380 protein-coding genes, 4 tRNA genes, 2 pseudogenes and 1 other annotated feature (2 of these 387 running past the window's edge) are annotated in these 461,373 nt (G+C 66.5%); of the genes and pseudogenes, 245 read left to right on the forward strand and 141 right to left on the reverse strand.

Annotated features, from left to right (window positions below):
• Both ppk2 and AC1RP5_RS08930 read left to right on the forward strand, forming a co-directional pair.
• On the forward strand, window positions 1-117 hold the 3' portion of the coding sequence (gene ppk2, locus AC1RP5_RS08925; RefSeq protein ID WP_493110280.1) for a polyphosphate kinase 2. 675 nt of this gene lie to the left of the window's left edge; 117 of the gene's 792 nt are visible here — the last part of the coding sequence; its start codon lies off the left edge, out of view; its stop codon occupies window positions 115-117.
• 32 nt (window positions 118-149) lie between these two features.
• Window positions 150-587, forward strand: coding sequence for a hypothetical protein (locus AC1RP5_RS08930; protein WP_493110281.1), 438 nt, complete (start codon window positions 150-152; stop codon window positions 585-587).
• Here AC1RP5_RS08930 and AC1RP5_RS08935 read toward each other — a convergent pair whose 3' ends face one another.
• Window positions 588-1,886 (reverse strand): tetratricopeptide repeat protein, encoded by a 1,299-nt coding sequence (locus AC1RP5_RS08935; RefSeq protein ID WP_493110282.1) that lies wholly within the window; start codon window positions 1,884-1,886, stop codon window positions 588-590.
• Between the two features lie 122 nt (window positions 1,887-2,008).
• Here AC1RP5_RS08935 and AC1RP5_RS08940 point away from each other — a divergent pair, with 122 nt between their 5' ends.
• Window positions 2,009-2,455, forward strand: a complete 447-nt coding sequence (locus AC1RP5_RS08940; RefSeq protein ID WP_493110283.1) for a GNAT family N-acetyltransferase — start codon at window positions 2,009-2,011, stop codon at window positions 2,453-2,455.
• Between the two features lie 447 nt (window positions 2,456-2,902).
• Entirely contained in the window at window positions 2,903-6,226 is a 3,324-nt protein-coding gene (locus tag AC1RP5_RS08945) for an AAA domain-containing protein (protein WP_493110284.1), read from the forward strand.
• 94 nt (window positions 6,227-6,320) lie between these two features.
• On the opposite strand, the gene AC1RP5_RS08950 is transcribed toward AC1RP5_RS08945, so the two are convergent.
• From AC1RP5_RS08950 to AC1RP5_RS08965, 4 genes are all read right to left on the reverse strand, one after another.
• On the reverse strand, window positions 6,321-7,952 hold the full coding sequence (locus AC1RP5_RS08950; RefSeq protein WP_493110285.1) for a GMC family oxidoreductase: 1,632 nt from the start codon (window positions 7,950-7,952) through the stop codon (window positions 6,321-6,323).
• Window positions 7,953-8,054: 102 nt separating this feature from the next.
• Window positions 8,055-8,627, reverse strand: a complete 573-nt coding sequence (locus tag AC1RP5_RS08955; RefSeq protein ID WP_493110286.1) for a hypothetical protein — start codon at window positions 8,625-8,627, stop codon at window positions 8,055-8,057.
• 67 nt (window positions 8,628-8,694) lie between these two features.
• Window positions 8,695-9,591 (reverse strand): oxygenase MpaB family protein, encoded by an 897-nt coding sequence (locus AC1RP5_RS08960; protein ID WP_493110287.1) that lies wholly within the window; start codon window positions 9,589-9,591, stop codon window positions 8,695-8,697.
• A 43-nt stretch (window positions 9,592-9,634) separates the two neighbouring features.
• A complete protein-coding gene (locus AC1RP5_RS08965) occupies window positions 9,635-10,471 on the reverse strand; it encodes a PhzF family phenazine biosynthesis protein (protein ID WP_493110288.1) in 837 nt (278 codons plus the stop codon).
• A gap of 90 nt (window positions 10,472-10,561) precedes the next feature.
• Here AC1RP5_RS08965 and AC1RP5_RS08970 point away from each other — a divergent pair, with 90 nt between their 5' ends.
• The 6 genes from AC1RP5_RS08970 (at window position 10,562) to AC1RP5_RS08995 (ending at window position 17,798) form a co-directional block, all read left to right on the forward strand.
• On the forward strand, window positions 10,562-12,226 hold the full coding sequence (locus AC1RP5_RS08970) for a M14 family metallopeptidase (protein WP_493110289.1): 1,665 nt from the start codon (window positions 10,562-10,564) through the stop codon (window positions 12,224-12,226).
• A gap of 32 nt (window positions 12,227-12,258) precedes the next feature.
• The gene (locus AC1RP5_RS08975; protein WP_493110290.1) at window positions 12,259-13,545 is read left to right on the forward strand and encodes an OprD family outer membrane porin; all 1,287 of its coding nucleotides are present in this window, start codon (window positions 12,259-12,261) and stop codon (window positions 13,543-13,545) included.
• Window positions 13,546-13,559: 14 nt separating this feature from the next.
• On the forward strand, window positions 13,560-14,051 hold the full coding sequence (locus AC1RP5_RS08980) for a hypothetical protein (RefSeq protein ID WP_493110291.1): 492 nt from the start codon (window positions 13,560-13,562) through the stop codon (window positions 14,049-14,051).
• Window positions 14,052-14,072: 21 nt separating this feature from the next.
• Entirely contained in the window at window positions 14,073-15,356 is a 1,284-nt protein-coding gene (locus AC1RP5_RS08985) for an aspartate aminotransferase family protein (protein WP_493110292.1), read from the forward strand.
• Window positions 15,349-16,353: a phosphotransferase enzyme family protein gene (locus tag AC1RP5_RS08990; protein ID WP_493110293.1), complete on the forward strand. Its 1,005-nt coding sequence runs from the start codon at window positions 15,349-15,351 to the stop codon at window positions 16,351-16,353. Before AC1RP5_RS08985 ends, AC1RP5_RS08990 begins: the two co-directional genes overlap by 8 nt.
• A 107-nt stretch (window positions 16,354-16,460) precedes the next feature.
• A complete protein-coding gene (locus AC1RP5_RS08995; protein ID WP_493110294.1) occupies window positions 16,461-17,798 on the forward strand; it encodes an NtaA/DmoA family FMN-dependent monooxygenase in 1,338 nt (445 codons plus the stop codon).
• An 11-nt stretch (window positions 17,799-17,809) separates the two neighbouring features.
• On the opposite strand, the gene AC1RP5_RS09000 is transcribed toward AC1RP5_RS08995, so the two are convergent.
• Window positions 17,810-19,147 carry an LLM class flavin-dependent oxidoreductase gene (locus AC1RP5_RS09000; RefSeq protein ID WP_493110295.1) on the reverse strand — a complete coding sequence of 446 codons (1,338 nt, stop codon included), beginning with the start codon at window positions 19,145-19,147 and terminating at the stop codon, window positions 17,810-17,812.
• A 250-nt stretch (window positions 19,148-19,397) separates the two neighbouring features.
• Between AC1RP5_RS09000 and AC1RP5_RS09005 the strand changes: the two genes are divergently transcribed.
• The 3 genes from AC1RP5_RS09005 (at window position 19,398) to AC1RP5_RS09015 (ending at window position 24,124) form a co-directional block, all read left to right on the forward strand.
• On the forward strand, window positions 19,398-21,404 hold the full coding sequence (locus tag AC1RP5_RS09005) for a M10 family metallopeptidase C-terminal domain-containing protein (RefSeq protein ID WP_493110296.1): 2,007 nt from the start codon (window positions 19,398-19,400) through the stop codon (window positions 21,402-21,404).
• Between the two features lie 107 nt (window positions 21,405-21,511).
• Window positions 21,512-23,521, forward strand: a complete 2,010-nt coding sequence (locus AC1RP5_RS09010; protein ID WP_493110297.1) for a M10 family metallopeptidase — start codon at window positions 21,512-21,514, stop codon at window positions 23,519-23,521.
• 51 nt (window positions 23,522-23,572) lie between these two features.
• Window positions 23,573-24,124 carry a hypothetical protein gene (locus AC1RP5_RS09015; protein ID WP_493110298.1) on the forward strand — a complete coding sequence of 184 codons (552 nt, stop codon included), beginning with the start codon at window positions 23,573-23,575 and terminating at the stop codon, window positions 24,122-24,124.
• A gap of 485 nt (window positions 24,125-24,609) precedes the next feature.
• On the opposite strand, the gene AC1RP5_RS09020 is transcribed toward AC1RP5_RS09015, so the two are convergent.
• Window positions 24,610-25,776 (reverse strand): polysaccharide biosynthesis/export family protein, encoded by a 1,167-nt coding sequence (locus AC1RP5_RS09020; RefSeq protein WP_493110299.1) that lies wholly within the window; start codon window positions 25,774-25,776, stop codon window positions 24,610-24,612.
• Window positions 25,777-25,944: 168 nt separating this feature from the next.
• On the opposite strand from AC1RP5_RS09020, the gene AC1RP5_RS09025 reads away from it, so the two are divergent.
• Window positions 25,945-27,057 (forward strand): class I SAM-dependent methyltransferase, encoded by a 1,113-nt coding sequence (locus tag AC1RP5_RS09025; protein ID WP_493110300.1) that lies wholly within the window; start codon window positions 25,945-25,947, stop codon window positions 27,055-27,057.
• A 159-nt stretch (window positions 27,058-27,216) separates the two neighbouring features.
• Here AC1RP5_RS09025 and rfaD read toward each other — a convergent pair whose 3' ends face one another.
• Together rfaD and rfaE1 are read right to left on the reverse strand one after the other, a co-directional pair.
• A complete protein-coding gene (gene rfaD / locus AC1RP5_RS09030; protein ID WP_493110301.1) occupies window positions 27,217-28,197 on the reverse strand; it encodes an ADP-glyceromanno-heptose 6-epimerase in 981 nt (326 codons plus the stop codon).
• Window positions 28,194-29,756 (reverse strand): D-glycero-beta-D-manno-heptose-7-phosphate kinase, encoded by a 1,563-nt coding sequence (rfaE1, locus tag AC1RP5_RS09035; RefSeq protein WP_493110302.1) that lies wholly within the window; start codon window positions 29,754-29,756, stop codon window positions 28,194-28,196. The genes rfaD and rfaE1 overlap by 4 nt, the downstream gene beginning before the upstream one ends.
• Window positions 29,757-30,070: 314 nt before the next feature.
• On the opposite strand from rfaE1, the gene AC1RP5_RS09040 reads away from it, so the two are divergent.
• Entirely contained in the window at window positions 30,071-34,198 is a 4,128-nt protein-coding gene (locus AC1RP5_RS09040; protein ID WP_493110303.1) for a beta strand repeat-containing protein, read from the forward strand.
• Window positions 34,199-34,298: 100 nt separating this feature from the next.
• Complete coding sequence (locus tag AC1RP5_RS09045; protein WP_493110304.1) at window positions 34,299-35,666, forward strand: glycosyltransferase family protein; 1,368 nt, start codon at window positions 34,299-34,301, stop codon at window positions 35,664-35,666.
• A 40-nt stretch (window positions 35,667-35,706) separates the two neighbouring features.
• Here AC1RP5_RS09045 and AC1RP5_RS09050 read toward each other — a convergent pair whose 3' ends face one another.
• From AC1RP5_RS09050 to AC1RP5_RS09060, 3 genes are read right to left on the reverse strand one after another with little or no spacing between them, the layout of a single operon-like run.
• Entirely contained in the window at window positions 35,707-36,984 is a 1,278-nt protein-coding gene (locus AC1RP5_RS09050; protein WP_493110305.1) for a KpsE/RkpR family capsule polysaccharide export protein, read from the reverse strand.
• A gap of 16 nt (window positions 36,985-37,000) precedes the next feature.
• Complete coding sequence (locus AC1RP5_RS09055) at window positions 37,001-37,660, reverse strand: ABC transporter ATP-binding protein (protein ID WP_493110306.1); 660 nt, start codon at window positions 37,658-37,660, stop codon at window positions 37,001-37,003.
• Window positions 37,657-39,594, reverse strand: a complete 1,938-nt coding sequence (locus AC1RP5_RS09060; protein ID WP_493110307.1) for a tetratricopeptide repeat protein — start codon at window positions 39,592-39,594, stop codon at window positions 37,657-37,659. The genes AC1RP5_RS09055 and AC1RP5_RS09060 overlap by 4 nt, the downstream gene beginning before the upstream one ends.
• Window positions 39,595-39,701: 107 nt before the next feature.
• Between AC1RP5_RS09060 and AC1RP5_RS09065 the strand changes: the two genes are divergently transcribed.
• Complete coding sequence (locus tag AC1RP5_RS09065) at window positions 39,702-40,850, forward strand: glycosyltransferase family 9 protein (RefSeq protein ID WP_493110308.1); 1,149 nt, start codon at window positions 39,702-39,704, stop codon at window positions 40,848-40,850.
• Between the two features lie 147 nt (window positions 40,851-40,997).
• Here the strand turns inward: AC1RP5_RS09065 and AC1RP5_RS09070 are convergent, their stop codons facing one another.
• The 4 genes from AC1RP5_RS09070 to AC1RP5_RS09085 form a co-directional block, all read right to left on the reverse strand.
• Window positions 40,998-44,174 (reverse strand): beta strand repeat-containing protein, encoded by a 3,177-nt coding sequence (locus AC1RP5_RS09070; RefSeq protein WP_493110309.1) that lies wholly within the window; start codon window positions 44,172-44,174, stop codon window positions 40,998-41,000.
• Window positions 44,175-44,349: 175 nt separating this feature from the next.
• Window positions 44,350-44,868 carry a peptide-methionine (S)-S-oxide reductase MsrA gene (gene msrA / locus AC1RP5_RS09075; protein WP_493110310.1) on the reverse strand — a complete coding sequence of 173 codons (519 nt, stop codon included), beginning with the start codon at window positions 44,866-44,868 and terminating at the stop codon, window positions 44,350-44,352.
• The gene (gene msrB, locus AC1RP5_RS09080; RefSeq protein ID WP_493110311.1) at window positions 44,865-45,314 is read right to left on the reverse strand and encodes a peptide-methionine (R)-S-oxide reductase MsrB; all 450 of its coding nucleotides are present in this window, start codon (window positions 45,312-45,314) and stop codon (window positions 44,865-44,867) included. The genes msrA and msrB overlap by 4 nt, the downstream gene beginning before the upstream one ends.
• Before the next feature lie 60 nt (window positions 45,315-45,374).
• Complete coding sequence (locus AC1RP5_RS09085) at window positions 45,375-46,286, reverse strand: LysR family transcriptional regulator (RefSeq protein ID WP_493110312.1); 912 nt, start codon at window positions 46,284-46,286, stop codon at window positions 45,375-45,377.
• 107 nt (window positions 46,287-46,393) lie between these two features.
• On the opposite strand from AC1RP5_RS09085, the gene AC1RP5_RS09090 reads away from it, so the two are divergent.
• The 3 genes from AC1RP5_RS09090 to AC1RP5_RS09100 all read left to right on the forward strand — a co-directional run bounded on the left by AC1RP5_RS09090 (window position 46,394) and on the right by AC1RP5_RS09100 (window position 48,092).
• Entirely contained in the window at window positions 46,394-47,122 is a 729-nt protein-coding gene (locus AC1RP5_RS09090) for an SDR family oxidoreductase (RefSeq protein WP_493110313.1), read from the forward strand.
• Between the two features lie 11 nt (window positions 47,123-47,133).
• On the forward strand, window positions 47,134-47,589 hold the full coding sequence (locus tag AC1RP5_RS09095) for a carboxymuconolactone decarboxylase family protein (protein WP_493110314.1): 456 nt from the start codon (window positions 47,134-47,136) through the stop codon (window positions 47,587-47,589).
• Between the two features lie 209 nt (window positions 47,590-47,798).
• A complete protein-coding gene (locus AC1RP5_RS09100; RefSeq protein ID WP_493110315.1) occupies window positions 47,799-48,092 on the forward strand; it encodes a hypothetical protein in 294 nt (97 codons plus the stop codon).
• Here AC1RP5_RS09100 and AC1RP5_RS09105 read toward each other — a convergent pair.
• Window positions 48,089-48,982, reverse strand: coding sequence for a peptidoglycan-binding domain-containing protein (locus AC1RP5_RS09105; protein ID WP_493110316.1), 894 nt, complete (start codon window positions 48,980-48,982; stop codon window positions 48,089-48,091). The genes AC1RP5_RS09100 and AC1RP5_RS09105 overlap by 4 nt on opposite strands.
• A gap of 387 nt (window positions 48,983-49,369) precedes the next feature.
• Here AC1RP5_RS09105 and AC1RP5_RS09110 point away from each other — a divergent pair, with 387 nt between their 5' ends.
• From AC1RP5_RS09110 to AC1RP5_RS09120, 3 genes are all read left to right on the forward strand, one after another.
• The gene (locus AC1RP5_RS09110; protein ID WP_493110317.1) at window positions 49,370-58,600 is read left to right on the forward strand and encodes a choice-of-anchor I family protein; all 9,231 of its coding nucleotides are present in this window, start codon (window positions 49,370-49,372) and stop codon (window positions 58,598-58,600) included.
• Window positions 58,601-58,693: 93 nt separating this feature from the next.
• Window positions 58,694-59,830, forward strand: coding sequence for an alanine racemase (locus AC1RP5_RS09115; protein WP_493110318.1), 1,137 nt, complete (start codon window positions 58,694-58,696; stop codon window positions 59,828-59,830).
• A gap of 53 nt (window positions 59,831-59,883) precedes the next feature.
• On the forward strand, window positions 59,884-60,693 hold the full coding sequence (locus AC1RP5_RS09120) for a glycoside hydrolase family 25 protein (RefSeq protein ID WP_493110319.1): 810 nt from the start codon (window positions 59,884-59,886) through the stop codon (window positions 60,691-60,693).
• Here AC1RP5_RS09120 and AC1RP5_RS09125 read toward each other — a convergent pair.
• Window positions 60,690-61,559 (reverse strand): TauD/TfdA dioxygenase family protein, encoded by an 870-nt coding sequence (locus tag AC1RP5_RS09125; RefSeq protein WP_493110320.1) that lies wholly within the window; start codon window positions 61,557-61,559, stop codon window positions 60,690-60,692. The two genes, AC1RP5_RS09120 and AC1RP5_RS09125, sit on opposite strands and share 4 nt — an antisense overlap.
• A 76-nt stretch (window positions 61,560-61,635) precedes the next feature.
• Window positions 61,636-62,193 carry a hypothetical protein gene (locus AC1RP5_RS09130; protein ID WP_493110321.1) on the reverse strand — a complete coding sequence of 186 codons (558 nt, stop codon included), beginning with the start codon at window positions 62,191-62,193 and terminating at the stop codon, window positions 61,636-61,638.
• A gap of 140 nt (window positions 62,194-62,333) precedes the next feature.
• Here AC1RP5_RS09130 and AC1RP5_RS09135 point away from each other — a divergent pair, with 140 nt between their 5' ends.
• The 6 genes from AC1RP5_RS09135 to AC1RP5_RS09160 all read left to right on the forward strand — a co-directional run bounded on the left by AC1RP5_RS09135 (window position 62,334) and on the right by AC1RP5_RS09160 (window position 67,723).
• The gene (locus AC1RP5_RS09135) at window positions 62,334-63,182 is read left to right on the forward strand and encodes a TauD/TfdA dioxygenase family protein (protein ID WP_493110322.1); all 849 of its coding nucleotides are present in this window, start codon (window positions 62,334-62,336) and stop codon (window positions 63,180-63,182) included.
• Between the two features lie 166 nt (window positions 63,183-63,348).
• Window positions 63,349-64,452 carry a pyrimidine utilization protein A gene (rutA, locus tag AC1RP5_RS09140; protein ID WP_493110323.1) on the forward strand — a complete coding sequence of 368 codons (1,104 nt, stop codon included), beginning with the start codon at window positions 63,349-63,351 and terminating at the stop codon, window positions 64,450-64,452.
• Entirely contained in the window at window positions 64,449-65,198 is a 750-nt protein-coding gene (gene rutB, locus AC1RP5_RS09145) for a pyrimidine utilization protein B (RefSeq protein WP_493110324.1), read from the forward strand. Before rutA ends, rutB begins: the two co-directional genes overlap by 4 nt.
• On the forward strand, window positions 65,198-65,587 hold the full coding sequence (gene rutC / locus AC1RP5_RS09150; protein ID WP_493110325.1) for a pyrimidine utilization protein C: 390 nt from the start codon (window positions 65,198-65,200) through the stop codon (window positions 65,585-65,587). Before rutB ends, rutC begins: the two co-directional genes overlap by 1 nt.
• Window positions 65,584-66,363, forward strand: coding sequence for a pyrimidine utilization protein D (rutD, locus tag AC1RP5_RS09155; RefSeq protein ID WP_493110326.1), 780 nt, complete (start codon window positions 65,584-65,586; stop codon window positions 66,361-66,363). The genes rutC and rutD overlap by 4 nt, the downstream gene beginning before the upstream one ends.
• 157 nt (window positions 66,364-66,520) lie before the next feature.
• Window positions 66,521-67,723 (forward strand): CaiB/BaiF CoA transferase family protein, encoded by a 1,203-nt coding sequence (locus tag AC1RP5_RS09160; RefSeq protein ID WP_493110327.1) that lies wholly within the window; start codon window positions 66,521-66,523, stop codon window positions 67,721-67,723.
• A 15-nt stretch (window positions 67,724-67,738) separates the two neighbouring features.
• Here the strand turns inward: AC1RP5_RS09160 and AC1RP5_RS09165 are convergent, their stop codons facing one another.
• Window positions 67,739-68,803 carry an Ldh family oxidoreductase gene (locus tag AC1RP5_RS09165; RefSeq protein WP_493110328.1) on the reverse strand — a complete coding sequence of 355 codons (1,065 nt, stop codon included), beginning with the start codon at window positions 68,801-68,803 and terminating at the stop codon, window positions 67,739-67,741.
• A gap of 234 nt (window positions 68,804-69,037) precedes the next feature.
• Here AC1RP5_RS09165 and AC1RP5_RS09170 point away from each other — a divergent pair, with 234 nt between their 5' ends.
• The 11 genes from AC1RP5_RS09170 (at window position 69,038) to AC1RP5_RS09220 (ending at window position 77,768) form a co-directional block, all read left to right on the forward strand.
• Window positions 69,038-69,409: a hypothetical protein gene (locus AC1RP5_RS09170; protein WP_493110329.1), complete on the forward strand. Its 372-nt coding sequence runs from the start codon at window positions 69,038-69,040 to the stop codon at window positions 69,407-69,409.
• Between the two features lie 373 nt (window positions 69,410-69,782).
• On the forward strand, window positions 69,783-69,980 hold the full coding sequence (locus AC1RP5_RS09175) for a hypothetical protein (protein WP_493110330.1): 198 nt from the start codon (window positions 69,783-69,785) through the stop codon (window positions 69,978-69,980).
• A gap of 68 nt (window positions 69,981-70,048) precedes the next feature.
• Complete coding sequence (locus AC1RP5_RS09180) at window positions 70,049-71,053, forward strand: sulfate ABC transporter substrate-binding protein (protein WP_493113320.1); 1,005 nt, start codon at window positions 70,049-70,051, stop codon at window positions 71,051-71,053.
• A gap of 186 nt (window positions 71,054-71,239) precedes the next feature.
• Entirely contained in the window at window positions 71,240-72,298 is a 1,059-nt protein-coding gene (locus AC1RP5_RS09185; RefSeq protein WP_493110331.1) for an ABC transporter substrate-binding protein, read from the forward strand.
• A 59-nt stretch (window positions 72,299-72,357) separates the two neighbouring features.
• Window positions 72,358-73,332 carry an ABC transporter permease gene (locus AC1RP5_RS09190; RefSeq protein ID WP_493113321.1) on the forward strand — a complete coding sequence of 325 codons (975 nt, stop codon included), beginning with the start codon at window positions 72,358-72,360 and terminating at the stop codon, window positions 73,330-73,332.
• Window positions 73,326-74,117 carry an ABC transporter ATP-binding protein gene (locus tag AC1RP5_RS09195; RefSeq protein WP_493110332.1) on the forward strand — a complete coding sequence of 264 codons (792 nt, stop codon included), beginning with the start codon at window positions 73,326-73,328 and terminating at the stop codon, window positions 74,115-74,117. The genes AC1RP5_RS09190 and AC1RP5_RS09195 overlap by 7 nt, the downstream gene beginning before the upstream one ends.
• 10 nt (window positions 74,118-74,127) lie before the next feature.
• Window positions 74,128-75,405 (forward strand): hypothetical protein, encoded by a 1,278-nt coding sequence (locus tag AC1RP5_RS09200; RefSeq protein ID WP_493110333.1) that lies wholly within the window; start codon window positions 74,128-74,130, stop codon window positions 75,403-75,405.
• A gap of 280 nt (window positions 75,406-75,685) precedes the next feature.
• Window positions 75,686-75,988, forward strand: coding sequence for a hypothetical protein (locus AC1RP5_RS09205; protein ID WP_493110334.1), 303 nt, complete (start codon window positions 75,686-75,688; stop codon window positions 75,986-75,988).
• Window positions 75,989-76,265: 277 nt separating this feature from the next.
• Window positions 76,266-76,991: a phosphoadenylyl-sulfate reductase gene (locus tag AC1RP5_RS09210; RefSeq protein ID WP_493110335.1), complete on the forward strand. Its 726-nt coding sequence runs from the start codon at window positions 76,266-76,268 to the stop codon at window positions 76,989-76,991.
• 145 nt (window positions 76,992-77,136) lie between these two features.
• The gene (locus AC1RP5_RS09215) at window positions 77,137-77,367 is read left to right on the forward strand and encodes a hypothetical protein (RefSeq protein WP_493110336.1); all 231 of its coding nucleotides are present in this window, start codon (window positions 77,137-77,139) and stop codon (window positions 77,365-77,367) included.
• Between the two features lie 47 nt (window positions 77,368-77,414).
• A complete protein-coding gene (locus AC1RP5_RS09220) occupies window positions 77,415-77,768 on the forward strand; it encodes a bleomycin resistance protein (RefSeq protein WP_493110337.1) in 354 nt (117 codons plus the stop codon).
• Between the two features lie 7 nt (window positions 77,769-77,775).
• Here the strand turns inward: AC1RP5_RS09220 and AC1RP5_RS09225 are convergent, their stop codons facing one another.
• The gene (locus AC1RP5_RS09225) at window positions 77,776-78,546 is read right to left on the reverse strand and encodes a bestrophin-like domain (protein ID WP_493110338.1); all 771 of its coding nucleotides are present in this window, start codon (window positions 78,544-78,546) and stop codon (window positions 77,776-77,778) included.
• 100 nt (window positions 78,547-78,646) lie between these two features.
• Here AC1RP5_RS09225 and AC1RP5_RS09230 point away from each other — a divergent pair, with 100 nt between their 5' ends.
• The 4 genes from AC1RP5_RS09230 to AC1RP5_RS09245 all read left to right on the forward strand — a co-directional run bounded on the left by AC1RP5_RS09230 (window position 78,647) and on the right by AC1RP5_RS09245 (window position 82,040).
• On the forward strand, window positions 78,647-79,795 hold the full coding sequence (locus AC1RP5_RS09230; RefSeq protein WP_493110339.1) for an aromatic ring-hydroxylating oxygenase subunit alpha: 1,149 nt from the start codon (window positions 78,647-78,649) through the stop codon (window positions 79,793-79,795).
• 161 nt (window positions 79,796-79,956) lie between these two features.
• Window positions 79,957-80,475 carry a DUF1993 domain-containing protein gene (locus AC1RP5_RS09235; protein WP_493110340.1) on the forward strand — a complete coding sequence of 173 codons (519 nt, stop codon included), beginning with the start codon at window positions 79,957-79,959 and terminating at the stop codon, window positions 80,473-80,475.
• An 82-nt stretch (window positions 80,476-80,557) separates the two neighbouring features.
• A complete protein-coding gene (locus tag AC1RP5_RS09240; RefSeq protein ID WP_493110341.1) occupies window positions 80,558-80,920 on the forward strand; it encodes a hypothetical protein in 363 nt (120 codons plus the stop codon).
• A 64-nt stretch (window positions 80,921-80,984) separates the two neighbouring features.
• On the forward strand, window positions 80,985-82,040 hold the full coding sequence (locus tag AC1RP5_RS09245; RefSeq protein ID WP_493110342.1) for a BMP family ABC transporter substrate-binding protein: 1,056 nt from the start codon (window positions 80,985-80,987) through the stop codon (window positions 82,038-82,040).
• A gap of 3 nt (window positions 82,041-82,043) precedes the next feature.
• Here the strand turns inward: AC1RP5_RS09245 and AC1RP5_RS09250 are convergent, their stop codons facing one another.
• Window positions 82,044-83,318 (reverse strand): MFS transporter, encoded by a 1,275-nt coding sequence (locus AC1RP5_RS09250; protein ID WP_493110343.1) that lies wholly within the window; start codon window positions 83,316-83,318, stop codon window positions 82,044-82,046.
• Between the two features lie 330 nt (window positions 83,319-83,648).
• Between AC1RP5_RS09250 and AC1RP5_RS09255 the strand changes: the two genes are divergently transcribed.
• Window positions 83,649-85,100, forward strand: a complete 1,452-nt coding sequence (locus AC1RP5_RS09255) for an MFS transporter (protein ID WP_493110344.1) — start codon at window positions 83,649-83,651, stop codon at window positions 85,098-85,100.
• Between the two features lie 17 nt (window positions 85,101-85,117).
• Here AC1RP5_RS09255 and AC1RP5_RS09260 read toward each other — a convergent pair whose 3' ends face one another.
• The gene (locus tag AC1RP5_RS09260) at window positions 85,118-86,032 is read right to left on the reverse strand and encodes a hypothetical protein (protein WP_493110345.1); all 915 of its coding nucleotides are present in this window, start codon (window positions 86,030-86,032) and stop codon (window positions 85,118-85,120) included.
• A 61-nt stretch (window positions 86,033-86,093) separates the two neighbouring features.
• On the opposite strand from AC1RP5_RS09260, the gene AC1RP5_RS09265 reads away from it, so the two are divergent.
• Window positions 86,094-86,294, forward strand: a complete 201-nt coding sequence (locus AC1RP5_RS09265) for a hypothetical protein (protein WP_493110346.1) — start codon at window positions 86,094-86,096, stop codon at window positions 86,292-86,294.
• Between the two features lie 4 nt (window positions 86,295-86,298).
• On the opposite strand, the gene AC1RP5_RS09270 is transcribed toward AC1RP5_RS09265, so the two are convergent.
• On the reverse strand, window positions 86,299-86,604 hold the full coding sequence (locus tag AC1RP5_RS09270; RefSeq protein ID WP_493110347.1) for a hypothetical protein: 306 nt from the start codon (window positions 86,602-86,604) through the stop codon (window positions 86,299-86,301).
• Between the two features lie 134 nt (window positions 86,605-86,738).
• Here AC1RP5_RS09270 and AC1RP5_RS09275 point away from each other — a divergent pair, with 134 nt between their 5' ends.
• Window positions 86,739-88,022: an MFS transporter gene (locus AC1RP5_RS09275; protein WP_493110348.1), complete on the forward strand. Its 1,284-nt coding sequence runs from the start codon at window positions 86,739-86,741 to the stop codon at window positions 88,020-88,022.
• Window positions 88,023-88,069: 47 nt separating this feature from the next.
• Window positions 88,070-88,843: an ion channel gene (locus tag AC1RP5_RS09280; protein WP_493110349.1), complete on the forward strand. Its 774-nt coding sequence runs from the start codon at window positions 88,070-88,072 to the stop codon at window positions 88,841-88,843.
• Between the two features lie 194 nt (window positions 88,844-89,037).
• Here AC1RP5_RS09280 and AC1RP5_RS09285 read toward each other — a convergent pair whose 3' ends face one another.
• Window positions 89,038-90,069 (reverse strand): OmpA family protein, encoded by a 1,032-nt coding sequence (locus AC1RP5_RS09285; RefSeq protein ID WP_493110351.1) that lies wholly within the window; start codon window positions 90,067-90,069, stop codon window positions 89,038-89,040.
• Between the two features lie 146 nt (window positions 90,070-90,215).
• Here AC1RP5_RS09285 and AC1RP5_RS09290 point away from each other — a divergent pair, with 146 nt between their 5' ends.
• Window positions 90,216-90,404, forward strand: coding sequence for a hypothetical protein (locus AC1RP5_RS09290; RefSeq protein WP_493110352.1), 189 nt, complete (start codon window positions 90,216-90,218; stop codon window positions 90,402-90,404).
• Between the two features lie 6 nt (window positions 90,405-90,410).
• Window positions 90,411-90,506, forward strand: coding sequence for an ion channel (locus tag AC1RP5_RS09295; protein ID WP_493113323.1), 96 nt, complete (start codon window positions 90,411-90,413; stop codon window positions 90,504-90,506).
• Window positions 90,507-90,578: 72 nt separating this feature from the next.
• Here the strand turns inward: AC1RP5_RS09295 and AC1RP5_RS09300 are convergent, their stop codons facing one another.
• Window positions 90,579-91,886: a cystathionine gamma-synthase family protein gene (locus tag AC1RP5_RS09300; RefSeq protein WP_493110353.1), complete on the reverse strand. Its 1,308-nt coding sequence runs from the start codon at window positions 91,884-91,886 to the stop codon at window positions 90,579-90,581.
• A 271-nt stretch (window positions 91,887-92,157) separates the two neighbouring features.
• On the opposite strand from AC1RP5_RS09300, the gene AC1RP5_RS09305 reads away from it, so the two are divergent.
• The 3 genes from AC1RP5_RS09305 (at window position 92,158) to AC1RP5_RS09315 (ending at window position 107,116) form a co-directional block, all read left to right on the forward strand.
• Entirely contained in the window at window positions 92,158-95,943 is a 3,786-nt protein-coding gene (locus AC1RP5_RS09305; protein WP_493110354.1) for a beta strand repeat-containing protein, read from the forward strand.
• A 197-nt stretch (window positions 95,944-96,140) separates the two neighbouring features.
• Window positions 96,141-101,906, forward strand: coding sequence for a M10 family metallopeptidase C-terminal domain-containing protein (locus AC1RP5_RS09310; protein WP_493110355.1), 5,766 nt, complete (start codon window positions 96,141-96,143; stop codon window positions 101,904-101,906).
• Window positions 101,907-101,950: 44 nt separating this feature from the next.
• Window positions 101,951-107,116: a M10 family metallopeptidase C-terminal domain-containing protein gene (locus AC1RP5_RS09315; RefSeq protein WP_493110356.1), complete on the forward strand. Its 5,166-nt coding sequence runs from the start codon at window positions 101,951-101,953 to the stop codon at window positions 107,114-107,116.
• 12 nt (window positions 107,117-107,128) lie between these two features.
• Here AC1RP5_RS09315 and AC1RP5_RS09320 read toward each other — a convergent pair whose 3' ends face one another.
• Both AC1RP5_RS09320 and AC1RP5_RS09325 read right to left on the reverse strand, forming a co-directional pair.
• Window positions 107,129-108,967, reverse strand: coding sequence for a TRAP transporter large permease (locus tag AC1RP5_RS09320; protein WP_493113325.1), 1,839 nt, complete (start codon window positions 108,965-108,967; stop codon window positions 107,129-107,131).
• A gap of 16 nt (window positions 108,968-108,983) precedes the next feature.
• Entirely contained in the window at window positions 108,984-109,997 is a 1,014-nt protein-coding gene (locus AC1RP5_RS09325; protein WP_493110357.1) for a TRAP transporter substrate-binding protein, read from the reverse strand.
• A 159-nt stretch (window positions 109,998-110,156) separates the two neighbouring features.
• Here AC1RP5_RS09325 and AC1RP5_RS09330 point away from each other — a divergent pair, with 159 nt between their 5' ends.
• Window positions 110,157-110,558: an avidin/streptavidin family protein gene (locus AC1RP5_RS09330; protein ID WP_493110358.1), complete on the forward strand. Its 402-nt coding sequence runs from the start codon at window positions 110,157-110,159 to the stop codon at window positions 110,556-110,558.
• 125 nt (window positions 110,559-110,683) lie between these two features.
• Here AC1RP5_RS09330 and AC1RP5_RS09335 read toward each other — a convergent pair whose 3' ends face one another.
• The 3 genes from AC1RP5_RS09335 to AC1RP5_RS09345 are packed head-to-tail and all read right to left on the reverse strand — an operon-like array spanning window position 110,684 to window position 113,049.
• Window positions 110,684-111,850 (reverse strand): serine hydrolase domain-containing protein, encoded by a 1,167-nt coding sequence (locus AC1RP5_RS09335; RefSeq protein ID WP_493110359.1) that lies wholly within the window; start codon window positions 111,848-111,850, stop codon window positions 110,684-110,686.
• 33 nt (window positions 111,851-111,883) lie between these two features.
• The gene (locus AC1RP5_RS09340) at window positions 111,884-112,432 is read right to left on the reverse strand and encodes a DUF4142 domain-containing protein (RefSeq protein WP_493110360.1); all 549 of its coding nucleotides are present in this window, start codon (window positions 112,430-112,432) and stop codon (window positions 111,884-111,886) included.
• 11 nt (window positions 112,433-112,443) lie between these two features.
• Window positions 112,444-113,049, reverse strand: a complete 606-nt coding sequence (locus AC1RP5_RS09345) for a D-glycero-alpha-D-manno-heptose-1,7-bisphosphate 7-phosphatase (RefSeq protein ID WP_493110361.1) — start codon at window positions 113,047-113,049, stop codon at window positions 112,444-112,446.
• A 91-nt stretch (window positions 113,050-113,140) separates the two neighbouring features.
• Here AC1RP5_RS09345 and AC1RP5_RS09350 point away from each other — a divergent pair, with 91 nt between their 5' ends.
• The 7 genes from AC1RP5_RS09350 to AC1RP5_RS09380 all read left to right on the forward strand — a co-directional run bounded on the left by AC1RP5_RS09350 (window position 113,141) and on the right by AC1RP5_RS09380 (window position 118,628).
• Entirely contained in the window at window positions 113,141-113,479 is a 339-nt protein-coding gene (locus AC1RP5_RS09350) for a Rap1a family protein (protein ID WP_493110362.1), read from the forward strand.
• Between the two features lie 256 nt (window positions 113,480-113,735).
• Window positions 113,736-113,987, forward strand: a complete 252-nt coding sequence (locus tag AC1RP5_RS09355; protein WP_493110363.1) for a sulfurtransferase TusA family protein — start codon at window positions 113,736-113,738, stop codon at window positions 113,985-113,987.
• Between the two features lie 25 nt (window positions 113,988-114,012).
• The gene (locus tag AC1RP5_RS09360; RefSeq protein ID WP_493110364.1) at window positions 114,013-114,375 is read left to right on the forward strand and encodes a DsrE family protein; all 363 of its coding nucleotides are present in this window, start codon (window positions 114,013-114,015) and stop codon (window positions 114,373-114,375) included.
• Between the two features lie 13 nt (window positions 114,376-114,388).
• Window positions 114,389-115,264 (forward strand): phosphate/phosphite/phosphonate ABC transporter substrate-binding protein, encoded by an 876-nt coding sequence (locus AC1RP5_RS09365; RefSeq protein ID WP_493110365.1) that lies wholly within the window; start codon window positions 114,389-114,391, stop codon window positions 115,262-115,264.
• Window positions 115,265-115,483: 219 nt separating this feature from the next.
• Window positions 115,484-116,305, forward strand: a complete 822-nt coding sequence (gene phnE, locus AC1RP5_RS09370) for a phosphonate ABC transporter, permease protein PhnE (RefSeq protein ID WP_493110366.1) — start codon at window positions 115,484-115,486, stop codon at window positions 116,303-116,305.
• Between the two features lie 11 nt (window positions 116,306-116,316).
• Complete coding sequence (gene phnC, locus AC1RP5_RS09375) at window positions 116,317-117,108, forward strand: phosphonate ABC transporter ATP-binding protein (protein ID WP_493110367.1); 792 nt, start codon at window positions 116,317-116,319, stop codon at window positions 117,106-117,108.
• Window positions 117,105-118,628 (forward strand): 5-methyltetrahydropteroyltriglutamate--homocysteine methyltransferase, encoded by a 1,524-nt coding sequence (locus AC1RP5_RS09380; protein ID WP_493110368.1) that lies wholly within the window; start codon window positions 117,105-117,107, stop codon window positions 118,626-118,628. The genes phnC and AC1RP5_RS09380 overlap by 4 nt, the downstream gene beginning before the upstream one ends.
• 86 nt (window positions 118,629-118,714) lie before the next feature.
• Here AC1RP5_RS09380 and AC1RP5_RS09385 read toward each other — a convergent pair whose 3' ends face one another.
• Complete coding sequence (locus tag AC1RP5_RS09385; RefSeq protein ID WP_493110369.1) at window positions 118,715-122,086, reverse strand: autotransporter outer membrane beta-barrel domain-containing protein; 3,372 nt, start codon at window positions 122,084-122,086, stop codon at window positions 118,715-118,717.
• A gap of 186 nt (window positions 122,087-122,272) precedes the next feature.
• On the opposite strand from AC1RP5_RS09385, the gene AC1RP5_RS09390 reads away from it, so the two are divergent.
• Window positions 122,273-122,821, forward strand: a complete 549-nt coding sequence (locus AC1RP5_RS09390) for a hypothetical protein (protein WP_493110370.1) — start codon at window positions 122,273-122,275, stop codon at window positions 122,819-122,821.
• A gap of 1 nt (window position 122,822) precedes the next feature.
• On the opposite strand, the gene AC1RP5_RS09395 is transcribed toward AC1RP5_RS09390, so the two are convergent.
• Entirely contained in the window at window positions 122,823-123,374 is a 552-nt protein-coding gene (locus AC1RP5_RS09395; RefSeq protein ID WP_493110371.1) for a helix-turn-helix domain-containing protein, read from the reverse strand.
• Between the two features lie 93 nt (window positions 123,375-123,467).
• Here AC1RP5_RS09395 and AC1RP5_RS09400 point away from each other — a divergent pair, with 93 nt between their 5' ends.
• The gene (locus AC1RP5_RS09400; RefSeq protein WP_493113326.1) at window positions 123,468-125,033 is read left to right on the forward strand and encodes an ATP-binding protein; all 1,566 of its coding nucleotides are present in this window, start codon (window positions 123,468-123,470) and stop codon (window positions 125,031-125,033) included.
• A 106-nt stretch (window positions 125,034-125,139) separates the two neighbouring features.
• Here AC1RP5_RS09400 and plsY read toward each other — a convergent pair whose 3' ends face one another.
• Window positions 125,140-125,766, reverse strand: coding sequence for a glycerol-3-phosphate 1-O-acyltransferase PlsY (gene plsY / locus AC1RP5_RS09405; protein ID WP_493113328.1), 627 nt, complete (start codon window positions 125,764-125,766; stop codon window positions 125,140-125,142).
• Window positions 125,766-126,605: a metallophosphoesterase family protein gene (locus AC1RP5_RS09410; RefSeq protein ID WP_493110372.1), complete on the reverse strand. Its 840-nt coding sequence runs from the start codon at window positions 126,603-126,605 to the stop codon at window positions 125,766-125,768. The genes plsY and AC1RP5_RS09410 overlap by 1 nt, the downstream gene beginning before the upstream one ends.
• A 141-nt stretch (window positions 126,606-126,746) precedes the next feature.
• Between AC1RP5_RS09410 and AC1RP5_RS09415 the strand changes: the two genes are divergently transcribed.
• The 3 genes from AC1RP5_RS09415 to AC1RP5_RS09425 all read left to right on the forward strand — a co-directional run bounded on the left by AC1RP5_RS09415 (window position 126,747) and on the right by AC1RP5_RS09425 (window position 133,811).
• Window positions 126,747-127,736 carry a Bug family tripartite tricarboxylate transporter substrate binding protein gene (locus AC1RP5_RS09415; RefSeq protein ID WP_493110373.1) on the forward strand — a complete coding sequence of 330 codons (990 nt, stop codon included), beginning with the start codon at window positions 126,747-126,749 and terminating at the stop codon, window positions 127,734-127,736.
• A 111-nt stretch (window positions 127,737-127,847) separates the two neighbouring features.
• Complete coding sequence (locus AC1RP5_RS09420) at window positions 127,848-128,351, forward strand: YbhB/YbcL family Raf kinase inhibitor-like protein (RefSeq protein ID WP_493110374.1); 504 nt, start codon at window positions 127,848-127,850, stop codon at window positions 128,349-128,351.
• Between the two features lie 189 nt (window positions 128,352-128,540).
• Window positions 128,541-133,811 carry a beta strand repeat-containing protein gene (locus AC1RP5_RS09425; protein WP_493110375.1) on the forward strand — a complete coding sequence of 1,757 codons (5,271 nt, stop codon included), beginning with the start codon at window positions 128,541-128,543 and terminating at the stop codon, window positions 133,809-133,811.
• Between the two features lie 93 nt (window positions 133,812-133,904).
• Here the strand turns inward: AC1RP5_RS09425 and AC1RP5_RS09430 are convergent, their stop codons facing one another.
• Window positions 133,905-135,698, reverse strand: coding sequence for a sulfatase family protein (locus tag AC1RP5_RS09430; protein WP_493110376.1), 1,794 nt, complete (start codon window positions 135,696-135,698; stop codon window positions 133,905-133,907).
• A gap of 121 nt (window positions 135,699-135,819) precedes the next feature.
• On the opposite strand from AC1RP5_RS09430, the gene AC1RP5_RS09435 reads away from it, so the two are divergent.
• Window positions 135,820-136,842 (forward strand): amidohydrolase family protein, encoded by a 1,023-nt coding sequence (locus AC1RP5_RS09435; protein WP_493110377.1) that lies wholly within the window; start codon window positions 135,820-135,822, stop codon window positions 136,840-136,842.
• A 206-nt stretch (window positions 136,843-137,048) separates the two neighbouring features.
• Here the strand turns inward: AC1RP5_RS09435 and AC1RP5_RS09440 are convergent, their stop codons facing one another.
• Complete coding sequence (locus tag AC1RP5_RS09440) at window positions 137,049-138,458, reverse strand: OprD family outer membrane porin (RefSeq protein ID WP_493110378.1); 1,410 nt, start codon at window positions 138,456-138,458, stop codon at window positions 137,049-137,051.
• Between the two features lie 257 nt (window positions 138,459-138,715).
• On the opposite strand from AC1RP5_RS09440, the gene AC1RP5_RS09445 reads away from it, so the two are divergent.
• Both AC1RP5_RS09445 and AC1RP5_RS09450 read left to right on the forward strand, forming a co-directional pair.
• A complete protein-coding gene (locus AC1RP5_RS09445) occupies window positions 138,716-139,492 on the forward strand; it encodes a hypothetical protein (RefSeq protein ID WP_493110379.1) in 777 nt (258 codons plus the stop codon).
• 285 nt (window positions 139,493-139,777) lie between these two features.
• Complete coding sequence (locus tag AC1RP5_RS09450) at window positions 139,778-140,047, forward strand: hypothetical protein (RefSeq protein ID WP_493110380.1); 270 nt, start codon at window positions 139,778-139,780, stop codon at window positions 140,045-140,047.
• A 95-nt stretch (window positions 140,048-140,142) separates the two neighbouring features.
• Here AC1RP5_RS09450 and AC1RP5_RS09455 read toward each other — a convergent pair whose 3' ends face one another.
• Both AC1RP5_RS09455 and AC1RP5_RS09460 read right to left on the reverse strand, forming a co-directional pair.
• Entirely contained in the window at window positions 140,143-141,570 is a 1,428-nt protein-coding gene (locus AC1RP5_RS09455) for a DUF1254 domain-containing protein (RefSeq protein ID WP_493110381.1), read from the reverse strand.
• A gap of 20 nt (window positions 141,571-141,590) precedes the next feature.
• On the reverse strand, window positions 141,591-142,487 hold the full coding sequence (locus tag AC1RP5_RS09460; protein ID WP_493110382.1) for a hypothetical protein: 897 nt from the start codon (window positions 142,485-142,487) through the stop codon (window positions 141,591-141,593).
• 198 nt (window positions 142,488-142,685) lie between these two features.
• On the opposite strand from AC1RP5_RS09460, the gene AC1RP5_RS09465 reads away from it, so the two are divergent.
• Window positions 142,686-143,696, forward strand: coding sequence for an AraC family transcriptional regulator (locus AC1RP5_RS09465; RefSeq protein WP_493110383.1), 1,011 nt, complete (start codon window positions 142,686-142,688; stop codon window positions 143,694-143,696).
• On the opposite strand, the gene AC1RP5_RS09470 is transcribed toward AC1RP5_RS09465, so the two are convergent.
• Window positions 143,680-145,206 (reverse strand): DUF1254 domain-containing protein, encoded by a 1,527-nt coding sequence (locus AC1RP5_RS09470; RefSeq protein ID WP_493110384.1) that lies wholly within the window; start codon window positions 145,204-145,206, stop codon window positions 143,680-143,682. The two genes, AC1RP5_RS09465 and AC1RP5_RS09470, sit on opposite strands and share 17 nt — an antisense overlap.
• 225 nt (window positions 145,207-145,431) lie before the next feature.
• Here AC1RP5_RS09470 and AC1RP5_RS09475 point away from each other — a divergent pair, with 225 nt between their 5' ends.
• Window positions 145,432-146,124 carry an isochorismatase family protein gene (locus AC1RP5_RS09475; RefSeq protein ID WP_493110385.1) on the forward strand — a complete coding sequence of 231 codons (693 nt, stop codon included), beginning with the start codon at window positions 145,432-145,434 and terminating at the stop codon, window positions 146,122-146,124.
• 128 nt (window positions 146,125-146,252) lie between these two features.
• Here AC1RP5_RS09475 and AC1RP5_RS09480 read toward each other — a convergent pair whose 3' ends face one another.
• Window positions 146,253-146,987, reverse strand: a complete 735-nt coding sequence (locus AC1RP5_RS09480) for an SDR family NAD(P)-dependent oxidoreductase (RefSeq protein WP_493110386.1) — start codon at window positions 146,985-146,987, stop codon at window positions 146,253-146,255.
• An 85-nt stretch (window positions 146,988-147,072) separates the two neighbouring features.
• Here AC1RP5_RS09480 and AC1RP5_RS09485 point away from each other — a divergent pair, with 85 nt between their 5' ends.
• From AC1RP5_RS09485 to AC1RP5_RS09545, 13 genes are all read left to right on the forward strand, one after another.
• Window positions 147,073-147,468 (forward strand): winged helix-turn-helix transcriptional regulator, encoded by a 396-nt coding sequence (locus AC1RP5_RS09485; RefSeq protein WP_493110387.1) that lies wholly within the window; start codon window positions 147,073-147,075, stop codon window positions 147,466-147,468.
• Between the two features lie 167 nt (window positions 147,469-147,635).
• Window positions 147,636-149,978: a M10 family metallopeptidase C-terminal domain-containing protein gene (locus AC1RP5_RS09490; protein WP_493110388.1), complete on the forward strand. Its 2,343-nt coding sequence runs from the start codon at window positions 147,636-147,638 to the stop codon at window positions 149,976-149,978.
• Between the two features lie 99 nt (window positions 149,979-150,077).
• Window positions 150,078-151,055: a Bug family tripartite tricarboxylate transporter substrate binding protein gene (locus AC1RP5_RS09495; protein WP_493110389.1), complete on the forward strand. Its 978-nt coding sequence runs from the start codon at window positions 150,078-150,080 to the stop codon at window positions 151,053-151,055.
• Between the two features lie 126 nt (window positions 151,056-151,181).
• Window positions 151,182-151,538 (forward strand): hypothetical protein, encoded by a 357-nt coding sequence (locus AC1RP5_RS09500; RefSeq protein ID WP_493110390.1) that lies wholly within the window; start codon window positions 151,182-151,184, stop codon window positions 151,536-151,538.
• A gap of 193 nt (window positions 151,539-151,731) precedes the next feature.
• A complete protein-coding gene (locus tag AC1RP5_RS09505; RefSeq protein ID WP_493110391.1) occupies window positions 151,732-152,712 on the forward strand; it encodes a hypothetical protein in 981 nt (326 codons plus the stop codon).
• A 181-nt stretch (window positions 152,713-152,893) separates the two neighbouring features.
• Complete coding sequence (locus tag AC1RP5_RS09510) at window positions 152,894-153,835, forward strand: hydroxyacid dehydrogenase (protein WP_493110392.1); 942 nt, start codon at window positions 152,894-152,896, stop codon at window positions 153,833-153,835.
• A gap of 133 nt (window positions 153,836-153,968) precedes the next feature.
• Window positions 153,969-154,946: a Gfo/Idh/MocA family protein gene (locus AC1RP5_RS09515; protein WP_493110393.1), complete on the forward strand. Its 978-nt coding sequence runs from the start codon at window positions 153,969-153,971 to the stop codon at window positions 154,944-154,946.
• 163 nt (window positions 154,947-155,109) lie between these two features.
• Window positions 155,110-156,087: a tripartite tricarboxylate transporter substrate binding protein gene (locus AC1RP5_RS09520; RefSeq protein WP_493110394.1), complete on the forward strand. Its 978-nt coding sequence runs from the start codon at window positions 155,110-155,112 to the stop codon at window positions 156,085-156,087.
• A gap of 24 nt (window positions 156,088-156,111) precedes the next feature.
• Window positions 156,112-156,897: an HpcH/HpaI aldolase family protein gene (locus tag AC1RP5_RS09525; protein WP_493110395.1), complete on the forward strand. Its 786-nt coding sequence runs from the start codon at window positions 156,112-156,114 to the stop codon at window positions 156,895-156,897.
• Between the two features lie 160 nt (window positions 156,898-157,057).
• Entirely contained in the window at window positions 157,058-158,263 is a 1,206-nt protein-coding gene (locus AC1RP5_RS09530) for an acyl-CoA dehydrogenase family protein (protein WP_493110396.1), read from the forward strand.
• 147 nt (window positions 158,264-158,410) lie between these two features.
• Window positions 158,411-159,301 (forward strand): hypothetical protein, encoded by an 891-nt coding sequence (locus tag AC1RP5_RS09535; protein ID WP_493110397.1) that lies wholly within the window; start codon window positions 158,411-158,413, stop codon window positions 159,299-159,301.
• 43 nt (window positions 159,302-159,344) lie between these two features.
• Window positions 159,345-159,899 carry a hypothetical protein gene (locus tag AC1RP5_RS09540; RefSeq protein WP_493110398.1) on the forward strand — a complete coding sequence of 185 codons (555 nt, stop codon included), beginning with the start codon at window positions 159,345-159,347 and terminating at the stop codon, window positions 159,897-159,899.
• A gap of 29 nt (window positions 159,900-159,928) precedes the next feature.
• A complete protein-coding gene (locus AC1RP5_RS09545; protein WP_493110399.1) occupies window positions 159,929-160,939 on the forward strand; it encodes a LacI family DNA-binding transcriptional regulator in 1,011 nt (336 codons plus the stop codon).
• 102 nt (window positions 160,940-161,041) lie between these two features.
• Here AC1RP5_RS09545 and AC1RP5_RS09550 read toward each other — a convergent pair whose 3' ends face one another.
• Window positions 161,042-161,542, reverse strand: a complete 501-nt coding sequence (locus AC1RP5_RS09550) for a flavodoxin family protein (RefSeq protein WP_493110400.1) — start codon at window positions 161,540-161,542, stop codon at window positions 161,042-161,044.
• Between the two features lie 241 nt (window positions 161,543-161,783).
• Here AC1RP5_RS09550 and AC1RP5_RS09555 point away from each other — a divergent pair, with 241 nt between their 5' ends.
• Complete coding sequence (locus AC1RP5_RS09555; RefSeq protein ID WP_493110401.1) at window positions 161,784-162,116, forward strand: H-NS histone family protein; 333 nt, start codon at window positions 161,784-161,786, stop codon at window positions 162,114-162,116.
• Between the two features lie 9 nt (window positions 162,117-162,125).
• Here the strand turns inward: AC1RP5_RS09555 and AC1RP5_RS09560 are convergent, their stop codons facing one another.
• The 5 genes from AC1RP5_RS09560 to AC1RP5_RS09580 form a co-directional block, all read right to left on the reverse strand.
• Window positions 162,126-162,302: a lasso RiPP family leader peptide-containing protein gene (locus tag AC1RP5_RS09560; RefSeq protein ID WP_493110402.1), complete on the reverse strand. Its 177-nt coding sequence runs from the start codon at window positions 162,300-162,302 to the stop codon at window positions 162,126-162,128.
• A gap of 164 nt (window positions 162,303-162,466) precedes the next feature.
• Window positions 162,467-163,237: a class I SAM-dependent methyltransferase gene (locus AC1RP5_RS09565; RefSeq protein ID WP_493110403.1), complete on the reverse strand. Its 771-nt coding sequence runs from the start codon at window positions 163,235-163,237 to the stop codon at window positions 162,467-162,469.
• 163 nt (window positions 163,238-163,400) lie between these two features.
• Entirely contained in the window at window positions 163,401-163,814 is a 414-nt protein-coding gene (locus AC1RP5_RS09570; protein ID WP_493110404.1) for a hypothetical protein, read from the reverse strand.
• Between the two features lie 44 nt (window positions 163,815-163,858).
• The gene (locus AC1RP5_RS09575) at window positions 163,859-164,404 is read right to left on the reverse strand and encodes a hypothetical protein (protein WP_493110405.1); all 546 of its coding nucleotides are present in this window, start codon (window positions 164,402-164,404) and stop codon (window positions 163,859-163,861) included.
• Window positions 164,405-164,412: 8 nt separating this feature from the next.
• Window positions 164,413-164,646 carry a hypothetical protein gene (locus tag AC1RP5_RS09580; protein ID WP_493110406.1) on the reverse strand — a complete coding sequence of 78 codons (234 nt, stop codon included), beginning with the start codon at window positions 164,644-164,646 and terminating at the stop codon, window positions 164,413-164,415.
• A 157-nt stretch (window positions 164,647-164,803) separates the two neighbouring features.
• On the opposite strand from AC1RP5_RS09580, the gene AC1RP5_RS09585 reads away from it, so the two are divergent.
• The 4 genes from AC1RP5_RS09585 to AC1RP5_RS09600 all read left to right on the forward strand — a co-directional run bounded on the left by AC1RP5_RS09585 (window position 164,804) and on the right by AC1RP5_RS09600 (window position 167,852).
• Window positions 164,804-165,052 carry a type II toxin-antitoxin system RelE family toxin gene (locus tag AC1RP5_RS09585; protein WP_493110407.1) on the forward strand — a complete coding sequence of 83 codons (249 nt, stop codon included), beginning with the start codon at window positions 164,804-164,806 and terminating at the stop codon, window positions 165,050-165,052.
• 9 nt (window positions 165,053-165,061) lie between these two features.
• Entirely contained in the window at window positions 165,062-165,415 is a 354-nt protein-coding gene (locus AC1RP5_RS09590; RefSeq protein ID WP_493110408.1) for a helix-turn-helix domain-containing protein, read from the forward strand.
• 84 nt (window positions 165,416-165,499) lie between these two features.
• Window positions 165,500-166,921 carry a YcjX family protein gene (locus AC1RP5_RS09595; RefSeq protein ID WP_493110409.1) on the forward strand — a complete coding sequence of 474 codons (1,422 nt, stop codon included), beginning with the start codon at window positions 165,500-165,502 and terminating at the stop codon, window positions 166,919-166,921.
• A gap of 7 nt (window positions 166,922-166,928) precedes the next feature.
• Window positions 166,929-167,852: a YcjF family protein gene (locus AC1RP5_RS09600; RefSeq protein ID WP_493110410.1), complete on the forward strand. Its 924-nt coding sequence runs from the start codon at window positions 166,929-166,931 to the stop codon at window positions 167,850-167,852.
• A gap of 84 nt (window positions 167,853-167,936) precedes the next feature.
• Here the strand turns inward: AC1RP5_RS09600 and AC1RP5_RS09605 are convergent, their stop codons facing one another.
• The 5 genes from AC1RP5_RS09605 to AC1RP5_RS09625 form a co-directional block, all read right to left on the reverse strand.
• Window positions 167,937-168,929, reverse strand: a complete 993-nt coding sequence (locus tag AC1RP5_RS09605) for a hypothetical protein (protein WP_493110411.1) — start codon at window positions 168,927-168,929, stop codon at window positions 167,937-167,939.
• 52 nt (window positions 168,930-168,981) lie between these two features.
• A complete protein-coding gene (locus tag AC1RP5_RS09610; RefSeq protein ID WP_493110412.1) occupies window positions 168,982-169,449 on the reverse strand; it encodes a hypothetical protein in 468 nt (155 codons plus the stop codon).
• Between the two features lie 131 nt (window positions 169,450-169,580).
• The gene (locus tag AC1RP5_RS09615; RefSeq protein ID WP_493110413.1) at window positions 169,581-169,976 is read right to left on the reverse strand and encodes a hypothetical protein; all 396 of its coding nucleotides are present in this window, start codon (window positions 169,974-169,976) and stop codon (window positions 169,581-169,583) included.
• Between the two features lie 151 nt (window positions 169,977-170,127).
• A complete protein-coding gene (locus AC1RP5_RS09620; protein WP_493110414.1) occupies window positions 170,128-170,520 on the reverse strand; it encodes a cupin domain-containing protein in 393 nt (130 codons plus the stop codon).
• A 51-nt stretch (window positions 170,521-170,571) separates the two neighbouring features.
• The gene (locus AC1RP5_RS09625) at window positions 170,572-171,333 is read right to left on the reverse strand and encodes a S24 family peptidase (protein WP_493110415.1); all 762 of its coding nucleotides are present in this window, start codon (window positions 171,331-171,333) and stop codon (window positions 170,572-170,574) included.
• A gap of 96 nt (window positions 171,334-171,429) precedes the next feature.
• Here AC1RP5_RS09625 and AC1RP5_RS09630 point away from each other — a divergent pair, with 96 nt between their 5' ends.
• The gene (locus tag AC1RP5_RS09630; RefSeq protein ID WP_493110416.1) at window positions 171,430-171,636 is read left to right on the forward strand and encodes a hypothetical protein; all 207 of its coding nucleotides are present in this window, start codon (window positions 171,430-171,432) and stop codon (window positions 171,634-171,636) included.
• Window positions 171,636-171,959, forward strand: a complete 324-nt coding sequence (locus AC1RP5_RS09635) for a hypothetical protein (protein WP_493110417.1) — start codon at window positions 171,636-171,638, stop codon at window positions 171,957-171,959. Before AC1RP5_RS09630 ends, AC1RP5_RS09635 begins: the two co-directional genes overlap by 1 nt.
• On the opposite strand, the gene AC1RP5_RS09640 is transcribed toward AC1RP5_RS09635, so the two are convergent.
• Together AC1RP5_RS09640 and AC1RP5_RS09645 are read right to left on the reverse strand one after the other, a co-directional pair.
• On the reverse strand, window positions 171,932-172,648 hold the full coding sequence (locus tag AC1RP5_RS09640; RefSeq protein WP_493110418.1) for a hypothetical protein: 717 nt from the start codon (window positions 172,646-172,648) through the stop codon (window positions 171,932-171,934). The two genes, AC1RP5_RS09635 and AC1RP5_RS09640, sit on opposite strands and share 28 nt — an antisense overlap.
• Before the next feature lie 123 nt (window positions 172,649-172,771).
• Window positions 172,772-173,428: a thermonuclease family protein gene (locus AC1RP5_RS09645; protein WP_493110420.1), complete on the reverse strand. Its 657-nt coding sequence runs from the start codon at window positions 173,426-173,428 to the stop codon at window positions 172,772-172,774.
• Here AC1RP5_RS09645 and AC1RP5_RS09650 point away from each other — a divergent pair.
• Genes AC1RP5_RS09650 through AC1RP5_RS09665 form a run of 4 tightly spaced genes read left to right on the forward strand, consistent with a single transcriptional unit; the run spans window position 173,427 to window position 175,534 of the window.
• On the forward strand, window positions 173,427-174,260 hold the full coding sequence (locus tag AC1RP5_RS09650; protein ID WP_493110421.1) for a hypothetical protein: 834 nt from the start codon (window positions 173,427-173,429) through the stop codon (window positions 174,258-174,260). The genes AC1RP5_RS09645 and AC1RP5_RS09650 overlap by 2 nt on opposite strands.
• Window positions 174,238-174,873: a hypothetical protein gene (locus tag AC1RP5_RS09655; RefSeq protein ID WP_493110422.1), complete on the forward strand. Its 636-nt coding sequence runs from the start codon at window positions 174,238-174,240 to the stop codon at window positions 174,871-174,873. Before AC1RP5_RS09650 ends, AC1RP5_RS09655 begins: the two co-directional genes overlap by 23 nt.
• On the forward strand, window positions 174,870-175,130 hold the full coding sequence (locus tag AC1RP5_RS09660; RefSeq protein ID WP_493110423.1) for a hypothetical protein: 261 nt from the start codon (window positions 174,870-174,872) through the stop codon (window positions 175,128-175,130). The genes AC1RP5_RS09655 and AC1RP5_RS09660 overlap by 4 nt, the downstream gene beginning before the upstream one ends.
• On the forward strand, window positions 175,127-175,534 hold the full coding sequence (locus AC1RP5_RS09665) for a terminase small subunit-like protein (protein ID WP_493110424.1): 408 nt from the start codon (window positions 175,127-175,129) through the stop codon (window positions 175,532-175,534). Before AC1RP5_RS09660 ends, AC1RP5_RS09665 begins: the two co-directional genes overlap by 4 nt.
• Window positions 175,535-175,625: 91 nt before the next feature.
• Here AC1RP5_RS09665 and AC1RP5_RS09670 read toward each other — a convergent pair whose 3' ends face one another.
• Window positions 175,626-176,033 carry a hypothetical protein gene (locus AC1RP5_RS09670; RefSeq protein WP_493110425.1) on the reverse strand — a complete coding sequence of 136 codons (408 nt, stop codon included), beginning with the start codon at window positions 176,031-176,033 and terminating at the stop codon, window positions 175,626-175,628.
• Window positions 176,034-176,302: 269 nt separating this feature from the next.
• Between AC1RP5_RS09670 and AC1RP5_RS09675 the strand changes: the two genes are divergently transcribed.
• The 3 genes and pseudogenes from AC1RP5_RS09675 to AC1RP5_RS09685 all read left to right on the forward strand — a co-directional run.
• Complete coding sequence (locus AC1RP5_RS09675; protein ID WP_493110426.1) at window positions 176,303-177,751, forward strand: DUF3300 domain-containing protein; 1,449 nt, start codon at window positions 176,303-176,305, stop codon at window positions 177,749-177,751.
• On the forward strand, window positions 177,748-178,710 hold the full coding sequence (locus AC1RP5_RS09680) for a DUF2950 domain-containing protein (protein WP_493110427.1): 963 nt from the start codon (window positions 177,748-177,750) through the stop codon (window positions 178,708-178,710). The genes AC1RP5_RS09675 and AC1RP5_RS09680 overlap by 4 nt, the downstream gene beginning before the upstream one ends.
• A gap of 15 nt (window positions 178,711-178,725) precedes the next feature.
• Window positions 178,726-179,127, forward strand: a pseudogene (locus AC1RP5_RS09685) (Rrf2 family transcriptional regulator); the annotation flags it as partial.
• A 142-nt stretch (window positions 179,128-179,269) separates the two neighbouring features.
• Here AC1RP5_RS09685 and AC1RP5_RS09690 read toward each other — a convergent pair.
• The 4 genes from AC1RP5_RS09690 to AC1RP5_RS09705 all read right to left on the reverse strand — a co-directional run bounded on the left by AC1RP5_RS09690 (window position 179,270) and on the right by AC1RP5_RS09705 (window position 181,708).
• Window positions 179,270-180,262: a DUF6236 family protein gene (locus AC1RP5_RS09690; RefSeq protein ID WP_493110429.1), complete on the reverse strand. Its 993-nt coding sequence runs from the start codon at window positions 180,260-180,262 to the stop codon at window positions 179,270-179,272.
• Between the two features lie 322 nt (window positions 180,263-180,584).
• Entirely contained in the window at window positions 180,585-180,791 is a 207-nt protein-coding gene (locus AC1RP5_RS09695) for a DUF1062 domain-containing protein (RefSeq protein WP_493110430.1), read from the reverse strand.
• Window positions 180,792-180,849: 58 nt separating this feature from the next.
• Window positions 180,850-181,245 (reverse strand): hypothetical protein, encoded by a 396-nt coding sequence (locus tag AC1RP5_RS09700; protein ID WP_493110431.1) that lies wholly within the window; start codon window positions 181,243-181,245, stop codon window positions 180,850-180,852.
• 163 nt (window positions 181,246-181,408) lie between these two features.
• The gene (locus AC1RP5_RS09705; protein ID WP_493110432.1) at window positions 181,409-181,708 is read right to left on the reverse strand and encodes a PRC-barrel domain-containing protein; all 300 of its coding nucleotides are present in this window, start codon (window positions 181,706-181,708) and stop codon (window positions 181,409-181,411) included.
• Window positions 181,709-181,798: 90 nt separating this feature from the next.
• On the opposite strand from AC1RP5_RS09705, the gene AC1RP5_RS09710 reads away from it, so the two are divergent.
• Entirely contained in the window at window positions 181,799-182,341 is a 543-nt protein-coding gene (locus AC1RP5_RS09710; protein WP_493110433.1) for a dihydrofolate reductase family protein, read from the forward strand.
• Window positions 182,342-182,347: 6 nt separating this feature from the next.
• Here the strand turns inward: AC1RP5_RS09710 and AC1RP5_RS09715 are convergent, their stop codons facing one another.
• Window positions 182,348-188,155 (reverse strand): beta strand repeat-containing protein, encoded by a 5,808-nt coding sequence (locus tag AC1RP5_RS09715; protein WP_493110434.1) that lies wholly within the window; start codon window positions 188,153-188,155, stop codon window positions 182,348-182,350.
• A gap of 106 nt (window positions 188,156-188,261) precedes the next feature.
• On the reverse strand, window positions 188,262-188,426 hold the full coding sequence (locus tag AC1RP5_RS09720) for a hypothetical protein (protein ID WP_493110435.1): 165 nt from the start codon (window positions 188,424-188,426) through the stop codon (window positions 188,262-188,264).
• 90 nt (window positions 188,427-188,516) lie between these two features.
• On the opposite strand from AC1RP5_RS09720, the gene AC1RP5_RS09725 reads away from it, so the two are divergent.
• Window positions 188,517-189,314 (forward strand): J domain-containing protein, encoded by a 798-nt coding sequence (locus AC1RP5_RS09725; protein ID WP_493110436.1) that lies wholly within the window; start codon window positions 188,517-188,519, stop codon window positions 189,312-189,314.
• Window positions 189,315-189,328: 14 nt separating this feature from the next.
• Window positions 189,329-190,168: a hypothetical protein gene (locus tag AC1RP5_RS09730; RefSeq protein WP_493110437.1), complete on the forward strand. Its 840-nt coding sequence runs from the start codon at window positions 189,329-189,331 to the stop codon at window positions 190,166-190,168.
• A gap of 48 nt (window positions 190,169-190,216) precedes the next feature.
• Here AC1RP5_RS09730 and AC1RP5_RS09735 read toward each other — a convergent pair whose 3' ends face one another.
• The 5 genes from AC1RP5_RS09735 to AC1RP5_RS09755 form a co-directional block, all read right to left on the reverse strand.
• Window positions 190,217-195,949, reverse strand: a complete 5,733-nt coding sequence (locus tag AC1RP5_RS09735; protein WP_493110438.1) for a beta strand repeat-containing protein — start codon at window positions 195,947-195,949, stop codon at window positions 190,217-190,219.
• 199 nt (window positions 195,950-196,148) lie between these two features.
• Window positions 196,149-201,989 (reverse strand): beta strand repeat-containing protein, encoded by a 5,841-nt coding sequence (locus tag AC1RP5_RS09740; RefSeq protein ID WP_493110439.1) that lies wholly within the window; start codon window positions 201,987-201,989, stop codon window positions 196,149-196,151.
• Between the two features lie 242 nt (window positions 201,990-202,231).
• Window positions 202,232-208,024 carry a beta strand repeat-containing protein gene (locus tag AC1RP5_RS09745; protein WP_493110440.1) on the reverse strand — a complete coding sequence of 1,931 codons (5,793 nt, stop codon included), beginning with the start codon at window positions 208,022-208,024 and terminating at the stop codon, window positions 202,232-202,234.
• A 162-nt stretch (window positions 208,025-208,186) separates the two neighbouring features.
• Window positions 208,187-214,045 (reverse strand): beta strand repeat-containing protein, encoded by a 5,859-nt coding sequence (locus AC1RP5_RS09750; RefSeq protein ID WP_493110441.1) that lies wholly within the window; start codon window positions 214,043-214,045, stop codon window positions 208,187-208,189.
• A 277-nt stretch (window positions 214,046-214,322) separates the two neighbouring features.
• Entirely contained in the window at window positions 214,323-221,108 is a 6,786-nt protein-coding gene (locus tag AC1RP5_RS09755) for a beta strand repeat-containing protein (RefSeq protein ID WP_493110442.1), read from the reverse strand.
• Between the two features lie 277 nt (window positions 221,109-221,385).
• On the opposite strand from AC1RP5_RS09755, the gene AC1RP5_RS09760 reads away from it, so the two are divergent.
• The gene (locus tag AC1RP5_RS09760; protein ID WP_493110443.1) at window positions 221,386-221,586 is read left to right on the forward strand and encodes a hypothetical protein; all 201 of its coding nucleotides are present in this window, start codon (window positions 221,386-221,388) and stop codon (window positions 221,584-221,586) included.
• A gap of 172 nt (window positions 221,587-221,758) precedes the next feature.
• Here AC1RP5_RS09760 and AC1RP5_RS09765 read toward each other — a convergent pair whose 3' ends face one another.
• Entirely contained in the window at window positions 221,759-222,622 is an 864-nt protein-coding gene (locus AC1RP5_RS09765) for a transglutaminase family protein (RefSeq protein ID WP_493110444.1), read from the reverse strand.
• Window positions 222,623-222,633: 11 nt separating this feature from the next.
• On the reverse strand, window positions 222,634-223,740 hold the full coding sequence (locus AC1RP5_RS09770; protein WP_493110445.1) for a sensor histidine kinase: 1,107 nt from the start codon (window positions 223,738-223,740) through the stop codon (window positions 222,634-222,636).
• A gap of 250 nt (window positions 223,741-223,990) precedes the next feature.
• Between AC1RP5_RS09770 and groL the strand changes: the two genes are divergently transcribed.
• Genes groL through AC1RP5_RS09785 form a run of 3 tightly spaced genes read left to right on the forward strand, consistent with a single transcriptional unit; the run spans window position 223,991 to window position 226,662 of the window.
• The gene (gene groL / locus AC1RP5_RS09775; RefSeq protein ID WP_493110446.1) at window positions 223,991-225,646 is read left to right on the forward strand and encodes a chaperonin GroEL; all 1,656 of its coding nucleotides are present in this window, start codon (window positions 223,991-223,993) and stop codon (window positions 225,644-225,646) included.
• Window positions 225,647-225,655: 9 nt separating this feature from the next.
• Window positions 225,656-226,240, forward strand: a complete 585-nt coding sequence (locus AC1RP5_RS09780; RefSeq protein WP_493110447.1) for a hypothetical protein — start codon at window positions 225,656-225,658, stop codon at window positions 226,238-226,240.
• Window positions 226,237-226,662 (forward strand): hypothetical protein, encoded by a 426-nt coding sequence (locus AC1RP5_RS09785; RefSeq protein WP_493110448.1) that lies wholly within the window; start codon window positions 226,237-226,239, stop codon window positions 226,660-226,662. The genes AC1RP5_RS09780 and AC1RP5_RS09785 overlap by 4 nt, the downstream gene beginning before the upstream one ends.
• Window positions 226,663-226,693: 31 nt before the next feature.
• On the opposite strand, the gene AC1RP5_RS09790 is transcribed toward AC1RP5_RS09785, so the two are convergent.
• Both AC1RP5_RS09790 and AC1RP5_RS09795 read right to left on the reverse strand, forming a co-directional pair.
• Window positions 226,694-226,903 (reverse strand): hypothetical protein, encoded by a 210-nt coding sequence (locus AC1RP5_RS09790; RefSeq protein WP_493110449.1) that lies wholly within the window; start codon window positions 226,901-226,903, stop codon window positions 226,694-226,696.
• A 384-nt stretch (window positions 226,904-227,287) separates the two neighbouring features.
• On the reverse strand, window positions 227,288-230,227 hold the full coding sequence (locus AC1RP5_RS09795; RefSeq protein WP_493110450.1) for a DUF4114 domain-containing protein: 2,940 nt from the start codon (window positions 230,225-230,227) through the stop codon (window positions 227,288-227,290).
• 316 nt (window positions 230,228-230,543) lie between these two features.
• Here AC1RP5_RS09795 and AC1RP5_RS09800 point away from each other — a divergent pair, with 316 nt between their 5' ends.
• A complete protein-coding gene (locus AC1RP5_RS09800; protein WP_493110451.1) occupies window positions 230,544-231,653 on the forward strand; it encodes a PIG-L family deacetylase in 1,110 nt (369 codons plus the stop codon).
• Between the two features lie 4 nt (window positions 231,654-231,657).
• Here AC1RP5_RS09800 and AC1RP5_RS09805 read toward each other — a convergent pair whose 3' ends face one another.
• From AC1RP5_RS09805 to AC1RP5_RS09820, 4 genes are all read right to left on the reverse strand, one after another.
• Window positions 231,658-232,176 (reverse strand): hypothetical protein, encoded by a 519-nt coding sequence (locus AC1RP5_RS09805; protein ID WP_493110452.1) that lies wholly within the window; start codon window positions 232,174-232,176, stop codon window positions 231,658-231,660.
• 140 nt (window positions 232,177-232,316) lie between these two features.
• Window positions 232,317-233,294, reverse strand: coding sequence for an HNH endonuclease (locus tag AC1RP5_RS09810; RefSeq protein ID WP_493110453.1), 978 nt, complete (start codon window positions 233,292-233,294; stop codon window positions 232,317-232,319).
• A gap of 84 nt (window positions 233,295-233,378) precedes the next feature.
• Window positions 233,379-234,155 (reverse strand): TSUP family transporter, encoded by a 777-nt coding sequence (locus tag AC1RP5_RS09815; RefSeq protein WP_493110454.1) that lies wholly within the window; start codon window positions 234,153-234,155, stop codon window positions 233,379-233,381.
• A gap of 103 nt (window positions 234,156-234,258) precedes the next feature.
• Window positions 234,259-235,254 carry a hypothetical protein gene (locus AC1RP5_RS09820; RefSeq protein ID WP_493110455.1) on the reverse strand — a complete coding sequence of 332 codons (996 nt, stop codon included), beginning with the start codon at window positions 235,252-235,254 and terminating at the stop codon, window positions 234,259-234,261.
• Between the two features lie 304 nt (window positions 235,255-235,558).
• Here AC1RP5_RS09820 and AC1RP5_RS09825 point away from each other — a divergent pair, with 304 nt between their 5' ends.
• Window positions 235,559-235,810, forward strand: a complete 252-nt coding sequence (locus AC1RP5_RS09825) for a hypothetical protein (RefSeq protein ID WP_493110456.1) — start codon at window positions 235,559-235,561, stop codon at window positions 235,808-235,810.
• 18 nt (window positions 235,811-235,828) lie between these two features.
• Here AC1RP5_RS09825 and AC1RP5_RS09830 read toward each other — a convergent pair whose 3' ends face one another.
• The 3 genes from AC1RP5_RS09830 to AC1RP5_RS09840 all read right to left on the reverse strand — a co-directional run bounded on the left by AC1RP5_RS09830 (window position 235,829) and on the right by AC1RP5_RS09840 (window position 242,650).
• Entirely contained in the window at window positions 235,829-238,783 is a 2,955-nt protein-coding gene (locus tag AC1RP5_RS09830) for a DUF4114 domain-containing protein (protein ID WP_493110457.1), read from the reverse strand.
• A gap of 139 nt (window positions 238,784-238,922) precedes the next feature.
• Window positions 238,923-241,883 carry a DUF4114 domain-containing protein gene (locus tag AC1RP5_RS09835; RefSeq protein ID WP_493110458.1) on the reverse strand — a complete coding sequence of 987 codons (2,961 nt, stop codon included), beginning with the start codon at window positions 241,881-241,883 and terminating at the stop codon, window positions 238,923-238,925.
• A gap of 143 nt (window positions 241,884-242,026) precedes the next feature.
• The gene (locus AC1RP5_RS09840; RefSeq protein ID WP_493110459.1) at window positions 242,027-242,650 is read right to left on the reverse strand and encodes a LysE family translocator; all 624 of its coding nucleotides are present in this window, start codon (window positions 242,648-242,650) and stop codon (window positions 242,027-242,029) included.
• A gap of 113 nt (window positions 242,651-242,763) precedes the next feature.
• On the opposite strand from AC1RP5_RS09840, the gene AC1RP5_RS09845 reads away from it, so the two are divergent.
• On the forward strand, window positions 242,764-243,222 hold the full coding sequence (locus AC1RP5_RS09845) for an Lrp/AsnC family transcriptional regulator (RefSeq protein ID WP_493110460.1): 459 nt from the start codon (window positions 242,764-242,766) through the stop codon (window positions 243,220-243,222).
• Between the two features lie 54 nt (window positions 243,223-243,276).
• Here AC1RP5_RS09845 and AC1RP5_RS09850 read toward each other — a convergent pair whose 3' ends face one another.
• From AC1RP5_RS09850 to AC1RP5_RS09860, 3 genes are read right to left on the reverse strand one after another with little or no spacing between them, the layout of a single operon-like run.
• Window positions 243,277-244,506 (reverse strand): MFS transporter, encoded by a 1,230-nt coding sequence (locus AC1RP5_RS09850; RefSeq protein ID WP_493110461.1) that lies wholly within the window; start codon window positions 244,504-244,506, stop codon window positions 243,277-243,279.
• Window positions 244,507-244,510: 4 nt separating this feature from the next.
• Window positions 244,511-245,839 carry an FAD-dependent oxidoreductase gene (locus tag AC1RP5_RS09855; RefSeq protein WP_493110462.1) on the reverse strand — a complete coding sequence of 443 codons (1,329 nt, stop codon included), beginning with the start codon at window positions 245,837-245,839 and terminating at the stop codon, window positions 244,511-244,513.
• Between the two features lie 14 nt (window positions 245,840-245,853).
• Window positions 245,854-246,180 (reverse strand): ArsR/SmtB family transcription factor, encoded by a 327-nt coding sequence (locus tag AC1RP5_RS09860; RefSeq protein WP_493110463.1) that lies wholly within the window; start codon window positions 246,178-246,180, stop codon window positions 245,854-245,856.
• A 99-nt stretch (window positions 246,181-246,279) separates the two neighbouring features.
• On the opposite strand from AC1RP5_RS09860, the gene AC1RP5_RS09865 reads away from it, so the two are divergent.
• Both AC1RP5_RS09865 and AC1RP5_RS09870 read left to right on the forward strand, forming a co-directional pair.
• Entirely contained in the window at window positions 246,280-246,792 is a 513-nt protein-coding gene (locus AC1RP5_RS09865) for an arsenate reductase ArsC (protein ID WP_493110464.1), read from the forward strand.
• Window positions 246,792-247,436, forward strand: coding sequence for an aquaporin (locus tag AC1RP5_RS09870; RefSeq protein WP_493110465.1), 645 nt, complete (start codon window positions 246,792-246,794; stop codon window positions 247,434-247,436). Before AC1RP5_RS09865 ends, AC1RP5_RS09870 begins: the two co-directional genes overlap by 1 nt.
• Window positions 247,437-247,446: 10 nt before the next feature.
• Here AC1RP5_RS09870 and AC1RP5_RS09875 read toward each other — a convergent pair whose 3' ends face one another.
• From AC1RP5_RS09875 to AC1RP5_RS09890, 4 genes are all read right to left on the reverse strand, one after another.
• Window positions 247,447-249,060: a hypothetical protein gene (locus AC1RP5_RS09875; RefSeq protein WP_493110466.1), complete on the reverse strand. Its 1,614-nt coding sequence runs from the start codon at window positions 249,058-249,060 to the stop codon at window positions 247,447-247,449.
• Window positions 249,060-250,070 (reverse strand): lysylphosphatidylglycerol synthase transmembrane domain-containing protein, encoded by a 1,011-nt coding sequence (locus tag AC1RP5_RS09880; RefSeq protein ID WP_493110467.1) that lies wholly within the window; start codon window positions 250,068-250,070, stop codon window positions 249,060-249,062. Before AC1RP5_RS09880 ends, AC1RP5_RS09875 begins: the two co-directional genes overlap by 1 nt.
• A 9-nt stretch (window positions 250,071-250,079) precedes the next feature.
• A complete protein-coding gene (locus tag AC1RP5_RS09885; RefSeq protein WP_493110468.1) occupies window positions 250,080-250,922 on the reverse strand; it encodes a glycosyltransferase family 2 protein in 843 nt (280 codons plus the stop codon).
• Window positions 250,923-251,063: 141 nt separating this feature from the next.
• The gene (locus AC1RP5_RS09890) at window positions 251,064-251,489 is read right to left on the reverse strand and encodes a GFA family protein (RefSeq protein WP_493110469.1); all 426 of its coding nucleotides are present in this window, start codon (window positions 251,487-251,489) and stop codon (window positions 251,064-251,066) included.
• Window positions 251,490-251,595: 106 nt separating this feature from the next.
• On the opposite strand from AC1RP5_RS09890, the gene AC1RP5_RS09895 reads away from it, so the two are divergent.
• Window positions 251,596-252,135 carry a hypothetical protein gene (locus AC1RP5_RS09895; protein ID WP_493110470.1) on the forward strand — a complete coding sequence of 180 codons (540 nt, stop codon included), beginning with the start codon at window positions 251,596-251,598 and terminating at the stop codon, window positions 252,133-252,135.
• 25 nt (window positions 252,136-252,160) lie between these two features.
• Here AC1RP5_RS09895 and AC1RP5_RS09900 read toward each other — a convergent pair whose 3' ends face one another.
• From AC1RP5_RS09900 to AC1RP5_RS09910, 3 genes are all read right to left on the reverse strand, one after another.
• Complete coding sequence (locus tag AC1RP5_RS09900) at window positions 252,161-252,370, reverse strand: hypothetical protein (protein ID WP_493110471.1); 210 nt, start codon at window positions 252,368-252,370, stop codon at window positions 252,161-252,163.
• Between the two features lie 85 nt (window positions 252,371-252,455).
• Window positions 252,456-252,941 carry a GNAT family N-acetyltransferase gene (locus AC1RP5_RS09905; protein ID WP_493110472.1) on the reverse strand — a complete coding sequence of 162 codons (486 nt, stop codon included), beginning with the start codon at window positions 252,939-252,941 and terminating at the stop codon, window positions 252,456-252,458.
• Window positions 252,938-253,243 (reverse strand): hypothetical protein, encoded by a 306-nt coding sequence (locus AC1RP5_RS09910; protein WP_493110473.1) that lies wholly within the window; start codon window positions 253,241-253,243, stop codon window positions 252,938-252,940. The genes AC1RP5_RS09905 and AC1RP5_RS09910 overlap by 4 nt, the downstream gene beginning before the upstream one ends.
• Here AC1RP5_RS09910 and AC1RP5_RS09915 point away from each other — a divergent pair.
• Entirely contained in the window at window positions 253,227-253,514 is a 288-nt protein-coding gene (locus AC1RP5_RS09915; protein ID WP_493110474.1) for a hypothetical protein, read from the forward strand. The genes AC1RP5_RS09910 and AC1RP5_RS09915 overlap by 17 nt on opposite strands.
• A gap of 113 nt (window positions 253,515-253,627) precedes the next feature.
• Complete coding sequence (locus tag AC1RP5_RS09920) at window positions 253,628-255,235, forward strand: serine hydrolase domain-containing protein (protein WP_493110475.1); 1,608 nt, start codon at window positions 253,628-253,630, stop codon at window positions 255,233-255,235.
• Between the two features lie 10 nt (window positions 255,236-255,245).
• Here the strand turns inward: AC1RP5_RS09920 and AC1RP5_RS09925 are convergent, their stop codons facing one another.
• Window positions 255,246-256,409 (reverse strand): mandelate racemase/muconate lactonizing enzyme family protein, encoded by a 1,164-nt coding sequence (locus AC1RP5_RS09925; RefSeq protein ID WP_493110476.1) that lies wholly within the window; start codon window positions 256,407-256,409, stop codon window positions 255,246-255,248.
• A 125-nt stretch (window positions 256,410-256,534) separates the two neighbouring features.
• Between AC1RP5_RS09925 and AC1RP5_RS09930 the strand changes: the two genes are divergently transcribed.
• Window positions 256,535-257,425: a LysR family transcriptional regulator gene (locus AC1RP5_RS09930; RefSeq protein ID WP_493110478.1), complete on the forward strand. Its 891-nt coding sequence runs from the start codon at window positions 256,535-256,537 to the stop codon at window positions 257,423-257,425.
• A gap of 279 nt (window positions 257,426-257,704) precedes the next feature.
• Complete coding sequence (locus tag AC1RP5_RS09935) at window positions 257,705-258,949, forward strand: ArsB/NhaD family transporter (RefSeq protein WP_493110479.1); 1,245 nt, start codon at window positions 257,705-257,707, stop codon at window positions 258,947-258,949.
• Window positions 258,950-258,953: 4 nt separating this feature from the next.
• Here the strand turns inward: AC1RP5_RS09935 and AC1RP5_RS09940 are convergent, their stop codons facing one another.
• Window positions 258,954-260,099, reverse strand: a complete 1,146-nt coding sequence (locus tag AC1RP5_RS09940; RefSeq protein ID WP_493110480.1) for an MFS transporter — start codon at window positions 260,097-260,099, stop codon at window positions 258,954-258,956.
• Between the two features lie 177 nt (window positions 260,100-260,276).
• A complete protein-coding gene (locus AC1RP5_RS09945) occupies window positions 260,277-261,089 on the reverse strand; it encodes a M48 family metallopeptidase (RefSeq protein ID WP_493110481.1) in 813 nt (270 codons plus the stop codon).
• A gap of 127 nt (window positions 261,090-261,216) precedes the next feature.
• On the opposite strand from AC1RP5_RS09945, the gene AC1RP5_RS09950 reads away from it, so the two are divergent.
• The 3 genes from AC1RP5_RS09950 (at window position 261,217) to AC1RP5_RS09960 (ending at window position 262,838) form a co-directional block, all read left to right on the forward strand.
• Window positions 261,217-261,621: an energy transducer TonB gene (locus AC1RP5_RS09950; RefSeq protein ID WP_493110482.1), complete on the forward strand. Its 405-nt coding sequence runs from the start codon at window positions 261,217-261,219 to the stop codon at window positions 261,619-261,621.
• 108 nt (window positions 261,622-261,729) lie between these two features.
• Window positions 261,730-262,404, forward strand: coding sequence for a nitroreductase (locus AC1RP5_RS09955; RefSeq protein WP_493110483.1), 675 nt, complete (start codon window positions 261,730-261,732; stop codon window positions 262,402-262,404).
• A gap of 8 nt (window positions 262,405-262,412) precedes the next feature.
• Complete coding sequence (locus tag AC1RP5_RS09960; protein WP_493110484.1) at window positions 262,413-262,838, forward strand: DUF5990 family protein; 426 nt, start codon at window positions 262,413-262,415, stop codon at window positions 262,836-262,838.
• 27 nt (window positions 262,839-262,865) lie between these two features.
• Here the strand turns inward: AC1RP5_RS09960 and AC1RP5_RS09965 are convergent, their stop codons facing one another.
• Window positions 262,866-264,953 (reverse strand): ATP-binding protein, encoded by a 2,088-nt coding sequence (locus tag AC1RP5_RS09965; protein WP_493113330.1) that lies wholly within the window; start codon window positions 264,951-264,953, stop codon window positions 262,866-262,868.
• Window positions 264,954-265,394: 441 nt separating this feature from the next.
• On the opposite strand from AC1RP5_RS09965, the gene AC1RP5_RS09970 reads away from it, so the two are divergent.
• The 3 genes from AC1RP5_RS09970 to AC1RP5_RS09980 all read left to right on the forward strand — a co-directional run bounded on the left by AC1RP5_RS09970 (window position 265,395) and on the right by AC1RP5_RS09980 (window position 267,965).
• The gene (locus AC1RP5_RS09970; protein ID WP_493110485.1) at window positions 265,395-266,606 is read left to right on the forward strand and encodes a sensor histidine kinase; all 1,212 of its coding nucleotides are present in this window, start codon (window positions 265,395-265,397) and stop codon (window positions 266,604-266,606) included.
• A gap of 329 nt (window positions 266,607-266,935) precedes the next feature.
• Window positions 266,936-267,433, forward strand: a complete 498-nt coding sequence (locus AC1RP5_RS09975; RefSeq protein ID WP_493110486.1) for a DinB family protein — start codon at window positions 266,936-266,938, stop codon at window positions 267,431-267,433.
• A 100-nt stretch (window positions 267,434-267,533) separates the two neighbouring features.
• Window positions 267,534-267,965 carry a DUF5990 family protein gene (locus AC1RP5_RS09980; protein ID WP_493110487.1) on the forward strand — a complete coding sequence of 144 codons (432 nt, stop codon included), beginning with the start codon at window positions 267,534-267,536 and terminating at the stop codon, window positions 267,963-267,965.
• A gap of 8 nt (window positions 267,966-267,973) precedes the next feature.
• Here the strand turns inward: AC1RP5_RS09980 and AC1RP5_RS09985 are convergent, their stop codons facing one another.
• Genes AC1RP5_RS09985 through AC1RP5_RS09995 form a run of 3 tightly spaced genes read right to left on the reverse strand, consistent with a single transcriptional unit; the run spans window position 267,974 to window position 271,302 of the window.
• Window positions 267,974-268,759 (reverse strand): ABC transporter permease, encoded by a 786-nt coding sequence (locus tag AC1RP5_RS09985; protein WP_493110488.1) that lies wholly within the window; start codon window positions 268,757-268,759, stop codon window positions 267,974-267,976.
• The gene (locus AC1RP5_RS09990) at window positions 268,749-269,726 is read right to left on the reverse strand and encodes an ABC transporter permease (protein WP_493110489.1); all 978 of its coding nucleotides are present in this window, start codon (window positions 269,724-269,726) and stop codon (window positions 268,749-268,751) included. Before AC1RP5_RS09990 ends, AC1RP5_RS09985 begins: the two co-directional genes overlap by 11 nt.
• Window positions 269,727-269,739: 13 nt before the next feature.
• A complete protein-coding gene (locus AC1RP5_RS09995; RefSeq protein ID WP_493110490.1) occupies window positions 269,740-271,302 on the reverse strand; it encodes an ABC transporter substrate-binding protein in 1,563 nt (520 codons plus the stop codon).
• 162 nt (window positions 271,303-271,464) lie between these two features.
• Here AC1RP5_RS09995 and AC1RP5_RS10000 point away from each other — a divergent pair, with 162 nt between their 5' ends.
• Window positions 271,465-271,995, forward strand: a complete 531-nt coding sequence (locus AC1RP5_RS10000; protein WP_493110491.1) for a hypothetical protein — start codon at window positions 271,465-271,467, stop codon at window positions 271,993-271,995.
• Between the two features lie 190 nt (window positions 271,996-272,185).
• Here the strand turns inward: AC1RP5_RS10000 and AC1RP5_RS10005 are convergent, their stop codons facing one another.
• Complete coding sequence (locus AC1RP5_RS10005) at window positions 272,186-272,764, reverse strand: peroxidase-related enzyme (RefSeq protein WP_493110492.1); 579 nt, start codon at window positions 272,762-272,764, stop codon at window positions 272,186-272,188.
• Window positions 272,765-272,818: 54 nt separating this feature from the next.
• Complete coding sequence (locus tag AC1RP5_RS10010) at window positions 272,819-273,169, reverse strand: hypothetical protein (protein ID WP_493110493.1); 351 nt, start codon at window positions 273,167-273,169, stop codon at window positions 272,819-272,821.
• A 212-nt stretch (window positions 273,170-273,381) separates the two neighbouring features.
• Between AC1RP5_RS10010 and AC1RP5_RS10015 the strand changes: the two genes are divergently transcribed.
• Entirely contained in the window at window positions 273,382-273,798 is a 417-nt protein-coding gene (locus AC1RP5_RS10015; protein ID WP_493110494.1) for a hypothetical protein, read from the forward strand.
• Between the two features lie 100 nt (window positions 273,799-273,898).
• On the opposite strand, the gene AC1RP5_RS10020 is transcribed toward AC1RP5_RS10015, so the two are convergent.
• The 4 genes from AC1RP5_RS10020 to AC1RP5_RS10035 form a co-directional block, all read right to left on the reverse strand.
• Window positions 273,899-274,867 (reverse strand): hypothetical protein, encoded by a 969-nt coding sequence (locus tag AC1RP5_RS10020; RefSeq protein ID WP_493110495.1) that lies wholly within the window; start codon window positions 274,865-274,867, stop codon window positions 273,899-273,901.
• Window positions 274,868-274,983: 116 nt separating this feature from the next.
• Window positions 274,984-275,442, reverse strand: a complete 459-nt coding sequence (locus tag AC1RP5_RS10025) for an acyl-CoA thioesterase (RefSeq protein WP_493110496.1) — start codon at window positions 275,440-275,442, stop codon at window positions 274,984-274,986.
• Between the two features lie 79 nt (window positions 275,443-275,521).
• A complete protein-coding gene (locus AC1RP5_RS10030) occupies window positions 275,522-276,754 on the reverse strand; it encodes a GAF domain-containing sensor histidine kinase (protein WP_493110497.1) in 1,233 nt (410 codons plus the stop codon).
• 101 nt (window positions 276,755-276,855) lie between these two features.
• Window positions 276,856-279,459, reverse strand: a complete 2,604-nt coding sequence (locus AC1RP5_RS10035; protein ID WP_493110498.1) for an HWE histidine kinase domain-containing protein — start codon at window positions 279,457-279,459, stop codon at window positions 276,856-276,858.
• Between the two features lie 202 nt (window positions 279,460-279,661).
• On the opposite strand from AC1RP5_RS10035, the gene AC1RP5_RS10040 reads away from it, so the two are divergent.
• Window positions 279,662-280,024 (forward strand): hypothetical protein, encoded by a 363-nt coding sequence (locus AC1RP5_RS10040; protein WP_493110499.1) that lies wholly within the window; start codon window positions 279,662-279,664, stop codon window positions 280,022-280,024.
• A 46-nt stretch (window positions 280,025-280,070) separates the two neighbouring features.
• A complete protein-coding gene (locus tag AC1RP5_RS10045; RefSeq protein ID WP_493110500.1) occupies window positions 280,071-280,604 on the forward strand; it encodes a hypothetical protein in 534 nt (177 codons plus the stop codon).
• Here the strand turns inward: AC1RP5_RS10045 and AC1RP5_RS10050 are convergent.
• Window positions 280,502-280,879, reverse strand: a complete 378-nt coding sequence (locus AC1RP5_RS10050; protein ID WP_493110501.1) for a VOC family protein — start codon at window positions 280,877-280,879, stop codon at window positions 280,502-280,504. The two genes, AC1RP5_RS10045 and AC1RP5_RS10050, sit on opposite strands and share 103 nt — an antisense overlap.
• Window positions 280,880-281,333: 454 nt before the next feature.
• On the opposite strand from AC1RP5_RS10050, the gene AC1RP5_RS10055 reads away from it, so the two are divergent.
• Both AC1RP5_RS10055 and AC1RP5_RS10060 read left to right on the forward strand, forming a co-directional pair.
• Entirely contained in the window at window positions 281,334-282,296 is a 963-nt protein-coding gene (locus AC1RP5_RS10055) for a hypothetical protein (protein ID WP_493110502.1), read from the forward strand.
• 148 nt (window positions 282,297-282,444) lie between these two features.
• Complete coding sequence (locus AC1RP5_RS10060) at window positions 282,445-283,704, forward strand: glycosyltransferase family 61 protein (RefSeq protein ID WP_493110503.1); 1,260 nt, start codon at window positions 282,445-282,447, stop codon at window positions 283,702-283,704.
• Between the two features lie 11 nt (window positions 283,705-283,715).
• Here the strand turns inward: AC1RP5_RS10060 and AC1RP5_RS10065 are convergent, their stop codons facing one another.
• The 6 genes from AC1RP5_RS10065 to AC1RP5_RS10090 form a co-directional block, all read right to left on the reverse strand.
• Entirely contained in the window at window positions 283,716-284,075 is a 360-nt protein-coding gene (locus tag AC1RP5_RS10065) for a hypothetical protein (RefSeq protein ID WP_493110504.1), read from the reverse strand.
• 126 nt (window positions 284,076-284,201) lie between these two features.
• Entirely contained in the window at window positions 284,202-286,013 is a 1,812-nt protein-coding gene (locus AC1RP5_RS10070; RefSeq protein WP_493110505.1) for a beta strand repeat-containing protein, read from the reverse strand.
• Between the two features lie 139 nt (window positions 286,014-286,152).
• Window positions 286,153-301,422: a hypothetical protein gene (locus AC1RP5_RS10075; RefSeq protein ID WP_493110506.1), complete on the reverse strand. Its 15,270-nt coding sequence runs from the start codon at window positions 301,420-301,422 to the stop codon at window positions 286,153-286,155.
• A gap of 182 nt (window positions 301,423-301,604) precedes the next feature.
• On the reverse strand, window positions 301,605-303,404 hold the full coding sequence (locus tag AC1RP5_RS10080; RefSeq protein ID WP_493110507.1) for a calcium-binding protein: 1,800 nt from the start codon (window positions 303,402-303,404) through the stop codon (window positions 301,605-301,607).
• 178 nt (window positions 303,405-303,582) lie between these two features.
• The gene (locus AC1RP5_RS10085) at window positions 303,583-305,454 is read right to left on the reverse strand and encodes a calcium-binding protein (protein ID WP_493110508.1); all 1,872 of its coding nucleotides are present in this window, start codon (window positions 305,452-305,454) and stop codon (window positions 303,583-303,585) included.
• Between the two features lie 122 nt (window positions 305,455-305,576).
• Window positions 305,577-307,445, reverse strand: coding sequence for a beta strand repeat-containing protein (locus AC1RP5_RS10090; protein WP_493110509.1), 1,869 nt, complete (start codon window positions 307,443-307,445; stop codon window positions 305,577-305,579).
• A 176-nt stretch (window positions 307,446-307,621) separates the two neighbouring features.
• On the opposite strand from AC1RP5_RS10090, the gene AC1RP5_RS10095 reads away from it, so the two are divergent.
• Window positions 307,622-308,641 (forward strand): helix-turn-helix transcriptional regulator, encoded by a 1,020-nt coding sequence (locus AC1RP5_RS10095; protein ID WP_493110510.1) that lies wholly within the window; start codon window positions 307,622-307,624, stop codon window positions 308,639-308,641.
• Window positions 308,642-308,707: 66 nt separating this feature from the next.
• On the opposite strand, the gene AC1RP5_RS10100 is transcribed toward AC1RP5_RS10095, so the two are convergent.
• Both AC1RP5_RS10100 and AC1RP5_RS10105 read right to left on the reverse strand, forming a co-directional pair.
• Entirely contained in the window at window positions 308,708-310,186 is a 1,479-nt protein-coding gene (locus AC1RP5_RS10100; protein ID WP_493110511.1) for a SulP family inorganic anion transporter, read from the reverse strand.
• Window positions 310,187-310,272: 86 nt separating this feature from the next.
• Window positions 310,273-310,329 (reverse strand) — a sequence feature (sul1 is cis-regulatory element that is thought to sense ions involved in sulfur or methionine metabolism; They are found in Alphaproteobacteria).
• 77 nt (window positions 310,330-310,406) lie between these two features.
• Complete coding sequence (locus tag AC1RP5_RS10105; protein WP_493110512.1) at window positions 310,407-311,003, reverse strand: hypothetical protein; 597 nt, start codon at window positions 311,001-311,003, stop codon at window positions 310,407-310,409.
• Window positions 311,004-311,137: 134 nt separating this feature from the next.
• Between AC1RP5_RS10105 and AC1RP5_RS10110 the strand changes: the two genes are divergently transcribed.
• Entirely contained in the window at window positions 311,138-312,196 is a 1,059-nt protein-coding gene (locus AC1RP5_RS10110) for a helix-turn-helix domain-containing protein (protein WP_493110513.1), read from the forward strand.
• On the opposite strand, the gene AC1RP5_RS10115 is transcribed toward AC1RP5_RS10110, so the two are convergent.
• Together AC1RP5_RS10115 and AC1RP5_RS10120 are read right to left on the reverse strand one after the other, a co-directional pair.
• A complete protein-coding gene (locus tag AC1RP5_RS10115; RefSeq protein ID WP_493110514.1) occupies window positions 312,193-312,492 on the reverse strand; it encodes a hypothetical protein in 300 nt (99 codons plus the stop codon). The genes AC1RP5_RS10110 and AC1RP5_RS10115 overlap by 4 nt on opposite strands.
• A 79-nt stretch (window positions 312,493-312,571) precedes the next feature.
• Entirely contained in the window at window positions 312,572-312,850 is a 279-nt protein-coding gene (locus tag AC1RP5_RS10120) for a hypothetical protein (protein WP_493110515.1), read from the reverse strand.
• Window positions 312,851-313,074: 224 nt separating this feature from the next.
• Between AC1RP5_RS10120 and AC1RP5_RS10125 the strand changes: the two genes are divergently transcribed.
• The 6 genes from AC1RP5_RS10125 to AC1RP5_RS10150 all read left to right on the forward strand — a co-directional run bounded on the left by AC1RP5_RS10125 (window position 313,075) and on the right by AC1RP5_RS10150 (window position 324,959).
• Window positions 313,075-313,929 (forward strand): class I SAM-dependent methyltransferase, encoded by an 855-nt coding sequence (locus tag AC1RP5_RS10125; RefSeq protein WP_493110516.1) that lies wholly within the window; start codon window positions 313,075-313,077, stop codon window positions 313,927-313,929.
• 124 nt (window positions 313,930-314,053) lie between these two features.
• Complete coding sequence (locus tag AC1RP5_RS10130) at window positions 314,054-319,240, forward strand: hypothetical protein (RefSeq protein ID WP_493110517.1); 5,187 nt, start codon at window positions 314,054-314,056, stop codon at window positions 319,238-319,240.
• Window positions 319,241-319,243: 3 nt separating this feature from the next.
• Window positions 319,244-319,729, forward strand: a complete 486-nt coding sequence (locus AC1RP5_RS10135; protein WP_493110518.1) for an energy transducer TonB — start codon at window positions 319,244-319,246, stop codon at window positions 319,727-319,729.
• Between the two features lie 27 nt (window positions 319,730-319,756).
• The gene (gene glgX / locus AC1RP5_RS10140) at window positions 319,757-321,982 is read left to right on the forward strand and encodes a glycogen debranching protein GlgX (protein ID WP_493110519.1); all 2,226 of its coding nucleotides are present in this window, start codon (window positions 319,757-319,759) and stop codon (window positions 321,980-321,982) included.
• Window positions 321,983-322,192: 210 nt separating this feature from the next.
• Entirely contained in the window at window positions 322,193-323,170 is a 978-nt protein-coding gene (locus AC1RP5_RS10145; RefSeq protein ID WP_493113333.1) for an ABC transporter substrate-binding protein, read from the forward strand.
• Between the two features lies 1 nt (window position 323,171).
• Window positions 323,172-324,959, forward strand: coding sequence for a cache domain-containing protein (locus tag AC1RP5_RS10150; RefSeq protein WP_493110520.1), 1,788 nt, complete (start codon window positions 323,172-323,174; stop codon window positions 324,957-324,959).
• A gap of 16 nt (window positions 324,960-324,975) precedes the next feature.
• Here AC1RP5_RS10150 and AC1RP5_RS10155 read toward each other — a convergent pair whose 3' ends face one another.
• On the reverse strand, window positions 324,976-325,344 hold the full coding sequence (locus AC1RP5_RS10155) for a hypothetical protein (protein ID WP_493110521.1): 369 nt from the start codon (window positions 325,342-325,344) through the stop codon (window positions 324,976-324,978).
• A 327-nt stretch (window positions 325,345-325,671) separates the two neighbouring features.
• Between AC1RP5_RS10155 and AC1RP5_RS10160 the strand changes: the two genes are divergently transcribed.
• A complete protein-coding gene (locus AC1RP5_RS10160; RefSeq protein ID WP_493110522.1) occupies window positions 325,672-326,379 on the forward strand; it encodes a potassium channel family protein in 708 nt (235 codons plus the stop codon).
• On the opposite strand, the gene AC1RP5_RS10165 is transcribed toward AC1RP5_RS10160, so the two are convergent.
• Window positions 326,376-327,143 (reverse strand): hypothetical protein, encoded by a 768-nt coding sequence (locus AC1RP5_RS10165; protein ID WP_493110523.1) that lies wholly within the window; start codon window positions 327,141-327,143, stop codon window positions 326,376-326,378. The two genes, AC1RP5_RS10160 and AC1RP5_RS10165, sit on opposite strands and share 4 nt — an antisense overlap.
• An 81-nt stretch (window positions 327,144-327,224) precedes the next feature.
• On the opposite strand from AC1RP5_RS10165, the gene AC1RP5_RS10170 reads away from it, so the two are divergent.
• Complete coding sequence (locus AC1RP5_RS10170; RefSeq protein ID WP_493110524.1) at window positions 327,225-327,488, forward strand: hypothetical protein; 264 nt, start codon at window positions 327,225-327,227, stop codon at window positions 327,486-327,488.
• A gap of 9 nt (window positions 327,489-327,497) precedes the next feature.
• Here the strand turns inward: AC1RP5_RS10170 and AC1RP5_RS10175 are convergent, their stop codons facing one another.
• The gene (locus AC1RP5_RS10175; RefSeq protein WP_493110525.1) at window positions 327,498-328,232 is read right to left on the reverse strand and encodes a Crp/Fnr family transcriptional regulator; all 735 of its coding nucleotides are present in this window, start codon (window positions 328,230-328,232) and stop codon (window positions 327,498-327,500) included.
• A 112-nt stretch (window positions 328,233-328,344) separates the two neighbouring features.
• Window positions 328,345-328,521 carry a hypothetical protein gene (locus tag AC1RP5_RS10180; RefSeq protein WP_493110526.1) on the reverse strand — a complete coding sequence of 59 codons (177 nt, stop codon included), beginning with the start codon at window positions 328,519-328,521 and terminating at the stop codon, window positions 328,345-328,347.
• Window positions 328,522-328,734: 213 nt separating this feature from the next.
• Between AC1RP5_RS10180 and AC1RP5_RS10185 the strand changes: the two genes are divergently transcribed.
• Window positions 328,735-329,025: a hypothetical protein gene (locus AC1RP5_RS10185; RefSeq protein WP_493110527.1), complete on the forward strand. Its 291-nt coding sequence runs from the start codon at window positions 328,735-328,737 to the stop codon at window positions 329,023-329,025.
• Between the two features lie 15 nt (window positions 329,026-329,040).
• Entirely contained in the window at window positions 329,041-329,424 is a 384-nt protein-coding gene (locus AC1RP5_RS10190) for a hypothetical protein (RefSeq protein WP_493110528.1), read from the forward strand.
• A gap of 184 nt (window positions 329,425-329,608) precedes the next feature.
• On the opposite strand, the gene AC1RP5_RS10195 is transcribed toward AC1RP5_RS10190, so the two are convergent.
• On the reverse strand, window positions 329,609-329,836 hold the full coding sequence (locus AC1RP5_RS10195; protein ID WP_493110529.1) for a hypothetical protein: 228 nt from the start codon (window positions 329,834-329,836) through the stop codon (window positions 329,609-329,611).
• 101 nt (window positions 329,837-329,937) lie between these two features.
• On the opposite strand from AC1RP5_RS10195, the gene AC1RP5_RS10200 reads away from it, so the two are divergent.
• Together AC1RP5_RS10200 and AC1RP5_RS10205 are read left to right on the forward strand one after the other, a co-directional pair.
• Window positions 329,938-330,114: a hypothetical protein gene (locus tag AC1RP5_RS10200; protein ID WP_493110530.1), complete on the forward strand. Its 177-nt coding sequence runs from the start codon at window positions 329,938-329,940 to the stop codon at window positions 330,112-330,114.
• A gap of 132 nt (window positions 330,115-330,246) precedes the next feature.
• Complete coding sequence (locus tag AC1RP5_RS10205; RefSeq protein WP_493110532.1) at window positions 330,247-330,702, forward strand: hypothetical protein; 456 nt, start codon at window positions 330,247-330,249, stop codon at window positions 330,700-330,702.
• A gap of 143 nt (window positions 330,703-330,845) precedes the next feature.
• On the opposite strand, the gene AC1RP5_RS10210 is transcribed toward AC1RP5_RS10205, so the two are convergent.
• Window positions 330,846-331,187 carry a hypothetical protein gene (locus tag AC1RP5_RS10210; protein WP_493110534.1) on the reverse strand — a complete coding sequence of 114 codons (342 nt, stop codon included), beginning with the start codon at window positions 331,185-331,187 and terminating at the stop codon, window positions 330,846-330,848.
• A gap of 214 nt (window positions 331,188-331,401) precedes the next feature.
• Here AC1RP5_RS10210 and AC1RP5_RS10215 point away from each other — a divergent pair, with 214 nt between their 5' ends.
• From AC1RP5_RS10215 to AC1RP5_RS10240, 6 genes and pseudogenes are all read left to right on the forward strand, one after another.
• Window positions 331,402-331,785: a hypothetical protein gene (locus tag AC1RP5_RS10215; protein ID WP_493110536.1), complete on the forward strand. Its 384-nt coding sequence runs from the start codon at window positions 331,402-331,404 to the stop codon at window positions 331,783-331,785.
• Between the two features lie 141 nt (window positions 331,786-331,926).
• A pseudogene (locus tag AC1RP5_RS10220) lies at window positions 331,927-332,124 on the forward strand (ribbon-helix-helix domain-containing protein); the annotation flags it as partial.
• 419 nt (window positions 332,125-332,543) lie between these two features.
• Window positions 332,544-333,161 (forward strand): Crp/Fnr family transcriptional regulator, encoded by a 618-nt coding sequence (locus tag AC1RP5_RS10225; protein ID WP_493110537.1) that lies wholly within the window; start codon window positions 332,544-332,546, stop codon window positions 333,159-333,161.
• 72 nt (window positions 333,162-333,233) lie between these two features.
• Window positions 333,234-333,527 carry a SemiSWEET family sugar transporter gene (locus AC1RP5_RS10230; protein WP_493110538.1) on the forward strand — a complete coding sequence of 98 codons (294 nt, stop codon included), beginning with the start codon at window positions 333,234-333,236 and terminating at the stop codon, window positions 333,525-333,527.
• A gap of 133 nt (window positions 333,528-333,660) precedes the next feature.
• A complete protein-coding gene (locus AC1RP5_RS10235; protein WP_493110539.1) occupies window positions 333,661-334,119 on the forward strand; it encodes a DUF2147 domain-containing protein in 459 nt (152 codons plus the stop codon).
• 42 nt (window positions 334,120-334,161) lie between these two features.
• On the forward strand, window positions 334,162-334,749 hold the full coding sequence (locus AC1RP5_RS10240) for a hypothetical protein (protein WP_493110540.1): 588 nt from the start codon (window positions 334,162-334,164) through the stop codon (window positions 334,747-334,749).
• A 75-nt stretch (window positions 334,750-334,824) separates the two neighbouring features.
• Here AC1RP5_RS10240 and leuC read toward each other — a convergent pair whose 3' ends face one another.
• Window positions 334,825-336,237 carry a 3-isopropylmalate dehydratase large subunit gene (gene leuC, locus AC1RP5_RS10245; protein WP_493110541.1) on the reverse strand — a complete coding sequence of 471 codons (1,413 nt, stop codon included), beginning with the start codon at window positions 336,235-336,237 and terminating at the stop codon, window positions 334,825-334,827.
• Window positions 336,238-336,391: 154 nt separating this feature from the next.
• A complete protein-coding gene (locus AC1RP5_RS10250) occupies window positions 336,392-337,294 on the reverse strand; it encodes an energy transducer TonB (RefSeq protein ID WP_493110542.1) in 903 nt (300 codons plus the stop codon).
• Window positions 337,295-337,454: 160 nt separating this feature from the next.
• Here AC1RP5_RS10250 and AC1RP5_RS10255 point away from each other — a divergent pair, with 160 nt between their 5' ends.
• On the forward strand, window positions 337,455-338,978 hold the full coding sequence (locus AC1RP5_RS10255) for a terminase (RefSeq protein ID WP_493110544.1): 1,524 nt from the start codon (window positions 337,455-337,457) through the stop codon (window positions 338,976-338,978).
• 9 nt (window positions 338,979-338,987) lie between these two features.
• Here the strand turns inward: AC1RP5_RS10255 and AC1RP5_RS10260 are convergent, their stop codons facing one another.
• Window positions 338,988-340,268 carry an SGNH/GDSL hydrolase family protein gene (locus AC1RP5_RS10260; protein ID WP_493110545.1) on the reverse strand — a complete coding sequence of 427 codons (1,281 nt, stop codon included), beginning with the start codon at window positions 340,266-340,268 and terminating at the stop codon, window positions 338,988-338,990.
• Window positions 340,269-340,740: 472 nt separating this feature from the next.
• Here AC1RP5_RS10260 and AC1RP5_RS10265 point away from each other — a divergent pair, with 472 nt between their 5' ends.
• From AC1RP5_RS10265 to AC1RP5_RS10355, 19 genes are all read left to right on the forward strand, one after another.
• Complete coding sequence (locus AC1RP5_RS10265; protein ID WP_493110546.1) at window positions 340,741-341,001, forward strand: hypothetical protein; 261 nt, start codon at window positions 340,741-340,743, stop codon at window positions 340,999-341,001.
• A 3-nt stretch (window positions 341,002-341,004) separates the two neighbouring features.
• Window positions 341,005-342,678 carry a portal protein gene (locus AC1RP5_RS10270; RefSeq protein WP_493110547.1) on the forward strand — a complete coding sequence of 558 codons (1,674 nt, stop codon included), beginning with the start codon at window positions 341,005-341,007 and terminating at the stop codon, window positions 342,676-342,678.
• Window positions 342,679-342,680: 2 nt separating this feature from the next.
• Window positions 342,681-343,037: a hypothetical protein gene (locus AC1RP5_RS10275; protein WP_493110548.1), complete on the forward strand. Its 357-nt coding sequence runs from the start codon at window positions 342,681-342,683 to the stop codon at window positions 343,035-343,037.
• The gene (locus AC1RP5_RS10280) at window positions 343,030-343,668 is read left to right on the forward strand and encodes a hypothetical protein (RefSeq protein WP_493110549.1); all 639 of its coding nucleotides are present in this window, start codon (window positions 343,030-343,032) and stop codon (window positions 343,666-343,668) included. The genes AC1RP5_RS10275 and AC1RP5_RS10280 overlap by 8 nt, the downstream gene beginning before the upstream one ends.
• Window positions 343,669-343,680: 12 nt before the next feature.
• The gene (locus AC1RP5_RS10285) at window positions 343,681-344,700 is read left to right on the forward strand and encodes a major capsid protein (protein ID WP_493110550.1); all 1,020 of its coding nucleotides are present in this window, start codon (window positions 343,681-343,683) and stop codon (window positions 344,698-344,700) included.
• Between the two features lie 30 nt (window positions 344,701-344,730).
• A complete protein-coding gene (locus tag AC1RP5_RS10290) occupies window positions 344,731-345,159 on the forward strand; it encodes a Bbp16 family capsid cement protein (protein WP_493110551.1) in 429 nt (142 codons plus the stop codon).
• A 14-nt stretch (window positions 345,160-345,173) separates the two neighbouring features.
• Window positions 345,174-345,434, forward strand: coding sequence for a hypothetical protein (locus AC1RP5_RS10295; protein ID WP_493110552.1), 261 nt, complete (start codon window positions 345,174-345,176; stop codon window positions 345,432-345,434).
• A gap of 73 nt (window positions 345,435-345,507) precedes the next feature.
• A complete protein-coding gene (locus AC1RP5_RS10300) occupies window positions 345,508-345,873 on the forward strand; it encodes a hypothetical protein (protein WP_493110553.1) in 366 nt (121 codons plus the stop codon).
• Window positions 345,874-345,876: 3 nt separating this feature from the next.
• Window positions 345,877-346,686, forward strand: a complete 810-nt coding sequence (locus AC1RP5_RS10305; protein ID WP_493110554.1) for a hypothetical protein — start codon at window positions 345,877-345,879, stop codon at window positions 346,684-346,686.
• Window positions 346,686-346,919 (forward strand): hypothetical protein, encoded by a 234-nt coding sequence (locus AC1RP5_RS10310; protein ID WP_493110555.1) that lies wholly within the window; start codon window positions 346,686-346,688, stop codon window positions 346,917-346,919. The genes AC1RP5_RS10305 and AC1RP5_RS10310 overlap by 1 nt, the downstream gene beginning before the upstream one ends.
• Before the next feature lie 4 nt (window positions 346,920-346,923).
• Complete coding sequence (locus tag AC1RP5_RS10315) at window positions 346,924-347,241, forward strand: hypothetical protein (RefSeq protein ID WP_493110556.1); 318 nt, start codon at window positions 346,924-346,926, stop codon at window positions 347,239-347,241.
• Complete coding sequence (locus AC1RP5_RS10320) at window positions 347,238-347,714, forward strand: lysozyme (RefSeq protein WP_493110557.1); 477 nt, start codon at window positions 347,238-347,240, stop codon at window positions 347,712-347,714. The genes AC1RP5_RS10315 and AC1RP5_RS10320 overlap by 4 nt, the downstream gene beginning before the upstream one ends.
• The gene (locus AC1RP5_RS10325; protein WP_493110558.1) at window positions 347,714-348,286 is read left to right on the forward strand and encodes a hypothetical protein; all 573 of its coding nucleotides are present in this window, start codon (window positions 347,714-347,716) and stop codon (window positions 348,284-348,286) included. Before AC1RP5_RS10320 ends, AC1RP5_RS10325 begins: the two co-directional genes overlap by 1 nt.
• Complete coding sequence (locus tag AC1RP5_RS10330) at window positions 348,286-348,924, forward strand: phage connector family protein (protein ID WP_493110559.1); 639 nt, start codon at window positions 348,286-348,288, stop codon at window positions 348,922-348,924. Before AC1RP5_RS10325 ends, AC1RP5_RS10330 begins: the two co-directional genes overlap by 1 nt.
• Entirely contained in the window at window positions 348,924-351,410 is a 2,487-nt protein-coding gene (locus AC1RP5_RS10335) for a ubiquitin-activating E1 FCCH domain-containing protein (protein ID WP_493110560.1), read from the forward strand. The genes AC1RP5_RS10330 and AC1RP5_RS10335 overlap by 1 nt, the downstream gene beginning before the upstream one ends.
• 3 nt (window positions 351,411-351,413) lie before the next feature.
• The gene (locus tag AC1RP5_RS10340; RefSeq protein WP_493110561.1) at window positions 351,414-352,829 is read left to right on the forward strand and encodes a hypothetical protein; all 1,416 of its coding nucleotides are present in this window, start codon (window positions 351,414-351,416) and stop codon (window positions 352,827-352,829) included.
• Window positions 352,826-353,275, forward strand: coding sequence for a hypothetical protein (locus AC1RP5_RS10345; RefSeq protein ID WP_493110562.1), 450 nt, complete (start codon window positions 352,826-352,828; stop codon window positions 353,273-353,275). Before AC1RP5_RS10340 ends, AC1RP5_RS10345 begins: the two co-directional genes overlap by 4 nt.
• The gene (locus AC1RP5_RS10350) at window positions 353,272-353,694 is read left to right on the forward strand and encodes a hypothetical protein (RefSeq protein WP_493110563.1); all 423 of its coding nucleotides are present in this window, start codon (window positions 353,272-353,274) and stop codon (window positions 353,692-353,694) included. The genes AC1RP5_RS10345 and AC1RP5_RS10350 overlap by 4 nt, the downstream gene beginning before the upstream one ends.
• Entirely contained in the window at window positions 353,684-354,295 is a 612-nt protein-coding gene (locus AC1RP5_RS10355; RefSeq protein WP_493110564.1) for a virion core protein, T7 gp14 family, read from the forward strand. Before AC1RP5_RS10350 ends, AC1RP5_RS10355 begins: the two co-directional genes overlap by 11 nt.
• An 8-nt stretch (window positions 354,296-354,303) precedes the next feature.
• On the opposite strand, the gene AC1RP5_RS10360 is transcribed toward AC1RP5_RS10355, so the two are convergent.
• Window positions 354,304-354,654, reverse strand: coding sequence for a hypothetical protein (locus tag AC1RP5_RS10360; protein ID WP_493110565.1), 351 nt, complete (start codon window positions 354,652-354,654; stop codon window positions 354,304-354,306).
• A gap of 50 nt (window positions 354,655-354,704) precedes the next feature.
• On the opposite strand from AC1RP5_RS10360, the gene AC1RP5_RS10365 reads away from it, so the two are divergent.
• Entirely contained in the window at window positions 354,705-354,998 is a 294-nt protein-coding gene (locus AC1RP5_RS10365) for a hypothetical protein (RefSeq protein ID WP_493110566.1), read from the forward strand.
• A 94-nt stretch (window positions 354,999-355,092) separates the two neighbouring features.
• The gene (locus AC1RP5_RS10370; RefSeq protein ID WP_493110567.1) at window positions 355,093-357,117 is read left to right on the forward strand and encodes a lipid II-degrading bacteriocin; all 2,025 of its coding nucleotides are present in this window, start codon (window positions 355,093-355,095) and stop codon (window positions 357,115-357,117) included.
• A gap of 30 nt (window positions 357,118-357,147) precedes the next feature.
• On the opposite strand, the gene AC1RP5_RS10375 is transcribed toward AC1RP5_RS10370, so the two are convergent.
• The gene (locus AC1RP5_RS10375) at window positions 357,148-358,434 is read right to left on the reverse strand and encodes a hypothetical protein (RefSeq protein WP_493110568.1); all 1,287 of its coding nucleotides are present in this window, start codon (window positions 358,432-358,434) and stop codon (window positions 357,148-357,150) included.
• Window positions 358,435-358,686: 252 nt separating this feature from the next.
• On the opposite strand from AC1RP5_RS10375, the gene AC1RP5_RS10380 reads away from it, so the two are divergent.
• On the forward strand, window positions 358,687-360,816 hold the full coding sequence (locus AC1RP5_RS10380) for a hypothetical protein (RefSeq protein ID WP_493110569.1): 2,130 nt from the start codon (window positions 358,687-358,689) through the stop codon (window positions 360,814-360,816).
• A gap of 67 nt (window positions 360,817-360,883) precedes the next feature.
• Here AC1RP5_RS10380 and AC1RP5_RS10385 read toward each other — a convergent pair whose 3' ends face one another.
• Window positions 360,884-361,471 (reverse strand): hypothetical protein, encoded by a 588-nt coding sequence (locus tag AC1RP5_RS10385; RefSeq protein WP_493110570.1) that lies wholly within the window; start codon window positions 361,469-361,471, stop codon window positions 360,884-360,886.
• A 101-nt stretch (window positions 361,472-361,572) separates the two neighbouring features.
• Here AC1RP5_RS10385 and AC1RP5_RS10390 point away from each other — a divergent pair, with 101 nt between their 5' ends.
• The 6 genes from AC1RP5_RS10390 to AC1RP5_RS10415 all read left to right on the forward strand — a co-directional run bounded on the left by AC1RP5_RS10390 (window position 361,573) and on the right by AC1RP5_RS10415 (window position 369,832).
• The gene (locus tag AC1RP5_RS10390) at window positions 361,573-364,110 is read left to right on the forward strand and encodes a hypothetical protein (protein WP_493110571.1); all 2,538 of its coding nucleotides are present in this window, start codon (window positions 361,573-361,575) and stop codon (window positions 364,108-364,110) included.
• Complete coding sequence (locus tag AC1RP5_RS10395; RefSeq protein WP_493110572.1) at window positions 364,107-364,598, forward strand: hypothetical protein; 492 nt, start codon at window positions 364,107-364,109, stop codon at window positions 364,596-364,598. The genes AC1RP5_RS10390 and AC1RP5_RS10395 overlap by 4 nt, the downstream gene beginning before the upstream one ends.
• A gap of 551 nt (window positions 364,599-365,149) precedes the next feature.
• Window positions 365,150-365,824 carry a hypothetical protein gene (locus AC1RP5_RS10400; protein WP_493110573.1) on the forward strand — a complete coding sequence of 225 codons (675 nt, stop codon included), beginning with the start codon at window positions 365,150-365,152 and terminating at the stop codon, window positions 365,822-365,824.
• 132 nt (window positions 365,825-365,956) lie between these two features.
• Complete coding sequence (locus AC1RP5_RS10405) at window positions 365,957-368,623, forward strand: hypothetical protein (RefSeq protein WP_493110574.1); 2,667 nt, start codon at window positions 365,957-365,959, stop codon at window positions 368,621-368,623.
• On the forward strand, window positions 368,620-368,970 hold the full coding sequence (locus tag AC1RP5_RS10410; protein WP_493110575.1) for a DUF4288 domain-containing protein: 351 nt from the start codon (window positions 368,620-368,622) through the stop codon (window positions 368,968-368,970). The genes AC1RP5_RS10405 and AC1RP5_RS10410 overlap by 4 nt, the downstream gene beginning before the upstream one ends.
• 67 nt (window positions 368,971-369,037) lie before the next feature.
• Complete coding sequence (locus tag AC1RP5_RS10415) at window positions 369,038-369,832, forward strand: hypothetical protein (RefSeq protein ID WP_493110576.1); 795 nt, start codon at window positions 369,038-369,040, stop codon at window positions 369,830-369,832.
• Window positions 369,833-369,845: 13 nt separating this feature from the next.
• Here the strand turns inward: AC1RP5_RS10415 and AC1RP5_RS10420 are convergent, their stop codons facing one another.
• Entirely contained in the window at window positions 369,846-369,986 is a 141-nt protein-coding gene (locus AC1RP5_RS10420) for a hypothetical protein (RefSeq protein WP_493110577.1), read from the reverse strand.
• 165 nt (window positions 369,987-370,151) lie between these two features.
• Here AC1RP5_RS10420 and AC1RP5_RS10425 point away from each other — a divergent pair, with 165 nt between their 5' ends.
• The 7 genes from AC1RP5_RS10425 to pcp all read left to right on the forward strand — a co-directional run bounded on the left by AC1RP5_RS10425 (window position 370,152) and on the right by pcp (window position 378,422).
• The gene (locus tag AC1RP5_RS10425) at window positions 370,152-371,249 is read left to right on the forward strand and encodes a M14 family metallopeptidase (RefSeq protein WP_493110578.1); all 1,098 of its coding nucleotides are present in this window, start codon (window positions 370,152-370,154) and stop codon (window positions 371,247-371,249) included.
• 65 nt (window positions 371,250-371,314) lie between these two features.
• Window positions 371,315-373,246: a glycoside hydrolase family 17 protein gene (locus tag AC1RP5_RS10430; RefSeq protein WP_493110579.1), complete on the forward strand. Its 1,932-nt coding sequence runs from the start codon at window positions 371,315-371,317 to the stop codon at window positions 373,244-373,246.
• A 22-nt stretch (window positions 373,247-373,268) separates the two neighbouring features.
• Window positions 373,269-373,736: an SRPBCC family protein gene (locus AC1RP5_RS10435; protein ID WP_493110580.1), complete on the forward strand. Its 468-nt coding sequence runs from the start codon at window positions 373,269-373,271 to the stop codon at window positions 373,734-373,736.
• 288 nt (window positions 373,737-374,024) lie between these two features.
• Window positions 374,025-374,510: a (2Fe-2S)-binding protein gene (locus tag AC1RP5_RS10440; protein ID WP_493110581.1), complete on the forward strand. Its 486-nt coding sequence runs from the start codon at window positions 374,025-374,027 to the stop codon at window positions 374,508-374,510.
• 3 nt (window positions 374,511-374,513) lie between these two features.
• Window positions 374,514-376,898, forward strand: a complete 2,385-nt coding sequence (locus AC1RP5_RS10445; RefSeq protein ID WP_493110582.1) for a xanthine dehydrogenase family protein molybdopterin-binding subunit — start codon at window positions 374,514-374,516, stop codon at window positions 376,896-376,898.
• A 15-nt stretch (window positions 376,899-376,913) separates the two neighbouring features.
• Window positions 376,914-377,711 carry an FAD binding domain-containing protein gene (locus tag AC1RP5_RS10450; protein WP_493110583.1) on the forward strand — a complete coding sequence of 266 codons (798 nt, stop codon included), beginning with the start codon at window positions 376,914-376,916 and terminating at the stop codon, window positions 377,709-377,711.
• A gap of 69 nt (window positions 377,712-377,780) precedes the next feature.
• Window positions 377,781-378,422, forward strand: a complete 642-nt coding sequence (gene pcp, locus AC1RP5_RS10455; protein WP_493110584.1) for a pyroglutamyl-peptidase I — start codon at window positions 377,781-377,783, stop codon at window positions 378,420-378,422.
• A 138-nt stretch (window positions 378,423-378,560) separates the two neighbouring features.
• Here pcp and AC1RP5_RS10460 read toward each other — a convergent pair whose 3' ends face one another.
• Window positions 378,561-381,665: an efflux RND transporter permease subunit gene (locus tag AC1RP5_RS10460; protein ID WP_493110585.1), complete on the reverse strand. Its 3,105-nt coding sequence runs from the start codon at window positions 381,663-381,665 to the stop codon at window positions 378,561-378,563.
• 27 nt (window positions 381,666-381,692) lie between these two features.
• The gene (locus AC1RP5_RS10465; RefSeq protein WP_493110586.1) at window positions 381,693-382,850 is read right to left on the reverse strand and encodes an efflux RND transporter periplasmic adaptor subunit; all 1,158 of its coding nucleotides are present in this window, start codon (window positions 382,848-382,850) and stop codon (window positions 381,693-381,695) included.
• Between the two features lie 115 nt (window positions 382,851-382,965).
• Between AC1RP5_RS10465 and AC1RP5_RS10470 the strand changes: the two genes are divergently transcribed.
• A complete protein-coding gene (locus tag AC1RP5_RS10470) occupies window positions 382,966-383,628 on the forward strand; it encodes a TetR/AcrR family transcriptional regulator (protein ID WP_493110587.1) in 663 nt (220 codons plus the stop codon).
• A 3-nt stretch (window positions 383,629-383,631) separates the two neighbouring features.
• Here the strand turns inward: AC1RP5_RS10470 and AC1RP5_RS10475 are convergent, their stop codons facing one another.
• The 4 genes from AC1RP5_RS10475 to AC1RP5_RS10490 all read right to left on the reverse strand — a co-directional run bounded on the left by AC1RP5_RS10475 (window position 383,632) and on the right by AC1RP5_RS10490 (window position 388,203).
• Window positions 383,632-384,819 carry a TMEM43 family protein gene (locus AC1RP5_RS10475; protein ID WP_493110588.1) on the reverse strand — a complete coding sequence of 396 codons (1,188 nt, stop codon included), beginning with the start codon at window positions 384,817-384,819 and terminating at the stop codon, window positions 383,632-383,634.
• A 563-nt stretch (window positions 384,820-385,382) separates the two neighbouring features.
• Window positions 385,383-386,192 (reverse strand): phytanoyl-CoA dioxygenase family protein, encoded by an 810-nt coding sequence (locus AC1RP5_RS10480; RefSeq protein ID WP_493110589.1) that lies wholly within the window; start codon window positions 386,190-386,192, stop codon window positions 385,383-385,385.
• Window positions 386,189-386,491: a putative quinol monooxygenase gene (locus tag AC1RP5_RS10485; RefSeq protein WP_493110590.1), complete on the reverse strand. Its 303-nt coding sequence runs from the start codon at window positions 386,489-386,491 to the stop codon at window positions 386,189-386,191. The genes AC1RP5_RS10480 and AC1RP5_RS10485 overlap by 4 nt, the downstream gene beginning before the upstream one ends.
• A gap of 26 nt (window positions 386,492-386,517) precedes the next feature.
• The gene (locus AC1RP5_RS10490; RefSeq protein ID WP_493110591.1) at window positions 386,518-388,203 is read right to left on the reverse strand and encodes an N-acyl-D-amino-acid deacylase family protein; all 1,686 of its coding nucleotides are present in this window, start codon (window positions 388,201-388,203) and stop codon (window positions 386,518-386,520) included.
• A gap of 115 nt (window positions 388,204-388,318) precedes the next feature.
• On the opposite strand from AC1RP5_RS10490, the gene AC1RP5_RS10495 reads away from it, so the two are divergent.
• Together AC1RP5_RS10495 and AC1RP5_RS10500 are read left to right on the forward strand one after the other, a co-directional pair.
• A complete protein-coding gene (locus AC1RP5_RS10495; RefSeq protein WP_493110592.1) occupies window positions 388,319-389,386 on the forward strand; it encodes a tartrate dehydrogenase in 1,068 nt (355 codons plus the stop codon).
• A 36-nt stretch (window positions 389,387-389,422) separates the two neighbouring features.
• Window positions 389,423-390,409, forward strand: coding sequence for a tripartite tricarboxylate transporter substrate-binding protein (locus AC1RP5_RS10500; protein WP_493110593.1), 987 nt, complete (start codon window positions 389,423-389,425; stop codon window positions 390,407-390,409).
• Window positions 390,410-390,442: 33 nt separating this feature from the next.
• Here AC1RP5_RS10500 and AC1RP5_RS10505 read toward each other — a convergent pair whose 3' ends face one another.
• A complete protein-coding gene (locus tag AC1RP5_RS10505; RefSeq protein ID WP_493110594.1) occupies window positions 390,443-391,213 on the reverse strand; it encodes a GntR family transcriptional regulator in 771 nt (256 codons plus the stop codon).
• Window positions 391,214-391,312: 99 nt separating this feature from the next.
• Between AC1RP5_RS10505 and AC1RP5_RS10510 the strand changes: the two genes are divergently transcribed.
• On the forward strand, window positions 391,313-392,206 hold the full coding sequence (locus AC1RP5_RS10510; protein ID WP_493110595.1) for a TauD/TfdA dioxygenase family protein: 894 nt from the start codon (window positions 391,313-391,315) through the stop codon (window positions 392,204-392,206).
• A gap of 73 nt (window positions 392,207-392,279) precedes the next feature.
• Complete coding sequence (locus AC1RP5_RS10515; protein WP_493110596.1) at window positions 392,280-393,248, forward strand: Bug family tripartite tricarboxylate transporter substrate binding protein; 969 nt, start codon at window positions 392,280-392,282, stop codon at window positions 393,246-393,248.
• Here the strand turns inward: AC1RP5_RS10515 and AC1RP5_RS10520 are convergent.
• Window positions 393,245-394,294: an alkaline phosphatase D family protein gene (locus AC1RP5_RS10520; protein WP_493110597.1), complete on the reverse strand. Its 1,050-nt coding sequence runs from the start codon at window positions 394,292-394,294 to the stop codon at window positions 393,245-393,247. The genes AC1RP5_RS10515 and AC1RP5_RS10520 overlap by 4 nt on opposite strands.
• A 45-nt stretch (window positions 394,295-394,339) precedes the next feature.
• On the opposite strand from AC1RP5_RS10520, the gene AC1RP5_RS10525 reads away from it, so the two are divergent.
• The 3 genes from AC1RP5_RS10525 to AC1RP5_RS10535 are packed head-to-tail and all read left to right on the forward strand — an operon-like array spanning window position 394,340 to window position 396,795.
• Complete coding sequence (locus AC1RP5_RS10525; protein WP_493110598.1) at window positions 394,340-394,849, forward strand: hypothetical protein; 510 nt, start codon at window positions 394,340-394,342, stop codon at window positions 394,847-394,849.
• A 10-nt stretch (window positions 394,850-394,859) separates the two neighbouring features.
• The gene (locus AC1RP5_RS10530) at window positions 394,860-395,699 is read left to right on the forward strand and encodes a TauD/TfdA dioxygenase family protein (protein WP_493110599.1); all 840 of its coding nucleotides are present in this window, start codon (window positions 394,860-394,862) and stop codon (window positions 395,697-395,699) included.
• Window positions 395,700-395,709: 10 nt separating this feature from the next.
• Window positions 395,710-396,795: an SGNH/GDSL hydrolase family protein gene (locus AC1RP5_RS10535; RefSeq protein WP_493110600.1), complete on the forward strand. Its 1,086-nt coding sequence runs from the start codon at window positions 395,710-395,712 to the stop codon at window positions 396,793-396,795.
• Here AC1RP5_RS10535 and AC1RP5_RS10540 read toward each other — a convergent pair.
• A complete protein-coding gene (locus AC1RP5_RS10540; protein ID WP_493110601.1) occupies window positions 396,769-398,532 on the reverse strand; it encodes a serine aminopeptidase domain-containing protein in 1,764 nt (587 codons plus the stop codon). The genes AC1RP5_RS10535 and AC1RP5_RS10540 overlap by 27 nt on opposite strands.
• A gap of 155 nt (window positions 398,533-398,687) precedes the next feature.
• Here AC1RP5_RS10540 and AC1RP5_RS10545 point away from each other — a divergent pair, with 155 nt between their 5' ends.
• Genes AC1RP5_RS10545 through AC1RP5_RS10565 form a run of 5 tightly spaced genes read left to right on the forward strand, consistent with a single transcriptional unit; the run spans window position 398,688 to window position 404,391 of the window.
• The gene (locus AC1RP5_RS10545; protein WP_493113335.1) at window positions 398,688-398,939 is read left to right on the forward strand and encodes an acyl carrier protein; all 252 of its coding nucleotides are present in this window, start codon (window positions 398,688-398,690) and stop codon (window positions 398,937-398,939) included.
• Entirely contained in the window at window positions 398,936-400,096 is a 1,161-nt protein-coding gene (locus tag AC1RP5_RS10550) for an acyl-CoA dehydrogenase family protein (RefSeq protein ID WP_493110602.1), read from the forward strand. The genes AC1RP5_RS10545 and AC1RP5_RS10550 overlap by 4 nt, the downstream gene beginning before the upstream one ends.
• The gene (locus AC1RP5_RS10555; RefSeq protein ID WP_493110603.1) at window positions 400,093-401,016 is read left to right on the forward strand and encodes an amino acid--[acyl-carrier-protein] ligase; all 924 of its coding nucleotides are present in this window, start codon (window positions 400,093-400,095) and stop codon (window positions 401,014-401,016) included. The genes AC1RP5_RS10550 and AC1RP5_RS10555 overlap by 4 nt, the downstream gene beginning before the upstream one ends.
• Window positions 401,000-401,971 (forward strand): DUF1839 family protein, encoded by a 972-nt coding sequence (locus AC1RP5_RS10560; protein ID WP_493110604.1) that lies wholly within the window; start codon window positions 401,000-401,002, stop codon window positions 401,969-401,971. Before AC1RP5_RS10555 ends, AC1RP5_RS10560 begins: the two co-directional genes overlap by 17 nt.
• Window positions 401,971-404,391 (forward strand): glycoside hydrolase family 2 protein, encoded by a 2,421-nt coding sequence (locus AC1RP5_RS10565; RefSeq protein ID WP_493110605.1) that lies wholly within the window; start codon window positions 401,971-401,973, stop codon window positions 404,389-404,391. The genes AC1RP5_RS10560 and AC1RP5_RS10565 overlap by 1 nt, the downstream gene beginning before the upstream one ends.
• On the opposite strand, the gene AC1RP5_RS10570 is transcribed toward AC1RP5_RS10565, so the two are convergent.
• From AC1RP5_RS10570 to AC1RP5_RS10585, 4 genes are all read right to left on the reverse strand, one after another.
• Entirely contained in the window at window positions 404,388-405,581 is a 1,194-nt protein-coding gene (locus AC1RP5_RS10570) for a CaiB/BaiF CoA transferase family protein (RefSeq protein WP_493110606.1), read from the reverse strand. The genes AC1RP5_RS10565 and AC1RP5_RS10570 overlap by 4 nt on opposite strands.
• Window positions 405,578-406,444, reverse strand: coding sequence for an HTD2 family dehydratase (locus tag AC1RP5_RS10575; RefSeq protein WP_493110607.1), 867 nt, complete (start codon window positions 406,442-406,444; stop codon window positions 405,578-405,580). Before AC1RP5_RS10575 ends, AC1RP5_RS10570 begins: the two co-directional genes overlap by 4 nt.
• Window positions 406,445-406,538: 94 nt before the next feature.
• On the reverse strand, window positions 406,539-407,945 hold the full coding sequence (gene glnA, locus AC1RP5_RS10580) for a type I glutamate--ammonia ligase (RefSeq protein ID WP_493110608.1): 1,407 nt from the start codon (window positions 407,943-407,945) through the stop codon (window positions 406,539-406,541).
• 55 nt (window positions 407,946-408,000) lie between these two features.
• Window positions 408,001-408,339, reverse strand: a complete 339-nt coding sequence (locus tag AC1RP5_RS10585) for a P-II family nitrogen regulator (RefSeq protein WP_092828392.1) — start codon at window positions 408,337-408,339, stop codon at window positions 408,001-408,003.
• A gap of 199 nt (window positions 408,340-408,538) precedes the next feature.
• Between AC1RP5_RS10585 and AC1RP5_RS10590 the strand changes: the two genes are divergently transcribed.
• From AC1RP5_RS10590 to AC1RP5_RS10745, 32 genes are all read left to right on the forward strand, one after another.
• The gene (locus AC1RP5_RS10590; protein ID WP_493110609.1) at window positions 408,539-409,702 is read left to right on the forward strand and encodes an aminotransferase; all 1,164 of its coding nucleotides are present in this window, start codon (window positions 408,539-408,541) and stop codon (window positions 409,700-409,702) included.
• A gap of 162 nt (window positions 409,703-409,864) precedes the next feature.
• Entirely contained in the window at window positions 409,865-410,530 is a 666-nt protein-coding gene (locus tag AC1RP5_RS10595) for a TetR/AcrR family transcriptional regulator (RefSeq protein WP_493110610.1), read from the forward strand.
• A 3-nt stretch (window positions 410,531-410,533) separates the two neighbouring features.
• Entirely contained in the window at window positions 410,534-411,160 is a 627-nt protein-coding gene (locus tag AC1RP5_RS10600) for a TetR/AcrR family transcriptional regulator (protein WP_493110611.1), read from the forward strand.
• Window positions 411,161-411,186: 26 nt separating this feature from the next.
• On the forward strand, window positions 411,187-411,798 hold the full coding sequence (locus tag AC1RP5_RS10605; protein ID WP_493110612.1) for a TetR/AcrR family transcriptional regulator: 612 nt from the start codon (window positions 411,187-411,189) through the stop codon (window positions 411,796-411,798).
• Between the two features lie 56 nt (window positions 411,799-411,854).
• Window positions 411,855-411,931, forward strand: a tRNA-His gene (locus AC1RP5_RS10610).
• Between the two features lie 83 nt (window positions 411,932-412,014).
• Complete coding sequence (locus tag AC1RP5_RS10615; protein WP_493110613.1) at window positions 412,015-413,457, forward strand: NAD(P)H-hydrate dehydratase; 1,443 nt, start codon at window positions 412,015-412,017, stop codon at window positions 413,455-413,457.
• A gap of 88 nt (window positions 413,458-413,545) precedes the next feature.
• Window positions 413,546-413,630: transfer RNA gene (locus AC1RP5_RS10620), tRNA-Leu, on the forward strand.
• An 18-nt stretch (window positions 413,631-413,648) separates the two neighbouring features.
• Window positions 413,649-414,995, forward strand: coding sequence for a trigger factor (tig, locus tag AC1RP5_RS10625; RefSeq protein WP_493110614.1), 1,347 nt, complete (start codon window positions 413,649-413,651; stop codon window positions 414,993-414,995).
• Between the two features lie 76 nt (window positions 414,996-415,071).
• Window positions 415,072-415,722, forward strand: a complete 651-nt coding sequence (locus tag AC1RP5_RS10630) for an ATP-dependent Clp protease proteolytic subunit (protein WP_493110615.1) — start codon at window positions 415,072-415,074, stop codon at window positions 415,720-415,722.
• 145 nt (window positions 415,723-415,867) lie between these two features.
• A complete protein-coding gene (gene clpX / locus AC1RP5_RS10635; protein ID WP_493110616.1) occupies window positions 415,868-417,139 on the forward strand; it encodes an ATP-dependent Clp protease ATP-binding subunit ClpX in 1,272 nt (423 codons plus the stop codon).
• 175 nt (window positions 417,140-417,314) lie between these two features.
• The gene (gene lon, locus AC1RP5_RS10640) at window positions 417,315-419,717 is read left to right on the forward strand and encodes an endopeptidase La (protein ID WP_493110617.1); all 2,403 of its coding nucleotides are present in this window, start codon (window positions 417,315-417,317) and stop codon (window positions 419,715-419,717) included.
• Window positions 419,718-419,895: 178 nt separating this feature from the next.
• Window positions 419,896-420,168 carry an HU family DNA-binding protein gene (locus AC1RP5_RS10645; protein WP_295136838.1) on the forward strand — a complete coding sequence of 91 codons (273 nt, stop codon included), beginning with the start codon at window positions 419,896-419,898 and terminating at the stop codon, window positions 420,166-420,168.
• Window positions 420,169-420,202: 34 nt separating this feature from the next.
• A tRNA-Val gene (locus AC1RP5_RS10650) sits at window positions 420,203-420,277 on the forward strand.
• A 138-nt stretch (window positions 420,278-420,415) separates the two neighbouring features.
• A tRNA-Asp gene (locus AC1RP5_RS10655) sits at window positions 420,416-420,492 on the forward strand.
• Between the two features lie 45 nt (window positions 420,493-420,537).
• Entirely contained in the window at window positions 420,538-420,903 is a 366-nt protein-coding gene (locus AC1RP5_RS10660; protein ID WP_068198877.1) for an NADH-quinone oxidoreductase subunit A, read from the forward strand.
• Window positions 420,894-421,427 (forward strand): NuoB/complex I 20 kDa subunit family protein, encoded by a 534-nt coding sequence (locus AC1RP5_RS10665; protein WP_493110618.1) that lies wholly within the window; start codon window positions 420,894-420,896, stop codon window positions 421,425-421,427. Before AC1RP5_RS10660 ends, AC1RP5_RS10665 begins: the two co-directional genes overlap by 10 nt.
• Window positions 421,427-422,068: an NADH-quinone oxidoreductase subunit C gene (locus AC1RP5_RS10670; RefSeq protein ID WP_493110619.1), complete on the forward strand. Its 642-nt coding sequence runs from the start codon at window positions 421,427-421,429 to the stop codon at window positions 422,066-422,068. Before AC1RP5_RS10665 ends, AC1RP5_RS10670 begins: the two co-directional genes overlap by 1 nt.
• A 1-nt stretch (window position 422,069) precedes the next feature.
• A complete protein-coding gene (locus AC1RP5_RS10675) occupies window positions 422,070-423,254 on the forward strand; it encodes an NADH-quinone oxidoreductase subunit D (protein ID WP_493110620.1) in 1,185 nt (394 codons plus the stop codon).
• 11 nt (window positions 423,255-423,265) lie between these two features.
• Window positions 423,266-423,847, forward strand: coding sequence for an NADH-quinone oxidoreductase subunit NuoE (gene nuoE / locus AC1RP5_RS10680; RefSeq protein WP_493110621.1), 582 nt, complete (start codon window positions 423,266-423,268; stop codon window positions 423,845-423,847).
• A 4-nt stretch (window positions 423,848-423,851) separates the two neighbouring features.
• Complete coding sequence (nuoF, locus tag AC1RP5_RS10685) at window positions 423,852-425,135, forward strand: NADH-quinone oxidoreductase subunit NuoF (protein ID WP_493110622.1); 1,284 nt, start codon at window positions 423,852-423,854, stop codon at window positions 425,133-425,135.
• Window positions 425,136-425,154: 19 nt separating this feature from the next.
• Window positions 425,155-427,203, forward strand: coding sequence for an NADH-quinone oxidoreductase subunit NuoG (gene nuoG, locus AC1RP5_RS10690; protein ID WP_493110623.1), 2,049 nt, complete (start codon window positions 425,155-425,157; stop codon window positions 427,201-427,203).
• A gap of 15 nt (window positions 427,204-427,218) precedes the next feature.
• On the forward strand, window positions 427,219-428,244 hold the full coding sequence (gene nuoH, locus AC1RP5_RS10695) for an NADH-quinone oxidoreductase subunit NuoH (protein WP_493113337.1): 1,026 nt from the start codon (window positions 427,219-427,221) through the stop codon (window positions 428,242-428,244).
• Between the two features lie 11 nt (window positions 428,245-428,255).
• Window positions 428,256-428,744 carry an NADH-quinone oxidoreductase subunit NuoI gene (gene nuoI, locus AC1RP5_RS10700; protein ID WP_493110624.1) on the forward strand — a complete coding sequence of 163 codons (489 nt, stop codon included), beginning with the start codon at window positions 428,256-428,258 and terminating at the stop codon, window positions 428,742-428,744.
• A gap of 21 nt (window positions 428,745-428,765) precedes the next feature.
• Entirely contained in the window at window positions 428,766-429,380 is a 615-nt protein-coding gene (locus AC1RP5_RS10705) for an NADH-quinone oxidoreductase subunit J (protein ID WP_493110625.1), read from the forward strand.
• Window positions 429,380-429,688, forward strand: coding sequence for an NADH-quinone oxidoreductase subunit NuoK (gene nuoK / locus AC1RP5_RS10710; RefSeq protein ID WP_296331027.1), 309 nt, complete (start codon window positions 429,380-429,382; stop codon window positions 429,686-429,688). Before AC1RP5_RS10705 ends, nuoK begins: the two co-directional genes overlap by 1 nt.
• 12 nt (window positions 429,689-429,700) lie before the next feature.
• Window positions 429,701-431,668 (forward strand): NADH-quinone oxidoreductase subunit L, encoded by a 1,968-nt coding sequence (nuoL, locus tag AC1RP5_RS10715; RefSeq protein ID WP_493110626.1) that lies wholly within the window; start codon window positions 429,701-429,703, stop codon window positions 431,666-431,668.
• Window positions 431,669-431,675: 7 nt separating this feature from the next.
• Complete coding sequence (locus AC1RP5_RS10720) at window positions 431,676-433,190, forward strand: NADH-quinone oxidoreductase subunit M (protein ID WP_493110627.1); 1,515 nt, start codon at window positions 431,676-431,678, stop codon at window positions 433,188-433,190.
• Window positions 433,191-433,209: 19 nt separating this feature from the next.
• A complete protein-coding gene (nuoN, locus tag AC1RP5_RS10725) occupies window positions 433,210-434,652 on the forward strand; it encodes an NADH-quinone oxidoreductase subunit NuoN (protein ID WP_493110628.1) in 1,443 nt (480 codons plus the stop codon).
• Window positions 434,649-435,383, forward strand: coding sequence for a biotin--[acetyl-CoA-carboxylase] ligase (locus AC1RP5_RS10730; RefSeq protein ID WP_493110629.1), 735 nt, complete (start codon window positions 434,649-434,651; stop codon window positions 435,381-435,383). The genes nuoN and AC1RP5_RS10730 overlap by 4 nt, the downstream gene beginning before the upstream one ends.
• Before the next feature lie 11 nt (window positions 435,384-435,394).
• Window positions 435,395-436,165 (forward strand): type III pantothenate kinase, encoded by a 771-nt coding sequence (locus AC1RP5_RS10735; protein ID WP_493110630.1) that lies wholly within the window; start codon window positions 435,395-435,397, stop codon window positions 436,163-436,165.
• Complete coding sequence (locus tag AC1RP5_RS10740; protein ID WP_493110631.1) at window positions 436,162-437,814, forward strand: ribonuclease J; 1,653 nt, start codon at window positions 436,162-436,164, stop codon at window positions 437,812-437,814. The genes AC1RP5_RS10735 and AC1RP5_RS10740 overlap by 4 nt, the downstream gene beginning before the upstream one ends.
• A 52-nt stretch (window positions 437,815-437,866) precedes the next feature.
• Window positions 437,867-438,112, forward strand: a complete 246-nt coding sequence (locus tag AC1RP5_RS10745) for a DUF1467 family protein (protein WP_493110632.1) — start codon at window positions 437,867-437,869, stop codon at window positions 438,110-438,112.
• Window positions 438,113-438,342: 230 nt separating this feature from the next.
• On the opposite strand, the gene AC1RP5_RS10750 is transcribed toward AC1RP5_RS10745, so the two are convergent.
• Window positions 438,343-439,635 carry an NCS2 family permease gene (locus AC1RP5_RS10750; RefSeq protein WP_493110633.1) on the reverse strand — a complete coding sequence of 431 codons (1,293 nt, stop codon included), beginning with the start codon at window positions 439,633-439,635 and terminating at the stop codon, window positions 438,343-438,345.
• 154 nt (window positions 439,636-439,789) lie between these two features.
• Between AC1RP5_RS10750 and proS the strand changes: the two genes are divergently transcribed.
• From proS to gloA, 17 genes are all read left to right on the forward strand, one after another.
• On the forward strand, window positions 439,790-441,103 hold the full coding sequence (gene proS, locus AC1RP5_RS10755; protein ID WP_493110634.1) for a proline--tRNA ligase: 1,314 nt from the start codon (window positions 439,790-439,792) through the stop codon (window positions 441,101-441,103).
• Between the two features lie 16 nt (window positions 441,104-441,119).
• Complete coding sequence (locus AC1RP5_RS10760; RefSeq protein WP_493110635.1) at window positions 441,120-442,430, forward strand: lipoprotein-releasing ABC transporter permease subunit; 1,311 nt, start codon at window positions 441,120-441,122, stop codon at window positions 442,428-442,430.
• Complete coding sequence (locus AC1RP5_RS10765; RefSeq protein ID WP_493110636.1) at window positions 442,423-443,682, forward strand: FtsX-like permease family protein; 1,260 nt, start codon at window positions 442,423-442,425, stop codon at window positions 443,680-443,682. Before AC1RP5_RS10760 ends, AC1RP5_RS10765 begins: the two co-directional genes overlap by 8 nt.
• Window positions 443,675-444,355 (forward strand): ABC transporter ATP-binding protein, encoded by a 681-nt coding sequence (locus AC1RP5_RS10770; protein ID WP_493110637.1) that lies wholly within the window; start codon window positions 443,675-443,677, stop codon window positions 444,353-444,355. Before AC1RP5_RS10765 ends, AC1RP5_RS10770 begins: the two co-directional genes overlap by 8 nt.
• Window positions 444,356-444,386: 31 nt before the next feature.
• Window positions 444,387-447,833: a DNA polymerase III subunit alpha gene (gene dnaE, locus AC1RP5_RS10775; protein WP_493110638.1), complete on the forward strand. Its 3,447-nt coding sequence runs from the start codon at window positions 444,387-444,389 to the stop codon at window positions 447,831-447,833.
• Window positions 447,830-448,849 (forward strand): DUF72 domain-containing protein, encoded by a 1,020-nt coding sequence (locus AC1RP5_RS10780; RefSeq protein ID WP_493110639.1) that lies wholly within the window; start codon window positions 447,830-447,832, stop codon window positions 448,847-448,849. Before dnaE ends, AC1RP5_RS10780 begins: the two co-directional genes overlap by 4 nt.
• 163 nt (window positions 448,850-449,012) lie before the next feature.
• Window positions 449,013-449,801 carry a 30S ribosomal protein S2 gene (gene rpsB / locus AC1RP5_RS10785; protein ID WP_493110640.1) on the forward strand — a complete coding sequence of 263 codons (789 nt, stop codon included), beginning with the start codon at window positions 449,013-449,015 and terminating at the stop codon, window positions 449,799-449,801.
• Window positions 449,802-449,877: 76 nt separating this feature from the next.
• Complete coding sequence (gene tsf / locus AC1RP5_RS10790) at window positions 449,878-450,804, forward strand: translation elongation factor Ts (RefSeq protein WP_493110641.1); 927 nt, start codon at window positions 449,878-449,880, stop codon at window positions 450,802-450,804.
• A 65-nt stretch (window positions 450,805-450,869) separates the two neighbouring features.
• Window positions 450,870-451,598, forward strand: a complete 729-nt coding sequence (gene pyrH, locus AC1RP5_RS10795; RefSeq protein ID WP_493113339.1) for a UMP kinase — start codon at window positions 450,870-450,872, stop codon at window positions 451,596-451,598.
• 2 nt (window positions 451,599-451,600) lie between these two features.
• On the forward strand, window positions 451,601-452,155 hold the full coding sequence (gene frr / locus AC1RP5_RS10800) for a ribosome recycling factor (RefSeq protein WP_493110642.1): 555 nt from the start codon (window positions 451,601-451,603) through the stop codon (window positions 452,153-452,155).
• Window positions 452,155-452,895, forward strand: coding sequence for an isoprenyl transferase (locus tag AC1RP5_RS10805; protein WP_493110643.1), 741 nt, complete (start codon window positions 452,155-452,157; stop codon window positions 452,893-452,895). Before frr ends, AC1RP5_RS10805 begins: the two co-directional genes overlap by 1 nt.
• Complete coding sequence (locus AC1RP5_RS10810) at window positions 452,864-453,571, forward strand: phosphatidate cytidylyltransferase (protein WP_493110644.1); 708 nt, start codon at window positions 452,864-452,866, stop codon at window positions 453,569-453,571. The genes AC1RP5_RS10805 and AC1RP5_RS10810 overlap by 32 nt, the downstream gene beginning before the upstream one ends.
• Window positions 453,572-453,579: 8 nt before the next feature.
• Entirely contained in the window at window positions 453,580-454,770 is a 1,191-nt protein-coding gene (gene dxr / locus AC1RP5_RS10815) for a 1-deoxy-D-xylulose-5-phosphate reductoisomerase (RefSeq protein WP_493113341.1), read from the forward strand.
• A gap of 30 nt (window positions 454,771-454,800) precedes the next feature.
• Window positions 454,801-456,180 (forward strand): RIP metalloprotease RseP, encoded by a 1,380-nt coding sequence (rseP, locus tag AC1RP5_RS10820; RefSeq protein ID WP_493110645.1) that lies wholly within the window; start codon window positions 454,801-454,803, stop codon window positions 456,178-456,180.
• A 118-nt stretch (window positions 456,181-456,298) separates the two neighbouring features.
• Complete coding sequence (gene bamA, locus AC1RP5_RS10825; RefSeq protein ID WP_493110646.1) at window positions 456,299-458,605, forward strand: outer membrane protein assembly factor BamA; 2,307 nt, start codon at window positions 456,299-456,301, stop codon at window positions 458,603-458,605.
• Between the two features lie 18 nt (window positions 458,606-458,623).
• Window positions 458,624-459,100 (forward strand): 3-hydroxyacyl-ACP dehydratase FabZ, encoded by a 477-nt coding sequence (gene fabZ, locus AC1RP5_RS10830; RefSeq protein ID WP_493110647.1) that lies wholly within the window; start codon window positions 458,624-458,626, stop codon window positions 459,098-459,100.
• Between the two features lie 25 nt (window positions 459,101-459,125).
• Window positions 459,126-459,539, forward strand: coding sequence for a lactoylglutathione lyase (gene gloA / locus AC1RP5_RS10835; RefSeq protein ID WP_493110648.1), 414 nt, complete (start codon window positions 459,126-459,128; stop codon window positions 459,537-459,539).
• Between the two features lie 147 nt (window positions 459,540-459,686).
• On the opposite strand, the gene AC1RP5_RS10840 is transcribed toward gloA, so the two are convergent.
• From AC1RP5_RS10840 to AC1RP5_RS10850, 3 genes are all read right to left on the reverse strand, one after another.
• The gene (locus AC1RP5_RS10840) at window positions 459,687-459,827 is read right to left on the reverse strand and encodes a hypothetical protein (protein ID WP_493110649.1); all 141 of its coding nucleotides are present in this window, start codon (window positions 459,825-459,827) and stop codon (window positions 459,687-459,689) included.
• Between the two features lie 99 nt (window positions 459,828-459,926).
• Complete coding sequence (locus tag AC1RP5_RS10845; protein WP_493110650.1) at window positions 459,927-461,225, reverse strand: citrate synthase; 1,299 nt, start codon at window positions 461,223-461,225, stop codon at window positions 459,927-459,929.
• A 120-nt stretch (window positions 461,226-461,345) separates the two neighbouring features.
• On the reverse strand, window positions 461,346-461,373 hold the 3' portion of the coding sequence (locus AC1RP5_RS10850; protein WP_493110651.1) for a DMT family transporter. It continues 872 nt past the right edge of the window; the window shows 28 of its 900 coding nt (coding positions 873-900); its start codon lies off the right edge, out of view — the gene reads right to left on this strand; the stop codon is at window positions 461,346-461,348.

Genomic DNA, 461,373 nt, shown 5'->3' on the forward strand with positions numbered 1-461,373 from the left:
CTTCCCTACAAGCGCATCGACAAGGCGAAGGCCAAGCTGCCCAAGCGATCGAACAAGCACCGCTACGACGACCAGGCGAGCCTGGCCGGCCGGCGGTTCGTGCAGGAACTTTTCTGACGGGAATCATTCAGGCAGGCACGGAGAGACCCATGACCACGTTGCTGAGCGTCAAGGAATTGCAGGCCAAGATCGCAGAAGCGGAAGGCCTCAAGGCATCGGCTGCGATGAAGCGGATGCAGGCCGAGGAGCGCGAGAAGGAAGAACTGCTGAAGCACCTGAAGGGGCCGTCCGGCTTGAGCGACGAGGCGGTCATGGAGAAGGCCTCGATCATCATCAACCGGGCGGTCGAGAACGGGCTGATGTCGGTGCAGGTGTTCCGCTTCCCCCACGTCCTCTGCTCGGACAATGGCCGCGCCATCAACCAGGCCGAGGCCGGCTGGGAAACGACGCTCACCGGCATCCCGAAGGAGATCTTCGAATTCTGGCAGCGCCAGCTCCAACCGCGCGGCTATCACATCCGCTACGAAGTCATCGACTACCCAGGCGGCATGCCCGGAGATATCGGCATCTTTCTAAGCTGGGGCTGATCAGCGTTCGAGGCCGGAAACGGGCAGGTCCGCGGGACCGGGGCGTCGGGCCTCGACCAGATGCCGTGCGTCGGCTTCGCGCCCGGCGGCGAGATAGGCGCGCAGCAATGTCGCTTCCACCAGATCGCCCTGGGCGCGGCTGCCGCCGATCCGTTCGCGCTCCGCCAGCCTAGACTCGATCAGGGCGATCGCCCTCGCATGATCTCCGTGCTGGTAGGCCGCGAAGGCGCGCGCCACGTCGGGAATGATCGTGCCGGAGGGATAGCGGCCCGCGCTCGCCAGCTCCTCGATGGCCTGGATCCAGCCTTCGAGCGCGGCATCGTTGCCGGTGGCGGCGTAGGTGAGCGCCACGTGCCAGTCGGCGAGGGACATGCCGGGGCGCGGCAGCTTCTCGCGCGCATAGTCCACGAGCTTGGCCCAGCGCGCGTCGTCGCGCGGATGGCCCGCCAGTTCCGATCGCCACAGGAACGCCGCGGAATCCGAGAGCTTCTGGTGAACCGCGCCGCGATGGTCGTCCGCGCAGAAGGCATCGTTGTAGAGGCGAAACGCGCCTTCCATGTTGCCGGCCTGGAACTCGAACAGGCCGAGGTGCCAGTTCAGATGGCCGAACAGCCCGCCGCCGCGATCGTAGAGCGGCAGCCAGTCGCGCATGAAGGCGATGCCGGCCTCCTGCTCGCCGGTTTCGTAGCAGAGATGGGCGAAGGCATGGGCGCCGTAGGCGTTGCGCCGGTATTGCGCCAGCGAGCGCTCGATCATCGGGCGCGCCTCGTCATGCCGGCCGATCTCCGACAGCGCCATCCCGTGATGGGCCTGGAACCACCAATCCTCGCCATAGTGCGGCGCGAGCCCGTCGAGGAAGTCGGTCAGGTCCTGCTCTCGGCCGGGCAAGCCCGACATCCCGATCAGGCCGCCCTGGTTGGCGGCGAGGCTCAACACCAGCGCATCGCGCGGCCAGGTCTGCACGTGGGCGCGGATCGCGGCGAGCGCGGCGACGGCCTGGCCGGCGAACAGGTGCCGGAAGACCTCGATCTGGCTGCGCTCGCGCTCCGACAGTCCCTCGCCGAGCGACGTCGCCTTGGCGAGGTCTTCCCGCACGGCATCGAGCTTGCCGGCAAGCTGCGAGGCGCGGGCCCTGCCGACATAGGCGAGGGCCAGGGAAGGATCGGCGGCGATGGCGCGCTCGAACGAAGCGGCCGCTCCCGGATAGACCGTCAGCAGGAGATCGACGCCCTCGACATAGGCATCGCGTGCCGCTTCGTTCGTCGTGGAGAGAGGGAGGCCGTAGCGGTCTGTCAGCATGTCATCACCAATCGAAATCCCACCGCGGGCGCGATGGGCGGGAGCGTGCGACAGGGGCAGGGGGCTTTCAAGAAGCGTTTCGCTCGGACAGTATCGGCACGACCATAACGGACGAGAGCGACATGATCCGGCAAGCCGTGTCCCGAGACGAACCCGAGGTGAGGTCCTGCGCCGAGCAGGCCTATGTCCGCTATGTGCCGGCGATGGGCCGCAAGCCCGCGCCGATGGTCGCCGATTTCGCCGCGCAGATCGCCGACGGCCATGTCTACGTCTCGGCCGACGACAAGGGCGTCTTCGAGGGGTTCATCGTCTTCTATGCCGAGGACGGTCACGTGATGCTGGAGAACGTCGCCGTGCTGCCGAGCGCCGCCGGCCGGGGTGTCGGCAAGAAGCTGATCGCTTTCTGCGAGGACACCGCGCGGCAGCGCGGTTTTGGCGCCGTGCACCTCTACACCAACGAGAAGATGGTCGAGAATCTCTCGATCTATCCGAGGCTCGGCTATGTCGAGGTGGGCCGCCGCACCGAAGCCGGCTTCAACCGCGTCTACTTCGAGAAATCCCTCACCTGACGCTCCTTACGCGGGACCTTCACGATGCCGTCACGGTCGTGCTCGGTGGACAGAAAAGCGGCAACGATCAGAGCAGGTACCAACTTGCCCCGTTGAACGCTCAGGTAGGTGACGTGCTGCGGCGGAGGTCCGCAAGACGTGTCTTGTTCAGCACTGCATCGCTGAGTGGTACAGTTGGCGGGTTATACTTGGAAACGTAGGCTTCGGCACCGTCGCGCATGCTACGATTCTTGGCGAAGCGGAAGATTCAAAACGGTTGGTAAGTACCGCAATGACGATCGATATAGGCTTTGATCATATGCACCCTATACGCTGTATGTCCTGGAAAGCACTTTTGAGACAGCCTTCCGGCTATCGCACCTCACTATTCTGGCGCCGAAGAAAGATGTTTCTCTGTTCAGCGCCGGACTTGGTCGTCTCTTCTCGTGGGCTTTAGTGAGCACAACCGTGGGCGAGGACCTAACAAGTCGCATCCTGGATTATCTGCACTCCCGCGGGGTGAGCAAGGCAAAGGACATTGCGGACGCGCTGGGCGTTGATCGGACGGCGATCAATCAGCTCCTGCACGGATCACTTCGGGGTAAAGTGAAGCAGAACAAGAATTATGCTTGGTCGCTCACCTCCGCTGACTTGTCACAGTCGAAGCCTTCAATCCAACCGGAGAGTGAGGGCAATAAGTGGCGATCACTCTTCGCCTACTACCTCGACTGCCTCGCCCAGGACGACGACAATGGGGTGAGTGTGTTCGCGGATTCCCGTTACGACCTCGATTATGTCGAACTATCATCTTGGCCCCTAGATGGTTCTCTACCAGACAGCCACTCTGATTCCCTGCGCAAGCTGATCGTTCGGCAGCGACGCGACCCGCGCAAAAAGATTCTTTGGCTCGGATACCCAGTAATGCTGCGGCAAGTACGTGGCCGCGGCGGCTGGGAAGGCAAGATGGTCGAGCCGCTGCTTCTGTGGCCACAGGACTCCGAGTCCAACGGCTTTTCCTTCCTGCCGGAGCCCATCATAAATACGAGGGCCGTTCGCAGCGCAGGCGCGCCGGAGAATATTCTCGCAGAGGTGGCGCTTCTCACTGAGGAACTGGGGCTCGACGCTGGTGAACCGCCGCCGCTGGACGAGCTGGTCGCCCGATTGCGCGATCTTCGTTCCGAGTGGCAGTGGAAAGAAGCGTTAGTACCCGCGCCATTGCGGCCGGTCGGAGGCCTTCGCAGTCTTGCAGGGCCAGGGATTTATAATGCCGCGATAGTCGTTATCGCGGACAGGTCACCCTTTACTGTGGGACTTGAACGGGATCTCTCCGATCTTCAGGGAGTGAGCGACAGTGACATAGCAAAATCAAGTCTTGGAGTTCTGCTTGGCAAGACCTCGCCGCGCGTTGTGGATGATAACCTGTTGTTGGAGCCGGCTCCACTCAACACCGAGCAACGCAACGCCGTGCGCGACGCGCTGACTGAACCTCTGACCGTCATTACCGGCCCCCCGGGGACCGGCAAGTCCCAAGTCGTATCAGCCATACTCGTCAACGCAGCATGGCGTGGGCAGCGTGTGCTGTTCTCGAGCAAAAACAACAAGGCTGTGGACGTAGTGCTCGATCGGGTCAACGGTCTAGCCTCCAGGCCTACTGTCCTGAGACTGGGAGCGCGAGCGCTGCAAGAGGAGTTGGCGCAACACCTGAGTGCGATCCTGTCCTCCAGGCCGACAGCGGACGACCGGCGTGCCTACGATCAGACGCTAGCGCAGCTCAAGTTGCAGGGTGAGGCATTTAATACAAAGCTACGTGCGTACGAAAATTTGGTGGCGTTGCGTAACCGTGTTGATGGGCTTGAACGGCTTGCCGAAGGGAGTCGCGCGGTGCTTAAGGACGCGCTCTTTTCGAACTCTGCGGAGGTACTCAAGTCAGACTTGCCGCATTGTGTTCGAGTTCTTGCGGAAGCGATTGGTCGAGCAAATCGTGAAGGGGCATCGCTGATCGATCGGGTGCTTTGGCCGATGCGGAAAAGCACTTTGAGCCGTCAGGCGGCCGAAGCGGCGTTGTCGGTCCGTCAGGCACTCGCTCGATTTGATGGCTGGCCGGGCGGCACAGAGGAGCCGGAACACGTCTGGAGATTGGCCGAGGCATTCATTGGCGCGGCGCAAGATGCAGCCAGCTATCGATCTGCGCTCGCTGAGCTGTCGAACGGTGACGACCTGGGCGTACTGGCCATCGACATTGCGCGTGAAGCCAAAGGAATTGCTGCCCTGTCTCTCGATGCTTGGCGATCTTGGTCAACGCTCTTGCCGGACCGTCTGAACCAGGACGACCGTTCAGCTTTAGGAGAATATGCCGCTCTCTTGCGGCTTATCGCCAAGACGGACGAACAGGGTGGGACTGTCGACCGCGAGGTGTGGCGCCGTTTCTACGAGTTTGCTGGTAAGACAACCAAGGCTCTGCCTAGCTGGGCTGTCACGTCGCTTTCAGCGCGCGGCCGAATTCCATTGGCAGCAGGGGCATTCGATCTAGTGGTCATCGATGAAGCCAGCCAATGCGACATCGCGTCGGCAATCCCACTTCTCTATCGTGCCAAGCGGGCGGTGATTATCGGAGATCCGCAACAGCTTCGCCACATAACGCGCCTTTCCCAGCAGCGTGAGCAGGCGTTGATGGTGAAGCATGACGTTCTTTCGGCTCCGGGGGCGAACTGGAGCTATCGAGCGAATGCGCTCTACGATCTCGCGGCTGCTAAGGTGTCATCTAGATCTATCGTGGCCTTACGCGACCATCATCGCAGTCACGAGTCGATCATTCAGTTTTCCAACGAGTTCTTCTATGGCGGTCGCCTGCGTGTGGCAACCGATTACAAGCGGCTGAAACGCCCAGATGGACCAGCGGTGCGCTGGGTCGACGTCAAGGGGCGCACCGTGCGCCCTTTCACCGGCGGCGCGGTCAATCACGAAGAAGCTACAGCAGTTGTGGCCGAGCTGCGGCGGCTTGCCCTCGAGCAACGCTTTTTAGGCGAGATGGGCGTTGTGACCCCATTCAGAGCGCAAGCCAATTTGATCGAAGAGCTTATCGCCCGCGACGACGCTCTGGCGGCTGTGCTGGCGTCGCGCAATTTCATCAGCGAGACCGCGCACCGGTTCCAGGGAGACGAGCGCGACCTCATCCTGTTCTCACCAGTGATTTCCAGTGGCGCGCCAGAGACCACTTCCGGCTTTTTGAAAAGTCAGGGCAACATCTTCAATGTCGGTATTACACGCGCTCGCGGTGCGCTGGTGGTCGTAGGTGATGCCGTCGCCTGTTTGGCAAGCGAAGTTGAGTACCTCAGTGCTTTCGCCAAGTATGTAGCGGGTTTGGCGCGGCCAGCCGAATTGGTCGTCGCGAATGTGGCTCACTCAGGTGGCGCCTACTATCCTCCCGTCGCGCGACCCGAGCTTGTATCGGACTGGGAGAAGGTGTTGTGGACTGCGTTGGTAAAAGCTGGCCTGCGCCCGATACCTCAATACGACGTCGATTCCTACATTCTTGATTTTGCTCTGATCCGACCGAATGGACGTCGGCTCAATATCGAGGTCGACGGCGAGCACTATCATCGAGACTGGGACGGCGAACTCATACGGAGTGATCAGCTCCGTAACTTGCGCATGATTGAGATGGGGTGGGATGTCATGCGCTTCTGGGTCTATCAGGTCCGCGATGACCTGCCGGCGTGCGTAAACAAAGTGGCAGCATGGGCGGAGCAAGCGGACGGGCAGCCGGCTGTGATGTTGCCTAGCGCGTCTTGAGCTGCCGCCGCGGCATCCGGTTGGATCGCGGAGGCACGCAAGAGGCAGCGTTATACGTGCCTCGTCTACCGCGAATTTCTTGAGTGGCATGTATCTACGCGGCGCGCGCCACCGCTGCCGCCGCCTGCACCATCGAAGCGCACTTCTCGCCGATCATGATGGTGGGGGCGTTGGTGTTGCCCGACGTGAGCGTCGGCATGATCGAGGCGTCGGCGATGCGCAGCCCGGTCATGCCGTGGACGCGCAGTTCGGAGTCGACCACGGCGCGCGGGTCGCTGCCCATCTTGCAGGTGCCGACCGGGTGATAGGTCGTCTCGGCGGTGTTGCGCACCCATTCGAGCAGCTCGGCGTCGCTCTGGAGATGGGCGCCGGGCGCGATCTCCTTGCCGGTGACTTCCTTGAGCGGCGAGGTCGCCATCAGCTCGCGGCCCTTGCGCAGGACCTTCACGATGCCCTCGCGATCGTGCTCGGTGGACAGGAAGTTGAAACGGATCGCCGGCGGTTCGTGAGGATCGGCCGACTTGATATGGACCGAGCCGGTGCTCTCCGAGCGCAGCACGTTCACGTTCATGGTGATGCCCTTCTGGGCCGAGACGCGGCGCTCCTTGCCGACCATCTCGTAGAGGAAGGGCGCGATCGAGATCGTGGCGTCGGGCGAGTCGAGGCCCACCCTCGTGCGGAAGTAGAGGCGGATCGGTACCGAGGTCGAGGCCAAGAAGCCTTCGCGCAGGATCGCGTATTTCAGCGCCTCGCGCGCCAGCCGCCAGCCGCGCGCATTGTCGTTGAAGGTGAGGTTTTTGCCGGTGATCTCGAACTTCATGCGCGGCGAATAATGGTCGCGCAGGTTCTCGCCGACGCCTTGCAGCTCGTGCACCGGCGCGATGCCGAGCGCGCGCAGCCGCTCGCCCTGGCCGATGCCGGAGAGTTCCAGAAGCTTCGGGGAGTTGATCGAGCCGCCAGAGACGATGACCTCGCGCGTCGCCCGCGCCTCGCGCTTCTCGCCGCGCACCGAATAGCGGACGCCGACGCAGCGCTTGCCTTCGAGGATGAGGGACTCGGCGATCGCGCCCTGGTCGATCCGCAGGTTGGCGCGGCCGCGCGCGGGATCGAGGTAGCAGAAGGCGGTGCTCTGGCGGCGGCCCTTGGTGATCGTCACCTGGGACATGCCGATGCCTTCCTGCGAGGCGCCATTCTGGTCGGGATTGTAGGGCAGGCCCATCTTCTCGGCCGCCTCGATCATCTTCTCCAGCAGTGGCACCTTGTTGCGCGGCGTATGGGTGACGGGGAGGATGCCGTTGCGGCCGCGGAATTCGTCGGAGCCACCCTCGAAGCGCTCCATGCGCTTGAAGATCGGCAGCACGTCCTGATAGCTCCAGCCGCGATTGCCGAGCTGCGCCCAGTGATCGTAGTCCTGCGCCTGGCCGCGGATATAGACCATGCCGTTGATCGAGCTGGAGCCGCCCAGCATGCGGCCGCGCGGCACCGCGATGCGCCGCCCGCCCGAGCCTTCGTCGGGTTCGGAGGAATAGCACCAGTTGACCGCCGGATCGTCGATCATCTTGGCGACGCCAACCGGCACCTTCGACCAGAAGAAGTTGGAGCCCTCGGTGCCCGCTTCGAGCAGCAGCACGCGATACTGGCCGCTCTCGCTCAGCCGGCTCGCGACGACCGCGCCCGCGGACCCTGCACCGACGACGATGTAGTCATAGGTCTGGTCGTTCTTCATTTCCGTTCTCCCTTGGCCTCAAGGGGAGCAGCCCTCACGCGCGCTGACAAGTCTCGGCGCGGGCAAACCGTCTCGCGGTTTCGCCAACGGGAACGGGAACGGTCAGACCTTCTTCTTCTTGGCCGCCTTCTTCTTCGCGGCCGGAGGATGACGGGCCGGACCGATCACCACGAGGCGGCCGAATCCGGTCTCCGTCATCATGCCTTGAGCGGCAAAGCGCGCGCCCAGCGTCAGTTGCTTGGCTTTCTGCCTGGCCTCCTTCGGCCCGAGACGCACCACGGTGCCGTCTTCCAGCAGCGCGCCCCAGAGTTCGCCCTGAGGGCCATGCAACGGAAGACGCACGTTTCCCGAAACCCGGGTGGCACTGCCTTTCAGCTTGGGTGGCTTGCCGCGCCGCTTCTCGGCCTCGGGTCCGTTGTCGACGATCTCGGTGCCGTGGCTCTTGCCGAGGGAGACGGCTGCAATGACGGAAGCGCCGCGCGGTCGCACGCCGCGCACATGGATCTTGTCGCCTATGGCGATGGTCTTCGCGACCTGACGGCCGAGATGCGGCGGGAAATGGACCTGGCGGTCGCGGTCGAGGATCAACCCGTCCAGCTCGCCCTTGGGATTTTGCGTGAACTGCACGACGTTGCCGACGGTCTGCGGCAGGTGGTCCGGGTCGATCCAATGCATTCGTGTCTCCGGGAGGGTGATCCCGGCTAACGAGCGCTCGTTCCTCGCGTTGCGTCTGGAAGTGCGATCAACGCCGATAGAGATAGTCGTCCGCCAGGCCGAGGCGGCGGCAGGCCTGCACCGCCGGACTGGAGCGCAGCAGGATCCGGTCCGAGAGGGCACCGGCCCGCCGCACGAGGGCTGCCTGCCACGGCGACAGGCCGTATGCGGCGCCGAGGCCCAGCCGCTCGCGCACCCAGCCCGGCACCATTTCGACGGCGGCGCGCACCAGCAATCGCTGCAGCGGCCGCAGCAGGGGCGGGAAGACGGGGGCTTTGCGCATGATGTCCAGAAACTCGAAGACGATCGGCGAGGGTTCGAGTCGCGCTCGTTTCGAGTCGAACAGCGCCATGAGGTCGGTCGTGCTGGCTGGTGCATCGAGCGCGCCGTAGAGACGCGCGGCCGGTGCGCCCTCGGCGTAGAAGCGGTCGAGTTCGTCGGGCCCGAGCGTGCGCACGTAGCGGTGATAGGCTTCGGCGAAAGCGTAGCTCGCCGTGGCCTGCACCCAGGTGAGAAGGTCGACATCGTTGGCGCGGTAGGCTTCGCCCGTGGGCGTGCGGCCCTCGACGCGGTCATGCATGCGCACGACGCCCGCGATCATCGTCTCGGCCTGGCTTCGCGCGCCATAGACGGTGACCATGGCCGCGAGGCCCGTGCGCTGCAGGCGGCGCTTCGGATCGGTGCGGAAGGACGAATGCTCCCACACGCCGGTGCGGACGGCGGGATCGGCCAGTTCGAGGATCACCGCCGCGACGCCGCCGACGAACAGCGAGACGGGGTTTTTGAACACGCGCCACGACACCGATGTCGGCGGCACCAGCGCCTCCTCGCCGGCGGGCTGCGTGAAGTCGACCGCAGGACCGCCGGCCGGCTGGACCAGCTTACGCGCCAGGGCGTCGAGCCAGGGCAGGACGAGGACGCTCATGGAGCCGATATGGGGAGGCGGCTCGCGGCGGCCAGTCCTGAATTTACGCGTCGTCGTCGGGAACTAGAATCTCGGCCTTCATGAAGGTGACGGCATTGCCGGTCAGAAAGACGCGATCACCGGCCAGTTCGCAGGCCAGCCAGCCGCCGCGCGCCGAGGCCTGATAGGCCAGTAGCGTCGTGCGCCCCAGTCGTTTGGCCCAATAGGGAACCAGTGTTGCGTGGATCGATCCGGTGACCGGGTCTTCGGGGATGCCGGCACCGGGCGCGAAATAGCGGGAGACGAAGTCCGCCGGCGCGCCGTCGGTTTCACGTCCCGTCACGACGAGGCCGACCGGGCCGAGCCGCGCGATGGACGCGAGGTCGGGCACGAAGCGGCGCACCTCATCCGCGGAGCCGAGATCGGCGAAGATGTTCTCGAAGTTCCGGAAGACATACGCGGGCGGGATGTCGAAGACGCCAGCGATTTCCTCGGGCAGCGATGGCAGCGGCTCCGGCGGCAGAGCGGGGACGTCGAGGCGATAGCGCTGCGCCTCTCTCGTGACCCTCAGGGGACCGACGCGCGTATGGAACGTAAGCGGCGCGCGGGCGCCGGCCTCGGTCAGGAGAACGTGCGCCGTCGCGAGCGTGGCGTGGCCGCAGAAGTCGACTTCGTGCACCGGCGTGAACCAGCGCAAGTCCCAGTCGCCATCAGGCCTCGCCACGACAAAGGCCGTTTCGGCGAGATTGTTCTCCTCGGCGATCGACTGCATCAGGCCGTCCCGCATCCAGGCGTCGAGCACGAGTACCGCCGCGGGATTGCCCGAAAAGACCCGATCGGTGAAGGCGTCGACCTGAAACATGCGCAAGGTCGATTGAGTGCCGATTCCACTATCCTGCATACTGCTTCCTAACACGATCACGACGACCGTAAGGGCCCGGCGATGGACACGAGCATAATTCTTCAGCGGACGATTCCCCGGACCCTGGACATGCTCGTCCGGCAGGCGACCGGTCCCTTCGAGGCCTGGCTGTTCGAGGACCGCGACTCGCGGCGCGAGGCGGAGAGCGAACTGGCGGCGCGGGGAATCGCGGCACGGATCCGCAGCGCCTACAAACCGCTCCTGCACTTCTTTCTCGAGGAGGCCGAGCTCTCGGGCCTGTCGGGTGTCAGGATCGAGACGCCGAACCATCCGCTGGCGGCGGCGCAGCGCTTCCGCCTGGAGGCCTATCCGCTGGCGGGCCTGCTGCGCGACGTGCCGATCGTCTTCGCCGAAGGCGGCAAGGCGCTGCACTATGTCGTGACGCTCGACTACGGATCGCGAACCGTCGTGTACGAAGTCTTCGCGCCCAACCGCGAGCGGCGCACGCCTTTCGGCGACGCCGCGCTGGCGCCATGCGGCTGGGTTGGCGGCACCGATACGGGCGAGCCGGTGGAAACCGAGTACGAGCTGGCGTTCCTCGACATCATGACAGCGCTGAAGGAGCATACCTGGCCAGCGCCACCGCATTTCGACGTGCTGCACATGAGGGTGCGGACCGGCGGCATCGAGCTGCCGCTGCCCTATGCCGACGAATGCGTCAGCACGCGCGAGGCCCTGCACGAGGACCTGTATTTCTCGGCGCTCGAATACTTCCAGTTCCTGAACGGCAGGATCGCCGGCGACCGCACCCTGCAGCCGGGACAGATCGTGCCGGACATCAGGCGCGGAACCGGCGCCACGGAGCTGCTGCTGGAAGTTCGCGCCGCGATCGAACCGCCTTTCGCGATCGACGAGTCGCCGCGCGACCTTGAAGACGCACGCAGCCCGCTGACGCCGGCGCGGATCGCGGAGGAAGTCGCCCGCCTTGGGGGAGACCGCTTCGATGGCGCTTCGAAGCGCGGCGCGCCGGTGCTCGCCACCATTGTCGACGGCAAGGATCTCGGGCTGGTGCTCTCCGCCGGCCAGCATGCGAACGAGACGTCCGGCGTCGTGGGCGTCCTGCGCGCGGCGTCGTCCCTCAAGGCGCGCGGCGTGAGGTTCGTGCTGTTCCCGCAGGAGAACCCGGACGGCTACGCGCTCCACCGGGCGCTGCGGCTGCACAATCCGCGGCACATGCATCATGCCGCGCGCTATTCCGCGCTCGGCGACGACATCGCCTATCGCGACAGCGAGCCGTTGCACGAGCTGGCCGTCAGGCGGGAAGCCTATCGCCGCGGCAACGTGCGCCTGCACGTCAACCTGCACGGCTACCCGGCGCATGAATGGACGCGGCCGCACACCGGCTACGTGCCGCGCGAGTCGCTCCTGTGGATGGTGCCGCGCGGCTTCTTCCTGATCATGCGTTACCGCGCCAACCTGCAGGAGATCGGCGAGCGCTTCGTGCACGAGTTGGCCGGCCGCGTGAGCGAGACGCCGGGGCTGCGCGCCTTCAACGAAGCGCATCTGCGGACGTTCGAGGCGCATGTCGGCAGCCTGCCGTTCAAGATCCACCGCGGCGTTGCTTATGTGGCGTCGGCGGCCGACCGGAACGGGCCGCCCTTCACCATCGTCGGCGAATATCCCGACGAGACGATCTACGGCGACGCCTTCCAGCTCGCACACACGGTCGGGATGCGGACCGTGCTGGAAGCGGCACGCATGCTCGAAGAAGGGTTGTTGAACGGCGACAAGTAGGCTTCTGTGCTTCCGCACGGGAGAGGAGAGACGTGAAGGCTTCGAGCGTTCTATCGGCCGCCATTCTGTCGGCGATTGCTGGCGCTCCCGCCGTTGCGCAGGACCTTGAGTCTGCGCTGAAGCGTGGCCTGTACGACGACGCGACGCTCACCTTCCACGTCCGCAGCTACTTCATGGATCGCACCAACCCGACACCGCCCAACAACACGGCCTGGGCGGGCGGCGGCTGGATCGGCTACGAGACGGGCTGGTTCCACAATGCCGTGAAGTTCGGCGCCGTGACCTATACGTCACAGCCGATCTCGGCGCCCACGGGTGGGGGCGGCACGCTGCTGCTGCGGCCGGACCAGCTCGGCTACACGGTGCTGGGACAGGCCTGGGGCAAGCTGAAGCTCTGGGACCAGGAATTCACCGGCTACCGCCAGCTGATCAACCAGCCGGAGGTCAATCCGCAGGACAGCCGCATGACGCCCGCCACGTTCGAGGCCTACACCCTGGCCGGCGCGCTGGGCGACCTCAGCTATTTCGCGGGCTATGTCGCGGCCGAGAAGCCGCGCGATGGTGACCGGTTCCTGAACATGGCGCAGATCGCGGGCGCGCCCGCCGGCGTGAGCGAGGGCATGGCGCTCGCGACCCTGACCTATGCCCCGACCGACAGTTTCAAGACGCGCCTGTCGGGCTATCACGTCCCCAACATCCTGAGCTCGGGCTACGCCGACGTCTCCAAGAGCTGGTCGCTGCGCGACAACATGGAGCTGAAGCTCTCCGCCCAGTTCATGGTCCAGGGCAGCACCGGTGCCCAGCTGCTGACCGGCAACGCCTTCAGCACCTGGGCCGGCGGCCTCGACGTCGATTTCACCTGGGGACCGGCGATCCTGACCGCGAGCTACACGCAGACCGGCCGCGCCGCTGCCTATCGCACGCCGTACGGAACCTGGGCCGGCTACACCAGTATGATCGTCAAGGATTTCGATCGGGCGAACGAGGGCGCGGCGCTGGTCGGCGCCAAGCTCGACCTGGCCGTAGTCAAGATGCCGGGCTTCGCCCTCACGACCAACATCGTCTTCGGCAACGGCGCGATCAACCCGACGACGGGAGCGGCCCTGTCGACCAACAACGAATACGATTTCACGCTCGACTATCTCGTCGCCAACAGCGCGCTCGACTGGCCCGACTGGGCGCGGCCCCTGTGGCTACGCGGCCGTGCAGCCCTGGTGGACCAGTACCAGAACGGCGCCTTGACGACGATCCGCGACTACCGCGTCATCCTGAACTACGAATGGAAGTTCGGCGCCAACGGCACGGCCAGGAAGAAATGAGGGGGCAGGGGCTGATGCAGGACATTTCCCGTCGACGGAAGCACCTCACCCGATTGGTCCTGGCCGTCTGCGTCCTGGGCTTTGTGGCCGCCTGCGTCGGCACGCCCGGCGTTCCTCCGCCGACCCGCAGCAGTCCGACGGCGCGCGAAGTGAGTGCCGCGGTCGACCTTCCCGACGACGGTATCACCGCCGGCCCGACCGGCGGCGGCGGGATCGGGCGTCACGGTCTCGACGATCAGGAACGGCGGCGCTTGCTCGAAGCGGCGCGGCAGGCCTTCGTCGCCACGGGCGATCAGACGACAGCATACACCGTTGTCCCTGAGAATATCGATGCCGAACCGACCGCCGTCACCGCCGCGCCCGCCGGCCCGTCCGAGGTCAGGGCCGACGGCAGCACCTGCCGGCCGCTCAGGCTGTCGGTCACCAAGAACAGCCGCACGACATTCGGCACGCTGACCTTCTGCCGCGCGCCCGGTGGCGAGCTGAAGCCCGCAACGAAAATCTGAGACCCGAACGAAAGGCCGATCATGAGTTCCGAGACACTCGCCGCCCGCCGCGACCGCGCCCTGGGAGCCGGTGCTCCCCTGTTCTACAACGCGCCCCTGCACATCGTTCGAGGTGAGGGCGTGTACCTGTTCGATGCCGACGGCCGTCGCTACATCGACATGTACAACAACGTGCCTTGCGTCGGTCACGCCAACCCGCATGTCGTGGAGGCGATGGCGCGCCAGCAGGGCACGCTCAACGTCCACAGCCGCTACCTGCACGAAGGCATAGTGGCCTTCGCCGAACGCCTGACGGCGCTGCATGGACCGGAGATCGAGAGCGTGATCTTCAGCTGCTCCGGCACGGAGGCCAACGAGGTGGCGCTGCGCATGGCGCGGATGGCCACCGGCCGGTCGGGCATCGTCTGCACCAACGCGACCTATCACGGCAACAGCGAGGCCGTCGGGAAGATGACGCGCATCGGCAACGGCCAGAACACCGCCGGCGACGTGCGCGCGATCCCGTTCCCCGAGATGCTGCGTCCGCTGGTGCCCGGCGCCAGCGAAGATGAATTGTGCGAGGCCTATCTCGACCGCCTGCGGCAAGCGATTCGCGGCTTCGAGGAGGACGGCACGGGCTTCGCGGGCCTGATCGTCTGTTCGATCTTCGCCAACGAGGGATTGCCAGACGTCCCGCGGGGCTACATGGCGCGTGCCGCCGAGATCGTGCACGCGGCCGGTGGCCTGCTGATCGCCGACGAGGTCCAAGCGGGTTACTGCCGCAGCGGGCGCTGGTGGGGCTACGAGATCATGGGCTTCAAGCCCGACATCGTCGTGACCGGCAAGCCGATGGGCAACGGGCTGCCGCTGGCGGCCACTGCCGCGAGCCGCAAGCTGATCGAGGGCTTCCGCGGTGCGACGCGCTATTTCAACACCTTCGCGTCGAGCCCGCTGCAGGCCGCGGTCGGCATGGCCGTGCTCGACGTCATCGAGCGCGACGGCTTGCGCGAGAGCGTCGCCACCGTGGGCGCGTACCTGAAGTCGGCTCTGGCCGAGCGCAAGGGCCGCTTCGCGTCGATCGCCGACGTGCGCGGCCACGGGCTGTTCGTCGGCGTCGAGATCGCCAAGACCGACGCGGCCCGCACGCCCGACATGGACATGGCCGTCGAGGTCATCAATCGCCTCAAGGACAAGGGCTTCCTCAGCAGCAATGCCGGTGCCTACAAGAATGTCGTGAAGATCCGGCCGCCGCTGGTCTTCACTGAGGCGCATGCGAACGAGTTCCTCGTGGCGTTCGACGCGACCATGGCCGAGCTCGATGGATAAGGAGACCGTCGACCGGACTTTTGCGCCGGCGGCGCGCGCGGCCCTCGACGCCTTCCCGATCGACGCCGTCGATCTCAAGCTGGTTTCCCTGGCCGAGAACGTCACGTTCAAGGTCGTCGACCGGCGCGACGGCGGCGCTTACGTGCTGCGCCTGCACCGGCCGGGCTATCACACGCTGGAAGAGCTGGTCTCCGAGCACGCCTGGATCCGGAGCCTCGCCGAGGCCGGTGTCGAGGTGCCCACGGCGATTCCCGCGCGCGACGGGCGGGACTATGTCCCGGTCACGATCCCGGCGACCGGCGAGCAGCGGTTCGCCGGCATGGCGCGCTGGACCGAAGGCCGGTTGCTCTCGGAGGTTCTCGCCGAAACCACCGATCAGAAGGTGGTCGAGGATTACTTCGGACAGCTCGGCGCCCTCACGGCCTCGATGCACAACCAGGCAAGCGTCTGGCAACCGCCGGCGCACTTCCAGCGCCACGCGCTCGACGCCGACGGGCTGATGGGCGATGCGCCGCACTGGGGCCCGTTCTGGGAGCACCGGTCGCTCACGCCGGGCGAACGTAGCCTCCTCCTCGAAACGAGGGGCCGCATGCATGCGTGGCTGTCGAAGCTCAGCCGCGAGCCGTCGGCCTACAGCCTCATCCATTCCGACATGCACCCGGGCAACATCCTCGTGGAGGGTGACCGGCTGACGGTCATCGACTTCGACGATGCGGGATTCGGCTGGCACCAATACGACATCGCCGTCGTGCTGACCTATTGGCAGACCAAGCCCAATGCAGCGGAGATCGAGCGCGCCTTTCTCGACAGCTATCGCGCCGTCCGGCCTCTGCCCGACGATGCGCCGGCGACGATCTCGACCTTCCGCTTGATCCGCTGGATGGCGTCGATCGGCTGGTTCCACGAGCGGCCTGAACTGAAGCGTCCGGCGGTGTTCGACGAACGGAAGGCCTGGGTGCTGGAGCAATGCGCAGCCCTGCAACGAAGCAAACCGTGAGCCAATCCAGGCGATTGCCATAGCAGCATGATGCCGCGTGGCCACGTGTCGAAGCCGGTTTACACTCGCGCGTGTCTCGAGTGCCTTGTTGAGTCCCGGAGTTGACCATGGCCAGTCCCGATCACCAACCCAGGCGACGCCTGTTCCTCAGCGTCGCCATCAACAGTACGGGATCGGCCCACAAGTCGTGGCAATCGCCGGGGATGGATTGGGCCCGGTTCAGCCATTACGACCACTATCTGCGTTCGGTGCAGTTGGCGCATGACGGCCTGTTCGACATCGCGTTCGTGTCGGATCATCCGGCGCTGCAACGCGATAACACCTCGCGGCCGCTCCACAGTTTCGATCCAACCGTGCTGTTCTCGGCGATCGCGGCGCAGGTGCCCGACATCGGGTTCCTGCTGACGGCATCGTCTTCGTACAACTCGCCGTACAATCTGGCGCGACGCCTCGCGACGCTCGACCATATCTCGGGCGGTCGGCTGATCTGGAATGTCGTGTCGAGCTTCAATCCCGACATCGCCGCGAACTTCAGCTCGGCGCCGTTGCCGCCGCGCGCCGAACGCTATCGCCGTGCCGACGAGTTCGTGGAGCTGGTGAAGAAGCTCTGGCTGAGCTGGGACATGCCGGAGGGCGATGCGCCGGCGGAGAAATTGTGGGACGACACCACGGCGCGCAAGATCAGGCACCAGGGCGAGTTCTTCCAGGTCGAAGGCCCGTTGAACGTGCCGATCGGACCGCAGGGGCATCCGGTCATCGCGCAGGCCGGCGCATCGGATGCCGGCGTCGATCTCGCCGCCAAGCATTCGGACATCGTCTACGCCGCGTTGTTCCACAAGTCGGCTGCGTTCGAATACAAGGCGCAGCTTCGCGAACGCGCGCTCGTGCATGGCCGCAACCCCGACGATATCCTGCTCATGCCAGGGCTCGTCGTCGTCATGGGCGAAACGCGCGAGGAAGCCTATCGCAAGCACGAGGCGCTGCATGGCAGCGATGGCGAAGCGGCACTGGTCCGGGATTTCTACAAGCGTGCCGCCCTTCCGGACCTTGCGGGTCACGACCCCGACAAGGTCATCGATCCGGCATTGTTCACCTATTCGCAGGACCAGTCGCGCCCCGTGGGCTTCACGCGTTCCTTCGCGGAGCTGACGGCCGCCGAACAGTTGACGCCTCGCCAGCTCGTGCGGCTCGTCGATGGCGGGCATCGCCTGATCGTCGGCACGCCGCAGGATGTCGCCGACACCATCCTGGACTGGTGGGGCTCGGGCGCCGTGGATGCGTTCAACATCCACATTCCGGTGCTGCCCGATGGCATCGAAGAGTTCAATCGCACGGTGATGCCGCTGCTGCAGGCCGCCGGAGCGGTTCCGACCCGGTATGACGGCCTGACCATACGCCAGCGTCTCGGACTGCCGGAGCCGGAACCGGGCGTGAAGGCCGTATAGCGGCCGCGCGTCTACTGCGCGGCCGACAGGAACGGATCGGCCGGATGGACGAGGCCCATATGGTCGCGCAGCGCCGGCCCCGTATAGTCCGGCGGACGCAGGCCGCGGCGCTGCAGTTCGGGCACCACCAGCTCGACGAAGTCGCGCAGGCTGCGCGGCTGGACGGGCATCGAGAGCATGAATCCGTCGCACGCCTTGCCGGCGTACCAGTCTTCCATCATGTCGGCGACCTCGACGGGATTGCCCTTCACCATGTTGCCGCCCATCGACGGCAACACGCGCTCGTAGGTGGCGCGCACGCTCAGGCCCTCGCGCGCCGCCATCTCCAGCACCGAGCGGCCGATCGCGGTACCGCCGACGCTCTCGCCGGGGCTTTTAGGCATCGGCCCGTCGAGCGGCGCCTCGGTCACGTCGAAGCCGACCAGCTTCGAGAGGTAGTTGACGGCCAGCGACGGTGAGATCAGCGCCTGCAGCTCCTCGTAAAGCGTGTCGGCCTCGGCGCTGGTGCGGCCGACGAACACGCTGAGCGCCGGCAGGATCTTCAGCGCTTCCGGCGGCCGGCCGTACTTCGGCATGCGGCGCTTGATGTCGGCATACTCCGCCTGCGCCTGTTGCTTGCTGCTGGCCGTGCCGAACAATCCCTCGCCGCCATAGGCCGCCAGTTCCTTGCCGGCTTCAGATTGCCCGGCCATGAAGACGACCGGCTGGCCCTGTGGCGTGCGGGCGACGTTGAGCGGGCCCTTTACCGCGAAATGCCGGCCGCGATGGTTGGTCGTGCGCACGCGCGACGGATCGAGATACTGCCCGGTCGACTTGTCCTGCACGAAGGCGTCGGTGGCCCATGAATCCCACAGCGCCCGCACGACATCGAGGCTCTCACGCGCCCGCTCGTAGCGGTCGACGCGACCCATGTGCTCGTCGCGGCCGAAATTCTTTGCGTCCTCGACATACTGCGTGGTCACCAGGTTCCAGCCCGCGCGACCGCCGCTGAGATGATCGAGCGAGGCGAACTTGCGGGCGATGGAGAAGGGCTCTTCGTAGGTGGTGGTGGTCGTGGCGACGAGGCCGATACGGCTGGTGTGCTGGGCAAGTGCGGCGAACAGGGTCACCGGCTCGAACACTGCGGGACGATCGGAGGGGCTGTTGGCCGCGAACAGCGCGGGCTTGTCCATCTGGCGCACGCCGTTGCCGTCGGCCAGGAACATCATGTCGATTTTGCCGCGTTCGGCGATCTGCGCCATCTCGACCATGCAGGAGAGCTGCATGGTGGTGGTCGGGAACGAGTCCCGATGACGCCAGCCGCCGAGATGGCCGCCCAGCGCGCCGGCGGTGAAGCCAAGAACCATCATGCTGCGTCTCGCTTTGCCGTGCATTCCCGTCTCGGTGCGATAGTGCACACAGCGCCGATGAGATCAACGCTCGACGTGCACGCGCCGAGCGACAATACGAAGCGTAGCGTGCGGTAGGAAACCCAATAGGCATCGGCATCGGATCGACTCTGTACCTTGGAGTCGCACCTCGGCGATTCGCGTCGATTTGCAGACAGCGATGCCTGTAGATGCCTGACGCTTCATCTCACTCGTTGAAGGGACGCTCGGCATGGCTTCGGATCCTGCGATCACCAAGGGCGGTCTCTACGCCGGCCTCTTCGCTTCGTACACGGTCGTCGATTCCAACGTCCGGGCCTTGCTGTCCGACAATTACTGGACGACCGATCCCGAAGGCCTCGTGGCAGCGGAAGAATTCACCTACTTCTTCCCGCGGCGCTCCAACCAGTTTCCGACCGATTATCAGGATCCGGACGGCTTGGCGGCTTTCAAGCCGACCAACTCCCACCAGCAGGACGCCTCGGTCATCGGCTTCAACCTGATCACCGAATACACCGGCGCCACCTTCACCAGGATCAACACGGCGGACGCCAACATCCGGATTTCGGGCGCCCGCGACCTGCCGGGTAACGAAGGCGGTTCGCACGCCGGTTATCCGGTGAATGACAACGGCGCGATCATGAACAGCGCCGGCGACGTGTTCCTCGGCAGCAACGGTTTCCCCGAGACCGACCAGCTGTACGGCAACGACAGCTTCGCCACGATCATCCACGAGATCGGCCATGCGATGGGCCTGAAGCATCCGTTCGAGATCTATCCGAACGGGCCGATCTCGGCGGACCGCAGCGACATCGAATTCACCGTGATGAGCTACTCCGCCTACATGACCGGCGAGGTCGGCGTGAATGCCAACACGACCGCGCCGGATGGCTCCTCGGTATCGGGCTACATGATGTACGACATCGCGGCCCTGCAGGAGATGTACGGCGCGAATTTCGCCAAGGGCAAGACCGACGACCACGCCGCCCAGGAGGTCACCTACACCTGGAGCAACAGCACGGGGCAGCAGTACATTAACAACGACCCGGCGCTCGACACCGGTACGACCGCGACGCACAAGATCTTCCAGACGGTGTGGACGCAGGGCGCGCACACGACCTACGACCTCAGCAACTTCAACGGCGACCAGTACGACGACCTGCGGCCGGGCCAGTGGCTGCGCTTCTCGGTCGAGCATCTTGCCGACCTGAACTCGGCGGCGCCTCCGGGCACGCCGGAGTACCAGGCCCATGGCAACGTCTACAACACGCTGCTCTATCACGGCGACACACAGTCGGAGATCAGCAACCTGGTGGCTGGCGCCGGCAACGACACCATCATCGGCAACGACCTCGCCAACGTGCTCCACGGCAACGACGGCAACGACACGATCGACGGCGGCATCGGCGACGACGTGCTCTACGGCGGCTCGGGCGACGACGTGCTGATCGGCGGCTATGGCCAGAACCAGCTCTGGGGCGGCGACGGCAACGACACCGCGTCCTATGCCGGTCGCACCGGCGTCGTGTACGCCGATCTCTCGCAGGGACACGGGCTCGTCGATTTCAGGCTGGCCGACACCTACGACAGCATCGAGAACCTGACCGGCGGCTCGGGCCGCAACACCCTGGTGGGCGATGCCGGCGACAACCGGTTGACCGGTGGCGCCTCGACCGACTTTCTGTACGGCGGCGAGGGCAACGACATCCTGATCGGCGGCGGCATCTCCAACGGCGCGCCGAACCAGCTGTGGGGCCAGGGCGGCAGCGACACCGCCTCCTATGAGGGCACCGCCGGCCACGTCTATGCCGACCTGCGCTCGCAGGCGGGCTACGTCAACGGCGTGCTGTTCGACCAGATGAATTCGATCGAGAACCTGACGGGCGGCTCGTCGTCCGACACCCTGATCGGCAACAGCGCGGCCAACATCCTGGCCGGCGCCGGCGGCGCGGATGCGCTGTACGGCATGGGCGGCGCCGACATCTTCGTCTACTGGCAGTATCTCGACAGCAATCTGCTCACTGGCTACGACACGATCTTCGATTTCATGTCGGGCACCAGCAAGCTCGACCTGCGCGCGTTCAACACCGACGTGTCGCACATCCAGATCCTGTCGGATGCAGGCTCGACCAGCCTCTATCTCCACGCGACGCCGGATGTCGCGAGTCCGCCCGCCGATCTCGCGATCAACTTCGTCGGCGTGCACGCCATCACGCTGAACGACATCCTGTTCGCCTAGCCGCCCCGACTCCCCCGGCATTGACGCGACTTTCCGCGCGATGCCTTGTCAGAGTTCTTGCCGCACTATAATTGCGGATTGTTTTCTGACGCTTTTGGGGGCTCGTCATGGTTGCAGCGTTAAAGCCGAAGGGCGGGCTCTATGCCGGCACCTTCGCTTCCTATCTGGTTCTGGACCCTGAGGTCAGGTCTCTGCTGTCCAACCACTACTGGACATCGGATCCCGAGGGCCAGACGGCGGCAAAGTCGTTCAATTGGTTTTTCCCGACGTCGGTCAGCGACTATGGCGAGGGCTATATCGACCAGAAGTCGCTCGAGACCTTCAAGCCGGCGACGCAAGAACAGAAATACGCATCTTACGCCGCCTTCAATCTCATCACGGCATACACCGGCGTCACATTCGAGGCGGCGACGACACCGGACGCCAACATTCGCATCGCCATCGTCGGCCTGCCCGAAGGCAAGGAAAACAACGGGTCGCACGCCCACTATCCTTATATTTACGGTGATGGTGTCGCCAACTCTTCGGGCGATGCCTTCCTTGGCACGAATGGCACGCCGAAGGACACGCAGTTGTTCGGGAACGACGCGTTCGCGACCATCCTGCACGAGATCGGTCATGCGATGGGTCTGAAGCATCCCTTCGAGACCTATCCGAACGGCGCCATATCGGCGACGCACAGCGACATCGAATTCACATTGATGAGCTACTCGAGCTTCCTGAGCGGCGAAGTCAGCGTCCATGCCAACTCGATCGCACCGGACGGTTCCTCGGTGTCCGGCTACATGATGTACGACATTGCCGCCCTGCAAGAGATCTACGGCGCCAACTTCGGCAAGGGGGCTGACGAGAGAGCGGGCAAGGTAGCCGAAACGGCCCTGTACACCTGGGACAACAGCACTGGGCAGCAGTATCTCAACGGCGCGGCGGATCCGAACACGACCGGCACGACGCAGACCTACAAGATCTTCCAGACGGTGTGGACGCAGGGCGCGGACGCGACCTACGACCTCAGTAATTTCAACGGCGACCAGTATGACGACCTGCGGCCCGGTCAGTGGCTGCGCTTCTCGACGGATCATCTCGCCGACCTGAACCTGTACGCTCCCAAGGGTTCGCCGGAATACCAGGCCCAGGGCAATGTCTACAATTCGCTGCTCTATCACGGCGACACGCGGTCGGAGATCGGCACGCTGGTGACCGGTGCCGGCAATGACACCATCATCGGCAACGACCTCGCCAACGTGATCGATTCCAACGACGGAAACGACTGGATCGACGGTGGCATCGGCAACGACCTGATCTACGCCGGCAGGGGCGACGACGTTCTGATCGGCGGCTTCGGCACCAACCAGCTTTGGGGTGAGGAGGGCAACGACACCGCGTCCTATGCCGGCAGGACGGGCGTGCTCTATGCCGATCTCGCCAGCGGATACGGCATGGTCAACTACGTGACCGTCGACACCTACGACAGCATCGAGAACCTGACGGCGGGCCTTGGTCGCAGCACATTGGTCGGCAACGCCGAGGCCAACCGGCTGACGGGTGGCAGCCAGAGCGATTTACTCTATGGCGGCGAAGGAGACGACGTCCTGATCGGCGGCGGTATCACGACGGGAACGCCCAACCAGCTCTGGGGGCAGGGCGGCATCGACACCGCCTCCTACGAAGGCACCACCGGCCGGGTCTACGCCGATCTGCGGGCGCAGGCAGGTTACGTGGACGGCGTGCTGTTTGACACGATGAGCGCGATCGAGAACCTGACAGGCGGCTCGGCGGCCGACACGCTGATCGGCAACAGCGGCGCCAACGTGCTGACCGGCGCCGGCGGCGCCGATTCATTGCGCGGCATGGGAGGGGCCGACGTCTTCGTCTACTGGCAGTATCTCGATAGCAACCTGCTCACCGGTTACGACACGATCGCCGATTTCGTCACGGGCTTGAGCAAGCTCGACCTGCGGGCCTTCAACACCGATGCCGCGCATGTCCAGATCCTGTCGGATGGCGGCTCCACGAGCGTTTACGTGCACCCGACCGTCGCGACGGCGCCCACCGATCTCGCGATCAATTTCGTGGGCGCGAACGCCATCACCCTGAACGACATCCTCTTCGCCTGAGGCGAGCGCTCTAAGTTGCCCCACTACCAGTCACGCTTCACGATTCCCTGAATGAACAAGGCACAAACACTTATTCTGAGCGAGCCCAGCTTTCAGGCACGTTTTGGGAATGTCTTCCGCTCTGTTTTTTGCGGTCATGAAGCAAGTCGATCGTCATTCGTGAATCAAAACTGGAACTTCGTTCTCTTGCCATTCCAGTTTGTTTTTCCAGATAGCGAGTTCCGGTGTTGGGCGACCGCTGGCGAATTATGTGGAGATGAGGAATTTGTCGCCACCAGCGTCGAAACTGTGCCGCGTCATCAGTTCAACTGCGTCCTTCCCTGGGACAAAAACGCCATGGCGGACGTACCGCCGGAAGGTCGGCTGGGAGTATTCGCTACAGCCATCTTCGGGCGATCCGCAATGTGGGGAGGGATTTGCTCAACAGATGATTTCAGCATTCTCGGCGGAGAGCCGCGATTTATGGAATCATTCATAGAATGTAGCGGCGGAATGGAGCGGCTGAGGTCTCAATTCCTCGAGGAACTCGATCTTTGGTATGTCGCTAGGGATCTTCGGGACGAATTCCGGCTGAATCTCCTGTCTCAAGTCGGATGGGAATAGCGTCGCTCCACCGGCCTCGCCTCAGATAGGCGACACAGCTCCCTTGAGGAGCGGCTAGGCCGCTTCATCGGAAAGTCTCTCTCGAGGGAATGTACGAACGGTCACCAATTCCGAATCCGAGGATAAAGTCTTTAAGTATCTCAAGGGCGCCTCTGGTCGCCGTGCTGCCGCGTTTCAAATTTCCTTGGATACCGAAGCTACTATGACTTCGGAATTTACGGCGATGACTTCTACGAGTTTGCTGTCTGGCTATGGAAGGAACTCGGCTTCGAACCAAATCTCATCCTTGCCGACTACGTTCCGGGAGAGTTGTCTCTTATCGGCCTCTTATTAAGAAGAATGCGGGAGAGACGTGGCGCCCGCCCCTATAGAAGCCTGAAGATCAGAGATGTCATCAGCGTTATCGAGAAGAGGCGCTGGCCTTATTGCTAGCGCGCTATCCCGCGCGTCAGGGAATAGGCCGGCGGTTGATCGTTGCCCCTAAACTAGCTGCCGCTGGGATAGGTGCCCAGCAGCGTGCGCGGAATGGCGACCGTGTTGGTGGCGCCCGAGAGGATCTGGAAGAAGCGCGAGGCTTCCGACAGCGGCGCGGCCGACACGTAGAGGATGTCGCTCGGCCGCACCGGGAACTGGTTCATCGCGAAGAACGACTTCGGGTCCTTGAGGTCGAGCTGGTAGACGATCGGAACCGTCGGGCGGTCGGGCGTGACCGGTTCGACGCCGATCTGGCGGGCCAGCGCCACCGGCTCGTAGCGGAACAGGTAGATGCCCTTGGCATCCGAGCGGTTGGGATCGAGGCCCATGACCTGACCCAGCGCCTCGGAGAGGTTCAGCGTCATCTTGCCGAACACCTGCTCGCCCGGCTTCAGTACGGCGCCGAACGCCAGGAACTTCTGCTGCGTGCGCGACAGCATCAGCGCATCGCCCGCCGAGACGCGCACGTTGTAGGTCTCGGGCTGGTCGATCACGTCCTGCATCGAGACCAGCATGGTCGAGCGGCCGCGCGTCACGCGCACCGAGGTCTCGTAGGGCGGATACTTCATGCCGCCGGCCATCGCCACAAGGTCGAGCAGGCGCTGGTTGGAGGTCTGCAGCGGGTAGGGGCCGGGCTTGGTCACGTCGCCCTGGACCGAGACCGCGCTGCTGACATTCTCCGCCACGATGACGGTGGCCTGGGGCTGCGCCGCCTGGGCGCTGAGGCGCGAGACGATCGCGCTTTCGACCTCGGATACGCGGCGGCCGGCCACCGGGAAACGCCCGGCATAGGGCAGCGCGATCGTGCCGTCGGTATCGACACGCACCGTGACGTCGGTGCCCTTGCGATCGCCGCGGCCGGCCGAAAGAAGCGTCACTTCGCCGGCTTCCCAGACCGTGACGCGCAGCGTGTCGCCGACGCCGATGGCGCCGAACGCGCCGCCGCCGGCGAAGCCCTGGGGCACACTGCCAGCCACGGGCCGGTAATAATTGGATTCTTCCTCGGCGATCCGGGCGTTGATGCTGACCATCGCGTAGCGCGTGACCGCGGTCGAGGCCGCATCGCTCTTCAACTGCGAGGAGGAGTGTGCGAGCATCCCGTTGGCATTGGGGCCGTCGCTCGGAAGCAGGTCGCAACCCGCCAGCAGGACACAGGCTGCGCTGAGCAGCGTCGACATTGAAACAGGAAGGCTCGCCATACCGATCCGCGCAGACTTTATGGGTTTCGACGACAATCTACATTGTATGATCTTGAAACCCAATCTGCGCAGAGTTCGGGAGCTTAGGGAAGCGGTTCCCGGCGCGAGCGGTGCATCGGGCGGTTGCAGGCCCGGAAAGGACTGTCAGTGAGTTCCATATCGAGCGTTGTGACGTCGGACCTGGGCTTTGGGCTCGACGACGCGGAGGCCTTCCGGTCCACCGCCCGGGTGTTCGTCGACCATGCCGGTTTGATGAAGCCGGGGCTGGGCGGCAGGCCGTCCTTTGGCGTGCTGAAGGCCGCCGCGGAGGGCGGCGAACTGCGCGATTCGCGCGGCCAGCATGCGGCCGTCTGTGCCTTTCTGGACTGCCTCAAGAGCGCCTCGCAGCAGGGCGCGCCGACGGCCGAAACCTACACGTTCGTCGCCAAATGCGCGGAATACGACCGTTATCTCGACGAAAAGACCGTCGAGTTCCGCGCCAATCGGCGTGACGACTGGTCGTCGAAGGCCGTGAAGAGTGACGACAACACCACGCTGGCCAAGGTGGTCGACGAGATCGTCGGTCACATGAGGTCGTTCATCGAGCCGGGGCAGGCCTATCAGAGCCTGGTCGACTACACCCAGGCCCGGATCAAGGCGCTGCTGCCGCACGAAGTTGCCGGAATGCGTCAGGAAGCGAACATCTCGCTGATCTTCCCGTTCCTGGAAAAAGCGCTGCCGGTTCCGGGCGACGTGGCCGAGTTCGGCTGCTTCCGCGGCATCCTGTCGGTGAAGCTCGCTTTCCTGATGAAGGCGCTGGGTGCAGAGAAGCACTATTACACTTTCGATACGTTCCACGGCTTCGAGATCGACGATCCGGCGGGCGGTGCGCTGGGCGTCGGTGCCTTCCGGGACGACGAGTTCGACGCCTACAACTACCTCACCCAATGGTCGCGCATCCTGCCGCTCACCCCGATCAAGGGCGATGCGACCAAGACCTGCGCGCAGTTGACGGGGCCGCTGAGCTTCGTCTGGCTCGACCTCGACATGGGCGTGCTGATGGACCCGGTGCTGAAGACGATCTGGTCGAAGTGCGGCCCCGACACGATCATCGGCATCGACGATGTCGGCCGCCCCGAGACGCCGACGGTCGCGCCCTGGCTCGACGGCCTGATCGCGTCCGGCGCCGTCGAACTGATCTTCGACAGCGACAAGATCGCGCCCAACACCTTCATCCGCTTCGTGAAGAAGAAGGGCGAGTTGCCGGGGGGCGTAGGCTGAAGCGCCTTCGGCCAATATCCGTCGTCTCGACCGAAGCGCCGCAGGCGCGTAGCGGAGAGACCTTCTTTCAACGATTAGCCGGCTTTGGCGGAGAGAAGGTCTCTCCGCTGCGCCTTGCTACGCGAGGCTCCGGTCGAGACGACGGGGTTTTCTAGCGAGCTACCGATAGCGGTCGCTGCCGGAGAGATACTTCACGTAACGCGCCACGGCCGGGCCGACCGTGGTGAAGGGCGCCTGGTAGCCGGCGGCCCGCAGCCCGTCGAGCGGCGCCAGGGTGAAATACTGGTACTTCTCGCGCAGTGTCTCCGGCATCGGCACGTAGGAGATGTTGGGCTCGCGGCCCACCGCGGCGAACAGCGCCTCGATCAGCTCCCGGAACGAGGTCGCGGCGCCGGTCCCGACATTGAACAGGCCGGCGCGAGGCCCGGCCTCGAGGCACCACAGGATCACGTCCACGACATCGTCGACATAGATGAAGTCTCGCTGCTGGCCGCCGTCGACGAAGTCGGCGCGATGGCTCTTGAAGAGCTTCACCTCGCCGCCGGAGGCCGCGATCGCGTGGTTCTTGGCGACCACGCTCATCATGTCGTCCTTGTGATACTCGTTCTGGCCGAAGACGTTGAAGAACTTCAGGCCGATGCATTTGGGCGGCAGGGGCAGGCCCTGCGCCAGGCGCTCGGCGAAGACCAGGTCGAACTGGTGCTTGCTCCAGCCGTAGAGGTTGAGCGGCTGCAGCCCGCGCAGCGCTTCGAACGAGGTGCCGTCGGCAAAGCCCTGGGTGCCGTCGCCGTAGGTCGCGGCCGACGAGGCATAGATCAGCGGCACGCCGCGCTCGGCGCACCAGTCCAGCAGTTTCAGCGAGAACTTGAAGTTCGTTCGCAGGATCGCATCGCCGTCGACCGCCGTGGTCGAGGAGTTCGCGCCCATGTGGATGACGGCTTCGATGTCGCCCGCGTCCTGAAGATAGGCCGCGAGATCGTCGGGGAAGACGAAGTCGCGGAACATGCGCTTGCGCAGGTTCAGCCAGCGCGTGTCCTGGCCCAGCCAGTCGCAGACCACGATGTCGTTGCGGCCGCGCTCGTTGAGGGCGGCGACGACGTTGGACCCGATGAAGCCCGCCGCCCCGGTGACGAGGATCACGCGTTCACCTTGCCGTCGACTTTGCCATCGACCTTACCTGGGCGGCCCGCGGCGACCAGCCTGGTCGTCGACTGTCCGGGCACGAGCTCGACCGTGATGACCTTGCCGCCGGCCTTCAGCACGGTGTCGGCGCCCACGATGTCCTCGATCTTGTAGTCGGCGCCCTTCACCAGCAGGTCGGGCACCAGCAGGTCGATCAGGTTGGCCGGCGTGTCCTCGTCGAACACCACGACCAGGTTGACGTGCTCGATCGCGCCCAGCACGGCGGCGCGATTGTCTTCCGTCTGCACCGGGCGGCTGCTTCCCTTGAGGCGCCGCACCGAGGCGTCGCTGTTCAGGCCCAGGATCAACCGGTCGCACCCCTGCGCCGCCTGCCGCAGCAACTGGATGTGGCCGGGATGCAGCAGGTCGAAGCATCCGTTGGTGAAGCCGACGGTGAGGCCCTGGTGTTTCCAGATCCGGCGCAGGCGCATCGCCGTCTCGACGGCGACGAGCGCGCCCTTGGCGATGACTTCGTCGTCGGCGAGCAGCGAGCGCTCGGCCTCGACTTCGTCCGCCAGCACCATGGCCGTGCCGGGCTTGGAAACCGCGATCCCCGCCGCGAGGTTGGCGAAGGCCATCGCCTCGGCGGTGGAATGCTCGGATGCAAGACCGAGGGAGAAGGCCGCGATCACCGTGTCGCCGGCGCCGGTCACGTCGAAGACCTGGTGGGCGTGCGTGGACATGTGGATCGGCGGTCCGTTCGGCCGCACGAGCGACATGCCGGCTTCCGAGCGGGTGACCAGGACGTTGGCCTCAGTGGACACCGCCACGAGGCCGGCGGCGCGTCCGACGGCGCCGTCGTCGTTCGACGACATGGACAGGCCGGTTGCCCGTTCGAGCTCGGTGAGGTTGGGCTTGATGTAGGTGGCGCCGCGATAGGCGGAGAAATCCCGCCGCTTGGGATCGACGACGACGGCCACGCCGCGCTCGCGCGCCCAGGCGATCGTCTGCTCGAGGATTCGGTCCGTCAGCATGCCCTTGTCGTAGTCCGACAGCACGACCAGGCGGCAACTCCCGATCCGCCGCTCGATCGCCGCCAGCACTTCCTGCTCGCACTCGGCCGTCACCGTCGACGGGTCCTCGCGGTCGAGGCGCAGGATCTGATGCTGGCCGACGGAGAAGCGCGTCTTGACCGTGGTCGGCCGGTTGGGCGCGCGCACGAGATCGACCGAGACCCCGGCCGCCGCCAGCACCGTTGCCAGACGATCGCCGTCGGCATCGTCGCCGATGCAGGAGACAAGATGGGCGCTGCCGCCCAGGCTGGTTATGTTGAGGGCGGCGTTCGCCGCACCGCCGGCGGCCTCGCGCGTCTGCTGCTGGCGCATGATCGGCACCGGCGCTTCCGGCGAGATCCGGTCGACCGTGCCGAAGACGTACACGTCCAGCATGGAATCGCCGACGACCAGGATCGGTTCGGCGGTGGGAGACCAGCGCTTCGTCAGGTACTGCCGAAACGATGCCGCGCGATCGTTGCCGTTGGGGGCAGCCGGCGGGCCGTGCTCCCTGCCGTTCTTCATACTCGAACCCTGTGTTGGCGCCCCCTCGGGGGCAACTGTTGCCCACAGAATGCAATCCCGAGGGGCACAACCGCCAGCCCTTATTTGCGCAAGGCATGTCGTGCGGCTGCTGTCATTACAGAACTGTAACCTTTGTTCGCGGCCGAACGGATTGACGTTCGATTCTCCATGCCTTCAAAATCCGGCCGCGATCAGAGGCTGCCCTGCGGGGCAGGAGCGGGGGAAATGATGACGCGCAACTCAACCTTGGTCGTGGGCTCGGCCCCTCGGGAACGTCGGGCTGTGACACTCAACACGATGCAGGGAGAGTAGATATGGCCACGACTCCGCCGCCCGTCACGCTGACGTTCCAGATGTCCGATGCCTTCATCACCGAAGTCACCGGCCAGCAGGGAGGCCAGACCGGCGCGAATTACACCGGCGTCTGGGTCTATCTGTGGAACAGCTCGCCGCCCGTGGCGGGAACCAACTTCACGACGGTGATCGACGGCGGCCAGCTCATGAATGGCACGCTCGATCCGACCAGCCACACCTACACCGTCAGCATCGACCTGACCGACACCACGACGCCGACGGTGAACGGCGGCGCGCTCTACCTGATCGTGCAGAGCGAGGCGCTGACGACACCGGGCACGAGCGACCACGCCAACGACCTCACCACGCTGATCACCGCGGAAGCCGATATCGCGATCAACGTGTCGAACTATCAGTACGGCTATTCCCAGTTCGAATACTCGCTGCTCGGCAAGGGTGGAGACGCGGGCGACCTTACGGCGATCCCGGGCTATTCGCTGAACACGCAGGTGTCCGTCACTTACGACGACGGCACCACGCAGTATCGCGGCTATGGCCAGACCCAGAGCGACACGGTCACGGCTCTGAACAACAACGGCTCGCCGTCCAACGTCCTGACCTATAACGGAGGGCAGCTTTCCGGCGACACGATGATGGTCATCTCGCCCTCCAACATTCAGATGGGCGGCGGCAATCTCTATCCGGTCAGCGACTGGACCGACTACGTGACCCAGGGCTTCGCCGCGCAGCACGACCTGCTGCTGTCGGGGTCGACCAACGGCGAAGTCGATGCCAACGGCGTGTGGCACAACAGCCAGTATTATTCCTACAAGATCCAGTCCGTGCAGCTCGGCACCGGCACCTGGGGCGCCGCGGGCCAGTACTTCGTGTTCAGCCCGAAGGCGGAGAGCCAGACCAAGGCGTGGATGGTGATCAGCGAGGCCGACCTGCAGTCGAACCTCTACTCGGCCGGCCAGGGCAAGCTGTACATCTACGAAGATCCCTACCTGACCAAGCCCTACACCGTTCCCGGCAGCGGCAGCCCGCCGGGTTCGGCCGACGCCATCTACGTCACGCCCGGCGGCACCAACGACGAATTCGGCAACGTGCTGACGCAGGCCTTCACGGGCTTCACGGCGGGCTACTGGGCGACCGTCGCCAACCAGTCCAATCCCTACAATGGCGGCACCTACGGCGCGACCAACTGGGCAGCCCAGTCGATCAATCTCAACAACAATGCCAACTGGGACGCGGCCTACGCCTTCGACAATTTTCGCGACACCAGCGTCTCGCCCACGCCGAGCTACATCCACTACGACGCCTACAGCGAGTACTTCTTCTACAATTCCAACGTCTACGGCTCGGCCTTCTCCGACAACCTGTCGGTCGACGTCACGCCCGGACCGCTGATCCCGCTGGGACAGCCGGGCGTGTCGGGCACCCAGCCGTCGAACAATGTCGGCAACATCAATCTCTACGTGTACGGCTCGGCCGAAACCGCGCCGAATTACACGGCGCCGACAGGCGGACCTTTCCTGCCGCCGGCCGCGGCCCAGACCGATTACCTGATTCCCGACACCACCGGCGCCCTCTATCTCAACGTGGTCGGACGGGACGGGCAGACGCTGCTGCGGTCCGATCTCACCGTCCAGATCGGCATCTATACCGGCAAGGATTCCCAGGGCCACGGCCAGTTCGACTACGTGACCCTGCCGACCAACGGCAACATCTGGCAGACCTTCACGTTCTCGGGCTCTCCGGGTGCCTGGACGATAACGGCCGGCGCCAACTCGCTGGGCACTTTCAGTGTCGCGGGACTGCCGGTCGCCAGCACCGTCGCCGAGGGTGACATCGGCTGGTACCAGATCGTTCTTTCCGACGATGCCGGCCGCCAGAAGGTCTACGAATTCTATACGACGGCGGCCTCGACGACGCCGGGCGACATCGAAGCGACGATCTTCGACGTGGCGGTCGCCGGTGGTGCGAACGTCAATCCGAACAATCTCGGCGTCAACTTCATCGAGATCGACCTCAACGAATACAAGACGATGCCGGTCGAGATGCTGACCTTCGCCTATGCCGGCGGGGCATCGCTAAACCAGGCGGCAGCGGCGCCGATCGCCGGCACCTTGAGCGGTGGCACGTTCACCGCCCTCGACGATCAGAACGGCACGGGCATGCCCCTGCAGGGCAATGTCCCGGCCTCGTCGGCACCCACCCTTGCGATCACGAGCGAGACGCCGCTGGCCTTCGGCTGGACTGGCACCAACAACGGCACCCATTCGGGTACGCCGACCAACTCCGTCATCAACAGCTCCGGTGGGATCGCGACCTGGGGTCTCACCTCGGCCCAGACCAACCAGATCGTTCCCGGGCACATCGCCCAGGTCGTCATCACCCAGACGGCAGGCGGCACCTTCTCGGGCGTGCTGCAGGCAACGCCCGATCTCGACGGCCGCTGGCAGACGACGACGACCTCGACCCTGGGCAACGGCACCTACACCGTGGTGATGCAGGAACTGCTGGCCGACGGCGTGACGCCTTACGGCCCGCCGAGCGTCGCGCTGACCCTCACCGTGACCGGTGTGGCCGCGACCGGCGCCGTCAGCGACACGGCGGCCAACATCTCGGCCGACCTCGACACCTACGGCGCCAACCTGCCGACCTCGATCACCATCTCGGACAACGACGCGCTCACCGTCACGGTCGGGCAGATCACCGGCGATGCCGGCGCGCTCGCGGTGGCGCACAACGCCGACAGCTCGGCCTACCAGCTGATCGTGCAGGACAAGGCCGGCAACGTGGCGAACGCGCTCAGCGCCCTGTCCACCAATACCCATCTGCAGCAGATCGAGTTCACCGACACCGGCGATTCGATCCTGTCGATCGCCTACACGGATTACACGGCCAATGGCGCGGCGATCGACAAGATGACCGGCGCGCACAGCTTCCTGATGAGCGTCACCGGCCAGGCCTATTCGTCGATGCAGTACGACTACAACGACGACAATGAACTGACCGGCGCGACCTACTTCCATACGGACATCACCGGCCAGGCCTATACCGGCTACGCGGCCGAGTATGACGGCTCGAACCGGCTGACCAATTACACCTTCACCGGCGTCAGCGGACAGGCCTATCACGCCTACGAGTACGACTACGCCGCCGGCTACGGCAGCGTCCTGCCCCATAACGGCCTGATCGGTCAGAAGTACTTCTTCTCGAACGTTCAGGGCCACGCCTACACCAACTACGAGCACGACCTGAGCGCCGACGGCCAGACGATGCGCATCTTCTACAGCGGCGTCACGACCCAGGCTTACTCGTCCTACGAGGACGACTACGTCGTGAACAGCACCGGCAGCCACCTGTCGGGACAGAAGTATTACTTCACCGACATCGTCGGCCAGAACTACACTGGCCACGAGCAGGACCTGGATGCCGGCGGCCATCTCATCCGGGACATCTTCACCGGCGGCCAGATCACCTCCACGCAGCTCTACTCGTCGTGGATGAACGAATACGCCAACGGCAATGGCGTCCTGACCGGCCAGACCTATTACCAGACCGACATCGTTGGACAGGATTACACCGGCTACGCGGTCGAGCTGAACGCGTCGGGCCAGAAGATCGGCGAGACCTGGACCGGCGTCACCGGCCAGTCCTATTCCGCCTACGGCTACGACTATGCCAACGGCGACGGCGTGGTCACCGGCATCTCGCGCTACTTCACCAACGTGCAGAACAAGGAATATTCGAGCTACCAGCTCGACTATGTCGTGACCGGCGGCACGACCTCGACCGAGGCGCAGGTAACCTACAACCTGAACGACAACGGCCATGCCATCCAGGGCCTGCTGTCGACGCCCCAGACGCTCAACAGCATCCTCAACGACATCATGACCGGTGGCAGCGGCGCCGATACGTTCGCCTTCAAACCGTTCTTCGGCACGGCGGTCATCACCGACTTCACGTCGGCCGATGACACGATCTCGCTGCCGACCTCGGAGTTCGCCAACTACGCCTATGTCCAGAGCCACAGCGCCGTGGTCGACGGCAACATGGTGATCACCGGAACGAACGGCGACACGCTGACCTTGCAGCATCTGACCACGCTGCCGGGCCAGTCGGACTTTCTGTTCGTCTAGAAACACTATCTGGGGGCCGGATTCTTCGTAGAAAACCGGCCCCAAATTGACTGATCGCTGCTAATGTCCGGCCGGACGCAGAGGACGGCCGGAGTTCGAGATGAAGAAGCGCGTTGCGATCGTATCCAGCTACAACGAGGAGTGCGGTGCCGCCTATTACAGCACCCGCCTTCTGAAGCATCTCCTGGCAGCGGGGTACGAGGTCGAGGTCAAGCGGCTCCCGGTCTCGCTGCTGCGCCTGCAGTCGCCGACCTTCATCCGCCGCAAGGGCGACCAGGAAATCGCCCGGATCGCGCGGGAAATTGCCGATTTCGACGCGGTTTTCCTGCAGTTCGAACCCGGTCTCTACGGCACGCGCGCCAAGACCTCCTACACCCGGGTGATGCGCCTGCTGAAGGCCGCCAAATGCGCCGTCATCACCATCCACGGCTTCGACCGCCAGATGTCGAGCCGGTCGCTGACCGCCTTCACCAGCAACATGCTCAACCTGCGGCCCGGCGCCGCCGTCATGGGCCTGATCGAGGGCGCGCTCGACCCGATCTACGAGGGCTTCTGGAGCTACGTCCGCAAGTCGCCGCATGTGAAGGTGCTGACCTTCAACCGCGGCGACCAGACCCTGCTGCAACGTTTCTTTAATTTGCGTCAGATATCGAACTATCCGATCTGCTACTTTGACCAGGAGGAGGTGGCCGAGGTCCGCGCCTCGCTCGATCGCGAACGCTTCCTGGCGCAGTACGGGCTCGACCCCAAGTACAAGTACTTCGCGGTCTGCGGCTTCTTCGCCAATTACAAAGGCCACCTGACGGCGATGAAGGCGCTGGAGTTCCTGCCCGACGACTGGCGCCTCGTGCTGGTGGGCGGCGAGCATCCGCAGGCGCTGGAACCCGGCCGCGACATCGGCGGCTATGTGCGCCAGCTCCTGTCCTTCCCGCTCTCGGTCGACAAGCCCTCGTCGGACAACAGCCTGGAGATCGCGGGCGGCATCAAGAACATCCTCGGCGGGCCAGTGGTCCGTTCCGACCAGGTCTGGCGCCGCGAAGTGCGCGAGAAGCTCTTCGCCAAGTCGGAATTCAAGTACTTCTTCCCGACCAGCGAGATCGCGCACCGCATCCACTATCTCGGCCAGGCCTCGGACGAGGAGATGCCCAAGTTCTACGCCATGCTCGATTATGTGGTGCATCCCTACATGCGCACCAAGGAAGGGCAGAGCGGCTCGGGCCCGGCGACCTTCGCCCTCGAATTCGGTTCGCGCGCGCTGTTCTCGAACGCGCCGGTCTTCCGCGAGATGGGTCTCTATTTCGAGGGGGCGATGCAGTACTTCAACATCGGCAACTTCATGGAACTGGCCGACCAGCTCCAGCGCTTCGATGGCTTCGAGCCGGGCCTCGCCGCCAAGCGCGAGATCGCGATCCAGACCTACAATCCCAAGGGCATGATCGAGGCGTACAGGCAGCTGATCGAGGCGTGAGGCTGCTCCGGTCGAGACGATGGAATTCAGACGACGGAATTCAAACGTGATCCCTGATCGAGTAGTAGATCATCAGCAGGAAGATCCACGCGCCGAACGCGGCCAGGGCCACGATCAGCACGGACACGAAACGGCGCGGATAGACCGAGTGTTCGGCCAGTGACGGCGTGACGAAGACCTCGAGGTACATCGCGCGGCGCGAGGCCTCGAACTGGGCGCGCTGCAGGGACTGCATCGCCGCGTCATAAAACTTCTCCGCGAGCTGCCGGTCGGTCTCGACATTCTCGTAGCCGCGGATGTTCTGGCTCATCGGCACGGCTTCCTTGGCGTTCGGGCCGGTCATCCGGGCCTCGGCGTCGGCGATCAGCGATTCCAGCGCCTTGATGCGATCGCGCAGGGTGACCACGATCGGCGAGTTCTCGCCCGTCCGCCCGCGTGCCGTCAGATAATCCGCACGGACCCGGCCGAGCTCGTCGCGCAGCTTGCCGATGCCCAGGCGCGCGGCGTCGGCTTCCTTGTTCGGGTCGAGCGAGCGCTCGCGGTCGCGGAACTCGAGCATGGCTTCGCGGGCCTTGCGCAGCTTCTCGGCGGCCTCGTCGACCTGCTCCTGCGCGAACTTCACGTAGTCGGCGCGCGCCCGCTTGGACAGGTCGTCGGCCAGGCTTTCCGAGAGGGCCAGCACGTCGCGACCGATGGTCCGTGCGTCCTGGGGCGTGAAGGCCCGGATCTGGACGCTGACGATGCCGGTCGTCAGCTCGAAATAGGGTTCGACCTTGCCGCGCCAGTAATCGACCAGCCCCTCGATCGAGGTGTCGGGATTGAGCCGCGAGAAGTAATCGACCGACGGGTTGGAGTACATCTTGCGCAGATTGAGCTTCTCGCCGATCGCATCGACCATCGACCGGCTCTTGATGTACTTCACGACGATGTTGGACTGCAGGCCGATCTGCGAGGCCGAGGCCATGCCCTGGAAGATCGAGGTAGCGTCGTTGCGCTGGGCGTCGGCCGAGCGCACGCCGAACTGGATCTCGGTGACGTACTGGTCCGACGCAATGAATCCGTAATAGACGCCGGCCAGCGCGGTCGGCAGCCCGACGACCAGCAGGAACACGAGGATCGACCAGAACTTGGACCGGCGGCCCGACCGGTCGTCCGCCGGCGTCCAGCGGCCGGTCACGCGCCGCGCCGACAGGACGGTCGACGGACGAGCCTGTTCGGAGGCCTCCCCGGCGACCAGCGTGCCCTCGTCGGTGCGCGCCGGCGCAGGCGCGTTCGCCGCCGGCACCAGCTTCACGGGTGGCCTCTGGGGTTGGGTCATCGTGCCAATGTACCGGTCATGTCGCCCGCAGTGAACGCTCGTAGGTTTCGAGGGCCTCGTCAATCGTCGTGAAGTCGCTCAGCTTGCCCTGGTGCAGGACCGCGCCCAGGTTGCAGTACTGGCGGATCGTCTCGACATGCTGCGACACCAGGATCAGGGACGACGATTCCATGCGCTGCCCGAAGGCGGCCGCACATTTCCTGCGAAATGTCACATCGCCGACCTCGATGACCTCGTCGACCAGGTAAAGGTCGAAATCGAAGGCGAAGCTGGTGGCGACGGCGATCCGGGCGAACATGCCGGACGAGTATGTGCCGACCGGCATGTCGAAATAGCGGTCGAGCTCGGCGAAATCCTCGATCCAGGCGCTCACTTCGTGGTCGTTCATGCCGTAGACCCGGGCGAGGAAGGAGACGTTCTCCCGGGCCGACAGGAGCGGGTGGAAGGTGCCGGTGAAGCCGACGGGAAAAGACACCCGTCCCTCGCGCACGATGCGGCCCCGGTCGGGCATCTCGCTGCCGGCGATCAGGCGCAACAGGGCGGACTTGCCCGCGCCGTTCACGCCAAAGATGCCGATGCGGCTGAGCGGCGGCAGCTCGAAGCTAACATCGTCGAGGATGACATGGCGGCCGCCGGGCACGGCGTAGCTCTTGCTGACGTTTTCCAGGCGGATCACAGCGTCTTCATCCGGCGGCGCAGCGCCCGCTCGAGGATCAGCCCAGCCATCGTCGTGCCGAAGGCGATGGCCAGCACGTAGGTCTTGTCGAGCCACGGCGGCTCGTAACCGCGGAAGAAGCCCGCGCGGAACCATTCGATGCACTGGAGCAGGGGGTTCCAGTTCAGCGGCTCGCGGATCCACTCCGGCATGCTCTGTGGCAGGAAGAACACGCCCGAGGCGACATAGAGGAAGCGCTGGACGATCATCCAGCCGTTGCTCCACGGCCGCCAGACGTTGGTCATGACCGCGCTGATCAGGCCCAGGCCCAGCGCGAACAGCCAGACCGCCAGCGTGGCGTAGACGGCCTCGATGTGGTTGCCGGTGCGCGGGCCGTAGGAGATCAGCTCGAAGGTCCCGAAGGTGACGACCATCACGGTGAAGCCGATCAACAGTTCTGTCAGCGCCATCGCCAGCACCAGGTCGAGGCGGGCGATCACCGGGACCTGCAGCACGCCGATATTGTCCTGGAAGATGTTCTGCGAGTGATCGATGACGTGGATGAACAGATAGAAGGGCATCACGCCCGTTGCGTAAAAGAAAAACAGGTGCTCGCCGATCGGCGGCATGCCGCCGTTGAACAGGCTCAGCACCACGCCCAGGGTCAGGATGTTGATGGCCTGCGGGATGAACAGCGACAGGAAGCCGAAGCGCCCCTGCGCCGTGCGATGGCGGAAGTCGCGCAGCACCAGCGCGGTGAGAACGCGGACCTGCGTCAGGAGCTGATCGCCCAGGATCGCGAGGCGCGACGTGGGTCGCGGCCGATCGCGGGCCGGCGCTCGCGGCATGGGCGGGAACAGGCCCGAGCTGCTGCCAAAGGCGCCGACCTCGCGGCCGGATTGCCGGGCCAGCAGGAACAGCCTGAGATCGCGCACGCTGGTGCTGGAGGGCGCCAGTTGCGTCGCCCGGTCGATCACCTCGACGGCCTCGTCGTCGTCGTTGGCATGGGCCAGCGCGTGGGCCAGCTCGACATAGATGGCGGCCTTGTCCGGCGCCGCCGACAGCGCCTGGCGCAGGTAGCGCAGGCCCTGCTCGCGCTCGCCCAGCCGGTTGGAGAGGACGCCGGCCATGTAGAGGTATTCGCCGTTGGCAGGCTCGATCGCGAGCGCGTCGAGGATCGCGTCCAGCGCCAGCCGGTTTTTGCCGATCGAGGAATAGGAGGCCGCCAGAAGGTGGCAGACCGAGGCGTCGTTCGGCTGCTCCTCGCGCATGCGCAGCAGCAGCGGGATCGCCTGGCCGTGATTGCTCAGCTCGAACAGGATGCGGGCCAGCTTGTCGCGCGGCGCCGTCGCGTCCGGCCACAGCCGCGCCGCGCGCGCCGCGGCGTTGGACGCCGCATGCAGGTCGCCCGACCGGTAGGCGAGCTCGACCTCCATCAGGAGGCTCTCCTCGGTGGGCGCCCCGCCGTCGTTCACGGAGTGCACGGCACGCAGCGCCTCGTCGGGCCGGTCCGCCTGCACGAGCAGCCGCGCCATCTGCAGCTGCCCCTCCTGCGTGGGACCGCAGTGCGTGGCCCGGTCGCGGGCGGCGGCGAGCGCACCCTCGATGTCGCCCGACTGGCTCCTGATCTGGACCAGCAGGTCGTGGGCCGGCTCGAAGGCGGGATCGCAGGCGATCGCCTGTTCGGCGCTCTTCCCGGCTGCCGCGGGATCGGTGTTCTCCAGCAACAGGACGGCCAGCCGGTAGTGGAACGGCGCCTGCAGCGGTTCGCGCTCCACCAGCAGCGTCATGGCGGCGATCGCGACGCCGAGGTCGCGGCTCACATAGGCGATCTCGGAGGCGACCAGCAGTTCGTCGGCGGAAAGCGGGCCTTCCGCATCGTTCGACGACAGACGCAGGCGCACCTCTTCGATCGAGCTGGCGGTCGATAATCTCGCGCTTTCAGCGTCCGGCACGGTCACTCCGGCACGAGTTGACAAAAATCGGTGCTACCCTCAGCAGTATCGAACCGAGTGGATCGAAGTTTGCGTCGCTGCAACAAATTCTGAACCCTTTGCTGGCCATGATCAATTTTGATTGCAGACACTATAAGGGCTCCAAACCCTGCAAGTTCAACAAGACCGAGGGCATGGAGTGCCCCACCTGCACGCGCGTCGACGAATTCGGCTGCCGCGTCCTGGTCGTCAAGCTGGACGCATTGGGTGACGTCCTGAGGACAGGCAGTCTGGTGCCGATCCTCTCCAAGTTGCACCCGCGCCCCTACATCTGCTGGATCACGCGGCCCGAGGCTGTCGAGATCGTGCGCATGATCGACGGCGTCGACGAGGTCGTGCCCCTGAACCTCGACGGGATGGCCCGGATCGCCGAGGGTGGCTGGGACTATGTCTATGCGCTGTCGAACGATCACAGCACGGCCTCGCTGGCCACGGCGGCGCGGCCCGCCCATCCGGTGGTCGGCTACTCGATGAAGGGCGGCCGGCTGCATCCGAGCAATGGCGCCGCGCAGCGCTGGCTCGAGATGGCCGCCTTCGACCGGCTGAAGCGCGCCAACACCGACAGCTACCAGCAGGTCATGCTCGACATCGTGGGCGACCCCGGCCCGATGGAGCCGCCACGGCTCACGGTCGAGCAGAAGTATCTCGACCACGCGGCCGGCTGGATCTCGGGCCTGTTCCCCGGCAGCGCGCGCCGGCGCATCGCGATCAATGTCGGCTCGGGCGCCCGCTGGCCCAAGAAGATGCTCGACGAGGCCCAGATCGCCGAGTTCGCCCGCCTCGCGCGGCAGCGGCTCGACGTCGACATCCTCCTCGTGGGCGGCCCGGCCGAGATCGAGAAGACCAAGACGATCCTGGACCTCTGCGGTCCAGGTACGCCCGTCCGCGCCGCGCTCACGTCGCACTCGGTGCCGGAATTCGTCGCGGTCCTGCGGCAGGTCGATGCCATGTTGTGCGGCGACACGCTGGCCCTCCACATCGCCGCGGCGATCGGGCTGCCGACGGTCTGCCTCGTCGGCCCGACCAGCTCGGCCGAGTTGGCCGATTTCGGCGGTCTGGTCCTGAAGACCTCAGTCGACGCGCTGGATTGCCTGGGCTGCTACGGCGACTGCCGGAAGGTGGACAATTGCATGTCCCTCTTCGGCATGAACGATCTCGTCGAGCTGACCGCGCGCCAGCTCCGCCACTCGCAGCCGGTCAGGCATCTCGTCGCCTAAAGAGATTCCGTCGTCTCGACCGGAGCCGAGCGTAGCTCGGCGGAGTGGAGAGACCTTTTCTCTACAATCCGACGGCTTTTGGTGGAGAGAAGGTCTCTCCACTCCGCGCTGCGCGCTCCGGTCGAGACGACGGGATTTTTGAACGCCTTACACGATGAAGTCGGACAGGTGCAGGCCGCCGACCGCCGTCGTGACCGCGACCAAAGCGAGGTCGGTGGCGGCGTTGAAGGTGCCGGGCGTGTGCTCGACATAGACCGAGTTCGTCGTTCCCGACGTTTCGATCAGGAGGTTGGCGGTGGTGATGCCGAGCGCCGACAGGTCGATCTTGTCGATGCCGATCTTGAAGCCGACGATCGTGTCGTAGCCCGTGTACAGGTTGCTATCCATGTAGCCCTTGTAGACGAACGTATCCGCGCCGGAGCCGGCATAGAGCGCGTCGGCGCCGCCGCCGCCCTGGATGCGCGAGACGTCGCTGCCGGCGATGATGACGTCGCCGCCCGACGAGCCGATCACGTTCGGCACGTTCACGATCGAGGCTTCGAGCGTGAAGGCGCCGTCGTTGTTGGCGCCATCGTTGACGTAGGCGTTGTGGCCGTTCGCCAGGTCGACATAGGCGCTGCGGCCGACCGCCATCTCGGCGAACGAGACGGTGTTGTTGGCATAGCCCACGACACCGGCCATCAGTGACGCGCCGCCCCACACCTGGTTGACGCCGTCGTCGTCGACGTTGCCGAGCAGGAAGGTGTTGAAGCCGCTGCCGCCGTAGAGCGCGTTGCTGCCGGCGTCGCCGTTCAGCACCGTGACCGCACCCGCGTCGGCCGCGGCCTGCGTGGTGTTGCCGTAGAGGATGTCGTTGCCGTCGAGCCCGTTCAGGCGGCCGCCGGTGGCGGCGGCGACCAGCAGGTCGTCGAAGGCCGAGCCGGTGGCGTTGTGGACGCCCGAGAAGTAATCGACGGCGATGGGGGTGACGGTCGACGGGCCGTTCCAGTAGCTGGCGCCGACATCGCCGCGCTGGCCGATCTGCGCCGGCAGGTCGACATAGACGCCGCCGATCGCGTCGTAATAGCTGACGCTGTCGTCGACCAGGACCGGATTGGCCGAGACCCAGACGGTGATCTGCTGGCTGGAGTAGGCGCCGAGTTCGTCGGCGACCGACACCGTCACCTGGTAGCCCGGCGTGGCGCCGTCCGACGGCAGGTGGTTGAGATCGGGCGCGGTGAAGAAGTTCACCTGGTCGCCGTTGAGCATGGTGAAGAGCGCCGCATCCTCGCCGCCGGTGATGGCGTAGGAGAGCGTGTGGCCGGGATCGACGGCGGTGACGGTGGTCACCAGCGCCTGGCTGGTCACCATCGTGATGCTGGCGGTCGCGCCGCCGCCGTTGGAGGTGATGATCGGCGCGTTGCCGGGCGGTACGGGGCCGGGCTCGTTGCCGACGATGAAGTTGTCCGCGCCGCTCATATCGTCGATCTGCGTGCCGGTATTGGGCAGGGGCAGGCCGAGCTTGTCGACGCCGATGAAGTTGTCGACGATCTGGTCGCCCGAGACGCCGGCGGCGATGGTGATGCCGTTGCCGGTGTTGCCGCTGATGTAGTTGGCGCGGGGCTCGTCGGTATTGGCCTCGACACCGCCGATCAGATTGCCGGTGCCCGTGCTCGACAGCAGCACGCCGCCCAGCCCGTTGCCGAGCCCGCTCGTGCTGGTGATGGTCGAGCTGGTGCCGATCGCGCTGTTGAACACCTGGTTGTTGTAGGCTTGGTCGGCGATCACGACGCCGTAGCCCAGGTTGCCCGAGAAGGTGTTCTGCGGGATCACCGAGCCGTTGTAGCCGCCGATGATGTTGTCGTGCGCGTTGCCGCCGATCAGGATGCCGTTGCCGCCGTTGGCCATGCTCGGATTGCCGATGCCGGTGTTGACGGTGGTGCTGGTGCCTGTCGTGTTCAGGCCGACGACGTTGGGATCGACGGTGACGCCCCAGGCATCGCCGGTGATCTCGATGCCGTTGTTGGTGTTGCCCGAGAAGACGTTGGTGCGGATCAGGATGTTGCCGCCGGTCGAGTCGACCAGGATGCCGTCATTGCCGTTGGCCGCCGAGCCCTGGAAGGCGAGCAGGCCGCCGAAGGTGTTGAAGGTCGTGAAGCCGCTGGCGGTGTCGGTGACGTAGATGCCGTTCTCGCCGTTGCCGGCCGACACGTTGCCGAGCGGGATGACGCCGCCGACCGTGGTGTCGCGCGAATCGCCATCGATCAGCATGCCGTTCTGGGCATTGCCGACCGTGGTCGCGTTGTCCGCGCCAATGCCGAAGAAGTTGGCCTGGATGATGGCGTTGTCGGAATTGGTGACGTGGACGCCGTTGCCGCCGTTGCCGCTCAGCACGTTGTAGTAGACGAACGGCTCGGTATAGAAATCGCAGCCGAGCAGGGAGTTGTTGTCGGCGTTCAGGATGTGCACGCCGTCGCCGCCATTGCCGATCGCCGAGGTGCCGGCCGCGTCGGTGCCGATGAAGTTGCCGCTCAGCGTGTTGTTTTCCGATCCGTTCTGGATCAGCACGCCATTGCCGTCGTTGCCCGAGATCAGGTTGCCGAGCGGCGGCGTCACCAGCACCGGCGGTACGATCGTTCCCTTGTTGCCGGTGGGATCGTTGGCCAGGCCGGTGCTCGAATCGACGTAGACCGTGCCGCCGATCATGTTGTCGTGCGCACCGTTGGTGATCAGGATGCCGTTCTGGCCGTTGGCCATCGCCGTCGTGCCCGCGGCATCGGTGCCGATATGGTTGCCGACGATCGTGTTGTCCGACGATCCCCACAGCGCGATGCCGTTGCCGCCGTTGCCCGAGATGACGTTGGTCGTGACGCCGGCATGGCCCTCGGGGTTGAGGCCGATCAGGTTGCCCGACGAGGTCGAGTTGATGTGGATGCCGTCGAGGGCGTTGCCGAAGTCGCTGCCGTCGGCATGGACGCCGATATAGTTGGCGTTCAGCGTGATGTTGGAGCTGTTGATCGTGATGCCGTTGCCGCCGGAATTGCCCAGCGCGAGGCCGAACACGCTCGAGCCGCTCGAGTTGCCGGAGAAGGTGAGGCCGGCATTGCCGCCGAAGTCGATCTCGACCACCGGCGCGCCGTCGGCCAAGTAGCCCGGCGCGGTGCCGCCGTTGATCGTGACGGCCTTCAGGATGGTGGGAAGCGCGCTGTCGAGATGGATTTCGCCGGAGACCGTGAAGACGATCGAATTGGCGGTCCCGGAATTGCTGGCATTGAGCGAGCTGATCGCGGCCCGCAGCGAGCCCGGACCCGTGTCATCCAAAGTGGTGACGGTAAAAGTCGTCATGCCGAACTCCCGTGTGAATCCAATGCCAGATGCGTCCCGAACGACGCTCGCGCCTCGTTCGGTATCATTATCACATCCGGCGCATCTATTGGCTCACGAACGGTCGAAGTGCGGCCGTTTGGGTCGTCGGTTCGGCGGTGTTTTGTGTATCCGTCGTAACGACAGGTTCAGGGCTTCAGGCCGCCTGGCCCGCCTTCGACCTGACCGGCAGCTTCCAGTTCGGACGGACGAAATGGCAGGTGTAGCCGTTGGGGATGCGCTCCAGGTAATCCTGGTGCTCGGGCTCGGCTTCCCAGAAGTCGGAAATGGGAGCGACTTCCGTCACGACCTTGCCGGGCCACAGGCCCGACGCATCGACATCGGCGATCGTGTCGAGGGCGACGCGGCGCTGCTCATCGCTCGTGTAGAAGATCGCGGAGCGGTACGAGGTACCCCGGTCGTTGCCCTGGCGGTTCATCGTCGAGGGATCGTGGATCTGGAAGAAGAACTCCAGCAAGGTGCGGAAGCTCATCTTGGCCGGATCGAAGATGATCTCGATCGCTTCGGCATGGCCTTCGTGGTTGCGATAGGTTGCGTTCGCCACATGACCGCCGGTGTAACCGACGCGTGTCGACACCACACCGGGCATGCGGCGGATCAGGTCCTGCATGCCCCAGAAGCAGCCGCCGGCGAGTACTGCGCGTTCCTGGCTCATTTCACGTCCTCCACCTGGTCGAGATAGGCGCCGTAGCCCTGGGCTTCCATGTCCTTGCGATGGACGAAGCGCAGCGACGCCGAGTTGATGCAGTAGCGCAGGCCGCCGCGATCGCGCGGGCCGTCGGGAAACACGTGGCCGAGATGGCTGTCGCCGTGCGTGGACCGCACCTCGATGCGCATCATGCCGTGCGAACTGTCCTTCAGCTCGGCGACGTTGGCGGGCTCGATCGGCTTGGTGAAGCTCGGCCAGCCGCAGCCGGATTCGTACTTGTCGGCCGAAGCGAACAGCGGCTCGCCGGACACGATGTCGACATAGACGCCCGGCTCCTTGTTGTAGAGCAGCGCGCCGCTGCCCGGCCGCTCGGTGCCGCTCTCCTGCGTCACGTAGAACTGCTCCGGGGACAGCTTCGCCACAGCCTCTTTCGTCTTCTTGTAGCTCTGCATTTCGGGGCTCCTGTCGATGCCTGTCGGACGGAGAGAATATAGGGAGCGGGCCGCGATATGTCAGGGGGCGCCCGGCTGCCGTTCTCTCGCCTGTTGCAGGTAGTCGATCAGCACGCGCAGCTTCGGGGCGATGTTCCGGCGGCTGGGGTAGTAGAGGTAGAAGCCCGGGAAGGTGGGGCAGTATTCCTCCAGGATCGGCTCCAGTTCGCCGCGCGCGAAATGCCCGCGGAAGCTCTCTTCCATGCCGAAAGTGATGCCGGCGCCGGCGACCGCCAGCTTGATCATCAGCGCCATGTCGTTGGTCGCAAAGCGGGGCGCGACGGCGACGGTCAATTCCTTGTTCCGCTCACAGAATTCCCAGCGATAGGGCGCGGCCTTGGGCGAGGGGCGCCAGCCGATGCAGATGTGCGACGGCAGCTCGGCCGGGTGCTTCGGGACCCCGAAGCGCTTTCGGTAGGAGGGGGCGCAGACCGCCAGTTGCCGCTCGTCGCCGGCCACCGGGATCGCGATCATGTCCTGCTCGATCACCTCGCCCAGGCGGACACCGGCATCGTAGCCCTCGGCCACGATGTCGATCGCATCGTCAGTCACGGTGACGTCGAGGTCGACCTCGGGATTGGCTTCGGCAAACCCCGCGAGGAAGGCGCCCGACAGGAAACGCTCGGCGATCGAGGAGACCGTGAGCCGCAACCGGCCACGCGGCCGGCCCTGCAGGGCGGCGGTCTTTTCCAGCGCGGCCCGCATCTCGGCCACCGCCGGGGCGATCTCCTGATGCAGCCGCTCGCCGGCCTCGGTGAGGCTGACGCTGCGGGTCGTGCGCTGGACCAGGGCGATGCCGAGGTCGCTTTCGAGGCGCCGGATCGTCTGGCTGACGGCCGAGCGCGTCACGCCGAGTCGGTCCGCCGCGGCGCGAAAACTGCGCTCCTCGGCCACCAGCGCGAAGACCGAGAGCGCGTTGAGGTCGAGCTCCATTGGTTAGATATTCTTTCCAGACTGGTAAATGATTGTCGTCTTATCGCGACAATCGCTCAGGTCCATCTTCCAGGCAAGCCAACCGGCTTGCTCTGAAAGGACCCGCCATGTCTCTCGATAAAGTCATTCTCATCACCGGTGCTTCCAGCGGCATCGGCGCCGGCATCGCCCGCGAACTGGCCGGGACCGGCGCAAAGCTGATGCTGGGTGCGCGTCGCGTCGGGCATCTCGAAGCGCTCGCCGGCGAACTCAACGCCGCGGGCGGCCAGGCGCGCGTCTGCCCGCTCGACGTCACCGACCGCAAGAGCGTCGAAGCCTTCGCCGAGGCCGCACGCACGGCCTGGGGACGGGTGGACGTCATCGTCAACAATGCCGGGCTGATGCCGCTCTCGGCCATGTCCGCGATGAAGGTCGACGAATGGGACCGCATGGTCGACGTGAACATCAAGGGTGTGCTCTACGGCATCGCCGCCGTGCTGCCCGAGATGACCGCGCGCGGCTCCGGTCACGTCATCAACATCGCCTCGATCGGCGCGCTGCAGGTGTTCCCGGCCGCTGCCGTCTATTGCGCGACCAAGTATGCGGTGCGTGCGATCTCCGACGGGCTGCGGATGGAGAACGACAAGCTCCGCGTCACCTGCATCCATCCCGGCGTCGTCGAGAGCGAACTCGCCAGCACCATCACCGATCCGGCAGCCGCCGAGGCGATGAAGGCCTTCCGTGCGATCGCGCTGAAGCCCGACGCGATCGGCCGCGCCGTGCGCTATGCCCTGGAGCAGCCCGCCGATGTCGACGTGAACGAGATCGTCGTGCGTCCCACCGCGTCCATGATCTGAGGAGGGCAAGCATGAGCCTTTATCCGACGCTCGCGACCCTGCTCGTCGCGCTGACGGCAGCGCCAGCTTTCGCCCAGACGGTGGAGGACCGGCTGAAGCGCGGCGACGCGGTGATCCGCGACCTCAATCGTGGCCAGCCACAGCCGGCCCTGGAGCGCATGCGCCAGGAGTTTCCCTTCCTCGCCGAAGCGACCGAGGCCTATGCGCTGGGCGATGTCTGGGCGCGGCCGGGCCTCGACAATCGCACGCGGCAACTGGCGGCCGTGGCGGCCTTCGCAGCGACCGGCCAACTGCCCTTCATGAAGGTCCATGCCGGTTATGCGCTCAACATCGGCGTGTCCGAGGAGGAGCTGAAGGAGATCGTCTACATGATCACCGTGCCGGCGGGCTTCTCGCGCGCCATTGCCGCCTCGCAGGTCCTCTCGGAACTGTTTGCCGAGCGGCGCGCGGTGCCGTCCGGGCGATAGGTCCTCGCCACCGGGAACACGTTGCATCCCGGCGGCATGATCTTTTCGTAACGCGACCGGTGTAAAATCGACCAGCTGTCGCTCCCTGCATATCTGACGGCGTCCCCTCGATGTCACAACATGACGGGACGCCGATGGCCGATTCCTTGCATCGGCTCTCGTGCTTGCACTGGAGTGTCTTGGTCGAACCCGAACCGGAGGCGTACCTCATGCCGGGCACAACGCATACCCATCTCAGTCACCGCATCCATCGCTTCGTCGCGGTCTTCGAACGCTACAAGCGCCGGCCCGATCCTCGCGAGGCGCTTCATGTCCTGAGCGCCATCGATTGCCTTCGCGAGGGCAGTTACGAGGAAGGCGAGCAGGCGATCGTGGCCGCCGAGCAGGCCTTCTCCCGCGCCGAGCCCGGCTGCCGGCTCAAGGACGAGGCGGGGCGTTTCGACGATGTGTCGGCCAGCGACCTGCGCACCGCTCTCCGGATCGTGATCAAGAGCAAGAGCTAGCCGATGGCCTCCCTGGCGAGGATCGTCGTCATGAACAGGTAGCCGTGGTTCTGCTGGTAGCGGGCATCGCCCTTGACCAGACCCATGAAGGTCCGGTGCTCGCTTTTGAGGCGGCCGACCAGGCAACCGGCACTCGCATTCTGGATGTCGGTGCTGGGAAGGTCGTATCCCCAATGCTGGTTGATGCCGAACAATCCCGTGAACGGCAGGTCGCCGACACGGCTGTGGTCTCGATTGGCATCCCGGTACACGGTGACCGGAGCCGATTGGACGAGCGCCTCGTGGGCTCCGGCGCCGGCACCATGCATGCCGACCGTCCAAGACTTGAACTGACCGAGGGCGATGTGGGCCGCGCCGTTGGGACCCAGCGGATGGTTGACGTAAAACGTGCCTGGCGCCGCCGTGGCGTCCCAGCTTCCGACGATCTTGGGAACACCATCCGGCTGTGAAACCTGGATCAGCAGGCGCACGTCGTTGAACTTGTTCGGCGCGTCGTCGTTGGGTGTGCCGTCGGGATCGGCTCCTTCGACATAGACGATGTTCAGGCAACCGGGGTGCCGGCTGAGCCAGTAATGCTTCTCCGTCATGTAGGTGACGATCTTGCCGGCGAAATCGTTCTTCGGCCGCAGGCGCAGAAGCTTCTCCGGATCGATCGACAGGAGGGCCTGCGCGACGTCCTTGTCGATGGCCGTCTTGCCGCCTTTGCCCACCAGCAACAGCGTTTCCGCCAGCGCCCATCGCGAGATCGGACCGAACTTGCCGTCGGCGGGCGGGTCGAGGACGCCGGCTTTCGCCATCAACGTCTGGAGTTCCAGGACGAGATCGGTGAAGCCGCCGATGTCGATGAAGGCAACCGAAGTGTCGTTCGACACGATATCGCTGAGCTGCATGACAATCCCCCGATGATGCTCGCACAGGTAATCATTTGCGAGAGATATGCAACATTACGTGAGATTGTCCTGTCAAACCGAATCTCGCGCGTGGGAATGGACGGTTCAGAAGGACGAGGCGGGACGCTTCGACTGCGTGTCGGTCAGTGACCCAAGCTGTCGCGAATTCGGTTGCGTTGATGGTCGGAAAAATTTTCCGCGGAAAATTTTCACAACGCACACCGTGTGACATCAACCCGTAAGGAAGCACTCCTAGAGAAACTCCCGGAGAGATTCATTCAGCACGCGCCGTTCGGCGCCGAATTGCGAACCGTGATTCGGCGGAGGGCGGAGCCATGCCCGGTCGAAGGGCAAACCGCGTGTTTGTTAACGGGGAGCTACAATTCCATGTCGACCTCATATCACTCGCTCGCTTCCGGCACGTTCACGCAGAACTGGAGCAACCTCAGCCTGATCACCACCGGCGACGACTGGTCGGGCGTGCCGAGCATCACGGGTTACAGAGGCGACGAGATCACGACAGCCACCGGCACCGATCCGCGCACACTGACGGCCGATGCGCCGGCCGCGGTCGTCGACATCAATGCCAACCAGACCAATCCCGACACGTTCACCACCGGCGGCGTCGCTGAATTCGAGATCGCCAATCCGACGGTCGCACTGGCCGGCTCGGGCACGGCCGATGCGCCGTCGCTGGTCTTCTATCTCGATGCCACCGGCCGCCAGGACGTGCGCGTCCAGTTCAATGCCCGCGACATCGACGGATCGGCCGACGACGCGGTGCAGCAGCTCAACGTGCAGTACCGCATCGGTTCGACGGGCGACTGGATCAACGTGCCCGGCGGCTATGTCGCCGACGCGACGACCGGTGGTAGCGCCACGCAGGTGACTGGTATCGACGTGACGCTGCCGGCCGCGGTCAACAACCAGGCCCAGGTCGAGGTCCGTGTCATGACCACCAACGCCGTCGGCAACGACGAGTGGGTGGGCATCGACGACATCGCCATTTCGAGCGCCGCGGCCAACGAGCCCATCGATCTGTCGACCTATGTGCTGGTCGCGCGATACGACCTGCCGGAGCCGACGCGGACCGCCGCGCCCGCCAACAGCGTGCTCGCCCAGGAAGTCTCGGGCGTCACCTACAACTGGGACACCGACACGCTGTTCGTGGTCGGCGACGGCGGCACGTCGGTCGTCCAGGTGAGCAAGACCGGGCAGCTGATCGACTCGATGACCCTGGCGCCGGGCGGCAGCCCGCAGGGCACCGCGTTCTACGATCCGGAGGGGATCACCTACATCGGCAACGGCAAGTTCGTGATGACGGAGGAGCGCGACCGGCAGGCGGTCGAGTTCACCTACGCCGCCGGAACCGTGCTCGAGCGCGACGACGCGCGGACCGTCGACCTCGGGACCTTCGTCCAGAATATCGGCCTGGAAGGCCTCACCTACGATCCCTCGACGGGCGGCTTCATCTTCGTGAAGGAGACGGGCCCGGAGGGGATTTTCCAGACCGACATCGACTTCGCCGCCGGCACCGCGACCAACGGCTCGGCGAGCACCGAGAACTCGGTCGATCTTTTCGATCCGGCGCTGGCCGGCCTGGCTGATTTCGCCGACGTCTTCGCTTTGTCGAACCTGCCGTCCTTGGATGGAACGCCGCAGGCGAGCCATCTGCTCGTGCTGAGCCAGGAAGACGGCAAGATCGTCAACATCGACCGCGCGGGCAACGTCCACAGCTCGCTCACCATCGTTTCCAATCCAGGCAATCCGCTGTCGGTCCCGGCCCAGCAGCATGAAGGCCTGACCATGGATCGCGACGGCACGCTGTACGTCGTCAGCGAGAATGGCGGCGGCGACTTCGACCATCCGCAGCTCTGGGTCTATGCGCCGTCGTCGGCCGTCAATCAGGCGCCGACCGCCGTCGCCCTGAACAACCAGACCAATTCGCTGCCGGAGAACTCCAACACGACGGCCCGGATCAAGGTGGCCGACGTCGCGGTCACCGACGACGGTCTGGGAACGAACCAGCTCACCGTCACCGGCGCCGACGCCGCTTTCTTCGAGGTCGACGCCAATGGCCTCTACATCAAGGCCGGCACGACCCTCGATTTCGAAACCAAGGCGAGCTACTCGGTCACGGTCAACGTCGATGACGCAACCGCGGGCACTGCGCCGGACGCGAGCGCGTCGTTCACGCTCAATCTCACCGATATCGTGAACGAAGGTCCGGTCGCGCCGACCCTCTACGTCTCGGAAGTGGCGCCGTGGTCGAGCGGCAACAGCCCTGCAGCCTTGGGCGCCGACTGGTTCGAGGTCACCAATGGTGGCACGAGCGCCATCGACATCACCGGCTGGAAGATGGACGACAGCTCGGCGTCCTTCGCCTCGGCGGTGGCGTTGAGCGGCATCACCTCCATCGGCGCCGGCGAGTCGGTGATCTTCCTCGAGATCGCCGATGCGGCACAGTTCGCGGCCAAGAAGGCTGCTTTCCTCGCGACCTGGTTCGGTTCGAACCCGCCCGCCAACCTCCAGATCGGCAGCTACAGCGGTGGCGGCGTCGGCCTCAGCACCGGCGGCGACGCGGTCAACCTCTACAATGCCGCGGGCGTCCTGCAGACGGGCATCAGCTTCGGCACGTCGCCTGCGGGCCCGTCCTTTCCGACGTTCGACAATTCGGCCGGCCTGAACAACACCACGGTTTCGGCGTTGAGCGAGACGGGCGTGCACTCGGCCTTCGTCGCGGCCGGCGATGCAGCCGAGGTCGGTTCGCCGGGAACGGTCGGCAAGGTGTTCGTCTCGGAAGTGGCGCCGTGGTCGAGCGGCAGCGCCGTGGGCGCCGACTGGTTCGAGGTCACCAACAGCAGCGCCTTCGCCGCCGACATCAGCGGCTGGAAGATGGACGACAATTCGGGCTCGCCCGCCGCGGCGGTGGCGCTGGGTGGCATCAGCATCATCGCGCCCGGCGAATCGGTGATCTTCCTCGAGGCCGCCTCTGGGGCGGAATTCGCGGCCAAGAAGGCTGCCTTCCTGTCGACCTGGTTCGGCTCGAACCCGCCGGCCGGCCTGCAGATCGGCAACTACAGCGGCAGCGGTGTCGGCCTCGGCACCGGCGGCGATGCCGTGAACCTCTACAACAGCGCCGGCGTCCTGCAGTCGACCGTGGCCTTCGGCGCGTCCCCCAGCGGCCCGTCGCTGGCGACGTTCGACAATGTGTCCGGCGCGACCGGCGCCCCGACGCCGATCTCGCAGCTCAGCGTCAGCGGGACCAACGGCGCGGGCGCTGCCGAGGGCGATGCGAACCAGATCGGTTCGCCCGGCACGATCGGTTCCTCCAGCCAGCCCGATATCACGGGAATCTACGACATCCAGGGCGCCGGCCATCAGTCGGGCCTGGCCGGCACGACCGTGACGACGCGCGGCGTCGTGACCGCGATCGACAGCAACGGCTTCTACATCCAGGACGCCGCCGGCGACGGCAATGCCGCGACGTCGGACGCCATCTTCGTCTTCACCGGCAGCGCCCCCAGCGTGACGAAGGGCCACCTCGTCGAGGTGAAGGGCACCGTGACGGAGTTCATTCCCTCCGGCTCCGCGGCAGGCAGCCTGTCGATCACCGAGCTCACCGCCCCGACCGTGACCGACATGGGCGTCGGGCCGGCCATCGCGGCCGTGCAGATCGGCGGCAGCGCCGGCCTGAAGCCGCCGACCTCCAACCTCGACGATGACGGCCTCACGACATTCGATCCGGTCAATGACGGCATCGACTTCTTCGAGGCCCTCGAGGGCATGGTGGTCACGGTCAAGGCGCCGGTCGCCGTCAGCCCGACCAACAGCTTCGGCGAGATCTTCACCATCGTCGACAACGACGACAATCCCGCCAACGGCCTGAACACCAACAGCCCGAGCGCGCATGGCGGTGTGGTGGTCACGGGCGGTCAGCCGTCGTTCGGCAACACCAACACGGTCGGCGGCGACTTCAATCCGGAGCGCATCCAGATCGACGACGACAGCGGCATCCTCGCCGGTTTCGTCACGCCGGGCGTCAACGTCGGCGCCCAGCTCAGCGACATCAAGGGCGTCGTGAGCTACGCCTTCGGCCAGTACGAGGTGGTGGCGACCGAAGCCTACACCGTGACGTCGCCCGGCACGCTCACGCCCGAGACGACGTCGCTGGTCGGCACCTCCAGCCGCCTGACCGTCGCCAACTACAATATCGAGAACCTCGATCCGGCTGACGGCGCCGCCAAGTTCAACACGCTGGCGCAGCAGATCTTCAACAACTTGAAGGCGCCGGACATCCTGTGCCTGCAGGAAGCGCAGGACAATAACGGCCCGACCAACGACAGCGTCACCTCGGCCTCGACCACGCTGCAGATGCTGGTCGATGCCATCAATGCCCTTAGCACCGCCTCGGGCAGCACGGCCCGGTACGCCTTCCAGGACAATCCGTTCATCGGCGACGACCTGAACGGCGGCGAGCCCGGCGGCAACATCCGCGTGGCCTATCTCTACCGCGTCGATCGCGGCGTCGACCTGATCGAGAGCTCGCTGCGCACCATCGACGCCAACGGTGCGGCCACGACCGCTGTCGGCGCCAACGGCGCCGCCGGCCATCCCTTCTTCGCCTCGCGACCGCCGCTGGTCGCCGACTTCACCTTCAACGGTCAGACCATGACCATCGTCAACAACCACTTCTCCTCGAAGTCCGGCAGCGGCGCCCTGATGGGCACCCAGCCGCCGTTCGACTCGGCCGAGGATGCGCGTGCGGCGCAGGCCCAGGCCGTCAACACCTTCGTCGACTCGCTGCTGGCCTCCGATCCGGATGCCCGTGTCGTGGTGTCGGGTGATTTGAACGAATTCGAGTTCGAGGAACCGATGGCGGTCCTGCAGGGCACGGCCACCTACCGGGACGGCGCCGATCCCGACACGCTGCCGGAATACACGGTCGGCGGCACCGCCATCCTCGACTCGATGGCCGACATGCTGCCGGTCAACCAGCGCTACGACTATGTCTTCGAAGGCAATTCGCAGTCGCTCGACCAGATGTATGTGACCGACGCGGCTCGCGCCGGCGCCAAGTACGACATCGTGCACATGAACGCCGAGTTCGCCAACCAGGCGAGCGACCATGACGCGTTGGTGGCGAGCTTCGACATGTCGGCGCCGCTGTCGACCACGCCGACCGGTGCGATCTCCTTCAACGTCGCGGGCTCGGTGACCCTGGCCGGCGCCGAGATCTCGGCCTTCGATGCCGGCAGCGATCGCCTGTTCACCACGTCGAACACCGGCCTCCAGGTCATCAACCTGGCCAATCCGAGCGCACCGGCGCTGATCGCCACGATCAACTTCACGGCGCTGGGCTTTGCCACCACCGACATCACCAGCGTGGCGGTCAAGAACGGCATCGTGGCCGTCGCTTTGCCGGCCGCCGTCAAGACCGACCCGGGCCATGTCGTCTTCCTCCGGGCGTCGGACAACGCGCTGCTGGGCTCCGTCGAGGTCGGCGCGCTGCCCGACATGCTGGTCTTCACGGCCGACGGCAAGAAGGTCCTGGTCGCCAACGAGGGCGAGGTCCTCAACAACACCACCGATGCGCCGGGTTCGGTGAGCATCATCGACATCACGAGCGGCGTTCCCACGGCCTCTGTCCAGACCGCGACCTTCAACAGCTTCGATGGCCAGGAAGCCGCGCTGCGCGCCGAAGGCGTGCGCATCTTCGAGGGCAGGTCGGTCTCGATGGACGTCGAGCCCGAGTACATCGCGATCTCGCCGGACGGCACCAAGGCCATGGTGACCCTGCAGGAGGCCAACGCGGTGGCCATCCTCGACATCGCCACGGCGACCTTCACCGACATCGTGCCGCTCGGCCTCAAGGACTGGACCGGCCTCAAGCTCGACGTCAGCGACCGCGACGGACCGGGAGGCACGCCGTCGGTCAATCTGGTCACCGACTCGCACCTGTTCGGCATGTACATGCCGGATGCCATCGCCAGCTACTCGGTGGGCGGCCAGGCCTTCTACGTGATGGCCAACGAGGGCGACAATCGCGACGACTTCCTCACCCCGGGCGAGACCATCCGCGTCAGCTCGGGCTCGTACGATCTCGACAACGCGCTGTTCCCTGACGAGGCGGCGCTGAAGGCGAGCGGCGAACTCGGCCGCCACACCGTCTCGAACGCTCCGGGCCTGCGCGGCGACACCGATGGCGACGGCGACATCGACCAGATCCTGACCTATGGCGGCCGGTCGTTCTCGATCGTCGACTCGGAAGGCAACCGCGTGTTCGACAGCGCCGATGTGATCGAGCGCATCATCGTCGAGCAGTTCCCCAACCTGTTCGACGACGCGCGCAGCGACGACAAGGGCCCCGAGCCCGAAGGCATCACCATCGGCGTCGTCGGCGGCCAGACCTACGCCTTCGTGGCCCTCGAGCGCTCGAACGTCACGCTGGCCTTCGACATCACCGACCCGGCGCACGTCAGCTACACCGGCGCGGCCTACAACGCCGGGGACATCAGCCCCGAAGGCCTGCTGTTCATTGCCGCGGCGGACTCGCCCAGCGGCAAGGACCTGCTGGTCACCAGCAACGAGGTGAGCGGCACCGTCACGATCTTCGAGGTCGGCGCGCCGCCGCCGTTCACGCTGCAGCTCCTGCACCTCTCCGACGGAGAGGCGGGACTTCTCGCGGGCGATACCGCCCCCAACCTGGCGGCCCTGGTCGATGCCTTCGACGGCCAATATGCCAACACGCTGATCCTGTCGGGCGGCGACAACTTCCTGCCGGGCCCCTTCATCAATGCCGGTACCGATCCGTCGCTCAACAGCCTGCCGGCCATCGGCGCCACGGCGCCGGGACGACCCGACATCGCGATCCTCAACGCGCTGGGCGTCGAGACCTCGACCATCGGCAACCATGAGTTCGACCTCGGTTCGACGGCGTTCCGCGACGCCTTCTCGCCGTCCGGTGCCTGGGCGGGGGCCAACTTCCCGTACCTGTCTTCGAACCTCGACTTCTCCGGCGACGCCGTCCTGGCGCCGCGTTACACCAACACGCTGGACGGCGGCACGGGAACCTCGATCGCCGAAGCCAGCACCCTGAAGGGCCGTATCGCGCCGGCCACGGTGGTCACCGAGGGCGGCGAGAAGATCGGCATCATTGGCGCCACGACGCAGCTCCTGGAAACGATCTCTTCGCCCAACGGTACCGAGGTGAAGGGCTTCCCGACCGGCGCCGGCCCGAACGGCGAGGTCGACGACATGACCCTGCTGGCCGCGCAGCTCCAGCCGATCATCGACGAGATGATCGCCGAGGGCATCAACAAGATCATCGTGACGTCGCACCTGCAGCAGATCGCCAACGAGCAGCTTCTCGCGACCAAGCTGAAGGGCGTCGACATCATCCTCTCGGCCGGCTCGAACACCCGGCTGGGCGACGCCGACGACGAGGCGGTGGCCTTCCCGGGCCATGAGGCGAGCTTCGACGGCACCTATCCGATCGTCACCCAGGGCATCGACGGCAAGACGACACTGATCGTCAACACCGACGGCGAGTACAGCTATCTCGGCCGCCTGGTTGTCGACTTCGACGCCAACGGCGACATCATCCTGGGCAGCCTGGCCGCCAACACCTCGACCAACGGCGCCTACGCCGCGACCAAGGAGAACGTGGCCGAGGCCTGGGGCGTCACCGAGGCGGAACTGGAGACGACGGCCTTTGCCAACGGCACCAAGGGCGATCAGGTGCGCGACATCACCCAGGCGGTCGATGCGGTGATCGCGGCCAAGGACGGCACGATCTACGGCTTCACCGACGTGTACCTCGAGGGCGAGCGGGCCTTCATCCGTTCGCAGGAGACCAACCTCGGCAACCTGTCGGCCGACTCCGGTATCTACGCGCTGAAGAAGGCGCTGGGCGACGCCGCGGACGACCTGTTCATCGTCGGCCTGCGCAACGGCGGCGGTATCCGGGCCCAGATCGGCTCGGTCGACGATGACGGCAACAAGGTCGCGCCGATCGCCAACCCCGATGCCGACAAGCCCGATGGTGCCATCTCGCAGCTCGACGTCGAGAACGCTCTGCGCTTCGACAACAAGACGATGGTGTTCGACACCGACGCGGCCGGCCTGAAAGCCATCCTCGAGCACAGCGTGGCGGCGGGCGCCAACCAGGGCCGCTTCGCCCAGATCGGCGGTCTTCGTTTCTCCTACGATCCGGACAATGCGGTCGGTTCGAAGGTGATGAACATCTCGCTGGTCGACCAGAACGGCGTCGTGATCCGGCGCGTGCTGGAGAACGGCGTGGTGTCGAGCGATGCCCCGAGCGTGATCACCGTGTCGTCGACGGCGTTCACGGCCAACGGCGGCGATGGCTATCCGATCAAGGCCAATGGCAGCAACTTCCGCTTCCTGCTGAACAACGGCACGCTCGGCATGCCGGTCGACGAGGCGCTCGACTTCACCCTGGCGGCCAATACTCCGGCCAATGCGCTGGGTGAGCAGGCCGCCTTCGAGGCCTACATGCAGGGCCGCTACGGCACTGCCGAGAACGCCTACGACATGGCCGACACGCCCGAGGCGCTGGATGTCCGCATCGAGAACCTCAACACCCGTGCCGATGGCGTGTTCAGCGCCTCGGCGCCGGGTACGGACGCCGACGACCATGTCACCGGCACGTCGGGCATCGACAATCTGCTGGCCGGCGCGGGCGACGACTCGGTGAGCGGCGGCGCGGGGGCCGACCTGATCGACCTCGGCACCGGCGCCGACGTGATGCGTGACAGCCTGGCCAACCTGGCCGGCGACCGGATCTCGGGCTTCGGTCTCACCGACATGCTGGACATCGAAGGCTCGCTGATCGGCCGCTCCAACCTCAGCGTCACCAAGACAGCGGACGGTGCCACGCTCAGCGCCGGCGGCTCGACCTTCCAGCTCACCGGCGATTTCTCCACCGGCGACTTCCTGGCGATCACGCGCGGCACCGGTGTCGATGCCCACACGACCGTCACCTTCGAAAAATACCTGCCGACGCTGGCGGAAGGGGCGCGGGTCGATGCATCCCTGATCAACGGCATCGCCAGCGAGGCCTTCCTGACGGGCGATGGCTCGGTCCAGTTCACCCTGGACGTGAAGTCGGCTGTCTCAGGCTACAAGAACTCGCTCGGCACCTACATGGTGGCGGCGGACGGCACGATCTCCGACGTCCGGATCCTCTTCAGCAACACGCTGGGTGCCGGCACGGCGAGCGTCGATCTCGGTACGCCGGGCGCCAACGAGAAGATCGGGTTCTTCCTGATCCAGGACGGGTTCAACAAGTACGGCAACCTGCCGGACAACCTGTCCTTCGTCGATCCGGGCACGATGAACCTGGCCGATCTCGACAACGGTCTGCCGGTAGCGCTGCGCAGCTCGACGCTGGGAGAGCTGAACGACGCGTTGATCTTCCACTCGTTCTCGACGCTCAATCCGGGCGACGCGAACCAGTCGCTGTCGGGTATTTCGGCCAACGGCCGCGAGCTCCTGATCGGCTTCGAGGACCAGGTGTTCAATGTGGGCGACAACGACTTCCAGGACATCGTGTTCAGCATCCGCGTGAACTCGGACGGCATGCTGGTCGTCTGACGTCGACTGGACAGAGACGTGAGCCGCTCGTGAAGCGGCTCGCGGCGGAATGGGCTATCGTCGGATCTCGTTCGTGATCCCTGGATGAAGCCCATGACTGAGTCGCCATTCCCGCAGCGCCCGACCTGGTGCGAGATCGACCTTTCGGTCGTGAAGGAGAACCTCACCTTGTTGCGCGACATGGTGGGGCCGGCGGTCGCGATCTTCGTCTGCCTGAAAGGCGACGCCAGCGGTTGCGGCGATGTCGCCGTCGGCCGCGCCGTTGAGGAGGCCGCCATCGACAGCGTCGCGGGCCTGGCCTTCGGCAATCTCGACCGAGCGGTCGCCGCGCGCGAGGCGGGGATCGGGTTGCCGATCCTGCTCTATCCGACCTGCCTGCCGGAAGCGGCGCCGTTCCTGGAGCGCCATCGCCTGATGCCGACCGTGTCGACGCTGGAGGACGTGTCGGCGTGGTCGCGCCATGCCACGTCGCTGAAGGTCTACCTGAAGCTCGACGGCGGCGGCTTCCGTGCCGGCGCCTTGCCCCATCATGCCGCCGCGGTCGCGCAAGCCATCGTCGACAGCCCGACTCTGGAGCTGGCCGGCGTCTACGGCCATCCCATGACCTCCTACGGTCCGGTCGATGCCGGTTATACCGACGCGCAGATCGCCTCGTGCCTGGCCGCATTCGACGCCATCGCCCGCGCCGGCATCGTCGCGCCGATCCGCATGGTCTCGAGCTCGGCGATCATCCTCAGCAATCCCGAGGCCGACCTCAACGCCGTCGATCCCGGCCGGCTGATCCTCGGCCACGGCTTTCCCGCCGCCGCCGGGCGCGAGCGCCCGTGGCGGCACGCGCTGGTCGGCCTGCGCAGCCGCCTGGTCATGGTGAAGTCGCTGGCCGATCCGGCCGAGGTGATGCCCGCACCGTTCCTGCCGCTTCGTCCCGGCATGCGCCTCGGCTTGATCCCGTATGGCTGGAGCGACGGCTTCCCGCGACGCATGCCGCAAGACGCCACGGCGCTGGTGCGCGGCCGCCGGGTCCGCCTGCTGGGCCCCACCCATTCAGAACTGATCCGAGTCGATCTCACCGACGTTCCCGACGCGCAGCTCGGCGACGAGGTGGTTCTTCTCGGTCGCTCAGGCGGGGAGGAGATCACCCTCTCTGAACTCAGCCGCCAATGGGATGTCGACGTCTCGAACCTGTATCCGATGATCGGCAAGTTCATCCGCCGGGAGTATCTGGGCTAGGGGATCGCGAGGTCCCAACTTGCCGGCTGCGCGGAACGCCTTACTGTCAGGGCATGATTTCCCGCAGGACTCTTCTCTCCGGCCTCGCCGCGACGACGGCCGCCGGATGTACGCCCAGCCAGCCCGTTTCGACGGGCATGCCGTATCCGATCGCGCCGCCGCCGCCGGACCGGGCGACGATGGGGCTGGATGCAGTGATCGACCTCAGCCGCAGCGTGACCGTCACCGATTTCCGGGCAGTGCGGCAGAGCAACATCCTGGGCGTCATCCATAAGGCGACCGAGGGTGGCGACTATCTCGACACCGCCTATGCCGGCCGGCGTCCTGCCGCCGAGGCCGCGGGCCTGCTCTGGGGCGCCTATCACTTCGGCACCGGCCAGACGGCGGGCGCGCGGCAGGCGGCATACTTCCTCTCGGTCGCGCGGCCCGGTCCACGCACCTTGCTCGCCCTCGACCTCGAGGCCAACGAGAACAATCCGCGCAACTCGATGCGTGTCGACCAGGCGGAGGAGTTCGTGCAGGCGGTGGCCGCGGCGACGGGCCGGCTGCCGATCGTCTACGTGCACCCGACCTGGGCCAACGGCGATCCGCTGCCGAACTCAGGCCTCAGCCTCGGCGCGCGCATTACGCCGGAATCGATCCTCGCGCGCTGCGGCCTGTGGGTCGCCGACTATCACGATTCGCCCGAGGTGCCGTTCGCCTGGGAAGCCAAGGGCTGGCGGCTCTGGCAGTACGCCGGCGACGAGAGCGTGGGCAAGCCGGCCTACGGCCAGACCAACATTGTGAAGGGCGTCAGCCACTGCGACCGCAACCTGTTCAACGGCGACGCCGCCGAGCTGCAGCGCTTCTGGGGCGGGGCCTAAGCCGGCAGCGGCAGGTCGAGCGTCGTGGTGCGGCGCATTTCCCGGCGGTGCTTCTGGTCGTCGAACGGCCGGGCACGATGCATGGTGCAGCGATTGTCCCAGATCACGAAGTCATGCGGCTGCCAGATGTGGCGGTAGGTGAACTCGCGCTGCGTGGCATGGTCGCTGAGGTCGCGCAGGAGTAGCCGTCCCTCCGGCACCGGCATGTCGACGACATGCTCGGCGTGCGACGCGAGATAGAGCGCGCGGCGGCCTGACGTCGGGATGGTGCGCACCAGCGGATGCACGGCGCCCTTCAGCTTGTCTTTCTCGTCGTCGTTGAAGTCGAAGCCCAGCACGTGACGCGAATAGACGATGGTATGATAGACGCGCAGCCCTTCGAGCGACGCGCGGGTTTCCTCGTCGAGCGCATCGTAGGCGGCGCGCATGTCGGCGAACTCCGTATCGGCCCGCACCGAGGGCACCACGCGCGCCGACAGCATCGAATAGCGGCCCGGCGGATCGACGAACGACGCATCGGTGTGCCACAGGCGGTTGCCGACCGACGAGGCGCGCATGCGGTTGTTGGCGTCGCGGATCTTGCCTTCCTTGTCGACGTTCGAAACGTCGGCAATCGCCTCGTTGCCGAACCGGTTGGCGCCGATGGCCGAGGAGGAGGTGCGGGCATGCAGGGTGCCGTCGAAGCGCTGCGCGAAGTCGAGCTGCTCCTCGTTGGTGAACTTCTGGTCGCGGAACACCAGCACGGCGTACTTGTCCATGCCGGCGCGGATCGCTTCCAGCGATTCGCGGTCATGCACCTGGCGCAAATCGATCGGGCCGGCTTCACCGGCGAAGACGGGCGTGAGCGGCTTGAAGGTGACGGTCATCCTGTGTTCCCTCCCGGAGAACGATTGACACCATCCTGATGGAAGTCCGCACGCCGACCAATACGGATTTTGCGCCTCAGCCGCGCGGCGGTATCGCCCTCAGGTAGCGGGCGACGGGACCGAGCAGCGCGGCCAGGTGGGCGTCGCCGGGCATGCCGCTCAGGAGTTCGCCGGGCGTGCACCAGGGATAGGGCAGGCGGGTGATCCAGCTCATGACGGCGTCGAGGTGGCTGGCCGGCACGACCTCCATCACATCGATGGTGATGACCAGTTTCTCGACCAGGCCGTCGGCCGCGGCGAAGGACCAGTCGTAGGTGCCGGCGCCCACGCGCATCGGCCCGTTGTTGCGCGCCGACATGGCCACGAACCACGGGCAGGAGAAGTGGTGCCGGTCGGCCGCCGCCGGCTGGGCAAGGCCGAACGTGTAGACGTTCTCGTAATCGCGGGCGAAGCCGCGGGACAGGGTGTCCTCGATCGTGGCCAGTCCTTCCATCGCACCCGGAAAGGATATGGCATCGGTCTTCACGACCATCTCGAGCCGGGCGTTTGCGGCAAAGGCCTGCCGCATCAGCACCGGCCGGTTCATGTCCTTGGCGTGGAAATAGGTCGTGATGGCTTCGAGGGGCGTGGGCATGCGGCCCTCACCGTAGCCGATCGTCCATATCCGGCCAGCGATATTTGACCGTGCGCGGCCCGGCGTCTCCAGGTTGCCGTCACAAGCTGCCGGGTCTTTAATCATCCGATACAGAAGACGTAAGATATCAGGAGGGGCGTATGGCCAGCAGCAACATCACCGTGACGCCGATCGCGGGTTCGCTCGGTGCGGAGGTGACGGGTGTCGACCTGCGCACCATGGATAACCACGACTGGGCGCAGGTCCACCAGGCGTTCCTCGACTACAAGGTGATTGCGATCCGCGGCCAGGAACTGTCGCCGCAGGACCAGATGGACTTCGGCGCGCGCTTCGGCGAGCCCAACCACTATCCCTTCGTGAAGGGCATGGACGACTTTCCGTTCCTGTTCGACATCGTCAAGGAGCCGTCCGAGAAGCGCAATTTCGGTGGCGGCTGGCACTCCGACACGACCTACATGAAGACCCCGCCGCTCGCGACCTTGCTCTATGCGCTGGAGACGCCGGACCGCGGCGGCGACACGCTCTATTGCGACACGGTCGCGGCCTATGAGGCCCTGTCGGATCGCATGAAGGAGATGTTGGGCACGCTGAAGGGCGTCAACAGCGCGGGCCTGAAACATCTCGGCGGCCGCAAGGCGCACCATTCCGTGGTCGGCGGCATGAAGATCACCGGCACCGAGGATGCCGACTCCTTCGAGTCGGTGCATCCGATCGTGCGTACGATCGAGGAGACCGGCCAGAAGGCGCTCTATTGCAGCATTGGCCATACCATCGCGTTCGAAGGCATGACGCCGGAAGAGAGCAAGCCGATGATCGACTGGCTGCAGGCGCATGCGACGCGGCCCGAATTCACCTGCCGCGTCCAGTGGAAGCCCGGCACGATCACGGTCTGGGACAACCGGCGCACGATGCACAACGCCATCAACGACTATCACGGCATGCGTCGCCACATGCGCCGCCTGACCTCGGGCCCGACGAACCCGGTTTGATCCGGAGCGGGGCACGCGATTTCCTGGGTCCCGGTGCGCGGATCCAGGCCGACGTTGAAGCAAGCAACTACCGGGCCGAAGTGACCCGTCGCGCGAATCTATAGAAGTTGATCGAATAGACGGCTTTTGAAAAAGTCTCCGGAGTTATCGCGTCTGGAGACGGCTCATGGAAATCGGCGTTTTCATTCCGATTGGCAGCAACGGCTGGATCGTCTCGACGACGTCGCCCCAGTACAAGCCGAGCTTCGAGCTGAACAAGCAGACCACGCTCAACGCCGAGCGCTACGGCTTCGACTTTGCCCTGTCGATGATCAAGTTGCGCGGCTTCGGCGGCAAGAGCGAGTTCTGGGACCACAATCTCGAATCCTTCACGCTGATGGCCGGCCTCGCGGCCGTGACGTCAAAGATCAAGCTCTATGCGACGGTGCCGACCCTGGCGATTCCGCCGGCGATCGCAGCCCGCATGTGCTCGACGATCGATTCGATCTCGAACGGTCGCTTTGGCTTGAACGTGATCACCGGCTGGCAGCGGCCTGAGTATTCGCAGATGGGTATCTGGCCGGGCGACGAGTATTTCGGCCGCCGCTACGACTTCGCGGCCGAGTACGTCCAGGTGATGCGCGAGCTGTGGGAGACGGGCACGTCCAACTTCAAGGGCGAGTTCTTCAAGATGGAGGACTGCAAGCTCAGCCCCCGTCCGCAGCAGCCCATGAAGGTGATCTGCGCCGGGCAGAGCGACGCCGGCATGGCCTTCACGGCGAAGTATGCCGACTACAATTTCTGCTTCGGCAAGGGATTCAACACGCCGACGGCCTGTGCCGAGACCGTCGAGCGCATGCAGAAGATCGCCGCCGGCACCGGTCGCGATATCTCGACCTACGCGCTGTTCATGATCATTACCGGCGAGACCGATGCCGAAGCCGAAGCCAAGTGGCAGCACTACAAGGACGGAGCCGACCTGGAGGCACTGCGCTGGCTCACCGACCAGGGCAGCGCCGACAAGAAGTCCGGCGCCGACACCAACGTGAAGCACATGATCGATCCGACGTCGGCGGTGAACCTGAACATCGGCCTCCTCGTCGGCAGCCACGCCAAGGTGGCGCGGATGATGGACGAGGTCGCGACCATTCCTGGCCTCGCCGGCACGCTGCTCACCTTCGATGAGTTCGTGAGTGGCACCGAGATCTTCGGCGAGCGCATCCAGCCGCTGATGAGGAGCCGCCGGCATGTCGCCTCGGCCGTCACCCCCGTCGCGGAGGCCGCGGAATGACCAAGCCCGTCAGCTACTTCCCGTCCGACGATCCGAACGCGCGCTATCTCGAGGCGCGGCCCGAGCCGATGATGATCCGGCCGCAGGAGACCGCGCTCATCGTGGTCGACATGCAGAACGCCTATGCCTCGAAGGGTGGCTATCTCGACCTGGCGGGCTTCGATGTTTCCGGCGCGGCCGCCGCCATCGAGAAGACCAAGGAGGCCTGCGCCGCGGCGCGGGCCGCGGGCGTGACGGTCATCTACTTCCAGAATGGCTGGGATCCGGATTACGTGGAAGCGGGCGGACCGGGCTCGCCCAACTTCCACAAGTCGAACGCGCTCAAAACCATGCGGGCCAAGCCCGAGCTGCAGGGCAAGCTGCTGGCCAAGGGTGGCTGGGACTACGAGCTGGTGCAGGAGCTGCCGCCGCAGCCGGGCGACATCGTGGTCCCGAAGCCGCGCTACTCCGCTTTCTACAACACCAATCTCGACAGCATCCTGCGCTCGCGCGGCATCCGCACCCTGGTGTTCACCGGCGTGGCGACCAATGTCTGCGTCGAGTCCACGCTGCGCGACGGCTTCTTCCTCGAATATTTCGGCGTGGCGCTCCACGACGCCTGCCACCACGCCGGCCCCGACTTCATCCAGAAGGCCTCGCTCTACAACATCGAGAAGTTCTTCGGTTGGGTCTCCTCGGTCGAGGAGTTCCAGACCGCGCTGAAGGCCAACACCAATCCCACCCTGACCACGCAGAGGGCAGACTGATGCCAATGAAGCCTGTAGTGCCGGCCGGTACCGGCAAGACGCTCGCGCCTTACTCGCCCGGCGCGATGGCCGACGGCATCGTCTATGTCTCGGGGACGCTGGCGCTCGACAAGGAAACCAACGTCGTCCATGTCGGCGACGCCGCCAAGCAGACCGAATTCGTGCTGGAACAGATCAAGTCGGTGATCGAGACGGCCGGCGGCACGATGGCCGATGTCACCTTCAACCAGATCTTCCTGACCGACTGGGCCAACTACGCCGCGATCAACACCGTCTACGCGAAGTATTTTCCGGGCGACAAGCCGGCACGCTACTGCATCCAGTGCGGCCTGGTGAAGAAAGACGCGCTGGTCGAGATCGCGACGACCGCTCACGTCGGCGTTAAGTGAGCGTCGACGTCCTCGAAAGCACCCAGGGCGAGGGGGCGCCAACCGTCCTGCTGTCCTCCGGCCTGGGCGGCGCGGCGGGCTATTGGGCGCCGCAGCTCGACGCCCTGCGCACAAGGTTCCGCGTCATTACCTACGATCAGGCGGGGACGGGGCGCGCGAAACGCGAGCTGCCGGAGAACTACACGATCGGTTCGATGGCCGATGACGTGCTGGCGATCCTCGACCAGACCGGCACGACCGCCTGCCACTTCGTCGGTCACGCGCTGGGCGGCCTTATAGGCCTCGACCTCGCGCGACGGACGCCGGAGCGATTGACGTCGCTCACGGTCGTCAACGGCTGGGCGGCGGCTGACGACCATACGAAGCGCTGCTTCGAGGCGCGGCTGCTGCTCCTGAAACATGCCGGCCCTGCCGCCTATGTGCGGGCCCAGCCGATCTTCCTCTATCCGGCCCTGTGGCTTGCCGGGAACGCAGAGCGGGCTCGCCGCGAAGACGAGCACGGGCTCGCGCATTTCCAGGGCGAGGAGACGCTGCGCCGCCGGATCGGGGCGCTGCTGCGCTTCGACGCGACGGCCGACCTCGCCGCACTCCAGACGCCGACCTTCGTCATGGGCTCCCGGGACGACGTGCTCGTTCCCGTCACCAAATCCGAGGAACTGGCGGCCAACCTGCCGAACGCGATCCTGAACGTCGCGGACTATGGCGGCCATGGCGTGAACGTCGTCGTGCCGGACACATTCAACGCGGCGTTGCTCGAGTTCCTCGGTCGGACCTGAACGCGCGAAGGACCGGTTGCTCGCGCCGCCGGGCGAGGCCCGATGCGGCAAAGAGACCTCATCCGGCATTGCATTTCGGTGATCGGCTGGCCGCACTTTCGTTAGCGGGTGCGCTTGTCTATCTGATAGGTCGAACCGACCATCAGCGGGATTTGCAATGACCGAGGCAACCGGGCCGCTCGCCGGCATTCGTATTCTGGACCTGACGACCGTCCTGTTCGGGCCGTTCGGCGCCCAGACGCTGGGCGACTGGGGCGCCGACCTGATCAAGGTCGAGGGCCTCACCGGCGACCAGTGGCGCTACACCGGCCAGTTCCGGAACCGCGGCATGAGCGGCCAGTTCATGGCCGCCAACCGCAACAAGCGCAGCGTCGCGGTCGACCTCAAGACCAAAGGGGGCGCCGAAGTGCTGCGCCGCCTGATCGCCAAGGCGGACGCGCTGGTCACCAACATCCGCCCGGCCGCGCTGGAGCGGCTGGGCTTCGGCTACGAGGCCTGCAAGGCGCTGAACCCGAAGATCATCTACGCGGCCGCCACCGGCTTCGGCCAGGACGGGCCGTGGGCCAAGCGGCCGGCGTTCGACGAGATCGTGCAGGCCGCCTCCGGTCTCGCCTCTTCCATCGGTACGGACGAAGAGCCGGCCTTCGTGCCGAGCCTGGTCGGCGACAAGCTCTGTGGACTGGCGCTCGCGGGCGCCGTGGCCGCCGCCTTGGTCTATCGCGAGCGCACCGGCAAGGGTCAGCTCGTCGAGGTGCCGATGCTGGAGACGGTCGCGGCCTTCAACAGCATCGAGATGCTGGGCGGTCATGCGTTCATCCCGCCGATCGGGCCCGCGGGCTACAAGCGGGTCAAGGAGCGCCGCCCGGTGAAGACCAAGGACGGCTGGCTCACCATGCTGCCGTACTCGGGCGATAACTGGTGCACCTTCTTCGAGACGGTCGGCCACCCCGAATGCATCGAGGAGTTCTCGGTGCGCGATCCGATCAAGCGGGCGGCCAACATCGACGCGATCTACAAGCGCATGAACAAGATCGCCCTGGAGCGGACCACCGCCGAATGGGAAGCGCTGCTGCTCAAGATCGACGTGCCGCACGCCTCGTTCGCGAAGATGAAGGAGGTCCAGGATCAGCCGCACCTGAAGGCCGTCGGCCTGTTCCAGGAGCTGGATCATCCGACCGAAGGGAAGATCCAGCAGGCCCGTCCGCCGGCGCGCTTCTCGGAAAGCCCGGCCGCCATCCGCCGCCTGCCGCCGACGCTTGGGCAGCATACGCGGGAGATCCTGGCGGAAGTCGGTTACAGCGACGCCGAGGTCGAAGCGCTGCTCGGCGCCAAGGCGATCGGCGAGACCGCCACGGCGTGAGCAAGGAGAGGGCGATCAGCCCTCCATGATCCACTTCGCGCCCGAGGAGATTGCGATCTCCTTCACCTTGGCGAGCAGGTTGGGGCCGACCGGGATGCCGGTCTTCAGGCGCGCCGCGGCGGTGCGGCGCTCGGGATCGCCCGCGACCTGCACCGGCTTGGCGGGATCGGCCGGCCGCGTGGCGCGCAGCGTGTCGCAGAAGGCCGCGACATCGGCCTGGAAGTCGGCGGTGTCGCGGAACATGCCGGGATCCATCGCCAGGAAGAAGTGGCCGATGTCGATCGGGCCCGGCCGCGTGTTGCGCGTCGGGTCCGTCACCATCAGGCCGCCCGACAGCGCCGAGCTCAGGATGTTGACCATGCCGCCAAGGCCGTAGCCCTTGTGGCTGCTGCCTTCGGGCGTGCCGCCGAGCGGCGTCATGAAGCCGCCCTTGCTGACCTCGTGCGGATCGGTGCTGGGCAGGCCGTTCTTGGTCACCAGCCAGCCGGTCGGCGTCTGCAGCTTCTCGTTCGCCTTGTTGCGGATCTTGCCGGCGGCCACCGTCGTGGTCGCCATGTCGAGCAGGAACGGTTCGCCCGGCTTGCCGGGGGCGGCGAAGGCGATCGGGTCGGTACCGAGGCGAGCCTGCGCGCCGTTGGTCGGCGCCATGTTGATGCCGCTGGCCGAGGTGGTGGCCATGCCGATGAAGCCGGCATCGACGGCCTGCAGCACGTAGAACCCGCACGCGCCGAAGTGACCGGAGTTGCGCACCGCCGCCACGCCGATGCCGGTCTTCTTCGCCTTCTCGATGGCGATCTCCATGGCGCGACGTCCGGCGGGATGGCCGAGGCCGCCGCTGCCGTCGACCAGCACCGAGACCGGCGTTTCTTTCACGACCTTCGGCTCGGCGGTCACGTTGAGCTTGTTGGCGAGGCGACGCTCGTCATAGGGCGGCACCATCGAGATGCCGTGCGTGTCGATGCCGTGCAGGTCCGCCCAGCTCATGATCTCGGCGGTGCCGGCCGCCGTCGCCTTGGGCATGCCCCAGGCTTCGAGGATCAGTTCGAGCTGCTTGCGATGGATTTCGTACGACGCGGGCATTCTGCTCTCCTTTGGCCGCCGGCACTGCCAGGCGCTTCGCGGGAGAGCATAGACCGGCCGGCCGGCAATCCTGAACAGGAGAGCCGGGCGCAGCGTTCGGACAGCAGAACGCGGCCGAGGAGCTCCGGTCCGATAATTCGGTATTTCCGGCAGGAATCGTCACATTCCGTGCGGGCTGGATACCGGGTTGCAAAATAGGCGGCAGGGCGGCGCCGTACCGGCTAGGATGGGCGCATGTCCGATCTTGAAGCGCTCCGCAAATCGCTCGCCCTTTCGTCCGAAGGGCTCGAATCCGAGGAAAAGAAGAAGATGGCCGTGGATGCCATTGGGAAGATCCTCTACGCGCTGGGGCATGGCGTCGGCCCGTTCGGGGAATGGGAGCAACGCTGCCTGGCGGCGGCGATCATCTCGTTGCGCTCCGGCAAGTACGACGAATCGCGGACCATGGCGCGGCGGGCGATCTGGCCCGAGGAGAACCGGCGCAATTCCGGGGTCGCGCGGTTTCCGCTGCGGCCCGGAATGCTGAGCATTCCCGAACTGGCGCGCGAGCTCGAGATCGCACGTACCCTGCCGGGACGGGGAAAGCCGCGGCCGCCGATCGAGTAGCGCAATCCTCTTCGCCGGCAACCGACCGGGCGAGGCAGATCGTTCTCCGTCCTGTCCGAAGTTTGGCAAAGCTCTCCATTGGATGCTGGCGCGTTCCGGCGCATTTTCAGAGCGTCGAAAGACCGCGGGATTTGAGGAGCAGCTTGCGCCGCGTCATCAAGTGCTAAAGCGTCACGATACTTTCGTGGGCTCCGCTTACGATGGATGAGACAGCGATGACCCAGGCCCTTCTTCCGGCTCTTCCCCTCCAAACGACTTGTCGACGCGGCATGTGCCGCATGTGTTGCCGGCTCGGCTGAGCCGCACTTCCAAACAAGACAGACAGTTTTTGCGAGATCAGACCGGCCCTTCTCAGGGCTGGAGGAGTAGAGCCATGTCCGAACCCTTCATCGTCGAAATCTGGGGCGAGCCCGCGGGCATCGTCCTGCGCGAAGGCAACGCCTTCCGTTTCCATGCGACCGCCCGTCCGTACTTCGCGCTCGACGGCACGCAGTTCACCACGCCCGGCCATGCCCGCCTCGCCGCCGCCCGGCTGCAGCGCGGCGCCGGCCGCTCGTCCCTCGCGCATTGATCGGAGGCAGACTTCCCATGATTACCCGACAAAGCCTCATCGCGGCCGTCGCCATCGCGGCGGGCCTGATGACCACCATCGTCGCGGCGCGCGCCCAGGCGCCGGCCCCCCAGGTACAGGCCGACGTGGTGCTGACCAACGTCTCCTACGACCCGACCCGCGAACTCTACAAGGCGCTGAACGATGCCTTCGTGAAGGAGCAGGCGGCCGCCGGCCAGAAGGTGACGATCCGCACCTCTCACGGCGGCTCGGGCAAGCAGGCCCGCTCGGTCATCGACGGGCTGGAAGCCGACGTCGTCACCCTGGCGCTGGCCGGCGACATCGACGCCATCGCCCGTGAATCGAAGCGCCTGCCGGAGAACTGGCAGTCGCGTCTGCCCAACAACAGCTCACCCTACACCTCGACCATCGTGTTCGTGGTGCGCAAGGGCAACCCGAAGGGCATCAAGGACTGGTCCGATCTCGCCAAGCCCGGCATCTCCGTCATGACACCGAACCCGAAGACCTCGGGCGGCGCGCGCTGGAACTATCTCGCGGCCTGGGCCTACGAACTCGACAAGACCAAGGGTGACCAGGCCGCCGCTCGCAAGTTCGTCGAGGCGATCTACAAGAACGTGCCGGTGCTCGACTCCGGCGCGCGCGGCACGACCACGACCTTCGCCCAGCGCGCGGTCGGCGACGTGCTGATCGCCTGGGAGAACGAGGCCTTCCTGATCCTGCAGGAGTTCGGCGCCGACAAGTTCGACATCGTCGTGCCGGACTTCTCCATCCTGGCCGAGCCGCCGGTGTCGATCGTCGATGTCGTCGTCGACAAGCGCGGCACCCGCAAGGTGGCGCAGGCCTATCTCGACTTCCTCTACTCGCCGGCGGGCCAGAAGATCATCGCCCGCAACTTCTACCGGCCGCTCCATCCGGAGAGTGCCGATCCCACCGACGTCGCCCGCTTCCCCAAGATCCGGCTCGTGACGATCGGCGACGTGTTCGGCGGCTGGAGCAAGGCCCAGCCCACGCACTTCGCCGACGGCGCGCTGTTCGACCAGATCTACCAGCCGGCCAAGTCCGCGACGCGCTGAGCGTAGCAATCCGATAACGCCGAAGTCGGATCACCGTCCAGCTTCGGTCCCCCCAACCACGATTACCTCAGCCCCGAGGCCGGAGTCGCACGCCCAGCCGTCGTCCCCGATTGCTGTCGCTCGCCTCCGCTCGACCAGATCTCTCGTCACCTACCGCGTTTTGTTCTGCGTCCCCTGGAGTACCCGATGTCTCGTTTTCCCAACCGCCGTCACTTCCTTCATGCCGCCGCGGCGACCGGCGCTCTTCTGCCGGTCGGCGTGCTGGCCCGCGCCCTGACGAGCGGCGGCTTGCCGGCCGAATTCGATCCCGCGATCTGCCGCGCCTCGTTCGGCACGCCCGTCGTGCTGCCGGAGAAGCGGTCGTTGAAGCTCACCTGGAACGCGACCGCGATCTGCACCGTCGGCGTCGCCGTGGCGCAGGAGAAGGGCCACTTCAAGCAGCACAATCTCGATGTCGAGCTGATCAATTTCGGCGGTTCGACCGACCAGTTGCTGGAAGCGATCGCGACCGGCAAGGCCGATGCCGGCGTCGGCATGGCGCTACGCTGGCTGAAGCCGCTGGAAGGCGGCTTCGACGTCAAGATCGCGGCCGGCATCCATGGCGGCTGCATGCGACTGTTCGCGGCGCCGAACAGCGGCATCACGAAGATCACCGACTTCAAGGGCAAGGCGATCGGCATCACCGATCTCGCCGCGCCCGACCGCAACTTCTTCTCGATCATGCTTCACCAGGCCGGCGTCGATCCCAACAAGGACGTCGAATGGAAGGTGTTCCCCGGCGACGTGCTGCCGGTCGCGCTCAAGAAGGGCGAAGTGCAGGGCTTCTGCCAGGGCGATCCGCTGGGCTGGATGGCGCGCGAGCGCGACGGTCTCACCGAGATCGCCAACAATCTGAGCGGCGAGTTCGCCCATCGCACCTGCTGCGTGCTGGGCATCCGCGGCAACCTCATCCGCCAGGAGAAGCCGGTGGCGGCCGCTTTGGTGCAGTCGCTGCTCGAAGCTCAGGTGTGGGTCGCGGCGAACCCGGAAGCGGCGGCGGCGATCTTCGCGCCGCACGCCAAGGCGCCGGTCGACCAGCTCGTCGCGATGCTGAAGAGCCACACGCATCATCACGCGCCGCTCGCGGCCGACCTGCGCAGCCAGATCGCGGCTTACGGCCAGGAGCTGAAGCAGGTCGCCGTGTTCAAGCAGAGCACCGACATCGACAAGTACGCCGCGCGGGTAACCGCCGACGTGCTGTCCTGACGGAGGCAGATGTGACGACGATCGCTGAAACCACCATCGTGGAGAGGGAGCCGCGCAAGCTGCGCGTCTCCGTCGCCATAGACGAACCGCTGCCACGGCCGGCTCTCCTGCTGGCCGTGGCGGGCCTGGCCTGGCTGGGCGTGGGTGTCCTCACGCTCCAGTGGCCCGATGCGCAGGAACTCGATCGCACGTCGCTGCTGGCCGCGCTCGCGCTGGCCTTCGGCGCGGTCCAGCTGGCGGCCTATGCCGGCGGCTGGCTGCTGGTGCCGTTGGCGAAGCTCGGCCGTTACGCGCCGTGGCTCGTGGTGCTGGCGATCTGGCTCGGGGTCTGGGAGATCGTGACCGCCAAGCTAGATTTGCTGCCGCTGCCGTTCTTTCCGTCACCGCAGGCCTTCGTCGAGGTCTACACCGACGACTGGCGGCGGCTGGGCGATTCGCTGCTGGCCTCGCTGTGGCTGCTGTTCCGCGGCTTCGCCATCGGCGCGGTGATCGGCTTCTCGGTAGGCGTGGCGCTGGGCTGGTCCAAGCGCGCGGGCTACTGGATCCATCCGCTGATGCGGCTGGTGGGGCCGCTGCCCGCCACCGCGTGGTTGCCGCTCGCCTTCTTCATCTTCCCGACCAGCGCGGCGGCCAGCACCTTCCTGATCGCGCTGGCGACGGCCTTCCCGCTGACCGTGCTCACCTGGTCCGGCGTCGCGGGCGTGCAGACGGCTTACTACGACGTGGCGCGCACTCTCGGCGCCAACCCGCGCTTCCTGATCTTCAAGGTCGCGATCCCGGCGGCGCTGCCGCACGTCTTCGTCGGCCTGTTCATGGGGCTGGGTTCGTCTTTCGCGGTGCTGGTCGTGGCCGAGATGCTCGGCGTGAAGTCGGGCCTCGGCTGGTACCTGCAATGGGCCCAGGGCTGGGCGGCCTACGCCAACATGTACGGCGCGCTGCTCGTCATGGCGCTGATGTGCTCGGCGCTGATCACCTTGTTGTTCCGCGTGCGCGACCGCTTGCTCGCCTGGCAGAAAGGACTCGTCCAATGGTAGCGCTTGCAACGAAGGCGCCGGTGCTTGCCACCGGCGCGGCGCTTGAAGTGCGCGACATCGATCACGGTTTCGTCCTGCACGGCGAATATCTGCCGGTGCTGGAGGAAGTGTCCTTCAACGTCGAGCCGGGCGAGTTCGTGGCGCTCCTCGGACCCAGCGGCTGCGGCAAGTCCACCCTGCTGCGGCTGGTGGCCGGCCTCGATCGGCCGCGCCACGGCGGGCTCGCGGTCGACGGCGAGGAAGTCACCGGTCCCGATCCGTCGAGGGTCGTCGTCTTCCAGGATCCGACGCTCTATCCGTGGCGCACGGTGTGGCGCAACGCGTCGTTGGGGCTGGAGGCGAGGGGACTGTTGAAGCAGCAGCGCAACAGGGTCGACGAGGCTCTGGCGTTGGTCGGGCTCGACCAGTTCGCGCAGGTCTATCCGCACCAGCTCTCGGGTGGCATGGCGCAGCGTGCGTCGCTGGCGCGGGCGCTGGTCAACGATCCGCGCCTGCTGATCCTCGACGAGCCGCTGGGCAAGCTCGACAGCCTGACGCGGCTCACGATGCAGGGCGAGATCACGCGGCTGTGGCAGGCGCGCGGCTTCACCGTGCTGATGGTGACGCACGATGTCGAGGAAGCGCTCTTGCTCTCGAACCGGGTGATCGTGTTCAGCGACCGGCCGGCGCGCATCCGTGCCGACTTCAAGGTCGACCTGCCTTATCCGCGCCATCGCGATCATCCCGAGCTGCTGCGCCTGCGCCGCGAGCTTCTGGGGCTGCTCGGCCTCGCCCGCGACTGGTAGGGGCAGGGCCTTGTCGCTCGGCAGGGAATGGGCGGGAGACCGGCGCGGCGCCCGCGCGAAGACCCTGGACGACCAGACGGTCGATACCGAGATCGCGCGGACGCTGGCCGTGGCCCTGGCCATGGGCAGCGACAGGGACCTCAACGAGATGCTGCGCGGCCTGGCCGGGGTTCCGGCCGGTGCTTCGTTCGCGGTCAGCCAACCCGACCGGGGTGTCTGGCTGACCGTCGAGGGCAGCCGCGTCATCGCCGAACGGAAGAGACCGAGTGGTATCGGCCTCGTCGGTCCTGAAACTCTACGAGCCAATGGTCCCTCCATCGGCCGCGCCATGATCGCGGCCCTCACGCAATCGACGGCATTGGCCGACGCGACGAAGCTGGTGCGTCCGTTGCTGGGCCCGGCGGAGACGCCGTCGCGCCGGCAATTCGATGCCTTGCTTCCCTGGGCGCCGGCGGTCGAGCAGGTGGCCTACAAGACCGCGGCGTCCATCGCCGTGACGCTCGATCTGCTTCGCTCGCATGTGGTTCCCGCCGAGCCGGGCACGCCGGTGCGCACGAGCCTGTTGTTCCAGTACTGGCAGCGCATGCATGCGGCCGCGCAATTCATCCTGCTCGCGTCCGATGCCGCGGCCGGCCCGTGGCTGGGCGAGATGGCGCGGCAGTTCAACTGGGTCAACTGGACGCCGACCTTCACGCTGCTGCGCGAACGCACGACCTGGCTGGCGGCCTGCGCCGCCCGCTCGGCCGCTGCGTTCGGCGAGCCGGTGATCCCGAACTATCTCGCGCAGCTCGCGGCGGCGCGGCATCCGTTCAAGATCTTCGATGCCCTGTTCGGCCTGGCGTCGATCGCGCTCGGCAATCCGACGCTGGCTCCCGCGATCGCGGCCGAGATCCGGTTGCTGCATCGCCTGGTCGAAGCAGACGGCCGGCAGCCGTCACGCTACAGCCTGCACGCCTATGCCGATGCGCTCGCGCTGATCGAGGGGACGGCGGACTGGAGCAGGGCCCCCGCCGACGAGATCGAGGCGCTGGGCTGGACGGCGAATGCAGAGGACGGCCTCGCCACCGCGGTCGCCCTGCGCACCGATCCCGCGATCATCACGCAGTCGGGCCACATGCTGGGCTTCCTGATCCTGCCCACGGTGTTCGCGACGCCTGTCGCACGCTTCAATCCGGATCGCCGGCACGCGCCGAAGTCACGCCCCGCGACGTCCGCCAATACCATCGCGCACGTCCTGCGCAGTGCGTGGGGTCCCACGACGCCGGTCGCCAACCGAACTCTTCACTAAGGTTCATTCTGCAACGTCGGAACGAGAAGAAAAGATTGGCTCCATCGAGCGCGCAAATCGACGGACTCGTTTCATTGATTGTTGCCGCCATCGCCGCCACGTTTAGGTCATGATGATGCCCGCAGACCTGCCCGCACATTCGGCCCGCACACACGCTTCCTGTCGCTGTCGCCCCTGTTGATCGCGCGCGGCGCGAGCGCCGCATGACGACCCATCCTCCATCATCGATCGGCCCCTGTCGGGCCGTCACGTTCCCAAAGACAATCATTTGGAGAATATCATGAGCATTGGACGACACGTGCTCGCGGCCCTTCCGGGTGCGCCCTTGTCGATACTTGCCGAGTGGGCGCGGCTTTTCACCAGCGCGCCGGATGCGCGCGACCAGCTCGACGCGCTGCGGCGGGCGGAGCTCAGGGCGAAGGTCGATATCCGCGCCGTGCTCGACCGGTTGGCCAACGAGTTCGACGTGCTGAGCCACGACGTCGACGAGGCGATGGCCCGCGTCAGCGACACGCTGGGGGATCTCACCGGCGAAGTCGAACGCGACCTGGCCCACGCCATCGAGGAAGCGGACCAGTACTAAGCGCGGAGCAAGACACATTCGCGAGGCATCGTCGCAGCGGGGAGATCCTGCTGCGTTTCGCGCCAAGTTCGACAAAGCAAACCATTGTTCCGCGACGTCTCCGGGCGCATTTCTGGAGCGTCGAAAGTGAGACAGCGATGACCTCGGTCCTTCTTCGGAATCATACGATCTGTTGACGCGGCATATACCGCATCGATTGCCGGCTCAGCTGAGCCGGACTTCCCCGAGACATTTTCAAGAGACCTGGCCGGTCCTTCGGGACCGGATGAGTGGAACCATGCCGACTTCAGCAGAACATGTCGTCGACCTGAGGCGTCGCTTCGACGGAACGTCACCCTCGCGCATCCTGGAGGCGGTCCTGGGCGAGGTCTTCACCGGCCGCATCGCCGTCGTCTCGTCGTTCGGCGCGGACTCGAGTGTCCTGCTGCACCTGGTGGCGGAGGTCGATCGTGCGACGCCGGTGCTGTTCGTCGATACCGGCCGCCACTTTCCCGAGACGCTCCAACATCGCGATCGTCTGGTGCGCCATCTCGGCCTGTTGGACGTGCGCAGTGTCGGTCCGTCGGCCGAGGAAGTGGCGCGCCGCGATGCCGATCTGAGCCGCGCCACCTGGGATCCCGACGGCTGCTGCGCCTTCCGCAAGATCGAGCCGCTGCAGCGTGCGCTGTCGGGCTTCGATGCCTGGATCACCGGCCGCAAGCGCTTCCAGGCCACGACGCGCAGCGAGCTTGCCGTGTTCGAGGTCGATGGCGTGCAGGCCAAGATCAATCCGCTGGCGCGCTGGACCCAAGCCGAGATCGACGCCCATGCCGAACGCCACGGCCTGCCGGAGCATCCGCTGGCGGCGCACGGCTATCCCTCGATCGGCTGCGCGCCCTGCACCTCGGCCATCCGGCCGGGCGAGGACCCGCGCGCGGGCCGGTGGCGCGGACTCGAGAAGACCGAGTGCGGCATCCATCGCCCTTCGGATGCTCTCGCCACGGCCTTCCAGTTCGGCAAGTGAGAGGGGTCGATCCCCGCCTTTCGCGGGACGGGCGGTCGATGCAGCCATCGTGTCCTATCTACAAGAATGGGCCGGGGAACCGTTGGCCCTCTCGGGAGTTAAGAACGGCGCAAACCGTGTGAATGGCAGCGTTGGAGGTCAAGTCATGGAACGGAAACAGACGATCTACGATCTGGCCGTTCGTGTCTGTCGCGCCGTACGCGGCGTCCGCAGCGACCGTGAGACCTGGATCGGTCTCGAACTGGTGCAGCGGGAGCTGGGCGACGAGAAGCCATCGGCGGTCGATGCCGCCGTCGCCTTCGCGGCCGCCAAGGGCTGGCTTTCCATCGGCGGCCGGCCATCCCACAGCGTGATGCTAGGACAAGGGGCGCCCTGAGCTTTCGTCATTTGACGCGCTGAGGGGCCAACCTTCAGGGTTGGTGCATGACCGTCGATTACGCACGCACCATCCCGATCCTCGCCTCGCTCGACATCGCCGAGACCAGCGCCTTCTATACGAAGAAGCTCGGCTTCACCGTCGGCTACGAGGATGTGAACTACCTGATCGTCAAGCGCGACGAGATGGAGCTCCATTTCTGGAAGACCGACGATCCGAAGTTCCCCCAGAATACGTCCTGCTACATCCGTGGCGGCCAGGTTGGCGCCCTGCATGCCGAGTTCGCGGCGCTCAGCGTGCCGCGCCTGTCGCCGTTCGAAGTGCGGCCGTGGAACATGAAGGAGTTCTACATCCACGACCCGCACGGCAACCTGCTCAAGTTCGGCTGCGGCGAGTGGTGAGGCGCGGCTAGGGCCGGCCGATCTCGTCCAGTGCACGCTGCAGCGGCTCGCCGGAGATTTGCAGCCAGCTGTGATGCATGGGGTCGCCGAGCTGCAGGATCAGGAAGATCGCCCCGGTGACCGCGAGCGAGGAGAGGCCGAGGCTCGCGACCACCGTGAGGTTGGGCGGTGCGAACACGCCGAAACTCACGAACACCAGGAACAGCCAGAAGATCAGCACGAACAGGAACTGCGTCGGCACCGTCGTGCCGGGGTTCTCCCAGAGCAGCCAGCGCTCGGCGTAGATCTGGTTGGTGATGGTGAGCGCCTGAGTCGCGAGTGCCGTGTGGCGTCGGTCGGGCAACGAGAGCGACAGGACTTCGCCCAGCAGCGCATCGAGAAGGTCGGCGGTGCCACGCGTGCCGCGCACATCGTTCCTGGTGGGTGGGAACAGCTCGGTCTGCTTGTGGCCGGCATAGTCGCGCAGGCGATTGCGCGCGGCGTCGGCCTCGGGCCCGTAGGCGCGCAGCATGTGGTCGAGCTGCACGATGTCGGAGCCGAGCTTGGTCACGATGCCGGCGTTCACCGAATAGGCGCTGTTGGCCGACGACAGCATCAGCGCCAGCACCAGCGATGTGAGCGAGGCGACGATGGCCGCCGACAGTTTGACGACATCGCCCGATTCCTTGCTGAGGTGATGGCGGGGAAGGGCGCGCGAGAGGAAGAGGCCGATCAGTCCGCCGCCGAACATTGCGACGAACGCCAGCGCACAGATGAACGTGTACGACAGATCGACCATCCCACCTGATAGCAGGTCTCGCAGCGCGGCTCGCGCTTTTGTTGCGCGCGCGGAGGGGCGGGACCTAGTATCGGCGCGCCGGATTGCAGAGGGAACGAAGATGGCTGCGCTGTTGAACGAGACCGACCTGATCGACCGCATCCTGGCGCATATCGACGGCAAGACGACCGACAAGGGCACGGTGGTCTGGCGCGAGCCGGTCGAGAACTATCATTCTCCCGAGCGCTTTGCGGCCGAGATCGCGGTGTTGCGCCGCGTGCCGATGGCCTTCTGCCCGTCGGCGGCACTGTCCGAGCCGGGCTCCTACATCGCGCGCACGACGGTCGGCACGCCGCTGCTGGTCGTGCGCGGCACCGACGGCGTGGTGCGCGGCTTCCGCAACGCCTGCCGCCATCGCGGCATGAAGCTGGAGGAGGGCGAGGGCTGCAAGCGCGCCTTCGCCTGCCCCTATCATGCCTGGACCTACGGGCTCGACGGCTCACTGCGCCACATCCCGGGTGAGGACGGCTTTCCCGGCCTCGACAAGGAGGCGCACGGGCTGGTGCCGGTCGCTTCGGTGCAGGAGAGGAACGGCATCGTCTTCGTGACGCAGGACGAGCCCTTGTCGGACGGCCCGCTCGGAGACCTGCCTGAGGTGCTGACCGACGACTACGTGCTCTTCAACAAGATCGAGTTCGACGACAAGGCGAACTGGAAGGTGCTGGGCGAGACCTCGATGGAGGGCTACCACATCAAGGCGCTGCACAATCAGTCGTTCTTCCCCTACGGCTACGACAATCTCAACGTCGTCGAGCTGCACGGCCGCAATTCGCGCATCGTCTTTCCGTTCCGCCGCATCGAGAAGCTGCGAGCGATGCCGCGCGAGGAATGGAGCACGCAGGGGCGCATCACCGACGTGCACCAGCTCTTTCCCAACACCCATGTCAGCGTGCTGTCGAGCCACGCCATCCTGATCATCCTCGAGCCGGTCTCGCCTTCGGAGACGCACTGGGTCGTCTACCAGCTCGCGCCACGCATCAAGAACGGCAAGCCGCTCGACATCGAGCAGGCGCGCAAGGATGCGAACTTCGTGCAGGAGAGCGGCATTCTGGAAGACCGGCACGCCGCGACGGAGATCCAGCTCGGTTTGGCGTCGGGCGCGAACACGCATTTCACCTTCGGCCACTACGAGCAGGCGATCGGCCACTTCCATCGCCATCTCACGGAGCATGTGGAGATGCTGAAGGCTCGGACTCCTCTCCCCCGCTAGGGGGAGAGGCTGGGTGAGGGGGCGACGCACACTCTCACCGCCTGTAACCCCCTCACCTAACCTCTCCCCCTAGCGGGGGAGAGGAACATGCGCAGCTATGGCGGTCGCCGTTGGAATCGCGTAGGGGCTGGGGTCAAACCACCACTCCAACCGAGGTTCATATGATCCACACAATCGTCGTCGGCCAGTTCAGCAAGATGCTGGGCAATCTTCTCGCCATCCTCACCGAGGCCGAGAAGTATGCCGCCGAGAAGAAGTTCGATGTTTCCGTCCTGCTGCAATCGCGTCTGTCGCCCGATCAATTCAACCTGATCCAGCAGGTCCAGACCGCCTGCGATACCGCCAAGCTCGGCGCCGCGCGCCTGGCCGGCACGGAGAAGGACGCGCCCGTCAACGCCGATACCGAGGCGACGCTGGCCGAGGTCAAGGCGCGCATCGAGGGCACCGTCGCCTATCTGAAGACCTTCAAGGCCGACGCGTTCGCGCAGGCGGCCGAGCGGCGGATCACCCAGCCGCGCTGGAACGGCAAGTCGCTGTCGGGCGAGGAATTCTTCGTCCAGCACGTCATCCCGAACTTCTATTTCCACGTCACGACGACCTACGCGATCCTGCGCCACAACGGCGTGCCGGTCGGCAAGCGTAACTACCTGGGCGCCATGCCCTATCGCGACCCGGCGTAAGGTCCCGACAGAGAGAACAGGCAACTGGCTTCATCACGCACCTTCCGGCACACTGCGAATTGCAGAGCCTCGGGGGAGCGTGGTGAAGCGATCTGTCTTCGTGGCCGTTACGGCCGGCCTGCTGGCGCTCGTGGAACCTGCGATGGCGCAGCGTGCGTCGATCATCGAGGCGCGGGATCATGCCGAACTGCAAGAGAAATTCTGCGCGGCCGATCCGAATGTCGAATATGTGCTGGTGCTGCCGGCGCGGCTCTTCGTCGACAGTCGGCAGGTGATCTGCCGCAGCGGTCCCTACAAGCTCTACCGGATCATCGACGCGCAGGACACGGACGACTTCGCCTATTTCTTCGATCCGCCGTTCTACGAGAAGGGCAAGCGGCTGGGCTGCGACGGCAAGGCCGGGCGCTCGATGCAGATCGTCGCGCTGAACTGCCGGCCGCTCTAGGACGATGAAGCGGCGTGCGTTTCTAGGCGCCGCGGCGCTTGCGTCGCCTTTCAGCGGCGGCTGCATGGCGCAAGCGGCCGACCTCACTGTCGGCTTCGTCTATATCGGCCCGCGCCTCGACTGGGGTTGGAACCAGTCGCACGTCGTCGCGGCGGCCGAGCTCGCGCGGCAACGGGGCGTGACGCTGGTCGAGGCGCCGTACCTGCCCGAGAGCACCGACTATGGCAGCGGCCAGGAGAATGCCGAGACCCTGGCGTACGCAAAGGCGATCGACGGGCTGGTCGCGAGCGGCGCCGGCCTCGTCTTCTCGACCTCGTTCGGCGACGATCCCTTCCTGCAAGCCGCGGCGCTCCGCCATCCCGGCGTCGCGTTCCGCGAAGCCTCGCTGCTTTCTCTGACGAAGGTCCCAGCGAACCTCGGCAGCCAGAACGCGCTGATCAACCAGGGCCACTATGTGAACGGTGTCGCGGCGGGCCTCAGCACGCGCAGCAACAGGCTGGGCTTCGTGGCCGGCCTGCCGTTCGCCGCCGTGCTGCTGAACGTCAATTCGTTCCTGCTGGGCGCGCGCCGCACCAATCCGCAGGTGCGGGTGCACGTCACCTTCACCGACGGCTGGGAGGATGAGGCGCGCGATGCGGCGGCGACCAATGCGCTGATCGATGCGGGCTGCGATGTCGTCACCTGCCATCTCGATGCGCCGAAGCCCGTCATCGCCACGGCGGAGAGCCGTGGCGTGCGGACCTGCGGCCACGCCTTCGACCAGGCGCCGCTGGCGCCCCGGGGCTACATCACCGGTGCCGACTATCACTGGACAGCGATGTTCCGCGGCTTCGTCGAGGCGCGCCGTGCCGGCGGTGCACTGCCGGCCTTCGTGACTGGCGGCTACGACAGGGACTATATCCGCTCCAGCCCGTTCGGCGCCGGGGCGGGGCCTGCCGCCATCGACGTCGCCACGCGCGCGATTGCCGAGATGAAAAAGGGAATGCCGATCTTCACCGGGCCGCTCGACGACAATGCCGGCAGGCGCGTCGTGCCGGCCGGTGCCGTCCTCGGTCCCTACGACGATGCCCTGCAGACCACGGATTACCTGCTCGACGGTGTCGTTGGATCGATCCGCTGACGGTCAGGGTTTCAGTGCCGCCTGTCTTGCGCGCAGCTCGTCGCTGGGGCGGACGTCCTTCGAACGGCTGTAGACGGTGAGCGCGACCAGCAGCACCGCGACCATGAACCCGAACAGCGTGCGATAAGCTTCCTCCGAGCGCGCGCCGTCGGGCAGCGGCGTGAAGGCGCCGACGATCACGCCCGACAGGGTCTGCATGCAGGCGACGCCCAGCATCACCGAGGTGTTCATGGTGGCGATGCCGCGCCCGATCAGCCGGTCGGGGAAGATGCCGCGCCCGTGGGTCATCACCATGGTGCTCGAGGCGCTGAGGAAGCCGATGCCGATGATGGCCGCCATTGCGACCCAGAGCGGCGCGTTGCCCCACAGCGCGAGCGTCGCGAGGATCGCGGCGATCAGCACGGTCCCGGCGATTGCGATGCGCTTGCGCGTGTCGAACACGCGGTCGAGCGGGCTGATGGTCAGCATGCCGATCTGGTAGGCGATCACCGCGACCAGCAGCACGTTGCCCGACTCGACCCGCGTGAGGCCATGGACTTCGCGCAGGAACGGGCCGCCCCACAGGCCCTGCACGGTGAAGGTGCAGGCGTAGTTGCAGAAATTGAGCGCGAGGATGAACTTGAGCTGCGGATTGCGCAGCACTTCGCCGAGGCCGCGCATCATCTCGGCCGCCGTCTCGGTCTTGCGTTCGAGGAAGGGATGGCCCGGCGGCGCGTCGCGCACGATCACCCAGACGCCAAGTGCGGCCAGCGCGGTGAAGGCCACCATGATCGCGAACACGCCGCGCCAGCCGATTTCGCCGGTGCCCCAGGCGAGCGGCGTGGTGGCCAGAAGATTGCCCAAAAGGCCCACGGAGAGGACGACGCCCGCGAGCGTGGCGAACCGGTCGGGCGGGAACCAGCGCGAGATCACCACCATGCTGCCGATCAGCATCACGCCGAAGCCCGCGCCCATCAGCGCGCGCCCGGCCAGCAATTGCGGCCAGCCCGGCGCCAGCGTGAACAGCGTGGCGCCGATCACCGCGACGACCAGCATGCCGGTCACCGTGCGGCGCGGCCCGTAGCGATCGAACAGGAAGCCGCAAGGTATCTGCATCGCCGAGAAGCCGAAGAAGAACGCGCCGGTCAGCGCGCCCAGCGCCTCCGGACCGATGCCGAGGTCGCGCATCAGGTCGAGCCCGATCGTGACATTGGCCGCGCGGAAGAAGTGGCTCGCGACATAGGCCGTCGCCAGCGTCGCCACGATGATCATCGCCTGCCGCCGGATCGCTGGCGACATCAGGCGTTCCCTCTGTTTCCCATTCCCGCTTTCTCAGCCGGCGGAGCCGGTGGTGCGTTTGTGTTGGGAACAGTGCTATCGGCAGGACATGAGCACTGCAATCACGATGTTCCGCCCGCCGGAGTAAAAGAGCCGTCGTCGGCGCAAAAAAAAGGTCCTTCGACTACGCGCCTTCGGCGCTTCGCTCAGGATGACAGCGGTGGGGCGTTCGGCGCACTGCGATGATTGCAATACCTTTGTCATCCTGAGCGCAGCGAAGGACCCTTCCTCGGATGCGGCCATCCGGCTCCTTCCTCGGCACCGCACCGGACAGCTACACACTCTTCATCCATGCGTACGCTCGAACCGCCGCCTCTCCGTTTCCTCGAACGACTGCCGATCCATCCCTGGCTGGTCGTCGGCATCACCTGTGCGGGCGCGTTCATCGGGCAGCTCGACGCGAGCATCGTGCAACTTGCCTTGCCGGCGCTGGCGCAGGGCTTCGATGTCAGGGTCGACGACGTGCGCTGGGTCGCCATCGCCTATCTGCTGGCCTTCGCCTGCAGCCTCGCGGTGTCGGGCCGCGTCTCGGAGATGATGGGGCGGAAGCTGCCCTATCTCGTGGGCTTCGCGCTGTTCACGGTGGCGTCGCTGCTATGCGGCTGGGCGACGTCTTTGGAACAGCTCGTCGCGTTACGTGCGCTGCAGGGCGTCGGCGGCGGGCTTCTGGGCGCCAACAGCATGACCATCCTGGTGACCTCGGTGCCGGCGGACAAACGCCCGCGCGCCATCGGCTGGTTCACCACCGCGCAGGCGGTGGGCGTCAGCACCGGGCCGATCGTCGGCGGCTTCCTGCTCGACGCGCTGGGCTGGCGCTGGATCTTCTGGGCCGCGGTACCGTTCGGCCTTCTGGCCTTCGCAATGGGCTGGCTGGTGCTGCCGCGCAGCCGCGAGAGCGACCGCAAGAGCGACGAGACCTTCGATCTGGCGGGCGCGGTGCTGCTGGTGCCGGCGGTGGGGCTCGGCATGCTGGCGCTGACGCAGGTCTCGGTCTGGGCGCTCGCATCGCCCGTCATGCTGGCGACGGCCGGCGCGTCGATCCTGTTTCTCGTGCTGTTCCTGTGGCGCGAGAAGAGGGCGCGCTGGCCCGTTGTCGATATCGAGCTGTTCCGCACGCGCGACTTCGCGGCGGGCTTCACCGGCGTGGTGATGGGCTATGCGCTGCTCTACGGCATGCTGTTCCTGATGTCGTTCGCCTTCGTGAAGGGCCTCGACAACAGCGCGCACGTTGCCGGTTTGAAACTCGCCACCATCCCGGTCCTGCTGGGGCTGTTCGCGCCGCTCGGCGCCCAGCTCGGCGAACGCTTCACCGCGCGGCGGGTCAGCGCGGCCGGCATGGCGCTCTGCCTGGCGGCGATCCTCGGCCTCGTCACCATCGCCTTCGGGCCCGACCGGCTGGTCGTGCGCCTCGTCACGCTGGCTCTGTTCGGCATGGGTCTCGGCCTGTTTCTCGCGCCCAACAGCCACGCCACGATAGACGCCGCGCCACCGGGCCACGCCTCGTCGGCCGGCGCACTGGTCAATCTCGGCCGCGTGCTGGGAAGCTGCATCGGCGTCTCGGCGGCCTCCTCGATGCTGTCGTGGCGGCTCGGGCGCCTCGCCGGACCCGATCACATGGGCGCTGCCTTCATCGAAGCGGTGGCCGGCAGCCTGCTGGTCCTGGCTGCCTTCGCCCTCGTGGCCATCGTCGCGTCGCTGGCGTTCCGGCGCAGCGACAGACGAAGCCTGTCCGAGTCGGTGTAAGCGCAACGGCGCCTGCTTTACCTACTCCGATCGACTGACCCGGAAGTAGGATCCGGCCCGACGGTGGCCGTCGCCACGGCCACCGGCGCGCGGCTTGCGTTGTAGAGGGCGAGGTTCAACCTGGTGTCGCTCTCGCGATGTCCCTCGACGCTCAGCACGTCGTCGCGCTGGAGCATGCGGGTGAAGGTCGCGTCGAGTTTTCCGCGCGCGATCCAGGCTTCGTCGCCGAAGACATCCTGTGCGAAGCGCGAGAGATAGGCGAACGACATCATTGCCGCCGGGATCGCGACCCGCGCGCCGATCGCCTGCGCGAGGTGATCGTGCGTGTGATAGTTCTCGGCCGGCAGGCTGAACAGGCGCGACTTCTCCAGCGACAGGTCTATGCGGCGCGGCGGCAGGGGAGATCCCGCAACCGGCGCCGCGGGAGGCGGCCGGGTCGCGGACGGTGCGCGCTGTACCTGGTCGCTGCGGATGGCGCAGCCATGGTCGAACACGGCGAGCGCATTCTCGTCGGCGTCGAAGAACGACGCACGCATCACGATGAAGTCGCGGCCGCGCGTGCGATATTTCTCGACCAGCTCGACGTCGGCACGGATCGGCCGGCCGAGCCGGAACGGGCGCAGGAAGCGCGCCGACGACTTGCCGTGCAGGAAGGGCGTGCCGATCAGGTGTCCGTAGCGCTGGCGGAACAATCCGAAATGGCCGATCTCGCCGGGCGCTCGCAGGTAGAAGCCCGAGGGCCACCACATATAGGTCGACAGGAACTGCGGATGGACGAGCGCGTCGGCCGGATCGCCGACCAGCCAGCCGCTCTCGTCCTCGACGGCGTAGGCGAATTTCCGCACCGACTCGATGGCCGGGCTGAAGAAGGTCGAGCCCAGCGCCAGCGGCACGGGCAGCTCGTCGAAGGTCGCTTCGGGTGTCGGCGTCATGGCGCGTGACACCTATCGGCTTGCGGTGTCTGATGCAAAGCCACCGGAGAGGGAGGCGTCGATGCGGGTGAAGTGGGGAGAGCGGCCGCGCTGGTATCGCTGGGCCGTGCCCGGCGCCTTCGTCGGTATGGCGATCGGCGCCTGGGCCGTGTTCCAGTATGCCTATTACGGCACGACGCTCGATCGCTACCTGATCATGATGGCGGGTCTTCTGGGCGGCGGCGCCATCGGCGCGCTGCTGGCCCGTCTCACCGCGAAGTAGCGCCTCAGCGCGGCGACAGCGCGTAGAAGAGGTGGCCGGTCCACCAGCTCGCCGTGCCGTTGAGGCGGATCGCGAAAAGGCCGATGCCGGCCACCATGGCCAGCCAGAACAGCGTCTTGGGCACCTGCGCGCGGATCGCGATCACGCCGGCGATCACCAGCGCATCGAGCGCCATGTCGATGTAGGTCATGGTGCGGCCGGGATATTCGTGCGCCGTCACCAGCACGCGATAAAGGAAGCTTGCGATCAGGTAGCCCGCCGGCACGTAGCGGATGATCGGGCCCGCGGTCCTCGTGGGTTGCTCGCGCATGTCGTTCTCCCCGCACGGACGGCCTAGCCGCCATGCAGCCGTCGCCGTAGCCATTCTCCGCCGCTCCGCAGACTATGCCGATCGCGCCGCGGGAGTCACCGGGCGCCAACGAGAAGCCTTTCGGGGGAAACGACATGGATGGCTCGCCGCATGGCGCTGCGCCGAAGACCGGCAGCATCGAGGGCCCGCGCTCGTGGCGGGCGGCGTGGCTGACGCTCGCGATCCTCTCCGTGTCGTTCGGCTCGCCGTTGTTGATCGTCGTCGGCCTGAAGCCGATGCAGGAGGCGCTGGGCCTCGAACGCTCGGTGCTGGTGCTGGCGGGCTCGCTCGCCTGGGTCGGCACCGGCGCGGGCGGCATCCTGATGGGCTGGCTGGCCGACCGGATCGGCGTGCGCGCCACCGTCGCCATCGGCGCCTGCATGATCGCGGGCGGGCTGGCGCTCTCCTCGCACGGCACCCTGTGGGCGCTCTATCTCGGCCACGGCCTGATGCTCGGCCTTTTGGGCAATGGCGGCGTCTACCCGCCGCTGCTGATCTATGTCAGCCGCTGGTTCGACCGCCGCCGCGGCACCGCGATCGCGCTGATCTCTTCCGGCCAATACGTGGCGGGCGTGCTGTGGCCGACCATCTTCGAGGCCGGCATCAGCTCGTGGGGCTGGCAGGCGGTGATGCTGGCCTATGCCGGCGTGGTGCTGGCGCTGATCCTGCCGGCGACCTTCTTCCTGAAGCCCCCGCCGGCGGCGCCGGTCGAGACGCCGGCCGCCGCTACGACGCAAACCGCGACCACGACGCCAACAGGCAAGCGACTCGTCGCCGGGCTTCATCCCAATCTGGCGCAGTTGCTGATCTGCATCGCGGGCTTCTGCTGCTGCATGCCGATGGCGATCCCGCAGGCCCATCTCGTGGCCTTCTGCAGCGACATGGGCATCACGCCAACGCGCAGCGCCACCATGCTGTCGATCATGCTGGCGGCAGCCTTCCTCGCGCGCCAGGCCTGGGGCGCACTGGCCGACCGGGTCGGTGGCCTGCGCACGATCATGGCCGGCTCGGCCTTCCAGGCGGTCACCATCGCGGCCTTCTCGTTCACGCAAGGCGAGGCCGGCCTGTTCGCCATCTCCGCCGCCTTTGGCCTCGGCTTCGCGGGCATCATCCCGTCCTACGCCGTCACCATCCGCGACCTCTACCCGTCGTCGGAAGCCTCCTGGCGTATCCCGCTCACCCTGTTCACGGCGATGAGCGGCATGGCCGTTGGAAGCTGGTGGGCCGGCCTGCTCTACGACCACTACGGCTATTACGCCCCGGCCTTCGCCTCGGGTGTGGCGTTCAATGTGCTGAACCTGTTGATCATCGGATTCCTGATCTTCCGCCTGAACGGCCCGCGCCGGACGATGGCGTGGCCAAAGGCCAAAGCCGTTTAGGTCGACGCCGGACTCCGGCGCCGGCCGCGGCCATGGTAATTGGAAGCATGGCAACAGTCGGATTGCGCGGAAAGATCCAGGCGCTCTACTTCGGCGACGACAGGCGGGCGCGCCGGTTTCGCTACGGGCTCATCTGTTTCGACGTAGCGACGATTGCCCTGTTCCTCGTCTCGCCCTTCGGGGGACACCAGCCGTGGATGATCGCGCTCGATCTCGTTATCGGCGTCCTGCTGTCGATCGAGTTCCTGGCGCGTCTCTGGGCGCAACGCAGACCTCTGCGCCATCTATTCAGCCTGACGTCGGCGGCCGACCTGGTCGTGATCGCATCGCTGCTGCTGCCCGTCTTCCTCGAAAACTTCGGGTTCCTGCGCATCGCCCGGGCCCTGCGCCTGCTGCGCTCCTACCACCTCCTGCGCGACCTGCGGCAGGACTCGGCGTGGTTCCGGCAGCACGAGGACATCATCACGCGCACGGTCAACCTCGGTGTCTTCATCTTCATCGTGACGTCGGTCGTCTACGTAACCCAGCACAACATCAACCCGCACATCGCCAACTATGTCGACGCGCTCTATTTCACGATCACCACGCTCACGACGACCGGCTTCGGCGACATAACCCTGACCGGCCCCGGCGGCCGGCTCCTCGCGGTCATCATCATGGTCGTCGGCGTGGGCCTCTTCCTGCGCCTGCTGCAAGCCATCTTCCGGCCCAACAAGGTCCGCTTCGAATGCCCGTCCTGCGCACTCCTCGTGCACGACATCGACGCCGTGCACTGCAAGCACTGCGGCATCGTTCTGCAGATTCCGAATGAGGGTGTTTGAGCGGGAGCGGCGGGGGTGAATGAGCGCCGTGCGCTTCCGGGTCCCGATGGGCGAGCCTGGATGATGTAGATTCCGCCCGGCACGCGCCAAAGGCATCGTCAGGAAAGAAAACGGCCGGGAATTACCCGGCCGCTCCCCCGACTTTCCAACGACAGGCCAGTGCTTTGGACGGTCTGGTTTTGTGTGAACAGCAGTTACTGGATGACGATTTCGACGCGACGGTTCTGCGGCTCGCGGACGTTCGGGCCGGTCTGCACCAGCAGACCCTGCTCGCCACGGCCAACCACCGCGATCGCGGTCGCCGGCACGCCTTCGCGAACCAGGGCGTCCTTGACGGCGTTCGCACGACGCAGCGACAGCGCCATGTTGTAGGCCTCGGTACCCGACGTGTCGGTGTGACCGGTCGCCGTGATGCGGGCGTTGCCCTTGGCCTTGTAGGCGCCGGCAGCCTGCTTGATCGTCGTCAGCGCCTGGGCCGACAGGTTCGAGCGATCCCAGTCGAAGAACACCATGAACGACGGCGGAGCAACGATCGGCGGCGGGATCGGCGGAGCGGCCGGCGCCGAGCCGAACTTGAGCTGCAGGCCCACCATCAAGCTGAAATTGTTGTTCGGGACTGTACCGTTCAACTGGAATGGAAAGCCGGCCGCCCTGCCTGTGTAGTTATAATTGGGAGCGGTCGTACCGTAGTAACGGCCTTCCAGATTGAGCCGGATCTGGGGGTCGAAATTCCAGCCCACGCCGGCCATCGCCTGGTAAGCAAACGCCGTGGCGTTGGCCGTGCCGCCAGCAGCACCGGCCGTGAGGAAAGCCACACCGGCGCCGGCACCCACATAGGGAACGAACGCCTGGCCAGCCATGAAGTCATAGTAGGCATTGGCCATGACCGATATCTGATCGACATTGGCGTTCGCGCTGCCGCCGATCCCCGGTACGCTTACGGTTCCGTAATTGCTACGGTAAACGCCTTCAAGTTCCACACGAGGGCCGAGAAGGTCGTAGCCGATAACGCCGCCAGCAAGCCAACCCGTGTTGTAACTTGCGTTAATCGACGTGCTTGCCGACCCGAAAGGCGGAACCGTGAGGATTCCGGTAAAGGAGCTGTTCAGCATCCAATTGAGGCCACCTTCGGCACCAATGTAGACACCTCCGGGCTGCAACGACTGGGCCTGCGCGGCCACCGGCAGTGCGAGCACTGCAGCAGCGACGACTAGAGTCTTCTTCATATATTTCATCTCCCCAAATTTCCGCTACCGGTTAAGGTTCGGTGCGGTGCTTAAGCAACTCCAGGTTATTCTCTGCCGGAATGCAACTCTAGCTCCAAAACAACCCGGGGTGTTTTTCCGGGCGCCACTGTGGCAACGATGCCGCTATGGCCTGCTCCGGCCTTATCGGCCCGGTTGTATCGGTAAGACACTCAATTATTGGGCGTTGGCGCGCCGAGGAAATCATCCAGCGGACGGTCAATCTCGGCGTCTTCATCTCCGTCGTGACGTCGGTCGTCTACGTCACCCAGCACAAGATCAATCCGCACATCGCCAGCTTTGTCGACGCGCTCTAGTTCACGATCACGACGCTCACGACCACCGGCTTCGGCGACATAACCCTGACCGGCCCCGGCGGCCGGCTCCTCGCGGTCATCATCATGGTCGTCGGTGTGTAACCCATCCTTCGAGACGGCCCTTCGGGCCTCCTCAGGATGAGGAGGGATGGTTTAACTCAGGACGGACGGGCTCTATGCAGCCCCCGTCACCGCCAACGCCTGTGTAAGATCCGCGATCAGATCATCCGGGTGCTCGATGCCCACCGACAGCCGGATCGTCGTGTCCAACACGCCGATGCGGGCGCGGACGTCGGCGGGGACGCCGGAGTGGGTCATGGCGGCGGGGTGGCTGGCGAGTGACTCGGTGCCGCCGAGGCTCACGGCGAGCTTGAAGATCTTCAGCGCGTTCAGGAAGGCGAAGGCTTCCTTTTCGCCGCCCTTGATGTCGAAGGAGAAGGTCGAGCCGGCGCCGGTGCATTGCCGGTCGTAGACTTCCTTCTCGGGCGAGCCTTCCTCGAGCAGGCCGAGATAGTGGACCTTCGCGACGTTCGGATGCGCGGCCAGCCAGTCGGCGACCAGCTTGGCGTTGGTGTTGGCGCGCTCCATCCGCAGGCCCAGCGTTTCCAGCGAGCGGCCGAGCATCCAGCAGGAATGCGGATCGAGCTGCGTGCCGAGGCTGCCGCGCAGCGCGCGGATCGGCGCCATGATCTCCTTGCGACCGAGCGTGGCGCCGGCGATCAGGTCGGAATGGCCGCCGACGTACTTTGTGAGTGAATAGACCGAGACGTCGGCGCCGTGGTCGAGCGGGCGCTGGAAGACCGGCCCTAGAAGGGTGTTGTCGCAGACCAGCACCGGCGGCACGCCGTCCTGCCAGCGGGCGATCTCGCCGGCGAGGCGGTGCAGCAGGGCGATGTCGACCAGCGTGTTGGTCGGGTTGGCCGGCGTTTCGATCATGATGACGGCGATGCGGCCCTTGCCCAGGGTCTTCTTGCGTGCCTCGGCGATCGCGTCGCGGATCGCGTCCTTGTTCACGCCGTCGACGAAACCGACCGCCGAGATGCCGAAGCCCGAGAGCGTCTTCGCCAGAAGGGTCTCGGTGCCGCCGTAGAGCGGCTGCGAGTGCAGCACCACGTCGCCGGGGCGGGCGAAGGCGAGCAGGGTCGTGGAGATCGCCGACATGCCGGAGGAGAAGAGCGCGCAGGTCTCGGCGCCCTCGTAGACCGCGAGCCGGTCCTCGACGATCTCGCTGTTGGGATGGTTGAAGCGCGAATAGACCAGGCCGGCGGCGCTGCCGGCGGGCGGCGTCTTGCGACCCGACACGTAATCGAAGAAGTCGCGGCCTTCCTCGGCCGAGCCGAACACGAAGGTCGAGGTCAGGAACACCGGCGGCTTCACCGCGCCCTCCGATAGCGCCGGATCGTAACCATAGGAGAGCATGAGCGTCTCGGGCCGGAGCTTGTGGTTGCCGATATGCGTGCGGGAGGGGCGGGGTGCAGTCATGGCATGTCTCCTGTCGCGAGGGCGGAAGAACGGGCGGCTTGGGACGGTCGCACCCGTCGCCGGTCGGCATGATGACGGAGAAGATGGCGGCGAATGTGACGAAAACATGTGCGCGCGGCGTGCGCATAATCGGAAGTTGTATCCGCTGCGTGCGAAAGCGGACTGTGTGCACCTTATGGTAGCAACCGGCGCGCAATTTCAGTAGAAACGCATTCTTCCGATATCGGGGTCTGGGGAGGCTCGCGGTGACGGACCTTTGACGGGGGCACGCGTGGCGTCTTTTCAAGGTACGATTGCGCTGTCGACCAGCCTCAAGCTGAACGGCGTGGCGCTGGGTGACAGGTCGGGTTTTTCGGTAGCTTCCGCGGGCGACGTGAACGGCGACGGTTTCGCCGACCTGATCATCGGCGCGCCGCACGCGGATCCGATGGGCTTCTATGCCGGCGCAAGCTACGTGGTGTTCGGCAAGGCGTCGGGCCTCGGCACCACCATCGAGCTGTCGAGCCTGGACGGCACCACCGGCTTCAAGCTGACCGGTGCGGAGTCGGGCGGTTCGAGCGGCTGGTCGGTTGCTTCGGCGGGCGACGTGAACGGCGACGGTATCGACGACCTGATCGTCGGCGCGCAGACCGCCACCGGGCACGGCAATGTTTCCGGTGCAAGCTTCGTGGTGTTCGGCAAGACGTCGGGCTTCGCCGCCAACATCGACCTGTCGAGCCTCGACGGCACTTCGGGTTTCAAGCTGAGCGGCGTGGCGTCCGGCGATCGCAGCGGCTGGTCGGTCGCCTCGGCGGGCGACGTGAACGGCGACGGCTTCGACGACCTGATCATCGGCGCCAAGTATTCCGATGCGAACGGGACGGATTCGGGCGCGAGCTACGTGGTGTTCGGCAAGGCCTCGGGCTTTGCCGCCAATCTCGATCTTTCCAGCTTGAACGGCACCAGCGGCTTTCGCCTGGAAGGCGGGGTCCCCGGCGATCAGGTCGGCATCTCGGTCGCCTCGGCGGGTGACGTGAACGGCGACGGCATCGACGACCTGATCGTCGGCGCCAAGTTCGCCGATCCCAACGGCCTGAATTCCGGCGCCAGCTACGTCGTGTTCGGCAAGGCGTCGGGCTTCAGCGGCATTGTCTCCCTGTCCTCGCTGAACGGCAGCGACGGCTTCAAGCTGAGTGGCGCCGCGATACGGGAGTATGCCGGCTACTCGGTCGCTTCGGCCGGCGACATCAACGGCGACGGCTATGACGATCTGATCGTCGGCGCCTTCGGTGCGAAGCCCGCCGGCAATTCCTCGGGCGCAGCCTATGTCGTGTTCGGCAAGGCGTCGGGCTTTGCCGCCAATCTCAATCTTTCCACCCTGAACGGCACCAACGGCTTCAAGCTGAGCGCCACGACGACGAACGTCTATGCCGGCTGGTCGGTCGCCTCCGCGGGCGACGTCGACGGCGACGGCTACGACGACCTGATCCTGGGCGCCTTCCGCGCCAACGGTTCGTCCGGCGTGGCCTATGTCGTGTTCGGTCAGGCCTCGGGTTTCGCCGCCGAGCGCAAGCTCAAGTTCACGCCCGGAGAGAATCTCCTCGTGCTGGCGGGCTCGTCCAGCGAAATGGCCGGCTGGTCGGTGGCGTCGGCCGGCGACGTGAACGGCGATGGCTGGGACGACATGATCATCGGCGCCCGCGCGGCGACGCCGGCCGGAACCTATTCCGGCGCGAGCTATGTCGTGTTCGGCGGGGCATTCGGCACGCCGTTCGTTGGCTCGACCGGCACGTCGGCGGGCGAAGTGCTGATCGCGAGCAGCTCCAACAACCGGCTGACCGGCAACGGTGGCGCCGACGTGTTCCACGGCGGGGCGGGCCACGACATCCTGGTCGTGGGCGACATGACTTTCCGCCTGGCCGACGGCGGCACCGGCACCGACACGCTGGCGATCGGCGGCGGCGGGTTCACGCTCGACCTCACCGATCCGATGATGGCCGGTCGGCTCGACAGCATCGAGCGCATCGATCTCACCGGCACCGGCAACAACGTCCTCAAGATAGACCAAGCGGCCGTGCTGCGCGGCGTCGGCGCGACGACCGGCGGCAAGCATGTGCTGGTGGTCGACGGCAACGCCGGCGACGGGGTCGTATTTTCCGAGCAGCTCTGGACGAAGGTCGGCTCGGTCACGCTGCCCAGTTGGTTGGGCAGTCCCGGCGGCAGCTTCGACCGCTGGGTGCTCGGCAACGCCGAGGTCCAGATCAGGGGCACGATCGATCAAAGCATCGCGCCGCCCACCGGCGCCATCATCGTGGGAACGGCCGGCGACGACATCATCTCGACATCCGTGAGTGTGCCCGGTCAGCCGTTGGCGACCGACCTGGGCGACACGATCGACGGCGGTGCGGGCAACGACGCGCTGTATGGCGGCGGCGGTGACGACACGCTGATCGGCGGCACGGCGGTGCTCGGCAGCGCGAACCAGCTCTGGGGCGGGGCCGGCAGCGACACGGCGTCCTATGTCGGCACGGTTGCCAACGTCTACGCCGACCTCGGCGCCCAGAACGCCTATGTCGGCGGCATGCTGGTCGACCAGATGAACTCGATCGAGAACCTTTTAGGCGGATCGGGCGACGACACGCTGGTGGGAGACGCGGGTGCGAACACGCTCAACGGCGGCGCCGGCACCGATTATCTCTACGGCCAAGGCGGCGACGACACGCTGATCGGCGGTGCTGCAGGCTTTGCGAACACCAACCAGCTCTGGGGTGGTGCGGGCAACGACACGGCCTCCTATGTCGGCACGACCGGCTCGGTCTATGCCGACCTCGGTGCGCAGAATGCCTATGTGAATGGCACGCTGGTCGACGTGATGAACTCGATCGAGAACCTCGTCGGCGGCTCGGGCAGCAACGTGCTGGTGGGCGATGCCGGCGGTAACGTCCTGACGGGCGGTGCGAACACCGACTATCTCTATGGCCAGGACGGCAACGACACCTTGATCGGCGGCGCGGCTGCCGCCGGTAGCGCGAACCAGCTCTGGGGCGGCGCGGGCAGCGACACCGCCTCCTATGTTGGCACGGTGGGCACGGTCTATGCCGACCTGGGCGCCCAGAACGCCTATGTGAATGGCGTGCTCACCGACGTGATGAACTCGATCGAGAACCTTTTGGGCGGCTCGGGCAGCAATACGCTGGTGGGCGATGCGGTTGGCAACGTCCTGACGGGCGGCGCCGGCACCGACTATCTCTATGGCCAGGACGGTAACGACACGCTGATCGGCGGTGGCGCGGCTTCCGGTACGGCCAACCAACTCTGGGGCGGTCTCGGCAACGACACCGCCTCCTATGTCGGCACGACCGGCACGGTCTACGCCAATCTCAGCGCGCAGAATGCCTCTGTCGACGGCGTCCTCACCGACCTGATGAGCTCGATCGAGAACCTCACCGGCGGTTCGGGCAACAACACGCTGGTCGGCAATGCGATCGGCAACGTCCTGACGGGTGGCGCGAAGGCGGACTATCTCTACGGCCAGGATGGCGACGACACGCTGATCGGCGGCGGTGCGGCTCCCGGCACGACCAACCAACTCTGGGGCGGCTCGGGCAACGACACCGCCTCCTATGCCGGCACGACCGGTTCGGTGTACGCCGACCTCGGCGCGCAGACGGGCCATGTCGACGGCACGCTGGTCGACCTGATGAACGCGATCGAGAACCTCACCGGCGGGTCGAACGCCGACACGCTGGTCGGCAATGCCGGCGCCAACCGGCTCGAGGGTGGTGCGGGTGGCGATACGCTGTGGGGCAAGGGCGGCGCCGACGTCTTCGTCTACAAGGCCTATGCCGACAGCAACCTCGTGACCGGCTACGACATCATCGCCGATTTCGTATCGGGCACGTCCAAGCTCGACCTGACGGCGCTCGGCCTCGACGCCAGCCACGTCGTGATCCAGTCCAACGGTCAGTCGACAAGCCTCTACGTCGAGAAGATCGCGGGCGTGTTCGACATGTCGACCGATCTTGCGATCTCGCTGGTCGGCCCGAACGCGATCGCGATGGGGGATATCCTGCTCTGATATTCGCGCGCCTGGCGTGCGAATAGTCGGGGCGGTGCCCGGTCCGACACAATTGTGTCCCAGTTCGAGAACGAACCGAGACGTGTGCACCCGTGGGTAGCATTTAGATAGCATTCCTCAGGTAATTTCAGTAGAAACGCAGGGATCCGGTTCGATGGTCTGGGGAGGCCTGTGATCGGAAGCTGATGGGGGTACGCGTGGCGTTTCCGGCGAATTTCAATCTGTCGACCCTGAATGGCGTCAATGGTTTCAAGCTGCGCGGCGCAGTAGGTGATTTCAGCGGCGCGACGGTCGCCTCGGCGGGCGACGTCAACGGCGACGGTTTCGACGACCTGATGGTCGGCGCTCCCGGCGCCTCGCCCCATGGCGGTGCCTCCGGCACCACCTACGTGGTGTTCGGCAAGGCGGACGGATTCGCCCCCTTACTGGTCCTGCCCAACGTCACGGGCAGCGGAGGCGCCCAGCCCGGCTTCCAGTTGAACGGCGTCGCGCTGCTGGACCGGTCCGCTTTGGCCATCGCCTCGGCGGGCGACGTCAACGGCGACGGCTTCGACGACCTGATCGTGGGCGCACCCTACGCCGCGGCATGGGGCACCTATTCGGGGGCGACGTATGTCGTTTTCGGCAAGGCGTCGGGCTTTGCTTCCACTTTCGAACTTTCCTCCCTGAACGGCACCAACGGCTTCAAGCTGAGCGGTGCGTCGTACAACGCCGTCAGCGGCTGGTCGGTCGCTTCGGCGGGCGACGTGAACCACGATGGCTTCGACGACATCATCGTCGGCTCCCCCGGCCTCGGCCCGGACTTCGCGGGCGCGAGCTATGTCGTGTTCGGCAAGGCGTCGGGTTTCGCCGCCGATCTCAACCTCGGGACGCTGAACGGCATCAACGGCTTCAAGATCGCCGGCTTGGCGGCGAACGATGAAAGCGGCTGGTCGGTCGACTCGGCCGGAGACGTCAATGGTGATGGCTATGACGACATCATCGTCAGCTCGAGCCTCGCCGATCCGAACGGCAACTCGGCGGCCGGCACGACTTACGTCGTGTTCGGCAAGGCCTCGGGCTTCGGGGCCAGCGTCGATCTCGTGACCCTGAACGGCAGCAACGGCTTCAAGCTGACTGGCGGCCTGGCGGGCGATCGCAGTGGCATGTCGGTCGCGTCGGCGGGCGACGTCAACGGCGACGGGTTCGCCGACTTGATCGTCGGCGCGCCCTACAGTGACGTGAACGGCAGCGACGCGGGCGTGGCCTACATTGTGTTCGGCAAGGCGTCGGGCTTCGCCGCCAGCCTCGACCTCAAACAACTGAACGGCACCAACGGCTTCTATCTGAGCGGCGTGGCGGCTGGGGACTGGGCCGGCTACTCGGTCTCCTCGGCGGGCGATTTCGACGGCGACGGCTTCGACGACGTGATCGTCGGCGCCTGGCACGCCGATCCGAACGGCAGCAATTCCGGCGCAAGCTACATCGTGTTCGGCAGGGACACCTTCCCGAAAAGCTTCGCTCTCTCCGGGCTGGACGGCACCCGCGGCTTCAAGCTGAGCGGCGTCGCGGCCAACGACTGGAGCGGCGAGGTCTCGGCCGCCGGCGACGTGAACGGCGACGGCTACGACGACGTGATCATCGGCGCCTGGCAGGCCTATCCGAGCGACGGGCTCTCCGCCGGTGCGAGCTACGTGGTGTTCGGCCGGGCCAAGGGTAACGTCATCGGGACCGCGGGCAGCGACACGATCTACGGTGGCACCGGCAAGGACGTGATGTTCGGCAACGGCGGCGCCGACACGTTCTATGGTTACGGAAACGACGACCGGATCGTCGTGGCCGATACGAACTTCGTCCTCGCCGATGGCGGGGCCGGCACGGATACGCTGGAGCTGTCCGGCAGCAACCTGTCGCTGAACCTCCATATCCCGTCGGTCGCGGCAAAGTTGGTGGGCATCGAGCGCATCGATCTCGGCCTCGCCAGCAACGACGCGCTCTACATCAACAAGGCCGCCATCATGGGCGGCGTCGGCGCCGTCGTGGGCGCCAAGCATATCCTCGTGGTCGACGGCAATTACGGGGACAAGGTCTTCTTCACCGATCCGGGCTGGGCGAGGGTCGGAACGTTCACTGTCGGCGACGATACCTTCGATCGCTGGGTCTCCGGCGACGCCGAAGTCCATGTGAACGCGGATCTGATGCCGACCGCGGGATCGCCGCTGACGCAGCTCGATGGCACCACCGGTTTCAAGATCACCGGCGCCGCCGCGGGCAATGCGGCCGGATCGTCCGTCGCATCCGTGGGCGACATCAACGGCGACGGTTTCGCCGACGTCATCGTTTCCGTGCCGAACGCGAGCGCCTTCGGCAGCGCGGCCTATGTCGTGTTCGGCAAGGCGTCGGGCTTTGCCGCCAATATCGATCTGGCGACCCTGACCGGCCCCAACGGCTTCAAGCTGAACTGGACCGCGGGCACCTACCATGGCACCGCCGTGTCTTCGGCGGGCGACGTCAACGGCGATGGCATCGACGACCTGATCGTCGGCGTCTGGGACGATTCCCCGAACGGGCTGAACTCGGGCGCCAGCTACGTGGTGTTCGGCAAGGCGTCGGGGTTCGCGAACAGTGTCTTCCTCTCCGAACTCAACGGCACCACCGGCTTCAAGCTGAGCGGCGTGGCGGCCTGGGACGATAGCGGCCGGTCGGTCTCTTCCGCGGGCGACTTCAACGGCGACGGCTTCGACGACCTGATCATCGGCGCCTGGGGCGCGGATCCGCGCGGCGAGTCGTCGGGCTCGAGCTACATCGTGTTCGGCAAGGCGTCGGGTTTCGCCGCCAACATCAACCTCTCGACGCTCAACGCCAGCACCGGCCTCAGGCTGGACGGCGTCGGGGCGCAGGACTGGAGCGGCTATTCGGTCGCTGCGGCCGGCGACGTGAACGGCGACGGGTTCGACGACGTCATCATCGGCGCCAAGTATGCCAACCCGCACGGCGCGGACTCCGGTGCAAGCTATGTCGTGTTCGGCAGGGCGTCGGGCGCCGCCACTCTCAGGCTTGCCAATCTCGACGCCACCAACGGCTTCAAGCTGAGCGGCGTCGCGGCCGGCGACCAGACCGGCTTTTCGGTCGCTTCGGCCGGGGACGTGAACGGCGACGGCTTCGGCGACGTGATCGTCGGTGCCTGGCTGGCCGGTTCGTATGCCGGGGCGGCCTATGTGGTGTTCGGCGCGCAAGGCGGCCTCGGCGTCAACGTCGATCTCTCGACCCTGAACGGCGCCTCGGGCTTCAAGCTAAAGGCCGAGGCCCCGGGAGATCTTGTCGGCAAGTCGGTGGCCTCCGCGGGCGACGTGAACGGCGATGGCTTCGACGACGTGATCGTCACCGCCATAGGCAACGACACGAACGGCGCCGAGACCGGCGCGGTCTATGTGGTGTTCGGCAAGGCGTCGGGCTTCGCCGCCACGGTCAATCTCGCCACCCTCGATGGCAGCGGCAACGGGTTCGTCCTGCGCGGCGTCTCGGCGTTCGACTCGATCGGCGCGTCCGCCGCCTCGGCGGGCGACGTGAACGGCGATGGCTACGACGATCTCATCCTCGGGGCGCCGTTTGCCGACACGAACGGCGCCAACGCCGGCGGCGGCTATGTCCTGTTTGGCGGCGCCTTCGGTGGCACGGTGACGACGACCGGAACCGCGGCGGCGGAGATTCTGGTCGGGGGCGCCGGCGACGACGTGCTGAAGGGGGGCGGCGGCGCCGACTCGTTCCATGGCGGCGCGGGCAACGACCGGATCGTCGTGCGCGATCTCGACTTCCGTCTGGTCGATGGCGGCGCCGGCATCGACACGCTGGTTCTCGACCTCGATCTCCACGACAACTTCAACCTCTACGATGCGCGAGTCGCCGCGAAGCTCCAAGGTATCGAGCGGATCGATCTCAGCGGCTTCGGCTCCATCACGCTCGGCATCGACCAACTCGCCGTTCTGGGTGGAGTCGGCGCGACCGTCGGTGGCAAGCATATCCTGGTGATCGAAAGGGACTACAGCGACCAGGTGCAGTTCAGCGAGGCGGGCTGGGCCAAGGTCGGAACGGTCACCAATGCCGACGGCAAGTTCGACCGCTGGGTGCTCGGCAATGCCGAAGTCCAGGTCGAACAGGTCACGGCGCCGCCGGTCACCTCAGGCGCTGTCATCACCGGCACGGCCGGCAACGACATCATCTCGCCGACCGTGAGCGTGCCGGGGCAGCCCGTGGCGACCAACCTGGCTGATATCATCGACGGCGGCGCCGGCGACGACACGCTGGACGGCGGCGGCGACAGCGACACGCTGAGGGGCGGCGACGGGAACGATATCCTGATCGGTGGCACTTCCGGCGACGGTGGCGTCAATCATCTCTGGGGCCAGGAAGGAAGTGACACGGCCTCCTATGTAGGCACCACGGGGGCGGTCTACGCCGACCTGGGGGCGCAGCAGGGCTTCGTCACTGGTGTCCAGGTCGATCAGATGATTTCGATCGAGAACCTCACGGGCGGCTCGGGCAACGACATCCTCGTGGGCGACGAGGGCGCGAACGTCCTGTCGGGTGGTGCAGGTGCCGACATTCTGTACGGTCAGGGTGGCGACGATGTCCTGATCGGCGGCACGAAGACCGGCAGCACCAACCAGCTCTGGGGCGGCACCGGCAGCGACACGGCTTCCTATGTCGGCATGACCGGCGCGATCTATGCCGACCTCGGCGCCCAGTCGACCTATGTCGATGGCATCCTCGTCGACCAGATGAGCTCGATCGAGAACCTGACCGGCAGCGCGGGCAACGACGTGCTGGTGGGCGACGCGGGCGGCAACGTGCTGACGGGCGGCGCCGGCTCCGACATCCTCTACGGCCAGGGTGGCGATGATGTCCTGATCGGCGGCACGGCGGCGGCCGGCAGCACCAACCAGCTCTGGGGCGGGACGGGTACCGACACCGCCTCCTATGTCGGCATGACCGGCGCGATCTATGCCGATATCGGCTCGCTCTCGACCTATGTCGACGGCATCCTTGTCGATCAGATGAGCTCGATCGAGAACCTTTTAGGCAGCGCGGGCAATGACGTGTTGGTGGGCGACGGCAGCGGCAACGTCCTTACCGGCGGCACCGGCTCCGACATCCTCTACGGCCAGGGCGGCGACGATATCCTGATCGGCGGCACGGCGGCGGCCGGCAGCACCAACCAGCTCTGGGGCGGCAACGGTATCGACACCGCTTCGTATGTCGGCATGACCGGTTCGATCTACGCCGACATCGGCTCGCTCTCGACCTATGTCGATGGCGTGCTGACCGACCAGATGAGCTCGATCGAGAACCTTTTAGGCAGCTCGGGCAACGACGTGCTGGTGGGTGATGCGGCCGGCAACGTCCTGATGGGCGGCGCCGGCACCGACTATCTCTACGGCCAGGATGGCGACGACACGCTGATCGGCGGCACCGCCGCAGCGGGTGACGCCAACCAGCTCTGGGGCGGAAACGGCAGCGACACGGCCTCCTATGCCGGCGCGACCGGTTCGGTCTATGCCGACCTCGGCGCCCAGTCGGGCCATGTCGGCGGCGTGCTGGTCGACCTGATGAACTCGATCGAGAACCTCACAGGCAGCTCGAATGCCGACACGCTCGTCGGCAACAGTGGCGCGAACCGCATGATCGGCGGCAGCGGTGGCGATGTGCTGTGGGGCAAGGGCGGCGCGGACGTCTTCGTCTACAACGAATACGCCGACAGCAACCTGGTGACCGGCTACGACATCATCGGCGACTTCGTCTCGGGCACATCCAAGCTCGACCTGACGGCACTGCATCTCGATGCCAGCCACATCATCATCCAGTCGAACGGCCAGTCGACCAGCCTCTACATCGAGAAGACCTTCGGCACCTTCAACGCGTCGACCGATCTCGCGATCCTGCTGACCGGACCGAACGCGATCGCCGTGGGCGATATCCTGTTCTGAGGTTTCGTTCCCGCCCGATCGCTCTCACTGCGTAGGACATCCACGTGCCAGGCGTCGCCACGACTTTCTACATCGACGGACCCCCCAGCAACGGATCCGACCGGTGGATCGATAGCCTCGTCACCGGTGGCGCCTGGCAGGATGGCGACGGCGGCACCGTCACCATCCAGTGGACGGCTTTCCAGGGCACGATGGATGGCCAGAATTCCTATGCCTGGACCCCGGTGGCTCTCGAAGGGCTGCGGAAGGCGCTGTCGCTCTGGGAGAACGTGGCGAACGTCGACTTCGTCGAGGTGACGGATGTTGCGGACGCCGACGCCAAGTTCTGGTGGGGCACACAGGGGCAGGCCGGCGAGCCGGGAATCCTCGGCTGGAGCGAGCTGCCGGGTTTCAGCGAATCCGAGACGCTCAATGTCCTGTTCAACGCTGACGATCCGGCTCTGTCCGACCTGCGCGCGGGAGGCCAGGGCTTCATCACGATGGTCCATGAGATCGGCCATCTGCTGGGCCTTGCTCATCCGCATGATGGCGGACCTGCGCTGGATGCGACGAGGTTTCCCGGCGTCAGCGCGCCATTCGATAGTTACGGCGACTATGGCCTGAATCAGGGCGTCTATACGACGATGAGCTACAACGCCGGCTGGCCGCTGAAGCTGCCCGGACATACCGACGAAACCTGGGGGCTGCAGTACGGCCCGATGGCGCTCGACATCGCCGCTGTCCAGGCGATCTACGGCGCCAACACGAGCTACGCCTCCGGCAACAATGTCTACGAGCTGCCGACGTCGAACGGGCCCGGCACCTACTGGTCGTCGATCTGGGATACCGGCGGGATCGACACGCTCTCGAACCTGGGCGCGTCCGGCCGGGCGATCATCGACCTGAGGGCGGCGACGGCCGGCAACAACGGCGGCGGCTACGTCTCCTACGCCTATACGAGCGCCGGCACGATGATCGAGGGCGGCTTCACGATCGCCCGCGGTGTCGTGATCGAAAACGCGGTCGGCGGCAGCGGCGACGACACGATCACCGGCAACGAGGTCGCCAACCGCCTCGACGGTGGAGCAGGTAACGATACCCTGGACGGCAAGGCCGGCGCCGACACGATGATCGGCGGTTCGGGAGACGACACCTTTTATGTGGACAATGCCGGCGATGTCGTCACCGAGCTGAGCGGGGGTGGAACCGATACCGTTTATTCGTCGGCCGCCAGCTATACGCTGGCAGCCAATGTCGAGAACCTGACCCTGATCGATTACACAGGGGTAGCCGGCAAGGGAAACAGCTCGGCCAACATCATAACCGGCTCGGTGCTCGACAATGTCCTCAACGGCGGCGGAGGCCGCGACGTTCTTTACGGACTCGAAGGCAACGACCGACTGACCGTCGACGATGTGACATTCGCGATGATCGACGGTGGCAGCGGCACCGACACGCTGCTGCTGGGTGGGACAGGCCTCGTCCTCGACCTGACGAACGCATACACGAGATCGCAACTTGTCAGCATCGAACGCATCGACCTGACGGGAACCGGCAACAACACGCTCCGGATCGATCTGGCGGGCGCTCTTTCCGGCATTGGCACGACGGTCGGCAACAAGCACGTCCTGATGGTCGAGCGCGATCTTGGCGACGTCGTGCAGTTCGCCGATCAGGGATGGACGAACACAGGCCTCTCCAACGAAATCAACGGCAAATTCAACCGTTGGGTCAATGGCGATGCCGAAGTTCTGGTCGAACAGGTCCGGACGTTGCCACCCGGGAGCATCTTGCTTGGGACGCAGGATGGGACCACGGGCTTCAAGCTGACCGGCGGGCGCGGCGACGGCTTCGGCTTCTCTGTTGCCTCGGCTGGCGACATGAACGGCGATGGTTTCGACGACCTGATCATCGGCATCAATGCCGCCACGCCGAACGGCACGTCCTCGGGGATGAGCTATGTCGTGTTCGGCAAGGCCTCGGGCTTCACCGCAAGCCTCGACCTCTCCACCCTGACTGGCGGCAACGGCTTCAGCCTGAGCGGGACCGCGATCTACGAAAGGAGTGGCCAATCCGTAGCCTCGGCCGGCGATGTCAACGGTGATGGCTATGACGACCTGATCATCGGTGCTCCCGGAGCAAAGGTGAATGGCGACTTTTCCGGTGCGGCGTATGTCGTGTTCGGCAAGGCCTCAGGGTTTGCCGCCAATACCGACCTCGCCAGCCTGAATGGCAGCGCGGGCTTTAAATTGAGCAGCACCACGGCGAGTGGCGAGACGGGTTTCTCGGTCGCAGGGAAGGCCGACATCAACGGCGACGGCTTCGACGACCTGATCATCGGCGCCAGGGGAGCCAATACGAATTCGGGTGCGACCTATGTGGTGTTTGGCAAGGCATCGGGCTTCGCTTCCAATGTCGACCTCGCCAGTCTAAACGGCAGCAACGGCTTCCGGCTCGACGGCGCCGATTTCTTCGGTCAGGCGGGTTCATCGGTCGCTTCTGCGGATCTGAACGGCGATGGTTATGCCGACCTGATCGTCGGCGAGTTCGATTCCTTTGGGACCGGAGACACCTACGTCCTGTTCGGCAAGGCAGCCGGTTTCGCCGCCAATGTCAAAGTCTCGAAGTTGGACGGCACCAACGGCTTCAAGTTCAGCGCCCCCAAGGACCAGGCTGCCGGCTCATCGGTTGCTTCGGCAGGCGATGTCAACGGCGACGGGTTCGAGGACATCATCATCGGCGCTAGGGATACCCCCGCGAAGGGCAATTTCTCGGGGGCAAGTTACCTCGTGTTCGGCAAGGCGTCGGGCTTCCCCGCCAACTTCGACCTCGCCACGCTCAACGGCAACAACGGCTTCAAGCTGATCGGCGCGGCCGCCCAGGACAAGAGCGGCTACTCCGTCTCGTCGGCGGGCGACATCAACGGCGACGGCTACGACGACCTGATCGTCGGTGCTCCCCAGGCCGACTTGTACGATGACAACTCGGGCGCCAGTTATGTCGTGTTCGGCAAGGCCTCGAGCTTCGCCTCCAGTATCGATCTCTCCACTTTGAATGGCAGTGCCGGTTTCAAGCTGATCGGCGCGGCTGACGGGGATGGCAGTGGTCGTTCGGTTTCGAAGGCGGGCGACGTCAATGGAGATGGCTATGACGACCTGATCATCGCCGCTCCGCACGCCGATCGGCGCCCCGGCAATCCCGTTTGGGCCCCCGACGTTTACGGTACGGGCTACGTCATCTTCGGCGGAGCTTTCGGCGGCACGGTGACGACCACTGGCACGGCGGCGGCCGAGATCCTGATCGGCGGAAGCGGCAACGATGTGCTGGCGGGCGGCGGTGATGCCGACGTGTTCCATGCCGGCGCGGGCGACGATCAACTGATCGTCAAGGATCTCGCCTTCCGCGCCGCCGATGGCGGCACGGGCATCGATACGCTGGTGCTGGACGGCGCGGGATTTGTGCTCGACCTCGCCAACCCGCAGATCGCGGCGAGGCTGGAAGGCATCGAGCGCATCGATCTCACAGGTACAGGCGACAACACGCTGATACTTGGCAAGCTCGCGGTGCTCGGAGGTCTTGGTGTCGTCGTCGGCGGCAAGCATGTTCTCGCGGTCGAAGGCAATGCAGGCGATACCGTCTCGCTGGGCGCTGCGGACTGGACGAAGACCGGCTCGCTCACCGACGCCAGCGGCACGTTCGACCGCTATGTGTCCGGCAATGCCGAAGTCGATGTCGAGCAGGGCATATTCGTGCCCGGCGTCATCGTCGTCGGAACGTCTGGCGACGACGTCATCTCGACGACCGTGACCGTGCCGGGCCAGCAACTGGCGACGGACCGCAACGATGTGCTTTACGGCGGCGACGGCAACGACACGCTGGCCGGCGGCGGCGCTACGGCCGGCGGCACCAACCAGCTCTGGGGCGGGCTGGGGAGCGATACCGCGTCCTATGTCGGCACGACCGGCGCCGTCTATGCCGACCTCGCCGCGCAGGCAGGCTACGTTGATAGCGTTCTCGTCGACCAGATGAGTTCGATCGAGAACCTCACCGGTGGATCGGGCAACGACGTGCTGGTCGGCGATGCAGGCGGCAACGTGCTGATGGGCGGCGCCGGCTCCGACATTCTCTACGGGCAGGACGGCGATGACATCCTGATCGGCGGTACCGCCGCTGCCGGCAGCACCAACCAGCTCTGGGGCGGCGCGGGCAGCGACACCGCCTCCTATGTCGGCATGACCGGCGCGATCTATGCCGACATCGGCTCGCTCGCGACTTACGTCGATGGCGTGCTGGTCGACCAGATGAGCTCGATCGAGAACCTTTTAGGCAGCGCAAGCAACGACGTGCTGGTGGGTGATGCCGCCGCGAACGTCCTGACCGGCGGCGCCGGCTCCGACATTCTCTACGGCCAGGGCGGCGACGATATCCTGATCGGCGGCACGGCGGCTGCCGGCGGCACCAACCAGCTCTGGGGCGGCGCGGGCACCGACGCCGCCTCCTATGTGGGGATGACGGGTTCGATCTATGCCGACATCGGCGCGCTCTCGACCTATGTCGACGGCGTGCTGGTCGACCAGATGAATTCCATCGAGAACCTGATCGGCAGCTCGGGAAGCGACGTTCTCGTCGGCGACGCCAACGGCAACGTGCTGATGGGCGGCGCGGGCACCGACTATCTCTACGGCCAGGGCGGCGACGACACGCTGATGGGCGGCACCGCCACGGCCGGCAGCGCTAACCAGCTCTGGGGCGGGACCGGCAACGACACGGCGTCCTATGTCGGCGCGACTGGTGCGGTCTATGTCGATCTCGGTGCGCAGACGGGCCATGTCGGTGGCGTGCTGGTCGACCTCATGAACTCGGTCGAGAGCGTCACCGGCAGCGCGAATGCCGATACACTGGTGGGCAATGCGGGCGCCAACCGCCTCACGGGTGGCGTCGGCGGCGATGTCCTCTGGGGCAAGGGCGGCGCCGACGTCTTCGCCTACAACGAGTATGCCGACAGCAACCTGGCGGCCGGCTACGACATCATCGGGGACTTCGTGTCGGGGACGTCGAAGCTCGACCTGACGACGCTGCATCTCGACGCCAGCCACATCGTCATCCAGTCGAACGGCCAGTCGACCAGCCTTTATATCGAGAAGGTCGCCGGCACCTTCAACGTCTCGACCGACCTTGCGATCTCGCTGGTCGGAGCCAATGCGATCAACCTGGGCGACATCCTGCTCTGACGACAGGCTGCCTTACAGGAAGCCGATCGAGATCCACGGCACGGCGGCGACCACGATCAGGCCGATCAGCAGCGCGGCCATGTAGGCCCAGATCGGGCGGATGCCCTCGTCGGGGTTGACCTTGCCGATGGCGCAGGCGGCGTAGTAGCCGACGCCGAAGGGCGGGGCGAAGAGGCCGAGGCCCATGGCGAGGATGACCACCATCGCATAGTGGACCTCGTGGATGCCCATCGCCTTGGCGATCGGGAAGAGCAGCGGCCCGAACAGCACGATGGCCGGGATGCCCTCGAGGATGCTGCCCAGCAGGATGAAGGCCACGATCGACATGGCCATGAAGCCTGCCGCGCCTCCGGGGAGTTGCGTCATCATCTGCGCCAGCGTGCGCGAGAAGCCCGATTGCGTCAGGCCCCACGCCATTGCCGAGGCCGCGCCGATGATGATCAGGATCGCGCCCGACAGCGACGCAGTCTCGACCAGGATGGGGCCCAGCCGCTTCCAGTCGAAGCGGCGATAGACGAACAGGCCCGCCAGCACCGAATAGACGATGCCGATGGTCGAGACCTCGGTCGCGGTCGAGACGCCCTCGACCACGGCGGCGCGGATCACGAAGGGGAGCGCCAGCGCCGGCAGCGCGATGGCGAAGCTGCGCGCGATCTCGCCGGCCGAGGCGCGGGTGACGCCGCTCAGATCGTCGTGGCGATAGCGTCGCGCGACCACGAAGCAGAGACCGATCGCCAGCACGATGCCGGGCAGCAGGCCGCCCGTGAACAGGGCGGCGATGGAGACGCCGGTGACGGAGCCGATGGTGATCAGCACGATCGAGGGCGGGATGGTCTCGGTCTGCGCACCCGTCGCCGAGAGGAGCGCCGCGAGATCGCCCGGCTTGGCGCCGCGCGCCTTCATCTCGGGAAAGAGCGCCGGCGCGACGGCGGCCATGTCGGCGGCCTTGGAGCCCGAGATACCCGACACGAGATACATCGCGCCGATCAGCACGTAGGACAGCCCGCCGCGCACATGGCCCAGAAGGCTCGCGAGGAAGCGGACCATCGCGGCCGCCATGCCGGTCATCTCGATCAGCAGGCCGAGGAACACGAACAGCGGCACCGCGAGCAGGATGAGGTGCGACATGCCCTCATCCATGCGTCCAACCAGCGTCGCCACCGGCACGCGTGTGGTCAGTGCGAGGTAGCCGAAGGTGGCGAGCGCGAAGGAGAAGACGATGGGCACGCTGGCGAACACGCAGACGCCCACGATGCCGACGAAGAAGATCACGAGGTTGAGGTTGCCCAGCGGCTTCAGGGTCGGTCCCAGCAGCCAGAAGCCGGCGGTGATCGCCGCGACCAGCGCGACGGCGGAGGCGGCTTCCTTGAGCGGCGCGCGGGCCAGCCGGAACAGCGCGAACACGATCATCAGCGCGATGCCGGTGGGAAAGGCCGCGGCACGCCATGCCGCCGAAATCTCCAGCGCGGCCGTGACGACGAAGGATTCCTCATAGGCCCAGTTCAACGAAGGCAAGGCGACCAGCACGAGGAAGGCGAGCCCGGCCGCCAGCGCCAAGGTGTCGAACCAGCGCCGCACGTCCGGCCGGAAGGAGAAGACGATCGCCGTCATGCGCATGTGCTCGCCGCGCCTGAGCGCCACCACGGCGCCCAGCATGGCGAGCCACAGGAACAGGCTCGACGCCACCTCGTCGGACCAGGTGATCGGCCTGTGCAGCACGTAGCGCGCGACGATGCCGGAGAACAGCACCACCACTTCGGCGACGACGAGGATCGCCGCCACCGTCTCGACCGCGAGCCCCAGCCCGCGCTCGATCCAGCCTAAAGCGCCCGGCGCGGGAGCGGCGGGCAGGCGATCGGCCGCCGCCTCAGCCAAGCGATCCGACCGCGCCTTCGAGGATGCCCCAGGCCTGGTCGCCGAACTTCTTCTTCCACTCGTCGTAGAAGCCGGCCGCCTTCAGCTTCTCGCGGAAGGGCGCGGGATCGACGGTGTTGAACTTCATGTTCTTGGCCGTGAGCTGGTCCTGCACGGTCTTGGTGAGCTCCGCGACGTCGCCGCGCTCGGCCAGGGCCGCCGCGTTGATGTTCTTGGTGACGATCGCCTGGATGTCCTTCGGGAGCTGGTCCCAGTTGGCCTTGTTGGCCAGGAACCAGAAGCCGTCCCACATGTGGTTGGTGAGCGAGCAGTAGGTCTGGACCTCGTAGAGCTTCGCGGTCTCGACGATGGCGAGCGGATTCTCCTGCGCGTCGACCACCTTGGTCTGCAGGGCGCTGTAGACCTCGTTGAAGTTGATGGTCGTCGGCGCCGCACCGAAGCCCTTGAACATCGAGGTCCAGAGCGGCGCCGCCGGCACGCGGATCTTGAGGTTCACGAAATCGGCCGGCGTCACGATCGGCCGGTTCGAGGTCGTGGTCTGGCGGAAGCCGTTGTCCCAGATCTTGTCGAAGGCGAAGATGGTGCGGGCCTTCACGATCTCGCCGCGCACATACTCGCCGAGCTTGCCGTCCATCGCCTTCCAGACCGTGTCGTAGTCCTTGAAGGCGAAGCCGACGCCGTTGATCGCCGCCGCCGGCACCAGCGTCGAGAGGATCAGGCCCGACAGCGTGAAGAAGTCGACCGCGCCCGAACGGATCTGGCCCAAGGTGTCGGTGTCGGAGCCGAGCTGGCTCGACGGGAAGACCTGCAGCTCGAAGCGGCCGTTGGTCTCTTCCTTGATCTTCGCCGCCGCTTCCAGCGCCCGCTTGTTCATCGGATGCGAGGCCGGGAGATTGTTGGCGTACTTGTAGGTGAACTCGGCGGCGCGGGCGCGACCGATCGAGAACGACGTGACGGCGACCGCACCGGCGCCGATCACGGCGCTGCGGCGTGAAAACTTCTGCATTGGATGTCTCCTCCTGGCCGCAGTGTTTAAGAACCGTCGCCGCGGGAGCCAAGCGGTTTGCGATTCACCAGATATGAAATGGCTGGCGCGAAACTGCGCGGTTCCTGTAACGAATGGCGTCTTTCGCGCCACCTACATGCTGAACGCAGAGGAGCTCCCGTGAAATTGCAGATGAGTGTGCTGGCGTTGGGCCTGCTGGCCGCCGCGTCAGGTGCGAACGCCCAAGCGCTCGCGGAGCAGTCGCTGTGGAAGAACACCAAGGGATCGCTGCTGCTGATCACCAAGGTCGACGCGGCCAACAAGAGCTTCCGCGGCACCTTCATCAACTACGCCAAGGGCTATTCCTGCGAGGGTGTGCCGATCAACGTCAACGGCCGTCTCGAGGACGACAACAAGGTCTCGATGGTCGGCAGCTTCGCGCCCTGTGCCCAGACCATCACAATCTGGCAGGGCACGGTGAACGGCCCGACCCTCAGCATCACCTTCGACCTTCGCTACGTAGACAAGGACTACAAGTTCCAGGAGACCAAGGGCTCCGACACTTTTACGCGGCAGAACTAGCCCAACAGGAAAAGCCCGCGCCGGGGGAGACGCGGGCTCTCTCTTGGGTGCACCGGCAGCGGGGGTGAAACCGGCGCCCCGACAGAACGGGCGTCGATTCCCGCGGTTCCGCGGCCGGTTGTGGATTACTTCGCGCCCAGCAGGCGGGCGATCTCCGCGACGGCGCGATGGGCCAGCATGATTGCGGGCGGGTCGATCGGCGTGACCAGCGAGGACAGCTTCACGATCACCAGCCGGTAGTCGGGCACCACGAACAGGTTCTGGCCGTGGATACCCATCGCGAACAGGATCCGCGGTGAGCCGTCGACGATGTACCAGCCATTGCGATAGCGCGTGGTGCCGAGGCCCATCGCGTTGAAGCTCGCGCCGAACTGGCCCGCGCTCCAGGCGCCGGCGTCGCCGCCCTCCCACAAGTCGGCGATCACGCTTTTCGGCACGATCTGGCGGCCGTCATGGCGTTCCTCGTCGAGCACGAGCTGGCCCAGCCGCGCCACGTCGCGGGCGGTGGCGCAGACGCCGCCGCTGCACCGCGCGGCGCCCTGGCTGTCGACGGTGATGAAGGCATCGTGCGTCGCGCCCATCGGTTGCCACAGCGTCTCGCTCACGAGCTGGGCGTAGGATTTGCCGGTGGCGCGTTCGAGGATGATGCCCAAAAGGTCGGTGTTGGCGGAGTCGTACTTGAAGGCACCGCCATGCGTTCCGGCCACGTGCGCCATGCCGGCAAAGAAGGCTTTCAGGTCGGCGGGCGCCGCGGCCGGCGACGGGGCTTCCCAGCCGGTCGCCGCGGCATAGGCGGCGAGCGTCGCGGAATCGAAGACGGCGCTGGCGCGCATGTCGAGCAGGTGGCGCACGGTGGCGCCGCGATAGGAGGTGTCGGCGATCTTGGGCACGAGCGTCGCGGCCGGCGCCTCGGTGTCGAGCGTGCCGGCCTCGGCCAGCGTGCCGGCGACCAGGCCGGTGATCGCCTTCGACATCGACATCAGGATGTGCGGCGTCGTGGCATCGAGCCCGTTGCCGTAGGTCTCGCGAACGATCCGGCCGTCCTGCACGACGAGGAGGGCGTCGGTCGCCGTGGCGGCCAGAAGCGCCTCCAGGTCGAAGCTCTTGCCGCCGGGGAGCGTGACGTTGAAGGCCGAGAAATCGGCATCGGGTGCGGCGGGCAGGGCCTCGCCACCGCCGGGATCGGCGGCGATGCGCTCGGTCGGGATGAAGTCGGGGACGGTGCGGAAGGCGGGGGCGGTGAAGCCCGCCGTGCGCCAGTTGGCGAGCGTGACCGGTGTGCTTTGGGACATGCCGTCCACGCTAGCGGGAATGGCGGCCGCTCTCTATCGCGAAACTTTCGCCACCTGCTCGAGATGCGCCTTCAACATCGGCAGCAGATCCTGTGCGAATTGCTTGAGGGGCGGATTGTCGCCGCCCTTGGCATAGGCCTCGAACAGCGCCAGCGTCCGCTCGTGCGCCTTGGTCTCGGCATCGAGCCAGGCCTTGTCGAAGTCGGCGCCGTCCTTGGTCGCGAGATCGTCGAGCACCACCCTGTGGCGCGCGTCGAGCGCATCGGGACCGGCCGACAGCTTGGCCTCGGTGAGCACCTGCTGCAGCTTCGCGGTTGCCTCGTTGTGGTCGGCCAGCATCGTCTTCGCGACGGCCAGCACGGCGTCGTTCTTGCTCTTCTTCAGCGCAAGCTCGCTGCTCTCGATCACGAACTTGTTGTCGGCGGTGACGCGCGCCAGGAAACCGCCGGTGCCGGGAACGGCCTTGCTCGCTTCGACCTCCGCAGCCTTCTCGGAGGCGAACATCGGTGGATCGGCGGCGAAGGCTGGCGCCGCACCGGCAATGCAGAGCGCCGCCGCGGTGCAGAGGGCAAGCTTGAACATCGTGGTTCTCCTCACGAAGCGGCGGCGCGCGAAGGCGCATCGTCGGCAATGGGGCCGCGCAGGAACAGGTCGACGGCCGCCGCGAGATCGTCCGCCACTGTCACCGGCTGCACATAGTCCGGCAAGCCGCGCGCCAGCGTCTTGGCGCCGAGGCCGGTTCGCACCAGCACCCGCCGGCAGCCGGCGTGAAAGGCCGCGCGCAGATCGTCGAGCTGGTCGCCGACGAACGGCGTCTCGCGCGCAATGGCGCCGTGTCGCGCGAGGGCCGTTTCGAGCATGCCCGGCCCGGGCTTGTCCCACGGGTCCTTGGCGCTGCCGGTGCCGCACAGCACGAAGTCGATCCTGCCGCCGTGCCGGGCGATGTTCGCCTCCAGCGACGCATGCACTTCGGCGAGCTGCTCACGGCTCATGACGCCGCGCCCGACCTCCGGCTGGTTGGTGCAGATCGCCACCTTCACGCCCGCCGCCGTCAGCCGTCCGATCGCCTCGGCCGCGCCGGGAATGAGCCTGAGCTGGTCCGGCCGTTTGATGTTGATCCGCTCGTTGACCACGACGACGCCGTCGCGATCTAGCAGGACCAGCGCGGGCGGCGTCGGAAAGAGGGAAGGGCGGGACACGCTCGCTCAACGATATCCGGCGCTAAATGTTGCTTGCGGGCCCGGTGCAACGGCGTTGCCAGTGCAAAACGTGTCGCCTAGCCTTCCGCGCATGCGGTGGTCCCTGGTTCTGGCGGCGCTTCTGTTCGTATCACCCGTGACGGCGCACGCCGAAGCCTCGGCGCGGGAAATCCTGGCGGGCGCGCGCAAGGGGGATGCGGCGATGATCGGGGCGATCGGCGGGATCGGGCTCGGCCTCGGATGGGCCAATGCCGAGCTGATCAACCGCCGGCAACAGCCGCTCTATTGCGTGCCGCCGGACATCGGTCTCACGGCGTTCCAGACGGTCACTCTCCTGGAGAACTTCCTGAAGCGCGATCCGAGTTTCGAGAACGTGCCCGTCGGTGCGGCGATCCTGCATGCAATGATGAATACGTATCCCTGCCGGTGAGGAATATTTTGCTCCCGCGGTTCCGTGGCGCGGGTCGTCGCCGTCGCGCCTCATTGACCCTGTAACACGCGCTCCCTAATGTCCGCGCCGGTGCGACACCAGTAGAACGCCGTGCTCCGGAGGAGCCATTTCGCCTTTTGGGCGGGCGTTTGTTCCGTGAACGCCAGATCAATCATTCGACGTTGCCGCCGCATCCGATGACCCGCCGTCCTGGCCGGGCCGTCGGCGCGGGCGCGTTTCATATGGGCGGTTCTTGGTGGAGCAGGCTTCTTCTCCGGTGCAGGCGGACGACGAGTGGAACGCGGGCCATCTCGGCTGCGGACCGCTGGTGCTCGAGCTGCGCAAGAAGCTGAAGACGATGCCCGGTGGCGTGCTGCGCGTGATCGCGCTCGATATCGCGGCACCCCTCGACATCCCGGCCTGGTGCCGGCTCACCCGCAACGAACTGCTCGCGCACGATCCGGCGACCCAGAGCTTCTGGATCCGCTCGCGCGCCGACTGGTCCTGACAGATCCACAACGAGGAGAGAGAAGATGCCCGGTTCATTCGTCGTCAGCCTGACCCACGCCAAGAACGACACCGACAAGGCGACCGTCGCCTTCGTCGTCGCCAATGCCGCCGTCGCGTCGGACAAGAAGACCATGGTCTTCCTGTCGATCGAGGGCACGCGCCTGTCGCAGAAGGGCTATGCCGACGACATCCACGAGGAAGGCTTCGCGGCGCTCAAGGATCTGATGAAGAGCTTCGTCGAGGCCGGTGGACAGATCTTCGTCTGCTCGCCCTGCTTCAAGAAGCGCAAGCTCGACGAGAACAACCTGGTCGACGGCGCGGTCGTGGTCGGCGGCGCCAAGCTGGTCGAGTTCATGGGCGAAGCCTGCCCCAGCGTCAGCTACTGAGCCGGGGAAGACGATGCGTACCAATCGCCGTTCGTTCATTGCGGCATCGATGGCGCTGCCGCTGATCGGCAGCCCCGCGATCGCGCAGCCGAAGAAGAAGCTGCGCTTCGGCGTCGGCCCGCTGCTGGCGACGCCCGACGACACCAAGAAGGCCTATACGCCGGTCTTCGCCCATCTCGCCAAGGAACTCGGCAATCCCGAGTTCGATCTGGTCGCCACGACCGACTGGGCCGGCATGGCCGTCGCCATGGGCTCGGGTCAGCTCGACGTCGCGTGGATGGGCCCGTGGGGCTACATCATCGCCAACAACGCCACCGGCTGCCAGGCCGTGGCGACGGTGAAGTACGACGACAAGCCGACCTATCTCGGCATCATCGTCGCCCGGCCCGACCTGCAGGTGACGAAGTTCCCCGACGACACCAAGGGCAAGTCGATCTCCTTCGCCGATGTCGGCTCGACCTCGGGCTGGCTGATCCCGACCTACTACGCCAAGGAAGTCTGGAAGATCGATCCCAAGACCTACTGGAAGTACAGCGAGGGCGCGACGCATCCGGCCAACGAGATCGCGGTCAGCGCCGGCCAGGTCGACATGGCCACCGACTTCGATCGCAACCGCAACGCCATGATCGCCAGCGGCCGCATCAAGGAAGACTCGAACAAGATCATCTGGACCTCCGACCCGCTGCCCAACGACGCCATCGCCCTGCCGGCCAGCGCCCCGAAGGACATGGGCGCCCAGGTGCAGAAGATCCTGACCGCGATCACCACGGAGCAGGCCAAGACCCTGCTGCCGCCGCGCTACACCGGCTTCGTGCCGGCGACGCACAAGAGCTACGACATGATCGAGAAGGCGGGCATCGCCGTCGGCAAGATCAAGCCGAAGGCGTAGGTTCTCTTCGGGCACGATGAAACGACGTCGAGTCATTCAACAAGGACCTCACCCTGAGGAGCGCTCCGCAGGAGCGCGTCTCGAAGGGTGGGAACGAGCACTGCGTGGGTTGCCCATCCTTCGAGACGCCGTGCTGCGCACGGCTCCTCAGGATGAGGGGAGTGGGTGGACTGGCGAGAGAATGACTCGACGGGCGTTTCGCGTCCTGGGAACGCACTGATGGCGAGCGCCGCCGAAAAGGCGCTGGCCGATCTGGAGGCGCAGCGCCGCGGGTTTTCGGCGCGGCGGCTGCGGCTCTGGATTATCGCGGCGTTCGTGCTGGCCTTCTATGCCGTGTCGTGGGACCTCGCGGGGATCGACCTCGCGCGGCTGGCGACCGGGCTGCCGAAACTCGGCCACTGGATCGCCTCGGCCTGGCCGCCGGACCTGAGCGAGGTGCCGCTGTTCGCCTATCGCATCGCCGAGACGGTGGCGATGGCCGCACTCGGCACGACCCTCGCCACCCTGCTCGCGATCCCGATGGCGGTGCTCGCCAGCCGCAACATCACGCCCTGGCCCGCGCTCTATTATCCCGCGCGCTGGTTCCTGAACGCGCTGCGCGGCATCGACTCATTTGTCTTTGCTCTTCTGTTCGTCGCCGCAGTCGGCCTCGGCCCCTTCGCCGGTGTGATCGGCATCGCGCTCCACACCTGGGGCAGTGCCGCGAAATTCTTCGCCGACCATATCGAGAATGCCAATCTCGGGCCGCTCGAAGCGGTGCGCACCACCGGCGCCGGCCGCATGACCGCGATCGCCTATGCGCTGGTGCCGGACATCCTGCCGGTGATGCTCTCGACGACGCTGTTCTGGTGGGAGTTCAACATCCGCGCCTCGACCGTGCTGGGCGTAGTCGGCGCGGGCGGCATCGGCCTCGAACTGAAGAACAGCATGGACCTGCTCGACTTCCCGCGGCTGTTCACCATCATCGCCATGATCCTGGTGGTCGTGACCGTGCTCGACCAGTTTTCGGCGTGGCTGCGCAAGCGGCTGATACGGTCATGAGCCGTGCTGGCATGAGCAATGCTGACACGAGCGAGACGACGGAACGCGAGCGCATGAGCACGCCGCCGAGCCTCAACGCCGTCGGCCTCGCCAAGGCCTTCAAGGGCCATGCGGCGATCCAGGACATCAGCTTCACCGTGCGCGAGGGCGAGTTCGTGGCGGTGCTGGGTCCCAGCGGCGCCGGCAAGACGACGCTGTTCCGCTGCCTGACCGGCCTGCTGCCGCCCGACAAGGGCGAGGTGAAGGTGGGCGACGAGGATGTCGCCCGGCTGCACGGCCGCGCGCGGCGCCGCATCGCCGTGGTGTTCCAGCAGTTCAACCTGGTGAGCCGCCTCAGCGCGCTCGACAACGTGCTGGCCGGCCGGCTCGGCCATGTCCCGGCCTGGCGCGGCATGCTGCGCCGCTTCGACCGTGCCGACCGGCTGCTGGCGCTGGAATGCCTCGACCGCGTCGGGCTACTCGCGCAGGCGACGCAACGTGCCGACACGCTGTCGGGCGGCCAGCAGCAACGCGTGGCGATCGCGCGCGCGATGGCGCAGCGGCCGAGCCTGATCGTGGCCGACGAGCCGGTCGCCAGCCTCGATCCCGCGGCGGGCGCGGGCGTGCTTGAACTGCTGCAGGGCGTCGCGCGCAGCGACGGCGTCGGCGTGGTCTGCTCGCTGCACCAGGTGCATCTGGCACGCACCTATGCCGACCGCATCGTCGGCCTGTCGCGCGGCCGCAAGGTGATCGATAGTCCGGTGGCCCGCTTCGACGAGGCCGCCTTCGGCCAGCTCTACGGCAACAGCGAGACCCCAGCATGAAGCCGATCGAGACCCATGTCTTTCCCGACGGCATCACCGGCCCCGACGTCAGCTTCGACGGCGGCGATCTCGACTGCGGCAACGGCCTGCTGCTGCTGATCCGCAAGCACATCGACCCGATGTCGCGCGGTCAGCTGCTCGAAATCCTCTCGACCGAGATCTCGGTCGACGAGGACCTGCCCGCCTGGTGCCGCCTCACCTCGAACGAGCTTGTATCGTTCCAGAAGGTCGGCAAGCAGCGCAGCTTCGTGATCGCCAAGGGCAAGCTCGCGGAGCGCGGGCAGGCGCCGGCGCCCATCGTCGCAAAGGCACCCTCAGCGCCGCAGCCCGCGGCGCCGCGTCCCGCGCGCGCGCCGGTCGAGGCACCGAAGATCCCGCCGATGTCGGTCATGGGCATCGGCTCGTGGCCGCGCCCGCGCTGGATGGTCGAGGCGATGCATTCCTTCGTCGAGGGCAAGCTCGACGAGGTGGCGTTCCACGAGACCGCCAACGACGCGGTGCGCCTCGTCGTCGCCGCGCAGGAGCGGGCGGGGGCGGGCGTCCTCACCGACGGCGAGCAGCGCCGCGATTCCTATGCGAGCTTCGTGGCGACGCGCCTCGACAATTGCCAGCTCATCCCGCTCACCGATCTTCTGCCGCTGGTCGACGATCCGGAAAAATTCGAGCGCGAATTGCGGGCGCTCGATGTGCCGGCAGCCGACGTGCGCCATCCGGCCGTGCTGGGCCGCATCTCGCGCAGCCGGCCGCTCGCGGTGCACGAACTCGACTTTTTACGCACGGTCACGAACAAGCCGATCAAGATCGCGCTGCCCGGTCCCTATCTGCTGACGCGCACCATGTGGATGGAGTGCCTGAACGAGCGCGCCTACGAGAGCCGCGAGGAACTGGCCGTCGACATCGTGACGGCCCTGCGCGCCGAACTGAAGGAGCTTTTGGACGCCGGCGCGGCGCTGGTGCAGTTCGACGAGCCTGTCCTCTCCGAGGTCGTGTTCAGCGGCGCCAAGAGCGGGCCCAGCTTCATGTGCGGCGCGCTGTCGGAATCGCGCGACCCCGAGCACGAACTGGCTTTCGCGCGCGATCTGGTGAACGCGGTGATCGAGGGGAGCCCTCGCGAGCGCATCGCGCTGCATGTCTGCCGCGGCAACTGGACGCCCGACGAATCGGTGGCGCTCGCCGGCGATTATCGCCCACTGGTCGACACGCTCGCCCAGATGAAGGTCGGCGCCTACCTTTTGGAGATGTGCACCCCGCGCGCCGGCGAGATGGAAGTGCTAAAGCGCCTGCCGCAGGACGCCCGGATCGGCGTCGGCGTCGTGAACCAGAAATGCGCCCATGCCGAGCCAGTCGAGGAGATCGGCGCCAAGATCGAGCAGGCGGTGAACCTGTTCGGCAAGGACCGCCTCCTGTTCCACCCCGACTGCGGCTTCGCCACCTTCGCCGACAATCCCATCTGCAGCACGACGTCTGCCGAGGAAAAGCTCAAGGCGATCACGCAGGCCGTCGAACGACTGTCATCCTGAGCGGAGCGAAGGATCTCACGCCAACCACGGAGTCGTTTGGTCGTTCCGCTAGGTCCTTCGCTGCGCTCAGGACGACAGAGGCGCGGCTACCAGGTCATGCGAACGCCCGCGGTGAGGGCGTGGCTGGCGTTCTGGTAAGAGACGTCGCCCTCGTAGCGGAGATAGGCGGAGGTGGCGTCGGCGATGGCGGTGTTGGCGGCGAGGCCCAGCACGACGCTGTCGCGCAGCGGCGTGGCGCCGTAGGTCGTGAAGGGCGAGGCGGGGGCGCCGAGGAACGAGGCCGTCACCGGACGTGACGTATCGGCGAACTCGTGGCCCCAGCCCAGCCGGAACTGCATCGCGAGCCGGTCGCGCCAGCCGAGGTCCATCGAGCCGCCGAGCTGGGCGCCGAACACGGTGCGCAGCGAGTTGGTGGTCTGGGCCGCGACGCTGAGACCGAGCGAGCCCGCGCCGTTCTCGGTGAAGGCGGCCTGCGTGGCCGTCGAGGCCTGTAGCCGCGCGAAGGGCGTGACGAAGGCCTGCGCGAGACCGCCGAGGTCGAAGCGGTAGCCGGTCTCGACCTGACCGAACACCTGGTTGACGCCGGTCTGGCCGCGCGCGGTCGAGGCGGCAATGCCGGGGATCGCGATCTGGCGGGTCATCTGGTTGTCGGAATAGGCATAGGCCGCCAGCCCATCGACATAGACGGGCCCGCGCGCGTAGCTGCCGTAGAGGCCCGCTTGCACGGTGCTGGTGGTGCCCTGTCCCTGGAAGCCCTGCACCCACTGGGTGCCGCCGCTGTAGCCCAGGGTGACGCCCAGCAGGAAATCGGGCGTCAGCTTGCGGTCGATGCCGCCGGCGAAGCCGCCGAGATTGTAGGTCAGCGTGCCGGCATTGGCGCTGCCGCCGACCGTGCCGAGGCCACCGATCGCGCCGCCCCAGGCACCCCACAAAGCAGGCGTGACGCTGTCACAGGCGACGTCGCAGGCTTCGGCGAGCGCCACGCGGTTGGTGCCGCCGCTGGAGCCGCCGGCCTGCCAGGCGAAGTTGCTCATGAAGAGCTGCGCGCTCTGGACGCCGACCGAAGAGAAGCCGGAATAGTTCTGGCCGCTCAGCGCGGTGAGCGCGGCGGTGCCGACACTCGGAGACAGGGTGGAGAGGGCGGCGATGGCGTTGGCGAAGTCGCCGGTGGCGGAGGCGGCGTTGGCGTCGAACACGGCGCCGACGGCGGCCTGGTTGGGGGTCTGGGCGCCGCGGGCGAAGCTGCGGCTGATGGTGAGATAGACGTTGTTGGCGTCGTAGCTCAGCGAGGGGAAGAGGAAGGCGTAATTGCCCATGACGCTGGCGTAGGTGCCCGCAAGGCCGCCCACGGCATTGAGGATGGTGTAGGTCTGGGAGGCGGCGTAGGCGCCGGAATAGGCGATGAAGTTCACGCTGCCGCCCAGGGTGGCGAGGCCGCCGACGTTCACGCGGTCGCTCTGGCCCTGGTTGTTGAGCTCGACCTGGTAGGTGCTGCCGACGGTCTGGCTGAGGTTGCCGGCGATGTTCAACGTGCCGATCGAGTTGCCGGGGGAGAGCGTACCCAGATGGGTCACGCTGCCCAGGATCGTGCCGCTGCCGCCCAGGCTGCCATTCGCGCTGACGGAGACATCGCTCGTGATGCTGCCGTTCACGGCCAGCCGACCGTTCGAGACGGTCGTCGGACCGCTGTAGGTGTTGACGCCTGTCAGGGTCAGCGTACCCGGCCCCTGCAATGTCAGCCCGCCGTTGCCGACGAGGGTGGAACCCAGCACCGAGCTGGCTGACTGGTTGACGGTCAGGGTGCTGGCACTCAGATCGATCGTGCCGCCGGTTCCCTGCAGCAGCCCGACCGTGACGTTGTTGCCGTTGAGGTTGAACTGGCCGCCGGTGACGGTGAGGGCGCCGGTAGATGCTAGCGACGCACCGGGCGCCAGACGCAGGACGCCCTGGTTGATGAAGGTGCCGCCGGTGTAGCTGTTGGCGCCCGAGAGCGTCAGGTCGCCCAGGCCGGTCTTGGTCAGGCTGCCTGACCCTGTCACCGCCGTGTTGAAGGCGACGTCGAAACCGTTGGTGTTCACGGTGCCGCCGCCCGTGCCCATCGTCACCGCGCGTGATGTGGCGAAGGTGCCGGCCGCGAGAAGCGTGCCGCTGGCCAGCGTCAGCCCGCCGGTGATGTTGCCCAGCCGCGAATCGGCATCGATGGAGACGGTGCCGCCGGCCGTGACGGTCGTGCCGCCATAATAGGTGTTGATGGCCGTCAGGTTGACCTGGCCGCCCGAGATGGTGAGGCCGCCCGAACCGAAGATCTCGCCCGAGAAAGTGCCCGTGCCGGTCTGCTGCAGGGTCGTCGCGCCCATCAGGAAGGTGGGCAGGCTCGAGGCGAAGCCGTCGAACAGCGGCACCGTGCCGCCGAGCGCGACGCCCGGCGTCGAGCTGCCTCCCGTGGTGGCGCCGGTCCAGTAGTAGCCGACATAGCCGTTGGTCGCGTCGTAGAGATAGTCGAAGCCGGCGAAGAACTCGCGGCCGGTGTTGACGTAGGTGCCCGGAGCGACGTTGTCCGGCTCGACGCGACAAGGTGTGGTCGCGGGGGACAGGCTGCTCGGGCAATTGGTCGAAGAGTATTGCCGGGCGGTGAAGCCGTACGAGGCGAAGCCGCCGGGAAAGCTGATGTCGACCTGCGTGCCCGTGGGCGCCCAGTTCGTGGTGCTCATCCCCGAGCCGGGCAGCGGCGTCAGGAACATATAATCGATGCCGGTGTCCTGCAGGATCGTGCCCGAGCTGGTGGCGCCGGTCGACGAGCCGGGAGGCTTCACCGTGACGGTCATGCCGGTGGTCGCCCAATCGGTGCCCGCCGGGTTCTGCGCGAGCTTCACGAAGGTGAAGCTGCCGGTCGGGCTGGTGTCGCTGTTGGGGATGCCGAGGATGAGCTCGTTGTTGCGGATGACATAGCCCTTGCGCACGTTGGTGACCGAGCCGGTCGCGACCGAGGTGAGATTGAGCAGCGGGTTGTGGCTGGGCAGGATCGCGGTGGGGTTCGTGGTGTTGGCGTTGGTGCGGTCGAAGCCGACGCCCATGTAGAAGAGATTGGGATCCTGGTCGCCGATATAGAGCACCGGCACCTGCGACTTGGCGACGACGGTCGTGCCGGTCGCGTCGTAGAGATTGACCTCCACGTTGTAGTAAGTGCCGGAGTAGCCGTAGCCGCTGCTGTCGTAGTTTTGCGTTCCCGTGCCGACGGGCGTGAGGCCGGCCGGATTGAAATAGTTGGAGCCGACGACGATGCCGGTCGAGCCGGTGTCCATGATGGCCTGGCCCTGCCTGAAAGCACCGATCTGCGCGTTGATCAGGGCCGGCGTGCCTGGTCCCATCGACGAGGCGAAGCCGATCGTCTGCGTGACGTTCGTGCCGCTGTACATGTTCCAGCCAGGTGACGGAGAACCCTGTGCCAGGGCTGGCATGCCACCCGCCGAAATGAGGAGAAGGGTCAATCCGGAGAGGGGGGCTTTGCGCAGAATCATGATGGGACACTACTACCGCAGGTCCCGCGCACGACAACGAGGAGACTGCTCAAAATGGGCGCGATTTCGTTACAGATGTTTCGCGCGAGAGCATGATCTTCGAAATCGATCGGAGAGGATGACACGATGCATCGTCGGATCTTCATGGCGACGGGCGCCGTCGCTGCAGTGGGCGCCGCTTCCGTTGGACTGACGGCGGCGTCCGTCTCGACACAGGCACAGCAGGTCGCGTGGGAGGACGTTACCGGTCCCGGCAACCGCTATCGCCTCAAGATGCCGAAGGGCTATCGCGCGCTGCACGTGCCCGCGCACGGCGCAACGCTCAATTCCTATGTCTACATGCTGCCCGACAAGGTGACGCTGGAGCTGCTCGACGTGGTGCCGGCCAATCCGCGCGAGCTTCCCTCGGGTGCGGCCCTCACGACCGCGCTGGAGCAGGCGCAGGCCGGCATGATGAGGAGCTGGCCGGGCAGCACGGTGCAGGAGCAGCGCCAGATCGTGACCGGCCCTTTCACCGGCCGCGAGTTCGTCCTGGCGGCGGCGGGCGGCCGCTTCGTGCGGGCGCGTCTCTACCTCACCTCGTCGGCGGTCTACACGATGGTGGCGCAGGGACCGATGTCGGATCTCGGCAGCCCAATGGTCGCGGAATTCCTCGACTCGCTCAGCTTCGCGTAGATCAGCCCGCTTTCTTGCCGGCAGGAACCCATTCGATCAGCCCCTGCTCGAGGCAGTCGTTCATGAACTGCATCGTCTGCTGGATGCCGAGGGCGAAGGAGGCCTGGCGTTCCGGCATCTGCAGCACGCCGGGCTTCAGCACATAGCGGGCACGGCTCTTCTCGACGATGAGGCCGTGCTTCAGCAACGTCTTCAGCTTGCGCCGCACCGTCTCGCGCGGAATGCCGGTGGCCTGTGCGATCGAGCTGGCGTTCACGGCGCGCTGGGCCTCTATGCCCACGACGCTTCCGAAGCTGCGATGCGCGTCGCGAAAGCCCTCGTCGCGCATGCCGGGCTCGATGCCCGCCATGCCGATGATCTCCGCGACCCTCGCCAGGTCGAGATCGTCGAAGTAGACCTTCCGCCGGCTGAGCTCGAGCCGGTGCAGGTAGTTTCCGATCAGGTAGACGAGCAGGCGGGAATTGTCCGGCGCTCCCTTGAGCACCAGCCGGCCGCTCGGCGGCGCCTTCGTCGCCCGGCGCCGTGCCGGGGTCGCTGCTGGTCTGCTGGCCATTCGATCTCTCCCCCCATCGGTCGGCACCCTATTCAGGATCGGGCCGCCATGCCTAGGCCCGCCCGCCGGATTGCATCCGTGTTACACTGGGGCATGGCGGCGACCGATCCCAAGATTCCCCCGTTCGACAGCAAACATGTCGATGAAAGCTCGTTCCGGCGACTGGTCGAGGGCGTACGGGACTATGCGATCTACATGCTCGATCCCACGGGCAACGTCGTGAGCTGGAACAGCGGAGCGCAGCGCTTCAAGGGCTATACGGCGGACGAGATCATCGGCAGCCACTTCTCGCGTTTCTATGGCGAGGAGGACCGGGCCGATGGGCTGCCGGCGCGCGCGCTCGCCATCGCGCTGGCCGAGGGCAAGTTCGAGGCCGAGGGCTGGCGCATCCGCAAGGACGGCTCGCGCTTCTGGGCGCATGTCGTGATCGATCCCATTCACGACACGGCCGGCAGGCTGCGCGGCTTCGCCAAGATCACGCGCGACCTCACCGAGCGGCGCGAGACCCAGCTCGAGCTGGAGCGGGCGCGCGAGGCGCTGTTCCAGTCGCAGAAGATGGAGGCGATCGGCCAGCTCACCGGCGGCGTCGCGCACGATTTCAACAACCTGCTGACCGCGGTGATCGGCAGCCTCGAACTGGTGCGCAAGCGCCTGCCGGCCGACGAGAAGAACCTGCTCCTGATCGACAATGCCATGCAGGCCGCGCGCCGTGGCGCCACGCTCACGCAGCGCATGCTGGCCTTCGCACGCCGGCAGGAACTCGACCCGGAACTCGCCTCGGTGCGTGACCTGGTGAACGGCATGACGCCGCTGTTCGACCATACGCTGGGCTCCACGATCGTACTCGACGTCGACTGCCCCGCGACGCTCTCGCCGGTCCTGATCGACACCAACCAGCTCGAAATGGCGCTGCTCAACCTCGTGGTCAACGCACGCGATGCGATGCCGCGCGGCGGCGTGATCGCGATCTCGGCCGCCGAGATCGCGGTGACGGCGGCGATGGCCCCGTCGCTCTCGCTGACGGAAGGCCGCTATGTGCGGCTGCAGGTGAAGGACCAGGGCCACGGCATGGATGCCGCGACGCTCGCGCGTGCGGCCGAGCCGTTCTTCACGACCAAGGGCGTCGGCAAGGGCACGGGGCTCGGCCTCTCGATGGTGCACGGGCTCGCCGAGCAGCTGGGCGGCCGCCTGCAGCTCGAAAGCCGCGAGGGCGTCGGCACGACGGCGTCACTGTGGATCCCGGTGGCCGACGGCCATGCCGTGCCGCTGCCGGCCGATGCGCCCGTGCCGTCGAAGGCCGCGTCGCTTTCCATCCTCGCGGTCGACGACGATGCGCTGATCCTGGTCAACACCGCGGCCATGCTGGAAGACCTCGGCCACGAGGTGACGACGGCCTATTCCGGCCGCGAGGCGCTGTCGGCGCTGGCACGCATGGACCGGGTCGATCTCGTCATCACCGACCAGGCGATGCCCGGCATGACCGGCACGCAGCTCGTCGAGGAGATCCGCCGCGAGCGCCCCGACCTGCCGGTCCTGCTGGCCACCGGTTATGCCGAGCTGCCCAACGGCGAGAGCACGAAGGTGCCGCGCCTCAACAAGCCGTTCCTGCAGGCCCATCTCGACCAGGCCATCACCGAGGTGATGCGCGGGCGGTGGTGATCATGTTCCTCTCCCCCGCTAGGGGGAGAGGCTAGGTGAGGGGGCGACTCGAAGCGCCGGTGCGTAACCCCCTCACCCAACCTCTCCCCCTAGCGGGGGAGAGGAGTCAGAGACTCCGCCCGATCTTCGGCTCCGTGCCGGCGAGCAGACGCCGGATGTTGGCGCGATGGAGCATGATGACGTAGAGGCCGCCGGCGATCACCAGCAGCCGATAAGGCAGCGGCTCGGGCAGGACGCACACGATGATCGCCGCGGTCACGGCCGCGAGCATCGAGCCCAGCGAGACGATCCGGACCACCGCAAGCACGGCGAGGAACACCACCGCCCCGCCGACGCCGACCGGCCACGACAACGCCAGCAGCACGCCGAGCCCGGTCGCTGCCGACTTGCCGCCGGTGAAGCCCAGCCAGATCGAGCGGCTGTGTCCCAGCAGCACGGCGAGGCCGCACAGGGCGACCGTCCACGGCACCCCTTCTGCGGGCACTCCCAGCCGGGCCTGGAGCCAGCGCGCGAAGACGATCGCCGCGACCCCCTTCAATACGTCCACCAGCAGTACGACCAGCGCCGGCGCCTTGCCCAGGGTGCGCAACACGTTGGTGGCGCCGGTCGATCCGGAGCCGTGCTTGCGCAGGTCGATGCCCTTCAGGAGCCTGCCGGCGAGATAGCCCGTCGGCAGCGAGCCCAGCAGATAGGCGACGACGACGCTCGCCGCACACACGATCCAGAAGGTCATCATGCGGCCCTGGCGCAGTTCCAGACGTGGGTGTTTGCGGCGAGCGGTTGGCCGCGCTCCGACAGTTCGTGCGGCAGCAGCACGTCGCAGCTCGGCCACAGGCCGGTCTCCAGCGCGTCGGCATAGCCCGCGGGCAGGCCGCGCTCGCGCATCTTTTGCGCGGCGGTGCCGGCGTCGTAATCGAGCGCATGCAGCGAGATGTCGACGCCGCTGCGTGTCGGCACGAACAGGCTGTACCAGACCCTCCGCGTGCCATCGTTCGCGGGCATGCCGAGCGCGCCGCTATTGTGCCAGAGCCGCCCGTCGCGCTCCTCGGTGAAGGGGATACCGCTATGGCCGCCGATCACGCCGTCGCATCCGCTCATGGAAATCTGCCGTGCCTTCTCGGGCCACGGCGTCGAGGCGAAGACGAAGCCATTCACGAGGTCGACTGCGCCATGGATCACCGCGAGCCGCCGTGCGCCGATTTGCACGTCGAGCCGTCGCGGCAGCCCGCGCATCCAGGCGCGGGCATCGTCGCCGAGATGGCGGTTGGAATAGCCGTACCAGTCGACGGAGAGCGCCTCGCAGGCCGTGCCTTCCTCGAAGCCGCAGCCGCAATCGTCCTTGCTCCAGCCCAGCGACTCCTCGCAGTTGCCCATCACGACATGCACGCCCCAGTCGCGCACGAGATCGACCGTCGCGACCGGATCGGCGCAGTAGGCCACGACGTCGCCGGTGCAGATCGTGTTGCGCGCAGGGATGCCCAGCCGCTCCGCCTCGCGCCGCAACGCAACCGTCGCTTCGAGATTGCTGTAGCACCCGCCGAACACGAGGACGGGGCCGCTGAGTTCGAGCATCGAAACTCCGTTGGTCGATCCTCTTACTTGCCCAAAGATGGCGGCAAACGCCAACTCTTGCTGCGCTCACATCTTCTGCATTAGTGTCCGGCGCACAAGATCAAGGGGCGGGAAAGCCCTATGGATCAGGGAGGAATTGTCATGCGTACACCGACACGCCGCGGTCTCATCGTTGCGGGTGCAGGCGTCCTTGCGGCGCCGTCGATTCTCGCCTCTGGCGCGCGGGCGCAGGGCGCGTTCCCCAACAAGCCGATCCGCATCGTCGTGCCCTATCCGGCGGGCGGACAGACCGACGGCATCGCGCGCGTCTATGGCGATTTCCTGGGACGCAAGCTCGGCACCTCCGTGGTGGTCGAGAACAAGGGCGGCGCCGGCGGCGTGATCGGCGCGGTCGAGGTGAAGCGCGCGGCGCCCGACGGCTACACGCTGATCTGCACCATCTCCTCGTCGCTGATCCAGAACCGGGTCACGGTGAAGGACCTGCCCTACGATCCGGAGAAGGACTTCACCTATCTCACCATGACGACCAGCCTCGGCGGGCCGGTGGTGGTGGCGGAGAAGACAGGTGCCACGAACCTCAAGCAGTTCGTGGAATACGCCAAGAAGGTCGACAAGGTGAACTGGGGCGCCTACGGCCCCGGCTCGACGCCGCAGATGCTGATCGAGACCATGGCCCGCCAGTACGGCTTCAAGGTCGAGGTCGTGCAGTATCGCGGCGAGGCGGCGATGTTCGCCGACGTGACGTCGCAACAGCTCGACGGTGCGGGTGGCAGCCCCGCCGCGGCGGCGCCGGTGATCGCGTCCGGCAAGGGCAAGGCCATCGCCATGATGGGCGAGCGCCTGGCCGCCTGGCCCGACGTGCCGACGATGGTGGAGCAGGGCGCGGTCGGCGGCTTCTACGAAACGCGGGCCTTCGCGGTGTTCGGTGTGCCGGCCGCGACGCCGACGGACATCGCCAAGAAGCTTTCGGACACGCTGATCGAGGCCGGCGGCGACGAGAAGGTGAAGGCGCTGATGGCCAACTACCTGATCGTGGGCCCCCTCAGCATGGAAGCCACCAACGCCCGCTTCAAGCGCGACACCGAGATCATGCTCAAGGTGATGCACGAGATTGGGATCAAGCCTGAGTAGACGGCCGCGCGAAGCGCGGCCGGTGAGCGGCAGGAGCTTGCCAAAGGCAAGCTCCGGGAGCGACGTATGCCGCTGCAACACACTTCATAAACTCCAGCAAGGAACTCACCCATGTCCTTCACCGTGACCAGCGACAGCTTCAAGGAAGGCGCCTCCCTCGGCATGGAGCACATCCTCTCCGCCGATTACGGCTTCGGCTGCGGCGGCGGCAACAAGTCGCCGCACCTGCGCTGGTCCGGTGCGCCCGAGGGCACCAAGAGCTTCGCCGTGCACTGCTACGATCCCGACGCGCCGACCGGCTCGGGCTTCTGGCACTGGGTGGTGGTGAACATTCCCGCCGGCACGACCGAGCTGGCGCTCGACGCCGGCAACCCGAAGGCTGGCTCTCTCCCGAAAGGCGCGCTGCAGACGCGCACCGATTTCGGCGCGCCGGGCTACGGCGGTCCGTGCCCGCCGCAGGGCCACGGCCCGCACCGTTACATCTTCACCGTCTTCGCCGTGAAGGAAGCCGCCTTGCCGGTGAACGCCGACGCGTCGGCGGCGATCGTGGGCTTCCAGCTCCACTTCAACACTCTGGCCAAGGCCGTGCTGACGGGCACGTTCGAACGGAAGTAGGCCCGCTCATCTCCATGCGCGCGCCGCGCATGTAATTGCGCCGAAACAGTGTTCGCTGGGTTACACGCAAATCGGGAGAAACGTACCTCGAAAAACGCACCTTGAGGTAGCACCTAGGCTGAAAATTCAGTAAGGAAATCAGTCCTCCCGGATGTGGGATCCGGAGAGGTTCTGGCCTTGGGGTTCGGCATGGCGTTTCCGGCGAATATCGTTCTGTCGAATCTCGTTGGTATCGGCTCCAGGTTCTTTGGAGGAGCGGCGGGCGACAACGCCGGCTTCACGGTCGCCTCCGCGGGTGACGTCAACGGCGACGGTTTCGACGACATCATCATCGGCGCACCGTACGCTAAGCCGAACGGCAGCACGTCCGGCGCCACCTATGTGATTTTCGGCAAGGCATCGGGCTTTGCCGACGCGACCAACCTGTCCAGCCTCATCGGCAGCGACGGCTTCAAGCTGAGCGGCGTCTACAGCAGCTACGGCGCCCATTCCGTCTCCGCCGCGGGCGACGTCAACGGCGACGGCTACGACGACATCCTCATCGGCGCCATGAAGGCCGATCTTGCCAGTGGTGGTGACCAGGGGGCCGCCTACATCGTGTTCGGCAAGGGCGCGACCTTCGCCGCCAACGTCGAGCTTTCCTCGCTGAACGGCACCAACGGCTTCCGGTTGATGGGCGTGAACGCGAGGGACCTGACTGGATGGTCGGTCTCCGCCGCGGGCGACGTGAACAGCGACAACTACGACGACATCATCATCGGCTCGCCGTGGGCCGATCCTAATGGCACCTCATCCGGCGCGGGCTATGTGGTGTTCGGCAAGGCCTCGGGCTTTGCCGCCAGCACGAGTCTCTCGACCCTCAACGGCGCCAACGGCTTCAAGCTGAACGGCGTCGCCGCGGGCGATCAGGCCGGCAGCTGGGTCGCCTCGGCGGGTGACCTGAACGGCGACGGCTATGACGACGTGGTCATCGGTGCGTCCTATGCCGATTCCGGCGTCATCCCGACGGGCTACGATACCGGCGTAAGCTATGTCGTGTTCGGCAAGAGCGGGGGATTTCCTGCCAGTCTCGAGCTTTCCACCCTCAACGGAACGAACGGCTTCAAGCTGACCGGTGAGGCGCTGGGCGATTCCAGCGGCTGGTCGGTCGCCTCGGTCGGCGACATCAACGGCGACGGTCGCGACGACCTGTTCATCGGCGCCCCCGGTTCCAACGTGCACGGCAGCAATTCGGGGGCGTCCTATATCGTGTTCGGCAAGGGCTCAGCCTTTGCTGCGAACATCGACCTCACGAGCCTGAACGGCACCAACGGGTTCCGGCTGAGCGGCGAACTGGCGAGCGACCAGAGCGGCAGCTCGGTCGCGTCGGCCGGCGACTTCAACGGCGACGGCTACGACGACATGATCATTGGCGCCCGCGGCGCCGATCCGAACGGCGGCAGCTCCGGCGCGACCTACGTCGTGTTCGGCAAGGCCTCGGGCTTCACCGCCAACTTCGATCTGTCGACGCTCGACGGCACCAACGGCTTCCAGCTGAACGGTGGCGCCGCCGGCGATCGCAGCGGCTGGTCGGTGGCTTCGGCCGGTGACGTGAACGGCGACAGCTACGACGACCTGATCATCGGCGCTCCCCATGCCAATCTGGGCGGCACTTACGCAGGCTCGGCCTACATCATCTACGGCAGGGCCGACGGTGCGTTTCCCGGGACTGCGGCCGCGGAAGTCCTCACCGGCGGCAGAGGCCCTGACGTCCTGAGGGGCGGTGGCGGCGCCGACGAATTCCATGGCGCGGCCGCCAACGACCGGCTGATCGCCGGCGACACGACCTTTGTCCTGGCCGATGGTGGTGCCGGCATCGACACGCTCGAATTGGGCGGCGCCGGCCTGACGCTCGACCTGCGCATCCCCTCGGTGGCGGCGAAGCTGGTGGACATCGAGATCATCGATCTCACCGGCACCGGCAACAACACGCTGCTCCTCGACCAGGCCGCCGTCATGGACGTCGGCACCGCCAATGCGGCCAAGCGCATCCTCGTGGTCACCGGCAACACCGGCGACAAGGTGCTGTTCGACGAGCCCGAATGGGCCAGGACGGGGTCGTTCACCCAGCTCGGTGTCACGTACGATCGCTGGGTGCTCGGCGACGCCGAGGTGCAGGTCCGCCGCGACGGGACGATGGCGACGAACTCGCCAATGGCGCTGCTCGATGGCACTGACGGCTTCAAGATCAGCGGCGCCGACACAAGCGACTTTAGTGGCAGGTCGGTCGCCTCGGCCGGAGACGTCAATGGCGACGGCTTCGAGGATCTGCTGATCGGCGTGACGGGCGCGGATCCGCACGGTTCGGGCTCCGGCGCGACCTATATCGTGTTCGGCAAGGCGTCGGGCTTTGCGGCCAATATCGACCTGTCGAGCCTCAATGGCACCAACGGCTTCAAGCTCAATGGCGAAGCCAGCCTCGATGCAAGTGGTGTCGTCGTCGCCTCGGCCGGCGATGTCAACGGCGACGGCCTGGGCGATCTGATCATCGGTGCGCCCGGTGCCTCTGGCCAATCGGGAGCGAGCTACGTCATCTTCGGCAGGACGTCGGGCTTCGCGGCCAACATCGATCTCTCGACGCTCAACGGCACCACCGGTTTCAAGCTGGTAGGTGCGCCCGAAGGCGTCCGTTCGGGCAATTCGGTCGCGTCGGCCGGCGACGTCAATGGTGACGGTTTCGACGACCTGATCGTCGGCGCGCCCTGGTCCCGCGAAGGAACAACCTACGTGGTGTTCGGCAAGGCCTCGGGCTTTGCTGCCGAAGTCGATATTTCCAGGCTGAACGGCACGACCGGCTTCAAGATCACGGGCGCCCAGGGCAACGACTTCAGCGGCTACGCCGTCGCCTCGGCCGGAGACATCAATGGCGATGGCTTCGATGACCTGCTCATCGGCGCCCGGGACGGCGGCTTGGCCCGGGCGGCGCGCGAAGCCTATGTGGTGTTCGGCAAGGCGTCGGGCTTCGCTCCTTCCCTCTCGCTCGCGAATCTCGACGGCACCAACGGCTTCAGGCTCATATCTCCGAGCGACGTTGACCGCAACCTGGGCTTCTCGCTCGGTTCAGCCGGCGACGTGAACGGCGATGGCTACGACGACCTGATCGTCGGCGAAAGTCTGGCCGAGAGCGACGACGGCTTCGATGCCGGCGCGAGCTACATCGTGTTCGGCAGGTCGTCGACCTTTCCTGTCGCCTTCGAACTTGCCGGTCTCAACGGCAGCAATGGCTTCAAGGTGAGCGGTGCGAAGGCGTTCGACCGCGCCGGTACTTCGGTCGCCTCGGCGGGCGACGTGAACGGCGACGGGTACGCCGACCTTATCATCGGCGCCGTTCGGGATCGCACTTACACTCCCATTGGCGACAAGTCCGGTGACGTCTATGTCCTGTTCGGCAAGGCGTCCGGATTTACGGCGGACTTCGACCTCGCTGCTCTCGATGCCGCCGCCGGCTTCAAGCTGGCCGGCGTGGCCGTGGGCGATCTCTTCGGTGACTCGGTCTCCTCGGCGGGCGACGTGAACGGCGACGGTTACGACGACCTGATCATCGGCGCTCCGGGCGACAATGACGACGGCACCCAATCCGGCGCGAGCTATGTCGTGTTCGGTGGCGCGTTCGGCGGCACGGTGACGACCACGGGCACGGCGGCGGCGGAGATGCTGATCGGCGGCGTGGGCGGAGATACGCTGACCGGCGGCGGCGGGGCCGACGTGTTCCATGGCGGCGCGGGCAACGACCGGCTGATCGTGGCGGACCTGGCCTTTCGCCTGGCCGACGGCGGCACCGGCACGGACACGCTGGCGCTGTCGGGGGCAGGCCTGACGCTCGACCTCACCAGCATTGCGACGGCTGTTAAGCTCGAGGACATCGAGCGCATCGACCTCACGGGCAGCGGCAACAACACGCTGAAGATCAACCAGTTCGCCGTCCTCAACGGCATCGGCGCGGCGGCGGGCGGCAAGCACATCCTCACCGTCGAGGGCAATGCCGGCGACACGGTGCAGTTCTCCGAGGCGGATTGGGCGCTGGCCGGCACAGTCGCCGATGGCGGCATCACGTTCGACCGCTGGGTGCTCGGCAATGCCGAGGTCCGCGTCGAGCAGGGCCTGAACCTTCCCGGTGTCACCATCGAGGGCACGGTGGGCGACGACAATATCTCGCTCACCTCCACGGTCGCGGGCCAGCCGCGGGCAACCGACCGGTCCGACACGATCAATGCGCAAGGCGGCGACGACAAGGTCGTGGCCGGCGCGGGCAACGACACGCTGCACGGTGGCGACGGCAACGACCGCCTGGACGGCGGCGTGGGCGCCGACCTGATGGACGGCGGCATCGGCAACGACATCTTCTATGTCGACAATGCCGGCGACCAGGTGAGCGATACGGCCGGCATCGACACGATCTACACCAAGGTCAGCTACACGCTGGCGGCCGGCGTGGCGATCGAGACGATGCGCAGCCAGAGCCTGACGGGGCTCACGCTGACGGGCAACGAGTTCGGCAATGCGCTGTACGGCGGGTCGGCGAACGATCACCTGAACGGCGGCGACGGCAACGACAAGCTCGACGGCGGGCTGGGCAACGACGTCATGACCGGCGGCGCGGGCGACGATATCTATTTCATCGGCGCGGCCGGCGACGTCGTGATCGAGACCGGCGGTGGCATCGACACGATCTACACCAAGCTCGATTACACGCTGGGTGCCACCGAGGAGATCGAGATCCTGCGCGTGCTGGGCACGGCGGGGCGGACCTTCACCGGCAACGACTTCGACAACACGATGATCGGCGGTGCCGGGGCCGACCATTTCTTCGGCGGCGGCGGCAACGACCGGATGGACGGCGGCGCCAACGCCGACACGATGGTAGGCGGCGCGGGCGACGATACCTATTACGTGAACCGTGCGGACGACGTGGTGACCGAGCTGGCGAACGAGGGCACGGACATCGTGCGCTCCTCGATCGATTACACGTTGGGCGCCAACCTCGAGACGCTGTTCCTGTCGGGCACCGCCAATCGCAAGGGCTTCGGCAACGAGCTGAAGAATGACCTCAACGGCAACAGTGGCAACAACCTGCTGGACGGCGGGTTGGGCAACGATCGTCTTAACGGTGGCGACGGCAACGACACGTTCCGCTTCAGCACCGCGCTGGGGCCGACCAACGTCGACACGATCGTGAACTTCGACCATGCGACGGACACGATCCAGCTCGATCAGGACATCTTCTCAGGCCTGTCGCTCGGCGCCCTGAGTGCCGGGGCGTTCAACACAGGGACGTCCGCGACCCAGGCCGACGACCGCATCATCTACAACGCGGCGACGAAGTCGCTGTACTACGACGCCGATGGCGTGGGCGGTGTTGCGGCCGTGAAGTTTGCGATCCTGAGCGGGGCTCTGGATCATACGGACTTCCTGGTCGTCTAAGAGGGCCGCGGCAACACCGGGCGGCGCTCCCGGACATTGCTGAAGCAATGTCCTGACGCTTACCGATCAACGCTAGGTCAGGCTTCACCTGACCTAGCGTTGATCGAGAGGCGGAAACGACCACTTCCCATCGCGAATGGGCAGAAACGACCCGTCATCCACTCCGACCTCGTCGGCGATCCGCTCGTTCAGCACCTGGTTCATCGCCAGGATCAGCTCGCCGTTCTTGCGCGGATCGAGCGCGAGGTTGGTCATCTCGTCGGGGTCGGACTGCAGGTCGTAAAGTTCGAGGTCGTTCTTCGCCAGAATCTCTTCCAGTGTCTTGGGCGTGTTGAACTGCATGGGCGAGAAGTAGCGCGAGAAGCGGTAGCGGCCGTCCCAGATGCTGCGGATGCCGGTGCGGTGCGGGAAATCCGGGAAGTGGTTCGCGAGGTGCTTCATCTGCTCCTCGGGCGACTTGGTGCGGAAGATGCGCGTGTCGATCGTCATCGCGGCCCACTTGGGGTCGGCGTACGAGAGCATGTTGAAGTTGAACAGCGCCGCTGGCCGCACCGTCTTCTGGCTCGCCGCTTCGGGATTGCGCAACAGCGGCGAGAAGTCCTTGCCGTGCAGGCCCTGGGCCGCGCGCGCGACCGAGGCGGTGTCCTTGCCGGTGAGAGCAAGGATGGTGGGCGTCAGGTCGAGCTGCGAGGTGATCGCCTGGCATTCCTTGCCGCCGGGAATCGCGGGGTGGACGACCATCAGCGGCAGGTGGTTCTGCTGGCGGTAGGTGTTGGTGCCCTTGCCGCGCATCTGATGGTTGCCGCCGAGTTCCCCGTGGTCGGCGGTGAAGATGACGATCGTGTTCTCGGCCATGCCGTTATATTCGAGCGCCTGCATCAGGCGGCTCACCTGCTGGTCGCAGTCGCGGATGGCGTTGAAGTAGTAGTTGCGCAGCGCGCGCCAGCGCCGGTCCTCGTCGGGCCAGTCGCCGACGAGCAGGTCGATCGAGCGCTGGTAGTAGAGATGCGCTAGCGGCCGGCCGCGCTCGTCGAACGGCTGGTGCGTGCTGGTCGGCAGCGGGACCTTGTCCCAGGTCGCGCGGTAGAGCTCGTCGTCGGGTGCGCGCGCGATAGGCGTCGCATGCTTCTTGCCCTGGATGTTCTCGTTGCCGACATCGGAATCGAAATACATCGTGTCGTGCGGGTTCACGAAGTTGACCGCGAGATACCAGGGCTGGCCCTTGGTGCGCAGCTCCTGGCCTACCGTCCGCAGCCACGAGATCGCCGTGGCGAGCGTGCCGTCGTCGTACTTGTAGCCACCCAAGGTGCCGTCGATCAGGTCGCCGACGCCGAAGAAATCCTGGAAGCCGTAGGACTGCATGGTCTTGCGATAGTCGAGCAGCGGCGCGTCGACCGGCTTGTCGTTGAGGTCCATCGTCGCCGAGAGATGCCACTTGCCCTGATAGGCCGCGTGATAGCCGAGCTCGCTGAGGCGATGGCCGACCGTCTTGACGTTCGTCGAGAGGTCGCGCTGCCAGATGTAGTTGAGGTTGTCGGCGACGCCGGTCTGCTGGATGTGGTGGCCGGTATAGACGACGGAGCGCGCCGAGGAGCAGACGCAGGACGCGGCCTGGTGATTGGTGAAGGTGACCGCCTTCTTCTTGATCGCCTCACGCGCGGGCACCGGGAAGGGCCATTGCGGGAAGAAATGCTCCTGGTCGACCAGCACGAACAGGATGTTGTAGCCCGTCGGCATGGCTGCGTTCGTCGGCTGCGGTGCAGGGGCGGGCGCCTGTGCCTGCGCGATATTGCCGGCCAGCAAGGTCGAGCCAAGCAGAGCCGCACCGGAGGTCATCGCCGCGCGGCGCGACGGGTGGGACGAATCGTCTTCGGGTTGTTTCGTCATCCTGATGCTGCTCCTGCACGTATAGACGGCGATGCTACGCGAGTGTCGCCGGGGAAGGCCATCGTTTATCCCGCCTTGGGTTCCGCGTAGTGTACGTCGCCAGGGTTCGGGAGGATCATGCATGACATTGCGGCGTATTGCGGTCGAAGAAGCTTTCGTGACGCCCGAGATCATGAAGCAATGGCATGTCGTCCTCGCCGGCAAGGACGTCGAACCGGGTTTCGCCAAGATGGGCGAGTCGATCCTCGCGCAAACGCCCGGCAACAAGGTACTTGACGATCGCCTGCTCGACATCGGCGCCGGCCGCCTCGCGCATATGGACGAGATTGGCATCGACATGCAGGTCCTGTCGCTCACCTCGCCGGGCGTGCAGGTGTTCGACACCGCGCTGGCGACGCGCCTCACCGCCGAGTCGAACGACGCGCTGACGGCAGCCGTGCGCGCCCATCCGACCCGCTTCGCCGGCCTCGCCGCCATCGCACCGCAGGATCCCGCGGCGGCGGCGAAGGAGATCGAGCGCGCCTCCAGCACGCTGAAGCTCAGCGGCCTGATCGTGAACTCCCACACCAAGGGCGAGTATCTCGACGCGCCGAAGTTCCGGCCGATCTTCGAGGCCGCCCAGGCGCTCGACATGCCGATCTACCTGCATCCGCGCGAGCCCGCGGCCTCGTGGGTCGGGCCCTATCTCGACTATGCGCTGTGGTTCGCGGGCTGGGGCTTCGCCGCCGAGACCGGCCTGCATGCGATGCGGATGATCATGTCGGGCCTGTTCGATCGTTACCCCAAACTCAGGATCGTGCTCGGCCACATGGGCGAGGGCCTGCCGTTCTGGCTGCAGCGGATCGACAACCGCTACCTGCTCGAAGTGAAGATCGGCGCCTGCGAGAAGCTGCAGCGGCTGCCCAGCGAATATTTCCTCGAGAACTTCGTCATCACGACCTCGGGCGTGACCTCGATGCCGGCGCTCCGCCTCTCGCTCGACGTGCTGGGCGTCGACCGCATCCTCTTCGCTGCGGACTTTCCCTATGAGGACGACGCTGAGGCCGTGCGCTTCATGGACGGCGCGAGCGTGACGGAGGAGGAGCGGAAGAAGATCTACGAGACGAACGCGTCGCGCGTCTTCAAGCTCGCCAACTACAAGTAATCCGTCATCTCGACCGGAGCGCGCAGCGCGGAGTGGAGAGATCTTCTCTCCACGATCAGCAGGCTTTTGGTTGAGCGAAGGTCTCTCCACTCCGCGCCTTCGGCGCTTCGGTCGAGACGACGGATGGGGGTGTCGCAGCACCTGTCGACGCTCCCGGACATTGCTGCGCAATGTCCTGACGCTCCTCGGGCCGAGCGAAGCTCGGCCTAGTACATCTTCAGATCATAATTCAGCACCACCCGCAGCTCCTCGCTGTTGGTGATCGTGCCGCCCTGCCACACCGTCGATCTTCCGTACTGCGTGCGGAACCACAGCCCCTGCAATGGCTTGTGCTTGGGGCGCCAGTCGATGTGGAAGTCCCATTCGCTCTCGACCAGCGGGGCGCCCGCCGCGACGGCGCTCGTCCAGCCGTTGAAGAAATGAGCCGCCAGCGCGAAGTCCGGCAGGCCGACCGGCTTCAGCGTCTGCGACAGGCCGATCATCACCGCCTGTTCGCCGGCACGCAGGAAGCCCTGGACCAGCGCATAGGTGTAGAAGGGGCTGGCGCTCCAGGGGATCTGGATGGCGAGATCCGGGCTCACCGCCGAATAGGCCAGCGTAACGATGCCGGTGTTGTGGCCGAGTTCGACTTTCGCGCCGATCTGGTTGGTGGCGAAGGGCTTGCCGCCGTTCATCAGCGCCTGGCCGGTGCTGTTCTGGGCGACGAACTGCGCGGCGCCCATGACGCTGAAGCCGTCGCCCAGCTTCTTCCCGTACTTGCCCTCGGTGTAGAAGATGTTGAGCAGGTCCTGGGCGTAGTAGTTGATCGCGCCGAGCGAGGCGCCGCCCCAGGTCAGCAGGCCGCCGGCGAAGCCCACGCCCGCGTTCGAGGTGGGGACGCCGGCCATGCTCGCCATCGACTGGAAGGCATAGGCGTCACGCTGCTTGATGGCGTCGATGTAGCCGCCGCCATAGAGGAAGCTCGGCCCGTCCTTGTCGTGGCCGCCGAAGGTGCCGATCAGCGTGTAGCCGGAGAAGGTCTGGGGCGACATGCGGTTGTCGTGCGGACCCATGAATGGCGTGTTGTAGAGATGGCGGCCGACCGTGACCTTGTGGTCTTCGAACAGGTGCGCCTGGGCATAGAGCTCGCCGAACACGGCATAGCCCGCCTGGTCGGGCAGCAGCAGCCCGGTGTTGCCGTACTGCGAGGGGGCGATCACGGGGAAGGACGTGTAGAGCGCCGCACCCAGCGAGAGGACATCGAACAGCTTGCCGGTCTCGCCCGAGATCGAGCCGCCGCTCGCCCAGGCCTGCTGGATGTTGGTGCTGCCCGGTATGTTGACGCCGTCGCGGAAGTAGCTGCGGGCCTCGACGTTGATCCTGGAATCGCGCAGGAAGGCCGGCGTGTCCTTCCACTTCTCCCGCAGCTCGGGGAACGCGGTGAGCGGCGGCGGCGTCGGCCGCGTGAAGATGCGCTCGATCGCCGTCAGGTCCTCCGACGGATCGGTCGGGATCGGATATTCCTGCTTGCTGGCCTGGGCGAGCGCACTGCCGGCCGGGACGAGTCCGGAGGCGGCGAGGGTTGCGGCGGTGAGGAACGAGGCGGCGGCGCGGTGAAGGCGCTGGGTCTTCCTCAAAAAACTGTCCTCCCCACCGTGCTCCCCGTCGTTGCGCTGCCGGCATTGAAGCATGAATCACATGTCGATGAATCGGGAAATTGGTGGGTGTAGCGGCACTGATCGACGCTCCCGGACATTGCTGCGCAATGTCCTGACGCTCCTGGGGCCGGGCGGGGCCCGGCCCTAAATCCCCCCTTCCTCTCAGGCTATACGCCCGCCATAAGTCGGGTGGGGGAGGGCCGGTCTGCGGCCTTCGTGTTCGACAGGAAACTGAGATGGCGGCGTTGTTGGGGGATCGCAGGACGCGGGTCCTGAGGCATTTGGCGATGGTCGCGGCGGGCGCGCTGCTGACGACGGCGTGTGGCGGCGGCGATTCCTACCAGGTCGAGGCGATGCAGGCCTCGGACAAGGGCGACCTCAAGTCCGCGACCAGCCTTGCGCAGAAGGAAGTCGAGAAGTATTCCGCGGCCGACCAGTGCTCCTCCACGACCAACTACAATTGCGGCACCCTGGCGCTCGCGCTCTCCAGCCTGGCCGACTATCAGATCCGCGCCGGTGACACGGCGGCCGGCGAGCGCAGCTTCGATCGCGCCAAGGGCGCCCTGCAGCGCGTGCCCGTCCTGAACAAGCCCAGCGCCACCGGCATGGTCTATCGCGACGTCTCCGAGGCCTACTGGAAGGCGGGCAACAAGCAGCGCGCCATCGCCGTCTTCAAGGAAGGCACGACGCGCGGCGCCGACCAGTGGCTCTACACGTCCTCCGCCGCCAAGGCCGTCGCTGAGCAGGAGGGCCGGACCGCTGCGCCGGCGTCCGCCGCTCCGGGCGCGCCTACGCCCCTCGGCCCGCCCGGCGCCACGCCGGCCGCGGCCACCGAAACGGACACGATGGTGAAGCCGATCCAGGTCAACGACCCGACCGTCAACGATCCGATAAAGGGGATGCCCCCGAGTTCGGCCGATCCGGCGCTGAACCCTCCGTCGTCGGGCTCATCGTCATCGGGCCCATTGGCGCCCAGCCCGCTCACGCCCACGCCCCTTCAACGGTCGCGCTGAAGCGAGCGCGAAGAGAGGCGTCACTATTCCAGGCGAACTGTCAGGGCGGTCTCGAGATTGAGTGCCAGCGCGAGCGCGGCGGCAGCGGCGCCCAGGACGAAAAGCGTCCGCGTTCGCACGGCCCCTTCGTAACGGTAGCCCTGCGCTGCTTCATCGAATGCACTTCGAACGAAACCGATTGGCCGCGCCGCTCAAAGAAGTCATAAAACGCCATTTTATATGGATATTTCTGGCCTTTTTGCCGCCAGCAGAAAGAGCGAGAAGGCAGGGCAAAGGAGCCACTGAATGAGTGACCGCGAGAACGAAAACTACCAACGGATCGAAGCGCGAGCCGTGGAGATTGGCGCCATCGAGGAGTGCGAGGTTCACGCAGGCTATTTCATGACCTCGCTGAACGACCAGCTCGAGAAGAAGCTGTATCTATCCGTGACGGAGATGCACAAGAACGGCGAGTTGAGCGGCACGCTCAAGGCGGCCCACGAGACGGCGAAATCCGTGCTGGAAGCGACCGGAATGGACTGCGCCGAGTGTGAGCGTATCGCCGCCGGATCGTGAAGATCGGTCGAGCGAACCAGCATGGTCGCTCTCCGTTCAAGTCTTCGATTTGAGAGGTACCCCCGGCCGGACTCGAACCGGCCGGGGGTACTATCTCAGCCGACCTTCTTCGCGGGCGGCGGCGACCAGGTGCCGTCGATGATCGAGGGCGGGGTCTCGGTGGGCCAGTATAGGCGCATCATCAGGATGAACTTGCCCTTGGGGGCGGGGAGCCAGTTCGACTCCTTGTCGGCGCCGGGCGACTCGTTCTGGATGTAGAGGTCGACCGAGCCGTCGGCATTCGCCTTCAGCTTCTGGCGTGCGCTGATCGAATAGCGGTTGAGCGGGTTGGCGATGAAGAAGTAGTTCGCGTCGTACATCGTCACCGACCAGAAGCCCTTGGTCGGCGGCAGCTGGCCCTTGGGGAAGCGCATCACGTACTTGTTGGCGCCGTCATAGTCGCCGCCGTTGGCGTCCTTGAGCGACGTCGGATAGATCGCGTCCTGGACGCGGTTGGCGCCCAGCCCGATCGCCGTCACCAGCGCGCGGTTGAGATAATCGGTGCCGTAGAGGCCGGTGACGGTGTCGTAGAGCCAGCCGTTGATGTTCTTGACCGACTTGTTCACCTTCAACTGCAGCATGATGCGGTCGAACGCGGCGTGCGGGATGCGCGCGGCGAAGTCGGCGTTGAGCTTGCTCTTGTCGAAATCCTTGCCGGGCACCAGGCCAATGCGGGCGAAGCGCGCGACGGCGGCGGCATCGGCCGCGACCGGCGGATTGGTCTTCATCAGTTCGGCCAGCAGGGTGAAGTAGGCGACCGGATCGAGCGCGTTCACCTGCTCGCGCACCGCCGTCTTCATGTCGATCGACGGATCGACCGTGCCGGCGGGCGGCGTGTAGTCCTTGCCGTAGGCGCTGAGCGGCACCAGCTTGAACTGGTCCTGGAGCGCATGGACGGCGGCGTAATCCTCGGGCGTGCCGGTGCAGTAGATGCGGCCCAGCAGCCACACGATGTTGGTCGGCGACTTGTATTCCTTCACGCCGGCCGGGAGCGTGCCTTTCCAGCCCGGGCCGGTGATCGCATAGGTCTGCGCGCCGGTGCCGGTGGTGCGCGAGCCCGGCGCCTGGAAGACGGTCGTCCAGCCGTCGAGCATCGGGAACAGGAAGTAGCGGCCCTTCATGTCGGGGATGCTGATGACCCAGGGTTCCTTGCCGAGATCGACCCAGGCGGTCGTGTAGAGCGTGTCGGCGTTGGGCGCGGTGACGTCGCGGAAGGCGGCGTCGGGATACTGGCGGGCCTTGATGAGATGTCCCATCGGCGCGCGCATCGCTTCGGTCGTCGCGACATTGGTCATGATCCGCCGCGTCATCTCCATCGTGACCAGCGGGTAGCCATAGACGTAGGCGTCGGTCGCCAGCCAGAATTCCTCGATGCCGCCGAGGACGGGCACGGCTTCCTGGGCGCGCGCGGGCAGGAGACCGCCGAGGGTCGAGAGCGTGCCGAACAGGCCGCCCAGGGCGGCATTGCGACGGGTGATGTTCATGACGAACCTCCTTGTGAGAGTCAGAAACGGAAACTCGCGCCCACGACGGGGCCATAAAAGACTTCGTTGAGGCCGAAGGCGTCGGCGGTGCCGCTGCCGGTGTTGTAGTTCACACCGAGCGCGCGGAAGCCGAGCAGGGCGGCGATCTGGTAGCCGTCGAATTGCCAGTCGTAGGAATAGACGGCGAGCGCCTGCCAGCTCAGCGAGTTCTGCAGATTGAAGCCGCCGATGTCGCCGCGCACCGTGATCTGCTGATGGGCGTCGAACTGGTGGCGCAGGCGGATGCCCACCAGCGGATCGACCCAGTTCCTGGTGCCGCTGTCGGCCAGCGCGAAACCGCCGCTGCGGCCGAGATTGAAGCGCGTGGTGTTGGCGGTCAGCAGCGCATCGAAGGTGCCGACCAGGTTGACGTTCCAGTAGCGGAAACCGCCGACCGCCTCGATCGAGGTCGAGGAACCCGTGCCCCCGCTCCAGCGCGTGAGCTCGTAGACGCCGCCCATCTCGGCGATGAACATCTGCATGGTGAGCGCGGCATTGGCCGTCGCGCTGAGCTTCAGCCCGGCGATCGGGTTGCGATAGGAGGTCTGGCCCGTGGCGAAGCCCATCTTGGTGAAGACGAGGTCGGTGTAGAAGCCGACCGGCCCCTTGTCGGCCTCGACATAGCCCATGAAGCCGATCAGCGAATCGCTCTTCTGCAGCAGGTCGATGAAGCTCGCCTGGGTGTCGATCGTCTGGCCGTGCGACGTGGTGCTGCCGCTCACGCTCATCAGCCAGCCATAGGTCGCGGCCTGGAAGCGCCAGGCGTCGGGATCGGGAAGGGGGGCAGCGGCTTGCGCCTGCAGACGATACGAATCGTCCGCCCTTACCGGGCCCGCGGCGGCAAGGCAGCTCGACACGGCAAAAGCGGCGGCTGCCATTTGTTGCTTCACGAGGCCTCCGGATGGGCACGGTTCAACGGCGAGGGGATGTGCCAAAACGCCTTCGGCCGCGCCATGACATTTTGCGCCAAAAGTGCAAGCATTCACCGCAACGTGACGCATACAGAAACCCTGCAGACAGGCATCGACGCCCCGCGACGAACCGGGTCTTCCGCCCGCACGATGCGGGTCGCGCCCATGCTCGGGATCGAGCCGCTGCTCGGCCGGTTCGGCCTGAAGCTGATGCCGCTTCTCGTCGAAGCCGGTCTCCCGTCCGACAGTTTCAACGATCCCGACAATCGCCTGCCCGTCGGCCAGCTGGTGCATCTCGGCGCGCGCTGCGCCGAGCTGTCGAACTGCCCGCATTTCGGATTGCTGCTCGCCGAGGCGGTGCAGCTGCCGGCGCTGGGCGAGCCGCTGGCCCGGCTGCTGACCGGCGCGCTGTCGGTCGAGCGCGCGCTGCGCGGCCTGGTCATGAGCCTGCATCTGAACGGCGAGGCCGTCGTGCCCGCCCTGACGATCGGCGCCGACAGCGCCTGCTTCAGCATCACGCCCTACGATTTTCATGCCCGCGGCACCGAGCAGCTCGACGACTTCGTGCTGGTCTTCGCGGCGAACATCCTGCGCTTCCTCTGCGGGCCGCGATGGACGCCGGTGCGGGTGACGTTCGCGCGGCGCGAGCCGGCCGACCGTCGGCCCTACGAGGCGGCGTTCAAGGCACCGCTCGCCTTCGACGCGCCGCTCAACTCGATCGTCTTCGACCCGTCCTGGCTGACGCGGAAGCCCGAACCGTCGCCTGCCGCCCTTGTCGCGCCCGCGCCGTCGCCGCCGGCCGCGGACCTCGACATTCCGGTCCAGGCCCGCCGCGCCGTCATCCGCGGCATGGCGCAGGGAATCGTCGGCGTCGACAGCGTCGCGTCCGCGCTGGGTCTCAGCAAACGCACGCTGAACCGGCGGCTGGCCGAACGCGGCACCTCGACCAAGGACCTGATCGCCGAGGTCCGCCTGCAGATCGCCCAGCAACTGATGCGCGACACCGACCTCACCATCGCCGATATCGCCGCGACCACCTGCTACTCCGACGTCGCCGCCTTCTCGCGGGCGTTCAGTGCGAAGGTCGGGCAGCCGCCGGCGGCGTGGCGCAGCCGCGTCGCCTCATCTGCCTGGCCCGCCGCAGCGCGAGGCCAGTCGGCTATCCATCCACCCTGACGAAGTCGGGCAGCTTGAAGCTCCTGTCGTTGAAGGACTCGGTAGGGCCATAGAAGCGCATCGCCGGAAGAGGCCTCTTTCCCGCGGTCGGTATCCAGTTCGAGTCCAGGCCCGCGGGCGCCTTCGGGCCGACATAGAGAGTGACCCCGCCGTTCGCGTTCTTCTTCATCCTGTCGACATCGTAGGACGAGAGCGTCGTGCGGTCCGAGTTGCTGTAGATGAAGGCGCAGGTCGCGCGGTCGTAGACGGTCAGCGCCCAGAATTGCCGGACCGGCATGTTGGCCGGGACGTCGAGCTTGTAGAGCTTGCCCGCTTCGAGCAGCCGGCCGCTGCTGTCGGCCATCGCCATCATGTACTGGGTGGCCGGTGTGTCGCTCAGGACTCGCGGCATGTAAGTGCACCAGAAATATTCGGCGGCCCGCGGGATCAGGTCGACATAGTCGTCGTAGGTGAACGAGAAGGTCTTGTTCGCGTCGGCCTGCAGGAGCGAGACATAGTGCCGGTCCGGCCAGTAGCGCATCGATGCCGGCATCGTGTCGAGCCAGTGCTGGAGATAGAACCAGGCGTCGATCGCCGCCTGCTGCATGGCGCGTTTGGCGACCGGGTCTGGCGCATAGGGCTTGCCCTTCTCGATGCCCAGCGACTTCAGCATCCCCATCATGACCTTGTCGTGCTCGCGGACGGGCTCGACGCTCATGATGGCGTGCATGTCCTCGAAGTGCCGCGCGTCATAGAAGGGCAGGGTCGGATAGCGCTGGTTGGCAGGGTCGACGAAGCGCTGCGACGGCGGGCTGGCCGCGTCGCTGAGATAATACATCCGCAGCCGTTTGGCATAGGCATAGGCGTCCGTCGCCGATTTGCCCGGTGCGGGGACGGAGCGAAAGGCAAGTGCGATGCGATAGTTCGGGGACGGCACATGGAGATAGCCGTCGGGAATCGCCTCCTTGTAGCCCGGCGGCGTGAACAGCAGCTTGCCGCCCTTGCCCTGGTCGATGCCCGCGGGACCGACATCGGCGATCGTGAGCTGCCAGGCATCGACGACCTGTCCATAGAGACTGCCGTCGGCGCCGGCGACCGGCACTTCGAGGACGACGGGTCCGCGGCGCAGGTCCGTGTAGGCCGCGATGTAGGGCGTGCTGCTGTTGGCGGTGATGGCCTCCAGCTTCGGCGTTGCGGTGGCCGAATAGGCGATGATGTCGTTGTCGGTGAGGCCGAGCGTCGCGAAGGCGGCTCGGCGAAACGAATAGATCGCGATCGCCGGCATGTTCCAGAGCACGGCCTCGAAGGCGCGCTGGTATTTGATCTGGTAGTCGAAGTCCTTGATCGACGGCTTCGCACCTTTCGGTGGCTGGCCGCCGAGCGGCTCCTGGCCGTCCTGCGCAAGAGACGGCGCGGGTGTCACCATGGCCGATAGCATCCCACCGAGCGCAGCCGCCGAGGCAACGCTCAGCCCCTGCGCCAGCGTCTCACGGCGGTTGACCCGCGTTTCTTCACCCGGTCTGACCTTCATGTGACGTTCCTCCGCCCGAGGGATGCGGCTGACGTGACAGTCAGGTCAGTCAGTCCGGAGCAGTGCGCTGTTCGGCTACTTTCGCGCTGGTTGCAGGGCGGCGCAACAAGCGTGGCGCAATAGGCGAGGCGCAACCTGATGCTCGCGACGTGGCCGGCCCTTCGACACTTCACGAAATTGCCGCACAATGACGCCAGCATCGCGGTTTCAAGTGCGGATGGGTTCATGCATCAGGTCAGGCTCGACGAAGACATCGTGAAGAACGCGCTGGAGCGGCGCGGGCGGCTCAGGCTGTTCGAGACGATCGATCCGAAGAAGACGGCACATCTGGTGATCGACATGCAGGTGGGCTTCACGACACCGGGTGCACCGGCCGAGGTCGCGCCGGCCGCGTCGGTGATCCCCAACATCAATCGCATCAGTGCTGCCTGCCGCAACGCGGGCGCGCTGAACGTCTTCGTGCAGAATTCGATCAGCGAGGAGAGCAAGCAGAGCTGGTCGAACTGGTTCGGCGGCTTCTGGACCGAACAGAAGCGCGCCGGCATGTACGACACGTTCACGGTCGGCCGTCCCGGTCACGCGCTGCATCGCGACATCGAGATCGTCGAGCCCGGCGACATGCGCATCGACAAGTTCCGCTTCGGCTGCTTCGTCGAGGGCTCGTCGGATTTGCACAAGAGGCTGCAAGCGAGGGGCATCGACACGGTGATCATCACCGGCTGCGCCACCAACATCTGCTGCGAGTCGACGGCGCGCGACGCGATGATGATGAACTACAAGGTGCTGTTCGTCTCCGACGGCACGGCGACGCATACGGACTACGAGCACAACAGCACCCTGAACGCGATGATGCTGACCTTCGCCGATGTCGTCTCGACGGACGATGTGGTGAAGCTGCTCTCACATCCGTCGTCCTGAGCGAAGCGCCAAAGGCGCGCAGTCGAAGGACCTCTTTTCCGGCGCACAATGTGTCGAGGCGAAAAGAGGTCCTTCGACTACGCTACGCTCCGCTCAGGACGACAGTATTTTTGTTCAGGCCCGAACCATCAAACCTGGGCGAGACCTCCATCCACAAAGATCTCGCCGCCGGTCATGTAGCTCGAGTCAGAGGAGGCGAGGAATGCCGCGGCCGCGCCGGTCTCCGAGGGATCGCCGATGCGGCCGAGCGGCGTGGTGGCGCCAAGTTCCCTGAACTCCTTCTCGCCCACGACCTCGAGCGCCAACTCAGTGAGCGTCGGGCCGGGCGACAGCACGTTCACGCGGATGCCGGTTCCCTTCAGGTCGAGCGCCCAGCTTCGGGCGAGGTTGCGGACGGCGGCCTTGGTGGCGCTGTAGATGCTGAACTGCGGCGTGCCCATCACGCCGGTGCTCGAGCCGGTGAGGATGATCGAGCCGCCGGACTTCATCAGCGGCAGCGCCTTCTGCACGGTGAAGACCAGCCCCTTCACGTTGACGTCGAAGATCGTGTCGTAGTGCTCGGGCGTGATCCCGCCCAGCGGCGCGAACAGTCCGGTACCCGCATTGGCGAACACGATGTCGAGCCCGCCGCGCTCCGTCTTCACCTGCTCGTACAGCCGATCGAGATCGGCCGGATCGGTCACCGACCCGCGCACGGCGCGCGCCGAATTGCCGAGCTTGGCCACGGCCGCGTCGAGCGGTCCCTGGCGACGCCCGAACAGATAGACGAACGCGCCTTCGTCGATGAAGCGCTGCGCGGCGCCCAGCCCGATGCCCGTGCCGCCGCCCGTGATCACTGCTGTCTTGCCTGTAAGTCTGCCCATGATGTGCTCCTGCATTTGAGGTTGCACAGAGCTGGAGGCCTACCCACCTAAGGACAAGTATGCACCTTTTGGTAAGTGCCTAAAAATGTCGAACGATCTTTCCCCGGCGTGCACCCCGACCTTGCCCGGCTTCACCTGCGGCCTCGACGCGACGCTGCGTGTCATCGCCGGCAAGTGGAAGCCGCTGATCCTCTACTTCCTGGCCCAGGGCGGCCCGACCCGTTACGGCGAACTGCGCCGCGCCATGCGCGACGTCAGCGACAAGATGCTGATCCAGCAGCTCAAGGAGCTGACGGCCGATGGTCTCATCAAGCGCACCGACTACAAGGAAGTGCCGCCGAGGGTCGACTACGCGCTGACGCCGCTCGGCCACAGCCTCGCCGAGGCACTGGTGCCGCTGTGTACGTGGGGCACGGAGAACCTCGAAGAGGTGACGCGCGTCTTCGCGCGGCGAGAGGCGGCGGTGTCTCCATCGTCCTGAGCCGTCAGGTCCTTCGCTGCACTCAGGACGACAAGGTAGAGCGTCATCGCTCTCTAACGATCCGTCGGTAATCTGCCGCACGCTCGCACGCGCGCGGCATTGACAAAATTCGCACGCAAAGAGAGCATTGACCTCAATTTACTACTTTAGATTGGGAATACGGAACCATGGCCGCTGTCTACAACACACCCAAGGGCGGCCTCTATGGCGGCGCGTTCGATTCGTCGGGCCAGGATGACAATGTCCGCGCCCTGCTGATGGACTATCGCTGGGTGAATGCCGATGGAACGCCGGCGACCAACGCGAAGTTCTCCTTTCCCACGCTGGCGTCGGATTACCTCGACGTGCCGGGCTATCCGCGGGTCGAGGAAGTCGCCGAGTTCCAGCCGATGAACGACCTCGAAAAGGCCGCGACGAGGATCGCGTTCAACCTGGTGGCGTCCTACACGCAGCTCACCTTCACCGAGGTCGCGTCGGGCCAGGCCAGTGCCGCGACGTTCCGCCAGGCCCGCGACATCTCGCTGTCGATCTCCAATTTCCCGTCGAACGACGGGACCTATTCGAAGTCCGACAGCCGCGCCGCCGGCGACACGTTCATCGGCGAGGGCAATGGCTGGATCAAGAACCCCGTGTTCTTCGGCACCGACCAGTTCACCACCATCATGCATGAGCTGGGTCATGCGTTTGGCCTGAAGCACGGCCACGACGACAGCTTCAACGGCGAGCTCGAGGAAGATCGCAACGACGTCGAATTCTCGATCATGACCTACGCGGCCTATATCGGCGCCACCACCGAGACGGCGCTGGCGGCGCATATCGGCTCCTCGGCGCAGAGCTACATGATGTACGACATCGCGGCCCTCCAGGCCTATTACGGCGCCAACTTCAGCGCCGCAAACACCACGCGCACCTACACCTGGAGCAACTCGACCGGCCAGCAGTACATCAACGGCGGCCTGGCGCCGAACACCGGCACGACCGCGACCAACAAGATCTTCGCGACCGTGTGGACGCAGGGCGCCACGACGACCTACGACCTCAGCAACTTCAATGGCAAGCAGGTCGACGACCTGCGGGCCGGCCAGTGGCTGAACTTCTCCAAGAGCCAGATCGCCGACCTGAACGAGGACGCCGCGCCCGGCACCTCGGCCTACAACAACCTGGCCAACGGCAACATCTACAACACGCTGCTCTACAACGGAGACACGCGCTCCCTGATCAGCAACCTGATCACCGGCAACGGCGACGACACGATCACCGGCAACGAGCTGAACAACATCCTGACGGCCAATGGCGGCGACGACTTCATCAGCGGCGACAGCGGCGTCGACGTGCTCTACGGCGGCGCCGGCAACGACACGCTGAGCGGCGGCACGTCGCTGGGCGATGGCGTCAACCAGCTCTGGGGCGGCGACGGCACCGACATCGTCACCTATGCCGGGCAGACCGCCAGCGTTTATGTCGACCTGGGCGCGGGCGCGGGCTACGTCAAGCACGACGGCGTACTGGTTCTCACCGATGCGCTGAACTCGATCGAGAGCATCATCGGCGGCGCGGCCAACGACACGCTGATCGGCGACGACGGCGACAACGGCCTGAACGGCGGCGGCGGCGCCAACGCGCTCTACGGCCTCGGCGGCAACGACACCTTCGCCGGCGGAACCGCGACCAACGGCGGCGTGAACCAGCTGTGGGGTGGCACCGGCAACAATACGGTCGACTATTCCGCGCTGACGGCGGCCGTCAGCGTCGACCTGGGCGCCGGCTCCGGCAGCGTCCTGAAGGGCACGGCCTTCGTTCTCGTCGACCAGATGAACCTGATCCAGAACGTGACCGGCGGCACCGGCAACGACAGGCTGATCGGCGACGATGGCGACAACCGCCTGGACGGCGGCGGCGGCGCGAACGCGCTCTACGGCCTGGGCGGCGACGATGTCTTCGTCGGCGGCGTCTTCGTCGACACCCCCAGGGACACGCCGGCGAGCGCCATCCCCGTCAACCAGCTCTGGGGCGGCACCGGCTCGAACACGGTCGACTATTCGGCGCAGACGAACAGCGTCGTCGTCGACCTGCTGCAGCAGCTCGGCTATGTCTGGTACAAGGGCGTGCAGACGCTCACCGACCAGATGAACGCGATCCAGAACGCCTGGGGCGGCACGATCGGCGACACGCTGATCGGCAACGGCGGCATCAACCGGTTCGACGGGCTGGGCGGCGCCGACAAGCTCTATGCCGGCGGCGGCACCGTGACCTTCGGCTATCAGAGCTACAACGACAGCAACCTGAAGACCGGCTACGACACGATCGTCGACTTCATCCTCGGCACCGACAAGATCGACCTCGCCGCGCTCAACACCGACTTCTCCCACGTCGAGATCCACAGCTCGGGCACGGCCCAGACGGTCTACGTCGTGCAGACGATCGGCGAGTTCGACATCAACACCGACATGGCCATCAGCATCAACACCACCATCGCCGGCCAGCTCTCGTCGCTGGATTTCATATTCTGAAACGCGGCCCGTCCCGCGAAACGACGGGCGCTTCGCCGCGAGCCGGCCGCGCGGCGCCCTGTTAAGACACCTCCGGGGAAGCCATCCGGAGGTGTGTCCATGCGTAGAACAGATTTCGTCGCGCTCTGCCTGTCGTTCGCGGGCGCCGCTCTCGCCGGTGCAGGCACCGCCGGCGCCCAGGATTTCCCCAACAAGCCGATCACCATCCTCGTGGGCTACGCCGCCGGCGGGAACATCGACGTAACGGCACGCACCGTGGGCCAGGCGATGTCGAAGGTGCTGGGCCAGCCCGTGGTCATCGACAATCGGCCGGGCGCCGCCGGCCTGATCGCGCAGACCGCCGTCGCGAAGGCCAAGCCCGACGGCTATACGCTGGTGCTCTCGGGCACGACCGGCTTCGTGCTGGCGCCGCGCCTGGTGCCGACGCCGCCGTACACGGTGGACGATTTCGCGGGCATCGGCTCGACCTCCGAGACGCCGCTGGTGCTGGAAGTGCCGGCCAACAGCCGCTTCAAGACCTTTGCCGAGTTCGCGGCCTACGCGAAGGCCAACCCGGAGGCGCTGCGCATCGGCCATACCGGCAACGGCACGACCAACCACATCGCCATCCTGCGTCTCGCGCAGATGCTGGGCACGAAGTTCACGCCGGTCCCCTACAAGGGTTCGGCCCCGGCCATCACCGACCTTCTGGGCAGCAACATCGACGCCATCATCGACCAGATCCCGAGCTCGATCGGGCAGCTCCGCTCCGGCGCCTTCAAGCCGCTGGCGGTGACCAGCCTCAAGCGCGCCCTCGACCTCCCCGACACACCCACGCTCGACGAGCTCGGCCTCAAGGGCTTCGAGGTCGTCACCGGCTCCGGCCTGACCGCGCCCGCCAAGACCCCGCCCGCCACGGTGAAGGTGCTGGGCGACGCGCTGCAGAAGGTGCTCGACGACCCCGAGGTCCAGGCCAAGCTGCGCGGCCTCGGCACCGAGGGCCGCAAGATGACCCCCGAGCAATACGACGCCCTCCTGCGCAAGGAGGACGCGGCCGCCGCGCAGATGATCAAGGACGGGCTGCTGAAGGCGGAGTAGAGACCCATCGCAACATACCGGGGCTCGGTGCACGTCCATGAGCGAACAAGTTTCCGCTTCCGTACGGCAGTTCTTCCCGGCATCAAGAAAACTAGGGTGGGTTGTCACGAGGTCGCCAAGGGCGTCGTGCTCAAGGTGATCGAAGAGCACGCGCGGAAGGATCACTCCGGCATCAGGGGACCGTTCCCAGACCGCGAGCCGCCGTTCGAGACGGGGTTCGAGACCGGCCCGATCTACTCGTTCTATTGCGCGGACAGCTATGTCGACATCCGCTCCGGCACGACGATCCTGGACAACGAGGTCGTCCGCGAGCCGGTGTTCCGGTATTATGAATATCCCGCCGCCGACGAGTTCAGGGCCGCCACCGTCTCGGATCCGCAGCGCGTCGTGCCGCCGCTCGCCTCGGCGAGGATGAAGAACTATATGCAAAGAGTTGAGCTGAGCGGCGGGCAGACGGTGAAAGCTACGCTGCCCTGGCGTTAACCAGCCTGAAGCGCGTCGCCGACACGCTGACGCTCGACGAACTGCGTATGAGGCCGATGGCGCTACCATGTGAGAGGAAACAGCCGCTCGGCGACTTTTCGCGTGTTTCTTGCCAACTGTGTTGCCAGGGTGCCATGCGCAGGGTTGTATTAATTAATTTGCTACAATAGTTTGATTCGTGCGGGGGGGCCTAATGCTTCGAGACGAAATTGTTCACGCCATCGACGGTCTTTTGCATTTGCTCGGTGGGGATTCGCTAAACAATGCGCTATCTTCAGTGGTAGATGACAGGCATAAAGCAACCGATTCTTTAGGTGTCGTTCTGCGTGAGCTGCCAGCCATCATGAGTGGCTTTGAAAAGCTGTCGCCTTCTGGAAAAGCTTTTGTAGAAAGATCCAATTTAGGCGCATTGTTCGACGCAAGGTGGTGGACCGAATCAATAGTAAAATCTGATCAGTCGGCCGAACCAGCTATTCGTGTGGCGCGTCGGAAGGACGCGCTCATCCAAGTGTTGCCGGGTATAAGGCAAATGCTTCGTGATGGTCATGCCGAGGAGCCTGCTCCACTAGTGAGCGATGCCGACAATTCGCCAGTTCTTCGACTTATAGTGCCAGAAGCCCGGGGAACATTGACATCCTCGCGACGTATTACTGAAGCTCTTCAAGCCATTGAAATGTTATATGAGGCCTTCGCGCGCTTGCATGGCGAATCACTAGAAACTCTTGCCATCACTAGCTGTGATTCGGGAAGTGACAAGCTTTTTGATTTTACTGGTCTTGGCGCGGTAATTCGAGAAGTAAGGCAGACAATCTTGGAATTGTGGGACCGTGTTCACTTGAGTCGAGAGCGAAAGGCGGATGCGCAGATTGACGTCGTCATCAAAGGACTTACGGCCTTTGAAAAACTGGAAGCGCTTAAGAAGTCTGGAGGCATTTCTACCGAACAAGCTCATCTGGTAGAGAAGCATTTGCTTGGTGGGGCCGTGAAATTTGTTGAAGCAGGTGTATTGACGGCTGATATTTCGCATCGGCCAAGGCAGCGACCAGAAGAATTGGTTCGGCCGGTGCCACAACTTCAGCTTGCACCACCGGCAGATTCTGCTCCTAAAAAGTCATCAAATCGACGTGCCACGCGGAAACCTAGAGAAGAGGCTGCAGATCAGATTGATTGCTAGGCATGACAACTAAGTAGGGTCGATAGATTGAGGAGGTGGGCAAAACGATAGAAACTGTTCAAGCTTATCTGTTGGATTGCACGGATAACAAAGCTCGACGGCATATAGATACATGCAGGATAAAAGGCGCTCTTGATTTTTGAGAGAGGGCGCTTCTATGCGAAACGGGCCGCGGATCATCGTGAATTCTGACGTGCTGGCGCCGGCGGCGCTGGCGCTGCTCGAGGAGCGTGGTGCGGATATCCGCACGGTGCCCACGCACGCCTCCGAGGCCGAGATGATCGCCGCCGTCTCCGAGGCGCCGACGCACGCGATTCTGGCGCGCTCGACCAAGCTCACGCCCGCCGTCTACGACGCCGCGCCCGACCTGAAGGTCGTCTCCAAGCACGGCGTCGGCTACGACAATATCGACGTCGTGGCCGCCAAGGCGCGCGGCATCGCCGTGCTGCGCGCGCACGGCGCCAATGCCCGCTCGGTCGCCGAGCTGGCGCTCGCCATGACCATCTCGCTGTTGCGCTACGTCCGGCCGCTCGACACCGCGCTGCGCGAGGGCACCTGGGCGCAGTCCGCCTTCATGGGCCGCGAGTTCTCGGGCTCGAAGCTCGGCATCGTCGGCTGCGGCGCCGTCGGCTCCTCGCTGGTCGCGCTCTGCCGGCCCTTCGATCTCGACATCAGGATCTACGATCCCTACATCGCCCCCGACGCGATCCCCGAGGGCGTCGGCCGCTTCCACGCCTTCGACGAGCTTTTGGGCTGGGCGGACATCGTCACCTTGCATTGCCCGCTCACCAAGGAGACCGACCGCATGATCAATGCGGCCGCGATCGCGCGCATGCCGAAGGGCTCGTTCCTGGTGAATGCCGGCCGCGGGCCGCTGGTCGACGACGTGGCGCTGGTCGCGGCGCTGGAGAGCGGTCATCTCGCCGGCGCCGCGCTCGACACCTTCATCGTCGAGCCGCCCGACGCCGAGCATCCGCTGTGGAAGCAGAAGAACGTCATCTTCACGCCGCATGTCGGCGGCTCGACGCGCCAGTCGATGGAGCGCGTCGCCGTGCAGGCGGTCGAGAACATCTTTTACGTGCTCGACGGCAAGGCGCCGCCGGCGCGCTGCGTGGTGGGTTAACAAACACCCCCGTCGTCCCGAGCGGAGCGTAGCGAAGTCGAGGGACCTCTTTTCGCCTCGACACACAGTGCGCTGGAAAAGAGGTCCCTCGACTACGCTCGGGACGACGGGGAATTTTTAGGAGAGGGCGCACATGGTCAACGTCGGCATCGTCGGGCTGGGCTGGTGGGGCGTCACGCTCATCAAGTCGGTGCACGGGATCAGCGACCGCATCCGCTTCGTCCATGCCGTGGCGCGCGATCCCGCCTCCAAGCAGGAGATCGCGCGGCAGTACGGGCTCGGCCTCTCCGCGACCCTGGCCGAGATGCTTGCAAACCCCGCCGTGGAGGCGATCGTGCTGGCGACGCCGCATTCGCTGCACCGTGCCGAGATCGAGCAGGTGGCGGCGGCCGGCAAGCCGGTCTTCTGCGAGAAGCCACTGACCCTGACGGCCGCCGATGCCGTGGCCGCCGTCGGTGCGGCCCGCAAGGCGGGGACCTTGCTGGCGGTCGGCCATAACCGCCGCTTCCTGCCGGGCCTTCTCGAGATGCAGCGCATGGTGAAGGCGGGCGAGCTGGGCGAGCTGCTGCATGTCGAAGGCCACTTCAGCAACCAGAACTCCTCTTCGGCCTTCGCGCCCTGGCGCTCCGACGCCGAGGAATCGCCGGCCGGCGGCATGACCGGCACCGGCATCCACGTGCTCGACGCCTTCGTGTCGTTGCTGGGGCCGCTGCGTTCCGCGCACGCCCAGTTCGTGTCGCGCAAGCCCGCGCCCGGGCCGCTCGATACGCTGACGGTGATGCTGCAGTTCGATAACGACGTCACCGGCACGCTCTCCTGCGTCCGCGCCACGCCGCGCTACTGGCGCTCGCACCTGTTCGGCTCGACGCGCTCGGCCGAGCTGCTGCAGGAGGACACGCTGGTCGTGCACCAGCCCGACGGCGCTCCGGCGACGCGGCAGACCTTTCCCAACGTCGACACGTTGCGCCTGGAACTCGAAGCCTTCGCCGACGCGGTCGAGGGCGTGCGGCCCTATCCGATCGGCGACGCCGACATGATCGCCACCGTCGCGGCGTTCGACGCCATTTGCCGGTCGGTGAAGAGCGGGAAGATGGAGAGGGTTTCGTCCTAGGGACCGCGGGCCTCCAGGCCCGCTCATCTCATGAGGCGGGCCTGGAGGCCCGCGGTCCGCTTGAGCCCGCCCTACGGAATGCCAATGATCAAAGGATTGACCTAGCGGCCGTCCTGCGCAAAATCCCGTCCAACGGACAAGAAAACGGGACGGGAGGAAAGACATGCGCCTTCACAGGAGGACAGCGGTCATCGCGGCTGCGGTTGCCGCCACGCTGCTCAGCGCGAGCGGCGCCTTTGCGCAGTATCCCGAAAAGCCCATCAACGTCGTGGTGCCCTATCCGCCGGGCGGCGGCGCCGACATCTCGGCGCGGCTGCTGGCGCCGCTGATCGAGAAGCATCTCGGCGGCAACGCTCGCCTGGTCGTGTCGAACCGGCCGGGCGCCGGCGGCGAGGTCGGGTTCAACGTGATCGCCGAGGCGGCGCCCGACGGCTACACGATCGGCGTCATCACCACGCCGAACATCGTCACCATCCCGCTGCAGCGCAAGGCGCGCGTCACCTGGCAGAGCTACGACCTGTTAGGCAACGTGGTCGACGATCCCGGCACCTTCGTCGTGCCGGCCGACAGTCCGATCAAGGACTGGGCCGGTCTCGTGGCGGCCGCCAAGGCCAATCCCGGCGGCGTCAGCATCGGCACCACCGGCATCGGCTCCTACAGCAACATCGCCATCCTCTCGCTGCAGAAGATCGGCAACCTCAGCTTCAACCAGGTGCCGTTCCCCGGCACCGCCGGCATTCGCGGCGCGCTCTCGGGCGGGCACATCAACATGGGCGCGCTGGCGGCGGGCGAGGTGAAGGCCTTCATCGATTCCGGCTCGCCGCTGCGCGTGATCGCGCAGATGACGGCGACGCGCAATCCGCTGTTCCCCGACGTGCCGACGCTCAAGGAGCTGGGCTTCGACGTCGAAGCCTCCTCGGCCCGCGCGCTCGGCGCCCCGAAGGGCCTGCCGCCCGAGGTCCGCGCCAAGCTGGTGACCGCAATCGGCAAGGCTGTGAACGATCCGGAGTTCCTGCAGAAGGCCGCCGCCGCCTATGCTCCGGTCCGCTACATGGATCCCGCGCAGTTCGGCGCGCTGTTGCAGAGCCTCGACACGTACTACCAGAAGGTCTGGAAAGAGACGCCCTGGAACGAGAACTGAGTCACCAACCGAAGGAATAGAGACATGGCCATCCGCCAGAACGTCATGAAGGCCGCGATGAAGAGCGGCAAGACCTGCGCGAGCTTCAACGTCAACCGCTGGCGCAGCGTCGATGCCGCCGAGATTGCCAAGTTCGCGGGCTTCGAATGGATGTTCCTCGACCTCGAGCACTCGACGCTGAGCGAGGACCTGGCGGGCCAGATGTCGGTGACGGCGCTCGCCACCGGCGTGACGCCAATCGCCCGTGTCGGCATGGACCAGTTCTACCAGGCCGCGCGCCTGCTCGATGCCGGCGCCCAGGGCATCGTCTTCCCGCACGTCGACACGGCCGAGCAGGCGAAGCTCGCCGCTGCCGCCACCAAGTATCCGCCGATGGGCACGCGCTCGCTGACGAGCCCGCTGGCGCAGGCCGAGTTCAAGCGCAGCGCCGATCCGGAGTCGCTGGCCCAGCTCAATGCCGAGACGCTGACCATCGTGATGATTGAGACGCGCACCGCCGTCGAGAACGCGGCCGCCATCGCGTCGGTCGAGGGCGTCGACGCGCTGATGATCGGCACGTCGGACCTGAGCGCGGACTTCGGCATCGTCGGCAATCCCGGCCATGCCGACATCATGGCGGCCTACGAGAAGGTCGGCGCTGCCTGCCGTGCGAAGAACAAGTTCTTCGGCATGGGCGGCGTCTATTCCAAGGACCTGATCGAGAAGTTCCTGAAGCACGGCATCCAGTTCCTGCTGGGCGGCGCCGACGTGTCGTTCGTCATGGACGGCGCCAAGGCCCGCCGCGAAATGATCGCGGCCGCAGGGAAGTAGGAAAAGCGAAGCCTCTCATTGGAGCGCGCAACTCCAGTTGCGCTCAAGCTCATGATTGTGCCACTGGAGTGGCGCGCTCCAATGACGCAAATTGTCTGATCAAACGTTTGATCAAACGGGATCGATCGGCTAGGTTCCGACGATCCCGAGGAGGAACAGCATGACCACGGCGACCCTGGCGACCATCTCTCCGGCCGAGAACATCGATTATGTCGAGCGCGCCAAGCGCCTCGGGCCGGTGATCGAGGCGGGTGTCGCCGAGGCCGAGCTCACCGGCCAGATCGCGCCGCAGGTGATGGACGCGCTGCGTGACGCCGGCCTGCTGCGCCTGCTGCTGCCGCGCGCCCTGGGCGGCCAGGCGCTCGATCCCGACCGGTTTGCCGCCGTCGTCGAGGCGATCGCCGCCGCCGATGCCAGCACCGCCTGGACGGTCAACCAGACCTCGGTCTGCTCGGCGGGCGCTGCCTTCATGACGCCGCATGCCGCGAAGGAACTCTACGGCCCGGCAAACGGCATGCTCGCGTGGGGCGCCGGCGCCAAGGCGCGCGCGCAGGAGTGCGAGGGTGGCTATCGCGTTACCGGCACCTGGCAGTTCGCCAGCGGCTCGCGCCACGCTACCCATATCGGCGGCCATTGCGGCGTGTTCGACGCGGCGGGCAACCCGAAGCTCGGGCCCAACGGCAAGCAGATCGAGCGCACGATGCTGTTTCCGCGCGCTGACGCAAAGTTCGACGACGTGTGGCGCGTGATGGGCCTCAAGGGCACCGGCAGCGACACTTACACCGTCACCGACCTGTTCGTGGCCGAGGCGATGTCGTGCCCGACCATCACCGACTGGATCGTGTCGCAGGCCAGCGATCCGGCGCCGATCTATCGCTTCAGCGGCAGCGCGCTCTACGCCGCGGGCTTCGGCTCGATCGCGCTCGGCAATGCGCGCGGCATGCTCGACACCTTCATCCACATCGCGCGGGACAAGACCCCGCGCGGTGCGAAGAACGCGCTGCGCGACCAGCCCGTGGTGCAGATGCAGCTCGCACTGGCCGACACCGCGCTGCGCTCGGCCCGCACCTTCCTGCTCCAGTCGCTGCGCGAGGTGCAGGACGGCATCCGCGCCACCGGCACGATGACGACCGCCGATCGCATGACCGTCCGCGCCGCCGGCACCAATGCCATCCATCGCGGCACCGAGGTGGTCGAGACGCTCTATCGCGCCGCCGGCGCCAACGCGATCTTCGAGAACGAGCCGTTCGAGCGCCGCTTCCGCGACGCCTACTCGGTGTCGCAGCACCTGCAGGGCCGGCTCGCGCATTTCGAGCAGATCGGAAAGCACCTGCTGGGCCAGGAAACGGACCTGATGTTCGTCTAGAGCACCCGCACACCCTCATCCTGAGGAGGCTGCGGAGCAGCCGTCTCGAAGGATGGGCAACAGGCGCGGTGCGCGTGCCGACCCTTCGAGACGGCCCTTCGGGCCTCCTCAGGGTGAGGTTGTTGTTGTTCGGAAGAGGAGGGGACGATGGCGGCGAAGTACGACCGGCGGCAGGAAGACGTCAGCAACATCGTCCATCTCGAGCATGTGAACGTCTGGGTGCCGGACCAGCGCTTCGCCACGCTGTTCTACGTGACCGGCCTCGGCCTCACGCGCGATCCCTTCCTGATGACCAGCACCGACAATATGTGGGTCAATATCGGCCGCAGCCAGTTCCACCTGATGACCGGTCCGGCGCAGGTGCTGCGCGGCGTCACCGGGCTGGTGATCCCCGACCGCGCCTTCCTGCTGAAGCGGCTGGCGTCGGTGAAGGACGAGCTGGCCGGCACCAACTTCAAGGTCGTGGAGCACGAGGATTTCCTCGCCGTCACCTGCCCCTGGGGCAACCGCTACCGCATCCACGAGCCCGCGCCCGCGTTTGGCAGGAACAAGCTCGCCATGCCCTACATCACCTTCGACGTGCCGGTCGGCGCCGCGCCGGGCATCGCCAACTTCTATCGCGAGATGTTCGGCGTGAAGGCCGGCGTCGCGACCTTCGAGAATGCGCCGGCCGCCGAGGTCGCGGTCGGCCGCGACCAGATCCTGCGCTTCCGCGAGACCGACGCGCCGCCGCCGCCCTACGACAATCATCACATCCAGGTCTATCTCGCCGACTTCTCGGGCCCGCACGGAAGGCTCGAGGCGCGCGGGCTGATCACCCAGGAGAGCAATCCCTGGCAGTACCGCTTCCAGGACCTGGTCGATCCCGCCGACGGACGCGTGCTGTTCACGGTCGAGCACGAGGTGCGGAGCCTGACGCATCCGCTCTACGGCCGCCCGCTCGTCAATCGCAACCCGTACCAGACCAACCGCGAGTACGCGAACGGCTACGAGACGCGCGCCTGGGAGATGCCGTGGGCGGAGAGCGCGGACTGGTGAGCCGCTAGCGCGACCCCGAGCCGTGCGATACTGGTCGTCGCGCATGACCGAGAGATCCAGAACCAGCCGCCGTTCCCTGCTGCTGACCGGCGCCGTCGGCGTGGCCGGCGTGATCGCCGGCGCCGCGGGCTGGCGCGCCTACCAGGCCTGGGAGAGGCTGCCCGCCGATCCGGCCGCGCGCGAGGCGGGGAAGAAGCTGCGCACCGCCATCGACGCCTTCTACGAGACGCTCCCCGTGGACAACCGGACCTGGGCGGAGATCTTCTCGACGCGCGACCAGACGATCTACACCGACATCTCGCCGATCTTCCGCCGGTACATTCCCGACGGCTGCTCGTTCGACCAGGCCGAGGCCATCCTGCGCGGCGCCGGCCTCGAGATCACGCGCGCCCGCGCCCGGCTGGTCGACGATCCCAGGGCCACCTTTCCCGGCCAGGCCGCGACCCAGGCCGACCTTCGGAAGATGACCTTCTGGCCGCCGCAGAACATGACGGTCAGCGCGGTCCTGACGCCAGCCCGGCCGGACGATTTCACGACGGTCGGCGAGGTTAAGGGCTACATTCGCAAGACCGACTGGAAGCTTTTCCAGAACCTTTGAGGCAGGCTTTGAGGCAAGGGGCGTAACGCTTGGCGATAACCCTCGACAAGATCGCGCGCGAAGTGGGCGTCGACGTCTCGCTGGTATCGCGCGTGCTGAACGGCGACCCCTCGGCGCGCATCTCGGCGGAGAAGCGCGCGAAGATCGTCGCCATCGCCGCCGAGAACAATTACAGCCCCAACCGGATGGCGCGCTCGCTCAGGACGCGCCGCACGCGCATCCTGGCGATGCTGAACCCCGACATCATCAATCCCTTCTATGCGCACCTGTTCCGCTCGGTCGAACGCACCGCGTCGGCGGCTGGCTACGACGTGATCCTCTGCAACACCGAGGAGAGCAGCGCCCGCTTCCGCCACATCGTCGAGACGCTGGCCGAGGGCCATGTCGACGGGCTGCTGATCGCCACCGCGCAGGAGACCGATCCCGCCATCGAATGGCTGCGCGAGCGCAAGCTGCCCTACGTGCTGCTCAACCGGTCGCGCAAGGCGCAGAGCGACCCGTGGGTCGGCTCGAACGATTTCCAGACCGGCTTCTTAGGCGGCAGCCATCTCGCCAAGCTCGGCCATCGCCGCATCGCGCTGCTGACCGGCCCGCCGACGCACAACATGCTGGCGCGCGAGGCGGGCTTTCGCGCGGCGCTGAAGGAGCAGGGGATCAAGCCCATCGACGAGCTGATGGTCGGCGATCTCCCCAATCGTCAGAGCGCCAAGACCATCGTCGAGAGCCTGATGGCGCTGCCCAGGACGCGTCGCCCCACGGCGTTCTTCGTCCCGCACACCCAGCTCAGCGACGGCATGCTGGCCGGCCTTCACAAGGCAGGCCTTCGCATCCCCGGCGACATCTCCGTCGTCGGCTGCAGCGCCTCGGTCACGCCCGACATCACCAGCGTCTGGCTCCCCATCGAGGAGATCGGCCGCGTCGGCACGGAATACTTGCTGCAAAAGCTGCGCACCGCCGACGCCGCCCGCGACGGCGCGGTTCCGCGCATAGAACTGCCTGTAGCCCTGGTCGACTGGGGCTCCACGCGCGCGATCGCTTGAGGAAAGGTCCCTCGCTGCGCTCGGGATGACACCGTTTGGAGATCGGCGCAGTGCGCGAATTCAAAAATCGCTGTCATCCCGAGCGCAGCAAGGGACCCTTCGTCAGCCCACCGCGTATTCCGCGACCTGCCGTCCGATGGCTTCGGGTTCGTTCTGCCAGCCGCGTTCGCCGTGGCCGGGCATGGCGATGTTGTGGATCAGGGTGCCGAAGGGCGGGACGAAGAGGCCGCAATGGTTGAGCGGCATTGCGATGCTGGCGATCGCCTGGTTGGCGCCGTCCTCATTGCAGGTGGCGATGATGCCGAGCGGCATGTCTTCCAGCTCGTAGGGCTCGTCGCTGAAATCCCAGAAGACCTCGTCGATCAGGCGCTTCGTCAGCACCGAGACGTTGAACCAGTGGACGGGCGTGGCGATGATCAACGCGTCGGCGTCGCGCAGCTTCTGCTGGACGGCCTTGAGGGAGAAGTCCGGGCGCAGGATCTCCAGCGACGTGGCGATGCCCTTCGTCTTCTCCGCACCGCGCAGCGCCTTGACGAGCAGACCGTGCGCGACGCTCTTCTCCGCCGTCGGCGCACACAAAATGCCAAGCACGGTTGTCGTCATGGATTCTCCATTGGGCGGTGAGACCTATTCGCAAGGCAATGTTGCGGTCGTGTGTAAGAGCCGCGCAATGCCCCGCCTTCCGGCTTTTCGTGGCTTTGGCTGCGAAAGTTTTCCAAAGCCTTTTCGAACGCCACATGCAAGGTGCGGATTGTTACGAAAGCTTCGGCGCTTGCATGCTGCAAGGTTCGTGACTAGACCATTCGCGCGGGGGCTTTCCCATCAACTTTCTCGGTGTTTTGAAATGAAGCGACTGGATTCGATGGACTTCGACGAGCTGCTGGCTCTCAAGGCAAAGGTCGAGGCGGCCATCGCGACGCGGGTCGAGAAGGAGCGCAAGCGGCTGACGGAATCGCTCGAGCGCCTGGATGCGCTGGGTGCGGGCTCGCCGAAGCGCGGCAAGCGTGGTCCCAAGGTCGGTGCCGTGAAGGGACGCAAGCTCGAGCCGAAGTATCGCAATCCCGAGAATGCCGAGGAGATCTGGGCCGGCCGCGGCAATCGTCCGCGCTGGCTGACCGCCGCCCTCAAGGGCGGTCGAAAGAAGCTTTCGGACTTCGCCGTCGAACCGGCGAAGTAAAGCGCGCTTCTAGTTTCCGGTCTTGAAGCCGCGCGGGAACCGCCCGCCGTCGTTCTGGCCGAAATAGCCGGTGGCCCGCGTGAGATCGCGCAGGCTGCCGAGCTTCACCAGTTCGGGCTTCACGTACGGCTTCTTCTTCGCAATCGGCGGCAGCGTATCGCTGTCGTTCGAGGCGTGGTCGTCCATGACGAACCTCCTGCACGCGCTGTTGCGTCAGATGCGCAATGAGCATGTTAGGAGTTCGGTTGCATGGGGCCATTGCAAAACACGCCAATTTTGTAGCGCGTGGTAGCGGCCTACCGTCGAACACACTTTTTTGTTCAATAGCGTGCGCTAACGCACGCCCGCGATCACGCCGCTTCGTCCATCACGTCCAAAAGGGCCGGACGCACGCCGAGCTGTTCGACGAGCTGGTCGAGCTTGCGGCGGGCCAGCGGATTGCTCTGCTGGTGGCGCGTCGCGAGGATCAGCTCGTTCTTCAGCGAATGTTCGAGGCCGGTGAACTCGGTCACGCGCACCTTGTAGCCCTGCGCCTCGAGCACCAGCGCGCGCAGCACGTTGGTGGCGTGCGCACCGAACTCGCGACGGTGCATCGGATGGCGCCAGAGCTGGTCGATCGGCGCGGGCTTCGCGCCTTCGAGCAGCGAGGCGACCTCGGCCTGGCAGCACGGGATCAGCGCGACCACCTTGGCCTTGTGGCGCAGCGCGAAGCGGATCGCGTCGTCGGTGGCGGTGTCGCAGGCGTGCAGCGCCGTCACCATGTCGGCGCGACCGTCGGGCAAGGCGGTGCCCGCGATGTCGCCCGCGACGAAGGACATGCGGTCGAAACCGCACTGGCGCGCCAGCGCCTGCGAGCGCTCGACCAGCTCGGCGCGCACGTCGACGCCGACCAGCGAACCGTGGCCCGCCGGCCCGACGACGAGGTCGTAGAGGATGAAGCCGAGATAGGACTTGCCGGTGCCGAGATCGGCGATGACCGCGTCGGGCGTCTCGGCCAGCAGCGCGTCGAGCGGCGCGCGCAGCAACTGCACGAGATGCAGCACCTGCTTCAGCTTGCGCCGCGAATCGAGATTGAGCCCGCCGTCGCGCGTCAGCACGTGCAGCGCCTTCAAGAGCTCCACCGAACTTTTACGCGCGCCACCGGGCCAGACCTCGGCCAGCACTTTTTGCGCGGCAAGGACGTCGGGGCGTTCGCGGGTCTGAGGCTGATTCCTGGAAGCGTTCTGGGACCGGTGCTGGGACATAGGCGAGCTTGTGGGCGAGACGGGCCCGCCGCGCAAGCCGTCAGCCCTGCGGCGGCAACCGGAGCCAGGTGTTGATCGCCGCCACCTCGTCGATCCACGGCGGTTCCATATGAAGCCGCGGCAGCTCCTCGGTCGTCGTCATCTGCGTGACCTCGACCGATTCCAGGCTCCATTCGGGCCCGCCATGGGCTGGACCGTCCGGCGGCTCGTCCTCCGGCTCCTCGGTCGAGACGTAGAGCAGGTGGAAGCGGCGGCCGTCGGTCAGGCTGACGACGCAGCCGACCGACGAGGTCTCGGTCTCGATTTGCGACCAGTAGGCTTCGACCCATTCGAGATCGTCGACGGTGAAGCCGAAGCCCTGCTCGGCGGCCAGCTCCATCGCGCACAGGATCAGGTCGGCCTCGATCTCGAACGAGTCCTGTTCGTCGGGCTGCGGAAACGGCAGGACGGACATCGCTGCGTCTTCTTGGCGTTGCGTGCTCATCGTGTGTCGCTCTTTCAAAGCCGGTGGTTGCCGCGGCAGCAGTTCCAGAACCAGGCGCGGTGTTCCTTCTCCGCCCAGACGATCATGACGCCGGCATGGTTGACCGGATCGGCGATCGTGGGATGCGCCTGCTCGAGGTGTTTCGCGGCGGCGAGATGCGCCATGTAGGAGTAGGCGCCGAGATGACGCTCGAAGCGGTAATGCTGGATCACCTCGCGCAGCATGCCGGTGGTGCGGCCCCAGGCGAGGATCTCCTCGCGCTCGACCTCCAGCCGCGGCCATTCGAGCGCCACTTCCTCGCGCGTGGCGCCGCGGGTCTGGTTGGGCACCAGCCGGTGCAGCCGCCGCTCGAACGCATGCTCGCGCAGCGCCACGGCATCCGCCTCGTCGGCGAAGCGATAGCGGCAGATGCTGTTGAACTCACCGCTCCGGTGCGCGCCCAGACTGTGCAGCAGCTCGTTCACCTCGCCATATTCGCTGAACGTCCAGGCGCCGCGCCGGATGATCGGCGCGGTATGGGGGAAGTCGCGTTCAATGTCGGTCGATGATTCCTGCAGCATCGCGCGCCTCAGCGGGTACGGATGAAGGAACGCAGCTCGGCCTGCGACAGGAACCGCGTGGCCGAGAAGACGCGCGAGCCGCACTTGCCGCACACCACGCCCGCCTGGTCGAGCGTGCGCCGGTCGCCCGGCGTGGCCCTCAAAGCCGCCGCGGTGACGACGACGCGGCGGATGCAGCGATCGCATTCGATGCCGATCGGATAGGTGCCCGTGGCGACGTCGTGAAGGGTGAGTCCGGTCATCCAGCGCCTCCTGTTCTGGCCTGACTCGTATAAGAACAAAATAGGAACATCAAGCCACGGGATATGGGGCTTCCAGGTCAGGAAAAACCACCAGATTTGGACTTCCAGTGCCTGACGGGCTATTGGAATATTAGCTAAAAGCTAATATATTGATGTAGTGAAGGTCACCTACAGCAAATCATCTTTGAAGGTACTGAGCCGACTGCAGCCCAAACTGGCGGCGCGGATCATTGAAAAGATCGAGCAGTTTGCCGCCGACCCGCAGTCTCAAGCCAACAATGTGAAGGCTTTGGTCGGGTCGTCCTATCTCCGCCTTCGCGTCGGCGATTGGCGCGTCATCATGGACGATCAGGGCACTGTGCTCCTGGTCCTCGAAATCGGCTCTCGCGGCGATATATACAAATAGGAGGCGAGCATGCAGATCATCACTACCCCCAACGGCGAAAGCCTCGTCATTCTGCCGCTTGCCGACTACGAGCGTCTCGTCGACCAGGCCGATATCGCCAGGGCGAACAAGATCATGCGCGACATCGCGGCGGGCGACGAAGAGGTCATCCCGGCCGATATCGTGCGTCGTCTCGTTGCCGGCGAGAACAAGGTCAAGGTCTGGCGTACTTACCGCGGCCTCTCGGGGCGTGATCTCGCGATTGCCGCCGGCGTCAGTCCGCCTTTCATCTCCGAGATCGAGAGCGGCAAGAAGGACGGCAGCGTGTCGGTCATGAAGAAGATTGCCGAAGCGCTGAAGGTCGATCTCGACGACCTCGTGTGAGTAATGGTCGCCCCGCCATCTTTCTGACGCGGTCGGTCCCCAAATGCGCAGTCATGATGATGCTGCCGGACTTGCGTTCCCTCGATGGCTCTTGATCTGGCGCGACCTCTCTCCGGCCTGAGGGATGCGGCCGGCAGCACGCTCGAGACGCTGACCGCCGCGTTCGATGCCTCGCCGCTGTCGCAGCGCCGGCATCGCATCGCCGTGACCGGGCTGCAGCGCTCGGGCAAGACCGTGTTCATCACCGCCTTCGCCCACGCGCTGATGACCGCGGCGCAGGCGCCGATGGCGGCGTTCCCGTTCTTTCCCTGGCGCGAGCATCTGCGTTCCGTCGAGCTGCTCGACATTCCGGGCGTGCCGCGCTTTCCGTTCGAGCAACGGCTGGAGCAGCTCCTTGCCGACAAGCCCGAATGGCCGGCGCCGACCACCGGCCTCAGCGGTCTTCGGGTTCGCATCCGCCACGGCGATGTCGGCCTGCTGCGCTCGGCACTGTCGTCGACCGCCACCACCGACCTCGATCTCATCGACTATCCCGGCGAATGGCTTCTGGACCTGCCGATGCTCACCCAGTCGTTCCGCGACTGGTCGCGGCAGATGGAGGAGCTGGCCCACAGCGCCGGTCGTCTCGACCTCGCGACGCCCTGGCTCGACGCGGTGCGCGCACTCGATCCCGCCGCGCCGGAGAACCCGGCCGAGCTCGCGCGCATCGGCGGTCTCTATCGAGACTATCTCGTGCGCTGCCGACAGGAACGCAGCCTCTGCTTCGTGCAGCCGGGACGCTATGCCGTCCCTGAGTCCAGCGGCGAAGGCCACATCGATTCCGCGACGCTGTTCTTCCCGCTCTCTTCGGTACGCTCGGCCAAGCGCGGCACGATGGGTGCGGCGCTGCGCCAGCGCTACGCCGCCTACCAGCGGCTGGTGCGCCAGTTCTATGGCGACGTGTTCGGTCGTCTCGGCAAACAGGTGCTGCTGGTCGATCTTTTATCCTCGCTGCAGCAGGGCCACGAAGCCTTCGCCGATCTTGGCCTGGCGATCCGCAGCATCAGCGACGCCTTCGAGGAGCTGAAGCACCCGCTGCTTAAATTGCTGCCGCTGGCGAAGGTCGAGCGGCTCGCTTTGGTCGCGACCAAGGCCGACCATGTCACCGCCGACCAGCACGCCAACCTCGTGAACCTGCTGCGCGAGATCGTGGGCGAGCCGTTCCTGCGCGCGACCGCGCGCCAGTCGGGCCTGCTGGCCATCGCCTCGGTGAAGGCGACGACCGACCTCAAGCTCAAGGTGAACGGCCTCGCCATGCCCTTTTTGCGCGGCATCCCGTCGGGGCGCGACGAGGTATTGGACATCCAGCCCGGCGTGATCCCGGGCACGATCCCCGCCGCCGACCAGTGGGGCGAGGCCGCCTTTCACATCAGGCGCTTCGAGCCGCCGCGGCTCGGGCCCGGCGGGCGCGACCGGCCGCTGCCGCACATCAATCTCGACAAGGTCCTGCAATTCCTCCTCGCGTGAGCACCCCATGAGCATCACTTCCCCCACCGAGACGCCGCCGCGCCGCCTCGTCGACATGGAGTTCCGGCCGGGCGACCTGCCGGCCGCCGACGCGCCACCGTCCATCGAACCGCTGCCGGAGCCGACCATGCGCCCGCCCGCGATCCGCTGGCCCGCGAAGGTCGCCGCCGGCTCGGCCGCGCTGCTGGTGCTGCTGGTGGTCGTCGACGGCGCGGTCTCGCTGGCGCGCGGCGCGATCGAGCAGGGCAGCCTGCTCGACCTCGCGAAGTTCGGCGGGCTGGTCGCGTTGCTGGGCTCGACGCTCTATCTGCTGGCGGCGCAGGCGCGCGCCTATACGCGGCTCAAATCGGCGGAGAAGGCGCGGGCGCTGGCCGAGCACCTGTCGCGACTGGGCGGCGTCGGCAGCGGCGGCCGCCTCGTGGGCGCGCTGAAGGACCTCTATGCCGGCAATCAAGAGGTGCTGGGCAAGCTCGACGCGGTGTCGAACGCGCTGCAGCCGCAGCACACCGACGCCGACGTGATCGATCTTCTCAATCGCGAGATCTTCGTGCCGATGGACCGCGCGGCCGACGAACGCATCCAGCGCGCCGCCCTGCGCGCCAGCCTGGGCGTAGCGGCCTGCCCGCATCCCGCGCTCGACGCGCTGGTCGTCGTCGGCATCGGCATCGCGCTGGTGAAGGACCTGATGCAGATCTACGGCCTGCGCCACGGCGCGCGCGCCATCTGGCGCATCCTCTCGCACGTCCTGTTCTCGGCCTCCTCGACCGCCGTCATGAGCACCGTCGTCGAGTTCGCGATGAAAGCCGCCCAGGACCGCCTCGCCGCCGCCGTCGTCGGCACCGCGGGCGAAGCGCTGGTCGTCGCGCGCCGCACGTTTGCGCTGGGCATGCTGGCGAAGGAGGAGATCAGGCCGTTGCCGGCGGTGAGGTAAGGCAACAGGAATGCGACTCCTTCACGAAATCGCTTCACAACTAGCAGTGCTTACGGGCGGTCGCGAAGACTGTCGCTTAAAGCGCTAACTCATATTGTTCTGCGGACCAGATGGCCTGCCGATGATTCGTTCCACTTGGCTTCCATCTGGCATCTGCTCAAATCCCGATATGGAGATTCTAACGCAGGCCTCGCTTCTTCTTTCCACCGCAGGATTGTAAATGTCTCTGTAAGTCATGCATGAGTAGACAAAAAAGTGCAGTCGGTCCTCGCGTACTGCATGATATTCTTCCTCGGTTAAGCAGCGCTCATCCGTGACAACATCCCCTTTGGGGCTAATGACAACGAGAGCTCCAAACTTCCGATCCTCGTCATCTTGTTCATCTTCGCTGAAAAAAGGGGCCAGAGTTCCTGCAGGAACAAGTTTATGATTTGTATAAGTGCGGACCTTCAGTGCAGGCGTTGAGCCCACATTGGCCCAGATCAATCCAACTCCTAGACCTTTCTGATAACGCTTCCCGCGAAGCGTGTAGTTACTCATGTGAAGATAATTGATCCCCACAAAGGAAAGCCAAGCTCGATTGATTTGCATCGAGGCTTCAGCAGCATCTGCTGCGCGTATGGCTGCAGCTGCAGAAGTAGTTGAGGCCGTAGCTGCATCGATAGCGGCGTTAGTGCCCTTTCGGACGTACCAAAGATTCCAAATCACAAACGAGAAACCAAAGATCGCCACCGCTATCGAAATAATATTCAAATAAACGGTCGACTCTGCCGCCTTCGCCATGCGCCTTTGCTCGCATAGATCAGCTTCGTCATGGCTCTTTGCTTCTCCGCATTTCAATTTTTCCCAGTCGGTATCAGTTGATTTGCCGTCGATGATCGGAGCCTCAGTCTTTGGGGGTGCCGATTCATTTTGTGCAAATGGTGCAGCTTGCCGAGACTGCTTGGGATCATCTTGGGCATGTATTCCATTCGAGATAGCAAGCGCTGTGATGAGGCATCCAATAGGTGCGAGTCGGTTCAACGGATTTCTTTTGAATATTCTTGGAAAATCGCCGCGATGAATCGGTCGCATCATCTAGATAGTCCTCCAAAGACCGAGGGTATCACAACTTATAAGTGAATGCGCATTAGGTCGCTACCCGCCGCCGGGCGGCGCGATAGCGCTCGACCTGCCTCACGAAGCCGTTCCACAACTCACGACGCTTCTTAAACCAGCGGGCGCGATCGGGTTCGCGCCATGATCTGAAAGGCACGCCCGACCACGGGCTGCGCTTCTCGCTCTCGTGAGTCTGCAGGTGAGAGAGCCAGACGAGGGCGGCGGCGGCGTGGGCCTCGTGGGCGAATTGGCCGAGCGCTTCGCAGTCGGGTTCGAGCCAGCGGTCGAAGACGAGGCCGAGCTTTCGTTCGACTCTTTGGAAATCGCGGGCGCGGTGGTCGATCTCGGCCTGGCAGACGGCGACGGCCCAGGCGCGGAAGTTCACGGACTCCAGATCATGCGCGGGAAGCGGCCGGCGTTCGCGGCGGATCAGTTCGGCGACGGGAAGAGGCGGGGCGGCGACAGTCTCTGGTGGGCGGTAGGAGAGACTGTCGGGCATGATCCGAATATCGGATCAAGGTCCGGAATAGTCAATCAAAATCCGGATAGTAATCCGGATAAAGATCCGGCAGTGCGTCCCAAGAGAAAACGGGGCGCCGAAGCGCCCCGCATCTCCTGGCTCACGTCCACTTACTGGAAGCGGCGATTGTTGTTGTACGGGTCGACGGCATTGGGAACGCCATCGTGGTCCTTGTCGCCCCAGGCCTGATTGGGACGACGGTTGTTGTTGTAGGGATCGAAGGCGTTCGGAACGCCGTCGCGATCCTTGTCGCCCCACGCCTGGTTGGGGTTGGGACGGTTGTTGTTGTTGTAATTGTCGTAACGATTGGGAACGCCGTCGTGGTCCCTGTCACCCCAACCCTGGTTGGGACGGTTGTTGTTGTAGTTGTCGTAACGGTTGGGAACACCGTCACGATCCCGGTCGCCCCAGGCCTGCGCGTCGGCCGGCTGGAAAGGCGCAGTGGCCAAAGTTGCCGTCGCGAGCGTGGCGGCGGCGAGGGTGGCGAAAGCAATTCGCTTCAACATCAGTACCTCCATTCTGCGCGGCATCGCCCGCGTCATCATGGGGGGTAATACGCGACCGGCCCGCAGGCCGTTGCCTCATCATCATGGAATTCCTGTCAGGCCACTTCTTGGTCACCGAGCGCTGGTTGCGTCCGGATGCAAAGAATCGTGCCTATCTCGGATCTTCGACATCCACGGGCGGGTGCTCGGTCGGCAGCGGCGTGATCGACATCAAGGTGACGCCGGTCGCGGATTCGAATCGGTGCCACATGCCCTTCGGCACGATCACCATCGCGCCGGCGGCGAGGTCCAGGGTCGATTGCGGGCCTTCGTCGGGCAGGAGGCGCAGCAGGGTGCCGCCCTCGATGACGTGCACGATCTCGTCGCCGCTGGGATGGCGCTCCCAGCCGCCGGTGCCGCTGAACTTGCTGGTGAAGATGGCGCCGTCGCGATAGGGCGCGAGCTGCGACAGGCCCTTGCGGCGATCGTCGGCCGGGCTGGTGGGCGTGCGCGCGAATTGGGTCAGTCCGGCGAGATTGGCGGTGATGTCCAGGACAGTGGCCAACTCATCCTCCGTTTTCATTCAGCGATGGGGAGGTGAGTGTAGCTCGCCTTCCTATCGTCCACCTTTCATGAGTTCGTCCCATTCGAGGACGCGGTACACACGAAAGACCGTCTTGCGGTCGACCTCGAATTCCTTGCTGGGGCGATACTGGCCGAGCTTGATCCGGCTGCCGGAGACGCCGACTAACAGCTTCACCACCGCCTGGCGCACGCTCGAGCCGGCGATCGGCCTGAACTCGACGACGACGTGATCGTTGACGCTGGGGGCGCGGTCGCGCTCGACATAGATGAGACTGTTGGGCTTGCGCCACGGCCACATCGAATCGCCCACCACGTTCAGCGCGAACACATCACCGCGGCCCAGGATGCCGGGCGGGCGGGCGACATGGTCGATCACCGTGCCGTTCATCTCGAACTCGCCGTTGCCGTCGCCGCCCATCGCGGTGCCATAGAGCGGCACGTCGGACGCCATGTGCCCCAGCATCGGACGGGCCGGCGCGTCGAAGGCGGGCATGACGTTGCCCGCGAGATCCGTGATCGTCACCGGACCGTCGGGCGCTTCGCCGCCACCACTGCCCTCAGCGCCCAGCAGCTCGGCGACGCCGACGGCGCGGCCGGTCTTGCGCGCCGCGCCCGCGGCGAGCTTCGAGTAGGTCTTGTCGGTCAGCGTCTTGGCGCCGGTCGGATCGTCTAAAAATTTGCGCAAGGTGCCGTCGCCGAGCCCGGAGAGGGATTCCCACTGGGCGACGTTGAGGCCGGCCCCGGCCATGAAGCGGCGGAGCGCCTGGCGGCGTTGGTTGGCGTCGAAGGCCATGCCGGCAGTCTGGCATTTTTCGGAATATATTCCGAGAGGAGTTTTGTCCGGAATCCGTCTTGAAGTCGGATTGTTGTCCGGATAGTATTCCGGACCATGACCTCCCCGACGATCTCCGCTCTCGTACGTGTCCGGACCTGGCTCACCTCGACGGAGCTGACGCGGGCCGAGATCGCGGCGCGGGCGTCGGTCGACGAGAAGACGCTGCGGCTGGCCACGCGCGCCACCTGGAACCCGACGGCCAACACGCTGGCCAAGCTCGAAGCGATCATCCCTGCCGACTGGAACGGGAGCGCCGGCTGATGCGCCGCTCCGACATGAAATCCAAACCGAATGCTGCCCGCGCCGTGCCTCCCTCACGGCGCGCCGGCAGCGGGGCGGCGCCGTCCCCCGATCCGGCGCCGCCCCACCCCTTGTCTCCCCACCCCTTACTGGTCGAGGACGCAGCCGACTGCCTGTCGTTCGAACGTCTCGGCGGCTTCTCGGCGCGCGCGGCACGGATGGCGACGCGCGACATGCTGGCCGATCGCGCGCGAGAGCTCGGTATTGCGGAGTGGCAGATCGAGGCGGCGATCGATGCCGCGCTGAAAGAAGCGGCTCAGCCGGCGGCGCGAGCGGCGAGGTGACGTTCGGCGGTTTCCAGGTGATGGATCATGCTGGTGAGGGCGGTGTGCGTGGGTTCGGCGCGCAGCGCGGTGCCCATCCACATCGTGAGCGTCTCGGCATCCTGCGCCACGCTCTCGGGCATGTGGAAATGCTCGCGGCTCGACTGGAACGCCCAGCGCGCCTTCTCCAGCACGTCGAGGTCCTGCAGGGTGTCTATAAGGTCCTCGAAGTCCGGATCGATCTCGGCGGCGTCGGAGATGCGCCGCATCGCGCTGCGCGCGGCATCGAAGGTGGTCGTGCCGGGCTGCAGCGTATCGTCGCCGAAGCGCGGATTGCGGATGAGCGTCTCGAGCGCCAGCAGCAGGGTGCGCAGTCGCGCGAGATGCAGCGCCGCGACCTTGGCGCGCCGGCGCAGCCGCGCCACCTCGGACCAACGGCCGACCGCCCAGCTGCTGTACACGCTGATGCCCGCGACCAGGACGGCTCCGCCCATGATCGTGAGGACGTTGCCGAAGTCGCCACCGGCCCGCGTCGCGCCGCTCAGCACCGCGAGGAAGAAGCCGGCCACCAGTCCGACGACGGCCGGCAGGGCCATGCGCCACGCGCTGTCGCGCCCGCCGGTCTTGCCGGCGCGCGTGGACTCCGTCTTTCCCAAGTCAGTCGATTCGGCTTCGCTGCCCCCAGCGTTGCCCACACCCAGTACACTCATGCGGATTTCCCAATCCCCGCATCGAGAAAACCACTCCGCGTTCAAAGAGTCGATAGACGGTCGTGCAAAGCGCGACCTTGTGAACCACGCAGCGTCTGCAAATTCACCCGTAGTGAGATTGAGTCACTTCTCGCCGAGCCACGCCGGCCACGATCCCTTGCGCGCCTTGCGCGCTTCGAACTCGGCATCCGCATAGCGCTGGCTGGCGCGCGGCTCCCAGCTCAGCGGCTCGTCGAGCTCGTGGCCCCAGGCGACACCGGAGGCCAGCATCGCGCCGCCGAGATCGATCGGCTGCGCTTCGTCGAGCGCGCATTGCGCCACCATGCGGCAGTCGGAATCGAAGCGCGCGATGCGGCACTTCACCTTGTGGTCCGAGCGCGCCAGCAGATCTTCCAGCGTCGCGCGCGCCCGCATGCCGGTCACGTTCTCCATCTTCTGTGCGTCGCGCATCGCCGGCGCCTGCAGGCCCCACAGTTTCAGCGGCGCCTTGAGCCCGGTGCCGCCCATCGTCTCGCCATCGATGGCGAAGGCCTGGCCCGACCAGTTCTGCGGCAGCGCGCCGGCACTGGCGCACGCCGCGGGCTTGGGCGCCGCGGGCGCGGCGGCCGGTGGTGTCGCGGGAGCAGCGGGCGCCGCCGCGGGGGGACGGTTCTGCGCGGCTGCCGATGCGGCGAGCAGCGCCAGCACGATCGAGAGAGGCAGGAACTTCTTCATGCGCCGACCGTGGCGCGGCTTTGCGGCGGCGTAAAGGCCGCGCTCCCAACAGAGGTCGTTTGACATGGCGCGCATCCGCACCATCAAGCCCGAGTTCCCGCATTCCGAAAGCATGGGCAATGTGAGCCGCGACGCGCGTCTGCTGTTCGTGCTGCTGTGGGGGCAAGCCGACGATGAGGGCAAGCTGCGCGGCTCGCCGCGGCTGCTGAAGGGGCTGCTGTTTCCCTATGACGACGATGCGTCCGGCCTGATCGAGGGCTGGCTGACGGAGTTGGCGCGCGAGAACTGCATCGAGCGCTACGAGATCGACGGCGCGCACTATCTGCGCATCGTCCACTGGCACGCGCACCAGAAGATCGACCGGCCGGGCGCAAGCAAGATTCCCGACCCGCCGCCCCGGCTTCCGGCGCCGCGCGAGGCCTCGTCGAACGCTCGCGAGCCTTCGTCGCTGGATCAAGGATCAGGGAAGGGATCGGAGGACCAGGGAAAGGATCGAGGACCGAAGGAGCCGGAGCAGGGCCAGACGCGCGAGGCGGCGGCTGCGGCGTCGCCGGAGACCGAGGCGTGGCGCCACTGGCAGGAAGTCGCGCGCGTGGAAGGCTGGCCCGAGGCGTCGTTCCTGAACTCGACGCGACGACTGAAATTGCAGGCGCGGCTGGCGCAATGCGGCGGCCTCGAAGGCTGGAAGCTGGCGCTCGAGAAGGCGCGCGATGCCGAGTTCCTGCACGGGCCCGATGGCCGCATGCCGCGCTGGTTCGATCTCGACTGGCTGCTCGACGAACAGAAATTCACCAAGCTGATGGAGGATCGCTATGCCGAACGACGTCGCGACGACAAGCCCGGCCTCGGGAGCACTCTCGACGGCTACGCCCAGTTTGCTCGAGAGAGTTCTGGCTGAGGCGCTGTCGCTGGCGGAGTCCGGCATCGCGTGGCGGCCGCCGCGCGTGCTGCCGCCGCAAGCCGAGCTGCGTGCCGAGATCGCGCGGCTCGCGGTGAAGCCGGTCGACACGGCGCATGCCATGCAGTGCCTCGCCAAGCTCACCATGGCGTTCGAGGGTGGCGGCCGGCTCGCTTCCGACCAGGCGCGATTGCGCGCGGCCACATGGATCGAGGCCAACGGCGATCTCGGCAGCGAGCTGTGGAGCGAGGCGACGCTGTGGTGCCTGCGCAACGCGCGCTACGGCATGCCGACGACGGCGTCGTTCCGGAAGGCGGTGATCGATCGCTTCACCGCACGCCAGCGACGGCTCGATGCCTGCCGTCGCCTTCTCGATGCAGTCGAGAAGCGCGGCCGCGACAAGGACGGCGGCGAGGAACGCGACGAGATGCATCTGTGGCGCCACGGCACGCCGGCCGAGCGCCGCGCGATCCGCGTCCGTCGTCTCGGCCAGGTGATCGAAGGCAACCTCAGGGCCGGTCACACCGAGCGCGCGGCGGCGAACAAGGCGTTGCTCGATGAAGTCGAACGACAACAGCGCGCCGCCGGTGAGATCGCGGGAGAAAGCCGATGAGCCGCGGCCGCCCCTGGACGTCCGACGACGAAGCGCAGCTCAAACGACTGGTCGTCGCGGGCTACACCGACGGCGAGATCGGTGCGGCGATGGCGCGCCATCCCGACCTGATCCGTCGCCGCCGCCGCGCCGCCGGCATCGCCGCCGGCCAGTCGCGCGCCGCCACGATCGCGCTGATGCGGGTCAACCGGCGGCGGTTGGGCAAGAAGGTCGCCGGCAATTACGAGGCGTCGACGACGAAGGAGCCGGCGCGATGACCGGCCGGCCCACGAAGTTCGACGAGGCGAGGACCGCCGAGATCTGCCGGCGCCTGGCCGACGGCGAGACCCTGCGCGAGATCTGTCTCGACAAGACGATGCCCGGCCGCGCCACGGTGCGGCGATGGCAGGCCGAGAACAGCCAGTTCCGCAGCCAACTCGCCATCGCGCGCGAACAACTGGCCGACGCGCTGGCCGAGGACGCGGTCCATCAAGCCCGCACCGCGACCTCCAGCACCGCGAGCGCGCGCCGGCTCTATGTCGACGCCATCAAGTGGTACGCCGCCAAGCTCGCCCCCCGCCGCTACGGCGAAAAAGTCTCCCCCGACGCCCCCACGAGAGTGTCGATCGGCGACGCGATCGAGAAGGGGCGGGAGCGGGTGAAGAGACTTAGGGAAGGGTAGACGAAGGCGTCGTGCGCGATCGGTCTTTCTTCGGCGCTCTCGGACATCGCAAGGCGATGTCCTGACGCTCAATGGCCGAGCTTCGCTCGGCCTAGCAACGCGGCGCGGTGCGGGTGCGGTAGCCGTCGAAGTACTGGCTGCCGCAGACGACCTGCTGCTGCACGACGTCGTCGCGATAGCCGTTCTGGCCGCGGTTGGTCACGGCCACGGTCGTGTAGCGGCGGCCGTCGGCCTGGTTGTAGAAGGTGCCCTGGTTGTTGTTGCCGTAATAGGGCTGCTGCTGATTGTTGTAGTAGTAGTTCGGCGCCGGCTGCGAGTAGGCATAGCGCGGCGGCGGGGCGTTGTTGTAGCCGGCGTTGTTGTAGCCGGCGTTGTTGTAGCCGTAGGCCGGCGCGGACTGATAGCCGTAGCCGCGCTGGGCGCCGTAGCCGGGATCCTGGCAGGCGGCGGCGGCCAGTCCGAGGCCCGCGACGATCACGAGTTTGGCAACCTTCAACATCTGATCCCTCCAACCACACGCCCATCATCGGGAGCGCTCCAGGCCAAACCAAGGCGGGCTTGGTTCTTCCTGAGGGCAACAACGCTTTCTCTTCGCTGGAGTTGCCAAGGCGCGGGTGCGACACCCGCGAGGCCTTGGCGGCCGCCCTTCTTCAGCCCGTCGACCTGAAAGCTGCCCTGCCATTCCATCCGATGGTGCTTCGGGTTGATGAATATCAATGCGCGAACCGCTGGGTGGCACACCATGTCCTGGAAACGGGAGGGGCAACCATGAGGCGGAATTCGGGGACGCCCTCGGGCGGCCGTTCGGAACTCTCGTGCAATCGGCGCCAGCTGCTCCTGCTGTCGCTGGCGGCCGTGACGGCGACGTCGTTGCCGGCGCTCGCGCAGACGCCACCCGGGACGCCCACGCCCCCGACACCGGCACCCGCACCGGCACAGGCGCCGGCGACGCCGGAGAGGAAACTCTTCTCGCCGCAGGAACTCGACCAGATGCTGGCGGTGATCGCGCTCTATGACGACGCGCTGCTGTCGCAGGTCCTGATGGCCGCGACCTATCCGCTGGAAGTCGTCGAGGCCGCGCGCTGGCAACAGGCCAATCCAACGCTCACCGGCAATGCCGCGGTCGCGGCCGTGGCGGACAAGACGTGGGACGTCAGCGTGAAGTCGCTGGTCGCCTTCCCGTCGATCCTGAAGCAGATGAACGATCATCTCGACTGGACGCAGAAGCTGGGCGATGCGCTGCTCGGCCAGCAGGACGATGTCGCGGCCTCGATCCAGCGGCTGCGCGCCAAGGCCGCCGCCGCCGGGAACCTGAAGCCCGGCGCCGGACCGCAATACACGGTGACGACGCAATCGCAGGGCAACGACACGATCTACGCCATCGCGCAGACGAGCCCGGAAGTCGTCTATGTGCCGAGCTACGACCCCAACAATGTCTACGGCCCCTGGCCCAATCCGACCTATCCGCCGACCTTCTGGCCGCTGGGCGGCGCGCTGTTGCGCGGCCTGGTGTGGGGCGCGGGGATCGCGGCGGCGGGCGCGTTGTTCGGCGGCTGGCGATGGGGCTATGGCGGCGGCAACAGCTACGTGAACGTCAATGCCAGCCGCGCCGTGAACATCGACCGCAACTTCAATCGCAACAACATCGGCGCCGGTGATCGCTGGCAGCATCAGGTCGATCACCGGCGCGGCGTCGCCTATCGCGACCCGGCAACGCGGCAGCAGTTCGGCCAGAACCGGCCAGGCGCGGAGCAGCGCGAGCAATTCCGCGGACAGGTGCAGCGCCCCGCACAGGGACCGGCCGGTGGCGCCGGCGCCAACCGCCCCGGTGGTCCGGGAGGTGGCGCCGGCGCAGGCCAGCGTCCGGGTGCGGGGGCCGGCCCGGGTGGGGGTAACGTACAGCGTCCGGCACAGCGGCCCGGCGGTGGCGCCGTCCAGCGTCCCGGCGCGGGCCAGCGTCCGGGCGGCGGTGGCGCTCTCGGTGGCGTCAATCGCGGCGGAGCGGTCAATCGCGAGTCGCAGCGCGGCCGCGCGCAGCAGCAGCGCAGCGGCGGCCGTGCAGGCGGTGCCCGTGGTGGCGGCGGCGGTGGTGGTGCGGCGCGTGGAGGCGGTGGCGGCGGCGGCGCACGTCCCAGCGGCGGCGGCGGGGGCGGCGGACAACGTGGCGGCGGCGGTGGTGGCGGCGCGAGAGGCGGCGGCGGTGGAGGTCGGCGATGACAAGACTGGTCTCTCGTAGCCTCGCGGCGCTCGCCCTCTATGCGAGCCTGTCCGCTACGTCCGTTGCGCAGACGCCAACACCGGCGCCGGTGCCGACGCAGGCTCAAACGCAGAAACAGGCGCCGCAGCTCAAAGGCTTCCCGACGCCCGAGGCGGCGGCCGATGCGCTCACCGACGCCGTGCGCAAGCACGACGACAAGGCGATCACAGCCATCCTCGGCGTCGACTGGCACACGCTGATCCCCGGCAGCGACTGGCAGGACGACGAACTGCGCGAGCAGTTCCTGAAGGCCTGGGACGAGAGCCACAGGATCATCCAGGAGACGCCGGACAAGGCGCTGGTCGGCGCGGGCACGACCGGCTGGATCTCGCCGCTGCCGATCGTCAGGCAAGGCAACGAATGGCGCTACGACGTCGAGGCCGGCCGCGTGGAACTTGAGGCGCGCCTGATCGGCCGCGACGAGTTCGCCGTCATCCAGACCCTGCTGGCGATCGTCGATGCGCAACGCGATTACGCGTCGCTCGATCCGATGAAGATCGGCGTGCCGGTCTATGCGCGCCGCCTGGTGAGCACGCCCGGCCAGAAGAACGGGCTCTATTGGGAGACGAAGCCGGGCGAGCCGTCGAGCCCGCTGGGACCGTTGCTCGCCAAGGCGCAGTTGGGCGATGTCGAGCGCGAAGGCTATTACGGCTACCGCTTCCGGCTGCTCTACAGCCAGGGACCCGATGCGCCGGGCGGGGCGCGCGACTACCTGCTTCGCGACCGCATGATGGGCGGCTTCGCCGTCATCGCCTGGCCGGTGCGCTACGGCGAGACCGGCGTCATGACGTTCATGATCAGCAACAACAGCGACGTCTACGAGAAGAACCTGGGCGAGGAGACGGCCGCCCGCGCCGCCGCGATCAACGTGTTCAATCCCGACAGCAGCTGGGACAAGGCGGACATGACGCCTCCCTGAGCGTCGCATGCCGACTACCCGCTGGGCGTGCTGACCTATCTCGACGCCCGACCCGGCAAGGACTGCTCGATCGCCGAGATCGCGAAGGCCTACGGCATCTCGCAGAACCACCTGATGAAGGTGGCGCACGACCTGGGGAAGGCGGGCTATGTCGAGGGCATGCGCGGCCGCGCCGGCGGCATCCGCCTCGCCCAACCGGCCGACCGGATCAACGTCGGCGAAGTGGTCCGCCACACCGAGGAAGGCTTCGACCTGGTCGAATGCGGGACGTGCGCCATCGCGCCCGCGTGCGAGCTGACCGGCATCCTGAGCGAGGCACTGGCCGCGTTCATGGACGTGCTGGATCGCTACACGCTGGCGGATCTGCTGAAGTGGCGGACGAAGCTGTTGAAGTTGTTTGAGGTAGAGATCACCTGATTCCTCAAAATACCAGCCAGCATCGACAGCCGCGATGCAAGGCGTGGAAGATTCCTGTTGCCAGTCAATGGGGCATTGTTAATCGAACGCATCCAATTCTCCGTGAGCCAGCGGCGCACGTTCTTCAAGCGCAACAAGATCGTTAGAATAGGTCTCTATGGAAATGGGAAACGTATTCAAATGGAGTGAGAGACCTCTTTTCGCGTTTCAATCCGACACCACTCTTAATTGAGAAGATTGGCGCCATCGTACCAACTAGTCCGGCCAGAACAACTGTGGTGGCGGGCATGTCGAAATTCCAGGCTGCAAATGCCGCGACGGCACCCTGTGTCAAGTTTAGGATTTCGAGTTTGGCCTCGAATCCAGATAATTTCATCTTTAGTCCGGATTCGTTACTTACCTTTAATAGGTTAGCTAAAGCCCGATCTAAAGCCATCATCGCAGTATTCTTTGCGTGCGGCTGATCTGCCGAATTCACTATGCTCTGGTAGACCTCGTCCAGATGAAGGCGAAGTTCCAAAAGTTCTGCGCGACGTTTGTCTTTGAATTTCAGAATGTCGTCGAGTGGAACGTCTTTGTCGGGGATCGGAATCGCCTGAAATAGCTCAACTATTAAGCCTCGATTGGCCGCTAAATCATCGCCTTTGAAGCTCAGGGATTTTTCACCTCGAGCAAGGCTCCATAGTCCGGCGTCACGTCGATCAAGCTCACGGTATGTTCCAAGGAAAGCTTCGAGGATGTGATCGTCTATGCTGCCACTACCGCCCGAAACTTGCGAGCGATGTAGTACGCCTACCGATTCGAGGAATTGTACGTCATTGCCACCGTCCCATGTTGCAACGTGGCTTCGGGGGAAATCTAGGCGATCCCAAAACAACAACGCGAACCGTAATTCTTGCGGGTCCATAACAGCACTGGCGGTGAAACCGCCATCTTGAATTCGCATAGGTGTCGATACGACAAGGCCTCTTTCGTCTTTGGCTAGCTTTGGGCTGGCTAGTCGAAAATTACGAGGTCGGCCGAATCCATCTTCGACTGAAAAATTCGACATCCTTATCTGGGGGATTTTGTTTCTGGCCACTGGATTCTGGCGAGGGATCGTTGGCTTTACCTTGAGTGAGCGCAGAATAGCCACTGCGCTCACCGATCCGAGTAGGTCTCGTTTAAAGCTCATCGGTTCTCCAGTTTGGGAATGGCCCAATCTGTACGAGGCGCGTAAGTAGCAGGTTGTCTATCGTAATGTTAGTTACGACTTCAGATTGTGACAAGGCTTCGGAGGTTATCTACGCTCCTGTCATGCTTCCCGTGGTTTAATTTTGAGTCTCATTGTTGGATTCAAATGGCACTTGCGAATTGACGCCACCCCATTCACATCCTGTCCCGCGCGCGCAGTTCTTCAATCCCGCGCTTTGTCATGGCCACGTCGTCGGACACCTGCGCGCAACCGGTCCAATGTTTCAGCACGGTGATGTCGAAGGCGAAGGTGTGGACGAGGCGGGTAGGTGTGACTTCAGCGCCTGCAGGACGACACCCCTGTCGAGCGGGTCGACGTCTCGGCGCTCAAAGATCGGGTGGTTCGAGATGCCGTCGCAGGCGACGCATCGGCAGATAAGCCAGACGTCGACAGGCCGACCGTTGGCGCGCGCGGCTGCCGCTGCGTACATACGCGAACGCGTATAAAGTGTTTTTAAACGTGTTCGCGTATATCGGACGGAAAACGCTCTACTTCGAAATCGTGACGGGTCCGATGTCGCCGCCGTCGGCTCGCACGCGCAGCTTGCCGTTGAGGCGGTAGTACTGGAAGCAGCCCTTGCTGTTCAGCGTGCGCCGCGTCCAGCAGACCTTGCCGTCGTTCTGGATCGAGTAGGTGCCGCCGTCGGCGATCCGGCCGTTGGTCGAATCGTACTTGCCGTCGGGCAGATAAAAGAAGGCCCAGGCTTCCTGTCCGGGCACCTCGTGCATGACGTTGACGCCCATCAGGGTCTGGCGCACCTCGGCGGCGGTCAGCGGCTGGCCGCCGGCCTGGGCGATCGCAGGAGCCATCGCGGTCGTGGTCGCGGTCAAGGCGGTGGCGGCCGCCAGCACGCCGAGAGTGGCGGCGGTCAGAGTTCTCATCATGTCGAAATTCCCCCCAAGAGAGTCCGCCGCATCGTTGGCGGCGCGGTCCCCAAACCGCACGCCCATTAAGGCAATCCCGAACGACTATTGCAACTGTGAGAAGGGCCCGACATTGCTGCCGGGCCCTTCGTTCTCGTCATTCGCTCTCGCGGCTCGCCGGCGCCTACCGATCCACGTGCTCGGGCATTGCCTTGAGCTGGTCCTTCGTCCAGTTGGTGACGGCGTGGACGTCGCCGTCCTCGTCGCGCATGAAGTCGAGGCCGGCGATCGGCACGCCGACGGGCTTGGCGCCGATGCCTAAAAAGCCGCCGACGTCGATCACGACCTGGGCGGCGGTGCCGGCGCCGTGGAGGTGGGAGACGGTGCCGATCTTCTCGTCGCCGGGGCCGTAGATGGTGGCGTCCTCGAGGATCTCCGCGTTCAGTTCGTTCGCGGCGAGCCGCGCGTGCTTGCTGTGGTCCATGGCTGTTCGCTCCTCGGTTGGGATCTCGGGCTGCTAACCCGCCCTGCGTCCCGTCGTTGCGCCGCGGGGCGGAAAAGATAGAGTCGCGGCATGGCGAAACTTGTCTTCGGGATGAACCAGACCCTCGACGGCTATGTCGATCACATGGACATGCCGACGAACCCCGATCTGTTCCGGCACTGGACCGAGCATGTGGCCGGCCTCGCGGGCAGCGTCTACGGGCGCGTCATGTACGAGACCATGCGCTACTGGGACGACGACCTGCCCGAATGGACCGAGGCGCAGCGCGCCTTCGCGGTGGCGTGGCGGCGGCAACCCAAGTGGGTCGTGTCGCGCACGCTCACGTCGGTCGGCCCCAACGCCACGCTTGTCACAGGTGATGTCGAGGCGCTGGTGCGCGACCTCAAGGCCACGCTGCCGGGCGAGATCGCGGTGTGCGGGCCGATGCTCGCGGGAAGCCTGGGCGCCGGGCTGATCGACGAGTATCGCCTCTACCTGCACCCGGTCGTGGCGGGACGCGGCAAGCCGTTCTTCACCGGCCCGCGGCCGCCGTTGCGGCTCGCCGCCACCGATCGGGTCGGTGGCGACGTGATCCGGCTGACCTATGTGCCGGTGGGCGTGCCCGCCGGCTGACCCTTCCTACACGATCAGATGATCGTGGTGCGTCGTGTCGACCGGCGGCGGCAGCGGGTCGTGAACCGGCGTCGGATCGGCCGTGTGCGTCTCCTGCGGCGGCGGGTCGCCGACGATGAAGCTGCCGTAGAAGTTGGCGCCGGCGAGGTCGGAAGAGATGGCGAAGGCGAAGCTGAAGTCGATCTTGCCGTCGCCCGAGGTGTCGAGGGCCGAGATCGAGCCGTAGTCGATGAAGTGGTCGGTGAAGAACGAGACGGCGGCCGCCGCGTCGCTCCAGGTGTGCGTCTCGATCACGTTGCCGTCGGCGGTGATGCTGAAGGTCATCGAGGTGAACGGCGTGGTCGAGACGCCGCCGGCGAAACCGACCAGCAGGTTCTCCGTCTCCGGCAGCGCGCCGAGGTCGACCGTGAAGTCGACATGGGTCGCCATCGTCTGGACGTCGCCGTTCTCGTTGTTGTGGTGGGCGAACATCTCGCCGATGGCGAAGTAGGAAGTCGCCTCTGCGAAGCCCGTCGCGATGTTACCGTTGCCCACCATGTAGCTGCTGACCTGGCTCGCGTCCGGCGCGGCGATGACCGTCGCGCCGGACGTGTACCAGGCCGAGGGAGTCACGGCGGTGAGGGACGTCTCGTACGACGCCATCGCGATCGTTTCGTGCAGGCCCATGCCGGTGCTCGACGCGAAGGCCTCGGCGTCGGTGACCATGGCGCCGGCCGCGCTCGTCGCACCGTCGGCGCTGCCGATCGTCGCCGTCGACTTGACTTCGGAGTAGGGGCCGTTGCCCTCCGACACCGCCTGCGCGCTGCCGGAGTGGCCAAGCGATTCGCCGCCCTGGGCGAAGGAGTAGGCGGTCGCGCCGCCGTTCGGTGCCGTCGAACCGGCCCTGGCGAGGGCGTCGCCGCCGTCCCCGCCGCCCGAACCGCCGTTGCCGCCGGTGGCGTAGGACTGCGCGAAGATGCCCCAGCCCATGTCGGAAGAGAGGATCGCGGTGGAGGTGGCGTCGCCGCCATGGCCGTAGAGGGCGGACGCATCGTCGCCGCCGTTGCCGCCGTGCGCCGTCAGCACGAGGCCGATGACATTGTTCGGGGTGGTGGGGTTGGTGTCGGCGTAGTCGAGCGACGTATGGGCGTCGCCGCCCGCGCCGGCATGGCCGGTTCCCTCGGCATCGCCGCCGTCGCCGCCGGTCGCGGTCTGGTTCATCTGGGCGTTGCCCCAGTGGGTGATGGCGGCCACCGCATCGTCGAGAAGGACGTCGCCGCCATTGCCGCCATTGGCGCCGAGGAAGCCCGCACCGCCGTTGCCGCCCGTCACGCTGGCGTTCGCGGTGGCGAATGCCGAGATGGCAGGGCCGCCCGTGTTGTCGGCGCTTGCGCTCACGCCGTTCGTCACCGAGCCGCCGTTGCCGCCCGAGGCGCCGATGCCGGTGCCGATGCCGCCGTTGCCGCCCGTGGCGGTGACGATGGCGGTGATGGGGTCGTAGCTTGTGTCCGCGCCGGTCGCGGTGGCCGTCAGGGACATCACAGTGCCGCCGTTGCCGCCGCTCGCGCCGGTGCCCGTTCCATCGCCGCCGTTGCCGCCGGTCGCGGTGACGGTGGCGTTCGCGGTGTTCATGGTCGACGTCGCGCTCGCCGTGCCGGAGGCCGTGCCGCCCGCGCCGGCGCGGCCGCTGCCTTCGTTGTCGCCGCCGTTGCCGCCGGTCGCGGTGGCGGACGCCGTCACGCGGCCGATATCCGTCGCCAGTGAGGACGCGAGGGCCGTCGCGCCGGACCGCGCCGTGACGGCGGCGCCCGGCGTCGAGCCAGCCGCGACATCGCCGGCGTCGCCGCCGACGGCGGTCGCGTTGAGGTTCAGCTCCGCGGTCGTGGTGCCGCCGATATTGTCGACCTCGAGCTTCGACTCGGCCACGCCGCCGGTGCCGCCGAAATCGTTGAGGCCATTGCCGCCGTTGCCGCCGGTCGCCGTCTGCGTCAGCGTCACGGTGCCCTCGAGGCTGGAGCCGGACACCGCATTGTCCATCTTCGAGGACGCGCCGTTGCCGCCGCGACCGGTGCCGCCGACATCGTCGTCGTCGGTCGCCGCTCCACCGTCGCCGCCGGTCTGCGTCGCGTCGACCGTCACCGTGCCGTGGAAGCCCGCGGTGGCCACGGCCGTCGCGACAGCGGTGCCACCGCCGCCGCCCAGATGGCCGACTGTCACGTCGCCGCCCCTGCCGCCCTGGGCGATGGCAAAGGACGAGACCACACCGGGGGCGTCCGTGAAGTGGGTGACGACATTCGCCGTCGCGGCGCCGCCCTTCTTGCCGTCGGCGGCGCTGCTCGCGCCGCTGTTGCCGCCGATCGCGGTGGCGTACGCGGCGCCATCGTCGGGCAGATAGAGGATGTTCCTCGCCGTCGCCGAACCGCCGGCCTGGCCGGTCGTGCCGTCGCCGCCGCGGCCACCGTTGGCTTGAAAGCTGGAGGACATGCTGTCGACGGTGGACGGCGTCGTCGTAACGGCGGTCACGCTCGCATTGCCGGCCTTGCCGCCGGCAGCGAGGGTGGAGTTGCCGCCGTCGCCGCCGGTGACGGTCTGATTGACCGAACCGGAGGCACCGACGGCGCTTGCCGCATCGACGATCGACACCGATGCGCCGGCGCCGCCGGTGGCGCCTGCGATGCCGTCGCCGCCCTTGCCGCCGGTCGCGTTGAGTTCGGTGTATGCGCTGCCGGCCCCGGCGTCGCCCTCCCCATGCATATAGCCGATCGTGCCGCCGGCGCCGCCCGACATGCCCGCCCCGGCGCCCACGCCGCCCTGGCCGCCGACCGCGCTCACGTAGACGCTGAGAGAGCCCGAACTGCCATCGACGGTCGAACCGGTGGCGGTGACGCTCGACACGCTGCCTCCCGCACCGCCGCTGGCGGCTGTGAAGGTGCCCGAGTCGGGGTCGAAGCGCACCGAGCCGCCATTGCCGCCGAGCGCCCGGCTGGTGATGAAGCCGTTCCCGATGTCGAGGCCCGCCGCCGCCGCGCTGGCGCTGCCGCCGGCGCCGGCCGTGCCGGACAGGAAGCTGTTGCCGCCGTTGCCGCCGGTCGCGAGGGCGTTCGCGGACCCGGACGTGGCATTGCTCACGGTGGCGCTGGCGCCGGCGGCGCCGCCGGCCGCGGCCTTGGCGCCGGCATTGTCGTACTGCGTGCCGCCGTCGCCGCCCGTGGTGATCGCCACGAGGTTGACGGTGGCGGCCGCGCCATCGACCTCGGTGTCGTGGCTGACCACCGAGCTGGCGGTGCCCGCGGTGCCCGCCTTGCCGCCGTGGCTGTCGCCGCCGTTGCCGCCCTTGATGTCCTGCCGCAGCGAGAGGGTTCCGTCGCTGGCGTAGCCGGTGGTCGCATCGGGGCCGGCCATCGCCGACGCGCCGGCGCCGCCATTGGCGCCGTCCTGGCCGTTGCCGCCGTTGCCACCCGTGACGGTCGCCGTGATGCCGAGGTTCGTGCCGTTGCCGGCTTCGCCGCGCGCGGTCGCCTGGGCGCCGCCGCCGGCGCCGGCGGTTGCGCCCGCGCCTGTCGCGTTGCCGCCGTTCCCGCCGAAGGCCGTTGAGTTAAGGGATCCGGCCTCGCCCGGCGAGGAGCTGGACGAGCCGAGATAGGCGTCCGAAATGCCGGTGCCGCCCTTGCCGCCGTTGCCGGTGACGGCGCCGCCGCCCTCACCACCGGCCGCGCGCGTGCTGCCGCCCAAGGCATGCTCGCCTTCCACGTGGACCTTCGCCGTGCCCGTCGCGCCGCCGCGGGCGGTGCCGCCCATGGTGCCATTACCGCCAGCGCCGCCGGTCGCCCGGCTGATCGCGCTGAACGACGCGGCGTCGCCGCCGTCGATGGTGAGATCCGACAGCGCCGCGCCGCCCCGGCCGGCCAGGGCGCCGGACCCTGCCGTACCGCCTGTGCCGCCGATCGCGATCTGCTGCACCGTCGCGTTGGCATCGTCGGCGGTGGCAAAGACGGCGTTGGTGAGCGTGCTGCTGCCGCCGCTGCCGCCCGCCGCGCCACCCTGGCCATTGCCGCCGGTGCCGCCTGACTGGATCGCGCTTGCGCTCGCGAGCGAGCTAAAACCCGTTTCGGCGACTTCGGCCTCCGCGGTGGCCGCGTTGGTGAGCGATCGGCCGGCGCCGCCATGCTGGCCGACACCGACACCCGTACCGCCCGTGCCGCCGCCCGCGAAGGCGGTCGCCGTGGCCGACGTGCTGCCCGCGGCGTAGGCCGTGCTGGTGGCGCTGCCGCCCGAGGCGCCGGAACCGGCCCCGCCCGAGATGCCGCCGCCGATGCCGCCGGTCGCGTTGGCGGCCGCGGTCGTCGTGGAGGCGAAGGCCTCGACATGGGTGCTTGCCGTGGCAGCGGCGCCGCTGCGTACGTGGTCGGCCGATTGCGCCGTGCCGCTGTTGCCGCCGTAGGCCGTCGTGGTGGCGGTGATCGACTCCGCCCTCGTCACGATCGTCGTCAGCGTGGAGGTGGCGGCGCCGCCGCTGCCGCCGTAGCCAGTGCCCTGGGCGCTGCCACCGCCGCCGCCCGAGGCGGTCTGTTCGAGGACGATGTTGCCGGTCGCCGCGTTTGCCTTCACCGCGTCGACCATCGTGCTCGAGCCGCCGTTGCCGCCGGTGGCGTTATCGTAACCGGCACCGCCGCCGCCGCCGGACGCCGTCGCCTTCGCGGTGGCATCGCCGGTGCCGTGGGCTTCGGCGGTCGCGTGCGCGACGCCACCGTTGCCCGCCGTGATGCCCGTGCCGTTGGCGTTGCCGCCGGCGCCGCCCCGGGCGATCGCCGTCGCCTCGACGGCGCCGCCCAGCGCGGGACCGTCATTGGCGGCGATCACGCTGGCCGTCGCCGCACCGCCGGCGCCGCCGTTGCCGTCCTGCCCCTGGCCGCCATTGCCGCCGGTGGCCGTGGCATTGCCCGTCGTGGCGTCGCGGCCGGTCAGGACGAGGGTGGCCGTTGCCGCACCGCCGTTGCGCCCGTTCCCGCCGAAGCTGTTGCCGCCATTGCCGCCGGTGCCGAACACGTCGGCGAGCAGGGTGAGGCTGGATACCGGCGCGGTGTAGTCGTTGAGGGTGAGGGACGAGCTGCCGCTGCCGCCGGTGCCGGCGGGAGCGCCGCTGGCGTTGCCGCCACTGCCGCCGGTCGCGGTTTGCGTCAGGCGCAGTATGCCGCCGTCGGTCGACCCGCTCGCCGCATTGATCAGCCGGCTGTAGCCGCCATTGCCGCCCGTGCCGGTGCCGGTCGCCGCGCCGCCGGCGCCGCCATTCTGGTAGACGGTGACCGTGGCCACGGCTCCCGCGCCGGCATGCGCCTCGGCCGTGGAGTCGAGGCCCACCGCGCCGTTGCCGCCGCTGCCGCCCACGGACGTGCCGGTGCCGCCGTTGCCGTTGATGGTGGTGACGTATGTCGTGGCGTTGCCCTCGAGATTGGTGGCGCTGGCGTTGGCGCGCGCGCGTCCGCCCGTGCCGCCATTGCCGCCCGTGCCGTTGGCGCCCGGGACGCCCGCGTTGCCGCCATTGCCGCCGGTGGCGAACGCCGAGGCTTGCGCCGTCTGGTCGTCGGTGCCGGAAACCGTCGTGGCCGAGGCCGAGGCCACGCCGCCATTGCCGCCGGCGCCGGCATTGCCGTCGGGCTCGCCGCCGTTGCCGCCGACGCCGCCGTTGCCTCCAGAGGCAGAGACGACGAGCCCGAATTCGGTGTTGCTCTGGGAGGCATTGGCCGTCCCGCCGGTCCCGCCCTTGGTGCCGTTACCGGCCGGAGGAGCGCCATTGATGCCGGGCGTGCCGGGTGTGCCGCTGACATTGATCGACATGGTTCATCCCCCCAAGGTACGGCAGCGTACCGAATCGCACGGACAAAGCGAGTCTCAGTGCAATAATCTCCCGTTAAAGTTGGGGGACAGGGACGGGGGCGCGCCCCTAGCGCGGAGCCTTCTTCGCCTTCCTGGCCTTCCGCGCGGGCGCGGTGTGCGAGGCGAGGGCGGTCTTCATCGCCTTCTCCGCCGCCTTGATCTTGGCGTCGCGGGTGATGTCGTCGGCCGGCAGGTTCTGGGCGAAGTTCAGCCGGATCTCGGCTCGCTTCATGAACGCTGCTTTCTTGTCTTCGGAAATCGGTTGGCCCATGGAATCCTTATTACCCGTTTTTTGAATTGGCGCACGGCGCGGATCGCGACAATGCTGTCCGGAATGAATGTCGAAACCGACTATTACGCGATTCTCGGCGTGCTGCCCTCGATCGACCAGGGCGCGCTCTCGGCGGTCTATCGCGCGCTGCTCAAGAAATACCATCCCGACGTCCATGCCGGCGACAAGGACAATGCCGCGCGCATCACCCGCCGGATCATCGAGGCCTACGAGGTGCTGGGCAGCGTCGAGGCGCGCGCCGAGTACGACCGGCTGCGCCGCGATCACCAGGATTCGTCGGAGGACTTCGAGGGCGATTCCGGCCGGTCCGATGAGGGTCGGGAAACGGACGACGAGCAGCTTGCCGCCGCCTGGCTCTACATCGAACGCTACCATCCCGAGGCCGAGCAGCATCGCGAGGAACTCGCCGAACTGTCGTCGGCGCTCGCGCTCTCCTTCCAGGTGACACTGGTGGAGACGAAGGCGGCCGCCGACGCGGGCGAGCTCGCCGAGGCTTTGAAGCATCAGTTCCTCGAACGCTATTTCGGCACCGATCCCGACATCCAGGCCTTCGCCGCCGAGGCGCTGCGGTTGCAGCGGCGCGACGTCGCCTACGAGATCAACCAGGCGATCCGCGTGCTGGGCACGCCGCGTCCCGCCGATGCCGCGCTGTTCATCGAGAAGGTGCAGCACGTCACCCGATGGAAAGGCGGCCGCGCGTCCCGGCGGCGCGCGTCGGAGAGCCGCGACGAGGAGAGAGGGCAGGGACTGTCCGGCCTCGACTGGGCAACCGTCGTCGCCATCTGCTCGGTCGGCGCGATCGTGCTGGCCTACGTGAAGATCATCTAGAGGTCCGGGCGACGATGCGTCTGTCCTGCCTGTGTCTCATGATGGCGAGCCTGCTGCTGCAGGCGTGTACGCCATCGCCGTCGGAGCTGTCGTTTCAGGTGGTCGAAAAGACCTCCAAGCCCATCGCCGACGCGATGGCGCCCAAGCTCTATGCCAAGCTCGATTCGCTCGGCGTGACCACGGCGCGCAATCGCACCATCGCGATCGTCTTTCCGCCGGGAGGCGAGGCGCCGCCCAACGCGACCTGCACCGCCGACCTGAAGGCCGGCCTGCAACGGCAGCTCCGCCTGCTGGGCTCCCGCACCGGCATCGACTTCAAGTTGATCGCGGACGTGGACAAGGCCGAGATCGTCTTCGTGGTGGGCGACACGGAGGACATGCTGGACAAGAAAATCCCGCCGCTGAAAAGCTGGATGGAAGCCGCGGAGCGACGAACCTCCGCTCCGACGACAGAATTCTACGACAACCGCGCGACGCCGCATTCGATCTCCGACTTCCTCAAGGGCGTGCGCACCGACGGCGACGGAAGGGTGATCTTCGCCGCCTCCTTCATCCACTGGTTCGAGATGCGCGGTCGCCGGGGGCAAAAGGACTGCACCCTCGACTTCGTCGAGCGGCTCGTGCGGATCTATACGCTATGGCTGGAGAGGGATTTCTCGGGCGAGTACATGGACATCGGGCGGCTGGCGCGCACGCAGGTCGGCACGAGCGCCTACGAGGCGGACGGCCTCGATGTGTCGAACTTCAACGACGGCGTCTTCTTCTGCGCCCAGTTCGTCGACCGCACGAAGCTGGCGGCCTGCGCCCTCGAGATCGTCAGGCTGCTCGCCGACGACCCGCGCCGGTCGGATTGATTCTCGCTTCTCCTCCCCCGTGTGACGGGGGAGGAAAGCTGTGCGGTCCTACACCACGAAGTGGTCGTGGTGCGTGTCGGGCAGCGGCGTGGGGATCACAGCCGGCGCGTGGTCGGCGTGCGCCGGCGGGTCGGCGACGATGATGCTGCCGCCGAAGCCGCTGTCGGCGACGTCGGTGACGATCGAGAAGGCGAAGTGGAAATCGACCTTGTCGTCGTGGTTGGTGTCGAGGTCGGTGATCGAGCCGTAGTCGATGTACTGGTCGTTGAAGAACGCCACGGCGTCGGCGACGTCGGTCCAGGTGTGGGACTCGATGACATTGCCGTCGGCGGTGATATCGAACGACATCGCGGTGAAGCCGGAGCCGAACGCGAAGCCGTCGCCGAAGCCGACCAGCAGGTTGCCTGGCGTGAACGACACCAGGTTCACCGAGAAGTCGACCGAGGTGCCGACCGACTGCGTGCCGCTGGCCTCGCTGTTGTGACGACCGAACATCTCCGCGATCGCGAAGTAGGAGGTCGCGTCCGCGAAGCCCTCCGCGATGTTGGAATGCCCCATCATGTAATCGGCGACCTGCGTCGAGCCCGGCTCGACGGTGAGATAGGTCCCCGCGGTGAGGCTGGAGGACGGCACCGTGGGCATGCCGGGCTCGTCATAGGTGGCCATGGCGAGCGTCGCATGCGCAGCCTCACCCTGGCTGCGCGCATAGGCCTGGGCGGAGAGGATCATGTCGACCGAGCCCGCGACCGCATCATCGCTGCCGATCGTGGCCCTCGAGGTCGCCGAGGCGGAGGCGCCGTCGGCGTGGGTCACGGCTTGCGCCGAGCCGGAGTCCCCGTCCACATAGCCGCCAATGGCGTTGGCTTCCGCGAAGACGGTGCCGCCATGGACGAGATTCACCGCATCGGCCGTGGCCAGCGCGTTGCCGCCCGCACCGACTCCTCCCATGTCGTCGATGCCGCCGGCGCCGCCGGTGGCGACGGCCCTCGCGTCGATCACGCTGGCCGAGTCGGAGGAGAGCGAGAGATAGGCGGTGGCGTCGCCGCCATCGCCGGCGGTGCCGAAGATGGCCCAGCCGCCGTCGCCGCCAGTCGCGGACACGTCGCCGGTGATCGTGTCGGCCACCGGGTCGCCGGCCATCGATTCGTGATGACCGACGCTCGAGGAGGCATCGCCGCCGTCGCCGGCATTGCCGCCGCCCTCGGCATCGCCGCCGTTGCCGCCGATCGCGTGCTGGATCAGGGTGAGGTCGCCCTGCCGCGTGACGCCGTTCACCACATCCACGAGGGTGCTGCCGGCGCCGGTGCCGCCGTCGGCATCGTCGTAGCCATAGCCGCCGTCGCCACCCGTCTGCTCGACCTTGGCGTAGGCGGCTCTGAAGAGCTCGCCGTTCAAGGTCGCATCCGCGATCGCGCTCGTGCTGCTGGCCACGCCGCCGTTACCGCCCCGTTCGCCCGCACCCCGGCCCTCGCCGCCGTTGCCGCCGATCGAGGTCGCGATCGCCGTGGCGCTGCTCCCGCCGCTCGCACTGGTGGAGGCGAGGTTCACCGCGCCGCCATTGCCGCCGCTCGCCCCGGAGGCCAACGCGTTGCCGCCGTTGCCGCCGGTCGCATTGACGGTTGCGTGCGCATCGCCGTACTCGGCGTACGCCGCGGCTTCGGCCTTGGCAACGCCGCCATCGCCCGCGCTGGTGCTCGACGAGGAGTCGGCGCCGTAACCGCTGGTCGCGTTGGCCTGCGCGTCGACGTATCCCTGGTCGGTCAGCGAGACGCTGGCATAGGCGTTGGCGCCGGTCCGCCCGTATTCGGCACCGCCGATCACCGTGCCGGAATCGCCGCCAAAGGCTGTCGCCGTGGCGGTGATGCTGATGGTCGGATCGGCGCCCGGTGTGAAATTGTTGACCGAGATGATCGAGCTGGCGTCGCCACCCGCGCCGCCGCGGGCGCTCATGCCCTCGCCGCCGTTGCCGCCGATCGCGGTCTGCGTCAGCACGATGCTGCCGAACAACGAGGAGCCGCTGACCGCGTTGTTCATCGTGCTGGACGCGCCGTTGCCGCCGCGCACACCGACCTCGAGGGCGTCGCCGCCGTTGCCGCCGTCCTGCCTCGCGGTGACGGTGATCGTGCTGTCACTGTCCGCGGTCGAATGCGCCAGCGCGATCGCCGTGCCGCCGTTGCCCGCCACGCCGGAGGCGGAGTCGCCACCCTTGCCGCCGTTGGCGACCGCGTTCAGGGTGAGATCCTGGCCGACACCGGTGCTGTCGAGAGCGGCGGTCGCCGTCGCGTTGCCGCCCTTCTTGCCGCTCACGCCGGAGCTCGCGCCGGCGTCGCCGCCCGTCGCGGTGGCCGAGGCCGAACCCTCCCCGTCGGTGGAGAAGCCGGTATAGGCCGTCGCCGCGCCGCCGCTCTGGCCGGTGGTCCCGCTGCCGCCAGTGCCGCCCCAGGCGGCGGTGCTGGCGTCCAGCGTGCGGAAGACGCTCATCGTGGAGATGGTCGACGTGGCGGAGCCGGCGGTGCCGCCCGCCGCCGTATCGGACGAGCCGCCATTGCCGCCCATGGCAGACTGCTCGTAGATCATGGCCGACGTCGAGCCGCCCAAGCCGCTGACCGCGTTCGTGAACGAGACCGCGGCGCCGTTGCCGCCCTTGGCGCCGGCCAGGCCGTCGCCGCCACTGCCGCCGGTCCCGCGCACCGAGGCCGTGAGGTTGTCGCCGGTGTTCGTCGTGGCGTTCGCCGTGGTGCCGGTCACCTTGCCACCCGCACCGCCCGACATGCCCGCGCCCACGCCGTCGCCGCCCTTGCCGCCTACCGCGCTGGCTTCGGCCTCGGAGCTCCCGTCGTCGCTGTGGGACAGGGCCGTGGCCAGCGCGTTGCCGCCGGCGCCGCCGTTGCCCAGGCTGGCCGGCGCGGCGATGACATCGCCGCCGTTACCGCCGACCGCGTAGGCCTTGCCGATGCCGTCGTTGCCGCCGCCGTCGCCCGTTGCAGTGGCCACGCCGCCCGCGCCGCCGCCACCCGACGTGTCACTGTTGCCGCCGTCGCCGGCTCTGGCGCGCGCGATGGCCTGGCCCGTTTCGGGCGCGAGGTTCGAGGCGCTTGCCGTCGCGGCACCGCCCGCCGTGCCCTTGGCGGCGGCATTACCCGTCACCGTGCCGCCGTCGCCGCCATTGGCGATGGCCTCGAAGGCGCGGTTCTGGGCCGAGTCCATGATCGGGTTGTAGCTGATCGTCGAACTGGCCGATCCCGCTGCGCCGGCCTTGCCGCCGGTGCTCGAACCGCCGTCGCCGCCGTTCACCGTCTGCTTGAGCAAGAGCGTGCCAGTGGTGCTGCCAAGCCCGAAATCGGTGATGTTCAGCGAAGCGCCGGCGCCGCCGGTGGCGCCGGAGAAGCCGTCGCCGCCGTCGCCGCCCGTCAAAACGGTCGTGGTCGATGCCTGGACGTTGCTCTGGCTGACCACATAGCCCGAGACGGTGCCGCCGGCTCCGGCGGTCCTGCCGGCGCCGAACGTGTCGCCGCCATCGCCGCCGGTCGCCTGGGCGGTGAGGCTTGCATCGGCGAGGGGCGTCTGGACGGTCGCGTTCACCACGGCGAGGCCGCCCTTGGCACCGTTGCCGGTGGTGGAACTGCCGCCGTCGCCGCCGGTGGCGCGGACGGTCCCGTTGGCTACGCCGCCGGCCGTGAGCATCATCTCCGAGGTGCCGGTCGCGCCGGCGCGGGCGGAGGTGCCGCTGCCGCCATCGCCGCCCACGCCCACGCCGGTGACGTTGATCGTGTTGCTGGTGAAGTCGCTCGTGTTGATGTTCGAATAGCCCGCGCCGCCATAGCCCGCCTTGCCGCTGGCGACCGAAGCGCCGCCGTTGCCGCCGATGGCCGTCTGCGACATCGTCGCGAAGCCGTCGTTCGTGGTGGCGATCGCCTTCAGGTTCGTAAGCGTGCTGGAGCCGCCGTTGCCGGCGGTGGCGCCGCCCTCGCCGATGCCGCCGTTGCCGGCCTGCTGCAAGACCGTTGCGACGGCCGAGCGCCCGGAGGTGTCGGACTCGTTGTGGGCCTCTGCAGTGGCTGCATCGGACAGCGAGCGGCCGTTACCGGCATACTTGCCGACCTCGAAGCCCAAGCCGCCGTTGCCGCCGGTCGCCGTCGCGGTCGCCGTCGCGGAGTTGCTGCCGTATACCGTGCTCGACGCGGTCGCGGTCCCGCCCTCGCCGCCGGAGCCGGGCGCGCCGCCGGTGCTCAAGGAGCCGCCGTCGCCACCGGTCGCGGTCGCCAAACCTGTCGCCGCATGGATACCGTGGAGCCCGGTGGCCGCCGTCGCCCCGGCGCCATCCTGCGCGCGCTGGGTCGCATCCGCCATGCCCGCCGCGCCGGCGGTTGCCGTCGTCGAGGCTGCGACGATGACGGCGGTCGAGTCGTTCACGTTGAGGATCGAGGTGGCCGCGCCGCCCTTGCCGCCGAAGCCGCCGCCGCTGGCGCTACCGCCATCGCCGCCGATCGCGTTCTGCTCGAGATCGAGGATGAAGCCCGGCGCGCTGCCGTTCACCGCGTTGACCATCGTGCTCGCCGCGCCCGCGCCGGCCGTGGCGCCGGCCAGGCCGTGGCCGCCATTGCCGCCGGTCTGCGTTGCCGTCACGTGGACGTCGGTGTTGCCGCCGTTGGCGGTGCTGGTGGCCGTCGCCGCGCCGCCCGCGCCGCCGCGCATGCCCACGCCCGATCCGCTGCCGCCGTTGCCGCCGATGGCGGTGGCTTCCGCGGCGACGACGCGGATGTCGAAGCTGGTGTTGTTGGCCGTGGCGCTGGCCGTCGCCGCGCCACCCGCGCCGCCGCTGCCGTCCAGCACGTTGCCGCCGTTGCCGCCATTGCCGCCGGTCGCCCCCGCCCGCGCGTCGATATTGTCCTGGGCCCTGATGTCGACGGTCGACGTTGCCACGGCGCCGTTGCGGCCCGTGCCGCCGCTGCCGCCGCTGCCGCCGATCGCGACCGTGGTGGCGTTGACCTGCAGGCTCTTGTTGGTCTGCTGCGTGTCGTCGAAGGTGAGGGACGAGGTGCCGCTCTTGGCGTTGCCGCCCGCGCCGAAGCCCAGCGCATTGCCGCCGCTGCCGCCGATCGCCGTCTGGAGCAGGTTGAGCTCGCCGCCGTCGGTCGAACCCTTGACCGCGTTGGTCAGGGTGCTGAAGCCGCCGTCGCCGCCGGGCGCCGATTGGATCGAGTCGCCGCCGTTGCCGCCCACCTGCGTGACGCTGGCGCTGGCGACGCCCATGTTGCCGGCGTGCGCCTCGGCCGTCGAGAAGACCGTGCGGCTGCCGCCGCCCACGCCCGGGTTGGTGGCTTGCGCGCCATTGCCGCCGTTGCCGCTGGTCGCGATGCTGGTCGCCGTGGCCTCGCCGCCGAAGGTCAGGTTCGCGGCATAGGAGATGGCGCGTGCGAAGCCGCCGTTGGCGCCGGTGCCGCCCATGCCGCCCGCCGTGCCCATCGAGCCGCCGTCGCCGCCCTTGCCGGCGGTCGCCGCCGCGGTGGCCTCGGTCGTTGCGGAGAGATTGGGCGCCGTGGACTTCGAATTGGCCGTCGCCGCGCCGCCGTCGGCACCGTTGCCGCCATTGGCGAACGAGCCGCCGTTGCCGCCCTTGCCGCCCGCGCCGCCGTTCGCGGTGGTGCTGACCTGGGGATCGCTGGTCGAGCTGATCGTCGCGATGGCCGCCCCGCCGGGACCGCCGTTGGTGCCGGAAACGCCAAAGCTACCATCCACGCCCGGCGTGCCCGGCGTGCCGTCGATGACCAGATCAGACATTTTCTCTCCCCCAAGTCTTAGTGCGACACCGTACCAATTTGCAGGGGCGATGCCAGTGCTTCGTAAAAGATTTGCCCGTTAAAGTTGGGGGACGGTCGCGTGACTGTGCAGAGAGGGAAGGGTCCCTCGCTGTCTTCTCCTCCAAAGAAAAAGGGCCGGCGAATGCCGGCCCTTCTTCGTTCGGTTGCGATGTCGACGGTTACACGACGAAGTGGTCGTGATGCGTGTCGACGTGCGCGGTGTCGATCGGTGTCGTCGCGTCGTGCACCGGCGCGGTGGCGTCGTGCGCCGGAGCCTCGGTGCCCGTATGCGCGGCCATCGCGTGCGAGAGTTCGTAGGCGTCGGCGGCGCTGGTCTGCGGCGGCGGATCGCCGACGACGATGGTGCCGAAGAAGCCGCTGTCGGCCTGGTCGGTGACGATGTTGAACGCGAAGCTGAAGTCGATCTTGCCGTTGCTGTCGTGGTCGTAATCGCTGATCGAACCGTAGCTGAGGAACTGGTCGGTGAAGAACGTCACGGCGTCGGCGACGTTGGTCCATTCCTGGTGCTCGAAGCCCGTGCCATCGGCGGAGATGTCGAAGGTCATCGAGGTGAAGCTGCTGGCGCCGAGCGAGGTGCCGCTGCCGAAGCCGATCAGCAGGTCCTGCACGGCGGGCATTGCCGAGAGGTCCACCGAGAAGTTGATCTGGATGTCGGTGGTCTGCGTGCCGGTGGCGTCGCTGTTGTGCTGCCCGAACATCTGGAGGAGGGCGAAGTAGGACGTGGCGTCCTGGAAGCCTTCCGCGATGTTGGGATGGTTCATCATGTAGCCGGTGATCGTGCTCGAGTCCGGTGCGGCGACGATCGAGGCGCCGGCCTCGAAGTCGATCGGATTCACAGTGGGTGTGTGGCCCATTTCGTAGGACGCCAGGGCGAACGACTGCTGCAAGCCGGCGCCGACGCTGCCGGCGTAGCTCATTGCCGACGTGACCAGCATGCCCGCCGGGCTGACGGCACCGTCGGCGCTGGAGATGTGGGCCTCCGCGCCGGCGTCGGAGGTGAGACCGTCGGCAGCCGCCACCGCCTCCGCAGAGCCGGAGTGCAGCACCGACTCGCCGCCGGTGGCAGAGGAGACGGCGGAAGCGGCGCCGATGTTGGCTCCCGCATACGACGTGGCCAGCGCGTTGCCGCCCGCGCCCGCGAGGAGCCCGTCGCTGTTGGTGCCGCCGTGGCCGGCCACGGCCAGGGCCGTCGCTTGGACGCTCGAGGCCTCATCGGAGTAGATCGACACGGTCGACGTGGCGCGGCCGCCGTCGCCCGCGCCACCGTCCTCGCTGTTGCCGCCATCGCCGCCATTCGACGACAGCGTGCTGATCAGGCTGCCCGCACGGGCCGAGAAGTCCGTCGCATCGAAGTCGAGCAACGACGCCGCGGCGCCGCCCGCGCCGCCATGGCCCATGCCCTCGGCGCCGCCGCCGTTGCCGCCGGTGGCCGTCTGCATCGTGCTGGCGATGGCGCCGTCGGAGAAGGCGATCACCGAGTCCGACAGAAGCGAGTCAGCGCCATTGCCGCCATCGGCGCCGAACAAGCCGTCGCCGCCGTCGCCGCCCACCATGAAGGCGAGCGCGCCCGCCGCCGCGCCGGTTGCGACGGTGCTGTCGGCCAGGACGAACATGCCCCCGACCTCGCCGCCGTTGCCGCCCTTGGCGCCCGCGCCGGTTCCGGCGCCGCCGTTGCCACCGATGGCATCGCCCCTGGCATAGGAGGCGGTCGTGCCCATCGCCTGCGCCGTGACGAGCCCGATAGCGCCGCCGATGCCGCCGCTGACGCCATCGTTCATGCCGTCGCCGCCATTGCCGCCCGTGGCGGTGGCGAGGGCCTGGGCGCTGTCGCCATCGGAGATGGCCGTTGCGCCGCCGGCGGCAAGGCCGCCATTGCCGGCGAGGCCGGTGCCGAAGTTGCTGCCGCCGTTTCCGCCGGTCGCGTTCATCGTCACGCTGACGATGCCGTTGTCCTCGACGAAGCCCATTGCCTGGCCGAGGGCGCCGACGCGTGCGTTGGCGGTCCCCATCAGCACGTCGCCGGCATTGCCGCCGATGGCGATCGAGGTGACGGTCATCGACGCGGTGACGGGATCGGTGCAGCCGCAATTGATGATCTGCAGGGCCGAATCGGCCTCGCCGCCGGCGCCGCCGCGATCGTAGAAGGATGTGCCGCCGTTGCCGCCGACCGCCGTCTGCGTGAGCGCAACGGTGCCGTCTTCGCTGACGCCGGAGACCGCATTCGCGATCCGGCTCGACGCGCCGTTGCCGCCGCGCATGCCGACCCCGGTGGCATCGCCGCCATCGCCGCCGGTCTGTGTCGCGCTGACGACCAGGGTCGCTTCGGCAACCGACGAGGCCGCGGCCGTCGCGGTGGCGGTGCCGCCGTTGCCGCCCGCGCCCGTGCCCGACTCGCCGCCCGTGCCGCCGGTGGCGACGGCGGCCGCGAAGAGATTGCCGTTGCTCGTGGTGGCCAGGATCGCGGCGCCGGCGTCGGCGTTGCCGCCCTTCTTGCCGGCGCTGCCGGCGCTGAGGCCGGCATCGCCGCCGACCGCCGTGGCGCTCGACTGGCCCGACTCGCCCGTCGTGACGAGGCTTTGCGCGAACGCGTTGCCGCCGCTCTGGCCGGTCGTGCCGCCGCCCGCCTTGCCGCCGGTCGCGATCGTGTCGACGGCCGTGTGGCCGCTGTCCGCCGTCGCCAGCGTGATGGTCGAGCTGGCATTGCCGGCCTTGCCGCCCGCCGCGGCAACGGACTGACCGCCGTCGCCGCCGATGACTTCCTGGGTGAACGTCCGGCTGGAGCCCGTGCCGCTCACGGCATCGGCGAGCGCCACCGAGGCGCCGTTGCCGCCGATCGCGCCCTCGATGCCGTCGCCGCCATTGCCGCCGGTCGCCAGGATCCCGGCGGTCGCGCCGCTCGAGCCCGAAGCCGTCGCCGTCACATTGGCGACCGTGCCGCCCGCACCGCCGGACTTGCCGAAGCCGAGACCCGTGCCGCCATTGCCGCCAGTGGCGAAGGTCTGGGCGTTGGCCGATCCGGTATCGCTGATGGCGTGGGCGTCGGCCAGGATGACGTTGCCGCCCGCGCCGCCCGAAGCGGGCGCGGAGGCATCCGAGAAAGCTGCATGTCCGACCGAGCCGCCATTGCCGCCGGTCGCACCGGCCGTGGAGGAGGCGCGGGCGTTGGTGGTGTGCGGCGTGGCCGATGCACTGGCCGTTCCGCCCGCACCCGCGTTGCCCGAGGCGAAGCTGTCGCCGCCGTTGCCGCCGGTCGCGAACGCGCTCGCGTTTCCGGTCAATACATGGCTGAGCTGCGCGCTCGCGGTCGCGGCGCCGCCCGCGGTCGCCTTCTGGCTGGTGTTGTAGGACAACGCGCCGCCGTCGCCGCCGGTGGCGCCCGTCGTGACGTTGACCGAGTCGGACGGATGTCCGCTCGTGGCATTGTCGAAGTTGACCGACGAGCGGGCCGATCCCGCCGCGCCCGCCTTGCCGGAGAAGCTCTCGCCGCCGTTGCCGCCGGTGACGGTCTGCGCGAGCAGGATCCTGGAATCGCCGCCGCCGTCGCTGCGGCCGGTGACGACGTTGGAGGCATCCACCGCCGCGCCGGCGCCGCCGGTGGCGCCATTGTAGCCGATGCCGCCCGTGCCGCCCGTCAAGAAGGCCGTGACGTTCAGGATGGTGCCGTTCTCGGCGATGCCGTTCGACTTGGCGAGTGCGGTCCCGCCCGCACCCGCGGTCGCGCCGGAGCCGCTCGCATTGCCGCCATCGCCGCCAGTGGCCTGTGCCGTGACGATCACGTTGTCGTTGATGTTGCTGCTGCCGGCATTGATCTTCGCATCAGCGTCGCCGGTGCCGCCCTTGCCGCCATTGCCGTTGCCGTCGGTGGCATGGCCGCCCTGACCGCCGGTGGCGACCGCGTTGCCGCTGAGGTTCAGGTTGCCGGTCAGGTCGACTTTGGCGGTGCCCGTCGCGCCGCCGCGCGCGGCCGCGCCACCACCGCCGGCGCCGCCGATGGCTTCGCTGGTCGCGCCGATATAAACGGCGCCGCCATTGTTGAGGGTGATGCTCGACGTGGCCGCGCCGCCGCGACCGGCGGTGCCGCCGGTCTGCGCATCGCCGCCGTTGCCGCCCGTCGCCGTCTGCGACAGCGTTATCGCGGCGAACGAGCCGCCGGCGCTCGCCTTGTCGGTCAGGCTGCTGGAGCCGCCCGCGCCACCGCTGGCGCCGGCCAACCCTTCGCCGCCGTTGCCACCGGTCTGGCTCACGGCCGATCCCACGGGGGAATACATGCTCGAGACACTGGCCGTTGCCGTGGCCGCGTCGGTCATCGAGCGGCCCGCGCCGCCCAGCATGCCCGCTCCGAAGCCCGTGCCGCCGTCGCCGCCGGTCGCATGCGCCGTCGCGTTGGCGGAGGTGCCGGCCGTGGCCGTGGCCGATGCAGTGGCCGCACCGCCGGTGCTGCCCGAGCCGGCCGCGCCCGACGTCACCATGCTGCCGCCGTTGCCGCCGGTCGCGCTGGAGGTCGCGCTGGCATTGGTCGAGGAAGAGGCCGTGCTGGTCGCCGTGGCCGTCGCGCCATAGCGCGTCTGGCCGGCGGCGTCGGCGGAGCCGGAATCGCCCGCCACGGCGGTCGACGTGATCGAGAGCGAGTTGGAGGCCGACTTGTTGAGGGAGGAGCTTGCGGCGCCACCGCTGGCCGCCGCGCCGCCGCCCAGGGTGCTGCCGCCCTTGCCGCCCTCGGCCGTCTGCGAAAGCGTGAACGAGCCGGCCAGGACACTGCCGCCGACCGCATCGCTCATCGTGCTGGCGGCACCGGTGCCGGCGCTGGCGCCGCCATAGCCGTCGCCGCCATTGCCGCCCGCCTGCGTGGCGCTTGCGGTGCCATCGGACAGGCTGTTGACGCCCGCGGTCGCTTTCGCGACGCCGCCGTTGCCGCCCTTGAAGCCCACGCCATAGGCCGCGCCGCCGCTGCCGCCCTGGGCGCTGGCGTTGGCCTCGACGCTGCCGCCGCTCGTCGGGGGCGGGATGTCCTGCGCCGTCGCGGTGGAGGTCGCCGCACCGCCGGCGCCGCCATTGCCCAGCGTCGCCGCGCCGCCATTGCCGCCATAGGACTCGGCATTGGCCTGCACGACCGTCCTGCCGGTCAGCAGGACGCTGGCGGTCGCGGCCGCGCCGCTGGCGCCGGAGAAGCCATTGCCGCCGTTGCCGCCATTGGCGATCGAGGTGGCGATCGCGGTGTAGCTGACGGCAGCGTTGAGCGTGTCGTCGAAGGTGAGATTGGAAGTGCCGCCGCCACCCGCGCCGCCAACTCCCATGCCGTGGGCGTCGCCGCCGCTGCCGCCGTTTGCCGTCTGCGAGAGGGTGAGGGTGCCGCCGACGGTCGAGCCACTGACCGCATTGGTGAGCGTGCTGTAGCCGCCCTTGCCGCCGGCCGCGAGACCGTAGGAGTCGCCGCCGTTGCCGCCCGTCTGCTCGACGAGCGCGTAGGCCGCCGCTTCGATGCCGGCATTCGCCGTGGCCGACGAGTCGGTCGCGATGGCGCCCGCGCCGCCGACCGAACCGTCGCCGCCGTTGTAGCCGTTGCCACCGTTGCCGCCCTGGGCCTGGGAGTAAGCCGAGGCGTTGCTCATGGAATTGGTGACGCTCGAATTCGCGCGTGCCCGGCCGCCGGCGCCGCCGGCCGCGCCGATGCCCGCCGAACCCGGCGTGCCGGAATCGCCGCCTTCGCCGCCATAGGCGTAGGCGTTGGCCTCGGTGCTGCCGTCGGAGGCAACGGTCGTGGCCGCCGCCTGCGCGAAGCCGCCGATGCCGCCCGCGCCGGCATTGCCGTTGGGCTCGCCGCCGTTGCCGCCGTTGCCGCCTTCGCCGGCGATAGCGGTGGCTACGTTGCTGCTGTCGTCCGTGTTGTTGGCCGTCGCTTCGGCGCGACCGCCGGTCTTGCCGGTGCCGCCGTTGCCCGACGGAGAAACGCCAGACGTGCCGTTCGCGCCGGGCGTGCCGGTGACGTTGACATTAGCCATTAGATTTCCCCCAAGTTCCGTGCGCCTGCCGCGTCAGCGCCGTGCGCCAATTGAAGACGGCAGGCCAGCCCGGGCGCACCGTATTCGAGAAAGCGAGTGCGCAGCGACTGATTTTCTCAGCCGCGACGCGAATTATGTGCGCATGTCCGGAATCGGACGGTCTGTTCCGTTCGCTATGACACCCTTCTTGGCGTCGCATCGCACAGCCTCCTCAGGTGAGGCTGCGCGCGAGCCCGTCGCCGCTACACCACGAAGTGATCGTGCGTGGTGTCGTGATGCGCGGTGTCAGTGTGTGACGTGTCGATCGGCGTCGTCGCGTCGTGGGCGGGAGCGGGGGAGTCGTGCGTCTCCACCGGCGTGCCCGTATGCGCCGCCATCGCCTGCGCGAGTTCGTAGGCGTCGGCTGCGCTGGCGGTGGTCGTCTGCGGCGGCGGGTCGCCGACGATGATGTCGCCGGTGAAGCCGCCGGAGGTGGCGGTGACGATGGTGAAGGCGAAGTTGAAGTCGATCTTGCCGTCGCCGGACGTGTCGAGGCTGGAGATCGAGCCGTAGTCGATGAAATGGTCGGTGAAGAACGCGACCGCCGCCCCGACATCGTCCCATGTCTGCGTATCGACGACGTTGCCGTCGGCGGTGATGCTGAAGGTCATCGAGGTGAAGTCGGCGCCGGCGCCGTTGGCATAACCCACCAGCAGGTTCTGCGCGTCGGGCAGCGCGTCGAGGTTCACCGTGAAGCTCGCGTTGGTCGTCACCGTCTGCGCGCCGATGACGCCGTCGGTGTGCGTACCGGACATCGAGACGATGGCGAAGTAGGACGTCGCTTCCGCGAAGCCATTGGCGACGTTGGGATTGCCCACGAAGAAACTGTTGACCGTATCCACGATCGGCGCGGCGATGATGTAGCCACCGGCGCTGGCGTCGACCGTCGGGAACAGCGGCGCGATCCCCGCGTCATAGGACGCTATGGCGTACGACTGGTGCTCGCCTCCGCCCGCGCTTTGCACCGAGAGCGACACCTGCGTGACCAGGGCGTCGTCGGTGCTGCCGACCGTGGCCTGCGCGAGGGCCATCGCGGTGAAACCTTGAGCGGTCGCCAGTGCCTGCGCCGAGCCGGCCTCGCTCGCCGAGTGGCCGCCGGTGGCGATGGAATAGGCGTCGGCGCCACCGCCACCGCTGTTCATCGCTCCGGACGTGGCCAGCGCATTGCCGCCGTCGCCCGCGAAGCCTCCGTTGCCGCCGTCGCCGCCCGTGGCACTGGCATACGCCAGGACGTGCAGGGCGTCATGGGAGGTCATCGACAGGCTGGCGGTGGCGTCGCCGCCATTGCCCGCGCTGCCCGAGACGCTGTCGCCGCCGTCGCCGGCCATCGCCGCCGCCGTACCGTTCAGATAATCGGCGCTGGTGGAATAGGCGGAGGCATCGAAGGACAGCGACGACTGCGCGTCGCCGCCGTTGCCGCCGTGGCCCGCGCCCGCCGCGTCGCCGCCGTCGCCGGCGGTCGCCGTCTGGTTCATGTTGGAGGTGCCGCCATCGCTGCGAGCGAGCGCGCCGTTGTCGAGGACGAGGTCGCCGCCGTTGCCGCCGCTGGCGCCGAGCAGGCCCTCGCCGCCGTTGCCGCCGTACATGTAGGCGTTCGCCGTCGCAGAGCCGCCGGACACGCCGCTGTTGTTGGCGGAGGCGAGGATGGAATTGACCACGCCGCCGTTGCCGCCCGAGGTGCCCAGGCCGTTTCCGGAACCGCCGTCGCCGCCGGTCGCCGTGGCGTCGGCGACGGTGTCCGACATGCCGGTCGCCCGTGCCGTCACCAGCGTCACGACGCCGCCCGCGCCACCGCTTACGCCGATGCCGATGCCGTCGCCGCCGTTGCCGCCGGTTGCCTCGGACGTGGCCGTGGCCCGCGCCGTGGCCGACGAGTCGATCGAGTTGGCCGTGGCGCTGCCGCCCACGCCGGCGGGGCCGCTGCCGGAATTGCTGCCGCCGTTGCCGCCGGTCGCCTGCGCGGTCGCGTTCACGATGCCGTCGTCGTTCACCTGGGCGAATGCCTCGGCGGACGCGCCGATGCGCGCGTAGAGGGTGCCCGACAGCACGTCGCCGGAATTGCCGCCGATCGCCGTCGAGGTGATGGTGATCGACGTGGTGGCATCGCTGGTGGATGCGTTGTCGATGACGATGATCGATTGCGCGGTGCCACCGGCGCCCCCTGTGTTGCCGAGGGCCGTGCCGCCGTTGCCGCCGGTCGCGGTCTGCGTGAGCGTCACGGTGCCGCCCGGGCTGGTGGCCGACGCCGCGTTGTTCATCGTGCTCGACGCGCCGTTGCCGCCGCGCACGCCGCTCGCGGTTCCGTTGCCGCCATCGCCACCGGTCTGCGCCGCGGTGACGATCAACGTCTCGCTAGCGTCGCCCTGGATCGATGCCTGCGCGGTGGCGGCACCTCCGGTGCCGGCCACGCCCGCGCCCGAGTCGCCGCCCTTGCCGCCCGTGGCGATGGCCGTGGCGGAGACCGTGATGGCGGCGTTGGCGGCGTTGAGGTCGACGGTGGCATCGGCGGAGCCGCCGCGCTTGCCGTTCGAGGTGCTGCTGGCGCCGCTGTCGCCGCCGGTCGCGGTGGCATTGCCCTGGCCGGATGAGAGGATGTGGAACGTGTTGTTCGCAGCTGCCAAACCGCCGCTCCCGCCGGTGGTGCCGTCGCCACCGTCACCGCCGGTGGCGGTGACGCTGAAGTTCGCGTTCTCGAAAGCGCCCGGCAGGCTGAGTTGCGAGACGGCGTTGCCGCCCTTGCCGCCGGCCGCGTCGTCGGACTTGCCGCCCGCACCGCCGGTGAGCGTCTGGCTCATGGTCTGGGGGCCAGTTGAAGAGCTAGCGGTCACCTGGTTTGCGTAGTCGATCCTGCCGCCGGCGCCGCCGGCCGCGCCTGCGTGGCCGTCGCCGCCCTTGCCGCCGGTCGCCTCGAGCGTGGCGGTCGCGGCGCCGGTGTTCGAATAGGCCTGCGCGTTGACGCTCACCAGGCCGCCCGCGCCGCCGGTCTTGCCCGCGCCGAATCCCGCGCCGCCGTCGCCGCCCACGCCGATGGAAGAGGAGACGGCATTGCCGGAGTTGCCCGTGGCGATGGTGTAGGCGGTGGCTTGTGCGCCCGCACCGCCATTGGCGGCGGTGAACGCATTCGTTCCGTCGCGCTGGACCGAGCCGCCGTTGCCGCCGATCGCCGTGCTGTAGGCGTTGGCCGTGTCACCACCCACGTCGACCGACGCGAGGGCCTGGCCGCCCGTGCCGGCATTGCCGGACAGGATGCTGTCGCCGCCATTGCCGCCGGTGGCGTTCGCCGTGCCGGTCGCGATCTGCTCCGCGAGCAGCTCGATGTTGGAATTTGCCTGGCCGCCGACCGCGGCGTTTCCTCCGGCACTGCCGGTCACCGAGCCGCCGTTGCCGCCCGTCGTATCGGCCACGATGCCGACCACCGTGGGCGAGTCCGTCGAATAGAAGAGGTTCATCGTCGAGGAGGCCCAGCCCGCGACGCCCGCCTTGCCGCCGCCGGTGCTGTTGCCCCCGTTGCCGCCGGTGACGGTCTGGGTGAGGGCAAGCGCGCCGCCGGGACTGCTGCCGGTCGCGAGGTTGTTGGCGTTGACCGTCGCACCGCTGCCGGCATTGGCGCCGCCGAGACCGTCGCCGCCCGAGCCGCCCGTCTGGACGGTGGTGACGGTAAGGTTCGCGCCATTCGCGGCATTGCCGGTCGAGAGGGCCTGCGCCGCGCCGCCCGAACCGCCGGAAGCGCCCGCGCCGGTCGCCGAACCGCCATCGCCGCCGGTGGCGCTTGCCGTCATGGTTACCGCGTTGCTCGAGCCGCCCGACGCATTGAGCGTTCCCTGCGCGATGCCCGTGCCGCCCTTGCCGCCGTTGCCGGCGGCGGCATCCCCGCCGTTGCCGCCGGTACCTTGCGCGAGGCCGGTGAGATTGTAGTCGCCCGACAGTGTGAGATTGGCGGTGCCGGTCGCGCCGCCGCGCGCGCCATAGCCGCCGCCGCCGTCGCCGCCGACGGCCGTGCTCGTGTAGCCGGTGAAAATGGTGCCGCTGCCGTAGGTGACGTTCGACGTGCCCGCGCCACCGCGGCCCGCGGTGCCGCCGCTCTCGGCATCGCCGCCGCTGCCGCCCGTCGCCGTCTGCGAGAAGGTCATCCCGACGAACATGCCGCCGCCGCCGCTCAGCGTGCCGTTCAAGGTGCTGGAACCGCCGACACCGCCGTTGGCGCCGCCGACGCCGGCGCCGCCCGATCCGGCCGTCTGCGTCACCGTTGCCTGCGCGCCGCCGAAGCCGCTCGAAGCCGAGGCCGAGGCGCTGGCCTGGTCGGTCAGCGAGCGGCCCGCGCCGCCCTGCATGCCCGCGCCGAAGCCGGTGCCGCCATTGCCGCCGATCGCGACGGCCGTCGCCGTGGCGCCGTTGAGCGATGTGGCGCTCGCGGTGCTCGAGGCCGTGCCGCCGGTGCTGCCGGAGCCGGCCGAACCCGTCATGGCCATGCCGCCGCCGGTACCGCCGGTCGCCGTGGCGGTCGCGGTGCCGCTGGGGGCGCTCGTCGAGAGCGTCGCATCGGCCGTAGCCGCCGCGCCGGTGCGTGTGTTGCCGGCGGAGTCGGCCGAGCCGCCGTCGCCGCCCACCGCCGTCGAGGAGATCGAGGCCGGGATGCTGTTGCTCACGGTGAGGCTGGAGCTCGCGTCGCCGCCGCTGCCGGCCTTGCCGCCGCCGAACGTGCTGCCGCCGTCGCCGCCCGTGGAGGTCTGCAGGAGGTTGAGGCCTGCGAACAGGGTCGAGCCGGTGACCGCGTCGGTCATGCTGCTCACGGCACCATTGCCGCCGTTGGCGCCGGCGTAGCCGTCGCCGCCGCTGCCGCCCGTCTGGCTCGCCGTGGCGGTCGCGGTCGAATAGCTGTTGACCGACGAGGTCGCGGTCGCCTTGCCGCCGTTGCCGCCCGCGAAGCCCGAGCCGTAGCCCGCGCCGCCGGCGCCGCCGGTCGCGGTGGCATTGCTCTCCATATTGCCGCCCACGGGCGGCAGCACGCCGCCGGCTCCCGCCGTGGACGTCGCCGCGCCGCCGGCGCCGCCGTTGCCCGCCGTCGCGTCGCCGCCGCTGCCGCCATAGGACTCGGCGTTCGCCTGCACGTACGTCTTGCCGGTCAGCCCGATGCCGGCCGTCGCCGTCGCGCCGGCACCTCCGGAACGGCCGTTGCCGCCGTCGCCGCCCTGGGCGATCGAGGTGCCGATCAGCGAATAGCTCTGCGAGGCATTGGCCGTGTCGTTGAAGGCGAGCTGCGAGGTGCCGCTGCCGCCCGCGCCGCCCGTCCCGGTGCCGTTGGCGATGCCACCGTTGCCGCCGGTTGCCGTCTGGCTGAGGTTCAGCGTGCCGTCGTTGGTCGAGCCGCTCACCGCATTGCTGAGCGTGCTGTAGCCGCCCTTGCCGCCGGCCACGTTATCGTACGACTGGCCGCCGTCGCCACCGGTCTGCTCGACCGTCGCCGTTGCCGCTCCCGCCGTGCCGCTCTGCGCCGAGGCCGTCGAGTCGAGGCCGACGGCGCCTGCGCCCGGAGTCGAATTCGGGTTGTAGCCGTCGCCGCCACTGCCGCCCACGGCGATGCTGAGCGCCGTGGCGTCGCCGGTGGAATTGGTGACGCTGCTGTTGGAGCGAGCGCGTCCACCGGCGCCGCTGGCCGCACCCGCGCCAGATGTACCTGACGTGCCGGCCTCGCCGCCGTTGCCGCCATGCGCGTCGGCCGTGGCCGTGGTGCCGTCGGTCGAGGCGAGCGTCGTCGTGGCCGTCGCGCGGGCATAACCACCGGCGCCGCCAGCGCCCGCATTGCCGTTGGGTTCGCCGCCACCACCGCCCGCACCGCCGACGCCGCCATAGGCGGTCGCGGAATTATCGGCATCGCTCGCGGTGTCGGCCGTCGCGCTGGCGGTGCCGCCGGTCCCGCCCGCGACGCCGTTGCCGGCAGGAGGAGAGCCGTTGGCGCCATTCGTGCCGGCCGTGCCGGTAACGGTGATGTCGGACATGAACTCTCCCCCCGATATTCGTGCCGGCAGCGTATCAAGTCGGTTTGACGATGCGAAGAACTACTCGCTTCAGTTGATGCGCGGCGAGGAGGGACCTTCGCCGGCGCACTCAAAGAAAAAGGGCCGGCGGTTGCCGGCCCTTTCTCAAGCTCAAGGTGTCGATCACACCACGAAGTGGTCGTGGTTGGTGTCGTGATGCGCGGTGTCGAGCGGCGTCGTCGCGTCGTTCACCGGGGCGGGGGTCTCGTGGCTCTCCGCCGGCGTGCCGGTGTGTGCGGCCATCGCCTGCGAGAGTTCGTAGGCATCGGCGGCGCTGGCGGTCGTCGTCGCGGGCGGCGGGTCGCCGACGATGATGCTGCCGTGGAAGCCGCTGCCGGCGGTGTCGGTATCGATCTGGAAGACGAACTGGAAGGCGACCTTGCCGTCCTCGTTGGTGTCGTAGTTGGTGATCGAGCCGAAGTTGACGAAGTTGTCGGTGAAGTAGGAGATCGCCGCGGCCGAGTCCGACCAGATGTGCTCGTCGATCATGGTGCCGTCGGCGTAGATCTCGAACGTCATTCCGGTGAAGCTGCCACCGAAATCGCTGCCGTTGGCGAAGCCCATCACCAGATCCCCGGTTTCGGGCAGGGCCGTGAGGTCGACCGAGAAGTTGACCGTGGTGGCCGCCGTCTGGCTGCCGCTCATCTCGGCGTTGTGCTGGCCGAACATTTCCAGGACGGCGAAGTACGACGTCGCCGTCGCGAAGCCCGCGGCGATGTCGGTGTTGCCGACCATGAACGCGTCGACCGTCGTGATGTCCGGCGCGGCGGTGACGTAGGAGCCGGCCTGGAGGCTGCTCATCGACATGCTGGACGAAAGCGGCGTGCCGTAGGAGGCAAGTCCCTCCGCGTAGTGATCGCCGGCGCCCGTGCTGCTGGCATAGGTGGCGGCTTCGGTGATCATGTCGCCGCTGCCGGCGAGCGCATCCTCGAGGCCGATGTGGGTGCTCGCCTCGGCCTGGGCGGTGGCGCCCCTGGCAAAGGCGAATGCCTCGGCCGTGCCCGAGGCACCGAGAGCATATCCGCCGATGGCAGTGGCGGAAGATCCCGCGTGGCCTGCGGCGTTGTTCACCGACGACGAAGCTTCCGCCGTGCCGCCCGCGCCATCTCCGGCGCCGCCGTTGCCGCCCGTGGCGATGGCTTCCGCCGTGAAGCTCGTGGCCGCGTCGGAACGGACGTTCACCGAAACCTGGGCGTTGCCGCCGTCGCCACCGTGGTTGGCGCTGTCGGCGTCGCCGCCGTCGCCGCCGGTCGCCGCGGCCGAGACGGTGATCGTGTCGTCCCAGTGGCCGAACGGATTGGTCGCGGAGTCGAAGTCGAAAAACGACATCGCATTGCCGCCGTAGCCGCCATGGCCGCCGCCGACGGCATCGCCACCATCGCCGCCATGGACGTACTGGTACATGGTCGCGGTGCCCTGGTCGGTCGTGGCCAGGGGAGCGGAGGCGAGGATTGCGAAGGCGCCGTCGCCGGCATCCGCCCCGTCGGTGGCCGCACCGCCGTTGCCGCCGTGCAGCTCGGCCGTCGCCGTCGCGATCGCGCCCTCGATCAGGCTGGCATCGGCGACGACCAGCAGCATGCCGCCTCCGCTGCCGTAGCCGCCCGTGCCGCCCAGCCCGTGGGCGTCGCCGCCGTTGCCGCCGTTCACCCGGGCGATGGCCGTGGCCTCGTTCAGGCCCGCCGCTACGGCCACGATCGGGCCGCCGCCGCCGCCGGTGCTGCCGCCATCGCCGCCGCGCGAGCCCATGCCGCCGTCGCCGCCGTCGCCGGCGGTCACGGTAACGTCGGCCGTCGCATTGCCGCCGTCGGTCGAGACCTGCGCGCCGCCCGCAACGTCGCCGCCCGCGCCGCCGCGTCCGCTGCCCAGATTGTTGCCGCCGTTGCCGCCGACCGAAATGACCGTGGCGTTCACGTCGCCGGCATCGGTGACGAGGGCGACGGCCCCTGCGATGGCGCCGCTGCGCGCGTTGACGTTGCCGCCCAGCACGTCGCCGGCATTGCCGCCATAGGCGCTCACGGTGACGGTCATCGACGCGGTGGTGGGATCGACGCAGCCGCAGTTGTCGATGGTGAGGAACGAGAGGGCATCGCCGCCCGTGCCGCCAAAGCTGTCGAGCGAGGTGCCGCCGTTGCCGCCGGTCGCCTTCTGCGTCAGCACGACGTCGCCGTCGCCCGCGACGCCGTACGCCGCGTTGGACATCTTGCTCGACGCGCCGTTGCCGCCGCGCGTGCCGGGGGCGATGCCGTCGCCGCCGTCGCCGCCGGTCTGTTCCGCCCCGACGTTCACGGAGCCGCCGGTGCCGGTCTCTGCAAAGGCCGTCGCATTGACCGAACCGCCGTTGCCCGCAATCCCGCCCGTGTTGGAATCGCTGCCGCGGCCGCCCGTGGCGGTGGCATTGGCGCCGAGCAGGCCGCCGGCGGAGGCAGTCTCGATCGAGGCCCGCGCGTCCGCGTTGCCGCCTTTCTTGCTGACGCCTGCCGCGCTCAGGCCGCTGTCGCCGCCAATCGCGACGGCATCCGACGAGCCGTGGAGAGACACGGTGAGCGTGTTGTAGGCGATCGAGCTGCCGCCGGATCCGCCGACGCCGCCGTCGCCACCATCGCCGCCGATGGCGGTGACGGTCGCCCGGGTCGTGGTGGCCGTGGTGTCCGTGAGGTTGATCATCGAGGAGGCCACGCCGCCGCGGCCGCCGGACGCATCGTCCGACCTGCCGCCGGCGCCGCCTTCCGCCGTCTGCGAGAGCGTCAAGACGCCCAACGCCGAGGCGGTCACCGCATCGCCGATATAGACGGAGGCACCGGCGCCGCCGGCCGCGCCGTGGATGCCGTCGCCGCCGCGGCCGCCGTTTGCCTCCACCGAGGCGGATGCATCTACGTTGCCGGTCGCCGTCGCCGTCACATTGCTCACCGAGCCGCCGGCGCCGCCCGACTTGCCGACGCCGAGACCCGTGCCGCCGCCGCCGCCGGTCGCCGTGGACACCGCCGTGGCAGAATCGGAAGCGCTCGTGGCGTCGGCATCGGACAGGATCACCGCGCCGCCGGCGCCGCCATTGGCGGCCAGGTCCAGACCGAGGAATGTGAGGATCGAGCCGCCGTTGCCGCCGGTCGCCGTGGTCTGGGCATCGGCCGTGTTGTCGGTGCTGTGCGTCGTCGCCTCGGCGCTCGCCGCGCCGCCTGTACCGGCGCCGGCGGACACGAAGCCGTTGCCGCCGAAGCCGCCCGTGGCGGAGGCATTGGTGGATCCAATCTCCGATCCCGCCGATATGGCAATCGCCGTCGCGGCGCCGCCCGTCGTGCCCTTGAGGCCGCTGAAGTTCGCGGCGCCGCCGTCGCCGCCCGTGGCGCTCGTCTGGACGATCGCCGACAGGGCGGGATGTCCTTCGGTCACATTGTCGTAGTCGATCTTCGAATAGGCCGAGCCCGCGGTGCCGGCCTTGCCGCCGTCGCTGTTGCCGCCGTTGCCGCCGGTTACGTCCTGCGAGAGCGTGAGCTGGTTGCCGGTGTATCCACTGACGAGGTTCTCGGCGCTCATCGAGGCGCCGGCGCCGCCGTTGGCAGTGCCGCCGCCAGCGCCGCCGTTGCCGCCCTTGAGCGAGAGACCGACCGTCAGGCTCGCCAAGTCGTCGGCCGTGCCGCGCGACGAGGCCTGCGCCACGCCGCCCGCGCCGCCGGACGCGCCCGGGCCGGCCGCCGAACCACCGTCGCCGCCCGTGGCCTCTGCGAAGATGCCGAGCGTGCCGCTGTTGGCCGTGTGCAGAGTCGCGGTCGCAATGCCCGTGCCGCCCTTGCCGCCGCTCCAGCCTCCGGCATCGCCGCCGTCGCCGCCGGTGGCGCGGGCGATGGCGTTGCCGCTGAGCGGCGCCTCGATGTTGAGTGTCGCGGTGCCGGTCGCGCCGGTGCGACCAGTGGTGCCGGAGGAGGGAGTGGTGCCGCCGCCGTTGCCGCCGCGGGCCTCGCTTGTCACGTCGAAGATGGTGCCTGCGGTGTTGAGGGTGAGGTTCGACACCGCCGCGCCGCCGCGGCCGGCCAGCCCGCTGTCGTCGGTGCGGCCGCCGTCGCCGCCGATCGCCGTTTGCGACAGCGTGGCCTGGGCGAAAAAGCCGCTTCCGCTGACTGCATTGTTCAGGGTGCTGTTGCCGCCCGCGCCCCCGGTTGCGCCGATAGTGCCGTTGCCGCCGTTGCCGCCCGTCTGGGTCACTTCCGCAATCACGGTGCCGAAGTTGTGGTCGACGATGGCCGTGGCGGAGGCCGCGTCGGTGAGCGCGCGGCCCGCGCCGCCGTGCATGCCCAAGCCGTAGCCCACGCCGCCGTTGCCGCCGGTGGCATTCGCCTCGGCGGTCGCGGAGTGGGTGGCCCGTGCGTAGGCGGTGGCGGTGGCGCCGCCGCCGGCGCCGCCCGAGCCTTCGGCGCCCGTCGTCGCCATGTCACCGCCGTTGCCGCCGGTCGCGTTGGAGGTCGCACTGGCGGTCGTCTCGAACACGTCGATCGGAGGGCTCACCAGTTCGACATGGCTGGTCGCGGTGGCGCTGGCGCCGGAGCGCGCACGGCCCGCGGCATCGGCGGAGCCAGCGTCGCCGGCTTCCGCCGTCGAGATCAGCGTGACCGAGAGCGAATCCGAATCGTTGCGGGTGAGATTGGACGTGGCCGCGCCGCCGCTGCCGCCGTAGCCGCCGTCGCGGGCATTGCCGCCGCGCCCGCCCGCGGCCGTCTGGGTGAGGGTGAGATACTGCAAGCCGACCGGCCCGCCGGCGACCGCGTTGTTCATCGTGCTGGCCGCGCCCGTGCCGGCATCGGCGCCGCCGTAGCCATCGCCGCCGCTGCCGCCGGTCTGCGTCGCGTTCGCCGTGCCGGGCGACGCGCTTTCGACCGTCGAGAAAGCACTCGCTGTCGCGCCATTGCCGCCCTTGAAGCCCACGCCGTAGCCCGTGCCGCCGTTGCCGCCCGTCGCGGCCGCGTTGCTCTCCACGGTGCCGGCGGTGGTCGCCCCGTTATCCTTGGCGAGCGAGGTGGCCGAGGCGCCAGCGCCGTTGCCGCCATTGCCGCCCGCGCCCGACCCATCGGCCGCGCCGCCATTGCCGCCATAAGCCTCTGCGCTCGTCGTCACATAGTAGGCGCCCGTCAGGTTGACGTAGGCCGTGGCCGTGCCGGCGGCGCCGCCGTTGCGGCCGTTGCCGCCATTGCCACCCTCGGCGATCGAATCGGCGGTGACCGAGTTGCTGATGTTGAAGCTGGTCGTGTCGTTGACGGTGAGGGTCGAACTGCCGCTGCCGGCCGCGCCGCCATTGCCGTCGAGCGCATCGGCGCCGTTGCCGCCGGTCGCCGACTGGCGCAGCAGCAAGGTGCCGTCGTCGGTCGTGCCGCTCACGGCATTCTCGAGCTTGCTGTAGCCGCCCTTGCCGCCGGCCACGCCGGCGCCCAGGGACGCGCCGCCGTCGCCGCCCGTCTGGTCGACGCTGGCCGTCGCGCTGGCTTCGCTGCCGGCATGTGCCGTGGCCGTCGAGCCGGTGGCGATGGCGCCCGCACCGCCGGTCGTGCCGTAGCCACCGTTACCGCCCCTGGCGTCGCTGTGCGCCGTGGCGTCGCCCGAGGCGTTGGTCGCGCTGGAGATCGCGGTCGCCCGGCCGCCGGCACCGCCGGCTGCACCGACGCCCCCCGAACTGGGCACGCCGCCATTGCCGCCATTGCCGCCGGTCGCGGCGGATTCGGCTTCCGCGATCACGTCGCCGCGATCGACGACCGTCGTGGCGTTGGACTTCCCGATGCCGCCCGCGCCGCCGGCGCCCGCGTTGCCGTCGGGCTCGCCGCCCTCGCCGCCATTGCCGCCGTCACCGCCGGTGCCCGAGGCCAGATTGGAGGGATCGGTTGTCGAGGGAGTGGTCGCGCTGCCGGTCCCGCCGGTCCCGCCCACGCCGCCGTTGCCCGAAGGCGCGGTACCGTTGACGCCAGGCGTGCCGGCCGTGCCGGTGACGATGATCTCGGTCATTTGTATTTCCCCCAAGTGTCCCGCCGCGGTCGACGGTCCCCTGGCGAACGTAACAAGGTTCACACCGCGCGCACCAGCCCTGCCTGGGGAAATTCACAGAACCGTCTCGCGCGCAGGACGCGAACGAGGAACCACCTTCCTCCCCATTCAAATGGGGAGGTGTCGACGTCTTACGTCGACGGAGGGGTCATGAGCTTCGTGTGATCGCTCTTCCATCGGCGCTCCCGGACATCGCCAAGCGATGTCCTGACGCTTCTCGGCCGAGCTTCGCTTGGCCTTACACCACGAAGTGGTCGTGCTGTGTGTCGGTGTGTGCCGTGTCGAGCGGCGTCGTCGCGTCGGTCGGCGGGGCAGGGGAGTCGTGAGACTCCATCGGCGTGCCGGTGTGTGCCGCCATCGCCTGCGACAGTTCGTAGGCGTCGGCGGCGCTTGCGGTCGTCGTCTGCGGCGGTGGGTCGCCGACGATGATGCTGCCCTGGAAGCCGCTGCCGGCGGTGTCGGTCACGATCTCGAAGGAGAAGCTGAAGTCGATCTTGCCGTCCGTGTCGCCGTCGTAGCCGGTGATCGGGCCGAAGATGATGCACTGGTCGGTGAAGTACGCGACCGCCAATGCAGGGTCCGTCCAGGTCTGGGTCTCGATGATGTTGCCGTCGGCGGTGATGTTGAAGGTCATCGAGGTGAAGTCGCTGCCGAAGTCGTTGCCGCCGTAGAAACCCATCACCAGGTTGCCGGTTTCCGGCAGCGCCGAGAGTTCGACCGTGAAGCCGACCGACGTGGTCGCCGTCTGCGTGCCGATGGAGCCGTCGGTGTGCTGGCCGAACATGTCCATGATGGCGAAGTAGGAGGTCGCCGCGGCGAAGCCCGTGCCGATGGTGGGATTGTCGGCCATGACGACGTCAACCGCCGCGTTGCCCGGTGCGGCGTTGACGAACGCGCCGGCGTTGAGGTTGTCGATCACCGGCGCGGCGTCGGATGCGTCGTAGGCCGCGAGCGCGAGCGTGTCGTGCACGCCACTGCCAGAGCTGACGGCGGAGGTCGACGCTTCGACGATGAAGCTGTCGACACCGACGAGCCCGTCGATGCCGATATGCGTGCTCGCCTCCGATTCGGCGGTCGAGCCGTTGGCATGGGCGTCCGCTTGCGCGCTGAGGCCGCCCTCGGCATGGGCGTAGGCGTCGGCCGATCCCGACGTGTCGGATCCCACGCCGCCGGTGGCGGACGCGGAAGCGGAGGCATTGCCCGCGTGGGCGATCACCGTCGTCGATGCCTGCGCCGAGCCGCCCACGCTGCCGGCGCCGCCGGTGGCTTCGGTGCTCACCTCGACGCTGGTGGCCGCGTTGGCCTGGAAAGTGGCGAAGGCCCCCGCATGGCCACCGCCGGCGCCGCCCGTCGCGTCGGCGCCGCCGTGGCCGCCGGTTGCTTCCACCGAGGCATCGATGGCGGCGCTGCGCTGGTTGACCGCGAGGTCGCTGGCGTCGAAGTCGAACGTCGAGGTCGCATTGCCGCCCGAGCCGGCATGGCCGTCGCTGTCGGCATCGCCACCGTTTCCGCCAAAGACCATCTGCTCGAGGTCGATGTTGCCGCCGTTGGTGTAGGCGATCACCGAGGACGCCGAAGAGCTGGTGCTGGTGAAGGAGATCGTGGCGCCGGTGCCGCCGTTGGCGCCATCGTAGCCATCGCCGCCATCGCCGCCGGTAAGGGTGCCGCTTGCCGAGGCCTCTGCGCCGACAGCTCCGCTGGCATTCACCTGGACGAATGAGAGGAGCGCCTGGCCGCCGTTTCCGGCCGAGCGGCCCGCGCCGGAGGCATCGCCGCCGCGCCCGCCGGTGGCCATGGCCGCCGCTCCGGCGGAGGTCAGGCTGCCTGCGGTGGCCTGCGCCGTCGCGCTGCCGCCCGCGCCGCCGTCGGCTGCGCCGAGGCCCGCGCCACCTTGTCCGCCCGTCGCGGTGGCGATGGCCGTCGCGGTGGCGAACGAGCCGGCATTCGCCACGGCACCCGAACTTCCGCCCATGCCGCCGCCACTCGTGCTGTCGCCGCCCGCGCCGCCGGTGGCCGTGGCCGTCGCCGTGGCCTCGGTCAGGCCGGTTGCCGATGCGGTCGCGGTGCCATCGCCGCCCACGCTGCCTTCGCGGCCCGCGCCGCCGGTGGCGGTGGCACGACCGTTGGCCGGACCGCCATCGCTTGTCGCCGTCGTCTCGGCCGTCGCATCGCCACCCACGAAGCCCGCGCCGCCGGTGGCGGCGGTGCCGAGATCGATGCTCGTGTCTACGTCGGAGTAGAAGTACGCCCAGGCGTCGGCACTGCCGCCCTGGGCGCCACCGGTCGCGTCGAGGCCGCCGGCACCGCCGGTCGCCTCCACCGAGGCAACGATGATCGCATCGCGCAGGTCGTACGGGTTGTCGGGGGCGTTGAAGAGGAAGTTCGACGTCGCCTCGCCGCCCAGACCGGCTGCGCCGCCGCCGGTGGCATCGCCGCCGTTACCGCCGAAGACGTACTGGTACATGTTGGCCGTGCCGCCATCGGTCGTGGCGATCACGATCGGCGTCGTGCCGGTGCTGGTGTCGATGATGCTGTCGGCGCCGTTGCCGGCATTGGCGCCGCCGGTGCCGTTGCCGCCGCGACCGCCGGTCTGCGAGGCGGTCGCCGTCGCCGTGCCGCCGGCCTCCAGGCTGGCGTCGGCGTAGGACGCCATGACGTTGGCCACGCCGCCGTTTCCGGCGGTGCGCCCGGCGCCGGCCGCATCGCCGCCGCGTCCGCCGGTGGTGACGGCCGTTCCGTTCGCGACGGTGGTGCTGAGCGACGACGCAACGGCAAGCGCCTTGCCGCCGGTGCCGCCCTCAGCACTGCCGCCCAGTCCGGCGCCGCCCTGGCCACCCACGGCGATGGCGGTGGCGGTCGCGTCGCTGGTTGCCGAGCTGGTGCTCGATTGGACGCCCGCCTGTCCACCGATTCCGGCAAGCCCGACACCGGCATTGTCGCCGCCCATGCCGCCGGTCGCGGTGGCCGTCCCGTCCACATCGCCATCGTCGATCAACGTTATGACGGCGGTTGCTGCGCCGCCGGTCCGCGCGTTGACGCTGCCGCCCAGCGTGTCGCCGCCGTTGCCGCCGATCGCGGTCGCGGAACCGGTGAGGAAGGCGGTGACGGGATCGACGCAGCCGCAGTTGTTCACCGTGAGGATCGACTGGGCCTCGCCGCCCGTGCCGCCCTTGACGTCGAGCGAGGAGCCGCCGTTGCCGCCGATCGCGGTCTGCATCAGCGTCACCTCGCCATGGTCGCTGACGCCGGACACCGCGTTGGCGATCTTGGACGATGCGCCGTTGCCGCCGCGTATGTTGCTGGCCGTGCCATTGCCACCGTCGCCACCGGTCTGCGTCGCAATGGCGCTCACGGCCGCGCCGGCTCCGGCGCGCGCCGACGCGGTCGCGTCGACCGAACCGCCGTTGCCCGCGACGGTGCCCGCACTGGAATCGCCGCCCGTGCCGCCTGTTGCGACGGCTTCTGCTCTGACCGCGACGCCGGCGCCAGAGGACTCGATGGTGGCATCCGCATCCGCGTCGCCGCCTTTCTTGCCGCTGACCCCACTGCTGGCGCCGCTGTCGCCGCCGATCGCGGTGGCGGTCGAAGAGCCGAACGAGCTTATGGTCAGCGCGCTCGACGCGAGCGCCATGCCGCCTGTCCCGCCGCTTGCCCCGTCGCCGCCATCGCCGCCGGTGGCATTGACGCGGGTGAAATTCATGATGCTGGAAGAATCCGTTGAGGTGAGCTGCGAGGAGGCAGCACCTCCGCGTCCGCCCGACGCGTCCGCCGATGCACCGCCCGCGCCGCCTTGGGCCGACTGGGTCTGTGTCGCGATGCCGCCCGTGGAGATCGTCAGCGTGTCGCCGATATAGATCGAGCCGCCGGCGCCGCCGGACGCACCGCCGCTGCCGGCGCCGCCTTGGCCGCCGGTCGCTTGGACTGTGGCGGTCGCATCGCCGTCACCCGACGCTGTGGCTTCCGCCACAAGGCGATCCACCGCGCCGCCCGCGCCGCCCGACTTGCCCGCGCCGTAGCCCTCGCCACCCTCACCGCCGGTCGCCCGGGCGACGGCGTTGGCGAGACCGTCGCCGCTCTGGGCAGTGGCGGTGGAGAGATCCGCCTTGCCGCCCGCGCCGCCGTTGGCACTGGCGCCGGACGTGGCAAAGACCGAGCCGCCCTTGCCGCCGGTCGCGATGCTGGTGGCGGCGGACTCGTCGCCGTTGGAAAGGGTGCTCGCGCTCGCGCCGCCGCCGGTGCCGCCCGTGCCGGACATGACGCTGAGGCCGCCGGCGCCGCCGATGGCGGTCGCGTTGGCGTTCGCGTTCGACGCACCTCGCGCCGTGCCGTCCGCCGTCGCACTGCCGCCCGCGCCGGCCGCCTGGCTAATGTTGTAGCTCATCGAGCCGCCGGCGCCGCCCGTGGCGTTCGTGTTCACGGTGGCCAACAGGGCGGTGTGTCCGCCCGCGGTCGCGTCGTAGTCGACCTGGGAATAGGCCGTGCCCGCGGTGCCCACCTTGCCGCCGCCGTAGCTGGCGCCGCCGGCGCCGCCGATCGCGCCCTGGGTGAGGGTGATCGAGGCGCCTTCGCTGTAGCCGGTGACGAGATTGGTGGCACTGACCGACGCGCCCTTGCCGCCGGTCGCGCCATCCTGGGCTCCGCCGCCCGCGCCGCCCGTGAGCTTGACCTCGACGGACAGGTTGGCGCCGACATCGGCGATGCCATTCGCGGTGGCCTGCACCGTGCCGCCCGCGCCGCCCGTCACGCCGACGCCGGTCGCACTGCCGCCGTTGCCGCCAGCGGCCTCTGCCTTGGTGGAAGAGGTGCTGTCCGCGGTCAGCGCCGTCAGGTTCGTCTGCGCGACACCCTTGCCGCCGCCGCCGCCATTGCCGCTCTCGGCATTGCCGCCGTTGCCGCCGATGCCTGCCGCCACGGCGGAGGTGTTGCCTTCGGCCGCAAGCTGGATGGTCGAGGTGCCGGTCGCGGCGGTGCGCCCGCCGCCGCCGCCGCCCGCGATGCTGCCGCCGCCGTTTCCACCGATCGCGACGCTGGTCAGGCTGCTGGATGGGATGCCGAACAAGTTGGCGCTGTAGGTCGCGGTCGCGGTGCCGCCGCGGCCCGCCAGTCCGCCGAGTTCGACATTGCCGCCAGTGCCGCCGGTGGCGACCTGCGACCATTCCAGGCGACCGAAGCCGCTGGCCGTTGCCGCGTTGTTCAGCGTGCTGTTGCCGCCCGCGCCGCCGTCGGCTTCGCTGAAACCGTCGCCGCCCAGGCCACCCACCTGGGTTACCGTCGCCCTCGAGATGCCGGAGCTGAGGTCGACGGTTGCAGCCGTCGCCGCGTTGTCCAGGATGCGGCCGGAGCCGCCATGCTTGCCCGCGCCGAAGCCCGCGCCGCCGCCGCCGCCCGTCGCGTTCGCCGTCGCAATGACGAGCGTATTGCCCGTCGCCGACGCCGCGGCGCTGGCCGCACCGCCGCCGCCACCCGAGCCGAGCGTTCCCGTCGAGAGCATGCTGCCGCCGTCGCCGCCGCTCGCGTTGGCGGTCGAGGAGGTGGTGGTGGCCACGGTGGTGTGGAGCGCGCTTGTGGCCGCGCCGCTGGCGCCGCCGCGCAGATGGCCGGTCAGCTCCGCCGAGCCGGCGTTGCCGCCGTCGGCCTGCGACGTGATCGACACCGACAAAGCGGTCGCGTCCGTCACGGTCAGCGTCGCGTTGGCCGCGCCGCCGTTGCCGCCATAGCCGGTCGTCATGGCGTCGCCGCCATCGCCGCCGATCGCCGTCTGGTTGAGCGAGAGCGAGGCCCCGACGGCGACGCCGCTCACCGCGTTGCTCATCGTGCTCGCGGCGCCGTCGCCGGCGTTGGCGCCAGCGTTGCCCTGGCCGCCATTGCCGCCCGTTTGCGTGGCGCTCGCGCTGGCGACCATGGTGGCGTTGGCGAACGTGGTCGCCGTCGCTGTGGCCGTGCCGCCGATGCCGCCCGTGAAGCCCGCGCCGTTGGCGCTGCCGCCGTTGCCGCCTGTCGCGGTCGCGGACGCATCGATGTCGATGCCGGTCGCCGTTCCGCCACCGGTGGCCGTCGCGGTGGCCGTCGCCGCCGCGCCGCTGCCGCCGTTGCCGGCATTGCCGTTGCCGCCGTTGCCGCCCGTCGCCTGGGAATCGGCGCTCAGTTCGCCGTAGCCCGAGACCGTGACGGTGGCCGTCGCGGTGGCGCCGGTGCGTCCGGCCAGGGCGGCATCGCCACCCTTGCCGCCGATGGCGATCGACGTGGCGAAGAGCTGGCTGGCGAAGGCGCTGCCGGTGTCGGCGACGGTGAGGGACGAGGTGCCGGTGCCGCCATTGCCGCCGAGGCCGCCGCCGAGCGCCGCACCGCCGGCGCCGCCGGTCGCGGTCTGGATCAGGGTCAGCATGCCGCCGTCGGTCGAACCCGTCACCGCATTGGTGAGCGTGCTGTAGCCACCCTTGCCGCCGGTGCCACTGCCGGTCGCATCGCCGCCGTTGCCGCCGGTCTGGTCGACGGTGGCCGTCGCACTGTCGCCCGCGCCGGCATACGCCGCGGCCGACGAGTCGATGGCGATGCCGCCCGCGCCGGCGATGTCGCCGCTGCCGCCGTGGCCGCTGGCGGACGTGCTCGAGGCGTAGGCGTTGCCCTCGATGTTGGTGACCGACGAATTCGCGCGCGCGCGGCCGCCCGCGCCGCCGATCGCGCCGGCACCGCCCGAGGCGGCGACGCCGGCACTGCCGCCGTTGCCGCCGGTCGCTGCGGCGCTGGCATAGCTCCAGTCGTCGCTGTTGCTGGCCGTCGTCGTGGCCGTGGCGCGTCCGTAGCCACCGGCGCCACCGGCACCGGCATTGCCGGTCGGTTCGCCGCCCGTGCCGCCGTTGCCGCCGTTGCCGCCGACGCCCGTCGCGTCGTTCGTGATGTCGGCCGCCGTCGCCGCCGTCGCGTTGCCGCTCCCGCCGGCGCCGCCATTGGTGCCGTTGCCGCTGGGCGGCTGGTCGTCGAGGCCGTTGGTGCCAGGCGTTCCGTTGATGGTGACGGTCGACATGAAGATTCCCCCGACGCTTGCGACGCCAGCCTGACTGGCGTCCAGCGCCAGGAGGGGGCCGGCAGGTCACACCTAGATACCTTTAATAGTGCCGAGCCGCCGGGAGCAGTTCTAGTGTTCGTCGCATTACATACGTAGATTTTCCGCCTGCGTTTCGAGGGGCGGCGAAAGGTCAGGCGGCAGAGTTTTGTATCAATCGTAAATGCCTTGCCTGCGAGCATGTTCTGGCATCAGCTTCACGTGATACTTTAAGAGCGACGGTTGCGAGGGCGTGACAGTGGCCAGAGCAGACAGGCAGCTTGCCGAGCTTGAGAAGAACCTGAGTAAGCTTCGCGAAGATCTCAACGATCTGTCGGGCGAGCTCAACGTCAATCCGAAGAACACCAGCCTCGTGATCCGAAGGGTCAACCTGATGGGCCGCATCGTGGCGGCGCAGACCGACGTCGAGCAGTTGCGCGGAACGCTGCGCCACGCCTGACCGGGTGGAACCTCCGACTCTTCCCTGCGTTCGTTCGCTCGCACACAACAGGGTTACTCCAATGGACGACAGTTCCCGCCAGCTTCTCTTCGCGACCTTCGCCTATCTCATGGTGATCGGCGGACTGATCGGCACATTGGGCGCGGCGTTCGGCGCCTAAGCCGTCGCTCTCTCACTCAGCGGTCACGCTGAGGTCGACCCAGAGGCCGCGATAGGCGTTGCTGGCGCCGATGAAATCGCCCGACACCGGCGTCACCTGCCAGATCTCGCGCGCCACCGCGACGGGGATCAGGTTGCGGCCGCCGACGCTGCGGTTGGTCGGATCGAAGGTGATCCAGCCGGCGCCCGGCACATAGACCTCCGCCCAGGCGTGCGTGGAGTCGGCCTCGTAATTTCCCGTCGCGCGATCGGGCCTGAAGAGATAGCCCGAGCACAGTCGCGCCCCGAAGCGCAGGCAGCGCGCCGCCTCGACGAACAGCACCGCGAGGTCGCGGCACGAACCCAGCCCGCGCGCGATCGTCTCGAGCGGCGCCTGCGTGCCCTCGCTCTCGCGGCTCTGGTAGCGGATCTGCTCGGCGACACCTGAACTCAGATCCTTCAGCAGCGACAGCGTGTCGGTCGGATCGCTGCGCACGAAACCCTTCGCCCACGCCAGCAGCTTGCGCTCGGGATCGGAATATTGCGGCACCACCAAAGCGCCGAGGTCGCTCCAGTCGGCAGCGGTGTAAGCGAACGGATAGGTCGTCGCGACGGCGGCGATGTCGAACACCGGCCACGGATCGACACCCAGCTTGAGCACGGCTTCGCTGTCGACCACGAGCCGGTCACTGAGGCCGTCGAAGGTGGCCGTTGCGACGGCGTTGCCGAACACGTCATGCGCCCAGGTGACGCTCGCCGCCGGAGTTACCACGACGTCGTGCGAGACCAGCCGCAGCTCGCGGCTTTCGCGCGGGCGCAGCATCAGCCGGTGCGGTCCGAGGCGCACGGGCGCGTGATAGAGATAGGTGGTGCGGTGGCGAATGCGGAGCGTGAGCAAGACGGGCTTCGTTACGCGATCGGGAAGGTGACCGTGAAGCAGGTGCCGCGGCCCGCCGGATTGGTCGTCGCCGAGAGCGCGCCGCCAAGCTGTTCGGCCAGCGTCTTCACCACCCTCATGCCGAGCCCCTTGCCGGTGGGTTCGGTCGCCGAGAAGCCCGGCGGCAGGCCGGGGCCTTCGTCGAGCACGCTCAGCCGATGGTGTGAGTCGCCGTCGCGCTCGAAGACGACGGTGATCGGGTCGCCAGCATGCTTGTTCGCGTTGGTGACGAGCTCGTTCACGATCAGGCCGATCGGCAGCACCTGCAGCTTGGGCACCTCGACCTCGTCGCGGCCTTCCAGGCGGATCTCGCTGCCGACGCTGCTCGACAGTTCCTCGCAGAGCGTCCGGAGATGGGCGAGGATCGGCACGCGATCGGTCGAGTCGGTGGTCGTGCCGACGACGGTGAAGGTGCGGTGCACGCGCGCCACCGCCAGCACGCGGTTTGCGGCCGCGCGCAGCTGCTGAGCCGTCTCGGGCAGCACGGCGGCGCCGCTTTGCAGCTGCAGGAGGCTCGCCACGAATTGCAGGCTGTTCATCGCGCGATGATCGACTTCGTTGCTGGCCATCTCGGCCAGCGCCAGTGCGCGACGGGCCGCCAGCCGCATCGCCAGCATGTCGGTCACCATGCCGCCCAGCGCGCGCAGCCGGTGCATCTGCTGGTCGTCGACGCGCCGCGACCGCCGGTCGATCACGCACAGCGTGCCGATCTCGTACCCATCGGGACTGTGCAGCGGCACGCCGGCATGGAAGCCGTTCCTGAACTCGCTGCGCAGCCAGGGCGTCATGACCGGCGCGGCCGGATCGGCGCCGCGGGCGGCCTGCGTCGTGTCGAGCCCGTGATGCGACTTGAAGAAGACGCGGTCGGTGCCGATGAAGCCCAGCAGGGCGATCGGCGCGTTGAAGATGTCGGCGGCCAGCGCGGTGATCCGGTCGAAGGCTTCCTCCGGCACCGTGTCGAGGATGCCGTAGCGTTCGGTCGCCGCGAGGCGCACGGCCTCGATGCCGGCGCGGTCGCGCGGTTCTGTCCCGGGATCGGTGGCGGAAGAGCCCGGCGTGGGCTGGACGAGATGCAGCATGGAATGCGCTCCCGCGCGGTATCGCGGGAAGGGGTGCCTCGTGGCGCGATACCGGAGCACCCTACGCGGCGCGGGGCCCTTGAGTCTGTGCAATTCGGGCGTTGCGGCGCTGGGCCTCACCGATTGCCGAGATATCGCTGGCTAATGGGCCGCTTCGTCACCATGTTGGGGCAACGCGCCGCTTCGCGGCCCGGCACGGTCCGCACGTCCGGACCAACACATTCAGAACACCTATCGGGGGCGAAACGCCATGGCCGCTAAGGAAGTCCGCTTCGGCGGCGACGCGCGCTCGCGCATGATGCGCGGGGTCGACATGCTGGCCGATTCCGTGAAGGTGACGCTGGGACCCAAGGGCCGCAACGTCGTGCTGGCCAAATCCTACGGTGCGCCGCGCATCACCAAGGACGGCGTCACCGTGGCGAAGGAGATCGATCTCTCCGACCGCTTCGAGAACATGGGCGCACAGCTCGTCCGCGAGGTCGCGACCCGCACTTCCGATGCCGCGGGCGACGGCACCACCACCGCCACCGTGCTCGCCCAGGCGATCACGCGCGAGGGCCTGAAGTCGGTCGCCGCCGGCATGAACCCGATGGACCTCAAGCGCGGCATCGACCTCGCGGCCGATTCGGTGATCGGGGAGCTGAAGCGGCGCGCCCGCAAGGTCTCGACCAGCGAGGAGATCGCCCAGGTCGGCACCGTGTCGGCGAACGGCGACAAGAGCATCGGCAAGATGATCGCCGAGGCCATGAAGAAGGTCGGCAACGAGGGCGTCATCACCATCGAGGAGGCGACCACGCTCGATTCCGAGCTGGAGGTCGTCGAGGGCATGCAGTTCGATCGCGGCTTCCTCTCGCCGTACTTCGTCACCAATGCCGCGAAGATGAGCTGCGAGCTCGAGAACCCCTACATCCTGATCCACGACAAGAAGCTCGCCGGTCTCTCGACCGTGCTGCCGCTGCTCGAGCTGGTGGCGCAGTCGGGCAAGCCGCTGCTGATCATCGCCGAGGATGTCGACGCCGAAGTGCTGGCCACGCTGGTGGTCAACAAGCTGCGCGGCGGCCTCAAGGTCGCGGCGGTCAAGGCGCCGGGCTTCGGCGACCGCCGCAAGGACATGATGGGCGACATCGCCATCCTGACGGCGGCGCAGGAGATCAGCGACGATCTCGGCTCCAAGCTCGAGGGCGTGACCCTGGAGATGCTGGGCACCGCCAAGCGTGTCGTCATCGACAAGGACAACACCACCATCATCGACGGCGCCGGCGACAAGAAGGCGATCGAGGCGCGCGTGAAGCAGATCCGCGCCCAGGTCGACACGGTCGAGTCCGACTACGACCGCGAGAAGCTGCAGGAGCGGCTGGCCAAGCTCGCGGGCGGCGTCGCCATCATCAAGGTCGGCGGTGGTTCGGAGTTCGCGGTCAAGGAGAAGAAGGACCGCGTCGAGGATGCGATGCACGCCACCAAGGCGGCGGTCGAGGAGGGCGTGGTCGCCGGTGGCGGCACGGCGTTGCTCTACGCGACGCGCGTGCTGAAGGACTGCCGCGGCGCCAACTCCGACCAGCAGGTCGGCATCGACATCGTGCGCCGCGCGCTGCAGGCGCCGGTGCGCCAGATCGCGAAGAACGCCGGCCACGACGGCGCGGTGGTGGCGGGCCGCCTGCTCGAACAGAAGGACGCCAATTTCGGCTTCGACGCGCAGAAGGGCGAATACGGCGACATGATCAAGGCGGGCATCATCGACCCGGTGAAGATCGTGCGCACCGCGTTACAGGGCGCCGCTTCCGTGGCGGGTCTGCTCGTGACCACCGAGGCGATGGTGGCCGAGATCCCCGGTGACGATGGCGGCGGCATGCCGGGTGGTGGCATGGGCGGAATGGGTGGCGGCGGCATGGGAGGCATGGGCTTCTAGCCCGACACGATGACCCTGCGACCGGAATATTCGCTCGGCCACTCGGCCTACAACGACTTCCTGTTCGGTGCGCTGGGTCAGGACGCGGCGGGCACGGAGATTACCGTGCTCTCCGCCCTGTCGCGACTCGGCATCGATCCGTGGCAGGAAGCCGAACGCCTCGCGGCGCTGCCGCGCGACGCAGCCGTGCAGGCGCTGGCCGGCACCATCGCGCGGCTGCCCGATCGTCCCTGGGCCGGAGCGGGTGCGGATGGTGAGGCGGTGAAGATCGCGGCGCGCCTGGTCGCGTTGCTGCCCGAGGGCGCGGTCGCTGCGATCCCGCAGACCGCCGAGGCGCGCGTCGCCTCGCTGGAAGCGGCGGTCAGGTCGGAACGGATGATGGGCGGGAAGGCAAAGGCACCGAGGAGAGACGCGCCCGTGGACGTCGCGCGAGCAATTGCCCCCAAACAGAAAGCGGGTCTCGCGACCTGGCTGATCTGGGGAGCGCTGGCGATCGCCTTCTATTTCCTGCTCGTGCAGCTCACGCCCGACCGCAATCTCGAATCCTCCGAGACCGAGGCCAGCCCGGAGCGCTCGTCGACCGTGCAGCCGTGACCGTTCCCCCCGAGCTTGCGTCGGGCCACGCGCGCTACACGTCCTTTCTCTTCACCGTCGTCGGCCACGAAACGCGCGACGCCCGCAACAGCGGCGAGGACATCACCATTCTCACGGCGCTGTCGCGCGTCGGCATCGATCCCTGGCAGGAGGCGGTGCGCCTCGCGGGACTGCCGCGCGTCGAGGCGGCCCGGTCGCTCGCCGCGACCTTCACCAAACTGCCCGACACGCGCTGGGCCGACGGCGATGCCGCCGGCACCGCGCACCGCATCGTCGATACCTTGCCGGCACCGCGCGATCGCGCGCCGGCACCGCTCGGCGGGTGGATCTTCCTGACCTGGCGGTTCTGGGCAGCCGTGGGCCTCGCGCTCGCGCTGGTCGCGCTGAACGCCTTCGCCGAAGGGCTGGGCCCGGCGAACTAGAGGCGCGCGCGCCGGTCGCGCCGCGCGCCCGTCAGACGGCGTCGATCATCCCTGCATGCTCTCGCACGAGATCGTTGCCCCGCTTCGTGCGGATCGGCAGGCGGGAAATGCCGTTCCGCTCGATCAGGCCGAGTTCGCGCAGCCTGATCTCGACTTCGATCGAGGGACGTCGTTGCGCGATGCTGCCGTCGATCGCCTGCAAGCCGGCGAATTCCTCGGGCCCGAGTTCAGGACGGTTCAATCGATTGTTCCTTTGCGGCTGTCTTTAAACGGGCGGCGTCCGCAGCAGCGCGTACGAGACGATCAGCACGGCGAGGAAGACCGGAAGAAGAAACGGGGGATCGTACCAATGGTTCATGCGTGCTCCTCCAAGAGGGCGGGAGCACATGCATCTCTCAGCCATCGCAAGCCATGGGTACGTGGGCGACGGTGACCCTGCATACACGCTGGTCCACACGATGTCGATGAAGCGTGCCTGCTTGTCTCGACGACCTCGTGTGAAGCGACTTGAGAGAAAGGTCCCTCGCTGCGCTCGGGAGGACAGTTTTTCTCGGAATTTGCGCAGTGCGCCGATTCCAGAATCGCTGTCATCCCGAGCGCAGCGAGGGACCTTTGGTTTTCTGCCTCAGGCCACCAGCAGGCCGTGGCCGGCGGTGCTGGTGAAGTCGAGCTGGACGACGAGGTCGTTGTAGTCGCGGTCGCCGCCGCCGCGCAGGTCTTCCCAGCCCCAGGTGTTGGCGCCGTAGTTCCACAGATGCGCGATGTGCTCGCCGCCGACCACTTCGTTGGCCTGGCTGAAGGCCCAGAAGGTGTCGCCGTTGGTGACGTTGGTGAGCTGCATGGCGATCAGGTCGCCGGCATTGACGCCGGTGATCTGCGCCTGGCCGTAATTGCCGTCGCCCGGACCGGCAATCACCGTGCCGCCGCCCTGCACGCCGTAGGCCCTGCTTGAGGCCAGCATGGCGTAGTTGGCCTGGTCGGGCGCGACGCCGTTGATCGTGCCGTTGTAGTCGTCGACCTTGTAGAGCATCAGCGAAAGGTCGGCGCCCGCGACCTGACGCATGCGCACCACGGCGTTCACGTCGTTGGCGTCGCCGGCGGTCTCGGCGACCGCGACCGATTGCGCGACACGCACCGAGTTGCCGGCGTCGGCATAGAAATCCGCGAAGCCGTACGCGGCGCTCATGGCGGCTTGAGCGGCGACCGTGTTGTTGCCGTTGAAGGTGACCGAGACGCTGTCACCGGTCCCCACCGTCGCCTGGGTGAGCGCGCCCTGGCTCTGGCCATCGAACATCGCCAGCAGGTCGGGATCGAAGTTGGCCTGCAGCGACTGCTGCGCGAGCTGGCTGGTCCAGGCGAAGGTGCCGTGGGCGGCGCTGCTGGCGTCGGTCGTGTCGGTGCCGGTGTGGACGGCGACCGTCGCGTCGGCTGTCGCGGTGGTCTGCAGCAGCACGGTCTGCGTCGTGCCGCTGGTCCAGCCGCCGGCGCCGTTGGACTCGACCACGTCGGGCAAGGTGCCGAAATAGACCTGCGAATGGGCGATCTCGGTCAGCGCGCGCGCCAGCAGCAGCCCGTTGGGCGAGCCGAGGCCGGAGGCGAGGTCGTAGCCCGCGCCCGCCTCGTAGCCGTAGCCCGTCGGGTTGATGCCACCGTAGTTGGCGCCGTCCAGCGAGTAGCTGGAAACGTTGTTGCCCAGGGTCACGTCGTTGAACGAGCCCGGCGCGATGACCGACGCGAGATACAGAAGGTCGGTCATGTAGCCGAGGTTGGGCAGGTTCTGGTCGTGGAACACGTAGTTGATCTGCGTGATCAGGCTCGCCCAGAACGGCGTGGCGGCGCTGGTGCCGCCTTCGCCGGTCGTGCCCAGCATGTCGGCATTGGGCGTGGTGAAGAAAAGGTTGCCGCCAGCCGGCGCCACGACGTCGGGCGTGCCGCGTCCGGTGAGGCCGAGGGCGGCATAGATGGCCGAGGTGAGGCCGTAGTCGGTCTGGTAGTCGGGTGTCGGCTGCGTCATGTCCATGCCGCCGCCGCCGGAATTGTTGGCCGCGTAGGAATCGCCGTCACCGCCATTGCCGCCCACGAAGGTCTGGTTGGCCGTGGTCGCATATTCGTTCCACACCGTCTCGACCAACCAGTCGCCGGCTGCGGCCGTGCTGGGCAGGTGGGTGAGGCCGCCGCTCATGAGCTGCCACAGGGTGGCGGCATCGCCCGCCATGGCGAGATTGTAGATCGGCGTGAAGTTGGTGTTGGTGCCGTTCAGCGTCGGGTCGTTCGCGGCCCCGCCGACCGTCGAGTTCGACGATCCGCCGACCAGGATGTTGTAGGGGCTGGTCTGGTTGTTGCCGGGGGTGGCGAGGCCGTTGCCGTTCTCGAAGCCCGAGCCGCCATCGCCCAGCGCGATCAGGGTCGTCTGGTTCATCAGCGCGGCATCGACGTAGAGCTGCATGTAGGCGTTATAGAAGGGCGAGTTCGGCGCCATGCTCTGGGCGTCGCCCCACGAGTTGGTGGTGACCGGCGCGGCCGGGACCGACGCGCTGTTGCCGAGGTTGGACGCGGTGCCCCAGATCGAGCTCTGGATGGCGGTGAAGACCGAGGCCTGGGCGTTGCCGTTCACCACGTTGTCGCCCGAGCCGTTGTAGAGGGCGAGGTTGCTGTTGGGATTGATCGCCGCAACGATGCCGACATCGAGCGAGCGTTCGCCGGATTGGCCGCTCTGGCCGTTGGCGCCCTGGACGAAGACGCCGCCGGTGCCGCTGGTGCCGACATTGGTGAGATAGGCCTGGAGCCTGGTCTGGAAGTCGGTGCCCGCCTCGTCGCCCGATATGGAGGTGCCGACGCCCGGCTCGATCAGGCCGATCTGCCCGGTCTGGTAACTCGCGCCGTTCAGCGGAAAATTATAGAGGTTGGAGGCGATGTCCTGCGGATTGCCGTCGCGCTCGTGCGAGTTGCCGAGCGATTGCGGGCCCTCGATGAGAGGATGCGTGACGCCGGGCGCCATGTTGCTGGGCACCGGGGCCGTCGACTGGTCGAGCCACAGGCCGTTGACGCTGGCCGAGATCTCGCTGGGCAGCGAGAGCGAGCCGTTCCAGTACCAGACAGAGCCCTGATTGCCGCCGGTGGGCGAATACATCAGCGTGCTGGCGGAGCCGAACAACGCCTTCCATTCGGCCTGGGTGTTGATCTCGACCCAGATCGTGCGCGATGCCGCCGAGCTGATGTAATTGCTGTTGGTGCTGTCGAGCACCGTGAGGCCCAGCCCCTGCAGGGTGGTGACCGCGGTGTTGTACTGGCCGGTGTCGGCGCCGTAGGTCGACCACAGCGTGTTGGTGTTGTTCAGCGCGTCGAGGGTCGCCTGGCGACTGCCCCAGTCGCTCGACAGCAGCGCGGTCGGGTCGTTGGCCCGGTCCAGCACGATCGCGACGTTGATGCCGTAGGAGCTGCCGTTCGGAAAAGCCGCGCCGTCGCTCATCTGGTAGGCTTGCTCGACCGTCAGACTCTGGTCGGCGATGTTGTAGCCGGCATATTCAAGGAACGTCGAATTGGCGAGCGGATCGTAAGTCGTCATGGGCAGCTTTCGAAGGAGGGAGTCCGTGCGGCGGCGTCGGCCGGCGGATCATGGCAAAATTGCAGCACGCTCGCCAATTAAGAGATGACCTCGGGAGAAGAAAGCTTCGCACCTGTGTCACTCACCTGACGTCCGATGCGGCGAGGTATCGTTCGAGGCTTACAGGAAGCTGAATAATTGCAGTCGATGGGCCTCGACGACGTTCGATCAACACTAATTGTGCGACAAACCGGCTGATCGTGAACGCGGGCTCTCGCTCTCCCAATCATGACCGGATAGGTTCCGCCGCCCTTCCACTCCGGCGCGCGTGACGACCATGTCGACATCCAACACAGACCTCGAAAAGCCGCGACTGGCCGTCGTCGAGACCGCCACGGAAAAGCGCCTGCGCATCCTGCTGGTCGACAGCGACGAGGGCGCGCTGAAGAACGCGCGCCACGTCCTGCAGAACCTGCCGATCGCCAAGATGAAGTTCGTCACCACGGCGGCGGCGGCTTCCGCGCTTGTCGCCGTCGAACGGTTCGACCTCGTGGTCGTCGATCCGGTGCTGGAAGGCGGGTTCGCGCTCCTGAAGGAGATCAAGGACAAGCATCGCTGGGTCGCCACGCTGGTCGTGAGCCGCGAGCTCGATCCCTCGTTCATGCGCCAGGTCGTGAAGTGCCGGATCGACGGTCTGCTGTTCAAGCCGCTGACGGCCGAGGCCTTCGCCGAGCAGGTCGTGCTGCTCGCCAACTCGGTCGCCACGCGCCGCAAGCAGCAGCAGAAGCGCGTGCTGACGATCGGCGCGCATCCCGACGATGTCGAGATCGGCTGTGGCGGCGCGATGGCGAAGCACCATGCCGCGGGCGACCTGCTGCACGTGCTGACCCTGTCGCGCGGCGCCTCGGGCGGCGACGTCAACGTGCGCACCGCCGAATCGCAGAAGGCCGCGTCGCTGCTCGGCGCTGAGCTGCACCTGGCCAAGCTGAAGGACACCCACATCACCGACGGCCGCGAGACGATCGAGATCATCGAGGACGTCATCGCCAAGATGCAGCCCACGCACATCTACACGCATTGCAGCGAGGACACGCACCAGGACCATCGCGCGGTCCATGCCGCGACCCTGGTGGCGGCGCGCGGCGTGCCCAACGTCTATTGCTATCAGTCGCCGTCGGCGACGGTGGAGTTCAAGCCGCAGCGCTTCGTCGACATCACCGACTTCATCGGCGCCAAGCTTGAGGCGATCGACGTCTATTGCAGCCAGACCAACCGGATGGCCGCGCTGGAGCACGACAACATCCTGTCGACCGCGCGCTACTGGGGCCGCTTCGCGGGCTACATCCTGGCCGAGCCGCTGCGCGTCATCCGCCAGCGCGACAACGAACAGGGCCTGGAGTTCGACCGCGCCGGCCTCGCCGCCGCCCCGCTGCGCAAGCAGGCTTAGGCGTCTAGGGCGCCGAAGACGGGTCGAGGCACGGCGCGAGGCGCCCGCAGGCCGGCTCGCGCTTCTCGTCGAGGCAGCGCTGACAGGCCGGCGCCCCGACGACGCTGCAAACGGGCCGGCACAGCACGTAAGCACTCACCGCGGCGTCGCAGGCGATGCGATCCTGCCCGCCAGACTTGGTGATGGCCGCAATCGCGCCCGTGCCAATCGTGTGGCCCCTGTCGGTCAGATACCGTTGCAGCCGGGCCACGTGGGCGGCGTACTTCGCATCCATCTCGCGAGCGAAGTCTTCACGGGCATCGCATTCCTGCGCCGAGGCGGTGCATTGGGCGCGTCGGGCGGAATCCGCGAGGGCGGGCCATCCTTCGAGCACGCCCAGGCAATAGGCGGCGAAGGTTTCGCGCTCTGTCTGCGCACTGGCGGTTTGCGCGAGGCCCGCTTGCGTGGTCACACAGGCAAGCAGGAGGAGCCCGATGATCCGGCACCCAATGGATCGGCGGCGCGGCATGTTGCGACCTGTCATCAATCGGCTCTCGATAATCGTCCCGCCCCCGTGCCAAGGTTAGTATGGCGAAGGGGCCAACCAAAGATCGCGATTGCGTTGTCTCTTCGGCAAGCCGCGGTGACGGTTGTTGACTATCGTTAGACAAACAAGCTCGACGGCTAGATTCCAGAAAAGATCTCTGTAAATCCGAACCGCGCCCAATGCAGGGAAAGCGCCTCAATTGAAGGTGCAATGGTTGCTGCAAAAATTGCCTGTCCTGCGTATGGGGCAATATTGCTGTATGCCCACTCGTTATTCATTGTTTTCTCGTCACTTATTGAGACACACAGATCTCTCGTTATCGTAAATAAGCCCAGCTCAAAAGCTTTGTCATGAAAGAGGCAAAAACATAGACCGTTTGAGGTTTCTCCGCGCAAATGCTCTGCATCGACCCATCGCGCAATATGAGCACCCACCAAAAACGCGCTATCTGAAATTGAGCAGCCGGGGAAGCAGCAACGATGGTTGTAGTTGTTTCGAACTTGGCGAGAGAAGGCGCTTTGCCCAATGCGAGTCCGCATTTGCCGTAGTTGCTCCGAAACTTTCAAACTCACTGCGCTCTGTTCAGAGAACCCTCGACTGGATTTGCGAGCATAGCCAAATATGATCTCAGATAGTTCCGAGCGGAGCTCCGATACGTAGGCACCGTTGAGGCACTGTAGCTTTTTCCGCTGAATTACGTAGAACAAGCGAGCGCGATCGCGTTGGCGGATGCTCTTGTTTCGTTGAAAGTATGAGCGCAGCGCGTCGTTATGTACGCGAAACACATCGCTAAGAAGTAGCGGCTTTTCGAGCTCTGTGAAGTCCTCTAAGTCGACCTTATAGAACAGCTTCGAGTAGTCCCACCTGCCGGCATTCGGTGGTCGCTGATCGGTGGTGTAGCCATCCGAAGCGGCAATTGAGTACCCAACGAATGCCGCTTGTTTGTCCTTGCCGCGAAGATGAACGACTGCATCGCCACTCCGAACATTCTTGAGTGCCTCCCAAAATGGCCAACTGCCACCGCCTGAGCGCTTGCGCGTGGGAGACCAAAGACAGCGACTGAAAGACCAGTCACCGCCGCCATGCACGGCATCGCGAGACATCTCAAGCCACATGGAAACTCCGTCTTCGCTTGTGCACGCTTTTGGATGTTGAACTATAGCGAAGTCGACGCACTTGGCCGAGCAACTAGTCGAACCCTAAAGAATCACCACCAGCGCACTTGCGGCCATGCTCGCGCCGGCGGCGACCAGAAGGACGCAGACCAGCATCTTGAACGTGCGCGGTTTCAGCGGCGCGGGATGGCGGATGGCGAAGGCGGTCACCAGGACGACCACGGGCAGGGACTCGATCGCGAGCTGCAATGACAGCATCGAGAACTGGCCGGTCGGCACGATGATCAGCAAACGTAGCGCGCTGCCGAGGCCGAAGATCAGCATCAGCGATTCGCGGATCTGCGCCATCGACATCGGCTGGCGATAGAGAAGATAGACGAGCGGCGGGCCGGGCGCGGAGAACATGCCGGCGAGAAGACCGGAGATGCCGCCGGTCGCCGCGAAGGTCGTGCGCGAGGAGAGGGCGGGCAGCGGCTTGCCGGTGCGCCACAGCAGCAGCGCGCAGGCCACGATGCAGGCGCCGAGGATGAGGCGCAGCGTCTGGTAGGCGCCGTCGGCGAGCCAGGTGAGGATCAGCGCGCCCACGAAGGTGCCAGCCACGCTGGCGATCAGGGTCGGGATCAGCACCGGCTCGAACTTGAGCGGGCGGTGCCGCCACAGGAAGGTCGAGGCGGTGCAGAAGCCGACGACCGAGGCGGCGTTCACCGCGTCGGGCAGCGGCACCAGGTTGGTGACGCCGACCAGGCCGAGCAGGATCAGTGTCAGGGCAAATCCGGTGAGCGCCTGCGCATAGACGGCCACGGCCACGAACGACAGGAACGCCGCGTGGATCCAGACATGGGCCGCCAATTCTTCCAGCAACGCCGCCGCTCTCCGCCGCTACGAGGATTTCGCCCGCAGCAATGCACCCACGACGGTGCCGTCGAAAAGGTCTCTTTGTGCACGGCAGCCGCCCGCGATGTCGCTACACCCCGAGCCCTTTCCTCATGGCGCCGAGATAACCGGCCAGCGTGATCGGCGAGGGATCGTGGGGGCAGCGTTTGCCATCGTCCGGCCGGCGCTCGGCGTCGATGATGGCGTCCATTTCCCAGATGAAGCCGCCGGCGAGGGCGTCCTTCGGGTAGACCGCGAAGTCCGGCGTGATCTGGCCGGGGCAATCGCCCTTCCAGACGCCATTGTCCCAGAACCGGGCCACGTGACCGGGCACGATAAGGTCCTTGGCCGGCGGCTGGCCGAACACCTTGCCGATCGCGGCCGCCCAGTCGGCGGGCTGGTTGCCGGTGCCGCCATCGTAGCATTGCAGGTTCCACCACTTCACGTGGCGCATCAGGTGCTTCTGCTCGAGCGCGAAGAGCGCCTTCACCCAGAAGGGTGTGTTCGTGTAGGGGCAGAAGCTCAGTTCGAAGCCGATCGCGATCAGCATCTCGCAGAAGGCGACGAAGGAGGGGAGGTCGTAGGTCTCCTCGCAATCCATGTCGATGCCGTCGATCGCCGGAAAGAGAGCGCGGAAGGTCCTGAAGTTCTTTTCCAGCACGCTGTTGGTGAACGTCTTGCCGTTGGTCTCGTAGATCGTCCTGATGCTCTCGAAATCGCGGACCAACGGCTGGCGGTTGGCATCCAGGCCGCCGCCGCCGACCGAGGCGAAGACCCGGGTCACCGTGGTCGATCCGCCCTTCAACGCCGCGACCTGCCTGGGCCAGGCCATGCATTGCGTGCGCTGGTCGCCGGTGACGAGCGGGAAGGGCTCCGGGGCGCTCGCCCTGACCACGAGCGGTTCGTCTCCGTTGAAGATGATGTCGCCCAGCTGCGTGGTCGACTTCACCGCGGGATTGCCGATGTGCAGCATGCCCATCACGATCGTGGTGAAGCCGCTCGCGCGCAGCACGTCGACGTGTTCCAGGATGTGGTACGGCCCCAGGCGGTTCATGCCATACAGGACGAGATTGGGCGTGTCGTTCATGGCGTCCTCCGGTTTCTCCGGGGACGAGCGCACGATGTCGATCGACTGGTCGATCTCTCGCCTCTCCCCGCGAAAAGTCTAGGGACCGGCCGATCGGCGCGGCAATCAGCGTTGCCGCATATCCCGCCGCGCCCGCCGACCCGTTCACGACTCATTGACGGGCGTCGGGGCACAGTCTGCGGCAAAGAGGGAAGCTGCGTCGGCGTCGGTGAGCGTGCGGGAGTAGAGTTCGTATGGCGGGGAAGTCGAGAAGCGGCCTGCGGGCGCTCGCGTCGCGGTTCCAGCATCAGGAACGGGGCGCATCGTGATCATCATCGCGGGATTGATCGTCGCGGCCGTCCTGGGCGGCCTGATCGGCTGGCGCAACGGCACGGCGCTCGTGCTGGCGCCGCCCGAACTCGAGAACTTCCCGATCGGCACCACCGGTCAGGAGCACCGCAGGGCGTTGCGCGCGCGCTACCGCGTCCGCCGCCTGCTGCTCACCGCGGGATGGGCGATGGCCACGTCCGGCGCCTGCCTCGTGCTGCTGATGCTCTTCGCGCTCGTCCGCCGCTAGCGGCTCGGGCGTTGCGCCTCAGCTCACCAGCAACCCATGTCCCGCCGCGCTGGTGAAGTCGAACTGCACCACGAGGTCGTTGAAGTCGCGATCGCCGCCGCCGCGCAGGTCTTCCCAGCCCCAGGTGTTGGAACCGTAGTTCCACAGATGCGCGACGCGCTCGCCGTCCACGATCTCGTTGGCCTGGCTGAAGGCCGAGAAGGTGTCGCCGTTGGTGATGTTGGTGAGCTGCATGGCGATCAGGTCGCCGGCATCGACGCCGGTGATCTCGATCTGGTTGAAGTTGCCGTTGCCGGGGCCGGCGATCACCTTGCCGCCGCCCTCCTGACTGTAGGCAGCCGTCATGACGGCGGCAGCATAGCCCGCTTCGCCCGGGGCGATGCCGTTCACCGTGCCGTTGTAGTCGTCGACCTTGTAGACCACGAGCGAGAGATCGGCGCCGGCGACCTGGCGCATGCGCACGACGACGTTGGCGTCGTCGGCATGGTTGGCGGTTTCGGCCACCGCGACCGATTGCGCGAGGCGCACCGAATTGCCGCTGTCGGAATAGAAGTCGGCGAAGCCGAAGGCGGCGCTCATCGTGGCCTGCGCGGCAACCGCGGCGCCGCCGTTGAACTGGACCGACACGCTGGCGCCGTCGGTGACGACGGCCTGCGTCAGCGAGCCCTGGGTCTGGCCATCGAACAGGGCCAGCAGGTCGGGATCGAAGTCGGTGTTGCTCTGCAACGACTGCTGCGCGAGCTGGCTGGTCCAGGCGTAGGCCGCATGCGCGGCGCTGCTGGCGTCGGTGGAGTCGCCTCCGGTCAGGACGCTGACCGTTGCATCGGCGGTCGCGGTGGTCTGCACCAGCAGGGTCTGCGCGGTGCCGCTGGTCCAGCCACCGGCGCCGTTGGAATCGATCACGTCCGGGACGGCGGTGCCGTAGTTCGAATTCTGGAAATAGTACTGCGAATGCGCGATCGCGGTGATCGTCCGCGCGAGGAACAGGCCGTCGGGCGAGCCGAGGCCGGTCGCCAGGTCGAAGCCCACGCCCGCCTGATAGCCCTCGCCGGTCGGGTTCATGTAGTCGTAGTCCGGGTTGCCCCGGTAGTTGAAGCTGGAGATGTTGTTGCCGACCTGCACGTCGTTGAACGAGGCCGGCGCGATGACCGCCGCCATGTAGAGAAGGTCGGTCATGTAGCCGAGGTTGCTGCTCAGCCCCTGGTCGTGAAGGATGTAGTTGATCTGCGTGATCAGGCTCGCCCAGAGCGGCGTCGCCGCGCTGGTGCCGCCTACGCCGGCCGTGCCGGACATGTCGGATTGGGGCACGAGGTAAAACAGGTTGCCGCCGGCATTCGCGGAGACGTCGGGCAGGGCCCGTCCGGTCACGTTCAGGCTGCTGTAGGCGGACGAGGTCAGGCCGAAGGCGACCTGGTAGTCGGGCGTGCCTTGCGCCGTGTCGATGCCGCCGGCGCTGGCGTTGTTGTCGAGGTAGGAGTGATTGTCCTCGAACTGGTTGTCGTCGGTGGTCCTGTAGTCGTTCCACACCGTCTCGATGAACCAGTCGGTGGCGGCGGCGGTGCCCGGCATGTGCGAGAGGCCGCCGGCGATCAGGCTCCAGATCGTGCTCTGATTGCCCGCCATCGCCTGCGTGTAGATCGCGGGATAGTTCGTGTTGGTGCCGTTCAGCGTCTCGTCCTGAGAGGCCTGGCTGAAGTTCGAGATCGACGTGCCGCCGACCAGGATGTTGTAGGGGCTGGTGACGTTGTTGACGACGTTCGGTACGCCGGTGGAGGTCTCGGCGCCCGACCCGCCGTCGCCGTTCGCGACCAGCACCGTCTGGTTCATCAGCGCGGCGTCGATGTAGAGCTGCATGTACGCCTGGTAGAAGGGCGAGGTCGGCGATATGCCCTGAATGTCGGTGTCCGAGCTCGAGACGACCGGTGCCTGGCGTACCGTTTCGGTGCCCGCGTAGTTGGTGGCGCTGGCCCAGATCGCGGCCTGGAAGGTGGTGAAGACGGTCGAATGGGAGTTGGCGTTGGCGGCGCTGCTGCCGGAGCCTGTGTAGAGCGCGATATCGCTGTTCGGGTTGATCGCGGAGACGACGCCGACGTCGAGCGAGCGTTCGCCCGAAGCCTCGTCCTGGCCATTGGCGCCCTGAACGAAGACGCCGCCGCTGCCGGCGGTGCCGACCGTGGTGAGGTACTGCGTCAGCAGGCTCTGGAACGTGGAGCCGCCCGGGTCGGTGCTGGAGACGTAGCTTCCCGCTTTTGGTTCGATCAGTCCGATCATCCCGGTCTGGTAGGCCGAACCGTTGAGCGGGAAGTTGTAGGACGTGGCGACGTCCTGCGGGGCGACGTTCGGCGAAGGCCCCGAATTGCCGGCGCTCTGCGGCCCGACCACCAGTGTCGCCGTGGTGTCGCCGGCCCTGTTGATGCCGCCGGGGTTCGCGCCCTCGTCGATCCACAGGCCCGCGATCGTGAGCTCGCTGGGCGCCGAGAGCTGGCCTTCCCAGTACCAGAGCTGGTAGCCCCTCGAGGTCGTGGGCGCGTACATCAGCGTGCTGTCAGGGCCGAACAGCGCCTGCCAGTCGGTCTGGGTGTTGATCTCGACCCAGATCGTGCGCGATTCCGGCGTGCTGACATAGTTGCTGTTGCTGCTGTCGAGCACGGTGAGGCCGAGCGTGGTCGTCAGAAAGTCCTGCGCCGCGTTGTACGTGGCGAGGTCGGTGCCGTAGGTCGTCCACAGCGAGTTGTTGGCGTTCAGGGTGTCGAGCGTCGACTGCCGGGTGCCCCAGTCGCCCGCGAGCAACGCGGTCGGATCGTTGGCGCGTTCGAGCACGATCGCGACATTGATGCCGGCGGGGGCGTTGTTGGGAAATGCGCCCGTATTCTGGACTCCATAGGCAGAGCCGGCGGTGGCTGCCGTGTCGTTGATGTTGTAGCCGGAAAAATCCAGGAAGCTCGAGTTCGTGATCGGAGTGTAGGTCGTCATGGCCGCGCTTTGTGGTGGATGAGCAGGAAGCGTCTTGGGCAACAGGCTGCGGTTTTCCCGAGCGGGGAAAAGCTACGAGCAGACCATTGAGCGCGGCAATACGGACACTCACCAAATTGGGTCAGCGCACAACGTGCGGTTAGGCGGTCCCGACCAATAGGTCGTGTCCGGCGGTGCTGGTGAAGTCGAGCTGGACGACGAGATCGTTGAAGTCGCGGTCGCCGCCGCCCGCCAGATCTTCCCAGCCCCAGGTGTTGGAACCGTAGTTCCACAGGTGCGCGATATGCTCGCCGTTCACGACTTCGTTAGCCTGGCTGAACGCCCAGAACGTGTCGCCGTTGGTGATGTTGGTGAGCTGCATGGCGATCAGGTCACCCGCGTCGACGCCGGCGATCTGGACCTGGTTGTAGTTGCCGTTGCCCGGCCCGGCGATCACCGAGCCGCCACCTCCGGCCTGATTGTAGGCGGCTGCGGACGCCAATGCGGCGTAACCCGCTTCACCCGGCGCCACGCCGTTGATCGTGCCGTTGTAGTCGTCGACCTTGTAGAGGACCAACGAGAGATCGGCGCCCGCGACCTGGCGCATGCGCACCACGACGTTGACGTCGTCGGCGTGGTTGGCGGTCTCGGCGACGGCGACCGACTGCGCGATGCGCACCGAGTTGGCCGAGTCGGAGAAGAAGTCGGCGAAGCCGAACGCGGCGCTGAGGTTCGCCTGTGCCGCGACCGTCGTATTGCCGTTGAACTGGACCGACACCGTGTCGCCGTCGGCGACGATGGCCTGGGTCAGCGAGCCCTGGGTCTGGCCGTCGAACAGCGCCAGCAGGGAACCGTCGAAGGTGGCGTTGTTCTGCAGCGACTGCTGCGCGAGCTGGCTGGTCCAGGCGTAGGTCGCATGCGCGGCGCTGCTGGCATCGGTCGTGTCCGTGCCGGTGTGAAGCACGGCGGTCGCGTCGTTCGAGGCGGTGGTCTGCACCAGCAGGGTCTGCGCGGCGCCGCTGGTCCAGCCACCGGCGCCGTTGGCATCGATCACGTCGGCAACGGCGGTGCCGTAGGTGGAGTTCTGGAAATAGACCTGAGAGTGCGCGATCTCGGTCAGCGCCCGTCCGAGCAGCACGCCATTGGGCGAGCCGAGGCCGGTGACCAGGTCGTAGCCCGCCTGCGTGTTGTAGCCATAGCCCGTCGGGTTGATGCCGCCATAGTCGGCGCCGTCGAGCGAGTAGCTCGAGATGTTGTTGCCGATCGTCACGTCGTTGAACGATCCCGGCGCGATGACCGCCGCGAGGTACAGGAGGTCGGTCATGTAGCCCAGGTTGGGCAGGCCCTGGTCGTTGAAGATGTAATTGAACTGCGTGATCAGTCCCGCCCAGAACGGCGTCGCGGCGCTGGTGCCGCCTTCGCCCACCAGGTCCTCCATGTATTCGTTGGGCGTGGCGTAGAACAGGTTGCCGCCGGCGGGGGCCGCGACATCGGGCACGCCGCGTCCGGTCAGGCCGAGGTTGCTGTAGGCGGCGGTGCCCAGGCCGAAATCGGTCTGGTAGCCCGGCGTGCCCTGCGAGAGATCGACGCCGCCGGCGCTGGTGTTGTTGGCAGCGTAGGAGTCGCCGTCCTCGCCATTGCCGCCGACGAAGGTCTGGCTGCTGGTGGTCTGGTATTCGTTCCACGCCACCTCGACCAGCCAGTTGCTGGAGAAGGCCGTCGGCATGTGGCTGAGGCCGCCGCTCATGAGCTGCCAGAGCGTGCCGGGATCCTGCGCGATGGCGAGGTTGTAGATCGCCGTGAAGTTCGGATTGACGCCGTTCAGCGTGTCGTCCTGGAAGGCCGTGTCGACGGTCGAGAGCGAGGTCCCGCCGACCAGGATGTTGTAGGGGCTGGTGGCGTTGTTGTTGACGTTCGTCACGCCGTTGCCGGTCTCGCCGCCCGAGCCGCCGTCGCCGTTGGCGATCAGCGTCGTCTGGTTCATCAGCGCGGCATCGACGTAGAGCTGCAGGTAGGCGTAGTAGAACGGTGAGTTCGGCGAGATGCGCTGGAAGTCGCTCCACGAGCTGCTGGTGACCGGCGCGGGGCCGGTGCTCTGGCTGCCGTCATAGGTCGTGGCGGTGCCGAAGATCGAACTCTGGATCGCGGTGTAGACCGACGAATTGGCGTTGCCCAGCGCCACGGTATCGCCCGAGCCGACATAGAGCGCGATGTTGCTGTTGGGGTTGACCGCCGCAACGATGCCGACGTCGAGCGAGCGTTCGCCGGAATTCTCGGTCTGGCCGTTGGCGCCCTGCACGAACACCGTGCCCGTGCCGGCGGTGCCGACATTGGTCAGGTACTCCTGCAGCCGTTCCTGGAACGCAGAGCCCGAGGGATCGCTATCGGAGATGTAGCTGCCGTTGCGCGGCTCGATGATGCCGATCGTGCCGGTCTGGTAGTTCGCGCCGTTCAGCGGATAGTTGTAGAGCGTGGCGACGTTCTGCGGCGCGACGTTGGCCACCTCGGCCGCATTGCCCTGGCTCTGCCAGCCCTCGGGAATGGCATGCGTGACGCCGGGCGCCATGTTGGTCGGCGCAGGTGACGTCCCCTGATCGAACCACAGGCCCGCGATGCCGAGTTCGGTGGGCGCCTCGAGCGAACCCTCCCAGTACCAGACCTCGCCCTGCTCGCCGCCGGTCGGCGAATACATCAGCGTGCTGTTGGTGCCGAACAGGGCCTGCCATTCGGTCTGCGTGTTGATCTCGACCCAGATCGTTTGCGACGCGGCGGTGCTGATGTAGTTGCTGTTGGAGCTGTCCAGAACCGTGAGGTTCAGCGTGTTCTGCACAAACGTGAGTGCGGCGTTGTACGTGTCGGTCGCGGTGCCGTAGGTCGACCAGATCGTGGTCTGGTCGGCGAGTGCTGCCTGCCGTGTCGCCCAGTTCGAAGCCAGCAGCGCGGTCGGGTCGTTGGCGCGCTCCAGCACGATCGCGACGTTGATGCCGTAGGAGCTGCCGTTGGGGAACGCCGCACCGTCCGTCATCTGATAGGCTTCCGCGACCGTCTGGTTCTGGTCGGCGATGCCGTAGCCCGCATATTCGAGGAAGGTCGAATTGGTGATCTGCGCGTAGGTCGTCATGAGCGGGCTTTCGGTAGTAGAGCGGCAGTGAATTGTTACTGCATTTATAATGCCGAAATCATGACGATCTTGCCAAGCGCCCGCGTCAGTCGCCGTGGAAAATATTCAAAAGACCGTCACGCTTCGAACGATGATCGGGTGGATTACAGGAAGGCGAGGCCCGCGGTGAGCAGGATCGTCGCTCCCATGGTGATGTTCATGACGCGCTCCGCGCGTGCCGTCAGCCGCGCCATGCCGAGCACGGCGCCCAGCCACAGCCAGACCAGATCGACCGCGATCATCACGGCCACGCACAGGAGCCACTTCAGGCTCGCGTCGACCGCGGGATGTTTTGGTGCAACGGCATGGGAAGCCATCAGCGACATGAAGGCGAGGTAGGCCTTCGGGTTCGTGGCGCCGAGCAGGAAGCCGGGGCCGGCGCCCGACGCGCCGGCACCTGACGCGATGGCGCGCGTGCCCTGGTCCGGTCCGCCGGTCAGCGGCGCGGTGGCGATCGTGTAGGCAAGCCACACCAGATAGATCGTGGCCGCCACGGTCATGGCGGTGGTCGCAAACGGAATCGCCAGCAGCACGGAGGTCAACCCGGCGGCGCTCACGGCCGCGCCGAAGGCGAGGCCCAACTGCAGTCCCCAGAAGAAGCGCAGGCTGCCGGCAAAGCCGCGATCCTTGCCGATCGCGATCAGCGCGGCGATGGCGGGGCCGGGTGAGCCGAGCAGCATGATCGCCGCAAGGGTGAACAGCCCCGCCGTCCAGATGTCGATTTCCATGCATCCCTCGATGTGTCGGGGGCGCAAGCTATCAAGGGGCTAACGACGAAGTCCCCGCATTGACGCAGGGCAAGGCGGTTGAATGCCGTTCGATTCAAGGCGAAAACTCGACAATGCCTAAGATCGATCCCGAAGACCTCGACGACACCGATGCGCGGTTGCTGGCGGCGCTGGCCGAGAATGCGCGCGCGCCGCTGAAGGAGCTGGCGCATGCCATCGACCTTTCCGGGCCGAGCACGTCCGAGCGCGTCCAAAAGCTGGAAGCGCGCGGCGTGATCCGCCGGTTCACGGTCGATCTCGACTTAAAGATGCTGGGTTACACGCTCGAGGCGATCGTCCGCCTGAAGCCGAGGCCCGGACAGCTCCATCAAGTCCAGCAGATGATCGAGAAAGAGAAGCGCTTCATCTCGTGCGACAAGGTGACGGGAGAGGATTGCTTCATCGCCCGCATCATCCTGAAGTCGATCGACGAGCTGGACCCGCTGCTCGATGCTTTCCACCAGCGCGCCGAAACGAACACGTCGATCGTGAAGTCCGTCCCGATCCGGAACCGCCTGCCGCCGCTCCAGTAGAGCGGCGATTTTGCCGGCCGGTCCACGGCCCTGCCGTCCATCTTAAAAGCTCTGCTAGCGACCGTGCTCGCCCGCGAGATTGGCCGGCCTCAGCGCCAGAAATACAGCGAGTGCCAGCAGCATCAGCACGCCCACGGCGAGGAATGCCAGGCCCCAGGCCATCGGCGACATGCCGCCCGCGAGATCGAGTGTCCAGCCGACGACCAGCGGGCCGATGAAACCGCCCGCGTAGCCAAGGGTCGAGTGCACCGCGAGCGTGGCGCCGCGCCGCGCGGGCTCGGCGTTGCCGGCCGCACCCGCCGTGACAGACGACGAATCGAGCCACACGACGACGCCATAGGCGATCACCAGGAACACCGCGAGCCAGTAGCTCGTCGAGCCGGCGAAGCCCACGATCGCGGCGAAGCCGATCGACAGGATCATCGCCGTTGCGACGAGGCGGCGGCGACCGAGGCGGATCGACGCCTCGTTGCCCAGCACGCTGGCGAGCGTGCCCAGCAGCGCCATCACCGTGACGACGAACGCAGGCGACAGCGTGCCCTCCGTGACACCCGTGCTGCCGGCGACGAAGGCAAGGAAGGCCACGCCCCAACCGCGCAGCGCGCTCATTTCCAGGGTGTGCACGCAATAGACGACCGAATAGGCGAAGGAAGAGGTGTTGCGGAGGACCGGCCGGAAGTCGAACAGGGCACCGTGTCTGGGCTGCCGTGGCGCCGGCGTTTTCGGCGGCACCGACAGCGCCACCATCGTCCACGCGATGGCCGCGGTGACGGCCGCGAAGGCGAAGGTCCAGCGCCAGCCGAACTGATCGGCCAGCACGTCGCCCAGCAGGAAGGAGACGGCGCCGGAGATTCCGATGCTGGCGGCATGGCCGGTCACGGCGCGCGACATGAGCCTGGCGTCGACCTGGTCGGCCAGCAGCTTCAGGCCGGTCATGTAGGTTCCGGCCCAGCCGATTCCAGCCAGGGCGCGCGTGGCGAAGGCCGACCAGAAGCCATCGGCGAACAGGCCGAACATCAGGTGGCCGGCGACCGTGCAGGCGACGCCGAACAGATAGACCTTCTTGCCGTCGATCCGGTCGGTGAGCGTGACCAGCACCGGCACCGCCATCATGTAGGCGCCGAAGAAGATCGCCGTGATCCAGCCCGCCTCGCTGTTCGTCAGGCTCCAGCGCTGCATCATCTGCGGCAGCAAGGCAGGCCAGAAGCCCGCACCGATCTGCACGAAGATCTGCGCCGCGCAGACGATCGCGACGAGGCGGGGTCCTGAGATTGCGCCGGACACTCGGTCAGTCACCGCAGCAGGCTGTCGGGGCGGGGCAGCAACCGGTGGCGCCGGCTTTCGATTTGGGTGTCGAGGAAGGACCGTTGCAGACGCCGGTTTCCGGCAACACCAGCTCGACCCTGCCGGCGGCCTCGTGGTCGCCCGCGATTTCGGCCGCGATGGACCGGACCTGTTCGTAGCCGGTCATCATCAGGAAGGTCGGCGCGCGGCCGTAGGACTTCATGCCGGCGAAGTAGAAGCCGGCCTCGGGCTGCGCCAGCTCGCGCGCGCCGTGCGGACGCACGGAGCCGCAGCTATGCTCGTTGGGATCGATCAGCGGCGCGAGGATCGGCGGACATTCCAGTGCCGGGTCGAGCGACAGCCGCAGCTCGCGCAGGAAATCGAGCTCGGGCCGGAAGCCGGTCGCGACGACCAGTTCCTGCACGGTCACGCTGCGCGCGCAGCACGCACCGCTCGTGGCGATGTGCACCAGGTCGCCTTCGTGGCCGATATGCCCCACACGAAACCCTGTTTCGGTCCGAATCGCACCGCTGGCGACGAGCGCCGCGAGCGCCGATCCCAATGCGCCCCGGACCTTGAGTTGATCGGCCGCCCCGCCACCGAACGATCTGGCGGGATCGTCGGCGCGCAGCAGCCATACGATCCCGGTGGTTGGCACCTGGTCCTTGAGGCGCGCCAGATCGATCAACGTGCCGACGGCCGAATGACCGCCGCCGAGGACGGCAACCTCGCGACCGGCGTAGCGGGCGCGATCGCGCCCCAGAACGTCGGGCATGCCGTAGGCAATGCGACCGCGAGCGTCGCTCTCGCCGATCGCGTCGAGGCCGTTGGCTCCCGCCGGATTGGGGGCGAGCCACGTGCCGCTCGCGTCGATGACGGCATCGGCCGTCAATCGCTCCGCGCCCGTGCCGTTGTCGAAGCGGATTTCGAATGGTGCTGCTTCCCGGCCCTTCGTCTTCACCTTGTCGAAGCCCACACGCCCGATGGCGGTCACGCGACTGCTCGTGCGGATACGGTCCTTGAGCGCGGTGCGGGTCGCCAGCGGCTCGAGATACTGCTCCACCAGTTCGGCCCCTGTCGGATACTGGTCGGGCTGCGGCCCGTTCCATCCGGTTGCCGTCAGCAGACGGTCGGCGGCCTTGTCGATGTTGAATTCCCACGGCGAGAAGGTCTGCACGTGGCCCCACTGACGCACGGCATGGCCGACCGCCGGGCCGGCCTCGATCACGACCGGTTCCAACCCGCGTTCGAGCAGGTGAGCAGCGGCCGCGAGCCCGACAGGGCCTGCGCCGATCACGGCGACGGTCTTCGGCTTCGTGAGCGAATCGGGCATGTCCGTTTCCTGTTTCACGCGACCTTGTTGAGCGCGCTCGGGCCGCAGGAGCCCTGGCTCTCGACGCAGCATTCGTCGACCAGGAAGCCGACGAGATTGCGCATCAGGTCGTAGTTGGCGTGGCAGACGAGCGTCGCGCCGCTACGCTTCTGCGAAATCAGCCCGACGCCCATCAGCGTCTTCAGGTGATGGGTCAGGGTGGAACCCGCCACGTCGAGTTTGGCCTGCAGGCGCCCCACCGGCATTCCCTGATCGCCCGCCCGGATCAGCGCGCGGTAGATCTTCAAGCGGGTCGGGTTGCCCAACGCTTCGAGATGGGCGGCGGCGTCGTCGATTTTCATGCCTGCAACGTAATACCGGTCGGCGGAGAGTCAACTATATTTCTAGAAATATAGAAATGATTGGTCTATGGAACGGTTCAGCAGACCGGAGCCCATGCCATGACCCATCGCACCTACAATGTTCTGTTCCTTTGCACCGGCAATTCCGCCCGCAGCGTGCTGGGCGAGGCCATCGTGAACAGATTGGGTGAGGGGCGTTTCAAGGGTTACAGCGCCGGCAGCCAGCCGAAAGGGCAGGTGCATCCCTACACGCTCGATCTCCTGGAGAGCCTTGGCCATCCGACCGACGGCCTGTTCTCCAAGAGTTGGGACCTCTACGCGGTGGCCGGCGCGCCGACGATGGATTTCATCTTCACCGTCTGCGACAGCGCGGCCGGCGAAGCCTGTCCGGTCTGGCTCGGCCAACCCATGACGGCGCATTGGGGTATTCCCGATCCGGCTGCCGTCGAGGGCAGCGAGGTCGAGAAGCGTGCCGCATTCCGGCAGGCCTATGCCGCGCTTGAGAATCGCATCCGCGTTTTCCTCAGCCTGCCACTGACGAGCCTCGACCGGATGACCTTGCAGAACCGTCTCAACGCCATCGGGCATACGCCGTCCGCGGCGGCGGCCTGATGCGCTCCGCACTTCTGGCGGAAGGGATCGGCACGGCGCTGTTGCTCGCGGGTGTCGTCGGCTCGGGCATCATGGCCGAGCGCCTGTGTGGCGGGAATGTCGGCCTGGAACTGCTGGCCAACGCCATTGCGACCGGTGGCGTGCTGTTTGCCCTGATCGTCATGTTCGGACCCGTATCGGGCGCACACTTCAATCCAGTGGTTACGCTGGCGCTGGCCTTCGACGGCAAAAGTCCGCGCGACCGCGTCGCGCCTTTCATCGCGATCCAGGTCGTGGGCGCGATCCTCGGTGTCTGGCTCGCGCACCTGATGTTCGATCTGCCGATCCTGCAGGTTTCGATGAAGCCTCGCGCGGGGATCGGGCAATGGGTCTCGGAAGCCGTGGCGACCTTTGGCTTGCTCACCTTGATCCTGCTGGGCGTACGCCGCCAGGTGGCGTCGCTTCCTGCCGCCATCGCCGTCTATATCGTGGGCGCTTACTGGTTCACGGCCTCGACGTCGTTCGCCAATCCTGCCGTCACGCTCGCGCGCTCGCTCTCGAACAGCTTTGCCGGCATCGCTCCGGCCGATGCCCCGGCCTTCATCGTGGCGCAGGTCGTGGGCACGGTGCTGGCGATCGCGGTCACAGCGCTGATGCGGGACTGAGTGCCTGTGTCTACTTCGCCGCCGCCTTCGGCCAGCGCTCGGTGAGGCAATCGAGTTGCGCCGGGGTGAAGCGGCCGGTCACCTTATATAGGTGGCTGCCGTCGGGCAGGGTCGAGGACGCGGCGGGATCGAAGCAGGCGGCGTAGTCGGTCTTCGAGATGAAGTGCAGCTTCGCGGCCGCGGGCAGCTTCGCTTCGAAGGCTTTCAGCGCCGCCACCGTCGGCTGCAGCCAGACGCGCTTGTAGGAGATCGCCACCGGCACCGGCGGGTTGTCGGCGATCTCGAGCGCGGCATCGTCGGTCAGGTAGACGTCCTCGTAGGTCGCGTTGGCGCGCAGCCACTCCGCGAGCTTCTGCGTCGCCGGCGGACGGTCCTGGTACCAGGCCGGCCAGTCGGTGCGGAAATGCACCAGGTAGAAGGCCCACAGGAACGCCATCAGCGAGAAGCTGGCGAGCCTCGGCGCGCCGTGCAGCCGCCAGATCGCGCGATAGGGCGCGATGCCGAAGGCGACGAACGAGAGCGGCACGAAGAAGATGAGCTGCAGGAAGTCATGCGCCACCACGTCGTTGGGCAGCAGCACGACATAAAGGAGGCCGGTCAGCAGCGACACGCAGCTCACGACCGCCACCGGGTCGCGCTTGTCGCGCGCGAGGAACGCCAGCGACACGATTCCGCCGGCCAGCAGCCACCAGCCGCTGTTGCCCAGCGTATAGACGAAGAACTGCTCCCATACGCGGGCCGGGTTCGCGGGCTCGCCGTTGGAATGGCCGATGCGGATCATGAAGCGGGAGAACAGCTCCTGCAGCATGCCGACCTCGTAGAGGTTCCAGGCATAGGCCAGCACGATGATCGCAGGCAGCGTCCAGATCATCAGGCCGGTGCGGAAAAGGCCGCGCAGTACGCCACGATCGTATTGGCCGGGGAGCGGGCTGACGACGCGGAAGATGCAGAGCATCACGCAGAAGGGGATGAACAGCCAGTGGTTGGCCGCCATCCATCCTGTGGTCAGCGCCAGCCACCAGTGCAGGTTCGGATTGCCGTTCCTGCGCAGCGAGTATTCCAGGCACAGCGCCACGACATAGGGCAGCAGCACCGAGATCTGGCCCATATGGACCATCGGATGGAAATAATACGGCGCGGGATGGAAGAGGTAGGTGAGCATTGCGCTGCTCACGAAGAACAGGCCGAGGCCGCCGCGGTCGCGCGGCTCCATCATGCGCCACACCAGCAATCCCAGGATCAGCGCCATCAGCGCCTGCTGCGCGATGCCGTAGAAGGAGATCAGGGTGGGGATCGGCAGGTCGCGGAAGAGCTGGTGCGCGAGGTAGAGCTGCAGCGTGCAGCCGGGCAGGAACGAGGTGTAGATGATGCGCTCGTGCAGCGTCTGCGCTTCGATCGACTTGGGGCTTTCGAGCGTCAGCATGCGCTCGGCCCAGATGCCGTTGCGCTCCCAGTATTCGACGAACTTGGTCTCCTCGGCCATCAGCCACTGGTGATGGCCCTCGGTCATGGTGCCGATATAGGACCAGCGCTGCTTGATGCCGGTGGCGACCGCGACGGCCCAGACGATCAGGATGAACGCCAGCGCGTTGCGGGGCGAGAAGGGGCTGAACAGGCGGGTCATCAGGAGTTAATCCCCGGAGTGCGGGCCGAAAGCCGTGCCCGGAGCGCCGTCGCGACGCCGAGCACAATGAAGCCGAGCAGGACGTAGGTCCCGATCAGGAAGAGCTGCGCCGTGGTCGCGGCGATCACCGCCTGCGTGGCGCCGATGCCGAAACCGCCCAGCAGCAGCACGAAGGCATATTGATAGCTGCCGAGGAAGCCCGGCGCCGTCGGCAGCAAGGTGGCGAGCGCCGCACCGCCCATCAGGAAGGCGGTGTCGATCGGCCCGAGTTCGATGTGCACGGAACGGCACACCGACCACAGCGCCGTCGCCTCGATCGCCCAGATCGGCACCGTGAGCAGCGCCGCCACGACGAAGTTCTTCGAGCCGATCACTTGGGCGGCCTGCGCGAACTGTTCGAGGCGCGGTCCGACCGCGCGCACGATGGCATCGCGGCGCGGCAGCCAGGCGATCAGCCGCGCCAGCCAGGCCTCGGCGTTGCCGTTGGCGAGGTAGGTCGACACGAACCACAGGCCGAGCGCCACGATAGCCGCGATCGCACCGCCCAGCAGCGCCACGTCGCGCACGCCGCTCGATTCGCTGCCGGCAAGTGCTAGGCCCAGCGCCAGCAGGCACACCGCCGCTGCGAGGTCGAGCAGCCGCTCGACGAAGATCGACGCCAGCACGCCCGACATGGCGATGCCGGTGCGGCGGCCGAAGTAGTCGGCGCGGAACAGTTCGCCGAGCCGCGCCGGCAGCGCGCCGTTCATCGCATAGCCCGCCAGCATCGCTTCGAGCACCGGGCGAAAGGACACGTTCCAGCGAAAGGTGAGAATGCCGCGCCAGCGCACAGTACGTAAGCCGAGGTTCGCGCCCTGCAGCGCGACGCCCGCCACGATCCACGCGGCGTCGGCGGTGCCCACGATGTCGCCCGCCTGCGCCCAGTCGACCTTGCGCAGTGCGAGCCACAGGCAGAAGGCTCCGACGGACAATCCGATCGCGGCGAGGGCCGGCTTGGAGAGGGTGCGCATGCCGGCGGGCTAGCGAACGGGGCCGCGCAGCCGGAATTTCACGACGTACCAGAGGGCCAGCAGGCCGTCGCGCCAGCCGATCTTCTTTCCCTCGGCGTAGGTGCGGCCGTAGTAGCTGATGCCGCATTCGTAGATACGCCAGCGCTTGGGGCGGGCGAAGGCGGCCGACAGCTCGACCTCGATGCCGAAATCGTCGCTGACCAACTCGGCACCATCGAGGACCTCGCGCCGGAACATCTTGTAGCAGGTCTCGAGGTCGGTCAGCGTCTGGTCGAAGAGCACGTTGAACAGCGCCGAAATCGTGCGGTTGCCGAGATAGTGGTAGAAGAAGAGGGCGTGATGGGGCCGGCCGTAGAAGCGCGAGCCGTAGACCACGTCGGCCACGCCGATCTGCAGCAGCCTGAACATCTGCGCCCAGTCCGAGGGATCGTATTCGAGGTCGGCATCCTGGATGACGATCACGTCGCCCTGCGCCGACGCAAAGCCGGTGCGCAGCGCGCGTCCCTTGCCGCCGTTGGCGGGATGCATCAGCGGCCGCACGGTGAGCGGGCCGGCCACCGGCTCGAAATCTGCACCGGCGTCCTGTCCCTCGAACACGAAGGCGATCCTGCCGTCGGCATCGCGCCGCGTGCCCACGACGACGTTCGCGGCCGCCGGAAAAGTCTCCTGGATCCACGCGCGCGTGCCGTCGGTCGAGCAATCGTCGACCACCACGATCTCGCGCGTGACGCCGGGCAGGGCCAGGGACACCGCGCGCAGGATGCGCGGCAGCGTCTCGCGCTCGTTGTAGGCAGGAATGACGACGGAGAGTTTCAGATCCTGGCGCGGCGGGACGTCAAATCCGGTTTGCATCGTCCGATCGCATCACGCGAGCCATCCGGGGGACCGCATCGCATAAGGTGTGAAACACAGGCTGGTTCCCGAAAGTGCTTCCGGTGGCAGATATCTGCCCGAGTTCACGCGAGGGTGCAAATCGATATCGGCCGATCGCCGTCAGTCGGCGGGGATGAAGCGCAAGGTGCCGGCGCGGCGCGTCGGCTGGCCGGTGTCGTTGGTGTGGTTGACGCCGTCCATGACGGGCACCTCGGGGAAGTCGAAGGGGCTGACGCCTTCCAGGCACGCGACGTTCACGGCGTAGAGCGTCGTGTCGGAGCGGCGCTGGTGGTGCGTGTAGATCCCGCAACGCGAACAGAAGAAATGCTGCGCCGTGCCGGTGTGGAAGCGATAGGTCGTGAGCGCGTCCTCGCCCTGCAGGAAGCGAATGCCGCCCATCTCCGCCATCGCGACGACGGCGCCGCGCATCCGGCAGAAGGAACAGGTGCAGCGGCGGATCGACTTGAACCCGTCGGTCAGCGTCGCCTCGAACCGCACCGCGCCGCAATGGCACTGACCCTTCCGAACCTTGTCGTCGTCCGCCATGTCTCGTGTCTCCCGTCTCCTGCGGAATCTATCCGCTGCCGGGATTTTACTCCAGACAGTGGCGACCGCATGCGTGGACACGCTAGAAGGATCATCCGGAGGAAACATGATCCAGAAAGTTGTAGTGCTCGCCCTCGTGGCCCTGGTGGTCTCGGCCTGCCAGCCGCGTTCGGTGCCGCTCATGGCGACGGCGGAGTACGAGCAGGAGGTCCGCAAGATCGCGACGCCGCCGGCCGACCGGGCGCGCCTCTATATCCTGCTCGGCAAGCGGCCCACGGGCGCGATCTTCACGCCCTACGAGCTGCACGGCATCACGGGCGACATCTACATCGACGAAACCAAGATCGGCACGGTCAATCCGAAGGAAGCGATGGTGGTCGATGTCATCCCCGGCAAGCACAGCCTGAGCTGGTTCTACATGAACCAGAAGGAATGGGCGTTGCTCAAGAGGACGGTCACCGAGCGCGATTTCGCGGGAGGCACTGTCCATGTGCTGTTCGCCAGCATGAACGCTTTCGACTTGGAGGTCGTGCCTGGACTCGTCGTGACGCCCAGCGAGCCGGCGCCGCCCAACGCCGCCATCCCGCCGATGTTCAAGATCGTGCGTCCCACCTCGTGTCCGCCGACGATCTGCGTGACGCCGTAGCGGAGATGGAGATGGGATTGGGCGGCTAGTCCAATCCCTGTTCGGCGCCGAAGCCGACTTTAGGTTCGCGGGATTCGATCTCCTCGCGCACCGCCGTCAGGGCGCCCTGCAGGATCGCGAGCTGCCGCAGCGATTCGGCGGGCGGCACTTCTTCGGCGGCGATCTTTTGCACGAGCGCGAGGCGGGCTGATTCGAGGTTGCTGCGGAGCGCGTGGATCGGGTGAGACGGTGGCATTTAGGCCTCCTGCGGTTTCGTCCAGGCAGGTCAACGCGCACATCGCGGTCGAGTTTCGCCCAGTGCATCGATGCAGAAACCGGCGTTATCGCGGGAACCCGAAGCGCACGACCTTGCCGCGGTCCGTCTCGACGAAGCCCGACTTCAGGAGGACGCGCTGCGAGGCCAGGTTGTCGGGACGCGTCTTCGCCCAGATATGGGCGTCGGGGAATTGCGATCGTGCCCAGTCGATCGCCGCCGTCAGGGCCAGCGACGCGACACCGCACCCGCGCACTTCCGGCACTATCCAGTAGGAGGCTTCGATGGCGCCGTCCTGCGGCGCCGACAGGCCGACGCCGCCGGCATAGCCGTCCGAAGCGTTCACGATCGTAAAGACGAAATGCCGCTCGAGTTTCCAGTTCTCGATGGCGCGTTCGATCCACGGTGCCGCCCACGCATCCTCGAAGGCCAGGCCGAACCACGGCAGGAGCCTGATGCCCGCGTCGCGTCCCGCGCGTGCGATTCCGTCGATGTCGCGTCGGTCGATGGCACGGAGCGTGAACGGCGGTGCATGGAGAAGCGGAGGCTTCATTGCAAAACCGTGATCCGGCGCGACAGGATCTGCAAGGGTGTCACCTCGATACGGACGTTGACAGCGCGCGCGGAACGGTCATGCGCGTCCGTTTTCTCCGCGCGCGTCTGCGAGGCGATGGCATGACGGTCATGCGGCATTATTTTGTTATCGCCGACGGCGACTCTTCGCACTTCACAGTCGCGCTCGAATGAGTATAACGCGCCGATGTCCGAAATTGAATCGCTCCGCAAATCGCTCGCCGCTGTCTCCTCCGAAGGCATGGCCTTCGAAGAGAAGAAGAAGTTGGCCGTCACGACCATCACCAAAATCCTCGACGCACTGTCGCGCGGCGTCAGCACGTTCGGCGAATGGGAACAGCGCTGCCTCGCCGCGTCGATCATCGCGCTGCGCGCCAGCAAGTATGACGATTCCCGCTCGCTGGCGCGCCGCGCATTGTGGCCCGAGGAAAACCGTCGCAATTCCGGCGTCGCGCGCCTGCTGCTGCGCCCGGGCATGCTGACGATCGCCGAACTCAGCCGCGAACTGAAGATCGCCCAGGCGATGCAGTCGCGCTTCAAGGACGCGGCTTAACAGCCTGTGTGAAAACGCCGGCGGCGTCGCCGGGCTGTCCACAAATCAGAACATGTGTTGAACGCATCCGCCGTCCTCCGTAGCCTCTGGCGACACGGGGACGGGTGGCTGCCATGCATCGGCTGACGAACACGCTTCTGGCGATCCTGCTCGCTGCGTCGGCGCTGCTCTGCGCGCCGCTCGCTTCGGCGCAGCAGACCGCGCAACCGGCCACGCAACTTTGGCCGACGCGCGGCTGGCCGGTCTCCTCGCCCGAGGAGCAGGGCATGAGTTCCGAGCGGCTCGCCCGCTTGGTCGATTTCGGCGCCGCCAACAACATGGACAGCGTGCTGGTGACACGCCACGGCCGGATCGTGCTGGAGGCGGCCTACGCGCCGTTCCGCGCCGGGCTCCGGCACCACATCTATTCGTCGACCAAGGCCGTCACCAGCAGCCTGATCGGCATGGCGATCGGCGAGGGCTTGCTCGACGGCACCGACCGGCGGGTCGTCGATCTTTTAGGCGACCGGCCGATCGCCAACCTCGACGATGCCAAGAAAGCGATCACGGTTCGGCATCTGCTCGACATGACGTCGGGCCTCACCTGGCAGGAGGGGCTGGACGGTCCCTATGACTCCGTCATCGCCATGACGCGTTCCCCCGACTGGCGGCAATACGTGCTCGACCAGCCGATGACGTCGGCGCCAGGCGCGCGCTTCTATTATGACAGCGGCAACACCCATCTCCTGTCGGCCATCCTGAGCAAGGCCACGGGCCGCAGTGCGCTCGACTACGCGCGCGAGAAGCTGTTCGGGCCGCTCGGCATCGACGACGTGCTGTGGCAGGCCGATCCGCAGGGCATCTCGATCGGCGGCTGGGGCCTCCACCTGCAGCCGCGCGACATGGCGAAGATCGGCTATCTCTGGCTGCGCGGCGGGCTGTGGGAAGACAAGCAGGTCCTGCCGGCGGCGTGGATCGAGGCCGTGAAGCGGGCCGATGTCGACATGCGCGAGAGCTGGGCGACCGACCTGCGCTACGGTCTTCAGTTCTGGGTCATGCCCCAGCGCAACACCTTCATGTCGGTCGGCAAGAACCGGCAGCTCATCGTCGTGATGCCCGAACTCGACATCGTGGCCGTGGTGACCGGCTCGGCGCGGTTTCCCGAGGTGACCGGCAACAGGATCACCGTGCCGCGCTATCGCTTCGGAACGCTGGTGAACCATCTCGCCGACGCCGTCACCTCGAACGCCGCCGTGGCGGCCGATCCCGCAGGAACCGCCGAGCTCGCCGAAAAGGTGAAGGCGGCCGCGATCGAGCCACCGGCGCCGGGCGGCGCCGTTACAGGTGCGCCGCCGCCGATGGCCAAGACCGTCTCCGGCAAGGTCTGGCGCTTCGCCGCCAATCCGATGCGCCTCAAGTCCTACACCCTGAAGCTCGACGATCCCCAACCGTCCTACGAGCTCGAAATCGACCGCGGCCCGTCAGCCGCATCGGCGGGCCGGTTCGGCGGACCGATCGGCTTCGATGGTCGCTATGCGGTCGGCGGGCGCATGCCGATGGGGCCGAGCGCGGCGCGCGGCGCCTGGTCGGCCGACGGCAAGACCCTCGTGCTGGAGGTCCAGACGCTGGGCAACGACGACGCGGCGCGGGTGACACACGTGTTCGGCGACAAGACCGTCGACCTCAGCATCGAGTGGACGAACGGGTTCAAAGCGAACGCGCAGGGACGGACCGACGACTGAGTCGCCCGCGTTACTCGGCTAGCTCGCGCATCACCTTAATAAGGTCGGACTTGCCCTCGAAGCCGATGCCGGGAAGGTCCGGCATCACGATGTGGCCATCCTCGACCCGCACCTGGTCGGGGAAGCCGCCATAGGGCTGGAAGAGATCGGGATAGCTCTCGTTGCCGCCGAGGCCGAGGCCCGCCGCGATGTTCAGCGACATCTGGTGGCCGCCGTGCGGCACGCAGCGTGACGGCGACCAGCCGTGCTGTTCGAGAACGTCGAGCGTGCGCAGATATTCGACCAGGCCGTAGGACAGCGCGCAGTCGAATTGCAGCCAGTCGCGATCGGGGCGCATGCCGCCGTAGCGCAGCAGGTTGTGCGCATCCTGGTGAGAGAAGAGGTTCTCGCCGGTCGCCATCGGCGCGGGATAGAACTCGGGCAGGGCGGCCTGCAGCGCGTAGTCGAGCGGATCGCCGGCCTCCTCGTACCAGAACAGCGGATAGTCGCGCAGCATCTTGGCGTAGGCGATGGCGGTCTCGAGATCGAAGCGGCCATTGGCGTCGACGGCGAGGCGCGCCTGCGAGCCGATCTCGTTCAGCACCGCTTCGATGCGGCCGCGATCCTCGTCGAGCGAGGCGCCGCCGATCTTCATCTTCACGACGTTGTAGCCGCGGTCGAGATAGGAGCGCATCTCGGCGCGAAGTGCCGAGTTGTCCTTGCCCGGATAGTAGTAGCCGCCGGCGGCATAGACGAAGACGCGCGGATCGGCCTTGCGGCCCTTCATCTCGGCGAGCAGGCGAAACAGCGGCTTGCCCGCGATCTTGGCGGTGGCGTCCCAGATCGCCATGTCGAGCGTGCCGACCGCGACCGAACGCTCGCCGTGACCACCCGGCTTCTCGTTGGCCATCATCGCGGCCCAGAGCTTGTGCGGATCGAGATTGTCGCCGGCCTCGTTCAGCACGCTTGCGGGCTTGGCCTGCAGCAGCCGGTCGCGGAAGCGCTCGCGTATGAGGCCGCCCTGGCCGTAGCGGCCGTTGGAGTTGAAGCCGTAACCCACGACCCGGCGTCCGTCGCGCACCACGTCGGTCACGACTGCGACCAGACTGGTCGTCATCTTCGTGAAGTCGATATAGGCGTTGCGGATCGGCGAGGAGATCGGCTGGGTGATTTCGGCGACGTCGACGATGCGCATGGGCGGGCTCCGCGAGGCTTTTTGGTTGTGATGCCGGAAACGGCATCTCCGCGACGTGGATAGGCCCGACATTCCGGCGATACCAATGCCGTTGCGGTCCGTGGTCATGCTAGAATGGCATCACCATGGAGCTGATCTGGCTGGAAGACTATCTGGCGCTGGCCGCGACCCTGAACTTCTCGCGAGCGGCGGAGGTGCGGCACATCACGCAGCCGGCCTTCAGCCGTCGCATCCGCGCGCTCGAACGCTGGGTCGGCGCGCCGCTCTTCTCTCGCACCACGCACGGCGTGGCGCTGACCGAGGCCGGCGCGCATTTCCACGATCAGGCGGAGATCCTGACGCGCGCGCTGTTGCAATTGCGCCGCGACACGGTCGAGGTGGCGGGCCGCGCCGCCAAGCTGTCGATCGCCTCGACGCATGCGCTGTCCTTCACGTTCTTTCCCGGCTGGGTAAGGCGCAACGACAGCGTGCTGGCGCTCGGCAACCTGAACCTGATCTCCGACAGCATGCAGGCCTGCGAGCAGATCATGCTGCGCGGCGATGCGGCTTTCCTGCTGTGTCACTACCACCCGGCGATGGGCTGCCGCCTCGACGGCCAACCATTCAAGAGCATCACCGTCGGGAATGACACGCTGCTGCCGCTCAGTGCGCCCGCACGAGGCGGCACGCCGCGCTGGCGGCTGGGCTCCGCCGGCAAGCCCGCGCCCTATCTCGCCTACAGCGCCGAGTCCGGCCTCGGCCGCATCGTCGCCGCCGGCTGGAAGGCGAAGGACCGCGGCGTCGCGCGCGCCGTCTTCACTTCGCACCTTGCCGCGACCCTGCAATCGATGGCGCGTGCCGGCGACGGCGTCGCCTGGCTGCCGCGCTCGCTGGCCGAGGACGACATCGCCGCCGGCCGCCTCGTGCCGGCCGCTGATACGGCGTTGCAGATCCCGGTCGACATCCGCCTGTTCCGCCCGACCGTGCGCCAGAGCCCGGCAATCGAAGCAATGTGGGACGCGTTCGGGCGACGCTGATCGATCCGATCAAAGGTCCTTCATTGCGTTCGGGATGACAATTTTGTCGGGATTTGCGCAGTGCGCCGATCAAGCAAACGGTGTCATCCCGAGCGTGAGCGAGGGACCTTTCGCTTTCAGTTACGACGAATAGAGACGCTGGTGAAAATGCGGCCGTCGCTTTTGAGACGCGGCCGGAAGCGCTGAAAATCGGCGCTGTGTAGAACGCAGCACGTCGCGGCGAGCGCTGCGGCGACCGCGAGAAGACGCCGGAGTGACGTCGCAGACGAGCAAGGGCCGATGGACGCGACCGTACTGATCTTCCTGCTGGTCTATCTCGCGATGGGCTTCGGCAAGCTGCCGGGCTTCAAGGTCGATCGCACGGGCGCGGCCGTCGTGGGTGCGCTGGCGATGCTGGCGGTCGGCAGCATAAATCCCCATGCGGCCTGGGGCGCGATCAACGATCGCACCATCGGGCTGCTGTTCGGGCTGATGGTGGTGTCGGCGGCCTTCGTCGTCTCGGGCTTCTATGGCTGGGTCGCGGAGAAGGTGGCGACGCTCGACGTCGCGCCGCCGGTGCTGCTCGCGCTGCTGACCTTGGTCGGCGGCGGGCTGTCGGCGGTGCTGACCAACGACGTCGTCGTGGTCGCGATGACGCCGCTGCTGGTCTCGATCACGCTGGCGCGCGGCCTGAACCCGGTGCCGTTCCTGCTCGCCTTCTGCTTCGCCACCAACACCGGCTCGGCGGGCACGCTGATCGGCAGCCCGCAGAACATGATCGTGGCGCAGGGTCTCGACCTCTCGTTCAAGGGCTTTCTGGGCATCGCGGCGCTGCCGGCGCTGGCCTCGCTGCCCGTCGTGTGGGGTGTGATCGTGCTGATCTATCGGCGGCGATGGACGGCGCCCGCGATCCCGACGGAACTTCCGGAAGCGGGCAGCCCCGTCACTCTCGATCGCTTCGAGACGGCGAAGGCGCTGGCGGTGACGGCGGGGGTGATCCTCGCTTTCGTGTTCAGCCCGTGGCCGCGCGAGCTGATTGCGCTCAGCGGCGCTGGCCTGCTGCTGGTCAACCGCCAGATCGCCTCGAAGGACATGCTGAAGCATGTCGACGGCAACCTGCTGCTGCTGATCATGGGCCTGTTCGTGGTCAATGCCGCGCTGCGCGCCACCGGCCTGCCGGCCGAACTGCTGGACGAGTTGCACGAGGCCGGGCTCGATCTGAAGGATCCGTTGACGCTCTTCCTGGTGAGCAGCGTCTTGAGCAACATCGTCGGCAACAATCCGACGGTGATGCTGTTGATCCCGTTCGTCGATGGCGGCGGCACCGGGTTCGGCCGGGCCGCGCTGGGCGCCGCACTGGCGCTGGGCACCGGCTTCTCCAGCAGCCTCGTCGTGTTCGGCAGCCTCGCCGGTATCATCGTCGTCGAGCAGGCGGCGGTGCGCGGCGTAAAGATCTCGTTCAGGGAATTCTCGCTGGCCGGCGTGCCCGTCGCCGTGACCTGCATGGCGATGGCCGGCTTCTGGATCTGGCTGCTGACGTTCTGAAGCGTCAGGCGCCGGCCGCGCGTGGCGCCGGAGCCATCGCGACGACCAGCGTGACGACGCCCATCAGGCCGGTGACGACGATCAGGGCCATCGACAGCGAGACCATGGTGAGCGCGGCGCTGGTGAAGATGACGCCGGTGGCGTTGGCGGTGCGCAGCAGGGCGAACAGTTCGGGGCGTTGATGCGGCGGGGCCAGCGTGTCGAGGATCAGCGAATAGTGCGTCGCGAGCGGCGCGAGGACGAGGCCGATCAGGATCGCGCCGGCGATCGTCATCGCGACGGAGAGGTTGAGGGCCGCGAGTGCGGCACCGAAGGTCATGACGGCGAGCTGCGCCACGACGGTCCGTCGCCGGGCCTGGCGATTGCGCACGCTGACCCACAGGCCGCCGGCGACCGAGGCCAGGCACAGCGGCACGGTGAACAGGATGGCGAGCGTCGGTGCGTAGCCGAACTGCAACGCCAGCGCGACGGCGCCGATCTCGATCGCCGCCACGGTCGCGCCACCCGCGAGCGCGCACAGCAGCCACAGCACGACCGGCGGGCTGAGCAGCGCGCCACCCGCGCTCTTCATGTCGCCCGCATGCGTCGCGCCGGTGTTGGGGATCAGCACGGCGGGCAGCGCGCCCAGTAGCGCCAGCGCCAGCACGCCGAAGGCGGGCGAGATCGTGCCGAGGCCCGACGCGGCCACCGGCGCCAGCACGAAGGTGAGTTCGTTCAACGTCGCCGCGATGCCCAGCGCGCGTGGCAGGCCGGAACCCGGCGCCAGATGGTTCAGCACCGCGCGCAGGTAGCCCGAGGCGGCGCCGTTCACGAGACCCGCGAGGGCCGCGAGCCCGATCAGCCAGGTGAAGGAAGCGCCGGAGGCCGCGAGCAGGGCGACCGACACCAGCGCCGCCGTGCGCAGCGCGATCAGCAGGCGCAGGAACATCGCCACGTTCAGGCCGCGGCCGAGCCGCGCGATCGGGATGGCGCCCGCCACCTGCGCCATCGTCATCGCGAGGATCATGGCGGCGCCGCCGCTCGTGTCGCCGGTGACGCTGAGCGCGACCAGTGAGAAGGCGACGGGCCCCGCCGCCTGCGGCACGCCCAGGGTGGCCGACGAGATGTACCAGCGGACGAGCTTCGCCCGGCTGGAAGGGGAAGCCTGCACCGTCGTCAGACGTGGCGCAGGAGCATGACGATGAGACCGGCGAACGTGAGATCCAGTGCCACCTCGAGAAGGAATTCGTGCACCGGGCACCCTCTTTGATGATTTCACATCAGTTTTGCACAAATTGTGCAATTGTGAAATCCACTTCGCGAGGGGGAGGATTGCCGAAAGAGCGCCTCACGCCCGCGCGGGCAGGGCTCCCCCGGAGGCGCGGACCTCGGCGACGGCGCGGTCCCAGCTTGCGAGGCGCTCGGGGCCGGCGGGATGGGTGTCGAACAGGCCGGTGTCCTGGCGGTCGGAGGCGCGCGCCATGGTGACCAGCAGGCCGCGCGCCTTGTCGAGATCGACGTTCGAGCGATAGAGGATCACCGCCGCGAGATAGTCGGCCTCGCGCTCCTGCTCCTTGGAGTAGGAGATGCGGCCGACCGAGCGGCCGAGCCTGGCGCCGGTGTCGATGGACGAGCGCACGAACTCGCCGGAATTGGTGGAGCGGGGATTGGCGACGGCGGCGCCGAGCACGCCCAGAAGCACGCCGCCGATCAGCGCGCCCGTCGCCTGGTTGCGCTTGTTGTTGGCGATGTGGTTCGCCGCCTGGTGGCCGATCTCGTGGGCGAACACCAGGCAGACTTCCTCCTCGTTCGTCGCATACTCGACGACGCCGCGATTGATGAAGATCAGGCCGTTGTCGCCGGCGCCCGCGTTCATCTCGCGGCTCGACGAGGCGATGAACTGCCAGTCGCAAACGCCGACATTCATCTGGCGGCAGGTCTCGTAGGCCGGCGGACGGATGCGGGCGAGGGCCGAGCGCATGATCTCGTTCACCTCCGCGTCGGTCAGTGAACGGCGCTGCGGCGGACCGCCGGCGCCCTGCACCTCGCTCTGCGCCAGGCTGAGACTGTTCTCGCTGATCTTCGGAAGTTGATGCACCGCGCCGGCGCAGCCGCACAGAGCGCACGCGCCGCCGAGCGCGAAGAAAGACCGCCGTTTCATTGTTTTCCCACGCCGCCGATCGTTGCAGCTCCCCGGATCACGCTACCGACGGCACGCTGCCGGAGTCAATGTCGCTCTCGCGCCCGCGTGGTAGAGTGAGCTTGGATGCTACCGGGGGGAGAGGGCGTTGGACGGACCGGAGAAGAATGCGCACGGCCGGCGCGGCCTGTGGCGGGCGATGGCGGCGGTGTGCCTGTCGGCATCCCTGGTCGCCTGTGCGACCGCGGAAGAGCCGGTAACAGAACCGGTCGTCATCGCGCCGGCCGATGCCCGGTACCGGGTTGCTCCGAGACCGACCTATCCGGTCAATTCCCGAAAGGCGGGCGAACAAGGCACGGTCCTGCTGCGCGTGACAGTCGGTGCGGAGGGCGGCAAGGCCCGCAGTGTCGAGCTGGTGAAATCCTCCGGTTATCCGGTGCTCGACCAGTCGGCACTGCTGGCCCTGCAGGACGCGCAGTTCCATCCCTATACCCGCAAGGGCAAAGCCTTGTCGTTTGTCAGCGACATCCCGGTCCAGTTCGTTCTCCGGTGATGGACGCCGGGCGATCGCCCGCCCTACGGAACGGGCCGCGCCGCTTCGTATTCCCGGCCGCGCGCTGCCTGCTATCCTCCGCCCCAAGATCGAAGGGCGTGAGGATACATGGACTTCCAGGAACTGGTGCATAGCCGTCGCAGCACCCGCGGCTTCAAGGACAAGGCGATCCCCAAGACGGTGATCCACGAGATCATCGAGGACGCCAAGCGCGCGCCATCATCGATGAACAGCCAGCCGTGGCACGTCCATGTCCTGGCCGGCGCGCCGCTCGATGAGGTGCGCCGCCGCAACATGGAGGAGATGGTCGCGGGCAAGCCCTCCAAGCGGGACATCTTCACCCACGGCCCCTACGAGGGCGCCCATCGCGAGCGCCAGGTCGGCGTCGCCAAGCAGCTCTTCGCCGCCATGGGCATCGCACGCGACGACAAGGCGATGCGCCAGGACTGGGTGCTGCGCGGCTTCCGCCAGTTCGACGCGCCGGTCTCGCTGGTGCTGACCTACGACCGCGTGCTCGACCCCGGCGCCACCTGCCACTTCGACCTGGGCGCGCTGTGCTACGGCATCGTGCTGGCCGCCTGGAACCGCGGCATCGGCGCCGTGGTGAACGGCCAGGGCATCTCGCGCTCCGACATCGTACGCGAGGTCGCGAGCATCCCCGAGGACGAGGCGATCATGACCTGCGTCGCGTTGGGCTATCCCGACGATTCTTTCCCGGCGAACGCCGTGAAGTCGGAGCGCACCCCGACGGAGCAGTTCGTGAAGTATGTCGGGTTCGACTGAGGCATCGCATGACCCGGTCCGCCCATGACGTCGTTACCTTCCGCATCGTCATCGAGCAGCCGGTTCCCGGGGTGCTTCATAGCCTCCAGTCGAAGGAGGGCGGGCCTCTCGATCCGAAATCGTCGCGCAAGGGTGAACCGCTGAGGTTCGAGTTTCCCGTTCGCGTTGGCGCCGGGCCGAAGTTCTCTGGCGATCAGGTCCGTCGCGAGGGGCCGGAGCGGCGGTTCGTCTATGTCCGCATCGGCCAGTTGGCCGGAGATGCCGCGTCGCCCTGGTCGCGTCGCATGAAGATCGACATCCACGACATCAGGAAGGATCTGGTCGAGCGCGCCGCTGCCGGCGCCGGCGTCATCGAACTGACGGTCGCCGGCACGGGCGCGGACGGCACGCCGGCCTGCGCCACCGTGCCATCGACCCGCGCTTTCAGGGCCTGAAGACTCCAGGGGCGGGCGAAAAGTCCCTCATGTGCCGTTGCGCGGCGTCCGCTCTTGCGACTCCCGCCCGGCTTCGATCATCGAGCGGATGCGGTTTGCCATCGCCTCCATGGCAAACGGCTTGGTCAGCACCGCCATGCCGGGGGCGAGCTGGCCGTTGCCGACCGCGGCGTTCTCGGCGTAGCCCGTGATGAACAGCACTTTCAGGTCGGGCCGGCTGATGCGGCCGGCGTCGGCCATCTGTCGTCCGTTCATGCCGCCCGGCAGGCCGACATCGGTCACCAGCAGGTCGATGCGCACGTCCGATTGCAGGATCTTCAGCCCGGCCGCGCTGTCGCTCGCCTCGATCGCGGTGAAGCCGAGTTCGTCGAGAATGTCGGTGATGAGCATGCGCACGGTCGGCTCGTCGTCGACCACCAGCACGGTTTCGCCCTGCTCCGAGCGCGGCAGCGTCCGCCTCTCGGTCGTGAGGGTCTCGTCGTCGATCTCGCCGTAGTGGCGCGGCAGGTAGATGCAGACCGTCGTGCCCTTGCCGACCTCGGAATAGATGCGCACCTGTCCGCCCGACTGCTGCGCGAAGCCGTAGATCATCGACAGGCCAAGCCCGGTGCCTTCGCCCATCGGCTTGGTCGTGTAGAACGGCTCGAACACCCGGGCGATCACGTCCTGCGGGATGCCGATGCCGGTATCGGTCACGCACAGCGAGAGATACTGGCCTTCGGGAATGTCGCGCTCCCGTGCGGCGCGTTCGTCGAGCCACTTGTTGGCGGTCTCGATGGTGATGCGGCCGCCGTCGGGCATCGCATCGCGCGAATTGATGCAGAGGTTCAGCAGCGAATTCTCGAGCTGCGAGGGGTCGACCAGCACCGGCCAGAGGCCGCTCGCGCCGACGGCCTCGACGGCAATGCCGGGACCGACCGTGCGCTGGATCAGGTCCTGCATGCCGTTGACCAGGCGATTGACGTCGATCGGCTTGGGGTCGAGCGTCTGGCGGCGCGAGAAGGCCAGCAGGCGATGCGTCAGCGCGGCGGCACGCTTGGCGGCGCCCTGGGCCGCCGCCATGTAGCGCTCGACGTCGCTGAAGCGGCCTTGCTGCAGGCGGCCCTGCATCAGTTCCAGCGAGCCGGAGATTCCCGTCAGGAGGTTGTTGAAGTCGTGCGCGAGGCCGCCGGTGAGCTGGCCCACGGCCTCCATCTTCTGCGACTGGCGCAGCGCTTCCTCGGCCCGCATCAGCTCGGCAGTGCCGTCGGCGACGCGCTGCTCCAGCGTCTCGTTCAGCCGGCGCAGTTCTTCGGTCACGCGCACGCGCTCGGCCTCGTCGGCACGCCGCTTCTCGACGTCGATCAGCACGCCGGGAAAGGTAAGCGGCGTGCCGTCGGCCGCCTTGTCGACGCGGCCGTTGGCCTCCAGCCAGTAGTAGCGGCCGTCGGCGCGCAGCGTGCGGTACTGATGTGCGTAGGCGCCGCCGCGCGCGATGGCTTCGTCGATGGCGACGGTCAAGCCCGGCCGGTCGTCGGGATGCACCGTGGCGATGATCTGGACGAGAGGGATGCCTTCACGGCCAAGTGCGGGATCGAGACCGAAGGCGCGTGCGAACGCTCCGTCGACGGTGAAGCGGTCGGTCGGCAGGTCCCAGTTCCAGGTGCCGATGATGGCGCCGGCCGCCAGTGCAAGCTGCACCCGCTCGCCGTTGCGGCGCGCGAGGGCCTCGCTGGCGGCGAGCGCTACCTGCTCCTCGGCGAGGCGGCGTTCGACGAGAACGCGCGCGGTCGTTTCCGGCGTGATGTTGAGGACCGCAGCCACGCTGCCGTCCTCGTCGCGCAGCGGCGAGAGCGAATAGTTGAACCAGGCGGTTTCCGTGCCGCCACCTTCGAGGCGCGCCATGACGAAGGGCGCATCCTCGAAATAGACCCGCCCGCCTTCGTTCCGCACGCCTTCGAACTGGGGCTTCAACTCGTCCCAGATCTCGGCCCAGACGATCGAGCCGGGCTGTCCCAGTGCCGCCGGGTGCTTGGCCGCCAGGATCCGGCGATAGGCATCGTTGTAGACGAGCGCGAACTGCGGGCCTGACCAGAGGCAGATGGGAAAGGGCGAGTCGAAGATCGTCCGCGCCATCGTCCGCAGCGCCGGCGACCAGCCGGTGGTAGGACCGAGCGGGCTTTTCGACCAGTCGATCTCTCGCGCATGCGACCGGACTTCGCCGGCTCCCGCAAAGAGTTCAGCGGCGTTGGCGTGGGCCTCGTTCCTGAAATTCAAAGCACTCTCGTTTGCCACGTTCACAGGTCACCAGTTCACTCGGCAGATACCGATGCATAGCGCGTTTTGGGGCGACGGCTGCTGCAAGTTTACGGATTCATGCCGGGGCCGGATGACATTGTCCCGAATTGACCGCCTTGGGGTAGTCACCATGCGTGCGATATCAAACGCTGGTTTACGCTCTGGCTGGCGTGGGCGATGACCGCTACATGCTCTGCGCCGATCCGGCACACCCCGTTGAGGCTTTGTCCAGAAGGGGACAGGCCCTATGCTCGCTCAATCACCTTCGACAGGACCGCAATGTCAGACGTTGCAACGCCCGGCCGGACCGTGCCCCTCGATGAGGTGATCGTCACGCGCGAACTCGACGCGCGTCCTTCCCTCGAGAAGGACCACCGGCAGGTCAACGCCGCCATCATGCAGCTCGCGGCACGGCTGGTCGATGGGCCGGAGAAGGTCCTGCCGGAGTTCGTGCGGCTGGCGATGGAGCTGGGTGGCGGCGTCTCGTCGGGCATCAGCGTCTTCGAGTCCGATGTCACGCCTCAGGTCTTTCGCTGGGCATTCCTCGAAGGATCGCTGGCCGCCTTCAACGACGCCACCACGCCGCGCAACGACAGCCCGTGCGGCGTCACGCTCGATGCGCGCGGGCCGGTCCTCGCGCGGCATGCCGAGCGCTACTATTCGTGGATCTCCGACGCCAACATCGTCGTGCCCGAAGTGCTGCTGGTGCCCCTCAACCGCGGCGACGAGCAGCTCGGCACGTTGTGGATCGTCTCCAATCAGCTGGGCCACTTCAATCGAGGCCATGTCGCGGCGATCCAGGACCTCGCCACCTTCGTGAGCATCGCGCTGCAGCTCCTGCAATCCGAACAGCGCCTGCAGGCGTCGCTGGCCATGCAGCAGTCGCTGACGCGCGAGATGAGCCATCGCGTGAAGAACGTGTTCAACATCGTGGAGGGACTGGTGCTCTTCAGCACCAGGAGCGCGACCTCGAAGGAGGCGCTGGGTGAGGCCCTGTCGGGACGTGTGAGGGCGCTGGCCGTGGCGCACGACCTGGTGAAGCGGACGCCTGGAACGTCGAGTGCGCAGGTGACGGACTTCGCGGAGCTGGTGGGCGCGGTCCTGAGACCCTACGCGGCCGCGCACGGCCGGCCGGTTCGCTACATGCTTGCCGGCCCTGCGGTCGAAGTCGGCGAGATCGCCACCAACAATCTCGCGCTGGTTTTTCACGAGCTGGCCACCAACGCCGCCAAGTACGGCGCCCTGACGAGCGAGACCGGTTCGGTGCGGGTCGAATGGCGTCTTGAGGAGCAGGGCGGGCGAAACACTGTCGGGATCTCCTGGACGGAGAGCGGCGGGCCCCGTCTCGCGGCGGCGCCGGCGACGAGCGGGTTCGGTACGCGCCTGCTGCGCGAGACCATCCGCGGCATGGCGGGGACGCTGAGCCACGACTGGCGGTCCGAAGGCCTGGCCGTCACGCTCGCGATCCCGCGCGCCCAGTTCGACAAATAGACGAAGCGGCCGCAACACGGTTCGATCACGAACGAGGCGGCTTGGCCTTCCGGGAAGTGTAGCGGTTCGTCTGGTCGACGGCCTCCGCCCATAGGCTTCTGGCGTTATCGACGAACAGCGGATCTGCGCGTACGGCCGACCCTCGCAGGCGATCGTAGAGGTCGTGAGCTTTCTGCTCGGCCCTCCGCAAGCGCTGTAGTTCGGAATCGGGCTTGTCCATGAAGAGGCAACATCTGCCGACTCGCCCGGGTTCCATCCCGGAACAAATTACGTCGAGCAGATCGGCCCGGTCATTGCAAAGCGAGGATTGCACGGAACGGGGAATTGGCATGCTCACGACGGATACCGCGGTGATGCTCGCGACCTACGGTGACTGGGCCGACCAGATCCTGTTCAGGGCGATGCGGGAGCTGCCCGGCGACGCGGTCTATCGGACGCGCAAGACGCTGTTCGGGTCGATGATCGGCACGCTCAATCACAACTACCAGGTCGACCTGATCTGGCGCGCCCATCTGCTCGGCCAGAAGCACGGCTTCTCGACGCGCCGCGACCTGCTGCATCCCGACCTCGACGCGCTGGTCGAGGAGCAGTCGACGATCAACGAATGGTACATCGACTGGGCCAAGGCCCAGACGCCCGACAGCCTTCGGGAGCGCCTCAAGTTCAACTTCGTGTCGGGCAAGGGCGGGGAGATGACGCGCGGCGGGATGTTCCTGCACATCGTCAACCACAAGACCTACCATCGCGGCTGGGTCGCCGAGATGTTCTTCGACTCCGGCGTCAATCCGCCGGAGACCGACCTCTGCGTCTATCTCTGCGAGGGTTGATTGCCTGCCTGATCGGGGGGCGGCCAGGGCGCGCGTGCATCACGCCGGGGAAGACCTGTAGAAGATCAGGACGTGCGCCCGCCACGGACAGGACAATCGCATGACCCGGTCAGCCAACGCCGTCGTTACCTTCCGCATCGTCATCGAGCAGCCGGTGCCCGGCGTGCTCCACAGCCTCCAGTCGAAGGACGGCGAGCCCCTCGATCCGAAAGCGTCGCGCAAGGGCGAGAAGCTCGCGTTCGAGTTTCCGGTGCGCGTTGCCGCCGGACCGAAATTCTCCGGCGATCAGGTGCGCCGCGAAGGGCCGGAGCGGCGGTTCGTCTATGTCCGCATCGGCCAGATGGCCGGCGACGCCGCGTCGCCGTGGTCGCGGCGCATGAAGATCGACATCCACGACATCAAGAAAACTCTCGTCGAGCGCGCCGTCGCGGCCGGTGCTGCGGGCGTCATCGAATTGACGGTGGCCGGCACGGGCGCCGACGGCACGCCGGCCTGCGCCACCGTGCAATCGGCCCGCGCGCTCAAGAGTTAGGCTGGCCGTCAGGCGGCGTCGGCGATCAGCGCCACGCCGGCGGTCGTCATCACCAAAAGTCCGCCGGGAAAGAACCACAGCCACCAGGCGTCGCGCAGGTATGGCCCGGCATGGGCCATGATGTGGCCCCAGCCCGGCATCGTGTGATCGGTGAGGCCGACGAAGGAGAGGGTAGCCTCGGCCAGCACCGCGCCGCTGAACAGCACGCCGGTGAGCGACAGTGCGAGCGGCAGGATCGCCGGCAGCACGTGGCGTAGCGCAATCATCGGGCGCGAGACGCCGAGCGCGCGGGCGGCGATCACATGCGGCTGGCCGCGCAGCCCGTAGGCGGCGGCGCGCACGACGCGGGCCACCATCGGCCAGGTGCCGATGCCCAGCGCCAGCGCCGTCAGGAGATTGCCGGCGCCGAACAGGCCCACCAGCACGATGGCGAGCAGCAACGGTGGCACGGTGACGGTGAGTTCGGCGCCGCGCATCACCAGGTCGTCGGCAAGGCGTCCGCCGAACGCCGCCACGAGGCCGAGTGCGAGGCCCAGCAGCAGCGCGATCGCCGTCGCATAGCCGCCGACCTCGAAGGAGACGCGCGCGCCCTGCGCCAGCAGCAGCAGGAGGTCGTGGCCGAGATCGTCGGTGCCGAACGGATGGGCGAGGCTCGGCGCGGCCAGCATCGCGCCGGCGCGCGGCTTGCCGAACAGGGGCGCCAGCACCGCGAGCAGGACCGGCGGCGCGAGCAGCGCCAGTCCCCAGCGTGCGGCGCGGCGGCGCGACGGATCGAGGGCCGCGTCAGGCTGCATGGCTCGCCTCGTCGCGGTCGATCGCCATGCGCGGGTCGAACCGGTTCATCATCAGGTCGGTCAGAAGGTTGCCCAGCATCGCCACCGCGCAGACCGCGAGCGCGATGCCCAGCACCAGCGGATGGTCGCGGTTGATCGCTGCCGACACGATCAGGCGTCCGAGGCCGGGCAGCGCGAACACCGTCTCGACGGCGATGGCGCCCACGAAGGTCGCGCCGATGCGGCCGCCCATCACCGCCAGTACCGGATGCAGCGCGTTCACCAGCGCATGCCGCCGCCGCGCCCGCGGGAAGTCGAGACCCTTGGCCAGTGCCGTCACCATGTAGGGCCGCACCACCTCGGCCTGCAGCGCGGCGCGCAGGATCAGCGCCATCATCGCGAGCTGGTGGATCGCGAGCGCCGTCACCGGCAACACGAGATGGCGCAGCCGGTCGCCCAACTCCGGCCTGATCGCGCGCGGATCGTCGAGCCCCTGCACCGGGAACCAACCGAGCTTCAGCGCGAACAGCAGCACGAGGCCCTGCGCGATCCAGAAGGTCGGCATCATGTGGCCGACCAAGGCCAGCACCGGCGCCAGCATGTTGCGCGGCGCACCGGGTGGCCGCGTCGCCAAAAGGCCGATGGCGCCGCCCAGCAGCAGCGACAGGAACGCGGCCGGCAGCACGATCGAAAGCGTGGCCGGCAGGCGTTCGAGGATCACGTCGGCGACCGGCGCCTTGTGCAGGTAGGAGCGGCCAAGATCGCCCGACAGCACCGCGCCCGCCCAGGCGAGGTAGCGTTCGGCGAGCGGCCGGTCGAGCCCGTAGCGCTGCTCGATCTCCTGCCGCAGCTCGGCCGTCGCATATTCGCCGCTCAGCGCCGTGACCGGTCCGCCCGGCGCGATATGGATCAGCAGGAAGGCGAGCGAGCCGACGACCGCGAGGCCGATTGGCACCTGCAGCAGGCGCCGCAGCAGATAGCGGCCCATCGCGGTGTCCGGCCTAGCGGCGCGCCGCGCGTTCGGCGAACTGGCCGCTCCAGGCCGCGAAGCTGGTCCACTCGTTGCGCCACGCCGCGGTGAAGTCGGTCTCGACCAGCCAGACGTAGGGAAGGTCCTTCACCACGATCTGCTGCATCGCGCGATAGGCCTCGGCGCGGCGCTCGCGGTTGGTGGTGGCGCGGGCCTCCGCGATCAGCCCATCGACCTTCGGGTTGCGATAGGCCGCCGCGTTCGAGAAGGGGATGTTGCCGATGTTGCTGGAGAGATACATGCGGTTCACGCCGATCTCGGGATCGGTGCCGTTGCAGTAGGAAATCAGCGTGAGATCGAAGGCGCGCTGGCGGAACACCGCGTCGACCATCGCCGCCGGATCGACCAGGCGCGGCTGCACGCGGATGCCGACCGCGCCGAGCTGCTCGCGCAAAAGATCGGCGTAGCGGCCGAAGCTCGCGAACTGCACCAGCTCGACGGTGAGGCGCACGCCCTGCGGGTCGGGCTTCAGTCCTGCCTGGTCGAGCAATACACGGGCGCGCGCCGGGTCGAACAGCGAGGCCGGGAAGGAGCCGGCCGCATGCGCCCACGGGATGCCGCTCGAGATCGGCGCGTCGGCGACACGGCCATGGTCGAGCAGGATGCGCTCGACGAACTGGCGGCGGTCGATCGCCGCGGCGAAGGCTTCGCGCACCTCGCGGACCTGCAGCGACGGCCGGTCGAGGTTGAAGCCCAGGGTCATGATGCAGTTGCCGCCGCCCGGCCCGAAACGCACGTCGGTGGTCGTCACCTTGCCCGAGCGTTGCAACCTTTGGATCTCGTTAGGCGCGACGCGGCCCACGAAATCGACCTCGCCGGCGGCCAGCGCCTGCGCCTGCGTGGCGCCGTCGGGAATGACGCGGAACACCAGCCGGTCGGGCTTGGGCAGGCCCGGCTTGAAGTAGCTGGCATTTCGCGCCAGCACGACGCGGTCGTCCTTGGCGTAGCTCTCGAAGCGATAGGGGCCGGAGCCGACCGGCCTGAGGTTCGCCGGGTTCGTCTCGATGTCGCCCTCGCCATAGACATGGCGCGGCAGGATCGGCGCCTCGGTGACGTCGAGCTGCTGGATTAGGGCGGGATAGGGCCGCTGCAGGCGGAACTCCACGCTGGTCGGGCTCAGCACCTCGATCGAGTCGAGCACCGGCCCGAGGCTCGCGCGCGTGCGGGCATGATGCTTCACCAGCACCCGCTCGAAGGTGAATTTCACGTCGTCGGCCGTGACCGCGCGGCCGTCATGCCATTTCGCATTCGGCGCCAGCTCGAAGCGTGCGCGCATCCCGTCCTCGGAAAGCTGCCAGCGCAGCGCGAGGTCGGGTTGCGGATCGCCCTTCTGGTCGAGTGCGACCAGCCCGTTGAACAGCGAGTCGGCCACCGCATGCGTCGGCGAGCCTGTGGTGATCGCTGGATTGAGATGGCCGGGATCCGCTGACACGGCCGCGACGACGATCAGCGGTTGTTGCGCCACGACCGCGGTCGCCACGGTCGATGCCAGGGAGAAGCAGAGCGGCAGGAAGGCGAGGCGACGCAGACGCATGAACGGGAAACTCCGGATGGGCGCAGACCTTATGCGGTCGGTGCCGATAAATCATCAGCTTGCATGCCGAAGCATCGTATGCACAATTTAATAATTATGCATACTGACGCCCTTCAGCTTCAAATCCGTCTTCAGCCGTCGCCCAAGCCGCCGGCGAGAACAATGCTGGTGGCGCGGCGGCTGGCGAAGGGCAGGACTCTGCGCGAGATCGGCACCGAGCTCGGCGTGTCGCCGCAGCGGGTGCATCAGATCGCCGTGGCCGCCGGGCTGGAGAACAGGATCTACGATCTGCGCCGGATCGAGCGCGAGAAGAAGCAGCGCGACGAGAGCGTCCGGCAGGAAGCGACGAAGGCCCGGAAACGCGCCGTTATCGAGCGCGGCCTCGCGATGATCCGCGCGGGCAAGTCGGTTCTCAACGCCGAACGCGATCTTGGGCTCAAGCGCGGGTGCCTCGGTCGCGTGGTTCGCCTGAAGGGGATCAAGTCACAGCACGGCCCCAACAGGCCGGACCGCCTGCCGGCCCCCGGCACGATCCGCCACGCCATCATGACCTTGGCGGACGGCACCCGAACCGTCGCCGAGATCGCGGCAGCGGTCTCGAAGTCGATCGCGCACGTCCGACAGGACCTCTCCCTGCTGCGCCGCAACGGCCTCGACGCGAGAACGCGGCGTCACGAGCGCGGCGTCGCGTGAGTCGCGCGTCAGGGTCTTTCCGTGTTGAATTGCCCACCCGCCTCATCCTGAGGAGCGCCGCGCAGCGGCGCGTCTCGAAGGATGGGCAACAAGCGTGGTGCGCGTGCCCACCCTTCGAGACGCGGTCCTGCGGCCCGCTCCTCAGGGTGAGGTGGGTGTTTTAACAGAGCGATACTTTTGAGGCGCGCCCTCAGCCGCGCCCCATCGCATAGAATTCCTTGTTCGGGCGCATGCTGGTGACGTTGGCCATGCGGTTCGACAGGCCAAAGAACGAGGCGATGGCAGCGATGTCCCAGGCGTCTTCCTCGTCGAAGCCGTGTTCCTTCAGCGTCGCGATGTCGGCGTCGCCGACGAGATGCGCGGACTGGCTGACTTTCACGCCGAAATCGAGCATCGCCTTCTGGCGCGGGGAGATATCGGCCTTGCGGTAGTTGATCGCGACCTGGTCGGCGATCAGCGGGTCCTTGGCGCGGATGCGCAGGATCGCGCCGTGGGCGATCACGCAATACTGGCACTGGTTGAGGTTCGAGGTCGCCACCACGATCATCTCGCGTTCGGCCTTGCTGAGGTTGCCGGGCTTGTCCATCAGCGCATCGTGATAGGCGAAGAAGGCGCGGAACTCCTCGGGGCGATGCGCCAGCACCAGGAAGACGTTGGGGATGAAGCCCGACTTCTCCTGCACCTTCTCGATGCGCTCGCGGATGTCGGCCGGCATGTCGGCCAGCGCAGGGACGGGGAAGCGGCTGACGGCGAGTTCTTTAGCGGACATGAGGGGCGTGCTCCCGAAAACGCATGTGATTGGTTGACGCCAACCTACCGCGTCTCAGGTCTCGTCGTCTTCCTCGCCGCTGTCGTGCCAGTCGACGATGCGGACCATGCGCTGGTCCTTGTCGAACACGATCCTGAGGCTGTCGTAATCCGTGCCGTCGGGCGTGTCCTTCAGGTATTGCCACTGCGCGACCGTGGTGCCGTTGCCATGGCCGCGCACGCGAACGGCCTTGCCGAACTGGCGCACGACGTCGGTGTAGGTAGTCTGGCCCGGCGTCAGCCGGTCGACGGCCTCCGCGTCGATCGGCTTGCCGATCTCGCGGGCGCAGGCGCCGAGCGCCAGGACGCAGGCCAGCGCCGTGAGGCCCAGGCGGGCCGGCTTCAGAAGTTCGGATGACAGTCTCACGCTACGCCTCCACCAAGCTACGCATACCGACTGCACTACGCTTGCAGAACATGGCGGTTCCTTGGCGACGGTGGGCGAGTTTCAGGCCGCCCGCAGATAGGCGTTCGATATCCAACGGATGTTGGCCAGAGCCTGCAGACAGGCTTGCCTCCCGCCGGACCGTCGCCCATTCTTGGCCTCTTCAACATCGTGTGCGTCGCGGACTTCCCTACATGTCTCTGCACTGGACCATCGACTCGCGGGAGCAGCTTTTCACGGCTGTGTGCGATGGCAATGTCGACCTCGACGAAGTGCACCGGATGCTCGACGTGATGGTCGGCTCGAACGTGCTGGGCTACCGCAAGATCTTCGACGGCACCTATGGCGAGACCCGGATGGGGCCGCTGGATATCCTGAGCATCGGCGTGCGCATGAGGTCCCTGCAGACCGGCGGCGACGATCACGGGCCGCTGGCGGTCGTGGTGCCCGACGACAAGTACCATCTGATCTCGCGCGTGCTCGGCATCCTCGCCGCGGCCAAGCGGCCGATGCGCGTGTTCAACGATCCCGAAAAGGCGCGCCGCTGGCTCGATTCGTCCGCCGTCCGCGCCAGCCTCCCCGAATCCGAGACGGGCCCGACGTCGCACTAACAGCGACGGAGGCGTCATGAGGCGATCGTTCGCCCTTCGGCGCTCTCGGACATTGCAAGCAATGTCCTGTCGCTCAACGGGCTGAGCTTCGCTCAGCCCATTACCGCACCGAGTAGACGAAGTTGGCGCCGCCGGTGGACCTTCCGCTGCCGGAGCCGCCGGCCGGCATGGTCATCGCCTCGTAGACGAACAGCACGAAGTCGCTGAACGCCTTGCGCCCGTCGTAGGGCTCCTGATTGGCGACGCGCCTGCAGGTGCTGTTCCGTGACCCGCAGACATAGAACGACGTGAGGCTGTGATCGCCGATCTTGATCATGTCGGCGGTCCTGTTCTTCTCGCCGTGGATGAAGCGGTACTTCAGGTTGGGATTCACATAGAGCCGGGGGTGCTTCGACTTCAGGTCGTCGACGCAGATCACGCAGTTTGGCCCTTGCGTGAAGGTCGGGTCGGCATAGAGAAGGCGCTCGTGCGCCACCGAGCCGTTTTCCGGGCAGCCCGCGAGCTTGTAGGCGATGTTGTCGCCGGGCGGCGACGAGGGGATCGCGAGCGCCTGAAGCGGGTACTCGCAGAGGAAGAGCTTCTCCGCTTCCTCCTCGGTGAGTTCCTTCGACGGGTCCTGATGTGAAAGCGTGCCGGTGGCATATTGATAGAGCGCCCGCAGGCGGCGGAGCTGGTTGGAGCCGTTGGCGGGAACCATCGTCCAGCTCTGGTTCCATGAATCGACGAGCTGGACGCCGATGCCGGGAGCGGCCGTTGCCAGCGTTCCCGTGATCTGGGTCGTCGGCGCCCGGGCCTCGGTGAGCCGGGTGGCCTGCGAGAAGCTTGGGCCCAGGGGAAGGGTGATGCCGGGATTGACCGCGTTGGCGGTCTGGGCCGTGCCGATCGAGATCGTCACCTGCGACGGGACGAACTCCGGGTCATCGAGCGCCTGGGAGAGGTTGTAAAAAATCTGTCGCTTCTGCAGCGACCCAAGCGAGGAGGCGAGATCCGCCGTGTTGTAGTTCAGTTGTGTGCTTGCACAACCCGCAAGGGTCACGGCCAAGCCGATGCACGCCAGGAACGAACGCATACTCTCCCCCAAAGTCGCGCCGGGAGCTTGGCGATGTTCGACTTTGTATTCAATGCGCTCGTTTGTACGCTCGGCAGGTCCGCTCCGTTCGCGAGGACACCGAGCCGATGCGTGCTCTAGGCGGGCCCCGCCTGAACAACCAGGTCCGCCACCTTCGCCTTCTGCGCGTCGGTCAGCGACACGCTCTTGCGCGAGGCAGCATCGACATAGACGTGGATGAAATGGCCGAGGGCGGCCGGCGCCTCGCTATCCCTGGTGAAGATCGCGAGTTCGTAGCGCACAGAGCTGTTGCCGATGCGGCCGATGCGGATGCCGACATCGACCGTCTCGGGAAAGCCGACCGGCGCCAGAAACTCGCAGCCGCTGGCGATGCACAGGCCGATCGAGGTCTGGCCCGGCGCCTGCAGGATGCCGCGCTCGATCGCCAGGGTCGTGAGCGCCGTGTCAAACCAGTTGTAATAGACGGCATTGTTGACGTGGCCGTAGGCGTCGCAATCGGACCAGCGGCTGGCGATCGGCAGCCACCATCCGAAATCCCCGCGCCGCTCGTCCTTCGCCGCCTTCACGCCCGCCATCGCGATCTCTCCCGCTTCGATAGGGCTCTTCTACAGATCGTGGCGGACGCTGCAATCGTCGCAAACACCGCGCGTCGCGTCAGCCTCTGGCCTGAGGCATGCGGAACGTGAACGTCGTCCTGTCGGGCGTCGAGGTTGCGGTGAGGGTGCCGCCGTGGGCGCGGGCGATCTGGCTGCAGATGTAGAGGCCGAGGCCCAGGCCCTGCTGGCTGGCGCGGACCTCGCCGCGGAAGAAGGGCTCGAACAGTTTTGCCAGCGCCGCTTCGGGAATGGGTGGGCCGGCGTTGCTCACGCTGAGTTCGAACGTGCCGTCCTTCACCTTCGCCTCGATACCGATCGGCGTCCCGCGCGCGCCGTGGACGACCGCGTTGCCCAGCAGGTTGGAGAGAAGCTGGCCAATGCGGCCGGGGTCGCAGGACACGGTCTCGGTCAACGCGAAGTCGGTGACGAAAGCGCGATCGGGCGCCGTGGCGCGCAGTTCGTCGATCACCTGCGTCAGGACCGGCGCCAAGGCGACATCGCTGCGAGTGAGATCGATGCCGGTGCCCAGCCGGCCGCGCGCGAAGTCGAGGATGTTGTCGATCAGCCCCGACATGCGCGAGATGCTGCCCTGGGTGAGAAGCAGCATCTCGTCGAGCGTGAGCTTGCCGCGCTTCACGAGCTGGGCGCCGGCCTGGATCGACGCCAGCGGGTTGCGCAGGTCGTGGCCCAGCACGGCGATGAACTGTTCGCGCAGTTCGGATTCGCTGTTGGCATGCGTCAGCCGCGCCGTGGTCGCCTCGGCGTGCGTTTCGGCCCGTTGGCGCGCCATTCGCTCCGTCGCGTTGAGCCGGCGCAGCTCGAGCATCTTCATGATCTGGCGCGCGGTCAGCCGCAGCAGCGCCTTCTGGTTCTCGTCCAGTTCACGCGGCTGGTAGTCGAGGACGCAGATCGTGCCAAGCGGCAGGCCCTCGGGCGTCTCGAGCAGGGCGCCGGCATAGAAGCGCAGGCGCGGATCGCCGGTGACCAGCGGATTGTCCGAGAATCGCTCGTCCTTCAGCGTGTCGGGCACGACGAACAGATCGGGCTGCAGGATCGCGTGGGCGCAGATCGAGGCGGGGAGCGGCGTCTCGCGCACGCCGAGGCCGATCTCGGCCTTGAACCATTGCCGCTCGCTGTCGATCAGGTTGATGACGGAAATCGGCGTGCCGCAGATCGCGCTGACGACGCGGACGACCTCGTCGAACTCCTCCTCGCGCGGCGTGTCGAGGATGTCGTAGGCCCGCAAGGCGGCAACGCGCCGGCTTTCGTCCGAATGTCGGAGGGCTTCCATCGATCAGGTATAGCCCGGCGTGCTTACCAAGTACTTACCCCTTGTCGGGCGGCCGGTTGATGGAATCCTTGCGTGGGATGTCGAACGCAGTGCCCGCTGCATCAGCTTTTCGCGCCCGAAGCCAATGCCTTGTCTGCCGGCACCGGGTCGCCCATCAGCTCGTGCACGGCGCGCGCCACGATCTCGAGCGTATAGGGCTTCTGCACGACGATGCGGCTGCGATGCTCCATCGGCAGCTGCGCCTGCTCGCCGTAGCCGGTCGCGAACAGCAGCGGGATGCCGAGGTCGTTGAGGCGGTGAGCGATGGGGAAGCTGTTGCGATCGCCCAGGTTGATGTCGAGCATGGCGAGCGACGGCGGCGCGGCATCGATGGCATCGAGGGCGGCTTCGACGGTCGCCGCCGTGGTGACGTTCTCGGCGCCCAGCCGGTAGAGAATGTCCTCGGCGTCGAGCGCGATGATCAGGCTGTCCTCGACCAGCAGGATGGAGCAGCCCTTGAGGATCTGTCCCGGCTGCGCCTGCGGATGACCGGGCGCGGAGCGCTGGTAGCGCGAGGGCGTCACGGCGCCGGGTTTGGGCTCGACGACATGGCGCGCCGGAATGCGGAAGGACGCCTTGATGCCATCGCGCAGGTAGCTCATCTCGGCCGCGCCGCCGAGATCGTAGGGGATCGAGCGCTCGATGATGGTGGTGCCGAAGCCCTTGCGGCTCGGCTTCTTCACCGGCGGGCCGCCGCTCTCGGACCATTCGAGCATCAGGTCGCCCCTGGCGTCGAGATGCCAGCCGAGCCGCGTGCGGCCGGTCGGCGTCGAGAGGCTGCCGTACTTGGTCGAGTTGGTGACCAGTTCGTGCAGCAGCAGCGCCACCGTCGAATACGCTTGCGGCTTGAGGAGGAGGGGCCTGCCCTCGGAGACCAGCCGCTCCTTGTCGCCGACGATCGCCGCCGTCTCGGCGTCGATCAGCGCCTGCATCGGCGCCGGGCCCCAGTGGTCGTCGGTGATCTGGTTGTGCGCGCGCGCCAGTGCATGGATGCGGCCGTCGACCAGGCGCACGAAGTCCTTCACTGCGGGCTCGTCAGGCTGCGACTGACGGATGAGGCCGCGGATCACGCCCAGGATGTTGCGCACCCGGTGGTTCAGCTCGGCGATCAGCAGCTCCTGCCGCGCGCTCACCTGCTGGCGCTCGGCGGTCGCCTCGTCGGCCAGGCGCAGCACGACCTCGATCAACGTCGCGCGCAGCGTCTCGGCGACCCGCAACTCGGCGGGGCTGAAGGGTTGCGACTTGCCTTGCACCAGCTCCTTCCATTCCTCGAAGCTCTGGCGCGGCGTGAGCCGCGGGCCGTTGGGGCCGAACTGGACCGGCTTCTGCGGATCGCCCGCCCAGCGGACCGAGCGCACCATCTCGGAGCGGAAGAGCACGACGTAGTCGCGCGGCGACCGCGAGATCGGGATCGAGAGCAGGCCCGCCGAGGTCGAGGCGAAGGCGCCCGCGCCGTCGAGGATCGAGCCGATATGGTCGGTGGCGAAGACCTTGCCCGCCTGCGTGCCGTTCAGCGCGCGGACGATGCGGCGGAATTCGTCGGTCGAGGGCACGACGCCGGAAAAGGCGTAGGAGCCGGCGATCCAGATGCCCATGCCGTCGGCCGGGATGGCGCGCATCAGGATGTCGGCCAGCCAGTCGGGATCCTCGAGCAGCGTCTCGTTGGAGGCGATGGCGCCCAGCAACTGGTCGGAGACGTCACGCGCGCGGCGTTCGTAGGCGACATGCTCCTGGCGCTCGCGCGCCTCCAGCCGCATCGAGAACATTTGCGCGAACAGCTCGCTGACGGCGCGGCGCTCGAAGCTCGGGCAGCGCGCCGAATAGTGATGGCAGGCGAACAGGCCCCACAGCCTGCCCTCGACGATGATCGAGATCGACATCGAGGCGCCGACGCCCATGTTGCGCAGGTACTCGATGTGGATCGGCGAGACGGCGCGCAACGCCGAGAGGGAGAGATCGAGCGGCCGGCCCGACGGGTCGAGCTGCGGCACGATCGGCACCGGCTCGGCATTCACGTCGCAGATGACGCGCAGCAGGTTGCGCTTGTAGAGCTCGCGCGCCTGCTGGGGGATGTCGCTGGCGGGATAGCGCAGGCCGAGGAAGGTGCCGATGCCGGGCTTGCAGGCCTCGCCCACCACCTCGCCCGAACCGTCGGGGGCGAAGCGGTAGACCATCACGCGGTCGAACTCGGTGAGGCCGCGCACCTGGCGCGCGCCCTCGCGGAAGAAGGCGTTGAGGTCGTCGCACTGGTCGAGGCGGCCGATCATCGAGCGCACGATGCCGGTCGAATCGCGATGCTCGCCCGAGGAGGGTTCGCCCTCGATCACGACGCTGCCCGCCGACAGGTGAATGGCGATGTCGAAATGCGGCCGGCCGTCGACGGCCTCGACGTCGAACAGCCGCTCCACCGAGTCGGGTCCGCGCAACATGATGGTGCGGTTGCGCAGGTCGTGGATCGCCTCGGCCTGGAAGAAGTCCGCGAGCGGCTTGCCCAAAAGCTCTTCCGGACCGAAGCCGAGATGATCTTCGACGTTGGCCGAGGCGCGCGCGATCATCCAGTCCGAGGTCAGCGCGATCAGGAAGCCGATGGGCTGGATGGCGCCCAGAATGTGGATGGGCTCGCGATCGCAATTCGTGAGATCGACGCTTTGGACCGGCTCGTTCACCCAGTACTCCAAGATGTGCCCGATGACGCGCCGTGTGGCGTCGTTCCGGCCCCGAGGCTGAGTAACGTTTTTGCCCTGCCCGGGTTGCCTGAACCGGGGAAAAGGGGCGTGAAGCAAGGCCCTTTATCATCCGCCGCAACTGCGGGCCCGCCCTGCAGTTGATCTCGAGAAATCTGGAACCGGAAACCCCCTGGAGGCCTTCGTGCGCACACTTCCGGCCATCGTTGCGCTATGTGTCGTCGCCGCGTCGACGACGGCATCGGCCGAGCCCTGGCGGGCGCGGGTGACGCTCGACCCCGCATCGGCGTTCGCCTGTCAGCAGGCCGATGTCTCGAAGCTGTTCTTCGATTTCGCCGATGCCGGAAGCGCCCTGTCGGTGAAGACCGGCGAGAGGACGGCTTTCCTGGTGCCGATGTCCGCCGACGGTTTCGTCAACAAGACCATCACCGTGCCGGTGGGAAGCAGGACCTTCACCGTCGATCTCGTTGGCAACGCGAGGGGCCGCGACCTGCAGGTGGTGAACCGGGAGTATTCCTGTCGCTTCAATCTCCTGCCCATGCCCTGACGCGCCTCGATGCGCTACAGTCGCCGTCCCGGGGGAGGGACCTGCGATGGCGCTGTTGAAATCGATCCTGTTGGGACTGTTCTTCACGCTGGCGGCAACGGCCGGCGCGACGGCGCAAGGGTGGAGCGAATACCGGTCCCAGGGCGGGCGCTACAGCATCCAGATGCCGGGAACGCCCGAGCTGGAGACGGTCCAGACGCCGGTCCAGGGCAAGAAGATCCCGATGATGCAGGCGGTGGTCGAGCGCCCCAACACAGCCTACCTCGTGAGCTACATGGACTATCCCGCCGAAGCGGTCGCGGGCCTCAGCCTCGACAAGGCGCTGGAGGCCGCGCGCGACGCCGTCGCCAAGGGCCACAAGCTGCTGTCGGACAAGGCGCTGACCGTGGCCGGCCAGCCGGCGCGGGAGTTCGTCATCGAACAGGACAAGGGCGTCGTCCTCGTCATGCGCATCGTGTTCGCGGGCGCGCGCTTCTATCAGATGGTCGTGGTCACGGTGACGCCCGGCGGCACCGCCGACCGCCCCGACACGCGCCGCTTCATCGATTCCTTCAGGATCGATCCTCCACCCGCGCGATAACGAGACGCGATCCGCGCGGTGCGCGCCGGTGCGCGGAAGGCGAAGTGCGCGGGACTGCGCGCGGGCTCATGTCCATCGGTCCAGAAGGTGGGCCGGCCTCCCGCCACCACGAAGAAGGGCGATTCCGGTTCGCCCGTGGAAAAGACCAGCCAGCCGGCGCCGTCGGAGCCGCCGTGATCTTCTGCGAGCTTGATACCGAGGGGCGCCAGCACCGCGCGATAGAAGGCGCCGGCGGCTGCGAGATCGCGGAAGACGATTCCCAGATGGTCGAACATGGCTGCTCCTTGCGGTGCAGAAGAATGCCACGCCGAAGCCGTCGAGGGGACCGACCCGGTCTACCTCGTCACCTGCTTCGATTGTCCGACCGAAAGGGCCGGCTTAGCTCCCCGGGAGGTGCGGGCGGCGCCTCAGCGCTCGCGCGCATCCTCGCGGCGGCGGGACGACTCTCCCCGTTCGTTGCGATATTGCGCGTGGCTCACGTTCGGCCAAAGCGGTTGCGCCATCCTATCCCCCGATAGGCCCTTTGCGGGCTTGTCCGGTGAAAGTGCCAGCCAGCGCTTACGCTGCCCTTACGACCCGTTCTGCAGAGAGCAACGACGCGCGAAAAATATGGGGACTCGCCACCAGGAAGTGCGGCCGGCTGGCAGCTCTTATGGAGGTCGTGACGCTAAACTTTATCTCGTATAGCGTGTGGTCCGGTAAAACGCTCGGGTGTCGGGGGAGACTTTGATGCGTACCTTTCCAGGGATGATTCTTGCCGGGATACTGCTCGCCGGCGCGGCCGCTTCGCCGCTCGGCGCGGCGGACTGCGACATGAAGCTCACGGTCCGGCATGTCGACAAGGACAAGACCGGCATCTACGCGGCTGACACGGGCATACCCGCGCTCTACTTCCGATCGAACCTCGACGTGAACACCGACGGGTCGTCGCGCTCCTATCACCCCGACGATCCCTGGGCGAACAAGGGCCTGGCCTTCAACAACATGGGCAACGCCCTCACCAACGTGCGCAAGCGTGATGGCACCAGCCTCCTGTGCTGGCCGCGGCAGGGCGAATGCTACTCGCGCCTTCTGCGCGCGTTCGAGAGCGCCCGGGACGCGAACTACGCGCCCGACGCCGAGTTCCAGGTCGCGACCAGAAGCATCATTCCGTGGGCCGTGCAGCCCGGCCAGGCCTGGCCGGTGCCGTGCCGGATCCAGAGCGGGCCCTACAAGGGCTATTTCGTTTCCCAGACGTCGCTGCTGGTCGATCCGTCGCGCTCCGAATGCGACCAGGCCCGCTACATCGATCCTCTCGTCTTCAACGCCATCGTCCTGCCCGGCGGCGCGGACTGGCGCTCGCAGGGCGTCCGCACCGACGACGGCGACTTCGTGGTCGTGCGCGACAATGCGACGGGCGTGACGGCCTTCGCGGTGACCGGCGACAGCGGCCCGCCAACCTCGATCGGAGAGGGTTCCATCCGGCTGGCGGCGGCTCTCGGGCAGAAGGAGGTCACCGGCACGGAGACCTATGAGGGGATCAAGAAGCTCGCGCGCGACGACGTGCAGTACGTGATCTTCCCCAAGCACGACATCAGGCGGGTCGTCGGGCTCACCTACACGCAGGCCGACATCGACAAGGCCGTCCGCACCGTCTTCGAGCAATGGGGCGGCGAGGCGCGACTGGCGGCCTGCAGGCCGTTGGCGAAGTAGTCGAGGCGTGAACGACGTGATCGCAGCGTGCGACGATCTGCTCGCCCGTACTGCGGAAATGTAGACGAGCCTCGAACGGTTCCGATTGCTGTAAACTTCCGCTTGATCGGCCCAGTCGCTAGTCTGGCCCGTCAGGCAAGGATCAGGAATGGCGTCGGATCAATCTTCCACTGGGGGCACCCGGCCCCGATGGTCGGGTAGCGAACTCAATCCCCTCGAAGGCGACCCGCCGGCCCGAACCTTCATCGAGCCGTCGCCCCGGCCGAAGCGCGAGGCGAAGCCCGCGCGCGAGCCGAAGCCCCCACGCCAGCCCAAACCCAAGCGCGAAGCGACGCCGCAGTCCAGGCGGCCTCCGCACTGGAAATGGAGCCAGGGCCGAGCCACCTTCTTCAACCTCAGCCCGATGCGCGCGCCGGCGCCGGTCGTGGAGGCCGTGCCGCTGGAGGTCGAGACGGTCATGCCGGCCTTCGTCTCGAAGGTCAGGGATCCGCAACTGCCGCCCGGCGCCTTTTCCGGCGCGGTCTATCGCGACGACGGGAAGATCGTTCCCGGCTTTCTGGAACATGACGAGCTGACGAAGCATCGCATCTACAGGCGCGTGAACCCGCCCACCGTCGAGCGCGCCCGGCTGGAGGAGGCGGCCCGCATTTACGGGACGAGCATTTACCTGGGCTCGCTCTCCGCCAACTTCGGCCAGTTCCTCCTCGAATCGCTGTCGCGCGCCTGGTACCTGACGAAGGCCGACGCGACCATCCCGGTGCTGTTCCACGACTGGAACGACCGGCTGAGCCCGCCGCCCTTCGCGACGAAGCTCCTGGCGGCGCTCGACGTGTCGCCCTCGCGCATCCGGATCGCCGCCAGTCGCGACCTTCTCGTGGCAAGGCTGATCGTGCCGTCGTCGCAGTTCTGGCAGGGCATCAAGGCGTCGCCCGGCATGTGCACCGTCTTCGATCACCTGCGCGAGCGGCTGTTGCGGGACCGGGCGAAGAAGGGGCCGACGCCCGAGAAGGTCTATCTCAGCCGGCGCGCGTTCGGCGCTGCACAGACCGGCGGAGCGCAACGCGGGACGATCGTCAACGAGGACGCGGCGGAAGCCCTGTTCCGAAGCAAGGGCTACGAGATCGTGCATCCCGAAGCGTTGCCGGTGGAGGAGCAGGTGGCCATCGTGGCCAACGCAACGCATGTCGCGGGGCCGTCCGGCTCGGCGCTGCACATGATGCTGTTCAATGCCAACCCGCAGGCGAAGCTGATCGAACTGCGCACCAAGTCGGCGTTCAATCAGCTCCTGATCGGCGCCATTCGCGGCAACGAGTCGTTCCACATCGCCTGTTCCAAGCTGGACAAGGATGTAGGCAACATCACGCTCGAGATGGACGTGCTCGAGAAGGCGCTACAGGAAATCGACTGAGCGCTCGCCGCTCAGCAGAGCGGCAGCTTGGCGTGATGCGGCTTCGGGGCCTGGGCTGTTCCCGTTCCTTGCGCCGATCCCTGCGCGACACGCTGCGCCCTGATGGCCTGGCGGCGCGCTTTCTCCTCGGCGGTCAGTTGCGGCCGCGGCTTGGCCTGGCGGCAGGCGGGGGCGCCGGCCTGGGGCTGGATCGTGGGCGGCTGCGTCGTCGGCGGCTGCATCACCGGCGGCGAATAGGGAGCGGTGGCGGTGTTCGGGGCGCTGCCCGGACCGGGGCCTGGGCCTGCATTGGGCGCACCGTCGTTGGCGGCCAGTGCGGCAGTGGACGATGCCGTGACGAGCAGGGCGCACAGCCAGAGTCTCGAGGACATGATCTACTCCACCGATTTTCGCTTCGGCCCCTATAGGCCTGCGAAATACGTCGTTTCGGTGGGAGGCTTCGGGCTTGTCTGGGGCAATTGCCGTGCAGATGCGCTGAAGATGCAGAGGCCGCGCGCTCACACGATCAGGAAGTCGTGGTGGTCGAGCACCGTGCCCGGCGTGACCTGCGCGAAGGCGATGGCGGGCTTCACGCCGACGCCGTCGACATCGTAGGAGATCACGCCCGTGCTCTGGTCGTAGAGGATGTGCTGGTCCTTGGTGGTGGGGGCGGAGGCGGTGAAGAAGGCCTCGTCGAGCGAGCCGGCGCTGCCGATGCGCTTGAAGATCGAATCGTCGAGCGCGATGTGGTCGGTGCCGTGCTGGAAGTCGGTAATCGTGGCGTGGTTCGCCGCGGTGAGGCGGCTTGCGAAGACGAAGGTGTCGGCGCCGCCGCCGCCGGTCAGCGTGTCGATCCCGCTGGCGCCCGCGATCGTGTTCGCGGCATCGTTGCCGGTGATCGTGTTGGCCGCCTTGTTGCCCGTCGCGTCGATCGCGGCCGTGCCTGTGAGCGTCAGGTTCTCGACGTTGCCACCCAGGATGAAGCTGATGCTCGACCGCACCTCGTCGTTGCCGCCGCCCGGCCGTTCCGAGACCTTGTCGCCTGGATTGTCGACGATATAGGTGTCGTCGCCCGCACCGCCGGTCATCGTGTCGGCGCCCGCGCCGCCGTCGATGACGTTGGCGCCGGCATAGCCGATGATCGTGTTGGCGAGGCTGTTGCCAGTGAGCGCGATGTCCCCGGCGCCGAGCGCGCGCAGGATCTCGACATTGGCCGAAAGCGTGTGGCTCACGGAGGTGAAGACGGTGTCGGTGCCGTGGTTGGCGGTCTCGACCACGACATCGCCGGCGTCGTCGACGTAATAGGTGTCGTCGCCGTCGCCGCCGATCATCGTGTCGGCGCCACCCTTGCCGTTCAGCCTGTTGTTGGCGTCGTTGCCGGTCAGCGTGCCGGCGAACTCGTTGCCGGTGAGGTCGATCGCGACGTTGGCGTACTCCGCGGCGGGATTGACCGACAGGAACTCGATCGACATGTTCGCGCGCAACACGTAGCTCACGCTCGTATAGACCGTGTCGGTGCCGGCGCCGGCATATTCGATCACCTGGTCGCGCGCGGAGTCGACGTAGAACGTGTCGTTGCCCGGTGCGCCGGTCATGATGTCGATGCCGCGGCCGCCGTCGAGGATGTCGTCGCCGTTGCCGCCGTCGAGCCGGTCGTCGTAGATGCCGCCGCTCAGCGTGTCGTTGCCCTCGCTGCCATACACGGTGCCGCTGACCCGCCCGACGCCGCTGTAGGTGTCGTTGCCCAAGTTTAAGTTGACGTTGCCCTGGATCACGCCGTCGTTGACGACGGTGTCGGTCGATGCTGACCGAAATATCGAGATGTCGCCGATGATCGAGCCGGCATTGGTGAGGTTGAGGGCGGCGCCGTTGCTGTAGATCGCCGTGCCCGCCGTGCCCTGGATGGTGCCGCCGGCCGTATTGACGATGGTGTTGGTGCCGCTGTTGTTGAAGGAATAGACCCCGAACATCCCGACCACGCTGCCGGAATTGGTGAGCGTGGCGGTGCCCCGGCCCATAGCGGTGAAATCGACCCCGGCATTGTCGGCGGCGATGGTGCCGTAGTTCGTGACGGTCCCGGCGTTCGTGACCGAGACACCACTGGCGGCATTCCCGAAGATGGACCCGTAGTTGGTGACCGATCCGCCGGAGAAGTAGACGGCGCCACCGCCGCTCTCCCGGTAGACGCTGCCGGTCGACGCAATGGTCAGCAGGGTATCCGAGCTGCCATTGATACCGGCGATGGCATACCCCGCCAGCAGGGTCTTCCTGCCGTCCTCGACCGAGATCAGGCTGTACTGGCCGGGACCGAAAACGACATCGTAAGCCATGGCGCGCACTCCCTCGCTTTCGAAAGCGGGGTGCCACGCGCCCGGTTCAGCGGGAAGGCGAGGGGGGAGCGATTGAGACGTTGATGTAAAAACGCTGCGAATCTGAGACGCAGCGCAAACAGTTTCAGGTCCTGTGCGGTTACACGATCAGGAAGTCGTGATGGTCGAGCACGGTGCCGGCCGTGACCTTGCCGATCGCGACGGCGGCCTGGGCGCCGTTGCCGTCGACGTCGTAGGAGATCACGCCGGTGCCCTGGTCGTAGAGGACGTGCTGGTCCTTCGTCGTGGGCGCGGAGGCGGTGAAGAAGGCGGCGTCGAGCGCGCCGTCGGTGCCCATCTTCTTGAAGTAGTAGTGGTCGAGCGCGATGTGGTCGGTGCCGTGCTCGAAGTCGGTGATGGTTGCGTAATTCACCATCGCATCCGGCTTGCTCGAGAAGATGAACGTGTCCGCGCCGGCGCCGCCGGTCAGCGTATCGATCCCGCCCTTGCCGTCGATGACGTTCGCAGCACCATTGCCGACGATGGTGTTGGCCGCCTTGTTGCCGGTGCCGTCGATCGCGGCCGAGCCGGTGAGGGTCAGCTTCTCGATGTAATTGCCCAGGGTGAAGCTGATGCTCGCCTCGACGGCATCGTCGCCGCCATCGGCCTTCTCGATGATCTTGTCGCCTGCGTTGTCGACGACGTAGGTGTCGTTGCCCGCGCCGCCGGTCATGGTGTCGGCGCCCGCGCCGCCATCGATCCGGTTGTTGCCGTCGTTGCCCACGATGGTGTTGTCGAGGCCGTTGCCGGTGAGGTCGATATTGCCGGTGCCCTGCGCCTTCAGGAGCTCGACATTGGCCGACAGGCCATAGCTGACGGTCGTGTAGACCGTATCGGTGCCATGGTTCGCGGTCTCGGTCACGATGTCGCCGGCATCGGTCACGTAATAGACGTCGTCGCCGTCGCCGCCGATCATCGTGTCGTTGCCGCCCATCCCGGTCAGGATGTTGCGGGCATCGTTGCCGATCAGCGTGTTGGCGTATTCGTTGCCCGTCAGGTTGATCGCGAGGTTGGCGTAAGCCGCGTCCGGATTGATCGCCAGGACCTCGATCTCGGTGCCGGCCCGCAGCGTGTAGGTCACGCCGGTGTAGATCGTGTCGGTGCCGCCGCCATCGGCCTCCAGCGCCCGGTCGGAACTCGAGTCGAAGTAGTAGGTATCGTCACCCAGCCCGCCGGACATCGTGTCGGCGCCCGCGCCGCCGTCGAGGATGTTGTTGCCGTCGTTGCCGGTCATCGTGTTGGCGAGCGCGTTGCCGGTGCCGTTGATGTTGTCGGTGCCGGAGAGGAACAGCTTCTCGACATTGGCCGTGAGCGTGTAGCTCACCGACGCGCGCACCGTGTCGCTGCCGCCCGCCGCGCCCGCGGCCTCGATCACCACGTCGTCGATATTGTCGACGTAGTAGGTGTCGTTGCCGGTGCCGCCTTCCATCGTGTCGGCGCCGACGCCGCCATCGAGCTTGTCGGCCCCGTCGCCACCCACCAGCGTGTCGTCGCCCGCGCCGCCGAACAGCGTGTTGGCGAATTCGTTGCCGGTCAGGGTGAGGCCCACCGAGATGAGCGTCGAGGCGCGCAGGTATTCGATCTCCTGGCCCGCCGCCAGCGTGTAGCTGACGGTGGTGCGGATCGTGTCGTTGCCGCCCGTGTCGATCACCACGTCGTGCTCGTCGTCGACATAGTAGGTGTCGTTGCCGAGGCCGCCTTCCATCGTGTCGGCGCCCAGGCCGCCATCGAGCTTGTCGTTGCCGCCACCACCGATCAGCGTGTCGTTGCCGTCGGCGCCGAACAAGGCGACGCCGCCGTCGTTGGCGGTGAGGGTGAGGCCGCTCGTGCCGGCCATCGCGCGGAGGTATTCGATCTCCTGGCCGGCGGTCAGCGTGAAATCGACGCTGGTGTAGACCGTGTCGTTGCCCTGGCCTGCCGTCTCGATCACCACGTCGCCGGCATCGTCGACGAAGTATTTGTCGTTGCCGAGGCCGCCGGTCATCGTGTCGGGACCGGCGCCGCCGTCGAGGGTGTCGTTGCCGTCCAGGCCGTTCAGGATGTCGGTATGCGCGGTGCCGGTGAGGACATCGTCGCCCGTGGTGCCGGTCAGGATGGCGGCCACCACGGCGATGCCCTGCTGGATGTCGATCTCGGCATCGCCCAGCACCCAGCGGTCGAACGTGCCAGCGCCGTCGCTGAACGAGCCCGTCTTGATCCAGGCCTCGGTGCCCAATGCCACCGCGTCGCCGGCATTGCCTTCGACGGTCAGCACGTGCTTGCCGCCCGCGACGGCGCCGACGCCGCCGAGGATGGAAGCTGCGTCAACCTTGAGCGTGTTGTTGCCGGTGCCCGTGAGATCGATGCGCTCGATGCTGTCGAGCCTCGCCGCCATCAAGGCATCGGTGAGATCGAGCGACAGGCCCGCGCCCGACAGCGCCAGCGTGTCGATGCCGTTGCCGCCGTCGGCCAGCCGGAACGTGAGGTCGCTGACCACCAATCGGTCGTTGCCTGCGCCGGCGTGGAACACGTCGGCCCCGCCGCCGCCGGTCAGCACGTCGTCGCTTGCACCGCCGATCAGCATCTCGGCCGCACCCGTGCCGGTCGTCGTCACCGAGGCGCCGAAGGCGTTACCGAACACGATGTAGCTCGAGCCCGAAGACGCACCGCTGAGGGAGGCGTTGGGCGCGCCGACGATCAGGTCGTCGTAGCCGTCGCCATTCACGTCGCCCGCCGAGGCGACCGACGTGCCGCTTCCATCGCCCGTCGTGCCGAACAGCTCGATGCCGGCATCGCCGAGATGGCCGAGGTCGATGTTGTCGGCGAAACCGGAGGCCTTGCCGAACACGACGTAGCTCGTGCCGAACCTGTTGCCGTCCGAACCGGCATTGGTGGCGCTGACGATCAGATCGTCGAAACCATCGCCGTTGAAGTCGCCCGCCGACGCCACCGAATAGCCGGCGAAATTGCTCTCGCCCGCGCCGCTCAGGCGGAAGCCGTTGCTGCCGTCGAGCGTCGAGAGATCGAAGCTGGCGCCGAAGCCCGACGCCTTGCCGAACACCACATAGCTGGCGCCCGTGCTGTTGTAGCCGGCTTGCCAGCTGCCGACGATCAGGTCGTCGAAGCCGTCGCCGTTGATGTCACCCGCCGACGCGACCGCGCGGCCGACCCGATCATAAGGTGCGCCGACCAGCTTGAAGCCGGTGCTGCCGTCGAGGGTGCCGAGGTCGAACTCGGCGGCAAAGCCGCCGGCCTTGCCGAAGATCACATAGCTGGTGCCGGCAAGGTGGCCGTCGGGGTCGGCGTAGCGGGCGCCGACGATCAGGTCGTCGAAGCCGTCGCCGTTGACATCACCGGCCGAGGCGACCGAGCCGCCCAGGAAGTTCGAGGTCGACGCGCCCTTGAGGACAAAGCCGTTGCTGCCGTTCAGCGTCGCCAGATCCATCGTGGCGTCGAAGCCACCGGCCTTGCCGAACACCACGTAGCTGGTGCCGGAGTAGGTGCCGTTCGGCGAGCCGTAAGGCGCGCCGATGACCAGGTCGTCGAAGCCGTCGCCGTTCAGATCGCCCGCGGATGCGACCGACATGCCGACCTGTTCGAACAGCGACACGCCATCCAGCCGGAACCCGTTGGTGCCATCCAGCGTGGTGAGGTCGAGGTTGGTGCCGAAGCCCGATGCCGTGCCGAACACGACGTAGCTCGCGCCGCTGGAATGATCGCCGCCGTCGAAGCGGGGCGCGCCGATGATCAGGTCGGCATAGCCGTCACCGTTCACGTCGCCCGCCGACGCGACCGCCTGGCCGCTGAAGCCCGGGCCACTCAGCTTGAAGCCGTTGCTGCCGTCCAGCGCCGAGAGATCGATCGAAGCACCGAAGCCCGACGCCTTGCCAAACACGACGTAGCTGCCGGCGTTGGAACTGCCGACGATCAGGTCGGCGAAGCCGTCGCCATTGAGGTCGCCCGCCGATGCGACCGAGAGGCCGCTGCGGTCGTTGTCCGCCACGCCGTCCAACCGGAAGCCGAGAGTGCCGTCGAGGCTCGAGAGCTGGACGTTCTGCGCGTGCGGCACGGTCAGGCCGCGCTCGATATTGACCTCGGCATTGCCCAGCGCCCAGCGATCGAAGGTGCCGCTGGCGTCGGTGAAGGAGCCGACCTTCGCCCAGTACTGCTCCGTCAGCAGAACCGTATCGCCGGCATTGCCCATGACCGTCAGCACGTGCTTGCCGCCGGTGACGGCGCCGACGCCGTTCAGGACCGCGAACTGGTCGATCGTCAGCGTGTTGTTGCCGGTGCCCGTGAGGTCGATGCGCTCGATGCTTTCGAGCTTTGCCGCCATCGTCAGGTTGGTGAGGTCGAGCGAGAGGCCCGAACCGTCGAGCGCCAGCGTGTCGGTGCCGGTGCCGCCGTCGGCCAGGCGGAAGGTGAGGTCGCTCACCACCAGACGGTCGTTGCCCGCGCCGGCATGGAATACGTCGGTTCCACCGCCGCCCGTCAGCACGTCGTTGCCGCGCCCGCCGGTGAACACTTCCGTCGCCGAGGTGCCGGTCGTCGTGACCGGCGTGTCCGAAGCGCCGAACGCGCCGCCGAACACGATGTAGCTCGTGCCCGAGTAACCGGCGTTGATGGAGCCATTCGGTGCGCCGACGATCAGGTCGTCGTAGCCGTCGCCATTCACATCGCCCGCCGAGGCGACCGACGTGCCGCTGCTGTCGCGCGCCGTGCCGATCAGCTCGATGCCGGCATCGCCGAGATGGCCGAGGTCGATGTTGGCGGCGAAGCCCGAGGCCTTGCCGAACACCACGTAGCTCGTGCCGGACCCGTCGCCCACACCGGTGGCGCTGACGATCAGGTCGTCGAAGCCGTCGCCGTTGACGTCGCCCGCCGAGGCGACCGAATAGCCGGCGAGATTGCTCTCGCCCGCGCCACTCAGGCGGAAGCCGTTGCTGCCGTCGAGCGTCGAAAGATCCATCGTGGCGTCGAAGGCCGACGCCTTGCCGAACACCACGAAGCTGGCGCCCGTCCTGTTGTAGCCAGCCTGCCAGCTGCCGACGATCAGGTCGTCGAAGCCATCGCCGTTCACGTCGCCCGCCGAGGCGACTGCCCGGCCGGCCCGGTCGTACGGCGCGCCGACCAGCTTGAAGCCGGTGCTGCCGTCGAGGGTTCCGAGGTCGAACTCGGCGGCAAAGCCACCGGCCTTGCCGAAGATCACGTAGCTCGTGCCGGCAAAGCGGCCGTCCGGATCGGCATAGCGGGCGCCGACGATCAGGTCGGCGAAGCCATCGCCATTGACGTCACCGGCCGACGCGACCGAACCGCCGAGGAAGTTCGAGGCCGACGCGCCCTTGAGGACAAAGCCGTTGCTGCCGTCCAAGGTCGACAAATTCATCGAGTAGCTGAAGCCCGACGCCTTGCCGAACACCACGTAGCTGGTGCCGGAGTAGGTGCCGTTCGGCGAGCCATAAGGCGCGCCGATGATGAGATCGTCGAAGCCGTCCCCGTTGATGTCGCCTGCCGACGCGACCGACATGCCGACCTGTTCGAACAGCGACACGCCGTCCAGCCGGAACCCGTTGGTGCCGTCCAGGGTGGTGAGGTCGAAGTTGGCTACAAAGCCCGACGCGGAGCCGAACACGACGTAGCTCGCGCCGCTCGAATGGTCGCCGCCGTCGTACCGGGGCGCGCCGATGATCAAGTCGGCATAGCCGTCGCCGTTGACGTCGCCCGCCGACGCGACCGCCTGGCCGCTGAAGCCCGGGCCACTCAGCTTGAAGCCGTTGCTGCCGTCCAGCGACGAGAGATCCATCGAAGCGCCGAAGCCCGACGCCTTGCCGAACACCACGTAGCTGCCGGCGCTGAAGCTGCCGACGATCAGGTCGGCATAGCCGTCGCCGTTGAGGTCGCCCGCCGACGCGACCGAGAAGCCGCTGCGGTTATTGGTCTCCGCTCCGTTCAGCGTGAAGCCCAGGGTGCCGTCGAGGCCCGAGAGCACGAGGTTCTGCAAATGCGGCACGGTCAGGCCGCGCTCGATGTTGACCTCGGCGTTGCCGAACACCCAGCGGTCGAAGGTGCCGCTGGCATCGGTGAAGGAACCGGCCCTGGCCCAGGCCTCGTTGTCGCTCAGCAGCACCGTATCGCCGGCATTGCCCTCGACCGTCAGCACGTGCTTGCCGCCGGAGACGGCGCCGACGCCGCCCAGCACCGCGAAAGAATCGATCGTCAGCGTGTTGTTGCCGGTGCCGGTGAGGTCGATGCGCTCGATGCTGTCGAGCTTCGCCGCCATCATCGGATCGGTGAGGTCGAGCGACAGGCCCGCGCCCGACAGCGCCAGCGTGTCGGTGCCGCTGCCGCCGTCGGCCAGGCGGAAGGTGAGGTCGCTCACGACCAGACGGTCGTCGCCCGCGCCGGCGTGGAACACGTCGGTTCCGCCGCCGCCGGTCAGCACGTCGTTGCCGCGCCCGCCCGTCAGGATTTCGGCTGCGGCCGTGCCGGTGGTCGTGACCGGTGCGTCCAGGGCGCCGAACGCGCCGCCGAACACGACATAACTCGTGCCGGAAAAGGCACCGTTCGAGCTGGCAAACGGGGCGCTGACGATCAGATCGTCGTAGCCATCGCCGTTCACGTCGCCCGCCGACGCCACCGAATAGCCGGCGTTATTGCGTGTCGCCTCGCCGCTCAGCTTGAAGCCGTTGCTGCCGTCGAGCAGTCCAAGGTCGAGGTCGGCGGCAAAGCCCGACGCCTTGCCGAACACGACGTAGCTCGCGCCGGAGTAGGCGCCGTGCGCAGAGACGAACTGGGCGCCGACGATCAGGTCGTCGAAGCCGTCGCCGTTGAAATCGCCCGCCGAGGCGACCGACCAGCCGGTGGCGTCCCAACCGGTCACACCGCTCAGGCGGAAGCCGTTGCTGCCGTCGAGCGTCGCAAGATCCATCGTGGTGCCAAAGCCCGACGCCTTGCCGAACACCACGTAGGCCCAGCCGATATAACCGCTGCCGGCATACGGAGCGCCGATGATCAGGTCGGCAAAGCCGTCGCCGTTGACATCGCCCGCCGATGCGACGGAGCGGCCTGTCCAGTCGCCGCCGTTCAGTTTGAAGCCGTTGCTGCCGTCGAGGCTCGCGAGATTCGTGTTGGCGGCAAAGCCCGACGCCTTGCCGAACACCACGTAGGCCGCATTCTGATAGCGAGAGCCGACGATCACATCGTCGAAGCCGTCGCCATTGATGTCGCCCGCCGAACCAAGGGCATAGCCGCCGCTCAGCTTGAAGCCGTTGACGCCGTCGAGCGACGAGAGATCGAAGCTGGCGTCGAAGCCGGAAGCCTTGCCGAACACCACATAGCTGGCGCCGTTCGGGGTGCCGAATCTGGCAGCGACCATCATGTCATCGTAGCCGTCTCCATTGACGTCGCCCGCCGAAGCTACGAAGACACCCGAGCCGTTGTTCCCGGAAACACCGTTCAGCACGAATCCGTTCGTGCCATCGAGGCTGGCAATATCGAGGCTGCCGTAAAAACCAGTTGCCTTGCCGAACACCACGTAGCTGGCTCCGGCAAAGCCATTCACGCCCGTGGCGCCGACGATCAGGTCGGCGAAACCGTCGCCGTTGATATCGCCCGCCGACGCGACCGCGATGCCGAGGAGGCTTTGCGCGGGGCCATACACCCTGAAGCCGTTGCTGCCATCCAGGGTCGAGAGATCGATGGTCGGATCGAAGCCCGACGCCTTGCCGAACACGATGTAGCTCGAGCCGGAATAAGTGCCGTTGTAGGTTGCGCCGTAGGCCCCGACGATCACATCGGCAAAGCCATCGCCGTTGATGTCACCCGCCGCGACCGAGCGGCCGCTGCGCTCTGACGCGCCCCCGCCGATCATCTTGAAGCCGTTGGTGCCGTCGAGGCTCGAAAGATCGAGGTTTGCCGGAGCAGCGACGATCACGCCCTGCTTCACGTCGACCTCGGCATTGCCGAGGATGTAGCGGTCGAAGGTACCGCTCGAATCGGTGAACGATCCGGACTTCACCCAGGAAAAGTCGCCGAACGACACCTTGTCGCCGGCATTGCCGTCGACCGTGAGCACGTAATTGCCGCCGATCTCGGCGCCGATGCCGCCCAGTACAGCGGCCCGGTTGATCGTCAGCGTGTTGTTGCCGGCGCCGGTGAGGTCGATGCGCTCGATGCTGTCGAGCTTCGCCGCCGTCAGCGGATCGGTGAGGTCGAGCGACAGGCCCGCGCCATCGAGCGCCAGCGTATCGGTGCCGCTCCCGCCCTTGGCCTGGACAAAGTTCATGTCGCTGACGACCAGCCGGTCGTCGCCGCCGCCGCCGTCGAACTTGTCCGCGCCGCCGCCGCCCGTCAGCTTGTCGTTGCCGTCGTCACCGAACAGGCTGTTGGCCAGCTCGTTGCCGGTGAGGTACAGCCCGACCGAGCCCGCATTGGTGCGCAGGACCTCGATCTCCAGTCCCGCCGCCAGCGTGAAGTCGACGCTCACGTAGATCGTGTCGGTGCCGCCGCCCGCCAGCTCGATCACCTCGTCGCCGGGAGCGTCGAGGATGTAGGTGTCGTCGCCCGCGCCGCCGGTCATCGTGTCGTTGCCGGCGCCGCCGTCGAGGATGTCGTTGCCGTCACCGCCGAACAGGCTGTTGGCCATGTAGTTGCCGGTGAGGCTCAGACCGGTCGTGCCGGCATTGGCGCGCAGGACCTCGACACCGACTTCGTCCGCCAGCGTGAAGTCGACGCTGGTGTAGATCGTGTCGTAGCCGCCTTCCGTCTCGATCACCTGGTCGCCGACATTGTCGACATAGTAGGTGTCGTTGCCCGCGCCACCGCTCAGGATGTCGGCACCCGCACCGCCGTCGAGCGTGTCGTTGCCGATATAGCCGAGCAGGGTGTTGGCCAGCTCGTTGCCGGTGAGGTGCAATCCGGTCGCGCCCGCGTTGACGCTCAGGACCTCGACAGAAGTGCCGGCCGCCAGCGTGTAGTCGACGCTGGTGTAGACCGTGTCGGTGCCGCCGCCCGCCGTCTCGACGACCTGGTCGCCGGCATTGTCGACATAATAGGTGTCGTCGCCCGCGCCGCCGGTCATCGTGTCGGCGCCCGCGCCGCCATCGAGGATGTCGTTGCCGGCGCCGCCGATCAGGCTGTTGGCCAGCGCGTTGCCGGTGAGGCTCAAACCGGTCGTGCCGGCATTGGCGCGCAGAACCTCGATCTCCTGTCCGGCCGCCAGCGTGTAGTCGACGCTCGCGTAGACCGTGTCGGTGCCGCCGCCCGCCTGCTCGACCACCTGGTCGCCGGCATTGTCGACGTAATAGGTGTCGTTGCCCGCGCCGCCCGTCATCGTGTCGGCGCCCAGCCCGCCGTCGAGCGTGTCGTTGCCGGCGCCGCCGAGCAGGCTGTTGGCCATGCCGTTGCCGGTGAGGCTCAATCCGGTCGTACCGGCATTGGCGCGCAGGTTCTCGACCTGGGTGCCGGCCAGCGAGTAGTCGAGCGTGGTGTAGATCGTGTCGGTGCCGCCGCCCGCCAGTTCGACCACCTGGTCGCCGGCATTGTCGACGTAATAGGTGTCGTCGCCCGTGCCGCCGGTCATCGTGTCGGCGCCCGCGGCGCCATCGAGGATGTCGTTGCCGTCCAGGCCGTTCAGGATGTCCGGGCGTGACGTGCCGGTGAGGGTATCGTTGCCTGCGGTGCCGTTCAGGGTGGGGCCGGGGACGGCGACGCCCTGCTGGATGTCGACCTCGGCGTTGCCCAGCACCCAGCGGTCGAACGTGCCGTTGGCGTCGGTGAACGAGCCGGTCTTGCTCCAGTTCTCGGCGCCCAGTTGCACCGTGTCGCCGGCATTGCCCATGACCGTGAGCACGTGCATGCCGCCCGAGGCGGCATCGACGAGGCCGGTGACGGTCCGCGCGTTGAGCACCAGCGTGTTGTTGCCGGTGCCGGTGAGATCGATGCGCTCGATGCTCTCGACCCGCGTTCCGGGGAGGGTGAGGTCGAGCGTCTGGCCCGCGCCCGACAGGGCCAGCGTGTCGCTGCCGCTGCCGCCGTCGGCCAGGCCGAAGGTGACGTCGCTCACCACGAGGCGATCGTCGCCGGCGCCGGCATGGAACACGTCCGCGCCGCCGCCGCCCGTCAGCACGTCGGCCGTCGAGCCGCCGATCAGGATCTCCGCCGCCGCCGTGCCGGTCGTCGTCACCGCGCCACCGAAGGCGGCGCCGAACATGACATAGGCCGCGCCGCGCCCCACGGTGCCGGTCGCGTCGGCGCCGATGATCAGGTCGTCGTAGCCGTCGCCGTTCACGTCGCCCGCCGCGGCGACCGAGATACCGGCGGCATCGCTGGCCGCAGCGCCGCTCAGCTTGAAGCCGTTGATGCCGTCGAAGAGGGAGAGATCGAGGTTGGCGGCAAAGCCGCCGGCCTTGCCGAACACCAGGTAGCTCGCGCCGGAATTGGCGCCGTGCGGGTCGGCTCCGTTGGCGCCGACGATCAGGTCGTCGTAACCGTCGCCGTTCACGTCGCCCGCCGAGGAGACCGAGATGCCGGCGGCATCGTCGGCCGCGGTGCCGCTCAGCTTGAAGCCGTTGCTGCCGTCCAGACTCGAAAGATTGACGTTGGCCGCGAAGCCCGAGCCCTTGCCGAACACCACGTAACTCGCGCCGGAACTGCTGCCGTGCGGGTCGGCGCCGTTGGCGCCGACGATCAGGTCGGCGTAGCCGTCGCCATTGATGTCGCCGGCCGAGGAGACCGAGATGCCGGTATTGTCGGCGGCCGTAACGCCGGTCAGCTTGAAGCCGTTGCTGCCGTTCAGGGTCGTGAGGTTGATGTTGGCGGTGAAGCCCGAGGCCTTGCCGAACACCACGTAGGCGGCACCGGGGTCGGAGCTCACGCCCGAGAAGGTGGCGCCGATGATCAGGTCGTCGAAGCCGTCGCCGTTGACGTCGCCCGCCGACGCAACCGATGTGCCGGGGTAACTGAACGTGGGCGTGCCGCTCAGCTTGAAGCCGTTGGTGCCGTTCAGGGTGGACAGAGTGAACGTGGCGGCGAAACCCGTTGCCTTGCCGAACACGACGTAGCTCGCATTGCCGATCGGAGAACCGACGATCAGGTCGTCGTAGCCGTCGCCGTTGATGTCTCCGGCCGATGCCACCGACCGGGCCGCGTCGTTTGCGCCGCCGACCAGCTTGAAGCCGGTGGTGCCGTCGAGGCCGGACAGATTGATGGTGGTGCCAAACGACCCCTTGCCGAACACGACGTAGCCGGTGCTGCCGCTGCGGTCGCCGACGATCAGGTCGTCGTAGCCATCGCCGTTGATGTCGCCCGCCGACGCCACCGCAAGGCCGGCCTGATCGTTAGCCGCCACGCCGTTCAGCTTGAAGCCGGTGGTGCCGTTCAGCGTGGACAGGTCGATGTTGGCGGAGAAGCCCGATGCCTTGCCGAACACCACGTAACTCGCGCCGGAACTGTTGCCGTTCGGGTCGGCCAGGGGCGCGCCAATGATCAGGTCGTCGTAGCCGTCGCCGTTGACGTCGCCCGCCGACGCGACCGAGTGGCCCGCGGTGTCGCGCGCCGTCACACCGGTCAGCTTGAAGCCGTTGGTGCCGGTCAGTCCCGACAGATCGACGTTCGGCACGCCGACATAGACGCCCTGCTTGACGTCGACCTCGGCGTTGCCCAGCACCCAGCGGTCGAAGGTGCCGCTGGCATCGGTGAACGAGCCGGTCTTGGCCCAGGCTTCGGTGCCGAACGAGATCCTGTCGCCGGCATTGCCCTCGACCGTCAGCACGTGCTTGCCGCCGGTGACGGCGCCGACGCCACCCAGCACGGCGGCCTGGTTGATGGCGAGGGTGTTGTTGCCGCTGCCGGTCAGGTCGATGCGCTCGATGCCGTCAAGTCTGCCGGCCATCGCCACGGAGGTGAGGTCGAGCGTCTGGCCAGCGCCCGACAGCGCCAGCGTGTCGGTGCCCAGCCCGCCGTCGGCCAGGCGGAAACTGAGATCCGCCACGACGATTCGATCGTTGCCCGCACCGCCGTTGAATACGTCGGCTCCGCCGCCGCCCGTCAGCACGTCGTTGCTGCTGCCACCGATCAGGATCTCGGCCGCCGCGGTGCCCGTCGTCGTGACCGTCGTCCCGAAGGCGGCACCGAACACCACATAGCTTTCGCCGGTGAGGGTGTCGTTGACCCACGACTGGGGGGCCGCGCCGATGATCAGGTCGTCGTAACCGTCGCCGTTGACGTCGCCGGCCGAGGCGATCGAGCGGCCGCTGAAGCTGTTCGCCGGGCCGCTCAGCCTGAAGCCGGTGATGCCGTTCAGGGCGGAAACATCGACGGTGGCGCCAAAGCCCGATGCCTTGCCGAACACGATGTAGCTTGCACCGGAATTGCCGCCGTTCGGTTGCAGGCTCATGTCCGAGAGGAGCAGGTCGTCGTAGCCGTCGCCGTTGAAGTCGCCGGCGGAGGCGACGGAATTGGCCGCGGTGTTGAGCTTGAAGCCGTTGCTTCCGTTCAGCGTCGTGAGATCGACGTTGGCGGTGAAGCCCGAGGCCTTGCCGAACACGACATAGCTCGCGCCCGTGGCCCCGACGATCACGTCGTCGTAGCCGTCGCCATTCACGTCACCCGCCGACGAGATCGTGCCGCCGCCGTTCAGCTTGAAGCCCGTGGCGCCATCCAGCGTGGAAAGGTCCAGACTGGCGGTGAAACCCGAGGCCTTGCCGAACACGACGTAGCTCGAGCTCCCGACGCCGATAGCCAGGTCGTCGTAGCCGTCGCCATTGACGTCACCGGCCGACGCAACGGAGGCGATGCTGAAGCCACCCGCCGACGGGCCGGTCAGCTTGAAGCCGGTGACGCCATCGAGCGTGGAAAGGTTGATGGTGGCGGCGAAGGCCGACGCCTTGCCGAACACGACATAGCTCGTGGGGCGATTGCCGTTGATCGAGGGCGCGCTGATGATCAGGTCGTCGAAGCCGTCGCCGTTGATGTCTCCCGCCGACGCGACCGCGCGGCCCGCCAATTCGGACGGACCCTCGCCGATCAGCTTGAAGCCGTTGACCCCATTGAGCGTGGAAATGTTGATGTTGGCGGCGAAGCCCGACGCCTTGCCGAACACGACAAAGGCCGAGCCGGCCAGGTAACCATTCGGGTTGGAGTAGCCGGCGCCGATGATCAGATCGTCGAAGCCGTCGCCGTTGAGGTCGCCTGCGGACGAGACCGACACGCCGCTATAGTCATTCGATGTCGTGCTGCTCAGCGCGAAGCCGTTGGTGCCATCGAGCGTCGAAAGATTGATGTTGGCGGGGAAGCCCGACGCCTTGCCGAACACGACATAGCTTGCGCCGGCATCGAAGCTGCCGCTGGCGCCCCTGGCGCCGATGAGCAGGTCGGCGAAGCCGTCGCCATTCACGTCGCCGGCCGACGCGACCGAATAGCCGGCCTGATCGCCCGCACCCACGCCGGTCAGCTTGAAGCCGGTGGTGCCGTTCAGGCTGGAGAGGTCGATGTTCAAGCCGAAATAGACGCTCTGTTTGACGTCGACCTCGGCGTTGCCCAGCACCCAGCGGTCGAACGTGCCGCTGGCATCGGTGAACGAGCCGGTCTTTGTCCACGCCTCGTTGCCGAACGAGATCTTGTCGCCGACGTTGCCTTCGACCGTGAGTACGTGCTTGCCGCCCGTGACGGCGCCGACGCCGCCCAGCACGGCGGCCTGGTTGACGATGAGAGTGTTGTTGCCGGAGCCGGTGAGATCGATGCGCTCGATGCCTTCCAGCCTGCCCGCCATCGCCACGGAGGTGAGGTCGAGCGTCTGGCCCGCGCCCGACAGCGCCAGCGTGTCGGTGCCGTTGCCGCCGTCGACCAGACGGAAATTGAGATCGGCCACGACGATGCGATCGTTGCCCGCGCCGGCGTTGAACACGTCGGCCCCGCCGCCGCCCGTCAGCACGTCGTTGCCGAGGCCGCCGATCAGGACTTCGGCCCCGCCGGTGCCCGTCGTCGTCACGGGGGTGCTGCCCCCGACGGCGCCGCCGAACACCACATAGCTTTCGCCGGTAAGGGTGTCGTTCACCCATGACTGGGGGGCCGCGCCGATGATCAGGTCATCATAGCCGTCGCCGTTGACGTCGCCGGCGGAAGCGATCGATCGGCCGCTGAAGCTGTTCCCCGCGCCACTCAGCTTGAAGCCGGTGATGCCGTTCAGGGTGGAAACGTCGACGGTGGCGCCAAAGCCCGATGCCTTGCCGAACACGATGTAGCTCGCACCGGAATTGCCGCCGTTCGGTTGCGCGCTCACGTCCGCGAGGAGCAGGTCGTCGTAGCCGTCGCCGTTGAAGTCGCCGGCGGAGGCGACCGAATTGGCGGAGGTATTGAGCTTGAATCCGTTGCTTCCGTTCAGCGTCGTGAGGTCGACGTTGGCCGCGAAGCCCGAGGCCTTGCCGAACACGACATAGCTTGTGCCCGTCGCCCCGACGATCACATCGTCGTAGCCGTCGCCGTTGACGTCACCCGCTGACGAGATGCTGATGCCGCCATTCAGTTTGAAGCCCGTGGCGCCGTTGAGCGTGGAAAGATCCAGATTGGCGGCGAAGCCCGAGGCCTTGCCGAACACGACGTAGCTCGAGCCCCCGCCGGCGATGCTCAGGTCATCGTAGCCGTCGCCATTGACGTCACCGGCCGACGCGACGGAGGAGCCGCTAAAGCCGGGCCCGGACACGCCAGTCAGCTTGAAGCCGTTGGCGCCATCGAGCGTGGAAAGGTTGATGTTGGCGGCGAAAGCCGACGCCTTGCCGAACACGACATAGCTCGTGGGGCGATTCCCGTTGATCGAGGGGGCGCCGATGATCAGGTCGTCGAAGCCGTCGCCATTCACGTCTCCCGCCGACGCGACCGAGCGGCCCGCCAATTCGGACGGCCCCTCGCCAATCAGCTTGAAACCGGCAACGCCATCGAGCGTGGAAATGTTGATGTTGGCGGCGAAGCCCGATGCCTTGCCGAACACGACAAAGGCCGAGCCGGCCAGGTAGCCATTCGGGTTGGAATAGCCGGCGCCGATGATCAGGTCGTCGAAGCCGTCGCCGTTCAGGTCACCGGCAGACGAGACCGACACGCCGCTATAGTCGTTCGACGTCGTGCTGCTCAGCTTGAAGCCGGTGGTACCATCGAGCGTCGAGAGGTTGATGTTGGCGGCGAAACCCGACGCCTTGCCGAAAACCACATAGCTTGCACCGGCATCGAAGCTGCCGCTGGCGCCCCTGGCGCCGATGAGCAGATCGGCGAAACCGTCGCCATTCACGTCGCCGGCCGACGCGACCGAATAGCCGGCCTGGTCGCCCGCGCCCACGCCCGTCAGCTTGAAGCCGGTGGTGCCATCCAGGCTGGAAAGATTGATATTGGCCGGAAACGCCATGACTGACCGCCTTGCACATCCCGGCCTGTCGACGATCGCGGGGTGAGCGGCCTGTAAGCACAACGCGAGGAAGCGTGCACTTTTAGTGCGGTAAGTTGAGGAAGGCCATTTGAATCACGCCCAGCTGTGCACAATTGCAGCTAGGCGCGTTCGGTTTCGAACGCTAACCGCTCGCCGTCGATTCACACGATGAGAAAATCATGATGATCGAGCACGGTGCCGGGTGTGACCTCGCCGATCGCGACCGCGGCTTTGGCGCCCACGCCATCAGCGTCGTAGGAAATCACGCCCGTCGCGCTGTCGTAAAGGATGTGCTGGTCCTTGGTCGTGGGGGCGGAAGCGGTGAAGAACGCCTCGTCGAGCGCGCCATCGATGCCGATCTTCTTCAGATAGTAGTGATCGAGCGCGATGTGATCGACGCCGTGCTCGAAGTCGGTGATGGTGGTGTAGTTCACGCCGGCGTCGGCCTTGCTCGCGAACACGAACGTGTCGGCGCCACCGCCGCCGGTCAGCGTGTCGAAGCCGCCCTTGCCATTCAGCACATTGGCCGCCCCGTTGCCCGTGATCGTGTTGTCGGCCTTGTTACCCGTGCCGTTGATCGAGGCCACGCCGGTAAGCGTGAGGTTCTCGATGTTGGCGCCCAGGGTGAAGCTGACGCTCGACCGCACCTCGTCATTGCCGCCGTGGACTCGCTCGGAGACTTTGTCGCCCGCATTGTCGACGATGTAGGTGTCGTTACCCGCGCCGCCGGTCATCGTGTCCGCGCCCGCGCCGCCGTTGAGGATATTGTTGCCGGCGTTGCCGATGAGCGTGTTCGCCAGGCTGTTGCCGGTGAGGTTGATGTCGTCCGTGCCCAGCGCCCGCAGGATCTCGACATGGGCCGGCAGCGCGTAGCTCACCAACGTGAAGACCGTGTCGGTGCCGTGGTTGGCTGTCTCGACCACGACGTCTCCGGCATCGTCGACGTAGTAGACGTCGTCGCCGTCGCCGCCGATCATCGTGTCGGCGCCGGCGCCACCGTCGAGCCTGTTGTTGCCGGCATTGCCGATCAGCGTGTTGGCGAACTCGTTGCCGGTGAGGTTGATCGCAAGGGTGGCGTAGTCGGCATCGGGATTGACCGCGAGGGTCTCGATCTCCTGGCCCGCGCGCAACACGTAGCTCACCGTGGTGTAGACCGTATCGTTGCCGCCGCCGACCGCTTCGATCACACGGTCGCCTCGCGAATCGACATAGAAGGTGTCGTCGCCCAGCTCGCCGGTCATGACATCGTCGCCGCGCCCGCCGTCGAGGATGTCGTCGCCGACGCCGCCATTGAGCCGGTCGTCGAAAGCGCCGCCGGTCAGCGTATCGTTGCCTTCGTCACCCCAGACCGTCAGGTCGACCTGTCCCGTGCCTCGATAAGTGTCGTTGCCCTGACCGAGAATGACGTGGCCCTGGATCGAGCCGTTGTTCACGACGGTATCGTTGCCGTTGCCGGTTTTGACGTTGCCGACGATCGTTCCGGCATTGTTGATCGTCGCGGTCGAACCATTCCAGGTCACGCCGGCGTTCCCGGCGATGACCCCGTAATTGTTGAGCATCAGGGTCCCGCTGGCACCTAAAATGGCACTGCCGCGGGCGGACGTCAGGAGGCCGAAGTTGGTGACCGATAAAGTTTCTCCAAGGTCCGCCATAAAGACGGCATTGCTCGCGCCGGTCGCTTCTATCGTGCCCAAATTGATAAGCGTGCCGCCGTACCAGAAAATGGCGCCGTGAAAACTTGCCGTTACGCTCCCACTTGCTCCGAGCTTGACGATGCCACCGCTATCGACGCTGAGGCCGCTTTGCCCCCAGACGGCTCCATAGACAGAGACACTCGCGTTGGCCGCGACGCGGACGGTGCTGAATGCAGAGGTTGGGAGCACGCCGATCCGCGTGAGCGGCGCGATCACGTCGCCATTGACCATTTCCAGAGACAGCGCGTTGGTCGAATATACCGTCATCGGATCCTCCCGTTTCGCGGAAGGCGGTTGGCCCGCTCCGGCGATGTGCGCGGCGAGGTGCCATGTGTCCGCTTCATCGAGAAGAGGCCGGACGCAGGATTGAGACGTGGGTGAAAACGGCGCTCGCTTTTAGAGACGCAAAGGCAACGGCTCCACGCCGGCCGGGCCTCCGGCGTTCCTAGACGATCAGGAAATCGTGGTGATCGAGCACGGTGCCCGGCGCCACCTGGCCGATCGCGACGGCGGCTGTCACGCCGTTGCCGTCGATGTCGTAGGAGATCACGCCCGTCGCGCTGTCGTAGAGGATGTGCTGGTCCTTGGTGGTGGGCGCGGACGCCGTGAAGAACGCTTCGTCGAGCGCGCCATCGGTGCCGATCTTCTTCAGGTAGTAGTGATCGAGCGCGATGCGATCGACGCCGTGCTCGAAGTCTGTGATGGTCGTGTAGTTCACGGCGGCATCGGCCTTGCCCGCGAACACGAACGTGTCGGCGCCACCGCCGCCGGTCAGTAGGTCGAAGCCGCCCTTGCCGTTCAGCACATTGGCCGCCCCGTTGCCCGTGATCGTGTTGTCGGCCTTGTTGCCGGTGCCGTTGATCGCGGCCACGCCGGTGAGCGTGAGCGTCTCGACGTTGGCGCCCAGGGTGAAGCTGACGCTCGACCGCACCTCGTCATTGCCGCCATCGACCCGCTCGGAGACTTTGTCGCCCGCGTTGTCGACGATGTAGGTGTCGTTACCCGCGCCGCCGGCCATCGTGTCGGCGCCCGCGCCGCCGTCGATCAGGTTGTTGCCGGCGTTGCCCACGATCTTGTTGGCGAGGCCGTTGCCGGTGAGGGCGATGTCGGCCGTGCCGGTGGCCTGCAGGGTCTCGACATTGGCCGGCAGCGTGTAGCTGACGGTCGTCAGGATCGTGTCGTTGCCGTGATTGGCGGTCTCGGTGACGACGTCGCCGGCATTGTCGACGTAGTAGGTGTCGTTGCCCGCGCCGCCGATCATCGTGTCGGCGCCGATCTTGCCGTTCAGCTTGTTGGCGGCGTCGTTGCCGATCAGCGTGTTGTCGAACTCGTTGCCCGTGAGGTTGAGGGCGAGGTTGGCGTAGTCGGCGCCGGGATTGATCGCGAGGGTCTCGATCTCCTGGCCGGCGAGCAGCGTGTAGCTCACGCTGGTGTAGATCGTGTCCGTGCCGCCGCCGATACTCTCGATCACCCGGTCGCCGATGGAGTCGACATAGAAGGTGTCGTTGCCCGACCCGCCGGTCATGATGTCGTCGCCGCGGCCGCCGTCCAGGATGTCGTTGTCGGCGCCGCCGTTCAGCGCATCGTCATAGATGCCGCCGCTCAGCGTGTCGTTGCCGTCGTTGCCGAAGACCGTTCCCACGACCTGACCCGCGCCGCGGAAGGTATCGTTCCCGGCGTTGAGATCGACATCGCCCTGCATCAGCCCGTTGTTGACCACGACGTCGTCCTGCACCCCGCCGAACACCTTGCCGATGATGTCTCGCGAATTGGTCAGGACGAGCTTGCTTCCCCCGGGCGTCACGGCCGTGCCGGCGGTGCCGCTGTAGCTCGCGATCAGCCCGGTGTTGTTGATCGTCGTCAGGTCGCCGGCCCCGACGATGGCGGTCGCGGCGATGACGGTGCCGCCGAGATTGTCGAATTTCAGCGAGGTGTAGCCACGGGCAAAGACGTAGAGGCCGTAATTGTCTCCCGAGATGATCCCGACGTTGGAGACGACGTTGCTGCCGCCGTCCATGACGACGCCGAAGAGCGCGCCATCGATGCCGCCGTAATTGTACAGCGTGCCGCTCTTTTCGAATTCCGCGCCGGCCCTGTCGCGGCCGGAGAGGCTTCCAGACGGGGTGACCGTGAGGGTGGCGCCGGGAGAGGCGTACACGGCCAGGAGACCCCAGACCGAGCCGGCGATCCGGACGGCGGCATCTTGGTCGATCTGGGCCACGAAGACGCCGTTGGCCCCGCCAACGACCGCTCCCGGCGCGATCATGTCGCCGTCGACCAGGAACAGACTGGTCGAGTTTCCCGTGTAGACCGTCATGCGGCACCTCCCTGAGAGGCGCGCACTCTAGCGATTGCCCGGATTCGGGTTTTTCCGCTGCGTCTCAAAACCGGCGATCCGGTTTTCACCAGCGTCTCACGCGTGCGTTTTCCGAGGAGGCCTCAAACGATGAGAAAGTCGTGATGGTCGAGCACGGTCCCGGGGGTCACCTGGGCGAAAGCCACGGCAGCCTTGGCGCCATTGCCGTCGACGTCATAGGAAAGCACGCCGGTGCTCTGGTCGTAGTGGATGTGCTGGTCCTTGGTGGTCGGCGCCGAGGCGGTGAAGAAGGCGTCGTCGAGCGCGCTGCCCGCGGCGCCGATCTTCTTGAACACATAGTCGTCGAGCGCGATGCGGTCGATGCCGTGCTGGAAGTCGGTGATGGTCGCGAGGTTGATCGCCGCATCGAACTTGCTCGAGAAGACGAACGTGTCGGCGCCGCCGCCGCCGGTCAGCGTGTCGAGGCCGCCCTTGCCGTCGATCGTGTTGGCCGCGCCGTTGCCGGTGATGATATTGGCCGCCTTGTTGCCCGTGCCGCTGATCGCCGCCGAGCCGGTGAGGGTCAGGTTCTCGATGTAGTTGCCGAGGGTGAAGCTGACGCTCGATTGCACCTCGTCATTGCCGCCATCGACACGCTCGGAGACTTTGTCGCCCGTATTGTCGACGACATAGATGTCGTCGCCCGCGCCGCCGGCCATGGTGTCCGCACCCGCGCCGCCATCGATCAGGTTGGCGCCGCCATTGCCAACGATCTTGTTGGCGAGGCTGTTGCCGGTCAGCGAAAGGTCGGCCGTGCCCAGGGCCTGCAGGGTCTCGACATTGGCGGGCAAGGTGTAGCTGACGGTCGTCAGGATCGTGTCGTTGCCGTGGTTCGTGGTCTCGGTGACGACGTCGCCGGCATTGTCGACGTAGTAGGTGTCGTTGCCCGCGCCGCCGATCATGGTGTCCGCGCCGATCTTGCCGTTCAGCTTGTTGGCGGCGTCGTTGCCGATCAGCGTGTTGTCGAACTCGTTGCCCGTGAGGCTGATCGCGAGGTTGGCGTAGTCGGCACCGGGATTGACCGCAAGGGTCTCGATCTCCTGGCCGGCGCGCAAGGTGTAGCTCACCGTCGTGTAGACCGTGTCGGTGCCGCCGCCGATTGCTTCGATCGCCTGGTCGCCCGGCGAATCGACATAGAAGGTATCGTTGCCCATGCCGCCGGTCATGACATCGTCGCCGCGGCCGCCATCGAGGGTGTCGTTGTCGGCGCCGCCGTCGAGCCGGTCGTCGTAGATGCCGCCGGTCAGCGTGTCGTTGCCGGAGCCACCGAACACGGTGCCGGTGACCCGTCCGACGCCGCCGTAGGTGTCGTTGCTGGTGTCGAGGCTGACGTTGCCCTGGATCAGGCCGTCGTTGGTCACGCTGTCGTCGCGGCCACCGGCGTCGACGTTCCCGATGATCGTCCCCGAATTGGTCAGCTTGAACCAGCCGTAATCGATGGTCACGGCGTTGCCGCCCTCGACGAAGCTCGCGATGACACCCGTGTTGTTGATCGTGGTCGAGGTTCCCGTTCCGGCGACGGCGACGGCTCCGATGATGGTGCCGCCGATATTGTCGAGGGTGAGCGAGACGGCGTTGACAGCGGCGCGAATGGCCGTGACGGACGACGAAATCATGCCGAGATTGGCAACGACGAGACTGTTCTCGCTGAACAGGACGCCTGCGTTCGAGCTGCCTTCCAGGAAGCCGTAGTTGTAGAGCGTGCCGCCTCTGTAGAGGAGCGCGCCGAACTCGTCGCCAAGAACCCGGCCGGTCGAATTGATCGTGACGATGCTTCCCGTGTCGGCGACCACCCCCCGGGCGCCATAGATCGTCCCGGCGATCCGGACCGCCGCGTTGGCCACGACCGTGACCGGTGCTGATATGCCTTCGCCGCCGATCGTCGCGAGCGGTGAAATCGTGTCGCCGTTTTGAAGCGTCACGCTCGTCGCGCTGCCCGAATAGACCGTCATGCGGCACCTCCCTGAGAGGCGCGCACTCTAGCGAGGGGCCGGATTCGGGTTTTTCCGTTGCGTCTCAAAACCGCCGATTCGATTTTCACCAGCGTCTCACGGCGTCCTTTCCCCCGTTCTCAACGGGGCAGGGGCATGGCATGTCTCATGACATGGCGAATGCGGCTGAAGATGACGTGTCACCTACCGTACCAACCGTGCATCTCGACGGCAGCAAGTTGCCGCCGGGGCAGCGGCTCGCCGCCTTTTCCCAGCTCGCCGCGGGCTACACGAGCGAGCAGACCTCCGAAGGCGATTTCGAGATCGATGCGAAGGGCTGGCTGCTCGGCGAGCTGATGGTGACCTCGTCGCGGCTGACCTCACTGCGGATCGAGCGTACGCCGGCCCACATCGCCCGCGACAAGCGCGACACCTATTCCATCGTCGCGCTGCGGCGCGGCAGCTGGGCCGCCCATCTCCACACCGGACAGCACGTCCAGGTGTCGGTCGGGCAGATCTGCGTCATCGACTTCGCCCATCCCTGGGTGATCGAGGGCGCCGCGCAGGACAACATCATGCTGGTCGTGCCGCGCCCGCTCGCCGCCGAACTGGCGCCCGACGCGCCGCTGCTCCACGGGCGCCTGATCGAGGGCGCGCCGGGACGCCTGCTGGCCGAGCATATGTTCGCACTGGCCCGCCATCTGCCCGACCTCAGGATGAGCGACCTGCCGATGGTGCAGAAGGCGACCATCGGGGCGCTCACCGCGACGCTGCAGGCGCTGCCGCAGGACGATCCCAACGCCCGCCGCAACCTGCCGGCCGACATGGGCCATCGCGTGATGGCTTATATCGAAGGGCACCTGACCGATCCCGACCTCTCCGTCGCCACCATCTGCCGCGATGTCGCGATCAGCCGCGCCTCGCTCTACCGCTCGTTCAACGCCGCCACCGGCATCTCGAACTACATCCAGCAGCGCCGGCTCGAGGCCGCGCACGCCCTGATCTCGGACGAGGGCGGCAAGCTCAGCATGGCCGAGGTCGCCCACCAGTACGGCTTCCGCACCCAGGCCCATTTCAGCACGGCCTTTCGCCGCATGTTCGGCTACACGCCGGTCGCCGCCCGCAACGTCAGGACCAACGCCCGGGACGTCGGCGACGTGTTCGAGGGCTGGCAGAAGATCCTCGACAGGATGGCCGAGCGAAGCTCGGCCAGATGAGCGTCAGGACATTGCGGAGCAATGTCCGGGAGCGTCGAAGAAAGAATGGCCAGTCTGGCTCTTCGATCAGTGCGGCGCCACACCCAGTTCGACGCCGGTCTTGTCGTGCAGGGCGAAGCGGTCGACCAGGTCGGCGCTGGCCTTGTTGTAGCCGATGACCTTCACGTCGGAGCCGTCGCGGCGCAGGCGGGCGACGATCTTGTCGAGCGCGCCGACGCCCGAGATGTCCCAGAAGTGCGCCGCCGTGACGTCGATGATCACGCTGCGTCCCTCTTCGGGCTGGAAGGCGCGCGTGAAGCGGTCGACCGAGGCGAAGAAGATCTCGCCGCTAATGCGGTAGGTCACTAGGCCCTCGCTCTCGCTGCGCTCGACGGTGAACATGCGGCGGACCTTGCCGGCGAAGAAAATGCCGGAGAGCAGCACGCCCGCCAGCACGCCCTGCGCCAGGTCGCGGGTGAACACGACGACGCAGACGGTGACGACCATCACGACGCTCGAGGTCGGCGGATGGCGGCGCAGGTTGGAGATTGAGTTCCAGCTGAAGGTGCCGATCGACACCATGATCATCACCGCGACCAGCGCCGGCATCGGGATGCGCCCGACCAGCGGTCCCAGTACCGCCAGCAGGAACAGCAGCGCCGTCCCCGCGACGAAGGTCGAGAGGCGCTTGCGGCCGCCCGAGGTCACGTTGATCACCGATTGGCCGATCATCGCGCAGCCGCCCATGCCGCCGGTCAGGGCGGCGGCGATGTTGGCGCTGCCTTGGCCCAGGCACTCGCGGCGCTTGTCGCTGTCGGTGTCGGTCATGTCGTCGACGATCTGCGCCGTGAGCATCGATTCCAGCAGGCCAACGGCGGCCATGGTGAGGGAGTAGGGCAGGATGATGCGCAGCGTCTCCCAGGTGAGCGGCACCTGCGGCAGGACGAAGCTCGGCAGCGCCTCCGGCAGCTTGCCCATGTCGCCCACCGTATGGACCGGCAGGCCGAGGCCGATGCTGAGCGCCGCCAGCACGACGATCGCCACCAGCGGCGATGGCACGGCGGTGGTGAGGCGCGGCAGCAGGTAGATGATCGCCAGGCCGGCCGCGATCATCGCGTAGGTGTGCCAGGACACGCCGACGAGCTGCGGGATCTGCGCCATGAAGATCAGGATCGCCAGCGCATTGACGAAGCCGGTGATGACCGAGCGCGAGACGAACTGCATCAGGAGGTCGAGGCGCAGGAAGCCGGCCACGATCTGGATCAGGCCCATCAGGATGGTGGCGGCGAACAGGTAGTCGACGCCATGGTCGCGCACCAGCGGCGTCACCACGACGGCGACCGCGGCGGTGGCGGCGGAGATCATCGCCGGCCGGCCGCCGAGCAGCGAAATGACGATCGCGATGGTGATCGAGGCATAGAGGCCGACCCGAGGATCGACGCCGGCGATGATCGAGAAGCCGATGGCCTCGGGGATGAGGGCGAGGGCGACGACGAGCCCGGCTAAAAACTCGCGGCGCACCTCGGTGAGGTTCGAAAACCACTGGGACTTGAAATTGCTGGTCATGACCTGTCGATCGACAAACACATGGTTTCGCAAGGCAGGGCTTCGCCGGACTACGGCGAAGACGGCGGGTTGCGCGTTCATGTGAGAGTTGCCCGGCGGATCGGCGGCCGGAATAGCCACCCGGGCTTTCACCGGGGTCCATGCGACTGTGGCGCGACCTAAACCACGCCGCCGTCTTCAATGCAAATCGGAGGCCAGCGCTATTGCGGCGGGGCCGGCGTCACGACTTTCCCAGCAGGCGTCGGAGCAGTCCAAGCGGGCGTCGGGGTGCATCGTTGGGGCGGCGAGCCCGGCTGAATCCCGGCGGCATGGGCTCGACGGAAATGTTGCGGCGATAGGGCAAGCGCTCGATGCGATCGCCCGGGACGGCGTCGCGCCTCTCTTGATCGGGCCAGCGCGCCAGGGCCGGTAACATCCGCTCCACAATCTTGTGGCTCAGGTCGAGGTCTATGGGCACCGAGTCCGCTGGCATGAACGGATACCAGACGATCGGATGCGACGGATCGACGGCGTCGGGCAGATCCGAGGCAGGCCAGAAGGCCACCGGCTCGTCGGGGATGGTCCAGGGCGACAGACCGTCGTCACCCCGCCGTTCCGTCAGCTCGGTAATGATGAAGATCGCGAGGCCTTCGGCGCAGAGGACGTGGACATAGACGCCCTCGAACCGCACGACCCTGAACACCCAGACCGTCATGTCCGGGGCCTTGCGTCGGGCGATGGCGCGCACGCCCGAAATCTCCAGGCCCTTGAAGAGGATGTGTTCGCATATGAACTCGTAGTCGGCTTCCGCCGGAGACAGTGGCTGGCTCGTGGACATGGCCCGATCCTGTTGTGCTGCGGATGCGAAGGCAATCGGTCGATCTCGCCGGCACTCCTGAGCCCATTGTGTGGGCCATTTACACCAGCGTCTCAATCGTCTCGGACCTCTTCTCGGTAGGACGTACGCGTGGCATGTCTCGTGTCATGACGGATGCGATCGACAGCACCGTGGACGCTCGCGTCCCGACCCTGCATCTCGACGGCACGAAGCTGCCGCCTGCGATGCGTCTTCCGGCCTTCGCACAGGTCGCATCGGGCTATTCGTGCACGCAGATCTCGGAGGGCGATTTCCAGGTCGATGCGCGGGCTTGGCTGCTCGGCGAGATCATGGTGACCTCGACGCGGCTGACGGCGCTCCGGATCGAGCGCACGCCCATCCACATCGCCAACGACAAGCGCGACACCTATTCGTTCATCCTGCTGCGACGCGGAAGCTGGACCGCCGACGTCGCGGCGGGCCATGTCCAGGTCGCCTCGGGCCAGGTCTGCGTCATGGATTTCGCGCACCCCTGGCTGGTCGAGGGCACCGAGCAGGACAACATCATGCTGGTCGTGCCGCGCCAGCTCGCCGAGGAGATCGCGCCCGGCGCGCCGCCGCTGCACGGGCGCCTGATCGAAGGTGCCTCGGGACGTTTGCTGGCCGAGCACATGTTCGCGCTCGCGCGTCATCTTCCCGATCTCAAGATGAGCGACTTGCCGGTGGTGCAGCAGGCGACCGTCGGCGTGCTTGCCGCGACCTTGCGCGGGCTGCCGCAGGAAGACGGTGCGCCGTTCCGCAATCTCACGCGCGACATCGGCAGTCGGGTGCTCGCCTATATCGAGGAGCACCTGACCGATCCCGATCTTTCGGTCTCCACCATCTGCCGCGACGTCGCGGTCAGCCGGGCCTCGCTCTATCGTTCGTTCAATGCCGCCAACGGCATCGCGACCTACATCCAGCAACGTCGTCTGGAGTCCGCGCATGCGTTGATCTCCGACGAAGGCGGCAAGCTCAGCATGGCGGAAGTCGCGGCGCAGTACTGCTTCAGCAGCCAGGCCCATTTCAGCACGGCTTTCCGTCGCATGTTCGGCTACACGCCGGTCGCTGCCCGCAGCGTCAGGAACAATGCCCGCGATGTCGGTGGCGTGTTCGACGGTTGGCAGAAGATCCTCGCCGCGCTCCCGGGCGACAGGGAAGGCGCCAAGCCTTAGAGCGGTTCTCCGCTTTCGATCTCCTGCGTGATATCCGCCTCTGCCGGATCGAGGAGATCGCTCAGCGTGTCGTCGACCGCCAGCATCGCTTCCTCGACTTCATGGTTCTGAAGATCGAACTCGCCGGCCAGCCGGTCGAGCACGGCGCGGATGTCGGCCCGGGCCTTCAGTTCCGCTCGATGCAGCGCATCGAGGCGGTCGACAGGATCAGACGTACCGATGAGGTGGTTTGCCCATTCGGCCAGCAGCGGCAGGTGCGTTCCCATGCGATTCCCTTTCCTTGAAGGAATCAACATCGCCGGGCTTCAATTGTTGCATTCCGGAAGCAAGAGATGTCCGATATTTCAGTCCGGACGCAAGCTTCTCGGGAGGGAACTACTTCCGTGCCGCGAGGGCCTTCAACTGGTCGAGGGCGGACTGGCGCTCGGCGATGAGCGACGCGCGTTCGGCCTTGAGCTCGCTGACGCGGCGATTGAGGTACAGGCGGCGGCGGCGGATCTGGCCGATCTGGGTCTTGTCCACGCAGATCTCCAGCATGAGCCTCAACTCGGTGCTTTCATCCTGCAGGCCGGCCAGTTCGGTTTTCAGTTCAGCCAGTCGGTCGGTGCAATAGTTGCTCGACTGCTCCAGGCTGCGCTTCGTCTCGTCCGCCATCTCGTTCCTCTGTCTCTCGGCCGGCTCACGCCATTGTAGTGAGAACCCGACGCCGGTCAGTGCGGCAAAGCACAGAGCATGCCGCGACCGCATTGGGAAGGAGCGGAGATAGAGTAAATGCGTGTCAGGTCGATTAAGCCGCGCCTGCATGCATCGACAGATGCCAAAGCCCACGAAATGATTGCGTTATGAATGTGAACATCATGTTGCCGGCGCGGATATAAATGACGCCTTCATCCAGCGCGGACGAGGTCCGCGCACGGGCATGGGCGGAGGTCCGCCAGCCACTCGAACTGCAATTGGAACCGCTCGGCCGTCCCGCGCTGGCGGCGCTGGCGGCACGTCCCGGCGAGCGCGTGCTCGATATCGGCTGCGGCGGCGGCGATACCGCATTCGAACTGGCGCGTGTGGTGGCACCGGAGGGCGAGGTCGTGGGCATCGACCTGTCGGAGGCGGTGCTGTCGGTCGCGCAACGCGCGTTGGAAGAGAGCGGCATCGACACGGAGCAGTTGCGGTTCATCCGTGGAGATGCCCAGACCTTTGCCTTCGAGCCGGCCTCGTTCGACGCCGCCTTCTCGCGCTTCGGGGTGATGTTCTTCGCCGATCCGGTGGCCGCGTTCGCCAATATCCGCCGCGCCCTGAAGCGGGGCGGCCGCCTGGCTTTCGTGTGCTGGCGGACATTGGACGAGAACCCGCTCGACCACCTGCCGCTGCGCGCGGCCAAGCCGTTCCTGCCGCCGCAGCCGCAGGAAGCTCCCGACGCGCCGGGCCCCTTTGCCTTCGCCGATGCCGACCGCGTGCGCGCGATCCTGGAAGGGGCGGGGTTCGAACAGGTCGAGGTGACGGCGCGCGACGAGCCGGTCGGCAGCGGCGACCTCGACACGATGCTGACGGTGCTCACCAAGGTGGGCGCACTCGGCAAGATCCTGCGCGAGACGCCGGCGCTGCGCGACGCAGCACTCCCCGCCGTCCGCGCCGCTCTCGCGGCGCACGACGGACCTCAGGGCGTCAGGCTGAACGCCGCTACGTGGATCGTGACGGCCCGCGTTCCTCAGGCTCGCACGCCTCGTCGCCTGTAATCAAATTGCTTCCAGAACATAGATAGCAAACAAAGATTATTTTTCTCCCGGAAAGTGCAAACCACCGGTTGCATTCATTCAAATGGGCTGAGAAGCTTGTGTTGGGTGTGCTTGGGAGAAATCGATGTCTACAGTTGATGCGGTGAGCGCAAGCTCAGCGGTGATGGCGTTCGCGTCCTCGCAAAGGGGAAGTGCGGCGACGGCCACCGCGCCAGCGCAGGACAGCGATCTCGTCAAAACGATGAATTTTCTGCTCGACGACGTACTCGGGCTGGATGGTAACTCGAAGCTTGCCACCGTTTCGGTCAGCCCCAATGCCGATGAAAACGGCATGCTGACGCTGGATATCAGCTGGACGCTGGGCGCCTGGCCTGTCGAGCTGATCGAGGCGCTGCCGTCCAAGATCCTGTCGCTGAAGATCGACCGGGAGAAGCTGCTGGAGCAGCACAAGCCCTATACGATCGATCTCCAGAAGAAGATCGAGAAGGGCATCAAGGAATTTGCCGAGGATGTCGTCGACAAGGCCGTGGAGAGCCTGGAGGGCGTCCATCATGCCGTCGCCGCCTCGTCGAGCGAGGCGCTGAAGGCGCTGCTCACCAGCAAGATCGTGCAGCCGCTCGCGGCCGATGTGTCGGCGCGGGTGATGGCCCTCGACCTGCCGAACGGCGGCGAGATCGCCGACGCCCTGGGCACAGGGCTCAAGGTGTTTGCCTCGGAGGAGTTCAAGACCTTCACGGCCGACGTCGCCAAGGCCTACGGCAAGCTGGGCCTCGCCGAGATACTGACCAAGGTGACGACCGGGCTCGATCCGCAATGGGCGACGGCGATCAAGACCCTGGGCAACGGCACGCTGGCACCCATCCTGAACAACATCGTCGACAACTACTTCCTGCTGGACGACGGCTCGGAAAAGAACTTGCTCGACGGCATCGACTTCAAGCAGGTCCTTGGGGACGTCTTGGTCGGCTTAATCGGCGACTTCGACGAGCTGAACCGCAAGATCGTCGACGACATTCTGGGCCTTGAGGGCCACGGCTGGCTGCAGGACACGGTCAGCGAGATGGTGCGGAAGGGAATCGACAAGTTCGTCAAGACCGGGTTCGTCGATTCGATCGAGTTCCTGTCCGGCGACTTCGACACCGCCGATCTCAAGAATCTGTTCACGGATCTGTCGAGCGCCGGCCTCGTGGAGATCAAGAACCTGCTGGGCGGGTTCTTCGAGCACTATACCGGCCAGCAGCTCGCCGAGCTGTTCGTCGACATCGACAGCATGCCGGAGGAGCTCCTCAGCCAGCTCGGCTCGACCCTCGTGTCCAAGGCGTTCGGCGAGATCATCGGCACCAAGCTGATGTCGGCGGTGACCGACGTCTTCGGCCAGGTGGCCGCCAACGCGATCGGCGTCCAGATCTTCCAGGGCATCGGCACCATCCTCGGCGCGGGCCTGGGCGCGATCGCGGGGTCGATCGTTTTCGAGCTGCTCGACGACCTGTTCGACGGCGCGATCTCGGACATCTTCAACGACATCGTCGACTGGTTCCGGAACGACAGCCCGCAGGCGTTCGTCTATTCGCGGTTCGACGCGGCTTCGAACACCTACATCTACTGGGATCACTACGAGAAGGATTCCACCGCCGACATGCGCACGGCTGTCGCCGCGATGGCCGACGCGTTCCGCGACAAGATCAACGACGTCATCGAGTTTGTCGGCCAGCAGGCTGCGTTCGACAACATCGAGTACGGCTTCGTCAACATGGTGTGGGGCAAGAAGCACTTCGACGAGAAGTTCGCTTCCTACCTGGGGAGTAACGAGGGCAACAAGATCGGCTTCAGCTCCGATGCCTCGACGGTCGTCTACGACGCGATCGGCTCCACCCTGCACCACATGCACTTCCACGAGGGCGACCGCGTCCTGGCGATCGCCTACGACATGTGGAAAGCGGCGGTCGAGCAGTTGGCGGGCGGCGAGTCCAAGTTCATCGGCACCGATGCGTCCGTCCTGCTCCAGAACCTGATGGGCCTGGCGAAGTTCGCCAACGCCTACCGCCAGGACCCGGAGATGTTCGACGCGTGGATGGCGAGCAGCGCGCCGCTTGCGGTCACCGTGCTGCAGCAGTTCCTGCAGGCCCAGCAGCTGGGCTTCAACGATGCCACGACCATCCATGCCAGGGACTTCCCCGATCTGGACATGATCGGGTCGGCGGCGGCGGGCGACACAATCTATCTCGACGGCGATCCCGTCACCGGTGCCCACCAGGCGCTGGGGCGTGGCGGCGACGACACGATCTACGGCAGCGACCAGGCCGATCTCATCTCGGGCGGTACGGGCGACGACCTACTCTTCGGCTATGGCGGGCACGATACCGTCACCGGCGACGAGGGGGCCGACAGGCTCTACGGCGGCACCGGCAACGACACGCTGTCGGGCAAGACCGGCAAGGATTCGCTCTACGGCGAGGCCGGCGACGACGTTCTCGACGGCGGTGCGGGCGGCGACACGATGGAAGGCGGCGGCGGCAACGACACCTATTACGTGGACGACGCCAAGGACCGGGTGGTCGAAGCTGTCGAGCAGGGCACTGATACCGTCTTCTCGGCCATCGGCTACACGCTGGGCGCCAATGTGGAGAACCTGACGCTGCTGGGCACCGGCGGCATCGATGGCACCGGCAACGCCCTCGACAATGTCCTGACCGGCAACCAGGCGGACAATACCCTGAACGGCAAGGACGGCGACGACACGCTCGACGGCAAGAGGGGCGCTGACACCATGATCGGCGGGCGTGGCGACGACATCTATTACGTCGACGATGCCGGCGACCGCGTCATCGAGGTCGAGCGGCAAGGGACCGACACGGTCTATGCCAGCATCAGCTTCACCCTGGCGGCCGAGGTCGAGAACCTCACATTGACAGGGACCGCCGCGCTCAGCGGCACCGGCAATTCCCGGACCAACGTTCTGACGGGCAACAGCGGCGCCAACACGCTGGACGGCAAGGCCGGCGCCGACCGCATGGCCGGCGGCTTGGGTAACGACACCTATTATGTCGAGGATACGCTCGACCGTATCGTCGAGACCGAGGAGGGCGGCACCGATCGCGTCTTCAGCACGGCGAGCCACACGCTGGGCGCCAATGTCGAGAACCTGACCCTGACGGGTCGGGCCGCCATCGACGCCACCGGCAACGATCTCGCCAACGTGCTGACCGGCAACGACGGCGCCAACGTGCTCGATGGCAAGGGCGGCGCCGACCGAATGGTGGGCGGCAAGAACAACGACACCTATGTCGTCGACAATGTTCTCGACCGCGTCGTCGAGGCTGCGGACGAGGGCGTCGACCTGGTCATCAGCCGTCTCGACTACACGCTGGGGGCCAATGTCGAGAACCTGACCCTGACGGGTCGGGCCGCCATCGACGGCACGGGCAACAGCCTGGCGAACGTGCTGACCGGCAATGACGGCTCCAACGTCCTGGACGGCAAGGCCGGCGCCGACCGCATGGCCGGCGGCAAGGGCAACGACACCTATTATGTCGACAACGTCCTCGACCGCGTCACCGAAGCCGCCGACGAGGGCTTCGATCGGGTCTACAGCAGCACCACCTTCACGTTGTCGGCCGACATTGAGGACTTGACCCTCACCGGGCGGGCCGTCATCGACGGCACCGGCAATGCACTCGCGAACGTGCTGACCGGCAACAGCGCGGCCAATGCGCTGTCCGGCAAGGACGGCGACGATACGATCGACGGCCAGGGAGGGGCCGACCGGATGGCCGGCGGCGAAGGCAACGATACCTACTATGTCGACAATGTCCTCGACACGATCCTGGAGCTTCAGAACCAGGGCATCGACCGGGTGTTCAGCAGCGCCGACCACACGCTGGCGTCCAACGTCGAGAACCTGACCCTGACCGGGAAGGCCGGCATCGACGCCATCGGCAATGCGCTGGCCAACGAATTGACCGGCAACGAAGGCTCCAACGTCCTGGACGGCAAGGCCGGCGCCGACCGGATGGCCGGCGGCAAGGGCAATGACACCTATTACGTCGACAACGAATTCGACCTCGTCATCGAGGCCGTGAACCAGGGCACCGATCGGGTGTTCAGCAGCACGAGCCATATCCTGGCCGCTAACGTCGAGAACCTGGTCCTGACCGGGACCGCGGCCCTCCGCGGTACCGGCAACAACATGGCGAACGACCTGACCGGCAACGACGGCGCCAACGTGCTCGACGGAAAGGCCGGCGCCGACCGCATGGCCGGCGGCAAGGGCAACGACACCTATTATGTCGACCACGCCCTCGACCGCGTCGTCGAGGCCGTGGACCAGGGGACCGACCTTGTCTACAGCAGCGTCAAGTTCACCCTCTCAGCCAATGTCGAGAAGCTGACCCTGACCGGTACGGCGAACATCAACGGCACCGGCAACAGCCTGGCGAACGAGCTGACGGGCAACGACGGCGCCAACGTGCTCGACGGCCTGACGGGGGCCGACCGCATGGAAGGCGGCAAGGGCAACGACACCTACTATGTCGACAATGTCCTCGACCGCGTCGTCGAGGCCGCGAACGGGGGCACCGACCAGGTCTACAGCAGCAAGAGCTTCACGCTCTCGGCGAACGTCGAGAACCTGACCCTGACGGGCAGGGCGACGATCGACGCCATCGGCAACACCCTGGCGAACGTACTGGTCGGCAACGACGGCGCCAACCTGCTCGACGGCAAGGGCGGCGACGACCAGATGGCGGGCGGCAAGGGCAACGACACCTATGTCGTCAACAGCGCGGGCGACCTAGTGACCGAACTGGTGGGCGGCGGCACCGACCTGGTGCAGTCGGGCGTCAGCTACACGCTTACCGCCAACGTCGAGAATCTCATGCTTCTCGGGACGGCGAAGCTCAATGGCACGGGCAATAGCCAGGCCAACATCCTGACGGGCAATGCCGGTGCCAACATTCTCGACGGCGGCCTCGGCGCCGATACGCTGACCGGCGGCGGGGGCGGCGACACGTACCGCTTCAGCAGCGCGCTCGGACCGTCCAACATCGACCGCATCGCCGCGTTCGATCATGTGGGCGACACGATCCAGCTCGATCACGCGATCTTCGCCGCCCTGGGCACAGGCGCGCTGGCTGCCGGCGCCTTCAACATCGGCGGCGTGGCGACCCAGGCCGACGACCGCATCCTGTTCAACGCCGCCTCGAAGTCGCTCTACTACGATGCCGACGGTGTGGGCGGCGTGGCGGCGGTGAAGTTCGCGACAATCAGCAGTGTCACGGGCATCCTCGACCACACCGACTTCTTCGTCGTGTAGCGCATGAGGGCGCTTCACGGCCTGCTGTCGGCGCAGGCGGTGGCGTCGCTTCCGGCTTGTGCCGGTTCGGAGCCACCGCAGACGGCGGCGCCGCCGCTCGTCACCTGCTCGCAGGATTGCTATCTGGCACCTCCTTTCTCCGTCTATCCGCCGCTCTCGCGGCAAATGGGAGAGTCCGGCACCGTGCAAATCCTCGTGCTGCTGGACAGGGCGGGGCAGCCGAAGAACGTCGTGATGCGGGCATCGTCGGGGTATCCGGACCTCGACAGGTCGGCGATGGATGCGGTGAACGCCGCGCGGTTTCGGCCCTATACGATCGATGGCAAGGCGCAGTCCGTACGGGTTTTGATCCTATCCGGTTCGCCCTCAGGTAGGCCGTCCCGCATAGTCCGACGATCGCGGGCAACGACTGATGCCGGCGCGCGTTTCCACGGCGCGCACGGAATGCGCCGGGGGACGAATAATGATCGCGAGCCATATCGGACGTAACGCACGCCGCGTCGCGGGCCTGTCCTCGTGAGCGAGGCGCGGGCGTCGCGACTTGGCGAGGGACTTCCTTATCCGCTCGGCGCCACCTGGGATGGGCTCGGCGTCAACTTCGCGCTGTTCTCGGCACACGCGACCAAGGTCGAGCTCTGCCTGTTCGATTCGACGGGCGAGAAGGAGATCGAGCGGATCGTGCTGCCGGAATATACCGACGAGGTCTGGCACGGTTACCTGCCCGATGCGCGGCCGGGCACCATCTACGGCTATCGCGTGCACGGCCCCTACGAACCGGCGGCCGGCCATCGCTTCAATCCCAACAAGCTGCTGCTCGATCCCTATGCCAAACAGATCATCGGCAAGCTGACGTGGAATCCCGCGTTGTTCGGCTACAAGATGGAGTCGGGCGACGACCTGACGTTCGACGATCGCGACAGCGCGCCCTTTACCTACAGAAGCTGCGTCATCGATCCGGCCTTCAGCTGGGGGCGCACGCCCACGCGGCGCACCTCGTGGGAGAACACGATCGTCTACGAAGCCCATGTTCGCGGCTTCACGCAGCGCCATCCCGCCGTGCCGGAGCCGTTACGCGGTACCTACGCCGGCATCGCGTCGGCCGAGATCACGAGCTACCTCGCGTCGCTGGGCGTCAGCGCCGTAGAGCTGCTGCCGGTGCACACCTTCGTCGACGACAGCAACCTGCTCGAGAAGGGGCTGAAGAACTACTGGGGCTACAACACGATTGGCTTCTTCGCCCCGGCCCGTCGCTACGCCGCCAATCCCGATTTCGCCTTCGCCGAGTTCAAGGAGATGGTGGCGCATCTCCACGCCGCCGGGCTCGAGGTGATCCTCGACGTCGTCTACAATCACACCGCCGAAGGCAACCAGTTCGGGCCGACGCTCTGCTTCAAGGGCATCGACAATGCCTCGTATTACCGGCTGGCGCCCGACCGGCGCTACTACATCAACGACACCGGCACCGGGAACACCGTCAACCTCAGCAATTCGCGGGTGCTGCAGCTCGTGATGGACAGCCTGCGCTACTGGGCGACGGACATGCGCATCGACGGCTTCCGCTTCGATCTCGCGACCATCCTCGGTCGCGAGCCGCATGGCTTCGAGGAGGAGGGACGCTTCCTCGATGCCTGCCGCCAGGATCCGCTTCTGTCGGAGGTGAAGCTGATCGCCGAGCCGTGGGACATGGGACCGGGCGGCTACCAGGTCGGCCGCTTCTCGCCGGGTTGGGCCGAATGGAACGACGCCTTCCGCGACACCGTGCGCGCCTACTGGCGCGGCGACGAGGGCAAGCTGCCGCCGATGGCGGCGCGGCTCACCGGGTCGGCCGACCTGTTCGCCAAGCGTGGCCGCAAGCCCTGGGCGTCGGTCAACTTCATCACTGCGCACGATGGTTTCACCCTGGGCGATCTCGTCGCCTACAACGACAAGCACAACGAGGCCAACGGCGAGGACAACAAGGACGGCCACTCGCACAATCTCTCGAACAACTACGGCGCCGAGGGACCGACCGAGGATCGCGAGATCCTGTCGACGCGCCTGCGCCAGATGCGCAACATGCTGTCGACGCTGATCCTGTCGCGCGGCACGCCGATGCTGCTGGGCGGCGACGAGTTCGGTCGCAGCCAGAAGGGCAACAACAACAGCTACTGCCAGGACAACGAGATCTCGTGGGTCGACTGGCAGGGTATCGGGCCGGACGAGCGCGATCTCGCCGAGTTCGTGCGCAAGCTCATCATGATCCGCCACGCGCTGCCGATGCTGCGCCGCGGCCGCTTCCTCACCGGCGCCTTCGACGAGGAGCTGGGCGTCAAGGATGTGAGCTGGCTGACGCCGGCCGGTGAGGAGATGACCGACGACAACTGGAACGACGGCAACGCGCGCTGCCTCGGCATTCTGCTCGACGGCCGCGCCCAGGAGACCGGCATCCGTCGCGTCGGCTCGGACTCGACACTCCTCATCGTCATGAATTCCCACACCGACACGGTGCCGTTCACCCTACCCGAAGCGGTCGGCGGCTCGCGCTGGGTGAGGTTGATAGACACCAGCGATCCCGACGGCGAGCCGCTGGCGCTGCGCGACTTCCGCCAGGCCTACGACGTGCCGGCGCGCTCGCTGCATCTCTTCGTCCTTCAACCCACCCGCACGCCCCAGCGCTCGACGGCCGCCGAACGCTCGTTCCAGCGCGTCGTGCAGGCGATGGACGATGCCTCGACCAAGGCCGTGAAATTCGGGTTCGACTGATCTCTCCCCTCGATCCGGGAGGGGAATACGAAAAGTAAGGACTAGGGATTGAGTGTGAGGGTGTCCGAATACAAGAATTTGTAGTGGTGGATTCTCCCTTGTTGCGCTCGCCGCGCTAAAGGCTGTACGTCCGCGCCCGTTCCTGCCTAGTCTTTGCGACGACGCGAAGTTGGGCTGGAGGGAGAGACGGCCTTGCGTGTCAGACATCCTGTGAACCGGCGCCTGTTCATCGCGCTCGCGGCGAGTGCCGCGGGTGGAATGATGACGCGCGCGCAGGCGCAGGCGATGCCGGTCATCGGCTATCTCGGGTCCGAGTCGAAGGAGCGTTACGCGAGCCGGCTCGAAGCCTTCTTCCAGGGGCTGGCCGAGACCGGCTACGTCGAGGGCCGCACCGTCGCGATCGATTACAAATGGGCCGAGGGCCAGTACGCGCGGCTGCCCGCGCTCGCCAAGGAGCTGGTCGATCGCAACGTGTCGGTCATCGTCGCGGCGGGCGGCGCCGAGGTGGCGCTCGCCGCCAAGGCCGCGACGACGACGATCCCGATCGTGTTCGAGATGGGCGGCGATCCGGTGGCGCTGGGCGTCGTCGGCAGCCTGTCGCGGCCCGGCGGCAATCTCACCGGCGTGTCGAGCCTCAGCGTGGAGGTGTCGCGCAAACGACTGGAATTCCTCCGCGAGCTGCGGCCCGCCACCGATCGCTTCGCCATCGCGATCAATCCGACCAGCCCGACCTCGGCGGCCCAGCTCAAGAACTTGCAGGCCGCGGCCGAGGCGCTGAAGGTGCAGCTCACGGTGCTGAACGCCAGCACCGAGGCGGAGTTCGCCCCGATGTTCACCGCCGTGCGCGAGAGCGGGGCGGGCGGGCTGGTGTTCAGCTCCGATCCCTACTTCGCCTATCGCAGTCCGCAGCTCGCCGCACTCGCGGTGCGCAGCAACGTCGCCACCATGACCCAGTCGCGCGACTTCCCGCTGGCCGGCGGCCTGATGAGCTATGGCGGCGACTTCAGCCAGTCGCATCGCCAGACCGGCCTCTATGCCGGTCGCCTCCTGAAGGGCGAGGCGCCGTCGGACCTGCCGGTGCAGCGCGTTACGAAGGTCGAACTGTTCATCAACCTGAAGGCCGCGGCCAATCTCGGCATTTCCTTCCCGCCATCGTTGTTGGGAAGCGCCGACCGCGTCATCGAATGAGATGAGCGCCGAGCGAAAGCGCACGTCGCTGTTCTGGAAGTATTTCAGCGCGCTGTTCGCCGCGGTCGTGGCGCCGCTGATGATCGCCGGCGGCAGCGAGGCATGGTTCGGCTATCACGACCAGCGCGCGCGGCTGAACGACCTGCTCGATGCCGAGGCGCGGCTGGCGGCGGTGAAGATCCAGGACTTCATCGAGGGTCTGCACGAGCAGATCAGCTGGACGGTGCAGCTCCCCTGGTCGGCCGAGGCCGACGACAAGCACACGCTCGACGCGCTGCGCGTGCTGCGCCAGGCGCCGGCCATCGAGAGCCTGACCCTGGTCGATGCCGCGGGCCGCGAACGCTTGTTCGTCTCGCGCATCGGCCTCAACCGCATCGAGGGCGGCGCCGATCTCTCGGCCGCCGCCGCCGTCGCGGGCGCGCGCGCCGACCGCATCTGGTTCGGTCCGGTGACCTTCCAGAACGGCTCGGAGCCGTTCATGACCATCGCCGTCGCGGGCAATCGCGCGGCGGCCGGCGTGGCGATTGCCGAGGTCAACCTCAAGTTCATCTGGGACGTGGTGCAGGGCATCCGTGTCGGCCGCACCGGCGAGGCTTTCGTGCTCGACCAGCCCGGCCGCCTCGTCGCCCATCCCGACATCAGTCTCGTGCTGCGCGCCGACGAGGCCGCGCAACGCCCGCTGCAGGAATTGCGCGGCGCCATCCTCGCAGGCGCGCCACGGCAGGCGGCCGCCGGCAAGGACCTCGGCGGCAAGACGGTGCTGGCGGCGGTGGCCGCGATCCCCGGCGTCAACTGGAGCGTGATCGTGAAGCAGCCGATCGCCGAGGCCTACGGGCCGATCTACGAGGCGCTCTGGCGGATGGCGGCGCTGCTGGTCGCGGGCGCCGCGCTCGCGGCGGCGTTGGCCTACGGGCTGACGCAGCGCATGATCGAGCCGATCCGCGTGCTGGAGGACGGCGTGGCACGCATCGGCGCCGGCCAGTTCGACCATCGCATCAGCCTCTCGACCAGCGACGAGTTCGAGCGGCTGGCCGATCGCTTCAACGAGATGGCGGGCGAACTGTCGGTGTCGCGCGAGCGCTCCGAACGCATCGGCCGGCTGAAACGCTTCCTGGCGCCGCAGGTGGCCGAGCTGATCGACCGCACCGGCGACGACCATGTACTCGACGGGCGCCGGGTCGAGGTGGTCGTGGTGTTCTGCGATTTGCGCGGCTTCACTTCCTTTTCGGCGCAGGCCGAGCCCGAGGCGATCATTGACGTGCTGCGCGAATATTACGACGCGCTGGAGAAGGTGGTGGCCGCGCACGGCGCGACGCTCGTCAATTTCTTCGGTGATGGCGTGATGGTGCTGCTCAACGCGCCGGTCGCGGTGGAGGAGCCAGCGGTGCGGGCGATCGCCATGTGTGGCGACATGCAGGCGAGCGTCCAGAAGCTGTTGCTGCGCTGGCGCGTCTCCCATCCGCAGCTGGGCTTCGGCGTCGGGCTCGCGATGGGCCCGGCCACGGTCGGCCGCATCGGCTCCGACGGAAGGCTGAACTACACCGCGATCGGGAGCGTCGTGAACCTGGCCTCGCGGCTCTGCTCGAGCGCCGCCGACGCCGAGATCCTGGTCGACGAGGTCGCCGCCGCCGCGATCGGCCCTGCAGCACCGCTGGTCGAACTCGATGCCAGGAACCTCAAGGGGTTCGACCGGCCGGTTCCGATCTTCGTCGTGGGCGACGGGCACGGCGCGCCGCGGACCGACGATTCAGGCCTGTTCCACGACCGGTGGCGCATCAACTGGACGTGACGCAGTGCTTCGCCGGCTATTCCGGCGAAGCTTCCTTGCTGCTCTTCTTGGAGCGGCGGGATTTCTTGGACTTCGAGGCGGGAGCCGGGGCGGTGTCAGGTTCCGGCTCGGCAGCGGGCGCGAGGCTCGCCAGCCTGTCGACGGCCGACTGACGCTCCGTCACCAATCGTTCGCGTTCGCCCTTGAGCTCGGAAATGCGGCGGCTCAGGAACATGCGACGGCGGCGGATCTGGCCCGCCTGGGTGTCGTCGATGCCGGCCTCCAGCGTGACCTTCAGCGCACCGGCTTCGTCCTGAAGCCTGATGATATCCGCTTTGACCTCCACGAGCCGGTCGCTGCAATAATTTCGCGATTGGACGAGGCTTCGGGTGATCTCGTCAGCCATCCCTTTTCCTTTTCCTTACTTCTCAAACACGCCGCAGTTGAACTATGCGCGAAACCGTACGCGAGACCAACAGCGTCTTTTTGCAGTCGATTCCTTTCATGGTGATTACGGAGTCGGCGTCCGCTTGGATGTGCAGCAACATCAGCGAAATATTTGCGCACGCGCCACGCCGATTATTTTTCCAGCGCGGTAAAACTCGTGCGTACACGTACAGCTTGCGGTAGCACGCCACCGGCGATTTCAGGAAAATTGCCGTCCGTCGACTGAAGGAGTCGGGAGGAGTCGCGGCTTTTGCGGGCGCCGGGCGATGCGGTAGACATTGCAGCGATGGCTTCGTCCGACGCTTCGACCTTTGTCCGCCGGCGGCTGCTGCGCCGCATCGCCTATGTGCGCCGCAACCGCTGTGGCGTCCTGCTGGGCGGGCTGCTCATCTTCATCCTGGTCCAGCCGCTGGTGTCGGGCTCGGCAATCGGGGGCATGTTCCTGGCCTTTGGCATGCTGGGCATCCTGCTGCTGGGCCTGTGGGCGCTGCACGTGCACCGCCGCTACCTGCTGCTGACCGGCATCCTGGCGCTGCTCGCCTTCCAGGGCATTGCAGCCGACCGGATGGGCCTGCATTGGCTGCGGCCCACGACCTTGATGCTGATGGTGGCCTTCATGGGCGCCATCACCGCCTCGCTGCTGCGCTACGTGCTCGACTGGCATCCGATTACCACCGACAAGGTGTTTGGCGCCGTCGCGGCCTACCTGCTGATCGCCTTTACCTTCGCCTGCATCTTTGGCCTGCTGCAGGAGATCCAGCCCGGTGCGTTCAACGCCTCGGTGGGCAGCGCCGACCGGCTCGACTGGCCGGCGATGATGTACTTTTCCGTGACCGTGCTCACCTCGACCGGCTTCGGCGAGATCACGCCAGCCAGCCCCATGGCGCGCTCGCTGATCGTGGTCGAGCAGGTGCTGGGTGTGATGTACGTCGCCTTCCTGATCGCGCGCCTCGCCAACCGCTACGGCGTGCGCGGCCATCGCGGGGATTTCTAGGCGAGCCGGTACTGCCGCTGGAAGAACGCCGAGTGCAGCCCGCCGGCCGGGGGCCGGGCTGCGATGTGCTGCGTGACCTGGGAATTCTCCCCGCTGTTGCCGGCAACCATCAGCACGACGTGGTTGAGCGGGATCGTCTTCAGCGTCTGTCGCGCCAGCAGCTCGTCGAAGACCTGTTCCGGCTCGCCCTCGGGAACGCTGATCCAGTAGCGCAGCGCCTTGAGCCGGCTTTGCGTCGCCTCGTCGTGCCGGCGGTAGTCGCCGGTGATGTAGTGCGTCGCCAGCGTCTCGATGCGGGCGATGCAGATCGGTTCGCCGGCCGCCGCCGGATCCTCGGCGCTATGGTCGGTGTGCAGCCCGTGCGGCGTCGGCACCGTGAAGCGGCCGTAGGCGTAATGGCCCTTGCGATAGCGCGCCCCGGGGACGAGCGCGCCCATCAGGGTGTCGACATCCTCGTCGAACAGGCGCGCGAACCCGGCCATCGGATCGGTCGTGCGGCCATCGACGAACCGGTCGGCCAGCCACTTCGCGTCGGTCTGCACCGTCTCGATGTCGTCGAACTGCAGCGCGTGCTCGAAGATCGCCTTGCAGGCGGCGTCGCCGAACCGCGCGATCGGCAGGGGAAGGCGGGTCTGCGCGTCACGATCGTTAAAGCGTGCGTGCAGCCCTTCGAGCAGGGACCACTGCTCCGGGGTGAACGGCACCGGCTCCAGAATCTTCAGGTGAGGCTGCAGGGCCGTCCAGGCCTGCCGAAAGGATGTCATGGATACCGTCCGGATCGCTCTTGAGGAGATGATCGGGCGCAAGGCCCTTGGCAGCAAGCCCCGCGGTTCGCGCTGCGCTTGGTGCTGGTGGGGCTGGCGCCGGTATCGACCGGCCGGATTGAACAGAAGTCGGAACCAATTTCCTTCACGTCACTTGACGCTGCTGTGACAATCTTCGATCCAGAACTGGAACGTCTCAAGCGCGCCGAACAGGATGCTCACGATCGTTTCCTGCGCCTGCAGGGCTTCGACGATCCGGACGTCGTGAGGGTCGCCAATGAGCTTTGGCAGAAAGCCGCTCTCGAGCTGCGCATCCATCTGGAGCAGGCAAGGCCTCGACCCTAAGACGCGCGCTCACTTCGAGAAGGCCGCGCGGAAGTGGCCGTCAATCAGTCGTTCGTATTCGATCTCGCACACGCCGTAAGACCCCGAGGCCAGCGAGATGAGGCCCGACCGATCGGTCACATGAAGATGCTCGCGGGTCGACCGGATGAGCTTGTGGCCTTCTAGCTCGTGCAGCGCTTCGGTGATGCCCTGGCGCCGGACACCGAGCATCAGCGAGATGAAGGCGTGCGTGACCTTAAGATCGTTGCTGGAGGAGCGGTCGTGCGACATCAGGATCCAGCGCGCCACGCGCTCCTCGATCGAGGCATGGCTGTTGGTCAGGGCGGTCTGGCTGGCCTGGACCGCGAACACATGGGCATAGCGCAGCAGCAAGGCCCGCAAGGTGAGGCTTCGCTTCAGCGCCGCCGCGAGCACGGTGGCTGACAGGCAGACCGCCGTCCCCGCCGATTGGACCAAAGTCTGATTGGCCGCGTGTCCCGCATGGAGCAACAGGGCGAGGCCGGTCATGCCATCGTTACCCACGACGCCGATGCCGATCTCGCGTCCCGGCGAGTGCGCGACCACGGCCGCCAGGCCGGTCTCGATGAAGAACGCCCGTTCCGTCGGCTGGCCACTCTCTTCCAGGACGTGACCGCGATGGAGGGTGGCGAAGCTAAGGGAAGGCCTCAGGAGCTTCTTGTCGGGGGTCGACAGGGCGCGCAGGAGCCGATTGCTCGCGAAAAAGTCCGGGGGCGCTGCGGTCATCGCACTTCCTCTTGGGCGAGGAACGGACGGATAGCCCTAAGGCCCAAGACCTAGGCAGCGACAGTACGCTTTAGATGCGCCTGCGTTGACCCCTTGGCAACGTCTAAGGAACCTAGTCGAGTTGCGCCAGCGCCTGCCGGATCTGCTTCTCGGCCGAGGGCCAGCGGCGGATGGCGTCCTCGGGCTTCAGCACCTCGGTCTCGAGCGCCGACTTCACATGGACGAGCTCGCCGTCCTCGTTCACCTCGAGCGTTCCCTCGATGCCGCTGACCGCGATTTGTCGGGCCATGTCGTGCCTCCTGATGATTGTTCGGAGGTACTACGCACGCCTGTGCGAAGTGTTGCAGTTCGTGCGTCAACGTACGGTCCCGCACCATGCGTGAAGGAACCCGGGATGTGGCATTCACAGGCCGTCCATATGCACCAATGCCCCTGAAATCGTAGGACTTGGCATCGATGCTGCGGGTGCGTTATCACCTCCCGCATGACGGACCCCGCCGACGTGACACGCCATACTCTTTGTCAGCGCATCCATCGCTTCGTGCTGGTCCTTGAACGCTACAAGCGCAATCCCAACCGCCGGGAGGCCTATCATGTCCTCTCGGCAATCGATTGCGTGAAGGAGGAGCGTTTCGCGGCCGGGCTCGATGCCATTCGCGCGGCCGAGCATGTCGATCCGATCCCCGATGGCGTGGTGCTGATGCGCGGCCTGCACGACGAGATTTCCGTCACGGAATTGCGCGAGGCGCTCCGCAAGACGGTGCGGGCGACGGCGGACAATCCGGACACCTGAGAGAGGCCGGGACCCTTGAGGCTCCGTCTTTCCGCATTGATCCTCGCCGGGCTGGTGGCGGCCAGCACGCCGCTTGCCGCTCAAGCGCCGATAGACCGGCTGGGTGGGCAGAGTTTCATCCTCACCGCCAATGACGACAAATGCGCCAGCCTGGTCACGGCGGAGCTGGCTCTGCGACTGATGAAGCGCGTAAAGGCTGCGGCGGCGGGGGAGCCGGCGCCGCTTGCCGTCAACGTCCAATGCGGTGGGGAGGAGCCACGGTTCGAGGCCGCGATCTCGATCGCCGATGCCTCGGGGGCGGTGCTCTACAAGGCGTCCGGCCGCACCGGCGCGGGCTTCAAGGGCACGCAGGCCAACTTCATCGGCTCGGTGATTCAGAATATTTTCGTGCCCCAGTAAAAAACTTTGCAACTTTTCGGGTCGGCGGCCGTTTAATCCAAGCCGGCTCCCACACACCGCCGGTGGTCGCGCTCCCGCGTGCGACCCGAGGTGAGTTGTTTCCTCCCCAAGGAATCCCAAGGCAACACACCGCATAACTGCCCGCTCCCCCAAGCGGGCAGTTTTCTTTTGGAGGATAGCCTTGTTACCAGCCCTTCTTACCGGTGGAGGCGAGCATGGACTGGAAGAGGGCGGCGGCCTGTTCCTCCGGAGTCATCTTGGACAGGCGCTTGAGGGCATCGGCGGCGTCGGCCGACTGCTTATCGGCTTGGACCTTTTTGCCTTCCCCGGATTTGGGTGGAACCGACAGGCCCGCGTCCAGCGCGGGGCGCGGTTTGGCTGGTCGGGCTTTGGGCTTATCCGGTGCGTTCATCGATCGTCCCCCCAATGTCCTCGTTTTATCACAAGGCCGACGCAACCGCCTCGACTAAGTCCCGTTGCCGAGCGGGATCGTTGCGTCCGGAGACAGCGTACATGCCGAACAACTTCAACTCTTCGATCGGCGCGGAACTCGCGTCGCTTCGCGCCTTGGGCGCCGTGCGCCGCCGTCTTTCGGCGCGGGACCGGCTGAACCGCGAACGCCGCGAGTCGGTGGTTCCCGGTGGCACACCGCCGGAAGTGGTGCCTGCGGAAGATTACGCGGCTGACTGAACATCGACTGTCCGATAGCGGACGCTGAAGGCTCAGGGAGAACATATGGCGTTGCGGAAGAAGCTGACGAACAACAAGGCCGTGCGCTCTAGATCCGCGAAAAGCGGTCACCGGCTCAGATAAGGAGGGGACATGGCGCGCATCGCCTGGACCGATCTCGGCAACAAGCCCGGCTCCGCATTCCTGATCGTCGCAGAGATCGCGGCCGATTTCGGCGGCGGCCCGCGTCCCGACGATCCTTTCGACACGGCGCGGTTGCGCTTCGCCGCCAACCTCATGGTGCGCACCTGCACCCAATCCAAGCTTGCTGGCAACTTTGCGGTCCAGCCCTTGCGCGATGAGGGCGCGCTGCTGATCCATTGCGCCGTGACCGAGCCCGCCGACTTCGCCCGACTGTGCGCGGTGGTGGGTGGCGACGATGTGGAAGCTTCGCTATGGCGCGGCCGTCGCCGCTTCCTGCTCGACGAAGCGCAACACGATGCCCTGCTCGCCATTGCCGGTCCGCCCGATTCGCGCGGCGCCGGTCGTCGTGCCCGCGCTGCGAAGGAGCGCGAGGCAGAGGACCGCTATCACTGGGGCCGCATCTGACCGGAGACCTGGGGGTTGCAACTTAAGCCAACGATCGCCGTTGGCCTCTCGCAGCCTGCGACATTATCCCCGTCGCCTTCCTCCCCCAAGGTTGCCGCCTGTGCCCGCTCTGCCCGCCGTGGAGCAGGCATTTTCTTGGGCGATCACTTGGTGCCTGGTTCGCGGGTCACTTCGATGAGCGCCTGACGCAAGTCGGCGAGGCTGTGGCAGACCTGTTCGAGTGCGAGCCGCGTGGTGCGTCGCCCGATTGCGTCGTCACGAGCTGTCTTGAGCGTATGGGCAAGCTGGTCGGCATGGGCGCGGACCAGGTTGGTGAGGCCTCTGATATACGGTCGGTTGATCTGCGGGCGGTTGTCCGGCTTGATCGCGTAGGCGGCGAGGGCGATCACGAGCGCTTCGCGTGTTGCGGGATTTTCGCCGTCCTTCAACGCGGCATGACAGGCCGCTTCGAGCAGTTCCACTTGGGTCAAAAGCTCGAGTGCCATCACGTCTTTCCTGTCGACTTGCACTCTACATTAATTGCGGGACATGAAAGGGCCGCGGCCGGGTCTGTCCGCAACCGGACACCAATTCGTCGCCGGTTCCCTGACACCGACGCCATTTATCTTTCGGAAGCGTGCGAAACTTCTCTTATCGACACTGCGTTTTCACCGGGAGAGACGAAAGTGAGAAGAGCGAGCGACGTGTCGAAGTCCGGTATTGAGCGCCTGTCGGAAATCCGCGTTGCTTGCGAGAAACGCCCGCCGTATTCGAGCGGGCGTTTCTTTGGTCGTTTTTGCACACCGGCATGCAAGCGCGGTGTTCATGCTGCCTGACACGCTGGCCAACCTGATCAGTCGCGCCGAGCATTTTCTCGACGAAATGGAACGGCGCGGGCGCGCCCTCGATGTCGAGGAAGGCGAACGGCTTGCCGAGCTGCTCGTGCACATCGGCGCCGACAGGCTCGACGATGCCGCGGATGCGATGCGCCGGCTGGAGCTTCTTCTCGCCGCTCACGTGCGCATGAAAGGACGCAAGGCGCCGTCCGACATGCCGACTGTCACCGAATATCGCGCCCTGCTGAAACTCGTTCGCAACGGCTGACGCTTTCGGCTGCAAATTCAGGCGTGCTGACTGTCCGATTTGGGACATTCTGCAACGGGCTTTAATACTTTTGCGCGATCATGCTGACGAAATGCAACGCAGCACTTGAGAGTGCATGCCGTCGAATCTACATTGCAAGCAATGCGCAAGAGATCGGTCACAATCGACGGTCACCGCACCAGTATCTCTCTGGAAGATGCTTTCTGGAGTGAGCTCATCATTCTTTCGCGTAGCCGTCGCATGTCGTTGAACGCCCTGGTGGCGGAGATCGACCATGGACGCACTGCCGACGGAGTTAATCTGTCGAGTGCGTTGCGCCTGCACGTGCTGCGCGAGTTGGTGAAGCAACGCGACGGCACATCGGACGCCACCGCACTCCACGGCGGCCATGAGTTCTCGGGGCACCGCCGCGTCGACCCTGACTCGACCGACTGACAATTGCAGACGGAACGCTGCCTGCCCACGGGTTGGGGTACGTCGGCACCGTGAAATTTCGGTTCTTACACCTCCGTTCCAACTCCACCGGATTTATGTTTCGTCGGCTTCCGCCTTTGTCGGGAGTCGTACAGACAGGGACCTGCGTGATCCTCCAGATCACCAGCCTGTGATCGCGGATATCGCACTCTGAGCGCGATTTAGAGCAACCAACCTTTGGTCCTGGCGTTTATTTCCGGGGTATCGGGAGAAGGGGAGTGATGAGCGGGCCGTCGAACTTGCCGCCGCAACCGGCGCCGCCCGGTATTGATCCGCAAGTCTGGATGCTTCTCGCCGCTTATGCGCGCCGCACGCGGGTCGGTGCAGGCCATAAGGTGCGCACCGTTGGCGGCGGCGATCCGGCCCTGGTCTTCTTCCCGATCAGCCTTCTCCTGAGCTTCGTATCGCCCCAGAGCGGCGTCGAGATCCTGAGCTTGGGCGCCGGCGGGATGAGCGTGCCCGACCTCATGCTGGGACCCGACGCGTTGCCGCTCGACACCATCGTCACCATCGAGGGCGAGGCATGGTCGATCCAGACGAGCGCGCTGCGCCAGCTCGCGGCCGAACAGTCGATCCTGCATGAGGCGATGCTTGCGCAGTGCCGCTCGGCGCTGCGCGAGGCGACACGCCACGCCGACCTTCGCGCGAAGTCGTTGCAGATCGCGAACCTCGCCCGTTGGCTCAGCCGCACCGTCGCGGTGACCGGCAAGACGAGCTTCAGCGTGACGCACGAGACGCTGGCCGGCCTGCTCGGCGCGCGCCGCACCGCCGTCACCGAGGGCCTGGCCTATCTGGCCGACCGCCGCTTCCTCCAGCTCGGCCGCCGCTGGATCACCATCGTAGACACCGAAGGCCTCGCCCGGCAGGGCTGCGCGAGTCGCGGCCTGCAGGCCGCGCAGTAATCCTGGTCGAACACTCCGGAGCGTCAGGCACGCGCCGGCATTTCCGGTGCGTCTTGTCGTGATCCCTGATCGGTGAGCACGCGTACCAGCGACATGGACATGGAAACGCTGGTCGGCACGCTCGCGGCGATCCTCACGACGGCGTGCAACGTGCCGCAGCTCAAGAAGTGTTGGGACACCGGCTCGGCCGGCGACATCTCTCTCAAGATGCTGCTGGCCCTGTCGAGCGGCGTCGCGCTCTGGATCGCCTATGGCGTGCTGAAGAAGGATCTCGTGATCGTCGCGGCCAATGGCGTGTCGCTACTGCTTGTCCTTGGCATCCTGTGGTTTCGTTTGCGCGATCGCGAACCGTCCGCCGGCGATTGAGGGCACGTACTACGTTCGCGCGCGAACGCTTGCGCTCAATAAAAACGTCGAAGCAACCATCGCGCCAAAGCGCGTTGATGGCGCACGGCTGAATTGATCAGTCACGATCGAATCGAGAAAGAGGAATACGTCCATGAAGAAGATTTTCGCCATCACCGCCTTCGCCGCGATGATCGCCGGCGCTCCGGCCTTCGCCGCCACCGACGCCGAGTGCACCGACATGTGGAAGAAGGCTGACGCCAACACCGACGGCAAGGTCTCGGGCGGCGAAGCCATCCGCTACCTGTCGTTCATGCGCATTGCCGGCACGACGGTCGCCACCGAAGGCACGATCACGCAGGCCGAGTTCATGACCGCGTGCAAGGCCGACGCCTACAAGGTGAAGCAGGCCGATGCCGGCGCGCCGCTGAAGGGCTCCAACTCGTTCACCGAGGGCCAGGCCAAGGATCGCATCATCGCCCAGGGCATGGACGGCGTGACCGGCCTCACCAAGGACGGCGACGGCATCTGGCGTGGCTCGGCGCAGCAGTCGGGCAAGGCCGTGCAGGTGGCCGTCGACTACAAGGGCAACGTCGTCACGGCGAACCAGTAAGCCCGGCTCTTTCTCCAGCAATCACATCGAAGGAACAGCAACATGAAAACCGTAAGCCGAGCTTATGACAGCTACGCCCAGGCCCGTGCCGCCGTCGACGCCGTCGAGAAGGCGGGCGTGCCGAGCCGCGACGTCAGCATCGTCGCCAACAAGTATGTCAGCGCCGAATACGCCGACGTCGATGACGTGAACAAGGCTGCGGCCGGCGCCGGTATCGGCGGCGCTGTCGGTGCGGGCGCGGGCCTTCTGGCTGGCATCGGCATGCTGGCGATCCCGGGTCTCGGCCCGGTCGTGGCGGCCGGATGGCTCGCTTCGACCGCGGCGGTGGCCGCGGGCGGAGCGGCCGCCGGCGGTATTGTCGGCGCCATGGTCGATGCCGGCACCGACAAGGAGCACGCCGAGGTCTACTCTGAATCCGTGCGTCGCGGCGGCACCTTGGTGACGGCGCGCGTCGCCGACGCCGATGCCGCCCGCGTCGAGGCGATCCTCGCCACCTACCGCCCGATCGACCCGGTCGTGCGTGGCGGCGAATACCGCAAGGAGGGCTGGACGACCTTCGACCCGAAGGCCGCGCCGTATCGCCCGAGCCAGGCCGAGGTCGATCGCATGCGCGCGAACTGGCCGGGCTGAGTTTGATCGGCTGACGAATACGAGAAGAGGCCCGGCATTGCCGGGCCTCTTTGCGTTGGCGACACGCTGGGTTGGTCAACCCAATTCGCGCACGTCGACCAAGGCGCCTGTGATCGCCGCGGCGGCGGCCATGGCGGGCGAAACGAGGTGGGTGCGTCCTTCCGGTCCCTGGCGGCCCTCGAAGTTGCGGTTCGACGTGCTGGCCGCGCGTTGCCCCGGCAGCAACCGGTCCTGATTCATGGCCAGGCACATCGAGCAGCCCGGCTCGCGCCATTCGAATCCCGCCTCGATGAACAGGCGATCGAGACCTTCTTCCTCCGCTTGTCGTTTGACGAGGCCTGAGCCCGGCACGACCAGCGCGCGCACGCCCGGCGCCACCTTGCGGCCGCGCAGCACGGCGGCGGCGGCGCGCATGTCTTCCAGGCGGCCGTTGGTGCAGGAGCCGATGAACACGACATCGACCGCGAGACCCGCGAGCTTCTGCCCCGGCGCCAGCGCCATGTAATCGAGCATGCGGCGGTGCTGGAGCCGGCGCTGCGGATCGGGCTCGTCGTCGGGATCGGGCGCCGCGCCGGTGATCGGTACGACCGCCTCGGGGTTGGTGCCCCATGTCACCATGGGCGCGATCCGCAACGCATCGATCGTCGTCATTTTGTCCCAGGATGCGCCGGGATCGGACGTCAGCGTGCGCCACCAGGCGATGGCGCGATCGAGCGCATCGCCCTGCGGCGCCCGCTCGCGGCCGCGCACATAGGCGAAGGTCGTCTCGTCGGGTGCGATCAGCCCGGTCCGCGCGCCGGCCTCGACCGCCATGTTGCTCACCGTCATGCGGCCCGCCATGCCGAGCCCGGCGATCGTGTCGCCGCAGAACTCGATCGTGTGGCCGTTGCCGCCCGAGGCGCCGAGCTGTTCGACGATCGCGAGCGCCAGATCCTTGGCCGAGGTGCCGAAGGGCAGGCCGCCGGTTACCTCGACCTTCATGTTGCGGGCCTTCTCCTGCACCAGCGTCTGCGTCGCCAGCACCTGCTCGACCTCCGATGCACCGACGCCGAAGGCAAGCGCACCCAGCGCGCCGTGCGTCGAGGCGTGCGAGTCGCCGCTCACGATCGTCTGACCGGGCAGCGAGAAGCCGAGTTCGGGACCGATCACGTGGACGATGCCCTGGCGCTCGTCGAGCAGCGGGATATAGGGCACGCCGAACGATGCGACATTCACCTCGAGTGCGGCGACCTGCGCCCGCGACCTGGGCTCGGCGATACCGCCGCGCCGGTCCTCGGTCGGGACGTTGTGATCGACGACCGCGAGCGTCGCCGCCGGCCGGCGCACCGGACGCCCGGCCCGGCGCAAGCCGTCAAAGGCCTGTGGGCTGTGCACCTCGTCGACCAGGTGCCGGTCGACATAGAGCACGCACGTGGCACCACCCAGCCGCTCGACGACATGGGCGTCCCAGATCTTGTCGTAGAGGGTGCGGGGCCCCGGCTCGGTCATGTTCGTTCTCACCGGAGCGTAGCCTGACGAATAGGCTTTCGGCTTGCAAATCCAGAGTCCGATTCATCCGAACAGACACTCGATCTTCGGGGCATCGAGTGGCCCGGCAGAAATGTCGGGCTTTTTTCGTGGCGATGCCGAGGATACCGCCTCGTTACTGGAGCTGAAAGCGGATCGGTACGACGACCCAGGCGGGCGTCGGCTTGCCGTTGTCGATGAACGGCTCGATGCGCATCTCCTTGAGCGCATCGGTCGCCGAGGTATCGAGCCTGCGATAGCCGGAGGATCGTTCGACGATGATCATCTCCGGCACGCCCCGGTCATTGAACTTCACTTTCGACAGGATCAAACCCTCTTCACCGGCGGCTCGCGACGCCTCGGGGTAAACCGGCCGCGCATTCACCCGGACCACGAGCGTCTGGAGTCCCACGGTTTTGATGGGGCCGTCCGAGGAAGCCGGCGGCGACGGCGGAGGCGCCTGTTCGGGTCGCGTGGTAGCGGATGTCGGCGCCGCCAGGGTGCGGCCGGTGAATTCCTTGACGCATGTCTTGAGGCGCGCCGTTGCCGCGTCGATGCCGCCGAGATCGGCCGTGAAGTGACGCTGGTTTGCGGCAATGCTGAGTTGCTGTCCCGATTGCAGGGCCGCGAAGAATTCCGACGACCCTTCGAGGTTCAGGATATTGTCCGACCGGGCGGTTGTGCTGAAGGTGAATGGCTGGCCACCAATCGACAGCGACATCGGGTAGGTCTGCTTTACGATCAGATCCCAGCGCGGCAAAGACGCGCCGAAAAGCTGGACGCCGCCGGCCGTCAGCCCGACATAGACCGAGGAGCCGTCGCTCTGCAGGCGGTGCATCGCGCAGTAGTGGAAAGCGCGCGAGGGTGGCGACGCATAAGCGGCGATCTTCCATGGTCCGACCTGTACGATCGATTCGCGGAAAGCCTGTGCCGCCGCCGGCCCGGAGGGGGCGATGCCTGCTGCGATGGCCAAGAGGAGTGGCAGGCCCCGAGGCCACTTCGACAGCCAGGCAACTCGGTCCATAAACTCACGCGCCACGTGCACTCCCCCAGACACTTCCGCCGATCCTAGAGGGGGGAAACCACGACGCCTAGGTTGTATTTCACTTGTCCCGTCCTCCTCCGCCGGACGTAGTCGCACACGGCCAGTCTTCTTTCCCCTTGCACCTCCTGAGTCCGGTTCATCAGGAACCGGTACCGTGGCCGACGATCCGGATTCTTCTCCCGCGCCCCCGCTGGACCCTCTCGGCCTCGAGGTCGGGAGCTTTACGCACGATCCGCTGGGCTTCGTGCTGTTCGCGTTTCCGTGGGGAGAGGCGGGCACGCCGCTGGAGTGCGACCTTGGACCCGAGGCGTGGCAGCGGAAGGTGCTGGCGGAGATCGGACGGTCGCTTGCAGGGGCGTCCGATGCGATCCGCATTGCCGTGGCCTCGGGTCATGGCGTGGGGAAGTCGGCGCTGGTGGCGTGGATCATCGTCTGGGCGCTGGCCACCTTCCGCGACACGCGCGGCATCGTGACGGCCAACACCGCCACGCAGCTCAAGACCAAGACCTGGCCCGAACTCACCAAATGGCTGCGGCTCGCCGCCTGTGCCGACTGGTTCGAGATCTCGGCGACCGCCATCCACAGCGTCGAGCCCGAGCACGAGCGCACCTGGCGCATCGATGCCGTGCCATGGAGCCTGCGCACCACCGAGGCCTTCGCCGGCCTGCACAACCAGGGCCGCCGCCTGTTCGTCGCCTTCGACGAGGCCTCGGCCATTCCCGATCCGGTGTGGGAGACGATCGAGGGCGCGCTGACCGACCGCGACACCGAGATCCTGTGGCTCGCCACCGGCAATCCGACGCGCAACACCGGCCGCTTCCGCGAATGCTTCGGCCGCTTCCGTCATCGCTGGGCGCGCCACCAGGTCGACGGCCGCAAGGTCTCGCTGACCGACAAGGACGAGATCGCGCGCTGGGCCGCCGACTATGGCGACGACAGCGACTTCTTCCGCGTGCGCGTGAAGGGCGAATTCCCGAGAGGTGGCGCCATGCAGTTCATCGACGGCGAGACGGTGGAGGAGGCGTGTCGACGCCCGGCCGAGAGTCATCTGCGCCAGCCGCTGGTGATGGGCGTCGATTGCGCGCGCGGCGGCGACGACCAGAGCGCCATCTGGTTCCGCCGCGGCCGCGACGCGCGCACCGTTCCTGCGATCAAGCTCCGGGTCGGCGATCTCATGCTGCTGGCCGGCAAGGTGGCGGAGCAGGCGATCCAGCATCGCGCGGCGGCGGTGTTCATCGACGAGGGCGGCATTGGCGCCGGCGTGGTCGACCGGGTGCGCCAGATGCTGCCGGGCCGGCTGATCGTCGGCGTCAATTTCGGCGGCCGCGCCGACCGCTACACGCTGGGCGACGGCATGCCGCTCACCGCCAACAAGTCGGCCGAGATGTGGGCCTCGATGCGCGCCTGGCTGAAGACGGGCGCGATCCCCGACGATCCCGAGCTGAAGGCCGAGCTTGTCGGCCGCGAATATGGCTTCGACCTGCACAACGCGATCCGGCTCGAGAAGAAAGAGGACATGAAGAAGCGCGGCCTGTCCTCGCCCGACAATGCCGACGGGCTCGCGCTCACCTTCGCCTATCCGGTGGCCGATCTGCCGGAGGAGACGCGCTTCGATGCGCACGGCAGCGCCGGCGCGGTCGAGATCGAATCCGACTACGATCCGCACGAAGGAGTGTAGAGCGAGCGGTCAGCGCGTCGGAGCGGCGGCGTCGCCGCAGGCTTTCGCAATGGCAGGTTCGATGGCCGTCGCGAAGGCGAGCGATCCCTTGGCGGAGAAATGCTCGTCGTCGATGAAATGGCTGGCGTCGAACGTCTCGCCCACGTCGAGATAGATGTCCCCCAGCGCGGCGGCTTCGCGAGCCAGTACGCTTCGCAGGTGCGCCAGCAGCACGGGCGCATCCTTCCGGTGGATGTACGAGGCCCACATCGGTCCGGCGTGGGAGGGAAGCGGTCCCTCGGGAATCCGCTCGCCGATCCAGACCGTGCGCACGCCGCGCGCGCGGTTGATGGCGGAGATGCTCCTGACGTTTCGCACGAAGACGGCCTCCAGCGCGGGATCCGGCTCGGCGCTCATCGTGCCGGCGGGATTGCCCAGCGGGCGGATCGTGTCGAAGGCGAGCGAACCCAGGCGCCGCAGCAGGCGCAGCGTCGGCGAGGCGGCGACCGGCAGGTGATCCGGGTAGCGGGCGTCCAGCCCATCGACCAGCATCGGCGTGTGATAGTCCGCGTAGCCGGGATCGAGCCGGGCGAAGTGGGAATTAACGAGATCGGCGCCGCCGACCAGATAGACGGCGCAGCGCGGCGCGACGCCGTAGGCGTCCTGGTAGAAGGCCGTGCGGATCAGGTGCTGAACCGTGGTGTTGGAGGCCACGCCGTGGTTTAGCACGGCGAATCGGTCGGCACCCAGCAGCACTTCGAGCTGATCTGCCCAGGTCTTGCCGTCGGGCACGGCGATGTCCTCGGTCGTCGAGCCGCCGAACAGGGCGACCACGTTACGGGTGCGCAATGCCTCGGGCGTGCGCTCGCGGCCGCGCAGCCCTTGCGAATCGATATGGTACACCGTGCGCATGCCGGGCGGCGTCGGCACGTTCGCAGCCTGCAGCAGCGGATGCCAGGCCCGCACGAGATCCGGCGTGCCGGCTTCGGGCAACAGCCCGCTCGCCGCGTAGCCGCGCTTCACCAGCACCACGGAGCCAAGGCCGAAGCCCAGTTCGATGGCCGTCAGCGACAGGACGACCATGGTGACCCTCGGCCACGGCGCGCAGGCGATGCCGAGCGCCAGCAACGTGCCGACATAGAAGAAGAACCAGGCGCGCGGACTGCCCGCCATGACGCCGGCCGCCAGCCCGTTGGCGAGGACGAACGCCCCGCCGGCTCCGGCCAGCAGGAGCGCGATCGCGACCGCGATCGTGCGCTCGAAAAGGTAGGGGCGGGACAGACCCAGATGGCGCTTGAGCCGGGATTCCATGGGCCGCGGACAATGACGCCGCCGGGCCGGGGCGACAAGCGGGCCGCGCATAGTACGTCGATATTTCCCCTTTTTAGGCGTTTCCGAAGGATCCGCCGTCGGGAGGAAAGGCTGGACTCACATCGACTGCATTGTCATGGTTCCGTCAATCGCCCACAGAGGCGATTGGGAGGCATCCTGGGCGACCGTTTCGACCGGCCGACACGATGTCTGGAGGCCCGCCGTTCCTACTCTTCCCCGAATGGAACGGCGGGTCTTTTCAATTCGCCTGGTTATTCGTCTGCGCGGTGCGTCGTCGTGGCTTGATGCTCAGATGATCGCTCGGGCGACTAGTTTACGCATCAGAGCAACCGCCTTCTAAGCGGTAGGTCGTTGATTGCGAAGAATCGCACACCACCAACTTTCCCGCTTGCATCTTCAAAGTCCGCTTCATCAGTAACTCAGGGGCTCGCTTCTCACAGGAGAAACGCCCTTGGGAATTTTTGGTGGCGGACAGGCCGCTTATCCTCCGATGTCGCCGCCGGCTCTGCCGCCGGCACCGGCGCCCGTGCCGTCGATGGCCGATCCGTCGGTGCGCGAGGCCCGTGAAGCGCAGAAGAAGCGCGCCGCCGCCATGGCGGGTTATGCCTCCACCATCGCCACCGGCGGGCTGGGGCTGACGGGCCAGGCTTCCACGACGTCCTCTGCTTCGTCTGTCGGCGCCGCCGGCAGCAAAACCTTGCTGGGGGCCTGAGCGATGGCGCGCGACTCCGCGCTCCGCCGCCACATCGACGCCCGCCTCGCGGTGCTGAAGCGCCAGCGCCATTCTTGGGAGCCGGGTTGGCGCGAGCTCTCGCGCTTCGTCAATCCGCGGCGCGGGCAGTTCTTCGCCTCGCCCAACCAGGGTGGTCGCGGTGCGCAGGCCAATGGCGCGATCCTCGATCCCACCGCGCTGTTCGCGCTGCGCACCCTGGTGGCCGGGCTGATGTCGGGCGTGACCTCGCCGGCGCGGCCGTGGTTCCGGCTCACCATTCCCGATCGCCGGGTGGCGTCGCTGGCGTCCGTGAAAGTCTGGCTCGACGAGTGCGCCGAGCGCATGCGCATGGTGTTCAACTCCGGCAACCTCTATTCGGCGCTGCCGATGATGTACGAGGAGCTGGGCCAGTTCGGCACCGGCTGCGCGATCGTCGAGTTCGACCGCGAGGACGTAATCCGCCTCTACACGCTGTCGACTGGCGAATACTGGCTGGGCCTCGACTGGCGCGGCCGGGTCGACACGATGGCGCGGCGCTTCATGTACTCGTATCGCCAGATCGAGGAGCGCTGGCCCGATCACGGCATCGCCGAGATCACCGACAAGGCGCGCGGCGGGGACGCCGACAGCGAGATCGCGATCCTGCACATGATCGAGCCCAATACGGGCTACGAGCAGGGCCGGCTCGACTGGGCGGGCAAGAAGTTCCGCTCGGTCTACTGGCGCGAGGGCGGCGGCCAGGCCGAGGGCGAGTTCATCCATCGCGGCGGCTATTCGGAATTCCCGGTGCTGACGCCGCGCTGGGCGCCGATCGGCAACGACGCCTATTCCAAGGGCCCCGGCCACGACGCGCTGCCCGACGTGAAGTCGCTGCAGATCCTGAAGAAGCGCGAGCACAACGCCGTCGACAAGCATGTGAATCCACCGATGGGCGCGCATGTCAGCCTGCGCGGCTCGGCCTCGTCGGTGCTGCCGGGCGCCATCAACTACTTCACCACTCAGGAGAGGGGAGCGGGGATGTGGCCGCTCTACCAGACCGCTCCCGGCGCCATCGCCGAGGTCGAGCGTCTCGTCGCGCGCACCCAGGCCGTCATCAAGTCGGCCTTCTTCGCGGACCTCTTCCTGATGTTCGACCAGATGGAGGGCGTGCAGCCGCGCAACCAGCTCGAGATCAGCACGCGCCGCGAGGAGAAGATGCAGATGCTCGGTCCCGTGCTGGAGAACCTGCACGACGACCTGCTGCAGCCGCTGGTCCAGCGCACCTTCACCATCATGTTCGAGCACCGACTGTTCAGCGAGCCGCCCGAGGAGCTGCACGGCTATCCGCTCGACGTCGAACTGATCTCGATCCTGGCGCAGGCGCAGAAGGCGGCCGATCTCGGCTCGGTCGAGCGGCTGTGGGCCTTCGCCGGCAACATCGCGGCGGCGCGGCCCGAGGTGCTCGACAAGCTCGACGCCGACGAGAGCATCGACGTCTATGCCGACAAGCTCGGCGCGCCCGCTGCCATCACCGTGGCCGACGATGTCGTGGCCAGGCTGCGCGCCGAACGGGCGAAGCAGGCGCAGGCCGCCCAGGCAATGCAGGCCGCCTCCGCCATCACGCAGGGCGCCAAGACCCTGAGCGAGACCGAGGTCGGCGGCGGCCGCAACGCCCTCCAATCCATCCTGGGAGTCTAGCCATGCATGATCCGAACGATGCCCGGCAGGTCCGGCAAGCCGAGCAGCTCGAGAGGTTCGCGCAGGAGCGCGTCGCCGACGATCTCTGTGCCGTGATGGGCACCGAACAGGGCCGCCGCTTCGTCCATGGGGTTCTGGGCCTCTGCGACATCCGAAGCGACGGCTACGTGCCCGGCGGCCCCGAGGCCCAGCGCCACCAGGACTACATGGCCGGCCGCCGCAGCATCGGCATCGAGCTTTTGGGCGAACTGGAACGGCACGCGCCGGACCTGACCGAGCAAATGAGCAGCGAGGCCCGGCTCACCGAGATGGAAGCCGAGCTGGCCGCCCTGATCGCAGAGGAGCAGAACGATGGCTGACGCAATCGACACGACGACACAGACGGCTGACCAGGGCGCGAGCGGCGAGTGGCTCGATGCCGCGCGCACCGAGGTCGCGCGCACGCAGCCGGCCTTGACGGGCGAAGCGGCCGTCGAGGCGAAGCCGGGCGCTGAAATGGAAGATGGCGCGGACGCGGGCGCCGAATTCTCCGCCGACTATTCCGGCCTGACGCTGCCCGAGGGCTATCGCGCCGACGATCCGGTGTTCGGCGAGGCAATCAAGCTGTTCGAGGGCGAGAAGATCGCGCCGGAGACCGCGCAGAAGCTGATCGACTACACCGTCAACCGCGACAAGGAGATCGCGCGGGCGGTCAACGAGCACTCCGCGGCTTCGTGGAGCAAGCAGACGACGGAATGGCGCACGACCTCCGAGAAGGAGTTCTCGCCCGAGGCGCTGGGCAATGCCCGCACCGCGCTCGGTCGGGTCTTCGACCGGCAGACCATCGCCTATCTCGAAAGCCTGGGCTTCACCAACCATCCCGGGCTGATCCGCGGGATGGTGAAGGTGGCCAACACCATCAAGGACGACTCGTTCGTGGGCGGCAATGCCGGTCGCGGGAGCGGCGCGATGGATCCCAAGTCTCTCTACCCCAACTCCCAGCACAACTAGGAACCAAGCCCCATGGCAACGCTTTCCGTGACCAATCCGACCCTGGCCGACTGGTCCAAGGTCCTCGACCCCAACGGCAGCATCGCGCAGGTGATCGGCCTGCTGTCGCAGATGAACGAGATCACCGACGACATGGTGTGGAACGAGGGCAACCTGCCCACCGGTCACCGCACCAGCGTCCAGACCTCGCTGCCGACCGGCACCTGGCGCCGCTTCAATGAGGGCATCGTGCCGACCAAGAGCACGAGCACGCAGATCACCGATTCGTGCGGCATGCTCGAGACTTACTCGGAGATCGACAAGGCGCTCGCCGACCTCAACGGCAACACCGCGACCTACCGCCTGTCCGAGGACCGCGCTTTCCTGGAAGGCCTGACGCAGCAGCTCGCCGGCGTGCTGTTCTACGGCAACACCGCGACCAATCCCGAGCGCTTTATGGGATTTGCGCCGCGCTACAACACGACCTCGACGGCGACGTCGCAGACCGCCAACAACTTCATCTCCGGCGGCGGCGCGGGTTCGGACAATACGTCGATCTGGCTCGTCGGCTGGGGCGACCTCACGGTTCACGGCATCTTCCCCAAGGGCAGCAAGGCCGGCCTGTCGATGAAGGATCTCGGCGAGCAGACGCTGCTCGATGCCGCCGGCAACCGCTTCCAGGGCTATCGCACGCACTACAAGTGGGATGCGGGCCTGACGGTGCGCGATTGGCGCTACGTCGTGCGCATCGGCAACATCGACGTGTCGGATCTCGCGGGTGCGACGCCGGCGGATCTCGTCAAGCTGATGATGCGGGCGATGAACAAGATCCCCAACATCAAGATGTGCAAGCCCGCCTGGTACATGAACCGCACGACCAAGCAGTGGCTCGACATCCAGCGCAACATCGGCGCCGCGGTCTCGAACACCACCAACAACACCAACATCCGCCGCACGCTCGACGAGAGCGATGGCCGCCTGTTCGACAGCTTCGGCGGCATCCCGATCCGCAAGTGCGACCAGATCACCCTCGCCGAAGCGACCGTGTCCTAGGCGCGTGCACGAAAGGAAGGAACCCACACCATGATGTACGACAAGCTCAACACCTTCGGCACCGACCAGGTGGTCACCACGACCGCCGCGTCGACCGACATCATCGATCTCGGCGCGGCCCGCGACATGGGCAACGGCGAGCCGATGGAACTGGTGATCCTCGTCACCGAAACGGTCACCGCCTCGGGCGCCGCGACCGTCAACTTCACCCTGGAGACCGACGACAATGCCGGCTTCTCCTCGACCTTCGTGCTCGCGAGCTCGGGCGCGATCGGCAAGGCGTCGCTGACCGCCGGCACCGAGGTGCTGCGCGTGAGGGTGCCGCTCGATGCCGAGCGTTACCTGCGCACGAACTACACGGTGGCCACCGGGCCTCTCACGGCCGGCAAGTTCACCGCGTTCCTCGCCCACGACCGTCAGGCCAGCAAGGCCTACGCGTCCGGCTTCACCGTCGCCTGAGCGGAGGCATCGACATGGCCAAGAGCGACAAGAGCGAGAAGTCCTCCGAATACGTCGTCGTCGACAATCCCTTCTACGACGGCGTGCAGCTCCATCCGATCGGCGCACGCATCCTGTGGTCGGGCCCGCCGGGCCTCTCCCTGGTGCCGGTCGACGCGCCGCGCCGTCGCAGCGGCGCAGAGGCGCCGATCTTCGGTGATCCGCTCGGGGGCCGCGGCGACGGTGCGCCGGTCAAGGCCGCCAAGCCCGGCGACCAGGTGGTCCTGGTGCAGTGAGATCCACCCCGTAATGGCGTGAACATGTGGGGGCCGGTCACCGGACCGGCCCTCCTTTCGGCAGGAGAATCATATGACGCAAGACATCGCCTATCAGTCGCCGGCCGGGCGCGGCAGCGTCCCCGTGTCCGAAGAACGGCCGCTCCCGGTCGCGCTTACCGGCCTCACGGGTACCGCGCTGACCAGGTCGACCGTTACCATGACGGGCGCTTCGGCCCAGCTCGTCGCCGCAGACGCCACTCGGCGCATCGTCATCGTAAGCAGCACCAAGGCCAATGCCGACGCCGCGATCGACCCCACCGGCGGCTCCTGCGCGCTCGATGCCGGTATCCCGCTCTCCGGTGGCGATACCGTGCAGATCACGGGCAAGGAAGCGCAGAGCGCCATGACCCAGATCGGGACGAACGGGCAGAAGCTCACCGTCTACGTGGGATCGTAGCCCATGCCGATCCATTTCCCGAACAGGGCGCGCGGCGGCGGTAGTCGCGCTTTCGACGTCGACGTTCTGTCGTGGCGCGACGCCGTCGTGTCCAATGGCGGTTCGGTTTCGCTTGCACGCCTGGTCATCGTCGACCAGTTCGTCTTCAGCGAGAAAGCCTCGGGCGCCTGGGCGCAGACGGACGACTACTGGGGATTGTGGGGTGAAAGCGCGATCCAGGCCCTTACGTCGTTGAAGCAGCGCCGGCTCGCTTCGGCTTTCAATTCACCCACTTTCACGCCCGACCGGGGATACGTCGGCGACGCAATCAGTAGTTACATCGAGACGAATTTCGTTCCTTCAACGCATGCGCTCGCGATGACGGGCGAGTCTGCGTGCCTCTCCTGGTATGAGCGCACCAACGTGCAGGAGAATTTCTTTCTGGGCATAGTCGAGACAGGAAGCCGCTACCTGCGCGGCCGGTCGCGCTCATCGTCCAATCAGACTCGTGGTGATTTGAACAGTACGGGCTTCACCGCTGTCGCGACCGACAGTCGCGGAAGCTGGGACTTCGTCCGTCAAGCATCGGGGCCGGCGTTCAAGATCTATGCGAACGCCCTGGATTTGGCGGCATCTGGCGGCGTGTCCAACGCCGTCACGCTTTCCGCCCAATCATTCCCTTTGCTCGGCTCCAAGAATGCCGCCGTAGCAGACACTTTTTCCAGTCGGTCACTCGGCTTTTACGCGCTTGGTGCCGAGCTGTCGTCGAGCCAGGTCGCCGCCCGACGCAGCGCCGTTCAGGCGTGGGCCACTTCAATTGGAGCGAATGTCTAATGGCCATGTTCATTGTCATGCCCGAAAGCGCAGCCGACATCGTTCGGGAAAGCATCTCGACCACCTTTCCGTACTACATGCCCATCAAACGCGGCGACGGCACGGTCTACATCCTGCCCGTCAGCATCCTCGATCAGCCAGCGCATGCGCAGTGGTACGAGTTCCTGCTGGAGTTCCCGCAGATGGACAGCGCCGATCCTGCGTTCCCTGCCGCGATCGAACCGCCGGAGTGAGCATATGAGCGACACTCCTCCGGATGGCAGCGGCCCCATCTCCAGGATCGGCCTGGGCGTCCAGGCCTATCGCTGGATGGTTGCCGGCGGCATGGGCCTGCTGGTGCTGCTGTCGCAGCGCACGCTTGTCAGCCTCGACGATACGGTTACCGCCGTCCGCGATCTGAAGGCCCAGGTGATGACGATGCAAGGCACGTCGGACAGTCGGTTCAACGCACATGCCCAGAGGCTCGACACCATCGATCGCCGCAACGACGCCCAGGACGTGAAGATCGACAGCCTGTGGCAGCGCCTGTGGGCGACGCCGGGAAGGACACCATGAGCAACGCCGCCAATTCACTGCTGGTCACGTCCGACCTCGGCATCGCGCTTGTGAAGCGGTTCGAGGGGCTGGAGGTCGAGGCCTATCCGGATCCCGGCAACCGCGTAACCGGCGAGCCGTGGACCATCGGCTACGGCCATACGCGCGGCGTGCGCCGGGGCGACGTCTGCGACGAAGCACAGGCCACGGCCTGGCTGCGCGAGGACCTGCAGGCGGCCGAAGGCGCGGTGCGCCATCTGGTCGACGTGGCCCTGAACCAGGGCCAGTTCGATGCGCTCGCGAGTTTCGTCTTCAACGTCGGCGCCGGAGCGTTCGGCAACTCGACCCTGTTGCGGATGCTCAATGCCGGCGACGCGGCAGGGGCGGCCGAGCAATTCAAGCGCTGGAACCGCGGCGCCGACGGGCCGCTGCCCGGCCTCGTCACGCGCCGTGCCGCCGAACGCGACCTGTTCGTTTCACTGGAGACCTGCTGATGCCGTTCCTGCCTCTTTTGCTCGGCCTCGCGCCGACCGTCGCATCGTGGATCCTGGGCGACAAGACCGGCGCTGCCGTGTCGAAAGTCACCGGCATCGCCAAGGAGATCATCGGCACGGATGATCCTGCCGGCATCGAGCATGCGATCGCCGCCGATCCCAACCTCGCGCTGCAGTTCCGCATGGCCGTCATCCAGGCCGAAGCGGATGCCAGGCGGATGGAGAAGGAAGCCGAGGCGGATCTCCGCCGGCGCGAGTTCGAGACGCTGCAGGCGCAGATCGGGGATGTGGCGAGCGCGCGCAGCCAGACGGTCGAACTCGCGAAGGCCCGCTCCGCCATCGCCTGGGGAGCGCCCGTGGTTTCCGTGCTGGCGATCGTGGTGTTTGCGGGCTTCGTGGCCCTGCTGTTCGCCAAGGTCGTGCCGGACGGCATGAAGGAAGCCTTGCTGCTGCTGGGCGGCTCCGCCGCGACCGGCTACGGCATGGTCCTGTCGTATTGGCTGGGCAGCTCCGCCGGTTCGGCATCCAAGGATGTCGCCCTGCGCGCCGCCGTGACGGCGAAGGTGGCCTGATGGCAACCGACGTCGATATCGGCAACATGGCGCTGTCGCGGCTCGGCACACGCGCCACCATCGCCGACCTCACCGAGAACAGCACCGAAGCCCGCCAGATCAATCTCTGGTACGCGACCGTGCGCGACGACCTGCAGGCCCTGCTGGACTGGAACTACAACAGGGTGACGCAGGCGCTCGCCGCGTCGGGCACGCCGCCGGCGCGCTGGGCGTCGAGCTACGCCTACCCGTCGGACTGCCTGAAGATCTGGCGCATCGACTTCGGGAGCTCGTGCTGGACCTATGGCGACCCGGGTGTCCCCTTCGAGATCGCCTCGGATGGCAGCAACCAGCTCCTGCTTTGCAACGAGACCGCCGCCCAGGTGGTCTTTGCGCAAAGGGTCACCGACTCGGCTCGCTTCACGCCGGGCTTCATCCTGACCTTCGTCGATTGCCTGGCCGCCGCGGTGGCGCTGCCGATCACCCAGAAGCTCGACCTGGCGCTGCGCCTGCAGGGCATCGCACAGGGCCGGCTCGAGAAGGCCATGGCGGAAAGCGCAAACGAGCAGGTGACCCGTCACAGCACGCCGATGGCCGAATCGCTGCGGGTGCGAGACCTCGAAGAACTGTCCTGGCTGAATAGCGGGCGGGCGTTCTGATGGCCGCGCCCGTCATCCTGCCGAGCTTTGCCGCGGGCGAGCTGGCGCCCGCACTGCATGGCCGCGTCGACCTGGCGAAGTACCAGGTCGGACTCGCGACCTGCCTCAACTGGTTCATCCATCCGTTCGGCGGGGCGAGCACCCGCGCCGGCACCGCCTTCGTGGGCGAGGTGATCGATTCAGCCGTGCGGTCGCGGTTGATCCCGTTCGCCTTCAACACCCAGCAGACCTACGTGCTGGAATTCGCGCACCAGAAGATGCGGGTGGTGAAGGACGGTGGCTATGTCCTGGAGGCGGCGGCGACAGTGACCGCCGTCACGCAGGCCAACCCCGGCATCGTGACGACCGCGGGCCCGCACGGCCTCTCGACGGGCGATTCGGTCTGGTTCGACGGCTTGGGCGGCATGCTCGAGCTGAACCACCGCCGCGTCACGGTCACGGTGCTCGGCGGCACGACGTTCTCGATCGACATCGACACCGGCACCTTCGGCGCCTGGACCTCGGGCGGCACGGTCGCGCGGATCTATACGATCGCCACGCCCTACGTCGCGGCCGACCTCGCGCGGCTGAAGTACGTGCAGAGCGCCGACACCATGACGCTCACCCATCCGTCCTACGCCCCGCGCAACCTGACGCGCACGGGTCATACCGCCTGGACGCTCAATGCGATCACCTATGCGCCGACCCAGCAGCCGCCGACGGCGCTGGCCTCGGATGCGCCGGGCTCTGGCCACGACTACGTCGTGACGGCCGTGAGCGACGACACCGGCGAGGAGAGCGTGGCGTCGGCACTGGCCAGCTCCACCACCGAGACCTCGAAGCTCACCTGGACGAATGCGGCGGGCTCGACCTCGTACAACATCTACAAGGGAAAGAACGGGGTCTATGGCTTCATCGGCCGGGCAGCCGACGGCGTCACCGGCTTCACCGACACGACGGTGGCGCCCGACACGTCGGACACGCCGCCCGAGGACAAGAACCCCTTCGACGCCGTCGACAAGTATCCCGGCTGCTCGACCTATCATGAGGGGCGGCAGTGGTACGCCCGCACGAACCAGAAGCCGCAGACGCTCTACAGCTCGGCGTCAGCGGCCTTCAACAACATGAACACCAGCTCACCGTCGAAGGACAGCGACGCCATCACTCGGACCATCGCCTCGCGCGAGGTGAACGAGATCCGTTTCCTGCTGAGCCTGAACGTGCTGCTGGTCTGGACTTCCGGCGCGGTGTGGAAGGCGTGGGCGGGCGCGCAGGCCGACGTGATGACGCCGGCGAACTGTGCCGTGAAACCGCAGAGCTATGAGGGCGTCGCCGAGATCCCGCCGATCGCCACCGAGAGCAGCGCGCTCTACGTCACCGCCTCGACCAAGAAGGTACGCGACGTCGCCTACGATTTCGGGTCCGACAGCTGGGCGGGCCGCAACGTCTCGATCCTGGCCGGCCACCTGTTCGAAGCTGACGGTATCGAGGAATGGGCCTATGCGCGCGATCCGCACGGCATCGTCTGGAGCGTGCGGGCCGACGGCGTGCTGCTCGCGTTCACCTACCTGAAGGAGCACGACGTCTACGCCTGGTCGCGGCATGTCACCGACGGCGCGGTCGAGAGCGTGGCCACGGTGCAGGAGAGCGACGAGACGGTGCTGTACCTCTCGGTGCGCCGCACCGTCGGCGGCCGGACCCGGCGCTATGTCGAGCGTATGGCGTCGCGCTACTTCCCCGATGTCTACTCGTCCTGGTGTGTGGATTGTGGCCTGCGCTACGACGGCTGGAACACCGACACCGGCCGCAGCCTGACCCTGACGGGCGCGACCTGGGCGGCGGGCGACACCGTCACCTTGTTGGCCGGCGGGCACACGCCGTTCAGCTCGGGCTCGGTCGGCGCGAAGTATCTCCTGCGCAGCGACCAGAACCAGGTCATCGTCACGGTGACGGCCTACACCAACACGTCGCGCGTTGCGGCCACCCTCGACACCGCGCCGCACACCAGCCTGCAGGACACGGCCACGGCTGACTGGGCGCTGGCCTCGCTGACCCTGAGCGGGCTCTGGCACCTCGAGGGCCGCACGCTGTCGGTGCTGGCCGACGGTTCGGTGCAGCCCGCGGCGATCGTGAGCAACGGCACCATCACGCTCGCACGGGCGGCGGGCCGAATCCTCGCGGGTCTCCCGTATGTCTGCGACCTCGAAACCCTGAACATCGAGGCCGGCCAGCCGACCCTGCAGGGACGCCAGAAGACCATCGGCGAGGTCGTGCTGCGGGTGAAGGATACGCGCGGCCTCAGCGCCGGGCCGACCGTCGACCGCCTCGTCGACATCAAGGAACGCACGTCCGAGCAGCCGGGTTTCCCGACGCAGCTCACCACCGGCGACGAGCGCGTGCTGATCGATCCGAACTGGAACGCCGCCGGCCGGGTGTTCGTGCGCCAGGCCAATCCGCTGCCGGCGACGCTGCTCGCCATCATCCCCCGCATCGAAGCCGGAGCCTGAGCCATGTCGCTCACCACCACCGCCAACAAGGTCATCCACAACGGCAACGGCTCGGGCTCAGTGTTCCCGTACAGCTTCCCGATCCTCGACGCCTCGCACCTGTCGGTGATCTACACCGATGCCGCCGGGGCCGAGACGACGCTGTCGCCCAGCCAGTATTCGGTGACCGGCATCGGCTCGACCACGGGCGGCAGCGTGACCTACCTGCGGTCGGGCTCGCCGATCGCCACCGGCACCAAGCTCACGATCGTACGCACCGTGCCCTACACCCAGACGACGGTGCTCTCGAACCAGGGCGGCTACTACCCCGAGGTGGTCGAGCGACGCTTCGACGAGGTCTACATGGCGATGCAGCAGCTCGCCGAGATCGTGGGCCGCTACACCGTCTCCAGCATCAGCGACCCGGCGACGGAGCAGAGCAACTACGACCTGATCCAGGATCTGCAGGTATTCCAGGGCGACATCGACAAGCTTTCGATGCAGGGCGACCTGTTGATCCACGACGGCCACACCTACAAGGCCCTGACGCGTGGCACGTCAGGACAATACCTCGGCATGAGCGGCGCCGACGTCGCATGGCAAGCTCTGCCCCCGTACCCGATCGTCAATGGCGCTCGACGCCAGACGGTCGCGGCCGGCCCCGTTACGTCGGCGGGTGTGCCGGACCTGCTGCCCTCAAGCACCACGGCCACCCTCAATCTCACGTCCCTGAACGTCTCCTCGACCTATCCGCTGGTCGTGACGGCGGCGGGCGGCTGGTCGAGCGCAACCGGCGCTTCGGCGGACACGATCGGCGTCAGCACCGCGAACCTGACATGGTCGAACCTGACCGCATCGAACAAGAATTACCTCTACGTCACGATCGCCGGCGGGGTGATGACGACCGGCAAGACGCTGCTGGCGCCGATCTACCAGTGGGGCGGCACGCCTTCGACCGCCAACGGCCAGTTCACGTTCAACATCGCCGAGATGCGTGGCTATCTCGGCAACGGCACGACCGCGCCGCAGGTCAATCTCGTGTTCGTCGGCGAGGCCGACACAAACGGCACGCAAGTGACGGCCACGATCGTCTACGCCTACAACGGGCAGTACGTCTCGGCCGCCACGAGCACGCTCCCGACGGGCCCGACGGTCGTCACCCACGCCCACAACATCGGCGTACAGCCCCGCATCTACAGCGTGGTCTTCCGCTGCATCACGACCGACAACGGCTACCCGGTCGGAGAGGTGCTGGAGTTCGGCCGGAACGTCTGGGACTACGACGGCAGCGTCAGCCGCCCCGTGCAGATCTCGGTCAACCCGAAGTCCCTGCATTGGGTCGGCGCATCGCACAACGCGTCGAACTATACCCGCAGCGCCTTCGTCACCCTCACTGCTGCGAGCTGGAACTATCAGGCCTCCGTGGATCGCGGCTGGTGATCACGATGCTGCCCGCCACCGAGGACGACGCCCGCGAGCTCGCGCTGACGCTGCGCGCGGAGGACCGCGCGGAGGTGCTGGCGCTCGGCCGCGAGCCGGTCGAGAGCCTGCTGCAAAGCGTGACGGAATCCCGCGAGGCATGGACCTATCGCGACGACGGGCGGATCGTTTGCATGGCGGGTATCGCTCCACTCAGCCTGATCGGGCTGACCGGCGTGCCGTGGCTGCTCGGATCCGACCTCGTGCCGTCACACCGCCGCGCCTTCATGATCGAGACCCGCCGCACCGTCGCGCGCTGGCTCACACTCTTCCCGCGACTGAGGAATATCGTCGATGCCCGCTACCACGCAGCGATCCGCTGGCTGCGCTGGCTGGGCTTCACGATCGGCGAGCCGTTCGTCCTGGGAAGGGGCTTGTTCCGGCGTGTGTACAAGGAGGCGGCATGAGCGCAGCCGATCTAAAACTCCGCCCCTTCGTGGCAGCGGACCTCTCCGACATGAAGGTCAACCCAGTCTTTGAGCGCCCCGCCGAGCTGCTGACGCCAGAGATACTGTCTGCCGTCGAGCGTTTGCCCTCGTTCACTGGTGAGGTCGCTGGCCGCATCGTCTGCTGCGCTGGGTTGGTGCCGCGTGATGGCGGCCACGAGGTGTGGGCTTACTTCGCCGGGGACACGGCGCGACTTATGGTCCGGCTATTCAACGCCTGCCGACAGAAGCTTGAAACATGTCACGGCCCCATCTGGGCGCTGGTCGACGAGCCCAGTGCGCGGTGGGCGCGTCTGCTTGGCTTTATTCCAACGGGCGAACATCGGGCCATGGTCAACGGCCGCAAGCTCCCAATCTGGAGACTCCAAAATGGGCATTGAGACAATTGCACTGGCATCACTGGCGCTGTCCGCAGTCGGCACAGCTGCCGGTGTCGCCGGTCAAATCGGGCAGCAGAATGCCCAGTCGCAAGCTACTAGTGCCAACGCCGCTCAAGCCGTCTATCTGTCTCAGGTCGCACGGCAGAATCAGGAGCTTGCGGACCGTCAGGCTGCCGATGCGGCGCAACGCGGTCAGGTTGCCGAGCAAAGCCGACGCAGTCTAATGCGCCAGCAGATCGGTCAGCAGACGGCTGGTTTGGCCGGACAAGGCACAGACCTTGAGGGCAGCCCGACCGACATTCTGGGCGACACGGCCGCGGCTGGTGAATTCGACGCCCAGACTATTCGCGCCAACGCCGCGCGCGAGGCTTATGGCTACATGGTGCAAGGGATAGGCTACGGCAACACGGCCATCCTCGAAGGCACCCGCGCTGCTAACTCGGTTTACACGCCCAACTATCTGGGGGCAGGGGCTTCGTTACTATCGGGCGCTTCGACGCTAGGCGACAAGTGGTCTCGTTTCCAGGCCGATCAGGCGGTTATCAACGCCGGCAGCAAGATCGGCAGGTTCGGCGGCACCGATGCGGCGACATGGAAGTAATGTACCTATCAAGCCCAGTCGGCCGGTGCGGTCGCAGAGCAGGACGTGATGCCTGTTACTCCGTTGCGCCCAAAGCTGATTTTGATGCGCTGCTCGTCTATTGGTTTGATGCGACGGCCCTGCTTCTCGGCAAGATCGTGGGCAAGAGACGTGAGCGTCTGCTTGCACGCAACGGCAAGGGCATCGCTCTCAGGTATGAGCTGGTAACGCGAATACAGGATCGTCAAGTTGAAGCCGCCTGCGCGAGTATCCTCTCGGTACTCGGTGTCCTTGTCGAGGCGGGTCAGCGGTTGAGTGGCGTACTGAGTCGGGGCTGTACACCCACCCAAAACCAGCGCCAGCAGCAGAACGTATCTCATCCTCATCCTTTCGGCCCCATGGGCGCGACGCTAACGCAAGGATCGCTCTGATGGCAATCATCCGTTCTTTCAATCAGCCGGCTGTCGAGGCGAGGCCGCTGCCGGCTGTGGCTCTCCCCAACAACGCGCCGCTGGGCGCCTTTGGCAACACGGCGCAGGCGGAGGGCGATGCGAAGGCCCTGCTGATGGCCGGTGAGCAACTCGGGAAGGTGTCGGACACGACGGACAGAATAGCTCGCGCCATGAGGGACGAGGCCGTCCGCGCCGCGAAGGAGGAAGCCGAGAGGCGCGCGACCGAGAGGAAGGCTCAACAGCTCGAAGAACGAACGCCACGCCGGCAATGACGCCTTCCGCCTGGGCATGCCCGGACGATCGATCGTGTCGACCCACGTCAAGAACGCGCTTCAGGCCCTGATGGGCCGCTGAACGGAGACGAACATGGCAAATATCGAGAGGGAGGAGCTGCCGTCGGCAGTACCGGCGGCGGAGTCATGGCCGCGCAACGCCCTGGGGGACGACCATCCGCTGGGCCTTCAGGCCGACGAGATGTTCACGCGCCAGCTCGACACCGGGTTCGCGGGCGAGGTCCGCGGGCTGGTGAACGACCCGGCGACGGGCCTCGCGGGCCGCGACCCCGAGGCGGCGCTGGCCGGCATCGCCGGGACCATCCCGCTTCTGGCCGAGCTGAAGGACCGGTACCTGGCGCAGGCGATCGGCCCGCGCCAGAAGGCGATGCTCGAGCCGCTGATCGACCGCCGTCTCGACCGCGCCGGCGGCGACCTCGGGCGGATCGTGACGCAGGCGACGTCGGTGCTGGACGACCGCATCGTGGCCGAACGCCTCGCCGATCTGCAGCAGGACGCGTCGCTGTCCTGGCAGGACCCGTCCCATCTGCGCACGCTGGGCCACACCGTGGTGGGCGAACTGCGCTACCAGGGCGAACGCAAGGGCTGGGACGCGAGCCGGACCGACACGGCGGTGCGCACGGGCCTCAGCGATCTCTATGCCGGCGCGGTGGAGGCCGCGCTCGGCCAGGATCCCGAGCGGGCGGCGAAGCTCTACGACCACGCGCGTGACGTGATCCAGCCAGAGCGGCAGGCGGCGGTCGAGCGCCGGATCGACCGGGCGCGCGAGGAGCGTCGCGTGACGGAGATCGTGGGCGGCCTGGCCGACACGCCGGACGATCCGGCGCGGCGCCCGGACCCCGACGACTACCAGGCGCGGGCCGTCGCGCTGACGCCGCCGGACGCCTCGCCCGAGGTGCGGACGCAAGTATCCAGAATGGCCAGCATCGAACAGGCGCGCGCCGACCGAGCCTGGCAGGCGTCGCGGGGCCGCGCGGCCACGGGCGCGCTCGACTGGCTCGGCGCCAATCCCGGCGCGCCGCTGATAGCGATGCCGCCGGAGCTGCGCGACGGGTTGAGCCCGGAGCAGACGCAGGCACTCGACCGGACGGTCATGAACGGCGGCCGCGTCGTCACGGACCGCGACCTCTACGACAGGCTCGACGACCAGGCGGTGCGCGAACCGGAAGAGTTCACCAGCATCGATCTCACGCAACACCGCCTGTCGCTCGGTGACAGCGAGTACAACCGCCTGACCACACTCCAGCAGGCTCTCGCCGAAGGCAAATCCGATCCGGCCTTCGAGCGACACCGTCTCGGCCGCCTGTTCCTGGGAGAGGGACTGCGCGCTGCCAACGTCAATCCCGACGGCGAGGAGGGCCGGACCGCGCGGCAGAAATTCGACAGGCTGCTCGGCGCCTTCGAGACGGTCGAGGGCAAGCCGCCGACGATGGCCGACATTCGCGGCCTCGTCGGTGATGTGGTCGGTGGCGTGCTGCCGCGTGATGAAGGCGATCCGAATATCGTCCGGGTCGGCGGCGGGGCGGTCGAACTGAACGGCGATACCCAAATCGCGCAGCAGCAAGAGTCAGTAGAGGGAAGAGGAGGAACTGCGGCGCAAACAGGGCCGGCTCCGGGGAGCCCGGAGTATGAAGCGGCCCGCCGCCTCGCTCCAACCAAGAAGATTACGGGACCAAAATCGGGATTGGACCACTACATGGCTGGGTCGGGCGACACTGTTGAGTACGACTTCAAAGAAATCGACACTTCGGGCGTAGAGCCCGCCCAATTTCCTGCTGTCCAGAAAATCCTTAACCAGAAGCAGCCGGGTAAATACGAGATTGAAGGGCGTATGCCGTTCTCTGCTCCGGGTGAAGCACACTATGTCGTCGGCAACATTACGCTCAACATACGCGGCATATTGGAACTGGACGAGAAAGGTCGCTACTCGTTCAAGGGAGAGCTTGGCGCCGAGCCCGATCGGTATCGATTCTATCCAAGTAATCATCGAACCTGGGCGGCAGAAATCGCTACTGTTATCGGTACCTATTTGCCCGGCCGTGAGTTCAGCGTCGTGATCGCAGGCACCAAACCAATTGACATCAAACGTGGTTACTGACGATGCGCTGGTTCCCTGCGCCGACGGTACCTAATTATTCAATGCTGCTTCGGCGCCGCTTGCAATGTCTGAAGCCTGTGGTCCCTCCCGCGTCGTTTTTAGGCGTTCGAGGGCTGCCCAACCGTAGCCAAGGCCCTGAGTTCGGAGCAGGAGGTAGTTAAATGAGGCAGCGTGTACGGTGCCCGTTTCGAGGCGCTTGAGCTGATCTGCTACGAACAGCCGCGAGGGATCCGCGATCGGGCTCAACAAGGCTAGACTTGCCACGACTGCGACGATGGCGGCCCAGGCATTTACCGTCGCGAGCCCACGCAAGCTGAGGCCGGAGCGTATTGCCACCAGTGCCGAGCCAAGAGTTTGACAGCCTAGCACGGTCAGACAGGCAGCGGCGACGATCAGGGAGGGTGTCCATCCGTGCTGCTCCACCTGCAAGCCCGAATCGATGGCTGCCAAAGTGAAAAGCGGTATGAGCAGGAAGATGGCAGCGTATCTCATATAGATGAGGGCCTTTAGGCGGCCGGACTCGGGCTCACCGGCCTGAAAGTGACTATTGATTAAGGCGATCAAAACAGCCGAAGCGACAATCAGCTGGAATGTTGCATGCCCTTTGTTCCAAAGCGCTGCAAGGCCAGTGAAAGGGAGAGTGATGAGAAATACGACGATGAACGGTACGATGATGAACAAGAGCGATGAAATCAGGCCAAGCAGAAGTTTGATCGCTCCCTGCATGGCCGCAAAGCGGCGATCAATGAGGTGAAATGCGAGACTGGTCGCCAGTGCCGCGATGGGAATCCAAAGCAAGTCCATATTCAAGCCAACTGCAAGGGAGTCGATATTGATCAGTGTAAAAAGTTTTGTGCCCAGAGACAGTGTGCTCAAGAGTAGTCCAACAAATAGGCTTGCAAATATAAGTTGTGTCGCCAGTTTCCAGGTCGTGTAAAAATAGGTGGCAGCGCTCGCAATCCAATGCCTGTCCTCATCGGCCGCAGCCACCAGCGTATGGAAAACAAAGAAAAAGACGATCAAGAAACTATTGAGATTGAACCAGTAAGGGCCAAGGCGTCGATCGAGTGGTACAGGCACCTGTCGAAAGATCGAATGCCAGCCGAGGCCAACACAAATGACGAAGGCGCCTGCAAGCCACAGCATTAAAGTCCTGGCACGGAGATTTCCAATCCCGGCAATCGCTATGACGGGCACGAACAAAGCTGACGTTAGTAGTGACGCGAAGAGCGCTTCATCGGTTGTCGGCCATTCCTTTGCGAAAACGGACTGATCGAGAAACCACAAAAGTACGCCCTGCATCAGGCCGATCGCCAAGCGGCTCGTCCCAAGCAGAGATAGACGCTTCGGCGTTTCTGGCATGTACCGGCACCTTCACGGTTAAGCTTTGATGCCTCCATGAATGATACGCAGGGAAGTAGGAGGCAAGCAATCATAAGTTGTATTTAGATCGTGCCGAACCCTGTATTTGACGATTTCGATGCGGATGCTGGGAAGCCCGGCTGCATCGATGTGCGTGGCGGCAAGAACCCGCTTCAGGCCCTGATGGGCCGCTGAACGGAGACGAACATGGCAAATATCGAAATGGAGGAGCTGCCCTCGGCAGCGCCGGCCGCGGAGTCATGGCCGCGCAACCACCTGGGGGACGACCATCCGCTGGGCCTGCAGGCCGACGAGATGTTCACGCGGCAGCTCGATACCGGGTTCGCGGGCGAGGTGCGCGGGCTGGTGAACGATCCGGCGACGGGCCTCGCGGGCCGTGATCCCGAGGCGGCGCTGGCCGGCATCGCCGGGACCATCCCGCTTCTGGCCGAGCTGAAGGACCGGTACCTCTCGCAAGCGACCGGCCCGCGCCAGAAGGCGATGCTCGAACCGCTGATCGACCGCCGCCTCGACCGCGCCGGCGGCGACCTGGGGCGGATCGTGGCGCAGGCGACGTCGGTGCTGGACGACCGCATCGTGGCCGAACGCCTCGCCGACCTGGCGCGTGACGCGGCGCTGTCCTGGCAGGACCCGGCGCATCTGCGCACGCTGGGCCACACCGTGGTGGGCGAGCTGCGCTACCAGGGCGAACGCAAGGGCTGGGACGCGGTCCGGACCGACACGGCGGTGCGCACAGGCCTCAGCGATCTCTATGCCGGCGCGGTCGAGGCCGCGCTTGGCCAGGATCTCGAGCGCGCGGCGAAGCTCTACGACCACGCGCGCGACGTGATCCAGCCGGAGCGGCAGGCGGCGGTCGAACGCCGGATCGACCGGGCACGCGAGGAGCGTCGCGTGACGGAGATCGTCGGCGACCTGGCCGACACGCCGGACGATCCGGCGCGGCGTCCGGACCTCGACGATTACCAGGCGCGTGCCGCCGGGCTGACACCTCCGGACTCCTCGCCCGAGGTGCGGTCGCAGGTATCGAGGATGGCCAGCATCGAACAGGCGCGCGCCGACCGGGCGTGGCAGGCGGCGCGAGGCCGCGCGGCCACCGGCGCGCTCGACTGGCTCGGCGCCAATCCCGGTGCGCCGCTGATGGCAATGCCGACGGCACTGCGCGACGGGTTGAGCCCGGAGCAGACGGAGGCGCTTGACCGGACCGCCATGAACGGCGGCCGCGTCGTCACGGATCACGAGCTTTACGACAGGCTCGATGACCAGGCGGTGAACAATCCGGAAGACTTCACCGGCCTCGATCTCACGCAACATCGGCTGTCGCTCGGCGACAACGACTACAACCGCCTGACCAAACTCCAGCAGGCTCTCGCCGACGGCAAATCCGATCCAGCCTTCGAGCGCCACCGTCTCAGCCGCTTGTTCCTGGGAGAGGGACTGCGCGCTGCCAACGTCGAGTCCGAAGGCACGGAAGCCCGGACGGCGCGGCAACAGATCGACAGGCTCTTGGGCGCCTTCGAGTCCGTCGAAGGTAAGCCGCCGACGATGGCGGACATTCGCAGCCTCGTCGGCGATGTGGTGAGCGGCGTGCTGTCGCGCGTAAATGGCGATCCGAACATCGTCCGGACCTCGGGCGGCGAGCCGGTCGAACCGAACGGCAATACGCAAATCGCGCAGCCGCAAGAGCCAGCAAAGGCCGGCCAAAAGGTTGCGTCACCAACGCAGTCAACTCCGGGCAGTCCTGAGTCTCAAGCCGCTACGACGAAGACGGCCACGGACCCGGGAAAGCGCGTGGTCTTGCCGAGCGGCAAGAGCGTGCCAAGCGAAGACTCGGAAACAGGCTTCCTGATGTCGCCGTTCGAGGACCTCAGCGAGGTTGTTGCGGCCGGTCGGGAAACGCGCAGTAAGGTCCTGGATAAAGCGCGCGCGAGCCCCTGGAAAGCGCTCACGGACTTCTCGAAAATAGAAGAATACGGCCGCGAGTTGGTCGGCAAGGATCTCGCCCAAGGTGGACGGCTCGACTACCAGAGGCTTTGGATTCCAGACAACGACGCTCCGGGCTACCTGCAGTTGCGCCAGTTCCGCGACGTCTCGAATTTCAACGTGGGACTGTACATGCAACAGGTGGGCTTTCATACCCTTGACGAGGTTTTGAAGATTACGGGGAAATATGCGAAAGAAAATTCGAGCAACTACATGCCGGGCGAGCCCTACGGCCTGGATCCGCGAGTCAAACGGTGGATCGAACGTGGCTATAAAGCGGGAGAAAGTGGCGTCTTCAATGAGTCGTTTCACTTAAACAGTGAGCTGAACCCCTGAAACTTCTCCAGATTTGGACGGATTTCGAGTGGTCTGTGATCGAGCCGTTGCTGTCGGAGTGGCGTCCTTACTCGCGCCGTCCTCGGTAATCCTTCCAGGCCCAAATGATGATGACAAAGGTCGTGATCACGGCGACAGGCAGATAATGCCATACGAGGCCGGGAAGGCCACCTTTGCGCGTATCGGAAATCTGCGTTTCGAAGTGGGTGAGAAAGCAGGTCGGTAAGGTCTTCGGCAGAATCGGCAGTGTTAGATTGAAGCACGAGCTCAGCGGTACGGACAAATCGTAGAGAGCGGCCAGGACGAACAATAGAACTGCGAAGCGCAGAGCCAGGCGACGCAAGAGCGGCAAGAGCGCCATGTCCATGTGGCCTTTCGCCGAAAACCTTCTGGAGCCCAGACGATGGCGATCGACAAGGGCCCAGGCGATGGTGGTCGACAAGGACACGACGACCGCCGGCAGATAATGCCAGAGGAAACCCGCAAGGTTGGCTTCGTCTAAGTCATCGATCAGCAGGCCAGAGCTAAAAACGAGACGAAGATACAGATGCATCAATTCGAAAGGCCGTAACGAATCGAAACAGCGAGCGATCAATCCGGTCAGGTCGAACAGAATGGACAGGGCGACCAGAAGAACGACGAAGCGCGCGACCAAGCGCAACCCATGGAATGAAGCAACGTTTGGTTGTTTAGTCATGAAGTAAAACTAGCATGCCTCGTGGAGGCTGGCCACGCCTTTGCACGAACCTTCGCACCTTGATCGAGCAGACTAGTTCAAAGCGGACTTGGCCCGGAGACGACCATGGCAAGTATCGAGATGGAGGAGCTGCCCCCGGCAGCGCCGGCCGCGACCCACAGGCGGCGCTGGCCGGCATCGCCGGGACCATCCCGCTTCTGGCCGAGCTGAAGGACCGGTACCTGGCGCAAGCGATCGGCCCGCGCCAGAAGGCGATGCTCGAGCCGCTGATCGACCGCCGCCTCGACCGCGCCGGCGGCGACCTCGGCCGGATCGTGGCGCAGGCGACGTCGGTGCTGGACGACCGCATCGTGGCCGAGCGCCTTGCCGACCTGGCGCGTGACGCGTCGCTGTCCTGGCAGGACCGGGCCCATCTGCGCACGCTGGGCGCCACCACGGTGGGCGAGCTGCGCTACCAGGGCGAACGAAAGGGCTGGGACGAGGTCCGGACCGACACGGCGGTGCGCACGGGCCTCAGCGATCTCTACGCCGGCGCGGTCGAGGCCGCGCTCGGCCAGGATCCCGAGCGGGCGGCGAAGCTCTACGACCACGCGCGCGACGTGATCCAGCCGGAGCGGCAGGCAGCGGTCGAGCGCCGGATCGACCGGGCGCGCGAGGAGCGTCACGTGACGGAGATCGTCGGCGGCCTGGCCGACACGCCGGACGATCCGGCGCAGCGCCCGGACCCCGACGACTACCAGGCGCGAGCCATCGACGCGACGCCGCCGGACGCCTCGCCGGAGGTGCGGGCGCAGGTGTCGAGGATGGCCAGCATCGAACAGGCGCGCGCCGATCGAGCCTGGCAGGCGGCGCGGGGCCGCGCGGCCACCGGCGCCCTCGACTGGCTCGGCGCCAATCCCGGGGCGCCGCTGATGGCGATGCCGGCGGACCTGCGCGGCGGGTTGAGCCCGGAGCAGACGCAGGCGCTCGACCGGACGGCGATGAACGGCGGCCGCGTCGTCACGGACCGCGACCTCTACGACAGGCTCGACGATCAGGCCGTGAGCGACCCCGAAAGCTTCGCCGGTCTCGATCTCACGCAATACCGCCTGTCGCTCGGCGACAGCGAGTACAACCGCCTGACCAAAATCCAGCAGGCTCTCGCCGAAGGCAAACCCGATCCGGCCTTCGAGCGCCACCGTCTCGGCCGCCTGTTCCTCGGGGAAGCGCTGCGCAACGCCAACGTCGATCCCGACAGCGAGGAGGCCCGGACCGCGCGTCAGCAACTCGACAGGCTTTTAGGCGCCTTCGAGCCCGTCGAGGGGAAACCGCCGACGATGGCGGACATCCGTGGCCTCGTTGGCGACGTGCTGCCGCGTGTAACTGGCGATCCGAATATCGTCCGGACCTCGGGTAGCGAGCCGGTCGAAGCATCGCCGCAAAAGGCCGCGGCGAAGGGAATGTTCGATGAAGGAAAGCCTCGCATTGCGCCGGTCAGTTCCGATGTCGACGGCATCACCAGCCGCGTCGTCGATGCCGTATCGACACCCTCACCCATCAGCGAAGTGGTAGTCGAAGAATCGACAGGTCCCAAAGCGACAGAAGCGGCACCCGTGACGCCTCCTTCGTCCGACGTCACGCGGTTCGACGACGGCACCAAACGAATCACGCGCCGCGGCGTTGATACCGAGCGTGGCAAGGCCGACGTCACGGAAGCGTACGACGAGCAAGACCGCATCGTCTCGACTGATGCCACCTTCGCCGACGGCCATCGTGTGGAGAGCCGTTGGTCCTATCCCGCCGATGGCCACTGGTCGCAGGTTGATACCATACGCGACCCCGAGGGCAAGACGCTGGGCGCTATCACCACGACTTTCGACGGTGAGCGCGTGACGCGCACCGCCGAGCCGATAAACGGACCGCCACAGACGGACATCTGGGATAGGAACGGTCCCGTGGCGACGGTGCAGAACGTCTCGCCCGCGTTGGCCATCCCCATCCTTCTGGATCTCGCGGCGGCGGCGATCGGGGCAGTGATCGTTGGAAAGGCAATAGACGACACGATCGCTCGCCAGGGAACGGGCGGCGTTTTCGGTGGCAGCGAAATGGCTGGCCCAAAAGACGGGAAGCCGGACAAGGGCCACAACAATCCGCCGGAGCCGGTCGATGACGACAGGCGACCGCCTTCCGGACCTCCGGTGCCGCCGTTTCTGCCGGGGCAGCGTCCTAGTTGGCGTCAAAGCGAACTCGACAATATGGCCGATCGACATCCGGACTTTGCTTCGCAAGTCGCTTTCAAGGATGGTAGGGAGGTAAGCTCAAGGACGGCTGGTTCGGTTCGTCCCGACGGTGTGTCGGCCGACAAACGCAGTGCATCGTTCGAGGTGAAAAACTACGATATCAATACCAATGCCGATGGCCTGGTCAACAACGTCATCCGACAGGTTCAGGAGCGTGTCCGACATCTGCCGCAAGGCATGCAGCAGAACATTAAGATCGATGTGCGCGGACAGAATGTATCTCCAGGTCGCCTCGATGATATCGCAAGAAGGATCGTCGAAAAGTCGAATGGTCTGCTCAGGCATGAACACATTGAATTCGTGAGGTTCTATCGATGAGCGACGTTGGACTTTCGGCAGGGCTAGTTCTCCAGCAGATCGGAACGCCAAGGGAAGTTGCCGCCTTTTTCGAGTTGATCGGCCGGCATAAGCCAGAATCGGCCGATCACTCGTTCGCTCTGGTGACGGATCGTCTCTACAGGCGCACTGTGCCTGGAGAAGCGTTCGATGCACTTCTCGATCAGCTTCACGAGTGCCAGCGGACGTTTCGTGCTGTTCCGGTCACCCCGGGTTTCTGGGATGAATTCGATCTGGGTGACAGAAGTGTTGGACTGGATCGGTCGGCATCGAATCTCGCCGATGCATTTCAGCGGGTCTTTTCTGCTATCGATAGTTCGATCGAAGTTGCTCGCCTGGATAAGAAGAACCTCGGGTATTTTCGACCGGTTCGACTGCAGGCCCTGGATGGACCCAGATCCTATGAACATAAATACATGCCGCTGGAGGACTTCGAAAATCCCGACATGCGACCGATCTGGCTGGACTGATTTGGTTCCGTCCATCTGACTCGAGATCACGCTTTGATGCCCGCCGCAGCCTCTTCGAAACGGCTCTCACACCAAGATGGCGCTGTGGCTGAAGGCGATCTGCCACGACAGTGGTCACGCGGGCGCCAGAAGAGATCAACCTTAAGGCCTATGAACGATGACCGGCGTCGAGAAGCCGGCCTTCGCCAAGGTTTGATGTTGGGAAGAGTGCAGCGAGCAACTGCTGCGGCAGAGGCCGTGGCCGGCGAGCCAAGCAATAGCCATCGGTACTAGGAAGCCCGGCCGCATCGATGTGCAGCCAGGGCGCTGGAGAATTGGAGAAACAGGAACGTGACGATCGTCACGGTGGGTACTGGCAACGCACGCAACGGTGTGGTTGAACGAATCGTGGGCGGCGAGCGCGCCGTCGTCCACCCGCAGCGGAGGCCGTGATGCCTAGAAACTTCGATCCTGAAGACGACCGTAAATTTTATCTCGAATTTAACCTACAGCGTGTGATGAGGTTTGAGCCGGAAACGACCGGGCCGTTCAATCGCTCGCACTATCTAGCGATGAGGTTGGGTAATCTGATCGAGGCTTACTTGTTGGGCCTGCGCGATCAGGTGCTGCCGACGGCGCAAGCGCTCGTGGCCTGGATGGAAGTACAAACGGCGCCGCCAGAGGGCAAGGACACCGACGAAGCCTTCCGCGCTTATCAATGGTGGGAGACGCTGGGCTTGGGCAAGTGGCTGATCAATGGTGATCCGGCGGTGGCCGAGTTCACCCGCGCGAGTGAGGCCGACTGGCGACAGTGGGACCAGTTCGACCGCCTCCTGCCCAACGGGACGAAGCTGTTGATGCGGGAGGGGCTCGAACTTGCGCTGCCGCTCAACCTCGCGGCGCGACGTCATGAGGTCGGCCTGAAGCTCTGCCAGGAAGCGGGACTCACCACCAAGGCTTCGTCGGCGCCGGCGATCGTGCGAGCAGAACTTATGTACGGGCAATGGGCCTGCCGTCATCTCGCCGACGGTGGCAAGCCCGACGCGACCTATGTCGCCAGGGGCGAGGAGATGCTGCGAAAGGTCATGTCGGAACGCTTCATCGAGAACGGCTATCACACTAAGATGGCGATGTGGCTGAAGGCGATCTATCACGACAGCGGCGTCACGCGGACGCCGGAGGAGACCATCCTCAAGGCCTACGACACGATGGATGGGGTCGAAAAGCCTGGCTTCGCAAAGGTCTGATGTCGAGAAGAGTTTAGCGAGCAACTGCCGCAGTAGAGGGCGCTGCCGGCGAACCTGGCAGCGCCGGCCGCGGAGTCATGGCCGCGCAACGAGCTGGGAGACGACCACCCCCTCAGCCTTCAGGCCGACGAGATGTTCACGCGCCAACTCGACACCGGGTTCGCGGGCGAGGTCCGCGGGCTGGTGACCGACCCGGCGACGGGCCTCGCGGGCCGCGACCCCGAGGCAGCGCTGGCCGGCATCGCCGGGACCATCCCGCTTCTGGCCGAGCTGAAGGACCGGTATCTCGCGCAAGCGATCGGCCCGCGCCAGAAGGCGATGCTCGAGCCGCTGATCGACCGCCGCCTCGACCGCGCCGGCGGCGACCTCGGCCGGATCGTGGCGCAGGCGACGTCGGTGCTGGACGACCGCATCGTGGCCGAACGCCTCGCCGACCTGGCGCGTGACGCGGCGCTGTCCTGGCAGGACCCGGCGCACCTGCGCCTGCTGGGCCGCACCGTGGTGGGCGAGCTGCGCTACCAGGGCGAACGCAAGGGCTGGGACGCGGTCCGCATCGACACGGCGGTGCGCACAGGCCTCAGCGATCTCTATGCCGGCGCGGTCGAGGCCGCGCTTGGCCAGGATCTCGAGCGCGCGGCGAAGCTCTACGACCACGCGCGCGACGTGATCCAGCCGGAGCGGCAGGCGGCGGTCGAGCGCCGGATCGACCGGGCGCGCGAGGAGCGTCGCGTGACGGAGATCGTGGGCGACCTGGCCGACACGCCGGACGATCCGGCGCGGCGTCCGGACCTCGACGACTACCAGGCGCGAGCCATCGACGCGACGCCGCCGGACGCCTCGCCGGAGGTGCGGGCGCAGGTGTCGAGGATGGCCATCATCGAACAGGCGCGCGCCGATCGAGCCTGGCAGGCGGCGCGGGGCCGCGCGGCGACAGGCGCGCTCGACTGGCTGGGCGCCCATCCCGGGGCGCCCCTGATGGCGATGCCGGCGGACCTGCGCGACGGGTTGAGCCCGGAGCAGACGGAGGCGCTCGACCGGACAGCCATGAACGGCGGCCGCGTCGTCACGGACCGCGACCTTTACGACGGGCTGGACGATCAGGCGGTGAACAATCCGGCAGACTTCACCAGCATCGATCTCACGCAACACCGGCTGTCGCTCGGCGACAACGACTACAACCGCCTGACCAAACTCCAGCAGGCTCTCGCTGAGGGCAGATCCGATCCCGCCTTCGAGCGACATAGACTCGGCCGCCTGTTCCTGGGAGAGGGACTGCGCGCTGCCAACGTCGATCCAAGCGGCGAGGAGGGCCGGGCCGCGCGGCAACAGATCGACAGGCTTTTGGGCGCCTTCGAGGCGGTCGAGGGCAAGCCGCCGACGATGGCCGACATTCGCGGCCTCGTGAGCGACGTGCTGCCGCGCGGCGAAGGCGATCCGAACATCGTTCGGACCTCGGGCGGCGAGCCGGCCGAAGCGAACGGCAATACGGAAATTACACCGCTGCAAGAGCCAGCCGAGGCGCCCCGGGAGGTTGTGCCGCCAACGAAGCCGGCTCCGGGCAGTTCTGAATTTAAGGTGAAGGGTGTGCTCGAGGGGGCGGAGCCCCGCGTCGTCCACAACGACGACGGCAGCGCGGAGGTCACGGCCGGCGATATTCCGACGCCGGGCGGCCCGGCCGAGGCGACCATCCGCATTGATCGCGACCGGTCGGGCGCATCGTCGGAGATGGTTTTGCCCAACGGGCACCGCGTCGAGAGCCGGCGGACCAGCCGCGACGGCCGGACCTGGTCTCAGATCGACACGATCCGCGATCCGCAAGGCATCGTTGTCGGCACGCAGACGACCACTTTCGACGGCGCACGCTTCACGCAGACCTGGACACCGACCGATGGTCCGGCGCAGACGACGATCTGGGAGGAGAAGCCGCTTGCCGGTGGCGTGCATCTGGCGAACGCCGGTACTGCTGCTCTTGGAGGTCTCGGCACCGCAACCGCCGAGGCTATCGCCGGCGACGTGCTGGCGCTGGGGACGAGAGCCCTCGGCCTGGCTGGTACCGCAGCGGCCGCGGTCGCTGCAGGTGCTGCCGTGCTCCTAACACCGACGAACAGCCAGGGCACCACGGTCGACTTGGGCGATGGCGTGCGTCTGCGCCAACCGCCGGGAGATTCCAGTGGTGTCATCGAGACGAGCGTTCTCGGCCGCAACCTGTGGGACCGCACGCCTGTAGACGTGCGCATCGACGATGGCGTCACCTCGGATAGCCGACAGAGGTTGACGATCGACGCCACGGCGCTGGAGAGGGCGATCGGGCCGGAGGCCGCCGACCGCGTGCTGGCGGCGGCCGCGAAGCGCTTCGATGTTGTGCCGATCTATGCGGACCGTGCTTCCGGCAGTAGCGAAATGGCCCGGCCGCGCAACTGGAAGCCGCGCAATGATGACAACAATCCACCGGGGCCGGTTAGCGACGACAAGCCCTCGCCCGAGAAGCCGCCTTCTGGGACGCCGATGCTGCCAGGCTCACCTGGCGAGCCATCTACTCGCAGAGAGGGCAAGAGCGAAGAAGACATTGAGTATGAGAGAATCGCCAGGTCTCTAAAGCTCCAAGTAAATAGTCTGACAACGCGGCGGCTGGTGGAAAATCGGGATATGTTGCTCGATGACTTTATCGGCAAGTACATGAAGGCGAGTGTCAGGAGAGAATTGCCCTCGGAGTTGTTCAAAGGCACCGTCGGCGACGCCTTGAAAAATGGCGGCTCGAAGGTAAAGAAGATTTTGCAGCAGCAAAGGTTCATGAAATGACCGAGATCGACTGGTACAGCGCGTCGCTGCTCTTCTACTCCGTCAGCGACTCGAACGGAAAATGGGACACGGAGGAAGTCGTGTGTCTTGTTCGCGCGTCGAGCTTCGAGGAGGCGTTCCAGAAGTTTCTCGACCTCGGGCATCGGCGGGAGGAGATCGATATTGATGAAACGGACGGTCACAGGTCTGCTGTGAGGTTCGCCAAAATCGTCTCATTGAACATACTGCCGACACAGGAACTGGATGGCGCGGTAATTTGCGCGGTGATACTGCCGGACGATGGATCCGTCGTGACAGTCGATTCACCCCTCTACCCCGAGAATTCGCAGCCAGAGTACAGCATGTGATGCAGGTAGGGTATAGCTCGGCCGCGTCGAGAGGGGCGACGGCAAAAGCCTTCTTGCGGAGGCCGTGATGCCGAGAGTTTTCGAGCCCGAGAAAGATCGCCAGTTCTACCTAGATTTCCTTCTGGCTATTGCGATGAAGTTCGAGCCGGAAACGACTGGGCCGTTCAATCGCTCGCACTACATGGCAAGTACGCTAGGTTACCTGATCCAGGCCCATCTACTAGGCTTGCGCGAGCAGGTGTTGCCGCTAGCGCGGGCGCTCGCGGGCTGGATGGAGTCACAACCGGCGTGGCCAGAAGGCAAGGATACCGAGGAATCCTTTTACGCCTATCAATGGTGGGAGACGCTGGGCCTGGGCAAGTGGCTGATCGATGGCGATTCAGCGGTGACCGAGTTCGGCCGCGCAAGCGAGGCCGACTGGAGACAATGGGACAAGTTCGACCGCTTCGAACCCAATGGGACGAAGCTGCTGATGCGGGAGGGGCTCGAACTCTCGCTGCCGCTCAATCTTGCGGCACGACGCCATGACGTCGGCCTGAAGCTCTGTCAGGAAGCGGGACTCACCACCAAGCCTTCGTCGGCACCGGCCATCGTGCGGGCGGAATTGATGTACGGGCAATGGGCCAGCCGTCATCTCGCCGATGGTGGCAAGCCTGACGCGGCTTATGTCGCCAAGGGTGAGGAGATGCTGCGCAAGGTCATGTCGGAAAGCTTCATCATGAACGGCTATCATACGAAGATGGCGATGTGGCTGAAGGCGATCTACCACGACAGCGGCGTCACGCGGACGCCGGAGGAGACCATCTTCAAGGCCTACGACACCATGACCGACATCGAGAAACCCGCCTTCGCAAAGGTCTGACGTTGGGAAGAGTTTAGCGATCAACTGCAGCAGCAGAGGCGATGCCGGCGAGCCAGGTAATGGCCGCCAGTGCCGGAAAGACCGTCCACATCGATGTGAGGGGCGTCAAGAACGCCTTCCACGTCCCGATGGGCTGATGAACGGAGACGAACATGGCAAGCATCCAGTCTTTCGCAACTTCATGCTCAAGCCCATCGATCTCAGCCCTTGAACTCGGCTAATCTGGTATGCATTCAACATGCCTTCGGTCCGAACAATAGGGAGGAGTCCGAAGGCGTCTTTTGAAATGTGTGAAGCTTTGGACGAGGTATCGTCGACCATGAACAACATTGCCTCCTTCGCCGCCGACTACAGCGAGGCGCGTGACAAGTTCCTGTCGGCGGCCCGGCTCGCCGACGCCCAGACCTTCCGCTACGACAATCCGACCAAAGGGCCCAAGGGCGAGTCGCTCTCGACCGATGTCGCCTGGGTCGGGCCGGCGGACGCCTCGAAGGTGATGGTGACGATCTCCTCGACGCACGGGATCGAGGGCTATTGTGGCTCGGGCTTCCAGGTCGACTGGCTGGCCTCGATCGGGCCGGCGGGACTTCCGGCCGGGACCGCGGCGCTGTTCGTGCATGCGATCAATCCCTACGGTTTCGCCTGGACGCGGCGCGTGACGGAAGAGGGCAACGACCTCAACCGCAACTATGTCGACCACTCCAAGCCCTATCCGGTGAACGAAGGCTATCTGGAGATCGCCGACTTCCTGATCCCGGCGGACTTCAGCGAGGAGGGCCGCGCGGCCGCCGACGCCAAGCTGATGGCCTTTCGCAAGAAGGTTGGAGAAGTCGAATTCTTCCGCGCCGTCTCGGGCGGCCAGTACAGCCATCCCGACGGCATGTTCTTCGGCGGCGGCGGCCCGGCCTGGTCCAACCGCACCCTGCACGCCATCGTCGATCGCTACCTGAAGAGCCGCGAGGACGTGGCGGTGGTCGATTTCCATACCGGCCTCGGCCCCTACGGCTATGGCGAGCCGATCACCCATTACGATATCGGCACCGGTGGCTCGCGACGGGTTCGCAACTTCTGGGGCGAGTCGGTCACCGAGTCGAAGAGGGGGCAGACCGCCTCCCAGGCGCGGGACGGGCTCGGCCATTACGGGCTGAACCGCGTGCTGAAGGAGCCGCAGACCCGGCTCACCATGTGCACCATCGAATACGGCACCTTCGACCGCGAGAGCGGCCAGAAGGCCTTCCGCGCCGACCACTGGCTGCACAAATACGGCGACCCGCTGGGTAAGGAAGCCGAGCCGGTGCGCAAGGCGATGCGCCGCCAATTCTATCCGGAGACCGACGACTGGAAGGAGGCGGTGCTGTTCCGCGGCCATCAGGTCGTGCGGCAGGCCATCGCCGGCCTGCAGCGGGGCGCTTTGTAGCTTTTGGGGACAAGAGCCCTCGAAAAGCCATACGTCCGCTCCGCGATCCTGCTAAAAGCCTCCCCATGCGTGCATTCGTGGCGCTGCTGGCTTTCGCGGTCGTAGCGGCTCTCAATTTCCTGTGGTGGTGGTATCCGAACCGGCCGGTCGACATAGCCGGCTGGAGCACCGCGCCTCTCCAGAGTGTTTCGTTCGCGCCCTATCGGCCGGGCCAGAGTCCGCTCACGCGGACATTCCCGACACCTGAGCAGATCGACGCCGACCTCAAGCGCCTGCAGGGCAAGGTGAAGGCGGTCCGCACCTATTCCTCGGGCGAGAATCTCGAGGCGGTGCCGCAGAATGCCGGCAAATACGGCCTGAAGGTCTGGCACGGCGCCTGGCTGAACAACAACGAGAAGGAAAACCTCGAGCAGATCAACCTGCTGATCGACCATGCCAACAAGTACAAGGACACGGTCGAGCGGGTGATCGTCGGCAACGAGGTGCTGCTGCGCAAGGACCTGACCGCCAACGAGCTGCGCCGCTACATCCGGCAGGTGAAGCAGCGGGTCACCCAGCCGGTGACCTATGCCGATGTCTGGGAATTCTGGCTGCGCAATCCGTCGCTGGCCGACGAGGTCGACTTCATCACGATCCACATCCTGCCTTACTGGGAGGATGAGCCGATCGGGCTGGAGCGCACCGAGGCCGATGGCAAGCTCGCGATTGAGAAGCACCTGGTCGACATCTACAAGAAGGTGCAGGAGCGCTTCCCCGGCAAGAAGATCGTGATCGGCGAGACCGGCTGGCCGAGCGACGGCCGCATGCGTTCGGACGCACGGCCGGGCCGGGTCGAGCAGGTTAAATATTTCTCGATCTTCCGCACCGCCGCCGAGCGGGAAGGCTTCGACTACAACGTCATCGAGGCCTTCGACCAATACTGGAAGGCCCGTCAGGAGGGCACCGTAGGCGCCGCCTGGGGCCTGCTGGACGCCCAGCGTCACGACAAGTTCGAGCTCGGCAAGCCGGTGATGGCCGAGCCGCACTGGCAGATCCTGTTCACGATCTCGACGATCGGCGGCGCGCTGCTGCTGCTAGCCTATGCCACCCGGCGCAAGGCCGGCCACTGGAAGGGCATCCTGATCTTCGCCTTCTTCGCGCAGCTCGTGGCGACCTGCTACGTGCAGTCGACCTGGATCGACCTGACGCGCAATTTTTACTTCGAGCGCACGCTGGGTGTGGCCTTCTGGGCGATCCTGCTGGCGATGTTCAGCTACGCGCTGCTGCGCGGCATCTCCGACAGCCTGACCGGCCAGATGGCCGACCCGTCGCTCTATGGCGCCCGTGTCCGTGAATCCTGGCATGCCTGGCGCGAACTGCCGCGCTATCGGATCGTGCAGCGCGCCGATCTGCTGGCGCAGATCCTCTATCTCGCGCTCACGATCCTCTGCATCTTCTACCTGATCGTGATCAGCATCGACTGGTACGACGGCGTGATCCGCATCGGCGACTGGTTCCGCCAGATCGCGATCGACGGCCGCTACCGCGACTTCCCGATCTGGAGCTTCGTCATCCCGAGCATCGTGCTGATGCTGTGGAAGACCATCACCATCCTGCGCACCGAGCCGGTGCATCGCGACCACCGGATCGCCAAGGCGCTCTCGTTCGGCCGCCTGCTGGGCTACGACGGCAGCCGCGGCTTCGTCCGCATGGACCGCCGTCTCAGCCGCTTCGGCCCCGTGCTGCCCGAGATCGTGCTGGCCGCGATGCTGATCTTCTGGGCGATCGTGCTGGTCGTCACCGAGGGCGCCATCAAGTTGCACGATGGCGGCGCCGGCGGTTTCGTTTCGGCCGACGGTGGCCGCTGGGTCATCCGCACGCTGTTCTGGAACACCCAGGCCAACTGGTTCGCGTTCCTGGCGCTGCTGATGTCCGTGCCCTACATCGCCACCATCTACATCTCCGTGCGGGAGCCACTGGCAGAATTGCCGCCGGACTCATATACGAACAAGTGGTAGGCGCTGAGCCGGGAGTTACGACATGGAAATCAAGGGCGAATACAGGATCGGTGCATCGCGCGAGAAGGTTTTCGCGGCACTGAACGACCAGGCCATCTTGCAGGCCTGCATTCCCGGCTGCGAATCGCTGGAGATGCTGTCTCCCACCGAGATGACGGCGAAGGTCCGCCTGCGCATTGGTCCCGTCAGCGCGGCGTTCGGCGGCAAGGTCACGCTGTCCGACATCGATCCGCCGAACGGCTACAAGATCACCGGTGAAGGGCAGGGCGGTGTCGCGGGCTTCGCCAAGGGCGGCGCCGTGGTGGTGCTCACCGAGGATGGCAGCGACACGATCCTGAAGTACGACGTGGACGCGCAGGTCGGCGGCAAGATCGCCCAGGTCGGCGCCCGCCTGATCACCGGAACGGCCAAGAAGCTCGCGGACCAGTTCTTCGGCAAGTTCGCCGAGAGCGTCGGCGCGCCGCCGCCGGTCGCAGCCGAGTCCGCCTGATGACGATGCCTCCCTCGGGTCCGGCTTCAGGGCCAACGGGACCCACGGGAAATCCGCCGCCGCGCCTCGATCCGTCTGCTGCAGCGCAGCGCGGATTCCGGCACTGGACGATCATCGGCATCGGTGCAGTCGTCCTGATCCTCGTCTTTCTTGCGAGTCGTTAGCAACTCGCGACAGAATCCTGCAATTCCCTTGACCGGAATGTAGAGGGCTTGCGAGAGTCACGGGTAACGCCCGGCGGACGCGCGTTGGCGCAGCCGCGAACCAATACGTGAGGGGAGAAGAGTAATGACCATTTCCGTCGCCATGACCGTCAACGGCAAGTCCGTCTCGGGCAAGGTCGAGGCGCGCACGCTGTTGGTTCAGTTCCTGCGTGAGCATCTCGGCATGACCGGCACCCATGTCGGTTGCGACACCAGCCAGTGCGGCGCCTGCGTCGTCCACGTCGACGGCAAGTCGATCAAGTCGTGCACCATCCTCGCGGTCCAGGCCGCCGGCGCCAAGGTGACGACAATCGAGGGCCTCGCCGAGAGCGCCGAGAAGCTGCACCCGATGCAGGAAGCCTTCCGTGACAACCATGCCCTGCAGTGCGGCTTCTGCACCCCCGGCATGGTGATGAGCGCCATCGACATGGTGAAGCGCCACAACTACCAGCTCGACGAGGCCACGGTGCGCCGTGAGCTCGAAGGCAATCTCTGCCGTTGCACCGGTTACCACAACATCGTGAAGGCAATCCTGGCCGCTGCGCCGGCTATGAAAACCGCAGGGGTGTAAACCATGACCTCCGCCACCGGAATCGGCGCCCGCGTTCTGCGTACGGAAGACAAGCGCTTCCTGACCGGAACCGGCCGCTATGTCGACGATCTGCCCCTCGCACGGGCGACCTACGCGTACTTCCTGCGTTCCCCGCATGCCCACGCGAAGATCAAGAGCATCGACATTGCCGAGGCGGAGAAGCAACCAGGCGTCGTCAACATCTTCACCGGCAAGGATCTTGTCGATGCCAAGGTAGGCGGCCTGATCTGCGGTTGGGTGGTGAAGGACAAGAACGGCGAGCCCCACAAGGCGCCGCCGCATCCGGTCATGGCGGTCGATACCGTCCGCTATGTCGGCGACACCGTCGCCATGGTCGTGGCCAACAGCCATGACGAGGCGAGGGACGCCGCCGAGGCCATCAAGGTCGATTACGAGGTCCTTCCGGCCAACGTCGATCTCGCCAAGGCGTTCGACAAGAATGCGCCGCAGGTCCATCCCGAGGCGCCGGGCAACCTGATCTACGACTGGGAAATCGGCGTGAAGGCCGATGTCGAAGCGGCCTTCGCCAAGGCGGCGCACGTCACGAAAATGGACATCGTCAACAATCGCCTGATCCCCAACGCCATGGAGCCGCGCGCCGCGGCGGCGGAGTACGACAAGGGCACGGGCAACTACACGCTCTGGTCGACCTCGCAGAACCCGCACGTGCTGCGCCTGATCCTGTCGGCCTTCGTGCTGGGCATCCCCGAGCACAAGCTGCGTGTCATTGCGCCGGACGTCGGCGGCGGCTTCGGCAGCAAGATCTTCTGCTACGCCGACGAGACCATGGTCTGCTGGGCGGCCTCGCGGGTCGGCCGGCCGATCAAGTGGACGGCCGAGCGCAGCGAGTCATTCCAGACCGACTGCCATGGCCGCGACCACGTCACCCATGCCGAGCTGGCCATGGACAAGGAGGGCAAGTTCCTGGCCCTCAAGGTCGAGACGATCGCCAACATGGGCGCCTATCTCTCGACCTTCTCGACGGCGGTCCCGACCTATCTTTACGCGACCCTGCTCGCCGGCCAGTACACGACGCCGCTCATCTACGCCAACGTGAAGGCGGCGGTGACGCACACGGCGCCGGTCGACGCCTATCGCGGCGCAGGGCGCCCCGAGGCGACCTTCGTGATCGAGACGATCGTCAGCAAGGCGGCTGCCGAGCTGAAGATGGATCCGGCCGAGCTGCGCCGGAAGAATTTCATTCCGTCGACGGCCTTTCCGTACCAGACGCCGGTGGCGCTGCAGTACGATTCGGGCAACTACCCGCCGATCATCGACGAGGCGATGAAGATTGCCGACTATCCGGGCTTCGAGGCCCGGCGGGCCGAGGCCAAGTCGCGCGGCAAGCTGCGCGGTATCGGCTTCTCGTCCTACATCGAGGCCTGTGGCCTCGCGCCTTCGCAGGTGATCGGCCAGTTGGGCGGCGGTGTCGGCCAGTGGGAGTCGGCGCAGATCAAGTTCAACCCGACGGGCAACGTGCAGGTCATCACCGGCTCGCACAGCCACGGCCAGGGCCACGAGACGACCTTCGCGCAGCTCATCCACGACCGGCTGGGCGTGCCGATGGACCAGATCGAGGTCGTCCACGGCGACACCGCGACGACGACCTTCGGCATGGGCACCTACGGCAGCCGTTCGCTGGCGGTCGGCGGCTCGGCCATCATGAAGGCGACCGACAAGATCATCGCCAAGGGCAAGAAGATCGCGGCCCATCTGATGGAAGCCGACGTGGCCGACGTCGAGTTCGAGAACGGCACCTTCAAGGTGGCGGGCACGGACAAGAACGTGCCGCTGGCGCAGGCGGTGTTCGCCGCCTACGTGCCGCACAACTATCCGCTGGCCGAGATCGAGCCCGGCATGGACGAGAACGCCTTCTACGACCCGGCGAACTTCGTCTATCCGGCCGGCACGCAGATCTGCGAGGTCGAGATCGATCCCGACACCGGCATTGTCGAGGTCATCGCCCACACGGCGGTCGACGATTTCGGCAACATCATCAATCCGATGATCGTCGAGGGCCAGGTCCATGGCGGCATCGTCCAGGGCGTCGGCCAGGCGCTGTTCGAGGGCGCCGTCTACGACAAGGATACGGGCCAGCTGCTCAGCGGTTCGTTCATGGACTATACCATGCCGCGCGCCGACAACTTCCCGTCGTTCAAGCTCGGCTACAAGGTCACCCCGTGCCCGCACAATCCGCTGGGTGTGAAGGGATGCGGCGAGGCAGGGGCGATCGCGGCCCCGGCCGCCGTGATGAACGCAGTCCACAACGCGCTGGCGCCGATCGGCGTCAAGCATGTCGAAATGCCGGCCACACCGCTCAACGTGTGGCAGTCGATCCAGGGCGCCCAACGCGCGGCGGCCGAGTAAACGGAGGAAATACAGATGTACGATTTCGCTTATCACCGCCCCAAGTCGGTCGCCGACGCCGTCAAGCTGCTCAAGGGCAACGAGGAAGCCCGTCCGATGTCGGGCGGCATGACCCTCATCCCGACGCTGAAGCAGCGCCTGGCGCGCCCGAGCGACGTCGTCGATCTCGGTGACGTCAAGGAACTGGTCGGCATCAAGGTCGAGGGCAACAACGTCGTGGTCGGCGGCATGACCAAGCACGGCGACGTCGCCACCTCGGCCGACGTGAAGGCCAACATCCCGGCGCTCGCTTACCTCGCCAGCCATATCGGCGATCCGCAGGTCCGCAACCGCGGCACGATGGGTGGCTCGGTCGCCAACAACGATCCGGCGGCGGACTATCCGGCGGCCGTCGTGGCGCTGAACGCCACGGTGATCACCAACACCGGCAAGCATACCGCCGACGACTTCTTCAAGGGCCTGTTCGAGACGGCGCTGGGCGACGGCGAGATCGTCACGGCGATCAGCTTCCCGAAGGCCGAGAAGGCCGCCTACATGAAGTTCCCGAACCCGGCCTCGCGCTACGCGATGGTCGGCGTGTTCGTCGCCAAGACCGCGTCGGGCGTGCGCGTCGCCGTGACCGGCGCCGGCCCTTGCGTCTTCCGCGTGAAGGCGATGGAGGACGCGCTCTCCAAGAACTTCTCCTCGGACGCCATCAAGGACATCAAGGTCCCAGCGACCGACCTCAACAGCGACATCCACGGCAGCGCCGAATACCGCGCCCATCTGGTGGGCGTGATGGCCCGCCGCGCGGTCGACGCGGCCAACAAGTAGCCGTTCAACCTACAACGGACTAACGTCGGGGCGCCCCTAACCGGGCGCCCTTTCGTTTGAGGAAATTGCATGCGTGCGTTGGTGACAGGTTTCGATCCGTTCGGCGGCGACAAGGTCAATCCGTCATCGCTGGCGGTGAGCCGGCTGAAAAAGAAGATCGGCAAGGTGACCGTGGTCACGGCGGTCCTGCCGACGTCCTACGCCAAGTCCGCCAAGGTGCTGCGCGACGCGATCGACAAGGCAAGGCCCGACATCGTGCTGTGCGTCGGCCAGGCCGGCGGGCGCACCGAACTCTGCCTCGAGCGGGTCGGCATCAACGTCCAGGATGCGCGCATCCCGGACAACGACAAGAACCAGCCGATCGATGTGCCCGTGCTGGCGGAAGGCCCGGCGGCCTATTTCGCGACCCTGCCGATCAAGGCCTGCGTCGCGGAGATGCGCAAGGCGGGACTGCCGGCCGTCGTGTCGAACACCGCCGGCACCTTCGTGTGCAACCACATCCTCTATTCGCTGATGGACATCATCGAGACCCATCCGACGCGGATGCGCGGCGGCTTCCTGCACATTCCCTACGTGCCGGAACAGGCAGCCCGGCTGGGTGGCGCTCCGTCGATGTCGGTGGAGGGCATCACCCGCGGCATCGAGATCATCGTCGCGACGAGCGCGGCGCGGACGACGGACCTTCGAACGGTCGAGGGCCGGATTTCCTAAAAAGATCCCGTCGTCTCGACCGAAGCCTCGCGAAGCGAGGCGTAGTGGAGAGACCTTCACTCAACCAAAAGCCGGCAAATTGTGGAGAGAAGATCTCTCCACTCCGCGCTGCGCGCTCCGGTCGAGATGACGGGGTAGCTACTCCGCCGCGATGGCGAGCGGGGGCGGGATGTGGCGGGCCGGGGCCGTCTCCGTTGTGGCAGCCGGCTTCTTCACCCTGAACCAGGCGGCATAGAGCGCCGGCAGGAACAGGAGGGTGAGGGCGGTCGCGACCAGCAGGCCGCCCATCAGGGCGACGGCCATCGGGCCCCAGAACACGCTGCGCGACAGCGGGATCATGGCGAAGATCGCGGTGCCGGCGGTCAGCAGGATCGGGCGCGCCCGGCGGACCGTGGCGTCGATCACCGCGTCCCACTTGGCATGGCCGGCCGCGATGTCCTGGTCGATCTGGTCCACCAGGATCACCGAGTTGCGCATGATCATGCCGGCGAGCGCAATCACGCCCAGCAGCGAGACGAAGCCGAACGGCTGGTTGAACAGCAGCAGGAACAGCGACACGCCGATCAGGCCGAGCGGGGCGGTGAGCAGCACCAGCGCGAGCTTGGAGAAGCTCTGGAGCTGGATCATCAGGAACAGCACCATCAGGAAGACCATCAGCGGCATCATCTTGAAGATCGACGCCTGGCTCTTGGCCGATTCTTCCTGGTCGCCGCCGACCTCGATACGGTAGCCGGGCGGCAAGGAGGCGCGGACCGGCGCCAGCGCCTTGTCGAGGCGCGCGGCGACGTCGGGGCCCTGCACGCCGTCGGCCACGCCGGCACGGACGGTCATCAGCAGGTCCTTGTTGCGCCGCCAAAGGATCGGTTCCTCCAGCTCGAACTTCAGCGTCGCGAGCTGGGCCAGCGAGACGACGCCGCCGGTCGAGGTGCGGAGGTTGATGGCTTCGAGGCCCTCGACACTCAGCCGCTCCGGCGCGACGGCGCGGGCGACCACGTCGATCGACTCGGTGCGCTCGCGATACTGGGTGACGTTGATGCCGGTCAGCAGAGTCTGCAGCGTGTTGCCCAGCGCCTGCGAATCGACGCCCAGGGCGCGCGCCTTGGCCTGGTCGACTTCGAGGCGCACCGTCTTGGCGAGCTCGTTCCAGTCGAAGTTCACGTCGCGTGTCGAGGGATCGGCCTTGAAGACCTGCCGCACCTGTTCCGCCACCTTGCGGACCTGCTGCGGGTCGTCGCCCAGCACACGGAACATGACCGGGTAGCTGACCGGCGGGCCGTTCTGCAGGCGCTGCACGCGGGCGCGCACCGCCTCGAAGTCCTGCTTGAAGAGGCTATCCAACTCCGCAACGACACGCTCACGGGCCACCAGATCCTTCGTCATGACGATGATCTGGCCGAAGTTGGCGTTGGCCAGCTCCGGCACCGTCGGCAGGTAGAAGCGCGGGCTGCCGGCGCCGACATAGGCCGTGAAGGAGGCGACGTCGGAATTGTTGCCCAGCCACTTCTCGAGCTTGGCGACTTCGGCGTCGGTCGCGCTCCACGACGCGCCCTGCGCCAGCTTGAGGTCGACGATCAGCTCCGGCCGGTTGGCGGTCGGGAAGAACTGCTTGGACACCAGGCCGAAGGCCGCGATCGAGCCTACGAAGGCGAGTGCGGTGATGGCGATGGTCGTCTTACGCCAAGTCACGCACCACGTGACCATCTTACGGAAGAGCGTGTAGAGGCGTCCGTTATACGGGTCGTGGTGCTGGACCTTGGGCGTCGGCAGCAGGTGGTAGCCCATCCATGGCGTGAACAACACGGCCACGAACCACGAGATGATCAGCGACAGGCCGACCACCCAGAAGATCGAGTTGGTGTATTCGCCGGCGCCGGAGCGGGCGAAGCCCACCGGCACGAAGCCGACGGCGGTCACCAGCGTGCCCGTCAGCATCGGGAAGGCGGTCGAGGTGTATGCGTAGGTCGCGGCTTCGAGGCGGCTGGCGCCTTGCTCAAGCTTCACCATCATCATCTCGACGGCGATGATCGCGTCGTCGACCAGCAGGCCGAGCGCAATGATCAGCGCGCCGAGTGAGATGCGCTGGAAGTCGATGCCGAGCAGCATCATGCCGACGAAAGTGATGGCCAGCACCAGCGGCACCGACAGCGCCACGATCACGCCGGTGCGGATGCCGAGGCTGATGAACGAGACCACCAGCACGATGGCCAGCGCCTCCAGCAGCGAGGAGCTGAACTCCTCGAACGACTTGCCCACGACCTCGGGCTGGTTGGCGATGCGATGCACCGTGATGCCGACCGGCAGGCCGGCCTCGACCTCGGCCATCGTCTTGTCGAGCGCGGCGCCCAGCTTCTCGACGTTGCCGCCCGGCGCCATCACGACGCCGAGGCCGATCACCGACTTGCCGTTGAAGCGCATGGCGAGCTGGCGCGGGTCCTGATAGCCGCGCTTGATCTCGGCGACGTCGCCCAGGGTCAGGGTCTGGCCGTTGGCGGTGAAGGGGAGCGCCAGGAGCTGCTCGGCCGAGGTCGGTGCGCCGTCGACGCGGACGGCGACCCTCTCGCCCTTGGTCTCGACCGTGCCGGTGGCGACGATGGCGTTCTGGCGGCGCACGACCTCCAGGATCTGGTCGACGGGAACGCCCAGCATCGCGAGCCGGGTATGGCTGAACTCGATGTAGATCTTCTCGTCCTGGAGGCCGAACAGGTCGGCCTTGGTAACGTCGGGCACGCGCAGCAGGCGCTGGCGCACCGCCTTGGCGATTTCCTTGACCTCGGCGGGCGAGAAGCCGTCGGCCTCGAAAGCCCAGATCAGCGCATAGGTGTCGCCGTATTCGTCGTTGAAGAACGGACCGACGACGCCCTGCGGCAGCGAGCTCCTGATGTCGCCGACCTTCTTGCGAACCTGGTACCAGAGATCCGCGACCTTGGCGGGCGGCGTGTCGTCCCGCAGCGAGACGTAGATCACGGTCTCGCCGGGCTTTGTGTAGCTCTGGACATTGTAGAAGTAGGGGAGTTCCTGCAGCTTGGTCTCGATCTTCTCGGTGACCTGCTGCTCGACCTCGCGCGAGGTGGCGCCGGGCCATGCGGCCGACACGACCATCTGCTTGATGGTGAAGGGCGGATCCTCGGCGCGGCCGAGATTGAAGAAGGCGTAGAAGCCCGCCAGCGTCAGCGCGATCATGAAGAACACGGTGAGCGTGCTGTACTTCAGCGCCAGCGCCGAGAGATTGGTGCGCGTGGTCATGGAGGATCTCCCCTCAAGTCGAGGTCGTTAGCGCGCCGCCTGTTGCTGCTGCATCGGCAGCGGCTTCACCTTCTGGCCGGTCTCGAGCTTGTGTACGCCCGCGGTGGCGATCAGCTCGCCGTCCTTGACGCCCGACAGGATGGCGGCCGTGTCGTCACGCCACCGCGCGATGGCGACGGGGCGGAGTTCGACGATGCCGCTGTCGCGATCCACCACCCAGACGGCGGGCTGCGTGCCGCGCTGGAAGATGGCGGCGAGGGGAACCTCGGCGACCGGCCGCGCGTCAGGACGCTCGAAGCCCAGGGTCGCGGTCATGCCGAGGCCGATGAATTCCGGCGGCTCGATCACGCTGAAGCGCGCGGCGTAGGTGCGGGTCACCGGATCGGCGCTGGGCGACAGCTCACGCAGCTTCGCGGCATGACGGCGGCCGGGATCGGACCAGAGTTCGAAGCTGGCGTTCGGATTCTCGCGCACGACCTTCAGGCGATGCTCGGGCACGCCGACCACGATCTCCAGTTCCTCGGTGCGCGCGAGACGGATCACGCCCTGGCCCTGCGCCATGACCTGGCCGACCTCGGCCTGTACGGCGGTGACGACGCCCGCGGAATCGGCATGCAGGGCGGTGTAGGCGAGGTTGTTCTCGGCCGAGGCGAGCTGGCTCTTGGCCTGGTCGACGCGGGCGAGCGCGGTCTGGGCGATCGACTGACGCTGGTCGAGGGTCTGCGGCACGAAGGCGGTGCTGCCGCGCAGGTTCAGGTAGCGCTCATGATCGGCCTTGGCCCGCGCATAGTCAGCTTCGGCAGAAGCAAGCGCGGCGCGGGCATTGTCGACGGCGAGCTTGTAGTCGGCGGGATCGAGCGTCGCGATCACGTCGCCCGCCTTCACCACGGCGCCGACATCGACCGAGCGCTGCACGATCTTGCCCGAGACGCGGAAGCCCAAGGTGCTCTCGATACGCGGCACCACCGTGCCGGCCAGCAAGAGCGCCTGACTCTGCTTCTTGTAGGCGATCTCCGCGACCCGCGCGGGCCGGACGATCGGCTCGGCGCCGGCCGCCGGACGGCTGGCATTCGCATGGAAGGAAAAGGCGGCGAAGGCGCCACCTGCCAAGATCACGCCGGCTGCCCCAAGGGCGACCAGCTTCACGGGAAACTTGGACGGGAGCTTCACGTTGGGGAGACGCATGGCGGGCCTTCCTTCGGACGTTTACTATTGGCGGGCTGAGGGAATCTAAACGCCGTTAACTTACCGTTGATAAGTTATCGACGTTCATATAAGAGTCAAGGGCAGGAGAACCCGATTGAGCGCTTTTTCAACAGCGGTGACGGGTGGCCGGAAGAAGCGCGGCGAGGGTCATACCCGCCGCGAGGAGATCCTCCAGGCCGCCAAGGAACTGTTCCTGGAGCAGGGCTACGAGGCCACGACCATCCGCAGGATCGCGGACCGGGTCGGTGTGTCCGCGCCCGCGCTGTACCTCTACTTCCAGGACAAGGAGCAGATGATGCTCGCCCTCTGCGATCAGACCTTCGGGTACCTGATCGAGAGCATCGGCGAGATCGAGAAGACCGTCGTCGACCCGCGTGAGCGCATCCGCCGCTTCGGCGAGGCCTACCTCAAGTTCGGCCTGGCCCATCCCGACGAATACAAGCTGATCTTCCTCGGCTCGAACATTCCGGAGTCGATCCGCAAGCTCGGCCATCGCATGCCGACCGACGATCCGACGCGCCCGGGCATCGGCGGTGCCATCGTGTTCGGGCGCCTGGTGGCGATGTTCGCCGAGGCCAAGGCCGGCGGCCTCAAGCTCAACTACCCGCCCGACACCTGCGCCGAGCTCTGCTGGATGGGTATCCACGGCGTCGTCTCGGCCTTCATCCTGAAGCCCGACTTCCCGTGGTCGAACCGCGATCTGCTCGGGACCGGCATGCTCGACATCGTGATGAACGGCGTCATCACCGCCGCCTGATCCTCAGGTCGCGGGGACTGCGGCCTTCTTCGCGGCCGCCCGAGCGTGCATCAGCTTGGCGAGGCCCCAGGTCGCCGCGGCCCCGACCACCAGCACGCCGACGCCGATCAGCGGCCGGTACCACAGCCATCCGAACGCGATCACGACCGGCGCGATCGCCATCGTGCAGACCAGAGCCACCAGGAACGTGCCCGCGCCGATCACGTCGCCCAGCAGCGGGATGACGCTGCCCACGACGGCGAGCGGCCGCAGCACCAGCGTGAAGCCCACCAGCATGAAGATCACGCCGATCAGACGCAGCACCCACGTCATGGTGACGTTCTCTTCCTGCGCGTGCTGGAACATGATGGTGGCGGGCACGGTGCCAGCCGAGATCAGCTCAACGGTCGTGCCGGTGTTGGTGGGGAAGGGCGCGAAGCCGGACCCGGCCTGCGCGGCGACGACGCTGGCCGTCTGTAGCGGCACTTCCGAGAACGAGATGCGCATGTCGCCGATCGCCGGCTGGGACGGATCGCGGCCGACATAGAGTACGCCGTCGTTCACCTGGACCGGCTTGTTGACGCGGATCTGCAGCGCATTGGCCTGGTCGTCGGTCACCGGCACCCGCTTGGCCTCGCCGAAACCGTGCAGCAGCGAATCAGGCACCGCGAACGCGCCGAGACGCGTGCCGGCGGCCAGCGACTCGCGCGACTGGTAGGTCATCACCGGGTTGGTATGGCCGCGGGGCTCCTTGAAGCGGTCCGAATCGATCGGCTTGTCGGACCAGGTGCGCACGTACTTGTAGGTCGTGGTGCGCTCCTCGCCGCCGCCGAACCGGGTGCGGGTTTCGGTGTGGGTCTCTTCCTTCCATTGGTAGACCTCGACGGTGCGCTCGAGCCGCACGCCGCGGACCCGGACGGCGAAGTCGGGATCGGTGACGGGGCCGGCGGTCGAGAGCATGCCGCTCACATGGACCAGCCTTCCGTCGTTCGCCGGATCGACCGCATCGGCCGAGACGCTGCGCACGATGCCCGCGCCTTCGGTCAGCCCCTGCGCCGTGCGGATCGCCCGACCTTCGTTCCAGAACAGCAGGCCGATCGACACGACGACGAAGGCCAGGCCCGTCAGCACGCCGACGACCGCTTGGCCGAGCCGCGAGAACCACGATGTGCTGGTGACCTCGGTGAACTGGTCGTTGCCGGGATTTTCCATGAAGCCTGCTCTCGGAATTTTGGGCGGAGAGACTAGGATCACCATCCGCCTCATTCAAATGGGGACGCGCCGGCGTTTTACACCGGTGGCGCATCGCTGAAAGTTGTCCCAAGTAGTGTTCGAACCGTCACCGTGATCATCAACGTTGCCACGTCGCGGGCCGGAGGGCCGTCAGGGCCCTCCGCGCCCGTGGCACTCACGGAACGGTCTTTCTCTGTCTCGTTCCCCGTTCCCTCGGGGCGTCCATCCATAACGCCCTGAGGAAAGGACTCCATTCCTTTCCTTTCAGGCGAAAGTTCGCGTTCCGTCACGGTGACAGGCCACGGCAGAGGGAGCGGCACGGACTTTTTTCGGGGTCGGTAGAATGTCCTGCTTCGGCTTGCGGCGGAGGAAGTTCTCGTTCCGGGTGCGTGTTGCGACCGTCCGGGAACAGTTCCCAACCACGCACCGCCGCGTTCCGCGGACATGCAACTGCCCTCCGACAATGAGCCATTCAAATTGGGAGACGCCGGCGGAGGAAGCAAGAGCAGTCGTTCGTCCGACGCACGGAGCTTCGCTCAGCCCTACCGCCTCGGCCAGACTCTCGGGAAGAGGTCGCAGGTCATCGGGGCGCCGGCCGTGAGGTCGGGCTTGTGAGGGAACTGGAAAGTGCCGGGGCGCGGGTCGTAGCGCGCGTCGTCGCCGGTGTAGCGCAGCGACAGGCCGCGCCGGCGGGCACCCGGCGTGTCGTTGCCCGGCGCGCCGTGCACGATCATGGCGTGGAACACGAGGCAGTCGCCGGGCTCCATCGTCCACGAGCGGATGTCGTACTTGCCACGGTCGGCGTCGATGTCGGGGATCTGCACGAGATCGCTCGACGTGAACTTGGCCTCATGGCCCTTCCGAAAGGGCGTCGGCCGGTAGTTGATGCCCCAGCGATGGGAGCCCGCGATGAACTCGACCGCGCCGTTGCTGAGGTCGATGTCGTCGAGGGCGATCCAGACCGAGGTGATCTGCTGGCCGGTGACGGGCCAGTAAGGCTGGTCCTGGTGCCACGGCGTCGGATGCGCCGTGCCGGGTTCCTTCACGAAGAGCTGGTCGTAGAAGAAGTCGGCATGCTTCGAGCGCATCATCGCGGCGGCGATCTCGCCGGCGGGAGACGTCATGGCGGCGAGGCGGAAATCGTTGTCCCGCCGCCACATGAACATGTCGCCGAAGAACTTTCCGGCAGTGCTGCCCTCGGCGAAGTTGGTCGCGTTGGGGCCCGGCTTCAGGAGGTCGCGCTCGACGGCCTCGCACAGGATTCCAACCCACACGGCATCGAAGGCGCCGCGCAGGCAAACGACGCCGTCGCGCTCGTACGCGGCGACGTCTGCTTCAGCGATCGGGATCAAGCGTTCTGGAGAACGTGGACGGCGCGATTGGCGAGCAGGTCCTTGTTCTTGGCCGCGTAGGCCTTCATGTGCTCCGACGCGCCGTGGGCCTTGAGGTCGTCCATGGTTTCCCACTTCTCGATGACGACGAACGTGTCGGGGCCGAACTTGGCGAAGGGGCCGCCATCGGTGTCGACGGTCGCGCCGTACTCGATGCAGCCCTTCTCGGCGTGCACGGCCGGGACGTTGGCCTTGAAGTTCTTGAGGACTTCCTCGCGCTTGCCGGGCTTGGCCGTGATGATGGCGATGACGTGGATCATTGGTCTCTCTCCCTGAAAATGTACGCTTAGGCCGCGCGGCCGTGTCTTAGCAGACGGCCGGGCAGCTTGTCGTTGGCCGCGACCATGTCCTTGTTGTTCTGGCGGATGATCCTGCCGTTGACGACCACGGCCTCGATGCCGCTCGCCTCGGAGACGAGACGGTCTGCGCCGGCCGGCATGTCGTGGACGCGCTTCAGCGGGCCGGGCGCCACGGTCTTCGGATCGAAGACGACGACGTCGGCGGGACGGCCCTCGGCCAGCACGCCGCGATCGGTGATGCCGAACATCTCGGCCGGACGCTGCGTGAGATTGTGCACGGCCTCCTCGAGGGTGAAGACCTTGCGGTCGCGCACCCAGTGGCCGAGCAGGTGGGTCGAGTAGCAGGCGTCGCAGAGCTGGCTGGCATGGGCGCCGGCGTCCGAGAGCGCGATGATCGTGTTCGGATCGGTGATCAGCTCGGCCACTTCCTTCTCGTCGAAGTTCATGACGGCCATGCGGAACCGAGTGAGCAGGTCGTCGGCCAGCGAGATGTCGAGGGCGAGGTCCACCGGATCCTTGCCGAGCCTGGCGGCGGCGACGGCGAGCGGCATCTCCTCCAGCTCGCGATGCGACGGCGACCAGGCGATGACGACGCGGTCCCACCATTTCTGGAACAGCGGCGTCACCTCGCTGCGCAGCTTCTCGCGCCACGCCGGATCGGCATAGGCGCGGCGGCGGGCGCCAGGTTCCTTGGCGTCGGCCTTGGCCAGCTCGTTCATGAACGGCATCACGTCGAAGATGAACGGCTCGGCGAAGGTGACCTCGAAGTTCAGCGGCCGGCAGCTCACCTGCGGGATCACCATGGCGCCCGACTTGCGCTGCTCGGCGGCGAGGTCGAGTTGCTTGCGATGGCCGCCCGGCCCGTAGAGGTGGGAGAGCAGGGCCGTCCAGGTGACGGGGATGTTGTACTTGCGGCTGACCTCGGCCATGTGCCGGGTCGAGAAATCGCGGCCGATGGTGATCTGCATCAGGCCGCGCTTCAGTTCGCCCATCACCGAGACCAGCGAGTCCATTTCCTCCACCGTGGCTTGGCGGCTGGGCACCGGCTTGCCGGCATAGCCACTGTGGCTGACCGAGACCGAGGTGCCGAAGCCGATCGCGCCGGCTTCCATCGCCTCGTGGACCAGCCTCTTCATCGCACCGATCTCGTCGGCGGTGGCGGCGCGCTCGGTCGATTCCTCGCCCATCACATAGAGGCGGAGCGGCGTGTGGCCGAACAGGGCGGCGACGTTGATCGCCGAGCCGCGCTTCTCCAGCGTGTCGAGGTACTGCGGGAAGGTTTCGAACGGCCAGGCCGTGCCGAGACCGGCTTCCAGCGCCTCGAGGCTCATGCCTTCGACCTTCTCGAGGGTCTGCATGATGATCTTGCGATGGATTTCCTTGGTCGGCGCGACGCCGAAGCCGCAATTGCCGATCACCGTCGTGGTGACGCCGTGCCAGGGCGAGATGGTGAGCATGCGATCCCACAGGATCTGGGCGTCGTAGTGCGTGTGCACGTCGACGAAGCCCGGCGAGACGACCTTGCCGGTGGCGTCGATCGTCTGCGTTGCAGGGCCATCGGCCTTGCCGAGAGCGACGACCTTGCCGTCCTTGATGCCGATGTCGCCGACGAAGCCCGGCTTTCCGGTGCCGTCGACAATGGTGCCGCCGGTAATCTTGAGGTCGAACGTCATGGCCACTCCGGGGTAAACGTGCGTTCATATTGGCGCGGGCACACCGGTGGGGCAATGCCGTGCTTGCATGGCAAAGGCGCGCTGCTACGTTCCGCGCGGTTCGGGAGGATATTCAATGGCCAAGCACAAGATCGCATCAATTCCGGGTGACGGAATCGGTAAGGAAGTTCTGCCGGAAGGCGTGAAAGTTCTGGAGGCCGCCGCGCGGCGCTTCAACTTCGAGCTCGAGTTCACCGATTTCGACTGGTCGTGCGATCGGCTGGTGAAGACCGGCAAGATGATGCCGGAAGACGGCATGGAGCAGCTCAAGGCGTTCGAGAGCATCTTCCTGGGCGCCGTGGGCTGGCCGGGCGTGCCCGATCACGTCTCGCTGTGGGGCCTGCTGATCCCGATCCGTCGCGACTTCGACGAGTACGTGAACCTGCGCCCCGTGCGCCTGTTCGAGGGCGTGCCGTCGCCGCTCGCCAACCGCAAGCCGGGCGAGATCGATTTCTGGGTCGTGCGCGAGAACACCGAGGGCGAGTACAGCTCCATCGGCGGCCGCATGTTCCAGGGCACCGACGACGAGATGGCCATTCAGCAGTCGATCTTCACCCGCAAGGGCGTCGACCGGATCCTGAAGTTCGCCTTCGACTTCGCCAGCACGACGAAGAAGAAGCACGTGACCTCGGCCACCAAGTCCAACGGCATCATCCACACCATGCCGTTCTGGGACGAGCGTTTTGCCGAGATGTGCAAGAAGTACCCCGGCATCAAGGCGGACCAGTATCACATCGACATCCTGACGGCGCATTTCGTGCGCAACCCGGACTGGTTCGACGTGGTGGTCGGCTCCAACCTGTTCGGCGACATCCTGTCCGACCTCGGCCCGGCGCTGACCGGTTCGATTGGCGTGGCGCCGTCGGGCAACATCAATCCGGAGCGCAAGTACCCCTCGATGTTCGAACCGGTCCACGGTTCGGCGCCTGACATTGCAGGCAAGGGCATCGCCAATCCGATCGGCCAGATCTGGTCGGGCGCCATGATGGTGCGGCACCTGGGTTATCCCGAGGCGGCCGAGGCCATCGAGCGAGCCATTGCGGCCTCCCTCGTCGAGGGCGGTCCCCGGACCAAGGATCTGGGCGGCAATGGCGACACTAAGACCGTGGGCGCAGCCATTGCAGAGCTCGTGAAGACGGTGTAGCAGCCGCGTTACAGTTCTACTTGGGAAGGACCCCCGATGAAGAGACGCAACCTGCTGGCCGCCGCCGCGGCCGCCACCCTGGCCGCCGCGCCGCTCGGCGCGATGGCCCAGGCGCCGTATCCCAACAAGCCGATCACCGTCGTCGTGCCGTTCGCGGCCGGCGGCCCGACCGACGCGCTGGCCCGCGTGCTGACTGCCCGTATGGGCGAGGCACTCGGCCAGACCATGATCGTCGACAATGTCGGCGGCGCGGGCGGCACGATCGGCGTCAACAAGGCGGCCAAGGCGACACCGGACGGCTACACGATCCTGTTCACGCACATGGGCACCCTCGCGGTGAACATCGCGCTGTACAAGACGCTGCCGTACGACAGCCAGAAGGACCTCGAGCCGGTCGGCCTCGGCGGCACGAACCCGATGGTGCTGGTGACCAAGAAGGACCTGCCGGCGAAGAACTTCCAGGAGTTCCTGGCCTACGTGAAGGCCAACCAGAAGAAGGCGCAGTACGGCATGGCCGGCATCGGCGCCGCCTCGCATCTGGGCGGTCTCATGCTGAACAGCATGATGAAGGTCGATGTGCTGGAGATCCCGTACAAGGGAACGGGCCCGGCGCTGAACGACCTGGTGAGCGGCCAGTTCGACTACATGGTCGACCAGGCCGTGAACGTGCTGCCGCAGATCCAGGGCGGCAACATCAAGGCGCTGGGCGTCAGCACGCTGAAGCGCCTGCCGCAGCTCCCGGACGTCCCCACGATCGACGAGTCCGGCCTCAAGGGCTACGAGGTCACGATCTGGAACGGCTTCTTCGTCGCCAAGAACACGCCGAAGGAAGTCATCGAGAAGCTCAACAAGGCTCTGGTCACCGCGCTCAGCGACGAGAAGGTGCGTGCGCGCCTCATCGAGCAGGCCGTCGACCTGCCGGAAGCCAAGGACGCGACCCCGGAAGCGCTCCGCGCCCAGCTCAAGGCGTCGATCGACAAGTGGGTGCCCGCGATCAAGGCCGCCGGCGTCGAGCCGCAGTAAACAACGACCCCGTATCGGGAAAGGGCCGCCTTTTCAGGCGGCCCTTTTTCTTTTGGGAGTGGGCGTCGCAGGAGCCGCTGCGAGTTCGGGAAGGCTCCGCAACAGGCTCGCCGTCCGCTCCGGCGACTCCGCCGCGAGATGCGGCAGGATGATCGGATCGCCCGACAGGATGTCGGCCTCGATGGCCTTGCGAACATCGGCCGGCTTGTTGCCGCGCAACGCCTCGATCACGGCGCGATGGGCATGGCGCGGCTTGCCGAGCTTGCGAACCGGCATGTCGAAGATGTGCTGCTTCGGATCGGCGAAGATGTGGCGGTGATAGGGGCCGGTCCGCAGCCAGATGTTCTCGATCATGCCGCACAGCGCCGGCAGTCCGGCGGCATCGTACAGCCTAAAATGGAAGGCGCGATTCTGGATCGTCGCCTGGCGCGGATCGCGCGCGATCTTGGCCTTGTCGAGCAGGCGATGGATCTCCTCCAGTTCGTCGGCTAATCCGGCGCCGGCTTGCCGTGCGCCAGCTTCCGCTGCCATGCCTTCGAGCTGGATGCGAATGGCCCGGAGTTCAAGGAACTCGGCGCGAGTGAGGAGGGGAACGGTAATCGTGCGGCCGGGACCCACGCTCAACACACGTTCGGCGACGAGCTGAAGGAGCGCTTCGCGCACCGGTGTGACACTGGCGTTCAGCCGCTGCGCTACGTCGCGGAAGGTTAGGCGTGCGCCGGGCGCGAGATCGCCCAGCACGATGGCGGACCGGATTTCGCGCAGTACCTGGTTGGCGAGGCTGACATGTTCGACGTGCTGCAAGGCGGCACCGCCTCCCGTGATTGCTTTGACATCGGCGGCAGCGCCGATCCACACTGTTACATGTTATAACAAGAATGCTCCTTAGGGAAAGGAATGGCCATGACCGTCGCCATCAAGCAACTCCACCCTGTGTTCGCGGGCGAAGTGTCGGGCGTCGACCTGACCAAGCCGCTCACGCGCGAAGAAGCGACCACGATCGAAGAGGGCATGAACCGCTACGGCGTGCTCGTCTTCCGCGACCAGAACATCACCGACGAGCAGCAGATCGCGTTCACCAAGAATTTCGGCGATCTCGAGGTCAAGGCCAGGCCCGGCAACATCCGCAAGGCGTCGGAGAGCCGGCTCGGCGCCGGCATCGGCGATCTGTCCAACCTCACCAAGGACGGCAAGATCATTTCGGGCGATGACCGCCAGTGGTTCTTCAAGCTGGGCGACCGGCTCTGGCACTCCGATAGCTCCTATGCGGTGATTCCGGCGAAGTTCTCCGCCTTGTCGGCGCGCGCCATTCCGTCCTGGGGTGGCAACACCGACTTCGCCGACATGCGCGCGGCCTACGATGCGCTGGACGAGCGCACGAAGGGCGAGGTCGAGGACCTGATCTGCGAGCACTCGCTGATCTATTCGCGCGCCGCCGTCGGCTTCACCGATCTCACACCCGAGGAAATCGCCAGCTTCAAGCCGGTGCTGCAGCGCCTCGTGCGCACACATCAGGCCACGGGTGCCAAGTCGCTGTTCCTGTCGGCCCATGCCGGCGCCATTGTCGGCTGGACGATCCCCGAGGCGCGCGCCTATCTGCGCGAGCTGACCGAGCACGCGACGCAGCGCGAATTCGTCTACTCGCACCAGTGGCGGCAGTACGACCTGGTGATGTGGGACAACCGCGCCACCATGCATCGCGCCAAGCGCTTCGACCGCAACGAGGTGCGCGACATGCGCCGTACGACCCTGGGCGGCGATCGTCCGACCGTGGAGCAGCAGGCCGAAGCGGCCTGAGCTTCAGTCCTCGGCAACAATCAAGACAATCGCAGGGCCGGCCCAACGAAGCCGGTCGCAAGGGAGGAATGCCATGCATCGCCGGAGCCTGCTCGCCGCCGCCCTGGGCGGCGTGCCCTTCGCCGCCACCGCCTGGGCGCAGGATTATCCGTCTCGCCCGGTGAAGGTCGTCGTCGGCTTTCCACCGGGTGGTGGCACAGACCTCGTCGCGCGACCGCTCGCGGCGAAGGTCCAGTCACTGCTCGGCCAGTCCTTCGTGATCGACAACAAAGGCGGCGCCAATGGCGGCGTCGGCCTGGAGATTGTCGCCAAAAGTCCGCCCGACGGCTACACGATCGGTCACGTGAACAGCAGCGTCGTGCTGACCAATCCGTTGCTGTATCGCAGCCTGACGACCAACGTGGAACGCGACCTCACACCGATCTGCACCTGCGCCGATTCGGCTGTGGTGCTCGCGATCCCGGCCGACCTGCCGGTAAAGGATCTGAAGGAATTCGTCGCCTTGGCGAAGTCGCAACCGGGCAAGCTCAACTTCGGCTCGGGCGGTCTCGGCAGCGTCGATCACCTGAGCTTCGAGGTGGTGAAGCGCCAGACCGGTATCGACTTCCTGCACGTGCCTTATCGTGGCGGCGGGCCGGCGCTGGCCGACATGCTGGGCGGCCGGGTGCAGCTCATGATCTCGAGCTTCGGCATGTACAAGGGCCAGGTGGATGCCGGCAAAGTCCGCATCATCGCGGTGCTCTCGCGCGATCGTCATCCGGCGCTGCCGGACGTACCGACCGCCGTGGAGCAGGGGTGGCCCAATCTCACCGTTTCGGTCTGGCAGGGCGTCATGGCGCCGGCCCAGACGCCGGCCGCCATTCTCGACAGGCTGGAAGGTGCCTACCGCCAAGCCGTCGCCGATCCGGAAGTCAGTGCGCTGCTGGTGAGCCTAGGCTACTTCCCGATCTTCCGCGGCCGCAAGGAAACCGCTGCCCTGATCCACGAAGAGACCGCGCGCTGGTCCGCGATCATCAAGGAGCTGGGCATCCAGCTCGACTAGGTCGCAATCCCCAGCACATCGAAGGGAATCTCAATGCCGCGGCGGGTGTTGCCGCCGTCGTCACGCAGGGCCAGCAGGAGTTTGCGTTCCCACCAGTCGATGTCGACCACGCCGAAATTGGCGGCGGCATAGATCGCACCGAGACGATTGGGGCCGGCTTCCTTGGCGGCCCAATAGACCATGTTGAGGCCGCTCGACGTGGCCTCGTACAGCGGATAGAGCCCGTCGGGCGTCTCGCGATAGAGCGCGCCGATATGGCGATCGCCTGACAGCAGCACGACGCCCTTGGCGCCGCTGGCGCGGATCGTGTCGATCAGCTTCTGCTTCTCGAGCGGGAAGTTGCCCCAGCGCTCCCAACCATGGCCCTCGGCCAGCACTTGCGTGCTCGACACGATCAGGCGGATCTCGGCGGGCTTGCGCAGCTCGGCATCCAGCCACGCCCATTGCTCGACGCCAAGCATCGTCTTGGCCGGATCGGCGTCGGGGACGTAGCGCTCCTTGCCCGGCGCGCCGCGCTGGTCGGTCGGCTTGAGGGCCGAGCGGAACCAGCGCACGTCGAGCAGGATCACCTGCACGCGCATGCCGTTCGGACCGATGATGCGGGAATCATAGATGCCGTCCCGCGTGCGGCGGACGTCGGTCGCGGGGACGTTCCAGAAATCGAGGAACAGCTCCTTCGAGCGCGCCTTGTGGGGAAACTCCACGCCGCCGTCGTTCAGGCCGTAATCGTGGTCGTCCCAGACGGCGAGGTGGCTCACCGTCTCCCGCAACCTTGCATAGCCCGCGATGCGCGCGGCCTCGTCGTAGGCGCGCTTCAGATCGGCTGCATCCGGTGCGTTGAAGTCGCCATAGACATTGTCGCCGGCGAAGATGAACAGGTCGGGCCGGTAGGCGAGGACGGCCTCCCAGATCGGCTGCGCCATGGTCTGGTTCGCGCACGAACCGAAGGCGATGCGGGACAGGGGCGGGCGGCCCTGCGACAATGCCGTTGCGGGCGCGAGAGACAGGCCGGCCAGGAGCTTGGAAAGCGTGCGTCGTGTGAACATGTTTGTCACTGAAAAGCCAGTATCCGATCTCTAGATTGCAGGTCGATGAAACGCCATCTCAAACGCGCCCTCGAACTGCTGTTCGTGCCGATCGCCGCGGCGATCGTGTTCTTCGAGGAAGTGCTGCTGCACTATCTCGGCGTGGCGATGGCGGCTATTGCGCGCCTGCCGTGGATCGCCCGGCTGGAAGCCTGGCTCGCGAGCCTGCCGCCTTGGGCGGCGCTGATCGCCTTCGTGGCACCCTCGACCCTCGTGCTGCCGGTGAAGTTCGCAGCCTTCTGGTTCGCCCTGCAGGGCAAGTTCGCCCTCGCGACGGTGTCGATCATCGTCGGCAAGATGGTCGCGACCGCTCTGGTCGCGCGGCTCTACAAGGTGCTGAGGCCGACGCTGCTCCGGCTCTCCTGGTATCTCCGGGCGGAGACCTGGGTGTTCACGTGGCGCGACCGCATCTACGGATTCGTCCGCGCGCTGCCGGTCTGGCAGGCCGCCATCTCGATCAGCCGCCAGGCAAAAGCCTGGCTGGCAACATTGGTTTCCCGCGCGCCGTCGCGCTAGGCTTCGAGCCATGATCGAAGTCGTTCCCCTGAAAGCCGCACTCGGCGCCCGCATCGAGGGCCTCGACCGCACCCGCGCTGGCGAACCCGAAACGGCGGCGCTGCTCGCCAAGGCCCTTGCCGAGCATCTGTTGGTCGTCATTCCGGGCAAGCCCATGACGCCGGAGGAGACGCGCGATTTCTCCCGGGCCTTCGGCGAGCCGCAGAAGCAACTGCTGCGCTACAAGCGCAGCGGCGCCGTGCCCGACGTGTCGGTCATGGTCAGCACGCTGATGGCCGACGGCACGACCGACAAGACGGCGATCCGCGCCGAGGACTGGCACACCGACGATTCGTATTTCGCGGTGCCTGCCAAGGCGACGCTTCTGCACAGCATCGAAATCCCGAGCCACGGTGGCTCGACATGGTTCTGCAACATGCACTCGGTGTTGGAAGCCTTGCCCGAGACGACGCGCAAGCGCATCGACGGCATGAAGGCGATCCACGGCTACGACACGCCGCGCGCCCGCAACCGGCCCTCGGCCCGCACGCCGGAGGAGATTGCCGAGACACCGGATGTCGAGCATCCGCTGGTGCGCACGCATCCCGAGACCGGCCGCAAGGGTCTCTATCTCAATCCCAACCGGCTCGACCGGATCGTCGGCCTCGAGCGCGCCGAGAGCGATGCCCTGCTGGACGAGTTGGCCGACGAGGCCCGCAAGCCGCAGCATCATCACGGCCATGTCTGGACCGCCGGCGACGTCGTGGTGTGGGACAATCGCGCCACGATGCACCGCGTCGTCATCGACTATCCGGTGGGCGAGAGGCGTATCATGCATCGCGTGCTGATCGAGGGCGACCGGCCTTATTGATGGCCTGGCATTGATGATAAGGCCGGCCTCGTCGCGCCGGCGCTCGTTGTGGGCGGGGCTGGCGCTCGCCGCAACCTCCGTCGTGCTCTGTCTGCTGGCCGCTGAGATGGCCTTGCGATGGCGCACCTCCACAAGCCTTCTCTGGACCTATCCCAACTTCATCCAGCTCGACCTTCAGTCGGATGCATTGGAGCGGCCGCAGCTCCGCTACGACCGCGAGCTGGGATGGGACCTGCAGCCTGGCGCCTCAGGCTTCCTTGCGGGCAAGCCGATCACGATCTCGGCCGACGGGATGCGCCACCATACGGCAACGGCGAAGGAAGGGAGCGGATCGCCGATCCTGGCGATCGGCGATTCCTACACCGAGGGCTACGCCGTGGCCGACGACGAGACCTGGCCCGCCCATCTCGAACGCGACACCGGCCGTCGCGTCCTGGCCGCCGGCGTGCGCGACTACGGGCTCGACCAGATGGTGCTCAAGGCCGAGCGCCTCGTGCCGGCGGTCAAACCCGGGACAGTCGTGCTGGCCTTCATCGCCTCGGACATCGACCGTGCCGCGCATGCGGTCCACAACATGCGGCACAAGCCGTGGTTCGTGGCGGCGGGAGCAGGGCTCGAATTGCGTAATGTCCCGGTGCCGACCGCGCCATTCACCGGACCTTTCACGCTTGCACGCCGCATCCTCGGCCGGTCCTACCTGCTGCACTTCATCATGAACTGCTTGGGTGCCTACGAACTCTGGCACGGCGATGCGGTGGCGACGGGCCAGGATGCCGATCTCGTCTCGTGCCGGCTGATGGACCGGTTCGCATCGCTCGTCCGTCGCGAGAAGGTCGAGGCGCTGGTGGTGGCTTTTCCCCGATACGAGGATTGGATCTGGCCACGGAACGGGACGACACAGCACAAGCGTGTCGCCTCCGTGCTCGATTGCGCGGCCAAGGCCGGACTGCGGACGCTCAATACCTACGAGGCCTTCGAGAAGGCCGGCGTTGCGCAGGATCCGGAAGCCTTCTTCGTCGACTGGCACTTCAACGACCGGGCCAACGGACTGGCCGCCCGATCGATCGCGTCAGTCCTGGCCGCCGGCTCGCGCTAGCCGGGCGGGCGACCCGCCGACGAAGTCGACCATCTCGGCATTGGCATCGCGACGGCTCTCGGTGGAGATGAGGGCGTGGTCCATCCGCGGAACGACGCGCATCTCGGCGCCACGGTAGCGCGCCAGCGCATCCGGCTCGAGCGTGAATTCACGCCGGAACATTTCCAGGTCTTCCTTCGCCGGCGAGAAGAGGAAGAGCGTCCTGACGCCGCGCGAGGACAGATCGGAAAGCGCCGTTTGGGCGAAGGAGAGCTTGCGGATGAGGCCGATGGTTCGCCCGATCCGCCGGCTGCCCAGGCGCGCCGACCGCAGGCCGCGAACCCAGAGCGAATGCAGAGCCGTGCCCAGGTCCACACGCCCCCGAAGCAGCGTGCGCCAGCTCTGCGAGCTGAAAAGCTTGCGGAGATAGAACAGCGGCGTCATGCGGCGATGGTCGAGATAGGTGATCTCGTCCGGCCGGCGCGGCAGGGTGAACAGCGGCTGGTTGACCAGCATCAACCCGCCGACGCGACGCTCGGCAAGCGCGGCATGGAAGGCGTGGTAGGCACCCGAGCAGATGCCCTGGACCGTGAACTTCCGATACCCCTTGGCCTGCAGCGCATCGATCATCGCGCGGACGTCGGAGGTCCGGTCGGTGAAGGAATGGCTGATGACATTTTCCTTGCCCGGCGGGCCGAGACTGTCGCCGAGCCCGGCGAAGTCGGCACGCAGCGAGGAGATGCCCGACCGGGCGAGCCGTCGCGCCAGTTCGACGCCCTGGCGCGATGCGCCGTAGCGCGGATCTCGCCCGCCATTGACGATGATGACGACCTGGCTGGACGGGCCGCTTTCGGGATCGCAGACAATGCCGAACAGGCGGCTGCCCGACCCGAAGCGCAAGGTCGTCTCGACGCAACCGGCAGGGCGAAGCGTCGCTGCCTCTGGCACGATCGTCAGGGGACCCGTCTCGACGGTCGACAGCGCGGTCGCGGGAAGAGATTCAGTTACCCAGTCCAGCACCTGGCGGAAGGTCGGAAGCTGGACCGCATCGAACGTGGGATGGCCGATCAGGGAATCGAGATCGCTGTTCCAGCCAAGATTTCTCGCGTCGCCGCCCGCACGTCGCCAGGAGGCCAGGCAGTCTTCCAGATGCCGGGTGTCCGCGCGGGCAAACATCGCGACCTTCAGACCCGCCTTGGGTGCGATGGCACGAAGGTCGACGGCCGCGATCTGGGCGATCGTCGTCGCATTGAAGCGGAATTCCCCGACCTCGATACCGGCACCCGCCGGCAGGACGTGGCCACCGTGCAGTTCGGCGTCGAGCGTCAGTTCGCGAAGGTAGGAACGGCCGCTCACCGTCGGCTCGAAGAAGAGGAGGCCGGCCACATCATCGCGCCGCGAAGCCGCCAAGGTGGCCAGCATGGCTCCGGCCCGCATGCCGCAGATCAGTAGCTTCTGAGCGCCGCTCACCGATTTCAGCCAGTCGGCCGCCGAGTCGACGCTTTCCTGCCAGGCAGTCCAATGACCATCGGCTTGCTCGACGGCGCGATCACAGGAATCGCCAGTGCCCGGATACTGGAGCCGCACGGTCCAATAGCCGGCCTCGGCCAATTTGTCGGCGAGCACCCGCAGCCCGCAGTAGGCGACGAGCTCGTCACCCAGCAGGCCGGGGCAGATCAGAACCGCAACGTCGCTCGCGCGAGCGCCGGCAGGCACGTGCAGCCACCCGAAGCAGTCTTTAACCGCAATCGGCGTCATTTTTCCCTATACGACCCACAAACGCCTCCGGATTTCCCACGACCCGTGCAGCGTCAGCAAATTGATTTGTTCCCATCGGCAGAATATCCTAAACCGCAGGAATTGCTTGCGAATTCTCGATTCGCACACGCTGGGAGTTTACGGTGTCATCGCCGTTGAAGGTTCGAATCCGAACCGTGCTGAAGACTGCCGGTAGCCTGCCGGCCGGGATCGATATGCTTCGGGACGATGCCGATCTGCACGCGGCGGGGCTGACTTCGCACGCCACGGTCAGCCTGATGCTGGCGCTGGAAGAGGCCTTCGATATCGAATTCCCCGACCGGCTGCTGCGCCGCAAGACCTTCTCCAGCATCGACGCCATCGCCGAAGCACTCACCGAGATCGGTGTGAGGGAAGAAGCGGCATGACGCCGTGGCTCGCCGCGGCCCGCGCGGTGGGAAGCGAAATCGCCGCCCGGCATGCCGACGACGTCGATGCGCGGGCGCGCCTTCCGTCGGAAGCCCTCGCGGCGTTGAAGGACAGGAAACTCCTCGGCTTGCTGGTGCCCGCAAGCGAGGGCGGATCCGGCGCGGGCATCGGCGACGTCGTGGCGATCTGCCACGAACTCGGCCAGCATTGCGCCGCCACCGCCATGATCTATGCCATGCACCAGATTCAGGTCTCGTGCATCGTGCGGCATGCCGGCAACAATCCATGGCTGCGCGCTTTCATGAAACGGCTGCTCGACGAGCAGCTGCTTCTTGCGTCTGCGACCTCTGAGGCGGGTGTCGGCGGCGATGTGCGATCGAGCGTCTGTGCGCTGGACGAGAAGCGGGGCCGGTTCACGCTCATCAAGCAGGCGCCGGTGATCTCCTACGCCGACGCCTGCGACGCGATCCTGGTGACGGCCCGCCGCACGCCCCAATCGCCGGCATCCGATCAGGTGATCGTGGTCATGCCGCGCGCCGGTGCGGACCTGCAGATCCAGGAAAGCTGGGACACGCTGGGTATGCGCGGCACCTGCTCCAACGGCTATCGGCTGGCGGCGGAAGGCGAGATGGCCCAGGTCATTCCCGTGGCTTATGCCGACGTGTCGGCGCACACCATGCTCCCGACCTCGCATCTCGTGTGGAGTGCGCTGTGGCTGGGCATCGCCACCGAAGCGCTGGCGCGGGCGCGGGCGTTCGTGCGTGCCGAGGCCAAGCGGAAGCCCGGCGTGCCGCCGCTCGGCGCGCCGAGGCTGGCGGCGGCCATGGTCGACCTGCAGTCGATGAAGAGCGATCTTCTGTCCTGCCTGCGCCGGTACGAAGCCGCGATCGGCTCGGAGGATGAACTGTCGGCGCTGCCGTTCGCCGTGACGATGAACAATCTCAAGCTCGGCAGCTCGCAGGCTGCGGTGAAGATCGTCGAGCAGGCGATGCTGGTCTGCGGCCTTGCCGGTTACCGCAACGATTCGCCCTTCAGCGTGGGACGCCTGCTGCGCGACGCGTATTCGGCGATCGTGATGGTGAACAACGATCGCATCGTGGCGAACAATGCCAACCTGGCTTTGGCTTTGCGGGACGACCCGGAGCTGCTTTCGTGAGCGAGGCTGCCGCTGCAGCCTACAGGGCCTTCCGCGACGAATTGCTGAACCATGGCCTGCTGATATCGATGGGCGTCGATGGCCTGTTTGGCCGCAGCGGCGCCTTCGAGCACGTGGTGGAGCGGCTCAACGTGGCGATCGGCACCGTGGGCGATCCCGACAAGCCCGAAGTCATGCGGTTCCCACCCGGACTCGGCCGCCTGCAGCTTGAGAAGAGCGGTTATGTCAGGAGCTTTCCGCACCTCGCCGGTACGGTGGCAAGCTTTTCCGGCTCCGACGACGATCACGCCGCACTTTTGGACAGGCTTTCCAAGGGGGAGGACTGGACAGGCTCCCAGCGGCCGACCGAAGTCGCGCTGACGCCGGCCGCCTGTTACGGCGTCTATCCCGCGATCGCCTCGCGTGGTCGTCTTTCCAGCAGCGGTGCGCTGGTCGATGTCTACACCTGGTGCTTCCGGCACGAGCCCTCGATCGATCCGGCGCGGATGCAGATGTTCCGCCAACGCGAGCATGTCCGCATCGGCACACCGCAGCAGATCTCCGCCTTCCGGACGCTGTGGCTCGAACGTGCCGGGGCCCTCGTCGAATCGCTTGGCCTGCCGTGCGCCATCGAGGTCGCGAACGATCCGTTCTTCGGCCGGGCCGGGCGGCTCCTCGCCAGCAACCAGCGGGAAGAGCACCTGAAGTTCGAGCTGCTGATACCGATCGTGGCGGAAGGGCCGCGCACGGCGTGCGTCAGCTTCAACGACCATCGCGATATGTTCGGCCGGGCCTGGAGCATCGAGACGGAGGCGGGTGAGATCGCGCATACGGCCTGCGTCGGCTTCGGCGTCGAGCGCCTGACACTCGCCTTGTTCAAGCACCACGGCTTCGCCATTGGCGAATGGCCGGGCAGCGTCCGCCATGTCCTCGGCCTCTGACGGCATCGACCTTCTGGGATTGAATGCCGCGACCTGGCGGCCGAGCGTCCTGCATGGCGGCGATCGCATCTGGCCGGAGACCAACTGCTACATCGACGTGTGGGTCGAGTTGTTGCCCGCACTGGGTCATCCCGTCGAGGCGGCGCTTTCCTTCACCGTGCTGCAGGATTTCGAGGGCGATCACTTCACCTTCTTCAAGTTCCCGCTGGAGGACCTGCAGGCCCTGTTCGGCCTGACGGTGCAGGAACTCGCGATCTTCGATTCGGTCGAGGCACAGTCGATGGCCCAGCTTCGGCGTGGCCGGCCCGTCCTGGTCGAGGTCGATGCCTTCTGGTTGCCCGATGCCGGCGACGCCTATCGCAAGGGACATGTGAAGACCAGCATCGCCGTGATCGCTCTTGATCCGGAGCGGCGACGCCTGGGTTACTTCCACGGCACCGGCTACTACGAGCTGTCGGGCGAGGACTATGAGGGGCTGTTCCGGCAGCCCGCCGTGCTTTTTCCCTACGCCGAGTTCGTGAAGCGAGACGGCGGGGCACTCAACGGTGCGGCATTGCTGGAGATGTCGCTCTCGCTGCTGCGCGGTCACCTGAAGCATCGGCCACGCGGGAATCCAGTCGGCGAATGGCGCATGGCGCTGCCTTCGCATCTCGAGCAGCTCAGCCTTCGCGACATCGCCTATTTCCATCTCTATGCCTTCAACCTGCCGCGCCAGCTTGGCGCCAACTTCGAGATGCTCGGCACCTATCTCGATTGGCTGGGTTCGAAGGGCGTGAACGGCCTCTCCGAAACAGCGTCCGCCTGCCGACGCATCGCCGAAGGCGCCAAGGCTGTACAGTTCCAGCTTGCGCGCATGGTCCATCGCCGGAAGTTCGACGCGCAGGCCGTCAATCTCCAGGCCCTGGAAGACGACTACCACGCCATCTTCGCGACGCTAGGCGAGCGGTTCGCCTGATGCTGGGCTTCACGCCGCTCGGCCACGGATGGCAGCTTGCTCTTGTCGCCGCAGGATCGACACGGGCGCCGGAAGAATTGCCGGCCGGCTTGGAGTGGATCGCCGCCCCGGTGCCAGGCACGGCGGCACAGGCATTGCGGGATGCCGGCCAATGGAGGCTGGAGGAGCCACGGCCTCTCCACGACAAGGACATCTGGTACCGGACACGCTTCGAGGGGCGTGGCAGGCGCTTGCTGCGCTTCAATGGGCTCGCGACGCTGGCGGAAGTCTGGCTGAACGGCCGCTCGATCCTGGTCTCCGACAACATGTTCCTGTCGCATGAGGTCGACGTCGAGCTGATTGGCGGCAACGAACTCGTCATCGTCTTTCGTTCTCTCGATGCCGAGCTTGCGCGCCGCAAGGGCAGGGCGCGCTGGCGAACCTCGCTGGTCGAGAACAATGCGCTGCGCCAGGTGCGCACGACGCTGCTCGGCCACATGACCGGCTGGCAGCCGCCCGTCCATGCGGTCGGTCCGTGGCGGACAATCGAAATCGTGGAGCAGACGACGTCTCTGCGCGTGAGGACTGCCGATATCCGGGCCACGCTCGACGGCGATGATGGCGTGCTCGAGGTTACGCTCAACCTCGAAGGCCAGGGATCGCAGCCGCCGGCGCGTCTGGAGGTTGCCGGGCGTAGTGCATCGCTCGAATGGACCGCAGAGGGGCGTCTTCACGGACGGATGTGCCTCGCTGACGTCGAGAAATGGTGGCCGCACACGCACGGCACGCCGTTCCTCTACAACGTGCGTGCCAGAGTCGGAGATGTCGAGATCGAGCTCGGCCGGGTTGGCTTCCGATCGGTCGAGATCGATCGCGGCGCCGACGGTCGGAGCTTTACGCTGCGGATCAACGGGCTGCCGATCTTCGCCCGCGGGGCGTGCTGGAGCACTGCGGATCTGGTCACGCTGGCAGCCGATCGCGAGACGCTGTCGCCATGGCTTTGCCAAGCGCGCGATGCGCACATGAACATGATCCGTGTCGGCGGCACGATGACCTACGAGAGCGACGACTTCTTCGCGCTGTGCGACGAACTCGGTCTGCTCGTCTGGCACGATTTCATGTTCGCCAACATGGACTATCCGATCGCCGATCCGTCGTTCCGGCAGAGCGTCGAGCGCGAAGCCGACCAGTTCCTGGCGCGCGCAAAAGCCCATCCGTCGCTCGCCGTCCTGTGCGGCGGCAGCGAAATCGCACAGCAGGCGGCGATGCTCGGTCTCCCGCCAGCCCTGTGGAACAGCCCGCTCTGCGACGAGATCCTGCGCGGCATCGCCGGCGCGCGCTGCCCCGATGTCCCGTTCGTCGCACAATCGCCCGAAGGGGGAGATCTGCCCTTCCAGGTCGATACGGGGGTGTCGCACTACTACGGCGTCGGGGCCTATCGGCGTCCCCTCGAGGATGCGCGGCGCGCCGATGTCCGGTTTGCCGCCGAATGCCTGGGCCTCGCCAACACGCCAATCGGTCCGGCCACCGTCACCGATATCGTGCCGCGCGATCGCGGCGCCGACTGGGATTTTGCGACAGTACGTGACCACTATCTCGAATTGCTCTACGGCGTCGACGCATCGCGATTGCTGGCCGAAGACCCGGTGCATCATCGCCGGCTGTCGCGCGCCGTGTCGGCCGATCTCATGGATGCGGTGATCGGCGAATGGCGGCGACCGGCATCGACGTGCGCTGGCGCGCTGGTCTGGATGCTGAAGGACCTGAGTCCGGGCGCCGGTTGGGGCGTCATCGATTCAGCCGGCGTTCCCAAGCTCGCCTGGCATGGCTTGCGACGCGCCTTCAGGCCAGTCCAGGTCGCATTGACGGATGAGGGCCTGAATGGCCTCGCCGTGCACCTGACCAACGACACGGCGGAGTCGTTGCAAGCCAAGCTGTCGCTGATCTGCCTTCAGGCTGGCGACGTGGTGGTGATGCGGCGTGAATGCGACGTCGCCCTGCCGGCGCGCAGCGCGCGGACGATGACCTCGGCCGAGCTCATAGGCTCCTTCTTCGACATCACCTACGCCTACCGCTTTGGCGCGCCATCGCTCGAACTGACGGCCGTGACCTTGTCGGACTCGACCACGGGTGCACGCCTCGCAGATGCCACGCACTTCCCCCTGGGCCGATCCGCGCTTGCGCACGATCCCGGGCTGTCAGCGACGCTGGAGCGGGACGGAGCAGGGTGGGCTGTCGTGATCGAGGCGGCGAAGTTCGCGCCCTGCATCCAGATCGAAGTGCCGGATTACCGGGCGGACGACGAAGGTTTCCATCTACTGCCCGGCGAACGGCGGCGCATACCGCTCCTGCCAGTCAGCCCAACGAACGAACGGCCGGCCGGCGAAGTCCTGTCGGTCGCGCCACGGCGCGGCCGTACCGCAAGCGTGCGCTTCGGTTAGCGCACCGCGCCCGACGCCCGCATTGTCTCGATCTCGGCGTCGCTGTATCCGGCGCCGGCGAGAATGGCATTCGTATGCTCACCGAGTGAGGGAGCATGCGTCTCGACAGCCCGCTCGCCACCCGAGAACTTGTTGGCCCGTTTGGATCGACGGATGCGGCCCTCGCTAGGGTGATCCTCCGGCTGGAAGAAGCCGACATCGCTGAGATGCGGATCTGTCAGCAGGTCGTCGATCGTGTTGTAACGCGCCGCCGGCACGTCGGCCTTGTCGAAGATTTCCAGCCATTCCTCGGTCGTCTTCTTCGCGAGACCTTCCTTGCGGACGACGAAGTAATCGGCGGCATTCTTGGTGCGCGACGCGGCGCTGTCGAAGCGCGGATCGGTCTTGAGTTCCGGGCGGCCGATCGCGTCGAAGAAGGCGAAGGCCTGGTGGTTGGTGTTGGGGCCGACCGTGATGTAGCCGTCCTTGGTCGGCAGCGGCCGGTAGTCGGGGCTGAGCAGGCGGTTGTCGCCGGTCGGTCCGACGGGCGGATCGAAGGTGGCAGCGCCGAGGTGCTCGCTCGACACGAACGAGGCCATGTTCTCGAGCATGGGCACGTCGATCGCCTCGCCCTGGCCGGTCTTCTCGCGCCGATAGAGCGCGAAGCCGATGCACTGGGCGGCGATGAGGCCGGTCGTGTGGTCGCTCATCACCATCGGCACGAAGCGCGGTTCGCCGGTCGCGCGTTCCAGCGTGCCGGCAACGCCCGACAGGCTCTGCACGATCGGATCGTAGGCGGGGCGGTTGTAGTACCGGCCGCCGCGTCCGAAGGCGAGGATCGAACAGTGGATCAGCTTCGGGTTCTTCTTCGTCAGGCTCTCGAAGTCGAGGCCGGCGCGGTGCAGGGCCTCGGGGCGCACGTTGCTCACGAACACGTCGGCCTTCGCGATCAGCCGATGAAGTGCTGCGAGCCCGTCCGGGTTCTTGATGTCGAGCACGATCGAACGCTTGTTGCGGTTGAAGTTGATGAACTTGCCCGACATGCCGGGATTGCGGCTGCCCTGCGCCATGGTGCGCAGGAGATCGCCGCCCGGCGCCTCGACCTTGATGACCTCGGCGCCGTAGTCGGCCAGCGTGCGCGTGCAGATCGGCCCGACGACCACCGTCGTCAGGTCGACCACCTTCACGCCCGAGAGTGGGCCGCCACTCACGCCGCGAACTCCAGGTCCATCTCGCCGCAGAGCACGCCGTTCTTGTCGGCGGCCCACAGCTTCAGCTTGCCGTCCTTCTGTTCCTCGCCGCGCACCTCGATGAGGTCGCCGACCCAGAGCGGATGGACGAGGCGGGCGGTGTAGCCGGTCAGCTCGCCCTTGGCGTGCTTGAGCGCCGCGTCGACCATCAGGTGCATCGAGAGGCCGCCGTTCGAGACGATGGCCGGGTAGCCTTCCTCGCTGCGCGTGTAGTCGCCGTCATAGTGGATGCGGTGGGCGTTCCAGGTGATCCCGCCGTAGCGGAAGTTGAGCGTGTTGGTGAGCTGCGTCGTCTCGGTCCAGGACTGGTCCTTGCGCGCCTGCGCCGCGACCGTCGCCGTGGTCTTCTGGCCCGGCGGCACGGCGGGGCGGTAAATCGCGTCGAACGTGTCGGAGGCGATGGTCTTGCCGCCCTGTTCGATGGTGTGGCGCATCGTCAGCACGAAGATATCGCCCGAACGGCCGGTCTTGGGGACGATGTCGGCGACCTCGGCCTTCTTGATCGCCGGCTCGCCGGCCTTGAGGCGACCCATGACCTGGACGCGGCGGCCGGCGCCCATGCGGCGCGGCATCGGGATCGGCGGCAGGACGATGCCCTTGTTGGGATGGCCGTCGGGGCCGAGTTCGCCCTGGCGGACGGTCTCGGCGAAGAACACGGTGAACCAGTGCGGCGGCAGCTCCTGTCCGCGCTTGATGCTGTCGGGATCGACATCGAAGGTCGCGGCGACGCGGCGGACGGCCATCATGCCGATATCGTCCTCGGTCGTGCGCACCCGCCCGATCCAGGGGCGCAGTGTCTCCATCGCTTCGTCCATCCAGCCCATGTCAGTTCCCTCAGAAGTTTTGCGGCGCGCATCCTCCAACAAAAGAAGGGCCCGCAACAGCGGGCCCTTCCATGATCCGAAAGATCGGAAAAGATCAGATCGAGTAGTACATCTTGTACTCGATCGGGGCCGGCTGGTGTTCCCAGTTGTAGACCTCTTCCCACTTGAGTTCCATGTAGGCGTCGATCTGGTCGTCGGTGAACACGCCGCCCTTGGTGAGGAACGAGCGGTCGGCGTCGAGGGCGTTGAGGGCCTCGCGCAGCGAACCGGCGACGGTCGGAACCTTCGAGAGCTCTTCCGGCGGCAGGTCGTACAGGTTCTTGTCCATCGGGTCGCCCGGATGGATCTTGTTGTTGATGCCGTCGATGCCGGCCATCAGCATCGCCGCGAAGGCGAGGTACGGGTTGGCCGACGGATCGGGGAAGCGGACCTCGACGCGCTTGCCCTTCGGCGACGACGCGTAGGGGATGCGGCACGAGGCCGAGCGGTTGCGCGATGAGTAGGCCAGGAGCACCGGCGCCTCGAAGCCCGGGATCACGCGCTTGTAGGAGTTGGTGCTGGCGTTGGTGAAGGCGTTCAGCGCCTTGGCGTGCTTGATGATGCCGCCGATGTAGTACAGCGCCGTCTCCGACAGGTCGGCGTAGCCCGAACCGGCGAACAGCGGCTTGCCGTCCTTCCAGATCGACTGGTGAGTGTGCATGCCCGAGCCGTTGTCGCCATAGAGCGGCTTCGGCATGAAGGTCAGCGACTTGCCGTAGCTGTGGGCGACGTTGTGCAGCGTGTACTTGTACTTCTGCACGTTGTCGGCCGTCTTCACGAGCGTGTCGAAGCGGAAGCCGAGTTCGTTCTGGGCCGGGGCCACCTCGTGATGGTGGATTTCCATGACGATGCCCATGTCGGTGCAGACCGACATCATCTCGGCGCGCAGGTCGTTGTGCGTGTCGACCGGCTGGACCGGGAAGTAGCCGCCCTTGACGCCCGGACGATGGGCCAGGTTGCCACCCTCGACGGCGATGCCGGTGTTCCATGGCGATTCGTTCGACGAGATGCTGTAGAAGCTGCCCTGCATCTGAACGTCGTAGCGGACGTCGTCGAACACGAAGAACTCGAGTTCGGGGCCGAACACGGCAGTGTCGCCGATGCCCGACGACTTCATGAAGGCTTCAGCGCGCTTGGCGGTCGAACGCGGGCAGCGGGCATAGAGCTGGCCGGTCGAGGGCTCGACGACGTCGCAGTTCACGATCAGCGTGGTCTGGGCCGAGAAGGGGTCGAGCACGGCAGTGGACGGATCCGGCATCAGGATCATGTCCGACTCGTTGATCGCCTTCCAGCCGGCGATCGAGGAGCCGTCGAACATCACGCCGTCTTCGAAGGTGCCTTCGTCGGTGGCGGACGCCATGCGGGCCGTGTGCTGCCACTTGCCGCGAGGATCGGTGAAGCGGAAGTCAACGAACTTGACGTCCTTTTCCTTGATCAGCGCGAGAACCTGTTTGGCATCCATAGTCGGTCGTCCCTCTACTTGTGGTTTACTGCTTCAGCCCCCAAAGGCCGGGTCCTCATACGGCGGCGTCACCACGCTCACCAGTACGAATTCGGATCGCGTCGTCGATGCTCGACACGAAAATCTTGCCGTCGCCGATGCGACCGGTATGCGCCGAACTGCGGATCGCTTCGACGGCCTTCTCGACCATCTCGTCCTCGATGATGAGCTCCAGCTTCACCTTCGGCAGGAAATCGACGACATACTCTGCGCCGCGATAGAGTTCGGTATGGCCCTTCTGCCGGCCGAAGCCCTTGGCCTCGAGAACCGTGATGCCTTTCAGGCCGATCTGGTTGAGTGCGTCCTTCACCTCATCGAGCTTGAAGGGCTTGATGATCGCTTCGATCTTCTTCATTTGGCTTAAGACACTCCGCACGCAGGCACCGGGCCCTCCCGGCGGGAAAGCCCGTATGACACACCAGGAAGCACATTCCATGCCAAGATTTTCCACAGGCTGATGCGGGAAATCCTGATTCAGTCTGGCTGTTTAACGGGCGGATTGATCAAATTATCGGCAAATTAATGAACAATAGTTAAGCAGTAGAGAATTCCGCATGAAATCCGCAAACTCCACGATGTCCGGCCTTGGAACGACAGTGTTCGAAGTCATGTCGGCGCTGGCGCGCGAGCATCAGTCAGTCAACCTCGGCCAGGGCTTCCCCGACGACAAGGGTCCGGAGGAGGTGCGGGCGGCCGCCGCGGATTTCCTGCTGAACGGTCACAACCAGTATCCGCCGATGATGGGCATTCCCGAGCTGCGTCAGGCCGTGGCGGAGCATGCCAAGCGCTTCCAGGGCCTCGATGTCGATTGGCAGAGCGAGGTGCTGGTCACCTCGGGCGCCACCGAGGCGCTGGGCGACTGCCTGTTCGGACTGATCGAGCCGGGCGACGAGGTGGTGCTGATCGAACCGCTCTACGATTCATATCTACCCATGGTCCGGCGGGCAGGGGGCATCCCGAAGCTGGTGCGCCTCGAGCCGCCGAGCTGGCGCCTGCCGAAGGAAGAGCTGGCCGCAGCCTTCGGGCCCAAGACCAAGCTCATCCTCTTCAACACGCCGATGAATCCCTGCTCAAAGGTCTTCGATCATGAGGAGCTTTCGTTCATCGCCGATCTTTGCCTCAAGCACGATGTCTATGCGATCTGCGACGAAGTCTACGAACACATCATCTTCGACGACCGGCGTCACATCTCGATGATGACCCTGCCGGGCATGCGCGACCGCACGGTGCGCATCGGTTCGGCCGGCAAGAGTTTCAGCCTGACGGGCTGGAAGGTGGGCTACATCACGGCCGCGCCCGAGCTGATGAAGGCGATCGCCAGGACCCACCAGTTCATGACTTTCACGACGCCACCCAACCTGCAGTGGGGCGCCGCCACGGGCCTGCGCCTGAACGACAACTACTTCTCGACACTTGCATCCGACATGCAAACCAAGCGCGACCGGCTGGCCAGCGCTCTGGCGGAGATCGGCTTCGACGTGCTGCCGGCGCACGGGACCTATTTCGTGACGACCGACTTCCGTCCACTGGGCTTCAACGGAAGCGACGAGGATTTCTGCCGCCATATCACGGTGGAAGCGGGCGTGACGGCCGTTCCCGTGAGCGCATTCTATCAATCGCCCGAAGCGCCCCGATATTTCGCGCGTTTCTGCTTCTGCAAGCATGACAGCACGCTCGACAGCGCCATCGAGCGACTGAGCCGGCATTTTCGCAGGTGAGCCCCTAGTATTTGCACTTTACGGGACCTAGGATGCAATTGTAACGATCCGCGAGGCGATAGACGCTTTCGAGGCGTAGTATTTTTGCATCGGAATTGCTAATATCACCCGTTCGAGCCCCTTGGGCAGCAATGTGAACCCCGCATCGAGTCTTCTCTCGGCATGAGTCCGATCGATCCCCCGGCGCCAGCACCGGCCGCACACAAAGCCATCCGGATCGATGGGCGTCGCCTGCGCAGTGAGCGGACCAAGCAGCTCATCATCGAGGCCTACCTGGCGATCATCCGCGAGAATCCGCTGACGCCGATGCCGACCGCGGCAGAAATCGCGGTGAGGGCAGGCTATTCGGTCCGCTCCGTCTTCGAGCGTTTCCCCGACCTCCATGCTTTGCGGGTAGCGGCGGCGGATTACGGCCTGGCGCACGCCGCTGCGCTTGCACCTGCGCGCGACGTCGATGCCGATCGGGCTACCCGTATCAAGTCGCAGGTGGAGACCAGGGCAGGGACGTGCGAGCGCGGCGTGGCGCTGTGGCGGGCTCTGCTGTTCAACTTCGACGAAAACGATGCCCTCGCCGTGCGGGTAAAGGTCGCGCGGCAGCGCACGATCGAGCGCATGGAAGTGATGTACCGGCCCGAGCTTTCGACGCTCTCCGACATCGAGCGCCGCAATCTCCTCATCGCCCTCGAAGCCGTGACGGATATCGAGAGCTGGTCGCGCCTGCGCGACACCTACGGACTGTCGTTCGCCGAGGGCTGCGCCGTGTGGATCCGCGCCATCGACCGGATTCTGCCGCCGACGCCGGCAGAATCCCAAACCGGATCGGATTGAGCCTTGGCCGTCCCGTCCACCAAGCCCGCCAAGATCGACGGTCGCCGCCTGCGCAGCGAGCGGACCAAGCAGCTCATCATCGAGGCCTATCTGGCGCTGGCCCAGGAACTCTCGCCGCGCGTGCCGACCGCCGCCGAAATCGCGGAGCGCGCCGGCTATTCGGTGCGATCCATCTTCGAGCGTTTCCCTGACATCCGCGCCCTCCAGGTGGCCGCGGTCGATTATTCGATCGCGCAGATATCGGCCCTGGCGCCGCCCCGCGGTGCCGACGGCGATCGCAAGACCCGGATCGACGCGCACGTTACGACGCGCGGCGAGACCTGCGAGCGCTGGCTGCCGCTGTGGCGCTCGCTGATCGTCAATCAAGGCGACTCACCCGAATTGAAGGCACGCATCCGGATCGCACGCGACCGCGTAACAGCTCGCATGGAGCTGATGTTCGCGCCGGAGTTCGCCATGCTGCCTGTTGAAGAGCGCCGCCAGATGCTGATCGCGCTGGAAGCGCTGACCGACGTCGAGAGCTGGGCGCGCATGCGCGAGTTCTTCGAACTGTCGTTCGACGATGCCTGCCTCGTCTGGACGCAGACGATCGATCGTTTGTTGCCGAAGAGCTCCAGCGGGGCGGCATGACCGGTCGAAGCGGGGAGATGCCGGCCGTGTCCGCGAAGCCCGAGCATGTGGACGGACGCCGCCAGCGTAGCGCGCGCACGCGGCAGCTCATCATCGAGGCCTATCTCGCGCTGTTGCGCGACAGTCCCCAGATCCCGACCGCCGTCACCATCGCGCAGCGCGCCGGCTATTCGGTGCGGTCGGTGTTCGAGCGGTTTCCCGATCTCCATGCCTTGCGCGTCGCCGCCACGGACGATGCCTTGCTGCGGGCATCGACGCAGGTCGCCGCCCAGCCTGCCCTGGGCAACCGCGAGGAGCGGCTGAAGGCGCATGTCGAGACGCGGGGCCGCGTGTGCGAGGAATGGCTGCCTTTGTGGCGGGCGCTCATCGCGAACCAGGGCGACTCGGCAGACCTGAAGAGCCGGATCCGTCTGGTCCGTGAACTGGTCATCCGCCGCCTCGAGGAAATGTACGCACCGGAGCTGGCGACCCTCGACGAGCGGGCGCGCCGTCAGACGGTCCTCGCCATGGAAGCGCTGGTCGACTTCGAGAGCTGGGCGCGCATGCGCGAGCAGTTCGCCCTGTCGTTCGACGAGGCCTGTGGCGTGTGGACCCGCGCCATCGACCGGCTCCTGCCGCCGACGCCTCCTGTTTCTTGACGCTCCGGCTGCCGGAGCGTAGGAAGGCGCCGCTTCGTCGGGAGCGAACCGCGATGGCGGCCGTAGCTCAGTTGGTTAGAGCGCCAGATTGTGATTCTGGATGTCGCCGGTTCAATTCCGGTCGGCCGCCCCACTCGCCCCAGCACGATGCCTCCCGGACCTGAAGTGCGCGATCTCAATCCCCAAGCCGAGCTTGCTCTCCTGAGCTGTGCGCAAATGGCGAAGGCCGACGCGTTCGCCATCGCCGGCGGTGTGCCAGGGCAGGATCTCATGGAACGCGCGGGCAGGGCGGTCGCCGCGGCCGTCATGGAACGCCATGCACGCCGCCCCGTGCTCGTGCTGTGCGGGCCCGGCAACAACGGTGGCGATGGTTTCGTCGCCGCGCGACACCTCCAGGCCACGGGCTGGCCGGTGCGGCTGGCGCTGTTCGGCCAGATCGAGAAACTCAAGGGCGATGCCGCCTGGGCCGGGAGTACCTGGCACGGGCCGGTCGAGGCATGGTCGCCATTGCTGCTCGACGACGCGCCTCTCGTGATCGACGCCATCTTTGGCGCGGGCCTCAGCCGGCCGATCGACGGAGAGATCGCCATCGCCATCGACGGGGCGAACGAGCGCAGCCTCACCGTCGTCTCGGTAGATGTCCCGACCGGCCTTCACGGCGATACCGGCGAAATCCTGGGCCGTGCGTTTCACGCGGAAACGACCGTGTCGTTCTTCCGCGCGAAGCCCGGCCATTACTCAGTCGAAGGCCTGCGCCGTTGCGGCCACCTCCGCATCGCCGACATTGGCATTCCCGCGGCGGCGCTGGACACGATCGGCCCGCAAGCCTGGCTGAATGCGCCGTCCCTGTGGGCACACCTGCTTCGGCGCGACGATATCGCCGACCATAAGTACGCGCGGGGACACCTCAGCATCCTGGCGGGCCCGCAGGCCACGGGCGCGGCGCGCTTGGCCGCGCTGGCCGGCCGTCGCGTCGGAGCGGGTCTCGTCACGATCGCAGCCGTTCGATCGACCATGGCGGCCTTGCAGGCCGCAGAACCCGGCAACCTCGTTGTCGAAGCCGACGATGGCGCGATGTTCGGCCACCTGCTGGCCGACGAGAGGCGCAACGCCATCCTCGTGGGGCCTGGGTCTGGCGTCTCCGACCGGACCCGCGATTCGGTCCTCGCGGCGCTGGGCGCGCGGCGCCGCGTCGTGCTGGATGCCGACGCGATCACCGTCTTCGCCGCGCAGCCCGATCTTCTGTTTGCCAGCATCTCGGGCCCGACATTGCTCACGCCGCATGAAGGGGAGTTCCGAAGACTTTTCCCCGATCTCGCCGGGAAGGCCGACAAGCTGGAGCGGGTGAGGCGGGCGGCGGAGCGGAGCGGGGCGACGATCCTGCTGAAGGGCCCTGATACGATGATCGCCGAGCCCGGCGGCCGGGCGATCATCAACATTCATGCCTCACCGGCATTGGCCACGGCCGGCTCGGGCGACGTCCTGGCGGGATTGATCGGAGGACTGCTGGCGCAGGGCCTCACGCCGTTTGCCGCGGCATCCGCGGCGGCGTGGCTGCACGGGGAATGTGCGCTGCAATTCGGTCTCCCCGGCTTGATCGCCGAGGATTTGCCCGCTCTTCTGCCACGCGCGTTGCAGTCGCTATCGTCCTTTAATTGACCGTTCGGCGGGGTCGGGCTAAGAGGCCCGCGATTCGGCCTTCGCGGCGCGCCCCGATGGCTCAGAATGATGTTTGGGCAGGCTTCGGGCGGGCGTGGTGGAATTGGTAGACACGCGAGATTTAGGTTCTCGTGCCGCAAGGCGTGGGGGTTCAAGTCCCTCCGCCCGCACCAGGAAATGGAAGTGAGACAATGCAAGTTACGGAACTCTCGGCTGAAGGCCTGAAGCACCAGTTCAAGATCGTCGTCCCCGCCGGCGACCTGACGTCGAAGATCGACGAGCGTCTCGCCGAGATGGCGAAGACCGCGGCGCTGCCGGGCTTCCGTCCGGGCAAGGTGCCGGTCAGCCTGCTCAAGAAGCAATATGGCCAGGCGCTGTTCGGCGAAGCGGTCGAGGCGGCCGTCAACACGAGCACTGCCAAGGCGATCGAGGACCGTGGCCTGAAGCCTGCTCTGCAGCCGAAGGTCGACCTGAAGCAGCTCGAAGAGGGCAAGGACGTCGAGTTCGAAGTCGTCGTCGAAGTGCTGCCGGAGATCGGCAAGCTCGACTTCTCCGGCATCGAGCTGGAGCGTCTCAAGGCCGAAGTTCCCGAGAAGGACATCGACGAGGCGCTGGAGCGCATCGCCAAGGCCAACCGCGAGCAGAAGCCGGTCGATCCGCCGCGTCCGGCGGCGAAGGGCGACGCGATCAAGCTCGACTTCGTGGGTTCGGTCGACGGCGTCGAGTTCCCCGGCGGCGCGGCCCAGGACTACACGCTGGAGCTGGGTTCCGGCTCGTTCATCCCGGGCTTCGAAGACCAGCTCATTGGCGCCGAGGTCGGCAAGCCGATCGACGTGAAGGTGACGTTCCCGGCCGAGTACGGCGCGCCCGAACTTGCCGGCAAGGACGCCGTATTCAAGTGCACGGTCAAGGAAGTGCTCGAGTACGTCGACAAGCCCGCCGATGACGAGCTCGCGAAGAAGAACAATTTCGAGAACCTCGAAGCCATGCGCAAGGCGGTGGGCGAGCGGATCGGCCAGGACTACACGCAGATCTCGCGCACGATGATCAAGCGCCAGCTGCTCGACAAGCTCGCCGACACGCAGAAGTTCGCGGTACCGGAAGGCCTCGTCGAAGGCGAATTCAACGCCATCTGGCAGCGCATCGAGGAAGCCAAGAAGAACGGCCAGAAGGTCGAAGAAGACGAAGAGAAGATGCGCAAGGAGTACCGCGACATCGCCGAGCGCCGCGTTCGCCTCGGCCTGCTGTTGGCCGATGTCGGCCGCTCCAACAACATCGACGTGACGCCGGAAGAACTCAACCAGGCCGTGATGCGCGAAGCCATGCGCTATCAGGGCCAGGAGCGCCAGGTGCTCGAGTTCTACAGCAAGAACGCCGAGATGAAGGACCAGCTCCGCGCGCCGATCTTCGAGGAGAAGACCGTCGACTTCATCCTCGAGCTGGCCAAGGTCACCGACAAGTCGGTTACCCCTGAGGAACTGCTCAAGGCCGCCCGCGAGGCGGAAGAGGAAGAGCCCGCGGAGAAGGCGGCGAGCTGATCTTGTGCCGGTGGCCTTGAACAGGACCACCGGCGCTGCCACTTTCTAGAGCATCGTTACTCATGGGGGCCCCGCGATGACTCGCGACCGCGATCCGCTGGAAGTCTACAACAACTACTACGTGCCGATGGTGGTCGAGCAATCGGCGCGCGGCGAGCGTGGCTACGACATCTGGTCGAGGCTGCTCAAAGAGCGGATCATCTTCCTTAACGGTCCGGTGGAAGATCATGTGGCGGGCGTGCTCTGCGCCCAGCTGCTCTATCTCGAAGCCGAGAACCCGACGAAGGACATCTCGTTCTACATCAACTCGCCCGGTGGCGTGGTGACGTCCGGCATGGCGATCTACGACACCATGCGTTACATCCGCCCGCACATCTCGACCCTGGTCTACGGCCAGGCGGCGTCGATGGGCTCGCTGCTGCTGACGGCGGGCGAGAAGGGCAAGCGCTTCGCCCTGCCGAACGCCCGGATCATGATCCACCAGCCGTCGGGCGGCGCCCAGGGACAGGCCACGGACATCGAAATTCATGCCCGCGAGATCCTGGCGACCCGCGCACGGCTGAACCAGATGTACGTCGAGCATACCGGCAAGCCGATCGAGGTGATCGAGCAGACCATGGAGCGCGACAAGTTCTTTGCGCCACTGGAAGCCAAGGAATTCGGCCTCATCGACGATGTTCTCGAGAAGCGGCCGACCCCGACAACCATCCAGGCCGCTGCCTCGTAAGAGGGCAAAGGCGACCAATTGTTCCCTGTTCGCACGGCGACACACCATATTTTGATGTTGTCGCCGTCCGGGCGGCACGTTTAACATAGGCTTGTGAGCGGGCCCTCAGGTCGTAGGGCCCCCCAAGCGGAGGTGCGTTACCGACATGCCAGCCGCCAAGTCCGGGGGTGATTCCCGCAACACCCTGTATTGCAGCTTCTGCGGCAAGAGCCAGCACGAAGTCCGCAAGCTCATTGCCGGGCCGACCGTGTTCATCTGCGATGAATGCGTCGAGCTTTGCATGGACATCATCAGGGAAGAGAGCAAGACAACCCTCGTCAAATCCAAGGACGGGGTGCCGTCTCCGAAGGAGATCCGCCAGATCCTCGATGACTATGTCATCGGACAGGACCGGGCGAAGCGTATCCTCGCCGTCGCCGTGCACAACCACTACAAGCGGTTGGCCCATGGCGGTAAGTCGAACGAAGTCGAGATCGCCAAGTCCAACATCATGCTGATCGGCCCGACGGGCTGCGGCAAGACACTGCTCGCCCAGACCCTGGCCCGCATGCTGGACGTGCCGTTCACGATGGCCGACGCCACGACGCTGACCGAAGCCGGTTACGTCGGCGAGGACGTCGAGAACATCATCCTGAAGCTGCTGCAGTCGGCCGACTACAATGTCGAGCGGGCGCAGCGCGGCATCGTCTACATCGACGAGGTCGACAAGATCAGCCGCAAGTCCGACAACCCGTCGATCACGCGCGACGTGTCGGGCGAGGGCGTGCAGCAGGCGCTGCTGAAGATCATGGAAGGCACCGTCGCCTCCGTGCCGCCGCAGGGCGGGCGCAAGCATCCGCAGCAGGAGTTCCTGCAGGTCGACACGACCAACATCCTGTTCATCTGCGGCGGTGCGTTCTCCGGCCTCGACAAGATCATCTCGATGCGCCGCCAGGGCACGTCGATTGGTTTCGGCGCGGAAGTTCGTGGCCCCGAGGATCGCCGTACCGGCGAGATCCTGAAGGATCTCGAGCCCGAGGATCTGCTGCGCTACGGCCTGATCCCCGAGTTCGTCGGTCGCCTGCCGGTCGTCGCCACGCTCGATGACCTGGACGAAGTCGCGCTGATCGAGATCCTGACGCGTCCGAAGAATGCCCTGATCAAGCAGTATCAGCGGCTCTTCGACATGGAGAGCGTCAAGCTCAAGTTCTCCGATGACGCCCTTCGCGCTGTCGCCCAGAAAGCGATCGTGCGCAAGACGGGCGCCCGCGGGCTGCGGTCCATCATGGAGACCGTGCTGCTCGACACCATGTACGACCTGCCGTCGCTCGACGGGGTGGAGGAAGTGGTGATCAATCGGGAAGTGATAGAGGGTCGCGCCCAGCCGCTTTACGTGCACGGCGAGCGCAAAGAGGGCGTTGCCGCTGCGCCGGCCTGACTTTTGCTGCGCCGGCGATAACCGTCGCCGGCGGACTTCCCGACGGGCCTTGAACAACCCTCTGTTCAGGCCAATCTCTGATAACGAGTGCACGCGTGTGCGTGCCGTGGATCGCCCGCATGGGGATCCCCGGCCAAGGCGCGGGTAGCTCTAACAGGTACGTTGCGAGGCAATCATGACCACCGCCCCCACTCAAGGAACCGTCTATCCCGTCCTGCCGCTGCGCGACATCGTCGTGTTTCCCGGCATGATCGTTCCCCTCTTCGTAGGCCGCGAAAAGAGCGTCAAGGCGCTCGAAGAGGTCATGAAGGACGACAAGCAGATTCTGCTGATCGCCCAGAAGAACGCCAGCCAGGACGATCCCGGCCCCGACGACATCTACACGATCGGCACCTTGGGCACCGTGCTCCAGTTGCTGAAGCTGCCGGACGACACCGTGAAGGTGCTGGTCGAGGGCGGCCGTCGCGTGAAGATCACCGGTTACAACGATCGCCCTGATTTCTTCGAGGCGCTTGCTGTCGATATGGAAGAATCGGCCGGCGACGGTGCCGAGCTGCAGGCGGCTGCCCGCACCGTGGTCTCGGAATTCGAGAACTACGTGAAGCTGAACAAGAAGGTGCCGCCGGAAGTCGTCGTCTCGATCAACAAGATCGAGGAGCCGGCGAAGCTTGCCGACACCATCTCCGCGCATCTCGCCCTCAAGGTCGCCGAGAAGCAGCAGCTGCTCGAGCTCGACTCCGTGTCGAAGCGCCTGGAGCGTATCCTCGGTCTGATGGAAGGCGAGATCGGCGTCCTCCAGGTCGAAAAGAAGATCCGTAATCGCGTGAAGCGTCAGATGGAGAAGACGCAGCGCGAGTACTATCTCAACGAACAGATGAAGGCGATCCAGAAGGAGCTTGGCGAGACCGAGGACGGTCGCGACGAGATCTCCGAGCTGGAGAAGCGCATCAAGCGGACGCGTCTCAGCAAGGAGGCGAAGGAGAAGGCCAACGCCGAGCTGAAGAAGCTGCGGACGATGAGCCCGATGTCGGCCGAGGCGACGGTGGTGCGCAACTACCTCGACTGGCTGCTGTCGATTCCGTGGCGCAAGCCCACCAAGATCATCAAGGACCTGAAGTACGCCGAGGAGATTCTCAACGCCGACCACCACGGCCTCGAGAAGGTGAAGGAGCGCATCCTCGAGTATCTCGCGGTCCAGCAGCGCGTCGACAAGATGAAGGGCCCGATCCTGTGCCTCGTCGGTCCTCCCGGCGTCGGCAAGACCTCGCTCGGCAAGTCGATCGCCAAGGCGACGGGCCGCAACTTCGTGCGCATGTCGCTGGGCGGCGTGCGTGACGAAGCCGAGATCCGCGGCCATCGCCGGACCTACATCGGCTCGCTGCCGGGCAAGGTCATCCAGTCGATGAAGAAGGCGAAGTCGTCGAACCCGCTCTTCCTGCTCGACGAGATCGACAAGCTTGGCGCGGATTTCCGCGGCGATCCGTCGTCGGCGCTGCTCGAGGTCCTGGACCCCGAACAGAACACGTCGTTCAACGATCACTATCTCGAAATCGACTACGACCTGTCGAACGTGATGTTCATCACCACGGCCAACTCGCTGCGCATGGCGCAGCCGCTGATGGACCGCATGGAGATCATCCGTCTCGCCGGTTACACCGAGGACGAGAAGGTCGCGATCACGCGCAAGCACCTGATTCCGAAGCAGGTCGAGGCGAACGGTCTCAAGGAGAACGAGATCGAAATCCACGACGACGCGGTGCGCGACCTCGTGCGCTACTACACGCGCGAGGCGGGCGTCCGTAACCTGGAGCGCGAGATCGCCAACCTGGCCCGCAAGGCCACCAAGGAAATCCTCATGAAGGGGACGACCAAGGTGAAGATCGGCCGCAAGAACCTCGACAAGTACGCCGGCGTCCGGCGCTTCCGCTTCGGCGAGGCCGAGCTCGAGGATCTGGTCGGCATCACGACGGGCCTGGCGTGGACCGAAGTCGGCGGCGAACTGCTGCAGATCGAGGCCGTGCTGGTTCCGGGACGTGGCCGCATGTCTGTCACCGGCAAGCTGGGTGACGTGATGCAGGAGTCGGTGCAGGCGGCCAACGCCTACGTCCGGTCGCGTGCCCATGTGTTCGGCATCAAGTCGAGCATCTTCGAGAAGCGCGACATCCACATCCACGTGCCGGAAGGCGCGACGCCGAAGGACGGTCCGTCCGCCGGCGTGGGCATGGTCACCTCGATCGTGTCGGCGTTGACCGGCATCGCGGTGCGCAAGGAAGTGGCGATGACCGGCGAGATCAGCCTGCGCGGGCGGGTCATGCCGATCGGCGGCCTCAAGGAGAAGCTGCTGGCTGCGTTGCGCGGCGGTCTCAAGACCGTGCTCATTCCCAAGGAGAACGAGCGCGATCTGCCGGAGATTCCCGACAACGTGAAGAAGGGCCTGGAGATCGTGCCGGTTTCGACCGTGGACGAGGTGCTGGCCCGGGCGCTGGTGAAGCCGCTGGTCGCCATCGAATGGGTGAACGACCTCGATGCCGTGACGCCCAAGCCGGCGGAAACGCCGGAGGCGGCACGAGCCCACTGATCGCCAGCCCGATCTGAACGAAATGAGCGAAGCCCCGGAGAAATCCGGGGCTTCGTCGTTTTACCGCAAGCTGTGCGGTCGAATTCCCGTCAAGCCTACAAAATGTGGTATTGATCGTTGACGCCGTTTTCCGGGCGACCGTAAACTTGGGGTCGCCGGACCATGCAGAGGCTCGCCCGTGAATAAGCACGATCTGATCGCCGCCGTCGCCGCTTCGACGAACCTTTCCAAAGTCGATGCCGCGAATGCCGTCGATTCGATCCTTACGGTGATCACGAAATCGCTGCGGAAGAAGGAAAAGGTCCTTCTGGTCGGCTTCGGCACGTTCCAGGTGTCCAAGCGCAAGGCGGGCGAGGGGCGTAATCCCCAGACTGGCGAGAAGATCAAGATTCCGGCGGCGAACGTGCCGCGTTTCAAGGCCAGCAAGGCCCTGAAGGACGCGATCAACTAGGCTTTTCACACATCGCCGTGCTACCACCCACGGCGGGCGATTAGCTCAGCGGTAGAGCATTCCCTTTACACGGGACTGGTCGGCGGTTCGATCCCGTCATCGCCCACCACATTTTGTTTCGCCAATCATTATCTGTGCAGCGGAACTTATTGAAATATCGGGCATTTACGCACCTCTTCGCGGTTGCGGTATGCTTGACACCCACTAGGCGCTCCTATATCTCTCCGCGCGCCGTTTGGGGCTGAAAGCGGGCGTAGTTCAGTTGGTTAGAATGCCGGCCTGTCACGCCGGAGGTCGCGGGTTCGAGTCCCGTCGCTCGCGCCAGCCCAAACACTGGCAGCCCATAAAAACAGGGCGCAAGGGGTGGCGATGGAAGCTCTTCTCAGAGAATATCTTCCGATCCTGATATTCCTCGGCCTAGCCTTCGGGTTGGTCTGCGCCATGTTAGGTGGGTCGTATCTGATCGCCCGCCAGAATCCGAACTCGGAGAAACTGTCGCCGTTCGAATGCGGGTTCGCCCCGTTCGACGATGCGCGCGGACAGTTCGACGTTCGCTTCTATCTCGTGGCGATCCTCTTCATCATTTTCGACCTCGAAGTCGCGTTCCTGTTCCCGTGGGCCGTGGCGCTGGGCGATATCGGCCTCTTCGGCTTCTGGTCGATGATGCTCTTCCTCGGCGTCCTGACGGTGGGCTTCATCTACGAATGGCGTAAGGGAGCCCTGGAATGGGAGTGATCACTCCGACCAAGCCCAACACGGCCGCAGAAGCGGCGCTGTCACGGGCTTTGAACGACGAACTGGCCGACAAGGGCTTCGTCGTCGCCCAGCTCGACAAGCTGATCACCTGGGCGCGGACCGGTTCGATGTGGGGCCTGACGTTCGGCCTGGCCTGCTGCGGCGTGGAAATGATCCACTGCTGGATGAGCCGCTACGATCTCGACCGCTTCGGCTTCGCGCCGATGCCGAGCCCACGCGCTGCCGACGTGATGATCGTGGCCGGCACGCTGACCAACAAGATGGCGCCGGCGCTGCGCAAGGTCTACGACCAGATGGCCGAGCCGCGCTACGTGATCTCGATGGGCTCGTGCGCCAATGGCGGCGGCTACTATCACTACAGCTATTCCGTCGTGCGCGGCTGCGATCGCATCGTGCCGGTCGACGTCTACGTGCCGGGCTGTCCGCCGACCGCCGAGGCGCTGCTTTACGGCGTGCTCCAGCTCCAGAAGAAGGTCCGTCGCACGGGCACGCTGGTGCGCTGATGAGCGAGGCCCTCAAGGAACTCGCCGACCACATCGCCCAGGCTCAGGCGGGTGTGGTGTCGAAGACGGAAATTCGCCTCGGCGAACTGATGCTCGAGACGAGCGCCGACAAGGTGATCGCGCTGCTGACCTACCTTCGTGACGATCCAAAGTGCCTGTTCAAGCAACTGATCGACATCTGTGGCGTGGACTGGCCCGAGCGCGAGAAGCGCTTCGACGTCGTCTACAATCTGCTCAGCCTCAAGAATAACCAGCGCATCCGCGTGAAGGTCGCGACCGACGAGACGACGCCCGTGCCGTCGGCCGCGCCGGTCTACAGTTCGGCCGGCTGGTTCGAGCGCGAGACCTACGATCTCTACGGCGTCTGGTTCTCCGACCATCCCGATCTGCGCCGCATCCTCACGGACTACGGCTTCGAAGGTCATCCGCTGCGCAAGGATTTCCCGCTGACCGGCTTCGTCGAGCTGCGTTGGGACGACGTGCAGAAGCGCGTGATCTACGAACCGGTGAAGCTCACCCAGGAATTCCGTCGCTTCGACTTCCTGAGTCCGTGGGAGGGCGCTCCCCAGGTTCTGCCGGGCGACGAGAAGGCCAAGGAAGCCGCCGCGGCGCCGGCGCCCGCACCGGCGAAGGCGAACTGACATGTCCGACGTCGAAATCAAGACACTGACGATGAACTTCGGGCCGCAGCATCCTGCGGCTCACGGCGTGCTGCGTCTCGTCGTCGAGATGGACGGCGAGATCGTCGAGCGCTGCGATCCGCATATCGGCCTGCTGCATCGCGGCACCGAGAAGCTGATCGAGTACAAGAGCTACCTGCAGGCGGTGCCGTACTTCGACCGGCTCGACTACGTGTCGCCGATGAACCAGGAGCATGCCTACGCGCTAGCGGTCGAGAAGCTGCTGGGCATCCAAGCGCCGGAGCGCGGCCAGTACATCCGCGTGCTGTTCTCCGAGATCACGCGCATCCTGAACCATCTGCTGAACGTCACGACCTTCGCGATGGACGTCGGCGCGCTGACGCCGCCGCTGTGGGGCTTCGAGCAGCGCGAGCTGCTGATGGAATATTACGAGCAGGTGAGCGGCTCGCGCATGCACGCGGCCTATTTCCGGCCGGGCGGCGTCCACCAGGACCTGCCGGACGGCATGCTCGATTCGATGGATGGGTGGATCAAGCAGTTCTACCCGTTCATGAAGGACATCGAGAACCTGCTGAACGACAACCGCATCTTCCGCCAGCGCACCGTCGACATCGGCGTCGTCTCGGCCGAGGAGGCGCTCGACTGGGGTTTCTCCGGTCCGCTGATCCGCGCTTCGGGCCTGCCGTGGGACCTGCGCAAGTCGCAGCCCTACGACGTCTACGACCGCATGGACTTCGACATCCCGGTCGGCAAGACCGGCGACTGCTACGCGCGTTACCTCGTGCGCATCGAGGAAATGTACCAGAGCGTCCGGATCATGGAGCAGTGCGTGAAGGCGCTGCGTACCGTGGGCGGTCCGGTGCGCGTCGACGACCGCAAGATCTCGCCGCCGCGTCGTGGCGAGATGAAGGGGTCGATGGAAGCGCTGATCCATCACTTCAAGCTCTACACCGAAGGCTACAAGGTGCCGGCGGGCGAGACCTACACGGCGGTCGAGGCGCCGAAGGGCGAGTTCGGCGTCTATCTCGTGTCCGACGGCACCAACAAGCCTTACCGCTGCAAGATCCGCGCTCCCGGGTTCCCGCACCTGCAGGCGCTCGACATGATGACCAAGGGCCACCAGCTCGCCGACATGTCGGCGAACATCGGTTCGCTCGACATCGTGTTCGGCGAGATCGACCGCTAGGAGACGATGCGATGGCGATGATCACCGCCGACCCCAAGGACGTCCCGCAGGTCGCCAGCTTTTCCTTCACGCCCGAGTACATGGCGAAGGTCGAGGAGCAGATTGCCCATTATCCACCGGGCCGTCAGGCGAGCGCCGTGATCGCGGTGCTGGATCTGGCGCAGCGTCAGCAGGGCTGGCTGCCGCGCGCGGCGATGAACGAGGTGGCGCGCATCCTCGATATGGCGCCGATCCGCGTCTACGAGATCGCGACCTTCTATACGATGTTCCAGCTGCGCCCGAAGGGTAAGTACCTGCTGCAGGTCTGCACCACGACGCCGTGCTGGCTGCGCGGCTCCGAGGGCGTGATGAAGGCCTGCCAGCACGCCGCTGACGGCGAGATGTTCAGCGTGCAGGAGGTCGAGTGCCTCGGCGGCTGCGTCAACGCGCCGGTCGTGCAGATCAACGACGATTTCTACGAAGACCTCGACGAGGCTTCGATGAACAAGGTGCTCGACGCGTTCCGGCGCGGCGAGACGCCAAAGCCCGGACCGCAGGTGGATCGCCAGACGTCGGCGCCCGAAGGCGGCCTGACGACGCTGAAGGGCGAGTAGGACCATGCTCAGCGACAAAGACCGCATCTTCACCAATCTCTACGGCATCCACGACTGGCGCCTGGCCGGCGCCCGCGCGCGCGGCGCCTGGGACAACACCAAGGCGATCCTCGACCGGGGCGTCGACGCGATCATCGACGAGATGAAGAAGTCCGGCCTGCGCGGCCGTGGCGGCGCGGGTTTCCCGACCGGCATGAAGTGGTCCTTCATGCCCAAGGAGGTGAAGGACCGTCCGCACTACCTCGTCGTGAACGCCGACGAGTCGGAGCCGGGCACCTGCAAGGATCGCGACATCATGCGTCACGATCCGCATCTGCTGATCGAGGGCTGCCTGGTCGCGGGCTTCGCGATGCGCGCCAACGCCGGCTACATCTACGTGCGCGGCGAGTTCTACAACGAAGCGCAGAACCTGATTTACGCGATCAAGGAAGCCTACGACGCGGGCCTGCTGGGCAAGAACGCCTGCGGCTCGGGCTGGGACTTCGACCTCTACGTCCATCGCGGCGCCGGCGCCTATATCTGCGGCGAGGAGACCGCGCTGCTGGAGAGCCTCGAGGGCAAGAAGGGCATGCCGCGCCTGAAGCCTCCGTTCCCGGCGGGCGCCGGCCTCTATGGCTGCCCGACCACGGTGAACAACGTCGAATCGATCGCCGTCGCGCCGACCATCCTGCGCCGCGGCGCGGCCTGGTTCGCGGGCATCGGCCGTCCGAACAATACCGGCACCAAGCTCTTCTGCATCTCCGGCCACGTGAACAAGCCGTGCAACGTGGAAGAGGAGATGGGCATTCCTCTCCGTGAACTGATCGAGCGTCATTGCGGCGGCGTGCGCGGCGGCTGGGACAATCTGCTGGCGGTCATTCCGGGCGGCGCCTCAGTGCCGCTGCTGCCCAAGTCGATCTGCGACAACCAGCTGATGGATTTCGACTCGCTGCGCGACCAGCGCTCGGGCCTCGGCACCGCGGCGGTCATCGTCATGGACAAGTCGACCGACGTCGTGAAGGCGATCGCGCGACTCAGCTACTTCTACAAGCACGAGAGTTGCGGCCAGTGCACGCCGTGCCGCGAAGGCACCGGCTGGATGTGGCGCGTGATGGAGCGGATGGTGACGGGCAACGCGCGCATCGAGGAGATCGACGCGCTCGAGGATGTCACCAAGCAGGTGGAAGGCCACACGATCTGTGCGCTGGGCGATGCGGCCGCATGGCCGATCCAGGGCCTGATCCGGCATTTCCGGCCCGAGATGGAGCGCCGCATCCGCGCGCGCACCGAAAAACTGGCGGCCGAGTAGGCGGGGCGGGGAGCAGGCAATGCCCAAGGTCACTATCGACGGCGTCGAGATGGAGGTGCCGGCCGGCATCACGGTCCTTCAGGCCTGTGAGCTGGCGGGCGTCGAGATCCCGCGTTTCTGCTACCATGATCGTCTGTCGATCGCCGGCAACTGCCGCATGTGCCTCGTCGAGGTGAAGCCCGGCCCGCCGAAGCCGCAGGCGAGCTGCGCGCTGCCGGTCGCCGACAACCAGATCATCTCCACGCAGACCCCGACCGTGCAGAAGGCGCGCAAGGGCGTGATGGAGTTCCTGCTGATCAACCATCCGCTCGACTGCCCGATCTGCGATCAGGGCGGCGAGTGCGACCTGCAGGACCAGGCGATGGCCTACGGTTTCGACCGCAGCCGCTATCACGAGAACAAGCGCGCGGTGCCGGACAAGGAACTCGGCCCGCTGGTCAAGACTTCGATGAATCGCTGCATCCATTGCACGCGCTGCATCCGCTTCGCGACCGAGGTCGCGGGCGTGGAAGAGCTCGGTGCGACCGGCCGCGGCGAGAGCATGGAAGTCACGACCTATGTCGAACATGCCCTGTCGACGGAGCTTTCCGGCAATCTGGTCGATCTCTGCCCGGTCGGCGCACTGACCTCGAAGCCCTACGCCTTCGAGGCTCGCTCGTGGGAGCTGACGAAGACTGAATCGGTCGACGTCCTCGACGCGCTCGGCTCGAACATCCGCATCGACACGCGCGGCGCGCAGGTGATGCGCATCCTGCCGCGCCTGAACGACGACGTGAACGAGGAGTGGATCTCCGACAAGACGCGCCACGCGCTCGACGGCCTGCGTCACCAGCGTCTTGATCGTCCCTACGTCCGCCGCAAGGGCAAGCTGGAAGAAGCGACCTGGGATGAGGCTTTCAGCGCCATTGCCGCCAAGCTGAAGGGCCTCGACGGTTCGAAGATCGCGGCCATCGTCGGCGATCAGTGCGATGCCGAATCCATGGTGGCCCTCAAGGACCTCATGGCGTCGCTGGGCTCGGCCAACATCGACTGCCGCCAGGATGGCGCCAAGCTCGACGGCCCGCGCGGCAGCTACATCTTCAATGCCGGCGTTCGTGGCATCGACCAGGCCGACGCCATCCTGCTGATCGGCACCAACCCGCGTGCCGAGTCGCCAGTGCTGAACGCGCGCATCCGCAAGCGCTACCTCCACGGCAAGTGCCCGGTCGCGAGCATCGGCCCGGCCGATGACCTGACCTATCCGGTCGAGCGGTTGGGCGCGGGCCCCGCCACCTTGCGCGAGCTGGTCGAGGGCAAGCTCGGCTTCTTCGAGAAGCTGAAGGGCGCCAAGCATCCGCTGATCATCGTCGGCATGGGCGCGCTCGCCCGCGAGGACGGCGCCGCGGTTCTGGCGCTGGTCCACGAACTGACCGGCAAGCTGAATGCGGTGCGCGACGACTGGAACGGCTTTGCGGTGCTGCACACGGCTGCCGCGCGCGTGGGCGGCCTCGACCTCGGCCTCGTGCCGGGCGAGGGCGGTCGTGACGTCGCCGGCATCCTGGCCAGCTGCGAGAAGAAGGAGATCGAGGCGGTCTTCCTGCTGGCCGCCGACGAGTTCGACACTACGAAGCTCGGCAAGGCCTTCGTGATCTACCAGGGCCATCATGGCGATGCCGGCGCTCATCGCGCCGACGTGGTCCTGCCGGGCGCGGCCTACACCGAGAAGCCCGGCCTCTATGTGAACACCGAGGGCCGCGTCCAGATCGCACGCCGCGCCGGCTATCCGCCGGGCGATGCGCGCGAGGACTGGGCGATCCTGCGCGCGCTTTCGGAGCGGCTGGGAAAGAAGCTGCCGTACGACACGCTGCAGCAGGTCCGTTCGCGCCTAGTGGCCGTGAACAAGGTCTTCGCCGCGATCGACCAGCAGGCGCCTGCCGTCTGGGGACCGTTCGGCAAGGCCGGCGCGACCACGGATGCGCCGTTCAAGGCGGCCGTGCCGAACTTCTACATGACCTGCCCGATCAGCCGCGCCTCCAAGACCATGGCCGACTGCATGGCCTCGCGGTCGCATCTCATGGCGGCGGAGTAGGGCATGTTCGCCGATATTCACACCTTCTTCACGACCAACTGGCTCGGCATCGCGATCCTAATCCTGCTGCAGTGCCTGGCCGTGACCGTGCCGCTGCTGCTGGCCGTGGCCTACATGACCTATGCCGACCGCAAGATCTGGGCGTCGATCCAGCTTCGCCGCGGTCCCAACGTGGTGGGCCCGTTCGGCCTGCTGCAGCCGATGGCCGACGGACTGAAGCTCGTCTTGAAAGAGACGATCGTCCCGTCGAGCGCCAACGGCATCCTGTTCATTATCGCGCCGATGATCGCCTTCATGACGGCGCTGGTCGCCTGGGCGGTCGTGCCGTTCGACAATGGCTGGGTCATCGCCGACATCAACGTCGGCATCCTCTACCTGTTCGCCATCTCGTCGCTCGGCGTCTACGGCATCATCATCGCCGGCTGGGCGTCGAACTCGAAGTACTCGTTCCTCGGTGCGCTGCGCTCGGCCGCGCAGATGGTCTCCTACGAGGTCTCGATCGGCTTCGTGCTGATCACCGTGCTGCTCTGCGTCGGCTCGCTGAACCTCTCCAAGGTCGTGCTGGCCCAGTCCGGCTGGTTCTGGAACTGGTTCTGGCTGCCGCTGCTGCCGATGTTCGTGATCTTCTTCGTCTCGGCGCTGGCCGAAACGAACCGCACACCGTTCGACCTGCCGATGTCGGAAGCCGAGCTGGTCGCGGGCTTCCACACCGAATACTCGGCCATGACCTTCGGCCTGTTCTTCCTCGGCGAATACGCCAACATGATCCTGCTCTCGGCTTTGGGCGCGGTCCTGTTCCTGGGCGGCTGGCATTCGCCGATCCCCTATGCGCCGTTCACCCTGGTGCCGGGCGTCATCTGGTTCGCCCTCAAGATCGCCTTCCTGCTGTTCGTCTTCAGCTGGACCAAGGGCACGCTGCCTCGTTACCGCTATGACCAGTTGATGCGCCTGGGCTGGAAGGTGTTCCTGCCCGTGTCGCTGGGCTGGGTCGTCCTCACCGCCGCCGTGCTGACGTTCGGCGGCTGGCTGCCGAAGCCTTAGGAGACAACGCTATGGCTTCCCTCGACCGTACCGCGCGCGCCTTCCTGCTCTCCGAACTGGTGGCGGGCTTCGCTCTCACCTTGAAGTACATGTTCAAACCCAAGGTGACGGTGAACTACCCCTACGAAAAGGGCCCGCTCAGCCCGCGCTTCCGCGGCGAGCATGCGCTGCGCCGCTATCCGAACGGCGAGGAGCGCTGCATTGCGTGCAAGCTCTGTGAGGCGATCTGCCCGGCGCAGGCCATCACCATCGAGGCCGAGCCGCGCGACGACGGCAGCCGCCGCACCACGCGCTACGACATCGACATGACGAAGTGCATCTACTGCGGCTTCTGCCAGGAAGCCTGCCCGGTCGATGCGATCGTCGAGGGGCCGAACTTCGAGTTCTCGACCGAGACGCGCGAGGAGCTCATGTACAACAAGGACAAGCTGCTCGCGAACGGCGACCGCTGGGAGACGCTGATCGCGGCCAACCTCCATTCCGACGCGGCGTATCGCTGAGCCGGGCGGGGGACACAGATCATGATACTCCAGGCCCTGGCCTTCTACGTCTTCGCCGCGATCACGGTGGCTTCCGCCGCCATGGTCGTGGTGTCGCGCAATCCCGTCTATTCGGTGCTGTTCCTGATCCTCGCGTTCTTCAACGCGGCGGCCCTGTTCCTGCTGATCGGCGCCGAGTTCATCGCGATGATCCTGGTCATCGTCTATGTCGGCGCAGTCGCGGTGCTCTTCCTCTTCGTGGTCATGATGCTCGACATCAACCTCACTGAGCTGAAGGAAGGTTTCCTCGAATACTTCCCGGTGGGCGCCCTCATCGGCGCCGTGCTGTTCGCCGAGCTGCTGCTGGGCGTCGGCATCATCGGCAGCGGCTCGACGACGGTGGCGGCGCTGAACACCCACGGCGCCCAGGTGATGGCGATCGACAACACCCGGGCCATCGGCCGGGTGCTCTACACGCAGTACTTCTATCTCTTCCAGGTCGCCGGACTGGTGCTGCTGGTCGCCATGATCGGCGCCATCGTGCTCACGCTCCGCAGCCGGCCGGGCGTCCGCCGCCAGAAGGCGGGTGAGCAGATCAACCGCACGAAGGAACAGGCCATCTCGGTGGTCAAGGTTCCGACCGGGGGAGGCGTCTGATGACGATCGGTCTCGGCCATTACCTCGCCGTTGCCGCCGTGCTGTTCACGATGGGCATCCTCGGCATCTTCCTGAACCGCAAGAACGTCATCGTCATCCTGATGTGCGTCGAGCTGATGCTGCTGGCGGTGAACATCAACCTGGTGGCCTTCTCGGTCTTCCAGGGCAACGTCGTGGGACAGATCTTCGCCATGCTGGTGCTGACCGTGGCCGCCGCCGAGGCGGCGATCGGGTTGGCGATCCTGGTGGTCTACTTCCGTAACCGCGGGACCATCGCGGTCGAAGACATCAACGCGATGAAGGGCTAGGGCGCACTCATCATGGATCTCGCCATCAAGCTCATCGTCTTCCTGCCGCTGGTCGCGGCAGCGATTGCCGGTCTCTTCTGTCGCGTGATCGGCGCCCGTCCGGCGCAGATCGTGACCTGCGCGGCCCTGCTGATCGCCGCCGCCTTGTCTGTCTTCGTCTTCGTCAAGATCGGGTTCGGCACCGAGAAGCTGATCGTCGTGAAGCTGTTCTCCTGGATGGAGTCGGGCACACTCGACATCTCCTGGGCGCTGCGCGTCGACACGCTGACCGCCGTCATGCTGATCGTGGTCACCGGCGTGTCGTCGATGGTCCACATCTACTCCATCGGCTACATGGAGGACGACCCCAGCATCCCGCGCTTCATGGCGTATCTCAGCCTGTTCACCTTCTTCATGCTGATGCTGGTGACGGCCGACAACCTCGTGCAGCTGTTCTTCGGCTGGGAAGGGGTGGGCCTCGCATCCTACCTGCTGATCGGCTTCTGGTTCGACAAGCCGTCGGCCAACGCCGCCGCGATGAAGGCCTTCATCGTCAACCGCGTCGGCGACTTCGGCTTCGCGCTCGGCATCTTCGCCGTCTGGATGCTGTCGGGCTCTGTCGGCTTCGAGGAGATTTTCGGCAAGGCGCCGCAGATGGCGCAGATGCGCATCCAGTTCCTCGGCATGGACCTGCCGGCGCTCGAGACCGCCTGCCTGCTGCTGTTTGTCGGCGCCATGGGCAAGTCGGCCCAGCTCGGCCTGCACACCTGGCTGCCGGACGCGATGGAAGGCCCGACCCCGGTGTCGGCGCTGATCCATGCCGCGACCATGGTCACCGCCGGCGTCTTCATGGTCTGCCGCCTGTCGCCGCTGTTCGAGCTGGCGCCGACCGCCTCGATGGTGGTGACGATCATCGGCGCGCTGACGGCGTTCTTCGCCGCCACGGTCGGCCTTACCCAGTTCGACATCAAGCGGGTCGTCGCCTATTCGACCTGCAGCCAGCTCGGCTACATGTTCTTCGCCTGCGGCGTTGGCGGCTACTCGGCCGCTATGTTCCATCTCACGACCCACGCCTTCTTCAAGGCGCTGCTGTTCCTCGGGTCGGGCTCGGTGATCCACTGCCTCCACCACGAACAGGACATGCGCAAGATGGGCGGCGTGCGCGAGAAGGCGCCGCAGACCTTCATCCTGATGTGGGTCGGCACGCTCGCGCTGTCAGGCATCGGCGTTCCGTTCCTCTTCGGGAACGGCCTGGGCTTCGCGGGCTTCTACTCCAAGGACGTCATGCTGGAGTCGGCCTACGGCGTGCACTCGACGGTCGGCGTGTTCGCCTACTGGATGGGTGTGGTCGCGGCCTTCATGACGGCGTTCTACTCGACCCGCCTGATGTTCATGACCTTCTACGGCAAGTATCGCGGCGATCACCACACCTGGGATCACGCCCACGAATCGCCGATCGTCATGATGATCCCGCTCTACGTGCTGGGCATCGGCGCGGCGTTCTCGGGCCTTGTCGGCTACGACTGGTTCGTCGGCCACGACTGGCACGCCTTCTGGGGCCATTCGCTCGCCGTGAAGGCCACGGAAGAGGTGCTGCATCACGCGCACGAGGTGCCGCTTTGGGTGAAGCTGATGCCGCTGGTGCTGGCGATCGCCGGCATCGCGCTCAGCTACTACTACTACGTGGTGCGCACCGACATGCCGGAGCGCACGGTCAGGACATTCCCGCGCCTGCACGATTTCTTCTACAACAAGTGGTACTTCGACGAGCTCTACGACGCGATCTTCGTGAAGCCGTCGCTGGCCATCGGCCGCTTCCTCTGGAAGAAGGGCGACGGCGCCGTGATCGACGGGCTCGGCCCCGACAATGTCGCGGCTCGGGCGCAGGACATGGCGGGCGTGCTGATGCGCTTCCAGAGCGGCTATCTCTATCACTATGCGTTCGTGATGCTGGTCGGCGTTGCCGGCCTGGTCACATACTTCATGCTGTCGGCGAGGTAAGGCCCCGATGTCGAGCTGGCCCATCCTCTCCCTGATCACGTTCCTGCCTCTGGTGGGAGCGCTGTTCTGCCTGATCGTCAACGGCCCGAAGGAGGCCGTCGATCGCAACGTCCGCAGCGTGGCGATCGTCACCACGACGGTCACCTTCCTGATCTCGCTGCTTCTCTGGGTGCGCTTCGACCCGACCAAGGCGGGCTTCCAGTTCGAGGAGAAGATCGCCTGGGTGCCGGCGCTGAACATCGGCTACCACGCCGGTATCGACGGCATCTCGCTGTTCTTCGTGCTGCTGTCGACCTTGCTGACGCCGATCTGCATCCTGGCGAGCTGGGAATCGATCAAGGTTCGCGTCAAGGAATACATGATCGCGTTCCTCGTGCTCGAGACCTTCATGGTCGGCATGTTCTGCGCGCTCGACCTGGCGCTGTTCTATGTCTTCTTCGAAGGCGTCCTGATCCCGATGTTCCTGATCATCGGCGTGTGGGGCGGCAAGCGGCGCGTCTATGCGGCCTTCAAGTTCTTCCTCTACACGCTGCTCGGCTCGGTGCTGATGCTGCTGGCCATCATCGCAGTCTACTGGCAGGTCGGCACGACGGACTTGCCGACGGCGATGGAGAAGCTCAGCCTGCCGTTCACCTGGCAGTGCTGGCTGTGGCTGGCATTCTTCGCCTCGTTCGCGGTCAAGGTGCCGATGTGGCCGGTCCACACCTGGCTGCCCGACGCGCACGTCGAGGCGCCGACGGCGGGCTCGGTCATCCTGGCCGGCGTGCTGCTGAAGATGGGCGGGTACGGCTTCCTGCGCTTCTCGATCCCGCTGTTCCCCGAGGCGACGCAGTATTTCGCGCCGCTGGTGTTCGGCCTGTCGCTGGTCGCCGTGATCTACACCTCGCTGGTCGCGCTGGTGCAGGAGGACATGAAGAAGTTGATCGCTTACTCGTCGGTCGCCCACATGGGCTTCGTGACGATCGGCGCCTTCGTCATGAACATGCAGGGCGTGCAGGGCTCGATCTTCCAGATGCTGAGCCACGGCATCGTGTCGGCCGCGCTCTTCCTCTGCGTCGGCGTCGTCTACGACCGCATGCACACCCGCGAGATCGCGGCCTATGGCGGCCTCGTGCATCGCATGCCGCGCTACGCCTTCACCTTCCTGTTCTTCACCCTGGCGAGCGTCGGCCTGCCGGGCCTGTCGGGCTTCGTCGGCGAATTCCTGGTCCTGCTGGGCGCCTTCAAGGCCAACACGTGGGTGGCGTTCCTGGCGGCGACCAGCCTGATCCTCGGCGCGGCCTATGCGCTGTGGCTCTATCGCAAGATCGTCTTCGGTGAGCTCACCAAGGACTCGCTGAAGGGCATCCTCGACATGAACCGGCGCGAGATCGCGATCTTCCTGCCGCTCATCCTTCTGACGATCTGGATGGGCGTCTATCCCAATTCCTTCCTCGATCCGATGGCGCCGGCGGTGGACAAGCTGGTCGGCGACTATCAGGCGGCTTTGAAGCTCGCCCGTACCGCGGCGCTGGCGCCGTGAGCGGCCGGGAGTGATGAACATGATTGTCGGTCTCGAAAACTGGACCCTGGCCCGGCCCGAACTCTTCCTCGCGGCAGCCACCGCATTGCTGCTGATCTACGGCGTCGTCCGGGGTGAAATCGCCACGCCGTTCGTCTCAGCGGCGACCTCGGTCGCGCTGCTGGTAACAGCCGCGCTGCTGTTCCTGCCGTACCGGGAGGGGACGGCGTTCTCCTCGCTGTTCATCGTCGATCGCCTGACCACGACCATGAAGGCACTGGTGCTGGTGGGCTCCGCCATCGCCATCCTGATGTCGCGCGCCTATTTCGAGCAGGCCAAGGCCTGGCGCTTCGAGTATCCGCTGGTCGTGGCGCTCGCCACGCTCGGCATGATGCTGATGATCTCGGCCAACGACCTGATGGCCCTCTATGTCGGCCTCGAACTGCAGTCGCTGGCGCTCTACGTCATCGCCGCGTTCCAGCGCGACAGCGTTCGCTCCACCGAAGCCGGCATCAAGTACTTCGTCCTGGGTTCGGTCGCGTCCTGCATGCTGCTGTTCGGCTCGTCGCTGATCTACGGTTTCTGCGGCGGCACGGCCTTCGTCCAGATCTCCAGCGCCCTGGTCGACGGCCGGGCGACGGAGATCGGCACGATCATCGGCCTGGTGTTCGTGGTCGCCGGTCTCGCCTTCAAGGTGTCGGCCGTGCCGTTCCATATGTGGACGCCGGACGTTTACGAAGGTGCACCGACGCCGGTGACGGCGCTGTTCGCCGTGGCCCCGAAGATCGCGGCGATGTCGCTGCTGGTCTCGGTCCTGATGGGTCCGTTCAAGCCGCTGTTTGCCCAGTGGCAGCAGATCATCGTCGTGGCTTCGGTCCTGTCGATGGCGCTGGGCGCGTTCGCAGCGCTCCGCCAGCAGAACATCAAGCGACTGATGGCCTATTCGTCGATCGGCAACGTCGGTTACGTTCTGCTGGGCGTCGCCAGCGGCAGCGAGAAGGGCATCCAGGCGGTGGTTTTCTACCTCGCCATCTACCTGGTCATGACGCTCGGCGTGTTCGCCACGATCCTCATGATGAAGCGCCGCAACATCATGGTGGAAGAGGTCTCCGACCTCGCGGGCCTGGCGCGCAGCCAGCCGATGATGGCGCTGGGCATGCTGATCTTCATGTTCTCGCTGGCCGGCATCCCGCCGCTCGCGGGCTTCTGGGGCAAGCTCTACATCTTCATGGCCGCTGTCGAAGCGAAGCTCTTCGTTCCGGCGGTGCTGGGCGTGCTCGCCTCGGTCGTGGCGTCCTACTACTACCTGCGCATCGTGAAGGTGATGTACTTCGACGAGCCAGCCGAAGCCATCGACCGGCCGGCATTCGGCGTCAACCGGGTCGTGGCGCTGGCGACGGCCTTCCTGATCGCCGTCTTCTCGCTGGTTCCCCAGCCTCTCAGCCTGATTGCCGAAGCGGCCGCCAAAGGCCTCTTCCGATGACCCACGCGCCCGTCCTGCCGGACGGGTGGACGTTGGTCGCGCTCGATAGCGTCGGCAGCACCAACGACGAGGCCATCCGTCTGGCCGATGCCGGTTCTCCCGAGGGAACTGTCGTATGGGCGCGCCAGCAGTCGGGCGGCCGGGGCCGCCGGGGCCGCAACTGGTCCTCACCAGTGGGCAATCTCTACAGTTCGACCATCCTGCGGCCAGCCTGCGCCGCCATGCGCGCGGCGGAACTCGGCTTCGTGGCGGCTCTCGCGGTAGGCGACATTGTTCCCGAAGGCCGCGCCGTACGCCTGAAATGGCCCAACGACGTGCTGGTCGACGGCGGTAAGGTCGCCGGTATCCTGCTGGAGAGCGCGATCGGCCAGGACGGGCTCGTAGAGCATGTCGTGGCTGGTATCGGCGTCAATGTGAGCTTCGCGCCGCAGTTGCCTGAGATGCGCTATCCCGGCGCCGCGCTGGGCGGCACGGTAGAAGCCACATTGGAAGGTCTCACACGGGCCCTGGCGGCGCGCCTCGCACAGTGGCGCCGCGAGGGGTTCGAGACCGTCCGCAGCGCCTGGCTGGCCAAGGCTGGCCCCTTGGGTGCCGAGGTCGACGTCCGGCTGGGCGAGGAACTGGTCAAGGGCCGGTTCGCCGGACTGGACCACGAGGGCGCGCTGCTGCTGGATACGGCGGCCGGACCGCGCAAGATCGTGTCGGGTGAATTGCTGGGCCGGGCGGCCTGAGGAGAGCGGGGATGCTGCTGGCCATCGACGTTGGCAACACCAACTCGAAGTTCGTCGTCTTCGACAAGGACAGGATCGTGGCGGCGTGGCGCCTGCGCACCGAGCCCAAGCGCACGGCCGACGAATATGCCGCCTGGGTCACGCAGCTCATGAACCTGCAGGGCTTCGACCCGAAGTCGATCAAGGGCGCGATCCTGGCCAGCGTGGTGCCGGCGGTGAACGCTCACCTGCGCCGCCTCTGCGAGACCTATTTCCACACCAGGCTGCTGATCGTGGGCGAGCCCGACTGCAATCTCGGCATCAAGGTGCTGATCGACCGGCCGGCGGAAGCGGGCGCGGATCGTCTGGTCGGCGTGATCGCCGGCCACACCAAGTACGGCGGCCCGCTGATCACCATCGATTTCGGCAGCGCCACGACCTTCGACCTCGCGGACAAGGACGGCAACTTCATCGGCGGCGTGTTCGCCCCGGGCGTCGAGCTGACGATCGAGGCCTTCTACCTGATGACGGCGCGCCTGCCGCGCATCCGGGTCGAGAAGCCGCCGAAGGTGATCGGCAAGAACACCGTCGCGAACATGCAGTCGGGCATCTTCTGGGGGTATGTCGGCCTCATCGAGAGCCTGATCAAGCGCATCCGCGAGGAATACGGCGAGCCCATGAAGGTGATCGCGACCGGTGGCCTGGCCAACGTCTTCAAGGACGAGATCGGCCTGTTCGACTTCATCGAGCCCGACCTGATGTCGCTCGGCCTGCTGGAGATCTGGCGGCGCAACAGCCGATGACGGTTCCGTCGAACGACGAACTGCTGTTCCTGGCCCTCGGTGGGGCCGGCGAGATCGGCATGAACCTCAACCTCTACGGCACCGCCGGCAAGTGGCTGATGGTCGATCTCGGCATCGGCTTCGCCGACGGCTCGATGGCCGGCGTCGAGGTCGTGATGCCGGATCCGGAATTCATCGTGGAGCGCCGCGAGGACCTGGTCGGCATCGTGCTGACCCATGCCCATGAGGATCATCTCGGCGCCGTCGCCGACCTCTGGCCGCGACTCAAGGCGCCGGTCTATGCGACGCCGTTCGCCGCCTCGGTGCTGAAGCGCAAGCTGATTGACGCAGGCCTGCGCGATGTGGTGCCGGTCACTGAGATCCCGCTCGGCGGCAAGTTCAATCTCAAGCCGTTCGAGCTCGAGATGATCACCATGACGCATTCGATCCTCGAGCCGAATGCCATGGCGATCCGCACCAAGTTCGGCACGGTGTTCCATACCGGCGACTGGAAGATCGACCCCGAGCCGCTGCTGGGCGACCTTACCGACGAGGCGATGCTGAAGCGCATCGGCGACGAGGGCGCTCTCGCGATGGTCTGCGACAGCACCAACGTCTTCGTCGAGGGCGAGGCAGGCTCCGAATCGAAGGTGCGCGCCAACCTCAAGAAGCTGGTCAAGGGACACAAGGGTAGGGTGGCCGTCACCTGCTTTGCCTCCAACCTCGCGCGCGTGGAAAGCGTGGCGCTGGCCGCGGTGGCCGCCGGCCGACATCCGGTCCTGTCCGGCCGCGCCCTGCAACGCATGCTCGAGTCGGCGCAGGAGTGCGGCTACCTGCTCGATTTCCCCGAATGCGTGCCCGAGCAGCAGGCGGGCTACCTGCCGCGCGACAAGGTCCTGTTCATCTGCACCGGCAGCCAGGGCGAGCCGCGCGCGGCCATGTCGAAGCTGGCGGGCGGAGAGCATCGCGACCTCGTGCTCGAGGACGGTGACACCGCGATCTTCTCGTCCCGGGTCATTCCCGGCAACGAGCACTCTGTCGGCCGTCTGCAGAACGCCCTGATGTCGCGCGGCGTGAAGGTCATCACCGACCGCGAGGCCGACATCCATGTCTCCGGCCACCCGGCGCGCGACGAGCTGGTGCGGGTGTACCAGTGGGTCCGCCCGAAGATCGCCCTGCCGGTCCATGGCGAGGTCCGCCACATGATCGAGCATGCGGCGCTCGCGCGGACCTGCCAGGTGCCGGAAACGATCGTGGCGCCCAACGGGACGCTCGTCCGGCTGGCTCCGGGCCCGGCCGAGATCATCGACCATGTGTTCTCCGGCCGACTTGCGCGCGACGGCGACGGGCTGATCCCGCTCGACGGCGAGTCCCTGCGCGAACGACGCAAGTTGCTGTGGAACGGCGCCGCCGCCGCGACCCTCGTTGTGGATAAGCGCGGCAAGGCGCTGGCCGCGCCCCAGGTCTCGCTGCGGGGCATCGACGATGCGGAGGGCGAGATCGCGGATGCCATCGTCGAGGCGCTGGTCGAGATGCTGGCGGACCTCAGCACATCGGAGCGCTCGGATAACCGGCGGATGGAGGAGGCGGCCCGCCAAGCCGTTCGGCGCGTCGTGCGCGCGCACCTCGGCAAGAAGCCGTTGACGGACATCCACATCGTCCGCATCTAAAAAACACTAGCGAATCGTCGAACTCGAGCAGGTTTGAAGGGAGCGCCCCGTCATGGGCTGGGCTACCGGCGTCATGGTCTACCTGGTGATCTGGTGGACGGTGCTCTTCATGGTCCTGCCGCTGGGCGTGCGGCGAGCCGAGAATCCCGGGCGTGGCGAGGAGCGGGGGGCGCCCGAGAAGCCCGAACTTCTACGCAAGGCCATCATCACGACGATCCTCGCCGCGGTCCTGTGGTTGGCGTTCTTTGCCTTCTACCAGGCAGATGTTTTCAGCTTCAGGCGGCTCGAAGGGTCTTGATCCAAAAGGAAACGGCGGGCCTCAGCCCGCCGTCCTCTACCCCGAAACTCGTCGTAGGCAGCTTGCGCTGCTCTCCTCCCTAAACTCGGGCTGCGCCCAAGGCGTAGGCTATGTAGCGTGCCGCCTGGGAGTTGCCAAGACCTTTTCTTTCGATCCAGGGGGATTCAGCAGAAGAATCTTTATGGGCAGGGGTGCTGGGGGACAAACTAATGTCCGCACCGTTTGGCTGTTCATCGAATGATCACATATTTGATCACGAATAGGACAGCGAGAATGCCTACAGCCGGATGTACATCGCGATACCGGCCTGCGGCAATCTTGATTCCGGCATACGAGATGAACCCGAATGCAATGCCGTCGGCAATGGAGAAGGTGAAGGGCATAGACATCGCGGTGATGACCGCAGGTGCCGCTTCGGTGATGTCGTCCCATTCGATCTCGGTCAGTCCACGCGCCATCAGGCACGCGACATAGAGAAGGGCCGGCGCGGTCGCATAGGCGGGGATGGATGCGGCGAGCGGTGAGAGGAAGAGCGCGAGCAGGAAGAGCACGCCCACCGCCGCCGCCGTCAGTCCGGTGCGGCCGCCTGCGTTGATGCCTGATGCGCTCTCGATGTAGCTCGTCGTCGTCGAAGTACCGAGCGCGGCGCCGATCATTGCCGAAGCGCTGTCGGAGACGAGGGCGCCGCGCAAACGCGGCACGGTGCCATCGGGCCGCATGAAGCCGCCGCGATGGGCCAGCGCGATCAGCGTGCCGGTATTGTCGAACATGTCGACGAACAGGAACGCGAAGACCACGGTCAAAAGCCCGGCATGCAGGGCTCCGGAAAGATCCATCTGCAGGAAGACGGGCGCGATCGAGGGCGGAACGTCGAAGATCTGCGTGAACTTCTGATGGCCGCTCAGGATCGAGATCACGGTCACGATGAGGATGCCGATGATCACGCCGCCCATGATGCGGCGATGTTCGAGCGCCACGATGATGGCGAAGCCCAGGACCGCCATCATCACCGGCCAGCTCGTCATGTCGCCGTGGGTGACGAGGGTCGCGGGATTGCCGACTACGATGCCGGCATTCTTCATGGCGATCAGCGCCAGGAACAGGCCGATGCCGGCGGCGATCGCCATCTTGAGCGATTTGGGGATCGCGTTGACGATCCATTCGCGGACCGGCAGCACGCTGATGATCAGGAAGATGATGCCGGAGATGAATACGCAGCCCAGCGCCACCTGCCATGTGTAGCCGAGCCCGCCGACCACGCCGAAGGCGAAGTAGGCGTTGAGGCCCATGCCCGGGGCCAGCGCGATCGGGTAGTTGGACAGGAATGCCATCAGGAAGCAGCCGACGGCCGCCGCGACGCAGGTCGCGGTGAAGACGGCACCGAACGGCATCTTGGCTTCGGCCAGGATCGCGGGGTTGACGAAGATGATGTAGGCCATCGTCAGGAAGGTGGTGAGCCCGGCCACCAGCTCGGTCCGGACGTTCGTCCCGTTCTCGTTCAGCTTGAAGAGTTGCTCGAGCATCCCGTTCTCCCCCGAAAGTCGCGCCCAGTATGCGGACAAGTCTGGGGGCAGCGCGCTGTGTAAAGCCAGCCGAAGCCACGCCTGTTTGCCTTTGGCCGACCCGTTCCCTACAGTCCGCCGCCACCCCGATATCCCGACCGAGGACCGATTTCGCATGCGCATGAGCCAGTACTTTCTGCCGACGATGAAGGAGACTCCGTCGGAAGCGCAGATCGTGTCGCACCGGTTGATGCTGCGCGCCGGCCTCGTTCGCCAGACCAGTGCCGGCATCTATGCCTGGCTGCCGCTCGGCCTCCGTGTCCTGCGCAACATCGAGCGCGTTGTCCGTGAGGAGCAGGACGCCGCCGGCGCCCAGGAAGTGCTGATGCCGACCATCCAGTCGGCCGACCTGTGGCGCGAGAGCGGCCGCTATGACGCCTATGGCCCTGAGATGCTGCGCATCAAGGATCGCCACGACCGCGAGATGCTATACGGCCCGACCAACGAGGAGATGATCACGGTTCTCTTCCGCGATGGCGTGAAGAGCTATCGCGACCTGCCGAAGAACCTCTATCACATCCAGTGGAAGTTCCGGGACGAGGTCCGTCCTCGCTTTGGCGTGATGCGCGGCCGCGAGTTCCTGATGAAGGATAATTACTCGTTCGACATCGACAAGGCCGGTGCCATTCACTCCTACAACAGGATGTTCGTGGCCTACCTGCGCACCTTCGCGCGCATGGGCCTGAAGGCGATCCCGATGCGTGCCGACACCGGCCCGATCGGCGGCGACCTCAGCCACGAATTCATCATCCTGGCCGAGACCGGCGAGAGCGCCGTGTTCTGTCACAAGGGCCTCGTCGACAAGGACATCCTCAGCCGCAAGATCGACTATACGTCGGACCTGCAGGGCATTGTGAACGAATGGACGTCGCTCTACGCGGCGACCGACGAGATGCACGACGTCAAGGCCTTCGAGGCCTTACCCGAGGGCGAGCGGCTGGCCGCGCGCGGCATCGAGGTCGGCCACATCTTCTACTTCGGCACGAAGTATTCGAAGCCGATGAACGCCGTCGTCGCCGGTCCCGGCGGCGAGCAGATCACGGTCGAGATGGGCTCCTACGGCATCGGCGTGTCGCGCCTGGTCGGCGGCATCATCGAGGCGAGCCATGACGATGCCGGCATCGTCTGGCCGGACGAGATCGCGCCCTTCAAGGTGGCCATCGTCAACCTGAAGCCCGACGACGGCGCCGTCGGCGGCGCTTGCCAGAAGCTCTATGACGAACTCACCGCCAAGGGTGTTACCGTCCTGCACGACGATCGCGACATCCGGCCTGGCGGCAAGTTCGCCGACATGGACCTGATCGGCATCCCCTGGCAGGTCATCGTCGGCCCCAAGGGCCTGTCGGCCGGCAAGCTCGAGGTCAAGAACCGCAAGACCGGCGTCCGCGAGGAGCTGCCGCCCGAACAGGTTCTCGCGCGGTTCGGCTGAGCAGAGGACAGGGCCAATGGCCTTCGCCGTCGAGCGCCTGATCGCCTTCCGCTATCTGCGTGCGCGGCGCGACGAGGGTTTCATCTCCGTCATCGCCGGCTTCTCGCTGATCGGTATCACCCTGGGCGTCGGCACGCTGATCGTCGTCATGTCGGTGATGAACGGCTTTCGCGTCGAGATGCTGGCACAGATGTCGAGCATCAGTGGCCAGTTGGGCGTCCAGTCCAACCGCGGCGGCCTCGAGGCCACGCCCGACCTTCTCAATCGGATGGCCGCCGTGCCGGGTGTCCAGTCGGCGACACCCTCGGCGGAAGGCAACCTCATGGCCGTCGCGGGCGACCGTGTCCGCGGCATCATCCTGCGCGGCATGCGGCCCGAAGACATCCGCAACCGTGCGCCGCTGGCCTCGGCCATTGAGGGGTCGCCGCAGACTCGCGAGAGAAATCGCGGCCTGTGCCGGGCCGAGGACGACAAGCCGATCGACTGGGGCACCCTGAAAGGGTTCGGCGACGACTTTAACGTGGCCATCGGCCGCCGCCTGGCCGACCTGATGGGATTGAAGGTCGGTGACAGTCTCCAGCTGGTCTCGCCAGTGTCGGTCGCGACGCCGCTGGGCGTGATGCCGCGCTCTGCCGCCGTGAAGGTCGCGGCGATCTTCTGCACCGGCATGTACGATTACGATTCCAACTTCGTGTACGCGCCGCTGCAGGACGCGCAGCACATGCTCAACCTTGGGCCCAACGTCACCGGCATCGAGGTGTTCGTCTCCGATCAAGCCTCGCTCGCCGAGACGCGCCGCCAGCTTATGGTTGCCGTCGGCAGCGAAGGCTGGGTGTTCGACTGGTTCCAGGCCAACGCCGGCTTCTTTTCGGCCGTCGTCGCGCAGACCAACGTGATGTTCCTCGTGCTGACGCTGATCGTGCTGGTCGCCGCCTTCAACATCGTATCCAGCCTGGTCATGCTGGTGCGCACCAAGACGGCCGACATCGCAATCCTGCGCACCATGGGGGCGAGCCGGGCGACGATCATGCGGATCTTCCTGCTGGACGGGCTGGCGATCGGCGGCGTGGGCACTTTGCTCGGCGTCGTGCTGGGGCTGGCCTTTGCCCGCAATATCGAGGCGATCCGGCAGTGGCTGCAGCGGACTTTCGACATCGTCCTGTTCGACGAGACGCTTTACCTGCTGGCCGAGCTGCCGTCGCGGATCGAATGGCGCGAGGTCGCGGGCATCGCGGTCATGGCGCTGGTCTTCGCGCTGCTGGCCTCGCTCTATCCCGCCGCGCGAGCCGCGCGGCTCGATCCGGTCGAGGGCTTGCGCCGTGAGTGACCGGGCACCGATCGTCGAACGCTGGCTGGCCTGGCGCTACCTGGCGACCCGCCAGCGCGAAGGCTTCGTATCGTTCATTGCCATGTTCTCGCTGATCGGCGTCGCGCTGGGCGTCGCGACCCTGATCGTCGTGCTCTCGGTGATGGGCGGTTTCCGCGAGCAGCTTTTGGGCCGGATCATCGGCATGAACGGCCATGTGATCATTGCGGCCCGGGACGGGCTGCTCCAGGCGACGCCGGAACTGCTCGACAAGCTCAAGGCCGTTCCGGGTGTCGAGGCCGTGCGCCTCACGCTGGAGCGCCAGGCGCTCGTGACCGGGCATGGCCAGACCCGCGGCGCGCAGCTTCGCGGCGTGCGCCGCGAGGACCTGCTGAACCGCGAGATCGTCGCGAAGAATATCGTCCTCGGTGACCTTGCCGAGTTCGGCACCAAGCCGGGCGTGGTGATCGGGGAGCGGCTTCGACAGCAGATGCAGGTGAGGGTGGGCGAGCCCCTGACCGTGGTGACCCATCGGCTGAACGAAGGTGGCACGATCGCGCCGCGCTACACCGACTATGAGATCCTCGCGAGTTTCCTCAGCCGGCGCTACGAGTTCGATGGTGCGCTGGTGTTCATCCCGCTCGCCATGCTCCAGGAGGACCTGGAGTACGGCAACCAGACCGTGAGCTCGATCGACCTGTTCCTGACCGATCCCTCGGCGGCGCCACGCATGGCGCAGGAACTGCGCCAGTCGCTCGGCCGCGACGATCTCCGCGTCTCGCACTGGCTCGGCCTCAATGCGCGCTTCGTCGGCGCCCTGCAGGTCGAGCGGGTGATGATGTTCATCATCCTGACCCTGATTGTCGTGGTCGCTGCCATGAACGTGGTCGCGAGCTTCACGATGCTGGTGCGGGTGAAGCGCGGCAGCATCGCGATTTTGCGCACGATGGGCGCCGGCCCCGGTACGATCATTCGCGCCTTCTTCATGGCCGCGGCGGCCGTCGGGGTCGGTGGCACCGCGATTGGCACGGGGCTCGGCTTGCTCGTTTGCGCCAACATGCCGTCGATCGGACGGCTTCTGGCCAACCTCACGGGCGCGACCGGCAGCGGCGGCGCCGAGGTCGACTTCATCACTTCCATGCCCGTCCGGGTGCAGCCGATCGAGGTGGCCATCATCGTCGCCGTCGCGATCGTGCTCTCGCTCGTGGCGGCGGCCTATCCGGCGTGGCGAGCCACCCGGGTCGAACCGGTCGAGGGATTGCGCCATGAGTAATTCGCTGCCGCTCTCGCTTCAGGGCATCCGCCGCACCTTCGTGCAGGGTGACCGCCGCCTCGACGTGCTGCGCGGCGTCTCCGTCGACCTGCACGCCGGCGAGATCGTGGCGATGGTGGGCCAGTCGGGCAGCGGCAAGTCGACCCTGCTGCATATCGCAGGCCTGCTGGAGCGTCCCGACGAGGGCGAGGTCGTGGTCGACGGCAAGGCCGCCGGCAAATTGGCCGACCGTGATCGCACGGAGCTGCGCCGCGGGTTCCTGGGGTTCGTCTATCAGTATCACCACCTGCTGCCGGAATTCTCGGCCGTGGAGAACGTGATGCTGCCGCAGATGCTGGCCGGCGTGAGCCGCGCGGCTGCCCGCAAGCGGGCCACCGATCTGCTAGGCCTGGTCAAGCTCGGCGACCGGCTCGACCACCGCCCGGGCCGCCTGTCCGGCGGCGAGCAGCAGCGCGTGGCGATCGCGCGTGCCGTGGCCAATGCGCCGCGCGTCCTGCTGGCCGACGAGCCGACCGGCAACCTCGATTCCTCGACCGCCGAAGCGGTGTTCCAGCAACTGCTGGCCCTGGTCCGCGAGACCGGCATGGCAGCGCTGGTCGCCACCCACAATCCCGAGCTGGCGGCACGCATGGACCGGACCGTTCACCTGAAAGATGGTGTGCTCGATGCCTGACAGTCCACAGGCCCCGGCGCGATGATGCCCCGTGGCCATTGCTGATTTCATCCATCTAAAAGTTCGTTCCGCTTATTCGCTCACCGAGGGCGCGAACAAGGTCGACAAGGTCGTCTCGCTCGCGAAGGAAGCGGGCATGCCCGCGGTTGGCGTGACCGACCGCAACAACCTCTTCGGCGCGCTTGAGTTTGCGCAGTACGCTTCCAAGGCGGGCGTCCAGCCGATCGTCGGCGTCGATCTCGGCATCCGGCGCGAGGAAGAGGGCGGCATCGCGACGTCGAGCAAGCTGCCGACGGTCGATTGGCTCACCCTGCTCGTGCAGAACGAAGCGGGCTACCTCAACCTGATGCGGCTGGTGAGTCGCGCCCATCTCGAATTCAAGGCCGGATCGGTCGCGGCGTTGCCGCTGACGGAGATCGAGGGTTCGACCGAGGGGCTGATCGCCATCACCGGCAGCGTCGGCAGCAGCGTGGGCCGCCTGCTGGCCGCCGGCCAGGCGCCCGCGGCCGCCCATATGCTCGACCGGCTGCAGAACCTGTTCAGGGACCGGCTCTACATCGAGCTGCAGCGCCATGGCGAGGACATGGAGCGCCGCATCGAAACGCCGCTGATCGAGCTGGCGTATGAGCGCAACCTGCCACTGGTCGCGACCAACGACGTGCACTTCCCGAAGAAGTCGATGTACGAGGCGCACGACGTGCTGCTCTGCATCGAGCAGGGCGCGCATATCGACGATCCCAACCGCCGCCGCCTGACACCAGAGCATTATTTCAAGTCGGCTGCCGAGATGCGCGCGCTGTTCGCCGACATTCCCGAGGCCTGCGACAACACCCTGGTGATCGCCCAGCGCTGCGCCTACATGCCGGCGCCGCGCAAACCGATCCTGCCGCGCTACACCAAGCTCGAGGGCCGAACCGAGGGCGAGGCGCTGCGAGACCTGGCGAGGAACGGCCTCGACGAGTTGCAGAAGCTTGGTCGCCTCGCCGAGAACATCAGCATCGAGAAGTACAACGAGCGACTGACCTACGAACTCGACATGATCGAGAAGATGGGCTTCGCCGGCTACTTCCTGATCGTGGCCGACTTCATCCAGTGGGCCAAGGACCACGACGTGCCGGTCGGCCCGGGCCGCGGCTCCGGCGCGGGCTCGCTGGTCGCCTGGTCGCTCAAGATCACCGACCTCGATCCGCTGCGCTGGGGCCTGCTGTTCGAGCGCTTCCTGAACCCCGAACGCGTGTCGATGCCCGACTTCGACATCGACTTCTGCCAGGACAAGCGTGACCGCGTGATCCGCTACGTGCGCGACGAGTACGGTCACGACCGCGTCGCCGCGATCATCACTTTCGGCAAGCTGCAGGCACGCGCGGTGCTGCGCGACGTCGGCCGCGTGCTGGGCATGCCGTATGGGCAGGTCGACCGGATCTGCAAGCTGGTGCCCAACAATCCGGCCAATCCAGTGACGCTGGCCAAGGCGCTGGAGACCGAGGATCTGCTGAAGGAGCAGTACAACGCCGACGAGGAGATCAAGCGCCTGATCGATCTGGCGCTGCAGCTCGAAGGCCTGTTCCGCAACGCCTCGACCCACGCCGCCGGCGTCGTGATCGGCGACCGGCCGCTCGACCAGCTCGTGCCGCTGTTCCGCGATACCGACGGCGCCGATTCGCTGCCGGCCACCCAGTTCAACATGAAGTGGGTCGAGACGGCGGGGCTGGTGAAGTTCGACTTCCTCGGCCTCAAGACGCTGACCGTCATCGAGAAGGCCTGGGATTTCATCGGGCGCGAAAACATCGACATTCCCAAGCTGCCGCTCGACGATCGAAAGACCTTCGAGCTGCTCTGCCGCGGCGACGGGTCGGGCGTGTTCCAGCTCGAAGGCAACGGCATGCGCGACGTGCTGCGCAAGATGAAGCCCGACCGCTTCGAGGACATCATCGCCGTCGTGGCGCTCTATCGGCCGGGCCCGATGGAGAACATCCCGAGCTACATCAAGCGCAAGCATGGCGAGGAAGAGCCGGACTACCTGCATCCGCTGCTGGAAGGGATCCTGAAGGAGACCTACGGCATCATGATCTACCAGGAACAGGTCATGCAGATCGCGCAGGTGCTGAGCGGCTATTCGCTGGGCGGCGCCGACCTGCTGCGTCGCGCCATGGGCAAGAAGATCCAGTCAGAGATGGATGCCCAGCGGGTAAGCTTCGTCGAGGGCGCCGAGAAGAACAACGTGAAGGCGGACAAGGCCTCGTCGATCTTCGACCAGGTCAACAAGTTCGCGGGCTACGGCTTCAACAAGAGTCACGCGGCCGCCTACGCGCTGGTCTGCTACCAGACCGCCTATCTCAAGGCGAACCATCCGGTCGAATTCTTCGCCGCCACGATGACCCTCGACATGGGCAACGTGGAAAAGCTCAACGGCTATCGCCGCGACCTCGACAAGCTCGGCATCGAGCTGCTGCCGCCGGACGTGAACAAGTCGACGGCCGAGTTCACCGTCGAGAAGACCGAAGACGGCAAGAAGGCAGTCCGCTACGCGCTGGCCGCCATCAAGGGTGTCGGCAAGGACGCAATGAACCGGCTCACCGAGGAGCGGGCCGAGAAGGGACCGTTCAAGGACCTGTTCGACTTCGCCGAACGGCTTGATCAACGCGTCCTGAACAAGCGCCTGCTGGAAAGCCTGGTGAAGGCCGGCGCCTTCGACACGCTGAACAAGAACCGGGCGCAGACCTTCGCTACCGTCGAGGCGCTGACCCGCCATTCGCAGGCGACGCACGAATCGCGCGGCAGCAACCAGAACAACCTGTTCGGCGACGACACCGCCCAGCGCCGCCCGCAGCTCCCCAAGGTGCCGGACTGGGCGCCAATGGAGCGGCTGCAGAACGAGTTCTCGGCCATCGGCTTCTATCTCTCGTCGCACCCGCTGGCGGTCTACGAGCGCAGCCTGCAGCGGCTGGGCGTCTGCCGCTCGGCCGACCTGCTGGCGCAGCTGCAACGCGGCTCGGCCGGGCGCATCAAGCTCGCCGGAACGGTCATCGACCGGATGGAAAGGACGTCGGCGAAAGGCAATCGCTTTGCCTTCCTGCAATGCTCCGATCAGTCCGGCGCCTTCGAATGCGTCGTGTTCAGCGAGCTGCTCAACTCCAAGCGCAACCTGCTCGAAGCCGGACAGGCCGTGCTGATCTCGGTCGACGGCCGGCTCGACGGCGAGCAGATCAAGCTCACGGCCCAGACGGTCGAGAAGCTCGAGGATGCGGTCGCGAATTCGGCAGCGGGCCTGCGCATCGTGATCTCCGATCCGGTCGCCCTGGAAGCGTTGCGCAAGGCACTCGAAGGCAAGCGCGGTCGTGGACGCGTCACGCTCGTCGTGCCGATGACCGACGAATCCGAAGCCGAGGTCACCTTGCCCGGCACCTATTCGATCGCAGGCGGCCTGCGCGACACGATCGGCAGCTTGCCGGGAATCGCGCAGGTGGAGGAGATTTGAGCCGGCAGCCCGGCCTCTTCGAAACCGAAGCCGCTGCGCCGCCCAAGCGGCGGGTGGCCGGTGCGGGTGATGTCCGTCCCGCCAGGGATTCGCCGCTGCTCGAAGCACCGACGCTTCCCATCGATATCCGGCTCGGGACGTCGTCGTGGTTTTTCCCGGGCTGGCGAAGCCTCGTCTATGACGGCGTCCACCCGCAGGTGACGCTCAGCCGCAAGGGGCTCGCGGCCTACGCCGAGATCCCGCTGCTGCGGACCGTCAGCCTCGACCGAACCTTCTATGCACCGATCTCTACGGTCGACTACCAGCGCTACGCGAGCCAGGTGCCGGACCATTTCAGCTTCGTCGTAAAGGCGCCGGCGATCGTCTGCGATGCCGTGATGCGCGACGAGGAGGGGCGAGGGAAGGTGCCCAACTCGCACTTTCTCGACGCCGCCGTCGCCACGCGCGAGTTCGTGCTGCCCTGCCTGGAGGGATTGAAGGCCAAGGCGGGGCCCATGGTGTTCCAGGTCTCGCCCTTGCCGCGCAGCCTGGTCGAGGATTCGTCGCTGCTGATCGAGCGGCTTGAGGCATTTTTCACAACCCTGCCGAGGGAATTGGGCGGCCTGAAGCCGGTCTATGCGCTGGAGCTGCGCAATCCCGAGCTGCTGACGCCGCGCCTGATGCGCATGCTGGGCCGGGCAGGGGTCCGCTATTGCGTCGGGCTGCACGACCGCATGCCGGAGGTCGAGCGGCAGGAAACCGCGCTCAAGGCGCTGGACGGCGAGGAGCCGGGCCCGCTGGTGGTGCGCTGGAACCTGCACCGGGGCTTCCTCTACCAGGCAGCCAAGCAGCGCTACGAGCCGTTCGACAAGCTCGTGGACGAGGACGGCGAGACCCGCCGGATTCTGGCCCGGATGGCGGCGGCCGCTTTCAAGGCAGGGCGTAAGGTCTGGATCACAGCCAACAACAAGGCCGAGGGGAGCGCGCCGCTTTCGCTCCTCAAACTGGCCCGTGAAATCGCCGAATTGGTCGCCTAAGGCCTTGATTTCATTGGGACTTGCATTTTTGTTCTCAAACCACTAGAAACGCGCCACTTCGCACGCGGGTTTGCGGTCGACGGGGAGACATCCCGCCGCTCGCTCCGGTGTCCCCATTCCGGGGACGACGCCCGCGGAGGCTCAACCGGAAAAGGAGAACGGCATGACCATGCCGACATTTACGATGCGCCAGCTGCTGGAAGCCGGCGTTCACTTCGGCCATCACACGCGCCGCTGGAACCCCAAGATGAAGCCGTACCTGTTCGGGGTGCGCAACGGGGTCCATATCATCGACCTCACCAAGACCGTGCCGCTGCTCGAGCAGGCGCTGCGCCAGGTTCGCGACGTCGTCGCCAGCGGCGGCCGCGTGCTGTTCGTCGGCACCAAGGCTGCCGCTGCGGATCGCGTTGCCGATGCCGCCAAGCGCTGCGGCCAGTACTACGTGAACCACCGCTGGCTGGGCGGCATGATCACGAACTGGAACACGATCTCGGCCTCCATCAAGCGCCTTCGCGAGCTCGACGAGCGCCTGAAGGGCGACGTCGTCGGCCTCACCAAGAAGGAACAGCTCGACCTGACGCGCGAGCGCGACAAGCTCGAGCGGTCGCTGGGCGGCATCAAGGAAATGGGCGGCACGCCCGACCTGCTGTTCATCATCGACACCAACAAGGAGTCGATCGCGGTCCTGGAAGCCCGCAAGCGCGGCATTCCGATCGTCGCGGTGGTCGACAGCAACTCCGATCCCGACGGCATCGACTTCCCGATCCCGGGCAACGATGACGCCATCCGCGCCGTGTCGCTCTATTGCGACCTGATGGCCGGTTCGGTGCTCGACGGCATCCGCGCCGAAATCGCCGCCACCGGCGGTGACGTGGGCGAGCTGAGCGAACAGCCGAGCGAAGAGATCCCTGCTGCCGAGGCCCCGGCGGCCGAGGCAGCACCGGCCGAGTAACTCGGCCCCTGCATCTTAGAGAAACAGACGGGGCCGGTCGGAAGACCGGCCCTTGTTGTACCAAACGGAGCAAGAAATGGCTGAGATCACTGCATCGCTCGTCAAGGAACTGCGCGAGAAGACCGGCGCGGGCATGATGGATTGCAAGAAGGCGCTGGGCGAGACGGCGGGCGACGTCGAAAAGGCAGTCGACTGGCTGCGCACCAAGGGCCTGTCGGCGGCTTCGAAGAAGGCCGGCCGCGTCGCCGCGGAAGGCCTCGTCGGCGTGGCCGCGGAAGGCACGCGCGGCGCCGTCGTCGAGGTGAATGCCGAGACCGATTTCGTCGGCCGCAACGACCAGTTCCAGAAGTTCGTCGCCGCGGCGACCAAGCTCGCGCTTGAGAATGGCGGCGACCTGGCCAAGGTCGCGGCCGCGCCGTTCCCCGGCACCGGCCGTGACGTCCAGGGCGAGCTCACCAACCTGATCGCCACGATCGGCGAGAACATGAGCCTGCGCCGCGCCGCCTCGCTGTCGGTTTCCGACGGCGTGGTCGTGGCCTACACGCACAACGCGGTCGCGCCGGATCTCGGCAAGATCGGCGTGCTGATCGCGCTCGAATCGACAGGCGACAAGGCCAAGCTCGCGGCGCTCGCCAAGCAGCTCGCCATGCACGTCGCGGCGACCAACCCGCAGTCGCTGACGGTTGCCGACCTCGACCAGGCCGCGATCGAGCGCGAGCGCGCGGTCCTCGCCGAGAAGGCCGGCCAGCAGGGCAAGACCGCCGATATCGTCGCCAAGATGGTCGAGGGTGGCCTGCGCAAGTTTCACCAGGAAGTCGTCCTGCTGGAGCAGGCTTTCGTGATGGACGGCAAGACCAAGGTCTCGAAGGTCGTCGACGACGCTGCCAAGCAGGTCGGCGGTCCGGTCCGCCTCGTCGGCTTCCTGCGCTTCGCCCTGGGCGAGGGCATCGAGAAGAAGTCTGAAGACTTCGCGGCCGAGGTGGCTGCCCAGCTCAAGAAGTAGTATTAAATGCCACCGGCGCGCGGACATGTGGTCCGCGCGCCCAAGACAAACGTAATCAGAGGCATCTGATGCCGTCGGGTCCCCAATATCGCCGCGTCCTTCTCAAGCTCTCTGGCGAGGGGCTCATGGGGAATCGAGAGTACGGTCTCGATCCCGACATGGTCACCATGGTCGCACAGGAAGTGAAGACCGTTCACGCCATGGGCGTGCAGGTCTGCCTGGTGATCGGTGGCGGCAATATCTTCCGCGGCGTGTCCGCAGCTGCTTCCGGCATGGACCGCTCCAGCGGCGACTACATGGGCATGCTGGCAACCGTCATCAATTCGCTGGCAATGCAAAGCGCGCTCGAGCGGCAGGGCCTGCAGACGCGGGTCCAGTCGGCGATCCCGATGACCACCGTGTGCGAGCCCTATATCCGCCGCCGTGCCGCCCGCCACATGGAGAAGGGCCGGGTCGTGATCTTCGCGGCCGGCACCGGCAATCCGTTCTTCACGACCGATACCGCGGCGGCGCTGCGCGCGGCCGAGATGGGCGTCGATGCGCTGCTGAAGGGCACGCAGGTCGACGGCGTCTATTCCGCCGACCCCCGCAAGGACAAGACCGCCAAGCGCTACGACACGCTCGGCTACATGGACGTGCTGTCGCGCGACCTGCAGGTCATGGACGCGTCGGCGATCTCGCTTGCGCGCGAGAACCGCATCCCCATCATTGTCTTCGACATCCACAAGCCGGGCGCCTTCGCGTCGACGATGTGCGGTGAGGGGACATTCACGATCATCAAGGACGAGGCCTGAACATGTCTGCCGATCTCAACGAGCTCGAGAAGCGCATGCATGGCGCGATGGACGCGCTGAAGAAGGAATTCGCCGGCCTGCGCACCGGCCGCGCCTCCGTCAACCTGCTCGACCCGGTCATGGTCGAAGCCTACGGCCAGCGGATGCCGCTGAACCAGGTCGGCACCGTGAGCGCGCCGGAGCCGCGGCTCCTGACCGTCAACGTCTGGGACAAGGGTCTCGTGACGCCGACGGCCAAGGCGATCCGCGAAGCCGGTCTCGGTCTCAACCCGTCGCCCGATGGCCAGATTGTCCGCATCCCGATTCCCGAGCTGACGACCGAGCGCCGTAACGAACTCGCCAAGCTCGCGCACAAGTACGCCGAGCAGGGCAAGGTGGCCGTGCGCAACGTGCGGCGCGACGGCATGGAAGCGCTGAAGAAGGCCGAGAAGGACCACAAGATCTCGGAAGACGAGCACCGGCAGAAGTCCGACGAGGTGCAGAAGCTCACCGACCGCTACGTGAAGCAGGTCGATGACGCGCTGGCCACCAAGGAAAAAGAGATCAAGACGGTCTGATGCCTACCGCGCCGCTGCCCGCCAATCCCGATCAGGCTTCGGGACCTCAGCACGTCGCCATCATCATGGATGGCAACGGGCGGTGGGCAAAGGCGCGTGGCCTGCCGCGCGTGGCGGGACATCGCCGTGGCGCCGATGCGGTGCGGCGCGTGGTGCGCGGCGCCGGCGAACTCGGCATTCCCGTCCTGACGCTGTTTGCCTTCTCGACCGAGAACTGGACCCGGCCCGCCGACGAAGTGGCCGACCTGATGGGCCTGCTGCGGCACTATCTGCGCAGCGAGCTCGACGAACTGCGCAAGAACGGCGCGCGGCTCAGGGTCATCGGCAACCGCGACGGATTGGCCGCCGACATCGTGCGCGACATCTCCGACGCCGAGAGCATGACGTCGAGCAACGCACGCATCGACGTCAACATCTGCATCAACTACGGCTCGCGCGACGAGATCCTGCGGGCGACGCGGAGCCTGGCGAAGCGGGTCGCGAAGGGCGAGATCACCGCCGACGGCATCGACCAGAACAGCTTCGAGCGCGAACTGCTGACGGCCGGCGTGCCGGACCCGGATCTGCTGATCCGGACCAGCGGCGAGCAGAGGATCAGCAATTTCCTGCTCTGGCAGTGTGCCTATTCGGAGCTGGTTTTCGTCGACACGCTGTGGCCGGACTTCGGCAAGGAACACCTGGAACAGGCCATCTCGGAGTTCCGGCGGCGTGAGCGGCGGTATGGCGGCGTCGGAAGCTAACGCTCCCTCGGCCCGCGGTGGGCGCTTCGCCGGATTGCTGGTACGGGCACTCTCGGCCGTCGTGCTGGGACCGCTGGTGGTCGCCGCCGTCTGGTACGGATTTCCCTGGCTCGACCTCGTGGCGGCTCTTGCTGCTCCAGTGATGATCTTCGAATGGACGCGCTTGACCCGCGGCGCGCCCATCCTGCGCATCCTCGCCTGGATATACAGCCTCGCTGCCCTGGTTGCTCTCCTGTGGTTGCGGCACCAGCCGGCCTTTGGCCGCGAAACCCTTCTTTGGGTGCTCGTGTGCATCTTCGCCACGGATATCGGCGCCTACTTCGTGGGCCGCACGGCCGGCGGCGCCAAGCTGGCGCCTCGCATCAGCCCTGGGAAGACCTGGTCGGGCCTGATCGGCGGTATGGCCTGGGCAGCCGTCGCCAGCGCCGCGATCGGCTATGCCTTCGGGCTGGGCGAGACCGTTCATCTTGCGATTGCAGGCGCCGCGCTAGCGGTCGTGGGGCAAATGGGCGACCTGCTCGAATCGGCGGCCAAGCGGCGGGCCGGCGTGAAGGACAGCGGCCGGATCATCCCGGGCCACGGCGGTCTGCTCGATCGGGTCGACGGGCTGATGGCCGTCCTGGTGGCTGTGGGTATTGCCCGCCTGATCGCTGGCGACGCATGGCCCTGGGCATGACGAAGTGGCTGGCACCGTCGCCTGACCAGCCGCGGGGAATCACGATCCTGGGGTCGACCGGCTCGGTCGGCCAAAGCACCGTCGATCTCATCGCACGAGATCCAGCCAGTTATCGGGTCGAAGCGCTTGTCGCCCGCCGCTCGGTCGAGTTGCTGGCGGAGCAGGCGAGGCGCCTGCGCGCCAGGCTCGCGGTCGTGGCGGATCCGGATCGCTACCGCGCCCTCAAGGACGCCCTGGCCGGCACCTCGATCGAGGCCGCGGCCGGTCCGGACGCCGTGGTCGAGGCTGCATCTCGCCCGGCCGAATGGGTGATGTGTGCCGTGGTCGGCTTCGCGGGCCTTGCACCGACCCTGGTGGCGGCCCGACGCGGCGCCATGGTGGCGCTCGCCAACAAGGAAGCACTGGTCTGCGCCGGCCGGCTCCTGATCGACGCCATCGAACAATCGGGCGGCGTGCTGTTACCGGTGGATTCCGAGCACAACGCCATCTTCCAGGTCTTCGAACCCGACCAGCACAAGGCGGTCGACCGGCTGATCCTGACCGCGTCGGGCGGACCGTTCCGCAACTGGTCGCTGGCAGACATGGCCGACGTGACGCCCGAGCAGGCGCTGGCCCATCCCAACTGGGACATGGGCGACAAGATCTCGATCGATTCGGCCACCATGATGAACAAGGGGCTCGAGCTGATCGAGGCGCAGCTCCTGTTCGGATTGCCGGAGAGCCAGGTCGACATCGTCGTGCACCCGCAGTCGGTCATCCATTCGATGGTGGCCTACCGCGACGGTTCGGTACTGGCCCAGCTCGGCACCGCCGACATGCGCATTCCGATCAGCCACGCGCTGGGCTGGCCCGCGCGCATCGACGGGCCGGCCGCCAAGCTCGATTTCATGAACATCCCGGCGCTGACGTTCGAGCGGCCCGATTCCGGCCGCTTTCCGTCTCTACGGTTGGCGCGAGAAGCTCTGGTGACGGGCGGGTACGCTCCCATCGTGCTGAATGCGGCGAACGAGGCGGCGGTGGCGGCGTTCCTGGCGCGCCGGATCAGCTTCCTCGACATCGCCCGGATCGTCGAGGACGTGATGGCGGGCTGGAACGGTATCGGCGATGCGGTGGATGCCCTTCAGCAGGTTCAGGCGGCCGATCTGGAAGCGCGCAGGCTGGCTGAGAATTTCTGTCAGGCCAAAGCCCTAAGCAATTGAAGTAGAACAAGTTTCATGGTCGAGTAAGGCATGCAAAGCATCGTCAGCCTGTTTACGACATACCTGCCGTACTTTGTTCTGGTCCTGACACTCCTCGTGTTCGTCCACGAGTATGGCCACTACTGGGTCGGACGCCGCTTCGGCATCCATGCCGAGGTATTTTCGATCGGTTTCGGGCCTGAGATCTTCGGCTGGACCGATCGCAACGGCACGCGCTGGAAGGTCTCGGCCGTGCCGCTCGGCGGCTACGTCAAATTCCTGGGCGACAACGATGCGACCAGCGCCACGCCGACCGACGAGCCACTTTCGCCCGCGGACCGCAAACGCGCCTTCTTCAGCCAGCCTCTCTATGCGCGGGCCGCCGTGGTGCTGGGTGGACCGGCCGCCAACCTGATCTTCGCTTTCCTGCTGCTGACCGGTGTCTTCTTCTTCGCGGGCGAGCCCTACACGCCGCCGACCGTCGCCGTGCAGATGGACGGACCCGCGGCCAAGGCGGGCCTGCGCACCGGCGACGAGATCGTCCGCCTGGCCGACAAGCGCATCGACCGTTTCGAGGACATCCAGGAAGCGCAGTTCCTCTACTGGGCCAAGCCGATGTCGGTCGAATACCGCCGCGGCAACCAGCTGCTGCGCGGCGAGATCTCGCCGCAATATTGCGAGCGCACCGATCGCTACAACAACACGCTGCGCTACGGCGACCTCGGCATCGACCAGCTCATCCGGCCGGTCGTCGGCGGCTTCACGGCGAACAGCCCGGCCGAGGCCGCGGGCCTCAAGGCCGGTGACCTTTTGGTGGCGATCGACGGCAAGCCGGTCGAATACTTCTCCCGTATCCCCGAACTGATCGGCAAGAGCGGCGGCCAGCCGGTGACGGTGAAGTACGAGCGCGACGGCCGCTTCGACGAGACGACGGTCGTTCCGATCCTGGACAAGTCGGTCGACTGCGCAGGCAAGGAGCAGATTGTCGGGCGCCTGCGCGTCCGGCCGGCCGGCGTGACCGAGCTTCGCAACCACGGCGTCATCGGCGCCATGGGAGCAGGGGTGCGCGCCGTGTGGGGCATGACCTCGATGTTCTATACGTCGATGGGCCAGATCCTGACGGCCACGCGGCCTGTGGATGAATTGGGCGGTCCGATCCGCATCGCCAAGGCGGCCGGCGAGGCGTCCTATGCCGGCTGGGTCGGCATCCTCAACCTCGTGATCGCACTGTCAGTGGTTCTGGGTGTCTTCAACCTGCTGCCGGTGCCGATGCTCGATGGCGGCCATTTGGCCATGTATGCCTATGAAGCCGTGCGCGGAAAGCCCCTCAGCCTGCGAGCGCAGGAGGTTGGGCTGAAGCTCGGTTTCGCTCTGGTGATCGGCATGGCGCTGATCGCAACATTCAATGACATCAGGCTTTTGCTGCGCTGAGTTGATGCGTCTGCGCGGCTTCAGAGCGGGGGACAAAAGGGGTGGCCTACGCCCCCTTGCCGGTCTAGAAAGCTGCGTTCACGTTTTTGACCATCGGCAGGTCTGACTGGCGCCGGGGGTGAGTTTGATCTTTCGTTGGGCCGTACTGGCCATCGTTGCAATTCTGGCTTTTGGTGCGCCGGCACACGCCCAGCGTGGTGGCGTCGTTGCGGCTGGTGGTGGCACGATCGCCGGCATCCAGATTCAGGGAAATGTCCGTTCCGAGACGGAGACCATCCGCTCGTACCTGCAGCTGAAGGTCGGTGAACCGTTCAGCGCGGCCGCGGCCGACCGCTCGTTGAAGGCGCTGTTCGCGACCGGGCTGTTCGCCGACGTCGTGATCGAGATGCAGGGTTCGACCCTCGTCGTGAAGGTGACGGAAAATCCGATCATCAATCGCGTGGTCTTCGAGGGTAACAAGAAGATCGACGACGACAAGCTGCGCGACGAAGTGCAATCCAAGCCGCGCCAGGTCTACACGCGCGCGCGCGTCCAGGCCGACGTCGACCGTATCCTGACCATCTATCGCCGCGGCGGCCGCTACAACGCCGTCGTCGAACCCAAGATCATCCGTCTCGAGCAGGGCCGCGTCGATCTGGTCTTCGAGATCAACGAAGGCGACGTGACCGGCGTGAAGCGCATCAGCTTCGTGGGCAACGAAGCGTTCGGTGACGGCACGCTGCGCGGCAAGATCAGGACGTCGGAGAGCGCCTGGTGGCGCTTCCTGTCGTCCGACGACCGCTTCGATCCGGATCGCCTCAATCTCGACCGCGAGCTGCTGCGCAAGTTCTACCTGTCCGAAGGCTACGCCGACTTCCGCGTGGTCTCCGCCGTGGCGGAGCTGGCGCCCAACCGCGAAGGCTTTTTCATCACCTTCACGATCAATGAAGGCGACCGCTACAAGTTCGGCAAGATCGACGTCACGAGTCGCTTCCAGGGCCTCGACACCGACGTGCTCCAGACCTTCCTCACGATCGCGCCGGGCGAGTGGTACGACGCCGACCAGGTCGAGAAGTCGGTCTCGAACATCCAGGAAGCGGTCGGCTCGCTGGGCTACGCCTTCGTGGAAGTGCGCCCCAACATCCGGCGCAACAAGGACAACAACACCATCGACGTCACCTTCGACGTCCAGGAAGGGCCGCGCGTCTACGTCGAGCGTATCAACATCTCGGGCAACACCCGAACGCTCGACAAGGTCATCCGCCGCGAGTTCCGCCTGGCCGAGGGCGACGCCTTCAGCACCGCCAAGGTCCGCCGCAGCCAGCAGCGCCTGAGGAACCTCGGCTTCTTCGAGAAGGTTGATATCTCGGCCGCGCCGGGCTCGTCGCCGGACAAGACCAACCTCGAGGTCCAGGTCGTCGAGCAGAGCACCGGCGAAATCTCGTTCGGCGCCGGTTACTCCACGACGGCGGGTATCGTCGGCGACATCTCGGTCAGGGAACGAAACCTGCTCGGCAAGGGCCAGGAAGCCCGTATCGGTCTGTCACTGGGCACACTGAGCACCTCCATCGACCTGGGCTTCACTGAGCCCTATTTCATGGATCGCCAGATCTCGGCCGGCTTCGACCTTTTCCGGACCTCGAACGATCGCCAGTCGATCGCGAGCTACAGCGATCGCAGCCTGGGCTTCGCGCTGCGCGGCGGCTGGGCCTATTCCGAGGATATCCGGCAGATCGTCCGCTACACGCTGCGCCAGACCGACATCTACAACATTCAGCCCTGGGCCTCGCCGATCATCCAGCAGAACTCGGGCACGCAGGTCGTTTCCGAACTTTCCGAGACGATCCTCTGGGATACGCGTGACGTTCGCCTCAACACGACCAAGGGCTTCCTGATCCGCAACACGATCGCCGCCGCCGGCGCGATCGGTACGGAGCAGTATGTCCGCACGACCGCCGACGCCGTCTATTACCGCTCTCTGTTCGAGGACTTCGTCTGGTCGATCGGCGCTTCGGCCGGCCTGGTGGTGCCCTATTCGGGATCGCAGATCCGGCTGAACAACCTGTTCTTCATCGGCGGCGATACGCTTCGCGGCTTCTCGGTCGGCGGTATCGGCCCCCGCGACGCCAACACCACCGACTCGCTGGGCGGCCAGTACTACTACACGGGCACGACCGAGGTTTCCTATCCGCTGCCGCTCGTGCCGAAGGAAATCGGCCTGCTCGGCAAGGCGTTCGTCGACGTGGGCTCGCTCTGGGGTGTCCAGGCATCGGCCTATGGCGCCACGTCCGTGCTGACCAGCCAGCTGATGCGCGTATCGAGCGGCGTCGGCATCCAGTGGGCCTCGCCCTTCGGCCCGATCCGTATCGACTATGCGGTGCCCATCCAATACGAGCTGTGGGACAAGCAGCAGGTGTTGCGCTTCAGCTTCGGCACGCGATTCTGAGTGGGAGAGACCGCGGTCATGAACGCCCACACCGAGAACGCCAGCACCGCGACCACGACGTCCGTCGACATCAAGCGCATCCTGCAGATGATCCCGCATCGCTATCCGATGCTGATGATCGACAAGGTGGTCGACATGCAGCTCGAGCAGAGCGCGGTGGGCATCAAGAACGTCACGATCAACGAGCCGTTCTTCCAGGGTCATTTTCCGTCCGAGCCGGTCATGCCGGGCGTACTCGTCGTCGAGGCGATGGCGCAGACGGCCTGCGTCCTGGTCGTCGCGACCTACGGCGGCGAGTCGGAAGGCAAGCTGGTCTATTTCATGTCGATCGACGGCGTGCGCTTCCGCCGCCCGGTCGTTCCGGGCGACCGGCTCGAACTGCACGTCCAGAAGGTGCAGAGCCGCGCCAACGTCTGGAAGTTCTCCGGCAAGGCCATGGTCGACGGCAAGGTCGCGGCCGAGGCGACCTTTGCCGCAATGATCCGGGACCGATAGCAAACAGCCGATAGGGAGGGGGAAGATGCCCGATACCCAAGCCGCCAATTACCGCATGCTGCACACGATGATCCGCGTTCAGGATCTCGACAAGTCGCTGGCTTTCTACACCGGCCCGATGGGCATGAAGCTGCTGCGCAAGCGCGACGTGCCGGACGGCAAGTACAGCCTGGCTTTCGTCGGCTATGGCGACGAGCCCGAGCATTGCGTGGTCGAGCTGACCCACAACTGGGACCAGGAAAAGCCCTACGAGCTGGGCACCGGCTTCGGCCATCTCGCGATCGGCGTGCCCGATTGCTACAAGCTCTGCGAGGAAGTGACCAAGGCCGGCGGCAAGGTCACGCGCCCGGCCGGCCCCGTGAAGTTCGGCACGACCGTCATCGCCTTCGTTGAAGACCCCGACGGCTACAAGATCGAGCTGATTGAGCGTAAGGGCTGAGCTTCGCTCAGCCCAGGGAGCGGCAGGACATTGCCTCCGGCAATGTCCGGGAGCGCCGGAGAAACACCCGAAGCTCAAAGCCATCCCAATCCACGAAAAAAAGCCCGCAATCGCGGGCCTTAATTCGTTTCGCCAAGTCACCCGGCTCTAGAAGAACCGCCAGTTCGAGACGATCAGCGCCAGTACCGCGCCGGTGATCCCGGCCGCGGTGACGAACACCCATGTCCGCACGCCGGCCGGGCGGACATTGTCGTTGGCCGGACGGCCAAGCCGCACGATGCGCGGCATGACCCTTGGTGTCTGTGTGGCTGCCCAGGATGTTTCCCCCCGGTGCGGCCCGAATGATGATCTTGCCATGTGCTTCTCGCTTCCCTCCCGGAGAGCGAACTAGCCCCGCATGTGAAGCGGCTTGTAGGGGCGCTCGGTCTGGCCGTTGTAGAGCTGACGCGGACGGCCGATCTTCTGGTCCGGATCCTCGATCATCTCGTTCCACTGAGAAATCCAGCCGACCGTACGGGCCACCGCGAACAGAACGGTGAACATCGAGGTCGGGATGCCGATCGCGCGGAAAATAATGCCCGAGTAGAAGTCGACGTTCGGGTAGAGCTTCTTCGAGACGAAGTAGTCGTCCTTGAGCGCGATCTGCTCCATCTCCATGGCCAGCTCGAGCAGCGGATCATGGGTGACGCCGAGCGAGGTCAGGACCTCGTGACAGGTCTGGCGCATCACCTTGGCGCGCGGATCGTAGTTCTTGTAGACGCGATGGCCGAAGCCCATCAGGCGGGTGTGGTCGGCCTTGTCCTTCACGCGGGACAGGAAGCCCGGGATGTTCTGCTTGCCGCCGATCTCGTTCAGCATGTTGATGACGGCTTCGTTGGCGCCGCCATGGCTCGGGCCCCACAGCGAGGCGATGCCGGCCGCAATGCAGGCGAACGGGTTGGCGCCCGAGGAGCCGGCGAGGCGGACCGTCGAGGTCGAGGCGTTCTGCTCGTGGTCGGCATGGAGCATGAGGATGCGGTCCATCGCCTTCTCGACGATCGGGTTCACCTCGTACTCCTCGGCCGGGACCGAGAACATCATGCGCAGGAAGTTGGCGGCGTAGGAGAGGTCGTTGCGCGGATACACGAACGGCTGGCCGACCGAATACTTGTAGGCCATCGCCGCGATCGTCGGCATCTTGGCGACGAGGCGGTACGACGCCACCATCCGCTGGTGCGGATCATGGATGTCGAGCGAGTCGTGATAGAAGGCGGAGAGGGCGCCGACGACGCCGCAGCAGATCGCCATCGGATGGGCGTCGCGACGGAAGCCGCGATAGAACTGGCTGAGCTGCTCGTGAACCATCGTGTGGTTCGTGATGTCTTTGACGAACTTGTCCTTCTGCGCCTTGTTCGGCAGCTCGCCCTTCATCAGCAGGTAAGAGACTTCCATGAAGTCGCTCTGCTCGGCGAGCTCGGCGATGTTGTAGCCGCGATGGAGCAGGAGGCCTTCGTCGCCGTCGATGTAGGTGATCTTCGAACCGCACGAGCCGGTCGAGGTGAAGCCGGGGTCGTAGGTGAACATCCCCGACTCGCCGTAGAACTTGCGGATATCGGCCAGACGCGGCCCGATGGTGCCGTGAATGATCGGCATCTCATAGGACTTGCCGGTTTCGTTGTCGGTCAGCGTCACGGTCGATTTGGCCATAGGATGAACTCTTTTCAGGCTCGATTCGGGCAAGGCGCGCGCACCAAAATGGGTGCCGTTCGCCGGTTCGGCGGCACCCTAACAAGCCACCCCAGACAGCGCAATTGTGCAGCCGGGCCGCTATTTCGCGAGGCGTAGAAGACTTGGG

The organism is Reyranella sp. GW821-FHT12G01 (genome assembly GCF_058806575.1).

What these genes read in the sequence shown, in the direction of transcription:
- AC1RP5_RS08930 (WP_493110281.1), top strand. Translation starts at nt 150, where the DNA reads ATGACCACGTTGCTGAGCGTCAAGGAATTGCAGGCCAAGATCGCAGAA.
- AC1RP5_RS08935 (WP_493110282.1), bottom strand. Translation starts at nt 1,886, where the DNA reads ATGCTGACAGACCGCTACGGCCTCCCTCTCTCCACGACGAACGAAGCG.
- AC1RP5_RS08940 (WP_493110283.1), top strand. Translation starts at nt 2,009, where the DNA reads ATGATCCGGCAAGCCGTGTCCCGAGACGAACCCGAGGTGAGGTCCTGC.
- AC1RP5_RS08950 (WP_493110285.1), bottom strand. Translation starts at nt 7,952, where the DNA reads ATGAAGAACGACCAGACCTATGACTACATCGTCGTCGGTGCAGGGTCC.
- AC1RP5_RS08955 (WP_493110286.1), bottom strand. Translation starts at nt 8,627, where the DNA reads ATGCATTGGATCGACCCGGACCACCTGCCGCAGACCGTCGGCAACGTC.
- AC1RP5_RS08960 (WP_493110287.1), bottom strand. Translation starts at nt 9,591, where the DNA reads ATGAGCGTCCTCGTCCTGCCCTGGCTCGACGCCCTGGCGCGTAAGCTG.
- AC1RP5_RS08965 (WP_493110288.1), bottom strand. Translation starts at nt 10,471, where the DNA reads ATGCAGGATAGTGGAATCGGCACTCAATCGACCTTGCGCATGTTTCAG.
- AC1RP5_RS08970 (WP_493110289.1), top strand. Translation starts at nt 10,562, where the DNA reads ATGCTCGTCCGGCAGGCGACCGGTCCCTTCGAGGCCTGGCTGTTCGAG.
- AC1RP5_RS08980 (WP_493110291.1), top strand. Translation starts at nt 13,560, where the DNA reads ATGCAGGACATTTCCCGTCGACGGAAGCACCTCACCCGATTGGTCCTG.
- AC1RP5_RS08985 (WP_493110292.1), top strand. Translation starts at nt 14,073, where the DNA reads ATGAGTTCCGAGACACTCGCCGCCCGCCGCGACCGCGCCCTGGGAGCC.
- AC1RP5_RS08990 (WP_493110293.1), top strand. Translation starts at nt 15,349, where the DNA reads ATGGATAAGGAGACCGTCGACCGGACTTTTGCGCCGGCGGCGCGCGCG.
- AC1RP5_RS08995 (WP_493110294.1), top strand. Translation starts at nt 16,461, where the DNA reads ATGGCCAGTCCCGATCACCAACCCAGGCGACGCCTGTTCCTCAGCGTC.
- AC1RP5_RS09000 (WP_493110295.1), bottom strand. Translation starts at nt 19,147, where the DNA reads ATGATGGTTCTTGGCTTCACCGCCGGCGCGCTGGGCGGCCATCTCGGC.
- AC1RP5_RS09005 (WP_493110296.1), top strand. Translation starts at nt 19,398, where the DNA reads ATGGCTTCGGATCCTGCGATCACCAAGGGCGGTCTCTACGCCGGCCTC.
- AC1RP5_RS09010 (WP_493110297.1), top strand. Translation starts at nt 21,512, where the DNA reads ATGGTTGCAGCGTTAAAGCCGAAGGGCGGGCTCTATGCCGGCACCTTC.
- AC1RP5_RS09015 (WP_493110298.1), top strand. Translation starts at nt 23,573, where the DNA reads ATGAACAAGGCACAAACACTTATTCTGAGCGAGCCCAGCTTTCAGGCA.
- AC1RP5_RS09020 (WP_493110299.1), bottom strand. Translation starts at nt 25,776, where the DNA reads ATGTCGACGCTGCTCAGCGCAGCCTGTGTCCTGCTGGCGGGTTGCGAC.
- rfaE1 (WP_493110302.1), bottom strand. Translation starts at nt 29,756, where the DNA reads ATGAAGAACGGCAGGGAGCACGGCCCGCCGGCTGCCCCCAACGGCAAC.
- AC1RP5_RS09040 (WP_493110303.1), top strand. Translation starts at nt 30,071, where the DNA reads ATGGCCACGACTCCGCCGCCCGTCACGCTGACGTTCCAGATGTCCGAT.
- AC1RP5_RS09045 (WP_493110304.1), top strand. Translation starts at nt 34,299, where the DNA reads ATGAAGAAGCGCGTTGCGATCGTATCCAGCTACAACGAGGAGTGCGGT.
- AC1RP5_RS09050 (WP_493110305.1), bottom strand. Translation starts at nt 36,984, where the DNA reads ATGACCCAACCCCAGAGGCCACCCGTGAAGCTGGTGCCGGCGGCGAAC.
- AC1RP5_RS09065 (WP_493110308.1), top strand. Translation starts at nt 39,702, where the DNA reads ATGATCAATTTTGATTGCAGACACTATAAGGGCTCCAAACCCTGCAAG.
- AC1RP5_RS09070 (WP_493110309.1), bottom strand. Translation starts at nt 44,174, where the DNA reads ATGACGACTTTTACCGTCACCACTTTGGATGACACGGGTCCGGGCTCG.
- msrA (WP_493110310.1), bottom strand. Translation starts at nt 44,868, where the DNA reads ATGAGCCAGGAACGCGCAGTACTCGCCGGCGGCTGCTTCTGGGGCATG.
- msrB (WP_493110311.1), bottom strand. Translation starts at nt 45,314, where the DNA reads ATGCAGAGCTACAAGAAGACGAAAGAGGCTGTGGCGAAGCTGTCCCCG.
- AC1RP5_RS09085 (WP_493110312.1), bottom strand. Translation starts at nt 46,286, where the DNA reads ATGGAGCTCGACCTCAACGCGCTCTCGGTCTTCGCGCTGGTGGCCGAG.
- AC1RP5_RS09090 (WP_493110313.1), top strand. Translation starts at nt 46,394, where the DNA reads ATGTCTCTCGATAAAGTCATTCTCATCACCGGTGCTTCCAGCGGCATC.
- AC1RP5_RS09095 (WP_493110314.1), top strand. Translation starts at nt 47,134, where the DNA reads ATGAGCCTTTATCCGACGCTCGCGACCCTGCTCGTCGCGCTGACGGCA.
- AC1RP5_RS09100 (WP_493110315.1), top strand. Translation starts at nt 47,799, where the DNA reads ATGCCGGGCACAACGCATACCCATCTCAGTCACCGCATCCATCGCTTC.
- AC1RP5_RS09105 (WP_493110316.1), bottom strand. Translation starts at nt 48,982, where the DNA reads ATGCAGCTCAGCGATATCGTGTCGAACGACACTTCGGTTGCCTTCATC.
- AC1RP5_RS09110 (WP_493110317.1), top strand. Translation starts at nt 49,370, where the DNA reads ATGTCGACCTCATATCACTCGCTCGCTTCCGGCACGTTCACGCAGAAC.
- AC1RP5_RS09115 (WP_493110318.1), top strand. Translation starts at nt 58,694, where the DNA reads ATGACTGAGTCGCCATTCCCGCAGCGCCCGACCTGGTGCGAGATCGAC.
- AC1RP5_RS09120 (WP_493110319.1), top strand. Translation starts at nt 59,884, where the DNA reads ATGATTTCCCGCAGGACTCTTCTCTCCGGCCTCGCCGCGACGACGGCC.
- AC1RP5_RS09125 (WP_493110320.1), bottom strand. Translation starts at nt 61,559, where the DNA reads ATGACCGTCACCTTCAAGCCGCTCACGCCCGTCTTCGCCGGTGAAGCC.
- AC1RP5_RS09130 (WP_493110321.1), bottom strand. Translation starts at nt 62,193, where the DNA reads ATGCCCACGCCCCTCGAAGCCATCACGACCTATTTCCACGCCAAGGAC.
- AC1RP5_RS09135 (WP_493110322.1), top strand. Translation starts at nt 62,334, where the DNA reads ATGGCCAGCAGCAACATCACCGTGACGCCGATCGCGGGTTCGCTCGGT.
- rutA (WP_493110323.1), top strand. Translation starts at nt 63,349, where the DNA reads ATGGAAATCGGCGTTTTCATTCCGATTGGCAGCAACGGCTGGATCGTC.
- rutB (WP_493110324.1), top strand. Translation starts at nt 64,449, where the DNA reads ATGACCAAGCCCGTCAGCTACTTCCCGTCCGACGATCCGAACGCGCGC.
- rutC (WP_493110325.1), top strand. Translation starts at nt 65,198, where the DNA reads ATGCCAATGAAGCCTGTAGTGCCGGCCGGTACCGGCAAGACGCTCGCG.
- AC1RP5_RS09160 (WP_493110327.1), top strand. Translation starts at nt 66,521, where the DNA reads ATGACCGAGGCAACCGGGCCGCTCGCCGGCATTCGTATTCTGGACCTG.
- AC1RP5_RS09165 (WP_493110328.1), bottom strand. Translation starts at nt 68,803, where the DNA reads ATGCCCGCGTCGTACGAAATCCATCGCAAGCAGCTCGAACTGATCCTC.
- AC1RP5_RS09170 (WP_493110329.1), top strand. Translation starts at nt 69,038, where the DNA reads ATGTCCGATCTTGAAGCGCTCCGCAAATCGCTCGCCCTTTCGTCCGAA.
- AC1RP5_RS09175 (WP_493110330.1), top strand. Translation starts at nt 69,783, where the DNA reads ATGTCCGAACCCTTCATCGTCGAAATCTGGGGCGAGCCCGCGGGCATC.
- AC1RP5_RS09180 (WP_493113320.1), top strand. Translation starts at nt 70,049, where the DNA reads ATGACCACCATCGTCGCGGCGCGCGCCCAGGCGCCGGCCCCCCAGGTA.
- AC1RP5_RS09185 (WP_493110331.1), top strand. Translation starts at nt 71,240, where the DNA reads ATGTCTCGTTTTCCCAACCGCCGTCACTTCCTTCATGCCGCCGCGGCG.
- AC1RP5_RS09195 (WP_493110332.1), top strand. Translation starts at nt 73,326, where the DNA reads ATGGTAGCGCTTGCAACGAAGGCGCCGGTGCTTGCCACCGGCGCGGCG.
- AC1RP5_RS09205 (WP_493110334.1), top strand. Translation starts at nt 75,686, where the DNA reads ATGAGCATTGGACGACACGTGCTCGCGGCCCTTCCGGGTGCGCCCTTG.
- AC1RP5_RS09210 (WP_493110335.1), top strand. Translation starts at nt 76,266, where the DNA reads ATGCCGACTTCAGCAGAACATGTCGTCGACCTGAGGCGTCGCTTCGAC.
- AC1RP5_RS09215 (WP_493110336.1), top strand. Translation starts at nt 77,137, where the DNA reads ATGGAACGGAAACAGACGATCTACGATCTGGCCGTTCGTGTCTGTCGC.
- AC1RP5_RS09220 (WP_493110337.1), top strand. Translation starts at nt 77,415, where the DNA reads ATGACCGTCGATTACGCACGCACCATCCCGATCCTCGCCTCGCTCGAC.
- AC1RP5_RS09225 (WP_493110338.1), bottom strand. Translation starts at nt 78,546, where the DNA reads ATGGTCGATCTGTCGTACACGTTCATCTGTGCGCTGGCGTTCGTCGCA.
- AC1RP5_RS09230 (WP_493110339.1), top strand. Translation starts at nt 78,647, where the DNA reads ATGGCTGCGCTGTTGAACGAGACCGACCTGATCGACCGCATCCTGGCG.
- AC1RP5_RS09235 (WP_493110340.1), top strand. Translation starts at nt 79,957, where the DNA reads ATGATCCACACAATCGTCGTCGGCCAGTTCAGCAAGATGCTGGGCAAT.
- AC1RP5_RS09245 (WP_493110342.1), top strand. Translation starts at nt 80,985, where the DNA reads ATGGCGCAAGCGGCCGACCTCACTGTCGGCTTCGTCTATATCGGCCCG.
- AC1RP5_RS09250 (WP_493110343.1), bottom strand. Translation starts at nt 83,318, where the DNA reads ATGTCGCCAGCGATCCGGCGGCAGGCGATGATCATCGTGGCGACGCTG.
- AC1RP5_RS09255 (WP_493110344.1), top strand. Translation starts at nt 83,649, where the DNA reads ATGCGTACGCTCGAACCGCCGCCTCTCCGTTTCCTCGAACGACTGCCG.
- AC1RP5_RS09260 (WP_493110345.1), bottom strand. Translation starts at nt 86,032, where the DNA reads ATGACGCCGACACCCGAAGCGACCTTCGACGAGCTGCCCGTGCCGCTG.
- AC1RP5_RS09265 (WP_493110346.1), top strand. Translation starts at nt 86,094, where the DNA reads ATGCGGGTGAAGTGGGGAGAGCGGCCGCGCTGGTATCGCTGGGCCGTG.
- AC1RP5_RS09270 (WP_493110347.1), bottom strand. Translation starts at nt 86,604, where the DNA reads ATGCGCGAGCAACCCACGAGGACCGCGGGCCCGATCATCCGCTACGTG.
- AC1RP5_RS09275 (WP_493110348.1), top strand. Translation starts at nt 86,739, where the DNA reads ATGGATGGCTCGCCGCATGGCGCTGCGCCGAAGACCGGCAGCATCGAG.
- AC1RP5_RS09280 (WP_493110349.1), top strand. Translation starts at nt 88,070, where the DNA reads ATGGCAACAGTCGGATTGCGCGGAAAGATCCAGGCGCTCTACTTCGGC.
- AC1RP5_RS09285 (WP_493110351.1), bottom strand. Translation starts at nt 90,069, where the DNA reads ATGAAGAAGACTCTAGTCGTCGCTGCTGCAGTGCTCGCACTGCCGGTG.
- AC1RP5_RS09290 (WP_493110352.1), top strand. Translation starts at nt 90,216, where the DNA reads ATGGCCTGCTCCGGCCTTATCGGCCCGGTTGTATCGGTAAGACACTCA.
- AC1RP5_RS09300 (WP_493110353.1), bottom strand. Translation starts at nt 91,886, where the DNA reads ATGACTGCACCCCGCCCCTCCCGCACGCATATCGGCAACCACAAGCTC.
- AC1RP5_RS09325 (WP_493110357.1), bottom strand. Translation starts at nt 109,997, where the DNA reads ATGCAGAAGTTTTCACGCCGCAGCGCCGTGATCGGCGCCGGTGCGGTC.
- AC1RP5_RS09335 (WP_493110359.1), bottom strand. Translation starts at nt 111,850, where the DNA reads ATGTCCCAAAGCACACCGGTCACGCTCGCCAACTGGCGCACGGCGGGC.
- AC1RP5_RS09340 (WP_493110360.1), bottom strand. Translation starts at nt 112,432, where the DNA reads ATGTTCAAGCTTGCCCTCTGCACCGCGGCGGCGCTCTGCATTGCCGGT.
- AC1RP5_RS09350 (WP_493110362.1), top strand. Translation starts at nt 113,141, where the DNA reads ATGCGGTGGTCCCTGGTTCTGGCGGCGCTTCTGTTCGTATCACCCGTG.
- AC1RP5_RS09360 (WP_493110364.1), top strand. Translation starts at nt 114,013, where the DNA reads ATGCCCGGTTCATTCGTCGTCAGCCTGACCCACGCCAAGAACGACACC.
- AC1RP5_RS09365 (WP_493110365.1), top strand. Translation starts at nt 114,389, where the DNA reads ATGCGTACCAATCGCCGTTCGTTCATTGCGGCATCGATGGCGCTGCCG.
- phnE (WP_493110366.1), top strand. Translation starts at nt 115,484, where the DNA reads ATGGCGAGCGCCGCCGAAAAGGCGCTGGCCGATCTGGAGGCGCAGCGC.
- phnC (WP_493110367.1), top strand. Translation starts at nt 116,317, where the DNA reads ATGAGCAATGCTGACACGAGCGAGACGACGGAACGCGAGCGCATGAGC.
- AC1RP5_RS09380 (WP_493110368.1), top strand. Translation starts at nt 117,105, where the DNA reads ATGAAGCCGATCGAGACCCATGTCTTTCCCGACGGCATCACCGGCCCC.
- AC1RP5_RS09385 (WP_493110369.1), bottom strand. Translation starts at nt 122,086, where the DNA reads ATGCCAGCCCTGGCACAGGGTTCTCCGTCACCTGGCTGGAACATGTAC.
- AC1RP5_RS09390 (WP_493110370.1), top strand. Translation starts at nt 122,273, where the DNA reads ATGCATCGTCGGATCTTCATGGCGACGGGCGCCGTCGCTGCAGTGGGC.
- AC1RP5_RS09395 (WP_493110371.1), bottom strand. Translation starts at nt 123,374, where the DNA reads ATGGCCAGCAGACCAGCAGCGACCCCGGCACGGCGCCGGGCGACGAAG.
- AC1RP5_RS09400 (WP_493113326.1), top strand. Translation starts at nt 123,468, where the DNA reads ATGGCGGCGACCGATCCCAAGATTCCCCCGTTCGACAGCAAACATGTC.
- plsY (WP_493113328.1), bottom strand. Translation starts at nt 125,766, where the DNA reads ATGACCTTCTGGATCGTGTGTGCGGCGAGCGTCGTCGTCGCCTATCTG.
- AC1RP5_RS09410 (WP_493110372.1), bottom strand. Translation starts at nt 126,605, where the DNA reads ATGCTCGAACTCAGCGGCCCCGTCCTCGTGTTCGGCGGGTGCTACAGC.
- AC1RP5_RS09415 (WP_493110373.1), top strand. Translation starts at nt 126,747, where the DNA reads ATGCGTACACCGACACGCCGCGGTCTCATCGTTGCGGGTGCAGGCGTC.
- AC1RP5_RS09420 (WP_493110374.1), top strand. Translation starts at nt 127,848, where the DNA reads ATGTCCTTCACCGTGACCAGCGACAGCTTCAAGGAAGGCGCCTCCCTC.
- AC1RP5_RS09425 (WP_493110375.1), top strand. Translation starts at nt 128,541, where the DNA reads ATGGCGTTTCCGGCGAATATCGTTCTGTCGAATCTCGTTGGTATCGGC.
- AC1RP5_RS09430 (WP_493110376.1), bottom strand. Translation starts at nt 135,698, where the DNA reads ATGACGAAACAACCCGAAGACGATTCGTCCCACCCGTCGCGCCGCGCG.
- AC1RP5_RS09435 (WP_493110377.1), top strand. Translation starts at nt 135,820, where the DNA reads ATGACATTGCGGCGTATTGCGGTCGAAGAAGCTTTCGTGACGCCCGAG.
- AC1RP5_RS09445 (WP_493110379.1), top strand. Translation starts at nt 138,716, where the DNA reads ATGGCGGCGTTGTTGGGGGATCGCAGGACGCGGGTCCTGAGGCATTTG.
- AC1RP5_RS09450 (WP_493110380.1), top strand. Translation starts at nt 139,778, where the DNA reads ATGAGTGACCGCGAGAACGAAAACTACCAACGGATCGAAGCGCGAGCC.
- AC1RP5_RS09455 (WP_493110381.1), bottom strand. Translation starts at nt 141,570, where the DNA reads ATGAACATCACCCGTCGCAATGCCGCCCTGGGCGGCCTGTTCGGCACG.
- AC1RP5_RS09460 (WP_493110382.1), bottom strand. Translation starts at nt 142,487, where the DNA reads ATGGCAGCCGCCGCTTTTGCCGTGTCGAGCTGCCTTGCCGCCGCGGGC.
- AC1RP5_RS09465 (WP_493110383.1), top strand. Translation starts at nt 142,686, where the DNA reads ATGCTCGGGATCGAGCCGCTGCTCGGCCGGTTCGGCCTGAAGCTGATG.
- AC1RP5_RS09470 (WP_493110384.1), bottom strand. Translation starts at nt 145,206, where the DNA reads ATGAAGGTCAGACCGGGTGAAGAAACGCGGGTCAACCGCCGTGAGACG.
- AC1RP5_RS09475 (WP_493110385.1), top strand. Translation starts at nt 145,432, where the DNA reads ATGCATCAGGTCAGGCTCGACGAAGACATCGTGAAGAACGCGCTGGAG.
- AC1RP5_RS09480 (WP_493110386.1), bottom strand. Translation starts at nt 146,987, where the DNA reads ATGGGCAGACTTACAGGCAAGACAGCAGTGATCACGGGCGGCGGCACG.
- AC1RP5_RS09485 (WP_493110387.1), top strand. Translation starts at nt 147,073, where the DNA reads ATGTCGAACGATCTTTCCCCGGCGTGCACCCCGACCTTGCCCGGCTTC.
- AC1RP5_RS09490 (WP_493110388.1), top strand. Translation starts at nt 147,636, where the DNA reads ATGGCCGCTGTCTACAACACACCCAAGGGCGGCCTCTATGGCGGCGCG.
- AC1RP5_RS09495 (WP_493110389.1), top strand. Translation starts at nt 150,078, where the DNA reads ATGCGTAGAACAGATTTCGTCGCGCTCTGCCTGTCGTTCGCGGGCGCC.
- AC1RP5_RS09505 (WP_493110391.1), top strand. Translation starts at nt 151,732, where the DNA reads ATGCTTCGAGACGAAATTGTTCACGCCATCGACGGTCTTTTGCATTTG.
- AC1RP5_RS09515 (WP_493110393.1), top strand. Translation starts at nt 153,969, where the DNA reads ATGGTCAACGTCGGCATCGTCGGGCTGGGCTGGTGGGGCGTCACGCTC.
- AC1RP5_RS09520 (WP_493110394.1), top strand. Translation starts at nt 155,110, where the DNA reads ATGCGCCTTCACAGGAGGACAGCGGTCATCGCGGCTGCGGTTGCCGCC.
- AC1RP5_RS09525 (WP_493110395.1), top strand. Translation starts at nt 156,112, where the DNA reads ATGGCCATCCGCCAGAACGTCATGAAGGCCGCGATGAAGAGCGGCAAG.
- AC1RP5_RS09530 (WP_493110396.1), top strand. Translation starts at nt 157,058, where the DNA reads ATGACCACGGCGACCCTGGCGACCATCTCTCCGGCCGAGAACATCGAT.
- AC1RP5_RS09535 (WP_493110397.1), top strand. Translation starts at nt 158,411, where the DNA reads ATGGCGGCGAAGTACGACCGGCGGCAGGAAGACGTCAGCAACATCGTC.
- AC1RP5_RS09540 (WP_493110398.1), top strand. Translation starts at nt 159,345, where the DNA reads ATGACCGAGAGATCCAGAACCAGCCGCCGTTCCCTGCTGCTGACCGGC.
- AC1RP5_RS09550 (WP_493110400.1), bottom strand. Translation starts at nt 161,542, where the DNA reads ATGACGACAACCGTGCTTGGCATTTTGTGTGCGCCGACGGCGGAGAAG.
- AC1RP5_RS09555 (WP_493110401.1), top strand. Translation starts at nt 161,784, where the DNA reads ATGAAGCGACTGGATTCGATGGACTTCGACGAGCTGCTGGCTCTCAAG.
- AC1RP5_RS09560 (WP_493110402.1), bottom strand. Translation starts at nt 162,302, where the DNA reads ATGGACGACCACGCCTCGAACGACAGCGATACGCTGCCGCCGATTGCG.
- AC1RP5_RS09570 (WP_493110404.1), bottom strand. Translation starts at nt 163,814, where the DNA reads ATGTCCGTCCTGCCGTTTCCGCAGCCCGACGAACAGGACTCGTTCGAG.
- AC1RP5_RS09575 (WP_493110405.1), bottom strand. Translation starts at nt 164,404, where the DNA reads ATGCTGCAGGAATCATCGACCGACATTGAACGCGACTTCCCCCATACC.
- AC1RP5_RS09580 (WP_493110406.1), bottom strand. Translation starts at nt 164,646, where the DNA reads ATGACCGGACTCACCCTTCACGACGTCGCCACGGGCACCTATCCGATC.
- AC1RP5_RS09590 (WP_493110408.1), top strand. Translation starts at nt 165,062, where the DNA reads ATGCAGATCATCACTACCCCCAACGGCGAAAGCCTCGTCATTCTGCCG.
- AC1RP5_RS09595 (WP_493110409.1), top strand. Translation starts at nt 165,500, where the DNA reads ATGGCTCTTGATCTGGCGCGACCTCTCTCCGGCCTGAGGGATGCGGCC.
- AC1RP5_RS09600 (WP_493110410.1), top strand. Translation starts at nt 166,929, where the DNA reads ATGAGCATCACTTCCCCCACCGAGACGCCGCCGCGCCGCCTCGTCGAC.
- AC1RP5_RS09605 (WP_493110411.1), bottom strand. Translation starts at nt 168,929, where the DNA reads ATGATGCGACCGATTCATCGCGGCGATTTTCCAAGAATATTCAAAAGA.
- AC1RP5_RS09610 (WP_493110412.1), bottom strand. Translation starts at nt 169,449, where the DNA reads ATGCCCGACAGTCTCTCCTACCGCCCACCAGAGACTGTCGCCGCCCCG.
- AC1RP5_RS09615 (WP_493110413.1), bottom strand. Translation starts at nt 169,976, where the DNA reads ATGTTGAAGCGAATTGCTTTCGCCACCCTCGCCGCCGCCACGCTCGCG.
- AC1RP5_RS09625 (WP_493110415.1), bottom strand. Translation starts at nt 171,333, where the DNA reads ATGGCCTTCGACGCCAACCAACGCCGCCAGGCGCTCCGCCGCTTCATG.
- AC1RP5_RS09630 (WP_493110416.1), top strand. Translation starts at nt 171,430, where the DNA reads ATGACCTCCCCGACGATCTCCGCTCTCGTACGTGTCCGGACCTGGCTC.
- AC1RP5_RS09635 (WP_493110417.1), top strand. Translation starts at nt 171,636, where the DNA reads ATGCGCCGCTCCGACATGAAATCCAAACCGAATGCTGCCCGCGCCGTG.
- AC1RP5_RS09640 (WP_493110418.1), bottom strand. Translation starts at nt 172,648, where the DNA reads ATGAGTGTACTGGGTGTGGGCAACGCTGGGGGCAGCGAAGCCGAATCG.
- AC1RP5_RS09650 (WP_493110421.1), top strand. Translation starts at nt 173,427, where the DNA reads ATGGCGCGCATCCGCACCATCAAGCCCGAGTTCCCGCATTCCGAAAGC.
- AC1RP5_RS09645 (WP_493110420.1), bottom strand. Translation starts at nt 173,428, where the DNA reads ATGTCAAACGACCTCTGTTGGGAGCGCGGCCTTTACGCCGCCGCAAAG.
- AC1RP5_RS09660 (WP_493110423.1), top strand. Translation starts at nt 174,870, where the DNA reads ATGAGCCGCGGCCGCCCCTGGACGTCCGACGACGAAGCGCAGCTCAAA.
- AC1RP5_RS09665 (WP_493110424.1), top strand. Translation starts at nt 175,127, where the DNA reads ATGACCGGCCGGCCCACGAAGTTCGACGAGGCGAGGACCGCCGAGATC.
- AC1RP5_RS09670 (WP_493110425.1), bottom strand. Translation starts at nt 176,033, where the DNA reads ATGTTGAAGGTTGCCAAACTCGTGATCGTCGCGGGCCTCGGACTGGCC.
- AC1RP5_RS09675 (WP_493110426.1), top strand. Translation starts at nt 176,303, where the DNA reads ATGAGGCGGAATTCGGGGACGCCCTCGGGCGGCCGTTCGGAACTCTCG.
- AC1RP5_RS09680 (WP_493110427.1), top strand. Translation starts at nt 177,748, where the DNA reads ATGACAAGACTGGTCTCTCGTAGCCTCGCGGCGCTCGCCCTCTATGCG.
- AC1RP5_RS09695 (WP_493110430.1), bottom strand. Translation starts at nt 180,791, where the DNA reads ATGTACGCAGCGGCAGCCGCGCGCGCCAACGGTCGGCCTGTCGACGTC.
- AC1RP5_RS09700 (WP_493110431.1), bottom strand. Translation starts at nt 181,245, where the DNA reads ATGATGAGAACTCTGACCGCCGCCACTCTCGGCGTGCTGGCGGCCGCC.
- AC1RP5_RS09705 (WP_493110432.1), bottom strand. Translation starts at nt 181,708, where the DNA reads ATGGACCACAGCAAGCACGCGCGGCTCGCCGCGAACGAACTGAACGCG.
- AC1RP5_RS09710 (WP_493110433.1), top strand. Translation starts at nt 181,799, where the DNA reads ATGGCGAAACTTGTCTTCGGGATGAACCAGACCCTCGACGGCTATGTC.
- AC1RP5_RS09715 (WP_493110434.1), bottom strand. Translation starts at nt 188,155, where the DNA reads ATGTCGATCAATGTCAGCGGCACACCCGGCACGCCCGGCATCAATGGC.
- AC1RP5_RS09720 (WP_493110435.1), bottom strand. Translation starts at nt 188,426, where the DNA reads ATGAAGCGAGCCGAGATCCGGCTGAACTTCGCCCAGAACCTGCCGGCC.
- AC1RP5_RS09725 (WP_493110436.1), top strand. Translation starts at nt 188,517, where the DNA reads ATGCTGTCCGGAATGAATGTCGAAACCGACTATTACGCGATTCTCGGC.
- AC1RP5_RS09730 (WP_493110437.1), top strand. Translation starts at nt 189,329, where the DNA reads ATGCGTCTGTCCTGCCTGTGTCTCATGATGGCGAGCCTGCTGCTGCAG.
- AC1RP5_RS09735 (WP_493110438.1), bottom strand. Translation starts at nt 195,949, where the DNA reads ATGTCTGATCTGGTCATCGACGGCACGCCGGGCACGCCGGGCGTGGAT.
- AC1RP5_RS09740 (WP_493110439.1), bottom strand. Translation starts at nt 201,989, where the DNA reads ATGGCTAATGTCAACGTCACCGGCACGCCCGGCGCGAACGGCACGTCT.
- AC1RP5_RS09745 (WP_493110440.1), bottom strand. Translation starts at nt 208,024, where the DNA reads ATGTCCGACATCACCGTTACCGGCACGGCCGGCACGAATGGCGCCAAC.
- AC1RP5_RS09750 (WP_493110441.1), bottom strand. Translation starts at nt 214,045, where the DNA reads ATGACCGAGATCATCGTCACCGGCACGGCCGGCACGCCTGGCGTCAAC.
- AC1RP5_RS09755 (WP_493110442.1), bottom strand. Translation starts at nt 221,108, where the DNA reads ATGTCGACCGTCACCATCAACGGAACGCCTGGCACCAACGGCCTCGAC.
- AC1RP5_RS09770 (WP_493110445.1), bottom strand. Translation starts at nt 223,740, where the DNA reads ATGCTGCATCTCGTCCAGCCCACGCCGGGCTCTTCCGCCACCGATCCC.
- groL (WP_493110446.1), top strand. Translation starts at nt 223,991, where the DNA reads ATGGCCGCTAAGGAAGTCCGCTTCGGCGGCGACGCGCGCTCGCGCATG.
- AC1RP5_RS09780 (WP_493110447.1), top strand. Translation starts at nt 225,656, where the DNA reads ATGACCCTGCGACCGGAATATTCGCTCGGCCACTCGGCCTACAACGAC.
- AC1RP5_RS09795 (WP_493110450.1), bottom strand. Translation starts at nt 230,227, where the DNA reads ATGACGACTTACGATCCGCTCGCCAATTCGACGTTCCTTGAATATGCC.
- AC1RP5_RS09800 (WP_493110451.1), top strand. Translation starts at nt 230,544, where the DNA reads ATGTCGACATCCAACACAGACCTCGAAAAGCCGCGACTGGCCGTCGTC.
- AC1RP5_RS09805 (WP_493110452.1), bottom strand. Translation starts at nt 232,176, where the DNA reads ATGACAGGTCGCAACATGCCGCGCCGCCGATCCATTGGGTGCCGGATC.
- AC1RP5_RS09810 (WP_493110453.1), bottom strand. Translation starts at nt 233,294, where the DNA reads ATGTGGCTTGAGATGTCTCGCGATGCCGTGCATGGCGGCGGTGACTGG.
- AC1RP5_RS09820 (WP_493110455.1), bottom strand. Translation starts at nt 235,254, where the DNA reads ATGAACGACACGCCCAATCTCGTCCTGTATGGCATGAACCGCCTGGGG.
- AC1RP5_RS09830 (WP_493110457.1), bottom strand. Translation starts at nt 238,783, where the DNA reads ATGACGACCTACACTCCGATCACGAACTCGAGCTTCCTGGATTTTTCC.
- AC1RP5_RS09835 (WP_493110458.1), bottom strand. Translation starts at nt 241,883, where the DNA reads ATGACGACCTACGCGCAGATCACCAATTCGACCTTCCTCGAATATGCG.
- AC1RP5_RS09840 (WP_493110459.1), bottom strand. Translation starts at nt 242,650, where the DNA reads ATGGAAATCGACATCTGGACGGCGGGGCTGTTCACCCTTGCGGCGATC.
- AC1RP5_RS09845 (WP_493110460.1), top strand. Translation starts at nt 242,764, where the DNA reads ATGCCTAAGATCGATCCCGAAGACCTCGACGACACCGATGCGCGGTTG.
- AC1RP5_RS09855 (WP_493110462.1), bottom strand. Translation starts at nt 245,839, where the DNA reads ATGCCCGATTCGCTCACGAAGCCGAAGACCGTCGCCGTGATCGGCGCA.
- AC1RP5_RS09860 (WP_493110463.1), bottom strand. Translation starts at nt 246,180, where the DNA reads ATGAAAATCGACGACGCCGCCGCCCATCTCGAAGCGTTGGGCAACCCG.
- AC1RP5_RS09865 (WP_493110464.1), top strand. Translation starts at nt 246,280, where the DNA reads ATGACCCATCGCACCTACAATGTTCTGTTCCTTTGCACCGGCAATTCC.
- AC1RP5_RS09870 (WP_493110465.1), top strand. Translation starts at nt 246,792, where the DNA reads ATGCGCTCCGCACTTCTGGCGGAAGGGATCGGCACGGCGCTGTTGCTC.
- AC1RP5_RS09875 (WP_493110466.1), bottom strand. Translation starts at nt 249,060, where the DNA reads ATGACCCGCCTGTTCAGCCCCTTCTCGCCCCGCAACGCGCTGGCGTTC.
- AC1RP5_RS09880 (WP_493110467.1), bottom strand. Translation starts at nt 250,070, where the DNA reads ATGCGCACCCTCTCCAAGCCGGCCCTCGCCGCGATCGGATTGTCCGTC.
- AC1RP5_RS09885 (WP_493110468.1), bottom strand. Translation starts at nt 250,922, where the DNA reads ATGCAAACCGGATTTGACGTCCCGCCGCGCCAGGATCTGAAACTCTCC.
- AC1RP5_RS09890 (WP_493110469.1), bottom strand. Translation starts at nt 251,489, where the DNA reads ATGGCGGACGACGACAAGGTTCGGAAGGGTCAGTGCCATTGCGGCGCG.
- AC1RP5_RS09895 (WP_493110470.1), top strand. Translation starts at nt 251,596, where the DNA reads ATGATCCAGAAAGTTGTAGTGCTCGCCCTCGTGGCCCTGGTGGTCTCG.
- AC1RP5_RS09900 (WP_493110471.1), bottom strand. Translation starts at nt 252,370, where the DNA reads ATGCCACCGTCTCACCCGATCCACGCGCTCCGCAGCAACCTCGAATCA.
- AC1RP5_RS09905 (WP_493110472.1), bottom strand. Translation starts at nt 252,941, where the DNA reads ATGAAGCCTCCGCTTCTCCATGCACCGCCGTTCACGCTCCGTGCCATC.
- AC1RP5_RS09910 (WP_493110473.1), bottom strand. Translation starts at nt 253,243, where the DNA reads ATGGTCGTGACGGCCAACTTCTTCTTCTCTTCGAAGGCCATGCCTTCG.
- AC1RP5_RS09920 (WP_493110475.1), top strand. Translation starts at nt 253,628, where the DNA reads ATGCATCGGCTGACGAACACGCTTCTGGCGATCCTGCTCGCTGCGTCG.
- AC1RP5_RS09925 (WP_493110476.1), bottom strand. Translation starts at nt 256,409, where the DNA reads ATGCGCATCGTCGACGTCGCCGAAATCACCCAGCCGATCTCCTCGCCG.
- AC1RP5_RS09930 (WP_493110478.1), top strand. Translation starts at nt 256,535, where the DNA reads ATGGAGCTGATCTGGCTGGAAGACTATCTGGCGCTGGCCGCGACCCTG.
- AC1RP5_RS09935 (WP_493110479.1), top strand. Translation starts at nt 257,705, where the DNA reads ATGGACGCGACCGTACTGATCTTCCTGCTGGTCTATCTCGCGATGGGC.
- AC1RP5_RS09945 (WP_493110481.1), bottom strand. Translation starts at nt 261,089, where the DNA reads ATGAAACGGCGGTCTTTCTTCGCGCTCGGCGGCGCGTGCGCTCTGTGC.
- AC1RP5_RS09955 (WP_493110483.1), top strand. Translation starts at nt 261,730, where the DNA reads ATGGACTTCCAGGAACTGGTGCATAGCCGTCGCAGCACCCGCGGCTTC.
- AC1RP5_RS09960 (WP_493110484.1), top strand. Translation starts at nt 262,413, where the DNA reads ATGACCCGGTCCGCCCATGACGTCGTTACCTTCCGCATCGTCATCGAG.
- AC1RP5_RS09965 (WP_493113330.1), bottom strand. Translation starts at nt 264,953, where the DNA reads ATGGCGCGGACGATCTTCGACTCGCCCTTTCCCATCTGCCTCTGGTCA.
- AC1RP5_RS09970 (WP_493110485.1), top strand. Translation starts at nt 265,395, where the DNA reads ATGTCAGACGTTGCAACGCCCGGCCGGACCGTGCCCCTCGATGAGGTG.
- AC1RP5_RS09975 (WP_493110486.1), top strand. Translation starts at nt 266,936, where the DNA reads ATGCTCACGACGGATACCGCGGTGATGCTCGCGACCTACGGTGACTGG.
- AC1RP5_RS09980 (WP_493110487.1), top strand. Translation starts at nt 267,534, where the DNA reads ATGACCCGGTCAGCCAACGCCGTCGTTACCTTCCGCATCGTCATCGAG.
- AC1RP5_RS09985 (WP_493110488.1), bottom strand. Translation starts at nt 268,759, where the DNA reads ATGCAGCCTGACGCGGCCCTCGATCCGTCGCGCCGCCGCGCCGCACGC.
- AC1RP5_RS09990 (WP_493110489.1), bottom strand. Translation starts at nt 269,726, where the DNA reads ATGGGCCGCTATCTGCTGCGGCGCCTGCTGCAGGTGCCAATCGGCCTC.
- AC1RP5_RS09995 (WP_493110490.1), bottom strand. Translation starts at nt 271,302, where the DNA reads ATGCGTCTGCGTCGCCTCGCCTTCCTGCCGCTCTGCTTCTCCCTGGCA.
- AC1RP5_RS10000 (WP_493110491.1), top strand. Translation starts at nt 271,465, where the DNA reads ATGCTGGTGGCGCGGCGGCTGGCGAAGGGCAGGACTCTGCGCGAGATC.
- AC1RP5_RS10005 (WP_493110492.1), bottom strand. Translation starts at nt 272,764, where the DNA reads ATGTCCGCTAAAGAACTCGCCGTCAGCCGCTTCCCCGTCCCTGCGCTG.
- AC1RP5_RS10015 (WP_493110494.1), top strand. Translation starts at nt 273,382, where the DNA reads ATGTCTCTGCACTGGACCATCGACTCGCGGGAGCAGCTTTTCACGGCT.
- AC1RP5_RS10020 (WP_493110495.1), bottom strand. Translation starts at nt 274,867, where the DNA reads ATGCGTTCGTTCCTGGCGTGCATCGGCTTGGCCGTGACCCTTGCGGGT.
- AC1RP5_RS10025 (WP_493110496.1), bottom strand. Translation starts at nt 275,442, where the DNA reads ATGGCGGGCGTGAAGGCGGCGAAGGACGAGCGGCGCGGGGATTTCGGA.
- AC1RP5_RS10030 (WP_493110497.1), bottom strand. Translation starts at nt 276,754, where the DNA reads ATGGAAGCCCTCCGACATTCGGACGAAAGCCGGCGCGTTGCCGCCTTG.
- AC1RP5_RS10045 (WP_493110500.1), top strand. Translation starts at nt 280,071, where the DNA reads ATGGCGCTGTTGAAATCGATCCTGTTGGGACTGTTCTTCACGCTGGCG.
- AC1RP5_RS10050 (WP_493110501.1), bottom strand. Translation starts at nt 280,879, where the DNA reads ATGTTCGACCATCTGGGAATCGTCTTCCGCGATCTCGCAGCCGCCGGC.
- AC1RP5_RS10055 (WP_493110502.1), top strand. Translation starts at nt 281,334, where the DNA reads ATGCGTACCTTTCCAGGGATGATTCTTGCCGGGATACTGCTCGCCGGC.
- AC1RP5_RS10060 (WP_493110503.1), top strand. Translation starts at nt 282,445, where the DNA reads ATGGCGTCGGATCAATCTTCCACTGGGGGCACCCGGCCCCGATGGTCG.
- AC1RP5_RS10065 (WP_493110504.1), bottom strand. Translation starts at nt 284,075, where the DNA reads ATGTCCTCGAGACTCTGGCTGTGCGCCCTGCTCGTCACGGCATCGTCC.
- AC1RP5_RS10070 (WP_493110505.1), bottom strand. Translation starts at nt 286,013, where the DNA reads ATGGCTTACGATGTCGTTTTCGGTCCCGGCCAGTACAGCCTGATCTCG.
- AC1RP5_RS10075 (WP_493110506.1), bottom strand. Translation starts at nt 301,422, where the DNA reads ATGGCGTTTCCGGCCAATATCAATCTTTCCAGCCTGGATGGCACCACC.
- AC1RP5_RS10080 (WP_493110507.1), bottom strand. Translation starts at nt 303,404, where the DNA reads ATGACGGTATATTCGACCAACGCGCTGTCTCTGGAAATGGTCAATGGC.
- AC1RP5_RS10085 (WP_493110508.1), bottom strand. Translation starts at nt 305,454, where the DNA reads ATGACGGTCTACACGGGAAACTCGACCAGTCTGTTCCTGGTCGACGGC.
- AC1RP5_RS10090 (WP_493110509.1), bottom strand. Translation starts at nt 307,445, where the DNA reads ATGACGGTCTATTCGGGCAGCGCGACGAGCGTGACGCTTCAAAACGGC.
- AC1RP5_RS10100 (WP_493110511.1), bottom strand. Translation starts at nt 310,186, where the DNA reads ATGACCAGCAATTTCAAGTCCCAGTGGTTTTCGAACCTCACCGAGGTG.
- AC1RP5_RS10105 (WP_493110512.1), bottom strand. Translation starts at nt 311,003, where the DNA reads ATGTCCACGAGCCAGCCACTGTCTCCGGCGGAAGCCGACTACGAGTTC.
- AC1RP5_RS10110 (WP_493110513.1), top strand. Translation starts at nt 311,138, where the DNA reads ATGTCTCGTGTCATGACGGATGCGATCGACAGCACCGTGGACGCTCGC.
- AC1RP5_RS10115 (WP_493110514.1), bottom strand. Translation starts at nt 312,492, where the DNA reads ATGTTGATTCCTTCAAGGAAAGGGAATCGCATGGGAACGCACCTGCCG.
- AC1RP5_RS10120 (WP_493110515.1), bottom strand. Translation starts at nt 312,850, where the DNA reads ATGGCGGACGAGACGAAGCGCAGCCTGGAGCAGTCGAGCAACTATTGC.
- AC1RP5_RS10125 (WP_493110516.1), top strand. Translation starts at nt 313,075, where the DNA reads ATGACGCCTTCATCCAGCGCGGACGAGGTCCGCGCACGGGCATGGGCG.
- AC1RP5_RS10130 (WP_493110517.1), top strand. Translation starts at nt 314,054, where the DNA reads ATGTCTACAGTTGATGCGGTGAGCGCAAGCTCAGCGGTGATGGCGTTC.
- AC1RP5_RS10135 (WP_493110518.1), top strand. Translation starts at nt 319,244, where the DNA reads ATGAGGGCGCTTCACGGCCTGCTGTCGGCGCAGGCGGTGGCGTCGCTT.
- AC1RP5_RS10150 (WP_493110520.1), top strand. Translation starts at nt 323,172, where the DNA reads ATGAGCGCCGAGCGAAAGCGCACGTCGCTGTTCTGGAAGTATTTCAGC.
- AC1RP5_RS10155 (WP_493110521.1), bottom strand. Translation starts at nt 325,344, where the DNA reads ATGGCTGACGAGATCACCCGAAGCCTCGTCCAATCGCGAAATTATTGC.
- AC1RP5_RS10160 (WP_493110522.1), top strand. Translation starts at nt 325,672, where the DNA reads ATGGCTTCGTCCGACGCTTCGACCTTTGTCCGCCGGCGGCTGCTGCGC.
- AC1RP5_RS10165 (WP_493110523.1), bottom strand. Translation starts at nt 327,143, where the DNA reads ATGACATCCTTTCGGCAGGCCTGGACGGCCCTGCAGCCTCACCTGAAG.
- AC1RP5_RS10175 (WP_493110525.1), bottom strand. Translation starts at nt 328,232, where the DNA reads ATGACCGCAGCGCCCCCGGACTTTTTCGCGAGCAATCGGCTCCTGCGC.
- AC1RP5_RS10180 (WP_493110526.1), bottom strand. Translation starts at nt 328,521, where the DNA reads ATGGCCCGACAAATCGCGGTCAGCGGCATCGAGGGAACGCTCGAGGTG.
- AC1RP5_RS10195 (WP_493110529.1), bottom strand. Translation starts at nt 329,836, where the DNA reads ATGAACGCACCGGATAAGCCCAAAGCCCGACCAGCCAAACCGCGCCCC.
- AC1RP5_RS10200 (WP_493110530.1), top strand. Translation starts at nt 329,938, where the DNA reads ATGCCGAACAACTTCAACTCTTCGATCGGCGCGGAACTCGCGTCGCTT.
- AC1RP5_RS10205 (WP_493110532.1), top strand. Translation starts at nt 330,247, where the DNA reads ATGGCGCGCATCGCCTGGACCGATCTCGGCAACAAGCCCGGCTCCGCA.
- AC1RP5_RS10210 (WP_493110534.1), bottom strand. Translation starts at nt 331,187, where the DNA reads ATGGCACTCGAGCTTTTGACCCAAGTGGAACTGCTCGAAGCGGCCTGT.
- AC1RP5_RS10225 (WP_493110537.1), top strand. Translation starts at nt 332,544, where the DNA reads ATGCTTCTCGCCGCTTATGCGCGCCGCACGCGGGTCGGTGCAGGCCAT.
- AC1RP5_RS10235 (WP_493110539.1), top strand. Translation starts at nt 333,661, where the DNA reads ATGAAGAAGATTTTCGCCATCACCGCCTTCGCCGCGATGATCGCCGGC.
- AC1RP5_RS10240 (WP_493110540.1), top strand. Translation starts at nt 334,162, where the DNA reads ATGAAAACCGTAAGCCGAGCTTATGACAGCTACGCCCAGGCCCGTGCC.
- leuC (WP_493110541.1), bottom strand. Translation starts at nt 336,237, where the DNA reads ATGACCGAGCCGGGGCCCCGCACCCTCTACGACAAGATCTGGGACGCC.
- AC1RP5_RS10260 (WP_493110545.1), bottom strand. Translation starts at nt 340,268, where the DNA reads ATGGAATCCCGGCTCAAGCGCCATCTGGGTCTGTCCCGCCCCTACCTT.
- AC1RP5_RS10270 (WP_493110547.1), top strand. Translation starts at nt 341,005, where the DNA reads ATGGCGCGCGACTCCGCGCTCCGCCGCCACATCGACGCCCGCCTCGCG.
- AC1RP5_RS10275 (WP_493110548.1), top strand. Translation starts at nt 342,681, where the DNA reads ATGCATGATCCGAACGATGCCCGGCAGGTCCGGCAAGCCGAGCAGCTC.
- AC1RP5_RS10280 (WP_493110549.1), top strand. Translation starts at nt 343,030, where the DNA reads ATGGCTGACGCAATCGACACGACGACACAGACGGCTGACCAGGGCGCG.
- AC1RP5_RS10285 (WP_493110550.1), top strand. Translation starts at nt 343,681, where the DNA reads ATGGCAACGCTTTCCGTGACCAATCCGACCCTGGCCGACTGGTCCAAG.
- AC1RP5_RS10290 (WP_493110551.1), top strand. Translation starts at nt 344,731, where the DNA reads ATGATGTACGACAAGCTCAACACCTTCGGCACCGACCAGGTGGTCACC.
- AC1RP5_RS10295 (WP_493110552.1), top strand. Translation starts at nt 345,174, where the DNA reads ATGGCCAAGAGCGACAAGAGCGAGAAGTCCTCCGAATACGTCGTCGTC.
- AC1RP5_RS10300 (WP_493110553.1), top strand. Translation starts at nt 345,508, where the DNA reads ATGACGCAAGACATCGCCTATCAGTCGCCGGCCGGGCGCGGCAGCGTC.
- AC1RP5_RS10305 (WP_493110554.1), top strand. Translation starts at nt 345,877, where the DNA reads ATGCCGATCCATTTCCCGAACAGGGCGCGCGGCGGCGGTAGTCGCGCT.
- AC1RP5_RS10310 (WP_493110555.1), top strand. Translation starts at nt 346,686, where the DNA reads ATGGCCATGTTCATTGTCATGCCCGAAAGCGCAGCCGACATCGTTCGG.
- AC1RP5_RS10315 (WP_493110556.1), top strand. Translation starts at nt 346,924, where the DNA reads ATGAGCGACACTCCTCCGGATGGCAGCGGCCCCATCTCCAGGATCGGC.
- AC1RP5_RS10320 (WP_493110557.1), top strand. Translation starts at nt 347,238, where the DNA reads ATGAGCAACGCCGCCAATTCACTGCTGGTCACGTCCGACCTCGGCATC.
- AC1RP5_RS10325 (WP_493110558.1), top strand. Translation starts at nt 347,714, where the DNA reads ATGCCGTTCCTGCCTCTTTTGCTCGGCCTCGCGCCGACCGTCGCATCG.
- AC1RP5_RS10330 (WP_493110559.1), top strand. Translation starts at nt 348,286, where the DNA reads ATGGCAACCGACGTCGATATCGGCAACATGGCGCTGTCGCGGCTCGGC.
- AC1RP5_RS10335 (WP_493110560.1), top strand. Translation starts at nt 348,924, where the DNA reads ATGGCCGCGCCCGTCATCCTGCCGAGCTTTGCCGCGGGCGAGCTGGCG.
- AC1RP5_RS10340 (WP_493110561.1), top strand. Translation starts at nt 351,414, where the DNA reads ATGTCGCTCACCACCACCGCCAACAAGGTCATCCACAACGGCAACGGC.
- AC1RP5_RS10350 (WP_493110563.1), top strand. Translation starts at nt 353,272, where the DNA reads ATGAGCGCAGCCGATCTAAAACTCCGCCCCTTCGTGGCAGCGGACCTC.
- AC1RP5_RS10355 (WP_493110564.1), top strand. Translation starts at nt 353,684, where the DNA reads ATGGGCATTGAGACAATTGCACTGGCATCACTGGCGCTGTCCGCAGTC.
- AC1RP5_RS10360 (WP_493110565.1), bottom strand. Translation starts at nt 354,654, where the DNA reads ATGAGATACGTTCTGCTGCTGGCGCTGGTTTTGGGTGGGTGTACAGCC.
- AC1RP5_RS10365 (WP_493110566.1), top strand. Translation starts at nt 354,705, where the DNA reads ATGGCAATCATCCGTTCTTTCAATCAGCCGGCTGTCGAGGCGAGGCCG.
- AC1RP5_RS10370 (WP_493110567.1), top strand. Translation starts at nt 355,093, where the DNA reads ATGGCAAATATCGAGAGGGAGGAGCTGCCGTCGGCAGTACCGGCGGCG.
- AC1RP5_RS10380 (WP_493110569.1), top strand. Translation starts at nt 358,687, where the DNA reads ATGGCAAATATCGAAATGGAGGAGCTGCCCTCGGCAGCGCCGGCCGCG.
- AC1RP5_RS10395 (WP_493110572.1), top strand. Translation starts at nt 364,107, where the DNA reads ATGAGCGACGTTGGACTTTCGGCAGGGCTAGTTCTCCAGCAGATCGGA.
- AC1RP5_RS10400 (WP_493110573.1), top strand. Translation starts at nt 365,150, where the DNA reads ATGAGGTTGGGTAATCTGATCGAGGCTTACTTGTTGGGCCTGCGCGAT.
- AC1RP5_RS10405 (WP_493110574.1), top strand. Translation starts at nt 365,957, where the DNA reads ATGTTCACGCGCCAACTCGACACCGGGTTCGCGGGCGAGGTCCGCGGG.
- AC1RP5_RS10410 (WP_493110575.1), top strand. Translation starts at nt 368,620, where the DNA reads ATGACCGAGATCGACTGGTACAGCGCGTCGCTGCTCTTCTACTCCGTC.
- AC1RP5_RS10415 (WP_493110576.1), top strand. Translation starts at nt 369,038, where the DNA reads ATGCCGAGAGTTTTCGAGCCCGAGAAAGATCGCCAGTTCTACCTAGAT.
- AC1RP5_RS10420 (WP_493110577.1), bottom strand. Translation starts at nt 369,986, where the DNA reads ATGTTCGTCTCCGTTCATCAGCCCATCGGGACGTGGAAGGCGTTCTTG.
- AC1RP5_RS10425 (WP_493110578.1), top strand. Translation starts at nt 370,152, where the DNA reads ATGAACAACATTGCCTCCTTCGCCGCCGACTACAGCGAGGCGCGTGAC.
- AC1RP5_RS10430 (WP_493110579.1), top strand. Translation starts at nt 371,315, where the DNA reads ATGCGTGCATTCGTGGCGCTGCTGGCTTTCGCGGTCGTAGCGGCTCTC.
- AC1RP5_RS10435 (WP_493110580.1), top strand. Translation starts at nt 373,269, where the DNA reads ATGGAAATCAAGGGCGAATACAGGATCGGTGCATCGCGCGAGAAGGTT.
- AC1RP5_RS10440 (WP_493110581.1), top strand. Translation starts at nt 374,025, where the DNA reads ATGACCATTTCCGTCGCCATGACCGTCAACGGCAAGTCCGTCTCGGGC.
- AC1RP5_RS10445 (WP_493110582.1), top strand. Translation starts at nt 374,514, where the DNA reads ATGACCTCCGCCACCGGAATCGGCGCCCGCGTTCTGCGTACGGAAGAC.
- AC1RP5_RS10450 (WP_493110583.1), top strand. Translation starts at nt 376,914, where the DNA reads ATGTACGATTTCGCTTATCACCGCCCCAAGTCGGTCGCCGACGCCGTC.
- pcp (WP_493110584.1), top strand. Translation starts at nt 377,781, where the DNA reads ATGCGTGCGTTGGTGACAGGTTTCGATCCGTTCGGCGGCGACAAGGTC.
- AC1RP5_RS10460 (WP_493110585.1), bottom strand. Translation starts at nt 381,665, where the DNA reads ATGACCACGCGCACCAATCTCTCGGCGCTGGCGCTGAAGTACAGCACG.
- AC1RP5_RS10465 (WP_493110586.1), bottom strand. Translation starts at nt 382,850, where the DNA reads ATGCGTCTCCCCAACGTGAAGCTCCCGTCCAAGTTTCCCGTGAAGCTG.
- AC1RP5_RS10475 (WP_493110588.1), bottom strand. Translation starts at nt 384,819, where the DNA reads ATGGAAAATCCCGGCAACGACCAGTTCACCGAGGTCACCAGCACATCG.
- AC1RP5_RS10485 (WP_493110590.1), bottom strand. Translation starts at nt 386,491, where the DNA reads ATGATCCACGTCATCGCCATCATCACGGCCAAGCCCGGCAAGCGCGAG.
- AC1RP5_RS10490 (WP_493110591.1), bottom strand. Translation starts at nt 388,203, where the DNA reads ATGACGTTCGACCTCAAGATTACCGGCGGCACCATTGTCGACGGCACC.
- AC1RP5_RS10495 (WP_493110592.1), top strand. Translation starts at nt 388,319, where the DNA reads ATGGCCAAGCACAAGATCGCATCAATTCCGGGTGACGGAATCGGTAAG.
- AC1RP5_RS10500 (WP_493110593.1), top strand. Translation starts at nt 389,423, where the DNA reads ATGAAGAGACGCAACCTGCTGGCCGCCGCCGCGGCCGCCACCCTGGCC.
- AC1RP5_RS10510 (WP_493110595.1), top strand. Translation starts at nt 391,313, where the DNA reads ATGACCGTCGCCATCAAGCAACTCCACCCTGTGTTCGCGGGCGAAGTG.
- AC1RP5_RS10515 (WP_493110596.1), top strand. Translation starts at nt 392,280, where the DNA reads ATGCATCGCCGGAGCCTGCTCGCCGCCGCCCTGGGCGGCGTGCCCTTC.
- AC1RP5_RS10520 (WP_493110597.1), bottom strand. Translation starts at nt 394,294, where the DNA reads ATGTTCACACGACGCACGCTTTCCAAGCTCCTGGCCGGCCTGTCTCTC.
- AC1RP5_RS10525 (WP_493110598.1), top strand. Translation starts at nt 394,340, where the DNA reads ATGAAACGCCATCTCAAACGCGCCCTCGAACTGCTGTTCGTGCCGATC.
- AC1RP5_RS10530 (WP_493110599.1), top strand. Translation starts at nt 394,860, where the DNA reads ATGATCGAAGTCGTTCCCCTGAAAGCCGCACTCGGCGCCCGCATCGAG.
- AC1RP5_RS10540 (WP_493110601.1), bottom strand. Translation starts at nt 398,532, where the DNA reads ATGACGCCGATTGCGGTTAAAGACTGCTTCGGGTGGCTGCACGTGCCT.
- AC1RP5_RS10550 (WP_493110602.1), top strand. Translation starts at nt 398,936, where the DNA reads ATGACGCCGTGGCTCGCCGCGGCCCGCGCGGTGGGAAGCGAAATCGCC.
- AC1RP5_RS10560 (WP_493110604.1), top strand. Translation starts at nt 401,000, where the DNA reads ATGTCCTCGGCCTCTGACGGCATCGACCTTCTGGGATTGAATGCCGCG.
- AC1RP5_RS10565 (WP_493110605.1), top strand. Translation starts at nt 401,971, where the DNA reads ATGCTGGGCTTCACGCCGCTCGGCCACGGATGGCAGCTTGCTCTTGTC.
- AC1RP5_RS10575 (WP_493110607.1), bottom strand. Translation starts at nt 406,444, where the DNA reads ATGGGCTGGATGGACGAAGCGATGGAGACACTGCGCCCCTGGATCGGG.
- glnA (WP_493110608.1), bottom strand. Translation starts at nt 407,945, where the DNA reads ATGGATGCCAAACAGGTTCTCGCGCTGATCAAGGAAAAGGACGTCAAG.
- AC1RP5_RS10585 (WP_092828392.1), bottom strand. Translation starts at nt 408,339, where the DNA reads ATGAAGAAGATCGAAGCGATCATCAAGCCCTTCAAGCTCGATGAGGTG.
- AC1RP5_RS10590 (WP_493110609.1), top strand. Translation starts at nt 408,539, where the DNA reads ATGAAATCCGCAAACTCCACGATGTCCGGCCTTGGAACGACAGTGTTC.
- AC1RP5_RS10595 (WP_493110610.1), top strand. Translation starts at nt 409,865, where the DNA reads ATGAGTCCGATCGATCCCCCGGCGCCAGCACCGGCCGCACACAAAGCC.
- AC1RP5_RS10615 (WP_493110613.1), top strand. Translation starts at nt 412,015, where the DNA reads ATGGCGAAGGCCGACGCGTTCGCCATCGCCGGCGGTGTGCCAGGGCAG.
- tig (WP_493110614.1), top strand. Translation starts at nt 413,649, where the DNA reads ATGCAAGTTACGGAACTCTCGGCTGAAGGCCTGAAGCACCAGTTCAAG.
- AC1RP5_RS10630 (WP_493110615.1), top strand. Translation starts at nt 415,072, where the DNA reads ATGACTCGCGACCGCGATCCGCTGGAAGTCTACAACAACTACTACGTG.
- clpX (WP_493110616.1), top strand. Translation starts at nt 415,868, where the DNA reads ATGCCAGCCGCCAAGTCCGGGGGTGATTCCCGCAACACCCTGTATTGC.
- lon (WP_493110617.1), top strand. Translation starts at nt 417,315, where the DNA reads ATGACCACCGCCCCCACTCAAGGAACCGTCTATCCCGTCCTGCCGCTG.
- AC1RP5_RS10660 (WP_068198877.1), top strand. Translation starts at nt 420,538, where the DNA reads ATGGAAGCTCTTCTCAGAGAATATCTTCCGATCCTGATATTCCTCGGC.
- AC1RP5_RS10665 (WP_493110618.1), top strand. Translation starts at nt 420,894, where the DNA reads ATGGGAGTGATCACTCCGACCAAGCCCAACACGGCCGCAGAAGCGGCG.
- AC1RP5_RS10670 (WP_493110619.1), top strand. Translation starts at nt 421,427, where the DNA reads ATGAGCGAGGCCCTCAAGGAACTCGCCGACCACATCGCCCAGGCTCAG.
- AC1RP5_RS10675 (WP_493110620.1), top strand. Translation starts at nt 422,070, where the DNA reads ATGTCCGACGTCGAAATCAAGACACTGACGATGAACTTCGGGCCGCAG.
- nuoE (WP_493110621.1), top strand. Translation starts at nt 423,266, where the DNA reads ATGGCGATGATCACCGCCGACCCCAAGGACGTCCCGCAGGTCGCCAGC.
- nuoF (WP_493110622.1), top strand. Translation starts at nt 423,852, where the DNA reads ATGCTCAGCGACAAAGACCGCATCTTCACCAATCTCTACGGCATCCAC.
- nuoG (WP_493110623.1), top strand. Translation starts at nt 425,155, where the DNA reads ATGCCCAAGGTCACTATCGACGGCGTCGAGATGGAGGTGCCGGCCGGC.
- nuoI (WP_493110624.1), top strand. Translation starts at nt 428,256, where the DNA reads ATGGCTTCCCTCGACCGTACCGCGCGCGCCTTCCTGCTCTCCGAACTG.
- AC1RP5_RS10705 (WP_493110625.1), top strand. Translation starts at nt 428,766, where the DNA reads ATGATACTCCAGGCCCTGGCCTTCTACGTCTTCGCCGCGATCACGGTG.
- nuoK (WP_296331027.1), top strand. Translation starts at nt 429,380, where the DNA reads ATGACGATCGGTCTCGGCCATTACCTCGCCGTTGCCGCCGTGCTGTTC.
- nuoL (WP_493110626.1), top strand. Translation starts at nt 429,701, where the DNA reads ATGGATCTCGCCATCAAGCTCATCGTCTTCCTGCCGCTGGTCGCGGCA.
- AC1RP5_RS10720 (WP_493110627.1), top strand. Translation starts at nt 431,676, where the DNA reads ATGTCGAGCTGGCCCATCCTCTCCCTGATCACGTTCCTGCCTCTGGTG.
- nuoN (WP_493110628.1), top strand. Translation starts at nt 433,210, where the DNA reads ATGATTGTCGGTCTCGAAAACTGGACCCTGGCCCGGCCCGAACTCTTC.
- AC1RP5_RS10730 (WP_493110629.1), top strand. Translation starts at nt 434,649, where the DNA reads ATGACCCACGCGCCCGTCCTGCCGGACGGGTGGACGTTGGTCGCGCTC.
- AC1RP5_RS10735 (WP_493110630.1), top strand. Translation starts at nt 435,395, where the DNA reads ATGCTGCTGGCCATCGACGTTGGCAACACCAACTCGAAGTTCGTCGTC.
- AC1RP5_RS10740 (WP_493110631.1), top strand. Translation starts at nt 436,162, where the DNA reads ATGACGGTTCCGTCGAACGACGAACTGCTGTTCCTGGCCCTCGGTGGG.
- AC1RP5_RS10745 (WP_493110632.1), top strand. Translation starts at nt 437,867, where the DNA reads ATGGGCTGGGCTACCGGCGTCATGGTCTACCTGGTGATCTGGTGGACG.
- AC1RP5_RS10750 (WP_493110633.1), bottom strand. Translation starts at nt 439,635, where the DNA reads ATGCTCGAGCAACTCTTCAAGCTGAACGAGAACGGGACGAACGTCCGG.
- proS (WP_493110634.1), top strand. Translation starts at nt 439,790, where the DNA reads ATGCGCATGAGCCAGTACTTTCTGCCGACGATGAAGGAGACTCCGTCG.
- AC1RP5_RS10760 (WP_493110635.1), top strand. Translation starts at nt 441,120, where the DNA reads ATGGCCTTCGCCGTCGAGCGCCTGATCGCCTTCCGCTATCTGCGTGCG.
- AC1RP5_RS10770 (WP_493110637.1), top strand. Translation starts at nt 443,675, where the DNA reads ATGAGTAATTCGCTGCCGCTCTCGCTTCAGGGCATCCGCCGCACCTTC.
- rpsB (WP_493110640.1), top strand. Translation starts at nt 449,013, where the DNA reads ATGACCATGCCGACATTTACGATGCGCCAGCTGCTGGAAGCCGGCGTT.
- tsf (WP_493110641.1), top strand. Translation starts at nt 449,878, where the DNA reads ATGGCTGAGATCACTGCATCGCTCGTCAAGGAACTGCGCGAGAAGACC.
- frr (WP_493110642.1), top strand. Translation starts at nt 451,601, where the DNA reads ATGTCTGCCGATCTCAACGAGCTCGAGAAGCGCATGCATGGCGCGATG.
- AC1RP5_RS10805 (WP_493110643.1), top strand. Translation starts at nt 452,155, where the DNA reads ATGCCTACCGCGCCGCTGCCCGCCAATCCCGATCAGGCTTCGGGACCT.
- rseP (WP_493110645.1), top strand. Translation starts at nt 454,801, where the DNA reads ATGCAAAGCATCGTCAGCCTGTTTACGACATACCTGCCGTACTTTGTT.
- fabZ (WP_493110647.1), top strand. Translation starts at nt 458,624, where the DNA reads ATGAACGCCCACACCGAGAACGCCAGCACCGCGACCACGACGTCCGTC.
- gloA (WP_493110648.1), top strand. Translation starts at nt 459,126, where the DNA reads ATGCCCGATACCCAAGCCGCCAATTACCGCATGCTGCACACGATGATC.
- AC1RP5_RS10840 (WP_493110649.1), bottom strand. Translation starts at nt 459,827, where the DNA reads ATGCCGCGCATCGTGCGGCTTGGCCGTCCGGCCAACGACAATGTCCGC.
- AC1RP5_RS10845 (WP_493110650.1), bottom strand. Translation starts at nt 461,225, where the DNA reads ATGGCCAAATCGACCGTGACGCTGACCGACAACGAAACCGGCAAGTCC.